Source organism: Sphingobacterium yanglingense (assembly GCF_004363245.1).
GTDB lineage: Bacteria > Bacteroidota > Bacteroidia > Sphingobacteriales > Sphingobacteriaceae > Sphingobacterium > Sphingobacterium yanglingense.
Map to the genome: position 1 here is coordinate 346029 of NZ_SNYV01000011.1, position 461373 is coordinate 807401.

440 protein-coding genes, 6 tRNA genes, 1 other RNA gene, 2 pseudogenes and 2 riboswitches (1 of these 451 cut by a window edge) are annotated in these 461373 nt (G+C 41.5%); of the genes and pseudogenes, 250 read left to right on the top strand and 199 right to left on the bottom strand.

Features of this window, described 5'->3' with window-relative positions; genetic code table 11:
• The first annotated feature begins 133 nt into the window (after positions 1-133).
• Positions 134-349 (top strand): hypothetical protein, encoded by a 216-nt coding sequence (locus CLV99_RS03570; protein ID WP_133583114.1) that lies wholly within the window; start codon positions 134-136, stop codon positions 347-349.
• A 325-nt stretch (positions 350-674) separates the two neighbouring features.
• On the opposite strand, the gene CLV99_RS03575 is transcribed toward CLV99_RS03570, so the two are convergent.
• Complete coding sequence (locus CLV99_RS03575; protein WP_133583115.1) at positions 675-899, bottom strand: hypothetical protein; 225 nt, start codon at positions 897-899, stop codon at positions 675-677.
• Between the two features lie 523 nt (positions 900-1422).
• Here CLV99_RS03575 and CLV99_RS03580 point away from each other — a divergent pair.
• From CLV99_RS03580 to CLV99_RS03590, 3 genes are read left to right on the top strand one after another with little or no spacing between them, the layout of a single operon-like run.
• Positions 1423-2319: a dihydrodipicolinate synthase family protein gene (locus tag CLV99_RS03580; protein WP_133583116.1), complete on the top strand. Its 897-nt coding sequence runs from the start codon at positions 1423-1425 to the stop codon at positions 2317-2319.
• Positions 2320-2365: 46 nt separating this feature from the next.
• Positions 2366-5542, top strand: coding sequence for a SusC/RagA family TonB-linked outer membrane protein (locus CLV99_RS03585; RefSeq protein ID WP_133583117.1), 3177 nt, complete (start codon positions 2366-2368; stop codon positions 5540-5542).
• 12 nt (positions 5543-5554) lie between these two features.
• The gene (locus CLV99_RS03590) at positions 5555-7057 is read left to right on the top strand and encodes a RagB/SusD family nutrient uptake outer membrane protein (protein WP_133583118.1); all 1503 of its coding nucleotides are present in this window, start codon (positions 5555-5557) and stop codon (positions 7055-7057) included.
• Between the two features lie 30 nt (positions 7058-7087).
• Here the strand turns inward: CLV99_RS03590 and CLV99_RS03595 are convergent, their stop codons facing one another.
• Entirely contained in the window at positions 7088-7789 is a 702-nt protein-coding gene (locus tag CLV99_RS03595) for a FadR/GntR family transcriptional regulator (protein ID WP_133583119.1), read from the bottom strand.
• A 234-nt stretch (positions 7790-8023) separates the two neighbouring features.
• Between CLV99_RS03595 and CLV99_RS03600 the strand changes: the two genes are divergently transcribed.
• Genes CLV99_RS03600 through CLV99_RS03660 form a run of 13 tightly spaced genes read left to right on the top strand, consistent with a single transcriptional unit; the run spans position 8024 to position 20861 of the window.
• Positions 8024-9154 (top strand): sialidase family protein, encoded by a 1131-nt coding sequence (locus CLV99_RS03600; RefSeq protein ID WP_133583120.1) that lies wholly within the window; start codon positions 8024-8026, stop codon positions 9152-9154.
• A gap of 3 nt (positions 9155-9157) precedes the next feature.
• Positions 9158-9943: an SGNH/GDSL hydrolase family protein gene (locus tag CLV99_RS03605; protein ID WP_133583121.1), complete on the top strand. Its 786-nt coding sequence runs from the start codon at positions 9158-9160 to the stop codon at positions 9941-9943.
• A complete protein-coding gene (locus CLV99_RS03610) occupies positions 9927-10850 on the top strand; it encodes a succinylglutamate desuccinylase/aspartoacylase family protein (protein ID WP_211348402.1) in 924 nt (307 codons plus the stop codon). Before CLV99_RS03605 ends, CLV99_RS03610 begins: the two co-directional genes overlap by 17 nt.
• 3 nt (positions 10851-10853) lie before the next feature.
• Complete coding sequence (locus tag CLV99_RS03615; protein ID WP_133583122.1) at positions 10854-11663, top strand: SDR family NAD(P)-dependent oxidoreductase; 810 nt, start codon at positions 10854-10856, stop codon at positions 11661-11663.
• Complete coding sequence (locus CLV99_RS03620) at positions 11660-12751, top strand: pyridoxal-phosphate dependent enzyme (RefSeq protein ID WP_133583123.1); 1092 nt, start codon at positions 11660-11662, stop codon at positions 12749-12751. Before CLV99_RS03615 ends, CLV99_RS03620 begins: the two co-directional genes overlap by 4 nt.
• A 14-nt stretch (positions 12752-12765) precedes the next feature.
• Positions 12766-13140, top strand: a complete 375-nt coding sequence (locus CLV99_RS03625) for a RidA family protein (protein WP_133583124.1) — start codon at positions 12766-12768, stop codon at positions 13138-13140.
• A gap of 6 nt (positions 13141-13146) precedes the next feature.
• Complete coding sequence (locus CLV99_RS03630) at positions 13147-14613, top strand: M81 family metallopeptidase (protein ID WP_133583125.1); 1467 nt, start codon at positions 13147-13149, stop codon at positions 14611-14613.
• 3 nt (positions 14614-14616) lie between these two features.
• The gene (locus CLV99_RS03635; RefSeq protein ID WP_133583126.1) at positions 14617-15444 is read left to right on the top strand and encodes an SMP-30/gluconolactonase/LRE family protein; all 828 of its coding nucleotides are present in this window, start codon (positions 14617-14619) and stop codon (positions 15442-15444) included.
• Complete coding sequence (locus CLV99_RS03640) at positions 15437-16372, top strand: aldo/keto reductase (protein WP_133583127.1); 936 nt, start codon at positions 15437-15439, stop codon at positions 16370-16372. The genes CLV99_RS03635 and CLV99_RS03640 overlap by 8 nt, the downstream gene beginning before the upstream one ends.
• Complete coding sequence (locus CLV99_RS03645) at positions 16357-17160, top strand: SDR family oxidoreductase (protein ID WP_162850014.1); 804 nt, start codon at positions 16357-16359, stop codon at positions 17158-17160. Before CLV99_RS03640 ends, CLV99_RS03645 begins: the two co-directional genes overlap by 16 nt.
• A gap of 46 nt (positions 17161-17206) precedes the next feature.
• Positions 17207-18262: a hypothetical protein gene (locus tag CLV99_RS03650; RefSeq protein ID WP_133583128.1), complete on the top strand. Its 1056-nt coding sequence runs from the start codon at positions 17207-17209 to the stop codon at positions 18260-18262.
• A gap of 17 nt (positions 18263-18279) precedes the next feature.
• Complete coding sequence (locus CLV99_RS03655; RefSeq protein ID WP_246032687.1) at positions 18280-19578, top strand: aspartate aminotransferase family protein; 1299 nt, start codon at positions 18280-18282, stop codon at positions 19576-19578.
• Between the two features lie 38 nt (positions 19579-19616).
• Positions 19617-20861, top strand: a complete 1245-nt coding sequence (locus CLV99_RS03660; RefSeq protein ID WP_133583130.1) for an MFS transporter — start codon at positions 19617-19619, stop codon at positions 20859-20861.
• 176 nt (positions 20862-21037) lie between these two features.
• Here the strand turns inward: CLV99_RS03660 and CLV99_RS03665 are convergent, their stop codons facing one another.
• From CLV99_RS03665 to CLV99_RS03680, 4 genes are all read right to left on the bottom strand, one after another.
• Positions 21038-21793 (bottom strand): SDR family oxidoreductase, encoded by a 756-nt coding sequence (locus tag CLV99_RS03665; RefSeq protein ID WP_133583131.1) that lies wholly within the window; start codon positions 21791-21793, stop codon positions 21038-21040.
• 86 nt (positions 21794-21879) lie between these two features.
• Positions 21880-22257 carry a helix-turn-helix domain-containing protein gene (locus CLV99_RS03670; RefSeq protein ID WP_133583132.1) on the bottom strand — a complete coding sequence of 126 codons (378 nt, stop codon included), beginning with the start codon at positions 22255-22257 and terminating at the stop codon, positions 21880-21882.
• A 118-nt stretch (positions 22258-22375) separates the two neighbouring features.
• Complete coding sequence (locus CLV99_RS03675; protein WP_162850015.1) at positions 22376-24253, bottom strand: sensor histidine kinase; 1878 nt, start codon at positions 24251-24253, stop codon at positions 22376-22378.
• A gap of 478 nt (positions 24254-24731) precedes the next feature.
• Complete coding sequence (locus CLV99_RS03680; protein ID WP_133583134.1) at positions 24732-25514, bottom strand: hypothetical protein; 783 nt, start codon at positions 25512-25514, stop codon at positions 24732-24734.
• A gap of 82 nt (positions 25515-25596) precedes the next feature.
• Here CLV99_RS03680 and CLV99_RS03685 point away from each other — a divergent pair, with 82 nt between their 5' ends.
• A complete protein-coding gene (locus CLV99_RS03685; RefSeq protein WP_133583135.1) occupies positions 25597-26280 on the top strand; it encodes a hypothetical protein in 684 nt (227 codons plus the stop codon).
• Positions 26281-26293: 13 nt separating this feature from the next.
• On the opposite strand, the gene CLV99_RS03690 is transcribed toward CLV99_RS03685, so the two are convergent.
• The 17 genes from CLV99_RS03690 to CLV99_RS03770 form a co-directional block, all read right to left on the bottom strand.
• On the bottom strand, positions 26294-26797 hold the full coding sequence (locus CLV99_RS03690; protein WP_133583136.1) for an SRPBCC family protein: 504 nt from the start codon (positions 26795-26797) through the stop codon (positions 26294-26296).
• A 219-nt stretch (positions 26798-27016) separates the two neighbouring features.
• Positions 27017-27640, bottom strand: a complete 624-nt coding sequence (locus CLV99_RS03695; protein ID WP_133583137.1) for a hypothetical protein — start codon at positions 27638-27640, stop codon at positions 27017-27019.
• 18 nt (positions 27641-27658) lie between these two features.
• Positions 27659-28810 carry a hypothetical protein gene (locus tag CLV99_RS03700; protein WP_133583138.1) on the bottom strand — a complete coding sequence of 384 codons (1152 nt, stop codon included), beginning with the start codon at positions 28808-28810 and terminating at the stop codon, positions 27659-27661.
• 313 nt (positions 28811-29123) lie between these two features.
• A complete protein-coding gene (locus CLV99_RS03705) occupies positions 29124-30389 on the bottom strand; it encodes a ComEC/Rec2 family competence protein (RefSeq protein WP_133583139.1) in 1266 nt (421 codons plus the stop codon).
• A gap of 7 nt (positions 30390-30396) precedes the next feature.
• Positions 30397-31857: a SusD/RagB family nutrient-binding outer membrane lipoprotein gene (locus CLV99_RS03710; RefSeq protein ID WP_133583140.1), complete on the bottom strand. Its 1461-nt coding sequence runs from the start codon at positions 31855-31857 to the stop codon at positions 30397-30399.
• A gap of 11 nt (positions 31858-31868) precedes the next feature.
• Positions 31869-35237, bottom strand: coding sequence for a SusC/RagA family TonB-linked outer membrane protein (locus CLV99_RS03715; RefSeq protein WP_133583141.1), 3369 nt, complete (start codon positions 35235-35237; stop codon positions 31869-31871).
• Positions 35238-35452: 215 nt separating this feature from the next.
• The gene (locus tag CLV99_RS03720; protein WP_133583142.1) at positions 35453-36409 is read right to left on the bottom strand and encodes a FecR family protein; all 957 of its coding nucleotides are present in this window, start codon (positions 36407-36409) and stop codon (positions 35453-35455) included.
• A gap of 68 nt (positions 36410-36477) precedes the next feature.
• Positions 36478-37062, bottom strand: a complete 585-nt coding sequence (locus CLV99_RS03725; protein ID WP_162850016.1) for an RNA polymerase sigma factor — start codon at positions 37060-37062, stop codon at positions 36478-36480.
• 7 nt (positions 37063-37069) lie between these two features.
• Positions 37070-38056, bottom strand: a complete 987-nt coding sequence (locus CLV99_RS03730; RefSeq protein WP_133583144.1) for a metallophosphoesterase family protein — start codon at positions 38054-38056, stop codon at positions 37070-37072.
• Between the two features lie 303 nt (positions 38057-38359).
• Positions 38360-38857, bottom strand: a complete 498-nt coding sequence (locus tag CLV99_RS03735) for a GNAT family N-acetyltransferase (RefSeq protein ID WP_133583145.1) — start codon at positions 38855-38857, stop codon at positions 38360-38362.
• A 31-nt stretch (positions 38858-38888) separates the two neighbouring features.
• Positions 38889-40040, bottom strand: a complete 1152-nt coding sequence (locus CLV99_RS03740) for an RNA polymerase sigma factor (protein ID WP_133583146.1) — start codon at positions 40038-40040, stop codon at positions 38889-38891.
• Between the two features lie 50 nt (positions 40041-40090).
• Positions 40091-40429 carry a YciI family protein gene (locus CLV99_RS03745; RefSeq protein ID WP_133583147.1) on the bottom strand — a complete coding sequence of 113 codons (339 nt, stop codon included), beginning with the start codon at positions 40427-40429 and terminating at the stop codon, positions 40091-40093.
• Positions 40430-40513: 84 nt separating this feature from the next.
• On the bottom strand, positions 40514-41317 hold the full coding sequence (locus CLV99_RS03750) for a helix-turn-helix domain-containing protein (protein ID WP_133583148.1): 804 nt from the start codon (positions 41315-41317) through the stop codon (positions 40514-40516).
• A 17-nt stretch (positions 41318-41334) separates the two neighbouring features.
• Complete coding sequence (locus CLV99_RS03755; RefSeq protein ID WP_133583149.1) at positions 41335-41736, bottom strand: GlcG/HbpS family heme-binding protein; 402 nt, start codon at positions 41734-41736, stop codon at positions 41335-41337.
• A gap of 59 nt (positions 41737-41795) precedes the next feature.
• The gene (locus CLV99_RS03760) at positions 41796-42587 is read right to left on the bottom strand and encodes an SDR family oxidoreductase (protein WP_133583150.1); all 792 of its coding nucleotides are present in this window, start codon (positions 42585-42587) and stop codon (positions 41796-41798) included.
• A gap of 413 nt (positions 42588-43000) precedes the next feature.
• Positions 43001-43090, bottom strand: a tRNA-Ser gene (locus CLV99_RS03765).
• Positions 43091-43199: 109 nt separating this feature from the next.
• Positions 43200-45338, bottom strand: a complete 2139-nt coding sequence (locus tag CLV99_RS03770) for an HD family phosphohydrolase (protein ID WP_133583151.1) — start codon at positions 45336-45338, stop codon at positions 43200-43202.
• A 165-nt stretch (positions 45339-45503) separates the two neighbouring features.
• On the opposite strand from CLV99_RS03770, the gene rpe reads away from it, so the two are divergent.
• The 6 genes from rpe (at position 45504) to CLV99_RS03800 (ending at position 54528) form a co-directional block, all read left to right on the top strand.
• Positions 45504-46184, top strand: coding sequence for a ribulose-phosphate 3-epimerase (rpe, locus tag CLV99_RS03775; protein ID WP_133583152.1), 681 nt, complete (start codon positions 45504-45506; stop codon positions 46182-46184).
• Positions 46185-46563: 379 nt separating this feature from the next.
• Positions 46564-49326 carry a bifunctional aconitate hydratase 2/2-methylisocitrate dehydratase gene (locus CLV99_RS03780; RefSeq protein ID WP_133583153.1) on the top strand — a complete coding sequence of 921 codons (2763 nt, stop codon included), beginning with the start codon at positions 46564-46566 and terminating at the stop codon, positions 49324-49326.
• A gap of 49 nt (positions 49327-49375) precedes the next feature.
• Positions 49376-51643 carry an aconitate hydratase gene (locus CLV99_RS03785; RefSeq protein ID WP_133583154.1) on the top strand — a complete coding sequence of 756 codons (2268 nt, stop codon included), beginning with the start codon at positions 49376-49378 and terminating at the stop codon, positions 51641-51643.
• Positions 51644-51722: 79 nt separating this feature from the next.
• The gene (locus CLV99_RS03790) at positions 51723-52601 is read left to right on the top strand and encodes a hypothetical protein (protein WP_133583155.1); all 879 of its coding nucleotides are present in this window, start codon (positions 51723-51725) and stop codon (positions 52599-52601) included.
• A gap of 163 nt (positions 52602-52764) precedes the next feature.
• A complete protein-coding gene (locus tag CLV99_RS03795; protein WP_133583156.1) occupies positions 52765-53238 on the top strand; it encodes a DinB family protein in 474 nt (157 codons plus the stop codon).
• A gap of 117 nt (positions 53239-53355) precedes the next feature.
• Positions 53356-54528, top strand: coding sequence for an MFS transporter (locus tag CLV99_RS03800; protein ID WP_246032688.1), 1173 nt, complete (start codon positions 53356-53358; stop codon positions 54526-54528).
• Between the two features lie 5 nt (positions 54529-54533).
• Here CLV99_RS03800 and CLV99_RS03805 read toward each other — a convergent pair whose 3' ends face one another.
• From CLV99_RS03805 to CLV99_RS03815, 3 genes are all read right to left on the bottom strand, one after another.
• On the bottom strand, positions 54534-55271 hold the full coding sequence (locus CLV99_RS03805; RefSeq protein WP_133583157.1) for a class I SAM-dependent methyltransferase: 738 nt from the start codon (positions 55269-55271) through the stop codon (positions 54534-54536).
• Positions 55272-55461: 190 nt separating this feature from the next.
• On the bottom strand, positions 55462-56043 hold the full coding sequence (locus tag CLV99_RS03810) for a GNAT family N-acetyltransferase (protein WP_133583158.1): 582 nt from the start codon (positions 56041-56043) through the stop codon (positions 55462-55464).
• 67 nt (positions 56044-56110) lie between these two features.
• Entirely contained in the window at positions 56111-57088 is a 978-nt protein-coding gene (locus CLV99_RS03815; protein ID WP_133583159.1) for a helix-turn-helix transcriptional regulator, read from the bottom strand.
• A gap of 124 nt (positions 57089-57212) precedes the next feature.
• Between CLV99_RS03815 and CLV99_RS03820 the strand changes: the two genes are divergently transcribed.
• Entirely contained in the window at positions 57213-57551 is a 339-nt protein-coding gene (locus tag CLV99_RS03820; protein WP_133583160.1) for a Rieske (2Fe-2S) protein, read from the top strand.
• 12 nt (positions 57552-57563) lie between these two features.
• Here CLV99_RS03820 and ygiD read toward each other — a convergent pair whose 3' ends face one another.
• Positions 57564-58448, bottom strand: a complete 885-nt coding sequence (ygiD, locus tag CLV99_RS03825; RefSeq protein ID WP_133583161.1) for a 4,5-DOPA-extradiol-dioxygenase — start codon at positions 58446-58448, stop codon at positions 57564-57566.
• Between the two features lie 103 nt (positions 58449-58551).
• The gene (locus CLV99_RS03830; RefSeq protein ID WP_133583162.1) at positions 58552-59385 is read right to left on the bottom strand and encodes a helix-turn-helix transcriptional regulator; all 834 of its coding nucleotides are present in this window, start codon (positions 59383-59385) and stop codon (positions 58552-58554) included.
• A 114-nt stretch (positions 59386-59499) separates the two neighbouring features.
• Between CLV99_RS03830 and CLV99_RS03835 the strand changes: the two genes are divergently transcribed.
• From CLV99_RS03835 to CLV99_RS03865, 7 genes are all read left to right on the top strand, one after another.
• Positions 59500-61410 (top strand): amidophosphoribosyltransferase, encoded by a 1911-nt coding sequence (locus tag CLV99_RS03835; protein ID WP_133583163.1) that lies wholly within the window; start codon positions 59500-59502, stop codon positions 61408-61410.
• A gap of 248 nt (positions 61411-61658) precedes the next feature.
• Complete coding sequence (locus tag CLV99_RS03840) at positions 61659-62225, top strand: RNA polymerase sigma-70 factor (protein WP_133583164.1); 567 nt, start codon at positions 61659-61661, stop codon at positions 62223-62225.
• 45 nt (positions 62226-62270) lie between these two features.
• On the top strand, positions 62271-63356 hold the full coding sequence (locus CLV99_RS03845; RefSeq protein WP_133583165.1) for a FecR family protein: 1086 nt from the start codon (positions 62271-62273) through the stop codon (positions 63354-63356).
• A 50-nt stretch (positions 63357-63406) separates the two neighbouring features.
• Positions 63407-66922, top strand: coding sequence for a SusC/RagA family TonB-linked outer membrane protein (locus CLV99_RS03850; RefSeq protein WP_133583166.1), 3516 nt, complete (start codon positions 63407-63409; stop codon positions 66920-66922).
• Positions 66923-66940: 18 nt separating this feature from the next.
• Positions 66941-68320 carry a RagB/SusD family nutrient uptake outer membrane protein gene (locus CLV99_RS03855; RefSeq protein ID WP_211348404.1) on the top strand — a complete coding sequence of 460 codons (1380 nt, stop codon included), beginning with the start codon at positions 66941-66943 and terminating at the stop codon, positions 68318-68320.
• Positions 68321-69241, top strand: coding sequence for an ABC transporter ATP-binding protein (locus tag CLV99_RS03860; protein WP_133583168.1), 921 nt, complete (start codon positions 68321-68323; stop codon positions 69239-69241).
• A 22-nt stretch (positions 69242-69263) separates the two neighbouring features.
• Entirely contained in the window at positions 69264-71573 is a 2310-nt protein-coding gene (locus CLV99_RS03865) for a Gldg family protein (protein ID WP_162850018.1), read from the top strand.
• 316 nt (positions 71574-71889) lie between these two features.
• On the opposite strand, the gene CLV99_RS03870 is transcribed toward CLV99_RS03865, so the two are convergent.
• A complete protein-coding gene (locus CLV99_RS03870; protein WP_246032689.1) occupies positions 71890-72264 on the bottom strand; it encodes a YchJ family protein in 375 nt (124 codons plus the stop codon).
• A 19-nt stretch (positions 72265-72283) separates the two neighbouring features.
• Positions 72284-73153 carry a cupin-like domain-containing protein gene (locus tag CLV99_RS03875; RefSeq protein WP_133583171.1) on the bottom strand — a complete coding sequence of 290 codons (870 nt, stop codon included), beginning with the start codon at positions 73151-73153 and terminating at the stop codon, positions 72284-72286.
• A 116-nt stretch (positions 73154-73269) separates the two neighbouring features.
• Between CLV99_RS03875 and CLV99_RS03880 the strand changes: the two genes are divergently transcribed.
• Positions 73270-73779, top strand: coding sequence for a lipocalin-like domain-containing protein (locus CLV99_RS03880; RefSeq protein WP_133583172.1), 510 nt, complete (start codon positions 73270-73272; stop codon positions 73777-73779).
• A gap of 37 nt (positions 73780-73816) precedes the next feature.
• Here CLV99_RS03880 and CLV99_RS03885 read toward each other — a convergent pair whose 3' ends face one another.
• From CLV99_RS03885 to CLV99_RS03900, 4 genes are all read right to left on the bottom strand, one after another.
• Complete coding sequence (locus tag CLV99_RS03885) at positions 73817-74155, bottom strand: DUF2853 family protein (protein ID WP_133583173.1); 339 nt, start codon at positions 74153-74155, stop codon at positions 73817-73819.
• A 111-nt stretch (positions 74156-74266) separates the two neighbouring features.
• Positions 74267-75445: a Na+/H+ antiporter NhaA gene (gene nhaA, locus CLV99_RS03890; RefSeq protein ID WP_133583174.1), complete on the bottom strand. Its 1179-nt coding sequence runs from the start codon at positions 75443-75445 to the stop codon at positions 74267-74269.
• 34 nt (positions 75446-75479) lie between these two features.
• Positions 75480-76817: an ABC transporter permease gene (locus CLV99_RS03895; RefSeq protein ID WP_133583175.1), complete on the bottom strand. Its 1338-nt coding sequence runs from the start codon at positions 76815-76817 to the stop codon at positions 75480-75482.
• Positions 76810-77736 (bottom strand): ABC transporter ATP-binding protein, encoded by a 927-nt coding sequence (locus CLV99_RS03900; protein WP_133583176.1) that lies wholly within the window; start codon positions 77734-77736, stop codon positions 76810-76812. Before CLV99_RS03900 ends, CLV99_RS03895 begins: the two co-directional genes overlap by 8 nt.
• 98 nt (positions 77737-77834) lie before the next feature.
• Here CLV99_RS03900 and yihA point away from each other — a divergent pair, with 98 nt between their 5' ends.
• The 6 genes from yihA (at position 77835) to CLV99_RS03930 (ending at position 84539) form a co-directional block, all read left to right on the top strand.
• On the top strand, positions 77835-78449 hold the full coding sequence (yihA, locus tag CLV99_RS03905) for a ribosome biogenesis GTP-binding protein YihA/YsxC (RefSeq protein ID WP_133583177.1): 615 nt from the start codon (positions 77835-77837) through the stop codon (positions 78447-78449).
• Positions 78450-78451: 2 nt separating this feature from the next.
• Positions 78452-79315 carry a UbiA-like polyprenyltransferase gene (locus tag CLV99_RS03910; protein WP_133583178.1) on the top strand — a complete coding sequence of 288 codons (864 nt, stop codon included), beginning with the start codon at positions 78452-78454 and terminating at the stop codon, positions 79313-79315.
• 81 nt (positions 79316-79396) lie between these two features.
• Positions 79397-81778 (top strand): type I DNA topoisomerase, encoded by a 2382-nt coding sequence (topA, locus tag CLV99_RS03915; RefSeq protein WP_133583179.1) that lies wholly within the window; start codon positions 79397-79399, stop codon positions 81776-81778.
• A gap of 6 nt (positions 81779-81784) precedes the next feature.
• Positions 81785-82198, top strand: a complete 414-nt coding sequence (locus tag CLV99_RS03920) for a hypothetical protein (RefSeq protein ID WP_133583180.1) — start codon at positions 81785-81787, stop codon at positions 82196-82198.
• An 8-nt stretch (positions 82199-82206) separates the two neighbouring features.
• Positions 82207-82893 carry a (d)CMP kinase gene (gene cmk, locus CLV99_RS03925; protein ID WP_133583181.1) on the top strand — a complete coding sequence of 229 codons (687 nt, stop codon included), beginning with the start codon at positions 82207-82209 and terminating at the stop codon, positions 82891-82893.
• Positions 82894-82976: 83 nt separating this feature from the next.
• A complete protein-coding gene (locus CLV99_RS03930) occupies positions 82977-84539 on the top strand; it encodes a calcineurin-like phosphoesterase C-terminal domain-containing protein (protein ID WP_133583182.1) in 1563 nt (520 codons plus the stop codon).
• A 10-nt stretch (positions 84540-84549) separates the two neighbouring features.
• Here CLV99_RS03930 and CLV99_RS03935 read toward each other — a convergent pair whose 3' ends face one another.
• The 7 genes from CLV99_RS03935 to CLV99_RS03965 form a co-directional block, all read right to left on the bottom strand.
• Positions 84550-85980, bottom strand: a complete 1431-nt coding sequence (locus tag CLV99_RS03935; RefSeq protein WP_133583183.1) for an amino acid permease — start codon at positions 85978-85980, stop codon at positions 84550-84552.
• 8 nt (positions 85981-85988) lie between these two features.
• Positions 85989-87308, bottom strand: a complete 1320-nt coding sequence (locus tag CLV99_RS03940) for a type IX secretion system plug protein (RefSeq protein ID WP_133583184.1) — start codon at positions 87306-87308, stop codon at positions 85989-85991.
• Positions 87309-87345: 37 nt separating this feature from the next.
• On the bottom strand, positions 87346-87753 hold the full coding sequence (locus CLV99_RS03945) for a hypothetical protein (RefSeq protein WP_211348406.1): 408 nt from the start codon (positions 87751-87753) through the stop codon (positions 87346-87348).
• Between the two features lie 176 nt (positions 87754-87929).
• Positions 87930-88820: a 4-hydroxy-tetrahydrodipicolinate synthase gene (gene dapA, locus CLV99_RS03950; RefSeq protein ID WP_133583185.1), complete on the bottom strand. Its 891-nt coding sequence runs from the start codon at positions 88818-88820 to the stop codon at positions 87930-87932.
• A 33-nt stretch (positions 88821-88853) separates the two neighbouring features.
• Positions 88854-90875, bottom strand: coding sequence for an NAD-dependent DNA ligase LigA (ligA, locus tag CLV99_RS03955; RefSeq protein WP_133583186.1), 2022 nt, complete (start codon positions 90873-90875; stop codon positions 88854-88856).
• Positions 90876-90975: 100 nt separating this feature from the next.
• Positions 90976-92016, bottom strand: a complete 1041-nt coding sequence (locus CLV99_RS03960; protein ID WP_133583187.1) for a glycosyltransferase family 2 protein — start codon at positions 92014-92016, stop codon at positions 90976-90978.
• On the bottom strand, positions 92013-92885 hold the full coding sequence (locus CLV99_RS03965; protein ID WP_133583188.1) for a lysophospholipid acyltransferase family protein: 873 nt from the start codon (positions 92883-92885) through the stop codon (positions 92013-92015). The genes CLV99_RS03960 and CLV99_RS03965 overlap by 4 nt, the downstream gene beginning before the upstream one ends.
• Before the next feature lie 267 nt (positions 92886-93152).
• On the opposite strand from CLV99_RS03965, the gene CLV99_RS03970 reads away from it, so the two are divergent.
• Both CLV99_RS03970 and CLV99_RS03975 read left to right on the top strand, forming a co-directional pair.
• Positions 93153-93761 carry a WbqC family protein gene (locus tag CLV99_RS03970; RefSeq protein ID WP_133583189.1) on the top strand — a complete coding sequence of 203 codons (609 nt, stop codon included), beginning with the start codon at positions 93153-93155 and terminating at the stop codon, positions 93759-93761.
• 104 nt (positions 93762-93865) lie between these two features.
• A complete protein-coding gene (locus CLV99_RS03975; RefSeq protein ID WP_133583190.1) occupies positions 93866-94516 on the top strand; it encodes a hypothetical protein in 651 nt (216 codons plus the stop codon).
• 550 nt (positions 94517-95066) lie between these two features.
• Here the strand turns inward: CLV99_RS03975 and CLV99_RS03980 are convergent.
• From CLV99_RS03980 to CLV99_RS04015, 8 genes are all read right to left on the bottom strand, one after another.
• Positions 95067-95780 carry a HesA/MoeB/ThiF family protein gene (locus CLV99_RS03980; RefSeq protein ID WP_133583191.1) on the bottom strand — a complete coding sequence of 238 codons (714 nt, stop codon included), beginning with the start codon at positions 95778-95780 and terminating at the stop codon, positions 95067-95069.
• A gap of 20 nt (positions 95781-95800) precedes the next feature.
• A complete protein-coding gene (gene thiH, locus CLV99_RS03985) occupies positions 95801-96913 on the bottom strand; it encodes a 2-iminoacetate synthase ThiH (RefSeq protein ID WP_133583192.1) in 1113 nt (370 codons plus the stop codon).
• Between the two features lie 2 nt (positions 96914-96915).
• Positions 96916-97692 carry a thiazole synthase gene (locus tag CLV99_RS03990; protein WP_133583193.1) on the bottom strand — a complete coding sequence of 259 codons (777 nt, stop codon included), beginning with the start codon at positions 97690-97692 and terminating at the stop codon, positions 96916-96918.
• A gap of 17 nt (positions 97693-97709) precedes the next feature.
• Complete coding sequence (locus tag CLV99_RS03995; RefSeq protein ID WP_133583194.1) at positions 97710-98294, bottom strand: thiamine phosphate synthase; 585 nt, start codon at positions 98292-98294, stop codon at positions 97710-97712.
• Between the two features lie 6 nt (positions 98295-98300).
• Positions 98301-98885 carry a beta/alpha barrel domain-containing protein gene (locus CLV99_RS04000; protein WP_133583195.1) on the bottom strand — a complete coding sequence of 195 codons (585 nt, stop codon included), beginning with the start codon at positions 98883-98885 and terminating at the stop codon, positions 98301-98303.
• Positions 98886-100709, bottom strand: coding sequence for a phosphomethylpyrimidine synthase ThiC (gene thiC, locus CLV99_RS04005; protein ID WP_133583196.1), 1824 nt, complete (start codon positions 100707-100709; stop codon positions 98886-98888).
• Positions 100710-100720: 11 nt separating this feature from the next.
• A complete protein-coding gene (gene thiS / locus CLV99_RS04010; protein WP_133583197.1) occupies positions 100721-100933 on the bottom strand; it encodes a sulfur carrier protein ThiS in 213 nt (70 codons plus the stop codon).
• A gap of 74 nt (positions 100934-101007) precedes the next feature.
• Positions 101008-101102: riboswitch (TPP riboswitch) on the bottom strand.
• 210 nt (positions 101103-101312) lie between these two features.
• The gene (locus CLV99_RS04015) at positions 101313-101942 is read right to left on the bottom strand and encodes a sugar O-acetyltransferase (protein WP_133583198.1); all 630 of its coding nucleotides are present in this window, start codon (positions 101940-101942) and stop codon (positions 101313-101315) included.
• Between the two features lie 101 nt (positions 101943-102043).
• Between CLV99_RS04015 and CLV99_RS04020 the strand changes: the two genes are divergently transcribed.
• From CLV99_RS04020 to CLV99_RS04035, 4 genes are read left to right on the top strand one after another with little or no spacing between them, the layout of a single operon-like run.
• The gene (locus CLV99_RS04020; RefSeq protein ID WP_394347248.1) at positions 102044-103054 is read left to right on the top strand and encodes an NAD(P)H-dependent glycerol-3-phosphate dehydrogenase; all 1011 of its coding nucleotides are present in this window, start codon (positions 102044-102046) and stop codon (positions 103052-103054) included.
• 1 nt (position 103055) lies between these two features.
• Positions 103056-103952: an oxygen-dependent coproporphyrinogen oxidase gene (gene hemF / locus CLV99_RS04025; RefSeq protein WP_133583199.1), complete on the top strand. Its 897-nt coding sequence runs from the start codon at positions 103056-103058 to the stop codon at positions 103950-103952.
• Positions 103953-103973: 21 nt separating this feature from the next.
• Complete coding sequence (locus CLV99_RS04030; RefSeq protein ID WP_133583200.1) at positions 103974-105224, top strand: M16 family metallopeptidase; 1251 nt, start codon at positions 103974-103976, stop codon at positions 105222-105224.
• Positions 105217-106494 carry a M16 family metallopeptidase gene (locus tag CLV99_RS04035; protein ID WP_133583201.1) on the top strand — a complete coding sequence of 426 codons (1278 nt, stop codon included), beginning with the start codon at positions 105217-105219 and terminating at the stop codon, positions 106492-106494. Before CLV99_RS04030 ends, CLV99_RS04035 begins: the two co-directional genes overlap by 8 nt.
• Before the next feature lie 30 nt (positions 106495-106524).
• On the opposite strand, the gene CLV99_RS04040 is transcribed toward CLV99_RS04035, so the two are convergent.
• Complete coding sequence (locus CLV99_RS04040; RefSeq protein WP_133583202.1) at positions 106525-107625, bottom strand: EamA family transporter; 1101 nt, start codon at positions 107623-107625, stop codon at positions 106525-106527.
• Position 107626: 1 nt separating this feature from the next.
• Positions 107627-108106 carry an Lrp/AsnC family transcriptional regulator gene (locus CLV99_RS04045; RefSeq protein ID WP_133583203.1) on the bottom strand — a complete coding sequence of 160 codons (480 nt, stop codon included), beginning with the start codon at positions 108104-108106 and terminating at the stop codon, positions 107627-107629.
• A 234-nt stretch (positions 108107-108340) separates the two neighbouring features.
• Here CLV99_RS04045 and CLV99_RS04050 point away from each other — a divergent pair, with 234 nt between their 5' ends.
• Both CLV99_RS04050 and CLV99_RS04055 read left to right on the top strand, forming a co-directional pair.
• The gene (locus tag CLV99_RS04050) at positions 108341-111256 is read left to right on the top strand and encodes an FAD-binding and (Fe-S)-binding domain-containing protein (RefSeq protein ID WP_133583204.1); all 2916 of its coding nucleotides are present in this window, start codon (positions 108341-108343) and stop codon (positions 111254-111256) included.
• Positions 111257-111358: 102 nt separating this feature from the next.
• On the top strand, positions 111359-112003 hold the full coding sequence (locus CLV99_RS04055) for a hypothetical protein (RefSeq protein WP_133583205.1): 645 nt from the start codon (positions 111359-111361) through the stop codon (positions 112001-112003).
• A gap of 67 nt (positions 112004-112070) precedes the next feature.
• Here CLV99_RS04055 and CLV99_RS04060 read toward each other — a convergent pair whose 3' ends face one another.
• Both CLV99_RS04060 and CLV99_RS04065 read right to left on the bottom strand, forming a co-directional pair.
• Positions 112071-113798 (bottom strand): tetratricopeptide repeat protein, encoded by a 1728-nt coding sequence (locus CLV99_RS04060; protein WP_133583206.1) that lies wholly within the window; start codon positions 113796-113798, stop codon positions 112071-112073.
• Between the two features lie 36 nt (positions 113799-113834).
• Positions 113835-115319 (bottom strand): aminotransferase-like domain-containing protein, encoded by a 1485-nt coding sequence (locus tag CLV99_RS04065; RefSeq protein ID WP_133583207.1) that lies wholly within the window; start codon positions 115317-115319, stop codon positions 113835-113837.
• 158 nt (positions 115320-115477) lie between these two features.
• On the opposite strand from CLV99_RS04065, the gene CLV99_RS04070 reads away from it, so the two are divergent.
• Positions 115478-117346, top strand: coding sequence for a TonB-dependent receptor plug domain-containing protein (locus CLV99_RS04070; protein ID WP_133583208.1), 1869 nt, complete (start codon positions 115478-115480; stop codon positions 117344-117346).
• A gap of 65 nt (positions 117347-117411) precedes the next feature.
• Here CLV99_RS04070 and CLV99_RS04075 read toward each other — a convergent pair whose 3' ends face one another.
• The 4 genes from CLV99_RS04075 to CLV99_RS04090 all read right to left on the bottom strand — a co-directional run bounded on the left by CLV99_RS04075 (position 117412) and on the right by CLV99_RS04090 (position 120656).
• Positions 117412-117972 (bottom strand): DUF4256 domain-containing protein, encoded by a 561-nt coding sequence (locus CLV99_RS04075; RefSeq protein ID WP_133583209.1) that lies wholly within the window; start codon positions 117970-117972, stop codon positions 117412-117414.
• Between the two features lie 27 nt (positions 117973-117999).
• Positions 118000-118572 carry a Crp/Fnr family transcriptional regulator gene (locus CLV99_RS04080; RefSeq protein WP_133583210.1) on the bottom strand — a complete coding sequence of 191 codons (573 nt, stop codon included), beginning with the start codon at positions 118570-118572 and terminating at the stop codon, positions 118000-118002.
• A gap of 79 nt (positions 118573-118651) precedes the next feature.
• Complete coding sequence (locus CLV99_RS04085; RefSeq protein WP_211348408.1) at positions 118652-119932, bottom strand: adenylosuccinate synthase; 1281 nt, start codon at positions 119930-119932, stop codon at positions 118652-118654.
• Positions 119933-120008: 76 nt separating this feature from the next.
• Complete coding sequence (locus tag CLV99_RS04090) at positions 120009-120656, bottom strand: NAD(P)H-binding protein (protein ID WP_133583211.1); 648 nt, start codon at positions 120654-120656, stop codon at positions 120009-120011.
• 108 nt (positions 120657-120764) lie between these two features.
• Between CLV99_RS04090 and CLV99_RS04095 the strand changes: the two genes are divergently transcribed.
• The 3 genes from CLV99_RS04095 to CLV99_RS04100 all read left to right on the top strand — a co-directional run bounded on the left by CLV99_RS04095 (position 120765) and on the right by CLV99_RS04100 (position 123581).
• Positions 120765-121994 carry an acyloxyacyl hydrolase gene (locus CLV99_RS04095; RefSeq protein ID WP_162850019.1) on the top strand — a complete coding sequence of 410 codons (1230 nt, stop codon included), beginning with the start codon at positions 120765-120767 and terminating at the stop codon, positions 121992-121994.
• 304 nt (positions 121995-122298) lie between these two features.
• Positions 122299-122475 carry a hypothetical protein gene (locus CLV99_RS23130; RefSeq protein ID WP_162850020.1) on the top strand — a complete coding sequence of 59 codons (177 nt, stop codon included), beginning with the start codon at positions 122299-122301 and terminating at the stop codon, positions 122473-122475.
• Between the two features lie 59 nt (positions 122476-122534).
• Positions 122535-123581, top strand: a complete 1047-nt coding sequence (locus tag CLV99_RS04100; RefSeq protein WP_133583213.1) for an NAD-dependent epimerase/dehydratase family protein — start codon at positions 122535-122537, stop codon at positions 123579-123581.
• A 252-nt stretch (positions 123582-123833) separates the two neighbouring features.
• On the opposite strand, the gene CLV99_RS04105 is transcribed toward CLV99_RS04100, so the two are convergent.
• The 4 genes from CLV99_RS04105 to CLV99_RS04120 form a co-directional block, all read right to left on the bottom strand.
• Positions 123834-125060, bottom strand: a complete 1227-nt coding sequence (locus CLV99_RS04105) for an MFS transporter (protein WP_211348410.1) — start codon at positions 125058-125060, stop codon at positions 123834-123836.
• Positions 125061-125128: 68 nt separating this feature from the next.
• The gene (locus tag CLV99_RS04110) at positions 125129-125692 is read right to left on the bottom strand and encodes a Crp/Fnr family transcriptional regulator (RefSeq protein ID WP_133583214.1); all 564 of its coding nucleotides are present in this window, start codon (positions 125690-125692) and stop codon (positions 125129-125131) included.
• A 21-nt stretch (positions 125693-125713) separates the two neighbouring features.
• Positions 125714-126127, bottom strand: coding sequence for an NUDIX hydrolase (locus CLV99_RS04115; protein WP_133583215.1), 414 nt, complete (start codon positions 126125-126127; stop codon positions 125714-125716).
• A gap of 162 nt (positions 126128-126289) precedes the next feature.
• Positions 126290-126730, bottom strand: coding sequence for a DsrE family protein (locus CLV99_RS04120; RefSeq protein WP_133583216.1), 441 nt, complete (start codon positions 126728-126730; stop codon positions 126290-126292).
• 136 nt (positions 126731-126866) lie between these two features.
• On the opposite strand from CLV99_RS04120, the gene CLV99_RS04125 reads away from it, so the two are divergent.
• Positions 126867-127199: a DMT family transporter gene (locus tag CLV99_RS04125; protein ID WP_133583217.1), complete on the top strand. Its 333-nt coding sequence runs from the start codon at positions 126867-126869 to the stop codon at positions 127197-127199.
• 43 nt (positions 127200-127242) lie between these two features.
• On the opposite strand, the gene CLV99_RS04130 is transcribed toward CLV99_RS04125, so the two are convergent.
• The 8 genes from CLV99_RS04130 to CLV99_RS04165 form a co-directional block, all read right to left on the bottom strand.
• Entirely contained in the window at positions 127243-128622 is a 1380-nt protein-coding gene (locus CLV99_RS04130; RefSeq protein ID WP_133583218.1) for a RagB/SusD family nutrient uptake outer membrane protein, read from the bottom strand.
• Between the two features lie 19 nt (positions 128623-128641).
• Entirely contained in the window at positions 128642-132004 is a 3363-nt protein-coding gene (locus tag CLV99_RS04135) for a SusC/RagA family TonB-linked outer membrane protein (protein ID WP_162850021.1), read from the bottom strand.
• A gap of 190 nt (positions 132005-132194) precedes the next feature.
• Positions 132195-133361 carry a FecR family protein gene (locus tag CLV99_RS04140; protein WP_133583220.1) on the bottom strand — a complete coding sequence of 389 codons (1167 nt, stop codon included), beginning with the start codon at positions 133359-133361 and terminating at the stop codon, positions 132195-132197.
• A 122-nt stretch (positions 133362-133483) separates the two neighbouring features.
• Positions 133484-134056 carry an RNA polymerase sigma factor gene (locus CLV99_RS04145; RefSeq protein ID WP_133583221.1) on the bottom strand — a complete coding sequence of 191 codons (573 nt, stop codon included), beginning with the start codon at positions 134054-134056 and terminating at the stop codon, positions 133484-133486.
• A 92-nt stretch (positions 134057-134148) separates the two neighbouring features.
• Positions 134149-134712 carry a hypothetical protein gene (locus CLV99_RS04150; RefSeq protein ID WP_133583222.1) on the bottom strand — a complete coding sequence of 188 codons (564 nt, stop codon included), beginning with the start codon at positions 134710-134712 and terminating at the stop codon, positions 134149-134151.
• Between the two features lie 193 nt (positions 134713-134905).
• Positions 134906-135259 (bottom strand): hypothetical protein, encoded by a 354-nt coding sequence (locus CLV99_RS04155; RefSeq protein ID WP_133583223.1) that lies wholly within the window; start codon positions 135257-135259, stop codon positions 134906-134908.
• Positions 135260-135825: 566 nt separating this feature from the next.
• Positions 135826-136656 (bottom strand): hypothetical protein, encoded by an 831-nt coding sequence (locus CLV99_RS04160; RefSeq protein WP_133583224.1) that lies wholly within the window; start codon positions 136654-136656, stop codon positions 135826-135828.
• Positions 136657-136676: 20 nt separating this feature from the next.
• A complete protein-coding gene (locus CLV99_RS04165) occupies positions 136677-137015 on the bottom strand; it encodes a hypothetical protein (RefSeq protein ID WP_133583225.1) in 339 nt (112 codons plus the stop codon).
• Positions 137016-137149: 134 nt separating this feature from the next.
• Between CLV99_RS04165 and CLV99_RS04170 the strand changes: the two genes are divergently transcribed.
• From CLV99_RS04170 to CLV99_RS04195, 6 genes are all read left to right on the top strand, one after another.
• Entirely contained in the window at positions 137150-137485 is a 336-nt protein-coding gene (locus CLV99_RS04170; RefSeq protein ID WP_133583226.1) for an immunity protein Imm33 domain-containing protein, read from the top strand.
• Positions 137472-138041 (top strand): hypothetical protein, encoded by a 570-nt coding sequence (locus tag CLV99_RS04175; RefSeq protein ID WP_133583227.1) that lies wholly within the window; start codon positions 137472-137474, stop codon positions 138039-138041. The genes CLV99_RS04170 and CLV99_RS04175 overlap by 14 nt, the downstream gene beginning before the upstream one ends.
• Positions 138042-138121: 80 nt before the next feature.
• Positions 138122-138388 carry a hypothetical protein gene (locus CLV99_RS04180; protein ID WP_133583228.1) on the top strand — a complete coding sequence of 89 codons (267 nt, stop codon included), beginning with the start codon at positions 138122-138124 and terminating at the stop codon, positions 138386-138388.
• Between the two features lie 109 nt (positions 138389-138497).
• A complete protein-coding gene (locus CLV99_RS04185) occupies positions 138498-138758 on the top strand; it encodes a hypothetical protein (RefSeq protein ID WP_133583229.1) in 261 nt (86 codons plus the stop codon).
• 50 nt (positions 138759-138808) lie between these two features.
• Complete coding sequence (locus CLV99_RS04190) at positions 138809-139399, top strand: CHAP domain-containing protein (RefSeq protein ID WP_133583230.1); 591 nt, start codon at positions 138809-138811, stop codon at positions 139397-139399.
• A gap of 481 nt (positions 139400-139880) precedes the next feature.
• The gene (locus CLV99_RS04195) at positions 139881-142472 is read left to right on the top strand and encodes a TonB-dependent receptor (protein ID WP_133583231.1); all 2592 of its coding nucleotides are present in this window, start codon (positions 139881-139883) and stop codon (positions 142470-142472) included.
• Positions 142473-142564: 92 nt separating this feature from the next.
• On the opposite strand, the gene CLV99_RS04200 is transcribed toward CLV99_RS04195, so the two are convergent.
• Both CLV99_RS04200 and CLV99_RS04205 read right to left on the bottom strand, forming a co-directional pair.
• A complete protein-coding gene (locus tag CLV99_RS04200) occupies positions 142565-142924 on the bottom strand; it encodes a VOC family protein (protein WP_133583232.1) in 360 nt (119 codons plus the stop codon).
• Between the two features lie 11 nt (positions 142925-142935).
• The gene (locus tag CLV99_RS04205; RefSeq protein ID WP_133583233.1) at positions 142936-143397 is read right to left on the bottom strand and encodes a hypothetical protein; all 462 of its coding nucleotides are present in this window, start codon (positions 143395-143397) and stop codon (positions 142936-142938) included.
• Positions 143398-143567: 170 nt separating this feature from the next.
• Between CLV99_RS04205 and CLV99_RS04210 the strand changes: the two genes are divergently transcribed.
• Complete coding sequence (locus CLV99_RS04210; RefSeq protein ID WP_133583234.1) at positions 143568-144332, top strand: hypothetical protein; 765 nt, start codon at positions 143568-143570, stop codon at positions 144330-144332.
• A gap of 58 nt (positions 144333-144390) precedes the next feature.
• Here the strand turns inward: CLV99_RS04210 and CLV99_RS04215 are convergent, their stop codons facing one another.
• From CLV99_RS04215 to CLV99_RS04245, 7 genes are all read right to left on the bottom strand, one after another.
• On the bottom strand, positions 144391-145116 hold the full coding sequence (locus CLV99_RS04215; RefSeq protein ID WP_133583235.1) for an NADase-type glycan-binding domain-containing protein: 726 nt from the start codon (positions 145114-145116) through the stop codon (positions 144391-144393).
• Between the two features lie 269 nt (positions 145117-145385).
• A complete protein-coding gene (locus tag CLV99_RS04220; RefSeq protein ID WP_133583236.1) occupies positions 145386-145910 on the bottom strand; it encodes an OsmC family protein in 525 nt (174 codons plus the stop codon).
• A 231-nt stretch (positions 145911-146141) separates the two neighbouring features.
• Positions 146142-146246, bottom strand: a riboswitch (SAM riboswitch).
• A gap of 349 nt (positions 146247-146595) precedes the next feature.
• Positions 146596-147357: a DUF4272 domain-containing protein gene (locus CLV99_RS04225; RefSeq protein ID WP_133583237.1), complete on the bottom strand. Its 762-nt coding sequence runs from the start codon at positions 147355-147357 to the stop codon at positions 146596-146598.
• A 33-nt stretch (positions 147358-147390) separates the two neighbouring features.
• Positions 147391-147951, bottom strand: a complete 561-nt coding sequence (locus CLV99_RS04230) for a hypothetical protein (protein ID WP_133583238.1) — start codon at positions 147949-147951, stop codon at positions 147391-147393.
• Positions 147926-148549, bottom strand: a complete 624-nt coding sequence (locus tag CLV99_RS04235; RefSeq protein WP_133583239.1) for a hypothetical protein — start codon at positions 148547-148549, stop codon at positions 147926-147928. Before CLV99_RS04235 ends, CLV99_RS04230 begins: the two co-directional genes overlap by 26 nt.
• A gap of 123 nt (positions 148550-148672) precedes the next feature.
• Positions 148673-149449 (bottom strand): DUF4844 domain-containing protein, encoded by a 777-nt coding sequence (locus CLV99_RS04240; RefSeq protein WP_162850022.1) that lies wholly within the window; start codon positions 149447-149449, stop codon positions 148673-148675.
• Positions 149450-149523: 74 nt separating this feature from the next.
• Positions 149524-149889: a hypothetical protein gene (locus tag CLV99_RS04245; protein ID WP_133583241.1), complete on the bottom strand. Its 366-nt coding sequence runs from the start codon at positions 149887-149889 to the stop codon at positions 149524-149526.
• A gap of 197 nt (positions 149890-150086) precedes the next feature.
• Here CLV99_RS04245 and CLV99_RS04250 point away from each other — a divergent pair, with 197 nt between their 5' ends.
• Positions 150087-150560 (top strand): hypothetical protein, encoded by a 474-nt coding sequence (locus CLV99_RS04250; protein WP_133583242.1) that lies wholly within the window; start codon positions 150087-150089, stop codon positions 150558-150560.
• 75 nt (positions 150561-150635) lie between these two features.
• Entirely contained in the window at positions 150636-151829 is a 1194-nt protein-coding gene (locus CLV99_RS04255) for a winged helix-turn-helix domain-containing protein (protein WP_133583243.1), read from the top strand.
• Between the two features lie 206 nt (positions 151830-152035).
• Here the strand turns inward: CLV99_RS04255 and CLV99_RS04260 are convergent, their stop codons facing one another.
• Positions 152036-156679 (bottom strand): DUF3320 domain-containing protein, encoded by a 4644-nt coding sequence (locus CLV99_RS04260; protein ID WP_133583244.1) that lies wholly within the window; start codon positions 156677-156679, stop codon positions 152036-152038.
• Positions 156680-156998: 319 nt separating this feature from the next.
• On the opposite strand from CLV99_RS04260, the gene CLV99_RS04265 reads away from it, so the two are divergent.
• From CLV99_RS04265 to CLV99_RS04280, 4 genes are all read left to right on the top strand, one after another.
• Positions 156999-160109 (top strand): AAA domain-containing protein, encoded by a 3111-nt coding sequence (locus CLV99_RS04265; protein ID WP_133583245.1) that lies wholly within the window; start codon positions 156999-157001, stop codon positions 160107-160109.
• Between the two features lie 472 nt (positions 160110-160581).
• The gene (locus tag CLV99_RS04270; protein ID WP_133583246.1) at positions 160582-162264 is read left to right on the top strand and encodes a hypothetical protein; all 1683 of its coding nucleotides are present in this window, start codon (positions 160582-160584) and stop codon (positions 162262-162264) included.
• Positions 162257-162781: a hypothetical protein gene (locus tag CLV99_RS04275; protein ID WP_133583247.1), complete on the top strand. Its 525-nt coding sequence runs from the start codon at positions 162257-162259 to the stop codon at positions 162779-162781. The genes CLV99_RS04270 and CLV99_RS04275 overlap by 8 nt, the downstream gene beginning before the upstream one ends.
• Before the next feature lie 95 nt (positions 162782-162876).
• Entirely contained in the window at positions 162877-163746 is an 870-nt protein-coding gene (locus tag CLV99_RS04280; RefSeq protein ID WP_133583248.1) for a nucleotidyltransferase domain-containing protein, read from the top strand.
• On the opposite strand, the gene CLV99_RS04285 is transcribed toward CLV99_RS04280, so the two are convergent.
• A complete protein-coding gene (locus CLV99_RS04285) occupies positions 163747-163992 on the bottom strand; it encodes a helix-turn-helix domain-containing protein (RefSeq protein ID WP_133583249.1) in 246 nt (81 codons plus the stop codon). It lies immediately after the preceding gene.
• 559 nt (positions 163993-164551) lie between these two features.
• On the opposite strand from CLV99_RS04285, the gene CLV99_RS04290 reads away from it, so the two are divergent.
• The 3 genes from CLV99_RS04290 to CLV99_RS04300 are packed head-to-tail and all read left to right on the top strand — an operon-like array spanning position 164552 to position 172362.
• Positions 164552-169639 carry a SusC/RagA family TonB-linked outer membrane protein gene (locus CLV99_RS04290; protein WP_133583250.1) on the top strand — a complete coding sequence of 1696 codons (5088 nt, stop codon included), beginning with the start codon at positions 164552-164554 and terminating at the stop codon, positions 169637-169639.
• Positions 169640-169678: 39 nt separating this feature from the next.
• Positions 169679-171043 (top strand): RagB/SusD family nutrient uptake outer membrane protein, encoded by a 1365-nt coding sequence (locus tag CLV99_RS04295; RefSeq protein ID WP_133583251.1) that lies wholly within the window; start codon positions 169679-169681, stop codon positions 171041-171043.
• Positions 171040-172362, top strand: a complete 1323-nt coding sequence (locus tag CLV99_RS04300) for a redoxin domain-containing protein (protein WP_133583252.1) — start codon at positions 171040-171042, stop codon at positions 172360-172362. Before CLV99_RS04295 ends, CLV99_RS04300 begins: the two co-directional genes overlap by 4 nt.
• A 63-nt stretch (positions 172363-172425) precedes the next feature.
• Here CLV99_RS04300 and CLV99_RS04305 read toward each other — a convergent pair whose 3' ends face one another.
• Together CLV99_RS04305 and CLV99_RS04310 are read right to left on the bottom strand one after the other, a co-directional pair.
• Complete coding sequence (locus tag CLV99_RS04305; protein WP_133583253.1) at positions 172426-172719, bottom strand: hypothetical protein; 294 nt, start codon at positions 172717-172719, stop codon at positions 172426-172428.
• A 5-nt stretch (positions 172720-172724) separates the two neighbouring features.
• On the bottom strand, positions 172725-173186 hold the full coding sequence (locus tag CLV99_RS04310; RefSeq protein WP_133583254.1) for a MauE/DoxX family redox-associated membrane protein: 462 nt from the start codon (positions 173184-173186) through the stop codon (positions 172725-172727).
• A 684-nt stretch (positions 173187-173870) separates the two neighbouring features.
• Here CLV99_RS04310 and CLV99_RS04315 point away from each other — a divergent pair.
• The 11 genes from CLV99_RS04315 (at position 173871) to CLV99_RS04365 (ending at position 186286) form a co-directional block, all read left to right on the top strand.
• The gene (locus CLV99_RS04315; protein ID WP_133583255.1) at positions 173871-174407 is read left to right on the top strand and encodes an RNA polymerase sigma factor; all 537 of its coding nucleotides are present in this window, start codon (positions 173871-173873) and stop codon (positions 174405-174407) included.
• A gap of 29 nt (positions 174408-174436) precedes the next feature.
• A complete protein-coding gene (locus CLV99_RS04320; RefSeq protein ID WP_133583256.1) occupies positions 174437-175720 on the top strand; it encodes a FecR domain-containing protein in 1284 nt (427 codons plus the stop codon).
• A gap of 23 nt (positions 175721-175743) precedes the next feature.
• Complete coding sequence (locus CLV99_RS04325; protein WP_133583257.1) at positions 175744-176058, top strand: hypothetical protein; 315 nt, start codon at positions 175744-175746, stop codon at positions 176056-176058.
• A gap of 201 nt (positions 176059-176259) precedes the next feature.
• On the top strand, positions 176260-176808 hold the full coding sequence (locus tag CLV99_RS04330; RefSeq protein WP_133583258.1) for a hypothetical protein: 549 nt from the start codon (positions 176260-176262) through the stop codon (positions 176806-176808).
• Between the two features lie 158 nt (positions 176809-176966).
• Positions 176967-177734 carry a hypothetical protein gene (locus tag CLV99_RS04335; RefSeq protein WP_133583259.1) on the top strand — a complete coding sequence of 256 codons (768 nt, stop codon included), beginning with the start codon at positions 176967-176969 and terminating at the stop codon, positions 177732-177734.
• A gap of 125 nt (positions 177735-177859) precedes the next feature.
• Positions 177860-178348 carry an RNA polymerase sigma factor gene (locus CLV99_RS04340; RefSeq protein ID WP_133583260.1) on the top strand — a complete coding sequence of 163 codons (489 nt, stop codon included), beginning with the start codon at positions 177860-177862 and terminating at the stop codon, positions 178346-178348.
• Between the two features lie 66 nt (positions 178349-178414).
• The gene (locus CLV99_RS04345; RefSeq protein ID WP_133583261.1) at positions 178415-179233 is read left to right on the top strand and encodes a FecR family protein; all 819 of its coding nucleotides are present in this window, start codon (positions 178415-178417) and stop codon (positions 179231-179233) included.
• Positions 179234-179327: 94 nt separating this feature from the next.
• Positions 179328-182771, top strand: a complete 3444-nt coding sequence (locus CLV99_RS04350) for a SusC/RagA family TonB-linked outer membrane protein (protein ID WP_133583262.1) — start codon at positions 179328-179330, stop codon at positions 182769-182771.
• A 12-nt stretch (positions 182772-182783) separates the two neighbouring features.
• Positions 182784-184175, top strand: coding sequence for a RagB/SusD family nutrient uptake outer membrane protein (locus tag CLV99_RS04355; protein WP_133583263.1), 1392 nt, complete (start codon positions 182784-182786; stop codon positions 184173-184175).
• A 2-nt stretch (positions 184176-184177) separates the two neighbouring features.
• A complete protein-coding gene (locus CLV99_RS04360) occupies positions 184178-185077 on the top strand; it encodes a glycerophosphodiester phosphodiesterase family protein (protein WP_133583264.1) in 900 nt (299 codons plus the stop codon).
• Between the two features lie 3 nt (positions 185078-185080).
• Positions 185081-186286 carry a ComEC/Rec2 family competence protein gene (locus CLV99_RS04365; RefSeq protein ID WP_133583265.1) on the top strand — a complete coding sequence of 402 codons (1206 nt, stop codon included), beginning with the start codon at positions 185081-185083 and terminating at the stop codon, positions 186284-186286.
• Between the two features lie 56 nt (positions 186287-186342).
• On the opposite strand, the gene CLV99_RS04370 is transcribed toward CLV99_RS04365, so the two are convergent.
• From CLV99_RS04370 to CLV99_RS04415, 10 genes are all read right to left on the bottom strand, one after another.
• Positions 186343-186723 carry a hypothetical protein gene (locus CLV99_RS04370; RefSeq protein ID WP_133583266.1) on the bottom strand — a complete coding sequence of 127 codons (381 nt, stop codon included), beginning with the start codon at positions 186721-186723 and terminating at the stop codon, positions 186343-186345.
• Positions 186724-186738: 15 nt separating this feature from the next.
• Positions 186739-187194 (bottom strand): hypothetical protein, encoded by a 456-nt coding sequence (locus tag CLV99_RS04375; RefSeq protein WP_133583267.1) that lies wholly within the window; start codon positions 187192-187194, stop codon positions 186739-186741.
• A gap of 13 nt (positions 187195-187207) precedes the next feature.
• Positions 187208-187630 carry a hypothetical protein gene (locus CLV99_RS04380; protein ID WP_133583268.1) on the bottom strand — a complete coding sequence of 141 codons (423 nt, stop codon included), beginning with the start codon at positions 187628-187630 and terminating at the stop codon, positions 187208-187210.
• Between the two features lie 29 nt (positions 187631-187659).
• Positions 187660-188958 (bottom strand): caspase family protein, encoded by a 1299-nt coding sequence (locus CLV99_RS04385; protein WP_133583269.1) that lies wholly within the window; start codon positions 188956-188958, stop codon positions 187660-187662.
• A gap of 7 nt (positions 188959-188965) precedes the next feature.
• The gene (locus CLV99_RS04390) at positions 188966-189379 is read right to left on the bottom strand and encodes a protease inhibitor I42 family protein (RefSeq protein WP_133583270.1); all 414 of its coding nucleotides are present in this window, start codon (positions 189377-189379) and stop codon (positions 188966-188968) included.
• Positions 189363-189836: a hypothetical protein gene (locus CLV99_RS04395; protein WP_133583271.1), complete on the bottom strand. Its 474-nt coding sequence runs from the start codon at positions 189834-189836 to the stop codon at positions 189363-189365. Before CLV99_RS04395 ends, CLV99_RS04390 begins: the two co-directional genes overlap by 17 nt.
• Positions 189836-190261 (bottom strand): hypothetical protein, encoded by a 426-nt coding sequence (locus CLV99_RS04400; RefSeq protein WP_133583272.1) that lies wholly within the window; start codon positions 190259-190261, stop codon positions 189836-189838. Before CLV99_RS04400 ends, CLV99_RS04395 begins: the two co-directional genes overlap by 1 nt.
• Before the next feature lie 15 nt (positions 190262-190276).
• Positions 190277-191623, bottom strand: coding sequence for a caspase family protein (locus CLV99_RS04405; protein WP_133583273.1), 1347 nt, complete (start codon positions 191621-191623; stop codon positions 190277-190279).
• 33 nt (positions 191624-191656) lie between these two features.
• Positions 191657-192070, bottom strand: a complete 414-nt coding sequence (locus CLV99_RS04410) for a hypothetical protein (RefSeq protein ID WP_133583274.1) — start codon at positions 192068-192070, stop codon at positions 191657-191659.
• 237 nt (positions 192071-192307) lie between these two features.
• Entirely contained in the window at positions 192308-192880 is a 573-nt protein-coding gene (locus tag CLV99_RS04415; protein ID WP_133583275.1) for a TMEM175 family protein, read from the bottom strand.
• Between the two features lie 392 nt (positions 192881-193272).
• Here CLV99_RS04415 and CLV99_RS04420 point away from each other — a divergent pair, with 392 nt between their 5' ends.
• From CLV99_RS04420 to CLV99_RS04455, 8 genes are all read left to right on the top strand, one after another.
• Positions 193273-193890, top strand: coding sequence for a Crp/Fnr family transcriptional regulator (locus tag CLV99_RS04420; RefSeq protein WP_133583276.1), 618 nt, complete (start codon positions 193273-193275; stop codon positions 193888-193890).
• A 91-nt stretch (positions 193891-193981) separates the two neighbouring features.
• Positions 193982-194098, top strand: a complete 117-nt coding sequence (locus CLV99_RS23350) for an endonuclease/exonuclease/phosphatase family protein (RefSeq protein ID WP_246032690.1) — start codon at positions 193982-193984, stop codon at positions 194096-194098.
• 25 nt (positions 194099-194123) lie between these two features.
• The gene (locus CLV99_RS04430) at positions 194124-195248 is read left to right on the top strand and encodes a clostripain-related cysteine peptidase (RefSeq protein WP_133583277.1); all 1125 of its coding nucleotides are present in this window, start codon (positions 194124-194126) and stop codon (positions 195246-195248) included.
• A 161-nt stretch (positions 195249-195409) separates the two neighbouring features.
• A complete protein-coding gene (locus CLV99_RS04435) occupies positions 195410-195946 on the top strand; it encodes an RNA polymerase sigma factor (RefSeq protein ID WP_133583278.1) in 537 nt (178 codons plus the stop codon).
• Positions 195947-196026: 80 nt separating this feature from the next.
• Positions 196027-196638 carry a hypothetical protein gene (locus CLV99_RS04440; protein ID WP_133583279.1) on the top strand — a complete coding sequence of 204 codons (612 nt, stop codon included), beginning with the start codon at positions 196027-196029 and terminating at the stop codon, positions 196636-196638.
• Positions 196639-196647: 9 nt separating this feature from the next.
• Positions 196648-199077, top strand: a complete 2430-nt coding sequence (locus CLV99_RS04445) for a TonB-dependent receptor (protein WP_133583280.1) — start codon at positions 196648-196650, stop codon at positions 199075-199077.
• 19 nt (positions 199078-199096) lie between these two features.
• Positions 199097-200314 carry a hypothetical protein gene (locus CLV99_RS04450; RefSeq protein ID WP_133583281.1) on the top strand — a complete coding sequence of 406 codons (1218 nt, stop codon included), beginning with the start codon at positions 199097-199099 and terminating at the stop codon, positions 200312-200314.
• 95 nt (positions 200315-200409) lie between these two features.
• Positions 200410-201732 carry a PepSY-associated TM helix domain-containing protein gene (locus CLV99_RS04455; RefSeq protein WP_133583282.1) on the top strand — a complete coding sequence of 441 codons (1323 nt, stop codon included), beginning with the start codon at positions 200410-200412 and terminating at the stop codon, positions 201730-201732.
• A gap of 96 nt (positions 201733-201828) precedes the next feature.
• Here CLV99_RS04455 and CLV99_RS04460 read toward each other — a convergent pair whose 3' ends face one another.
• Positions 201829-202905 (bottom strand): baeRF3 domain-containing protein, encoded by a 1077-nt coding sequence (locus CLV99_RS04460; protein WP_133583283.1) that lies wholly within the window; start codon positions 202903-202905, stop codon positions 201829-201831.
• 211 nt (positions 202906-203116) lie between these two features.
• Between CLV99_RS04460 and CLV99_RS04465 the strand changes: the two genes are divergently transcribed.
• From CLV99_RS04465 to CLV99_RS04495, 7 genes are all read left to right on the top strand, one after another.
• A complete protein-coding gene (locus tag CLV99_RS04465) occupies positions 203117-203320 on the top strand; it encodes a Sec-independent protein translocase subunit TatA/TatB (RefSeq protein WP_133583284.1) in 204 nt (67 codons plus the stop codon).
• A 301-nt stretch (positions 203321-203621) separates the two neighbouring features.
• Positions 203622-205169: a S8 family serine peptidase gene (locus CLV99_RS04470; protein WP_133583285.1), complete on the top strand. Its 1548-nt coding sequence runs from the start codon at positions 203622-203624 to the stop codon at positions 205167-205169.
• Positions 205156-207420 (top strand): S9 family peptidase, encoded by a 2265-nt coding sequence (locus CLV99_RS04475; protein ID WP_133583286.1) that lies wholly within the window; start codon positions 205156-205158, stop codon positions 207418-207420. The genes CLV99_RS04470 and CLV99_RS04475 overlap by 14 nt, the downstream gene beginning before the upstream one ends.
• Entirely contained in the window at positions 207407-210781 is a 3375-nt protein-coding gene (locus CLV99_RS04480) for a SusC/RagA family TonB-linked outer membrane protein (protein WP_211348412.1), read from the top strand. Before CLV99_RS04475 ends, CLV99_RS04480 begins: the two co-directional genes overlap by 14 nt.
• A gap of 2 nt (positions 210782-210783) precedes the next feature.
• Positions 210784-212148: a RagB/SusD family nutrient uptake outer membrane protein gene (locus CLV99_RS04485; protein ID WP_133583287.1), complete on the top strand. Its 1365-nt coding sequence runs from the start codon at positions 210784-210786 to the stop codon at positions 212146-212148.
• A 4-nt stretch (positions 212149-212152) separates the two neighbouring features.
• Positions 212153-212356: a hypothetical protein gene (locus CLV99_RS04490; RefSeq protein WP_133583288.1), complete on the top strand. Its 204-nt coding sequence runs from the start codon at positions 212153-212155 to the stop codon at positions 212354-212356.
• 5 nt (positions 212357-212361) lie between these two features.
• Positions 212362-213603: a hypothetical protein gene (locus CLV99_RS04495; protein ID WP_133583289.1), complete on the top strand. Its 1242-nt coding sequence runs from the start codon at positions 212362-212364 to the stop codon at positions 213601-213603.
• A 141-nt stretch (positions 213604-213744) separates the two neighbouring features.
• Here the strand turns inward: CLV99_RS04495 and CLV99_RS23355 are convergent, their stop codons facing one another.
• The 3 genes from CLV99_RS23355 to CLV99_RS04510 form a co-directional block, all read right to left on the bottom strand.
• Positions 213745-214245 carry a 3'-5' exonuclease gene (locus CLV99_RS23355; protein ID WP_394347251.1) on the bottom strand — a complete coding sequence of 167 codons (501 nt, stop codon included), beginning with the start codon at positions 214243-214245 and terminating at the stop codon, positions 213745-213747.
• A gap of 125 nt (positions 214246-214370) precedes the next feature.
• The gene (locus CLV99_RS04505) at positions 214371-216497 is read right to left on the bottom strand and encodes a UvrD-helicase domain-containing protein (protein ID WP_133583291.1); all 2127 of its coding nucleotides are present in this window, start codon (positions 216495-216497) and stop codon (positions 214371-214373) included.
• Positions 216498-216578: 81 nt separating this feature from the next.
• The gene (locus CLV99_RS04510) at positions 216579-217649 is read right to left on the bottom strand and encodes an NADH:flavin oxidoreductase/NADH oxidase (protein WP_133583292.1); all 1071 of its coding nucleotides are present in this window, start codon (positions 217647-217649) and stop codon (positions 216579-216581) included.
• 273 nt (positions 217650-217922) lie between these two features.
• On the opposite strand from CLV99_RS04510, the gene CLV99_RS04515 reads away from it, so the two are divergent.
• The 7 genes from CLV99_RS04515 (at position 217923) to CLV99_RS04545 (ending at position 226081) form a co-directional block, all read left to right on the top strand.
• On the top strand, positions 217923-218990 hold the full coding sequence (locus CLV99_RS04515) for a substrate-binding domain-containing protein (RefSeq protein WP_133583293.1): 1068 nt from the start codon (positions 217923-217925) through the stop codon (positions 218988-218990).
• A 287-nt stretch (positions 218991-219277) separates the two neighbouring features.
• Positions 219278-220810: a PQQ-dependent sugar dehydrogenase gene (locus CLV99_RS04520; protein ID WP_133583294.1), complete on the top strand. Its 1533-nt coding sequence runs from the start codon at positions 219278-219280 to the stop codon at positions 220808-220810.
• 5 nt (positions 220811-220815) lie between these two features.
• Complete coding sequence (locus tag CLV99_RS04525; RefSeq protein ID WP_133583295.1) at positions 220816-222018, top strand: Nramp family divalent metal transporter; 1203 nt, start codon at positions 220816-220818, stop codon at positions 222016-222018.
• A gap of 1 nt (position 222019) precedes the next feature.
• Complete coding sequence (locus CLV99_RS04530) at positions 222020-223042, top strand: NAD-dependent epimerase/dehydratase family protein (RefSeq protein WP_133583296.1); 1023 nt, start codon at positions 222020-222022, stop codon at positions 223040-223042.
• The gene (locus tag CLV99_RS04535) at positions 223042-224112 is read left to right on the top strand and encodes a dihydrodipicolinate synthase family protein (protein ID WP_133583297.1); all 1071 of its coding nucleotides are present in this window, start codon (positions 223042-223044) and stop codon (positions 224110-224112) included. The genes CLV99_RS04530 and CLV99_RS04535 overlap by 1 nt, the downstream gene beginning before the upstream one ends.
• 313 nt (positions 224113-224425) lie before the next feature.
• Positions 224426-225325: a tetratricopeptide repeat protein gene (locus tag CLV99_RS04540; protein WP_133583298.1), complete on the top strand. Its 900-nt coding sequence runs from the start codon at positions 224426-224428 to the stop codon at positions 225323-225325.
• 15 nt (positions 225326-225340) lie between these two features.
• The gene (locus CLV99_RS04545; protein WP_133583299.1) at positions 225341-226081 is read left to right on the top strand and encodes a WG repeat-containing protein; all 741 of its coding nucleotides are present in this window, start codon (positions 225341-225343) and stop codon (positions 226079-226081) included.
• 54 nt (positions 226082-226135) lie between these two features.
• Here the strand turns inward: CLV99_RS04545 and CLV99_RS04550 are convergent.
• Positions 226136-226209: transfer RNA gene (locus CLV99_RS04550), tRNA-Ile, on the bottom strand.
• Between the two features lie 85 nt (positions 226210-226294).
• Between CLV99_RS04550 and CLV99_RS04555 the strand changes: the two genes are divergently transcribed.
• The 3 genes from CLV99_RS04555 (at position 226295) to CLV99_RS04565 (ending at position 227468) form a co-directional block, all read left to right on the top strand.
• Complete coding sequence (locus CLV99_RS04555) at positions 226295-226927, top strand: HAD family hydrolase (protein WP_133583300.1); 633 nt, start codon at positions 226295-226297, stop codon at positions 226925-226927.
• Between the two features lie 79 nt (positions 226928-227006).
• Entirely contained in the window at positions 227007-227198 is a 192-nt protein-coding gene (gene rpsU / locus CLV99_RS04560; protein WP_133584053.1) for a 30S ribosomal protein S21, read from the top strand.
• 182 nt (positions 227199-227380) lie between these two features.
• Positions 227381-227468 (top strand) — tRNA-Ser (locus CLV99_RS04565).
• Between the two features lie 141 nt (positions 227469-227609).
• On the opposite strand, the gene CLV99_RS04570 is transcribed toward CLV99_RS04565, so the two are convergent.
• Entirely contained in the window at positions 227610-228644 is a 1035-nt protein-coding gene (locus tag CLV99_RS04570; RefSeq protein ID WP_133583301.1) for a hypothetical protein, read from the bottom strand.
• 225 nt (positions 228645-228869) lie between these two features.
• On the opposite strand from CLV99_RS04570, the gene CLV99_RS04575 reads away from it, so the two are divergent.
• Positions 228870-229976: an NAD(P)-binding domain-containing protein gene (locus CLV99_RS04575; RefSeq protein WP_246032691.1), complete on the top strand. Its 1107-nt coding sequence runs from the start codon at positions 228870-228872 to the stop codon at positions 229974-229976.
• Here CLV99_RS04575 and CLV99_RS04580 read toward each other — a convergent pair.
• The gene (locus CLV99_RS04580) at positions 229971-230543 is read right to left on the bottom strand and encodes a Crp/Fnr family transcriptional regulator (protein WP_133583302.1); all 573 of its coding nucleotides are present in this window, start codon (positions 230541-230543) and stop codon (positions 229971-229973) included. The genes CLV99_RS04575 and CLV99_RS04580 overlap by 6 nt on opposite strands.
• Before the next feature lie 188 nt (positions 230544-230731).
• Between CLV99_RS04580 and CLV99_RS04585 the strand changes: the two genes are divergently transcribed.
• Complete coding sequence (locus tag CLV99_RS04585) at positions 230732-231421, top strand: HAD family hydrolase (protein WP_133583303.1); 690 nt, start codon at positions 230732-230734, stop codon at positions 231419-231421.
• Between the two features lie 26 nt (positions 231422-231447).
• Here the strand turns inward: CLV99_RS04585 and CLV99_RS04590 are convergent, their stop codons facing one another.
• A complete protein-coding gene (locus CLV99_RS04590; protein ID WP_133583304.1) occupies positions 231448-231978 on the bottom strand; it encodes a DUF2867 domain-containing protein in 531 nt (176 codons plus the stop codon).
• A 120-nt stretch (positions 231979-232098) separates the two neighbouring features.
• Between CLV99_RS04590 and CLV99_RS04595 the strand changes: the two genes are divergently transcribed.
• From CLV99_RS04595 to CLV99_RS04615, 5 genes are all read left to right on the top strand, one after another.
• The gene (locus CLV99_RS04595; RefSeq protein WP_246032692.1) at positions 232099-233643 is read left to right on the top strand and encodes an FAD-dependent monooxygenase; all 1545 of its coding nucleotides are present in this window, start codon (positions 232099-232101) and stop codon (positions 233641-233643) included.
• Positions 233644-233789: 146 nt separating this feature from the next.
• Entirely contained in the window at positions 233790-236291 is a 2502-nt protein-coding gene (locus CLV99_RS04600) for a cation-translocating P-type ATPase (RefSeq protein ID WP_133583305.1), read from the top strand.
• Between the two features lie 56 nt (positions 236292-236347).
• On the top strand, positions 236348-236941 hold the full coding sequence (locus CLV99_RS04605; protein ID WP_133583306.1) for a Crp/Fnr family transcriptional regulator: 594 nt from the start codon (positions 236348-236350) through the stop codon (positions 236939-236941).
• A gap of 80 nt (positions 236942-237021) precedes the next feature.
• A complete protein-coding gene (locus CLV99_RS04610) occupies positions 237022-238089 on the top strand; it encodes an SDR family oxidoreductase (RefSeq protein WP_133583307.1) in 1068 nt (355 codons plus the stop codon).
• A 172-nt stretch (positions 238090-238261) separates the two neighbouring features.
• On the top strand, positions 238262-238894 hold the full coding sequence (locus CLV99_RS04615) for a hypothetical protein (protein ID WP_133583308.1): 633 nt from the start codon (positions 238262-238264) through the stop codon (positions 238892-238894).
• Positions 238895-238908: 14 nt separating this feature from the next.
• On the opposite strand, the gene CLV99_RS04620 is transcribed toward CLV99_RS04615, so the two are convergent.
• The 4 genes and pseudogenes from CLV99_RS04620 to CLV99_RS23535 all read right to left on the bottom strand — a co-directional run.
• Positions 238909-239445 (bottom strand): dihydrofolate reductase family protein, encoded by a 537-nt coding sequence (locus CLV99_RS04620; protein ID WP_133583309.1) that lies wholly within the window; start codon positions 239443-239445, stop codon positions 238909-238911.
• Between the two features lie 387 nt (positions 239446-239832).
• Positions 239833-240189, bottom strand: coding sequence for a helix-turn-helix domain-containing protein (locus CLV99_RS04625; protein WP_211348414.1), 357 nt, complete (start codon positions 240187-240189; stop codon positions 239833-239835).
• Between the two features lie 164 nt (positions 240190-240353).
• Positions 240354-240953, bottom strand: a complete 600-nt coding sequence (locus tag CLV99_RS04630; protein ID WP_246032693.1) for a S24 family peptidase — start codon at positions 240951-240953, stop codon at positions 240354-240356.
• Positions 240954-241274: pseudogene (locus CLV99_RS23535) on the bottom strand (helix-turn-helix domain-containing protein); the annotation flags it as partial.
• On the opposite strand from CLV99_RS23535, the gene CLV99_RS04635 reads away from it, so the two are divergent.
• The 28 genes and pseudogenes from CLV99_RS04635 to CLV99_RS04755 all read left to right on the top strand — a co-directional run bounded on the left by CLV99_RS04635 (position 241208) and on the right by CLV99_RS04755 (position 257716).
• Positions 241208-241483, top strand: a complete 276-nt coding sequence (locus CLV99_RS04635) for a hypothetical protein (protein ID WP_162850025.1) — start codon at positions 241208-241210, stop codon at positions 241481-241483. The pseudogene CLV99_RS23535 and the gene CLV99_RS04635 sit on opposite strands and share 67 nt — an antisense overlap.
• Before the next feature lie 54 nt (positions 241484-241537).
• Entirely contained in the window at positions 241538-241855 is a 318-nt protein-coding gene (locus tag CLV99_RS04640) for a hypothetical protein (RefSeq protein ID WP_133583313.1), read from the top strand.
• Between the two features lie 373 nt (positions 241856-242228).
• Positions 242229-243236, top strand: a complete 1008-nt coding sequence (locus CLV99_RS04645) for a recombinase RecT (RefSeq protein ID WP_133583314.1) — start codon at positions 242229-242231, stop codon at positions 243234-243236.
• 68 nt (positions 243237-243304) lie between these two features.
• Positions 243305-243586 (top strand): hypothetical protein, encoded by a 282-nt coding sequence (locus CLV99_RS04650; RefSeq protein WP_133583315.1) that lies wholly within the window; start codon positions 243305-243307, stop codon positions 243584-243586.
• Positions 243586-244803 carry a hypothetical protein gene (locus tag CLV99_RS04655; RefSeq protein WP_133583316.1) on the top strand — a complete coding sequence of 406 codons (1218 nt, stop codon included), beginning with the start codon at positions 243586-243588 and terminating at the stop codon, positions 244801-244803. Before CLV99_RS04650 ends, CLV99_RS04655 begins: the two co-directional genes overlap by 1 nt.
• Positions 244804-244845: 42 nt before the next feature.
• A complete protein-coding gene (locus CLV99_RS04660; RefSeq protein WP_133583317.1) occupies positions 244846-245079 on the top strand; it encodes a hypothetical protein in 234 nt (77 codons plus the stop codon).
• A gap of 487 nt (positions 245080-245566) precedes the next feature.
• The gene (locus CLV99_RS04665) at positions 245567-246157 is read left to right on the top strand and encodes a hypothetical protein (RefSeq protein ID WP_133583318.1); all 591 of its coding nucleotides are present in this window, start codon (positions 245567-245569) and stop codon (positions 246155-246157) included.
• 7 nt (positions 246158-246164) lie between these two features.
• Positions 246165-246830 (top strand): hypothetical protein, encoded by a 666-nt coding sequence (locus CLV99_RS04670; protein ID WP_133583319.1) that lies wholly within the window; start codon positions 246165-246167, stop codon positions 246828-246830.
• Between the two features lie 81 nt (positions 246831-246911).
• Positions 246912-247049 carry a hypothetical protein gene (locus CLV99_RS23135; protein WP_162850026.1) on the top strand — a complete coding sequence of 46 codons (138 nt, stop codon included), beginning with the start codon at positions 246912-246914 and terminating at the stop codon, positions 247047-247049.
• Positions 247049-247657, top strand: a complete 609-nt coding sequence (locus CLV99_RS04675) for a hypothetical protein (RefSeq protein WP_133583320.1) — start codon at positions 247049-247051, stop codon at positions 247655-247657. The genes CLV99_RS23135 and CLV99_RS04675 overlap by 1 nt, the downstream gene beginning before the upstream one ends.
• Positions 247658-247916: 259 nt before the next feature.
• A pseudogene (locus CLV99_RS23140) lies at positions 247917-248020 on the top strand.
• Between the two features lie 21 nt (positions 248021-248041).
• Positions 248042-248320, top strand: coding sequence for a hypothetical protein (locus tag CLV99_RS04680; RefSeq protein WP_133583321.1), 279 nt, complete (start codon positions 248042-248044; stop codon positions 248318-248320).
• Positions 248321-248641: a KTSC domain-containing protein gene (locus CLV99_RS04685; protein ID WP_133583322.1), complete on the top strand. Its 321-nt coding sequence runs from the start codon at positions 248321-248323 to the stop codon at positions 248639-248641. It begins immediately after the preceding gene.
• Complete coding sequence (locus CLV99_RS04690) at positions 248631-248849, top strand: hypothetical protein (RefSeq protein WP_133583323.1); 219 nt, start codon at positions 248631-248633, stop codon at positions 248847-248849. Before CLV99_RS04685 ends, CLV99_RS04690 begins: the two co-directional genes overlap by 11 nt.
• Before the next feature lie 5 nt (positions 248850-248854).
• Positions 248855-249397 carry a hypothetical protein gene (locus CLV99_RS04695; RefSeq protein WP_133583324.1) on the top strand — a complete coding sequence of 181 codons (543 nt, stop codon included), beginning with the start codon at positions 248855-248857 and terminating at the stop codon, positions 249395-249397.
• Positions 249397-249717 carry a hypothetical protein gene (locus tag CLV99_RS04700; RefSeq protein ID WP_133583325.1) on the top strand — a complete coding sequence of 107 codons (321 nt, stop codon included), beginning with the start codon at positions 249397-249399 and terminating at the stop codon, positions 249715-249717. Before CLV99_RS04695 ends, CLV99_RS04700 begins: the two co-directional genes overlap by 1 nt.
• Before the next feature lie 14 nt (positions 249718-249731).
• The gene (locus CLV99_RS04705; protein WP_133583326.1) at positions 249732-250310 is read left to right on the top strand and encodes a hypothetical protein; all 579 of its coding nucleotides are present in this window, start codon (positions 249732-249734) and stop codon (positions 250308-250310) included.
• On the top strand, positions 250310-252022 hold the full coding sequence (locus CLV99_RS04710; RefSeq protein ID WP_133583327.1) for a DEAD/DEAH box helicase: 1713 nt from the start codon (positions 250310-250312) through the stop codon (positions 252020-252022). The genes CLV99_RS04705 and CLV99_RS04710 overlap by 1 nt, the downstream gene beginning before the upstream one ends.
• Before the next feature lie 24 nt (positions 252023-252046).
• Positions 252047-252637, top strand: coding sequence for a hypothetical protein (locus tag CLV99_RS04715; RefSeq protein WP_133583328.1), 591 nt, complete (start codon positions 252047-252049; stop codon positions 252635-252637).
• A gap of 37 nt (positions 252638-252674) precedes the next feature.
• The gene (locus tag CLV99_RS04720) at positions 252675-254327 is read left to right on the top strand and encodes a DNA cytosine methyltransferase (protein WP_133583329.1); all 1653 of its coding nucleotides are present in this window, start codon (positions 252675-252677) and stop codon (positions 254325-254327) included.
• Positions 254327-254470: a hypothetical protein gene (locus tag CLV99_RS23145; RefSeq protein ID WP_162850027.1), complete on the top strand. Its 144-nt coding sequence runs from the start codon at positions 254327-254329 to the stop codon at positions 254468-254470. Before CLV99_RS04720 ends, CLV99_RS23145 begins: the two co-directional genes overlap by 1 nt.
• Before the next feature lie 4 nt (positions 254471-254474).
• Entirely contained in the window at positions 254475-254897 is a 423-nt protein-coding gene (locus tag CLV99_RS04725; RefSeq protein WP_133583330.1) for a hypothetical protein, read from the top strand.
• Between the two features lie 2 nt (positions 254898-254899).
• Positions 254900-255103, top strand: coding sequence for a hypothetical protein (locus CLV99_RS04730; RefSeq protein WP_133583331.1), 204 nt, complete (start codon positions 254900-254902; stop codon positions 255101-255103).
• Positions 255100-255375: a hypothetical protein gene (locus CLV99_RS04735; protein ID WP_133583332.1), complete on the top strand. Its 276-nt coding sequence runs from the start codon at positions 255100-255102 to the stop codon at positions 255373-255375. The genes CLV99_RS04730 and CLV99_RS04735 overlap by 4 nt, the downstream gene beginning before the upstream one ends.
• A 57-nt stretch (positions 255376-255432) precedes the next feature.
• A complete protein-coding gene (locus CLV99_RS04740; RefSeq protein WP_133583333.1) occupies positions 255433-255636 on the top strand; it encodes a hypothetical protein in 204 nt (67 codons plus the stop codon).
• A 2-nt stretch (positions 255637-255638) separates the two neighbouring features.
• The gene (locus tag CLV99_RS04745; protein ID WP_133583334.1) at positions 255639-256490 is read left to right on the top strand and encodes a DUF6291 domain-containing protein; all 852 of its coding nucleotides are present in this window, start codon (positions 255639-255641) and stop codon (positions 256488-256490) included.
• Positions 256411-257139, top strand: coding sequence for a DUF6633 family protein (locus CLV99_RS04750; protein ID WP_133583335.1), 729 nt, complete (start codon positions 256411-256413; stop codon positions 257137-257139). Before CLV99_RS04745 ends, CLV99_RS04750 begins: the two co-directional genes overlap by 80 nt.
• A gap of 4 nt (positions 257140-257143) precedes the next feature.
• Entirely contained in the window at positions 257144-257716 is a 573-nt protein-coding gene (locus CLV99_RS04755; RefSeq protein WP_133583336.1) for a hypothetical protein, read from the top strand.
• A gap of 2 nt (positions 257717-257718) precedes the next feature.
• Here the strand turns inward: CLV99_RS04755 and CLV99_RS04760 are convergent, their stop codons facing one another.
• Complete coding sequence (locus tag CLV99_RS04760; RefSeq protein ID WP_133583337.1) at positions 257719-257946, bottom strand: hypothetical protein; 228 nt, start codon at positions 257944-257946, stop codon at positions 257719-257721.
• A gap of 35 nt (positions 257947-257981) precedes the next feature.
• Here CLV99_RS04760 and CLV99_RS04765 point away from each other — a divergent pair, with 35 nt between their 5' ends.
• On the top strand, positions 257982-258518 hold the full coding sequence (locus CLV99_RS04765) for a hypothetical protein (protein WP_133583338.1): 537 nt from the start codon (positions 257982-257984) through the stop codon (positions 258516-258518).
• Here the strand turns inward: CLV99_RS04765 and CLV99_RS04770 are convergent.
• On the bottom strand, positions 258510-259220 hold the full coding sequence (locus tag CLV99_RS04770) for a hypothetical protein (RefSeq protein ID WP_133583339.1): 711 nt from the start codon (positions 259218-259220) through the stop codon (positions 258510-258512). The two genes, CLV99_RS04765 and CLV99_RS04770, sit on opposite strands and share 9 nt — an antisense overlap.
• A 106-nt stretch (positions 259221-259326) precedes the next feature.
• Here CLV99_RS04770 and CLV99_RS04775 point away from each other — a divergent pair, with 106 nt between their 5' ends.
• Together CLV99_RS04775 and CLV99_RS04780 are read left to right on the top strand one after the other, a co-directional pair.
• Positions 259327-259815 (top strand): hypothetical protein, encoded by a 489-nt coding sequence (locus CLV99_RS04775; RefSeq protein WP_211348416.1) that lies wholly within the window; start codon positions 259327-259329, stop codon positions 259813-259815.
• The gene (locus CLV99_RS04780; protein ID WP_133583341.1) at positions 259769-259966 is read left to right on the top strand and encodes a hypothetical protein; all 198 of its coding nucleotides are present in this window, start codon (positions 259769-259771) and stop codon (positions 259964-259966) included. The genes CLV99_RS04775 and CLV99_RS04780 overlap by 47 nt, the downstream gene beginning before the upstream one ends.
• Here CLV99_RS04780 and CLV99_RS04785 read toward each other — a convergent pair.
• Entirely contained in the window at positions 259963-260196 is a 234-nt protein-coding gene (locus CLV99_RS04785; protein WP_133583342.1) for a hypothetical protein, read from the bottom strand. The two genes, CLV99_RS04780 and CLV99_RS04785, sit on opposite strands and share 4 nt — an antisense overlap.
• Positions 260197-260255: 59 nt before the next feature.
• Between CLV99_RS04785 and CLV99_RS04790 the strand changes: the two genes are divergently transcribed.
• The 14 genes from CLV99_RS04790 (at position 260256) to CLV99_RS04855 (ending at position 269526) form a co-directional block, all read left to right on the top strand.
• The gene (locus CLV99_RS04790; RefSeq protein ID WP_133583343.1) at positions 260256-260810 is read left to right on the top strand and encodes a ParB/RepB/Spo0J family partition protein; all 555 of its coding nucleotides are present in this window, start codon (positions 260256-260258) and stop codon (positions 260808-260810) included.
• 5 nt (positions 260811-260815) lie between these two features.
• The gene (locus CLV99_RS04795; protein ID WP_133583344.1) at positions 260816-261298 is read left to right on the top strand and encodes a phBC6A51 family helix-turn-helix protein; all 483 of its coding nucleotides are present in this window, start codon (positions 260816-260818) and stop codon (positions 261296-261298) included.
• Between the two features lies 1 nt (position 261299).
• A complete protein-coding gene (locus CLV99_RS04800; protein ID WP_211348418.1) occupies positions 261300-262919 on the top strand; it encodes a hypothetical protein in 1620 nt (539 codons plus the stop codon).
• Positions 262920-262925: 6 nt separating this feature from the next.
• Positions 262926-264281: a phage portal protein gene (locus CLV99_RS04805; protein WP_133583345.1), complete on the top strand. Its 1356-nt coding sequence runs from the start codon at positions 262926-262928 to the stop codon at positions 264279-264281.
• Positions 264282-264446: 165 nt separating this feature from the next.
• A tRNA-Ala gene (locus CLV99_RS04810) sits at positions 264447-264519 on the top strand.
• A 111-nt stretch (positions 264520-264630) separates the two neighbouring features.
• Positions 264631-264906, top strand: coding sequence for a hypothetical protein (locus CLV99_RS04815; protein WP_133583346.1), 276 nt, complete (start codon positions 264631-264633; stop codon positions 264904-264906).
• A 52-nt stretch (positions 264907-264958) separates the two neighbouring features.
• Positions 264959-265030: transfer RNA gene (locus CLV99_RS04820), tRNA-Asp, on the top strand.
• A gap of 109 nt (positions 265031-265139) precedes the next feature.
• Positions 265140-265514, top strand: coding sequence for a hypothetical protein (locus tag CLV99_RS04825; protein WP_133583347.1), 375 nt, complete (start codon positions 265140-265142; stop codon positions 265512-265514).
• Positions 265511-265939 (top strand): hypothetical protein, encoded by a 429-nt coding sequence (locus CLV99_RS04830; protein WP_133583348.1) that lies wholly within the window; start codon positions 265511-265513, stop codon positions 265937-265939. The genes CLV99_RS04825 and CLV99_RS04830 overlap by 4 nt, the downstream gene beginning before the upstream one ends.
• A 3-nt stretch (positions 265940-265942) precedes the next feature.
• Entirely contained in the window at positions 265943-266200 is a 258-nt protein-coding gene (locus CLV99_RS04835) for a hypothetical protein (protein WP_133583349.1), read from the top strand.
• 169 nt (positions 266201-266369) lie between these two features.
• Positions 266370-266642: a DUF7352 domain-containing protein gene (locus CLV99_RS04840; RefSeq protein ID WP_133583350.1), complete on the top strand. Its 273-nt coding sequence runs from the start codon at positions 266370-266372 to the stop codon at positions 266640-266642.
• A gap of 3 nt (positions 266643-266645) precedes the next feature.
• On the top strand, positions 266646-266906 hold the full coding sequence (locus tag CLV99_RS04845) for a hypothetical protein (RefSeq protein ID WP_133583351.1): 261 nt from the start codon (positions 266646-266648) through the stop codon (positions 266904-266906).
• A 70-nt stretch (positions 266907-266976) separates the two neighbouring features.
• Positions 266977-267639 carry a hypothetical protein gene (locus CLV99_RS04850; protein ID WP_133583352.1) on the top strand — a complete coding sequence of 221 codons (663 nt, stop codon included), beginning with the start codon at positions 266977-266979 and terminating at the stop codon, positions 267637-267639.
• Positions 267640-267675: 36 nt separating this feature from the next.
• Entirely contained in the window at positions 267676-269526 is a 1851-nt protein-coding gene (locus CLV99_RS04855) for a zeta toxin family protein (RefSeq protein ID WP_133583353.1), read from the top strand.
• On the opposite strand, the gene CLV99_RS04860 is transcribed toward CLV99_RS04855, so the two are convergent.
• The 3 genes from CLV99_RS04860 to CLV99_RS04870 all read right to left on the bottom strand — a co-directional run bounded on the left by CLV99_RS04860 (position 269519) and on the right by CLV99_RS04870 (position 270567).
• On the bottom strand, positions 269519-269749 hold the full coding sequence (locus CLV99_RS04860; protein WP_133583354.1) for a hypothetical protein: 231 nt from the start codon (positions 269747-269749) through the stop codon (positions 269519-269521). The genes CLV99_RS04855 and CLV99_RS04860 overlap by 8 nt on opposite strands.
• A 61-nt stretch (positions 269750-269810) precedes the next feature.
• Entirely contained in the window at positions 269811-270260 is a 450-nt protein-coding gene (locus CLV99_RS04865; protein WP_133583355.1) for a putative periplasmic lipoprotein, read from the bottom strand.
• 67 nt (positions 270261-270327) lie between these two features.
• The gene (locus CLV99_RS04870; RefSeq protein WP_133583356.1) at positions 270328-270567 is read right to left on the bottom strand and encodes a hypothetical protein; all 240 of its coding nucleotides are present in this window, start codon (positions 270565-270567) and stop codon (positions 270328-270330) included.
• A 273-nt stretch (positions 270568-270840) separates the two neighbouring features.
• Here CLV99_RS04870 and CLV99_RS04875 point away from each other — a divergent pair, with 273 nt between their 5' ends.
• The 19 genes from CLV99_RS04875 to CLV99_RS04965 all read left to right on the top strand — a co-directional run bounded on the left by CLV99_RS04875 (position 270841) and on the right by CLV99_RS04965 (position 288797).
• Positions 270841-271482, top strand: a complete 642-nt coding sequence (locus CLV99_RS04875) for a hypothetical protein (protein ID WP_133583357.1) — start codon at positions 270841-270843, stop codon at positions 271480-271482.
• 26 nt (positions 271483-271508) lie between these two features.
• Positions 271509-272096 carry a hypothetical protein gene (locus tag CLV99_RS04880; protein ID WP_133583358.1) on the top strand — a complete coding sequence of 196 codons (588 nt, stop codon included), beginning with the start codon at positions 271509-271511 and terminating at the stop codon, positions 272094-272096.
• A 3-nt stretch (positions 272097-272099) separates the two neighbouring features.
• The gene (locus tag CLV99_RS04885) at positions 272100-273215 is read left to right on the top strand and encodes a major capsid protein (protein WP_133583359.1); all 1116 of its coding nucleotides are present in this window, start codon (positions 272100-272102) and stop codon (positions 273213-273215) included.
• Positions 273215-273715 (top strand): hypothetical protein, encoded by a 501-nt coding sequence (locus tag CLV99_RS04890; RefSeq protein WP_133583360.1) that lies wholly within the window; start codon positions 273215-273217, stop codon positions 273713-273715. The genes CLV99_RS04885 and CLV99_RS04890 overlap by 1 nt, the downstream gene beginning before the upstream one ends.
• Positions 273716-273717: 2 nt before the next feature.
• The gene (locus CLV99_RS04895; protein ID WP_133583361.1) at positions 273718-274044 is read left to right on the top strand and encodes a DUF6706 family protein; all 327 of its coding nucleotides are present in this window, start codon (positions 273718-273720) and stop codon (positions 274042-274044) included.
• Positions 274041-274370: a hypothetical protein gene (locus tag CLV99_RS04900; protein WP_133583362.1), complete on the top strand. Its 330-nt coding sequence runs from the start codon at positions 274041-274043 to the stop codon at positions 274368-274370. Before CLV99_RS04895 ends, CLV99_RS04900 begins: the two co-directional genes overlap by 4 nt.
• Positions 274361-274807: a hypothetical protein gene (locus CLV99_RS04905; RefSeq protein WP_133583363.1), complete on the top strand. Its 447-nt coding sequence runs from the start codon at positions 274361-274363 to the stop codon at positions 274805-274807. The genes CLV99_RS04900 and CLV99_RS04905 overlap by 10 nt, the downstream gene beginning before the upstream one ends.
• Positions 274804-275247, top strand: coding sequence for a hypothetical protein (locus CLV99_RS04910; protein WP_133583364.1), 444 nt, complete (start codon positions 274804-274806; stop codon positions 275245-275247). The genes CLV99_RS04905 and CLV99_RS04910 overlap by 4 nt, the downstream gene beginning before the upstream one ends.
• Positions 275248-275254: 7 nt before the next feature.
• Entirely contained in the window at positions 275255-275776 is a 522-nt protein-coding gene (locus CLV99_RS04915) for a hypothetical protein (RefSeq protein WP_133583365.1), read from the top strand.
• A 57-nt stretch (positions 275777-275833) separates the two neighbouring features.
• Entirely contained in the window at positions 275834-276304 is a 471-nt protein-coding gene (locus CLV99_RS04920) for a hypothetical protein (protein WP_133583366.1), read from the top strand.
• A 229-nt stretch (positions 276305-276533) separates the two neighbouring features.
• A complete protein-coding gene (locus CLV99_RS04925) occupies positions 276534-280811 on the top strand; it encodes a tape measure protein (protein WP_133583367.1) in 4278 nt (1425 codons plus the stop codon).
• Positions 280811-281230, top strand: a complete 420-nt coding sequence (locus CLV99_RS04930) for a hypothetical protein (protein ID WP_133583368.1) — start codon at positions 280811-280813, stop codon at positions 281228-281230. Before CLV99_RS04925 ends, CLV99_RS04930 begins: the two co-directional genes overlap by 1 nt.
• A gap of 3 nt (positions 281231-281233) precedes the next feature.
• Positions 281234-286420 carry a hypothetical protein gene (locus tag CLV99_RS04935; RefSeq protein WP_133583369.1) on the top strand — a complete coding sequence of 1729 codons (5187 nt, stop codon included), beginning with the start codon at positions 281234-281236 and terminating at the stop codon, positions 286418-286420.
• Positions 286421-286431: 11 nt separating this feature from the next.
• The gene (locus tag CLV99_RS04940; RefSeq protein ID WP_133583370.1) at positions 286432-286761 is read left to right on the top strand and encodes a hypothetical protein; all 330 of its coding nucleotides are present in this window, start codon (positions 286432-286434) and stop codon (positions 286759-286761) included.
• A 2-nt stretch (positions 286762-286763) separates the two neighbouring features.
• The gene (locus tag CLV99_RS04945; protein WP_133583371.1) at positions 286764-287063 is read left to right on the top strand and encodes a hypothetical protein; all 300 of its coding nucleotides are present in this window, start codon (positions 286764-286766) and stop codon (positions 287061-287063) included.
• Between the two features lie 2 nt (positions 287064-287065).
• Complete coding sequence (locus tag CLV99_RS04950; RefSeq protein WP_133583372.1) at positions 287066-287263, top strand: hypothetical protein; 198 nt, start codon at positions 287066-287068, stop codon at positions 287261-287263.
• A gap of 41 nt (positions 287264-287304) precedes the next feature.
• Positions 287305-287847, top strand: a complete 543-nt coding sequence (locus CLV99_RS04955) for an N-acetylmuramoyl-L-alanine amidase (protein ID WP_133583373.1) — start codon at positions 287305-287307, stop codon at positions 287845-287847.
• Between the two features lie 7 nt (positions 287848-287854).
• A complete protein-coding gene (locus tag CLV99_RS04960; protein WP_133583374.1) occupies positions 287855-288295 on the top strand; it encodes a hypothetical protein in 441 nt (146 codons plus the stop codon).
• On the top strand, positions 288252-288797 hold the full coding sequence (locus CLV99_RS04965; RefSeq protein WP_133583375.1) for a hypothetical protein: 546 nt from the start codon (positions 288252-288254) through the stop codon (positions 288795-288797). Before CLV99_RS04960 ends, CLV99_RS04965 begins: the two co-directional genes overlap by 44 nt.
• Positions 288798-289183: 386 nt before the next feature.
• Here CLV99_RS04965 and CLV99_RS04970 read toward each other — a convergent pair whose 3' ends face one another.
• The 3 genes from CLV99_RS04970 to CLV99_RS04980 form a co-directional block, all read right to left on the bottom strand.
• On the bottom strand, positions 289184-289393 hold the full coding sequence (locus CLV99_RS04970) for a DUF6965 family protein (protein WP_133583376.1): 210 nt from the start codon (positions 289391-289393) through the stop codon (positions 289184-289186).
• 9 nt (positions 289394-289402) lie between these two features.
• Positions 289403-289915, bottom strand: coding sequence for a hypothetical protein (locus tag CLV99_RS04975; protein ID WP_133583377.1), 513 nt, complete (start codon positions 289913-289915; stop codon positions 289403-289405).
• Positions 289916-290142: 227 nt separating this feature from the next.
• Positions 290143-290814: an SOS response-associated peptidase gene (locus tag CLV99_RS04980; protein WP_133583378.1), complete on the bottom strand. Its 672-nt coding sequence runs from the start codon at positions 290812-290814 to the stop codon at positions 290143-290145.
• 30 nt (positions 290815-290844) lie between these two features.
• Here CLV99_RS04980 and CLV99_RS04985 point away from each other — a divergent pair, with 30 nt between their 5' ends.
• Positions 290845-291084 (top strand): hypothetical protein, encoded by a 240-nt coding sequence (locus CLV99_RS04985; RefSeq protein ID WP_133583379.1) that lies wholly within the window; start codon positions 290845-290847, stop codon positions 291082-291084.
• On the top strand, positions 291081-291536 hold the full coding sequence (locus CLV99_RS04990; protein ID WP_133583380.1) for a hypothetical protein: 456 nt from the start codon (positions 291081-291083) through the stop codon (positions 291534-291536). The genes CLV99_RS04985 and CLV99_RS04990 overlap by 4 nt, the downstream gene beginning before the upstream one ends.
• Before the next feature lie 34 nt (positions 291537-291570).
• Here the strand turns inward: CLV99_RS04990 and CLV99_RS04995 are convergent, their stop codons facing one another.
• Both CLV99_RS04995 and ssrA read right to left on the bottom strand, forming a co-directional pair.
• Positions 291571-292746: a tyrosine-type recombinase/integrase gene (locus tag CLV99_RS04995; RefSeq protein ID WP_133583381.1), complete on the bottom strand. Its 1176-nt coding sequence runs from the start codon at positions 292744-292746 to the stop codon at positions 291571-291573.
• A gap of 55 nt (positions 292747-292801) precedes the next feature.
• Positions 292802-293169, bottom strand: a transfer-messenger RNA (tmRNA) gene (gene ssrA / locus CLV99_RS05000).
• Between the two features lie 135 nt (positions 293170-293304).
• Here ssrA and CLV99_RS05005 point away from each other — a divergent pair.
• The gene (locus tag CLV99_RS05005; RefSeq protein ID WP_133583382.1) at positions 293305-294351 is read left to right on the top strand and encodes a hypothetical protein; all 1047 of its coding nucleotides are present in this window, start codon (positions 293305-293307) and stop codon (positions 294349-294351) included.
• A gap of 43 nt (positions 294352-294394) precedes the next feature.
• Here the strand turns inward: CLV99_RS05005 and CLV99_RS05010 are convergent, their stop codons facing one another.
• Positions 294395-295393 (bottom strand): beta-ketoacyl-ACP synthase III, encoded by a 999-nt coding sequence (locus CLV99_RS05010; protein ID WP_133583383.1) that lies wholly within the window; start codon positions 295391-295393, stop codon positions 294395-294397.
• 340 nt (positions 295394-295733) lie between these two features.
• On the opposite strand from CLV99_RS05010, the gene CLV99_RS05015 reads away from it, so the two are divergent.
• From CLV99_RS05015 to CLV99_RS05025, 3 genes are all read left to right on the top strand, one after another.
• Positions 295734-295810 (top strand) — tRNA-Pro (locus CLV99_RS05015).
• Between the two features lie 224 nt (positions 295811-296034).
• A complete protein-coding gene (locus tag CLV99_RS05020) occupies positions 296035-297069 on the top strand; it encodes a hypothetical protein (protein WP_133583384.1) in 1035 nt (344 codons plus the stop codon).
• A complete protein-coding gene (locus tag CLV99_RS05025) occupies positions 297066-298295 on the top strand; it encodes a hypothetical protein (protein ID WP_133583385.1) in 1230 nt (409 codons plus the stop codon). Before CLV99_RS05020 ends, CLV99_RS05025 begins: the two co-directional genes overlap by 4 nt.
• Here CLV99_RS05025 and CLV99_RS05030 read toward each other — a convergent pair.
• Positions 298288-300051 carry a DKNYY domain-containing protein gene (locus tag CLV99_RS05030; protein ID WP_133583386.1) on the bottom strand — a complete coding sequence of 588 codons (1764 nt, stop codon included), beginning with the start codon at positions 300049-300051 and terminating at the stop codon, positions 298288-298290. The genes CLV99_RS05025 and CLV99_RS05030 overlap by 8 nt on opposite strands.
• A 284-nt stretch (positions 300052-300335) precedes the next feature.
• Here CLV99_RS05030 and CLV99_RS05035 point away from each other — a divergent pair, with 284 nt between their 5' ends.
• Complete coding sequence (locus CLV99_RS05035; protein ID WP_133583387.1) at positions 300336-300917, top strand: hypothetical protein; 582 nt, start codon at positions 300336-300338, stop codon at positions 300915-300917.
• Here the strand turns inward: CLV99_RS05035 and CLV99_RS05040 are convergent.
• A complete protein-coding gene (locus tag CLV99_RS05040) occupies positions 300914-301150 on the bottom strand; it encodes a hypothetical protein (RefSeq protein ID WP_133583388.1) in 237 nt (78 codons plus the stop codon). The genes CLV99_RS05035 and CLV99_RS05040 overlap by 4 nt on opposite strands.
• A 38-nt stretch (positions 301151-301188) precedes the next feature.
• Between CLV99_RS05040 and CLV99_RS05045 the strand changes: the two genes are divergently transcribed.
• The 5 genes from CLV99_RS05045 to CLV99_RS05065 all read left to right on the top strand — a co-directional run bounded on the left by CLV99_RS05045 (position 301189) and on the right by CLV99_RS05065 (position 306046).
• Positions 301189-301893 carry a hypothetical protein gene (locus CLV99_RS05045; protein WP_133583389.1) on the top strand — a complete coding sequence of 235 codons (705 nt, stop codon included), beginning with the start codon at positions 301189-301191 and terminating at the stop codon, positions 301891-301893.
• Between the two features lie 32 nt (positions 301894-301925).
• Positions 301926-302465: a hypothetical protein gene (locus tag CLV99_RS05050; RefSeq protein ID WP_133583390.1), complete on the top strand. Its 540-nt coding sequence runs from the start codon at positions 301926-301928 to the stop codon at positions 302463-302465.
• Between the two features lie 37 nt (positions 302466-302502).
• Positions 302503-303141 carry an RDD family protein gene (locus CLV99_RS05055; protein ID WP_133583391.1) on the top strand — a complete coding sequence of 213 codons (639 nt, stop codon included), beginning with the start codon at positions 302503-302505 and terminating at the stop codon, positions 303139-303141.
• A 245-nt stretch (positions 303142-303386) separates the two neighbouring features.
• On the top strand, positions 303387-304133 hold the full coding sequence (locus CLV99_RS05060; RefSeq protein ID WP_133583392.1) for a LytR/AlgR family response regulator transcription factor: 747 nt from the start codon (positions 303387-303389) through the stop codon (positions 304131-304133).
• Entirely contained in the window at positions 304130-306046 is a 1917-nt protein-coding gene (locus CLV99_RS05065) for a sensor histidine kinase (RefSeq protein WP_133583393.1), read from the top strand. Before CLV99_RS05060 ends, CLV99_RS05065 begins: the two co-directional genes overlap by 4 nt.
• 34 nt (positions 306047-306080) lie before the next feature.
• On the opposite strand, the gene CLV99_RS05070 is transcribed toward CLV99_RS05065, so the two are convergent.
• Positions 306081-306455 carry a hypothetical protein gene (locus CLV99_RS05070; RefSeq protein ID WP_133583394.1) on the bottom strand — a complete coding sequence of 125 codons (375 nt, stop codon included), beginning with the start codon at positions 306453-306455 and terminating at the stop codon, positions 306081-306083.
• Between the two features lie 170 nt (positions 306456-306625).
• Here CLV99_RS05070 and CLV99_RS05075 point away from each other — a divergent pair, with 170 nt between their 5' ends.
• A complete protein-coding gene (locus CLV99_RS05075) occupies positions 306626-307006 on the top strand; it encodes a single-stranded DNA-binding protein (protein ID WP_162850029.1) in 381 nt (126 codons plus the stop codon).
• A gap of 80 nt (positions 307007-307086) precedes the next feature.
• Here CLV99_RS05075 and CLV99_RS05080 read toward each other — a convergent pair whose 3' ends face one another.
• On the bottom strand, positions 307087-308490 hold the full coding sequence (locus tag CLV99_RS05080) for an alkaline phosphatase (protein ID WP_246032694.1): 1404 nt from the start codon (positions 308488-308490) through the stop codon (positions 307087-307089).
• Between the two features lie 139 nt (positions 308491-308629).
• Here CLV99_RS05080 and CLV99_RS05085 point away from each other — a divergent pair, with 139 nt between their 5' ends.
• Together CLV99_RS05085 and CLV99_RS05090 are read left to right on the top strand one after the other, a co-directional pair.
• The gene (locus CLV99_RS05085; RefSeq protein WP_133583397.1) at positions 308630-309901 is read left to right on the top strand and encodes an OmpA family protein; all 1272 of its coding nucleotides are present in this window, start codon (positions 308630-308632) and stop codon (positions 309899-309901) included.
• 145 nt (positions 309902-310046) lie between these two features.
• Positions 310047-310349, top strand: a complete 303-nt coding sequence (locus tag CLV99_RS05090) for a hypothetical protein (RefSeq protein ID WP_133583398.1) — start codon at positions 310047-310049, stop codon at positions 310347-310349.
• Here the strand turns inward: CLV99_RS05090 and CLV99_RS05095 are convergent.
• A complete protein-coding gene (locus tag CLV99_RS05095; protein WP_133583399.1) occupies positions 310341-310898 on the bottom strand; it encodes a lipocalin family protein in 558 nt (185 codons plus the stop codon). The genes CLV99_RS05090 and CLV99_RS05095 overlap by 9 nt on opposite strands.
• A 68-nt stretch (positions 310899-310966) precedes the next feature.
• On the opposite strand from CLV99_RS05095, the gene CLV99_RS05100 reads away from it, so the two are divergent.
• Both CLV99_RS05100 and CLV99_RS05105 read left to right on the top strand, forming a co-directional pair.
• On the top strand, positions 310967-311428 hold the full coding sequence (locus tag CLV99_RS05100; protein WP_246032695.1) for a DUF4268 domain-containing protein: 462 nt from the start codon (positions 310967-310969) through the stop codon (positions 311426-311428).
• 5 nt (positions 311429-311433) lie between these two features.
• The gene (locus CLV99_RS05105) at positions 311434-312240 is read left to right on the top strand and encodes a S1/P1 nuclease (RefSeq protein ID WP_133583400.1); all 807 of its coding nucleotides are present in this window, start codon (positions 311434-311436) and stop codon (positions 312238-312240) included.
• 9 nt (positions 312241-312249) lie between these two features.
• Here the strand turns inward: CLV99_RS05105 and CLV99_RS05110 are convergent, their stop codons facing one another.
• Entirely contained in the window at positions 312250-314742 is a 2493-nt protein-coding gene (locus tag CLV99_RS05110) for a DUF5686 and carboxypeptidase regulatory-like domain-containing protein (RefSeq protein WP_133583401.1), read from the bottom strand.
• A 167-nt stretch (positions 314743-314909) separates the two neighbouring features.
• Between CLV99_RS05110 and guaA the strand changes: the two genes are divergently transcribed.
• Genes guaA through CLV99_RS05125 form a run of 3 tightly spaced genes read left to right on the top strand, consistent with a single transcriptional unit; the run spans position 314910 to position 318920 of the window.
• Complete coding sequence (gene guaA, locus CLV99_RS05115; protein WP_133583402.1) at positions 314910-316460, top strand: glutamine-hydrolyzing GMP synthase; 1551 nt, start codon at positions 314910-314912, stop codon at positions 316458-316460.
• 4 nt (positions 316461-316464) lie between these two features.
• The gene (locus tag CLV99_RS05120) at positions 316465-317727 is read left to right on the top strand and encodes an ABC transporter substrate-binding protein (protein ID WP_133583403.1); all 1263 of its coding nucleotides are present in this window, start codon (positions 316465-316467) and stop codon (positions 317725-317727) included.
• 11 nt (positions 317728-317738) lie between these two features.
• A complete protein-coding gene (locus tag CLV99_RS05125) occupies positions 317739-318920 on the top strand; it encodes an RsmB/NOP family class I SAM-dependent RNA methyltransferase (RefSeq protein ID WP_133583404.1) in 1182 nt (393 codons plus the stop codon).
• Positions 318921-318931: 11 nt separating this feature from the next.
• Here CLV99_RS05125 and CLV99_RS05130 read toward each other — a convergent pair whose 3' ends face one another.
• Positions 318932-319399, bottom strand: coding sequence for a universal stress protein (locus CLV99_RS05130; RefSeq protein WP_246032696.1), 468 nt, complete (start codon positions 319397-319399; stop codon positions 318932-318934).
• A gap of 81 nt (positions 319400-319480) precedes the next feature.
• Here CLV99_RS05130 and CLV99_RS05135 point away from each other — a divergent pair, with 81 nt between their 5' ends.
• From CLV99_RS05135 to CLV99_RS05150, 4 genes are read left to right on the top strand one after another with little or no spacing between them, the layout of a single operon-like run.
• The gene (locus CLV99_RS05135) at positions 319481-320227 is read left to right on the top strand and encodes a C40 family peptidase (protein WP_133583406.1); all 747 of its coding nucleotides are present in this window, start codon (positions 319481-319483) and stop codon (positions 320225-320227) included.
• Positions 320228-320245: 18 nt separating this feature from the next.
• On the top strand, positions 320246-321244 hold the full coding sequence (locus CLV99_RS05140) for a tetratricopeptide repeat protein (RefSeq protein WP_133583407.1): 999 nt from the start codon (positions 320246-320248) through the stop codon (positions 321242-321244).
• 3 nt (positions 321245-321247) lie between these two features.
• Positions 321248-321682, top strand: coding sequence for an FKBP-type peptidyl-prolyl cis-trans isomerase (locus tag CLV99_RS05145; RefSeq protein ID WP_133583408.1), 435 nt, complete (start codon positions 321248-321250; stop codon positions 321680-321682).
• Between the two features lie 3 nt (positions 321683-321685).
• On the top strand, positions 321686-322789 hold the full coding sequence (locus CLV99_RS05150) for a serine hydrolase domain-containing protein (RefSeq protein ID WP_133583409.1): 1104 nt from the start codon (positions 321686-321688) through the stop codon (positions 322787-322789).
• A 4-nt stretch (positions 322790-322793) separates the two neighbouring features.
• On the opposite strand, the gene CLV99_RS05155 is transcribed toward CLV99_RS05150, so the two are convergent.
• The 4 genes from CLV99_RS05155 to CLV99_RS05170 are packed head-to-tail and all read right to left on the bottom strand — an operon-like array spanning position 322794 to position 327298.
• Positions 322794-323627, bottom strand: coding sequence for an MBL fold metallo-hydrolase (locus CLV99_RS05155; protein ID WP_133583410.1), 834 nt, complete (start codon positions 323625-323627; stop codon positions 322794-322796).
• Between the two features lie 51 nt (positions 323628-323678).
• Positions 323679-324683, bottom strand: a complete 1005-nt coding sequence (locus tag CLV99_RS05160; protein ID WP_133583411.1) for an ATP-grasp domain-containing protein — start codon at positions 324681-324683, stop codon at positions 323679-323681.
• Positions 324684-324693: 10 nt separating this feature from the next.
• Complete coding sequence (locus tag CLV99_RS05165) at positions 324694-326526, bottom strand: flavohemoglobin expression-modulating QEGLA motif protein (RefSeq protein WP_133583412.1); 1833 nt, start codon at positions 326524-326526, stop codon at positions 324694-324696.
• Complete coding sequence (locus CLV99_RS05170; RefSeq protein ID WP_133583413.1) at positions 326516-327298, bottom strand: N-formylglutamate amidohydrolase; 783 nt, start codon at positions 327296-327298, stop codon at positions 326516-326518. The genes CLV99_RS05165 and CLV99_RS05170 overlap by 11 nt, the downstream gene beginning before the upstream one ends.
• A 123-nt stretch (positions 327299-327421) precedes the next feature.
• On the opposite strand from CLV99_RS05170, the gene CLV99_RS05175 reads away from it, so the two are divergent.
• From CLV99_RS05175 to CLV99_RS05185, 3 genes are read left to right on the top strand one after another with little or no spacing between them, the layout of a single operon-like run.
• Positions 327422-327745: a hypothetical protein gene (locus CLV99_RS05175; protein WP_133583414.1), complete on the top strand. Its 324-nt coding sequence runs from the start codon at positions 327422-327424 to the stop codon at positions 327743-327745.
• 2 nt (positions 327746-327747) lie between these two features.
• Positions 327748-328299, top strand: a complete 552-nt coding sequence (locus tag CLV99_RS05180; protein WP_133583415.1) for an RNA polymerase sigma factor — start codon at positions 327748-327750, stop codon at positions 328297-328299.
• The gene (locus tag CLV99_RS05185) at positions 328289-328645 is read left to right on the top strand and encodes a hypothetical protein (protein ID WP_133583416.1); all 357 of its coding nucleotides are present in this window, start codon (positions 328289-328291) and stop codon (positions 328643-328645) included. Before CLV99_RS05180 ends, CLV99_RS05185 begins: the two co-directional genes overlap by 11 nt.
• Here the strand turns inward: CLV99_RS05185 and CLV99_RS05190 are convergent.
• Both CLV99_RS05190 and CLV99_RS05195 read right to left on the bottom strand, forming a co-directional pair.
• A complete protein-coding gene (locus tag CLV99_RS05190) occupies positions 328629-330704 on the bottom strand; it encodes a TonB-dependent receptor (RefSeq protein WP_133583417.1) in 2076 nt (691 codons plus the stop codon). The genes CLV99_RS05185 and CLV99_RS05190 overlap by 17 nt on opposite strands.
• Before the next feature lie 27 nt (positions 330705-330731).
• Positions 330732-332027, bottom strand: coding sequence for a BamA/TamA family outer membrane protein (locus CLV99_RS05195; RefSeq protein ID WP_133583418.1), 1296 nt, complete (start codon positions 332025-332027; stop codon positions 330732-330734).
• A 171-nt stretch (positions 332028-332198) separates the two neighbouring features.
• Here CLV99_RS05195 and CLV99_RS05200 point away from each other — a divergent pair, with 171 nt between their 5' ends.
• Positions 332199-332480 carry a GNAT family N-acetyltransferase gene (locus tag CLV99_RS05200; RefSeq protein WP_133583419.1) on the top strand — a complete coding sequence of 94 codons (282 nt, stop codon included), beginning with the start codon at positions 332199-332201 and terminating at the stop codon, positions 332478-332480.
• Between the two features lie 55 nt (positions 332481-332535).
• Here CLV99_RS05200 and CLV99_RS05205 read toward each other — a convergent pair whose 3' ends face one another.
• Positions 332536-333414, bottom strand: coding sequence for a 1-aminocyclopropane-1-carboxylate deaminase/D-cysteine desulfhydrase (locus CLV99_RS05205; protein WP_133583420.1), 879 nt, complete (start codon positions 333412-333414; stop codon positions 332536-332538).
• A 91-nt stretch (positions 333415-333505) separates the two neighbouring features.
• Here CLV99_RS05205 and CLV99_RS05210 point away from each other — a divergent pair, with 91 nt between their 5' ends.
• From CLV99_RS05210 to mnmE, 3 genes are all read left to right on the top strand, one after another.
• Positions 333506-334543, top strand: coding sequence for an RluA family pseudouridine synthase (locus CLV99_RS05210; protein WP_133583421.1), 1038 nt, complete (start codon positions 333506-333508; stop codon positions 334541-334543).
• A gap of 34 nt (positions 334544-334577) precedes the next feature.
• Complete coding sequence (locus CLV99_RS05215) at positions 334578-335441, top strand: aminotransferase class IV (protein WP_133583422.1); 864 nt, start codon at positions 334578-334580, stop codon at positions 335439-335441.
• Between the two features lie 81 nt (positions 335442-335522).
• Positions 335523-336902 (top strand): tRNA uridine-5-carboxymethylaminomethyl(34) synthesis GTPase MnmE, encoded by a 1380-nt coding sequence (gene mnmE / locus CLV99_RS05220; RefSeq protein ID WP_133583423.1) that lies wholly within the window; start codon positions 335523-335525, stop codon positions 336900-336902.
• Positions 336903-337138: 236 nt separating this feature from the next.
• Here the strand turns inward: mnmE and CLV99_RS05225 are convergent, their stop codons facing one another.
• The 3 genes from CLV99_RS05225 to CLV99_RS05235 all read right to left on the bottom strand — a co-directional run bounded on the left by CLV99_RS05225 (position 337139) and on the right by CLV99_RS05235 (position 338629).
• The gene (locus tag CLV99_RS05225) at positions 337139-337525 is read right to left on the bottom strand and encodes an HU family DNA-binding protein (protein WP_133583424.1); all 387 of its coding nucleotides are present in this window, start codon (positions 337523-337525) and stop codon (positions 337139-337141) included.
• A gap of 262 nt (positions 337526-337787) precedes the next feature.
• The gene (locus tag CLV99_RS05230) at positions 337788-337988 is read right to left on the bottom strand and encodes a hypothetical protein (RefSeq protein ID WP_133583425.1); all 201 of its coding nucleotides are present in this window, start codon (positions 337986-337988) and stop codon (positions 337788-337790) included.
• A gap of 155 nt (positions 337989-338143) precedes the next feature.
• Complete coding sequence (locus CLV99_RS05235; protein ID WP_133583426.1) at positions 338144-338629, bottom strand: thermonuclease family protein; 486 nt, start codon at positions 338627-338629, stop codon at positions 338144-338146.
• 338 nt (positions 338630-338967) lie between these two features.
• On the opposite strand from CLV99_RS05235, the gene CLV99_RS05240 reads away from it, so the two are divergent.
• The 5 genes from CLV99_RS05240 to CLV99_RS05260 all read left to right on the top strand — a co-directional run bounded on the left by CLV99_RS05240 (position 338968) and on the right by CLV99_RS05260 (position 346194).
• The gene (locus tag CLV99_RS05240; RefSeq protein WP_133583427.1) at positions 338968-339525 is read left to right on the top strand and encodes an RNA polymerase sigma factor; all 558 of its coding nucleotides are present in this window, start codon (positions 338968-338970) and stop codon (positions 339523-339525) included.
• 92 nt (positions 339526-339617) lie between these two features.
• The gene (locus tag CLV99_RS05245; RefSeq protein WP_133583428.1) at positions 339618-340712 is read left to right on the top strand and encodes a FecR family protein; all 1095 of its coding nucleotides are present in this window, start codon (positions 339618-339620) and stop codon (positions 340710-340712) included.
• 126 nt (positions 340713-340838) lie between these two features.
• Positions 340839-344174, top strand: coding sequence for a SusC/RagA family TonB-linked outer membrane protein (locus CLV99_RS05250; protein WP_246032698.1), 3336 nt, complete (start codon positions 340839-340841; stop codon positions 344172-344174).
• Between the two features lie 13 nt (positions 344175-344187).
• A complete protein-coding gene (locus tag CLV99_RS05255; RefSeq protein WP_133583429.1) occupies positions 344188-345753 on the top strand; it encodes a SusD/RagB family nutrient-binding outer membrane lipoprotein in 1566 nt (521 codons plus the stop codon).
• A gap of 6 nt (positions 345754-345759) precedes the next feature.
• A complete protein-coding gene (locus CLV99_RS05260) occupies positions 345760-346194 on the top strand; it encodes a hypothetical protein (RefSeq protein WP_133583430.1) in 435 nt (144 codons plus the stop codon).
• A gap of 58 nt (positions 346195-346252) precedes the next feature.
• On the opposite strand, the gene CLV99_RS05265 is transcribed toward CLV99_RS05260, so the two are convergent.
• Together CLV99_RS05265 and CLV99_RS05270 are read right to left on the bottom strand one after the other, a co-directional pair.
• Positions 346253-346444 (bottom strand): hypothetical protein, encoded by a 192-nt coding sequence (locus CLV99_RS05265; RefSeq protein WP_133583431.1) that lies wholly within the window; start codon positions 346442-346444, stop codon positions 346253-346255.
• Positions 346441-347034 (bottom strand): methyltransferase domain-containing protein, encoded by a 594-nt coding sequence (locus tag CLV99_RS05270; RefSeq protein WP_133583432.1) that lies wholly within the window; start codon positions 347032-347034, stop codon positions 346441-346443. The genes CLV99_RS05265 and CLV99_RS05270 overlap by 4 nt, the downstream gene beginning before the upstream one ends.
• Positions 347035-347296: 262 nt before the next feature.
• On the opposite strand from CLV99_RS05270, the gene CLV99_RS05275 reads away from it, so the two are divergent.
• Positions 347297-348010: a DsbA family oxidoreductase gene (locus CLV99_RS05275; RefSeq protein WP_211348420.1), complete on the top strand. Its 714-nt coding sequence runs from the start codon at positions 347297-347299 to the stop codon at positions 348008-348010.
• Between the two features lie 52 nt (positions 348011-348062).
• On the opposite strand, the gene CLV99_RS05280 is transcribed toward CLV99_RS05275, so the two are convergent.
• Both CLV99_RS05280 and CLV99_RS05285 read right to left on the bottom strand, forming a co-directional pair.
• Positions 348063-348434 (bottom strand): diacylglycerol kinase family protein, encoded by a 372-nt coding sequence (locus tag CLV99_RS05280; RefSeq protein ID WP_133583433.1) that lies wholly within the window; start codon positions 348432-348434, stop codon positions 348063-348065.
• Between the two features lie 10 nt (positions 348435-348444).
• A complete protein-coding gene (locus CLV99_RS05285) occupies positions 348445-350223 on the bottom strand; it encodes an AMP-dependent synthetase/ligase (RefSeq protein ID WP_133583434.1) in 1779 nt (592 codons plus the stop codon).
• A 211-nt stretch (positions 350224-350434) separates the two neighbouring features.
• On the opposite strand from CLV99_RS05285, the gene CLV99_RS05290 reads away from it, so the two are divergent.
• Positions 350435-352276: a carbon starvation CstA family protein gene (locus CLV99_RS05290; RefSeq protein ID WP_133583435.1), complete on the top strand. Its 1842-nt coding sequence runs from the start codon at positions 350435-350437 to the stop codon at positions 352274-352276.
• Positions 352277-352489: 213 nt separating this feature from the next.
• Here the strand turns inward: CLV99_RS05290 and CLV99_RS05295 are convergent, their stop codons facing one another.
• The 4 genes from CLV99_RS05295 to CLV99_RS05310 all read right to left on the bottom strand — a co-directional run bounded on the left by CLV99_RS05295 (position 352490) and on the right by CLV99_RS05310 (position 355409).
• Positions 352490-352807, bottom strand: coding sequence for a GNAT family N-acetyltransferase (locus CLV99_RS05295; protein WP_133583436.1), 318 nt, complete (start codon positions 352805-352807; stop codon positions 352490-352492).
• A gap of 191 nt (positions 352808-352998) precedes the next feature.
• A complete protein-coding gene (locus CLV99_RS05300) occupies positions 352999-354231 on the bottom strand; it encodes a PQQ-dependent sugar dehydrogenase (RefSeq protein WP_133583437.1) in 1233 nt (410 codons plus the stop codon).
• A gap of 19 nt (positions 354232-354250) precedes the next feature.
• Complete coding sequence (locus CLV99_RS05305; protein ID WP_133583438.1) at positions 354251-354493, bottom strand: hypothetical protein; 243 nt, start codon at positions 354491-354493, stop codon at positions 354251-354253.
• A 61-nt stretch (positions 354494-354554) separates the two neighbouring features.
• Complete coding sequence (locus CLV99_RS05310) at positions 354555-355409, bottom strand: universal stress protein (RefSeq protein ID WP_133583439.1); 855 nt, start codon at positions 355407-355409, stop codon at positions 354555-354557.
• Between the two features lie 378 nt (positions 355410-355787).
• Here CLV99_RS05310 and CLV99_RS05315 point away from each other — a divergent pair, with 378 nt between their 5' ends.
• Positions 355788-356402 (top strand): RNA polymerase sigma factor, encoded by a 615-nt coding sequence (locus CLV99_RS05315; RefSeq protein ID WP_133583440.1) that lies wholly within the window; start codon positions 355788-355790, stop codon positions 356400-356402.
• Between the two features lie 11 nt (positions 356403-356413).
• Entirely contained in the window at positions 356414-357784 is a 1371-nt protein-coding gene (locus tag CLV99_RS05320; protein WP_133583441.1) for a hypothetical protein, read from the top strand.
• A gap of 13 nt (positions 357785-357797) precedes the next feature.
• Here the strand turns inward: CLV99_RS05320 and CLV99_RS05325 are convergent, their stop codons facing one another.
• A complete protein-coding gene (locus CLV99_RS05325) occupies positions 357798-358409 on the bottom strand; it encodes an HAD family hydrolase (RefSeq protein ID WP_133583442.1) in 612 nt (203 codons plus the stop codon).
• Between the two features lie 112 nt (positions 358410-358521).
• Entirely contained in the window at positions 358522-359718 is a 1197-nt protein-coding gene (locus tag CLV99_RS05330) for a proline dehydrogenase family protein (protein WP_133583443.1), read from the bottom strand.
• 92 nt (positions 359719-359810) lie between these two features.
• Here CLV99_RS05330 and CLV99_RS05335 point away from each other — a divergent pair, with 92 nt between their 5' ends.
• From CLV99_RS05335 to CLV99_RS05345, 3 genes are read left to right on the top strand one after another with little or no spacing between them, the layout of a single operon-like run.
• Positions 359811-360017, top strand: a complete 207-nt coding sequence (locus tag CLV99_RS05335) for an RNA-binding S4 domain-containing protein (protein WP_133583444.1) — start codon at positions 359811-359813, stop codon at positions 360015-360017.
• Positions 360018-360049: 32 nt separating this feature from the next.
• Positions 360050-361114 carry a 3-dehydroquinate synthase gene (gene aroB / locus CLV99_RS05340; RefSeq protein WP_133583445.1) on the top strand — a complete coding sequence of 355 codons (1065 nt, stop codon included), beginning with the start codon at positions 360050-360052 and terminating at the stop codon, positions 361112-361114.
• Positions 361115-361117: 3 nt separating this feature from the next.
• On the top strand, positions 361118-361534 hold the full coding sequence (locus CLV99_RS05345; protein WP_211348421.1) for an NUDIX hydrolase: 417 nt from the start codon (positions 361118-361120) through the stop codon (positions 361532-361534).
• A gap of 3 nt (positions 361535-361537) precedes the next feature.
• On the opposite strand, the gene CLV99_RS05350 is transcribed toward CLV99_RS05345, so the two are convergent.
• The gene (locus CLV99_RS05350; protein WP_133583446.1) at positions 361538-362377 is read right to left on the bottom strand and encodes an ATP cone domain-containing protein; all 840 of its coding nucleotides are present in this window, start codon (positions 362375-362377) and stop codon (positions 361538-361540) included.
• A gap of 109 nt (positions 362378-362486) precedes the next feature.
• Here CLV99_RS05350 and CLV99_RS05355 point away from each other — a divergent pair, with 109 nt between their 5' ends.
• A complete protein-coding gene (locus CLV99_RS05355) occupies positions 362487-362786 on the top strand; it encodes a YgaP family membrane protein (protein WP_133583447.1) in 300 nt (99 codons plus the stop codon).
• A 66-nt stretch (positions 362787-362852) separates the two neighbouring features.
• Entirely contained in the window at positions 362853-363566 is a 714-nt protein-coding gene (locus CLV99_RS05360; RefSeq protein WP_133583448.1) for an SIR2 family NAD-dependent protein deacylase, read from the top strand.
• A gap of 36 nt (positions 363567-363602) precedes the next feature.
• On the opposite strand, the gene CLV99_RS05365 is transcribed toward CLV99_RS05360, so the two are convergent.
• From CLV99_RS05365 to CLV99_RS05380, 4 genes are all read right to left on the bottom strand, one after another.
• The gene (locus CLV99_RS05365) at positions 363603-363848 is read right to left on the bottom strand and encodes a hypothetical protein (RefSeq protein WP_133583449.1); all 246 of its coding nucleotides are present in this window, start codon (positions 363846-363848) and stop codon (positions 363603-363605) included.
• A gap of 76 nt (positions 363849-363924) precedes the next feature.
• Entirely contained in the window at positions 363925-365256 is a 1332-nt protein-coding gene (gene gdhA / locus CLV99_RS05370) for an NADP-specific glutamate dehydrogenase (RefSeq protein ID WP_133583450.1), read from the bottom strand.
• 151 nt (positions 365257-365407) lie between these two features.
• Complete coding sequence (locus CLV99_RS05375; RefSeq protein WP_133583451.1) at positions 365408-366307, bottom strand: cation diffusion facilitator family transporter; 900 nt, start codon at positions 366305-366307, stop codon at positions 365408-365410.
• A gap of 241 nt (positions 366308-366548) precedes the next feature.
• Positions 366549-368147 (bottom strand): M60 family metallopeptidase, encoded by a 1599-nt coding sequence (locus CLV99_RS05380; RefSeq protein ID WP_133583452.1) that lies wholly within the window; start codon positions 368145-368147, stop codon positions 366549-366551.
• A 333-nt stretch (positions 368148-368480) separates the two neighbouring features.
• Between CLV99_RS05380 and hisG the strand changes: the two genes are divergently transcribed.
• Complete coding sequence (gene hisG, locus CLV99_RS05385) at positions 368481-369332, top strand: ATP phosphoribosyltransferase (RefSeq protein ID WP_133583453.1); 852 nt, start codon at positions 368481-368483, stop codon at positions 369330-369332.
• Entirely contained in the window at positions 369332-370624 is a 1293-nt protein-coding gene (gene hisD / locus CLV99_RS05390; protein WP_133583454.1) for a histidinol dehydrogenase, read from the top strand. Before hisG ends, hisD begins: the two co-directional genes overlap by 1 nt.
• Before the next feature lie 27 nt (positions 370625-370651).
• Here the strand turns inward: hisD and CLV99_RS05395 are convergent, their stop codons facing one another.
• On the bottom strand, positions 370652-371455 hold the full coding sequence (locus tag CLV99_RS05395) for a patatin-like phospholipase family protein (protein ID WP_133583455.1): 804 nt from the start codon (positions 371453-371455) through the stop codon (positions 370652-370654).
• Positions 371456-371593: 138 nt separating this feature from the next.
• On the opposite strand from CLV99_RS05395, the gene CLV99_RS05400 reads away from it, so the two are divergent.
• Both CLV99_RS05400 and CLV99_RS05405 read left to right on the top strand, forming a co-directional pair.
• On the top strand, positions 371594-372199 hold the full coding sequence (locus tag CLV99_RS05400) for a TetR/AcrR family transcriptional regulator (protein ID WP_133583456.1): 606 nt from the start codon (positions 371594-371596) through the stop codon (positions 372197-372199).
• Positions 372200-372202: 3 nt separating this feature from the next.
• A complete protein-coding gene (locus tag CLV99_RS05405; protein ID WP_133583457.1) occupies positions 372203-372835 on the top strand; it encodes a nitroreductase family protein in 633 nt (210 codons plus the stop codon).
• Between the two features lie 118 nt (positions 372836-372953).
• Here CLV99_RS05405 and CLV99_RS05410 read toward each other — a convergent pair whose 3' ends face one another.
• The 6 genes from CLV99_RS05410 to CLV99_RS05435 all read right to left on the bottom strand — a co-directional run bounded on the left by CLV99_RS05410 (position 372954) and on the right by CLV99_RS05435 (position 379326).
• Positions 372954-375167 (bottom strand): NADP-dependent isocitrate dehydrogenase, encoded by a 2214-nt coding sequence (locus CLV99_RS05410; RefSeq protein ID WP_133583458.1) that lies wholly within the window; start codon positions 375165-375167, stop codon positions 372954-372956.
• A 119-nt stretch (positions 375168-375286) separates the two neighbouring features.
• The gene (locus CLV99_RS05415) at positions 375287-376363 is read right to left on the bottom strand and encodes an agmatinase family protein (protein ID WP_133583459.1); all 1077 of its coding nucleotides are present in this window, start codon (positions 376361-376363) and stop codon (positions 375287-375289) included.
• 99 nt (positions 376364-376462) lie between these two features.
• Positions 376463-377266: a M48 family metallopeptidase gene (locus CLV99_RS05420; RefSeq protein ID WP_133583460.1), complete on the bottom strand. Its 804-nt coding sequence runs from the start codon at positions 377264-377266 to the stop codon at positions 376463-376465.
• Positions 377267-377341: 75 nt separating this feature from the next.
• The gene (gene plsY, locus CLV99_RS05425; protein WP_133583461.1) at positions 377342-377989 is read right to left on the bottom strand and encodes a glycerol-3-phosphate 1-O-acyltransferase PlsY; all 648 of its coding nucleotides are present in this window, start codon (positions 377987-377989) and stop codon (positions 377342-377344) included.
• Between the two features lie 9 nt (positions 377990-377998).
• Entirely contained in the window at positions 377999-378856 is an 858-nt protein-coding gene (gene nadC, locus CLV99_RS05430; RefSeq protein WP_133583462.1) for a carboxylating nicotinate-nucleotide diphosphorylase, read from the bottom strand.
• Positions 378857-378936: 80 nt separating this feature from the next.
• On the bottom strand, positions 378937-379326 hold the full coding sequence (locus CLV99_RS05435) for a DUF4783 domain-containing protein (RefSeq protein ID WP_133583463.1): 390 nt from the start codon (positions 379324-379326) through the stop codon (positions 378937-378939).
• Positions 379327-379452: 126 nt separating this feature from the next.
• Here CLV99_RS05435 and gpmI point away from each other — a divergent pair, with 126 nt between their 5' ends.
• Both gpmI and CLV99_RS05445 read left to right on the top strand, forming a co-directional pair.
• On the top strand, positions 379453-380991 hold the full coding sequence (gpmI, locus tag CLV99_RS05440) for a 2,3-bisphosphoglycerate-independent phosphoglycerate mutase (RefSeq protein WP_133583464.1): 1539 nt from the start codon (positions 379453-379455) through the stop codon (positions 380989-380991).
• Complete coding sequence (locus CLV99_RS05445) at positions 380975-381544, top strand: hypothetical protein (RefSeq protein WP_133583465.1); 570 nt, start codon at positions 380975-380977, stop codon at positions 381542-381544. The genes gpmI and CLV99_RS05445 overlap by 17 nt, the downstream gene beginning before the upstream one ends.
• A 46-nt stretch (positions 381545-381590) precedes the next feature.
• Here the strand turns inward: CLV99_RS05445 and CLV99_RS05450 are convergent, their stop codons facing one another.
• From CLV99_RS05450 to CLV99_RS05460, 3 genes are read right to left on the bottom strand one after another with little or no spacing between them, the layout of a single operon-like run.
• Positions 381591-382355: a TerC family protein gene (locus CLV99_RS05450; RefSeq protein WP_133583466.1), complete on the bottom strand. Its 765-nt coding sequence runs from the start codon at positions 382353-382355 to the stop codon at positions 381591-381593.
• A gap of 48 nt (positions 382356-382403) precedes the next feature.
• The gene (locus CLV99_RS05455; protein WP_133583467.1) at positions 382404-382931 is read right to left on the bottom strand and encodes an adenine phosphoribosyltransferase; all 528 of its coding nucleotides are present in this window, start codon (positions 382929-382931) and stop codon (positions 382404-382406) included.
• A 5-nt stretch (positions 382932-382936) separates the two neighbouring features.
• Positions 382937-383848: a ComEA family DNA-binding protein gene (locus tag CLV99_RS05460; protein WP_133583468.1), complete on the bottom strand. Its 912-nt coding sequence runs from the start codon at positions 383846-383848 to the stop codon at positions 382937-382939.
• 80 nt (positions 383849-383928) lie between these two features.
• Between CLV99_RS05460 and CLV99_RS05465 the strand changes: the two genes are divergently transcribed.
• Entirely contained in the window at positions 383929-384537 is a 609-nt protein-coding gene (locus tag CLV99_RS05465; RefSeq protein WP_133583469.1) for a polysaccharide deacetylase family protein, read from the top strand.
• Here the strand turns inward: CLV99_RS05465 and CLV99_RS05470 are convergent.
• From CLV99_RS05470 to CLV99_RS05515, 10 genes are all read right to left on the bottom strand, one after another.
• On the bottom strand, positions 384534-385325 hold the full coding sequence (locus CLV99_RS05470; protein ID WP_133583470.1) for a DUF4249 domain-containing protein: 792 nt from the start codon (positions 385323-385325) through the stop codon (positions 384534-384536). The genes CLV99_RS05465 and CLV99_RS05470 overlap by 4 nt on opposite strands.
• 2 nt (positions 385326-385327) lie before the next feature.
• Entirely contained in the window at positions 385328-387649 is a 2322-nt protein-coding gene (locus tag CLV99_RS05475) for a TonB-dependent receptor (protein ID WP_246032699.1), read from the bottom strand.
• Between the two features lie 26 nt (positions 387650-387675).
• Entirely contained in the window at positions 387676-388491 is an 816-nt protein-coding gene (locus CLV99_RS05480; RefSeq protein ID WP_133583471.1) for an alpha/beta hydrolase, read from the bottom strand.
• Positions 388481-389260, bottom strand: coding sequence for a hypothetical protein (locus CLV99_RS05485; RefSeq protein ID WP_133583472.1), 780 nt, complete (start codon positions 389258-389260; stop codon positions 388481-388483). The genes CLV99_RS05480 and CLV99_RS05485 overlap by 11 nt, the downstream gene beginning before the upstream one ends.
• An 89-nt stretch (positions 389261-389349) precedes the next feature.
• Complete coding sequence (locus CLV99_RS05490; protein ID WP_211348422.1) at positions 389350-391017, bottom strand: PNGase F N-terminal domain-containing protein; 1668 nt, start codon at positions 391015-391017, stop codon at positions 389350-389352.
• Between the two features lie 13 nt (positions 391018-391030).
• Entirely contained in the window at positions 391031-392074 is a 1044-nt protein-coding gene (locus CLV99_RS05495; RefSeq protein WP_133583473.1) for a ferredoxin--NADP reductase, read from the bottom strand.
• Between the two features lie 137 nt (positions 392075-392211).
• A complete protein-coding gene (gene infB, locus CLV99_RS05500; protein WP_133583474.1) occupies positions 392212-395301 on the bottom strand; it encodes a translation initiation factor IF-2 in 3090 nt (1029 codons plus the stop codon).
• 107 nt (positions 395302-395408) lie between these two features.
• On the bottom strand, positions 395409-396647 hold the full coding sequence (gene nusA, locus CLV99_RS05505; protein WP_133583475.1) for a transcription termination factor NusA: 1239 nt from the start codon (positions 396645-396647) through the stop codon (positions 395409-395411).
• 2 nt (positions 396648-396649) lie between these two features.
• The gene (gene rimP / locus CLV99_RS05510; RefSeq protein ID WP_133583476.1) at positions 396650-397114 is read right to left on the bottom strand and encodes a ribosome assembly cofactor RimP; all 465 of its coding nucleotides are present in this window, start codon (positions 397112-397114) and stop codon (positions 396650-396652) included.
• Between the two features lie 162 nt (positions 397115-397276).
• Positions 397277-398056 carry an XRE family transcriptional regulator gene (locus CLV99_RS05515; protein WP_133583477.1) on the bottom strand — a complete coding sequence of 260 codons (780 nt, stop codon included), beginning with the start codon at positions 398054-398056 and terminating at the stop codon, positions 397277-397279.
• Positions 398057-398160: 104 nt separating this feature from the next.
• Here CLV99_RS05515 and CLV99_RS05520 point away from each other — a divergent pair, with 104 nt between their 5' ends.
• Positions 398161-398502: a GIY-YIG nuclease family protein gene (locus CLV99_RS05520; RefSeq protein ID WP_133583478.1), complete on the top strand. Its 342-nt coding sequence runs from the start codon at positions 398161-398163 to the stop codon at positions 398500-398502.
• 169 nt (positions 398503-398671) lie between these two features.
• On the opposite strand, the gene CLV99_RS05525 is transcribed toward CLV99_RS05520, so the two are convergent.
• From CLV99_RS05525 to CLV99_RS23505, 3 genes are read right to left on the bottom strand one after another with little or no spacing between them, the layout of a single operon-like run.
• A complete protein-coding gene (locus tag CLV99_RS05525; protein ID WP_246032700.1) occupies positions 398672-401809 on the bottom strand; it encodes a basic secretory protein-like protein in 3138 nt (1045 codons plus the stop codon).
• A 39-nt stretch (positions 401810-401848) separates the two neighbouring features.
• Positions 401849-403876: a transglycosylase domain-containing protein gene (locus CLV99_RS05530; RefSeq protein ID WP_317126627.1), complete on the bottom strand. Its 2028-nt coding sequence runs from the start codon at positions 403874-403876 to the stop codon at positions 401849-401851.
• Positions 403873-404136: a transglycosylase domain-containing protein gene (locus CLV99_RS23505; protein WP_317126623.1), complete on the bottom strand. Its 264-nt coding sequence runs from the start codon at positions 404134-404136 to the stop codon at positions 403873-403875. The genes CLV99_RS05530 and CLV99_RS23505 overlap by 4 nt, the downstream gene beginning before the upstream one ends.
• Positions 404137-404441: 305 nt before the next feature.
• Here CLV99_RS23505 and rpoN point away from each other — a divergent pair, with 305 nt between their 5' ends.
• The 6 genes from rpoN (at position 404442) to CLV99_RS05560 (ending at position 414895) form a co-directional block, all read left to right on the top strand.
• Complete coding sequence (gene rpoN / locus CLV99_RS05535; protein WP_133583479.1) at positions 404442-405902, top strand: RNA polymerase factor sigma-54; 1461 nt, start codon at positions 404442-404444, stop codon at positions 405900-405902.
• 143 nt (positions 405903-406045) lie between these two features.
• On the top strand, positions 406046-407701 hold the full coding sequence (locus CLV99_RS05540; RefSeq protein ID WP_133583480.1) for an ABC1 kinase family protein: 1656 nt from the start codon (positions 406046-406048) through the stop codon (positions 407699-407701).
• Positions 407702-407790: 89 nt separating this feature from the next.
• Complete coding sequence (locus CLV99_RS05545) at positions 407791-408360, top strand: RNA polymerase sigma factor (RefSeq protein WP_162850030.1); 570 nt, start codon at positions 407791-407793, stop codon at positions 408358-408360.
• A 78-nt stretch (positions 408361-408438) separates the two neighbouring features.
• Positions 408439-409533 carry a FecR family protein gene (locus tag CLV99_RS05550; protein WP_133583482.1) on the top strand — a complete coding sequence of 365 codons (1095 nt, stop codon included), beginning with the start codon at positions 408439-408441 and terminating at the stop codon, positions 409531-409533.
• Positions 409534-409704: 171 nt separating this feature from the next.
• Complete coding sequence (locus tag CLV99_RS05555; protein WP_133583483.1) at positions 409705-413340, top strand: SusC/RagA family TonB-linked outer membrane protein; 3636 nt, start codon at positions 409705-409707, stop codon at positions 413338-413340.
• A 13-nt stretch (positions 413341-413353) separates the two neighbouring features.
• Positions 413354-414895 carry a RagB/SusD family nutrient uptake outer membrane protein gene (locus tag CLV99_RS05560; RefSeq protein WP_133583484.1) on the top strand — a complete coding sequence of 514 codons (1542 nt, stop codon included), beginning with the start codon at positions 413354-413356 and terminating at the stop codon, positions 414893-414895.
• Between the two features lie 37 nt (positions 414896-414932).
• Here CLV99_RS05560 and CLV99_RS05565 read toward each other — a convergent pair whose 3' ends face one another.
• Positions 414933-416462: a TlpA disulfide reductase family protein gene (locus tag CLV99_RS05565; protein WP_133583485.1), complete on the bottom strand. Its 1530-nt coding sequence runs from the start codon at positions 416460-416462 to the stop codon at positions 414933-414935.
• Between the two features lie 497 nt (positions 416463-416959).
• Between CLV99_RS05565 and CLV99_RS05570 the strand changes: the two genes are divergently transcribed.
• Positions 416960-418021 carry an endonuclease/exonuclease/phosphatase family protein gene (locus CLV99_RS05570; RefSeq protein WP_133583486.1) on the top strand — a complete coding sequence of 354 codons (1062 nt, stop codon included), beginning with the start codon at positions 416960-416962 and terminating at the stop codon, positions 418019-418021.
• A gap of 244 nt (positions 418022-418265) precedes the next feature.
• Complete coding sequence (locus tag CLV99_RS05575; protein WP_133583487.1) at positions 418266-418856, top strand: hypothetical protein; 591 nt, start codon at positions 418266-418268, stop codon at positions 418854-418856.
• 182 nt (positions 418857-419038) lie between these two features.
• On the opposite strand, the gene CLV99_RS05580 is transcribed toward CLV99_RS05575, so the two are convergent.
• The 4 genes from CLV99_RS05580 to CLV99_RS05595 all read right to left on the bottom strand — a co-directional run bounded on the left by CLV99_RS05580 (position 419039) and on the right by CLV99_RS05595 (position 421442).
• Positions 419039-419299, bottom strand: a complete 261-nt coding sequence (locus CLV99_RS05580; protein ID WP_133583488.1) for a hypothetical protein — start codon at positions 419297-419299, stop codon at positions 419039-419041.
• Between the two features lie 83 nt (positions 419300-419382).
• Positions 419383-420462 carry a resolvase gene (locus CLV99_RS05585; protein WP_133583489.1) on the bottom strand — a complete coding sequence of 360 codons (1080 nt, stop codon included), beginning with the start codon at positions 420460-420462 and terminating at the stop codon, positions 419383-419385.
• A 103-nt stretch (positions 420463-420565) separates the two neighbouring features.
• The gene (locus tag CLV99_RS05590) at positions 420566-420850 is read right to left on the bottom strand and encodes a hypothetical protein (RefSeq protein ID WP_133583490.1); all 285 of its coding nucleotides are present in this window, start codon (positions 420848-420850) and stop codon (positions 420566-420568) included.
• A gap of 397 nt (positions 420851-421247) precedes the next feature.
• Entirely contained in the window at positions 421248-421442 is a 195-nt protein-coding gene (locus CLV99_RS05595) for a cold-shock protein (RefSeq protein ID WP_133583491.1), read from the bottom strand.
• A gap of 478 nt (positions 421443-421920) precedes the next feature.
• Between CLV99_RS05595 and CLV99_RS05600 the strand changes: the two genes are divergently transcribed.
• Both CLV99_RS05600 and CLV99_RS05605 read left to right on the top strand, forming a co-directional pair.
• Entirely contained in the window at positions 421921-423231 is a 1311-nt protein-coding gene (locus tag CLV99_RS05600) for an ATP-binding protein (protein WP_133583492.1), read from the top strand.
• A gap of 232 nt (positions 423232-423463) precedes the next feature.
• Positions 423464-424660, top strand: coding sequence for an ATP-binding protein (locus CLV99_RS05605; protein ID WP_133583493.1), 1197 nt, complete (start codon positions 423464-423466; stop codon positions 424658-424660).
• An 89-nt stretch (positions 424661-424749) separates the two neighbouring features.
• On the opposite strand, the gene CLV99_RS05610 is transcribed toward CLV99_RS05605, so the two are convergent.
• The 10 genes from CLV99_RS05610 to CLV99_RS23150 all read right to left on the bottom strand — a co-directional run bounded on the left by CLV99_RS05610 (position 424750) and on the right by CLV99_RS23150 (position 432149).
• Positions 424750-425184: a hypothetical protein gene (locus tag CLV99_RS05610; RefSeq protein ID WP_133583494.1), complete on the bottom strand. Its 435-nt coding sequence runs from the start codon at positions 425182-425184 to the stop codon at positions 424750-424752.
• 242 nt (positions 425185-425426) lie between these two features.
• Positions 425427-426167, bottom strand: coding sequence for a C40 family peptidase (locus CLV99_RS23360; RefSeq protein WP_246032701.1), 741 nt, complete (start codon positions 426165-426167; stop codon positions 425427-425429).
• Between the two features lie 143 nt (positions 426168-426310).
• On the bottom strand, positions 426311-426712 hold the full coding sequence (locus CLV99_RS05620) for a hypothetical protein (protein ID WP_133583495.1): 402 nt from the start codon (positions 426710-426712) through the stop codon (positions 426311-426313).
• A gap of 111 nt (positions 426713-426823) precedes the next feature.
• Positions 426824-427420 carry a hypothetical protein gene (locus CLV99_RS05625; protein WP_133583496.1) on the bottom strand — a complete coding sequence of 199 codons (597 nt, stop codon included), beginning with the start codon at positions 427418-427420 and terminating at the stop codon, positions 426824-426826.
• A gap of 640 nt (positions 427421-428060) precedes the next feature.
• Positions 428061-428363 (bottom strand): hypothetical protein, encoded by a 303-nt coding sequence (locus tag CLV99_RS05630; protein WP_133583497.1) that lies wholly within the window; start codon positions 428361-428363, stop codon positions 428061-428063.
• A 22-nt stretch (positions 428364-428385) separates the two neighbouring features.
• Positions 428386-428964, bottom strand: coding sequence for a hypothetical protein (locus CLV99_RS05635; RefSeq protein WP_133583498.1), 579 nt, complete (start codon positions 428962-428964; stop codon positions 428386-428388).
• 2 nt (positions 428965-428966) lie between these two features.
• Entirely contained in the window at positions 428967-429719 is a 753-nt protein-coding gene (locus CLV99_RS05640) for a LytR/AlgR family response regulator transcription factor (RefSeq protein WP_133583499.1), read from the bottom strand.
• Between the two features lie 51 nt (positions 429720-429770).
• On the bottom strand, positions 429771-430808 hold the full coding sequence (locus tag CLV99_RS05645) for a sensor histidine kinase (RefSeq protein ID WP_133583500.1): 1038 nt from the start codon (positions 430806-430808) through the stop codon (positions 429771-429773).
• A 56-nt stretch (positions 430809-430864) separates the two neighbouring features.
• Positions 430865-431914, bottom strand: coding sequence for a lysophospholipid acyltransferase family protein (locus CLV99_RS05650; RefSeq protein ID WP_133583501.1), 1050 nt, complete (start codon positions 431912-431914; stop codon positions 430865-430867).
• Positions 431915-431978: 64 nt separating this feature from the next.
• Positions 431979-432149 (bottom strand): hypothetical protein, encoded by a 171-nt coding sequence (locus tag CLV99_RS23150; RefSeq protein ID WP_162850031.1) that lies wholly within the window; start codon positions 432147-432149, stop codon positions 431979-431981.
• Between the two features lie 311 nt (positions 432150-432460).
• Between CLV99_RS23150 and CLV99_RS05655 the strand changes: the two genes are divergently transcribed.
• Positions 432461-433432, top strand: coding sequence for a helix-turn-helix domain-containing protein (locus tag CLV99_RS05655; RefSeq protein WP_162850032.1), 972 nt, complete (start codon positions 432461-432463; stop codon positions 433430-433432).
• A gap of 79 nt (positions 433433-433511) precedes the next feature.
• Here CLV99_RS05655 and CLV99_RS05660 read toward each other — a convergent pair whose 3' ends face one another.
• The 10 genes from CLV99_RS05660 to CLV99_RS05705 all read right to left on the bottom strand — a co-directional run bounded on the left by CLV99_RS05660 (position 433512) and on the right by CLV99_RS05705 (position 447614).
• Positions 433512-434837, bottom strand: a complete 1326-nt coding sequence (locus CLV99_RS05660) for a D-alanyl-D-alanine carboxypeptidase (protein ID WP_133583503.1) — start codon at positions 434835-434837, stop codon at positions 433512-433514.
• Position 434838: 1 nt separating this feature from the next.
• Positions 434839-436917 carry a S9 family peptidase gene (locus tag CLV99_RS05665; protein WP_133583504.1) on the bottom strand — a complete coding sequence of 693 codons (2079 nt, stop codon included), beginning with the start codon at positions 436915-436917 and terminating at the stop codon, positions 434839-434841.
• A gap of 18 nt (positions 436918-436935) precedes the next feature.
• Positions 436936-438522, bottom strand: coding sequence for a Type 1 glutamine amidotransferase-like domain-containing protein (locus CLV99_RS05670; protein WP_133583505.1), 1587 nt, complete (start codon positions 438520-438522; stop codon positions 436936-436938).
• Positions 438523-438574: 52 nt separating this feature from the next.
• On the bottom strand, positions 438575-439048 hold the full coding sequence (locus CLV99_RS05675; RefSeq protein ID WP_133583506.1) for a hypothetical protein: 474 nt from the start codon (positions 439046-439048) through the stop codon (positions 438575-438577).
• Between the two features lie 4 nt (positions 439049-439052).
• The gene (locus tag CLV99_RS05680) at positions 439053-440462 is read right to left on the bottom strand and encodes a RagB/SusD family nutrient uptake outer membrane protein (RefSeq protein WP_133583507.1); all 1410 of its coding nucleotides are present in this window, start codon (positions 440460-440462) and stop codon (positions 439053-439055) included.
• Between the two features lie 12 nt (positions 440463-440474).
• The gene (locus tag CLV99_RS05685) at positions 440475-443858 is read right to left on the bottom strand and encodes a SusC/RagA family TonB-linked outer membrane protein (RefSeq protein ID WP_133583508.1); all 3384 of its coding nucleotides are present in this window, start codon (positions 443856-443858) and stop codon (positions 440475-440477) included.
• 57 nt (positions 443859-443915) lie between these two features.
• Positions 443916-445031 carry a FecR family protein gene (locus CLV99_RS05690; RefSeq protein ID WP_133583509.1) on the bottom strand — a complete coding sequence of 372 codons (1116 nt, stop codon included), beginning with the start codon at positions 445029-445031 and terminating at the stop codon, positions 443916-443918.
• 24 nt (positions 445032-445055) lie between these two features.
• Positions 445056-445652, bottom strand: coding sequence for an RNA polymerase sigma factor (locus CLV99_RS05695; protein ID WP_133583510.1), 597 nt, complete (start codon positions 445650-445652; stop codon positions 445056-445058).
• Between the two features lie 43 nt (positions 445653-445695).
• Positions 445696-446766 (bottom strand): alpha/beta hydrolase family protein, encoded by a 1071-nt coding sequence (locus CLV99_RS05700; RefSeq protein WP_133583511.1) that lies wholly within the window; start codon positions 446764-446766, stop codon positions 445696-445698.
• Positions 446767-446936: 170 nt separating this feature from the next.
• Positions 446937-447614 carry a hypothetical protein gene (locus CLV99_RS05705; protein ID WP_133583512.1) on the bottom strand — a complete coding sequence of 226 codons (678 nt, stop codon included), beginning with the start codon at positions 447612-447614 and terminating at the stop codon, positions 446937-446939.
• Positions 447615-447773: 159 nt separating this feature from the next.
• Between CLV99_RS05705 and CLV99_RS05710 the strand changes: the two genes are divergently transcribed.
• The 3 genes from CLV99_RS05710 (at position 447774) to CLV99_RS05720 (ending at position 449691) form a co-directional block, all read left to right on the top strand.
• A complete protein-coding gene (locus CLV99_RS05710) occupies positions 447774-448637 on the top strand; it encodes a hypothetical protein (RefSeq protein ID WP_133583513.1) in 864 nt (287 codons plus the stop codon).
• Positions 448638-448655: 18 nt separating this feature from the next.
• Positions 448656-449141, top strand: a complete 486-nt coding sequence (locus tag CLV99_RS05715) for a MauE/DoxX family redox-associated membrane protein (RefSeq protein ID WP_133583514.1) — start codon at positions 448656-448658, stop codon at positions 449139-449141.
• A gap of 229 nt (positions 449142-449370) precedes the next feature.
• Complete coding sequence (locus CLV99_RS05720; RefSeq protein WP_133583515.1) at positions 449371-449691, top strand: hypothetical protein; 321 nt, start codon at positions 449371-449373, stop codon at positions 449689-449691.
• A gap of 58 nt (positions 449692-449749) precedes the next feature.
• Here CLV99_RS05720 and CLV99_RS05725 read toward each other — a convergent pair whose 3' ends face one another.
• The 3 genes from CLV99_RS05725 to CLV99_RS05735 are packed head-to-tail and all read right to left on the bottom strand — an operon-like array spanning position 449750 to position 455881.
• Complete coding sequence (locus CLV99_RS05725) at positions 449750-451159, bottom strand: TlpA family protein disulfide reductase (protein ID WP_133583516.1); 1410 nt, start codon at positions 451157-451159, stop codon at positions 449750-449752.
• Positions 451160-451161: 2 nt separating this feature from the next.
• Positions 451162-452526 carry a RagB/SusD family nutrient uptake outer membrane protein gene (locus CLV99_RS05730; RefSeq protein ID WP_162850033.1) on the bottom strand — a complete coding sequence of 455 codons (1365 nt, stop codon included), beginning with the start codon at positions 452524-452526 and terminating at the stop codon, positions 451162-451164.
• 10 nt (positions 452527-452536) lie between these two features.
• On the bottom strand, positions 452537-455881 hold the full coding sequence (locus tag CLV99_RS05735; protein WP_133583518.1) for a SusC/RagA family TonB-linked outer membrane protein: 3345 nt from the start codon (positions 455879-455881) through the stop codon (positions 452537-452539).
• 862 nt (positions 455882-456743) lie between these two features.
• On the opposite strand from CLV99_RS05735, the gene CLV99_RS05740 reads away from it, so the two are divergent.
• From CLV99_RS05740 to CLV99_RS05775, 8 genes are all read left to right on the top strand, one after another.
• Positions 456744-457229 (top strand): hypothetical protein, encoded by a 486-nt coding sequence (locus CLV99_RS05740; protein ID WP_133583519.1) that lies wholly within the window; start codon positions 456744-456746, stop codon positions 457227-457229.
• A 49-nt stretch (positions 457230-457278) separates the two neighbouring features.
• Entirely contained in the window at positions 457279-457521 is a 243-nt protein-coding gene (locus tag CLV99_RS05745; protein ID WP_133583520.1) for a hypothetical protein, read from the top strand.
• A gap of 9 nt (positions 457522-457530) precedes the next feature.
• A complete protein-coding gene (locus tag CLV99_RS05750) occupies positions 457531-458034 on the top strand; it encodes a YfbM family protein (protein ID WP_133583521.1) in 504 nt (167 codons plus the stop codon).
• Positions 458035-458047: 13 nt separating this feature from the next.
• Entirely contained in the window at positions 458048-458623 is a 576-nt protein-coding gene (locus CLV99_RS05755; protein ID WP_133583522.1) for a hypothetical protein, read from the top strand.
• A gap of 307 nt (positions 458624-458930) precedes the next feature.
• Complete coding sequence (locus CLV99_RS05760) at positions 458931-459272, top strand: hypothetical protein (protein WP_133583523.1); 342 nt, start codon at positions 458931-458933, stop codon at positions 459270-459272.
• A gap of 31 nt (positions 459273-459303) precedes the next feature.
• The gene (locus CLV99_RS05765; protein WP_133583524.1) at positions 459304-460605 is read left to right on the top strand and encodes a Shedu immune nuclease family protein; all 1302 of its coding nucleotides are present in this window, start codon (positions 459304-459306) and stop codon (positions 460603-460605) included.
• A 116-nt stretch (positions 460606-460721) separates the two neighbouring features.
• The gene (locus CLV99_RS05770) at positions 460722-461039 is read left to right on the top strand and encodes a hypothetical protein (RefSeq protein ID WP_133583525.1); all 318 of its coding nucleotides are present in this window, start codon (positions 460722-460724) and stop codon (positions 461037-461039) included.
• Positions 461029-461373, top strand: the 5' portion of a protein-coding gene (locus tag CLV99_RS05775; RefSeq protein ID WP_162850034.1) for an SLATT domain-containing protein. 330 nt of this gene lie beyond the right edge of the window; only the first 345 of its 675 coding nucleotides appear in the window; its start codon is at positions 461029-461031; its stop codon lies off the right edge, out of view. The genes CLV99_RS05770 and CLV99_RS05775 overlap by 11 nt, the downstream gene beginning before the upstream one ends.

Below are 461373 nucleotides of genomic sequence, written 5' to 3' on the forward strand. Positions count from 1 at the left end.
TATATAGCTTCTAGATATCTCCGCTTCGGTCGATATGACGACATAGTTTGCAAACCGAGCTTGCTTTGTCGTTATACTCTCCGATACTCGGAGCAGGCCTCCGCAATGACGACTTGATAACATAATCACCCCGATGAAAAATCGAGACAGGTACGATAACTTGTTAACAACAAAGACAACGAAAACAAACGAAATACGTGCAGGTACCTTAGGTGGTACTTTATGCAGCATCTGTGCGTCTATTACCCTTGGAGATCTATTGCAGACCGTGATTATGGCGGCTCTAGGTACACTAGTGAGCTACGCGATGTCACGGCTATTGGAGCGAAGGAATAAAAGAGAACGTTAAAATAAGCGCTAGCTAAATTCAGAACGCCTGAGGGGATAAGCCTCAGGCGTGTTTCCGTTATGCTGATGGTCAAGTTTACGGTTTTTTAGTTATTGAGACAGTATGTGTATTTATTGCCATTTTATTCTTTCACTTTACGAAAAGGTTGCATTTTAAGGTATGTAGCCGAACGTAAAAAACATTTTAACGGATCTTAAAGGTACTTCTTTAACCTCGGTCAATAGAATTGGCATGTCCTCAATGAACTGAATGTCGGTACTAATTATATCTATACGGCCGTACTCTGTATTTCCGTTGCTAATTAGATAGAGACGCCTAGGTTTATCTAATTTATCCCCGGTTGGCGGGAAATAATATCTTCGTGAAACAGGCCATCTAGCGAGTCTACCTCACGGTTTATCATCCATATCCATTTCTTTTTGGATAATGTGAGCGCCTGTTCTGTCGGGGAAGACTCGGTTGACTTAGCTGTCCGAGTATTCGCTGATGCAAAATGGGCAAAAAGTAAAATGTAAGTTAAGGTACTTAGAATGTATAGTGTCTTCTTCATTTGATTAAATGGACTTCAATTGTTTGTTGTTTTCTACATTCCGAAAGAAATGTAGTGGGTTTTGAAACAAAAAAACAAATTTAGCCCAGTGGTTTTCTCACTAAGGGACTTAAAGCGAAAAAGAGCAAGGTAAAGACGAAACGATATTCTTGTCGAGGACGATTATTGATTTTCCATAAGACTATGGCGATGTCGCTGCGCTGTGTTGAGAATTTGCTTCGGAAAAGCAGTCTATCTTTTGGAGTCGGGGGATCTTCTTATAACCTCAGAGCTCGGACTTGCTCATAGTTCTATTTGTTAATAGACAAAGTGAGTCAGGAGCAGGAAATTTTGACGTATAAAGAAATAAATCCTACTTATTTGGATTTTTGCTTAAATTTTTGAATAAGTATTACATTGATTTACTGTCTTTATGGGCTTTATATGTTATAAAAATAAATTTAAAATTATTTCTTTTCTATATTATAATTCATACATTTACATATGTAGTACATATTTATTGCTACTGTATAACTTAAATTATATGCAGAATAATACTCAATTTAAAGGTTTGTGGCCTGCGCTATTTACTCCGGTAGGTCCTGGAGAAAGGCCTAATTATGATCAGCTAAATAAGTTGGTTGAGGTTTTGATCGCGCAAAATGTAGATGGACTTTACGTTCTGGGCTCGACGGGTCAGGGTGTTTTGTTTGACGAATCGGAGAGGAAGAAGGTTTTGGAAGAGGTATTATCCACCGTTGCTGGTCGTGTACCGGTAATGGTGCAAGTGGGGGCGCTGACAACTCAAAATGCTGTTAAACTAGCGGAGCATGCGGGGCAGGCAGGCGTGGATGCTATTTCGTCGGTAGGGCCAATATATTTTGGCGGCGGCCAGGATATGGCTATCTATCATTACAATGAGATAGCCAAAGCGGGAGGGGTGCCATTCTTTCCTTATCAATTAGGGAATAACTCTATACCTGGATCTGTGGCCGATTTTATAGATAAAATACGACGAGTACCGCATATAGCAGGTATGAAATTGACAACAGGGAATCTTTTAGAAATCAGTAAAATAAGATCGCTGTCTGAAGGACAGTTGCACTTATTCTCGGGCGCCGATGAACTGATGTGTCAGGCATCCTTGTCAGGCACGGTAGGGGCAATAGGTACTTTTTACAATCTGTGGGGAGCTGAATGTAAATGGGTATTAGAAAGGTTTAAAGCTGGAGATTTTGAATTGGGTTGCCGATTTATGTTGAGATTTCAAGAGATTATCGATCGCGTGCTACCTCATATCTGGACTTTTTTACAGGAAGCTATGTTGCAGAAACATCATATTGATATCGGTCAAACGGTTTCTCCTTTAGGGCGGGGGCAAAAGGAATGGAATAAAGATGAAGTTGCAGCGATACTACATTCGTTAGATACAGTTATGTAAAAGACGATTGCTTTGATTTATAATAACCAATAAATAATAATAGCTTATGATAATAGATTGTAATTTTTCAAGAATCGCAATTTCTGCATGCTTGATTTTCACATCAGCTGTCTCTTATGCTCAAACGCAGGTGAAAGGACGGGTGGTGGATTCTGGAAATACCAGTATAGCAGGCGTTACGATAACGGAGGTTGGGACAAATAATGTAGTCTCAACCGATGGAGGAGGTAATTTTTCTATTCGGGTTTCATCGCCCCAAAGTAAATTGCGTATATATTTTTTAGGTAAAGAACCGCAGGAAGTTGTGGTCGGAACAAGAACCGATATGCAGGTGACTCTTCAGAATCAAAGCCAAAATGTAGAGGAGGTTTTGGTTATTGGTTACGGTACGCAGCGTAGAGAGACATTGACCACTTCGGTAGCCAAATTGGATAGAAAAGTACTTGAAAATGTACCGTATGCAAATGTGGCGTCGGCTATGCAAGGGACATTACCGGGGGTGAGGGTGCAGACGACTTCCGGGCAGCCGGGGGCTACGCCACGCGTGATAGTGAGAGGTGGTACATCGATCAATAACCCAAATGGGGCTACGCCTCTTTACATTGTAGACGGTATTATCCGCTCTGACATCAATAATATCAATTCGAATGATATAGAATCTTTTCAGGTGTTGAAGGATGCAGCATCTACAGCAATATACGGTGCCCGAGGAGCCAATGGTGTCGTGTTGATCACCACCAAATCGGGCAAAGAGGGCGCTGTGCAGATTTCCTACGGCTATGATTTGGGATTCTCGAATTTGCAGGAGAAGTTTGGCTTGCTAGACGCAAAGGACTATATTTATTTCCAACGGATGGGGATAGCAGCTCGGGCTAGTCAGGATCCTTCTCAGCTTGCTAAATTATTGTTACCTACTACAGCAGGGACGGGAAATGATTTAACCAATAAGACAGCATTTACAACACAATACTTAACGGAAGCCAATAAGCATAAGCTAAATGAAGGATGGGAGAGTATGCCTGATCCTAATGATCCCTCAAAGACTATTATATTTAAGAATACTGATTTTCAGGATGTGCTATTTCATATTGGCGTAACCAATAACCACAATCTCACGGTTGCGGGTGGAAGTGAAAAGGCGAAGTTTAATTTGGGATTAGGCCATTTGGACAACCAAGGTATAGCGATATCTACGGATTATAAAAGGCTGTCGGTCAATTTGAACGGAGAGGTGCAGGCTACTAAAGATCTTTCCATATTTGGAAGGTTACTCTATTCAAATATGAAAAATAAACAGGTATTCGGTTCGGAAGGCAATATGTTTGGCCGTTCCTTGGCATTGGCACCTACGGCAAAGTACACCTTTGAGGATGGGACTCTTGCGCCGGGACTAAACAGTTCTATGGGTAACCCAGAATACTATGCGGGCACACAGGATGGGAAAAATAGTTTTGATAATCTATCCATTTCAGTAGGCGGTAAATGGGATATATTGCCCAACCTTAATTTTACCCCCCAGCTCTCGTTGTATCAGGTCACAGGAATGAATCGTTTATTTCAAAAAGCCTACTATAATGGTCCGACGCAATTTGTGGACTCCAGAGCAGCAAATGGTGGGTATACCAAATTAATGCAGTATCAGGCTGACGGTGTTTTTACCTACAATAAGAAATTTATAGAAAAACATGATTTGGAAGCTAAGGTGGGCTTTTCCTATTATCAGACCGAAAATAGTGCTTTGAGTGCATCCGGACGTGGAGCGGCAACGGATTTGATTCCTACATTAAATGGTTCCGCCGAACCGGTGTCCGTGTCTGGAACTGAATCTGATTTGCGTATTATGGGATACTTCTCTCGGTTGAATTATAATTACGATCAAAAATACCTATTATCTGTAAACATGCGTTACGATGGTGCTTCCAATCTCGGTAATAAAAAATGGGGTTTTTTCCCTGGGCTCTCTGTGGGATGGAATGTTCATAACGAATCCTTCTGGATGCCTATTGCGTCTGTGATGTCGGGTTTGAAATTGCGTGCGAGTTACGGCGTGAATGGGAATATAGGCATTCTAGGACCTTATGATGCACAGGGACAATATAGTGTAGGGGCTAAATATGCAGGTGCTGCGGCGATCCAAAATACCGTATTGTCTAATCCTGACTTAACATGGGAGGAATCTAAAACATTGAACTTTGGTGCTGATCTAGGTTTTTGGAATAATCGCATTAATCTATTGGTCGATGTGTATAGAAGAGAAACGGATAACTTGCTTACCAATATGTCTTTGCCACACTCTACAGGTTTCGGAAGTATATTGACGAACTTGGGAAGTTTGGAAAACAAAGGTATAGAATTGGACCTGTCTGCTAAAGTGGTACAAGGAGGTGATTTTTCCTGGGATATAGGCTTTAACGCAGCGAAGGTGAAAAATAAGATTCTAAAACTGCCTAATAATGGTGTCGAAAATAATCGTATTGGCGGTGATTATGTGTATGATCCAACACGTCAGGATTATGTATGGGTAGGCGGTTTGCAGGAAGGTGGTCGAATAGGTGATATGTATGTATACAAGCAGTTGGGGATATTTGCTACAGACGAAGAGGCGAAGAATGGACCGAAGGATACCATGGTGCCACTAAGTGATAAAACGAAGGTAGGTGGCGATGTAAACTGGCTAGATGTGGACGGTGATGGTACCATCGATTCCAGGGATAGGGTATATGTAGGTAATAGCTATCCGGTATGGACTGGAGGTATTTCAAGTTCTTTTAACTATAAAAACATAGGTCTTTCTTTCAGAATGGATTATACAACAGGCCATACGATCTACAACTATACCTTGGCAACAGCTGTCGGGCAGTTTCAGGGCGAGAATGGTCTGTCGACGGAGTTGCTGAATTCTTGGCAAAAGCAAGGCGATATAACGGAAATTCCTCGGATTTATTGGGCTGATCAGCAGGCGAAAAGCAACATATTTAGAGGTAACTCCTATTATTATGAAAAAGGAGATTATTTGAATTTGCGGGAGGTGACGCTAAGCTACGTCTTCAATACCGCTTTCTTGGAGCAGATGAAAATAAAACAACTGAGGCTTAATGTCTCCGGTAGTAACTTGCTGTACTTTACCAAATACAGGGGACTTAACCCCGAAGATGGCGGCACTGATAATGGTCGTTATCCGATTCCACGTACTTTTGTTTTTGGTGCAAATATTACATTTTAAGAAATTTTAGTCATGAAAATAACGTTAAAATATATAGGGATAGCGGTGGGGATGGTCGCTTCTTTTGTATCTTGTACAAAAGACTTGGAGTTGGATCCTATCAGCCAGATATCGGATCAATCTTTTTGGAAGACAGAAGGGGATGTGACGGGAGCCTTGAATGGTATGTATGTACGGTTGCGCTCACAGGCAGTGGGTAATTTATTCATGTGGGGCGAGGCGCGATCGGAGATGATGGATAGAAGTCTTGGAGGAACGGCTGATTATCAACTTTATTATTTAAATGAGCTAAACCGTTCGAACGTAGCGACAATATATGGTATGGGGTCTTCTACTTGGCAGGGGATGTATACCGTGATCCACGATGCGAATTTGCTGTTAAAACATGTTCCCCAGATCACTTTTGCAGTAGAGAATAACCAAAAGCAGGCCTTAGCAGAGGCGTACACCATGCGTGCATTTGCCTATTTTGTACTAACGAAAACCTGGGGGGAGCTGCCTTTGATAACTGTGCCTACGGAGGGGTATAATCCGGATGTGATCCTAAGGGAGAGGTCAAGCGCTCAGGATGTTATGAAATTGATAAAATCTGATATTGATGCTGCACAGAGTTTGTATCCTTCCAATGCCTTTAAAGCCGGACGAAATACTTGGTCCAAAGCGGCGCTAAAAGCCTTGAAAGCAGATGTATACCTGTGGTCTGCAAAGGTAATGGCAGGTGGCGAAGCTGATTTTCGGACCGCACTGGATGCGACTGTAGAGGTTGAAAAAAGTGATGTCGCTTTATTGGATAATTATGCTTCTGTATTTGATTATACAACCAAGGGAAATAAGGAAATATTAATGGCTTCTCATTTTCGGGATATTGAAGCTGTTGATAATATATATATGAACATGTATATAGAAAATACCTATATGAACAATACCACCGACCAGGCTACAAAGGACCGTATCGGTCAGGTAGGCGGATTTCCGTTTTGGACAATGAGTGCTACTGCACGTAATCAATTTACAAGCGATGATCAGCGGAAAGATGCAACCTTTATAGAAATTTATATCCCGAATAGCTCCGGTGGAACAAACTATTATGGATCTGTAGTGTCTAAATTTAATGGTACTATAGTAGGTGGTGTGCGGAGATTCTTGGATGATTATGTGATATATCGTTTTGCAGATGTACTATTGATGAAGGCAGAGGCACAGAATGGTTTGGGAGAAGACCCCTCTGAAGCTATAAATAAAGTGAGGAAGCGTGCGTATGGAGTTAATTATGTAAACCATACTTTTGTGAAAGGGACAAAAATATTCAATGATGAAGTCATATTAAAAGAGCGATTATTGGAATTGGCAGTAGAGGGAAAAAGATGGTGGGATCTGGTGCGCTTTGATAAGGCTTTCGATCTAGTGCCTTCTCTGGCGAATCGAAAGACGGATCGCTATTTATTGTTGTTTCCAATTTCTGAAACTACACTGAGTATCGAGCCTAAAGTAAAGCAAAATCCAGGGTACAAATAACAAAGAAGCCAGATGATAAGTCTGGCTTTTTTATTTTATTTGTTCAAAGTATTGCATTAAATGTTTATGCATACCTAATCGAAAATCTTCCGCCGTACCCTCACGTAGAATCTTCAAAAGAACTTTGTGCGATACGTAATTTTCATCTTCTTCTTGGCTTCGGATATGAAGATCATTCTTCATGTAGTCAAAGATGGGCATTAAAATCTTTTGAAATCGTTCAATAGTTTTATTGCCTGAAATCTGATATAGGGTAGCATGAAATTCGATGTCAAGTTTTAGTTTTTCGAGCTTATTGGTTGAGGCAGTTTCCTTCTCAATAATGACTTCCAGTTTCTTGAGATCTGCTTCGGTCTTGCGAAGGTATAGGAGGTCAGCAACACCCATTTCAATAACCAGTCGTAGCTCAAAAAATTCCTGCATGGTCTCTTGATCCAATAATTGAGGGTTGAGGACACGATTCATATTTTGAAGAACATCCGGTTGGGTGATAACCATACCCCGGTTTTTTCTAGACTCAATAATACCGAGAGTTTTAAAGCGTGTTAGTGCTTCGCGCATAGCTGTCCTGCTCACTCCCATGGCCTCAGCCAATTCAAGTTCCTTTGGAATAGCATCGCCAGGTTGAAAATTTTCATTACGGAAGTAATCATGAAGGTTCATTTCAATACGATCTACCTGAGTCATGTTTTCAATGGGTTTGATCCCCGATATTTTTGAGTCCTGTATCATGAGGCAAATATAAGTAATACTTATTTTATTGTGAAAAAATGTGTTATTAATTTGCTATACACTAACTATATGTATTTTTTTATTAAAAATATTTGGTGGTGTACTTTTAATTGTTTAGCTTAGAATAAATATGTAGTACATATGTATTTGTAGCAAAGGTGACATAATGGAATGTGCCTTCAGATTATTGTTGGAGGCGCCTTCCTATGACAGATATAAATCAAATTTAATCAAATGAAAAAGAAAACCTTATTTTATGTTGCAGCGGTAACCTTGTTTTCGACGTGTTTTATGCAGCCAACTGTGGCCCAAGACAATGTTGCGTTAAAAAACAATGTAGTGCTGAAATTGGCGCCTGGTGCTGGAAATCCAAGAAATAGCGAAGGATCCTTTGTTACGCTGAAGAACGGAAAGATCATGTTTGTGTACTCGAGATATACGTCAGGGAATGGTGGGGATCACGATCCAGCATATCTGGCTGCTCGCTACTCTTCGGACGGAGGAAAGACTTGGTCTAAAGATGATGTGACGATAGTCGAGCAGGAAGGGGATATGAATGTGATGTCCGTATCGCTACTTCGTCTGCAAAATGGACAGATCGCTTTGTTTTATTTAAAGAAAAACTCGGAGCAGGATTGTATTCCTTTGGTGCGGTTTTCTAAAGATGAAGGTAATACTTGGTCTGAGCCGGTGGTGTGTATAACTGATAAAAAGGGATATTTTGTGTTGAATAATGACCGCGTCATTCAGCTTAAAAATGGGCGATTGCTGATGGCTGTAGCACTACACCAGGTACCCGGTGGGAAGTGGAAAGATAGAGCGCAGTTGTTTAGTTATTACTCGGACGATCAGGGCAAAACCTGGAAGGCTGGTACAGAAGTCGACTCACCGAGTGATATCATTACGCAGGAACCTGGTGTGGTCGAGCTCAAAGATGGGCGCGTCATGATGTTTATCCGCGCTTCAGCAAATGCACAGCTAGTCTCATACTCAAGCGATAAAGGGCATTCATGGACGAGGGCGGTTAAGTATAATTTGAATTCGCCATTATCGCCGGCGAGTATTGAGCGTATACCGAGTACGGGTGACTTGTTTGCTATCTGGAATGATAATGATGGTTCAAAGCCGGCTATTAAGGGAAAGCGTACGCCCTTGACTATTGCTATATCTAAAGATGAAGGGAAATCCTGGCAGCATATTAAAAATATTGAGATAGATCCGGATGGATGGTATTGTTATATGGGGATTCATTTTGATAAAAAGAATGTCTTGCTAGCCTATTGTGCGGGTAGTCAGAAAGAAAAAACACATCTGGCAGTCACGGATATAGCCCTTTTGGCATTGAAGGATATTTATAAGAAATAACGGATGTACGGAAGGAAAAGTTTTCTTGTAGGGCTTGGCTCGTTACTGGGGGGCTTAGTGCTGACCAGTGGCATCGAGCCTAACTTTAGAAATGTATTGGAGGGATCTGACGAACGGCATGCTTTGCAAGCACTATTAGTACGTAAGGAGCCGGTAAAGTGGTTGTTTACGGGCGATAGTATTACCCAAGGGGCCAAACATACGCATGGCATGCGTTCGTATTCCGAGGTTTTTGCGGAGCGTGTCCGATGGGAGAAAGGACGCTCTAGGGATGCTGTTTTGAATTCGGCGGTCTCTGGTAATACCAGTAGAGATCTTTGGAATGATATGGATTGGCGCGTGAGCCAATATCGACCCCACGTCGTCTTTATTATGTTGGGAACGAATGATGCAGCCGACACTAAAGAGGTCTCAGTAGAGGAGTATATTAAAAATTTGGAAGCCTGTATCGGTAGAATACGATCCGAAAATGCGATACCTGTATTGATATCCCCACCTACGATTATTACTGAGTTGGCACAAGAGCGTAAGAATTTGCCCGACTATGTAAAGGCAATGATCAGATTGGTGGATAAGGAAAAGATCCTATTCATTGATAATTATACATATTGGTCGAAGGCGCTCCATGAGGAATATCCCGGTTTGGTGAACCAAAAATTTATGAATGATGCATTGCACCCGAATGGGTATGGTCACCAGATCATTGCACAGGTTATTTTTAGGTATTTGGGGATTTTTGATCCTAAAGACGCTACGTGCGGAGGAGCATATTATGAAGGGAAACACTGATTTGACTGTATATAACCTTGAATCGGGAGCCGCAGGACCTGTAGTACTGATACTGGCTGGAGTTCATGGTGATGAATATGAACCTATGTTGGCTGTGAAGCAGTTGAATGGTTTGCTTAAGGCACATCTGCACTGTGGCAAAGTATTGCTGGTGCCTATAGTAAATGATACTGCATACAGACATGCGAGTCGCCTAGGTGCGGATGGAAAGGATCTGGCGCGATGCTGCCCTGGTGACATCTCGGGTTCAGAGACGATGCGGGCTGCCGCTGCTGTATCAGCGCTGATACAGCAGTCGGATTATCTGATTGATCTGCACACCGGTGGACGATTGTTTGATATCTACCCCATGGCGGGGTATATGCTGCATGCAGATCCACAGATATTGGACAAGCAGCGAGAGATGGCGAAAGCATTTGGGTTGCCTGGCATATGGGGAACGGATACAAAGCCTAATGGACGTACGCTGTCGGTAGCGCGCGATGCTGCCGTCCCAGCCATATACGTCGAGTTTGGTGGGCCTGGGCCTATAAGGGATATCGTGATAACTAGCTATGTGCAGGGCTGTATGCAGGTATTAGAACATTTAGGAATGCTGAAACAATATACCGAGGCTATGTGTGATTGGGAGGGATATACTGCTTTTTTTAAAGAGGATAGTAAGCCGGAAAGTGGCTATTTGCAAGGTAAAATGTTAGCCAGCTGCGAAGGTGTTTTTAAAGTTAGCGTCAAGGTTGGGCAACGAATCGTGACAGGGCAAATGTGGGGGGAAATATGTGATCCTAAAACGGGCCTTGTAACACAGATTAAAGCAGAGTCGAATGGATTGGTATTGTTTGTAAGGAGCGAACCTTTTGTTAAAATAGGTGAATCATTGGGTGGAATACTTGAACTGGACGGGGAATAATTTATGGAAAAACGTGTGGCATTGATAACGGGCGCTGCTCATGGTATAGGATGGGCAATGGTAAACCGTTTTTATAATGAAGGCTATGCTGTAGGACTGGTCGACCTTCCTCAAACAAATATGAACAGCAAGGTCGCTGAATATGGATATACTGAGGATCATATTCTTTTGATTGAGGGAGATTTGCAAGAAGTAGATTTTTTACAGGAAATCGTAAATCGATGTATGCAAAAATGGGGTCGGATTGATGTTGTTGTAAATAACGCTGCCTGGCGTACTACAGATAGCTTGAGAACATCTTCCTTGGAGGTGTGGAATAAAACCTTGGCAATTAATGTGACTGCACCAGCATTTTTAGCTAAAATGGTTGCCGAAGCTCTCATTAAGCAAAAGAAGTCTTGTGTGTTTATTAATATGTCGAGTATCATGTCTGAGCTAGTGGCAGGATATGCATCGGCATATGTGGTCTGTAAAGGGGCTATGGAAAGTCTTACCAAGGAACTGGCCGTACTCTATGGGAGGCATGGATTTAGAGCGGTAGCTATAAGACCTGGAAATGTGAAGACCTCACTTAGTAGTGATTATACAGATGCTGGTGGAAATAACGTCAGCGCTAAACTGGTGGAGGAGATTGAAGATCGTACACCCGAAGGACGTTCGGCTAGTGCCAATGAAATAGCGGCTGTTGCTATATGGTTAGCCTCTTCGGATGCTAGTTTTATAACAGGAACTGCTATTACCGTAGACGGTGGATTGAGTAGTAATTTTAGTTCGTACGCGTCAAAGAGACGCCTAAAATCGGATGAGTTTTGAAAGGTATTTGGAGATACGCACATTGGATGCCAACTATCCATGTCGAAAATAGAATAAGCTTAGGGGAAGGAAATACACCTTTGCTAAAGTCAAAGAATATAGGTCCAATGTGGGGACTGGAACAGCTATACTTTAAGTTGGAAAATCTGAACCCTACCGGGTCTTACAAAGATCGATTTGCAGCAATGGCGGTTTCGAATGCGCTTGAACAGAAAAAGACATCTATTTTGGCGACTTCAAGTGGTAATACTGGAGCAGCCTTGGCTGCTTTTAGTACGGCAGCTAAGATGCCTTGTAAGATCATCATTGTAGACGGTGCGCCCTTTGGTAAGTTGCAGCAAATGGGAGTGTATGGTGCTGATCTGTTTATGGTGCGTGATTTTGGGATCACTGCGACCTGCACAACAGAGATCATGGAATATCTGAGTAAACTGGCATTAAAAGAAGGGATGAGCTTAGAGATCAGTGCTTTCTGCTACTCGCCAATAGGTATGCAAGGTGTTCAGACAATCGCATTTGAATTGGCCGACGAGCTGCCTGAAACCAAGTATTGCTTTGTACCTGCAGGTGGAGGTGGTCTTTTTCATGCGATGCAACGAGGATATGATACCTACGGAAAGATGAACGCAGGTTTTGAGGCGCCCACCTTGTATGTGGTACAACCTAAGGGAAATGATACCATAGCGACAGCTTTAAATGATAAAAGTACTGTTATGAAACCGCTGGCAAAAAGTAGGTCTTCAATAAGTGGGCTACAGGTGCCTTCGCTTTTGGATGCACAGGCTATCATAGATCGTAGCAGTAATCCCAATACAAGTGGGGCTCTAGTGGATGATGAAGAGGTGTATTACTGTCAGCAGATATTGGCAAGGAAGGAAGGCATATTCTGTGAGCCTGCGGGAGCAGTAGCGTTGGCAGGATTGGCACAGGCTATAAAAGACGGACGAATAAATAAAAATGAACCAATAGTATGCTTGATCACAGGCAATGGTCCGAAAGATCTGAAGTCTTTGGATAAAATCTATACAGCTGATGATTGTAACTATATTATGGATCTTCAGGAGTTGACACAAAGTATATTTAAATAGTAAAAGTTAATCGTATGAAAGAGTTTATACATGGCGATGGTGTTCCTACAAGTCACCTACCATTTTCACCGGCTGTAAAGTGTGGCGACTATATGTTTATTTCGGGACAGGCATCTGTAGACCTGGAGGGAAATATCGTGGTCGGGTCATTTGAAGAGGAATGTATCCGGTCCTTTGAAAATTTAAAAAGAATTATCGAGGCTGCCGGATATCATATGTCGGATGTGGTGCAGGTCAGGAACTATGTAGGGAGACAGGAAGATTTAACGGAGTTCAACCAAATATATAGAAGGTATTTTTCGACACCTTTTCCAACTCGGACGACTCTAATAGGATGTTTGGGTACTTTGCTGAAATTTGAGGTAGATGCCGTAGTATATATATCCTAAGCTGTAATGACAAAGAAAAGGGTAGCTATTGTCGGGCTTTATAATGAATCTAATACCTTCTGTAAGAAAGGTACAGAATGGAGTGATTTTGAAGACGGCCATCTTCTTGTGGGACGGGAGATTCTGGATGAATATGTTGATGCGTTTCACGAAATAGGAGGCTTTATAGAAGGAGTTATGGATAGTAACATGGAATTGCTTCCTGTTTTTTTCGCGGAAGCAACTCCTGGAGGTATTATTGGGAGAGAATGCTATGAAAGGCTGAAAGCTAGCCTGATAGAAGGTATTAAGTCTGTGTTGCCTCTGGATGCAGTCTATGTAGTGGCTCATGGTGCGGCGGTAAGTGAGACGGAGCGGGACATGGATGGAGACTGGCTCTCTGCTGTGCGTACATGTGTTAGAGATGATACCTGTATCGTTGGGTCGTTGGACCCACATGCTAACGTGAGCCAGAAGATGTTGGACGCTACAGATGCTTTACTAGCATACCGTACTAATCCGCATCTGGACCAAAGGGAGACTGGGCTCCGTGTGGCTATCTTGTTGCGCAAGATGTTATTTGATAATATGAAGATAAAGCAAGAGCTTATTCAATTTCCAGCATCCATGAGTATCGAACAGCAGGAAACAGATGTAGAACCCTGTCTGTCGTTGTACAGGGAGCTAAATGAAATCGTGAGCCGGAATGACGGATACGATATGAGCTTTATCTTGGGATTCCCTTATGCTGACGTGCTTGAGATGGGATCATCCATAGTTTTGCTTAGCGAGCGTGATGTAAATACAACGGGATTAAAAGATAAATTGAAAGCCTGTGTGGCGTCTTATTATGATCGTTTTGTGGGTGCTCGGGTAACTATTGAAGCGGTGCTGGATAGGCACTGGCAGAAGCCACTGCTCGTGCTGGATATGGGAGATAATGTTGGCGGCGGTGCTATGGGGAACAGTAGCTATGTGCTGGATAAAATGGAAGAACGCCATATTCAAAATGTATACTGCTGTATCTATGCGCCAGAACTAGTTTTAGAAATGGATAAACTGGCCTTGGGTACAGAGTTGGATATCAGCTTTTCAACATACAATCCGGTAAATGCTAAGGCGGCATATCGGGTGACATTGATGGATATCCAAGATGGGCGGTTTGAGGAAAAGGAACCGAGACATGGTGGACAGGTTCATTACGATATGGGGAGGGTGGCTTTAGTAAAGACCGCAAATAGCAATTGGATACTATTGACCTCCTCGCGTACGCCACCATTTAGTAGTAAACAATTAGAAGTATGTGCTGTACCCATAGAAAAACTAGAGTGGATTGTGGCCAAAGGTGTCAATGCTCCAATAGCTGCATTCAGTTCGATCTGTACTGAACATGTGAAAGTACACACACCTGGTGAATGTAGCGCAGATGCTACTCAGTTTAGCTATATCCATAGGAGGAGACCTATGTTACCTTTTGAAATAATAACAGACTGAATAATGATACTAGTCAACGATTTAAAGCTGAAAATTACTAAGGATATATGTCTGGATACGGAGTTTTATACGGAGGGGCCTGTTATCGATCGCGATGGAAATGTATATGTTACCAACCTGTTGGGGGGTAAAATACTAAAAATTGATTGTCTTCTGACAATGGATGAGTGGGGGGCGTGTGAGAGTCCAAACGGGCAGTATATATCGGCCGAAGGGAATCATTGGGTATGCAATACACTGGCCTCTAATATCCTGGTTTTTGATAGAGACGGGAAGTATAAGTATTGTGCCTATGACGGGACAAAGGGGAGTTTCAAAGTAGTTTCTCCCAATGATCTATGGGTTGAACCTGATGGTAGTTTCTATTTTACGGACTCGGTACGCGAATTGGGGCAGGTTGTATTTGTGGATCTAGCTGGTGAGGCACATTTGCTCTCTGCGGAGTTGGATTACCCAAACGGCATTGTACTGGACAAAGTTAATAATAGACTGCTGGTAGCAGAAAGCTACCAAAATAGAATACTTAGTATTGATTTAACAGAGAAAGGAGCAAAGCCTTCGGTGTGGTTGGATCTGCCTGTGAACAGTAATAGGCAGGAAATAGGTAATCTGCCGGATGGTCTGGCGCTTGACCAACAGGGGAATCTCTGGATAGCACATTATGGTATGGGAAGAATATATCGTGTGGATATTAGCACTAAAGAATGCTATGGATTTGACGTAGGGTTTCCGTTAAGCAGTAATATTTGCGCGCAGAATGGACGCTTGATATTAACAGGCGGAGTATCTGAACCTAAGGGAGGAAAAGTTAGAATGATATGGTATGCATAAAGGAGATAAAAAAATAAGTATTCCGCCCTTGACGATGGGTACGGTGGCTCTCGGGATATCCTATGGTGTTTTTGAAGATCAAAAGCGACCAGATACGAAGGCGAGTTTACGCATGCTTGAGGAAGCATACAAACAAGGGGTCACGTGCTTTGATACGGCGAGAGAGTATGGAGATGCAGAGGCTATCATCGGTGAATTTGCGGAACGATCGTCAGTAAAACCGTTAATTGTTTCCAAATTTAAGCTCTCGAATGAAGCGTTGAAAAATAAGGAGGTTGCCCTTCGAGAGGCCACAATAAGTTTGCGCAAAAGCTTAAAGGCCTTAAAGTTGGAGGCTCTTCCAGTTTTGTTATTTCATAATACATCTGATCTAGATCAAGAACAGATGATTCGATTGGTGCCGGAAATCCTTGAAAGATTTAAAAAGCAGGGGCTAATACGGCATGGGGGCTTATCCATTGATCATCCGTCTGAGCTAAAGAATGTTGTCGATATTGGCGCATTTGAGGTGTTTCAGGTTCCACTTAATGTATTCGATCAACGGTTAATACAAGATGAGGCTTGGGATCAGTTATGTAAAGCCAATAAAACGGTGATTGCCAGAAGTGTCTTTTTGAAAGGCTTGCTATTGCGGCAGCCTAATACATTGACTGGAAATCTTAAAGAAGCTAGTATTGCCTTGTCGGAACTACAGAGTTTGGCGGATAAAGCAGAAATGTCTGTCGCACAGTTTTGTTTTTCTTATATCCGCGATCTACCCGGCGTATCCAGTATCGTGTTCGGCGCTGAACAACCGATACAGATTGTAGAAAATATCGGTATGATGCACGGGCCCGCTATTTCGACCGGATTAAGAAAGGAAGCAGAGCAAAAATTTAGATCTATATCAGAAACAATTTTAACACCTAGACTATGGAAAATAATATAAATAGACTGTTTACTTTAGTTGATAAAGTCGTTTTAATAACAGGTGGTTATGGGTTGTTTGGTAAACCCATGTCACGCGCGTTGGCCGAAGCTGGGGCTAAAGTCATTATTGCATCAAGAAATGCTGCGTTGTGCGAAGAATACGCTAAAGAATTACGCAGCGCCGGTTTGGATGCCCATGGTTATGGGCTAGATCTAAGTTGTGAAAGTAGTATTAAAGAAGTAGTCGGACAGATCGTAGAAGAATTTGGTCAGATCGATATATTAGTTAATAACGCGGTGTCGCGCGATGGTTTTAAAAACCTTGCCGATATGAGTAAAGAAGAATGGGAGAATGCACAACGTATTAATTCTACAGGGACCATGCTATTGACGCAAGCGGTTCTATCGGATATGCAAAAGCGGGGAAGCGGTAATATCATTAATATCGGGTCTATTCAATCTGTCGTAGGGCCAAATTTTGAAGTATATGGACAGACGGGAATGACAAGCCCTGTCAATTATACTTACGACAAATGGGCCATCGTAGGCTTTACCAAATGGATTGCCAACTATTATGGTAAATATGGTATAAGGGCAAACTGTCTGAGCCCTGGAGGCTACGGACCAGGCGTGGCCAATAGTTTCGGTGAAACTGAATTTACTCAAAATTATAGAAGGCTGACGCCTATGGGACGTTTTGCAGAAGATAAAGATATCATGGGGCCGATCATTTTTTTGGCATCGGATGCATCTTCTTATATGACAGGACATAATCTAGTGGTAGACGGCGGTTGGTCGAGTTGGTAAATTAAGATATTGATATATGAAGACCGTTTTAAAATTAGCAATAGTAATGACATTATTAGTACAGGAAGCACAAGTTAAAAGTCAGGTTAAGATCACTTTAGATAGCGAACACTATCCTTCTATCCCAGATAAAATAGGTTTTGCTGCGATGTATGCTGCGGAGGTGAAAGGAGGGATTTTAGCGGCTGGCGGAGCAAATTTCCCAGATAAAATGCCTTGGGAGGGAGGAGTTAAGAGGTGGCATAATACCATTTATAGTCTAGAAAAGAACGGAAAGGTATGGAAGGAACTATCTCTAAAACTTCCGATAGAAATGGCCTATGGAATTTCTGCCTCATTGAAGGAAGGCTTATTGGTATGTGGGGGAAATACAACAGATAACAAACCTTTGTCTTCAACGCTAAGGATAATTCATAAGAATGGAACCTACGTATGTGAACAACTAAGGGATATGCCATTTACTTTAGCCAATATGAGTGGTGCAAAAATGGGCGATTGGATGTTTGTAGCGACCGGTTCTAAAACGCAAGATGGTACACCCAGCAATGTATTTCTAGCCTATGATATAAAAAGGGATATCTGGATAAATCTTCCTGATGTACCTGGTCCAGCGCGAATAAATGCGGTAAGTGCTGTTTTTGATGGCAGATTTTATATTTTTTCTGGGATTGCAATTGAAAAGGAAGGGGCAGTCACAAAGAGAATCATATTGAGCGATGCTTATTGTTTTGAGCCTAGGGTTAAAGAGGGTAGGTTGGCAGGAGGTGTATGGCGGCAGTTGTCTTCGAGCCCTATAGGGGTAGCTGCAGGTCCTGTTCAGGCGCCCGTAAATAGGAAAGGAGAGGTTGTTTTTTTGGGGGGGCTCGACCATAACACAGCGCAGCATGCTGATCCTAAAACGCATCCAGGATTCTTAAATGATGTGTATGTATATAAAATAGCTAAAGATAGCTGGAAGAAGGTGGGCGTATTGCCCAAAAAGGAAATGCGTTTGACTTTGCCTGTGGTTCAGATAGGAAAGAAAGCGGTGCTTATCAACGGGGAAATAGGCCCTGGGGTACGAACGAATACGAATTTGGCTGTTGATATTGAAAAACTATAAACCGAAAATAAATGATCATGAGAAAATATACGGAATCAAAAATAATGTTAGAAAGGGCATCTAAGGTGTTAGCTGGAGGTGTTTCTTCTGAGTTTAGAAAATATAACCATCCACACGCCCTTTTTTATAAAGGCGGTGTAGGAACGAAGATTATTGATGTGGATGGTAATGAGTACCTGGATTTCACATTGAGTCAGGGGCCGCTAATACTTGGACATTCGCATCCTGAGGTACTGGCTGCAGTGAATTCTTATTCGGACAGCGGTCAACTTTATGCAGGTCAACATATTCAGGAAATAGAACTCGCTGAAAAGATTTGTGAGCTTATACCTTCTGCCGAATTAATACGCTTTTGTCTGGATGGTTCTGAAGCGGTGCAAACTGCTTTTAGGGTGGCACGTGCAAAGACTGGAAAAAATAAGTTCTTACGTTTTGAAGGTCATTATCATGGATGGCTTGACAATGTAGCATGGGGCATCTCCACTCCTGGTGTAGAGCAACTAGGTGAGGAATCGAACCCAAATGTCTATCCATGGTCCAAGGGGATTTCGGCTGGTAGCAGGGACGAGTTTTTGATTCTTCCTTGGAATAATCTAGGATTATTGGAAGCGGCATTAAGTAGACATCATCAAGATATTGCTGCGATCATTACGGAACCGGTGATGTGTAATAACGGTTGTATCCCTCCCGAAGAAGGGTTTTTGGAAGGGGTACGTAGCCTTTGTGATAAATACGGTATCTGTATGATTATGGATGAGGTCATTACTGGATTTCGCTTGGGACTGGGGGGAGCCCAGAGTTTTTTTGGGATAACGCCTGATCTCTCCATTTTTGCGAAGGCTATGGGAAGTGGCTATCCAATTAGTGCAATAGTAGGCAAGAGTGAATGGATGGACTGTATTGCCTCGGGTGAGGTGATTCATGCAGGTACTATGAACTCCAGTAATCCTACGATTGCAGCGGCACTGGCAACCATTCGTGTATTGGAAAAAGAAAAACCCTATGAACGTATGTTTTATCTAGGTAAGAAATTGATGAATGGATTGCGTGCTGTAGGGGAAGAGACAAAGCAGAATCTGATGGTCAGTGGAATGGGGCCCATGTTTAATACATTTTTTGCCGTTGATGGTCTTCCTAAGGATTATAGGGGGACACTTTACGCTGACAAAGGAAAACTGTCCCGATTTGTGATAGGTTTGCAGGAAGAGGGAATCCGTATAATTGGGCGAGGTCTTTGGTATATCAGTACCGCACATACAGAAGCCGAAATTGAATATACATTAGAAAAAGCGAGAAAAGTACTAGAGAAACTCTAACCTTTGTTATCTTATTGAAGCAATAACCAATTACAATTATGACAGATACCTCAACTAAAATGAACCTAAAACCTTGGCTGATCGTCGCCTCGTTATTTATTATTGCACTATTGAATTATATCGATAGAACCATGATTACGACCATGCGGGGATCTATTGTTGGGTCTATCCCAATGACGGATGCTCAGTTTGGATTATTAACAGCTGTTTTTTTATGGGTCTATGGTTTATTCAGTCCATTTGCTGGTTTTCTAGCTGATAAGTACAGTAAAAGCAGGGTCATTATTTTTAGTCTATTTGTCTGGTCTTTGGTCACTTGGATGACATCACTTGCCACAACTTTTCCAGAGCTTTTGGTTACAAGAGCTTTGATGGGAATCAGTGAGGCTTGTTACATCCCGGCAGCGCTATCGTTAATAATGGACTACCATACGGGACGCACACGCTCGCTCGCTACCGGTGTGCATATGGCAGGGATAATGGCGGGCCAAAGCTTAGGTTTTCTGGGGGGCTGGATTGCCGAAAATCACACCTGGAACTATGCTTTTTCAATTTTTGGAATCTTTGGGATTTGTTATGCTGTAATTCTATTGTTTTTTCTTAAAGACGCTCCTAAGTCTGATCATGTGGCGGAAAAAGTCAAAGAAGATAAAGTGGAATTCAAAAAGACTATTGCAGTGTTGTTTGGAAAACGTTCTTATATATTGATCTTGCTCTTTTTTGGTCTGATAAGTGTAGTGTCTTGGTTGATTGTAGGTTGGTTACCAACTTACTTTAAAGAGAAATTTGATCTGACACAAACTCAAGCAGGTGTTTATTCAACAGGTTATGTTTTCACGGCTGCTATATTGGGCGTATTGATCGGAGGTTATATTACTGATCTATGGAGTAAAAGAAATAGTAAATCGAGGATATGGATGCCATTTATTGGTTTGTGTATTGCAGCACCAGCTATATTTTTGGCTAGTTATGCAACGATTCTTATGCTGAGTCTACTTTGCTTTATTATTTATACGTTCTGTAAATCATTTACCGATACGAATACGATGCCTATCCTTAGTATGGTTGTCGAACCTAAATATAGAGCCACGGGATATGGGTTTCTGAATTTTTGCGGTACCCTGGTAGGGGGACTCGGATTGTATTTTGGTGGCTCATTGCGTGATGCGGATATAGATCTAGGCTTGATTTTTAGGCTTGCTTCTATTTTGATCATTGTGGCAGCACTATGCTTGTTTATGGTGAAACCAGATGAAAAGTTAATGAATGAAGAAGCAAAATAATCAATAAATTCGTGTTTGCAATACGACTGGGGGCCATATACGAAAAGGATTATTATAAGAGTATTGTGTTTGTACCTGTATCGATCAAGTTGATCTATCTTATTTCTTTTAGGAATTTAATAGAAGGCAAATAGCACTAACGCTATTTGCCTTTCAAAACATAAAGCTATATTCTATTACCTTGTGGTGTAACCACCGTTGGCAAAGATCGTTTGTCCTGTAATCCACCACCCGTCAGTAACCAAAAACTCTACTAATGGCGCAATATCTTTAATATCAGTGAGGCCACCTAGATCAGAAGCCTGTTTGTGATAAGCAACAGCATCATCACTCTCCTGTCCGTAGAAGAAAGGGGTGTCCATGGGACCCGGAGCAACGGCAGTAACTGAAATGCCGCGAGAACCGAATTCCTTAGAAGCTGCTCTTGTAAAGTGTTCTACCGGAGCTTTTGCTCCAGCATAAGTGGAGTAATATCCCGTAAATGCAGCTAATAAAGAGGTTACAATGGTGTTGATTTTTCCATTTTCATTCAGTTTCTTTCCTGCTTCCTGAATAAAGAAATAGGCTACTTTGGAGTTAATATCACTCATATAGTCGTATTCTTCTTCAGTGGTGTCTGCAAAAGGCTTCTTCAATACTTTACCTACGGTATTAATAGCAATGTCTATACCTCCGAATCTTTCGATAGCTGCATCAAAAAGTTTAGTAATGTTTTTGACATTGGTTAGGTCTGCCTGAAACAAGAAGGCTTCTCCACCTGCATTGTTGATGTCTGTCAAGGTCTTTTCAGCATCAGCTCGGCTACTGTCGCTATTGTAGTGTATAACGACTTTAGCTCCTTTTGAAGCAAAATTACGGCTTAATAAGCCTCCTAAGTTCTTTGCACCCCCTGCGATTAGAACTACTTTGTTATTTAAATCATTTCTTGCCATTGTATTTGATTTTAAATGTTATACATTTTATATTACAAAAATGGCGAACCAAGAAATATAAATCGTGGTGAACTTTTCGGGACTTTTTATTTGTCGGCTGATTTTCTGAATTGCCCAGGTGTTTCTCCGACAAAATTTTTGAAAAACTTTGAAAAATTGGATGGATCGTAGGTCAATGTCTTCGCAATTTCAGAGATGGATTTGTCTGTCTCTAAAAGCATCTGTTTGGCCTTTTCTATGATTTTAAGGTCATAAAAATGGCAGGGGTGATTTCCAGTTTCTTTTTGAACGGTATCCGTCAAATGTTTATGGGAAATAAATAATTCGGCGGCAATCTGGTTAATTTCCATGAAATCACTGACATTTCCTGAAGCTACATCTGCGATATGCCTGTCCAAAAACTGAAAATACTGATTGGTGATTTCCTCGCTTCTTCTTACTATGTCTTGTTCGGTTTCTTTCATTTAAGTATAACCTGGATAATACTGCAAAGATGCTATTTTTCAGTTAAATACGTACGGTGAGATTTTCGAATTTTTCATTCAGGCAGAAGCCTTAATCTGATTGCTCTGTTTTGCGCACTTAAAGTATAGGTATGCATACGGCTATTTCCGTACCCTTGGTATCTGAATGTATTTCAGTTTTGCCACCCAGGGATTCGACCCGACGACGAATCGAATTCAGCCCCATTGTTGATTTTCCATTTTTTTGCTTTACGTCACCTAAGCCTATCCCGTCATCATTGATTGTCAGAATGAGTTTGTCTTCTTCTTCATAGATCAAAATTGCTACACTTTTAGCTTTTGCGTGCTTGATAATGTTGGTGATGGCCTCCTGGATAATCCGAAGCAAGGTGATCCTGTTATCGACACCGACATGGAGCAGGGAGTCGTCGTCGATGTGTATGGTTTTGTTATATCGGCTATCCGGAAGCGAATTATCGGTGAGTTGCTTGATTTGTTTTTCAAATGACTGTTCCAGTTGTTTATCGCCTGCATTGAACCACTCGTGACTTTTACTTCGCGCGGCCCTATAGGCGTTTTCTGTTTCTGCTTTGATCATTGTCATTTTACTTTTAAGGCTGTCATCGTCAATGTCCAACAGGAGCGTTTCCAGTTGATGCCTGATAGCAGCGATAGATGACGAAAGGCCATCGTGAAGATCTTGGCCGAGGCGTTGTTGTTCGTCTCTGACAGCCTGATATTTTGCTTCTTCCAAGGCAATAATTTGCATATTCGCGGTATCATTGAGTGCTTCTAGCTGTTCTTTTGCTTTTTTGCTTCTATACACCATGATCAGGTAGATTCCTAATATGATGGCAGTAGCTGCTGCTGAAATCAGCACTAACCAAAACGTCCGTTGCTGCTTTACTTTTTCTGATTTTTCAAGTGCTATACTGCTATGCTCAGCCTGTGTGTAGGCATACAATAAGTCGCTTAATTCTGTAGTTAGACTGGCCTGTACATCCTGTTCATGCTTTAGTGCATCAGTGAGGTGAGTATATGCTTGCGCATAGTTCCCTTTCAATGCCTGTAGTTTAGCTTTGAATTCTGCAAGGTCAGCCGCTTGGCCTTTGCCAAAATTTGGTGAGGTTTCATATCGTATTATGTAAGCCTGCAAACTGTCTACATTTCTTAGGTTCAGGTAGTTCTCCATACGGAGCCGTACGAGGTTGATATCGATAAAGTTGGTCGCCTGATCTTTGTAGGTGACTTTTAGCCCCTCCATTTGATTCAATAGGTTTTTGGTATCTATATATCTTCGTTCGAAGTTTGCCAAAGAGAGCTCGATGTCGATCATCAGCATATCAGTATACAGCATCTGAGGTCTCGTAATAGGATATTTAGCACGAATAGCAACACCGATTTCCCTTGCCAAAAAAGCGATTTGACGGACAGAAGTAGCGTCGTTCATCTCAATATATCCGGTCAGTACAGGTGAAAGGATATATAGCGCGTTTAAACCTACTGACTCGTCGACACTGTCCTTTTGCAGCAGCCCAGGTAGGGATTCTAAGTATTCTTTTTCTGTCTTAAATAAATCAACAATTTTGTCGTATAGCCTTTGTTCCTGATAGATCTTACTTTTTTGTAGCTGCTCTATCAAGGGATGCCCTTCACCATATTCTTTGTACGCTACAGTAATCTTTTCGGCGTAATACATGGAGGCGCCTTTCTTTTTAAACATACGCGCATTATTAAAGAAGAGATAGTAATAGCTGATACGTGCCCTATGATATTCGTTGTTGCTCCAGGCGATCTGCTCGTAAAGACTGAGCAGATCGACCAATTCCTTAGTTTCGATATGGGTGCCTTCTGAAAATAAGAGATGCACGACCGAATCTGCTTTTACGAAATAATCCTGTGCGGATAGCTTTCCAGAATGGTACTTTGCATTTAATACATTGAATTCGTTCTTAGGATTTTTTTTGGTCTGCGCAGGAGCTATTTGAAAACACATCAACAAAATTAAACAGAGAAGGTATATATTACTCAAAGACGAGGAAAGCGGAATTTTCATGCAGCGAAGTATGTTTGTAGGTTTTGTTTGGATTAATATATTAGCAGTAGTATGTAATAATTTCACACTGAAGCAAAGATAGTTTTATTATTTATTTTGAACGGAATTAATTTTGCTTGAGATTTACTGATTTTACGGATAAAGAGAATATGTCTGTAGAGGAGGTGTTTCAGGACAAGTTCATTAAAGCTAAAGCTAAAGTGGTCACGGTCGGCGAGTGACTGATCCAACATAAACTAACGTTGGATGAATTAATAGGTTATACGCATATACATAGGGCTTTATAAAAATAAACCTGCATATAGGCTATGGAATATGCGATTAAAAAGAAAGAACCCCGCAATATCGGATCGTAATTCTATAGATATCTCTTAGGTACGCCAACGGACGATGAACCTAGCGTAAAATGTAAATTCAATTAACAAAAATCATTAAATCTGTTGGAAGTCCAGCCACCCTTTCTATTTTTAAGCACGTCGATGATTACCTCCGGTAAACTTTCGATATCTCGATTCTCTTTCAGATGTAAACGAAAATAGAAACTACCTTCATAAAATATATCTTCATCGATGTATGCGATTAAATTTTCGTCTTCAAATAGTTCTATGCCATCATAAATTATATGATTTACAAAACTAGACTTAAGCTTTTCTTTAAATGAATCCATATTTTCAATTTGCATTCCGAAACTACTGCAATTATTTAGGTACGTAAGCATATGTTTTAGTACAAATGAAGTTACGGAAGGATATGGAGCACCATAGCGTTCAAAATCACCATTATCAGACTCGTAATCTAAGAAGTAGGAGTATACTTTTGGATTTTCTTCTTTAAAATCCGCTGTTTCGATGGCCCAATAGATGTCCTGTTCGGCTTGGAGTAATAGCGATAATGCCTGGTGTTTCTCGAGGAATGAAATGGCAAGACCATCTCTGAAAATACTGGAGAATTTATTTGTTTTTTGTCCGCTGTTAGGGTATATGTGCGCTACGCTTTGAAGTTGATTGGCAAGGGTAAAAAATCGTTCAGCAGCTGGGGGTAATGTAAAGGGGAAAGACTTTTCGAGTTCGGTCAATTGATTGCTATACGCTGTGTTAGGAATTTCAAAATCATACCAGTTTTCAATGAACTTTCTTAAAGTTGCCCATTTCTCATCTGTTGTCAAATCATCTGCGGTAAAAACAGGAAGGTATTTTTTCATTCGTAGCTTTGTTTATAAGTCAATATAGATATATTTCGTGATATTTGATTTTATATTGTATGATGACCAAATATAATAAACGATGAGAAAGTTAATTGTCTCCATTTTCACGATTTTAGTCATTACCTCCTTTCATTCTTGTTCTTTTGCTACTAAAGAGGACAAGAGCCCAGAAGTATCTACGCTTGAGGAACTGATAACCGCAAATAAAGTAGTACAGGTAGAGGAGCGGGATTCGACTGTAATGCATACCTTGGCGATGTTGGATGACTCGCTTTATTATTCGAAGAGACAGCTTTATATTTACCAGTCATCAGCGACTGGAATAGGGAAGAAGGATTCCTCCAAGTATACCGTAAAAAATGAAATTCGTCTCAAGAATGTTTATAATGGTAAAATCTATCTATCGGATACTGTCAGTTCGGCTTCAGCTATTTTGATGGATAGAAATCATAACATTATACTGAATAATGTCTTCTATGAGGCTCCTAGCTATTTGACTAAGAGACTCGTGGATAGTGCTGATATGGGAAATGGATTTGTAGCTATAGAACAGCAAGCAGTCAGTTTGGGGAAAGAACTGCCCGAATTTGATGAAAGCATAGTCTACAAGTGGACGAATGGCCGACTGCCCAGTATGCATAAGATGTTTTACTACGAACTGGAAGGACAGAAATTCAAAAGTATAGGAAGTGAATGCTATCGGATCAATAGTAACCCAAAGTATTTTTACCAAGCCCGTTTTGGGATTCTGAAAATGAAGTAGGTCAGGGATGAAATCAACTCTTCAATCGTGTTAACAATGCATCCAGTTGCTGAAAGTCTACGGCCATTCCTTCCAAAAAGCCCATTTCGATTTCCGTTTCCAAATCTTTTACTGAATGATATGTTAATAGGATTTCTACGCTTACACCTTTGTCTTTTGGGATAAAGGTGTTTTTCCATTCGTTTTGTGGGAAATCTAGATTTATTACCCCATTTTCGTCGGAGAATCCACCTTTCATAGTGAATGATTTTTTGTTTTCAATGGAGACAAAATCCGCTTTAGCCCAATGTTTGTCATCTTCAGGACTTACCATAGCGTAGAGCCAATAACCACCTACCTGAAAATCCATTACCTTCGTTTCTGCGCGATAGGGTTCCGGCCCCCACCATTGATCCAGTAGCTCTGCTTTTGTCCATGCCTCCCATACCAATTGGAGATTTGCTTCAAACTCGCGTACCATATGGATTGTTTTTTCATCTTTATTGACCGTGTAGTCAAATGACAAGTTGCTTTTCATGTCTCTATTTTTTATGGTTTTCAATAAGCCTTCCAAATAGTGGCCTTTTGTTTCTACTGTTACCTGAAATAGATATTCAGTGTGCAGTTCGCTATATTAAAGGTACGTACAGCTATCTGGTCTCACAAATTTAAGGGAATTACTTGCCTTAGGACAAGAAGGAGAGGGGCGTTAGAATCAGTAAGTTATCGGTGCTTATCGATAGCGGACAGGTTGTCATTATGGAGAAACCTTACGGTAAGTGTTAAGTCCAAAAGCCTTAATCTCATTATCACCGCTTCGTTGAAATGTTAGCATGCCTACACCGAGGTCACAGGAAAGTATGTGATTAAAGGCATTATAACTCATTTTTTTCGTGTAACGATTAGTGACATAATAATAAATTTCTCCTTCTTTTTTTATTTCATGGCCACCTTCCATATCGACACGCTCCCAATGTCCGATAAAGAAATCTGGATTACAATATTCGTCGACTTTTTTCTCTTGCTTTTCCGCCTCAGCTCTGTTGATCTTCACGTAGTTTAGAACATGTTTTTCGGTGTGCAGCGTCATGTTCTTCGGATCTTCTGATAGTGCTAATAGGATGGGGACGCTGTCAGATTCAACAACAAGTGCGGATGTTAACTTGGTGTTGGCCTTATCGAATTCAGCAGGTAGTTCAAAGCCCCGATTCTTAACGTAATATAAGGAGTCAATCTGCTTTATCTCGATCACTTCAGAATAATCATCACCCGCGATCACCCAATAGCCGACGAATTTATTATCATCAAATTTTTTGCAGGAAAAAAATAAGAATAGGGTAAGGGCCGTGAAAAATATTTTTGATATAGTCGTTCTTTTCATGTGGTCAAGATTGAAATATTATTTGTCCGTAAAATAAATAGCGGAAAACTGCTTGTTTTCATCAAACGTTAGTGTAATCTTGTAGGGACCGTGGTCTATCTCTAGGTAGTTTGAGATTTTTAAATCCTGATAGTTTAGGATTCTTTTTGAATCAAACATTTTGATTGCATCTTCCCATTTTGTGCCAGGTTTCAACGGGCCATCAAAAGAGATCTCTACCTTTTTAAAGTCGGTAATGGAATAGCCCTGAAGGATATTCTCTTTATGATTTTCAGGATTGGTCTTGTTAGGTGAGAAAAAGAAGTAAATATCATGATACTTGTCCTGATAGTAAACCTGCTTTAATGCGGCACTGGCTCCATCATATTCTTCTAGACGCTCAAAGCTGCTATATGATGGGAATCTCTTGATATCTTCCTCTGTGGACTTGCCTATAACGAGGTTGCTGATGTTCCAGTCTTTATCAATGGTAAGCTGGGGTTTGTTTTTAACATCTTCCGGTTTAGTTGCGTTTCTGACGAGAGATTGTAGGTATTTGTCTTGGTCACAACCTCCCAGATCGATCATGCCATTGAAGCTATCCCAGTAGCAGGTTTTGGAGAGGTTGGTATTGTTGATGATAATAAGCCTGTCATAATCCGAAGCAAAGAAAATGAGCTTGTTCTCGGCCTTGATATTCCAGTACTGCCCATTATCGGTATTGGGATTTTTGGTGCCTTTACCATACTTGGATTCTAGCTTATTCAAAAGCGCAGTCTTTAGCTCCGGACTTTTCATCTCAATCCGAACACCATAGACGTTCGTGTCGGCTTTATACTTTGTTAAATTATCCTGTAGTTTATTGCTCTCGCTTAAAGCTGACATATCGTAATGTGCACCTCCAAAGCGCGTGATGCTGTCGGTTTTTAAGGATTCAGCATTGATTAAAAATAAGACCCGACTTCCTTTTAGATCAATATCACCATAGCTATACTTGCCGGGGTTTATCACTTCTACTATAAGATCATAAGGATACTCTATGGTTTCTACACCAATCAATACGGTGTCGTTTGTGTTGTATACGTTATGTATGGGTTCATTTAACGCAAGGGTGGCGAGGTCTACTTTTTCAATTTTCTTACAGGAGCTTACGGCAAATAGGAGTACAAAAAGGGATAAGTAAAGGTTCATAAGTTTATTATTAGTATACGATTGTCTTTTGTTTTGACTTTATACCAATTACCATTCCATTTTTTTAAGGTGGAGATGAAGAAGGTGATGGCAAAACGTCACTGCGAGCTTGCCGAAGCAGTCTATACAGGTTGCTTTGTCGTTTCAATCTCCGGTACTCGGAGTAGGCTCCCCGCAATGACGGATAGATTACACGTCACTGTGCTGTTTCCCGAATTTACTTCGGGAAAGCAGTCTGTTTAGAAACTTTCGAAAGAATTCCTGATGGAATGTGTTCCTTCAGGAATTCTTTTTTGTAATAACTAGCTATCGATTACCTTTCTTTAGATTGATAGGGACCAAAGGTATTTTCTAACCTTAATCCATCGGCCTGCGTAGACAGGGCATGTACCAGGTAGCTACCATCGCCTTTGACCTGTAGCCAGAGGTGCTTGTCCGTAGACTTGTACGCCCGGTCTACGATATCGCCTAGGACGATTCGGTTGGCAGGTAGGATGTCTGTCGCAAACAGGTCTCTTGGTCCACTATAGAGGTGGGGCGAGAGCAAGCGTTGCAGGGTTTCGGGCCCCGGTTGATCCGCGGACCATACCACCTGGAACCATACGCGCGGCTGCAGTGTACGTATAAATTGATCGTTCAGGACATCGCGTCCGGCATGGTGGTTGGCTATCGCAACATCGACCGATCCGATAGAAGGTGCTATTTTGGATTCCATATCGTAATAGGCCGGTGCACCCACCGACGGTACACCTGGTGTATCTCCGCCATGAAAGAACTTGAAACCATTGTATTCAATCAGAATGCCGCAGCTTACGCCATTTTCCGAAGGGATATACGAGCCATCTTCAGGGTAGGAATAGTGCACTTTCCCCGTTTTACTGTCCCAGTAATAACCATTGCCGGAGATATTCTGTATGCTGAACCGTGGGTACTTGTCTGCTTGGTGTTTTAGCTTGAACTGGTTGCGCTGTCCCACCTTAAACCCTTCTACGTTCATTCCCTTGGCTTGTTGGGCCTTTAGGTATGTCTGATAGTTGACCAAGGTTTTATATTCCTTGATATTATTTTTCTGGAGGTATGTTGCCAGGTCGAAAGGTACAGTGTAATTCGGGAACCCTCTGTCTACAAGGGTGTTGAATTGGATGCGCTCGCCTACACCCGTGATACCACTGAGGAGGTAATCGCCCTGTGTGGATTTGCGCGCACCTGGATATACCATGCCGTAGTGGTCATCGTGAAAATGGGTGATGAAGGCATAGTCAACCTGCTGCTTGTCTTTGTTGGGGTTGATCTGCTCGATATAGTCTGCAATCCATTGGTCGGCAAACTTGGAGGCGTTGGGATATGCGGCCGAGTTGCGCGGCGACCAGGTCCGTTGATCGGAGAGGTCGAGCTCTCCGGGATCTGTCAGCATGGTGGTGCCATCGGGCATGATCGTAAAAATGGCATCGCCATGTCCTGTTTTGAAAATAAGGACATCGAGGTTTCCTTCCTGCCATTTGGGGATATTGGATTGTGCTGTTGCACTAAGCTGGAGACCTAACAACAACAGCGGTAGTGATTTTAGTATCTTGATCATCTCGTCGTTAGTTATAGATCCATAGTTTATGCATGATATTGTCGGTCTTCATGCCTTGACGGGCTAGGGCCTGCTGATAGTGGTCTGTATTGGTGTTCTGTTCAGACAGGGGGTACATCATGCGGTAGGGCATACTCGAGGTGGCCTGGCCCTCGCCAAAGCTTAGCTTAGGATATCCAGTACGGTGGTACTCGAACAGGGGTTCGAAATCGCCCTGATGATAGAATAGGATGTAACGCTGGGCATAGACCTGTTGTAGTGCGGTCTCTGTGTCGGTAGATAATGCGTTAAGCTGTAGGTAGCTGTTGGCTTGTTCTTGGATACCGTAATGGGCAAAAGAAGCGGTTATCGCATGGTCGTAATAGGACGCGGTACCTGAAAACCACCCTCTTAATTGGGCTTCTTGTAGCAGGAGCATAAACTCAGTATAACTGAAAGCCAGCGAAGGTTTGCCGACAGGAGAAGTGGTGTAGTTGGTCACATGGATACGGCTATAATCGCCAGTGGACGCCAGTTCAGTCGCTTTCGGCATGGATAGGCTTCCGTCTATGCCTTGATAGGCATTGAAATCCTGAGCTGTCAATCCTTGTTCTAAGGCATTCTGAGAAGGCTGCCCATAGAAAAATAGACGTGGATCCTGTAGCGTTTTCATCAGATTGGTGAGGTCTTTCCCTAAAAAGCGCTTGTTCTGTACGTTGAAATCCTGGTACATCGGGTATCGGATCAGTTCGTAGTCACTATATGCGACCTTTACTTCATCTTCGGCACTTGCAAATACCGGGTATTGGGCGGGATTACTCACGATTTTTTTAAAGCGGTCGGCTACTGCCAGGTCTGTATCCGACTGTTGGTTGGAGCAGGAAAGCAACACTTTCAGGGAAAAGGAATTGGCGAATTTTTGCCATTTCTTGAGGTCTCCCTGGTATAGGATATCACCGTTTACCCGGCTAGGGGTCTGTGCCAGGATGCTATTGGCGGTTTCCAACTCAGATAGTATACCTAATAGTACTTCTTTTTGTGTGTCATAGGCTGGTGTGTATACCGGTGCCCCGGCCTGTTCGCCTGCTAATGCCTGGGTATAGGGGATATCGCCATACATACGTGTCAAGAAGAAAAAGTTGTACGCCCGTAGGATATGGGCGATCGCTTTGTCGGCTTCTGTAGCGCTAGTCGCGGTCATTACCTTTTGCACATCGCGTAGTATATTGAACTCGTCCCAGCTACCTGTACTCCATTCATAGGTCTGGAAGGCCTGTCTGTCGGAGATGGCGGTGTTGTGGCGCATGGTCAATCCCGGCTGCCAAGGATAACGGTTTTTAAAACTTTGGAAGATGACATTCGGTAGGATTGCCTGAGGCTCTACGATTGTAGGACGGTTGGGATCCAGATTGTATTTGTCTACATCACAGGACAGAAAGGTGCTGCCCACGATGAGTCCGCCCAGTATATATTTTAGTGCTGTTTTCATGCTTGTATGGATTAGAATTTTAAGTTGACATTAAACCCGATATTGCGTGTCGACGGGAACTGTAACTGATTGCCCACGATACCGCCATTGCCTATATCAGGATCGGCAAATGGAAAGTCGCTGATCAAAAATAGATTGGAACCGATAAGGCTGAAGGATCCACCCTTGAAAAATCCACCCATCTTTTGGAGCTGTTGCGGTGTCAGGGTATACCCAAAAGCGACTTCACGCAGTTTTAGGAAGGATAGGTCGTGGATATTGGATTCGCCATTCAGTCTGTACCAATACTGCTCGACAAAATCCTTGTAGGTGGTGCCATAGGTGTTTGGCACGTAACCATCTGGGGTAGCGTTGACACCTTCGGCGATGTATTTCTCGCCACGGTTATATGCCTCACGTTCGGCTCCCACAGATTCAGGATGTGCTCCCGAATACCACATCTGCCGGTTCAGATTGGCCTGATCGATACCACCAATGCGCGCCTCCCACAGGAAGGAAAGGTGCCAGCTTTTGTCAAAAGTAAAGTCATTGCTCCAGCCTAATGTCCAGTCGGCACCAGTGTGCCCTAGGTTTTTCAGGGTATTGTCTTTGACTGGTAGACCATTGCTGCCGATGATGAGCTGCCCATCTGCTGTTTTCTGCATGCTGTTGTCAGTCAGATAAGAGTCCATACGCTCGCCGACTTTGATGCCCGATAGATTGTCTTTGCCGCCATGTACAGCATCCAGGATGGTGCGGTTGGTACCCCAGTTGAACACCGTGTTCCATTGCAGGCGTGAGGATAGGGGCAGATTCAGGCCTGCAGTAAGCTCTAGCCCCTGTCTCTTGAAGCGGTTGCCGTTGATTTTGTATTTTGCAAATCCGGAAGCTAACGACGATTCTTGGTCAAAGATCGATTCGGAATCGATGTACTGATACGCGGTCGCATCGAATGTCAATAGGTTACGGAAGAATGATCCATTTAAGCCTACTTCAATACCGTCTGTCTTCTGTGGGGTTAGCATGGTATTGCCCAGAATATTGGAATAGCTTACGGAGTTCAGTCCGTTATAAGTGATGGCCGGATTATAGAAGGTCTGGTATTGGTAAGGAGCCAGATCGGCACGTACCTGTGCCCATGAACCTCTTGCTTTAAGGAAATGGTTGCTCGGCAACTGCAATAGGTTGGAAAGGATGACCGATCCCGATACCGATGGATAGGTATAGGTATTGTTGTCTGTCGGCAGCGCCGATGACTGGTCTATACGCTCGGATAGTGTCAGGAAGTAGTTGTTGTCATAGCTTAGATCTACAGAGACAAAGGCCGAGTTACGGGCATACTGTGTTAAGTTGTTTTTGGCAAGTACCGGTCCGGCCGAATTGGCCAGGTTATAGACGTTAGGTACCTGTAGACCTTGGGTCTTGGATTCTTGCCAGTTGGATTCTCTAAAATTGATGGAGGCACCTACGAAACCATCGATTGCAAATTTGCCAAACTCCTTGTTGTATTTGACAAATAGATCGGTATTGTACTCGTACAGGTTATCGTTTTTGAGTTCGTAATTGCCTTTGATGGCATTTGCCCCGATAAAGTCAAAAGGGTACTTCATGGCCGTGGTGGCACCGATTATTTCTGCACTCTGGCGAAGGTTGATCTCCCAGTTGTCGTTGAACTTGTACTCGCCACTCACGACACCGAAGAATTTATTGCGGCGTAAAGACTGTGTCTGCTCATAGGCCATGTAATAAGGGTTATTGATCCAGGAGTAGTTAAAATACTTTTGCTCATAACCTTCGCGGCCGGGTAGCCAGTAGTCTTTAAAATCGCGCATATCTACATCCTTGCCGGCCCAGATAAGCATACCGTATAGGATATGGGTATTCCCATAGGTAGTCCGAGGATAGTTAGGCGAGTTTTGGTTGTTGTACTGGAAGGAGGAGTTGACCTTGAACTTGTCCGTGATCTGCGAGGAAGCATGAAGCGAAGCATTGTAGTTCTTCAATTGTGTACTAGGTACCTCGCCATTGGTATAGTCATAGCCCATGCCGAGACGGATATTGCTGCGGTCCGTTGCTTTGGAGATATTGATATTATTGCTCAGGGTGTAGCCGTTCTCTAGGTAATTTTCTAGGTTTTTACGACCCCGGGATACGAAAGGGGTAGGGATGCGGTTGCCTTGGGCATCCAATGGGCTGTCCCACTGTGGGGTCTCCCAGTAGCCGCTAGCGGTATTCGGATCTTTTTGGTCGAGTTTGGGACCCCATACAAAATCATTGTCAAAGGTACCGTTGCCCATACCGTCAAAGTATGCATACTTGCCCTGCTCGCCATTACCGTAGCTGTTCTGCGTTTCGGGAAATACAATCCACCCGGCGCGGAATATGGATTTCTGGCTGAATTCGACAGCTGTCTCGTTCTCGCCTTTTTTGGTGGTGATCTGTATAACACCATTCTGCCCCTTGGAACCATAGAGTGAGGATCCTGTAGCTCCTTTTAGTACGGTGATATTGGCAATGTCATCGGGGTCGATATCATAGGTGTTGGAGTTGACCGGTATCCCATCGATAACGATTAACGGTTGGGCACCACGAAGACTGATTTTTGTTTCCTGCATCAGATTGGGTGAATTGAATACCGTAAGGCCAGCGACTTTTCCACTGAGCTGAGAAGCAAAGTTGTTGATCGGTATGGTCGTTAGGTCTTTACTTTTCAGTTCCTGTACTGCATAGCCCAGTTTCTTGCTGTCTTTTTTGATCCCTAATGCGGTGACAACCACTTCTTCGAGGTTCTCGTTCTGTGCTACCATGATGACTTGTAGATTTGATCCACTGTTACGGTAGGTCGATAGCTCGCCGATTGTTACTGAAGAGTATCCCACATGTTTGAAGATCAGTTTGTCCGCTCCATTGGGAAGGTTGAACTTGAAGTATCCCTTCTCATCGGTACTGTAACTACCGCGCTGACCGGCTATAGTAATCGAAACCTGTGCCAATGGGGTATTGGTATTGTCTTTTACATAGCCTTGGATACTACTTTGTTGTACCTTTTTGGATGTACTGATGATGATATGTTGACCAGAGAGTTGAAAATCGTAGTTCGTAGCATGTGCTAGCGATTGGATGACTTCCTGTAGCGTGCCATTCTTTTGAATGCTGATGCTCTTGTTTACATCGATCTGCTCGGCATTGAAAACGAAGTTATACCCTGTCTGCTGTTCGATCTGGCGTAATGCTTCTCGTAAGGATTTGTTGCTTATTTTTAGGGAAACTTTACCTTGTGATAGCGGCGTAATCTCACTATGTATCGTTGGTACAGTGGATGCATTTAAGCAATTGGGTACGGCTTGCAGTATCCAGGTTGCCAGGATTGATCGGTATAAGAAATGCTTATTAATCTTCATTATAATAACTTATTCTTTAGTAGCAAATGAGCCTATGATGTGGTAAGGTGATTTTGAGGTTGCATACCCATGATAGTTTCATTATTTTTGAATTAATACGGTCTTAAGTATTTTATTGCTTTCGATTGAGGGTACCATTGGATTGCAGCTCCTGGTATCCAAAAGGCTTGGCACTGTGCCAAAGCCTTTTTTTTGTTGAATGTTTTACATAAGGGTTATTTTTTCTGACTGATATATACTTTGTTGTCTTCGATGCTGTAGTTTATCGCAATCGTCCTGCTCACAAGTTTTAACACTTGTTCGAGCTCCAAGTCTTCAAAGTCGGCGGTAAGGGCTCCGGTATTTCGGATGGCTGGTGCGACATAGACTTCAGTTTTGTAGACCTTGGAAAGCTGTTGGGCAAGTTGGCTTAAGGTCGATCCTTCCAGTTTTATATGTCTGATGTATTTGCTTGTAGTGGCTTTCGACTCGCTGCTGACCTCGGCGCTTCCATGGGCATTGGTCAGTTGTTGACCTGCTATGAGGGTATAGGATTTGAAACCGGATGCAGCGATGATATCGACGGCTACTTTTCCTTCTTGGACGTTTACTTTTTGCGCTTTGCTGTTCTCCCGATCTTCTACGGTAAATACAGTGCCTAATACGCGCACCCCCATATGTGCAGTCTTCACTCTAAAATCTTGATGCATCTTGCGTGTCACAGCAAAGGTAGCCTTGCCCTGAAGGAAGACCTTACGGTCGAATTTTCCCGCTACCTGTTGCCAGGATAAGGTCGAATAGGGCGCTAATGTGATCCTAGTGCTGTCCGGAAGTAAGATATGACGGCTTGAGGCCGATGAGACGAGGTGGTGCTTGTCTATTGTTGGAGTGCTACGGTAGTATAAGAAGTAACCGACAGAAAAGAACAAGATCGCGATTGCTGCCGCAGCAGTATATTTCTTACGCTTCCAGATCGGTGTGACTTTTTCTATCTGAAGCGCTGTGATACGATCGAGTATGCGTTTGCGTCGCTGTTCATGGGCTGACTGCTCTTCTGTCGTGCCGGGCAGACTTCTTGTTTGGTGCCACACGCTACGTAGTGCCGATTTTCTAGCACCGCTCAAGAATTTATAACGCAGTAAGACCGAAGTTTTTTTCGCGCTGTCTGAAGTATGTTTCTTTTTGTCTTTCATCTATTAGGATGACAAAGCTGTTGCTCTTTCATCCTACATAGTTGGGTTAAACTTGGGTTAAGAAATTATTAAAAACTGCCTATTCCCAAAATAACAAGTGCGAGGTGTCTGGCTATATGCAGGCGTAGTTGCTGGTAGCTGTTGCTGAGGTGATTTTTTACAGTATGGGATGATATGCCGAGCTTTTTTGAGATCTCCTCATTACTTAGCTGTTCGTAGAGTTTGAGTTCGAGTACCCGACGTGTTTTTTCGGGAAGGAGGGGTAGGAAATAGGCAAGTAGTTCTTCGCGTTTGCTCGGCTCTTCAAACGCTTCACTTTCGGTATAGTATTCCTGCTCTTCTGAAAAAATATGTTCTCTTTTTAGACGGGCCAGTTGTTCCTTCAGTATATTGATACTCTTGTTTCTGGATATACGGTAGAGCCAGGCTGAAAGGGAGTGTATATGGGTATAGGTATCTGCCTCTTGCCATAGCTGCACGAAGATATCCTGGGTAATCTCTTCGGCAAGGTATTTATCTTTGAGTATCCTGTTGCAAAAGGAGAATACTTTATGCTCGTATCTTTTTAGTAACTGGTCAAAAGCCTTAACGTCCTTCTGTGCGGTGAGGCACAGAAGGTGTTGGTCATTCAAGGATACGAATGTCGTAGGCATTACTGTTTTATTTTTTTGCGAAAGGATAGTCTGTACGGTACAGTATCGCACCATCGGATTCCCGAATGTAGGTATGGAAGCCTCTTTTTCCTTCTTCGATCTGAATGATACGTGCACCATTTTTATGGCGGAGGTAGGTGTTCTCACTGCCAGTGAAACAGCCGTACGCTAGGGCGATTCCATAGTAGTCGACCAGGTAATCATTGACGTGTTCGTGGCCTACAAAGGTACCCATGACATCGCCCTGTTTCAACATCGCTTCGTACATCCCGGAATTGATGATCGGGCTTCCCTCTTTTTCATAGCGTACACCGATACGCGCATGGCTTAGGTTATTGAATGCGATCTCATATTCGGGAAAGGGGATATGAAAGAATGCCAGTGCAGGAAGTGTGGTATTGGCTTCTTTTTTTATACGTGTACTCTCATTGCGGTACCATGCTACCTGATTGGCAGCAAACCAGTCGTAACCTTTGATTTCCTTGAATTGGGAATAGGCTTTGGAGTCTAAGGCATATAGGGTGAATTGCGGCTTATTGTCTTTACCAAGTATGGGGATACTCGCATTCAGTACGCCATCTACATTTGGAATACTAGCCGTTTTATTGATCAGGTAAGGTTTCTTCGCTACGTAGGTAGCTACTTCAAGTCGTGTCAGTTCGCTCTCGTCATCGTGGTTTCCTAGGGTGACCATGTAGGGGATTTTACGATCTATTACGGTTTGCAATACCTCGTCCCAACCTTGTTTGCTCGGTGCTTTTACGACGACATCGCCTGTAAAGACTACTAAATCTGGACGCTCAGCATCTAAGGTATGCTCTATCGTCTGTATCGATTTTTTTGAAGGTTCGGCATTGGCTACGTAATGTAGGTCTGTAAATTGTACAATCTTAAATTTTCCGTTGGTAAATTTCAGCTCTTGTGCCTGTGTACGGTAGCTGCTTATTGAAAATAATAAGGAAAGTAGTAGGAAGGGTAGGATGTTTTTCTTCATTTGATAAAATGGAATTAGGGTAACTGCCGGCAAAGGTGCCAATCTCTTGTTAAGACAAGTTTAATTTTTGTTTAAGGAATAATGAAGGCTTTTGGAGGTTGATTGTACTTTTTAACTTCCGATACCGCAGTTTTTTGTCGAATCGCACCCTTGTGGATTTCATGTCTTGATTCCTACGATAAGAGTAGGAGTAGCTACATGAGCGTATCCCTATGAACAATTCGATTGTCCTATTGAAGTTAAAATGATGGATTTTCAGTAAAACATTGACAAAGGGAAAAAGTAAGCGGGATAAACAGTGCTCTAATTTTTGTCCATTTTTAAAATCAATTTTTCCGTAAGAAGACCATATTCAGTTCCATTAAAGAAGCTTTTGAAACTGAATTTTTCGAGCAATTTTTTAGAAGCGATATTATCCGGATCTATCAAAGCAATGATATCGGTTGTCGGATGATGATCATTGGCTAGCTTCAAAATGCTTTGGCATATCTGGTTTCCTAAACCTTGTCCACGGTACTCTTTTTTTAGTACATAGCCAATTTCTAAGATGGTATGATCGTACTTGTATCTTATCAGCTTGCAGTCGCCGATAAGTTCTCCGTTGCCATTGTTGATTTTGTAATAGCCCAGATTCGCTTCTAGACGGTTAACTGTTAAAAGTGATGCGAACTTACTTTTAGCCTCTTCTTGACTAAGTTTTCGACCAGTACTATAGCTCATGATTTCTTCGTCAAAAGCAAGTTTTTTATAGTTTTCAAAGTCAGTTGAACTGTACTTTACCAGTGTAATGTCTTTTTTCATATTAGAGATAGTATTATAACACAATTGCCAATTAGCCTGTTCCTTGGATCTCGCGCATTCTCTTTTTGAATAGCTGCCTCTCAGGAGCCGACGGTGACAGAGAAATTGCCTTTTGATAGTTTCTTTTTGCTTGTTCCGGATCAAGATCTGTGTAAAGATAACCTAGTAGTCCAAAATAATGAGCGTTATATTCTAACTTGAGCTTTTCGGTTTCATTGATACCTTCCTTTATCCCGTAAACCTTGGCGTAGGCAAATGCCCTGTTCAGTGCAGTGATAGGAGAATATTCTATCAAAATCAGCTGGTTGTACAGTTGTAGTATAGGAGACCATTTTGATTGCTGCTCTGATGTTGTATGCCAATAGGCTATCGCCGCCTCGATATGGTATTTAGAAGTTTGGCGTCTATCTGTTGCTAGTATGATGTAATGATTTCCCTTGTCGATCATATCCTGATTCCACAAATTCCTGTCCTGATTGTCAAAAAGTATGATCTCACCAGTGTCACCTGTACGTGCATCAAGGCGAGAGCTTTGGTAGCACATTAGAGCAATCAGCGCATTTACCTGTGCTGTATTGGTAAGATTATTCTCCGTAAGTGATACTGCTAACCGAATTGCTTCGTAGCAAAGTTCCTTACGGACAAACTGATCCTGATGCTTGGAGTAGTAACCTTCGTTAAAGAGCAGATATAACGATTTCAAAACGGTAGGTAATCGCTCTGTAATCTGTAGGGAAGACAGCTCCTTTATTTCAAAATTGCTCTTTCTTAAATAGTCTTTTGCTCTAAACAGTCTTTTCTTAATAGTCTCTCTGTTCGAAAGAAGCGCCTGTGCAACTTCATTGACGCTAAAACCACATAAGACTTGCAATGCTAGACTAATCTGTCCCTCGGTAGCTATCACTGGATCGCAGACTGCAAATAGCATCGCTAGTTGACTGTCACTGATAGTCCGCTCGTCGGTTTCAGTAAATATGTTTTCTTCGCTAACAGCATTTCGTATATTATCGCTGACTTTAAGATCAAAGATTGCCTTGTGTTTTAGATAGTCTTTCGCTTTATTCTTTGCTACGGTGTACAACCAAGCTTCAGGGTTAGTTGGGATACCATTTATCGCCCAGTGTTCAGAGGCTTTCAGAAAGGTGTCACTGGCAATGTCTTCTACAATCTGAATATTGTTCACGAAATAGGTTCGGAATCAAGTTTTGTATAGCGCTGTTTTGTGCCAAAAGATTAACGTTTTAATAACTCTCTGACTTCAATACTTCCACCGATTTTAAATATTGGATTCTGTTTGGCTATTTCTACTGCTTCGTCAATTGTATCGGTCCGAATTACGATATAGCCACTTATAAACTCTTTGAGTTCTGTATATGGCCCATCGGTTACAACCTGGTCTGCCGATATATGGCGTCCCGCATCCATAGTCGGAAGTAGTGTATTCCCTTTATCTACCAGTTTTTCCTGTGCAGCGATACTCGCCAACCAATTCATGCGTTCCTGCATCTGTTCTGGTGAAGGTCTAAAGTCAGCAACATCCTTCAATCTGAAAATTAACATGAAATCTTTCATCGTCTTAAAATTTTATTGTTTACGAGATAACGATCGAGTTTTGGAAAAGGGGACAGCTGCCTTTTAAAAAAGCTGTAATTCTTACTATATTTCGCTCGTAGTCATTCCGTATTTCTGCTTAAAAGCATAGTAGAAATGCGATAAATTCTCAAATCCCAAATCAAGATAAAAGCTTGCCGGTTTTTCCTTCTTTTGTTTGATTCGATATATGGCCTCTTCCAAACGTTTGTCTTTCAGCCATTGTTTAGGCGTACTGCGAAATACTTTTGCGAAGTCCCGTTTAAAGGACGAGACACTTCTGCCGGTCAGCTTCGCGAAAGCTTCGGTCGAGACATTGAACATATAGTTGTTGTTCATGAATTGTTCGAGATCAATTTTGTGGGGTTCGGCAAAATCGAACAGTATATTTTTCAAATCAGGGTTGCTCTGGAGCAAGAGCTCAATAGCTTCCCTGATTTTTAAGTCAGCCAGTTTAGGCGTTGCTTCTTTTGTTCTATTGATGTATGGACCTAGTGAGCGGAAATATGAATTTAGGAAATCATCGGCTTCAACGAATAGTTTGTGTTTTAAAACCATGGTACTGTTGGTAATGATTTGGTTTTCAAAAGCATATCGACGTAATGTATCAGTGTCTAGTGTGATCGAGATGAACTCGTATTTACCTGTTCTGGAAGGATATTTAACCGTCCGTACCAATTGATTTCTCTTGACTAAGACAACCGAGTTTTCCTTGATAATCGTATTCTCCTCTCCATAGAATGCATGTGTTTCCCCCGAAAGCTGAAAACCTAGAAAATGCTCGGGTATAAACTGTTCGTGCCCCCTGTATTTTTCAAAAGCGCAGGAATAGACCAGTTTGTCAAATATGATCTCATTCTTTTCTTCCATATAACAAATATCTGAAATTAAGCGAGTACTTTGGCACCGGCTTCCGCTATTTCTTTATCCTGTTCAGGTGTTCCGCCCGATACTCCAATTGATCCGATGGTGTTTCCATTCCTATTCTTTATTAAAACTCCTCCCGCGATGGTCAGGAGTCCATTGTTCGCATTAATCATTCCATAACTATGCAGTTGCGCACCTTCGATAATAGCTCCCATTATATCACTGTCCACACCAAACATAATCGCTGTCCTCGCTTTCTTTATCGCAAAATCAACTAGACCGTATCCAGAATCCAGACGTACCAGATTCATGAGATGTCCACCTGTATCTACAATCGCTATAGTTACTGGGATATTGATTTCCTTCGCTTTTTCAATGGAGGAATTTATAGCTTGCTGTGTTTCATTGTATGTCATTTTCATGTTTGCCTTATTAATGTATAAAAAAACTGTCCTACCAATTCTGTATCTCTACAGTCGGATTAGCTTTTCAAGGTCCATGCTTCAGTCTGCAACTGCTTTATAAAATCTTCCGTTTCCTTTGGGTTTACGTTTCTGAAGTTTGAATTTTCATCCAATGCCACGTCAACAATAGTCAATGCCATCGAATGGGGATCCAATTGGTTTTTCAATGATTCGGCAGCTCCGTTAAATGCAGTTATTGGGGTAAAGTTGTGCTCAGGGTTATACCAACGGAAGATCGAATCGACGCCACGATCATTGAATCCTGTACCAAATATGCCGGGGTTACAGGTGGCTATTTTAATGTTAAATTGCGCTAGTTCTGTTTTTAACCCCTCAGCTATAGATTCCATAGCATGCTTTGAGGCGCAGTAGGCTGCTACATAAGGAACTGTCCAAAGACCTCCCATTGATGTAGTGAAAACAATTTTAGCAGGCTTATTACGCTCTACCCACTTTTTTATAAATCCCTGTGCCAATTGAAGACCGCCGAATACATTGACATCAAACATGGAGCGGATAAGATCGAGAGGTTGCTCTGCTATAGGGCCACCTTCCATGATTCCTGCGTTGCTGATAAGAATATCAATATCATATTTGCTAGTGATATACTCGATGTCTTTGGTATTTGTGACATCAAGCTTGTCTACTGTCATGTTGATGCCGCCTTCCTCTGCTTGACGGATAAGGTCGCTCATCTGAGGGTAGACCTGAGTGGTAGCAATAACATGATGTCCTTTTTTAGCCAGTTCAAATGCAGCTATTTTGCCAAAGCCGCTAGCTGCGCCGGTAATTAAAATTGTCTTTTTCATTTTGTGTTACTTTATTTTTTACAATACAAAGTTGAGCTAAAAACAATTTCTTTTTGTTTGTGTGTGGTTCAAGTTTTTGTTGGTGAGAAGTCCATTTAAGTATGTTGGCAATTTGATGAATCGATTCCTAAGTTATGCTTAGCATAATCTATAAATTATTGAATTCTGTCAATATTATTGGAGTATTTTTATCCATTATTGTGAGAAATATCTTGTGGATAGGTTTGATTACATATTTAGTCTATAATGATTGGTTTAGCCCCACTATGCCCAAGCACAGCCCTAAACCTTCTTCGAATCGAACCTTGTGGGTTCTCATCCCTTGGTACTTGCAATAAAAATAGTAGGAGCTGTATTTGAGGATTATGCCATAAACGAAAAAAAGTCCAACTTTCGTTGAACTTTTTTGGTCTTGGCGGAGAGAGTGGGATTCGAACCCACGGTACCGTTTCCAGTACGACAGTTTAGCAAACTGTTCCTTTCGGCCACTCAGGCATCTCTCCGGGTTTCGACACTGCAAACATAAGGCAAAAAAACGATTATACAAATTTTAAATGCGGTTTTTTTGATATTTTTCTGCCTTTAAATATTAACCTATTGAGGCTCATTTATTTATTGTAAAACATCTTTTTTCTTGCTCAAATCGTAGTCGATACGCACATGGTAGATGCTCATGAGCATGTTTTTGAAGATATGTGCCACATCACTAATGTCTTTCATCGTAATGTTGGCATTTTCGAACTGTTTTTGCATAAGCTTATGCTCAATAATCTTGTCAACAAGATTGCTTATCGAGTCTTTGGTAGGTTCTTTGAGTGCTCTAGCAGCAGCCTCTACCGAGTCTGCCATCATCAGTACGGCGGTCTCTTTAGAGAAGGGGATAGGTCCTGGATAATGGAAGATGGTCTCATCGACGAGCTTGTCAGGATTATCCCGTAGGAATTCGTTATAGAAATAATCTACCCGTGTAGTACCATGGTGGGTTTTGATAAAGTCGATAATGACCTCCGGTAGTAAATTGCGCTTCGCAATTTCTATTCCTTTAATGACGTGTGAAATAATAATCTGTGCACTCTGTTCTGAGGTGAGCTCTTTATGAGGATTGACACCATTTTTTTGATTTTCTATAAAATAGAGTGGGTTGATCATTTTTCCAATATCGTGGTATAATGCCCCAGCTCGAATCAGCAAAGGGTTACCACCGATCTTATATACGGCTGCTTCGGCGAGGTTGGCAACCTGCAAGGAGTGTTGGAAGGTTCCAGGAGCTTTCAAGGAAAGCTCACGTAATAGCTTCGAATTACTATTGGTTAGCTCCATTAAAGTTAGGTCGGATACGATACCAAAGAGTTTCTCAAAGGCATAAATAAGCGGGTAAGCCAATAAGGTAAGACCTACACTGACGATGAATGGGGTGATATCATTCCAGTAGATATTACTGACCGATCCATTGCGTGTCAGCACCAAACCTATATAACCAATGATATAGGTGGCTAGGATTAATAAGCTGGATATTAAGAACTGTTCGCGCTTGACCATCGTTCGGATGCTGTAGATTGCAACAAGGCCTGACATAAACTGTAGGAATACAAAATCGTAACTGTTAGGTACAAAAAGTGCCGCTATAAGCACCATTAGTAAGTGGATATTAAGCGCTACACGGGTGTCAAATAGAATGCGGAAGATGATAGGCACACCACAGTAAGGGATAAAATACAGGCTTGATATCCGCATGCTGATGGCCCAGGAAAGTACACCAAGCATGGCTAGAATCACGATAAAAATGATGAGCAAAAGCCTATTGTTATCATAAATCTGGCGTCTAAAGTAATAAAGAAATACCATTAGAAGTGTCATGGCTAGTCCGACAAGCAAGAACTGCCCCATGGCGACATAGTTTTTATTACCGGTGATTTTGGCTTCATCCTCAAATACCTTCCGTAAAGACTCTAGCTTTTGATAGGTGTCGTTGTTTACGATTTTGTCCCGCTCAGCGATTAGCTCACCTTTTTGTACCATACCCCGAGTACTGGAGATATTGGCTAGGGCAGTCTGTTCGACTTTCTCTGTCAGCGATTCGTTATAAATAAGATTTACAGTTATGTAGTTCTTGAGTACTTCCATCAACCATTTTTTATGACTGATATCTTTGTCACGGTCTAGTCTCAGCTTAATAAAATCATACGCGGTCTCTATGGTAAAACAATCGACTGTGTTTTTTTGTGTAGCTACATTCTCGTTGAGCAGTGTAAAGTTGTAGTTGGCATCGGTTTCATTTAGCTTTTCCGTTTCTGTACCTTTCGTTTGGTACCGGTTGTTCAGGGATAGTACGCCGCGGTTATAGATAGCAGTCAATAACTCAACACCTGTTTTTTTGTACTCTTCAATCTTCAAAGAGGGGACAGTGTCCATTTGGCTACTCTGCCATTTTTCTGCCAAATCGGTGGTAAATTGGTCAGTCTGCTCTTTGTTGATAGCCGTGTTTAAGTTGTATATGGGTTGTACTGTTCGGAGTATCTGCTGTTTATCCTTGTCGAGTTCTTCCTTTGTTTTAAGTACGGCAAAGTTGTATGGAGAAACAAGATTGTCGTGATTCCAGGGTTTGCCTTTTTGAAACTCGTACTCGAAGCGAGGTTGTTTGGGGAGAAAGAAACAGATAAGTAAAACAGTGGTCACAACCATTCCGTATCTAAAGATAAGAGAGTTGCTATGTAGTTTAGAATTTATGTAGTTTATCTTTAGTTTTGCCACCTTTTGCCTTTTTAAGTTAAATAAGTACACAAAAGTAACTATTCTTCGGCATTTTTAAGGCCGTTTGATCTACTCCTTTTGAACTGGGCGCCGTGGAAGGTGTTTTACATTGGTGAATCCAAACCATTTTATTTAGGTTTGTATATGGTTTAATGAATTGGAAATATGTCAGAAAATAAACACCTAATAGCGCCGTCTATCCTAGCAGCGGACTTTTCAAATCTTCAGAAGGATATAGCAATGGTTAACGAGAGTGAGGCAGATTGGTTTCATATCGATATTATGGACGGGGTATTTGTGCCAAATATTTCTTTTGGTTTTCCCGTTATGCAGGCTATTGCGAAATATGCGATCAAGCCGTTGGATGTACATCTTATGATTGTTGATCCAGACCGCTACCTTCAGACCTGCAAAGATAGTGGTGCATCCATTATTACGGTGCATTACGAAGCGTGTACCCATTTACACCGTACCTTGTCGGCGATAAGGGAATTGGGGTGCCAAGCTGGCGTTGCAATCAATCCACATACCTCTGTGCAATTATTGAAGGATGTGATCCAGGATATTGATGTGGTATGCATTATGTCCGTAAATCCAGGCTTCGGAGGGCAAAAATTCATTAAGAATACCTATGCTAAAATCAAGGAGCTTCGCGCGTTGGCTGCAGGTGTAAACGATAGGTTGCTCATCGAAGTAGATGGGGGAGTGACTACTGATAACGCCGGAGAGTTGATACAGGCTGGCGCCGATGTTTTGGTAGCGGGTTCATTTGTGTTTAATGCATCAGAACCAGCCACGATGGTAAAGCAATTGAAAAACGTAAGTTATCCTGCCCAAATGGCCTAAAAGAAAGAATGTAATATAGAGCAGAAGGGAGGATTCTTTTATACAGGAATTCTCCTTTTTTATATCATCTATGCTATCAGACCGGCCTTTTAAGGCTTGCTTCTTATTTTATTCTGCCAAAATTTAGTTCAAATCGATTTGCGAGTTTAGAATAATTCCAAATTATGTAATGCGTTGCTTAAATTATATTTAAAGCTTGATTTTTGCTATTTTTGTATAGATAGGGTTGGTTTGTTTTTAATAAGTCAACAATTTTGTGCGAAATAGCATATATTGTCATTGCTTAGTCTACAACCTATTGAGAATATACACAAACAGAAAAACAGACGGTCTTTTTACAATTAAAAATAACGTCCGAAAAATATATTAAAAAAGCATAATGAGCATTTATAAAGAGTATCTACAAGAAACTGAAGAAAGAAAAACCCAAGGATTACATCCAAAACCAATAGATAGCGCAGAACTACTGAGTCAGATAATTGAGCAGATTAAAGACACACAGAATGAATATAGAAAGGACTCGCTTCAATTGTTTATTTACAATACCCTACCAGGGACAACGAGTGCAGCTGGTGTAAAAGCTGAATTCCTGAAAGAAATTATATTGGGTCGTGCCGCTGTTGAAGAGATTACAGTAGATTTCGCCTTCGAGCTTTTGTCTCACATGAAAGGTGGGCCATCGATAAAGGTGTTGTTGGATTTTGCTTTAGGGGAAGATGTTTCTAATGCTCAAAAAGCAGCCGATGTACTGAAAACACAAGTTTTCTTGTATGAGGCAGACACTGCACGTTTGAAAGAAGCTTACAATAACGGTAATGCAATTGCTAAGGATATCTTAGAAAGCTACGCGAAAGCAGAGTTCTTTACAAAACTTCCAGAGGTAGCTGAGGAAATCAAAATCGTAACATTTGTTGCTGGTGAAGGGGATATCTCTACAGATTTGCTTTCTCCAGGTAACCAAGCACATTCGCGTTCTGACCGTGAGTTACACGGTAAGTGTATGATTACGCCAGAAGCACAAGAGCAAATCAGAGCGCTACAAGCACAGCACCCTGATAAGAGTGTGATGCTCGTGGCTGAGAAAGGTACAATGGGAGTAGGGTCTTCGCGTATGTCTGGTGTCAACAACGTGGCACTATGGACAGGTAAGCAAGCTAGCCCTTATGTTCCTTTTGTTAATATCGCGCCTATAGTAGGGGGAACAAATGGTATCTCTCCGATATTTTTGACTACAGTAGATGTTACTGGTGGAATCGGTATCGACCTTAAAAACTGGGTGAAGAAAGTAGATGAGAATGGTGAAGTAGTCCGCAATGAAAAGAATGAACCTGTTTTAGAGCAGGTGTATTCGGTAGAGACAGGTACTGTTTTAACCATCAATACAAAAACTAAGAAGTTATATAACGGCGATAAAGAACTTATTGATATCGCAAAAGCGTTGACTCCTCAAAAGATGGAGTTTATCAAAGCCGGAGGTTCTTACGCAATCGTTTTTGGTAAGAAGATACAGACTTTTGCTGCAAAAGTGCTAAATATCGAAGCACCAACGGTGTTCGCACCTTCTAAAGAGATTTCTATCGAAGGACAGGGGCTTACAGCGGTCGAGAAGATTTTTAATAGAAATGCAGTTGGAGTAACGCCAGGTAAAGTATTGCATGCGGGGTCTGATGTACGTGTAGAGGTTAATATTGTAGGTTCGCAGGATACTACAGGATTGATGACTGCACAGGAGTTGGAAGCAATGGCTGCAACCGTGATTTCACCTATCGTGGATGGTGCTTATCAGTCAGGCTGTCATACGGCATCGGTTTGGGATAAAAAGGCACAGGCTAATATTCCTAAATTGATGAAATTTATGAATGACTTCGGATTGATCACTGCACGTGACCCTAAGGATAGCTACCATTCAATGACGGATGTAATCCACAAAGTATTGAATGATATCACGATCGATGACTGGGCGATCATCATAGGTGGAGACTCGCATACGAGAATGTCCAAAGGCGTTGCTTTTGGTGCTGACTCGGGTACGGTAGCGCTGGCGTTAGCTACAGGTGAGGCGTCTATGCCAATTCCAGAGTCGGTAAAAGTTACCTTCAAAGGAAATATGAAAGAGCACATGGATTTCCGTGATGTGGTTCATGCTACACAATTGCAGATGTTGCAGCAGTTTGGAGGTGAAAACGTATTCCAAGGTAGAATCATCGAGGTGCATATCGGTACTTTATTAGCTGACCAAGCCTTTACATTTACAGATTGGACAGCAGAAATGAAAGCAAAAGCTTCTATCTGTATTTCTGAAAATGACACGTTGATTCAGTCCCTAGAGATTGCGAAGTCCCGTATCCAGATTATGATTGACAAAGGAATGGATAATCATAATAAGGTATTACTAGGACTAATCGATAAAGCGAACAAAAGAATCGCGGAAATTGAATCTGGTGAGAAGCCAGCTTTGACTCCGGATGCTACAGCGAAGTATTACGCGGAGGTGGTTATTGATTTGGACATCATTGAAGAGCCTATGATTGCCGATCCTGATGTGAATAATGCAGATGTTTCTAAACGTTATACACACGATACGATTCGCGACTTAACATACTACGGTGGTGATAAAAAAGTTGACCTTGGTTTTGTGGGGTCTTGTATGGTGCATAAGGACGATTTAAAAATCGTTTCTCAAATGTTGAAGAACTTAGAAAAGCAAACTGGAAAAGTAGAGTTTAAAGCTCCTTTGGTAGTAGCAGCTCCTACTTATAATATCATCGACGAGTTGAAAGAAGAAGGCGATTGGGAATACCTACAAAAATATTCTGGATTTGAGTTTAGTGATCTTTTACCTAAAAACACAGCGCGTACAGAATATGAGAATATCATGTACCTAGAGCGCCCAGGTTGTAACCTGTGTATGGGTAATCAGGAGAAAGCAGCAAAAGGAGATACGGTTATGGCAACATCAACCCGTTTATTCCAGGGACGTGTTGTCGAGGATAGAGATGGCAAGAAAGGAGAGTCCTTATTGGCATCTACTCCAGTAGTAGTGTTGTCAGCTATACTAGGACGAATCCCTAATATCGGCGAGTATAAAGCCGCTGTAGAGGGTATCAACCTAACAAAGTTTACGCCGGTCGCTACCAAGTAAAAAATAATATAGAGAGTCATTAAATCAACATAAATTAATATTAAGAGATATGGCATTTGATATAGACATGATTAAAAAAGTTTATTCACAATACGAAGAACGCGTTACGGCGGCTCGTAAAATGGTGAATAAACCGTTGACACTTTCTGAGAAAATCTTATACACGCACCTTTGGTCGGGCAATGCAACTGAAGCCTATGAGCGTGGTAAGTCTTATGTGGACTTTGCACCGGATCGTGTAGCGATGCAGGATGCGACGGCACAGATGGCCTTGTTGCAGTTTATGCAAGCGGGACGTGCCAAGGCAGCAGTACCTTCGACGGTACACTGTGACCACTTGATTCAAGCTAAGGAAGGTGCAGATAAGGATTTGGCTCGCGCTAAGAGTGAAAGCTCGGAGGTGTTTAACTTTTTAAGTTCTGTATCAAATAAATATGGCATTGGATTTTGGAAGCCGGGTGCCGGTATCATCCATCAGGTGGTTTTGGAGAACTATGCGTTCCCAGGCGGTTTGATGATTGGTACGGATTCACACACGGTAAATGCAGGTGGATTAGGGATGGTAGCGATTGGTGTCGGTGGTGCGGATGCGTGTGATGTGATGGCCGGTCTACCGTGGGAGCTTAAATTCCCTAAATTAATTGGTGTAAAATTAACAGGCAAATTGTCTGGATGGGCAGCACCGAAAGATGTTATCCTGAAAGTAGCAGGTATCCTAACCGTAAAAGGTGGAACAGGCGCTATCGTAGAGTATTTTGGCGATGGAGCGGAGTCCCTATCTTGTACAGGTAAAGGTACAATCTGTAATATGGGGGCTGAAATCGGGGCGACGACTTCTACATTCGGTTACGATGCATCGATGGAGCGCTATTTGAGAGCGACGGATCGCGCAGATGTAGCTGATGCAGCCAATGCAATCAAAGGTCACCTGACAGCAGATCCCGAAGTATATGCAAATCCAGAGGAGTATTTTGATCAGTTGATCGAAATTAACCTTTCGGAATTAGAGCCTTCATTGAATGGACCTTTCACACCGGATTTGTATACACCAGCCTCACGTATGCGTGAAGAGGCACAGAAGAATGGATGGCCTACGAAAGTAGAGTGGGGATTGATCGGTTCGTGTACAAACTCTTCTTACGAGGATTTGGCACGTGCAGCATCTATCGCTCGTCAAGCGGTTGATAAAGGTTTGGTAACGAAAGCAGAATTTGGTATTAACCCAGGTTCGGAGCAAGTACGTTATACTGCAGATCGTGATGGACTTTTAAAGACTTTTGAAGACTTGAACGCAACGATATTTACCAATGCTTGTGGACCATGTATCGGCATGTGGGATCGTGCAGGTGCGGACAAGCAAGAGAAGAACACAATTGTACACTCTTTCAACCGTAACTTCGCAAAACGTGCTGACGGTAACCCAAATACTTATGCATTCGTAACTTCACCAGAGATGGTTGCTGCGATTGCAATCTCGGGCGACTTGGGATTCAACCCTGTAACGGATACATTAACGAACAAGAATGGCGAACAGGTTAAGTTAGACCCACCAACAGGTGATGAATTGCCGACGAAAGGATTCGATGTAGAAGATCCAGGATATCAAGCACCGGCAGCAGACGGATCGTCCGTAGTGGTAGAGGTATCGCCGACTTCAGATCGTCTTCAGTTGTTAGAGCCATTCGCTCCATGGGAAGGAACAGACCTAAAGGGGTTGAAAGTGTTGATCAAAGCGAAAGGTAAATGTACGACGGATCATATCTCTATGGCTGGACCTTGGTTGAAATACCGTGGTCACTTGGATAATATTTCTAATAATCTTTTGATCGGAGCAGTAAATTACTTTAACGATAAAACGGATAACGTACAGAATCAGTTGACAGGCGAGTATGGTGCTGTTCCAGCGACACAACGTGCCTATAAAGCAGCCGGTATCGGATCTATAGTTGTAGGAGATGAAAACTATGGTGAAGGATCTTCTCGTGAGCATGCTGCTATGGAGCCTCGTCATTTGGGAGTTCGTGCCGTATTAGTAAAATCTTTTGCCCGTATCCACGAGACAAACCTGAAGAAACAAGGTATGTTAGGTTTGACTTTTGACAATAAAGACGATTATGATAAAATCCAAGAACAGGATAATATCGATATCATCGGATTGACTGAGTTTGCCCCAAACAAACCATTGACTTTAGTATTACACCATGCGGATGGTTCTGAGGAGCGTATCACGGTAAATCACACCTATAATGCACAACAAATCGAGTGGTTTAAAGCTGGTGGTGCATTAAATATTATCCGTGCCAACCAAGCAAAATAATTTTTCAAATAATAATATGGAATCCCGGTAAACGCTACCGGGATTCCCTTTTTTCCTAATAATGCTAAAAAAAACAACAATGCTCCTGTTAGGAGCAATGGCTATCGGTTTTTCAGCGATGGCACAAGAAGCTGTTGAAGTTTCTGATTCTGGAGTAGGGGTAGCAAAAAGTATTTTTAACCCTAAGTATAATAGATTTAAAAGTAATAAAGGAAAGTTCTTTGCACATTGGGGGTATAATTTCTCCAGTTACGCAAAAAGTGATATCCGCTTCCAGGGCCCTGGATATGATTTTACACTAAAGGATGTAAAAGCATCCGATAGACCTACAAAATTGGGATGGACATATATCGATCCAGGAAGAATTACCATTCCTCAATTTAACCTTCATTTTGGATATTTTATTAAGGACAATTACAGCATCTCTTTAGGCTGGGATCATATGAAATACGTTGTCGATATGCCACAGACTGTTAAGTTTGTAGGACATGCTGACAAGATGGTTTCAGAGCCTGGTGTACCTTCAGGAATATTTGGTGAGGCTAAGGATGGAGATTACTTAGCGCTTAATGAAAGTGATCTTTATTTCGAGCATACCGATGGGTACAATTTTGCAGCCGTAGGGATAGAGCGTTATGATGATATCTGGGTGTCCAAGTCGCGCAAGCAATCGGTGAATTCTGAGATCGGATTAGAAGGAGGGCTTTTGGTTCCGAGATCAGATGTACGCCTATTTGGCTTAGGAGAGAATCATTATTGGAATATAGCAGGGTATGGTTTTGCTGCAAAGGCAGGTGTACAGTATCATTTTCTAAAGTGGATGTATTTGCAAGGCAGTTTTAAGACCGGATTTACTGATCTTAATAACATTAAGACTACAGGAAGAAGAGGTGTGGATAAAGCATCGCAAACCATTTGGTTCTTTGAAAACTATTGGGTGCTTGGTTTTAGATTCTAAAACGGAGTAACATATTCGTTCACTGAATAAAAAAGGTCTTGTTCAATAGAGCAAGACCTTTTTTATTGATTTTTTAAAAAAAACTGGAGTTGCCGATAGGCTGTTGACATACCTTTGTCAAGGACCGAGGTACCTTTGGAGTATAATCAAAAGATATAAAGATATGAACACACAAGGTATCGTCTCAAAAGGAGATTTTTTAAAGAATTGGCAAGGACACCGTACGTTGACTAGACGTACAATCGAGAAGTTTCCTGAGCAGGATCTGTTTAATTTTTCAATCGGAGGAATGCGTCCTTTCTCTGATATGGTAAAGGAAATATTGTCTATCGCTGTCCCAGGGTTGGAGAGTATAGTGACTAATGTGATTGAGAAATATAATCACGATTTACCATTAGCGACAAAGGCTGAACTCCTAGAGAGATGGGATGCCGATACAGTAAAGATTAATGAATTGTTCGAGCAGATCTCAATAGATCGGTTTCAGGAAAACTTTAAGATTTTTGGAGAATATGAATTTCCTATCGTAGAGAATATCCAGTATTTTATAGATAATGAAGTACATCATAGAGCACAGGGGTACGTATATCTCAGAGCTTTAGGTATTGAACCTCCGTTTTTCTGGGAAAGATACTAATGATGTCGAAAAGATAAACAGCGGGATTCTCTCCAAGGGAGTCCCGTTTTTTATTGGACTATTCTACCGGATTTTTAAAGAGCATTTTGTAAGTTAGCGACCTAAAGGAGATAGATCGTGCAATCCATTAAATTAAGTAAGTCTACACTATGGCTGATGACCATATCATCAGGACTGGTCGTAGCCAACATATATTACAACCAACCTTTATTGTCTTTAATAGCCGCCGATTTTGACATTGGAGAAGCTGCGGCAGGAAAGATTCCCGTCCTAACACAGATGGGCTATGCATGTGGATTGCTATTTATTGTGCCGCTTGGGGACAAGGTTTGGAGAAGGAAATTAGTGCTGTTGGATCTATTGGTCGTGATAGCCTGTCTGCTGTGGATTTGTTTTGCCAAGGAGTTTTGGATGTTATGCGTTGCAAACTTTATTTTGGGAGTGGCCTCGGTCGTTCCTCAACTATTTGTGCCAATGGCTGCGGAGCTTTCTACAACAGAGCAGCGTTCCGCTAATATCGGTATGGTGATGTCGGGATTATTGTTGGGGATATTACTGTCCCGTATGCTGAGTGGGGTGGTTGGAGACCTTTGGGGTTGGAGGACAATGTATACGATCGCTGTAGGGCTGATGGTGCTGACCTGGTTGGGGATATATAAGCTTCTGCCGGATCCGACGCCCAATTTTAAAGGAACTTATAGTTCTTTGCTTCGCTCCGTGTTTGATTTGGCCAAGAAGCATGCTTTGCTACGATTAGCGTCGTTTAGAGGTGCAATGGCTTTTGCGGGGATGTCAGCGGTATTTACAACATTGATTTTTCATTTGGAGGGACCTCCTTTTAATGTGGGCGCGACAGTAGTAGGTAGTTTTGGAATTGTGGGGGCCGTAGGAGCATTGGCCGCTGCTTCGGTAGGACGATTTACACGCAAGTGGTCCAACTATAAGGTGATATTGGCGGCTTTGCTTATTCTATTAGTGAGCTGGGGTTTTACTTTTGGTGCTGGCCAGACCTATTGGGGACTAGTCATAGGTATTATCTTACTCGATTTGGGGCTTCAGGCCTCACATATCATGAATCAAACTGATTTTTTTGCTATTGATTCGAAGGCAACCAATCGACTGAATACGGTATACATGGTCTCGTATTTTATTGGTGGTTCCTTAGGGACCTTGGTGGCCTCTTGGGCATGGCAATATGGACAATGGACAGGTGTCTGTGCTGTAGGCTTTGGTTTTAATGCCATGGCGCTGCTGGCCCATCTATTATTCGCTAGAAAAGTGAGCGCCTAAGGCGCTTATTTGACACGTCCTACCTTGAAGATAATAGGGAAATTGACTCTTCTAGTCTCTACATTTCCCCAAGCTTTACGAAGATCATCCTCAATCTGCCGCACCGGGTTATTGCCGTTTTTCTTTTCGTAATGCTGTACCGCCGACCAGGTATTCAGATAGCCAATCAGGTTTTCTAGTTGCCAAAGTTTGATATTTGTAATCTCTGGAGTCTCCAGTTCACGATAGGGAAAAGGAATGTTTTGATAACGGTCCTGCACGTGTCGCCTTTCCGGATCCCAATACGAACCAACGACGTCGGTATAGAAAGCCCGTACAATGGTATCTATTTCAGGAGTGATATTGTTGAGTTCATAGCCGATAAGAGCAATCACACTATTTGACCTTCCTACACGTTTTACTTCATCGTTGAATTGATGGAAGTCAAACCAATGTACTGCTTGAGCGACCGTAATAAGGTCAAAGCTATCATCTGCAAATGTGGTATGTTCTGCTTTCTGGACGGAGTATTTTATATTGTCGGCGGGGTAGGCATGCTTCAACTGCTCGGCACTCATATCGGTAGCTTCTACGGTAATAAAGTCCTTTGCTAGTTCGCGGGCAACCTGGCCAGTGCCAGTCGCACAATCCCAAGCACATTCTTTTTGCTTTAATAAAGGATATAGGAAATCATAGATAGCTTGGGGATAGTCCGGTCTGAACTTCGCGTATTGGTCGGATATAGTAGAGAAGTTATCTTTCATGGTGCCATATCTTTTCTATAAAATTAGCAAAAATATTCTGTAAAAGTCAACGAATTTAATTCATGTTATTTTTGCAGGAACGCAATATGAACGTGCACTTTGGTTTTTACAACAACACTCTTTCTACTATTCTAGTCTATCATCTGGAATCGCTCACTAAGCTGTGGATTGTTCATCTGTCATTCCGCAATTAGATATTTTGTTTGCATATTTCTTTCCATTCTTCTTTTAGTATAGAAAATATATTGAGATCGAAATACTGATTGCCATGGCGTTCTACCTGTCTCATGATACCTTCATGAAAGAAGCCTAAGCGTATCGGAATGGCGGAACTTTTCCTGTTATGCGTTGCCGTGAGGATTTCTAGACGGTGAAAATCTAATTGTTCGAATCCAATATCTATTAGAGTGGTACAGCAAGTCGTAATGATTCCATTCCCTTGAGCCCCTTCGGAAAGCCAATAGCCTATTGAGGCATTATTGTTAGATCGATCAATCTGATGTATGCCTATGCGACCGATTAATGTGTTGTTTTTATAGACATTGTAACTTAATTCTGTACCCGCTGCGCAGTTGACCTGTGACTGGGTAAGATAGGTAATACTGTCAGACAAAGTATTCATATAGGGAACCCACGGAAGAAATTCACCAAGGTAGGTTCTGTTGTTTTCAATTGCTTGAATAAGTGCCTCAGCTTGATCTGGAGAACTGATCCGTAAGTCAATTTCTTCGGAAAGTCGGATGATGGATGGAATTGAACTATTGTATGTCATGCTTAGTTAACTCTGTTTGTTCAGTTTTGTTTTGACTATGAGTCGATTTACTAGAAAGACCTGAAGCCTATGTAACTAGAGTTTTGATGCCGTGTATGCTCTGGGTTAGAATGGTCTCTACCCGATCTTTAAGTAGAGGAGGACCGATAATCCAAGCATCGTCGGCAAACATCATAAACCAACGAGCAAAATAATCCAAAGTACCTCTGTACTCGAAAAACAGATCTACATATCGATCCGTTCGTTGCTCGTGTGTGAAGCCAAAATATTTTTTTTGCCAATCTAAATGTGTAGCGATATCAAGACCTACACGTATATGTATGGCTAGGGGAGGAATATTGTTTTTCCGGTTGGTCATTAGTTCTTCAAGGCTGATATGCTGCTGGGTAAACGTCTGCGCAAGGAGATCTATAGTGAAAATACGGTCGGCCCGAAATTGCCTGTAGTCTTCCCTTTTTAGACAATAGGCACCAATGTACCAGAAGTTGTTTTCGTGAAATAAGCCTATAGGTTCGATTACCCTGGTATCGGGCTGTCCGTCATTGGCTCCTTGATAGGATAGGGCTATCTGTCGTTTATGTGCAATACTCTCGAATACAGTCTGCAGGGCATGGGGAACTGATTGATTAAAGGTATCATAGCTGGATTTGCCCATTATAATCTGGTTCTCGATCACGCTGATAGAATCTCGCTCACTGTGCTTGAGTACAGATCGCACTTTGTACATAGCTGATTTATAGTCTGACATGAGTTTTTTGTCCATAAATTTCTCCATCAGCTTTTCTGCAGCGATAAAACTCATGGCTTCCTGTTTGGTAAATACCACAGGAGGGAGGCGGTAACCATCGACCAAAGAATATCCACTACCGGCTTCGCCAATAATGGGCACGCCAGCTTGCTCTAAACTCTTGATATCGCGATAAATGGTACGTAAGCTTACCTCAAAACGATCAGCCAGCTCTTGGGCTTTAATCACTTTTTTGGATTGTAATTGGATCAGAATCTCTACAATCCGGTCAAATCTCTTTTTTAAATCAACGGACACTTTAATCTATTTATTGAGCTTAAACTTAGAAAAAAAGCTTTATATAATCGATAGGGAACTTGAAATAAATAGGGATCTGACGTTTATTTATGGACTTTATTTCTATTTTATGTAAGTTTATATCATGGCATGGGTCGAGATACCAGAAGAATATTTGATAACTGATGAGAGAATACGACAGGTTTCGGTATCGGGACTGACATTCTGTTTGGTTTTCCATGATGAGCGGTGGATTGCCTTTTCAAGGAAATGCCCACATGCAGGAGCTCCACTGGATCAAGGATGGTGTAAAGATGGGGTTGTCGTATGTCCCTACCATCGGCAAGAGTTTGATCTGAAAACAGGGAGGGGTGCACAGGGGCAGGGCAACTTTATCACCATCTATCCACTTCAAATTGTTGCGGACAGATGGTGTATTGAGGTAAAAGACAACTTCTTTCAACGACTGTTTGCTAAGCTATAAGGAGTGGTGGCTTTATCCTATTTTTAAGGATGTCATGGTGAGGGAACCCGCTACTGCTTGATCATTAAAGATAATTAGCTCTTCATTTTTTTCCTGTAACGCTAGGCTATATAGCAACGGCATGTAGTGCTCTGGAGTGGGGATAGCCATTTGAAATTCTGCACCTTGCTTGTCATAGTCAATTAGTGCCTGATGATTGCGCTCTACGATATATTTCTTCATTTTCTCATCGGCTTGCTTCGCCCAATCAAAGGCATAGCCTGTCGTATTGATATGTGACCAGGACACCATTCGAAGATTGTGTACCATATTACCACTACCGACAATTAGGACCCCCTTGTGTCGCAGGGCTGCTAACTCTTTCGCTAGCGCATAGTGGTAAGAGGCCGGTTGGGTATAATCTATACTCATTTGTATGACCGGAACATCGGCATTTGGATAGAGGTGCTTGATTACAGACCAAGAACCGTGGTCGAGTCCCCATTTCTCATCGAGGTGTACTTCGGTCGATGTAATGATCTCTTTGGTGAGCTTAGCGAGCTCTGGAGAACCCGGAGCGGGATACTGCACATCAAAAAGTGCTTGCGGAAAGCCCCCGAAATCATGTATAGTGGCTGGATTCTCCATAGCAGTAACATAGGTGCCACGGGTCTCCCAGTGTGCCGAGATAACCAAAATGGCTCGAGGCTTTTCTATTTCTTTACCTATATTCTTGAAACCTTGGACAAATTCATTGTCTTCAATAGCATTCATCGGGCTACCATGCCCTAAAAATAATACAGGCATCTTGTCTGTAGTGTCCAATGTGTTGGCAAAGCTATGGAGAGAACCCAGTTTAACAGCCGCTCCCGTTAGCGGAAGTGCCGCAACTGCAGTCAAAAATTGCTTTCTATTCATATCTTCCATTTGTTTGATGTTTTTAGCGTATGAAAATATATAATACAAATTTAAGGCAGTTTTTGCCGATCAGGTATGAAAATAGCGTAAAAGAGTATAAGGATTATGCAATCTGTGAGCGCATATCTTGGCGAAATTCGCTTGGTGTCATCCCGGATTTCTTTTTAAATACGCTCGTAAAGTAAGCTTTGTCACTATATCCTAGTTCGAATCCGATTTCCGCAATATTCTTATCGGTGCTGAAAAGAAGGTTTTTCGCTTCTGTAAGTTTGCGTGTTTCGATGATTTCCGAAACGGTTTGCTGCAGGATCCGTTGGGTTATTCCATTGAGTGCACGGGGCGTCATAAAGAGCTTATCAGCGTAAAAGTTAACGCCCTCGGGACGTCTGAAATTTTCCTCAAGGATCGCTAGAAAGCTTTGAAAAGTGCTGTCTTGAGCGGGAGCAGAAGTTGAATCCCTGTCACCCAATGCTTTCTTACGTTCCGATTCGATAAGGACAAAAAGGGAAGATAGGAAACTCCGTATAATCGCAAGCTCGGGTACAGGCTGTTTTATTTCCTGCATTATCAGCTGACACAGCGTGTCGAGACGGTGGATGCCTGCGCGGTCTTGCAGCTGGAAATTTGCATGGTCATGATAGGTGTTATAAAGTTGAAAAGTAATCTCGGGGATGAACTCACTTTTAAAACGTATTACCCAAAAATCGCACACTCCGTTTAGAGCTTCAGGCTGCACTCGATGCACTTTGCCTTTTGTAACAAAGGTGATAAAGGGAGCCTGCCAATGCTGTTCTTGATAATCGATAAAATGAGCCAATTGCCCTTCCATACCGATAATGAGTTCTTCAAAATCATGCTTATGGGGTAGATTGGTGCTGTTCTTGATGCGATTAGCCTCCTGTATATCAACCTTGTAAATTTTGAATAATTCGTCCATAGATTAAAGATAAGCAAAGGGATTATGTCACCCGAAAGTTTTTTACTTAAAAAAATGCAGGGGTGCTTTAGTAAGAACTCTAATTTTTGTACCTTTGCATCATCAATTCAAGCTATGAGTGACGCTATAAAACACGAGTGTGGTATTGCACTTATCAGACTATTAAAACCCCTCTCATATTATCAGGAAAAATATGGAACTCCTTACTACGGGATTAACAAGTTGTATCTTCTTATGGAGAAGCAACATAACCGTGGACAGGATGGGGCTGGTATTGCAACCATTAAATTTGATGTAAAACCAGGTAACCGGTACATCAGCCGGTACAGAGCTATGGGATCTACAGCAGTAGCAGATATTTTTGAATACGTTCAGAAAAAATTTGCAGCTGTAAATAAGGCTTATCCGAAGGAATCTAAGGATACGCAATGGCTTAAAGACAATGTTAGTTTTACAGGAGAGGTATTACTAGGGCACCTGCGCTATGGTACACACGGTAAAAATAGCATCGAAAGTTGCCATCCCTTCCTGAGACAGAACAATTGGATGACCCGTAACCTAGTGGTAGCAGGGAATTTCAATATGACGAATGTGGACGAACTGCTTCAGCAGCTTTATGACTTAGGGCAACACCCTAAAGAACAAGCGGATACGGTTACTGTGCTGGAGAAGATTGGTCACTTTTTGGATGATGAGAATCAAGAGTTGTTCGACCAGTTTAAGAAAGAAGGCTATTCTAATATAGAGATATCTGCTCAGATCGGTAAGCACCTTGATGTCGCTAAGATTTTGACCCGTTCGGCTAAAACATGGGATGGTGGCTATACTATAGCTGGTATCTTGGGGCATGGTGATGCTTTTGTAATGCGTGATCCTGCGGGTATCCGCCCTGCATTCTTTTACCAAGACGACGAAGTATTGGTTGTGGCATCCGAGCGACCTGTGATTCAAACAGCTTTTAACATTCCGTTGGAAGCAGTACAAGAAATCAAACCGGGACATGCGCTGATTGCGAAGAAGGACGGTTCCATTTCGCAAGAGATGTTTAGACAGCCTGTAGAGCAAAAATCGTGTTCTTTCGAACGTATTTATTTCTCTAGAGGATCGGACGCGGATATTTACCAAGAGCGTAAGTCGCTAGGTAAGTTATTATGTGATCAAGTGTTGAAGTCTATCGACAACGACATCAAAAATACTGTGTTCTCGTTTATTCCTAATACGGCCGAGGTATCTTACTATGGTATGATGGAAGGAATGAGTAAGTATGTAAGGGATTATCAGAAAAACATCCTATTAAATAGGGATGAGAAAATCTCAGATCAGGAATTGGACGATATCTTAAGTATACATGCACGTTTTGAGAAGCTGAATGTAAAAGATGCAAAACTACGTACTTTTATTACGCAAGATGCAGATAGACAGGATATGGTACAGCACGTCTATGATACAACTTATGGTATCGTACGTGATCACGAGGATACTATCGTCGCTATCGATGACTCTATCGTAAGAGGTACGACATTGAAGCAGTCTATATTGACTATCCTCGATCGTCTGCACCCTAAAAAGATAGTAATTGTATCATCAGCACCGCAGATACGCTATCCGGATTGTTACGGTATTGACATGTCAAGAATGGGCGAGTTTGTCGCTTTCGAAGCCGCAATAAACCTGTTGAAACGCAAAGGGATGTCGCATATTATTGATGAGGTTTATCAAAAATGTGTCGCTTCTATCGTAAAACCGAAAGACGAAATCGAGAATTACGTAAAAGCAATCTACGAACCTTTTACGGACGAGGAAATATCTGCTGAAATAGCTCGAATCGTAAGACCACACGATTTGAACGCAGAACTGGTTGTTATTTTCCAAACATTGGATAATTTACATATTGCTTGTCCTAATCATAGAGGTGACTGGTATTTCTCTGGAGATTATCCTACTCCAGGAGGAAACAAAGTAGTCAACAAAGCCTTCATGAATTGGGTAGAAGGAAAGAATGTGAGAGCTTATTTTAGTAGGTAATCGCAATATGTAATAGCATATAGAGAAGGCTAATCCACTAGGGTTAGCCTTTTTTATTGCTAAATAGATAAATTACTATTGTTTTAGTTGGTATTATTGTATCAAAATAATGGATTAATGTCCATTTTAATAAGCTTTATGGTGTAAGTTGTATATTTATCCCGTTCGGGCTCCGCGATGATAGGTATTGATGTTTTGCATACAGATAGCTAGAATGCGATGTTATCAGAGAGCCGTTAATTTGTAGAATGGACGACAGCATTTTATTTAACAAGATCCAAGATGGCGACATGACGGCTTTTTATCAGGTCTACATGAGTTATTGGCCATTGCTGTATAGCCACGCAGTCCGTATGCTACGGGACGAAGAAGAAGCGAAGGATATCGTGCAGGATTTGTTTATCTATGCTTGGGAAAACAGGTCGAAAATTCATTTTGAAAAGATAAAGCCGTTTCTTTACGTTTCCCTGCGCAACCGTGTGATCAATCAGTCCTTACGGAACAAAGTCGAACAAAAGTACCTTAAAAGAACCTTTCCTGTCCATAATTTTGATGAATACCTCCATGTAGAGGAAGATATCCTGTACAAAGAGTTGGAGGCAGAGATTGAAAAGGGAATAGAAGCATTACCCCCAAAAATGCAAGCCATATTTCGGATGTCTCGTGTGGAGAATCTAAGCCATAAGGAGATTGCAGAACAGCTGAAAGTGACGACGGATAATGTGAAAAAGACAATCAACAGGGCCCTTAAAATCATACGCTCAGGTATGACGAAAATAATTTTTACTTTTTTTTTATTTTTTATGTCCACCTAGTCTGCTTTTGCTTGTACTCTATATAAACTAGTCAATATAACTTTTATGGAGGATAAGGAAATTGAAAAACTTTGGAAAAAGTACATCGACGGAACCTGTACAGAACAAGAGAAGAAGACCATCCAACAGTGGTATAATAAAGCTGTACAAGATAACACGATGCTCCAGTTTACAGATGATATCTATGCGGTAGGTGATCAGATGTGGACGGGAATTTCTCAAGAACTAGCAACTAAAAAATCAGGACCCAAAATTTGGCGTTGGGCAGGTAGCGTAGCTGCCGCCGCAATAGGGATATTGTCACTGTTGTATATCACCAATATGGAACGCCCAGAGCCTATCACTGTAGCGAATACGCAGCATATCTTGCCCAATGAAGAGGGCGCTATATTGACCTTGGCCGACGGACGGGAGTTTACGCTGGATGAACAAAATGGACTCACGCAGTATATCGATACTGGAAAGGTCCTTGCTGAAGAACGATTTACAGTAACGACACCAAAAGGTAAGAGTATTAGGCTTTTATTGCCTGATGGGTCTTCGACGGTACTAAATCCAAGTTCAGTTTTAAGTTATGCTTACAATGCAGTAGCTAATGTGCGTGAACTAACGATAAGTGGTGAGGCCTACTTTGATGTCGCTAAGCGACGGGACCAAAAGAGTGGTAATCCTATTGCTTTTTCGGTGCGCTCCAAAGGACAGTTGGTTCGAGTATTAGGTACGCGCTTTAGTGTAGCAAGTTACGATGACGAATTGGTTGCATTGACTACGCTAGAAGAAGGTAGTGTCGCGATAGAGGATAGCAAACTCGGCGGAAGCAAGGTGTTGAAGCCTGGACAACAAGCCGTGCTTTCGGCCCAAGGAATACAGGTGAAAGAAGTAGACCTCGATATTGCACTGGCATGGAAGGACAACGATTTTGCATTCAGTAACCAAAGTCTAGAGAGTCTCCTGAAGCAATTGGAACGATGGTATGACGTATCCTTTATCTGGAAGGATAAAAAATATAAAAATGAATCTTTCGATGGGATGATACCTCGGGATAGGTCACTTTATGAAGTACTGAACGCATTGGAACGTACTGGTAAAGTGAAGTTTGAAATACAGGGGAGAAACATCCTCGTAAAATAATGAACAATCAATTTTTTAATTAATCAATCTAATATTTAGTAGTTAACCTAATGGTAAGTAGAAGTAAAATTGCCGCTTTTTTACTGCTGTATGCTCCATTGACTTTTCAAATGGATGCGATGGCACAGAAAATACGGTTTACGGCGTTACAGACTAAGCCGTCAGAAATCTTTAAGGAGATCAAAAAACAGTCTGGTTACGGATTTGTGTACTCGAATGAGGATATCAAGCGTTTGAAGGTGGTCAATCTGCCAGCAGGAGAGTATGATATGCATGCTCTATTGGATCAAATGATGCATAATCAGCCTTTAAAGTATAGTATATCGGATAAGCTTATTACGATAGAGCATAAAGCAACTACAGTGGCTAAATGGAAAGCTGCCGCTAATGCGATACAAGAAGGCATCGAGGTGAAAGGCCGTATACTGGATGATAAAGGAGGTTTTGTAAAAGGTGCAACTGTTCAGGTAAAAGGAAGTTCGGGGGGCGCATTAAGTGATGAGAATGGTTATTTTACGTTGACCAATGTATCGAGCGAGAGTATTATCCGTATCACGTACTTGGGGCATCAACCTGTAGAGGCGGTGGCTCGACCACAGATGGGTACCATTACGCTGTTCCCCTCAGATCAAGCTATTGAAGAGGTAAACGTGATGAATACCGGTTATTATCAAGCACCTAGAGAGCGTGCTACAGGTTCATTTGTGCATATCGATAATAAGACGATCGAAAGAGGAACTAGCCCTGATATCTTACAGCGTCTAGAGGGAATGGTGAGTGGCATGCAATTTACAAAAGCGGGTAGTTCTAATATTGAGGATGTTCGGGTAAGAGGTTTGTCAACTTTGGAGGGAAATCAACGTCCATTGATTGTTGTGGATAATTTCCCTTACGAAGGCAATATGTACAACACAAATGATAGTTATGGCGTAGATCTTAGTTTTATCAACCCAAGCGATGTGGAGAGCATTACGGTATTGAAAGACGCAGCGGCTGCATCCATCTGGGGGGCGAGGGCAGCAAATGGCGTTATCGTAATTACCACAAAAAAAGGAAAACTAGGGCAGGCGAACCGCGTGAATTTTTCCTATAGAAGTACATTCGACGAAAAGCCGGATTTGTTGGAAAACCGTAGGAGGTTACCATCTTCGGTGATTATGGATGTGGAGAAGGTGCAATTTGGCCGCGGCAAATATAGCTCTACATTGGTACAGAATGCTATCCCTGAATATGCAGAATGGCTATTCAAGCACAAAAATGGAACTATTACAGATGCTGAGCTAGCGCAGATTGAAGAGCGCTTCAGAAATACAGAGGTGAGGGACGATGTATCAAAGTACTTGATGCAAACAGGAATAACCCAACAGTACAATCTGGATTTTTCAGGAGGAGCGTCCAGTTATGCATATTACCTCGCTGCAGGATATAATAAAGCTAGGACGAATTGGATCGGTGAGGAGAGTCAAAGGTTGAATGTGTCTACTCAACATACCTTCCAACCCGTCAAAGATCTAATGATTTCGGCGCGTATTGATTACACCCAGACGAAATCGCAAAACAATGCATTGAAGATGGACATGCTTGGGGGAGGAACTGTAGGGCTATCTCCTTATGCGCGTTTGGCGGATGAGTATGGAAATCCATTGTCTATCATTAAGGATTACAGACAGAGTTATAAGGACGATCCTATAAATACCGGTCTCTTGGATTGGAACTACTATCCTTTATTGGAAAGAGGATTGATCGATAATAGAGGACGAGGAAAAGAGATCCGTTTCAATGTGGAAGCAAACTATACCTTTCTAAAGCATTTCAAAGCTTCCGTATCGTACAACCATGGAACAGGTGACAACGATAGTGAAAGGTATTACGATAAAGAATCTTACTATGTACGTAACCTGGTGAATCGCTTTACAGATGATAAGATGAATCGTGTTATTCCTTATGGAGATATTCGGTTGTTAGGGACGCCTTTCGTGTCGAAATTTAACAATGCGCGCGGTACCCTATATTACAATCAGAATTTTAATAGTAACCATAAGATCAATGCATTGGCAGGTGTAGAGGTAAACTCGTCGACGAGGTATTCTACTGCGGGTCATTTATTCTATAATTATAACAAGGATATCGGGCAGGGAGAATCTCATTTCGACTTCAAAAAAAGCTATAATACAAGGCCCGATGGATCGACATTAATTCCTAGTATATACCCGATTAATCTTAGCCACTTCACAGATAGATTTTTGTCTTACTTCGCAAATGCGAGCTATGAGTATTCTAATCGCTATGTATTGAGCTCGTCTTTGAGATGGGATGCATCGAATTTATATGGCGTGAAGACGAATCAAAAAGGTATTCCATTGTGGTCTGTCGGTGGGGCATGGCATATACACAACGAAACAATTTTTAATGTGGATTGGATATCGCAGTTGACGGCACGATTGACCTATGGAAAAGCGGGAAATACGTTTAAAGATGTGTCGCATTTCCCTTTGTTGCAGTTCAATATCAAGCAGCCTAACTTTGAGAACCAAGCGACTGTACGTAGTGCAGGAAATCCGACGTTACGTTGGGAGACGGTATCAACTACTAATGCAGCTGTTGATTTTGCAATGCTTTCTAATAGATTGAACGGATCGTTCGAGTTTTATGTGAAGAGTGCAAAGGACCTTATTGGTAAAGACTTTATGGCACCGAGTACAGGTATAATTACTGGAGGTACGGCTCTAGCAAGTAGCTTGGTCAATTACGCAGCGATGCGTACAAGAGGAATAGATTTAACCCTAAACTCTAAAAATTTGGTCGGCGACTTTACTTGGAATAGTACTGTTTTATTCAGTATCACAAAGAATAAAATAACGAATGTCTATACGAATCCAACAGCTAGAATCTACGACTACTACAATACGCCTCCTGCACCCGTAGAAGGTGTCAGTAGGGATTTAATCTACTCTATTCCGTGGAATGGTTTGGATGGAGATACCGGAATGCCAATCATGTACATCAATGGAGAACGTAGCACGAATAATCTGGCTTTTCATAATTCGTTACGCTTAGAATCGCTGAATAAAGCTGGTGTGGCAGTAGACCCTTATTTTGGTTCGGTACGTAATGACTTCTCATACAAAAACTTTGATCTTAGCTTTTTAATTACTTGGAAATCAGGCTCAGTATTCCGTCGTAGCTCGATGTACTCCGGAGCAGAATACAACGGCATATACCATATGGACTATTTCAAAAGATGGCAAAAGCCGGGTGATGAAGAATTCACTAACGTACCAGCCTACGCAGAAGTGTATGATGCCAATGGTTCGACCAATTACAGTTTTTCGGACGCTTTAATCACGAGAGGAGATCTAGTCCGTCTAAAGGATATAACATTTGGCTATACCCTGAGGAAGAGTAGGATACCTAAACTCCCATTCCAATCCATGCGTATCACAGGGAATGTGGCGAACTTAGGTTTGTTATGGAAAGCTAATAAAGAGGGCTTAGATCCGGACTATCATGCGGATGACTTTGTCATTCCACGTAGTTATAATTTGGGTTTGCAGTTGAGTTTGTAATGTAATAGGATGAACAAAATGAATTTTTTGAAATTTACATATGTACTGCCTTTCTTGCTATTGACAGCAAGTTGTGGCAAAGATTTTTTAGACGTAAAGCGGGACAAATCCCAGGTTATTCCGGGAAGTATTGTAGACTACCAAGGGGTTTTGGATAATTTCGCTATCATCAATGAGCGTGCTACAGTTTCGTTGGGACTTGTCGGTGCTGCGGAATACCATCTACCAGATGGGGTATTGAAAACATGGCTTTCTAATATCCCGTATGAAGTAAATGGCTACCTATGGGAGAAGGAAATTTTCTCCGGTTATGAGTCTACGGATTGGAATAATGCCTACCAACGGATCTTGTATGCAAATCTGGCTTTAGAGGTAATGGATTTAAAACCTAGTGCTAGTGAACAGAATGACTGGAACAATGTCGCTGGAGGCGCTTCTTTTATACGTGGTTATACCTACTACCAATTAGCGCAGTTGTTTTGTAAACCCTACGACGCACAGACAGCAGCAGCAGATTTAGGCGTTCCTATTAAACAGGAAAGGGATGTTGAAGAAAAGGTAACCCGTAATACAGTAGAAGAGGTCTATCAGTTTATAGTTGCGGATCTAAAACGTGCTGTTGAGCTTTTACCTGAGAAAGCAAAAAGTAGATTCAGACCAAACAAGGCTACCGCAGCGACGTTTTTAGTCCGTACATTGATGCAGATGGGAAGATATGATCAAGCTTTAGCATATGCAACATTAGCGTTTGAAAAAGAGAATGCGCTCATCGATTATAATACACTCGATTTAGGTAAACTTAATCCATTTGGAGCTGATTATGGCGTGACCAATCCAGAGTTGTTATATTATGCTCATATCAATAAACCTGGCTCTTCATATACGGGATATAATGCTGACGCTAGTTTATTGGCTTTGTATGAGCCTAATGATTTGCGAAAAAAAGCATTCTTTCAACCTATAGCTACAGACGGCCGAATGGAGTTTAAAGGTTCTTTTTCTGGCGCTTACAATATATTTGTTGGAGTGTCTGCTGGTGAAGTCTATCTCAACTATGCCGAATGTCTAATCCGTAACAACAGAGCTGCGGACGCGCTACCTGTTTTGAATAAACTGCGCAAAAATAGATTTGCCACATTTAACTATAATCCAATCCAAGCGTCAGATTACAGCGATCTGATGGAATACGTATGGAAAGAGCGAAGACGGGAATTGTATTTCAGAGGACTGACTTGGGAGGATTATAGGAGACAGAATAAGGAGGGTAAATACACTGTGACGTTGAAACGCAACAACAATGACAAAGTGTATACATTGGAGCCAAACGATAAAAGGTGGACGTTGCCACTTCCGGACAACGAGATTCAAATAAGAGGGTTCATACAGAACGAAAGATAAATGTCAGAAAATATAGTAACAATAAAAGGATTGTCCCACCGATATAGCAGTCAGTGGGCAATCAAAGATATCAACTTCGAAATCAACACGAAGGGTATACTGGGACTTCTAGGGTCCAATGGTGCAGGTAAGTCGACCACCATGAATATTTTATGTGGTGTATTGAACCAGACCGAAGGATCAGTATTGATCAACGGCTTAGACACGCGCGAGAATGCACGGGAAGCAAAGAAGAAAATTGGTTTTCTCCCACAGAACCCGCCTTTACATTTGGAACTTACCGTCGACGAATATTTGACGCACTGTGCCTACTTAAGAAGAATTGCTCCTAAGGAAATCAAAGCTGCCGTAGAAGCCGCAAAGGAGCGTTGTGGTATAGCTCACTTTAGTAATAGATTGCTACGCAACCTTTCTGGAGGCTATAGGCAACGCGTAGGTATTGCGCAGGCCATTATCCATAAACCTCAGCTAGTGGTACTAGATGAGCCGACCAATGGCTTAGATCCGAATCAGATTATCGAGGTGCGTAAACTGATAAAAGAAATCGCAGAAGAACGCGCTGTGATTTTTTCCTCACATATATTAAGTGAGGTGCAGGTGCTCTGTAAGGATATTATTATGATTGAGGGCGGAAGAATCGTATTTGCGGATACGATGGATGCTTTCAATAATTACATTGAGTCGAACGAAGTCAGAGTGTGGATGAAAAATCCGCCAACACAAGAAGAGTTTCTCCAGATCGAAGGGGTAGAGTCTATCGTTCGATACGATGATCATGAGATTGTTTTCAAGGTAGACAAATCCAAAGAGGTCAATGAAGCTATTATTCATCTGAGTGTTTCCCAAAAATGGGGCTTGAAGGAGATTTCCCAAGAGAAGAGTTCACTGGACGATGTGTTCAAACAATTATCATCACACTAAAAACTGTTCAAGCTATTTAATTATGCGCGTTATACTTAGAATTGCAAGGTTAGAGCTTGCATCATTATTTTTTTCCCCTATTGCTTGGCTGGTATTTTTAGTGTTCGCAGTACAGTTCGGAATTTCGTTTGTTACCAAACTCGAGCTATACGCTTCATACAAAGCATTAGGCTATAATACGGTCAATCTGACGGACTATATCTTTACCCATGGGCAGACCCCCGGTTTGTTCTTGACTGTACAGTCCCAGTTGTATCTCTTTGTTCCCTTGTTGACCATGGGGCTTATCAGCCGGGAGCTGCACAGCGGCTCGATTAAGCTGTTACAGTCCTCACCAATCAGTACATTGGAGATCATACTAGGCAAATATCTAGGGATAATGGTCTATGGGTTATTATTGTTCTCATTGCTGTTCGTATTCATAATTTGTGGAGGTGCAGTGATTCCAAACTTCGAATGGACCTGGATGTTTACCGCTTTAGTAGGTTTATTTCTGCTTTTTGGCGCATATGCTGCCATCGGTTTGTTCTTGTCCAGCCTTACCTCATATCAGGTTGTTGCTGCGATCAGTACCTTAGTATTGCTTACTTTTCTACATTATATAGGTGGTTTATGGCAGGATGTAGATTTTGTACGCCACATAGCCTACTTCTTTTCGGTGAGCGGAAAAGCAGATAGTATGATTGGCGGATTGGTGCGTTCCAAAGACATTATCTATTTTCTAGTTGTCATATCTTTGTTTTTAGGACTCACTATTCTCAAAATGGAGATGGCGCGTTCGTCTAAAAATATTGGACAGAAGATTGCCATCTATACTGGATTTGTCGTAGCGCTAGTGTGTATCGGTTACGTCGCTTCTCTTCCTCGAATGACATTCTATAATGACGTCACTTCGCAAGGCACCCGCACACTCAGCAAGACAGGGATAGCGATTGTAAAGAAGATGGAACAGCCGTTGAAGATAACAACCTACGTCAACCTTCTGGACCCGGACTATAACATCGGAGCCAAGAAACAACGGAATGCGGATATGTCCCGCTTTGAGCAATACCAACGTTTCCTACCGGATATGGAAATGGAGTATGTGTATTATTACGATACCTGCGAAAACAAATCCTTATTTGAAAATAAAATCAACAAGGGCCTTTCGCTAGAGCAGGTCGCTAATAATGTCGTAGAGACCTACAAACTCAATATCAATGACTTTCTAACACCTGCTGAGATACGTAAGAAAATAGACCTATCTGCAGAAGGCAACCGCATGGTGCGCGTTTTGGAAAGTGGAGATAAGAAAACCTACCTACGCTTGTACAACGATTTCTTCAAACATCCGGGAGAACCTAATATTGTTGCTGCGTTGAAGCGTCTCCAAATAGGAGGGGCAAAGATTGCTTTTGTAGGCGGGTATGATATGCGTGCTATTGATAATAATACGGAGCGTGGATACCGTCAAGCAACAAATGATATTACACAACGAAATTCCTTGGTAAACAATGGATTTGATTCGTTTACTTTGGCTTTGGACAACGACGAAATTCCAGCAGATATCAGTACTTTGGTCATCGCAGATCCAAGACAACACCTGAGCGCGGTAGCCATCGGTAAGATTAAGAGTTACCTTGACAAAGGGGGGAACATGTTGGTGTTTGCGGAGCCAGAGCAGAAAGCTTATCTAGAGCCTGTATTGAGTTATCTCGGTGTAGACTTTGAAGAAGGTGCTATGGTTCAGAACAACGTCGAGATTGCAGCCAACGTTGTTTATGCCCGAGCTGCCAAGGAATCGTCTAAGATGGGAGAGATTATGGCTTCTGCAGTAAAAGATAGCGTTTTTAAAACGGTCTTTTTAAGCCCGGGAGTGTTCAAGACCGTTAGCAAAAGCGATTTTGACGTATTCCCTATACTTCAGGTAAAGGAGAAAAACGCTTGGCTTAAGCGCACAAAGCTAGATAGCGATTCACTACGTGTCAGCTACGCTACCGAAAATGGAGATAGGGCAATGGTTGCAGATGTTGCTATCGGCCTGACACGTACAGTAGGAGATAGAGAGCAAAGGATTGCTTTAGTAAGCGACGCTGACTTTATCAGTAATATAGAACTTGGTACTTTTAGAAAGACCACGGGTAATAGTAACACCCAGTTTTATTCCGGATTGTACGAATGGTTTACCAGTTCGACCTATCCGATTATGATTGAGCCTATTCTTCCTGTCGACAATGAGATAACACTTACGACCAAAGGAGCATCGGCTATGCGTGTGGTATTTGTCTACGTGTTCCCAATTCTATTATTATTACTTGGCGGGCTGGTATTGACCCTGAGAAAGAGAAAATAGAACTATTGAAATAAAAAATCCCCGAGTAAATCGGGGATTCTTTTTTAAGGTTTGACACCTTGTTTTGCTATATAAACTTATTACTGAATGTGATTCGAATGAAATATACCTAAACAATTAGTTTAAGTATTCGCAGTAATTCTAGTCTTCTAGAATTACGAAGTCATCGCCATCGTATAGCCATTCCTGCGTATCGATGGTGTGTTCTAAATTTGTGATTTCTAAATCTTTAATCATAACATTTATTTTTATTGATACAAATATAGCGACGAACTGTTAGTCTTTTATTAATCACATGTTAAGTTTATGTTAAGCATCAATCTATTAACCTTCCATCTACATAGTACCAGTTTCCCTGCAGTTCTTTAAAATTCGATTTTTCATGGTGTACACGCACTACACCATCTTCGTCTTTATAGTGCGCTCTGAATTCTACCGTCTGCACAGTCGACTTCATAATCTCTAGTGACACCCAGCTATTGGCTGTAGCCCAGCTCTCAATATCCTGTTTGCTTTGGAAGCGACGGGTAGATGGGTGGAAGCTGTTGTAGAGGAAATCGATATTGGCCACGACAAAGGCACTGTATCGGGCACGCATTAGTAATTCGGCGGTAGAGGCTTTCTGTTGGCCACTATGTATCAGTGCGCAACAGTGCACAAAATCCCGCTCGCTTCCGCATGGACAAGTCATAAGTATACTATATGTTAATTTATTTTAAATATTCTTTTAAGGCCTCCTGGCTTTTTTGATACGCTTTTTCCTGTTTGCGTTGGACCCATTTCTTCTTCCATATTTTACGCATTATTTTATCGGTATAGCGGATAATAAAGACCTCGTTAAGCATTTTTAGCAGACGTTTTGGACCACTCGGAAACGAGCGTAATGTTACAGAGAAGCCTGCTTCTAGGTAGCGGTTGAAATGCCAGTATCCACTCGGCATAAATAGGGCGTCGCCATGTTCCATGAATATTTCATAGCCTTGGGCATATTGCAGGGCTGGGAACTCCTGATAGTCGGGGTTCTCATAATCGATGTTATAAACGGTATGTACTGACAGAGGAACCTTATAGAGAAAAGCAGATTGATCGGGTGGGAATAATAGTACCCGCTTTTTTCCTTCAAACTGAAAGTGCAATAAATCTCCGAGATCTACATCGTAGTGCATCAGTACGCGAGCCTCACTTCCTCCAAAGAACAAGGTTGGTATGCGTTTGAAATACTTGAAGCCTAAATCCGGATAGCTGAAGTTTTTCAATAGTTCGGGCAGATGGTCGGTAATGATGTAGAAGAAAATCCTATAGTCCGACGGCTGTTTCTTTATCAGCGTGATATAATCTTTAAACCGCATGTGGGTCACCGGTTCATTCGTCGCTTTATTCGGATCTGCCGGTTTATTATCGTAGAGCCCGACTTCCTGTTCGCCAACCTGACTGTAGATATAATCCAGATTCCATTTGTCAAAATCTTTCCACTTGCGGGCGTAGCCCTTGATAAGAACAGGGCGCTGCGGGATAAAATACTTTTTTAAAAAATCCTCTTTAGATATATCTTGAACCGTGTCGACTTGCGATAAAATCATATACTTCTATGCTTACCTATAAAAGTAATAAATATTTGAATTTTTATGACACAAATACAACTTTACTGCTAAACTATTTTGGGGCTTTAAGCGTTGTTAAAGAAACAACCTCAGAAATGACATCGATAAAAAATGAAATAATAGGGACATGGGAACTCCTTTCTTATATAGAAGTTCCCCTAGATGGTTTGGATTCTTCTTTTCCTTTTGGAAAAACACCTAAAGGACTGTTATTATATGGTCCAGATGGGTATATGGCCGTGCAGATTTCTAGCCGGGATCACCTAAAATGTGTTTCGGACGACCGCCTAAAGGTTTCTACAGAAGAAGCTGAACAACGAATAAAGGGCTATCTGGCTTTTAGTGGCCGATACACCGTAGACAATAGAAACGCACATGTGGTTTATGATATTGAGAGTTCCTTCTTTCCTAATTGGGAGGGGAGCCGGCATGTACGTAAGTTGGACTTTGATGGCGACGTCTTGTTTCAGAAGTCATTGGACCCCATACGTTCGGGGGGAAGGATGATACATGCACACATGACCTGGAAACGTATCGGAAAGGATATAGACATGTCGGCAATAGAAGAAGATGCGATGACAAACTTTTTTGTAGCAGACCATTAAAAAGAAAGCGGCGAAGGAAATTCCTTCGCCGCTTTTGCTATTTATAAACAGATTCTTTTTTGAATTTTTTCACTAATAGCGCATATACAAGGGCTCTATATTTGTTTTTGTTGGATTTGCCCATTGCTTCTATCACCTCATTGATGGCGGCATCTAGTTTAGCGTCATCTTTTAACCCCAGCTTGTTGACCAAGAAGTTCTTTTTCAAGCGGTCCAATTCGGCTTTGTCTGAGGCTGCTACTGTCTCCGCATCAGCTTTGTAAATAGATGGGCCTAATCCCTTTGTAACCGAAGCGATAAGGTTTTCGTCAAGGTCAAGTTTTAACTTTTTTGCTTCTGCAACATACGCTGCTACTTTTTCGTCTAGTTTACTCATTGCTTTTTCAGTTTATTTAATACTAATGATTAATAGTACTTTAAATTTAATCAATAATATCTTATAAAAACAAACATGCTGTGAATATAAATCTAGATTGTAGCGCTATTACTATAGCTGTTTATTTTGCTTGCCCAATAAGGCGAGATAAAAATAGCCCAGTAGACCAGCCGCACAAGATGTCAGAAGGACAGCCAATTTTGCTTCTTCAATGTGCAGTGCATCGTCAAACGATAACATCGCTACAAAGATGGACATCGTAAATCCTATTCCGCCTAGTAGTCCTACACCAAACATATGCTTCCAGGTGGCGCCTTCAGGCAGGCTAGATACACCAAGTTTGACACAGAGCCAACAGGTTGATAATATACCTAGGGATTTTCCGACCAATAGCCCCAGGATAATACCCAGTCCCATAGAGGAGGTCAACCCTTGTATCATCTCCTGATGCAGTACGATTGCCGTATTTGCAAAGGCAAAGAGCGGGATGATGATAAAATTGACCGGTTTGGCGAGTATATGCTCTAAGCGCTCCAGTGGAGACTCTTTGTCGTCTGGCGTGGTCGGTATAGTCATCGCTGTCAATACCCCGGCAATAGTCGCGTGTATTCCGGAATGATGAATAAAATACCACATTATTATTCCCGGGATAATATAGAATACCAGTTTCTGAATACCCAATCTATTGAAGAGCAATTGAAGTAAGAATAATCCCAATGCAATCAAAAGGTAAGTGTAGTGTAAGGTCGTCGAATAGAATATCGCAATTACAAGTATAGCCAGGAGGTCATCTACAATAGCTAGTGCAGCCAAAAACACTTTGAGACTTGCCGGAACGCGATTGCCCAGCAGAGAAATAACGGCTAGAGCAAAGGCAATGTCGGTCGCCATCGGGATTCCCCAGCCGTGAGCGGTAGGTTCACCGTAGTTGAATAAAGTATAGATACCAGCTGGCACAAGCGCACCACCTATAGCGGCAAATATGGGTAAAGCAGCTTTCTTAGGGGAGGCAAGCTCACCTTCGACGAGTTCCCGTTTTATCTCTAAACCTACTAAAAGGAAAAAAACAGCCATAAGCCCGTCATCAATCCATTGTTTTAGGGAGTATTTGAGCTGTATGCTGCTATTTTCAAAGCCTATTGAAGTGTTTAGTAGACTTGCTAACCCCTCACTATAGAAAGAATTTGCGATAATCAGTGCTAATACAACACATATAAAGAGTAGGATACCCCCACCTGAACTGGATTCGAAAAAATTTTTGAATGACCGTAGATTTATTAGTTTAGACATGAAAGCTAAAATTTAATTTGAGGCACAAAGGTAATTAACTTTTATATCTAAACCACTTTAGAAGCTCTTTGTAACTTGGTTTTTTCCCATACATCAAAATCCCAACCCTATAAATGCGGGCCGCAACCCAAGTCGTAAATATAAATCCGGCAATCAGCAGCAAAGCCGATACCACAATCTGCCATAGGGGGACACCAAATGGAACCCGGACCAACATGGCTATGGGCGAGGTGAAGGGAATAAAACTTAGCCAGGTAGCAACCGTACCATGCGGGTCGTTCATCAATACGCCAAATGACAGTGCATAGGTGAGGAGCAGCGGCATCGTAATTGGCATGGTAAACTGAGAAGCCTCCGTCTCACTATCCACTGCCGATCCCACAGCAGCGAAAAGCGCACTATAGATTAAATAGCCACCAAGGAAAAAGATAAAGAAGCACACAATGATTTCGGTGAAGTTGACCGACTGAATCATTGCCCAGGCTTCTGGCGATATACCATTTAGGCTACCGCCTGATTGAGCGATTTGCTCGCTATTACTTTCCATCATCTTAGAGCCCATTACCTGTTCGCCTAGTTCCGCTTTAGACACAAAAAAGGTGGAAGCGACACCTGCCAACATAAAGGATAGCACAACCCATAACACAAATTGCGTAAGACCGACCAGACCAATTCCAATTATCTTACCCATCATCAGTTGAAACGGCTTTACGGAAGAGATTATTACTTCAATGATTCTATTACTCTTCTCTTCGATGATGCCCCGCATTACCTGCGAACCGTACAGAAATAGGGATATGTATACTAGAATAGATAGCGCCAAGGCGATACCCATCGCTATTTCCGTATTGCTATCTTTGGTTTCTCCATCGGCCGTCACTTCTTTGGCATTAATCGCTACTGTAGTGTCAATATTATGTAAGCTATCGATATTGATACCTAGTTTTTGGTACTTAAAATCTCTTATAATGTCACTCAGATTACTTTTGATTTCGTTCTGCGTACTTACATTTGGCTTATTAGCAGCCAAAAACTCCACATTGGGGTTACTTAAGAAGTCTTTCGGAATAACGAGAATACTCGTATTGCTTGCTTCTTCATCCTTAAGCGTCGAGAGCTGTTCCTGAAGCGCTTTGTTACTATGTATGTAGGTGATGTTTTTCGTTGACTTTAGCTTGGGAGCAATAGCTCCCTCTTGGTCAATGATATAAACAACAGCATGTGTTTCGTCAAAACTCTTCTTGGTTAGGAATATAATACCGACATACATTCCTATAAAGAATAAGGGAACCAAAAAAGTCGTCAGTAAAAAAGAACGCTTTCTAACTCGTGTTAGGTATTCGCGTTGTATAATGAGTGCAATCTTATGCATGGGTTACAGAGCTTTGAGATACTTTTTCAATGAATATATCGTGAATAGAAGGAATGATTTCCTTAATCTGTGTAATCTGGATCTTGTCCAGTAGGTGATGGATCGCCTGATTTAGGGTGACCGCTTCAGTAAGCTTTATTTTCAGTTGAGTTTCATCTTGATGCGAGGTATGCGCTATGATATTAAATAGAGACGCGTTGTTCAATAGATCATCCGACAGCAAAGGCCCCTGATAGTCTATGAGGTAGGTCTGGCTATTATATTGCTTTTTGATTTCTTTTACCGAACCATCAAGCACCTTTTTTGACTTATTGATTAATGCGATGTTATCACAGAGCTCTTCTACAGTCTCCATCCGATGGGTAGAATAGATAATAGTTGCTCCCTTCTCGTTCAATTCGAGGATTTCATCCTGTATTACCTGTGCATTGACAGGGTCAAAGCCAGAGAAGGGTTCGTCCAATATGATTAACTGGGGCTCATGTAATACTGTAGCTACAAACTGTACCTTTTGCTGCATTCCCTTACTTAGGTCCTCAATGCGCTTATTCCACCAGCTACCGATTTCCAGTTTTTCAAACCAATAGTTTAATCGTTTGTTTGCATCTTGCCGACTAAGGCCTTTAAGCTGTGCCAAATAAACCATTTGTTCACCGACCTTCATCTTTTTATACAACCCCCTTTCTTCCGGTAAGTAGCCTATAGCGCTGATGTGCTGGCTGGACAAGGGTTGATTATTGAAAAGTATTTCGCCCGAATCGGGTGCTGTAATCTGATTGATAATCCGTATTAACGAAGTTTTTCCAGCACCATTAGGTCCCAGTAATCCGAAAATCTTACCTTCAGGGACATACAAAGAGACGTCGTCCAATGCCCGATGGTCTGCATATTGTTTTACAATATTCCGTATTTCTAACATAGTCGTTTTGTGAATGCCTAAAATAATAAAATTATCACAGGTTTTTGAATCAAGTTAAAAGGCTTCTTTAATTTCTTAAATTAATTTTACCTTTGTTTATGCTTATCAAATCCGCTGAATTTGTTTGTAGTAATACACAGGTAGACAAATTACCAGATTCCACAATACCAGAATATGCTTTCATTGGGCGCTCCAATGTCGGTAAATCATCGTTAATCAATGCTTTGACGAATAAGAAAGGACTTGCCAAAACTTCGCAAAAACCTGGAAAAACACAGCTTATCAATCATTTTTTGATTAATGATACTTGGTATCTTGTCGATTTACCTGGATACGGATACGCGCAGACCTCCAAGAAGAACAGAGCGGATTGGGAGAAATTTATCCGTAAATATTTACTGAGCAGAGAGAATCTACAGTGTATTTTTGTGCTTATCGATAGCCGTTTGGAACCACAGAAAATAGATTTAGACTTTTGTTGTTGGTTAGGAGAGAAGGGGCTGCCGTTTATGTTGATTTTCACTAAAGCAGATAAACAATCTATCGTTAAGTCGGACCAGAATATGGCGAAATTTAAACGAGCTCTCCTTAAATGGTTTGAAGAAGTACCTACACGTTTTCTGACATCGGCAGAAGATAAGGTAGGACTTGAACCTATACTAGAGAAAATTGATTCCATTAATCTTGATTTTACGGCACCTTCCGTTTCGTAACTATGAAGAAATACATGTCTTTAGTGCTATTTGCGCATAGCATATTTGCACTGCCTTTTGCTATCATTGGTTTTTTTCTAGCAGTGTCAACCACAGATTTTCAGTTTGAATGGAAACTATTCGGTTTGATGTTATTATGTATGGTTACCGCCCGCAACGCCGCTATGGCGTTCAATCGGTATTTGGATAGAGATGTGGATGCGCTCAATCCAAGAACCGCGGTCAGGGATATCCCAGCTGGGCGGATTAGCCCTAAGGCTGCGTTTACATTTACAATTCTAAACGGTATAGTTTTTACCATTGCTACCTATTTCATCAATCCCATGTGTTTGGTGCTGTCACCTGTAGCATTGTTTGTGGTATTATTCTACTCTTATATGAAGCGGATATCGCCGCTTTGTCATTTGGTATTGGGCTTAGGCTTGGGATTGGCGCCGGTTGGTGCTTATCTCGCTGTTACAGGGCAGTTTCATATCGTACCGATATGGTATGGTCTGGCCGTGCTTACTTGGGTCAGCGGGTTTGACATCATCTACGCGTTGCAGGACGAAGAATTTGACAGAGCTCATAACCTGCAGTCGATTCCTGCGAATTATGGCGGTAATAAGGCGTTACGCCTATCCGAAGTACTGCATGTGATGTCTTTTATCTTCATTCTGTTGCCTGTCTTTTCGACACCGGTGGGGGTATTATATTATATAGGTGTATTATTTTATGGTGCACTTTTAATCTACCAACATCGTATTGTAAGTCCTACAGACCTATCTCGGGTAGACCGCGCATTTATGACTACAAACGGCATTGCCTCTGTGGTCTTTGCCTGTTTCTACCTTTTGGATGTTTTGTCCGGGCACTGGATGATATAAGAAACTTTTACAATATTATTAGTAAAAATAATTGTCATTCCATTTTGAAATACTAATATTTGCAGAAATCTTATAAAGTTAATGGCTAAAAATTTATTGATAGTAGAGTCGCCAGCAAAGGCTAAGACGATAGAAGGATATTTAGGAAGTGATTTTTTGGTTAAGTCTAGTTACGGACATATTCGTGATTTAGTAAAGACGGACGACGCTATCGATACCGATAATAAGTTTGAACAAAAATATGAAGTTCCTTCCGATAAGAAAGCGGTAGTCAGTGAGTTAAAGAAGTTGGCCAAAACTGCAGAAACGGTCTGGTTAGCGTCCGATGAGGACCGCGAGGGAGAGGCTATTTCATGGCACTTATTCGAAACCTTAGGATTAAAGGAAAACGCGACCAAGCGGATCGTATTCCATGAAATCACGAAGCCTGCTATATTAAATGCCATTGAGAATCCACGTAAAATAGATTATAACCTAGTGCATGCACAGCAAGCACGTCGTGTGTTGGATAGATTGGTGGGGTTTGAATTATCTCCGGTACTTTGGCGGAAAGTGAAGCCTTCGCTATCTGCAGGACGGGTACAATCTGTCGCTGTACGTGTTATCGTAGAGCGAGAGCGGGAGATAAATAGATTTAATGCCGAAGCTGCTTTTAAGATTGTAGCAATATTTCACACAGGTAAAGGGAAAGAGCTTTTTAAAGCCGAGTTGCCACAACGTTTTGATAGAAAGGAAGATGCTAAAGCTTTTCTAAATGATAGCATGAGTGCTGATTTTGCAATTGCTTCATTGGAAAAGAAACCTGCACGTAGAAATCCGGCAGCTCCTTTTACGACGTCTACTTTACAACAGGAGGCGAGTCGTAAATTAGGATTTTCTGTAGCGAGAACCATGCAGGTAGCACAGCGACTGTATGAAGCAGGGCGTATTACCTATATGCGTACAGATTCCGTCAACTTATCAGATACGGCAATACAGGCAGCAGAAAATGAGATCGTCAAAGCTTACGGGGAAAAATACCATAAGCTAAGAAAATATAAAACTAAGGCTGCTGGTGCACAGGAAGCGCACGAAGCCATACGACCGACTTATTTTTCGGCACATTCCATCGAAGGGGATCCTTCAGAGCGTCGTTTGTATGAGTTAATTTGGAAGCGTGCTATCGCATCGCAGATGAGCGAGGCTGAGTTCGAGAAGACTGTTGCTAAAATTAGCATCTCTACACGTAAAGAGGAACTTACAGCGACCGGGGAGATCATGCGATTTGATGGTTTCTTGAAAGTATACATGGAGTCTACCGACGAGGAAAATGATGTAGTAGCGGACGATGACGCCGATAATACATTACTACCTCCATTAGAGAAAGGGCAGGGCTTAATATTAAATGAGATGACCGCTACCGAGCGCTTCTCGCGTCCGCCAGCACGCTATACAGAGGCTTCACTGGTCAAAAAACTAGAAGAATTGGGGATCGGAAGACCGTCCACGTATGCGCCTACGATTTCTACAATTCAAAATAGAGGTTATGTAATCAAAGAAGACCGAGATGGTAAGTCACGTGATTACAACGTGTTGAAACTAACCGCTAATGAAATTACTGAAGTCAAGAAAACTGAAATGACCGGGGTGGAGCGCAATAAGTTGTTCCCGACTGATATTGGTGTTTTGGTTAATGATTTCTTGGTTGAGCATTTCAAAGGCATTGTTGATTTCAATTTTACCGCACGTGTAGAAAAAGAATTTGACGAGATAGCACAAGGGCAGAAGGAGTGGACGGATATGCTAGAAGCATTCTATCGCCCATTCCACGACGAGGTGGAAGACACCTTGGAAAATGCTGAGCGGGCGAATAACGAGCGCGAACTAGGAGTAGACCCAGAGAGTGGCAAACCGGTCAGTGTGCGTGTCGGACGATTTGGCCCATTGGTTCAGATTGGTTCTGCAGACGACGAGGAGAAACCACGTTTTGCCTCTTTGCGTAAAGGACAGATGATTGAAACAATCACTTTCGAGGATGCCATGGAATTATTCAAGCTTCCGAAGAAAGTCGGTGAATTTGAAGAAAAAGAAATGACGGTGGCGATAGGTCGATTCGGCCCTTACATCAAGCACCAATCAGCATTTTATTCGTTACCTAAAGGCGTAGATCCTTTGGATGTGACTGAAGAGCAGGCTATAGAAATTATAAAAGAGAAGCGTCAAAAAGATATCGAGAAAGTAATCCGTGTATTCGACGAAAATCCAGATGCGCAGATTGAAAACGGAAGATGGGGACCATTTATTCGTTTCGGTAAGCAAAATCTTAAGATACCTAAGGCAACAGATATCTCCGCGATTACGTATGAAGATGTCTTAAAGTGGGCAGCAGAAGACCCTAAAGCCGCAAAAGCAACAAAGAAAGTAGTAAAAAAAACTGCAGCTAAAAAACCTGCAGCTAAGAAAGCTGCGACAAAAAAGAAGTAGAAGAAGATGAAGAAAGATTTGCCGGTTAATATAGTGGAAGATATTTCTATCGCTGTGGTGCTAGAAAGTGATTCCCCCATTCAGAAATCGTGGAATGTATATTTGGTAAACGAGAAGGAAGTGCCTTTGAGAAATGTTTTTGTAACGTCCAAAGGATATGGGAAGCAGGAGGAACGAGAAGTCAAAACTACGACTTTAAGACATTTTTTGGGAGATATAGCGGCGACGAGTTCGATTAGGATTGAAGCAATCGACCAGCAAGTGTTCGGATTGACCAATGAATATTGGTTGAGCTATTATATAGAAGATACTATTTTTGATAAAAAATATATCTTCCTACCGGAGAGTATTGTTGATGAAAATTTATCTAAGGTACCTTTGGTCAATAAACCAGGTGTACTGATAGGCGGAAATAGCTAAACAGAGAAATGGCAAGAAGTAACTTTATTATAGCCATAGATGGCTTTTCTTCCTGTGGTAAGAGTACAGTAGCGAAAGCGCTGGCAAAAAGTTTAAATTTTGTTTTTGTCGATAGTGGCGCGATGTATCGGGCAGTGACCTTGTATTTCATGCGCAATAAAATAGATTGCACTGATTCTGCCGCGGTATTACAGGCCCTAGATCAGATTCATATTGACTTTGTACCGAGTACTGACCAGGTACAGATCTTTTTAAACGATGAGGACGTTTCTGAAGCCATCCGCAAGATGGAAGTATCCGACAATGTCAGCGAGGTAAGTGCCATCAAAGAAGTCAGAAAGGCGATGGTAGCCCAGCAGCAGGCTTTAGGAAAGAAACGCAATATCGTAATGGATGGACGCGATATCGGCACAACGGTGTTTCCGGATGCTGATTTGAAAATATTTATGACGGCCAATGTTGACGTACGTGCCGAGAGACGCTATGCCGAACTGGCCGCCAAAGGTGAGACCGTAAGCATGGAAGAGGTTAAGGCCAATCTAGCGCGTAGAGATCATATCGATAGTACGCGCGAAGAAAGTCCATTGAGACAGGCCGACGACGCTATTATTTTAGATAACTCCAATCTAAATCAAAGCCAACAGCTAGACTTTGTAATCGACCTGTATACACAGCGTAAGAATCAAAGTAAATAATCGCTATTCTTAACATTTACTTAATAATGTCTTAAATTGTAGTTCGTTTCTCAAAGCTATTTTTGGGAAACGAATTATTTAATATGAACATCAAGATTTTATTGGTTAGCACGCTACTTTCTACTGCCATCGTACAGGCACAGGAACTAGCGAAAGGAACGGTTTTTATTGATATTAATAAAAACGGTAAAAAGGAGAAAAATGAAAAAGGAGTAGCTGGCGTTAGCGTCAGTAATGGGAGAGAGGTTGTCCAAACGGACCACAACGGAAATTATACCCTTCCTGTTGATAACGATAATATCATTTTTGTAATCAAGCCCAGAGATTATGTATTTCCGCTCGATAAGCATAATCACCCGCTTTTTTATTACCTACACAAACCTCTAGGTTCTCCGAAGTTAAAGTATACGACAGCCGATGCGACTGGAAAGTTGCCAAAATCATTGGATTTTCCAATGTACCCCCATGCGGAACCGACCAGTTTCAAAGCATTGATTTTTGGAGATCCTCAGGCCTATACAAAAGAAGAGCTTGATTTTTTCAAGCAGGGTATCATCAATGATATCTCTGATAAGAATGCCTTCCAGTTTGGTATTAGTTTAGGTGATTTGGTCGGCGATGACCTAACGCTACACGAGCCCTACAAGGAGACCGTCGGTAGCATAGGATTACCTTGGTACAACGTAATGGGGAATCACGACATGAATTACGATGTGGTGAGCGATTCGCTTTCGGATGAGAGTTTTGAGCTTAACTTCGGTCCGAACAACTATTCTTTTAATTATGGTAATGCCCACTTCATTATTTTAGATAATATTATTTATCCGAACCCTCGTACTGGCAAAGGCTATTTGGGCGGATTTAGAAAGGACCAGCTTGATTTTGTAGAGAATGACCTGAAATTCGTACCCAAAGACAAGCTGATCGTATTGGCGTTTCACATCCCATTAGTTCATAAAAACTCCGATGTATTCCGTAATGAGGACAGACAGCGTCTATTTGACCTTTTAAAGAATTTTCCAAATACGGTATCGCTTTCTGCTCATACACACTATCAACAGCAAAACTTTTATGGAAAGGCGGAGGGTTGGTCCCAAACAAAACCACACCATGAATATAATGTTGGTACGACGTCTGGCGATTGGTACTCTGGACAGATTAACCAGCAGGGAGTGCCAGCATCAACGATGCGTGATGGTACACCTAAGGGCTATGCCATCATGAATATCAAGGACAATGCTTATGCTTTTGACTACAAAGTCGCAGGGCAGGAGAGCAACTATCAAATCAATCTCATTGGTCCTAGTACGGTTAAGGCTAAACATACCAAACGTTATACTATTTATGCCAACTTCTTTATGGGAAGGACAGATGATGTGATGGAGTATAGTCTGGATGGCAAAGAATGGAAGAAGATGAGCCGTACGGATAGTCCGGATCCGAGTTATGAATATGAGGTGCTGAAGTTTGACAATGCGACAGAACTTATTGAAGGACGCAGACCTTCCAACGCGGTCAATTCCACTCACCTTTGGGAAATGAAATTACCTAATCTGAAAGCAGGAGCACATCAGATTGAGGTTCGCATCAAAGATATGTATGGCGTAACGCATCACGCCACGAAAACGATAAATGTAGTGCAATAAAAAAGGGAGCTTAAGCTCCCTTTTTTTGTTTACGTGAATTGACTATGACATAGCTGACAAATAGCACAGTGAGCCATATCGGTATCAGTTCAACAGATATTTTCAGCCCTGTAAACCACATCATGACCAGTACACCGGATAGAAATAAAAGACAGATTACGTTGCTGGCCGGATAGAACAGACTCGGAAATAGGGTTTTCTTGCCTTCTTTAATCTTTTGTTTTTTGAAATATAAGTGGGTCCAGCTAATCATTATCCAGTTGATGATAAGCGACGAAACCACCAATGACATTAATATCTCCAGTGCCCGCTCGGGGATTAACTTATTGACCACAATACAGATAGCCACTAGCGCCGCAGATACTAATATCGCTGCCGTAGGCGCATGGTTCTTGTTTAGTTTATTGAGAAACTTTGGTGCGTTCCCTTGTTCCGCCAATCCATAAAGCATTCTCGAATTACTATACACGGAGCTATTGTATACGGATAATGCTGCCGTAAGGACAATCATATTTAGTACATTGGCTATTATGCTCGTAAAATAATAGGTTTTATTGAAGAGGGTAAACTGGTATGAGTTCAACGAGTTAAAAACCTCGACGAAAGGGCTGGTATCTGCATTAATAGTACGCCAAGGCATCAAGGAAAACAGAATAAATAAAGCACCGACATAAAAAATCAGAATACGAATCAATACCTGATTGGTTGCTCTAGGGATATTCTTTTCTGGGTTCTCGGCTTCCGCAGCAGTAATACCTACCAGTTCAAGTCCGCCAAAAGAAAACATAATCATCACCAATGCGGCCATAAGACCGTGGTAACTTCCATCTTCGGCGATGCCGAGCCAGCCCTTGGGAAAGAATCCACCATCATTATAAAGGTTCTTGACAGTTGCAGTCTCTCCACCGGTCCCGGATAGCAACAGATAAGCACCGAATATAATCATGGCCACGATAGCCACCACTTTGATGATAGAGAACCAGAATTCGGTTTCTCCATACACCTTTACAGAAGCGAGGTTGATCGCATTGACGATAATAAAGAAAAAGAGGCTGGATACCCATAACGGAATTTCCGGCCACCAAAACTGAACATATACACCTATCGCTGTCAGCTCGGCCATGCTTACAAGTACATAGAGCACCCAATAGTTCCATCCAGAAGCGTAGCCTGCAAATCCACCCCAATACTTATTAGCAAAGAAGGAAAAACTTCCCGATACCGGTTCGTCAACTACCATTTCACCTAATTGCCGCATGATAAAGAAAGCAATGACTCCTGCAATAGCGTAGCCCAAGAGGACTGAGGGACCAGCCAGAACGGCAGCCTTTCCGATACCTAGAAATAAACCCGTACCTATCGCCCCGCCTAGGGCAATCAGTTGAATATGTCTATTTGTTAATCCCCGTTTTAGTTTTTGGTCTTTATTATTATCGTTCACGATTTTGGTTAGTTTTTATTTTCTTTGTTATTGATAGAAGCGTTACCTACGCCCAAGAGTTCATCCCAATAGGTTCCCGTCCGACGGTAATATACCAGGATCTGATAGTCATTACCAGTTTGGAAGTGGCTTCCCGAGAAGGCGTCTGTAACGACTTTCCCGTCGGGCGTCACGAGTACATATTCATAATCGTAGAGACCTTGTTTGAGCTGCTGCTTTACCGTCCATTTTTGCGTTGCAGGATTATACTTAAGCTTGTTTTCTGGGGTACGCTGATAGCTGTTGTAGCCTCCTACAAGGTAAATATCTCCCGAGACATCAGTAGACGTACGCAGTGAAAATTCAACCTCAGCATAGTCTCCACTGATATCAGCATTCTCATAATCTAAATTTCGGATATAGAATTTTCCGTTTTCGTCGTAGGTCGTCGCATAGGTGTTGTCCCTGTTGTCTTCATCGGTAAACAATCTTATATGCACCAGACTATCCATTTGTATCTCCTGAATCTGGCCTGAGCCTCCTTTGAACGAACGTAAGTCTGCATAGCGGAACTCATTATTGGCAGGGAAGTCTAAGGTCTCGCTATTGTTGTACTTTATCTCGCCGGTACCGATAAACATTGGCGTACGAAGCACCATCATATTATCCGGACGTTGGTTCTGCATGACATGCAGTTGAACATCCTGATGCGGGTTAGAGATTGTTAATCCCGTCTTGATTGCGATATTTAGCTTTTGATTGGATAACCTTTTATTAGCAAAGCTCGAAGACAGTATTTGAGTTTCAACCACTACCAGAGGCTTTAGGACGTAAAACTTACGTGTTAATATCAAGCGTTGCTTGTCGGCATCTTCATATACCTTTAGGAGGAAGTTGCCCGCTACCTTAGGTTTAACATACTCATTAGGGAATACGGTTTTATAATGCGTATAGTGGCGCGTCGTACCCTGGGATTGTTTGAACTCGACAATACGGTCTTCATTATATCCTTCGGCATAATCTAGTACGGATAGGCGGCTTGGTGTCCAGTCAGCATTACAATGCTCGATACTATAGTAGTAGTCCCGTACATCACCCCGGAGATCATCAAAAGACAGGACTAAAGATTCTGCATCGCCTAAGGTGTATACAGGGAGCTGGTTCTCTTTGGTCATAGGAAAGAGCTGCACCGTCTTTATGGCATCGATATAATTGATGTTATCATAGACCAGCTCTTGCCGTGGCGATTGCTCGATGGCAATACGTTTTTTTTTCTTCTTCTGTGCCTGTACTTGAAAGGACAACTGCAGAAGAACAAGTATTATCGTAAAAGGTTTTATTCTTAACATAGAAAGGGATTCCCATTAGGGGAGATTTATACTAACATTATTTCATCTGTACGATACGATCCACAATATACTTTGTGTTGCCACGCCAAGGTACGATTCCATGATATTCTTTGTAATGTAGGTCGAAGAATTTGCCACTATTGGTTTCTAGTTCTCTGAATATAGAGTCATTTTCGACCGAAAAGACAAATTCATTACTGGTCAATCCTCCCGCACGCCCGGCTCCGAATCCTTCTTGTATCAACTTGCCTTCGTAGGTTTTAAAGAGATTTCCTTTTTTTACTGCATAATTAAGATAGCCTGATTTCACGCCTTCGCCAAATACAAAATAGTATTGGAAATAGATAAAACCGGAAAAAACCAACATAACAACTAAAAATGCCCAGCCTAAAAAGCTTTTTAGCTTTGCACCTCGTTTTTTTGGGGGAGTATTTGCTTCTGTCATATGAGTTATACCATTACTTGATAGATTAAAGATACTAGATATGTTGATATATTGAGCAAATGATTTGAAGAAAATCATTTTCGATATTGGACTATAGTTGCACGGGATTGAACTATGGTTGTATCCGATTTGCCTATAGTCAAATCCAAGTTGACTATAGGCAAAAATGTTTAGTATTAAACAGCCGATTGTTTTAATCTTTCCATTTCGGTCTTAATTTGGGCTATTGTATTTTCGCCAATCTTGACCAAAGGCAAGCGAACGGTATCGCCGCCTATGTTTTTCTGACTAAGGATATATTTCACCCCTGCCGGATTACCTTCTACAAAACATAAGTCCGTAATATCCAAAAGCTGTGTATGTATGCTTCTTGCTTCTTCATATTGCCCGTCCTTACAACGCTTTACTAGTTCAGCGACAGCCTTAGGGTAGGCGTTTCCGATAACCGATATTACGCCGACTGCGCCTAACGCCATCATCGGTAGGGTCACTGGGTCATCACCAGATATCAATACAAAACCTTTTGGTTTGTCTCTCAGTATTTCTGAAAACTGGCTGAAGCTGCCCGATGCTTCTTTGATGGCCACAATATTTGAAAAGTCTTTAGCAAGGCGTAGGGTAGTAGCCGCAGTCATATTGCTGCCTGTTCTACCAGGTACGTTATAAAGAATCAGTGGTAAACTGGATACGGCCGCTATCGCTTTGTAGTGTTGATATATTCCTTCTTGCGTGGGTTTATTATAGTAAGGCGATACCGAGAGGATAGCACAGTAGCCCTGGATATCAAAATCCTTTATCTGCTGTACAATTTCCATGGTGTTATTACCTCCAATACCCGCCACTAGAGGGATACGTCCCTTAACCTTATCTGCTGTAAATTTCCAGACCTGCTTTCGTTCTTCAGTGCTTAATGTTGCTGTCTCTCCAGTTGTACCTAGCGATACTAAGTAATTCATTCCTTCTTCAATTTGAAACTCGATAAGTTGACCTAGCGTTTCAAAATCAATTGTTCCATCTGCATTAAAAGGAGTAACTAAGGCTACTCCTGCGCCCTGAATCTCATTCATTGTTCTTAAGTCTGATTTTAATATATTATTTGTTTATTGATTAATCATGTTCAACAAGTCTTCATCCGATATGATGGGGACTTTTAGTTTTTCTGCCTTCGTGAGCTTAGACGGTCCCATTTTGTCTCCTGCCACGAGGTAGTTGAGTTTAGACGATATGCTACTCAGCATTTTACCCCCGTGGGATTCAATTAATGCCGTCAAATCTTCTCTACTATGCGTTGCGAATACACCAGATATCAAAAAGGTCTTGCCTGCAAGGCTATCACTAGCTAACAGTACTGTTTTCTCTTCGACTTCAAATTGTAAGCCAGCAGCTTGCAGTTTCTCTAACTCCTCTAGATGTTCAGGCAGCGACAGATAGTGATGCACACTTTCGGCAATCCGTATTCCAATATCCTGCACCGAAGCAATCTCTTCTATAGAAGCCAGCTTTAGTTGCTCCAGTGATTTAAAGTGCAATGCCAGTTTTTTGGCGACCGTCTCACCGACATGGCGTATACCCAATGCAAATAGGACTTTTTCGAAAGGTTTGCTCTTTGACAGTTCTATTCCTGCGACCATATTGTCGATAGACTTTTGCCCAAACCTTTCGATGGTAACCAATTCGTCCCGTTTGTCTCCAAGCGAATAGATATCCGAGATTTGACGGAGTAGGTTAAGCTTATGGAAGGTCACAATGGTTTCAGCTCCCAATCCTTGTATGTCCATCATTTTACGTCCTATGAAATGTTGGAGTTTTCCAACTATTTGGGGCTCACAACCGTCTTCGTTAAGGCAGTAGTGCACCGCTTCACCTTCTTCACGTACTAAAGCAGTTCCGCATTCCGGACAGTGATCTGGATACTTGATAGGTAGGGCGTCTGGCTTTCTTTTCTCCATATTCACCCCAACCACCTTAGGGATAATCTCGCCGCCTTTCTCGACATAGACTGTATCACCTTGATGTAGCCCCAATCTCTCGATTTCATTTGCATTGTGCAGGGATGCTCTTTTTACAGTGGTTCCTGCCAGTACGACAGGAGCGAGGTTGGCCACCGGTGTCACAGCACCGGTACGCCCAATTTGGTAAGTGACCGCTTCCAGTATAGTCTCTGCCTGTTCGGCTTTGAACTTGTAGGAAGTCGCCCAACGGGGAGATTTTGCCGTGAATCCCAGTTCTTCCTGGTAGGCATAATCGTTTACTTTTATGACTATTCCATCAATATCGTAAGTCAACTGATGGCGTGCACTATCCCAATAGTGGACAAAGTCAAGCACCTCTTGGATAGAATTACATAATTTACTATTGTCCGAAACCGGAAAACCCCATTCGTGTACAGCCGAAAGGCTCTCCCAATGGGACTGATAAGTCCTGTTTCTGTTTTCCATGTATAGAAAATAGAGGAAACAGTCCAGCGGACGTTTAGCTACTTCGGAAGAATCCTGTAATTTTAAGGTCCCAGAAGCAAAGTTACGAGGATTGGCGTAGGTTTGCTCTCCATTTTCCTCCCGTTCTTTGTTGAGCCTCAAAAAGGCAGATTTATGCATGAAAATCTCCCCTCTAATTTCAAATACTTCAGGGTATTGTAAATTTGATTTGAGCTGGTGGGGGATACTCCGGATAGTACGTACATTATTCGTAACATCGTCACCCTGTATACCATCACCCCGCGTCACAGCTTGGGTCAACTTGCCATTCTCATAGGTTAGCGAAATCGAAAGACCATCAAACTTAAGTTCGCAGACATACTGCACGCTATGTCCAATCGCCTTCTGTACACGCTCATCAAACTCTATGAGTTCCTGCTCACTATAGGTATTGCTCAGCGACAGCATAGGCCACTTGTGCTGTACCGTATTAAACTTGGAAGTGATATCGCCACCGACCTTCAGAGTTGGTGAGTTTGGGTCTCGATATTGTGGGTAAGCTGACTCTAAAGCTTCCAGCTCTTTTAGTTTCTGGTCAAAGTCATAATCTGATATTGCTGAATTTGCCAATACATAATATTGGTAATTGTAGGCATTCAACTCAGCTGTCAATTGTTCTATTTTCGTTTGGATATCCTGCGACATATGCAACGAAATTAAGAAAAATTGAAGGTCTAATATAATTTTGGAACAATATTTTAATTCGGTTTATTCCAGAAAAAATAGATTATATCTTAGCTGTTCGCTATTTGCTCTTCAAATAAAAATTATTCGTAGGTAAGTCCGAGAAATACTGCATTTTGTTCATGTAATAGTCCCAAATTATGCATTTTTTATAAAGTCCATATTTGTTGTAATACACCGTATTTTTTTTCCTTTTGGATGCATTTTTAAAGAAGTTCAGGAAAAAGTACTGGTGTGCTCTACTTACGGCCCAAGCATCTTTAGGTTTTCCTTTTACCAAGAAATGCAGTAACGCGAACAAGTCTAACCAAAGGCGCGCAAAAATCGCCCACACGGCCATACCGAAAGTAAGATTCTTTTGCAACATGACCAGGCTGTTTCTGAAGTTAAGATAGGTCTTCTGAGGGTTGCTGGTATTTAATGTACCACCACCGACGTGATAGACGGTACTTTGAGGGCAATAGCCTATCCGGTGTCCCAGTTTCTTGAGGCGCCAGCACAAGTCAATTTCTTCCATATGGGCGAAGAAATCTGCGTCAAATCCTTGCACTTGTTTCCAGGCCTCCGATTTGATAAATAAAGCCGCCCCGGTAGCCCAAAAAATCTCCTGCTCATTGTCGTATTGTCCTTTGTCCGGCTCGACTGAATGTAGTATACGACCTCTACAGAAAGGGTAGCCGTAGGTATCCATATAGCCACCTGCAGCTCCTGCATGTTCGAAACTTTCCTTTTTATGGAAAGAACGAATCTTAGGTTGTGCCGCGACAAAATCTTCCCTAAGCATCATTTCGATAACCGGTTCGATCCATGATGGACTCACTTCGACGTCCGAGTTCAGGAGTACGTAATAGGGAGCGTCTACCTGTTCGAGGATTTTATTGTACCCGCCAGCAAAGCCAAAGTTTTCTTCGTTTTGAATAATCCGAATCTGGGGGAAGTTCTCCTTTACAAAAGAAATCGAATCATCCGTCGAAGCATTATCTCCGATTATAAATTCGATATTAGGATATGTACTGTTATATACAGAAGGCAAAAACTTTTCTAAGAAATATTTGCCATTCCAGTTTAATATTACAACGGCGACCTTAGGGTACTGTGTCATGCTTTATCTTTTCTCTGTCTTTTCCATCGATTGTGGGACCACAGCCAATACGGAGGTTGCTCACGGATGATTTTCTCCGTAAACTCGTTATGTATTTTGGTTATTTCGTGGTCGCCATAATCAGACGGTGTTTCTACTAAAGTTGTAAATTTACAAAAATAATGTCCTCTTTTCGGTTTTCTTCCGATATGACAAAAAACTACAGGATTGTTTGTCATTTTAGCGATTCGCTCGGTGCCTGTATATACTAATGTTTCCTGATTTAAGAAGGTCATAAAGTAATCCGAATCCTGATATAATGGAGTCTGATCGGCGACAAACATGCTGATATGAGGCGTGTTTTTTAGACGGACGATATGTCTCAAGATTTGCTTCATAGGGACCATCGTCGCCCCAAATCGGGTGCGGACCCCATTGTAAATCTGATTAATATCATTGTTGTTTAAGGGTTTGTAAATGACGAGACGCTCATAGTCGGTCATCAGCGATAACCGGTGTATTCCCAGTTCCCAGTTTCCGTAGTGTGCAGTGACACCTATTACGGCTCTGCCTGCATCAAAGTGTCGGTATATTTCTTCCGGGTTGAGGAGTTCGATACGCTCCTTTACCTGTTCGGGTTTGATACTGAACATTTTTATAACCTCTACAATAATATCCGGAAAGTAGCGGTAGAATTCTTTTGCAATCTGCTCTATTTCTGCTTCCGATTTTTCCGGGAAGGAGTTACGGAGGTTCTTAAAAACAACTTTTTTGCGATAGCCCAGCACATGATAGATTAAGACATACAATACATCTGAGATGCCATACAACATCCAAAAAGGCATTCTGGACATCGCCTGCAAAATAAAATGTAGTATACTTTTCTTCATTTGTAAATTGTTGTCTTTTAATAACCTCATGGAATATCCAATGTGTTTTGTCCTATTTCTACAGTTCTTTCTACATGGATAGTTCACTCACCGAGGTGGTGACGTTTTCGTTACGCAAACTTATATAAAATGCTTAGCATTCGCGAATACCTAATCAAAAAAGACGTAGAATAAAGCATGTAGAAATCCGCTTACTGCGTTTTTGTGTCGGAAATATGCTTTAATAACGCTATTTTTGTTGCCGAATCCAAAGTTAGTTTTTAAAATATGTCAATTCCAGTCCTGTTATCTGCAAATTATCTTCCTCCAGTGTCGTATTTTCACGCTATTGCGCAAAATCCAGGTACTGTTCTTATCGACCAGTACGAGCATTTTCCAAAGCAGACCTATAGGAGTAGAACACATATCGCAACAGCAAATGGAATTTTGGATCTTATGATTCCGATACAACATGGCCGTAAAGAACATGTCGCCATGAAGGAAGTCAAGATTAGCTATGACCATGATTGGCAAAGGCTACACTGGTCCAGTATACAGACCGCTTACCGTAGCTCTGCTTATTTTGAATACTATGAAGATGAGTTCGCACCATTTTATGAGCGCAAGTTTGACTACCTTTTTGATTTTAATTTGGAGCAACTTCAATTGATCCTACAGTTGCTGAAGTTACCCAGAGAGCTACAACGTACGGAAGCTTATACGAAGAATTATGAAGGGTTAGACTTTAGAACTTCAATTCACCCGAAAAAGCCATCAGTATACACTAACCCTAAGGCGTATTATCAGGTATTTGAAGAGCGCACAGGGTTTCAGCCCAATGTCAGTATTATAGACTTACTCTTTAACCAAGGTCCACAGAGCAAAATGTTTTTGTAGTCCGTAGAGATTTGAGCAACTAAATCTAGACCTTTCGAAAAACTATAAAGGGATATCATTGTTATAGTGGACGTACGATGTTACGAACCTTTTAACACATAACAATGAATCGAACTTTCTTAGTATTAGTAATGGTGTTTCTGTATAGCATGGTATTTGCGCAATCAGGAGCAGACACCATCCATTATAAAAAGGTTTACTATTTTGCCGGAACAGGATTAGGAATTCCCTTGGGTAAAACGAGAGATGTGCTCTCGCCCAAGCTCTTTGTCGGTAGTATGGGATTAGATATTACCCTGAATAATCCCAAGTACTATTTATACCCCGCATTGTATTTATTAGCATTTAAGTATGACCAAAAAGCTCAGGACCCCGAATTCAATACGATAATCAAAAATGGACTTTCCAATTTCTATATGTTGAGTTTGGCAGCGGGGACGAGAAGACAGTTTGAACGGTTGAATACCTACGTCTATCTAGGCCCTACAATTGGCCTGGTACATGAACCACGGTCCAATCTCGTTGGCGATGTGGTCAATATCGAGTATTTAAAATCCATAGCATTTGGCACCAAACTGGGGGTAGGTGCTGACTACCGTTTTAGCGGCTTTTTTATTGGTACAGAGGTAGGGTATATGTACAATGTAAATCGGGTGCAGAAACAACCTTTTCACGCTTTAACGTTGATGGTTGGCCTCAAATCGGATATAACCCGGCTGAGCGATAAGGTAGTCGATATTTTGGCACCCCATTAAAACTTTCAAATGTTTAAGAATCGTATAATTTGATTAAGCTAAATGATGTGTGTTAAAAAATGTTAATGACTCCTAAAAGATATACTTTAAGGAGTAAAACGACGTTTTACAAGCGAATATAACATTCATAATTTCATAATTTAGGTTAATAATTGGTTTGGTAAATCCTGAAGTTCCCCGCTTCAGGATTTTTCTATTTAGTGACGTTTTGTCATCCGACCCGAAGGAGGGGAGTGTATTTCTTGTTTGTCAGTCCTGCCAAAGTGATACCCCGGAAATTATAAAAACAATGACAGAGGAAATTTTATTTATCGAAGCGTAATATTTTTTTGTTAAAATACTGTTAAAATTCAATTACCTCATGAGTTTGGTACCTCATTTGCATTAGTTGTAATGAATATAAAATTCATAATTTCATATTTAGGTTAATAATTGGTTTGGTAAATCCTGGAGCTCCCCGCTTCAGGATTTTTTTTTGAAACGCCCTGCTCTTAACACTCGTGCGCAACCTGTATTTCCTGTGATAGATCAGCAGTATTCGGTATCAAAGTTAGAAGTTCAGCTTAGTGATCTCCCACGTAGCGGTATGGAAGATCAGGAGCTGGTTCTTCATTGGGGTGTTCCCCGTTATTATTTTCAACGTCTCCTGCACCATCATCAGTCCCAGTATTCCGGGCACAGTGTTCAATACCCCATTTTGGTCACAACTCGGCACATCGTCCGAATGTGGCGCAGAGGGAAATAGGTCCCGAAGATTTTTAGAGCCCTCATGATTGAAAACTGCCAGCTGTATTTCAAAATTGAGTACCGAACCGTATACCAAAGTTTTGTTCTGTCGGACACAGGCATCATTGATAGCATATCGGCTGTTAAAGTTGTCCGTACCATCGAGTACAATATCATATGCCGAGACATAATCGTCCAGGTTTGTCCCCGTTACTTTAGCAATGATAGGTTCAAATTTGACTTCCGGATTAAGCGCTTCAATAGCTTCTGCTGCCGAAAGAACCTTGGGCATCGCTAGGTTCTTCTGCTTATGGATCACTTGCCGATGTAGATTGTGGATTTCCACTTGGTCAAAGTCGATGCAAGCAATCGTACCTACCCCAGCTGCGGCAAGGTAAAGCAGGATAGGGGCACCTAGTCCACCGGCACCGATTACAAGGACACGGCTTTGGCATAGCTGTACTTGTCCAGCTATGCCTATAGGAGCGAAGGATATTTGTTTTTTATAGCGTAGTATTTGTTCTTTTGTTAGCTTCATATCGGGATAATTTTCACTGCTTAATACTCAATCTGCCAATCTTTCCATACGGGTTGATACCCCTTTTTTGCAATTAGGGATGCTATTTCCGCTGGCGTACGCTCGTCGCTGATTTCAAATTGCTCCAACGATTCCGGAGCGATCACATAGCCCCCTGGGTTCGTTTTGGACCCAGCGCTCATCGCGGTGACTCCCAATGGGATGATATGGTCCCTAAATAGAGGATGCTCCCGTGTCGATAGCGATAGCTCCAAATCTGGATTCCAGATTCGATAAGCACATATCAGTTGCAGTAAATCATCGTCCCGCATCAGAAAGTTAGGCTCCACCGATCCGCTTGCCGGGCGCAGTCTCGGAAAGGAAACACTGTATTTGGTACGCCAATAATTTTTCTGTAGGTAATCGATGTGCAAAGCGGTAAAGAAGCTGTCTACACGCCAGTCCTCCAGACCGAGTAAAACCCCAAGCCCAATCTTATGCATACCTGCTCTACCGATTCGATCCGGAGTCTCTAAGCGATATTGAAAATTAGATTTCTTTCCCTTCGGGTGATAGGTTTTGTAGACCTCCTGATGATACGTCTCCTGGTACACCATGACCGCATTTACCTTGGCCTGATGCAGCGCCAGATAGTCCTCGTAATCGAGTGGCTGTACCTCTATGGAGATTTGAGCAAATAGGGACGTCAGTTGCTCTACCGCTTGTAGAAAGTAGGGTGTACCGACGGTGTGGTTTGATTCGCCTGTCACCAATAGAGCATGCTGAAAGCCCATGGCTTTAAGTGCTTTGGCTTCTATGTCTATTTCGTTAGAGCTTAATGTACGCCGAGGAAGCTTATTGTCCATACTAAAACCACAATAGGTGCATATATTCTGGCACTCATTGCTCAGGTATAATGGCGCGTAGAGCTGTATGTTCTTGCCAAATCGGCGGGTCGTAATCCGATGCGATAGCTGAGCCATCTCTTCGAGCATTGGTTTGGCGGCAGGCGACAGAAGATGTAGGAAATCATTGACGCTACGTTGACTCTTATGAAGCGATTGTTCAACCTGTTCAGGCGTGGTACTGTATATCTTCTGCGTTATTTCCTCCCAAGAGTAGGTCTTAAAAATCGAGGTAAATGTCGTTTCCATCTTTAGTAAGGTTGAGTTAGAAACTCAGTCAACGGACTGCTTGCTATGGCTTTGGCCTGGCTGCTGTTTGTTCCGATTTCATAGGCGAGACGGCCCGCTTCTATAGCCGTAGAAAACGCTTGGGCGATGGCTACTGGATTATTTGAAACAGCGATAGCAGTGTTTATTAATACAGCGTCTGCGCCGATTTCCATGGCTTTGCACGCATCGGAAGGCGTCCCGATACCCGCATCCACAATAACCGGAACACGACTTTGCTCGATGATGATAGATAAGAAATCGAGTGTCTTCAACCCTTGGTTACTGCCTATCGGTGACCCTAAGGGCATTACTGCTGCTGTGCCTACATCCTCGAGGCGCTTACATAGGACTGGATCGGCATGGATATAAGGGAGCACGACAAAACCGAGCTTAGCCAACTCTTCACAGGCCAGCAATGTTTCTATAGGGTCAGGCATCAGGTATTTAGGGTCTGGATGTATTTCGAGTTTAATCCAGTTGGTCTGCATCGCTTCCCGGGCGAGTTGCGCGGCAAGCACGGCTTCTTTTGCCGTTCTTGCTCCCGAGGTGTTTGGGAGCAACTGCATTTGATTCTGGTCGATATAAGATAGTATATCATCTTCTTCGGCCTCTTGGTCTACGCGTTTTAAGGCGACGGTCACCAGTTCACTTTTGGAGGCAACTAAGGCGTCGCTCATGATCTCAGGCGAGCCAAATTTGCCCGTTCCGATAAAAAAGCGGGATTGAAAAGTGCGGTCTGCTATTATTAATGGGGTCATAAGGTATAGTTTTAGTGTTAATCAGCGGTTGGGATTTCTAGTTCTTTTGACATTGCCACCCCGTATAAGCCTATCTTAGATAGAACATCGATATCGTCGTAGCGTACGCCGCCAATCGCAAATAGGGGTGGTACGGAGCGGTCTTTTAGTTGCTCGAAAAGCTGTTGATAGCCTTTGAAGCCAAGGGTGGGGCTGAGGTTCTTTTTGGTCTTTGTAAAACGCAAGGGACCGACACCGATATAATCGCAACGCTCGTCGACCCGTTGGAGAATATCTTGCAGGGTATTGGCTGTGCCTCCAATGATTTTCTTATCACCCAGTTTTATCCGGGCGATATCGATACTTTCGTCTTCCAGCCCGAGATGTACACCATCGGCATCGACAGTTCGTGCGATATCAATATGGTCGTTGATAATATAAATGAAGTTGTAGGTTCGTTGCAATTGCTTTATCTGTTTGGCAAGCGCCAATAACGATAACGAGTCTTCCGTTTTAAAGCGGAGTTGCACCCAGGTGATTCCTTTCTCCAATACGGCTATAATATTTTGGAGTTGCTCTTCTGCAGTGTCCCCAGAGGATATATACTGAATTTTACTGTACATGTTTTCTTATAAATTATTATACCATAGTTTATAACAAGTTTTAAATGACACCAAAGGATTAGGAGACAACCAGACGCTGCCACACAGTGCGACATCCTCAAAGTGCTGCTTTAGCGACTCGATGTTGTCCTGGTCTATACCACCTAATGCGATGAGGTTTGTTCGAAAATTGGAGCGTTTACCCGTATCCCGTATGATCTCATTGGCCTGATAATCCTGCTTCGAAATACTCGGAAACAGAGGGCTTATAAAAGCATCCTGATAGGCCTGCGGTAGGCTGTTGAATGTCGCCCAATCGTGCACTGAAGTACTTCGAGGATACCCCTCGAGTTCACGAGGGGTAAAAGATAGCGGACGCGATGAAGCAGGATAATGCAAGCGCTCTAAGCCCCAGGTAAGGCTTTGCTCCTGATAGCTGTGCACTACCAGCTTCTTTCGCTCTTGTACCGTAAAGCCCTGGATAAACATTTTGAGTTCTTCCATGGATAAAGTAGGTTTACGGATATGGACAATTACTTCAGGATAGGTAATAAATGTCCGTATCAATCTACTTTCGTTATCCGTAGCCTCTGCTAGTGTTATGATACGCATTTATAGGTATATTTCCTTACCTGATTCCATAAATTCCACCGATTTCTGTAGCATTCCGTCGGCTACGCTTTCCCGGATTTCCTGAGTGATTTTCATCGAACAGAATTTAGGCCCACACATCGAGCAGAAGTGAGCGACTTTAGCGCCATCGGCAGGCAATGTCTCATCGTGATAGTCGCGCGCTGTTTCGGGGTCTAGTGCCAGATTGAACTGATCTTCCCAGCGGAACTCGAACCGTGCCTTGCTGAGTACGTTGTCGCGGTATTGTGCGCCAGGATGTCCCTTCGCCAAATCGGCAGCATGTGCTGCTATTTTATAGGTAATAACACCGTCTTTGACGTCTTTTTTGTTCGGGAGTCCAAGGTGTTCTTTCGGAGTTACATAACACAACATCGCACAGCCGTACCAGCCAATCATGGCAGCGCCGATGGCCGAGGTAATATGGTCATAACCGGGCGCTATGTCTGTCGTCAGTGGACCTAAGGTGTAGAAAGGAGCTTCGTCACAACATTCCAATTGTTTCTCCATGTTTTCTTTTATCAGGTGCATGGGTACGTGGCCAGGTCCCTCAATCATAACCTGTACATCGTGTTTCCAGGCTATTTTTGTCAGTTCGCCCAATGTTTCCAATTCGGCAAATTGAGCCTCGTCATTGGCGTCTGCAATGGATCCTGGGCGCAAGCCATCACCCAAAGAAAAAGCAATATCGTACTGCTTCATAATTTGGCATATTTCTTCGAAGTGGGTATAGAGGAAACTCTCTTTATGATGGAAAAGACACCATTTTGCCATAATTGAACCGCCTCGGGATACAATTCCCGTCACTCGTTTCGCCGTAAGGTGTATGTAGCGAAGTAATACGCCGGCGTGAATGGTGAAATAGGACACTCCTTGTTCGGCCTGTTCAATCAGCGTATCCTTAAAAATCTCCCAGGTGAGGTCTTCGGCTACGCCGTTGACTTTTTCAAGTGCTTGATAGATCGGTACTGTTCCGATAGGCACAGGCGAATTTCTGATAATCCATTCTCTGGTTTCGTGTATGTTCTTTCCAGTTGATAGATCCATGATGGTGTCAGCCCCCCATCGACAGGCCCACACTGCTTTTTCAACTTCTTCCTCGATACTGGATGTTACGGCACTATTTCCAATGTTTGCATTGATCTTGACGAGAAAATTACGACCAATAATCATGGGTTCGCTCTCGGGGTGGTTTATATTATTGGGAATGATCGCTCTTCCTGCCGCTATTTCATCGCGTACAAACTCTGGCGTTATTCTTTTGGTTGGTGTCTTGGCACCGAAGCTATAGCCGGCATGCTGGTGTGTCATTGCGGATTGAGCGCTTTCCAATTGCTCGATGCGCTGGTTTTCCCGAATGGCGACATACTCCATTTCCGCAGTAATGATTCCCTTTCGGGCATAGTGCAGCTGCGTTACATTCTGCCCGGCTCTAGCCTGTTTTGGTTTATGCTGGTAGTCAAAGCGAAGGTGGGCCAACTTCGGGTCACTGGCACGCTGATTTCCGTAGTCGGAGCTAATTTTATCCAGTATTTCGACATCATTTCTTTCCAGTATCCAGGATTCCCGAAGACGTTCAATCCCTTTTTTGATATCTATTGCCTTGTTGGTGTCGGTATACGGTCCTGAGGTATCGTATACCGTGATAGGCGGGTTCTCTTCGATACTACCGGTGCTCAAGCGTGTGGGAGACAGGCTGATTTCGCGCATGGCAACTTGAATAGGGAAAAGTGTGCCCGGAATGTAGACTTTTCTCGCATTCGGAAAGGGCTGTGTCGTAATCGTGTTGTTTTCTTGATTTTTCATGGTTATTGGATCTAGCCGCCTTGTGTAGCGGTGATGATGAGGATTTCGTCCTGGTTTGAAATAGGCGTAGCCTGCCAGTCCTTGCGGGGCACAACCTGGTTGTTGAGGGCTACAGCAATACCATTGCTTTTTAAATCTGGAATCAAGGTCGACAGGGTATCGGCAAGTGAATGCGGTAAGTCGTCCCGAAGTTGGTGAAATTGATTGTTAACTTTTATCTGCATCGTATTAAATAGTTTACTATTAATACTTTAGGGATGCAGTCAAAGCATAGCTATTGATGGATAGCCATTAAGTGAAAGGTACACTTACTTTTCCCTACGCTAGTATGAACTAGATCAGGTTCCAAGGGTAAAATCTCAGCCTGCCTTGCAGACACCCCTAAAGTATTTGATACAAGGATAAGGGATATTGTTGTGAAATAAAAATTTTTCAGGTATTTGTTTCTTTTTGTTAAAAAGTGTTAATACCGAGTATCTTTTATACTAAGTGGGGAGGAACGGCGTTTTGGTATTAAAAGAAAGTAAAAATTTCATAATTTCATATTTAGGTTAATAATTGGTTTGGTAAAAACCTGGAGTTCCCAGCTCCAGGTTTTTTTATTTATTCCTTTATATCGGTGTCAAATTCAATCGGCCGATTGTGAAAATAGAATTTCTTGTCCTCTTCGGTGATAGCACGAAGTACTTTGCAGGGATTGCCTACAGCGATAACATTGTCCGGGATATCTTTGGTTACCACGCTACCCGAACCGATCACGGTATTGTTGCCGATGGTTACATTGGGGTTGATGACGACATGGCCTCCAATCCAGACATTGTCACCTATGGTTACAGGCAGGGCGTACTCTAGTCCAGTATTGCGCAGCTCATGATGTATAGGGTGGCCAGCGGTGTAAATGGATACCGAGGGGCCCAGCATAACGTTATTTCCTATTTTTACGGGAGCACAATCCAGAATCGTTAGGTGGTAATTCGAAAAGAAGGACTCTCCAATTTCAATATTAAACCCATAATCGCAGTAGAAAGGCTGTTCTATACAGAATAATCCTTCTGTCTTACCGAATAGTCCGCGGATAAGGCTCTTACGTTCCCTATGGTTTTTAGGGTCTATTTGATTATACCTGAAGCATAAACGCTGCGCCTCGAGCCGAAGCGTAGTTAACTCCTTCCGATTGGCATAATAGGGCTCGCCTGAAATCATTTTTTCTTGTTCTGATAGCGTACTTTGCATGGATATTGGATTGAAAGGGTGAATATACTAAAAGTCACTTTTATATAATTAATCTAGCCCTAAAAGGGCTGTTAATTTATTATTAATTATCTTTGCCTGGAATGATGGATAATTCAAAATCAAAGATTGCAATAATTGGGAGCGGAAGCTGGGCGACAGCGATGATTAAGATGTTGACCGATAGCACGCTTTCCAAAGAAGTATTTTGGTGGGTTCGTAAACCTGAGGATGTAACGTTTATTAGAGAGTATAAGCATAATCCGAGCTACTTAAGCGCTGTAGAGGTAAAGGTACAGCCCGAAAATATCAGTTCTGATGTCAAATCTGTGGTATCACCCTGTGATATTATCGTGTTAAATACTCCAGCTGCTTATTTGAAGTCTGCATTGGAGGGACTTACAGCTGCGGACTTTAAGGACAAGACGATTGTTTCCGCCATTAAGGGAATTATTCCTGATGAGAATCAGATTGTAGGAGAGTACCTACGTACACATTACGGTATTCCGCTGGAGCGTATTGTCGTAATCGGTGGCCCTTGTCACGCTGAAGAAGTGGCGCAGGAGAAGCTGTCTTACTTAACTTTTGCTAGTAGTACAGCAGAGGAAGCGAAGGCGGTGGCTGCATTGTATGCGTCGCGTTATATCAATACGATTATCTCTGATGATGTCATCGGTATCGAGTATGGCGCTGTATTAAAGAATATCTACGCCCTAGCTGGAGGAATATGCCACGGACTAGGCTATGGGGATAATTTTCAAGCGGTATTGATTTCAAATGCAATCCGCGAGATGAATTACTTTGTAGAAGCATTGGCACCACAATATAGGGATATTAAAGCTTCGGCCTACCTCGGTGATTTGTTGGTTACAGCTTACTCGCAATTTAGCCGTAACCGTACATTCGGTAACATGATTGGTAAAGGGTATACCGTTCAGTCCGCTCAGTTGGAGATGAATATGGTGGCTGAAGGGTATTACGCTTCCGCTTGTATACAGAGTGTGATTCAGCGATTCGGACTAACTATGCCGATATGCAATATGGTATTCCAGGTATTGTACAATCATCAGCCGGCGAGTGCTGAAGTAGCTAAACTGGCAAAAGACTTTACATAAGATGATATTGAAAGAAGAGATTGCTGAATCATATCAGCGTATTCAGGATGAAATCTGTCAGGCTCTCGAGGCGTTGGATGGCGGAGCTAAGTTTGAAGAAGAGCTGTGGGAGAGAGAAGGCGGTGGCGGCGGTAGAACCCGTATTATTCAGAATGGTAATATCCTCGAAAAAGGAGGTGTTAACTTTTCCGCGGTGCACGGCAAGTTACCGGAAACGATAAAAAAAGCATTTGGAGTCGATTCCGAAGACTTTTTCGCTACCGGAGTATCTATCGTGATACACCCCAATAATCCGCATGTGCCTATTATCCACATGAATATTCGCTATTTCGAATTGAATGATGAGGTTCGTTGGTTTGGAGGTGGCATCGACTTGACACCGCACTATGTACAGGAAGATGACGCACGGTATTTTCATCAGACACTCAAGGATGTATGTGACCGACACAAAGACAGCTTCTACGAAGAGTTCAAGACCTGGGCGGACAACTACTTCTTTATTAAACATAGAAATGAGACACGGGGCATCGGAGGAGTGTTTTACGATAAGCTGACTCCGGAGAAGACAGGGTTGAGTTATGACGAAATATTTGCCTTCTCTTGTGATTTAGGTCGTGCATTCGCTCCGTTGTATACCGAACTGGTAAACCGACACCGCGACAAGACCTATACAGCGGCAGAAAAAGACTGGCAATTGCTACGTCGTGGCCGTTATGTAGAGTTTAATCTGGTGTACGATTCGGGTACACGTTTTGGGTTGGAGACCAATGGACGTATCGAATCTATTCTCATGAGCTTGCCTGCTCAGGCTAATTGGTTTTATAATTTCACACCGACAGCAGATTCTGAGGAAGCCAAAACAATTTCTTTATTACGAAAAGGAGTCAATTGGGTTTAAGAATCTGTTTTAACGTCTTTTATGATAAATTTTGAAAGGTTTACTTTAAGCAATGGATTGAAAGTATTGGTACATGAAGATCATACTACACCCATGGCTGTTGTTAATATTTTATATAATGTAGGGGCCCGTGACGAATCTCCAGAACAGACAGGCTTTGCCCATCTGTTTGAGCATTTGATGTTTGGTGGTTCGGTGAATATCCCTAATTATGACTCGCCCTTACAGCAGGTCGGAGGTGAGAACAATGCTTTCACGAGCAATGATATCACAAATTACTATATCACATTGCCTGCTTCCAATCTAGAGACTGCATTCTGGCTGGAGAGTGACCGCATGTTGAGCTTAGCTTTTAGTGAGCAGAGCTTGGAAGTGCAGCGTCAGGTCGTGTGTGAAGAATTCAAACAACGCTACCTGAACCAACCTTATGGGGATGTGTGGTTGCACTTGCGCCCTATGGCGTACAAGGTGCACCCTTACCGATGGGCGACTATAGGTAAGGAACTCAAGCATATCGAAGACGCGACTATGGCAGATGTCAAAAGCTTCTTCGCTAAGTTCTATACTCCTCAGAATGCAATAATGGTTGTTGCAGGAGATGTTAAGATGGAGGATGTAAAGGCATTGGCCGCGAAGTGGTTTGATGAAATTCCTTCAGGACAGTCTTACCTTCGTAATCTGCCACAGGAACCGAAGCAAGAGGCTGCTAGACGGGAGGTGGTCGAGGCTGATGTGCCTGTAGATAGCATATACATTGCATTTCACGGTTGCGATAGGTTCTCAAAGGACTATCAGACGATGGATTTACTGTCAGATATTCTGTCTAGAGGTGCGTCTTCGCGATTGTATCGCTCCTTGGTCAAAGAAAGACAGGTCTTTTCCGAAATCAATGCTTATGTAACAGGTAGTATTGATAGCAATCTATTTGTTATTGAGGGAAAACCATTGGCTGGTATTAGCCTAGAAGAAGCGGAAGGGATTATTTGGGAAGAGTTAAACAAAATAAAGAGCAGTGCGGTGGTTGAGACTGAACTACAAAAGGTCAAGAATAAAATAGAATCGACCTTGTTATTTTCGGAACTATCCATCCTGGATAAAGCAATGAACCTAGCTTATTATGAAGCGCTGGGCAATGCCCAAGAATATAACGACGAAAACGAAAAGTATTTAAAGGTGTCTGCTGAAGACGTACAGCGTGTAGCTACAGAAATATTTAGAATGGAGAACTCATCAACATTGTGGTACCAATCAAAAGGAGGTGTAAATGCCTAATAGACTGGAACCGCCACCTTATCAAGCTATCGGCGACCTAGAGTTGGTACAGCCCGAAGTTGTAAATCACAGTAATGGACTGCGTACCTTCTTGTTTCACAGCGAGGACTTGGAGCTGATGAAATTTGAGTTTGTATTCGAGAACCACTATGAGAAGTCGGAATTACCGATTTTAAACGTTGCACTATCCTCGATGTTAAAAGAGGGTACAACCACGAGAACTAGCGCGGAGATAGCCGAAGAAATAGATTTCTATGGTGCTTATCTTATGCCCGAGTATAGCTTTGACTATACCGCCTTGTCCTTGTACACCACAAGGAAACATGTAGACAAAGTACTGCCTATTATAGCCGATATTTTGATGAATTCTACTTTCCCTGAAGAGGAATTAGAAACCTACATCCGGAATAATAAGCAGAGCCTACAGATAGCGCTACAAAAGAATGATGTTGTCGCCCGTCGCTTGTTTTACAAACATCTATTTGGCACCAACCAATACGGTGCTGTAGCGGATCTCGAAGACTACGATACCCTCAGCAGAGCGAAACTTTATTCGCTATTTGAGCAACAGATTCGTCCGAATAACTGCACCTTGCTGATTGCAGGTAGGGTAGACCAAGAGCTTCAGGATTTAGTGGATACTTTGTTTGGCCAGGATTGGGCGGAAAGCAAGACCACTGTTGGAAATGCTATAGGCCTTCCTTTGCCCGACAATGGAAAGCTGGTGATAGAACCTAAAGAGGAAGCTCTGCAGTCTGCTATTCGTATGGGGGGCATTACCGAAGGTCGTACACATCCGGATTTTCCGGCTATACAGTTTGTAAACACGTTGCTGGGAGGTTTTTTTGGCTCAAGGCTGATGCGCAACATCCGCGAAGACAAAGGCTATACCTATGGTATTGGTTCGGCTGTCGTCAGTTTGAAGCATACGGCTTTCATGACGTTAGCGTCGGAGGTGGGAGCAGATGTCACCAACGCAACCTTGGTAGAAATAGAGAAAGAATTTAAGCGCTTACGTGAGGAGCCTGCGACTGTAGAAGAGGTAGATTTGGTACGTAATTATATGCAGGGAAATCTCTTGGGTAGTCTGGAAAGTATATTTTCACATGTAGACAAGTTTAAGGCGGTTTATTTTAGTGGCCTTGACCTATCTTACTATCATTATTATCACGAGGTACTGCGTATGATGACTCCAGAGCGAGTCCAAGAGATTGCGGTACGCTATTTCGACTTTGATAAGCTGACTAAAGTAATTGTAGGGAAGTATTAAATACTTCCCTATTTTATTTAAAAATGCTTTCTAACTATTCTCTTTCTTCGCTTCTTTAGCAACTTGCTTTTTCTTCTCCTTCGCATTAAAATCGGCAACCTCTATAATTCTAGGGATACTACTCTTTGGTGCCATATTTTTAACACGTTTTAATTTCTTTCTATAGCGCAGTGCACGTATGGTTCTGTTGTTCTTGTATAGGTTCCAGTTCATCAGTAGCACCGAGAATAAGACTACAATAAGCCCCATTATCTGTAATGGTGTCACCTGATGGTCTGTAAAGAAATGTACTAATAGTAACGCTACAATTGGGTTGACGTACGCGTAGGTACTGACTTCGGTTGCCGGTCTGACCTGTAGAAGCCATATGTACGAACTAAAGGCTAGGATAGATCCGAAGGTAACCAGATAGATTATAGCGCCCCAATCTGCCAGATAGACCGCTTTATAATCAAAAGCTTTATATTCTCCATTTAACAGCGCAACGGTCGTAAAGGCAACCCCGGCGGTTACCATTTGCCAGGCTGTTTTTACGATAACGTTTAAGGGCTGTTCTTTTCTCTTTTCTGTCTTTTCCTTTTGACTGTACTTAGAGGTCAGGGAGCCTATTGTCCAGCCAATGGTACCTAGGATAAGGACCCCCATCGCAATAAGGTTTTGGGATTTTTCCCCATCATCGGTTTGCCCAAAGACTTGCTCTGCAAACAGCATGATTACTCCCGTAAACCCCAAGATCAACCCCATAATAATCGGTAGGCTCGAAAAGTTCTCTTTCCACTTCGGCTTGTCAAAGATGATAAACCAGATCGCTGTAGCCGCGGATAGGATCGATACAATACCACTGGATATGTACTGTTCGGACCAGATAATGGCAGCCATATCGATGAAAAGAAGTAGAAAACCCACAAATATAGCCTGTTTGACATCGGCTCTATTGAATATTTTGTACCCTTTTAATCCACAGTACCCCATTAGAAGCGTTCCAGCTATAATAAAGCGAATAGAACCCAACACAAAAGGGGAGAAAGACCGAAGTGCTTTTTCGATGAAAAAGAAGGTGGAGCCCCACACGATATAGACTACAAGATAAGCGAAGACTATGCGCGCTACTGAAGGATTCTTTTCTTCCATATTAATCTTTTGAAGGAATTACCAGTTTTTGTTCTTCTTTAACCGTTTGTAGAACGATGGTTGTACGGGTAGACAGGATGCCTTCTATCTTCCCAAGGGTATTGCGCATAAGGTCGACTAGGCCTGCAGCGTCGTGCGTACGTACTTTAACAAGATAACCGTCATCGCCAGCGATATCATGCACTTCCTGAACTTCGGGGATTTCGGCCAAAAGATAAGCAACGCCCTGTTCTCCGATAATGTCTGATGTCTTGATAAATATAAATGACAGTAAATTTTGGTCTAAAGCCGCCGGATTAATCTTAGCGTTATACTGTAATATAACTTCCTTCTGTTCTAACTTCTTGACTCGCTCCAAGATAGCAGAGGGTGCCATGCCGAGTTCACGCGCGATATCCGCGTTGTTGGTCCGGGCATTATTCTGCATGATGCGGAGAATTTGATAGTCAATATGGTCTAATGATACTTCTAATTTTGACATAATTCTGCAAATTTAATATTTTTTAGAATATAATTCACAATTTTTTGTTATAATATGAATAATATTCTAATTAAGTAGGTAGGGGTATTGGTTCTGCAATAGGATTCGACTTGCGTTATTTTGCGTATTTAATATATTTTGTTGCATAAAATAACATTCCTTCTCTACAAGATACATAAAAATAATGTAAGATTGATTAGATTTGTTTATCTATTAGATTTAAAGAAGAATTTCATGTTGTCAACGCTAGAGAAACTAAGCCATCATATAGACGGAGAGTTATATTACAATCCTACCGACCCTAAACACCAGACCATTCGATTAGCTTATGCTACGGATGCATCAGTGTATCAAGAACTGCCCCTTGCCGTTGTGATTCCTTATACGAAAAGTGATATCTTGAAGTTGGTACAGTTTGCCGATGAAAATCAAGTCACCCTAATTCCCCGCACGGCAGGTACTTCACTAGCTGGACAGGTCGTAGGGAGTGGTATCGTGGTTGATGTGTCAAAATACTTCAACAAAATAGTGGAGTTGAATGTAGAACAGCGATGGGTGAAGGTTGAGTCTGGCGTGATTCGAGACGATCTCAATGCGTACCTTAAGCCGCATGGCTTAATGTTTGGACCAGAAACTTCAACTGCGAGCAGAGCGATGGTAGGCGGAATGATTGGTAACAACTCATCGGGACTACATTCTATTGTGTGGGGTGATACGCGGGAGAATCTGATCAGCGCGAATGTCGTGCTCAACGATGGCAGTGAAGTGGTTTTTGAAAAACTAGAACCTACGGCTTATTTTGGCAAACTATCGGCCAAAGGGAGAGAAGGGGATATCTACCGTGCCTTGAATGATTTGTTGACAAAGACAGAAAACATCGAAGCGATAGAAGTGGGCTTTCCAAAGAAAACGATTACACGACGTAATACAGGCTATGCATTGGATTATCTCGTGGACAAAGAGGCGCCTTTCAATCTGTGTAATCTACTGGCAGGCTCTGAGGGAACCTTGGGGATTGTCACCGAAGCGGTGTTGAACCTGCGTCCTTTGCCGCCGAAGGAAATCGGATTGCTTTGTGTGCATTTTAATGATATGGTCGAATGCATGCGGGCTAATGTGATTGCGCTGAAGCACAATCCGGAAGCGTCCGAGTTGGTAGATAAATATATTTTGGACTTTACCGTAGGTCATCCTACCTACCAGTATAACCGTTTCTTTATTGAGGGTGACCCACAAGCGCTTTTGATTGTCGAATTCCGCGCGGATAGTAAAGAGGAGATTCAAGCAAAAGCAAAACTTCTAAAGGAGGAGTTGATTGCTGCTGGATTCGGATATGCTTATCCTTTGGTTACGGATGCGAAAGAAACTAATCTCGTATGGGATGTACGTAAAGCGGGATTGGGATTGATCCGCAACCTTCCAGGGGATAGCCAACCGGTCAACCTGATTGAGGATTGTGCTGTTTCGCCGGAAGATCTACCTGCTTACGTCGCTGACGTGCAGCAATTATTGAAAGAACAGGGTGTTCACGCCTCATACTATGCGCATGCAGGGGCAGGGGAGCTACATATCGAGCCTTTTATCAATCTGAAGTCTGCTGAAGGAAAGAAACAGTTCCGCGATATATTGGATAAGACAGCTGATCTGGTGTTGAAATATAATGGTTCACTCAGTGGTGAGCATGGAGATGGCCGGTTGCGCGGGGAATTTATCGCTAAGGTATTGGGTGAGGATGTCTACCAGCTGTTGCGGGAGGTCAAGGGGATTTTTGACCCCAAAGGCATATTCAATGCAAATAAAATCGTTGATGCGCCACCAATGGATAGCTCACTGCGTTATGACAAACCTGTAGATGGACAGGCTATAAAGACGTATTTCGATTTTACGAAGGACGAAAGTATCTTGCGATTGGCCGAAAAATGTTCGGGTTCGGGCGATTGTCGGAAGACGGAGATTACTGGCGGTACCATGTGTCCTTCTTTTATGGCTACCCGCAATGAGAAAGACACAACCCGTGCACGCGCAAATATGTTGCGTCAGTTTTTGACAAACTCGACTAAAAAGAACCGCTTCGACCACGAAGAAATTAAGGAGGTCATGGATCTCTGTTTGAGCTGTAAAGGCTGTAAGACCGAGTGTCCGTCGAGTGTAGATGTCGCGAAGATGAAAGCGGAGTTCTTACAGCAATATTATGATGTGCATGGTGCACCTTTTCGCTCTAAGCTGATTGCCAATTTTACCAAGAGCCAACAGCTGGGGTCAATGGTGGCACCGGTTTATAACTTTTTTGCACAGAATGCTTTGTTCTCCAAGGTAATCAAGAAGGTTGTCGGGTTTGCGCCAGACCGCTCGTTGCCAAGTGTTTCGGGCACCACACTTAAACAATGGATTAAAAAACAAGATTCACCCATCAGCCAGAAACGCGTTTACCTCTTCTGCGATGAGTTTACGGACTACAACGATACAGAAATAGGCATTACGGCCTATAAGCTGTTGACGGCATTGGGATACCAGGTTCTGGTGCCACCGCATAAAGAGAGTGGACGGACTTATCTATCCAAAGGATTTGTCAAAGAAGCAAAGGCATTGGCCAATAAGAACGTATCACTCCTGAGCCAGTTGATAAATGATGGGACGCCACTGTTGGGAATTGAACCATCAGCTATACTGACCTTTAGGGATGAGTATCTTTCTTTGGTCGACGCAGACCAACAAGAAGCAGCATCGCGTATTGCAAGAAATGCGCTGACGATGGAGGAGTTCCTGCTCCGTGAAGTGGAGAAGGGAAATATCCACCCAGAACAATTTAGTTCGGAGAAGCAAGCAATAAAATTGCACGGACATTGCTATCAAAAAGCTTTCCATCTGGTAGGTATCAGCGAGAAGCTCTTGTCCCTGCCGATCAACTATACCGTTGAGGTTATTCCGTCGGGATGCTGTGGTATGGCAGGTTCCTTTGGGTATGAAAAGGAACACTATGAGATTTCAATGAAGGTAGCCGAATTGGTACTGCTCCCTGCGGTAAGAAGTACAGGGGCAGAGACGTTGATTGCGGCTGCGGGTACGTCTTGCCGTCACCAGATTAAGGATGGAGTAGGACGAAAATCATATCATCCTGTGGAAATTTTGTATAAAGCGTTAATTAAGTAAAAACAATGTCGTACCTTAATTGTTTCACAATAAAATAGAAATCTTGGAAATTGCTAAGTGTTCGAAACAAGATAATGACATGTTAACTCAAATTATATACATATGAAATCAATCAATTCGTTATTAGGATTAGGAGTTGCCGCTGCTGTAACAATGGCTTCTTGTAATAATACCGGTCAGGGAGGTAAAACCAACACTGCTGATTCTACAAAGAATACACCGACTATCGAGCAGTTGACCAATAATACGGAAGCTGCAAAACAGCAATTGTTTTTACGTTTTACGGAAGAGATTAGTACAGACTCTTCGATGGTTTACGTCGCTAAATCACTGTTCGATAAAGATACTGTTGGATTGAAAATAGAGGTACTAAAGGATATCAAACCGGGACTTACAAACGATGGAAAGGTGGATGAAAAGGCAGGCTTTGTCAAAGGGTCGATCAAGTTTTCTTCTATAGGTGCATCATCGGACGCTTTTGTAAAAGCATTAGGAACTATGTTCAAACAGCCTACGTCCAATAAAATGGTAGACCAAGTAATATTGCCGACAGTATTCTCGTCCAATAAGACAACTGTTGATTTAACTAAACCTTCTACGTATAGCTTTAAACTGTTTTTTGAAAATGGGGCGGGCGAACCTGCTGAGGTATTCGGTGTAGTGGACACCTACCGTAAAGCGTTTGAGTTTTCGGAAAAGGATTCTACTTTCCGCAAGCAATTTGTAGCGGCTTTCGAGGGTAAATAGCGTTAGATTTAAAAGAAACAAAAACCGCTTCAATTAAAATCATTGAAGCGGTTTTTATTTCTACCACCTAGTTATCTAAGAACAGGTCAATCTTTTTACGTAGCCGTTGTTTCGCTTTCTTTACCCCATCAAGGGATATCCCTAAGAGATGGGCAATGCTCTGATTATTCAGATTAAGCTTACTTAAGGTCAACAGTCTCAAGTTATTTTCCGATATATTTGGATATCGTAGCATGAGCTCTTCGAAGAAGCCGGGATGTGTCGTCTCAAAAAGGGATTTGAACCTGTACCAACGTTCATCAGTCATCATATGAGATTCTAGCATCTGCGTCAAATTTTCTTGAATCTCACTGGCACTCTCATTTTGAGCATTGACCTGAGCTTGGGATAGTTTCCGCTCTAGATCCTGTATTATCTTCTCGTTCTCTTTAATCCGTATCAAGAAGTCTTTCATCTCTGTTTTGGACTTTACAAGTTCTTTGTCCAAAAGCTCTTTCTCCAACAATAGAGCCAGTTGTTCTTTCTCCAGTTTAATGGATTTTATCTTTATACGCTGCCGCGAACGATGTATGAGCAGTGTGATGGATAGGAGCGTCAGAATCAGGAGCAGACTAATACTCAAGTCGCGAAAGCGGTCTTGCTTTCTTTTATTTTCCGTTTCCGTTATTGCGAGGTTAAACCGTTCGGTCTCCCAGTTCCATGTCGCTTGTTGAAGGCGTTCGGTATCTTTCTGTTGCTGTGTAGAGTCGTTGTATGTTATAAATTGATTCAGATAGTAGATCGCGTCTTTTTGATTGCCCTCTGCCTGAGCGATTTTAGCCTTCAATTCATAAGCAGCGGTTTTATACATTAAAAAGAAAGGCTTGGGTTCAAAATAGAATTCCGCTTGGGCCAAGTATACCTTCGCTTGACTCCACCTCTTTTGAGCGACGGCAATCTCCGCCAATCCCAATAATGTACGCATCGCATCTTTAAACTCTCCGTATTTTAAAGATGTCTTTACATTCATTTCGGATAGGACAAGGGCTCGACTGGTATCTCCTTTTGCCAATAAAATATTTCCGATATTACCTTGTAGTATACCTACCCACACCGTATCCTTAGTTCTTTCTGCAACTTTCAATCCCTCTTTATAATAGTGTTCGGCATTATTATAGATACTATCCCTATAATAGTAAACTCCTATAGCATTCAGGATATCGATGGTTTGTCTCGTGTCTTTGGGAGCATAGTCCGCTGCCTTCTTATAATATTCGAGCGCTTTTGCGGAATTCCCGATATAGCCGTAAAAATTAGCCGAATACTGTAAATGTACCGCGCCGAGGGGCACTTTATCCAAGTTTAAATCATTTATTAGATTCGAAGCCGACAGAAAATAGGGTAGCGCAGTCGATATTTCCCGATAGGTAAAATAATAATAGCCTCGCCGTATCAGTGGTAATAAACGATACTCTTCCACACCACTTTGGTCCGCAACCTCCATGGCCAGATCGAAATAAGCGTTTGTGACCGGATTGACTTGGTCAAATAGTATAGAGGTGGCATCCGCCAATAGTAGATAATAGGTGAGTTTAAGACCTACATTTTTGTGATTAAGTAGGGGGCGTAGGTATTGTTTTAAGTAGTTTGAATCGACGATACCATCCTTTCTAGTATCTAATTTTAGGCAATATTCTATCTGTTTCTTTTCATCCTTAAGTGTGCTCAGCTGTATAGACAAATCAGCTGTTTCTGCTCTTAATTCTGAAAATAAGCTAATTATAACAATTGATATAAAGTATTTTATTATGCGCATAGATAGACTGCAATTTAACTTTTTTTTAGTCAAAACTCAAAAAGACTCTAGTACACGTTTTAGAATAGAGAAACTCTCTTCCATTTCCTGAGTATCCATATGACCGAAACCTATACGCATAGCAGAGATTTGCCGATTTTGATAGAGGATATGTCGAGGTACCAATAATCCATGTTTCAAGCAACGTTCTTTTATACTCATCAGTGATTTCGTCTGGTAGAACTCGACCCAGGTCGCTAGTCCGCCATTGGGTATATCAAATGATATATGCTCTTTTAGCATTCCATTCAATAGCTCAGACATATTGTCCCGCCGATCCCTGTAGACCTTGAGGGATTTCTTTAGGTGTCGATGTATTTCACCCTCTTCAATCATTTCACCCAATGTTTGCTCCATGATGATATCGCCCTGCCTATCGATTATACCCAGATATTTGTTCATCTCCTGTATAAGATTGTGTGGAGCGACTACAAAACCAGTACGAAAGGCGGGCGCTAGGGACTTGCCAAATGTCCCGGTGTAGATAACCATACCATTGGTATCTGCGCTGGCTAGGGGCAATACTGCTGCCTTGTCGTAGTGAAAATCATAATCGTAATCGTCCTCAACAATCACAAAGCCATATTCATTGGCAAGTTGCAATAGTTCCAACCGACGCTGTGCACTGAGCGTGACGGTAGTCGGGTAATGGTGGTGTGGAGTGATATACAACATACGTATAGGACCAGCCTTTAATTTGTCTTTTAATGCGGCTATCGAGATACCGTCTTCGTCCAAGGGGATGGTTTCTAGTGTCGCACCCGCTTGCAGGAGAGTCATGTTTACGGCAAAATTGCTTAGTTCCGCTACAATCACTTTGTCCAGGGGCTTAAGTACTACTTTAGCAATTAAGTAGATGCTCATCTCGGAACTTCTTGTTATGAGTAGGTTAAATTTCGAAATATGAAGGCCTCTCGAGAGGTTCAGGTAATTGCTTAACTGCTCTTTGAAGTATAAGCTACCGTTCTCGTGGTATTGGGACATTCTTTTCAAACTGCCCTTACGATTCATCGAGGAACTGTATTGTAGTGAAAGGTTTTTCACCTGTGTGAGCCGTATGTCGGTGTTTCCATCGGAGAAGGAGTAGGGGACGATATTCTCTTCAAAAGGGTTGTCTAATATATTGGAGGCCTGAATATCGTAGCCAGTCTTTGTCGGATACTGACTACTGGACAGGGGAGGTTTGGCAGAAGGAATAGCTTGTTTTGTTTTGCTTTGCAGCAGTACAAAGGTCCCCTTATTGGGGATAATATCAATCCAACCCTGAGCCTGTAGTTCGTCGTAGGCAGCGATGACCGTCTTTCGATGCAGGTTAAGCTGATCGCCGACGATACGTGTACCAGGGAGCTTGGCTCCTGTAGCGAGAAAACCCCGTTGGATTCCGTTTATGATTTGCTGTGCCAACTGCACAAAGAGTGGCGTTGATGTGTTTCTATCCAGGGTAACAAAGCTAGACAAGGATAGCAGAACCGGACTACTCATATTGTTGAAAGTGGACTATTTAAATGTTCCGGAAAGATATGACTTTTGCCATCAACAAAACAAATACATTTCGATGCTTTAATGAAATACTCATGTTTAGCGAAGCACAAACACCCATGAGTATTCCATGTGACAGATGAAAATCAAGTTATACACACATGAACAGACTATTTTTAATCCTGCCCATTGTGGCGCTTTCAGTATCTAGCAAGGCACAGATACGAACTTCGGATACTACTTCACTAGGCGAGGTCGTTATTTCTGAAAACCGACTGCAAATTCCTTTTAATAAGAGGAACCGTAACATACAGATTATCCAGAAAGAGGATATCGCAAAGATGCCCGTTCGATCTATTAATGAGGTTCTGAGTTACATCCCGGGAGTCGATATAAGACAGCGAGGTCCTTTTGGAACACAGGCTGATGTCAATATCGATGGGGGCTCTTTCGAACAGACCCTGATATTAATTAACGGTGTCAAAGTCTCCGATGTGCAGACCGGTCATCATTCCATGAATATTCCGATCAGTCTCGATGCTGTAGAACGTATCGAGGTACTAAAAGGTCCCGCAGCACGGGTATACGGTATTAATGCACTGACAGGTGCCATCAATATTATCACCAGACCACAGGTTGGTACAGATGTGTCTGTACGTGTTCAGGGCGGTTCCTCTTTCTCTGAAAAGGACGAGGGCGATGGAAAAGGCATATATGGCGGAGGTGATATACAAGCCGTAGCGAATATCGGTAATGCGCATACACAAAACCTAATTTCTGTTGGCGGAGCAAAGTCCAACGGACAGCGCTACAACAGTGGTACCGAGAATCTGAAAGCTTTCTATCAGGGTAAGTATGCATTGGGAGCGAGGGATGAGGTAGACCTGATGGCGGGGTATATCCACAATGCTTTTGGCGCCAATGGCTATTATGCGGCACCTGGAGATAAGCAATCGTATGAAATTGTCAAAACAGCGTTAGTTTCTGTAGGTAGCACGCACCACCTGAGCAACAATTTTTCCTTAAAGCCAAGATTGAGTTACAGAGGCAACAGAGACGATTATCGTTATTTTAGAAACGATTTATCAACGGCGAGGTCGGAGCATGAAACGAAGGTATACAGTGCAGAACTAAACAGCATAGTACACACAAGTATCGGTGATTTTGGTTTCGGATTGGAAAGTCGTTATGAAGATGTTGAGAGCACCAATCTTGGGGACCATAACCGCTATAATCATGGCGTATATGCGGAGTATAAAACAGAAGCTATTGACCGTGTACTATTGAATATCGGAAGTTACCTGAACTATAATACCCAGTATGGCTGGCAGGTGTTTCCAGGAATAGACGTAGGGTATAGCATTACCAATAACTGGAAGGCATCATTCAGTGTCGGTTCTAGTCAGCGGATTCCGACCTATACGGACCTCTATCTTGTACAAAAGGGGAATATCGGCAACGCAGCTTTGAAATCCGAGAACGCATGGCAGTATGAGTTAGCACTTCGCTATGAAAAGTCGGATATCTACCTACAGGGAGGAGCGTTCTATCGGAATATCTCCAATTTTATAGACCGTATTCGTAGCAATGCGAGCGAGCCTTACCAACCGTTTAACTTTGGAAACAATAAGATGTTTGGGGTGAATATTGGTTTTGGGCAGGTTATCCCTATAGCGGACGGACAGCGATTAAAATACGATGTGAGCTATAGCTATCTGAAACCTAAAGAAATGACCTATTCAGATAATGTGACATCCATGTTTATTGTCGAGAGCTTAAAGCATCAGACCTTGCTACGCGCTTTATATCAGATCAATAAGTTGGATTTCAGCTTAGGAAGTAGGTGGATAAAAAGGGAACTCCATAAACCCTATTTTATTACAGATTTGCGTGTAGGCTATGGCCTGAACCGGTGGAATTTCTATGTGGAAGGAACTAATCTGCTGGATGCGAGTTATAAGGAGACCGCCGCGGTTCCTATGCCTGGCAGATGGTATACGATGGGAGTGCGCTACCATTGGAAACGCTAGCTTTTTTAGATGTTGTTCTTCTTTCTACATTCTTTTTAGGAATGCAGAAAGAAGAACACGTTTTGTCAGACACGAAGCATCCCTCTAAATGCTCGGGCGGCGTAGTATGACTCTGCGCCATTGTGGTATATGAATGTACGTTTGTAGCGTTTGTCTCCAAAGATAGCTCCCCCTAGACTCCGCACCTCATCTGGAGTCCGTAGCCAGCTGGAGGTTTTGAGATCAAAGTCACCTAATAGTTGTAGCTGCTCATATTCGCTTTCAGTCAATAATTCTACACCCATTTCTGCTGCCATAGCGACAGCACTATGTTTAGGCTTGTGTTCTTTTCGGGAGTCTAAAGCTTGCTGGTCGTAGCAAATAGACCGACGGCCCTTTGGACTTTCCGCTGCACAGTCGCAGAAGAGGTATTCTGATTTCTTCTCATCGTAGCCGATTACATCAGGTTGTCCATCCGTTTCTTCCATTTGGTGCAATGAGGCCATTTTATCGGGAGCAGAGTTAACTTTTTTCCAGACCTCTTCCCAGTTCAATGTTGGATGACGATTCTTGTTTTTTTCAAAACGCTCTTTTAGAGTCGCCTCTAGTGCCGTGATTTGTTCGTTTGATAGCGGGGTGTTTTTCATCTTGGTGATTTATAGTTGGATGCTGTGTTAATTCTCTATAGTCCGTCGTATCCGGCTGAGGGAGGAGGCTGTAATACCGAGATAGGAGGCCAACATGCTGAGGGGGACCCTATTGGCCAGACCGGGATAGTGCCTTAAGAAAAGTTCGTACCGTTCACTGGCATCGAGGTTTTTCATTGTGCTTGCCATCTTTAGTTTGCTTTCTGCTACAAACGCATAAAGCTTACTAATCAATAAGGGCCAAATACTAACCTGTTTCTCTAGCGTGGCAAAATTTTCCCAATCAATGTACCAGATGCTCGCGTCGGTGACAGCTTCGATACAGTCATCGGACGGAGCCTGCTGTTGAAAATTATGAAGGTCACCAATGAAGCGACCTTCATAAATAAAATAACGGGTAAAATCGTCTCCTTTTTTATTATAGTATACCGAACGGAATACGCCATCCTCTACGAAAGCAATCCGTTTGCTTATATTGCCACATTCTACAAAGTATTCTCCTTTTGTAACCTGGGTATGTTTGAATACGTTACCAATGATATCTTTTTCCTGTTCATTGAGCGGTCCAAACTTTTCAACAAAAGCAATAAGTTCTTTCATGTTATGTATTTGATTTCAGGATGAAATTTACAAATAATCCTTTGTTAATTCTTATAAGTAGGGGATTATACACGCGACTTTATTTTAAATTGATAATAGCATCCCGCTCAGGACCGATAGAAAGGTGCGTGATAGGCGCCTCTAATTCAGCTTCCAAATAACGAAGATATTGGGCCAGTTCATAGGGTAACTCTTGTGCAGATTTGATTTTCGAAAAATCAGCATTCCATCCAGAAAAGGCTTTCCAGTGTGGTGTTAATTGACTTATATCTTGAACAGTAGGGAAGTTGTATTCAAGTTTTCCATCCAGTTCGTAATGGGTGCAAACATTAACAATATCCATTCCATTAAGTACATCCGATTTGGTGATTATCAGTTGGGTGATACCATTGAGCATGATGGCGTACTGGAGTGCAGGTAAATCCAGCCAGCCAATCCGTCTGGGGCGTTTGGTGTTGGACCCGAACTCATTTCCTTTGATACGGAGTTCGTCGCCCAGCTTGCCTATTATTTCACTAGGGAATGGTCCTTCGCCCACACGGGTGTTGTAAGCTTTCAACACACCAAATATTTCGCCAACCTGACGGGGAGAAACCCCTAGACCTACACATGCCGCTGAAGCAACCGTATTGGAAGAGGTTACATAAGGATAGGTACCGTGGTCTATATCCAGCATAGTTGCTTGAGCACCTTCAGCCAGCACGGGCTTTCCTTCTTTTAGCGATTTGTTGATAAAGGTTTCCGTATCGGTTATCGTCAGCTCTTTGAGGGCTTCTATATTCGCTAGGAAGATACCTAGAGTTTCTTGAAAGTCGGGTAGGGTCTGCCCCAGACGGGTCAAGTATTGGTATTCGCGACGTATGACCTGCTCTACATTAGAAGCGAAGTCGGAAGTGAAAATATCACCAACTCTAAACCCTTGTCTTAGCATTTTGTTGGCATAGGCATGGCCAATTCCATTTTTTGTAGTGCCTATCGTACGGAATAGGTCCGACCCCTCCATGTAGATATCGCTGTACTGGTCTGTAGGCAATACCAAATGTGCTTTCTGGGAGATGAGTAGGTGCTCTTGTATGTTGAGCTCAGGGTAGATATCCGCCAACTGGGCTATCTCTTGATTAAGCTGTGTAGGGTTGATGACGACACCGCTACCGATAACATTGGTGATGTGGGAGTAGAAAATACCCGAGGGCAGCAGTTTGAGGGTAATCTTGTGACCGTTCCAAAATATGGTATGTCCTGCGTTGGCACCTCCATTATATCGGGCGACAATCTGATAGTTGGGACATATTTTGTCAATAAACTTGCCTTTTCCTTCATCTCCCCACTGGAGACCTACGAGAATATCCATTTTAGCCATTTCTTATGTGCTTTGATTTATAGCACAAAAGTAGGACGCACTGAACTAAGCCCAATTGTCATTTGGCAAAAAGAAACTACTTGCCAGCGTATTTCCAAATTTCTTCACCGGCATAACGATGAAAGCCCTCGTTTTGATTCAGACTAGCATGAAGGAGTGCCTGAGCCAGTATTTCGGTTGGAAGGGGGCGTTGTTTGGTCAATAAACCTATTTTATTGAACCACTTTGTGATTTTTATGGCAAGTGCTTCTCCCGGTCTATCGCTATCTTTTCGAATCAAGGCCGGTGGATTAAATATACTTAGTCGAGGGAAATCCAATGCCTGTATAGCTTCTTCCAGCTGTCCTTTCATTTTGTTGTAGAAGAAAATAGAGGTAGCAGAAGCCAATGCAGCCGACACCAATACCAGTTTAGGGACGTTGTTGGCTCTCGCTGCTTTAGCAAAGTTATACTGATAGTCATAATCGATTTTCCATTGGGCTTCTTTGCTTCCAGCTACTTTTAGTGTCGTTCCCAAAGAGCAGAACAGCACATCGCCAGTGACGAGCTCTTGCCATTGCTCTACCGCATCAAAATCGATAACGTGTACATGTAGCTTTTCATGCTGCACAGACAGCGATCTGCGTACAAACACATCAACACGGCTAAAGGTATCGTCAGCTAGCAATAGATGAAGTAAATCTTTTCCTGTAGCGCCTGTTGCACCAATTAATAGAGCTTTCATATGGATATTAATTTTGTTACCGAATCAAAAATACAAAAAAGGATAGGGTTCACTTTTTTTTATTATTTTACAATCATATTCAATTATAGTATAGTCTCCAAATTATTGATGAATAACCGTATATGCTTTCTGCTGTTCTTTGTAGCTTTTTCGTTGTCAAATGCGTTTGGCCAGAATTTGCTTACCAAAATCGATAGTACAAGCCGTGAAAAAGTAGGGTATAGCCATCATATAGCGGTCGAGTTCAGACCTGCCTCGGTCTTGGCATCTTCTCCATTTTATAAGGAGCATAACGGACAGGAGCAACGTATCCGAAGTGCTTTTTCAGGACATCTTAAGTACTCCTTTGGATTACCCACTGGTAGCCTTGGCAAGGAGGTATTTCGAAATACAGAACAAGGTATCGGTATCGCATACTTTAGTTTTCGTAGAGGGCAGGAGTTTGGAAGTCCAGTTGCTACTTACTTTTTTCAGAATGCGGAGATTGCTAATCTGGGCAAAGGACTATCACTAGGCTACGAATGGAATTTCGGTCTCTCGACCGGGTGGAAACCCTATAATCCACAGACCAATCCAGAGAATCTGATTGTCGGTTCGCGTGAGAATGCTTATATCAATCTTGGTATGTTCCTAAAATGGCGGCTGATGGATAGGCTGTCGGTGACAGGAGGGGCGGATATCACTCATTTCTCCAACGGCAATACGGAGTATCCCAATGCTGGCGTAAATATGCTGGGTGGAAAGATCGGACTACAGTATGATGTTTCTAAGCTAGTAACAGTCGACGTGAAAGCGACAAATACTTTGCAGGCACATGCCTTTCCGAAGCATATCAGTTATGATCTAGTTGTTTTTGGTTCCTGGCGGAGGAAAGGAGTATATTCTTTCGGTAGTCAGGTGGCCTCACCCCATAAATATCCAGTAGTGGGAGCCTATTTTGCACCGATGTACAATGTGAGTTATCGCTTCCGGACAGGATTGTCTTTAGATGGGATATATGATGGTAGTGCAAATGTATACACGGAGGATTATATCGTAGGCACACAACAACAATTCTTCAAGCCCAATTGGAACCAGCAAGTCGCCTTGGGTATATCCGCACGTGCAGAGTATATTATGCCTATATTCACTATAGGCATCGGTTTGGGAAAGAATGTCTTATATAAGGGAGCGGATTTTAATGGCACCTACCAGAGTTTTGCGTTGAAGATAGGTACCAGTAGAAGTTCTTTCTTGCATATCGGTTATAATCTAAAAGACTTTCACGAACCCAATTACCTCATGTTGGGCTTAGGCTATCGATTTCATAACAAGACACCATCTTTTCTAGGTCATTAAATAAGCCTAGAATGTCTCCCACAATAGCGTAAGTAAGGTAGCCTTACAAATTGCACATTATTAGAAATGTACTGTTTATTCTATCTATCAAAAGATAGTTATTTTAGCATAGAGAATTGTTACCTTGTTTTGTGGGATTCATAAGTTTTAAATAACGTTTTAGAATCTCTTTTTGATGCTTGAGTTCTTTTTTTTAGGTAAAAAAGTGACGTTCGGATTAGTTTTACAATGAAACTGTAAAATAATCGCCTTATGATTTTAGGTAAATACCCGTATGACTGCTCTAATTGCTAAATCAAAGCTCATGAAAAGGAAGCGTGTTTTTATAGCTTTACTGATTTTATTTGTTGTGGCGATTCTCCTGCATCTATGCTGTCTCAAAGAAGAACTTGTGCAACAATGCCGTTGGCGGCAAATCAACCCGACGAGCGGGATTGATGACATCGAGTTCCTGAATCAAGACGAGGGATATGTTGTCTGAGAAGATCTGCGAGCCAGGTATAGCTACGGGTGAATGATGTGAAATAAAAATAAACTAGAATGAAAGCCATTATTATAGGAGCCTCAGGACAGATTGGCTATGCATTTTATCAATTGTTGAATAAGGCAGGCTGGGAGGTCGTCCTACTTTGCAGAAGCCCATTGCCCTATATGGTTGATGTACAGACGACCGAAGTGTTACGATTTGACCGCTATGAACGTGCGTCGTTTGACAAAATGATGTCCGCTGGTGCCGATTTGGTAATAGACTTGGTGGCTTTTGGCGAAGAGGAAGGATTACAGCTCCTGGAGATGCAGTCTGATTACAGTAGCCTTATCGTGTCATCTTCGTCTAGTGTGTACCAGGATGCTTATGGTAGAACATTGGACGAAGCTGGCAGTTGCGGCTTTCCTTTATTTGATAAACCTATTTTGGAAACGAATGCAACGGTAGAAGCTGGTCCAGCGACTTATTCTACCCGAAAAGTTGCCTTGGAGGAAGTATTATTGTCCGGTAGCCGAAATCCCTTAACGATTTTGAGACCTTGTGCCATTTATGGAGCCTACTCGCAGCACCCGAGGGAATGGTGGTTTGTCAAACGCATGCTCGACCAAAGACGTCAAATCCCGGTAGCCTATCGTGGAGAGAGTTTATTTCATACAACTTCGGGACGTTTGATCGCCGAAGTCGGTCTTGCGGCAGTTGGCCTGCGGCAGACGCAGGTAGTCAATGTGGGGGATGCTTCGCCATTGTCTGTTCTAGAGATTGGAGAGACGATAGCTGACTACCTCGATTATAATGGTAAATTAGTACCTATTGATAAGGGAGAAGGAAATTTTAAAGATATAGGGATGACTCCATGGTCGGTACCGCGACCGTTCGTATTAGATACAACCCGATCAGAAGGAATATTGGCTGGAGCAGGATTGAAAAATAGAGACTATTTATCTTCTATCCACCGCTATCTGTTCAATCTGGTAGGGCAGTATGGCGTAAAGAATTGGGAATCTGCCTTTCCTCAACTTGCAGCCTATCCCTTTGAACAGTTTGACTATGCCGCTGAAGATAGATATCTTGCTCATCTAGCCGGGAAAAATCTGAAGTAATATCGGCGCAATACAGCTACCTGTATTGCACCAATATCGTACTTCGCTATACGGGAGATGCAATGCTGAAAGCTATTGAGAGAGAGCTGTGTCTTAGGCACCACCATACTGGGAGCAAGTTATACTTACTGTCAACACGGAGGGGACTCGGACTCAACACGGTTTCAGTAGCCTTCTTACTACTATCTCCACTAGCTCGTAGCACCATCTCTACCGCATTCTAAGTAACAGTCATGCAGAAGGAAATCGCTTTTAATGCTCCTTTTCCAAGCGACGTACAGCGGGTATCAAGCTTAAAAATATGGCCGTCGTTGTGACGACAATCCCCCCAATAAGAAATACCTTTTCTACACCAATATCATCCGCCAGTATCCCGGCGAAAAGCAATCCGAGCATGGCGGGCAATTGGACAATGCTACCAGAAATGGAGAAGACACGCCCCAAATACTTGGGGTCGAATTGTGTTTGCACCAATACGGTGTACGGCCCAGTGAAGAAAGGGACCGCTAGCCCTTGTAGGATGGTCATTACGGCATAGGCGGTAAAGTAAGTAGGTGGTAATACACCACAGGTCGCTAATGCAATGCCTAGAGCGGAGAATCCAAAAACGATGAGTACGGTCTTTTTTATCTTGGGGTTCCATAAACTGAGGGCCAACCCTCCGATAAGTAAACCGAGGCCATACAGACCTTCAATTAAACTGACCTGATAGGGGCTACCCTTAAAATACTGGAGGGTCATCAAAGGCATGACGGCGACAATAGGCATAACAAAGAAATTGATAACTATCTCACAGCCCATCAACCACGATATTCCTTTGTTTTTCCAGATTATGCTTACTCCTGAAGCCATATCCCTTAGGATAGACTTAGCGGATTGTGCCGCCTGCGTTACTTTGGGGATACGTACAAAGACCAAAGCAGTGCAGGCAATGATAGCACCTGCTACATCCAATAGCATGACCGCACTCATCCCAAAATGGAGCAATCCTATTGCTCCGAGAATAGGCCCACATATAATGGAAATGGATTGGATGACCTCGTTTACTCCGGCGATACGTACCAAAGCGGATTTTGGTGCAAGGAGGGGAACAGCCGATTTCATCGCTGGAGTGTGAAAAGCTCCACCTATGGAGCGTAAGGTAAGGAGTATATAAATAGCCCACAGCTCGACGATATCCAGATAAAAGAATAAGGCTATTAAAGCAGAGCAGAATGCGACGAAGAGATCCGCACCAATCATGGTCCACTTGCGATTCCAGCGGTCTACAAATACGCCAGCAAAAGGCCCCAACACGATCTGAGGCAACAGTCCTGAGACAGTTGCATAAGCCAAAGCTTCCGCAGAACCGGTTTCCATTCCGATCCAAAGGACGATAGCAAATTGGGCGGTCGCACTACTCAGTATAGAGAACAGTTGTCCCGACCATATGATAGCGAATTTCTTTTTCCAGTTATGCAGTTCCTTTTTCATTTCCATCTGTTCTAATTTTTTTTGAAGCAGATGGCAAAAATAGAAGCTTAAAAACGGGGAAACGTGAACATTTGTTAACTAATGTTTTGTTTTACCAACTGTCTTCGAATACGGCTGAGCGACTGTGGCGTCATACCCAGACAGGAGGCAATGTATTTCTGAGGGACCAGCTGAAAAACCTCGGGGTCTTTTTCGAGTATAGTGAGGTAGCGCGCACGGGCGGTAGGCTGGCATAGCATGACCAGCCATTCGGTAATCTGAAAGTAGTATTGTTCTAGTACCGTACGGACCAGGTTAGAAATCTCATGGGATTCTTTGCAAAAAGTATCCAGGTCTGTTTTTGAGATGACGTAAGCAGAGCTGTCGGAAATGGACTCAATAATGTAGTCTTCGGATGCTTCGGAGTATAAGATATCCCCATAGCGCTCAAACCAAAGAGTCCTTTCTTCTCCATCAAATAGGCGGTATGCCCGCCAGATGCCTTCATTAATAATATAGTAATATTGCTTGCGCTCCTGTAGACCAATGACGATATCATGGTAGCCATAGGATTTCTTTTCCATACGAGAGAGGAGTAGGGCTATCAGCTCGGGACTGACACCATATTTCTCGCATAATATAGGAATGAGTGCTTCCATGTTCTGAAGATGCTGTTGCTATTAATGGAGATACCCATCCGCGATCAAGCGTTGGTATAAGAGGACTACGCCCGGGACTTGTATCGGTTCTTTTTGATAGGTGTCGAAATCAAAAAAGCGGATTTCATCTATCTCACTACTGGCTTGTATTTCCTCTTCCAGCTTATACAAAAAGCAATCTTGCTCCATAACGATATGGGGGTTTTCTCCATAGGCTGGAGCAGATATATGACAGTAAAACTGGAGTGAATCGGGGCTTAATCGAAGATTGGTCTCTTCTGCTATCTCACGAAGTAAGGCTTCGAGGGAATTCTCCCCTTGATCCACCTTTCCGCCCAGCAGGTACCAGGCCTTTTTATTACGGCTATAGCCCAGTAATAGTTTATTGTTATCGACTACAACAAGACCGGCCGTAGGTAGTGCTATTTTTTCCATTTCCTTTGTTTCTGGCTTCTAAGATAAGGAAAATCATCAGCTACTGAAATACGAAGCGCGTATATATGAAATAATTCAAACCGCCACGTCTATAGTGGGTAAAGAACTACAGTGGACGGTTTGAATCGGCATTCTAATGCTCCTATAGTTTGTGTGCGTGTGTTACAATGTAATAGTCTTAAACCCTAATTCCTGAAGACCAAATAGATAGGTAAACCCATTCGGCGTAGTATAGATAGAGGGGTGATACTGTGATTTTTTCACGCCAAGCTTGTTCATCGCAAATTCGCAAACTACTAATCTGATACCCGATTTTTCGGCACTTTGGATGGTGCTCTCCAATTCTTTATTTTCAGCTAGTTCTTTGACGACCTGTCCGATAAGTACGATCTCGAATTGAACGGCTTTGTCTTTTGATTTATATTCGGTGCCAGTCATTACCGAAGCCATCAAATGCATTGGGTTCTGAACCAAAATCGCGTATTTCCCGTCTGTTTTGACGGCCTTTTCTACGGATTCTACTGCTACTTGTTGGGCAGATAGCGAGCTAGTGAAGGAGATTCCGAATAGTAATAATGCAACGGCTAAAATTTGCTTTCTCATGTGTTCCAATGTTTAAGATTACGTGTTTCTTCTTTTTGAATTAACCGAAGATAAGGATATCTGTATGGTCTTTGTGTAACAAAGGATACATTGAAATTCCTACCTTTGTCGTAATCGTGTAACTGTTTGAGCGTATATGAAACATTATTTATTTTTAGCTGCGGCAATTTTATTTGAAGTGATTGGTTCGTCATTCCTGAAAAAGACCGAACAGTTTACGAAACCCATTCCCTCCATGCTCTTTGTCTGTTCACTGGGATTATCCTTTTATCTGCTTTCCTACGCATTACGTGGGGTACCTATGGGGATAGCCTATGCGATATGGTCTGCTTTTGGGATTGTGATTATCTCGGCAGTTGGTTATTTTGTTTATAAGGAGTCGCTGGATTTGCCAGCAATACTAGGTATAGTATTTATTATTGTGGGTGTGGTTATTATCAACTTATTCTCCAAATCTAGTGCACACTAGTAGGTATAAAGAAAGAGGGACAATATCGTCCCTCTTTCTTCTTTTAATACCCTTTGTTTTGGGTGAGCTTGGTGTTTTTAGTAAGTTCCGTCGTTACAAATGGTAAGTACAAACGGGTCTCATCCCTTCCTTTAGACTTCAGAAAAGGTATCGCTTTTCCAAATCGTTTCATATCCTGCCACCTTCTTCCTTCACCTACAAACTCACGGCGCCGCTCTGCTTCGATTTCTTGGATAAACTGATTGACATCACTGATATCACTAGTAGTCTTTTGACTTGTACCCCGGGCTTTACGGAGTTCGTTGTAGCGCGTCAACACCAATTGTCCCTGACGGGCAGATGCCTCGGCAGAGATAAGGTAAGCTTCTCCAATACGTACCATAGGGTATACGATAGAAGCGTTGGATGAAGCCTGTAGCGTATCTGTTGAAAATTTCAATAGGTATGTTACATTTTCACCTATAGTAGGATTCCTTCGCTTTAGGAGTAATGAAGCTCTAATATCGTCGCTTTCGTAAGACTCTACCAATGTAGGATCAACCCAAGTAAGCCCCATACTCGAACCTCGAAATGGAGGCGGAGGGGAGTACATAGTGTAAAGTCCTCCTCTTTCGTAACTGGTAATCGTTTCCGATAGCCTCCATAGCATCTCGGAGCTTTTGCCTCCAAAGCGAAATACCTCGCCAAAGTCGCTTTGCTCGAGTTTGTTTTTTCCACTCTTAATAACCGCTTCCGACAGTTCGAAAGCCTCCTTGTTTTTGCCCAGTTGCAAGTACAGTCGTGCCAATAGGAGTTGGGCAGTAGGCTTGCTGATGAAATCGGCTGTCTTGAAGTCTTCTAGAAGGGGAATTGCCTCTTCTAAGTCAGTCATAACCTGTTTATAGACTTCTTCTTCTGTGTTTTTGTCCCTACGGATCTGGTTGATATCGGTCTCTAGATCGACAGTCAGAATCACGCCTCCATAGGATTCGGCCAAACGGTAGTAATTGAAGGCACGTATGCTCAGTGCCTCTCCCAGTATACTGTTCATATTCGTAACGCCTTTGGATTTGATATAATTGATGATAAAATTGGCATTACCTATTGCAGTATAAGAAGCAGCGTATAACCTCGCATTTCCGAAACCATCTTCAATATTAGGGTTACAATCATCGTATGAACGCGGATTGTACTGTGTAGGGGTAGAACCCTGTAGAGAGATGATATCGTCGCTGTATACGTCCCATATCGGATAGGGTTGGTAATAGATTAGATTAGGTCGGTAAGCTCCTCTCAATAATAAAGGAATATCTCCGGGTTGTATCTTTTCCAAGTCAATGGAGGTATCGGGCGTAGGCTTGTCTAGCGATTTACCACAAGCAAATAGACTCGCGGACAGTAGAACATAAGCGATGTTTCGTTGTAATTTATATATCGTTTTCATCTATATTCGGATTGAAGTGTTAAAATGTAATGTCAAAACCTAATGAATAAACCCGTGGCATCGGTGCAATAGCTTGTTGCCATCCGCTACCTTGAGCAAGCTCTGGGTCATTGGAGTTAAGGGCTTTGTCTTTTATGATAAATAGATTCTGTCCTGCTACGTAGACTCTACAGTTGGAAATACCAATGCTTTTCAATCTATTGGAAGTAAGGTCATAGCCTACTGTAAGATTTTTGAGGCGTAAGTAGGAAGCATCATATAGATATAGGGTCGATACCCGTGAGTTCCAATCGTTGGTCATTCCAGCTCCATGAGGTCCTGTCACGGCTCTTGGGTATCTCGAGTCTGAGCCCGGTGCTGTCCATCTGTCTAACACCCAGTCCGGTTTGTTAACCATGATTCCTACATAATCATCAAATCCATATTGGCGAGCCTCCTGTTCGCTGAAATTGTAAACTTTACTGCCGACAGAGAATACAAATAGTCCAGATAGGGATATCTTTTTGTAGGACACATTTCCGTGAAAACCACCCGACATCTTAGGCTGCGCCGTGGATACGTATATCATATCTGCCTGGTTAATGATTCCGTCGTTGTTTACATCCTCATATATCGCATCACCTGTTTTAGGGTCTATACCCAATGCGTTGTACATCTGCAATAAACCTACTGGTCTTCCGACTTGAATAAAGCCCATTGGTCCTCCCGGTGCAAATCCATCGTAACCGATAATAGGGTCACGCAGTTGAGTTACCTTGTTGCGGTTGATATTTAAATCGGTACCTACACGCCATTTCCAATCGGATGTCTGTGCAGATGAATTACCGATAGAGACGGATAGGTCCAATCCCTTATTAAGCATCCCACCTAGGTTGGCTCCCTGTGAGGAAAAACCACCGCTGGATGTTGGTATGCGTAAATTGGTGATGAGGTCATCTGTTTTCTTAACATAATATTCGGCAGTAAGCTGAATACGATCTTTCCAGAACGTTCCTTCCAACCCGAAGTCATATTGCTTGGTACGTTCCCATTGCAAATCCGGATTCCCCAACTTTGCGTTTATCTGTAGTGCTGGTTCGTTGAGGTAGGTTTGCTTACCCGCTAAGGTGTACACATCGAAATTGCCTAACGGTCTAATATTACCCGTGATACCGTAACTTGCGCGTACTTTTAAGAAGTCTATCCACGATTGGCTCTGGATGAATAGGTCCTTACTTAAGATATATCCCGCAGATACCGCTGGAAACCAAGCATAACGGAAGTTCTTTAATTTGCTGGAACCATCACGACGTAAAGAGGCACTAAACAAGTAGCGGCCATCCCAACTTAGATTGGTCCGTAAGAAGTAGGATGAAGAATTCTCTAGGTACTCTCTGTTCACGTACGTGTAGTAATTGTTATACGTAGACGCATTACCTGGTGCCCAAAGGCTCTCACTCAACGGGAATCCTTCGAGGCTATACCCGTTGGTTGTATAATTGTTTTCCATATACTCCTGTCCCAATACAACATCTCCATTTAGTAGGCTATGGTTTACATTATAGGTCAATAGGTTATTGAAGGTGTACCGTAAACCTTTGTTTCCTTTCACAGTATAGCTTCCTGAACTGTATTGGCCTTCATAAGACAGAGGGGTATAGAAAACGATATCTTCGATATTACTCTGTGACGCGGCTAGGGTTGTGCGAAAAGATAGGTTCTTCATCAAACGGGCATTTGCCGAGAAATTGCCCACGTAATTCCAGGTTGAAGATTCTGGACGGATCCCTTGTCTGGATGCAATAGGATGCCCCTGCGCACCAAACCAATAGCCATACGTTCCGTCGTCATTGTTATTGACTTCCATAGGCATATCGGGACGCGCCTGTAGTAGACTGTATAGGTCATCCGAGATGTTCTTGGATACAGAATTGGAAATCTGCACGTTGGCCTGTAGATCCAACCAAGGAGCAAGCTGCTGGACAAGTGATATTTTACCGCTGTTACGTCCAAAACGACCGCTACCTATGGAGTTATCTTCTCCAAACTTGCCGAATGAAGCGTAGTATCCACTTTTTGCATTACCGCCACTGATGCTCGCCTGTACATTATAAGTTCCTGCGTGCTTCGGCGATAAGAGCTCCAGCCAGTTGTTGTCATTATCCAACATGCCCAAACTGTTTATTTGACCTTTTAGCTGCGTGTTTTCTACATTTAGATTAGCGATTTGCTCTGGGCTTAGGCCGCCAGCATTTAGCGTGGCCTGTATATCGCTGATACGGTTTTGTCGCGCTTCGGTAAACATCGATTGATATTGAGCACTATTCAAGGGTTTGTAACCGAAGTGAGTCTTGGTCAAGCCATAATAGCTGTTCAGTGAAATGGTCGGTTTACTATTGAGTTGTCCCTTCTTTGTGGTGATAAGGATCACCCCTTGCGCACCACGCGCGCCATAGATAGCGGACGAAGCAGCATCTTTTAAGACTTCGACAGAAGCAATATCCTGCGGATTGAGGTTGGACAAGCTAAAATTAGCCCCCGTTTCCGTAGGCGACATAGGATTGCCAATAGCGTCAATAACCAACCCATCGACCACAATGAGAGGGTTGGCCCCACTACCACCAATACTTCCCTGCGTAGTCTGCACACCACGGACCATAAACCGAGGCATCTCGCCGGGCTTTGAACTCGTACTTTGTACTTGCAGACCTGCTACACGTCCCTGCAAAGCGCTTATTGGGTTGCTGACGATGTTTTCCTCTGCTTTAAGATTGGTAACACGACCAATGGAACCCGTCAGTTCGCTGCGTTTACGCGTACCGTAACCAATGATTACAGCTTCGTCCATAAGCGTAGTGGAAGGTCTCAATACGATGCGGTTATTGCCTTGTAGGCTTACAGACTGTTCTTTACTGTCGAAACCGACCATGCTAATAAGCACGGTAATGGTGTTTTCGTCCGAAGCTATCTGAAATCGGCCTTGTTGGTCGGTACGGGTTAGCGTTTCTGTACCTTTCACACGTACGGTCGCTCCCGGCAGGGGCGTTCCTGTGGTATCGACTACGCTACCATTGATGCTTGACTGCAAGCCCTCTGTACTGGCTTTTCTAGCGCCTTTGGTTAATACAATCTCTTGGCCCTCGATTTGGAAAGCTAAACCTTGTGGTTCCAATATCTCAGTCAATGCAAGCGTTAGGGCTTTGTTCTGCATATTGATCGGAAAGGGCTGGGCATTTTCGAGTAGTGCGGCGTTGTACACCACACGATATCCTGTCTGTTGCTGTACCGCCGTAAAGAACTGTCTAAGGCTGATACGGTCTTTTTTTAGACTGAGGTGTTGCCCTATGCTGTGTGCGCTGACCTGGCATAGGAACACTGTAATAAGTAAAGTGATAGTCTTCACAATCCTAAGAAAAATTAGTGTGCGCAAATTTTTATACATTTGTGTAGTATGTTTTGATAGATAGGACGATAGCAATGTTTGGTCGACATCATCGCCTAACTACCCGTAAATAAATTATTAAATAGGTTTATCGGAACATCTCGTCGGGAGTGTTAGCAGCGCTTCCGACTTTCTGTTATATCAGTTAGTATTATTTGGTCACAATTATCCTCCTTCCTTTGCTTATAAATTTGACATCACCGGTCAGCTCAAGCCGATGAAGTACATCCGATAGGTTTTTGTATTTAGAAACACTCCCACCGAATCGGATTTGTGGGTCTATATCTCGAAATTCGACGTCGACATCGTACCAACGTTCGATTTTCTTCATAATAGTGGCCAGATTTTCTTCGTTGAAGTAAATCAGCCCATTTTTCCAGTCCAATGCAATGCTAGTATCTACAGCCACCCGATTTATGCTATTGCCCGAAATAACAGCTTCCTGTCCAGGAGATAATAGCTTGGATATATTTTGATTGACCAATTTGACACGTACACTACCGTGCACTAATGTGGTCTTTGCAGCTTTTTCGTCGTTATAATCTTTGATATTAAAGACTGTACCCAGCACTTCGACTTCCTGCGATTTGGTTTTTACGACAAATGGTATCTTTTTTCCTTGACGTAAGGCTGGCTGTACCTGAAAGAAGGCCTCTCCGTCTAGCTCGACGATCCGTTGTGTGTTATTGAATCGGTTTGGATAGCTAAGCTTACTGGATGCATTCAACATGACCTGAGTGCCATCGGAGAGCACCACTGTATAGTTGCCCCCTTTTGGTGTATGTAGGGTATTACGGGCAGCCGGAGCAGCATGTTGAGCGGACCAAACAACGGTTCCGTCATTGTAGGCAATATCTTCGCCCATGCGTATGGTGTTGTGAGACTCATTGAGATCTATGACCTGCCCATCTGCGGTAGTCACATAGGCCTTGTTGCCTCCAGGTTTCACCGTAGCTATGGGTTCATTACTAGTCGGAGTTAGAGTGAGAGAGGGACTGTCATTCTTCCAGAAGAAGGTGCCCACAGTGATACCTGATACTAACGCAAGAACTGCGGCGATGCGAGCTGCCGGCGACAGTAGCATCTTTTGTATAAAGCCCCCTTGTTCTTGAGGATTGTTTTCCTCAAACTGGATATACTCCTTTAATTTTTTCGCTATTTGTTGATTATGATAGGTTATACCTTCTTCATCTGGAAGGATAGGACGCTCCCGTAGGTCAATAAGCATAAAGGCTTCGACCAAAGCGCGTTCATGTGAGGTGGCCGTGCCATTCTGATATTTTGTAATCAGCGTAGCAGCATCATGTTTCTTTTCCATCTGATGTGTTAGTTAGTACTTCTATATATTCAAGTAGGTTGAGAAGGAGAAAGTCCCAGGAAAAAAAATAAAAAAACAAATTAGAGTTGAAATCGCCTTTTGAAACAGCAATGGGAGAGAAGTTATAACATAAACAGTAACCAGTACAGCTTACCAAGATGTTTACGTAATAGCGTATTGGCATTGTTAATTTGATTCTGAACCGTTTTTCGCGATATATTCAGTTTTTCGGCTATTTGTTCGGTCGTCAGATGGTCTCGGTAGTTCATCAAGAAAATTGTTTTCATCCGTAGGGGCAATTGCTCTATCTGCTGGTCGATGACCTGTAGAAGTTCGCGCTCCGCCACGATATTGTCGGTTTGCCATTCTGAATGGTCAAGGAATACCTGAAAATTAGAAATATAGTCTTGCCTAACCTTTTGTTTGTCTATCCAGTCAAAAAAGCGATAACGTATAGCTCGAAATAGGTAACCTTCCAATGAAGCATTTAACGATGTAGTCGTGCGTTTCTCCCAAAGGCTCATCATGATATCTTGCACCAGATCAGCGGCCAATTCTTCCTGTTGCACCAGATTACAGGCAAACAGATACAAAGGCGTCTGGTATCGTCGATATATCTCCATAAAGGCAACTTTATCTGAACTTTTCAGGAGTTCAAAGAGCTGTTGGTCTGTATAGGATTCCTCAGGTTGCATGAAATATCTACTCTGGTTTGTTAGGTACTTGGTACAAATAAACAACAAGGATATAACATTCTGGTATTTTTTTTAAAAAAAAATGATCTTCTTTATTCATATATTCTACCCATTTCCAACAAATCACCAAGGGTATCCCAATTGGTTTCGAACGGAGCATTTTCATCTTCTTCGTCGGAGTTGTCCAATATGCCACGCGCACCACATTCTAGATTGGTAAAGGGATCGAAGTTATACCAATAGTTGCCCGTCTCCGATGGGATACCAAAGTACCTCATTTCATCGTCGAGCTGCTTGCCTCTCATTTTGTGAAGCTCAGCAATCTGAAACCGTAAGACTTCCCGTGTATAATCTATTCCTTCTGTTTGGGCCTCTCTGCTCTTGTCGATGGCATTGGCTACATCTGGATTGGTAAATTTCTTGCTGAGGATATTGCGGTCTGGGGATGCTGTAATCGATAACCACTGAGCATCAAATTCGATAGGAGGGGCGCTAAATGCCTCACCCAGCAGCTGAAATAATAATGCAGGCGTAAGGGGCTCGGATTGGTGGCTTTCTACTAAGTTATAAAGGGCTAACAAATAGGTCTCAAGATCTCTATTAGTGTGTTCGTTGGATAAGGCCGTAATCCTATCGTAGAATTCTTCTTGTGTCATCGTTGTTGTAGTAAGGTGTTTTTTGTCTGTGTTCCTATCCTAAATAATAGACCGTAAAGTTAAATGATTATTGTTGGAAATGTAGAATTCCTTAGTGAAGAATGGGGACTCTTTTGGAATCAAGGGCAAAATAATACAGCTATCCACGCACCATCAGGAGAGGTGTGCCGATAGCTGTAGGTTGGAGAAAACATTAAGCCGAGATATGGCCTTTTAATTCCTCTTTCAACTTATTGTAGAAGTCGATTTTGTTTTGGATAATCTCCTCGGGAGACAAATCGTTCTTATAGCGGTGGTTTGGTGGATCAAAAGGACCATCTATAACTTCCATCGTGATGACATCACCGACTTTGACCACAGTGCGATACCAGTCCACATGTTCATCTTCGTCGGAATCTAGTCCCCCAATATTAAAATAATAGTCCTCACAACAATTTGCTCTCTTTACAAAGGTTGTGCCTCCGGTTAATACGTAGTTTTCTTTATCAAATCCAGCGTTTGATACAATCTCTCCGTTAATCTTAATTTTCAGTCCGTATCCATTCATGGTTTATGATTTTTTTGTTAAAGAGTTTTAATCAATTATTCATGTTATAAGATAGAATACTACTTGTTATTTATGTATTAAACCATTCGATTTCTGTTCTTGTCAACAATAGCTGTATAGCAAAATTGACATCTTTCCATTGTATGTTTTTGAAGAAGCGATAAAAGACAAAAAAACAAATCAAAGGCAAGGGCAGCACCAGTATAAATAGTTCTACCACCTCCAGGTTTTAAAAATAACAGGTTCTTCATAGGCTCACATTTTAATCTGTGAAACCTAAAGATAACAAAGAAATTTTATTTGTACATTTTTTTTTGTATCGATTAATTTTATTTTAAAACTAAAGACCAATTTGAACGCAGAATCGTCAACTAGTTAAGGTTGATAACGCATCATATTACGCTTAATCTTTATTCCTACGAGGCGGACAAAGATAGGGGAGACTGAATTGAAGTCTGGGTAAATATTTCTTCTTAGGATAATGTGTTTTTACATTTTCTCTCTCCTTAAAAATCCCATTTGATATCTTTGTAATAGGCCTATCGTTGACGAGATCTGGAGGCTATTTATTCGTAACCTCCATTTAACGTTACAAGAACCTTGATACTATCATTTTCTATCCATTTGACCCAGGCATCAATAGCTTTCTCGCCCTCACTCACATACATCTGATTGCTGATGTGTACCCAGTCTTTGTATACAGAATCTGCGTTAAACAGGGCTGATCCCATGTTTTGGAAGTTGATAAGGTCGCCATCCGGCTTACTGTAAGCATGGGTTGCATCTGGGACTTGAATGATAAAGGCCCGTGTGATGGCCTGTGGCCAGGTTTCGAATAGATACCAGTTGTCGATGTTTGTGTCAGGAAAATTGGGATCGAAGAATATAGCGTCTTTATCTTTTCCGATAGTATAATCGTTATCGGGATTAAGCTTGACAAAGCAGGTTTCATTCTTATGTTCATTAACAATAATGAAAACGCCGTCCTTTAGTTTTTCACTGACTCGAAATGTTAGCTGTGGCGCAAAATGTATCAGCCCCATCTGCCGGTGCTTTTCTCCATTTTCGAAGGAATCTCCGGCATCCATAATGTAAGGCTGTAAGTTTTCTTTTAGTTGTTGGGTAACAAATTTACACTGCCCACGGTTGCTTCCTCTTTGTTCAACGACGAACTGAAGGCTGTCAAAAGGCAAAGAATCAGTAGGGTTTCTGTATAGTAAAATGCTATGGTCCGTGTTGAAATGTATGAGGCCGATCCCCGCTTTTGTTGCAGCCGGAGGAAGATCCAATGATACGGTGGATTGTTGTCTATGCCCACAGGCCGATAACAGAAAGAAAAAGGCAATAATACCGATTGTTACGTTAAAGGTGCATGTTGGACTGTTGTTTGGTTTCATCAAAGAATGGATACTATGGGTTAAAACTCGGGGTCAAACAGTTCTTTTGCCTTATCAAACCGATAGGTCTTGCTTCGGTATTTAAGATACTTGCTGTACTCCCTATTAAAATACGTTTCGTTAATCGGGTTGAAGGAGATTCGGATATCTTTTCCTTTTCTGGGCAACTCAATCGTGAATCCCATATGTTTGAGATCATCTTTCGTGAGCGATTCGTCTTCAATCAGATGCTTTCGCTCGACATAACTAAGGTTATCAAGGTATTCTGCCGGAATAGAATAGAAGAAATCTACAATGCTCTGGGCATAGGTCTGACCGCACAAGGTAAACAGTAGAAAGATAATAATCGCATTTTTCATTCTTCGTTGCTCGATGTTTATCGGGATTAAAGATATATAAAGTTAGAAGCAAAGAACGAAAAAAACAGGAATATTGTAAGCGGTGGCTTCTGAGAAATATAGTACCTTTAGAAGCGGAATAAACCATGTATGGCATGACCTGGAAAGAATACGAAGAAGTTCAAAAACAAATATGTAAAGAAAATGGGGCTGACTGGCAGGCTACGCCTCCGGACTTCATTATTGGATTGGCCACTAATCTGGACAAAACTCCTATTTATGGCGTTCGTGATGTACGTAGTGATAAGACTAGTGGTTGGTATATTTGGTCCGGGGAGTATTCTGCTGCAGACGATTTTTATAAACCTGTATGTGCTGCTCATTTGGTAGATTTATTTCCCCCTATCGTCCATTACCTAGGATTGGCCGAGGGCTGGCGTTTTATTATAGATAAAGATGGCTATGAAGATATCTGGTATGAACAGGACTAGAACTGCGAGTGGGAGTAAGGCGTTGCTATTACGAAGCTTAGCGTGCCTATCTTTGGGCATATTATTTTACAGTTGTTCGTCGCTTAAGCAAAGTACGCAGGCGGAAATGGTGCAGGTAGGAGATATACATACCTTCGACGGGATTTATAAAAATGCCTCAGAAGGGAATGCCGGTATTGAGCTCCGCTCATTATGGAACCAACTCGCTCTACACGATGACCTCGATACGGTAGATTTTGAGCGTGCCACAATTAAGTTGCGTACAGTTGGGAAGAAGGAAATCAAAGCAACACGGATACAGGACGGTGTGGAAATGGAGAGCCTGTTCCTCCATGGCAAGCTTAAAGATAATTATTTTGTATCTAAGCCTAAACGCTCTGTTGTTCCGATTCCATTTATCTATGGTCAGGTAAAAAACGATCAGTTTCAGCTCTGGCTGGATAAAGCAGGGCGTCTGCATGTAGACAGACTGCAAAATCGATGGGGGTGGGTCTTTATTTTTTTAGCAGGAACAGACAATACGACGAGTTATGTCTACGCTAGGCTAAGGGATTGATGCACAGCTAGCCCCTTATGATGATGTAGAGGGGTAGTACATTATTTGGTAATAAGCTGGCTTTTTCGGTATTTTGCACCATGTCGACACAAGAAAATGCGTATCAATTATTCACGAAAGAGGTACTGTCCCTTTGGAAGAGCCAAGAGGTATCTTATGTTAAAGTAGAAGAACTGTCTGCCGTTGATGGCGTGACTTTCTATGAACTAATACCCGATTCGGAACTTTTGGACGGAGGTGGACATGATACGCTTTATCCGATAGACTCTGAAGATGTAGAAGATATGTTGTTACCCAGCAAAAGCATACGATTTGTTGTGCATCGTATCTATTTGGAAGAGGATTAAAAGCCGAAGCGCATCCTTTTCTACGAATCATAAGGTACATCCAGCGAATTGTAAATGATTGTTCAATATAAACTGAAGTTAGTATACATTTGAGCAAAATAACTAGCATATGTTCAAAAATTATACATTCAGTAAAAACCCGCTGCATTATGTTTATGCGGCTATTTGGTTGTCAGTATTCATTTATTTTGCGGTTTACTTGTTTACCGGAAAAATGTTCCAGCCTGAGAATGGTAAAATCCATATTGTAGCTGTTCTTATCGCGTGGGTCGTCGAGTACCTGGGACTGACATTGACCAGCATTATCGTCGTGCTGTGTGGTGTGTATGCCGCCTTGCGGACTATGTTAGAAAAAAAGGTAACTGCTTAAGCTACTCGCTGAAAGCTCTTGACCGATCCAGCTTGGGTAAATATACAGGGATGAGGAAGAGGAATATTCTACGTTTTTCAATACTAACCATTGCGCTACTGCTCATTGCTGTTATGACATTCAGGGAACTGAACTTTAATGGCGACCGGACAGTTGGGGAGAAATTGGATAGTCTAGATGGGGTATTTGTCTATTACAATGGAGGTGTAGGGCATTCTGAAGGACGGAATTTAGCCCCGGATGGCTACAATATCGGACTCAAGTATCAGTGTGTGGAGTTCGTGAAGCGATATTATTATGAGCAATATAAACATCGGATGCCCGATGCTTATGGCAATGCGAAGGATTTCTTTGATCCTAAGATAATAGATGGTGGTATCAACCAGAAACGAGATCTATACCAGTATACCAACCCCAGTATAGCACGACCACAAAAGGGAGATTTATTAATCTATGCTCCTGAAGCGTGGAATCCCTATGGGCATGTAGCTATCGTGGCCAGTGTAACCGATGATGCAGTGGAGATTATCCAGCAGAATCCCGGGCCTTTTGGTAGGTCAAGAGAGGTGTATTGCTTATGGGAAGAGAACGGCAATTGGAAAATAGACAACAATCGTATCTGGGGCTGGTTGCGGAAGTAGAAGCATCGGCGTAACAAGAGCTAATTGCAACCTTGTGATAAGTGATAAAAGAAGCCGTTTGGAGATTCCAGGCGGCTTCTTTCGTTTTGGGAATCCGTCCTGCCCAGGCATCGATGACTTCAAACATCGCAGGGTTTCAAATAAAATCTACCAATCTAGTAGTCTATTTGTTTTTTTGTTTATATATTTGTTGTATATCGTATTCAATTGGCGTTGGCGACGAACAGTAAAAGCTATTTAACAACTTAATTATCAACAGAAATGAAACAAGACTACAGGCAACACGAAACGGGCTATTTTACCCAGACCCGGAATGAAACAACCTTTCAAAACAAAACTCCGAAGCGAATGTGCTTCTAAACTATCCACTCCTTTAATATGAATAAGGGAAGCTATGCTTCCCTTACCTAAGTCTACTAATGAAACAAGTTTTCAATTGGCGTTGGCACTTGTATTTCTCACTACTAAACAAACTAAATGTATGAAAAAAATAGGGTTATTCCCAACTTACTTTGCTGTATTCCTCGGAATAGTATATACGGCAAAGGTGCAGGCTCAGGTCGAAACAAGGCCCATTATCAATGCTTCTCTGTCCGGTAGAATCATCGACGCATCAACTAAAGAAGCTATCGCAGGTGTGACCGTGCGATTGGATGCAGTGACGCATCAAGTAAGTACCGACCGGGATGGTTATTTTCAGTTCGTAACCGGACAAAAACTACCTATGACCATCATTGTGTCAAATATAGGCTACCAAACGCGTAAAGTCGTTGTTGAACAGTCGCCGGCCGTTATCGAACTGGTCGCCAATACGAATGAACTGGAGCATATTCTGGTTACTTCGCGGAGGCGCACAGAAAGAATACAGGAGGTTCCGCTAGCTGTATCTCTTGTACGATCTGCCCTGATAGAGGATGCAGGAGCATTCAATGTGAACCGAATTAAGGAGATTGTTCCTACGGTGCAGCTGTATTCTTCAAATGCGCGCAATACGACTTTAAATATTCGAGGGCTAGGTTCGACTTACGGATTGACAAATGACGGTATTGACCCCGGAGTCGGTTTTTACATGGACGGGGTTTATCTGGCGCGTCCTGCGGCAACATGGTTGGATTTTATCGATATCGAGCAGATTGAAGTCCTTCGAGGACCACAGGGTACGTTGTTCGGTAAAAACACGACCGCAGGGGCTTTTAATATAACGTCCCGTTTGCCTGAGTTTGTACCGATGGCAAATTTTGAACTGAGTTATGGCAATTATGGGTTTATTCAAGCCAAAACCTCACTAACCGGGCCCCTAATTAAAGATAAATTGGCCGCGCGGGTGTCTTTTTCAGGCACACAGCGAGCAGGTATTTTCTACAATGTGGCGTCGGACAGGCAAATCAACGACCAGAATAACCTGGGGTTTAGAGGACAGTTGCTGTATACGCCAAATGACGATTTAAAGATTTCCCTGGCTGCTGATAAGACCCGACAACGGCCTGATGGATACGGCTGGGGAGTAGCAGGTGTTGTAGAGAATAAACGCTCTCCCTACCGGCAGTTCAATGCGATAATCGCAGACTTAGGCTATAAGATTCCATATGAAAGCGCATTTGAACGCAAGGTAGATTTGGATACCCGTTCGAGAGCGGATAATGAGCTCGGTGGCGCTTCTTTGAATGTAGATTATAAAATAGGAGGCGGGACATTCACGTCAACCTCTGCGTGGCGTTATTGGAATTGGATACCGCTGAATGATAGGGACTATTTGGGGATTCCGGTCTATACTATTTCTTCAGGCAACTCCAAGCATAGCCAGTGGTCACAGGAGTTTCGCTACGCGGGCAACCTGAGCGACAAGGTGAGTGGAGTGGTCGGGTTGTTCGGATTGTGGCAGGACTTAAGAACTGATCCGGTGCATACGGAAGAAGCCGGAGACGCTTTATGGCGTTTTCAGCAGACGAATGCTTCTCAAGTGCAATGGGCACCTGGTCTTATTGACAGGGTCGGGATTCGTACAAAATACGGCATAAAAAGTAGCAGCCTAGCGGTGTTTTCCCAGGTCGATTGGGCGATTACTCCGAAATTGCATTTACTCCCCGGGGTACGTTACAATTATGATAAAAAGGTCGCAGATTACGACCGAAAGAAATACATAGAAAACAATATCCCTTATACAGAGTTACAATGGGCGGCGGTTAATAGCATCTACTCAAATCAGCAATTTGATGTGGACGCCGATGCCGCAAACTTCTCCGGACAGCTCTCTTTGCAGTACAAATTTAACCCTTCTTATAACAGCTATGCGACCTACTCCAGGAGCTATAAACCTATCGGCATCAATGTGGGCGGATTACCGGTTGTCGATGGTCAGGTTGCAACAAACTTGGCAGAAGTAAAACCAGAGTCAGTCAATCATTTTGAGGTTGGTATTAAAACTAGCGTATCGAGAAATTCATTCTTAAATATTACGGCGTACCGGACTAATATTAAAGACTATCAGACTCAAGTTCAAACACCAGACCCAGGCGTAAATAGGGGATACTTGGCAAATGCAGAGAAAGTCAGGGTGCAAGGTGTGGAAGTAGATGGAAGTATCAGACCTTGGGCTTTTTTGAACGTTAGAGGTGCCTTAGCCTATACAGATGGCAAATATGTTTCCTTTACAAACGCACCTGTACCTTTGGAAGAGGTCGGCGGCACGGAGGCCTTTAAGGATGTATCTGGAGGTGTGCTACCAGGAATATCGAAATGGTCTTGGTCACTGGCAGCAGAAGCAACAGTCAAAGGCAATCTGTTAAGCCTACAAGGACACTATTTCTTAGGCACAGACCTTTTCTATCGCTCCAAGTTCTCGTCGAGTCCATCTCCTTCGGCCTATTTGAATATCGGTGCCTACACCTTGTTGAATGCGCGTATTGGTTTTAAAGCAACAAATGGATTAACTGTCATGGTGTGGAGCAGGAATCTAACAAATAAGGATTACTATGAACAACTGCTGGCCGCACCAGGCAATTTCGGACAATATGCAGGTGTCCTGGGCGACCCTCAAACTTACGGGCTGACCTTAAGATACAATTTGAAATAGATTGCGTAATTGGTATATATATGTGACAAGCCACTTAATCTAAGCAAGTGGCTTGTCGTATATTTTGACAATCAATAATTCGAGTTAGTAGATTATTCCGACCACACTGCGAGTTCGTAACCGTCGGGATCGGTAAACTGGAAGCGTCTTCCTCCTGGAAAACTAAAGATATCTTTAACGATAATCCCCCCAGCACGTACTACTTTATCCTGAGTAGCTTCTAGGTCTTTTGAATAAAGGATAACTAGAATAGTACCAGGAATAGGCTGACCGGTAGCAAAACCACCGTCGACATAATCCCCCTGAAATGCGGTATACCCAGCACCGTAGTCTGTAAACTTCCATCCAAAGGATTTACTATAGAATTCTTTAGCTCGGGTAATATCTTTTGATAGAAACTCGATATACTGTATTTGTTCGTGTCTCAAGGTTTGTGGATTGATTTCACTCATGCTATGTTGTTTTAATGTGTTATATCTGAAAGTTTTATTTTAGGAAGCGCACGTTCTAGTGTCTCTAAATCTTTTTTAAATACATCTAGATCACTTTCGTACACGAGAACCTGGTTGTCCTTTTTGGTTATGACAATCTTCTTATATTTTTTCTTGAATGGAGAAAATATAGGCCTATCCTTTGCCGGCAAGTAATATTCCTGTATATCAAAGTGATAATCAGCAAAGGGATACACTGTCTTACCTATAGTAATCCGGTCAACTTGTATCCTGCACAAATTGCCTCGATAGGAGGAGATAATCAGTACGGGCAATAGGATAAATCCAAAAAGCGCAAATGCTCCGACGCCAACTACCGAACCTGTGCCACATATAACATTAATAAGGTTCTGAATAGAGGCTATCATGATAAATGGGGTCAGCAGTAAATAAAAGATGAGTATTGTCTTCGTAAAACAGATTTTCTGCTCCATATGTATTTCCCTGATATTAATAAAAGCCTTAAAATTAAGAAAAAATCGAACGATCAGATTATTCAAAAGTTTTTATTTTTGTTGATGTAGCTATTTTTTATTACTATCCGTTTTAAGAAACAAAGTGAATAAAAACAAAACCGTATTACTATAAAATTATGTCCTATCGAATGAAACCTATCCATTTCTCAAAGCTCTTTTTTATAGCGTCCAGCCTCATGTTCTCCTACGCCAATGCGCAGAGTACCAATCCAACGCTCTCCTCCAAAGCTCGATTTAAGCTCGATTTTACTATTGGGCCAAATTTTGATATCGCTCCTGCTTCCGATACTGAAAATAAAGATATTTTTGGAGGACGACCTGCTGTAAGCCCATTCTTGGGTGTGCGCGCTACACATCTATTTTCTAAGAAAATGGGTTGGTATGCGGGTATAAATATTAACTATTATAAAGAGCATAAACCAACGGGTTATAGACAGAGTTTTTTTGAGTCGTTCTTTGATGATTTTGGCAACGCGCTCTTTGGCCCCATCTCCTATGTAAAGCCTTCGGCGGAGTTAGGGGTTCTATACCGTATCGAATCTGCCAATTGGAGCATACACCCCGGGGTTGGAATCGGACATGATACCTATCTCGCGGATAAAAGTAACACTCGGTATAAAACGGGTAGCGATGGAGTGAAGCACGAGCTGACTTATGACAGGGAATCTTCTTTGTTTACAGCCCATATCGGTTTCTCTGCCAATTACTATGTCAGTCGGAGAGGATATTTAGCACTCCATGCACGTTACCATCAACCTCTACAGTCGGCTACAGCGCACGTGATTGAAAAAACGGATGGTGTGGAGACTTCGAGAGTCGACTTCAAGAGTAATGCTATTGGTAGAGGGGTATTTGCTGGGGTAGGATTTGGTCTAGTACTGGGCAAACAATAGCTGTACTGAAAAACACCTTTCTTTCGGTTCCTAAGTAATCGAAAGAAAGGTGAAAAAGTTAATGCACGTCTATTCCATCGAAATAGATTTCGGTTATCGCGGTATCATTGTACTTTTCTCCTCTGTAGACTTCGAGTATCTCAAATTTCAAAATCAGGTCGGACCCGTCACTATTGTGGCCAAAGGTGCCCACCTCAAAAGCCTGATCTGTACGACTATCCTCCAGATTTAAGATGCCGATTGTTTTTCCGTTGGCGTATAGTTTTAACTTCTTCACGCGGTTATTATTTTTCCAAGCGGCTTCAGACTTCATATAGCCATTCGAAATAATGATTGTTGTAATTCTTGGACTTCGGTTTTTAAAATAATATTCCAGGTACTCTCCAATTCCTGCATCGGATTTTCCTTCTACCCATGCCGTTTTATAGCTAAGGTCATTAGCACTTTGTGCTTGATAGGAGATCCCCTTGTCAGAATGTAGTGATGAAGATGCTTTTACGAGATAGTTTCCGCCACCACAATACCAGCTGCATCCGCCATCTATAACGTCCCATACACTTTCTACGACCTCCCCATATTTGTCCAATAGGATATCCAGCTCAGCTTGTTCTTTGGGCGTCAGATTACTTTTGAGTAAAAGCTCATTCTGCCGTTCGATTTCTTGCTCTGTTTTGGCGCTCAAATCTATCTTTCTAACCTCCTTAGGAAAGTAATTCTTAACAACGCTCTGTCCATGTGCAAACTGTAAGCTAAATAAGCTGATAAGAATAAGGATTGACCTCATGATGCAATGCATAATTGTTTTCGTAATTTAACCGGACTGTCTTTAATCGGACTTCTACTCCTAAGATTTGCCTTTATACTAACATTTGCAAATAAAATGCCATAGTTTCCTATTTGTTCTTATTTTTAGGACAATTAGGAAAGGTCTGAAAGTGCCGAATATATCGGTTGATAATCTATAGGTGTCCTATTTAAAGCACGAAATACCAGCGTAAATAGTAGGAGAGAGTCAGCCCGAATATTCGGACTGACTCTCTTTTTCTAAAGAAATTATCCTGCTAACTCGGGCACCCGCTGAATGGTCAATTTGCCTTCCACAGGTATAGGTTTGGAAACGATATCCAAAACCGGACAAATCGCATCAACTTGTTGCGCCAGTCGTTCCAGCTTTTCGACAGGTTCATTGGACGCAATGATAGTTTCGAAGACTATCTTCTCGTATCCGGGACGAATATTACTGTCTAAGCCTAAAAAGCCCTGCAAATCCAAGTCTCCTTTTGTCTTGACCGTCACACTGTCCAATTGTATTCCTTTTAGCGAAGCTAGTGCTCTGTATACAATAGCCTGACAAGCTCCTAACGAGGCCAACACATATTCTACCGGGTTAGGGGCCTCGTCCTTACCTCCCAATATTTCCGGCTCATCGAACTTAAATTCAAATTGTCTTACCGTGCTTTTTACGCACACACCGTCTTCCAGTACGGAAGTTGCTTCAAAGCTCACCTGCGCTTTAGCTGGGTCGTTCTTTAGTTCTTGGATTAAATTTCCTAATGATTGTTTTACGAATTCTGACATAAAAATAATATATAATTAAATGGATAATGAGTTTTAGCACATTGGGATCTTTGTTGGTTGTCAAGAATAGCAACCTTAAGCCCACTAAAAAGTAGGGCCTGTTTATCTCCAAAAAATTAGATGCTAGTATAGACGTATGCACATTCGACAACAACAATAACTATTGCTAAGAGTTGACGTGCAATCTAATTCCGCGTAGAATGGGATGTGTTTAATTTTCATGATGTCTTTTATTTATATCTTCCCCTTTATTGGGGACAGGAATTAGCACCGTTCAATCTCTTGATGGTTGCCAGCGGGTCATAGAGCCTGTCTCTCGCCACTTCTTTATAAATCAAGACTCTTTTTAGGGAGGTCTTTGTATTACTAGAATACAAGTATAGACATTTTTTTACAAATGTCGATCTTTAATTCGTTTTTATTATAACAAAAAAAACAATCATCCTGGATGCCGTGCCGGATTGGAAATATTATGAGGTAGGAGATTTAAACAATATGAATATGAGACGGATGCCAGGGATAACGTCGTGGCTATCCCTGTGTCAGAGAGACAGATTCAATATACGCTGAAAACCTATGATTTTATAATCAGTATGCTACAGGAGATTCTTCAATTACGTGTTCCCTTCAAATCTCCTTGTAATCCCCAATGATGATATCGATAAAAAATCTTCCTCGGTTCTATTTAAGTACTTAAGTCCGTCTCATCCCAGGGAGTGCCGTCAGAGAGCATCCATGTCAATGAATGCCTACGTTCGTGGATGACACCACCGTTTGCAATCGGGTGAAAACCATCTGGTACAGTGTCGCTGCCCAATTGGGCACTACGAACGGCATTGTGCAGACAATAGAATAGATCCTCCTTCTTGCTAACATCTTCTGCTGCTATGGCCGTTGGGTGTTGGGACAGCCACTCTTTTACACTTCCTTCAAGAGGACAGGTGTAGTTGGCAATTATATCCTGCATCCGCTCGGCAGTCATCATTTCCCCGTGTATGTCCGGTTCTTCATACCCAAAGTACCAAGCTAAAGGCCAGGCATTCTCAAATTTCCAGCCAATTGTATTTCTGGCCTCCTCATCGTCTCTGGACAAGCTTAGAATTGCTTTCTCTTCATCTGACATTAAGTCTTGTAACCGGTTTGTCTCGACAAAGTTCAAGATTTCTTCACTAGGTAGATGCTCTTCTGGAACCATTAACCAAAGAACTAATGCCTTTATTGCATTCAACCTGCTTGCAATTTCAATAGCGGGACGTAGCTTTTTGTCAAACTGTGTAGGTAGCCAGTTGGCAGGCCGAAAGCCAGCTTGACGACAGATAGACAAGGTTTCCCGCCTTGAATCGGTCATCCAGGATATCTCGTCATCAGAGGCTATATGCTGTTCTTTATTTGCTGTTTGCTCTTCTTTATTCTCTTTCGAACCAAGTATTTTTTTGAATAAGCTCATGATCTTCTTTAATATTTTATTATTGTTATTCTTCTAAATCAACTCAAAGCTCAAATTCATATTCTTGGCATAGGCAAGTGTATATACGTCTGTACCAAAAGTTTTATAAGCGATACGAGCTTGGGTATAATCTAAACGGGATGTACGTAGACAGGATTTTATCCCACTTATTCCCTTATCCAATTGTATCACATCACAAAAGATATTAAGCTTACCTGCACCAAGGTCAAATCCGTTAACTGCTCCTAGACCGTGCCAGCCTAAGTGATTGTCAAGATAGTCCTGTACTTTGTCTTTGAGCCACAAATCACGTTTGTTGCCAAACTTACTCTTGAGTTGGTATTGGACGACCACGGTGGAATAGTTCTCTTCCTTAGGTAATACAAATCCCAAATCCTCAGCTTCCTGTTTTACAATGACATAAAGCTGCTGCAACTCATTTTCCTCAAGAATTTGATGAATGGTACGCTGCCCTTGATAGCCAACTTTACCTTTGTGTACGGTGGCTTTTCTTTCGGTTTCATCATACCATATTTCAAGATACTGTGTCGCAATACCTTCGTCAAATTTATAGTACTTTAGGTGTTCTGTCATTGCCTAATAGAGTTGTCTCTTTGTTATTCACTATTTCTTTTCCGCGGAGGATAATGTTATTACGCTCTTTTATGTTTTCTTCGGTCTTTGTAAGCAGTTTTATTACACCTATTTGAATATCATCTAGGTTGTCAACGATCACGGATAAAAGCGTGTTTTCATCTATAAAATAGCTCTGGGGTTCAGATTTTATAATATCGCCATCAAGCATAAATACGACAGGCGCTTCTTTAAATTCGGTATACTTCCCTTTTAGATCAGCTAGCGAACTAAGCCTTGGATGGTAATCATTTTTGGCTGTGAGATAGACTTGGCCAGTATAGTTTTTTGTTCCAATCAGGGTATCTTGTTCTAGAACACGGATATCCTTTATAAGATTTGGAGCGAGGGAATATTGAGGGCCAATAAACTTTCCATTAAGAAAAAAAGCTATTTGATTTGTTGGTGTGATATTATTCAGCTTTATGACGCGAAATGCCGTGTCTCTCCGCTGATGCACCTTAACAGTAGTGGATGAACCGTGCTTTTGACTTTCTGTAGTTTGTGCAAATGACGGTGCCACGACGAATGTGACTAAAAAGATAATAAGTGTTTTCATATATACGCTCTTTATTTAAATAATTACCACATTCTTACCCATTGCTTTTTCACGTTTGCACAACTAATATACGTTTTTTAATGAAAGTTTTACCTCTCGAAATAACGTAAAGTATACAAATGCTTATGGTATTATGGAGCCGTAGAGCCATTTATTGAGCTGCTTTTTCATATCGATTCCATGCTTTTCGGACAGTATGAAGTAGCAATCTACTATAGCTTCTCTATCTTCTGTGTCGAGCTCGGCATTTTCCATTTTTCGAAGACTGGCCAACAGTTGTAGCTTTACTTTTGCGGTGTCAGTGTTAGTCTCACAAAATCTGATATCCTTTGTAATCGTTTCTGTGTAGAATTTGTATTCTAAGGAGGTTATCATTTCTTCCGACAACAAGACCTTAAATCTTCCGAGCATGTCTGCCTTTAGTTTCAAGTAGGTTGGGAGAGGTAGCGACCTACCCGATGGTTGTTGTTCTTCTTCTTCGGCAGTCTTTTCTACTGTCCCATTTGTCTTCTGATACAGCTCGAACCAATCGTTCATCTCTTGATTTATTGCAGACTGTATAGCATAATCCTCGGGGGCAATAGGGCCAGGGTGATTACGCATACTAATCTGTTTCGCAATAGCATTGTACGTTGTAGATAGCTGTAAAAAGATAGCTTGGTTTATCTGGAGCTGGCCAAGCTTTTCTGTTGTCTTGGAAAATAGGTCTTTAAGCTCCGTCAGACCAATATCCTGATGCGCTAGGTAATAGTCAAAATCCGCGTTAAGACACTCCCTTAACTGGGCAGACTCACCCTTTGTTAAGATCTGCTGTTCCTCGAGTTCTTGCAGTTTATCATTTAGCTGACCTCGATTCAACTGTATAAGTTCTTCAGTCTGATTTTTTGTCTGTTTCTTCATCTGCGTGCAGGAATGTAAAGGAAATGCAAGAATCGCTAAGCAAATAATTAACAACTTCTTTAGATACGGTATCTTTAATCCCATATTTCCCAGCCTCCATTCTGAAAATCATACTTTGCATATTCTCCGGTATCGGTAAATTCGGAAGCAACCATGCCTACCTCAAAGATTGCGTCTTCGTTCCATGCCACCGAGAAATAAAGGGCCTGTCTTGTCAATAGCGCCTCACCAAAATCCTCATCCTCATGATTGAAATGTAGTCCTGTATCGGTTTCTTCTGCTAGTACGTAGTCATAACTCAAGAGCCGCTGTCTGAGGTTAAGGTATTGCTGTTCTGTAAATGGCAACAGATTATTTGTGTCATCAAAGAAGTCTTCATCAGTAGAAATCTCTTCCTTTACTTTTGTCTCTATTCTAAATAAGGCGATATCGTAACTCATATACCCAAACTTACCCCAATTATTATCAGAGCGCAAGAGTTATCTTAGATTCGAAGAGCAGCTTTTACAATTCGTGTCTTTGTTTAAATCAGTCCTTACCGGTTTCAGACTCCAGTTAATGTACAGCGTCCTGCAATAGGTTATCTATTTGTTTTTGTTATATTAGTATCAGTTTTTAACCTTTAGTAGTATTTGATATGAAGTATATCTCTATAGTTGTCGCTTTTATGTGTATGGTATCAATCGACATTTATGCACAACAATCCACAGTCTTAAATAGAGATGTCATAGAAGCACAAATGCAACTCTACGAGCACAAAATAGATGCAAAGATTAGAGAGTTGGATCTGAAAGAAGATAATCTCGAATTGAGCAAACAAAACGTGGCGGATATCATCAGTTTTCACAAAGAGGGAATAGAGGAGTTCCATCGCACATTAAACTATCTATTGGTCCTGATGGGGATCATTGTATCTGTAGTTATAGCAGCAGCCGGATACTATATAGAGCGTTTGAATAAGAGAAAATCCTTGGAACTGAAGAAAGACATCGACGCATTACGGCAGTCTATGGAGGAGAGTCTTGAAAAGATAAAGAAAGAATCAGACAGGGAGCTGGATCTCATTCGTGCGGAAGCCAAGCGTCAGCTTGAACATTTCAAAGCGGGCTAACCATCCTCTTGCCATAAGGTTGTCGCAAAGACATCTTACCTTTGTAGGAAAACAAAAGTAAAACAAAGCACTCAGATGTTGACCATAGAGGATTTACAGTCGATCACACTAGAAAGACAAGGATTACGTTATGATGCGTCATTTGGAAGCGGAAAAGATGCTGTATATCAAAGCTTAGAACAGCTAGGTTACCTGCAGATCGATACGCTATCGGTTGTCGAAAGAGCCCATCATCATACACTGTGGACGCGAATCCCTGATTATGAGACGAGTTATCTCGACGAACTTCTAGAAGAACGTCAGATCTTTGAGTACTGGTTTCATGCAGCGTCCTATCTTCCGATGCAGGACTTTCGTTTTGCTCTACCGCAGATGTTGGAGGTAAGAGATAATGATTCTCATTACTATAATGCCGATTCTAAAGTAATGCGATATATCATAGATACGATTCGTGCAGAGGGACCCAAAAGAGCGCGTGATTTTGAAACCCAGGCTAAAAAATCTGGAAGCTGGTGGAATTGGAAACCAGCAAAGATCGCTTTGGAACGACTTTTCTTACAAGGCGATTTGATGATTTCGCGGCGCGAAGGTATGCAAAAGACCTACGATTTACCCGAACGGGTTTTACCTGAGGCTATAGATCTAACAATACCTACTCCTAGGGAGTTCGCAAGCTATTTGGTAAAAACCTATTTAAATGCCTATGGATGGACTACGCTCAAACAGATTTTACATCTTAAGACAGGGGAGACAATAAGGAATGATGTTAGGGATGTGCTATCTGACCTGCTAGAAGAGGGGATAATCGAATCAATACATATTAAAGGCTATCCACCTGTATTTGTAAGATATGATTTATTGGGGGCAACAGCGGGAATTAGTACTCCTGAAATCAGACTGTTATCACCATTTGATAATGCTATAATACATCGTGATAGGGTTAAGCAATTTTTCGATTTTGATTATCGTATCGAATGCTACACTCCAAAAGAGAAGCGACTGTACGGTTATTTTTGTTTACCCATCTTATTTGGTAATACCTTTATTGGTCGTGTGGATTGTAAGGCACACCGAAAGCAAAAACAATTCGAAATTATACATCTGCATCTAGAAAATCAGTTGATTGAGTTTGAATCGTGGGCAAAACCTTTTGCTGAGCGCATCAAGCAATTCGTCCTTTTTAATGGGTGTACGTCGTTGAAAGTATCGCAGGTCAGCCCTTCAAATAAGACAACCAAACTAAGGAAATTGCTAGAGGGCCTGTTTTAATGGTAGAATGATTATTGAATTAGGTTCTGCTCTTTCAATTTATCAAGTATAAGCATGTCTACAGCTGATGTCCTGTCCCGGTCTTTATACGTTATCCATTCAAATGATTCTACTTCGCGGGAAGATGACAATGTTCCACTGAAATCAGCAAAGTAGCAAAGCATTTGTACCCGGATTCCTGGAGCGTGACCATCATATAGCTACAACTACAGCGGTTTTAAAAAGTCGCCATCTTTTGTTATTTTCTTATCTTCTACGGCATTATGAACAGACTCTAATATCGATGTTCGCATATCTTCCGTTACTCTCGAATAACCGAATATTTTCGCTATTAAAGGGACAGCACTCTCGGGTTGTATTGCTATAGAATTCTCTACGACTTTAGCAATTGCAAGATTCATTTCTTCGGGGGCAATGTAATTTAGTTTTCGTGAGCTAGCGGGTAAGGAGCTTCTATCGCGAATAGTGACTGTGTCATCTTCGGGGTGCCAAACGAAATCATTTTTTCTGATTATTAATCCACTATTGACCGCATAGGAGGTTGCTTTTGCAATTTTTGCACGACTATTGCTACCAATTTTTAATATTCCGTTTGCATCGGCTATTCTCCTTACCAATTCTTCAAAATGTATGGGGTTTTCGATTTTTACAACTTCAGCTATCCAATTTCCAATTTGTCCAGTAGAACAGTTGGCAAGTTCCTGAAAGGAAACATCCGGAGGTAAGGTAGCTACTGTATATTTTTCATAAGACTCCACATGCTCAACCGTTTCTTCACGAATCAAACTTTTTAAATCTTCCATTAATTCTTCTTCAACAGCATCATTGTGCTCAGCTTGCATCTTTGCCTTTTCAATTGCTTCTATAAGCAATCCTAATTCTCCTTTCGGATTTCTAAACCAATCTGTGCTCCAGACATGGAATAGGTTCCAACCCATGCTTTCAAGAACAGAACTGCGTAACCTGTCACGATCTCTAGCAGACTTCGCATTGTGGTATGTCTTGCCATCACAATTTATTCCGAGCAAATACCTCCCAGGATGGTCATTATCTACCACGGCTAAGTCTATATAGAATCCTGCCGAACCTACTTTTTCCCGTACGGTGTAACCTTTTTCTCGGAGTACTTCCGCCACGATTTCTTCAAATGGAGACGGCGTGTATTCCATTTCTTCTTTGTCCCTCTCAAATTTTCCATACTGCGCATAATACAGGAAGCTTTTTAACGCCCATATCCCAAATTTTGCATTTGGCCCAGGATTTATATCCCCAGCAGTTATATTCGTAAAAACCTCACAACGGCTTTTTGCCCTCGTAATCAAGACATTCAGTCTTCGCTCTCCACCTTCATTATTTAATGGACCGAAACTCATCGGTACATTTCCGTCTTCAGTACGGCCATAACCAATGCTGATAAATATGACATCTCTTTCATCTCCCTGAACATTTTCGAGATTTTTGACAAAAAATGGTTCATTAGGATGACTTCTAAAGAAACTCTCGACATCCGGGTTTTTCCTACGGCGTATTTCAAGTGCATTTTGTATGGCCTGCATCTGCGCGGTACCGAAAGCGACAACGCCAAGACTTAATTTTGGGGAGTGTATTGCGTGATGCATTACGGCATCTGCAACACTATCAGCTTCCTTAGGATTAGTACGGGTTTTGCCCTTATCATAAAAAGAATCCGGTAAATGATTAAAGGCTAGTCCCATTCTGTTTTTTGATCCCGGGCTTGGGAAAATAATCAGCTTGTTCTCGTAAAACTCCTGATTTGACAAACTGATCAATGACTCATGCCTACTGCGATAATGCCAACGGAGCATACGCTGGGGAGCGCTTTGGGCATCACACATACCGAGAATACTTTGCATATCTGCAGTTACGTTTTCTTCATCTTCTGTTTCGGTGTTCAACTTATCGAAAAAACTAGTAGGTGGCATCTGTTTCGTGTCCCCGACAACGACTAATTGTTTCCCACGTAGTATTGCCCCAAGAGCATCTACAGGACGAACCTGACTAGCCTCGTCAAAGATTACTAAATCAAAATCGATACTATCTGGAGGAAGAAAATTTGCAATTGACATCGGGCTCATCATAATCACCGGTTTGATTGCCTGAATGGCAAGACCTGCTTCCTGCATTAGCCTTCTTATGGGCATATGTCTTGCTTTACGGTTGAATTCACTCTTAAGTACATTTATCTGCCCTCCGCCATCCTGTCTCGGTACAGCTTCCCAATGTTTGAGCGCGACCTTAGCAATGTTATAATATTGGTTTAGGATATCCAGTCTTTTAAACTTCTCAATCATATCTTCGTGATTAGAACGTTCAAACTTTCGTAGCTCGGGACTATTTAGCATGGCCTGCTCAATTAGTGACTCGTACCATGATTTTTGTATAGCTGTTTTTAAATGTGTTGATGCGTCCGGCCAGTTTGCGACAATGGTAATCAAATATGCAGCTCCTTCCTTTTCTATATTTTCCTTAAGGACGTTCCATGATACCGCTTTGTGAATGTCTGGTAGATCCGCCACCCAGTGTTCTACAATATTCTTCTGTTCTTGTAAGCTATTTTCCCGAATTCCGCTATCCTTTAAATCAAAGTGCAAGAGTAAGTTTTTCATAGCTTCACCTTGCGTATGCAGCACGGATTTTAAATCATTTGCATATTGAGTTGCAAGCTGTGGCTTCTCATTTCTTTCCAAATATTTAAGAATCGAAGCTAGTATTTCTCCTTTTTGGATAGAAGCATGTACAGCCTGTAAGTATTCGCATCCGTTTTGAACAGCATTCCAATCGGTACGTTTCTTTTGCCAATAGTTTCCAAACAATCTTGCCGCTAGTGGTTCGAGCGAAGATAGAGTACTAGCTAGACGCTTGCCTTCCATCATGGCATTTACATATTCTATCTTCACTTCAAGCTGGTCAGGTACGGTTGTGTTTAACAAACCCGTTAATCGTTTTACCGCTTTCCTATAATCGCCGATAAGGAATTTATACCACTTTTTACCATGTGCGATAAGATTTTGACGAATTTCCAATACGTCATGTTCCCAGGCCTCAGGAATAAATAGCGAATCAAACTTAAGATGTAGATCTCTGATACGGATTCCTGTATCAATAATTTCGGCAATATCCGCCTTATTGTCCAGCCATGCCGCATCTGTTATCGCCATCGACTGTACACCTGGATTATTTGCAGCCGTTGCTACGGTCACTATCAGTTCAGCGATTGTTTGTTTATCGGTAGGGGTATCCACATTAAAAACTTCCGAAACGGCAGCAATAAGATTGATAAGTTCCTTGGTTTCTTTAAGCGCTTCGTTGAGTAATTCCTTCGCGGTTTCTTCATCTTTAGGTAAAAACACAGTCAGTCCCGTCCCATAAAAAAGTAACTTTTCAGGTTCACCAATTTTTGACAACCGCGCCTGAATCTGCTCAGCGAGAATTTCTATCCGCTTAAAGTATGAATAATCCCATGATCCAATGTTATCAACAGGAATCCTAGGAAATTTATAATTGTCGCTTTCTTTGTTTATCTTTAAAAGATAGCCCATCACTTCCTGTGCAGAATGTCCACTTTGAGCGATGACCTTATTTACATCATTACAGTACGCGTTTAATTCGTCTATTACGGGCTTAAGGAACTGTATCTCTTCTTCCAATCGGGTTGTGGAGGGTTTGCCTAGCTCCAAAATACGCTTTAACTCGGTATGAAGTTCACGTTTATTTGCTTTATGGCTATGTAATTCGAGACAGGCTTCGCCGAGGTTAATACTATCTAATCGTCGTTTTACAACTTCGAGAGCGGCCATTTTTTCAGCAACGAAAAGTACCTTTTTCCCATTACCGATAGCATCTGCAATAAGGTTTGTAATAGTTTGGGACTTTCCCGTGCCTGGCGGCCCCTGAATCACCATATTTCGTCCTTCATTTACAGCTAGCATCGCGAGTAGCTGTGAACTATCTGCGTCGACCACCTGAAGCAGCTGGTCTGCATTTGTTTCCTGATCGAGATGATGTTCCTCACCGATTGAAGGTTGTTGCTCATTAAAACCATCACCGAAAAGCGATTGCAAGATAGGGTGGTCAATGGGCTTTTTGTCGTCTGGCCACTTCGAACTGTCCAAGTCATGATAAATCATAAATTTGCCGAAAGAGAAAAAGCCAAGCTCTATAGCGTTTGCTTCGACTTGCCAATTATCGGTATGGCTAATTCTATCCTGTATGTCAGCAAAATAAGATTGAAGATTAAACTCTTCCTCGTCGCAGAGGTTGGGAATGGTGATATTAAAATCAACCATCATTTTTTCCTGAAGCGAGAGATTAGCACCAATTTCGGCTCCAGTATATCTTAAACGAAAACGTTCATTAGCACTGGAACGTTCTAAAGAAACCGGGATTAATAGGATTGGGGCTTTGCGAGCAGTTTCGGTGTTTCCTTTCTCATACCAATTTAGCATGCCCAGTGCCAAATAGAGCATATTGACACCTTGTTCTTCTATACTAGTCTTGGCAAAATAATAGGTGTTTAGAATTTTGGTCTGAAGCTTCTGCTCCGTATCATTAGTTTGCAAACGGGTATCGTTGTACGCATCTTGCAGTTCACTTTCCGATATTTCAGGCAACAAAAATAACCCCTCGTCATCTTCTTTGCCCGGTCGCGCCAAAAAAGTCATCGCCTTGTTTTGGGATACCAAGATATCATATACAACTATAGATTGCTCCTGAACTATTGACAAACCTCGCGCTTTTGGCGCTTTGTAATTCAATAATGTATTTCGCATACCGAGATCAAGAAGTTCCTTTCTAGATGCCTCTATTTTTGGAAGTATATTTTCTGACATGATTAAAACTGTTTGATACTAAAATAGTTAAAACAATTTATAATTGACTGATTTACTGGTATTGGATGTCAGACAGCCCTGGTGTATTTTCGAGTTGCTGCACTGTTGATCGTCCAGTCCATGTTTATTATAATATTACCTAATTGGTGGTAATACTTTCTTCTAAGGTATTCAATGTTTTGTTGTATTGCAAGGAGGAATTGTTATTTTTGATAGGTACATATTCCAACTACATTAACTTGCTACTAGAAGCTAGGTGCTGGAGAAAGTATTCGTTAGATTTGTTTATAACCATAAGTAAAGATACTTAAAGCGTATTATGAGAGAAAAAGAGCATTTGCAATCAATCATAAAATATTGGAGATCGATAGAGGTATTTAACCTACCAGATTTTACAATGGGACAATCGGAGAACGATCGCTACTCAAAAGTAGATTTCACTAAGAAGGAACCTTGGTTAAGAGGTGAAGTCTCACCAAAAGCAGATCATGAGTTTCTTTACACCTTGGTTTTGGGTACGGTCAGTAAAAAGAAAGTCTTTAAAACTATCGATAGCTTTTTCTCAGTGGAAGCGAGATTGAAAGACGAAGACTACGATTTTATCAATGGTCAGACATTGCTGTGCAGTATCACCCTTTCTCAGCAGGGAACAGTCAAAGAGTTCGGCTACCTTTTGCCATCGTACATATTCGGCGTTCAATTACTCAAACAAAGTAAATCGTTAGACCAGGTCAATAAGTTGATCAAAGATCAAAATGATGATTTCCTTCATAGAAATAAAATCCTAAAAGAACACGATTTTTTGGAAGATGAAAGCGAGTTTGTTTCTGGATCATTCACTCATTCACGCTTACAGGAGGAGATTGATCAAATAAAAAAAATGACCTCTTTCTGGTTTGACGAAGAGATTGCAGTATATCTTAATGTAAGAGAAGTGAAAAAGGACAGAAATGTTGATCCACCTTTTCTGAATAGCTTTTATCTCGACGATCTAAATAAAGTATTAGAATTGAAAGAGGAGCAGGTAAGTTCCATTGTGTCAACGTTATTGTCTAGTCAGGTAGATAAATCGAAGCGGATTGATATATTAAATAATCGCGGAGCATTTCTAGAGGTAATAAATCCCAAATACTTAAGTATTGGGAGATGGCCCAATTCGTTGAATTATAATCTGTACCATGCTCAACAAGGAGCCGTACAGAATATACTTCATAATCTACAGGAAGGAGGTGTTTTTAGTGTAAATGGCCCGCCAGGGACAGGGAAGACAACGTTGTTAAAAGAAGTTATTGCTAACGTCATTGTTCGACGTGCAGATTTGATATTGGAAGTTGGCGTTTCAAAAATATTTAATGAAAAAGCGAAGAAAGTCGTATCCAAATCGTCCTCATTTGTCAATTATTATCATGAGTTAAATAGCCGTTTCCTTGGTGAATTTGGAATCGTTGTGACAAGCAATAACAACACAGCCGTCGAAAATATATCCAAGGAGCTGCCCAAACGAGAAGAGAAATCTTATGTGGACACTCTTGGCTTTGGATATTTTTCTGAGATTGCAGAACGGTTAGTGACAGGGCAGACTAATTGGGGCACACTTGCCGCTGTGTTGGGCAACGCTAAGAACCGATATCAGTTTATTGATAACTTTTGGAATGATGATAAAAAAGGTAAACTCCAGATTGGATTTTCTTCATTTTTGCGAGACGTAGTCCGTCAAAAAAATAAAGAAGACAACTCGTATTATCTGGCGCTGTTTAAAAAAGAAGAAGCAAATTATAGAGCGCTGAGGAGGGAATTTGACAGTTTCAAGAATCTAGCTGAATTGTATTTTGTTATGCTGCACCAATTTGGTGAAAATCAATCGCTGTTGCATGAGCTAACTAAGACGGAGCGCGAAATTGACGAGGAGCTTTCCAGTAGGGAATTGTTGTTTAACTTAAAAAGTGCGGCACTCGATGACCTCTTTGATGACAGAACCCGCGTACAGGAAACTCTCAGTCACTTAAAGACCATCCAACCATCACTATTCTTTATACATAAGCTTTTTAGAACTAGCCTTTATAAGGAATGGAACAAATCCTATCAGCTGCCATTGCAAGAGCTGTTAGAAATAAACCAAACTATTAGCACTGATCAAGCTGAGGTGAGGCAAATAAAGAAAGAAATTACAAAATTAACAGAACAGCAACAAGTTATTAGAAAACAGAAATCAAAACCCCAACAGTATTTCTTGGACCTTGAACAGAAGAAAGAGACTATTTCAGAGAAGTACGGGATTGAAATCAATAATTTACCTGATGAGTGGTTTATCGATGAGTCAATGGAAGATTTGCATCTCAGTATGCCTTTCTATTCAGCTAAGGTGGCGAAAATTCAATCTGATATTTTCCTGAGCGCCCTTCGTATCCATGAGTTGACTATAAAAATCAATGAAGGTATTATTTCAAAGAATATTCGTACTTATATGGCATGTTTAGCTACAGGACCGGATAAGGATACTTCCATGATGCAACACCTTTGGGATAGCTTTTTTATTTGCGTGCCAGTTGTCTCCACAACACTGGCTTCTATTTCAAAACAATTTCCTTTCGACTTAAAATTGGGATGGACATTGATTGATGAAGCGGGGCAGGCCGTACCACAATCCGCTGTTGGAGTCTTGCAGCGTTCAAAGCGCGCTGTAGTGATTGGAGACCCACTACAGATAGAGCCAGTCGTTACTATACCACCTAGTTTAGTCGAAAAGCTGAGAGAAGAGTACAAGGTAGATTTGCTTTGGTCCCCCTATGTAAGCTCATTACAGCAATTAGCAGACCGCACAAGTAAACAAGGGACAGCGATTATAGATTACAAAGACACGTCTGTATGGACCGGATTCCCTTTGCGCGTTCATCGTCGTTGTATCGACCCCATGTTTTCTATATCCAATAGTATTGCTTATAATAATCAGATGGTATTGTTTCCAGGGCTCAAGACGGATGGTTCAGAGTCAGCAAATGCCATTCAAACCCAATGGATAGATGTTAAAAGTGACCAATCAGCATTGAATAAACACGTTATCCTAGAGGAGATAGCCGCTATCGAAAGCTTCTTAAATACCAATGCGCAAGCAATCGGCAGGGATGATGTGTATATCATCAGTCCCTTTAAGAACGTGGCCGATCATTGCAGCCGGCATTTTAACAGCACTCTATATCCTCATGTCAAATGCGGGACAGTGCACACGTTCCAAGGTAAAGAAGCTAAAACTGTTGTTTTTGTTTTGGGTACGGATCAAAATGGAGGCGGAGCCCGAAAGTGGGCTTCTCAGAAGCCGAATTTAGTGAATGTTGCAGTGACCAGAGCAAAGAAAAGCTTGATTATAGTTGGAGATAGAGACTTGTGGCGACAACAGCTTTATTTTAGTACATTGTCTAGTGAGGTAAACTAGAAGTATATTGGTTAGTTTCTAGGTGTCCATTTGATTTTACAGATATGCTATCCCGATTCCTAAGATCACGCGGTCATATCATACTGATCTACTTGCAGGCTTTTTTCTACTGCGGATTATTAATCGGTTGGTTGAGGCTGCCTGATGGCGACTATGAAATGTCTAACTATCTTCTCCTGTTGCTTGGTGCACCCGTACTGGGCTTATTTTTGCTGTATGCTATTAATTGCTACTTGTTATCGCGGCCTACAATACTTCAAGAGGAAAAAGAACTAAAGGCACTCCTTACAAAGATGCTTTAGCGCGGGATAGTGTAATTTTTCATTAAGCATTTGCATTGTATTTGGTTAAATTATTATAGATTAATATCCAATAGGTTAATAATGGGGTGTGAGCCTATTTACGGGTTCCCGTATTTTTTAATAATAAAACAGAATATCTTGAGGTATCAATTATTATTAAAATAGAACTTATGAGATTATTTAATGCATTCATTATTTTTATCTTTTTTGCTGTTCTTTGTCTTTTTGCGTGTAAAAGGGATCTTTTAGGTCCTGTGGACAAACGGATAGAGTTTACCCAAAAAGAGATAGAAATCAAATGGGCGGAGGCCCGATCAGGTAGATGGTATACCTACTCACATTTTAAAACTTTGGAACAGGGAAAAAAGGAACGAATAGATTCGTTAGCTTATCAAACTGCACTTTTTAGCTTTTCCGAGAATGCTAGAGAATATTACAGAGGAGTTTTTAATGAATGTTTTAGAGATTCTATCGATCAGGATGTTGACGTATACCTTGATAGTATTTATCCTGTCGTTTATCAGGAAATGGACAAGAGGATGGCTGATCCTATGTATATGGAACAGCTGTTCACTGAATATACAAATATCAAGCTTCCATCATCTTACAAACGGCCCAATAGAAAAAAACTAATGGCATATGAAATTGATGAAACATGGGTCACTAGATGTGGGCTTCCTCCGGGATACTCTAGAGTTAGAGAACTCTTCGATAACACTCTTTTGATGACTGATCCACTGTGGAAACCCTGGACTTTTAGGTGCGCTGCAGAAGCAAGAACAGCATTGGATAGTTGGTACGATTATTTTCATAGAAATAATAACGGATATGACTGCGAGTCTAATACGACTTACATGTTCGCGCTTGAGGATAATTTTTATCTTTGTCTTTTTAACAATCGCGGTAGAGATAACCCAACAGGCGAATTTCCTGATCCTATCCCTCCAGGTGGTACCCCGGGAGGTGGAGGGCCTGGATCTCCGTCTCCTAGTAAGCCTTCACAACAACAAATTAAAAATCAAATAGCAAATAAACCCTTTGCTTTGTTTGGTGATTTAGATTGTGATATAGTAAGAAGGTGGGTGGAAACAGCGAGACATCAAGTAGCACAAGCACAAATTGACAAACTGAATAGTGTCGTAAATAATATAGTTGATGTTTCAATTCTCGGTACACCTGTCTATAGTATTCAAGATATAGCACATGTTCAGAGCATTAATAATGCATATAGTACTGTTGTAAATATGGATTATTTTCCGATAAGAATTAGTCAGCTGCCTGTAGTGGATGGGCAAAGGTTAACGGCTTCTCAATTTAAAGAGTACTTACGAAAAAATATTAATAGCTTTGTTAACACAGCTTATTCAAAATTTGAACCTTACAGGTGGCATGGGATTAATGATGAATCTCTTTGGAACTCTGCAAATCCACTGAATACTATGATTGGTATAGATATAGCAGGACCAGATAATGGGACAGTGATCGTAAGTAAACATAACAATGTAGGGTGGACTTTTACAACAGTCTATGATCCGAAGTACGGAATTCATCCAGTTTCTGGTAATAGAGACTTTGGATATTTTCAAAATTCGGACGGGTCCTATACGTTTTATACTAGAGGAGTAGATCGATTAACTACAGGTGTTGATGCCAGTATGCAAAACGTTGCATTCTTTGCAGCAGATGAGTTATGGAAATCCTTTCAGCAAAAAGTTAAGAGTTTTGTAGAGAGCAAACAAGGAAGCGCTGCTATTGGTACCCCTGAGATCCAGCGGCCTGATTGGGTAAAAGTCAAAGAAGTTATAGACGGGAAAAAACCATTAAGCACATTAAGTACAGATTGCAATGACTAAATTCACAACTAGGAGTATCATAGGGAATCTATTGGTCACCTATGTTTTGTTTCCCATTTTTTATATAAAAGACTATTGGGGTAATCTTATTAATCGTAATTATCAAGGCGAAGCTTTTCAATATGATTCTATATGGCCTTTTTTAGATCGGATTTTCATTGGTTTTTTTCTTTTTTCAACTGTACTCCTACTGTTGTCTTTACTTCCTTATCATTTTATCAAATACTATCTACTATATAGAATTAAAAAGGGTTATTACCTCAAATCGTTGTTGGTTTATGTTTTAATAAATCTTTTTTTGGTTTGCATAACGGGGTACGCTTATCTTTTGGCAACAAATTTTGGCGGAGCTGGAAATGGTATTCCGTTCATAGTTACATTAATAGCCTTTTCTGTGATGGTTCATGGTTTTTTGTATTTAGTAGTAGATCGTTATGAAGTCAAAGAGACTATTCGAAAATACTTCAGTAGCAAAATAGAGTTAGAGGAAGAGTTAAATAAGGAATCTTCCAAATAACAAAAGGATAGGTACACAAGATCTCGAGCGGTGCACAGGTTTCATACACCACTTGAGGTCTTGTGTAATTTTATTAAATTCCCTATCTTTAACCTATGAATACCCAATTACCTGTTACACTTCCGGAGCATAAGTTGAAAGAGATTGAGGCCATCAAAGCGGTTATCACCGAGTTTGTGGATCCCGACATGATCATCTTGTATGGTAGTTATGCTAGGGGAGAGTTCAAGGATCAGGTGTATATCAAAGACGGTATTCGGTATTTCTACATTAGCGATTATGACATCATTGTAGTCACGAACAAGACGAATGTAAAGGAGTACGAACTCGCTAATGAGTTGGAAAAGCGAATCTCTGCACGACCTGATATCAATTTCTTTATGTACGATATCAAGTATCTGAATCAGGAATTGGTGACAGGTAACTTCTTTTTTGTTCCAGTGTACTTCGAAGGTGTGATGTTATATGACAATGGTCAGAGTAAATTAGCTACTCCTCAGCCGCTTTCTATTGAGCAGATTCGGATAAATATTGAAAGCTATTACAAGTTTTGGACAACTAATACGAGACGGTTCTATAAGCATTACAAGGTCGACTTTGAAGATCTAATGTTGGGAGAATCTCGTTCTGGTTTAACACTTTGGTTCTTATTTCAAACTATTGAGTCTATTTATAGTACGTTACAGTTAGTGTTTATGGGAATAAAACCGAAGCTTCATAACCTGTATAAGTATAGGCGTTCTGTAAGTGCTATTTCCGAGGAGTTGAATTCCATTTTTCCAGATGTCAAAGATAGCAATGAAAGAAGACTTTTCGACTTGCTGAATAGAGCTTACATCAGTGGTAAATATAAAATGGATTTTGAAGTCTCTATAGAAGACTTGAAAGAGATAAGCTCTAGGTTGGAAAGTATGATTGAGATAACAGACCGTCTTTGTGTTGAAAGAATTGAGAGTTTGGTTTAGCTAGTCTTCAAAATTTACTAGTTCGGATAAGCTGATGTCTAATGCTAGGGCTAAAGCTTTTAAAGTCAATAAAGAAGGAGATGATTCTCCTTTTTCTATTTTGTGGATGTGACTGTGATCAACACCAGAGATTTGATCAAGTCTACGCAAGCTGATTTTTTTACCTTTTCTAACTTTATTCCCTTCTCTAATAGCTTTAAGGTGTTTGCCAAAATTTTCAGAAAACTTTACTTTATCCAGCTCCATACTCAAAAGACAATAAAAAAGAAAAATAAATTGTAGTGGTATTTGAGTACATGAGTTTTATTTACTATATTTGAATCAACAATTATAAATACCGCGTAATTCCTCGTTCTGGAGCCTGAAGAACAACAGAAATAGAGGAAAGTATGAATAGCAATAATTTTAAAGTTTTTAGTAAATATCTCTTTGATTCTGGAGACGGTTCTTCAGTGCTCAGGAATGAGAGATCAGTTGCCCTTATTTCAAAGGGTGGCTCTATGTCTATCCGACCCTTTTTGGGTTGGGTAGACTTATTGGTACTTAAGAAAGTCCCTCCGGAATAGTATATTTCATTAACCATTTTATTCATTCAAAATCATCGCTTTTATACCGATATAAACCAATTATTTTCGATAGCACACGACTCAGGTATAGCGATAGAATTCAAATTATTTAATTTACTGATAAATAGTGTTTAACGGTCTTGTGTCTGAAACAAGACTTCTATTCTATTTGTCGCTAATATAGCTTAAAACCTCGAAGAGTTCTTCAAGGCTTTTGGCAAACTTAAATTACTTGAAAAATGAAACATTTTTTTAGGGGTGGGGAAGGAATGTCCTGTGGACAGAGTGATCGTGTTAACGAGTTATCAAGTTATCAAGACCCAATAGATAAAAATAAAAATAGACTGCTTCACTTTGTTCGCAGTGACGAAGGGGAAATGGAACGCAATGACGAGCGGGAGTGTAGTGACGAAGGTGGTGAAAGCCTTCGTACTATGTTCGGACTGGCTTCGCCTTTGCTTCGGCCGTACACCACAGATTTACCATGTTTTGACCATAGATTTACCACGTTTGCATCAGGCATGCTTGGTCAAACTGTGGTAAAAAGGTGGTTCACGCATGGTCAAACTCCGAAGCTGGTACGGAGCAGGTACGGATCTGGTCAGGAGCAAGGCGGTTATGAAGCTCTCCGCTTGGCACCTACTGTGTACCAACTTAGTTCTGCCCAGGTTCTACCTTGGTTCTGCTTTTGTTCGAATGTGCTTCGTTCAGCACCTGACCGTTCCGTGATGCGGCTCCGATCATCATCGGAGAACTATCGGAGCGCCATCGGAGGATCATCAGGGAAAGGTAGAACTAGGTCAGGTCTTGGTAGGTGCCAAGTAGGAACTTTGTTTGGATATTTACCGCCTTTTGCTCGTTATTTCATTGCCTCCGAGGCAACGGATAGGCAAACAACAGGCAAAGAACAGGCAACGGATAGGCAGAGAACAGGCAAAGAAAAGGCAAACAAATACCAAGCGAAGCCCAAATCAAGCCCAGAGAAAGAGCAGGGAACAAGCAAGGAACAGGTAGAGATTAAGCAAGGAATAAGTAAGGCGAGTGTATGGTCTTTTAATACACTCTTCATACACTGTTACTACTTAGCGCATACTTGGGGTATACTTAGGGAATACACTGAGGACGCTTCGACTGTTGTTACAGGATGGTTCGGCCGTAACTCGAGGCAGCGTCGTACCTGGGTGCAGGCATGCTCGGGATTCGTTCGACGGTTGTTCGGGGCCTATTCGGTAGTACGTCGAAGCGCAGTCGAAGGCGAGTCGAACACCACCCGAAGGAGTCTCGAAGCAGTCCCGAACCAGTCTCGAAGCAGTGTCGAAGGTAAGTCGAAGAGCTCTCGAAGCCTAGTGGAAGAGGAGTCGAAGGATTGCCGAAAAGGCTCAAGACTTCCTTTGAACTTCCTAAGAACCGTCTATGAACCAGAAACATGCATAAAGGGAACAGGAAACAAGCATAAACGGTACATCACTGATACATGTCTGACACATGTTCAACACAACAACGGTACATGTTCGACACATCAACCACACATGAATGACACAACAAAGTGCAGTAGTGAGGGATATGGAGATGGTTTGTCGGATAGACTGCTTCTCTCGCTTGGGCGATATCGCAGTGACGAGATGGTGTTGGGTACTAAAAAGCTAACCGAAAGGTACTGTAAAGGTACGGGAAAGGTACTGAATAGTGGGGGTAAAGGTACTGGAGAGGTACTAGAGAGCTACCAAAGAGGTACTAAGGAGGTACAAGCTGCTAGTAGGTCCGTGGTAGATTTGGAGAGGGATGGAGATTGCTTCGGCGTAGTTCCTACTTCTAATAATAACGAATCTGTGGCAAATGACCTTCGTATGAATCGATTGATTCTTAGGTCTTTTCGCTCGCTCTGTGAAGACTTTAGGGCTAAAATGGAGTCTATGGTTGTAAAAGAAAATAGAGGCCGGCAAATCGCTTTAAAACAAGCCAACCCTTTTGCAAGGTTTTTAGATATCTCCATTTCGCTCTGCTGCAGTCGATATGACGAGAGGGGGAACCAAGGTGACTATATTAAAAGGCTTAAAGCCTATAGCTTACGGCTTATAGCTGCAATGATTTTCATGTTGTTTAGTGGTCTCGGGCTGTCGGGGGCTGTTGTACAGTCTCCGCAGCATCGGGGCGTTATTCAGTCGAAACAGGAATCTGTATTGCGTGGTGTGGTACTATCCGAGGTGGATGGTTCGCCCGTGGCAAATGCGACCATTTCGGTAGGGGGTAAGACGGTGCATTCGGCTAAGGATGGTACATTCAGCATCGCTGTAGATAATCGTACAGGTGTGCTGAAGGCTAGCTGTATAGGTTTTGATGATCGCGCGATTGATTATGATCTCTCTACCATGCTGATAAGGGTGGCGCTAACGCCTTCTGCGCATGCCATCGAACAGGTGGATGTGGTGTCTACGGGTTATCAGAAGCTGCCAAAAGAGCGGGCTACGGGGAGTTTTGTGCAGATCGATAATAAGCTGCTGAACCGCAAGGTGTCGACCAATGTGCTGGAGCGGCTGGCAGATGTGACGCCCGGGCTGATCTTCAATAATGGCAAGGGCGGTGCTGCACGGATGCGGGTGCGTGGCGAGACGACATTGCAGTCGAATGCTTCGGTGCTGATCGTGGTGGACAATTTCCCCTACGAGGGAGATATCGCCAATATCAACCCGAATGATGTAGAGACGATAACGGTGCTTAAGGATGCGGCCGCGGCCTCGATATGGGGTGCCCGTGCGGGCAATGGGGTGATCGTGATTACGACCAAGCGCTATAATGGGGCTACGGCACCGCGACTGAGCTTTAATGCGAATACGACACTTGGGCAGAAGCCTGATCTGCATTATCAGCCACTGATGTCTATTCCGGAGTTTATCGAGACGGAGAAGATGCTGTTCGGCCGTGGATTTTACAATACGTATGAGAATTCCCTGAACAAGGTTCCCCTCAACCCAGTAGTGGAGTTGCTGATCGAGAAGCGCAATAATCCTTCCCGTGCCGATGAGATAGACCGCGAGATCGAGAAGATGAAGGGCTATGATGTGCGCAGCGATTATGAAAAGTACCTGTACCGCAGTCCGCTGTTGCAGCAGTATGCCTTACGGGCAGAAGGGGGCAATGGCAATAACCGCTATTTCGCTTCCTTTGGCTACGACCTTAACCAGTCGGAGGTGATCGGCAATAGCAGCGGCCGCTTTACGGGGACGGCCGGTAATATCATGGGGTTCTTCAAGGATAAACTGACGGTTTCGGCCCAGGCTTCATTTTCCTTAAATAATATTGTTAATAATGGTTTGAAGGAGGTGACCTATAGCAGTCATAGAGGTATTCCTAGTACAAAGATATACCCTTATGCACGTCTGGCGGATGAGCAGGGCAATCCATTAGCTATGCTCAAAAACTACAGTTCGCGTTACCTGACATCGGTAGCCAATGACGGACTGCTGGACTGGTCATATGTGCCACTGGCAGATCGGGACGAGTTGGACAATACGACCGTAGCGAAGGATCTGCGGCTGGATGCAGGGCTGAGCTATAAGCTGCTGAAGGGGGTGAATCTGCAGGCGCTGTACCAGTACGGTACAAGCAATAGCCTGAACCGTGATCACAACAGCGTGGATACGTACTACACGCGCAATGAGATCAACCGATTTTCGATTCGGAACACGGCTACGGGGGCGATGCAGTATCCAATGCCGATGGGCGGTATATTGGATGAGAACCGCACTGAGGTGTATTCGCACAACCTACGCCTGCAGGGGGATTTTAATTTCGTACTGGCGGATGTGCACAGCCTGAATGGTTTGGCGGGATATGAGATCCGGGATCAACGGGTGTCGGGGATGAAGTCGCGCCTCTACGGTTATGATGAGGAGATCGGGCTGAGCAAGTCGGTGGATTATACGAAGTACTATACAGCTTATTTCAATCCGTACAGCAACTATAACATGATCCCATATATGAATTCGGAGACGGGTGCCATAGATCGCTTTCGCTCCGTATTTGCCAATGCTTCGTACAGCTATGATGGCCGTTATGTAGCTACAGGAAGCCTTCGCTTTGATGAGAGTAACCTGTTTGGTGTCAATGCGAACCAGAAACGGGTGCCGCTGTATTCGGTGGGGTTGGGGTGGCACCTGAGCAAAGAGGATTTCTTCAAGGTGGAGGGAGTGGATCGCCTGTATCTGCGTGCGACCTACGGCAAGAGTGGCAATGTGGACCGCTCGCTCACGGCCTATACTACGGCATTCTACAGTCCGAATGATTACCTCACTCGGTTGCCCTATGCGAGTATCTGGACGCCGCGCAATCCGGATCTGCGCTGGGAGAAGGTGGCTACCTACAATCTGGGGCTGGACTTTTCGGTGCTGAAGGGACGGATAACGGGTTCGGCCGATTATTACAATAAGGACGGCCGCGATGTGATCAGCCCGATGGCCATGCCTGCTACGGTGGGGATCAAGACGGTGACGGGCAATTTTGGCCGTACCAATGCGCGTGGATTTGAACTGGTGCTGAATACGGTTCCCATAGATGGGGCCGTGCGTTGGAGCAATCAGTTGCTCTTCAACACGGTGAGCGACAAGGTGGTGGAGTATAAAGGCGAGCCGCACACTGGGGTTAGGGTAATGGGTAGTTCGGATGGATTGACTCGCTATCCTATAGAAGGGAAACCCTTATGGGCCTTGTATAGCTTACCATGGGGCGGTCTAGATGCCACTAATGGTGATCCTATCGGTTATCTGAATGGAGAGCTATCAAAGGACTATGCGAAGATTATAGGAGCGGTTACTATGGATAATATACAGTACAATGGCCCCGTGCGGCCTACACGCTATGGCTCCTTTCGTAATGCAATAGCTTGGAAAGGGGTGGAGCTTTCTTTTATGCTGACCTATAGAGGTGGGTATTATTATCGTGATCCGGTGCTTTATTATGATGATCTGCTTCAGGGCTTCCCGATAAATGGTGCTTTCGACCGCAGATGGAAGCAGCCAGGCGACGAGAAAATAACATCAGTGCCTTCTATGCCTGATAATGTAGTCACGCGCAGAGATGTCTTTTATGCCTACTCGGATGTGCGGATATTTAGAGCCGATCATATCCGTCTACAGGATATTCGCCTATCGTATGATCTGCCGGTGCGCCATTGGGGTATAAAAGGAATAGAACATGCCTCCGTGTATGCCTATGCCAATAATCTTGGCCTGATCTGGAAAAAATCGAACACAGAGTACGATCCGGATTTTGCGAATGTAGACTATCTGCCGATACGAAGTTTTAGTATTGGTATCAATTTTACGCTGTAATAGGCGGACAACACACCACAACACAACACACAGATTATTATGGAAAGATATATACATGGCCTTTTATTGGGGCTGTTTGTGGTTTCTTTTGGCCTGTCTTCCTGTTCCAAGGAATTCTTGGAGGCCAAACCACAAAAAATACAGGTTATTGTCAGGACGCAGGAGGATGTCTCGGCTCTATTGGACAATACAGAAGTGATGAACCGTATCGACTATTTTAGAATATTATCGGATGGGGACCTCTTCTTTACGGTAGCAAAATTGACTGCAAGTTCAGAAATACACCGCAATCTCTACCTCTGGAAAGTGGATTATGATCCAAGTAAACTCAATACAACAACTTGGGATTTGCCCTACCAACAGATACTCTATGCAAATATCGCCTTAGAGACGTTGGACGAAATAAAACCGGACGCTACGAAGCAAACATTATATAACGAAATAATGGGGAGGGCTCTGTTTTTCAGGGCTTGGGCACATTACCAGCTGTTGCAGGATTTTGCGGAGGCCTATGATCCGCAGCGTCCTGAGCAATTGGGCGTGCCCATTATTCTGGAAAGTACCTTTCCAAAGCAGGTAAAAAGGGCTTCATTGAAAGAGGGGTATCAGGCGATTGTAGCCGATCTTGAAGCGGCCGAATCGCTGTTGCCGATTATTTCAATGGTAAAAACAAGGCCTTCTAGACAAGCTGTCTATGCTTTGCTATCTCGAGTATATCTTAATATGTATGATTACCCACTGTCTTTGTCGTATAGCGAGAAGGCATTGGAGATAAACAAGCAGCTGCTAGACTATAACGGGCTTAACCCGCTGGCAGCAATACCGTTTGATCAATACAATTATAGCACCCATCCCGAGATTGTCTTTTTCGCATCGTCGAACTATCCTTTTGTAGCTACACAAGGAGTAGAGGTAGAGCCGGAGCTGTTTACGAGCTATACGGTGAATGACCTGCGCAAACGTGCTTTTTTTAATACGGCAAAGCAATTTGTAGGTACTTATTCTGGGCGGGCAGACTATCAGTTTACGGGATTGGCGGTAGATGATCTGTACCTCACAAAAGCAGAATGTCTTGTCCGTATGGGGCGGTTAGAGGAGGCGCGGAAGCTTATGCAGACGCTATTGGAGTATCGTTTTGTGGACAATGTGGTCACGGTCACTATCCCTCAGGACAGGGATGATTTGCTCCGTTGGATACTGCTCGAGCGCCGTAAGGAGCTTTTTGGACGCGGCACGCGATGGATGGATCTCAAGCGCCTCAATAGGGAGCCTGGGCTACAGGAAGATTTAAAAAGAAGGTATCAAGGACTGGATTTTGAGTTGCCTGCTAATAGTAGTCGATATGTTTTCTTTATACCAGAGAGTGATGTTGAGATGTCAAACCTAGACCAGAATATAAGATGAAAAATTATAGAATAATGATGGCAACGGTTTTTATCGTGCTGCTATCTATACCCTGCGCATGGGGGCAGAAACAATTGCGCAATGTATTTGTGGGGGATACTGTACCGAATGTAAAGATCGAGAATATAAAGGATGCTGATTTTTCAAGTATGAATCTAGCTGATTTTACCAAGGACAAGTTATTGATTTTGGATTTTTGGGCGACCTGGTGTGCGCCCTGTGTGTATTACCTGCCCAAAATGGACAGTATACAGCGCGAATTCGGAAACCGTGTACAAGTGGTTACCGTGACAAGGCAGTCTGAAAAGACTGTACGGGACTTCTTTAAGTTACAGGAGCAGCGAGAGGCACATGTGTCACCTTTGCCGAAAATATTTGACGATAAGGCTTTGCAGGAGTTATTTCCGCACAATACGGTTCCGCATTATGTATGGATTAAAGATGGAAAGGTGGTTGTAATTTCGGAAGAGGTGACTAGAAAAGGGGTAGAGGCGGTTTTAAAAGGAGAAACAGTCGGGACAGTAACAAAAACTGATTTCTCTAAAATAGAATACGACCGCTACAGGACACCACTTATGGACTTAATACACGGTCCGATATTACAGCAAAATAAACGAAAGCCATTTAGTTATTCGCTGATGACACGTTTTATCTCAGAATTGGGATATAGTGGAGGGTACAGTAGTATTCAGGATTCTTTAGGTTATAGTCGTATTACGGCAACAAATTTAAACTTGTTGAGCTTATTGAAGGTAGCTTATGGTGAAATGCGGACGTTTATCAGTGATGCTGCTATTGATATCAATACTACCGATAGTTTAGTTCGCAAATTCAATGTGTCGGGTATGGCAGCGATTCCGATTGTTGAGAAACTATCATTTTGTTATGAAATATTGACTAAAGATAGTTTAATTTTTCAAAAGATGCGAGATGACCTGAAGTATGCTGTACCAGAGATCACTGCCAAATTGGTTGATGCCGTAGATACTTGTATCGTCATGGAGAAAATTAATGACAAAATCTATGATTTTGTTTCTAATAATCCAGTGAATGAGAGTGAGTACAATAACAATGGTAGCTGCATTAATAATAAGAATATCACGATGAAATCTCTTCGAACCACACTGGAAGGGTTTATTTTTCGATATAGTAAATATCCTGTTGTGGATGAAACAGGCTTTACGAAGCGGTTTAATCTTGAAATATGTGATTACAAGCCTACTATAGAAGGAATGAACAAGGTCTTAGAACCTTACGGCTTGCGATTGACGAAGAAACTAGCCGGACATAAGCGATTGGTTATAGATAAGAGTCCCTAAAAATGCAAAACTCCCTCCTGATTTTCAAGAGGGAGCTTTCCATTTTTAGTAATTATATACGGATTATAGCCCTGGATAATTACCTTTTTGTACAACCTGAAAGTCTCCGTTAGGGAGTTCTATTGCTTTACAATCGCGATCAGGATTGAGAGTACATGCTAAACTTCCCTGTCCTCCTGGGACAATAGGTTCCCATCGAGGTGCTTTTTCAGGATCTGCTTCCGCGTTATAATGCGTAGCAGTTTGAAGTTTTGAAGCTTCGGCATAGCCGACAGCTGTTGCAGAAAGTACCGCAGCTACTGCGATTCCTTTCCAGAATTTGTTGAATTTAGTTTTCATGATTTCTGATGTTTTCATGACGTTTATAAATAAGTTGTTTGTTGCTTACTCTCTTTACGGTTTTCAGCTTCCCCGTTTGATATTATATAGTTAATGTATAGTGCGATTCCAGTAATGCAGAGCATAATGGTATTGAATAATAGGTGCCCCTGATAGTCTACCCCCGCAAATATGCCGGCACAGGAGCAGGTCTTCTTTGTGAATACCTCCGTGAGGTAGACGACGATATAAACCGAAAAGGAGGAGAGGAGTACTACCGATGCCCACAACCCCCAGCGTACACGGTACAGTAACAATCCTGCCGTACCCAGCGCCCCGAACGGCACCAGGTAGGCAAGGATGTTGGCAATCCAACCCGGAAACAATTGCTTGTGCATTGTATCCATGTTGTACGCCATGTTACACAGCTTCACCACGCCTGTGTAACTCCATAACGCAAGCAGCATGACGACGATGATCCCTAATATGTATGTGCGTATTTTCATTTTTTTATTGAGTTATGTAGTTATGTAGTTATGTAGTTATGTAGTTATGTAGTTATCCTGTTATCGAGCCTGTCCCGACTTTAGTCGGGGTTATCAAGACAGCTTCTTTTACGTCACTGCGAGAGGTAGGATTTTTTACAAAACACAGCGGAGTTTTAATGACAGTAAAAGTAACGTCACCTCGACCTTGCGGAGAGGTCTACAAACTGTATAGGGTTAATTATATAGCTTCTAGATATCTCCGCTTCGGTCGATATGACGACATAGTTTGTAAACCGAGCTTGCGAGCTCATCTTAGCTAATCTGTCATTGGTAATGAAATGAAGCAGTCTGTTTTGTATGTTATTCCCGACGATGTCGGGACTCCGTTTCACTATGCCTGTTATCGAGTTAACTCCATCACTTGTTAACTCTACTACCTTCTTAACTTTTACCCCATTCCTATCTCACGTCGAATATTTATTTCAACTAATTAAAAATCAGATATTTATATTTGTTTATTTAACTTATATGTTTTACCTTAGTTTTACCGATTATAAATTCATTGTCCTTTATATATAACTACTTTAAGAAGTCGAAACGTAATGTCTGAAAATCATTATATTTTTCAACTTGTTGATTTTCAATTGAATAATTTTTATTGAAACGAGTAGAAAACAACATTATCAAACTAAAAATGGGATTATGGATAAAGACATATTTAAACTATTGCTAGATGATCCACCTGAAGGGATGAAGCAAATTGAAGTGCTTTTCGGAAAGAAGATAATAAAGCGTGTTAGTCAATTCATAAAGAATAATGAACTCTTAAAAGATGTAATACAGAATGTGTACGTCGATATTTTTCTGTACCGTGAAAAGATAGTAACGAATAATAATCCACTGGGCTATATACTAAAGATGGCTAGAAACCATGCTATTAAAGCGTTGAAAAAAGAGCACATTACACTAAAAGCTCCGTTAAAGGAACTGAAATATCATACAGCCGATAATGAAGTGGATAAAAGCCTAATGCGCAGCGAGAAATTGGAACAGGTGCTCCTTAAAGCAGAAGAACTGACGGAGAAGGAACGAAACCTAATGCACTGTGTTGTAAAGGAAGGACTCAATAATAAAGAGATTGAAGAAAAATTAGGCTTGACGGCTCAAGATGTCAGAAACGTTAAATATATAGCTTTTAAGAAGCTGCGTCGTCATTTTGATGCGTTATCAAAGGATTGAATTTAGGAGAAAACTAGAAAAGGATCATCATGGAACAAAATACGCGATATATCAAGGAGTTGATTAAAAAGGACTTGTTAGATAAGTTAACAGCAGATGAGCGCGTCATATTGGACGCTATACGTAGACAATATGACCCAGAGGAGTACGATGATCTAGAAGTCGAAGTGCTCAGTTCAATGGAGGAGCCATTACCGCTTGGCCCACTGGATGATTGGCATCCCGACATGGATAAAATAATTAAACGGGGCAGGGCTATTGAACGAAGGACTAGAAATACACGCTGGACAAAATATACGGCTGCGGCTGTTGCGCTGCTAGTGCTGACCGCTACTGCACTGAATTGGCTAGAATGGACAGCATTAGATCTTGATTTTGAATGGAGAAATAGAAACTTATTACAGCAGGCAAGTAAAAAGGATATTCCCTTTGGGGAGTCTTCCTGTTTGTTGTACGCCGGTGATTCCACCTGGATTGAAATAAATCGTGAATCCAAAGGTAAAATAACACAGGTCGGAAATCTGCTGATCGCCAGAGCCGACGATGGGGTGCTGCACATCAGTCAGGCGGCGGCCGAGGCGCAGCAAACTCCAAAACTAGATCATATATACCTCTATACGAAGCCGAGGCAGCAATGTGTTGTCCAGCTGCATAATGGTGCCCGTTTGCGTATAAATGCCCAGACATACCTAGAGTACCCTATAATGCAATCGGCAGATACGGCATTTATAAGGCTTACCGGTGAAGCTTATGTCGAAGCTTATAACAAAAACAATAAAGAAATGCTCCATATCGCCATCAACAAAGGTAAAATATGGACCCAGAAGGCATCCTTTTATATACGGTCTAATACTGATGAATCTAAGATAATGTTGCGCGACGGTATAGCGACCCTATACGCGGAGAATAAAATTAAAGGCCTTCGTCTTACACAATGTGGGGATTTTGGTGCAATAACGAAGCTTTTATCGCCCAAAGAAGGTACTGCGGTAGATACCTTAATACTGGCTCACAATCAAGATATAGAACAGGCTAAACAATGGACACATAAAATCCGAAAGTACAACGATATGCCATTGACAGCCTTTATGCATGAAATGAGTCGCTGGGAAGGCTTTACGATCAAAAACTGGGATTGTATACCTAAGGATAAGCCGATTACGATTGCTATCCCTCATACCGGTGGTATGGATCTGATATGGGCTGCAATCCGGGAGAGGGGAGTGCCACTGTACCAAAAGAATACGTTGATCAGCTTTTGTGAAGAAGATATACGTAAGGATACTAAACTGGCAATAGCACCCGACAATTAAAACTGAAGAAAGGAGTGTGATGTATGAAAGGATATAAACATTTTTTAGATAGCGTCTTCTATAATACCGATATCAATGAGCTGGTGGAACGACATAAATGCAGGGCTACCGGAAAGGTAAGGTTTAACAGTAGACCCGAAGCTACCTTTTTTGTGCATTGGCTCAAATGGAGAATTCGCAAGTGGTTGGAAAAACCTACTCGGCAAAAGCACCGTAACAAAGGTTTTGGAGCGAGAGGTTCAACTCCTAGGTATGTATATTACTGCGAATTTTGTGATGGATACCATATCACCAAAGAGCACCCCTACAGTTACCACAAGAGAACGGAGAAATATTAAAGGAAGTATTTTGGATGAAATGTGCTTGTGGATTTAAATGCTGGCAATAAGGTATATCGCTCCAATTGTAACAAATAAATTTAATTATGTTAAATATGAATTGTATTCCATTCCTAACCCTGGTCGAGAAGGGGGTGGTCTCATTAATAAATTATATATAGTTTTGCGGAGAGCCTATTGCTCCTTAACAAAGACTATAGTATGGATATTGTAAAACACATCACGACTCATACAGAGCGCCTACGTGCAGACTTGGCACAAGCTTCGTCAGAACAGCTCCAAGGTATAAGGACTATGACGCTTCGATTCTTCTTTTTATTGCCTGATTTCGAAGGGATAGTACGACAGTACATAAACATAGAGATAAACCGCGAACAGCTGCTCGCTGATATCGATAGCGACACCTTGGAATACTATCAGCAGGCCATCGAAGTTAGTAATGCCCAAGTGGATGTGTATGCCGACGATTACGAAGAGCTGGAGCAGCTGGAGCTTTTTGTCCTCAATGCCTTCGAATATGCTACAACTGGAAGCAACCCAATGGATGCTGCTGTCAATCTCCTGCTTGAAATTATTGACACCCTGGATTATTATGAGAACTTTTCGGAGAATCCCGAATATTGGAACAAACTTCTTGAAGAGGAAATCGCTTTTCAGAATGAACTATTGGAACAGGTAAAAGCAAATGAAAGAATACCTATGGATAGCTATGATCAGCGCTATAGGAAAGTTCCCTTTACCTCCTGTTGATACGTTATAAGTAGCTGATAGTCTACATCTAACAAGTTTGATCTGATATAGCTTTAAAATATGGACTGCGAAAGCTATTTTGGCACAGCTTTGGTTGCATATGACCGACCATGCAATGTGGAAGCGTTGCATTAGCCCTTAACACATACCATAATACTATGTCAAAATTATTAACCTATTGCATCGCACTAGCTTTTCTATCCTGTCGAGGAGCGTCAGAGAAAACAGTAACGGCTACTGTACCTACTGATACAATAGCGCAAACGGCTACAGCAGAACAAAAAGATACGATAAAGCCTGAACCGCAGGGCATCAGGGTAAGTATAGAGAAAATCAGTGCTGATCAATTCGCCGCTGCCAATACGCATGCGAAAGCAAACAAGCCTATCCTAAAGATAACAGATCCGGAGTTGGTCCAGAAAAAACTGGCTGGAATTCTTGAATTTAAAGATAATGACGATTATTTGGGAATCAAGCGAATAAATTTCAGAAATGGAGCGAGCAGCGGTGACAAAGAAGAGTTTGAAGAATATAGCTTCATGGCCTATTTTCCGACAGAAGATATTCTGCTGTGTGAGGGGGGGCATACGACCGATGTAAGCTTCGACTTAGTGACGGGAGAGGAAACTTATGAAGTCGGTAATCCCGATTTGGTGACGACTTCACCGAACGGGCGATACCGCCTCAATAAAGTCTATGAAGGTCAGGAGTGCTTTTATCATTTCATCCAGAAAAAAGAAAAACAGAAGTTCCGAAAAGTGATCGAACTGGGGGAATTGTTTGAAAAGGAAACCAAGAAGTGGCTCTGTGTCACCGAACGTGAATTCTGGACAGATGATTTTACGCTTTACTTCGGATTGGTAACCCAATACAAAGAGGATGGAAATGAACACGAATTTTACAAGGTGACGATATTTGATGACTAGCCCATATTAACAAATTATTAAATCGTCCATCCCGGATATTTATCTTCATCAGTACTTTCTAAATTTGCTACGAAATCTACTTGCCCTTAGTGCATTCGGATTACGACTTAACTATTTGAAGTACTATGAAGAGTTATTTCCATACGATCTATGAACGATACCACCGCAGGGTGTATGTCTTCGTAAGCAAGTATGTGGATGCCACAGATGATGTGGAGGATATTGTTCAGGAAGTTTTTGTACACCTCTGGAAGCATGTAAAGACCTTACATAGACATGAAAACCCGGAATCAATCATCTTTAAAACCTCTAAACAGGAGGTGACCAATTATTACCGCAGAAAGAAAATAGATCTAACTTTTCTGGAAGAAGGTTACGACATCGAAGATACTACTTCTTTTCCGAGCGAGCAGGAAGACAAACATAAGCGACTGTCCAATATAGAGTCCCTGATCAATATATTGCCCGAGCGTCGAAAGACGATCTTTCTACAGAGTGTAGTGGATGAACTCAGTTACAGTGAGATTGCCCTCAAGCATAAAATATCCAAATCTGCTGTAGCCAAACAGATTGCCAAAGCCCTGGATTTCCTAAAAACCAATAGCCCATATTAACTTACTGTTAAGTTTGCCGATAGGGGGTGTACGAACCGACCAACCCAGCGTATACTAAGATATACAATGGAAAAGAAGCATAGCGCACAACGGATCTGGGAATCCACAGAAGAGGAAGAAAATCTCCTGTCAGGAGAAGTATCCGATAGGATGTGGACGGGAATAGACCGTAGATACAGAAAATATAAGCGACAGCGCGCATTAAAAATAAGCAGTGTGCTGATACTTATTTCCATTATGGGATTATTGCTGATGAAATGGAATCTGCATCCTACAGCTACGGAATCGACCTTGGTCTATCAAACGGGCTTGGAGCGCGACACGGTACAGTTAGCAGATGGCACTCAGGTCTATCTTGAAGCAAACAGTAAACTGACCGTTTCGGCTGATTTTGGACAGGAGATGCGCAAAGTAACATTCGATGGTCTTGCCTATTTTGATGTGGCCAAAGACAAGGGAAAACCTTTTGTAATCGATGCCATTGACTTTTCAGTGCAGGTATTGGGCACCCAATTTCACCTTTCCAGTAGACCGTTCGAACAGAAGGTAACACTGATTGAAGGAAAGGTTAAAGTAGAAAAAGGGGAGCAACCGCAGTACTTGCTCGCCGGAGAAGTCTGGGAGTACTCGTCAAATGAGGGGGAGCAACGCTACCACATGGCTTCATCCAAGCAGAACTTTAGTTTTCAGGAAGAAGAATTCGGAGCCGTAATCGCTCATCTGGAAAAACACTATCACACAACCATCAAATACCCACAGACATTCAAATCGAGAAAAGTCAGCGGGGCCTTCAACGGTGACCTGAAAGAGATTCTAAAAATCATCGGATTTCCGTTTGACCTCACTGTACACCGTATCAACGAACATGAAATAATAATGCAATAAAAAAACACCGGTAAGTACCAGTTACCGGTGTCGTTAAAAACACGATTAATTCACAAAAATAATTAATGAATCAATTCTTAAGTAGTTCAAATTTATGAAAAAAAATGGTTTTATAGCTTTCGCTATGACGATTTCGGCTCTGGGATCTGTGCATGCTGATGCAGTCAATTCCCGTAAAGAGACAATCGCGGCTAACTATGCCACACAGGCCGTCGCCGTGCGCGTAGCACTAAACGAAGTGGGCAGCCGCTTTGGCTATCAGATTTTCTTTGCCGACGCTGACCTACAGGGGCTACAGGTCGAGAAGAACAGGCTACAGTTCAAGAGTTTCGCGGAGAGTCTTTCATTTTTTCGCAAATACTTTCCGCTGGACTTTATGGTTCAGGGAAACGTAGTTACGGTAAGAAAAGTGCACCAAGCGGCACAACAGCAATCTATGCTCAAGGGAAAAGTGTTGGACAGCGAACGCAAACCGATTGCAGGAGTATCGATTGAATTTCTGAACAGCAGCTATAAGACGCGTTCCGGGGCGGACGGCAGCTTTGCTATCGCAGTACCAACATCAGGCGATCGCTTACTGCTCGCGTCACACCTTGCATACGAAGGTGCGCGCATTGTAATTGGCAGTGAAACCTATAAGGAAATTATACTTACTGCCGTCAACCAGTCGCTGGATGAAGTAGTGGTGATTGGCTATGGGCAGCAGGCACGGAGTAAAGTGGTCGGTGCAGTCAGTAAGATCTCATCAGATGAGCTGGAAAAGGTATCTTCGGTCAGTTTTGAGCAACAGCTGGCCGGAAAGGTGGCGGGTGTAGTGGTCAATCAGTCCAATGGGCAACCGGGAGCAGGAGGCGATATTGTAATCCGTGGTCGAGGAACACTAACCGCAGGAGCAAATCCACTCATCGTTGTAGATGGTTTTCCGCTTACGGAAGGAAGCACATTAAACGCTATCAATCCGCATGATATTGCTGACATCAATATTCTGAAAGATGCCGCATCGGCAGCGATATATGGATCTAGAGCGGCCAACGGAGTTATCCTAGTGACGACCAAACAAGGGACAATAGGGCAGGAACGTGTAACGGTAGACTTTGATGCATATTACGGTGTGCAACAGCAGACTTCAGGTGTCAAGTATGTGGATGGCTATCAGTTTGCACAATTCCTTAAGGAAGCTAGAGATTGGGGCTATGTATCCAAAGATCCAGCGAATAGAAGTGCTTCGGATCCGAACTCAATACGGGTTACCAAGAAGATAAAGGGTAAGAACATAGATGGTAGGGAACTAAGCCTGGATTATTTGAACCCCTATCTCAATGGAGAATCTGGACTAACAAATACAGACTGGATGGATGTTGCTTTTCGGAATGCACCGATTGCGAACTACAACCTGTCGTTCAAAGGTGGTGGCGAGAAGAGTAAGTTCTACACGTCGCTAGGTTACTTTGATCAGAAAGGGGTAGTTATCGGAACGGATCTACAACGTTATTCGGCATCGGTCAATTTGAATACCAAGCTGAGCGACAAGATAGATTTCGGTATACATATGAAGCCAAGCTATACGCACCAAAATTCGCAGGATCAGGCTAGCCGTAGCAATGGCGCACTGGGGCTATTGCCTTTGTCTTTCCCGTTTTATAGCCCTTATAAAGTGGATGGCAGTCTGAATATCAGTGAACAGCTGATCATGGAACAGCGCTTATTGGAGGGGGTAGCGATCAATGGTACACCAGTAGAAAACCTATTGGCGACATCTACGTTAGTGCAGAGCCCTAAGCGTCGCTTCAAGACTTTTGGAAATATCTATGCCAACTACCGCATTCTGGATGGACTTACGTATAGATTTACATTAGGAGGGGACTATGACACCTATCAAAGTGACCATTACTACCCCATGAGCCTAGGGGCGTACCGTATACCGGCACCACGTCCTGATGCGGATGGTAATCAGGTGCGAGAGAATATGTTCAATTATCTAGTGGAGAATACGCTGAACTACAGTTTCAAAACCGGACAGCATAGCTTTGATATCTTGGCGGGACATACGTTTCAAAAGGAGCGTGCGGATTATAACAAGGTGATCGGTACGGGCTATGCCGACGATAATATCAGCAACATCGGTGGGGCAAGCTCGTTTCGGGCGGAGCCACATGTCAACGCCTGGACGTTGGAATCTTATCTTTCGCGCTTGCAGTATGATTATGCTGGTCGCTACTTATTATCCGCGGCCATCCGCCGTGACGGTTCTTCGCGCTTTGGCGAGAACAATAGATGGGGGAATTTTCCATCGCTATCGCTGGGATGGGTGATCTCGCAGGAGGATTTCTTTCCAAAAGGAGGGTTGATCTCGTTTGCCAAGATAGCCGGAAGCTGGGGCAAGACGGGGAATAACCAGATCGGAAACTACGGTTCGCATGCCTTGGTGACCTTTGACAACTACGTGAATGGGGCCAATCTGGCGCCGGGCTATACGACGACGACGGCTCCAAATGCAAACCTAGGCTGGGAGATAGCGAACTCACGCAATATCGGCCTCGATATGGGCTTTTTTAAGAATAAGCTGAATGCCGCATTGGCCTATTACAAAACGAATACCCGCGACCTATTGCTGAATGTGCCTGTGCCGCAGCAGACGGGGTACAATACGGTGCTCGCAAATATCGGAGAGATGGAAAATCAGGGTTTTGAAGCACAGCTGTCGGGCAAGGGATTCTATTTGGGCGCGGTACGTATGGGCTTCAATGCAAACCTGACAACGTATAAGAATAAGGTACTGGCGCTAGGTCCGGGTCAGCAACGTATCGCAACAGGGACTGATCAGAATTTTGTAACGGCTGTAGGTGGATCTATTGCGGAGATCTATGGCTATACGTTGGATGGTGTTTTCAAAACACAGGAAGAGATTGACAATACGCCTCATCTGGATGGTACCTTATTGGGCGACTATCGGGTGCGGGATATGAATGGGGATGGCGTAATCGATGAAAGGGATAAGACGTCGAAAGGGACTTATGCACCGAAACTGACGTATGGTTTTGGAGCGGAGTTCTTCTACAAGGGGTTTGACCTGGCCTTTGACTTTAACGGCCTCTCTGGACGTACACTGATGGACGGGGATATGGCTTCGCTGACGGAATCTGGCGAGGGATTTGCCTTGCCGACAACCTATTACTTTGAGAACAGGTACCACCCGGAGAATAATCCGAACGGATTCTTGGGACAACCTAATTTCGGCAACTTCTCGAATAGCCGTAAACTGGTACGTAGCTCGGCGGTAGTAGAGCGGAACAATGGCGACTACCTGCGACTGCGTAATGTTCGCATCGGCTATACATTCACAGCAGAAGCGCTGCGCCGACTGAAACTGACACAGATGAATGTGTACCTGTCGGGCAATAATATATTTACGAAGACGGATTTCAGAGGCTGGAACCCTGACGGGACGAGTAGCAATATCTTGACATCGGGCTACAATACGGGAGGAAACTACCCGGTTGCACGTACATTCACACTAGGTATTAAGGTCACTTATTAATCGAATCAACACATGAAGATAACTTTTTATATAGGTGTATGCGCGTTGCTATGCACGACGGCATGTACCAAAGAATTACAGCTTTATCCAGAAACGGAAAAGGTAGCGGGCAATTTCTACCGCAATGAGGCAGAGATCGAAGAGGCGGTGAATGCGGCTTACGCCGCGCTCCAAAAACAAGGGGTGTACGATCTCGGCATGCTCGCGGTGGGCGAGATACCGGGCGAAGATGCCTATGATGAGACGCCTGCCAACGATGGTGGCGTCTACGGGATGTTGGATCTCTACAATGTGATCCCACAAAGTGGGCTGATCCAAGACATCTGGCAGGATAGCTATATCGGTATACAACGCGCGAATATCGTCCTGAACCGGATACAGCCTATTGCTTTTGCAAAGGAGGAAAACAAGAACAGCCGTATCGGCGAGATGAAGTTTGTGCGTGCACTGTTGTACTTCAATCTCGTACGTACCTATGGGGATGTGCCTTTGGTGATTGAGGAGGTAACGAATCCGCAGGATTATTTTGGAAAGGGACGTGTAGACAAAGATAAGGTGTACGCACAGGTAAAAACGGACCTGACGGAGGCGATAGCGCTGTTGCCTTACCGCAATGAGTCAAACAAGGGACGTGTCTTCAAATCCTCCGCAGAGGCACTGCTGGGCAAGGTAGAGCTGACGCTGGGCAACCGGACAGCAGCCAAAGCGCTGTTTGAAGAAGTGCTTAAACCAAGCGCGGGTTTACAGTTGCTGGACAACCCGGAAGAGGTGTTCTCCCTGTCCAATGAGCTCAACAAGGAAATTCTCTTTGCAGTGCAATTCGCTTCGGGAGTTAATTCGAACAGTGAGGGTACAGATGCCTACCGGATGTTCAATCCGACGGGGCGTGTGGAAGGTAAGATAACGGGAACAAAAGGGCACGGTGTGCTGAAGGGGGAGTTTTACAATCTGTATGCGGCCAATGATAAGCGGAAGGATGTCTATGTGAAGCGTCTTCCTTCAGGACTGGCCTATAACAACAAAATAGCTGTTCCATCTACGGTAGTGGGAGACTCGGGAAGTGATTTTGTGGTATTGCGTCTTGCTGATATTATCCTGCTGCTGGCGGAAATCGAAAATGAGGAAGGGGATGCGGATAAGGCAATCGCTTATCTGAACAGGATACGGGAACGGGCCGGCATAGGAGTCTATACAGGAGCAAAGGATAAGTCGGCGGTATTTCAGGAAATCGACCTGCAACGACGCAAGGAACTGGTGTTTGAGGGGCACCGTTGGTTCGATATCTTACGTACGGGGCGCAGTAAGGAGGTGCTGGGCATTACCGATGCAAACAAGCTCCTGATGCCGGTTCCGGCAAGTCAAATCGCAGCGGATGGAAGTATTAAACAAAACCCAGGCTATTAATCATGATAAAACATTTTATAAAATCACTATTAGTTGCAGCTGTCCTGATTGGACAGCTCAACCTAACCTCGGCACAGCAGCACAAAGATGCGGTGCATATCGAACAGCTCAGAACGGCACCGAAGGACAAAATATGGGTAATCGCCCACCGTGGTGACTGGCGCCATGCTCCGGAAAATTCCATACAGGCGATTAAAAACTGTATCGCTATGGGGGTGGATATGGTGGAAATTGATGTGCAGCTCACCAAGGATGGACATGCAGTACTGATGCATGACAAGAAGATAGACCGTACGACAACGGGGAAGGGGGAGGTCAAGGATTGGACGCTGGATAGCCTCCAACAGTTGCGCCTGCGGGATGGCCTGGGGGTTCCGACTCCGCACCGGATCCCTACGCTGGAAGAAGCGCTTACAGTCTGTAAGGATAAGATATTGATCAATATCGATAAGGGCTTTGATTTTCTCGCGGTCTGTCTGGAAGTGGCACAAAAGACGCATACGTTGGATCAGGTAATCCTTAAATCGGGAAAACCTTATGCGGAGGTGAGAGCGCAGTTAGGAGAAGCTTTTGAAAAGGTTCATTTCATGCCGATCGTTAACCTCGGAAAACCGGATGCAATGGAGATTCTGGAATCACATCTGGCCAACTACAAGCCCATTGCGATCGAGTTTACCGTGCCTGATGAAAAGGCCCCGGCAGTAGCACAGTTCGTCAATTACCGCGCACAGGGCATCAATGTATGGGTCAACTCGCTGTGGCCTCCACACAATGATGGACATGATGACGAACGGGCGGCATTGGATCCTTCGGTATACGACTGGTATCCGGCACACCAGGTCAATATGATACAGACGGACAGACCGCAGTTGCTAATAGACTACCTAAAAGGCAGAAAATAGCGGATGTTACGGTCTTTCTTGATAAAATCGGTTCTACTGGCAGTAGTCTACCTTCTGCCGGTGGAATTCGTCTTAGCGCAGCAGAGCCTGCCGCCTTGGGAAGAGGGCTTTCTAGATATACATCATATCAACACGGGAGAAGGCAATAGTACATTTGTACAGATGCCTGATGGCACCACCTTATTGGTGGATATAGGTACGGTGGACAAGGTTGCGTTTGAACAGCGTCATTTTCCGCTCAAAGCGACTTCTAGGGTGCCGGACAGTAGCCTTTCGGTGGGGGCACGTGTGGCCTGGTACCTGCAGAAAATGAGCAACCGGGTTGGGGATAGCCGGCAGTTGGATTATCTACTGATTACGCATTTTCATAGTGACCATTTCGGTGCAGTACCCGAACTCTTGGCAGAACTGACGCCAAAGAAAATTATTGATAGGGATTACCCGTCCTATGGTTTTCCGTTTGATCTCCGCACGAAGTTGAAAAAGGATACGGTGTTTCAACGCTATATGGCTATCGTCGACAGTGGAGCTTGGAATATGGAAAAAGCACAGGTCGGTAGCAGCACCCAGCTGGGGCCTGTATACCATCCGGGACGGTATCCAACATTTCGCATACAGAACATCAAAAATGCGGCTAGCCTGTGGAGTCCTGAAGGGGGCGAGGTCAGGGAACTATTTACCGCGGCGGAAATGGCAACGGGGGGATATAATGAGAACCCGCTGAGCATGGCCTTTAAAGTAAGCTATGGTGACTTTGACTATTATTTTGGGGCTGACAATACAGGGTTGCAGGATAGCTCGGTACCGAAGTGGTTTGATGTGGAGACAGCTCTGGCGGCGAGTGTAGGTAAAGTGGATGCGATGGTGCTCAACCACCATGGCAATAGGGATGCGAACAATGCGAATTTCATTGGCAGGTTGGATCCGCAGGTGGCTATACAGCAGGTATACAGTTCGGATCAACCGGGGCAAGAGGTTTTTTATCGTCTACAGAATCTCGGTAGAGGTCGTGCACGGCATCTCTACGCCACCAATATGCACTCGGAAACACGTACTACATATGGACCTTGGTTTGACAGAGCTTATCGATCTATGCAGGGACATGTGGTTCTGAGGGTGTATCCGAACGGAAAGACTTTTAAAGTGTATGTGCTGAATGAAAGCAATCTCTCTGTCAAAGACGAGCAGCTCTTGCACAGTGAAAATTAGGGGGATTTAAATAGGGAAAGGTCAGCAGAGCTGACCTTTCCCTATTATAAACAGAATTAAAAAATAGAAACGATTTTCTTTCCATCTTCGTCGGACCAGATGGTGACTTGATCGGTCTGAAGGCTAAAGCCTTTGGCTCCGATACGTTCCCAGTCGGATAGCTTGGCATTTACAATGGCAGCACCTCTCTTCTTAGTAAGTATCTTATCCGCGTTTTTCTTAAAAGCTTCCTTGTCTTTTATCTTTAACTTCTTGCCTCCGGCTTCGATGTTATTGAAATCGTAGGAGATCAGATTAGCTATCTTGTCGACATCCCAGGATTTAAGGACAGAAACAAAGGCCTGTATGGTCTGCTTGTCCTGTTTGGTCAAGTCGCTTTGTGCCTGCACAAAGGTGGTCAGACCACAAAATAATAGAATTGCAATGATTTTTTTCATTTCTCTGTTGTTAATTTATTTTTTCTTCTTAAAGATAAAAACCGACTGGTAGGTGTTCTTGTCTGCATCGACAGAAGTGCGGGTCAAATACAGTTTCTTTTTGGCTGTATCGACATTAAACTCGAATTCGGTAGGCTCTAGTTCAATGCCGTACTCGGCATCATCTTTCATCAACTTTGCTAGGTGAGCTGGCTCCATGGTAAAATACACTTTGTTCCCCTCGATTACATACTTGTGCGGATGTGCTACATCGGTATATGCAGTCGTGATATAACATAGCTTGTCTGAAGTGAAGTTGTAAATACGTTCGCCTTCAAAGGAGTGCTCTTCCGTGGTTTTCTTACCGTCGATTATACTTACGTCGCGTAGTGCGCTAGTTTCCCATTTACCCAGTAGGGCTGCAGCAGATGTCTGTGCCTGACTAGTGATCACAAAAAGTAAGCAGATGGCTGTAGCTAATAGATGTTTCATTTTCTTCTTTTTTTTACTTTATTAATTTATTAACTGTTTTTTTTAGTGTTGGATCGATCTTAAGCTCGTATAACTGGCTACTGCCAGCAGTGAATTCCTCCATACGGGGACAGTATTCGACATCAAACAGAAGAACTAAAGTGTCCTTGGAAGTGAGCGCATACACAGGCTCAAAGGGACATTTTTTGATAACGCCCTCGGCTTCTCTGGCCTTGCTAAGATCTGTACGAAGGGTTTTCACATCTTCATCCTGTAAAGGCATTGATTTTAGAATTTTGTAGCCTTTGATAATCGTCTTATCGACGATATCTGTCTTGGATTCGTCTCGCTCTCCAAGATAGTGGAGGCTGTAAGAAGCGGTAGAGACCGAACGCTTTACGCCATTACACGAATAGCATAGACAGGCAGCTAACACTAATAGGATTAGTGATTTCATAGTATTTGTTATTTGATGGTTCATCCTTGTTATATATATTTAACAGTTCCTTGGTAGAAGCCACGTTGTCCTTTGGTTCCTGCTCCACTGTCTAGATGTTTGGTTTTTTCAAGGGCTTCCTTGTACGTCTTTTCCAAGATACCCGTCCACGAAGCCGGAATATTGCTATTGTCGTATAGTGCACCTTCTAGATTCTGACGGAAGGAGCCTGTAAACGCTCCTTGATGGTTGAGAGCCCATGAAAATTCTCCATAGCTGGATGATGTTGAGATGAGTGCTCCCTGGGCCTTTGTGAACAATAGATTAACCTTCTTAGGATCGATCTGTGAGGGTACCGCCCTTGTCGCAGGATATTGAGATTCAACATTCTCCCGTGAACGGGGTACGGAATTACAAAGATCACCTGTCACAATCGTAAGGCGTGGATTGAAAGAACGGATAAAGGTGTAGAGATCATGTAGCCCATAGCCTTGGTCTTTTAATGCCATACGTGGAAATTCACTCTCTCGCTTAGTGGTATTGGACCCGTGCCCGTTATAGTGGAAAAATACAGCATCGTCGGGACCAATGTCCAAGCGATTAATAGTACTGATGATTGCAGCCCGGGTAAAGTTCTGTCCGGTAAGGGAAGTTACATTGACGGCAGCAGCGCTATTCTGTCCTATAGTAGTACGGAATAACGTGCTGAGCTGAGCTACTTCGGTCTCAATCCCTTTACCCAGTTTTTTGTCATTGGTGTCTCCCACAAGAATGACATGCACTTTGCTTTTGCCCTTAAAAGGAGCTACAGCATTACTACCTGTACCCATGATACGCTTGTACTCTGGATCGGAGGATAGAAAATAGTTGGTCAATTTGAAACCTGATGCTTGTAGTTCGTTTACATCTTTATAACGGGTCAGTTTGACCTTGAGTGCAGCATTACGGGCGTTTTGATTACCTATTTTGGAAGGTGCAATGACGTAATAGGAAGCCCCTTTATTGGTCTGTGCGTTATAATCTGTGAGATAGAGGTAATCCGCTATGTAAATCGTATTGAGGTTATTGTCCTTGGAGTATACGACTTTGGCATCACCACCTTTGTAAACGAGGTCCTTTGGAGCAAAAGACGGATTCTTAAGCATTACAGCTTTATATTCGGCTAGTTTGGTCACTCCAGATTGTGCGTAGTTGACACGTACCAAGATATCATCCGCATTACGATAGACCATCAAGGCATTGTATTTAATCCCAGCTTCTTCCCAACTGTAGTGGCTAAAGCTCTGTCCAAAGCTCAAGACTATAGTCGTCAAGAATAGGACGAAGGTCGATAGGATTTTCTTTATCATAATAAAGCTATTTGATTTTAAAATTTACAATTTTGCCAGAATCTGGCTTTGGCTCCCAAGACCTACCGTGCGTAAAGGTCGCTTTACAGGATCCCGTTTTGACAGCACGCAATTGGAATACACGTTCGCCACCAGCACCTACTATCACGCTGTCGGTAATAGGGGTGATATAATCGTCTTTGATCACCTCCATATTGTCGTTGTCAAGGACCAGCTGCCAACGGTATCCCGTAGTAATATTTTCCTTGACCTTAACGGTATAGATCTCGCCCTGCTCAAGTTGGACTCGAGTACTGGAGGTTACAGTGCCTAAATCGAGATCCCGTGCAGCCTTTGGCGAAGCACATCCCACAGTGAGCACCAGTAATATGGCGATGCCAAGTGATACTCTTCCTTTACTTTGTTTATTTGTTGTTTTCATACTGTTTTTTAACGAGTTTGTAGCCTGATTTAAAGTTATAATCCATCTGACCAGTATAGCTGTATTGTATGTGCAGGGTATCGTCCAGAAGTCGTATAGTGTATATCTGCTCCATATCAAGATCTAAGCTATCTATTCCATCTTTATTGAATAAGATCGGCCACATGGATAACGTATCATGATTGATCAGGTACTTATAGTGATCCTTTGCAATCGTATCTGTAAGTATATCTGTATAACTATGGTAGCATGTACTGTCTCCTAGGAAAGTATAAGTCTGTTCGCCTGTCCCGAGTACTCGTCTATCTTCCATAGTTTTCCCATTTTCCTGACTGAGGATATGATAAGAGTATATGTCCCATTCTCCGAGTAGCTCGTGCTCCGTAACTGTCGTACAGGACAATAGCATGGCAGGACACAGAATAAACAGGAACAACCTCATTTTCTTCCGTGTCATTACTTTATTATCTTATCGACAAGACTCTGCACGCCATTATGATCTTTGAGATCTATAGGCTTTACGGCCTTCCCACCAGAAGGATACATCACGCGTGGGCAATCTATAGCATTAAATAGCGCATAAGGTTTATTGTCAATTAAGATAGCATACATTGGATCGAATGGACATCTTCGGATCTCACTACTGCTCACCTGAGCTTCTTTAAGGCGACTAATAAGCTGCTTGGCCTGTTTAGGACGCAAGGATATTTTTTTTGACACAGGGTAATCCAATATCTGCATTTTATTATCTAATTGCTCCATATCCTGAGGCAGTAGAAAGCACAGCTCGTACACTTCCTTGTTTCCTCTTTTTTGCTGAGCAAAGGCACTGAAGCCGATTGTTATCAATAGGGTTACTAGAATAAGTTTTGTAGTATTCATATATAGTGAGGAATATTAGTTATAGGCCACTGAACCCCGGTAAAAACCATTCTGTCCCTTCGTCCCAGTTTTGTTTACGATATCTCTTGTCTTGTTATAGGCTTCTTTATAACTTTGCTTTAATACAGCATCCCAAGTAGCAGACATATTGCTATGACTATTGATTGCGGATGTCAAAGCATCAACGAACGAGTTGGTGAAAGCACCATTATTGCCCAATGAATACGAATATTCGTCATAGCTAGAGGAGGTAGATACAATCTTTCCTTTGGCTTTTATCAGGAGCTGAGCAACACGTGCTGGGTCATGTTGAGCGGGAGCAGACCGCATTAGCGGCTGATCTGGTAGCGCTGTACGCGTACGTGGCACACTGTTGCAGAGATCGCCGATAACGATTGCAAGACGTGGGTTGCGATTGGATACGAGATTGCCCATGTTTTCCAGCTTATACGAGCTTTTAATCATCGCCGCAGTTGGAAAGTCACTATTGCTACCCTTTGGATTACTACCGTGGCCCGAGTAATATAATATAATCGCGTCATTAGATCCTACAGTCAATGATTTTACGGTATTCTCTACATTGGTGGATATGAGCTGGTCGCCCGATATTTCCTTAATGTTAAACTTGATGTTTTTATTGACACTCATCGTATTCTGGAACAGTGACCTCATCTTGATAAGATCACTTTTGACGGACTCGCCAATGCTAGCATCTTTGGTATCACCGACTAGTACAAGATGAACCGTAACAGGGGTTGCTGCCTGTGAAGCTGCAGGTTTATTACCACTGTTGTTATTGGTTGAAGTATTATTATTGGTCGCTGGGCTACTTGGCTTGGCGAACTGTTTGTAATAGGCTTCTTCTTTCAAGAAGTAAGCAGCCGCATTTACGTTTTGCTGGACGTCACTCAGTTTGTTATAGACTTGTACTTTAACATCGGGACGACTGGATAGATAGCCTTTCTGTGCAATCTTTGTAGCTTGTGCTACGTACGAACGACCAGACACTTTGTTGGTCACAGGATCATAGTTTTCCTGAAACAAACGGAATGCAGGAAAGCTCCCACTCATCTTGTTGTCCTTGGAATAGATAACTTCACCGATGCCAATTTCTAAAACCCTGGCTTTTGAGGAATATCCCGGATGTACGCGAAGCTTACCGGCAGCCTCGGCCAACTTAAGTACGCCGCTTTGGGTTGAGTTAATCCGTACAATCACATTCTCACTATCAATGAGATAAGCGAAAGCAGAATAGTCGATATTAAGGTCTTTCCAGCTGAACTTCATGTACTGCTGCGCCAAACTAGTCTTGGCACTGAGCAACGTAATCAGCGTGATAATAGCAATTTTTAATTTTTGCATTAGATTATGATTTGGTTATATAATAGAGAAAAGCTACCTGCGGACTAAGGTTTTTCGTTCCGTTCCGTATTCAGTTTCTTCAATCAGAAATATCGTCTTTTTAGATTCACTGAAGACGACGTCGAGCTTCCATATGATATCATATGTTTCTTTGTCAGTCACCATAATAACTTTACCGTCGACCATATAGGATAGATCACGGATGTCAGCGTCAAATTCCCCGAGTTCGCTGTACTCAAGTATTCCTTTTTTCTTAAAATCGTATATGGTTTTATATCCTGACTCTCTAGCAGTCTCGGTGGGCCTTTTTGGATCAGGCTTGCCTTTACTATTGAAAAACTCTCTTTTGGTGACTTCCCATTTACCGATTATATCGGATTTGATACTTTGCGCCTGTGCAGACATGACCACCATAACTAAAATGATGCTCGCGACTAAGTGTTTCATATTGTATATAAATTTTAATGTTTTTTCGAGATGATACCAGTTGAGACCAATACTTTACTGGGCCGCGCTACACAAACATGGGACGACTAGGCAAAAGTAGCGCGTAGGGGAGAAAGAGGCGAATACCCAGTGGGTGAAAAAGGGGTAGTTTTATAGCCTACCCTAGGGTAGTACGAAGGGCAACACTATAGTTTATCAGCTTTTTGCAAAAAAAAGCACAGGTAGAGGCTCTAGTACTTAACTTAAGCTTTTCTCTATCCGTCTATCGGGGACAATCCATAGACAGGCAACAAAAGCATATAGGAATATGCTGACATAAGGGAAGCTAAAAGCTAAAACAATAGCTATTGCATATAATAACGTGGATGCGATTTCTTTCTTTCGATTCTTAAAAGATTTTTGAAGGGCCTCGTTCTGATTATCCAACCGGAGGGCATATTTCTCAATCAATGCAAAAGAAATGCTGCTAAGAAATAATATCATTCCGTAGACAACGACCGGCCAAGCCGAGTGGTCATGTTCGCCCAGCCAATTGGTAGAAATCGGCAACAAGGAAAGGAAGAATAGCAATAAGAGGTTGAGCCAAAGTAATGTCCCATTTACTTTCTGAATGACTTGAAAGAGGTGATGGTGGTTATTCCAATAGATACCAACATAAATGAAACTCAATAGGTAATTAAGCAATTTAGGGATCAAAGGGACTAGACTCTGTAAATCATCCCCCTTTGGGACTTCTAGCCCTAACACCATAATGGTAATGATAATGGCTAGGACACCATCGCTGAAAGCTTCTAATCGACTCGTTGTCATAGTATAAAATCTATAGTGATTCTGTTCCTCTGTTTTAAAGAAATTACAAATGGGAGCTGCAGCTTAATATAAAGAGGGTGTCGCTTAATTAAATACGGATTCGATCCACAAAAATAGATAAAAAACTTTATCCTCCTCTACAGCATGCGTTTTTTTGAAATATTATATTACTTTGATGGCTGAACAATCAAACTTTTAAGTGCTAAAGTTGTAATATTGTAAGTTGAAACACCAAACTATAACCCGTATATGAACAACGTATATTCTAGCCCCACTATATGGAGCCTTTTGCTACAAAATGAATCCCCTTTTCTCCGCAAGTTGCACAGCCGAAATGTAGGAGTATCTCACGCAAAATTAAAAGAAGAAAAACTATTATTAAATATTGCCTGATGATCAAAAAACCTGCCCTTATCCCAGTCAAATCCTGTTATGAAATTTTGCACTTCTTCAACAAGATACATACTGTATCCCCGGCTGCAGCGGATTTCTTACTGGCTAATACGAAATATATAACAGTACGAAAAGGAAAATATTTGCGTAGTCCAATCGATCAGGAGGATGTTGTCTACTTTATTGTTAAAGGGCTGATACGAGGCTTCATTAAAGACGAGGGAAAAGAGATTACCACCTGGATAAACGAAGAAAATAATATTGTGGGGAGCATACGAAACATGGGGCTGGATGAAGAAACAGACGAATATCTTCAGGCTTTGGAAGACTGTGTTGTGATTGAAATCAGTCGCAGATCGTTAGACCACCTATACGATAAATTCTACGAAGCGAATATCATTGGTCGCAAGATCCTGGAGATATACTATAGGGATGCGGAAGAAAGAGCATACCTGTGTCGCTTACCTACTGCCGAAAAGCGTTACAGAAGATTTGCGAGTACACGTTCTGTCTTAGTAGGTAGGGTATCTCTCAAATATCTGGCCTCTTACCTCGGTATGAAAGAAGAGACGCTATGCCGTGTGCGTGCCAAATATCAACGTCCAGAAAAACGTTAGTTTGAAATAGGTCATCAGTTTTACTCCGGTTATCCTAATCTGAAAATCGAGACGGACGTGTTAGTATTTTTAGCTGTTTGCATATATATATATGCAGAAAGGGATATATAAAGGATATCCGTTACGCACATTCTCTGGAAATGTCTTTTTGAATGGTTATTCTGACCACTTTCCTGCTTTGATATATCTCGTAAAAGACTTAAATTAGCTTTAATACATATGAGTTATTATTCATGCGGACTTTTCAGAACTTCTATTTTTTAATTGCTTTGCTCTTCTGGAGCTGTGCTAAGGATGAAAGCCGTCCCAATTCCTCACGTACGGTGATGGTATATATGGCGGCAAACAATAACCTAGCATCGGATGCCTATACGAATCTGAACCAGATGGAGGAGAGCTTTAAAGGTATTGATGGAAAATTGGTCGTCTATGCACGTATTTTTGGACAGACTCCCAAACTCTATGAGGTCGTGCAAGACAATGGGCCGGAGATCCGTAGCAAAGTGTTGAAGACCTATAATGAACATAACTCATCGGATCCAGCAGTAATGAAAATGGTCTTTGAGGATATGAAATCCCTCGCGCAAGCTGACTCTTACGGTGCCATCCTTTGGTCCCATGCAACGAACTGGGCTCCAGCTGATGCCTACGGAAAACCCAAGACACGTTCCTTTGGTGACGACAATTTCAAAAGTATGGATGTGCAGGTATTGAAGACTGCACTCCCAACGGAATTAGACTTTTTGATTTTTGACGCCTGTTCTATGGCTTCGGTAGAGGTACTCTACGAGTTGCGTAATGTGACCCCTTATATTCTAGCTTCCCCGACTGAGGTGTTGAGTGTAGGGATGCCGTACCATCAAATCAGTCCACACCTATTTAACAAAGATGTAAAACGAGGTCTTAGTGCTGTGGCTAAAGCCTATGTCGCTTATTACGAAACTAAAACGGGGCTGGAAAAATCGGCTTCATTCTCATTGGTAGCTACTGGGCCGTTGGCGAAAGTCGCGCAAGAAACCCGAAACTTGCTATCCAAGAATAGCTCATTTATCCCCAGGATAGATAGAAGAAAGATACAGCGTCTGGATATGGATCCTGCTTCGATTACTCCCGCTTTTGATTTTGTCGATATGTTGGAACAAAACTTTCCAGGCACTGAGTTAAGTGCATTGAAGAAGGCTGTGACTGAGGCTGTAGTATTTAAAGCCAATACATCACACTTTTTAGGCACACCGATCGTCGCATTTTCAGGATTATCCTGTTATATTCCCGTCAAGCTAGAATATCAACTTCGTCCATTCTATGAAACATTGGAATGGTCCCGCGATGCCGAGTTCTATCGTATGTTCTGGGAATAATACCACTACACACTTTCCTCGCCACCATTGCTGAGGAAAGTGTAACGACAAACCAACTAACAAGTTAAGTAGCACAAGACATTGTATTAAGTTCATCTGTCAATGCTTTTTAGATAAATAGTTTGTATTTAGTCTAAATAGTATTTACTTTTGACGGCATTATGTCAACGGCTAACTTAGATAATGGAGTATCGGAAATCAACCGCGATACGTTTCGTATGATCTACGATACGTATTGGAGTAAAGTCTACAGCTATGCAAAACGTATTTTAGAAGATGAACAGGGAGCAGAAGATGTCGTGCAACAGGTATTTGTAAGTCTATGGGAACGCCGGACGGAAATCCAAATCCAACACATAGAAGGGTACCTGATTCGGTCGGTAAAGTATGTATGTCTAAATCAATTGAAGAAAAGACAGCGCTATACCGATAGCGAGCAACTGACGGTAGATAGTAAGAAATCAGACCTAAGAACGGACGACAATATTCTGTATCAGGAATTGGAACGAACGATAGAGCGACTACTTGGCCCCTTCACCCAAAAATGCCAGGAGATGTTTCGCATGCGTTTTCAGGATGGCTTAGATAATCAGTCCATCGCTACACACTTTGATCTTTCTGAAAAAACAATTCGAAATAAGCTCTCAATAACCATCGGAGCAATCCGCGAAAAACTCAAAACAGCGGGGTATAAGTAATACAACAGCAAAAAAATATTTTAAAAATAAATCGGGACAATAGCAACCTTTCGCACACTATCTACTAAATGGCGAAAGATATGGATCAAGATTTATTAAAGCGATACCTAGAGAATACCTGTTCTGAAGAAGAACGGATACAAGTGGAGCACTGGCTGGAACCTACGGAAATAGACAGTTCAGAAATATCTGCTACAGAACCTCAAAGCATTGATCTAAAAGAACGCATCTGGTTCAACATCGAGGAAGAAATCAGTTGTCGTGAGTCTGCGAGAAGAAAGATTGTACAATGGACACGTTATGCAGTAGCAGCCTCTGTATTATTATTCATGACCCTATCCCGGGCAAACTGCCTATTTTTCACAACAGACTTGCAGTCCAATACCGTGCATATCGAACGAATTGAAATGTCTCAGGACGTAGATTTAGGTAATCAGCGTAGTTGTTTTTATAAGGTCTCGAATTTAAGTGACACCCCTATTCAATTGACGACCAAAAGCAATCGTGTATATACATTGAACAAACAGGAGACCTACCTCGCAGTACATTTAGAAGACCCTGGAGTCCTTGGAGACCCAATACTCGTCTTGTCCCCTGAGCAGGTAATGATGATGCCAGATGCGCCATTGGCCAATAAAATCGCGACCTATTTAAACTCAGAACTCCCTAAACCTACAACAAACTATTTATAGTATTCTTCCATGAAATCCAAAATTATTTTTGTTCTACTTTTTGTATTGGGATTAATCAGCCTCAGTGCCACCGCTCAAGAGAAACAAAGCCGAACTGTCTCCGGATATATTAAAGACAACTTTGGGCAAGCTGTAGCCAATGCCACTATTACGTTAGAAGACAGCAACAACGCTACACAGACAGATTACGATGGCTATTACAAACTGGAAAACTATCCGACCGATAAGCCTTCTTTCATCACCGTGAGAGCGATAGGCTATGTCAAGGAAAGAAAGCCTGTAGCCGCAGGTACAAAACATGTCATCTTAGATGTGCAATTGAAAGAAGACAGACAAGCGATTCAAGAGGTTTCAGTCATAGGCCAGAGTGAGAATGAGCGCCATATTCACGAAATTAGAAGATCTGGTTTTGATGTGAGTATCATCGACCTGAATCGCCATGCCAATGAAGCAGCAAATGTAACGCAGGTATTAAAAAGAGCAACCGGCGTGACCATACGGGAAGATGGTGGCCTGGGGTCCAACTTTGTATTCCGGATCAATGGGCTAGCGGCCAAGATATTCATCGATGGAATACCCATGGACAACTTCGGTTCTTCAATGAGCCTAAATAATATCCCGGTCAACATAGTCGATCGGGTGGAGGTATACAAAGGGGTAGTGCCTGCATTTTTGGGATCTGATGCCTTGGGAGGCGCTGTAAACATTATCACCAAACGAAGGGCGAGGCCATTTCTAGACTTCAGTTATACTTTTGGTTCATTCAATACGCACCAATCGGCTTTGGTAGGGACTTTTACAGATCCCAAAAGCAAGATTTCGGCCCGTCTTAATGCGTTCTATAATTACTCAGACAATGACTATATGATGTATTCCCAAGAGAAATATAATATCCAGCTCGAAAATACAATTAATGGAAAGCCCGATTCTATAGCAAAAGCAAGGCGATTTAATGACCGTTATAAATCGGCGATGGGACAACTGGAAGTAGGGGTAAGGGACAAATCCTGGGCGGACCAGTTTTACGTAGGACTGACTTATTCGCAAAACAACAAAGCAAACCAATTAGGTGCATCTATCAACTCCGTAAATGGCGGACAATGGGTCGAAAGTAACTATCTGATGCCTACAATAAGCTATAAGAAAAGTGACTTCTTAGTCAACAGATTATATGCGGATATCTATACCAGTTATAGTTTTGACACGCGACATGTGCAAGATACGGCTTCCTATAACTATGATTGGTCGGGCAAATGGACTTCTCGCTTTGGTGATTCTAAGCCAAACGAAAAGAGCCATATCAAGTATAAATTAGATAATTACCTGGCTCGCGTGAATCTAAACTATGATTTTGATGCAGAGCGTAAACAAAGTATTAATCTAAACTATAATTACAACAGTAATCGCCAGAAAGAGTTCGATATGATCAAAGGATACGATCACTCTGGATTACCATCCAATCTAGGGCGTCATATACTAGGGCTCTCCTGGCAAAACCAATGGTTTGACAAGCGTCTCTCTAATGTGTTGGCATTAAAGTACTATGGTCTAGCAGCAACAAAAGATATCGATGAACGCAAACCCACGGGACAAGGAGCAGTATCGGGAGATATCACACACTATAAAAAGAACTGGAATTTCTATAGCATAAGTGTAGCATCACGCTATCGTATTACAACTGATGGCGGGTGGAAACTATCGTACGAAAGAGCCTATAACCTCCCTAGTATGGAACAGCTCTTTGGAGATGGCCAGAATTATATGGGAAACTGGGACTTAAAGCCAGAGCGCAGCGATAATGTAAACACGGGTTTCTACTATAATACATTCTTGAATGAAAACAATTTCTTAAATATTGATGTGACAGGATTCTATAGGCTGGCCGCCGATTATATCAATACGCGAGTGGTGGGAAAAGATGGAAGTGATTACTTTCAATACTATAATATTCCTGGTGTAAAACTATATGGTTTTGCGGCAGAAGTGAAATATGGCTATAAAGACCTGCTCGCAGTGACTGTCAATGGTTCATACGACAAGGCCCTTGATAATAAAAAGTATACCGATGATACCAACCAACAGGTGAGCTTGAGCTATGGCTATCAAGTTCCGAACAGACCGTGGACCTATGGGAGTATGGATGTGAGCTTAATGCAAAATGATTGGTTTCAAAAAGGAAGCCGCGTACAGCTCTCTTATCTGGGGCAATATACCCATTGGTTCTACCTTAGCGAAGCTCATCTTGGATCACTGGCTTCTAAAGACCATATTCCATCCCAAACTATACACTCTGCTGTATTGAGCTACTCTTGGAGCCGAAACAAATATAATATCTCTTTTGAAGGACGTAATCTAACGGATGAAAGAGCGTATGATAATTTCAGATTGCAAAAGCCGGGTAGAGCATTCTATCTCAAACTAAGGCTCTCATTAATGTAACATTAAATTATAAGTATATATGAATATCAAACATTTATTAGCAACCTGCCTCGCGGCTACCGCTTTTTTTACGGCTTGTAAGGACTCTCCAAATACAACCGACCCAGACCCGATAGACCAAATGGGAAGCCTGTATAGCGTATGGGCAACTACTGAAAAAGGAAGTTATATATTAACTACAAGTAGCTTGATGAAAGACACTTTGCTTTCTCCAAAAGACAATAAAGGTATAGATATTACATCACATATGCCAGCAGCTTTTTATGCTATATATGCATACAATCATCATGGTAAGTTCTATTTATCAAATGACGGTAAGCGTTTTAGTCAGTTTGAAGTAATCAATGGTTCGCAATGGAAAGAAACAAACTCATTGTCTTTTGCAAACCCATTCTTTATGGGAAAAGTATTGGATAATATCAGTACTGCAGAAGAATTGGTACTGACTAAGACAGCAGGGACAACAAACAAGGAAAAAAATGTACTCGAGCAGCCTATATACTACATGAATACGAGGGATATGTCTATAAACAAGACGTTGAATGTAGAGATACCTATGATTAAGTACACGCCAAAACAAGCAAATGGCGAGAATGATGACCCTTACATTGTACCTACGAGTATGACGGTAAGAGGGGACAAGCTATTCGTGGGACATAAATACAGAAGTCATATCACGAAACTCGATATTATCGACACCGCCTATGTCTATGTATGTGACTATCCAAGTCTTGCCAATGGTAAAATCATAAAAGACCCTAGGGGTGGCTTTACAGCTGGTCATTGGGAAATCAACAAAACCACTTTTCTAGATGACAACAATGACTTGTATGTGATGACAAGACGCACCAACTCTTCAAGCTACGGCTTATTACGTATCAAAAACGGAGAGACTTCATTTGACCCGAATTATTTCTTTGACTTAAAAGATTATAATGTATTTAAGAACTCCTCTTCTTTAATACAGAAGCTAGGTGCAGGAAAAGCATACATCAGCCCCTACGTGTTGGATCCTGCCAACAAAAAGGTTATCGCCGATTTACGAATATTGATTGGAGGTGGCGAATCACGTACTACCATGAACTTTATGGAGAACGGCAAATTATATGATGTGTTCAAAACGGATGAATCTAAGTGGTATGTGTTTGAATATAATCCAGAAACCAACACCGTAAAACGTGGTGCGCAGATCGATCCAGGTGTGAACACAGTGTATCACGTTAATAAACTTAGGTAAAAAAACATTTTACTTTCTAATGCTTTAAGCTGCGTGCATTTATGGCGCGCGGCTTATCTTCAATAATTCCATAAAAATCAACCTATTATTATAACATGTCTGTACCAGCGAAAAAAAAGAAAGTATTGAGTTTCCGTTCGATAAATAACTTTCTACATCTATGGTTAGGCTTGATTTCGGGTGCAATCGTAGTCGTGGTATGCTTTACCGCCTGTCTATGGGTATTTCATGAAGAAATTACCGCATTAGTAATTCCCAAGAAGGAAAAGCAGTATGTGATGGCACGTCATGAATCATTATTATCTCCGTCACAGATTGTATCAATTGCAGACTCTTTATATCCTCGGGATTTCGTACGGGGGATTACCTATACCCGGGATGCTCCGGTATCTTTTACCATCAGAACCAATAGCGGTGACACGAGTCAGAAAGCCATTTCTCAAGTGCACTTGCTACACCCTTACACAGGGGCTTATCTCGGCCTCAAAACCGAGGACAATTCTGTAGAGGGGCTACGAAGGGAACGACTAGAGAAGTTTTTTGGCTGGGCATTGAAAGGACACCGTTTCTTGTGGTTATCGCGTGATATCGGTCGTCCTATTGTCAACTACGCGACACTGATATTCAGTATCACCCTATTTACTGGGTTGGTATGGTGGTATCCGAAAAAATGGACAAAGTCAACCCGGGATAAAAGTTTCAAGGTGAAGTGGAAAGCTGGGTGGAAGCGGCTAAACCTGGATCTACATAACGTATTTGGCTTCTACTCATTACTGCTTGTTTTGTTACTGGCCATTACCGGTATGTATTATGGTATAACCTGGTTCAACAAAGCACTGTATTGGTCGACTAACTGGGGTCAGACCCTGCCCGAACGTGTATCTGTACAGTCTGACAGCAGTAAAATGTATGCTTTAAGTGATTTCGGAAATGCATTTGATAAACAGATAGATGGGATACTGAAGCAATATAAAAACCCTTTCTATCTAAACATAACCTATCCGGATACTGCTAAAGCTGATGCAACAATCCAGGTCTATATCCGTAATGACATGGATAGACAATATAATAATCGCTATTACTCTTTTGACCGTTATACTGCTGAGTTTTTACCCAATAGCATTTCTCTTTTTAACAAGGATTTTTACGAACTAAGTGGAGGGGAAAAGTTCAGGCGTCCCAACTATGATATACATGTCGGTTCGATATGGGGGCTACCGACTAAGATTCTGGCCTTCTTTGTGACGATAATAGCAGGCTCGCTACCCATTACTGGATTCGTAATCTGGTATAATCGGAAATGGGGGAAGAAGAAAAAAAGCGTTAGGAGAGGAGGAACCTACCGGAATAGGGCGAATATCTCTGTTACAGAGACAAAGGCAGTCGCGCCTCGATTACGAAATGTACCTAGAAGTTAGTCCGGTACACACCTATGGTTTGATCTAGCACATAGGTAAGTTATTAAAAAGGTCGAATCATCAGGATTCGACCTTTCTATATTGTATCTACTCAATCTAGTACCTCGTGAGTAAAGCGATGTCACCGAGATCCTTCAATTGATTTTGTTGCGTAAATACTACACGTCCATTCTTGGACCGCACATTCCAGGCAATAGCGCTGACGATATCATAGTCAAGCGGTGAGCCATCTTGTTTGTCAATCAACTCGATATCCCGTTCGCCCACCTTCTTAGCAGCTTGCTGAAAGTCCTGATGAACAATTAGAAGCTCGCCATTGCCATCCAAAGCTGCCCGATATATCTCCTGTAAGTCAGTAAGCACACGACCCTGAGATACTCCCGCCATTAGGTGCTCTATAGCATGAGCACGTTCCTGATGTTGTATTTCAGCAACCTTGGACCATGCCTGCTTGGCCAACTCATGTGCTGATAGATCATTATAATCTATAGGGCTATGACCTAAGTAGATTTGCTTTTTGTCCGCGACCTGTTGTAATGTGGTATAGTTTTCTTCGAGGCTAATTACTAAAAAAGGAGTCCCAGTTTCATTGTACAGCTTTACGGCTCCTTTATCTACATGATTGAAATATTCTCGAACATGATTGTCTACTGTGCGCGCATCGCTCCTGCGCACTGCTTCGGGAATAAATAGGGGATTGTCGAAGGGAAATTCATCGTTCTTCACCTCGTTGACAACTTTGTCTTCCACAACGTCAAAAACCTGAGCGCCATGCTCCGATAGCACTAATACATAGTATTCAAAATTCCTATTGGCCATTTTCAATAGTGGAGCTATAGCGAATCGCTCGCCTACGGTCACACTATTCTTTTCCACAGACCAAGGTGAACGCACAATGGATAAAGTCTCCTTACTGATAAAAACATGTAAACTATCTAAGTTATAACGTACATCGATAAGGCTGGCTAATTCATCTAGTTTATCCAAAACCGGCTGTGCCTCCCGTTTTTCAAAATGCTGTAATACGGACTCCTTTGCTTCGCTAACGAGATTCTTTAATACAATGGTATCCTGAGCACTATCAGGATGAGTCCGATGGGTATTAAAAGATAGGGTTACGGAAATTTTAGACTGTTGCTCAGCTAGCTCGTTGAGCTGTTGTTGTAATGCCATAGGTAAAAAATTAATGGTAAATAGTATATATATAAGGAACAGTGTAGATTCAAAATTGTTTTGTGCTGCCGCGGTATACGAGGTAAGGTGATGGAATTTCGGAATTGGATTTCTAATCCAATTCTTAGATAGCATTAGATTTTTTTAATACGAACCGAAGTTAGAACTAGGCAACCTATATTTAACCTAAAATAATTAAAATAAGAAAGATATGGGATTTTTATGCGGTGTATTTAATTTGGGTGGAAGCGAGGTCATGCTGATACTAGTAGTTGCCTTATTTTTGTTTGGTGGAAAGAAATTACCAGAATTGGCACGGGGCCTCGGACAGGGTATCAGAGAGTTCAAAAGTGCGCAGGATGGCGTCAAAGAGGAAATAAAAAAACAAGTGGATACGCAAGAAAAGGCAGACTAACTCAACGACTACAAATTAATTTCACTAGCTTATATAAGCATCTTTTTAGGTGTAATAAACAAACATAGTTGACTTTTACTTCTATTTGTTGTTTATCGATATACGATTAAAAAGCAATCATTTACATATTTTACATCTATTAAGTGTAACATTCTAACCATCAAAAAGCACTATTAGTTTGACAAACAACCTAATACGTTATAGTGCTTATTTTTTTGAACCAAAACACGCACGTTTATGCATGTTTTGGTTTTTTAATTGCTTAGCTTAGCTCCAATTTTTAACCCAATCGCACCATATAATGAATGCAATTCGCAATTTGACCTGCGTACTTGTGTCTGTTTTTTCCTTACAGATAGGCTGGTCACAAACAACAACTCCTTCCAAAACTTGGCATCATGATAACAAAAATGCCAATCAGGCATGGGGAGTATCTACTGCCGATGCTTACAGTTGGCTTAAACATGAGAATATCAAGCTGAAACCTATCGTTGTCGCAGTAATCGATGGCGACTTAGACATAAACCACGAAGACCTAAAAGCGAGGTTGTGGCAAAACCCTAAAGCCAACACGAAACATTATCCCAATGCAAATCATGGATGGAACTATCTAGGGACAAAAGACGGTGCTTTGATTACCAAGGTTGGCACAGAGTCTTTTAGGGAATACAAACGACTTCGTCCTAAATATGAAGGCAAAAAGCGGGATAACTTCACTAAAGCTGAAGATATTAAAGAATTTGAGTACTTCCTGTCTGTAAAAGCAGATTCAAAAGTTCAAGGATATCTTAATTTCTTTCCTTATATCAAATTAACCTATGAGGCGTACCAGCTTACCGATTCTCTGTTAGCATTGTCATCTACAAACCACAATTCTATTCCATTGAAAGAAGTTGCAAACTTAAAAAATGCGGATACGCTAAAACAGCAATATATAGATGCCGCTGTACGATCCAGTTATAAATTTGCTGATACAACCTCTTGGGGACTTATTTATGACTATCAAAAGAATGAATACTTCACTGCTATAAAACGCATTGAAAGCTTAAACAACACTTCAAATCCTAGAGACAGTATAGGTGATAATCAAAGGAATATCAAAGATAAGTACTATGGAAACAACCAACTGGTTGATTCAAACAGTTATCATGGCACATTTGTAGCTGGACTTATCGCCGCAGCTCGCAATAATGGTATAGGAGTAGATGGAATTGCTGATAATGCCCTTCTTATGGGGATTCGCGCAGTACCTGATGGTGACGAGTTTGATAAAGATGTTGCCCTGGCAATCCGTTTTGCTGTGGATCATGGAGCGAATATTATCAACATGAGTTTTGGAAAGTACTTTTCACCGGATTCAAAATGGGTAACTGATGCGCTTCACTATGCCTTAAAGAAAAACGTACTCGTTGTACAGGCCGCTGGAAATGATGCAAAAGACCTTAATGTGGTGGCAAAATATCCTCAAGGCCCAGCCATCACGAACAAAAAACAGGACTCTTATCTTATCGTTGGTGCGTCCACTCCAACAGGAAGCCGTGCTAAGTTCTCTAATTTCGGCAGTGAGAAGGTACACGTGTTTGCACCTGGCGATAAAGTTACTTCAACGATGACAGGTAATGAATATAACACTGCAAGTGGCACCTCTTTTTCAGCGCCTATTGTCTCAGGAATAGGAGCAGTCGTATGGGGAGCGTATCCCAAACTAAAAGCATACGAAGTTGCTGAAATCATAAAACTATCAGCACAACACAACAGCACGCAGGAACTGGCAGAACAAGCTATTGTACCAGGTGTAGCTAATCTATTGGACGCACTTAAAATTGCAAAAGAGTATGTGGAAAAATAGCATTCTTTTCACAAGCTTGGCTATCTTGAGCCAAGCTTGGGCTCAAGAGCCACCTTCACCATTCCGATATGAATCTGCCGGCTCTCTCGTACTGAACTCGAGCTTAAATCTAGATTGGTATGAAAACACTTTTTACTACCGTTGGGAAACCCCCAATGGTACTTCTTTTTATAGAGGAAATGTAGCGCAAAAGAGTCCGGAATTACTGTTTAGTGAAGGGGATGTAAAATCGGCACTGGAGAAAAGTGGTGTTACTGACCTAAAAAACTGGAAATTGTATCGGGCAGAACCCTTCAATAGAAAGAATACGGTCAAGTTTAGTTATAAAGGAACGGATTACCTCTATGACTGGAAGAAGAAAGCGCTAAACAAGTTTGAAACTCCTAAAAAGAATGCCCCATCTTTATCAAACTCACGTAAAACTGCAGCTCCTTATTGGCAAAAATTCAACGCGGACAACTCGATGTACATTTTTGCCAAAGGCAATCAATTATATCTACAGCGGAGTGAAGGAACGGCGGCTGTCCGTCTAACAGATGATGGAGTAGCGGATTTCTCCTTTAATACTTCATCTTTAGGGGCTCAAGACACAAGTAAGCAAGGAAACACGAATGCTATCTGGGCAGGTGATTACATCGTTTCTTGGCGTGAAGATAAACGAATGGTGAATGAAATGAGTGTTATAAACAGCCTTCAACAACCTGCTCCAGTAACCAAGACATATAAATTCCCCATGCCTGGAGATGCCGAAACCTCCAAGTTCGCGATAGAAATCTGGAATTCAAAAACACTAAAGAAGACCACGGTAGATATTGTAACGGAGAAAGACCAACGAGTGATATTGCCCGGACAGTTGGTAAATGGAAGAACTTACCTTTTTGCGCCGCGTCTTGGAGCTGACAGCGAAGGAGTTTATTTTTTGCGTAGAAATAGACGTAACGATATCATCGAATTGTGTCGTTTGAATTTTTCTTCTGCAAAAGTAGAAGTGCTGATTAAGGACAAAACGACACCTCATTTGAATGAGCAACTATTTAGCGTCCATATATTGGATAAAACAAAGGATATCCTTTTCTGGTCTGAACGGACGGGATATGGTAAATATTATCGATACGACCTTTCTGGAAAGTTGTTGAATAGGGTAGGTCCTGCCGGCGATTATGTTGCGGGGGGAATACACTACCTAGATACGGCATCGAATGCATTATTTATAGATGTATATGGTTTTGAGAAAAACAACAACCCTTATCTAAAGCAATATCTCAGAGCGAATTTGAATAGCGAAACCGGGAAGTTGCTTACGAAAACACCTGGTGTGCAACATAGCATTACGCTATCGGACAACAAACGTTACTTTTTAAATCAGTATTCTTCTATAGGTAAAGCGGGCGGATATGAGCTCAGAGATACGTCAGGGAGATTGGTTATGAATATAGGTGAAGCGGATATGAGCAAACTGCTTGGTACAGGATGGAAAGCGCCAGAGCAGGTTAAGGTATTGGCAGCTGATGCTGAGACAGAGTTGTACGGCTTGATATATACACCTCGAAACTTCGATCCGACTAAGAAATATCCAGTAATAGCATCAGTCTACCCAGGTCCACAAGACGATTTTGTGCCGCATAGTTTTATTGTTGATGACAACTATCATCAAAGCTTTGCTGATTTGGGGTATGTCATCGTGCAATTACCTTCACGTGGTTCTTCTCCATACAGAGGATTAAAATTCCATAGCTATAGCTACGGAAATATGCGTGACTATGCATTAGCAGATAATAAAATCACTTTGGAGTCTTTGGCTAAAGACAGGCCTTATATGGATCTTGATAAAGTCGGGATATTCGGACATTCCGGAGGAGGATTTATGTCTGCTACCGCTATCTTAACCTACCCCAAATTCTATAAAGTAGCTGTAGCTGCATCTGGAAACTATGACCCTAATATATACACACAATGGTGGGGCGAGACCTATCATGGACTGAGTCCTGACGGTAAGAAGGCGTATATACCGACAGCTGTAGAGCTGGCTGCAAACCTAGAAGGAAAACTACTTTTAATAACTGGTGATGTAGATATTAACGTACATCCTGCCAACACTTTTAGACTAGCTGACGCATTAATAAAAGCTAATAAATATTTTGATATGATGGTGCTCCCGGGGAAAGATCACGGTTTAGGAGATGCTTACTATCAAAATTTGATTCATAATTACTTTAAAAACCATTTAACTACAAAGAATGAAGGAGAGTAGCCAAAAAAGGGGCTATCCTAGTAAACTTATGGCTCTGCTGCTGTGGGGATCGGTCGCTCAGATCGGAACTGGAATTACTTATGCTCAAGAAAACAGTGCGGTTGTACAGAAACAACAGATCACTGTGAAAGGAAAAGTCGTAGATGAATACGACAATGCAATACCTGGAGCAACCATTACGGTGCTTGGTAGCAATCAGCAATTAGTTGCTGATACGGAAGGAAACTTTAACGTAACAGTAGCGAAAGGAACTAAGCTACGTGTATCATTTGTCACCATGGTACCTGTAGAAGTTACTGTCGCTTCTGAGAAAACGCTTAAAGTTAGATTACAATCTTACGATATCAATATCGGGGAGGTCGTCGTAACAGGATATGGGCAAACTACAACTAGACGGACTACAGGCTCCGTGGCTGTTGTAGATGGCGACAAACTGAAAGATCAACCCTTATTCAATGTCGACAAATTATTACAGGGTAAGGTAGCCGGGGTTAGCATAAAATCGGTTTCGGGACGACCTGGAGAAAGTGCACAGGTACGTATACGTGGCGCCAACACCATTACAGGAAATGCGGAACCGCTATGGGTGGTAGACGGCGTACCTTTGCAAAAGGATATCCCAACCATTTCCTCATCACAGATTAAAAACGGTGATTTTAACACTATTTTCTCCGGGGGGCTTGCTGGCATCAATGCCAACGACATCGAGAGTGTTACGGTATTGAAAGATGCTTCGGCGGCAGCAATCTACGGTTCGCGTGCAGCGGGAGGGGTTATCGTTGTGACAACCAAACGCGGTAAAGCGGGACGGATGCAGACGAGCTACTCGAACTACTTCTCGGCGAATGCCCGTCCACAACGCATGATGGATCTGATGAATTCGGAAGAGAAAATTGCTTGGGAAGAAGAGCTATGGAGACGTTTCTCGAAAACTGAATTTGAAAAGAACGGACAGTATCCAGTAATCGGTTTGGTAGGTGCGGTTCGAGCAGGTAAAGGAGAATACAAAGGGTTATCTAGATCTCAGCAAGACGAGATATTGGAAGAAGCAGCCTCGCACACAACCAACTGGTTTGACGAGCTTTTTCAGAACTCGTTATCACAAAGCCATTACTTAAGTATGTCTGGCGGTAATGAACGAAACAGGTATTACATATCCACAGGTTATGGCACAAATAATGGTTTGGTAAAGAAGACTTCACACGATCGCTATAATCTATCGGCAAAGATTGATATCACACCAAATGATCGCTTGTCTATTGGCCTAAATACAGATCTTGCTGCTCAGACCTCCAAAGAGCCTTCGGTAGGGCAAGATCTATTCAAATACGCTTATTTTGCAAATCCTTACGAGCGAGCTTACAATACAGATGGGTCATACCGCGGAGACAGAACTTTCTATAGTCTAAAAGAAAATAATGGCGGTGGGTTTGAGCTTAAAACACCTCCTAATGGCTATAATATCTTAAGGGAAATTGACGAAACGTACGGAAAAACAGATAACTACTCTGGAACTATTACGGCTAATGTAGGGTATAAAATCATAGACTTATTGCGTTTTTCTGGAATTGCTTCATATTCGTATACGAACAACCAATCAGATAATATCAACGGTCGTTACACGGGAGCAGCATTCAGTGATCGTCTTTATTTTGATTCCTATCCGTCGAAGCGTCAATACGGCTCTATAACACAGACTTCATCCAATAACTCGAGTTATATGCTAAGAGGACAATTTGAAGTTGGCAATTTCTTAAAAGGCAAACACTATATATCTGCTTTAGCAGGTACAGAAATCCGTTCACAACGTGCCAAATCTATTTTCGCAAAGCGCTATGGCTACGATGAGGTAACTGGTAATTCATCAATGCCTGTACCACCTGCACCAATAGGGAACGACAAGGTGGATTATAATGGCTACATCTCCTATGCAGCAATGGTAGACGGCCTATCTGGACAAAACCGCCAGGAAGATGCATTTGCTTCGTTTTATGTTTCGGCAGATTATAGCTATGATCGTAAATATACGTTAAGTGTAACAGGACGTACCGATGGGTCAAACAACTTTGGCTCCGACCAACAATTCAACCCGACTTGGTCCGCAGGTTTAGCCTGGAATATCGATCAGGAAGATTTCTTTGAGTCTCTTTCTTCTGTATTCAGTAGACTAAGTCTAAAAGCAGCAACAGGTTATACAGGAAACATCAACCGTACGGTATACCCACAGTTGATCATGGACTACCTGCCAACTTTCCGTAAATCAGAAGATGATTACTATAGAATGGGGCGGATAGGTAATGCTCCTAACCGTAACCTTCGCTGGGAAAAAACACAAGATTATAAGATCGCTTTAGATTTCGGACTTTTCAAAAACCGTATTACAGGTTTGGTCGAATACTATCAAAGAAATAGCAGAGATTTGGTTACGGATCTAAGAGTGGCATCTACAACAGGTTTTAGATCACAGAAATTCAACACCTCTTCTGTAGAGAATTCGGGATTGGAGCTAACTCTTGGCGGCACGATAATAAAGAAAGAAGATCTTACCTGGACTATATCTACGAACGTAGCATACAACCAAAACAGGCTAACAAAGTATAGTACTGCATCAGGTACAATTAGTGGAACTTCTAGTGAACAGATTGGATATCCATTGAATAGTATTTTGTCGGGCAAGATCCTAGGAATAGATCCAGGAACAGGTATCTATCGTTATGCATTGCGCCCTGATGCTATGGTTATGTCATTTAATGATTTACGTGACCCTAATAATTACGTCTTCTACTTAGGTACGAGCACAGCTCCGGTGACTGGTGGTTTTAGTACGAGTGTGCAGTATAAAGACTGGTCTCTTGGCTTAGGGGGTAACTTTAGCTTCGGCAACAAAATCGTAGACGAAATTAATACACCAACGAATTACAGTAGTATAGAAAATAAAGGATCAGGTACGCGAGAAAGCATCCCAACGAGTTATAATGACTTGTATGTACATCAATTGAATGTCACTCGCGATAGAGCTAACGTATGGACAGAGGATAATCCGATAACAGATGGATACCCGCGCCTTATCGATTATTATGGACCTGCACTAGGTTTAGACCAGACTAATCCTACAGGTAGTAGCATCACAAAAGCATCTATGCTGAAGAACGTGTCTTATGTCCGTTTCGGGTCGGTGCATGTTGGTTATAATTTCAAAGAGGCTTTATTGAAAAAAATAAAGCTTAGCAGCGCGGGATTAAATTTCTCGGCCAGTAACTTATTTACGATTACAAACTATGACGGAATAGATCCAGAGACACCTGGAGCTGTGTATCCATTGACTCGCTCATTCTCGTTTGGTTTAAATATTGGGTTTTAATCATGAAAAAGATTTTTATTATAGCTTTTATAACATTGGGGCTAGGCAGTTGTACCAAGTACCTTGATGTAAAAACATACGGCAAAGCTGTTCCTGAAACATCAGAAGAGTTTTCTGCATTGTTGCATACGCATCTTAACGAAATTGATTACGGTGGAAACCATGCCTTACTGGAAAACGTGGGTGCATTGTTGGATATTGAGGTCATTACAGATAACTTTTCTTTACCGTTGACCTTGTCAGGTGGTCGTAACTTACCGAAGTATATCGGATCTTCATTAAACGGGAAGCAAAGACGATATGAAAACTTGTACGAGGTAATCCGTGACGCTAATATTATTATCAACAATATGAAATCTGTCACTGGGCAAAAAGATAGAAATGTCTTGGGTACAGCACATTCGTTAAGAGCAGTGGCTTATTACTATCTATTGAGAGAATATTGCGAACCGTATACAACAGATGACAAACAGGGGCTACCTATTGTTAGAGACTTTGATATGGAGGAACGTCCTGCACGATCTAGCTATGGACAGACTGTAGCTTTCATCGCAGATGAGTTTGAGAAAGCACTAACTTATGGTGTCAAGGACGAGATTTATCGTTATACAGCCGATGTCACCAAAGCATATCAAGCTCGATTTTATTTTTGGATAAGAGATTGGGAAAAGGCCTCAGTTTTGGCCAAAGATATTGTAGACAAATATCCATTAGTAAAGGGAAAAGAGTACATTGATATGATACAGAGTAAGCACACGAAGTTGAAAAACGTACTATTGAAATCCTACCTCTATGCGGGGGCAAATGATCAAGAGAACATCAAAGAACAAGAGGCTAGCACACAAAGACCTTTAAGTAAGTCGTTTGCGGATCTTTTTGTGGAAAAGGAAAAAGATGTTCGATATGAATTATCATTCGATAAAAAAAGGATTAACAACAAGGTATTTAATGGTAAAGTGCGCTCAGCCGAATTTCAATTGATATTGGCTGAATCCTATGCACATTTAGGAAAGGAAGATCTTGCGTTACAAGCAATCAATAAGCTACGAGCGCACCGAATCGAGGATAATGTAGACTTGACAACAGCTACTTTACCAGCAGTAGACGCAAAGTCTTTGATAACTGTAGATGCAGAAGGAAAGCCCGTTTCAAAATTGATAAACTTGATCCTTAACGAAAGACGAAAAGAACTGTATGCCGAGGGAGACCGCTTTTTTGAATTGAAGCGTAACGGACGACCTGAGTTTTGGTCGGCAGATAATGGTCTTAAATATACAACATATAAATACATGTATACCTTTCCTTTGCCGAGAGTTGACATGGAAGTTGTATCAGGTTTAGTACAAAATGAAGGCTACAAATTGTAATACGATGAAACTTATATATACATTAATCAGTACGATACTTATCCTTTTAGCGATCACGTCTTGTAAAAAGCTAGACGAAGTGTCGCCAAGAGTAGAGACAGGAATTATCCGAGACTATAATTTACCCAAACCTACTGTCTTAACGGAAGATGAGCGTAGCCTAGTAGAAAAGGAACGTTTAGAGTATGGAGCACTTACAACAGAATAAATAGCATGAGAAATAATATTAGAATTATTTTTATGATTTTATTGTCCTTTATCGCAATATCTTGTATCAAAAAGGATGATTATAAGCTGATGACCGTAATTGGTCTTACTCAAGAGTCATATGGCATAGATCGAAATAATGAAACAACGCTTACTGTTTTAGCCAACAGCCCCGTAAATGGAGACGTTCGTTTTGTAATAGCTGGAGATCTAAAAGAAGGAATCGATTATGAATTAGTAAATAAAACATTCTCTTTTACGAATACGACAGCAGCATATGTGAAAATTAAGTTTTTGAAAGAAGTTCCTCAGGAGGCTACCTTAGATATTTTGTTACTCCCTGTGGATTTTGGCACCTTGGCATTATCTAAAGCTAAGATTGGTCTGAACCTAGGAGAAGCTGTTATCTATACATTCGACCAAAACAAATATGAAGTGAGTGAAACAGGAGAGATAGCAGTTACACTAAGCACTGTGATCGGTACATTTTCGAATGAAATGCCTATGACACTGGAGGTAGAAGTCGATACAAAGAGGTCTACTGCTAAAGAAGGACTACATTTTAGCTTCTCAGAAGGAAGTAAAATTACTGTTCCTCAAAGAAGAAGCAAGGGAACGATGAAGATTAAACTGTTAAAAGAAGAAGCAGGGAAGAATAAGATTGTCTTACGATTGAAGAATCTGCCTAAGGGATTTTATCCAGGTAACTATGATGAGACCGAGGTCAGTCTCGTTTCGACGACATTTGAGCGATTAACTGGGTCTTGGAAATATGTAGCTTTCACTACTTATGACTATTTAGATCTAAATACATCATGGGCTGATGATCCGTCCAAACTACCAGTAAATAATTCAGCGGCTGACGTACTTACATTTGATCACAATGAGTTGTCTGTATCTCTTTCTGGTAATATGAAAAATTATTTTAGGGATACCGAATTGGTGAAAAAAGCAGATGTAATTCAGATGTTGATAGAAGCTCCTGGATTCCCTCCTCCTAGGGTAAATGTGATGATGACAGAGGGCAAGGCGAATGTAACATTCTCTGCTACTAAAGAGGTGGTACGTAACGCTCAGATAGGATTTCGTATTACTACAATAAATGGGAAAGAATACCTTGAGGTAACGATAGGTGATTTCGAACCAGTAGACTTTTTACAGAATACCTACGAAATGGTAAAAGATTGGGGATCAAATCCTATTATGGCAGACTACCCAATTCGTTATCGTTTTGAACGTATAAAGTAAAATACGATTTTGTTCTAAAAATAGCTTAAAAAAGCGGAGTCTCTATTGGGGCTCCGCTTTTTTAATGTCCGTTACAAAATCAGGCTTATACCATCTTTGGCTCCCGAGCCGCCTTATATATCCCCGTAATGCCTAAGACTATTAACTCAACTCTTTCTGGCTATTTGCACGCTCTTGCTTGAAGGTCGTATAATCACAACCATATTTGTAATTAGCACAACCAAACATTTTGGAAACTCCAGTTCTACCAGATATATCCTTTATGAAACGTAGTTCGCCGTCACAATGCGGACAATGAGCTTGGGAAAGGGGAGTTCCCACATAATCGGTATACAATTCCCGAAGGAAATTAGATTGTCTATTCTTATCTGCTAAAAAATAAATTCGTTCCTTAGCCCGTGTCATTGCAACATAGAACGCTCGACGTTCTTCACCATTAGCATACTCATCTTCCCCGGTGAGCAGTAGTTTCAGAATGCTATCGTCGCTCAATCCAGCAGGAAAACCATACTTCCCTGTCTCACAATTCACCAAAATTACCACGTCAAACTCTAAACCCTTAGAATTATGCACCGTATAGAAATCGATACGCTCCTTCAATTGCAGTTGATTGTTACGAACGGTATTGCCATGACTATCCACCTGGATATCTCGCAAAATCGTATGGACTAATAAACAAGACTTCTTTGTTTCAACCAAGATGCTAGCTGTAGATTCAAACTGCCTTATATCATGCTGATAGCGACCTAGTATACCTATTTTTTTATTTAGTATTCCATCACCATACTCCTGAAATAGCTTCTGTAATATCTGAAGCAGTGTTTCATTAATAGCGACACCGTTTTTCTTACTATAATCAAAAAAGACCTTTGTTTTCTGTTCCTTTCCACTACGCAATGCTTTCTGAATCTGACTAGGATTCTTAAGAATGAAACCCGACGAGATACTAAGCAAAGGATTAGAAAACCGATATGTTGTTTCAATCTTCTTAATAAGTGTATATCCAAAATAATCCTCAAATCTCTTAAACAAAGTAAGGTCACTGCCGGAGAAGCGATAGATAGATAGATAGATTGCCAATCATCTCCAACCGCAAACAGCCTACAATAAGACTGCCGTTTCAATTCCTGCAGTAAGCTATAGCGGTTTATCGAAATATCCTGAAACTCGTCTACAATAATATATTTATAACAATGCAGATAAGTGCCTTTAGTTACCTCCAGCGTAGCCTGATTAATCAAGTCATTAAAGTCTAATTTCTTAGAATCTTTCAATCCTTTTTCATAACCATTGTATATTTGCTTAACGATATTTAGCAGGTCTACATTCCTATCTATTAATTCAGAATCCGCCTTAAAAGTAACCTTATTTCTCTTTACTATCTCTTTAAAGCTTGTACTGTTCGATTTAAAGAGATTAATAAATGTATTCCCCAACTTAAGTACGGCATCTATTTCCCTTCCATAAGCTTCTTCCAACAGTCGATAGACTTCGTTATTTGATTTTCTAACCAAGTGAACCCCATATTCTTGAAGATGCGCGATTAGATTTTCCTCCACTGTTTTGTCGCTAAACTCAAAACTATAAGATTGTATCGATTTGGTCCGGTTAGCAAGGTGTAGATTCTGTTTCCACTCTACCAGCTGTTGATAATCGCATCCTATAGTTTGACTTTCAAAAAATCTCGGGTTGCCATCAGGCCTGGATAATGAATGATGGTCAAGGAAAATGATATGCTCTTTCGGATTAGGACAGGACTTAATACTATCCTCGTCATATCCATTGATGTATATACTAAAGGTCGGCCTATAATTATTTTTGTACTTACTGCAGGTTCCAGTATGTTTTATATTCTCGAGATACGGATAGCTTGCTTGATAAGAGTAGGAGAGGCCATGAAGGAATAAAAAGTTGGCGATATAGCAATGCTCCCCATCCTTGGTGACACGGATAGTTCCTTTGGACTGTTTATTTACAAAGTACCTACGCTTACTCAACATATCCTTAATCGACTCAAAATCGCTATCCTTCAAAAATTGTATATAATCTGCATAGGATTCAAAATCGTTCTCATTTTTAATGGGGCGCAAGCCGTTCAGTACAAAATCGTTGAATGACGCTAAATAGTTTTGGTTCTGAATCAGCTGTTGATGAACCTCTACAATAAGTGAATCGGCTTCATTCGGAGCGATTACTTGAGGTTCTTTACCCTTACTTTTCAAAATATGGTACCCTAAGGCGTGGAATGTTCTACAATCTATTCCTAATTGTCCGCTTTTCTCTTTCAAATCATCTACGTTCTTTTTTGCAAAAGACAGCACAAGGATTTCATCTGGCTTGGCCAGTTTTTTGTGTAGAAGATATTTAACCTTACCCAACACTGTAGTTGTCTTTCCACAACCTGCACCAGCAATAACAAGCGTATTATCATCATTAGATACAATTGCGTCCACCTGTTGCGTATCCAAAGGATGGTCAAACAGAGTACCAAAATAACCCGCTAATCTGATCTTCTCACTCTCGATATACGCGTTGTTATGTGTTTCCCTTAAGCTATTTGCGTTGCTCTTATAATACACAATCGCATGATATGCCTCGTGTAGACTTGAATCCATCTCATGATCTTTTGGGATAGTATAAGTTGGAAGCTGTTGGCTTATAAAGCTCAGCTTATTATCCAACGTCGTCCATGAACAATATTCTGCTTCAAACGGAAGTACCGTATTAAATATATGATTGATTTGTGTTTTATAGGTATTCAGATACTCGGCATAGCCCATTCTATCTGCCTCATTCTCCTCGTATTTCTGTTTGTTTTTTAAATAATTATACCTTATGACTAAAGCGCCAAGGCTAATAATAATCGCTATCAGAATACCAGAGAATGTGACCATGAAGACTTATGTGTGGAGCGAATATACAATATTCACTCAATTTTAAGCTCCTTTGTATTCAGGTGTGGAAAACTATAACAACTACAACGTCTCTTTACCCCTTGCATATTGAGATACCCAGGGAATGTCGACCTTTAGCTCATGGGCGAACTGAAGAACAAGGTGAGGATTTTGTAGAAAACCTCTGCCTATAAGTATAATATCCGCCTGATTCTGTTCGATAATTTGCTCCGCTTGCTTTGCATTCTTTATTAGACCTACTGTCCCTGTAAGTAGCCCAGTATCTTCTTTAATCCGTTGCGCAAAGGGAACCTGATAGTTCTCTTTAACCGTAATTTCCTGATGTCTCACTGCTCCACCCGAAGAAACGTCAACAACTTCAACTCCCATTGTTTTCATAATTTTAACAAGCTCTACAGACTCTTCTAGGTTCCATCCACCTTCTGCCCAGTCCGTAGCAGAAATCCGCACCCATAGTGAGCGATTTTCCATGGCAGGCCATATAGCAGTGATAATATCAAGGAGAAAACGTATCCTATTCTCAAACGAACCTCCATACTCGTCTGTACGTTGATTAGTAAGCGGAGACAGAAATTGATGGATAAGATACCCATGAGCGGCGTGCAATTCTATCACATCATAACCAATCTCTATTGCGCGTACAGTTGCTAAACGGAATGCATCTATTATTTTCTTGATTTCGACGATATCCAGCGCAATGGGTGGATTTTCTTGCGGATAGTAGGGTATAGGAGAAGGTGCTACCGTCTGCCACCCGTTTGGTTCATCCGGAGCTATCTGAGCACGGCTAATCCATGGTTTGTCGGTTGAAGCCTTACGTCCTGCATGTGCCAACTGTATACCGATGAGGCCTCCCTGACCGTGCACAAAGTCTACTATATCCTTTAGCGGAGCCATATGCTCATCTTTCCATAAGCCTAAATCACCATAAGAAATACGTCCTTCAGCAACTACTGATGTCGCTTCCTGGATTATCAATCCTGCTTTTGCAATTGCAAATTGTCCCAAGTGCACGAGGTGCCAATGGGTAGCGAAACCGTCTAATGCTGAATATTGACACATAGGAGAGACCACCAATCTGTTGGAGAGGGTTTGATGTCTTAATGCTAGAGGGGAGAATAGTAAACTCATATTTATAAAAATAAGCTATTTTGATTAGACTAGGGAAGTCTCACCTCAAAAAAAAACTATGAGCTTAAAATAGTGTACATTCTTCAAAATAAAAGAATAATTTGGCTCTACAATAGACCATCTTGTTATTCTAATACATCTTTTTTATACCAATTACTATCCAAAAGTGGGTATATTGATGAACTCTAAATAATTAAAGCATCATTTATGATGTTATATATAAGTTATTAATTTTGAGTCTTATCTTTGATAGGATATTACCACTTCATTAATATGGAAGAAAAAGCAGAAAACAAGAAAGTTGGGATTAAGGAAATCGCCAAACTAGCGAATGTATCCATCGCTACTGTAGATAGGGTCCTTAACAACAGGAAGGATGTTTCGGACAAAACAAGGGCCAAGGTTCAAGCAATTATAAAGGAGCACAACTATCAGCCCAATCTTTACGCGCGAGCACTTTCTGTAAAGAACAATCTGAGCTTTGCTGTTTTGATTCCCAAGACATCCTCACAGACCGGTTATTGGGATCTATGCCTCAAAGGAATAAAACAAGGCATTGAAGAGTTTAGTACTTTTGGAATAAGTATAGATATTTTCTTGTACGACCAGGAGGATGTACGGACATTTTTAAAAATGTCCGAAGATGTTTTGTCTCGAAACTTTAACGCTGTCGTCATTGCGCCTATCTTTATTACAGAAACAACCCGCTTTGTCGAAGAATGCAAAAAACGTAGGATAGAAAGTATATTTGTCAATTCCGATATTAAGGGTTGTTCTTCACTTGGCTACATCGGTCCCGACCTCTATAGCACAGGACGACTTGCCGCCAATCTTACTTCTTACTTAGTACCCGCAAATTCGAAAGTACTTATTCTAAATATTGCGCGTGGCTTGCAAAACTATGCCTACCTGAATACCAAAATTGAAGGATATACCGATTATCTTAATAAATTAGATAGAAGCTTCGAAATATTGAACATAGATATCCCGTCCAATAATTATGAAGAAATCGCGATAGATCTGTTGAGACATGTAAACAATATCGAACCAGACTTAATCTTTGTCACCAATTCTCGTGTTTCTGTTGTAGGCCGCTTTTTTGACGAATATAGAAATATAAAAAAACCACATATTATTGGTTTTGATTTCCTAACTGAAAATGTGGATTTTCTAGCTAATGGGATGGTCGATTTTTTAATTTGCCAAAGACCAGACAAACAGGGATATCTAGCGCTCAACTACCTTTACAGACATTTTCTATTAAAAGACGTAAAAGAGAACTTCAAACCTATGCCTATTGATATACTCACGGTAGAGAACTATTTATTCTACGAAAATTAAAAATAAATTGGAGGATGTCCTTTCTTTTCATATATTTAAGCTCTATATCCAATATGTAAATCATTACTTCTTTAAGTATGGCACAGAATCTATATTTATGTACGGTTAATTTAATCAGTAATCATTATTTGGGGCGTTTTTCCATTTTTTTTACCAACATCTCGTTAACGTTACCGAAATGATTGATCAAAGCACCGTCCCAAGGAACAGTTATTACGTCTAAAGCAGATTCTAACCTATTTTTATAAGAGATAAAGAAAGAGTATAACCCAGTAAAACCTAGAACAATGCAAGCACTAACCAGACCGATAAAACTAATTTTTCTGATTGCGTATGTAATTTCCCTGAATTCCTGTAACCCAGGCAACGGTGGAAAAATAATAGATTATGTCAAGGTTTCAGATCAAACATATTTGTCTGTAACCGAAATCGTCGATGGCCTTGATGTTCCTTGGGACATGCAATATAACCCTACGACCAATTCGATATTTTTCACCCAGATAAAAGGAAAACTTGCCGAATTAGACTTAGAGACAAACAAAGTTAAAGAACTATATCAAGTACCAAATGTATATCATCACCGAACTTCGGGCTTGCTAGGTCTAGCGATTCATCCGGACTTCAGCACCAAACCCTATCTTTATATATGCCATACCACTAAGGAACAAGACTCCTTATTCAGCGAGCTAAGACGTTTGGAGCTAAAAGACGGAAAAGTTGTAGCCAACCACTTACTTCTCAAAATACCAGGAGGGTCGGGGCATAATGGATCTAGATTAGCTTTTGATAACCATAGGATATTATATTGGGCTACCGGTGATATACATTCCATGACCCATGCTCAAGATTCCACTACACTCAATGGAAAAATCCTGCGTATGAACGACGATGGCACTATTCCGAAAGACAATCCAATAGAGAACTCTTATGTATATGCATGGGGCTTTCGGAATATGCAAGGCATGACCTTTACATCTAACGGAAATCTTCTGACATCCGAGCATGGTGATGCCATTGAGGACGAAATCAATTGGATACGACCATTACACAACTACGGCTGGATACAGATTGAAGGCTACCATGATACGCCTGAAGAGATTGAAATAGCTCGAAAAAGTCCTCGTACCGAACCTATAAAAGCTTGGACACCTGTCGTCGCACCTGCAGCTTTAAAATACTATAGTTTTACTCAAGTGCCAGAATGGAATAATAGCCTTTTATTAGGCACATTGAAAGACCAGTCTTTTAGGATACTAAAACTCAACAACAAACAGAATCAAATACTTGAAGAAGATGTCTTTTTAAAAGACAAATATGGCAGAATTAGAGCTATTACCGTAGACAAAAAAGGGAATATATATATTTCTACAAGCAATAGAGACTGGAAACCCCAAGTGAAATTCCCACTAGAGACCGATGACCGAATCCTAAAGCTCTCCAGAGTCGACTATAAACCTACATCATTCATCAGCAAAGAACCAAAGCAGGATAACGAGAAGATGGATGCAAAGACCCTTTATCAATCCTACTGCGCATCATGCCATAAAGCCGATGCCAAAGGCACAGCCGGTAGTTTTCCCTCATTGATCCAGTCGAACATAGTGGCCAACGACAAAAACTTCATTCACACGATACTGAACGGGTTGACCACGACCACAGCAAATGGACAGCTTGTATACGATTTACCGATGCCTTCCTTCTCCTTTTTAACGGATGCTCAAATAGCCGATGTAGCTAACTATATCCGGACAAAAACCACAATCAAAAATCCACCTATAGATGTAAAATTTGTAGAGACCATACGTAATCAGAAACTATAAACCATATGAAAAGAATACTCAACATATTAGGGCCTGGCATCATCACTGCCGCTCTTGTTTTTGGCCCGAGCAAAATGACAATAACATCAAAAATGGGAGCTGACTATGCCTACTCCCTGATATGGATTGTTTTTGTGGCCCTATTTTTTATGGGCGTCTATACAGCAATGTGTTCTCGCATCGGAGCCTCTCAAGAAAAAAGCCTATTGACCTTAATCAAAACCTATTTCAATAAGCCGATTGGTATTGCGATAGGTATTGGCGTGTTTTTGGTCGCTACATCTTTCCAAGCTGGAAATAGTATTGGTGTAGGTATTGCTATAGGCGAGGCCACAGGCACAGCTCCTTATATATGGGTTATTGTATTTACCATCTTAGGAATATGCCTTTTGTTTTTCCCTTCATTCTACAAAGTAATGGAGAAACTGATGATAGCACTAGTATTGCTTATGCTTGCTTGTTTTGTTGCTACATTATTCCTGGCGGAGATAGACATCAAAGAGTTTGGCAAGGGTCTTATTCCATCTATCCCAGACGGATCGTTGGGGCTAGTTATTGCTTTTACAGCATCTTGCTTCTCTTTGGTGGGCGCATTCTATCAGAGTTACTTAATACAGGAGCGCAAAAAAATGAGTACTGAAGGTATCAGTATAAAAAAAGCGGAACGAGGAGGCTTCGTTGGGGTAGGGATCCTAGGATTTATGAGTCTTGCGGTCATGGTTTGTGCGGCTGCGGTTTTATTTCCCAAAGGCATACATGTCGGTAGTGCAGCAGAAATGGGCAAAGCTTTAGAGCCTTTGTTTGGCAAACATGCGAGTTCTCTCTTCTTCGTCGGTTTATTTGGTGCCGCTTTCTCCTCCTTAGTAGGTAATGCAACAGTTGGAGGAGCCCTCTTAGGGGACGCACTAGGTTTTGGCAGTAGCTTGAGTAGTACAAAAGTAAAGTTCCTGATTTCAATAGTCATGATACTCGGCTGTATTGTGGCTGTTAGTTTCGGGAAATTGCCTTTGGAACTCATCGTTATCGCACAGAGTATCACTATCTTCCTTGTCCCGTTCATAGGTGTTTCTATTTATGCAATTGCTAATAGCAAAAAAGTAATGGGAGATAAGGCGAATAATCTATTCTATAAAATAGTAGGAGCCCTTGGTCTGCTGGTAATATTGATTTTAATGGTTAGTAATGTTTACGATATGTTTTTAAAGTAATATGGAAAATAAAATTTTAAGAGAATTAGAAGAAAAATACACCAAGCCATCTGCTGATTTCTTGGCGGACTTGAAGAATATCGACGGCGACTTTGTTTTTCTAGGAATAGGAGGAAAGATGGGGCCGAGTATGGCCAAGCTACTTATCGATGGTTTAAAAGCATTAGGTTTGAAGCGCAAGGTATACGGTGTATCCCGCTTCTCGGACAAAGAGGGTAAAAACTATTTGGAAAGCTTAGGCATAGAGACTATCGCGTGCGACTTACTCGATGATGATGCTTTACAACAATTACCCGATGTAAAGAACGTTATATACCTAGCTGGGTTCAAATTCGGCGCTGTTGGTAAAGAAGACTTTACTTGGGCAATGAATACCTACCTTCCAGGAAGAGTAGCGGACAAGTTTAAAAACTCTAGAATAGTCGCACTTTCATCCGGTAACGTATTGCCTTTCGTTCCCGTTACATCGGCAGGGGTAGACGAAGAAGTTGATCCGGAACCTATCGGTGAATACGCACAAAGTACCTTAGGTAGAGAGCGTATTTTCACCTATTTCAGTAAAAAGAACAATACACCAACACTTCTTTATCGCCTCAACTATGCTGTCGATTTTAGATACGGGGTGGTCAGAGAAATTGCAAAGCAAGTCTATAATGAGCAAGCTATTGACCTTACGAGTAATAATGTCAACGTGATCTGGCAACACGATGCCAACGAGATCGCTATACGCAGTCTTTTACACACAGCTTCTCCAGCAAAAGTGCTCAATGTAACCGGGCCAGAGATATTATCCATCAAGTGGGTTGCCGAAAAAATAGGGCAGGGTTTAGGTAAAAAAGCAATATTTATCAATGAGCCGGAAAACACCGCATTATTGAATAATGCCGCAGAATGCCATCGCTTATTTGGCTTTCCTAAGGTCGGTATATTAGAAATTATAGATATCACTGTACAGTGGATACGCAATAATGGTGATGAGTTTGGTAAGGATACACATTTTCAAGAGAGGAAGGGTAAATTTTAATGAAAAGACTCGATAAAGACAAAAAAGAATTACTATTCGCAGGTACAGTTTTACCTGCCAACCCGCTATGCTTAAATGAGCAACGGCAATTAGATGAAGAAGGACAGCGATTACTGACCAAGTACTACATCGCCAGCGGAGCAGACGGCATCGCTATTGGCGTGCATTCCACCCAATTTGAGATACGTCTACCAGAACACAATCTACTCGAAGATGTCTTTAGAATCACCAGTGAAGTGGTAGACTCCTGCAAAATCGACAGGCCCTTCATTAAGATAGCCGGGATAGTTGGTCCTACAGAACAAGCGATTTCCGAAGCCGAATTAGCCGTTAAATACGGATACGACATGGGGCTATTAAGTATGGGTGGACTGCAGGATTTGACAGAGGAAGAGATATTAAAGCGCACTGAAGCCGTTGCGCAGATTATACCTGTATTCGGTTTCTACCTACAACCATCTGTTGGTGGTCGGATATTCACCTATGACTTTTGGACAAAATTTGTAGCTATCGATAATGTTATCGCCATCAAGTGCGCTTCGTTTAATCGTTATCAGACTCTAGATGTCGTTCGTGCAATTGCCAACTCCCCCCGAAGAGACGATATCGCATTGTACACCGGTAACGACGATAATATTGTTGCAGATTTACTATCGCTATACAAATTCAATGTTGATGGCCAAGAACGGACTGTACAATTCAGAGGTGGTCTCTTAGGACATTGGGCCGTTTGGACCAGTAAGGCTGTAGAATTACTTAAATTGGTTAAAGATTTCAAAGCCAATCCGAGCCATGAAAAATGGGTACATTTACAGGTTCTGAACAATCAAACTACCGATGCCAACGCCGCACTATTTGACGTAGCAAATGATTTCCACGGCTGCATTCCAGGTATACATGAAGTCCTGCGCAGACAGGGCCTTATGAAAGGCATTTGGTGTTTGAATCCAGACGAAGTTCTTTCAGAAGGACAATATGAAGAACTGACGCGGATTCAGAACGATTATCCCAACTTAAATGATGATGCATTCGTCAATGAGTTTTTAAAGCAACAGTCATCGAAGGCATAAAATGGTAAGCAGTTTGCTATCGATGTAATGTTAGCCTGTCGGTACCATCCCCCAACGGTCATTTCGAAAGGGGATAGGTATCGACTTTTTTCTCTTTATCAACCCTTCAATAGCAGTTTCAATATCAGAAGCCATTATCCGCTACAAATTCTCTCTCTTACACCTGCGAATCGTAAATTATGGTAACTAATCGTAAGTGAAATAACTTTTTTTCAATAGAAAGTTTGTTACTTCGGGTATAATTTAGAAACATAACTTGTAGTCAAACGTACTTCACTTATATGCTTATTTCTAATTTTCAACTTCGATAGACATGAAACTAACAACATGTATTAAATCCGCTCTGTTGTCTCTCATCATATTACAGCAACAAAGCAACGCCCAGACAACAAACGACAAGCGTATCAACGCTTCTCCACGAATGGAAGAAAAAGTACTGCATGAGCCTTATTTCAACTACTATTTAGACTTCCAGAATTATGCTACCAACAAGACGAGTAGGTACCCCGAACTTTATAAAAAATATACCCTGGTAGATTCAATGCCCATATACTATCCTGTCACCAAAAAAGCAGAAGAGTACCCATCACCATGCTATCAGATTATGAACGATGGAACCGTCAAAACTGGGATGTCCTATCATTATACTTTTTTGTTGCAGCTATTCTATAAGCGGTTGAGCTGTCTTAAAGATGGTAGCAAATTAGACCCAGACTTTATGAAGTACCAAGCTTTTGACTCGTTTGATTCGGAGACCGTCCGCGAGTCTATAGAGCTGCTCGAACTGTATGACAAGAAAAGAATAAAAGAAGGTGAGTTGGACGGATTATTTGAAAGAGCTAAAATTCTCTTTAAGCAAGAAGAGTATAAGCACTCCAATGCAATTTTTTCCTTTCTAGCTACGGTGGATGAACATTATCGTGAAGCAGCTTTTAATAATGTCGGTTTATCATTTTACCATCAGAAATCATATCGCAAGGCACTCGACTATTTCGAGCGCGCCATTACACTTTACCCTGAGGGCTACTTAGGTTATCTTAACGCAGGTGCCGCACGCACTTACCTTCCAGTTGATTTGGGTGACTATAACCCCAGCATTTATTACTTCAAGAAAGCTTACGAACTCGCTCCAAACAACCCCAATGTTATCATGAACTATAAAAACGCGGTGAAACAGCAACTCGGACAAAGAGGAATTGACATACAAGACTAAAGATCACTATTAAATATGAAACCTAGAGAGTACATAAGGCAGACCATTTACGCAATCGTAATAACATCGACAATTTCATGCAACAATACACCCAAAACGATCGAATCAGACCTAAGAAGAGATACACCAACTATTAAATACCTGTCCGGTTATTACAATCCTACCGATGACACTTGGGAAAAGGCCGACACCGCCTATGAGCAGATTATTCGCTTCGAAGGAGATAGCTTAGCATTCTTCTCTAAACAAGGCGATAGTGGACTACCCAATACAATCGGTGTAATTGATAGGAGTGGACGGGTATGCGTGCAACCTATCTATTTTAGCAGCACTTTGAAGCCCATGTACGGATTCTGGGAAGTACAGGATAGTCTACAAAAGGTGGGACTGGTGGATTTAAAAGGTGACGAAATTGTAGCTCCACAATACGATGACATATTTCTTATCTCCGAATACATGGAAATAGATCCTAATCTCATTAAAGTTAAAAAAGAGGGGAAAGAAGGATTTATAAATCGCGAAGGAACCATATTAATTCCGCTTACCTATGAGTCATTAGTACTCGCGGGCAAAAACCGGATTATGTTCATGCAAGCACCACAGCAATGGGGTATTATGGATTACCAGTCCAACGTTATTGTCACCCCCATCTTCACCCATTCTGCAACCTTTGAAAATGGCACAGCACGCCTACAGCAAGCTAATGGAGAGACCTATCTGGTAGAAGAGGATGGTCATATGAAAAAAGCTTTTTAAAAAGCTTTGAGAGAGGAGAAACAAAAAATCCCCATATTGCTATGAGGATTTCTGTGCGCCCACCTGGGCTCGAACCAGGGACCAAAAGATTATGAGTCTTCTACTCTAACCGACTGAGCTATAGGCGCGGTTATTTTGTTTACCAAAAGTACAACTTTATTCCCTTTTGGTGATGCAATTATCGATATTTGTAACGAGAAAACAAAATTTTAAATGCAAAAAATTGAAAATATTATTTTGGATTACGGCAATGTAATCTTCATGATTGACTTTGTGAAATCGCAAGATGCTTTTACTCAATTAGGTATCCCCAGTGCTAACGAAATATTCGCTCATCATGGTCAGATAGCATTATTTGATGATTTTGACAAAGGAATTGCGACTCCCGATGATTTTAGAGAGGGCATCCGAAAATTGACCGGTAATTTCGAGTTGACCGATTTAGAAATTGATACCGCTTGGAATGCATTATTGATTGGAGTACCTACAGGAAAACATGAACTACTATTGGAACTAAAGGCCAAATTCAGAACCTTCCTCTTGAGCAATAATAACGCCATACATTATGCTTATTGTATGCAGCATATACAAGAGACTTATGGGATCAAAGATAACACTGTCTTTTTTGAGCAGACCTACTATTCGCACTTGATGGGTATGCGCAAACCCGACCAAGAAATATTTCAGTTTATACTAGAGGAAAATGGACTTATTCCAGAGCATACACTATTTGTTGATGATAGCCCTCATCATTTAGCAACCGCTTCTTCTTTAGGTATACATACGGCATTATGTACAAAGGACAATCCATTAGAAAAAATCATGAAAGACTGGAAATTAGTTTGATTTTTTTTAGTTTTTTAAATATTATCTATTACCTTTGCATCCACAAGAATTTTATACAAGGAAAGGAGGTATCAGAACTATGATTATCGTAAATGTAAAAGAAGGAGAATCTTTAGATAGAGCATTGAAGCGTTTCAAGAAGAAATTTGAGAAAACTGGAGTATTACGCGAGCTACGTTCTCGTCAAGCTTACGAGAAGAAATCTGTATCTCGTCGTATCCAAGTGAAAAAAGCTATCTACAAACAAGGATTACAGCAAGAACAAGCGTAACTATTGTTTACAGCATAAAGGAGACCAACTTATTAAGTTGGTCTTTTTTGTTATATACATATATCATTTGTCAACAAACAGAACTATTTATTTCTTATTGAGCACATTACGAAAAAACAGTCAAAATAAGTCATTTTTCTTTTCTTAAACTGACTTAAAATTGTATCTTCGTGCTCGCTTAGGGAGAGATGTCTGAGCGGTTGAAAGAGCAGACCTGGAAAGTCTGTATACGGGATGACCGTATCGTGGGTTCGAATCCCACTCTCTCCGCAAAAGAAACTTCATCGAAAGATGAAGTTTCTTTGTTTTATAGGGGATGAGAACACAATGGGGTTCGATTCATACAAAAAAAACCTTCACCAAAAGATGAAGGTTTCGTGTTATAAGGAAATACTCCTTGCCGCTGCTTGGTTAAAAATCAAGCAAATTCTCTTCTAAATTTGAAGACTGATGTTCTAACAGCTCCTTATAAAACAAATCTGCCTGCTTTCTGGATAGCATTTGGTGTTTTATATAGTGTTCTTTACGATACATTGCTGCTCTCAAAAAGTAAGCCTGGAACTCTGTCAGATCGTAGCGACCGTAAAGATTAAAGTATATACACATATCACCCAGAAACTCCACCACATAGTCAGAAGTCTTTTCATCCAACTTTTGCGACCAACCTATCACCTCACAGTAGTTAAGATGCGGTAGGGTGTTCGAAAACTCGATCCGTTCTTCCGTAGTACCACCCACCAACAGTTCCAAATCCCTCGTATTGATCGTAATCGTCTCTTCAAAGTCTATGCTATCTTTAACCAATTGTCCTACCAATTCATATTGTCTATCCTCATCTATAAAAAAATCTGCCGTGATCACCACCCAACCCGGCTCTAGCTGCACTGAGGGAACTCCAGACATTTTCAACACGGTTTTACAAGCCTCATTATAATCTACACCATCTTCACGATTAAAAGCGAAAACCCGCATTTGCGTATTATTCTCTTCCTCATGGTAGTACATTTTACAATCTCTATATTCTCCCACTTCCCACAAGATATCAGACAGCTGATAATAGTCATCCGGTTTTTCCAGCGAGGTATCTTTTTCTTTATACCCATTAAAAGCAAGGTAACCCCCATTCATCATTCGACCATCTACCTCATACGTTACGCCCTCGTGTTCATAATCCATACTTAGGAACGAAAGATAATCCTTTCCGAAGCCTTCTTTATACTGCGAGCTCATCACCGGCGAACTTCCATCCGTACTGTAAAGGACAATAGAGGTGTCTCCATTTGTATAGATATGATAGGCCAGGCGCTCCTTATACCTGTACTTCACGACAAAGGAACTATCAGCTTCCAAGATTCCTGTTCTGTCTAATCCCACATACGAGCTCGCATAACCAACTGTGCCAATCAGTAATCCAAATAGTGCAAACACTAAATTTCTAGTTTTCATTCTTTAAATCATTTATGATGTCAAAAGTAAAAACCAGCCCTTATTTTACGAAGCCGTATTTACAATTCGCAAACAAACTTTATAATCCGCTTAGCCACCATCGGAATCTTACTTTTTTACTGGCAAATGTACATTCTGTTTCGTATTTTGACAGGTATATTAAACACGCTCTTTCTCGCGTACATCCGACGATAACAACGAAGCAACACTTATAATAAAACAAACATGGAGAACAAAAAATTAATGGAATCAAATCTTTCCGTTTTTTATAAAGTTGACATCGTTGTGATAGGAGCGGGTCAAGCGGGGCTATCTGCTGCCTATTACTTAAAAAAAGCAGGACTAACATCCGGAAAAGGTTTCGTGGTCCTAGATGACGAATTTGGAGCGGGTGGAGCCTGGCAGCACCGTTGGGACACCCTGACCCTACAGAATGTAAATGGGATAAACGACCTTCCAGGCATGAGCTTCTCCGATGCTGTAAACACAGCAGAAAAAGCATTGCAGGCCAATGTTGCGCTACCCCAATATTACGAAAAATACGAAAAGACCTTTGAGTTGCCTATAATCCGTCCTGTTAAAGTAATAGAAGTCACCGAACGGAACGGGCGTTTTTTGATACGGACCAATGGTGCTCAATTTAGCGCTCGCGGTATAATCAATGCCACTGGGACTTGGAAAACACCTTATTGCCCCAAATATCCGGGCTGGGAGAGGTTTAAGGGCAAACAACTCCATACTGGTGATTATAAAAGTGCGGAAGAATTTGCTGGCAAACAAGTCATCGTCGTTGGAGGAGGAATTTCAGCAGTTCAGCTATTAGGAGAGATATCAAAAGTAGCCAAGACCACTTGGGTCACACGCCGTCCTCCCGATTTCAGAAACTACGAGTTCAACCCCGAATTGGGGCGCGAAGCCGTCGCTATGGTAGATCAAAGAGTACGCGAGGGCTTACCACCCAATTCCGTAGTCTCGGTCACTGGTCTACCGATTACGCCAGCTATCGAGTGGATGTTAGAAAAGGGCATACTCGAACGCAAGCCGATGTTTAAAGAATATACCGAGACCGGTGTTCGCTGGGAAGATGGCACTACAGTCGATGCCGATATTGTATTTTGGAATACAGGTTTTAGACACTCCCTAGACCACCTTACGCCACTACATTTGGTCAACGAACAGGGCGGAGTTCCCATGTCCGGACAACTCGCCACCCAGGTAGCGAGCGACCCCCGCATACATCTTACTGGCTATGGGCCATCCGCTTCCACCATCGGCGCCAATAGAGCAGGTAGAGCTGCCGCACGCGAGCTTATTGCAACCCTCAGTCTATAGACTCAGCTTTTCTGATTTCAGCACCCGGTTTAGACTCCTTATTGACACCCCGAGATAAGATGCAATATCCTCTTTCGGAATCCTTATCTCCTGTCTAGCCTCAAGCTCCAGCAACTTTTTGAGACTATGCTCTATCGTATACAGCTGTTGATAAGAAGCCCTACTGGCTGTATTTACAATGCGTTCGGCAAATACTTCCAGCAATAGATTACTCAACCCTATATCTTGCTGGAGAAGCCGAGAAAAATAATCGGGTGTGATCGCATAAACTGTCACATCCGTCATTGCTTCCACAGTACATAGACAAGAGATATCTCTGATCAACTCTATCTCACCAATTACCTCGCCTTTCCCTAGAAATTCGAGGATATATGATTTCCCGTTCTCTTCCGTAAAAAAGCATTTGGTGATTCCCTCCATAACAAAAAACAGCTTCGTTGCTTTTTCAGACTGTGTAAGCAACCGTTCACCTTTTACGTAGTGTTTAACAATGATATCTTCCTTACGTAGCTGTTCCTTATAGCGCTCCTCAATGTAGCTCAAGAAAGAATGGTTTGTTCTTAACATAATTTCATCGGGACAAATGTCCTTTTTTTAGTTCTTGCCTTTAGCGAATTTCGTATTATCAAAAATACAAACAAAATTACAATGACATAGCTATAACGCATAGCGTCATAATACAGATACATCTTTAACAGTACAGCTCGGTAGTATGCCACACAGGTTATCAAGCCCAGCAACACAAAGAGTTACATATGAAAAACAGCATTAAAACAATCGCGTTCGATGCAGACGACACCTTATGGGTAAACGAGCCCTACTTTCAAGAGGCTGAAAAAGAATTTTGCAACCTCTTAGAAGACTATGTGCCTCACGAACTGGCCTCCAAAGAACTTCTCCAAACTGAAATAAAGAACCTAAATCTATACGGCTATGGGGTAAAAGGATTTGTACTATGTATGATTGAGGCTGCAAATCAAATAACCGCAAATAAGGCGCCCCTTCACCTCAGCAATCGGATTATAGCAATAGGGCAGGAGCTCTTGCAGAAACCCGTTATCCTCCTCGACGAAGTAGAACACACTTTAGCTCAATTGAAGGGCAAATACCAACTTATTGTAGCCACCAAAGGGGATTTACTCGACCAAAAACGTAAGCTGATAAAATCAGGTTTGGAAAACTATTTCCATCATATCGAAATAATGAGCGACAAGCAGACTCAGGACTATACAAATCTACTACAGCGCATCAGTTGTGCCCCTCAAAACTTCTTAATGCTGGGCAACTCCCTTAAATCCGATATCTTACCCGTTCTTGAACTGGGTGGATTTGCTGGACACATTCCTTACCACGTCACCTGGACACATGAACTACATGACGAACGGCTCCAGCATATCCAATTTATAGAATTAGACAAGATAGGCTCCATCTTAAATCACTTATAGTTCCATCGTCAGCTCTTCTGCTTACTTTAAGATGGATTTACCTTCTTTACTACTCCCTTCAGCATAGAAGGCACCACCAGACTATGAAATGGTTTTACGGGCGCAAAATAAAGGCGCCCAAATCCATTATTAAACTTAACCATGGTAGAAATAGTCAACTCTTTTCTTCCTTCCCCAAAAGTCGAGTTTTCAATAAGTAGAGACACCCTAAAATCCAAATGCTTATCATCCTCACCTAATATAATCTCCGCCCCGTTACGTTCAAAAATCTGAAATAGCCCCATCCGTTCTCCTGGCTCACATTTCATCTCCTCTACCACACTTGCTTTATCCAAGTTCCCTTCCGGCACCTTCAAACCAAAGACCTTCATTGTCCTGTTCCGAAACGCAAACAGCCTTTCAATCCATTTAGGGCCAATAGTAAAAAAAAGCTTGCAGATTTTTGTGATGTTAATTTCATTCTTAGGATCATCTATTGTAGCTCTATAGGCGTCAATAAATTCAAACGTATTATCATCTTGTAGCAATGAGCTTTCTGGTAGACTTGTTTTTTGCATAGTTCAATACTATTCGGAAATAACGCTTCCCTTTTTATATGCACAAGTTACAAAATGATTTCGCTTTTCACCCTCAAAGCTTAGTTCTTTAGGCATATTCTCTTAAATTTGTGAACCTTCATGATCTTGGTTGACGAGCATCGTTCGCCAATCGGACAAACAGGGGAGATGCCTCCCTTAGATGGACACATGGAGCTACTATTAAAAGAAGATTTGAAAGAGAGTACAGCACAAATACAACGCAACTGGATAGCTTGCGAAGATTGTCACGGACGTGGTAAGAAGAGACGTAAGTTAGCTAAGAAAACCCGTCTTCATTACCAAAGACAGCTTGAACTCTTTGAACAATCCAGTAGCCAAAGCACACCACCTGTGCGTCCCCGAGGACATCTGTATACCTGCCCGAGCTGCGAAGGAGCTGGAATAGTTTCTACCGATAATCCTCCAATAGCCGATAACACCACCTATCCCCACGTTGCTATCATTGGTGGAGGTATTGGTGGCTCAGCGTTAGCAGTAGCCTGTCTACACCGCAAGATCCCTTTTACCCTATACGAACGCGACCCCAACTTTGGTGCCCGGTCTCAAGGCTACGGGCTCACTTTACAACAAGCCAGCAAAGCAATACGGGGCTTAGGTGTTCTCTTGGACGATGAAGGTGTCATATCGATAAGACATCTTGTCCATACCACGAGTGGCAGAGTCGTTGGTCAATGGGGAGGAGGTATCCCTGTGCAACGGGCTGCAGGAAGCCCAATCAAACGCTCCAACATCCATATTGCCAGACAATCTTTACGTTCGTCCATCTTGGCACAGCTCGAACAAAATGACAGCGTACAATGGGGCCATCAGCTACTTGATTTTAAGCAAAGCGATACATCAGGTATCGAGATGTCGTTCTTAGTAGATGGCAAAGTGAAAAATGCCAAGGCCGATTTATTGGTCGGAGCCGATGGCATCCGTAGTACTGTTCGTAAGCAAGTTATCGGCGAGGATAGCGACCCTTTACGCTATCTAGACTGCATGGTTATACTAGGCATCTGTCCCCTCGATAAGATTGCCTCAGTAGGAAGCGACCTGCTGGATTCGGCAACCGTATTTCAAACCGCAAATGGTAATGACAGACTGTACGTCATGCCTTACACTGCAAACTCGGTAATGTGGCAGCTCAGCTTTCCAATCCCTGAGGAAGATGCCCAAGCGCTGAGTGCCAAAGGTAGTCAAGCCCTAAAAAAAGAAGCCTGCCTTCGCACCCTTTGGCATGATCCCATCCCGCAACTGATGATAGCCACCCCGGAAGATAAAATATCCGGCTACCCCGTTTACGACCGTCAGCTTTTACAAGGCGAGCAATTTGACAATGCAGGAGACGTAACACTACTGGGCGATGCCGCCCATCCGATGAGTCCATTCAAGGGACAAGGAGCCAATCAGGCCATACTAGACGCACTATCCCTAGCACGCACAATAGCCAAAGAGTGCCCTTTTACACCTTGGAGAACCCTAGGCTTAAGAACCACTGTCTTAAAGGAATTTGAAGAAGAGATGCTCTCCCGCAGCGCTTCCAAAGTAAAAGGCTCTGCAGACGCCGCTCAATTTCTACATTCCGACGTCGTCCTACAGGAAGGAAATGAGCCCCGAGGACGATGCCGAAACAAATCCTAACAAGATAATTCTCAGGGTTAACCCTATTCGCTTTATTTATTCATCGAACACAGCACAAATACATCTTATTTTGTGTAGATTTAGTTCTATAATTAGCTTAGTCGCTAAGCACATCTATCACCAATAGCGCAATAGATTAACAAATTATGGCTTATAACATACCGGAACACCTCAAAGGGCTAAACCAAGATGAACTGACGCGTTCTAGAAAACGCTTTGGCTACAATCAGATGGACGCGACACACAAGAGCAGTTGGCTCGAAATGCTAGTAGACATCCTAAAAGAGCCTATGCTCATACTACTATTTGCCATATCCATAATCTATATCCTGGTAGGCGATTACGGAGAGGCCTCTTTTATGCTAGTGGCAATAGTACTTGTTTCAGCCATATCATTCTATCAGGACAACCGAAGTAAAAAAGCCTTAGAAGAACTCGAAAAGCTCAATGAGCCATTAAGTACAGTCATTCGCAATGGGCAGGTCCTGAAAATACCTACACATGAAGTTGCTATAGGGGACCTATGCCTCACCGAAGAAGGTAAAATCATCAATGCAGATGGCAAAATTGTACACAGCAATGACTTTTCAGTCAATGAATCCTCACTTACAGGAGAGAGTCTATCTGTGTTTAAAAACGCAGAAAGCGAAGACAATCAAGTTTACAGCGGTACCATAACCGTATCCGGCTTAGCAGTATTTGAAGTTGAAAAAATTGGCAAAGATACCCGAATCGGTAAGATAGGAGAGTCCATCTCCACTATCAAAGCAGAAGCCTCACCATTACAGTTACAGATAACGAGCTTTGTTAGGACGATGGCTATTGCAGGTATAATTGTGTTTCTTCTCGTTTGCTCCTTCAATTATTATCAAAGTAGAGACTTACTCGCAAGCTTGCTCAATGGGTTGACACTTGCTATGTCTATACTACCGGAAGAGATTCCTGTTGCCTTTACCACATTCATGGCACTAGGTTCCTGGAAACTAATGCAACAGGGAATAATTATAAAACGTAGTTCTATTGTAGAAACATTAGGTAGTACAACCGTAATCTGTTCCGACAAAACCGGTACCATCACCGAAAACACCATGCAGCTGAAACATCTTTACGACTATCAGAATGACAAGACTTACGACAGTAATACCTTTAATACCCCAACATTACATAATCTTCTTAGTTATGCTATGTGGAGCAGCGAGCCCATTCCATTCGACCCCATGGAAAAAACCTTGCACCAAGTATACCAACAGACGCAGACAAAAGACCTCAGAAAAGCCTACACTCTCTTTCATGAATATCCGCTGGAAGGCAAGCCGCCAATGATGACGCACCTTTTCGAAAACGAAGCCAAAGAACGGATAATAGCGGCCAAAGGTGCTCCTGAAGCCATTCTTCAGGTTTCTAATCTTAACGAGCTTGAAAAGAAGAAAGTTAGAGCCATAATAGCCGAACTTGGAAAACAAGGCTACCGTATATTGGGAGTCGCCAAATCGTCCTTTCAGGGAAATGATTTCCCTAAAAAACAACAAGACTTCAACTTCGATTTTTTGGGCTTAGTCGTTTTCTATGACCCTCCAAAAGCTGGAATAAATGCTGTCTTCCAGCAGATATATGATGCAGGCATCAAAGTAAAGGTCATCACAGGAGACAATGTTGATACCACACGTAGTATTGCCACGCAGGCAGGCATACGTCATACCGACAAGTCTATTGAAGGCAAGGATATTATACGTTATTCAGATTCTGATATTGAGCAGGTTGCCGAAGACCACGTCTTATTTACTCGTATGTTTCCTGAGGCTAAACTGGCGGTCGTCAACGCCTTAAAGCGAAAAGGAGAGGTCGTCGCCATGTTGGGCGATGGTGTCAACGACGGCCCTGCATTAAAAGCAGCCCATATCGGAGTAGCTATGGGCAACAAAGGAACCGAGATTGCCAAAGCAGCGGCATCTCTGGTACTGACCAATGACGACCTATCCAAACTGATTACCGGTATAGCCGCCGGTCGCCGGATATATAGCAACATCAAAAAAGCTATTCAATATATTATCTCCATCCATATCCCAATTATCCTGACCGTTTCGCTCCCTTTATTCCTAGGATGGGTATTCCCGCAGATATTCACACCTGTTCACGTTATTTTTTTAGAATTAGTAATGGGACCAACCTGTTCTATTGTCTATGAAAATGAACCTATGGAAAAGAATACCATGAAGGCAGCTCCGCGTCGCATGAGCGACACCTTCTTAAACTGGAAAGAACTCGCCATCAGCGTTGTGCAAGGAATTATTATTACCATTGGGGTATTGTTTGCCTATCAGATTACAGTACAGACAGGAAGCTCAGAAGAGAAAACCAGAGCAATGGTTTTCACCACCTTGATTTTTGCTAATATCTTACTCAGCTTAGTAAACAGATCCTTCTACTACAGCATTTTCGAAACATTAAAAAACAAAAATCGGTTACTTACCGGTGTAATTATAGTCACCCTAATTATACTTTTCGCCATCTTATTCTTCAAGCCCTTCTCTACATTCTTTGCGGTCAGCAGCTTAGACATATCAGAACTAGGGATTGCATTAGGCATAGCTTCCGTATCAGTTTTATGGTTTGAAATCTACAAGCTTATTAAAAGAAAAAGAACATAAGAGTTCTAGCTCTTGCACCTTTATTTTAAATTTGATGTTTCAAACGCATTACTATTATGGACTCGGCTCTTGAAGTATTATTCGCTCATATCGGACAAAAGATTGACCTCCAAGAAAAGGATAGGGCCGTATTGAGCGATTTTTTCAAATTGAGAAGATTAAAACGGCGACAGTACTTACTTCAAGAAGGCGACTTCTGCAGATACCTGTCCTTTATTACCGATGGACTTTTAAAATCATTCTCCATTGACGATAAAGGCGGCGAACACATCATCCTACTCGCTTGGGAGGGCTGGTGGATTTCGGATTTCGAAAGCTTTGTAAAGCACACCGAAGCAAAGCTCTATATTGAAGCTGTCGAGCCCACGACAGTCCTTATGCTTTCCAAAGACAACTACGAGATGCTACTCGAACAGTTCCCTATCATGGAACGTTACTTTAGGATATTGTATCAAAACAGCTTAACCAGAAAGGACAGCCGTCTAATCAGCTCCAACACCCATAATGCCGAAGAGAAGTTCAAATTATTCATGGAAACTTACCCTACATTACACCAACGAGTCCCCCAGAATCTGATTGCTTCGTACCTTGGTCTATCTGCCGAAACCGTTAGCAGGCTAAAAAAGAAACGCTTCCAACAGCAGTCTTGATATAAGTCAATCCCATTTCTTGTTTTGAATCAAGGTTAATCTATCACCTGCCACCTAATTTTGTATAAACAATTTTAGATATGGACAGAGTAGCATTAGTCATTGGTTCCACCGGAATTACCGGTAGCAACCTCACGAAAGAATTATTGAAACAAGGTTGGCAGACTTACGGTCTAGCCCGCAATCCACTGCGCAATGAGACCGGTGTACTACCTGTTAAAGCCGACTTACTAGATATTGTGAACCTAGAATCAGCATTACAGGAAGTCAATCCAACACATATTTTCTTTACCACCTGGATGCGTATGGAGTCCGAAGAACAGAATATTATCGTCAATTCGTCTATGGTTCAAAATCTACTAACTGTAGTTTCAAAAAAAAGAACCGTACGCCACGTCGCTTTAGTTACCGGGCTAAAGCACTATCTAGGCCCTTTTGAATCCTACGCTACAAAAGGCAGTCTGCCCGAAACTCCTATCCGCGAAGACCAACCGCGGTTGAGCTATCCCAACTTTTACTATGCACAAGAAGACGAGGTATACAAAGCCGCAACACGGGATGGTCTTACCTGGAGCATACACCGTCCGCACACCGTAATCGGACATGCTATAGGCAATCTTATGAATATGGGAATAACTTTAGCCATTTACGCATCGCTCTGTAAGCATGCACAGATCCCCTTTGTTTTCCCAGGCTCAGAAGCCCAATGGAATGGATTGTCGGATGTTACCGATGCCCGTATTTTGGCAGAACAAATAGTTTGGGCTGCGGACACGCCTGCAGCAGCCAACGAGGCCTTTAATATTGCCAATGGAGACCTATTCAGATGGAGTTGGTTATGGAAAGAGATTGCTGCTTGGTTCGATATCCCATATATCGGCTATGATTCCGAAATAAAGCCATTAGAAGAAGCGATGAAAGACAAAGCTCCCTTATGGCGAGAGTTAGCCGAGCGGCATCAATTGGTCGAACCCGATATCACGGAGCTCACTTCAGCATGGCATACTGACCTAGATCTAGGGCGTCCAATCGAAGTAATGACCGATATGTCCAATAGCCGAAGACTTGGCTTTACAGCCTACTACAATACACGCGATTCCTTCTATCAACTGTTCGAAAAGCTTAGGTCGGACAAAATAATTCCATAGGTACCCATTGGATTTAAGCTCGGTAGATAACAGCAAGCGCATGAATTTAAAGTTATACGCTTGCTGTTTATCTTTGAATATTAGTACTGGTCAGCTTTTATCTTATTGCCCTATGCAAAGATAAAAAGAGCAATGGCTTCCTATATTTGTAGCTATAACAACAATATGTGCTATGCGTGAGATTACTTTCTTGGGGACGACATTACTCTTTCTGCTCCTTTTTTATTGGGCAACAGGGCAGGGGCGCAAATCATTGCTCATAAATGGCACATGGGCTATAGTAATCAGTATCCTAAGCCTCGGAGATATCTTTAGTGCAAATCCTAAACTATTCTTAGCGGCGCTAATAGGCACTATCCTAGTTAACATTACCGTATATCGAGAGGAGAGAGGCACTCATTTCCGAGTGGCTCCTTTACTGATCATACAGTCGCTTCGCATTATTGTCGAACTTTACCTGTACAACCTATATCTAAATAAACTACTTCCCAAAGTGATGACCTTCAGAGGAAGCAATTTTGATATCTTCATCGGTGTATCTGCACTTTTATTTCTACTCCTATATACATTTCGTAACGTGATACTGCAGACGCCAGTTTTTATAATTTGGAATTACGTTGGGATATTGTCATTAGTTTCAGTCGTCGTTACCGGCGTACTTTCATCCCCAGTTCCTATACAGCAATTCGGGTTTGAACAGCCCAATACCGCCGTATTGGTATTTCCCTATGCCTTATTGCCGACTATAATCGTCCCCATAGCCATACATAGCCATCTGCTGCTACTTCCGGCTTCAAGGCCGTAAACTGGATCGGAAAGCTATTGTCTTTTTCTTTTATAATACAGTTGTACTAGACCTGTATCAAATGTTTTCGCGTGGACCAGCTCCAGCAATTGTTCCGGTCTACCATCCTTAAATAACCGGGTACCATTGCCCAATAATATAGGGATAACTGAGATGGTCAATTCATCTACTAAATCCTCTTTTAATAAGGCATCAATCACTTCTGCTCCACCGTCGCAATAGATACCTTTTCCTGGTTTGGATCGCAGGTTTTCCAATAAATCGACCATGCTTCCGTCGTAATAAGTTGTGCGGCCAGAACTCGCTTTCGGATTTCTCGTGACTACATACACATCCCTATCCCCATTGTCATAGTAGGAGGGGCCAAGTGCTTTGATTACATAATCATGCGTTTTTCTACCGATAATCAACGTGTCAATATCTGCGATAAAGTCAGCATAGCCATAATCTTCACCTGTCTTTTCGACCAGGCTTAAAAAGCTCAAATCATCATTGGGTTTGGCGATGTAACCATCGATACTAGAAGCGATATAAATTGATAATTTTCTCATGATTTGATGACATAGGATTTTCTACAAAGGTACTAAACTCTAGAAAATGTAAAGGAGTTTGTCGGAATTAAAACAATAAAAGCCCAACTTTCGTTGAGCTTTTAATTGTGGAGCTGGAGAGATTGTTTGCGTCCCAACATCCCCGCACATAACCCTCAAAGAGAAATAGTTCGAACTCTCTATCCGAGTTCTCATCTCTCCTAAAGCAACAAAACCGCTTTCAGACGAACTGAACGCGGTTTTGCTTGTGGAGCTGGAGAGATTCGAACTCTTCAACCGAAGCGCTATATTTTCTTAACTTTCTGATAATGATTTCTTTGTCTAAAACTGGATTAAGCTTTTTTGCTAAATTTTGACTCATATTGTCCGGTATTTGTCAGGTTATTCTTAGTCTTTTGCGTAGAAATCTCGAACTAACTTCTTGATAATCTGATCTTGTTTTTCAACTTTTTGTTTTAATAAATCAACTTCATTTTTTAAGGCTGTGGTTACTGTGAGGAGGTTTTCGTCTTTTCCACTTTCTACTCTTTTTCCTTTGCCTTCATAAAACCATTCGTAAGACATATCGAACTTTTTGCGCAGAATACTAACTTCGGTTAGTGTGATCCGCCGCGATCCGTTTTCTACCTTATTAATCCAGCTCTTAGTTTTTCCTAGCGCTTCGCCCAGCTCTTCCTGGGTCAAGTTTTCAGCAAGTCGAAAAGCTTTAAACCTTTTGGCTTCGTCAGTTATTAAATTTTCCATTATCATCAAGTTTTACTATTATTTTATTTCCGACCTCTTTCACAAGATCTTTCTCCAGGTCCTTTTGAGTGATCTCTCTCTTGACCTTATGGGACTGTATCGATATACCATCCCTTTTCAAATTTTTGAGTTTATCTGACATCTATGATCTTGCGAGGTCTTAATTATTTCTTTCTCTTTTGATGAACCTCTACGATGCTGAATATTTGATAAACGTCATCTAAGCTTATTTCCCTGTCAGGGTATAGATCCTTGTTCTCATTTAAAGAGTGAATCGTCAATATTCCTTCCTCAACATTGTGCTTAAGGATTCTTTTGATCAAGATCCCTTCACGGTGTACAATGACATAATCCCTGAAAGCGTGTGTATGTAGATGGGAAAGCCAGTGCGGTCGGATGATCTCACGTCCAGTTACTATATTCCCATGATATATATTGTCTTCTATTAAATCTTGATTAGTGGTCGTCATGCTGTCCCCAACAGCAACGAAAGATTGGTAATTTCCTTTATGGTATTTATTCACAAAAATAGGGTGGGTTGGTAGTTCTTCTATATATTCGGGATCCTTGTAGCCCGATAAGTAGCCGGCATAAGCATATTCGTCAACGAGAGGTGTAAGCATAAGCATGGTCCCGTTGCCGATATCTATAAATTTATTATGGGAGATGTCTTCATCTACTTGAAAAATTTCACTGATAGATTGAGCGTTCACATCATTTTGTAGTTTGAAAATAGGCAGCTCACCATTTTCTAGCCATTCCATTCTAACTTTGTAATAATTACTAAGTGATATTAAGAATTTCGAAGTGATATTATTGTTGCCCTTTTCTATCTCAGAAATAGCAGACTGAGTGTATTTTATTGGCTGGCCGAACATTCGTTGATTGAGTTTAAGATGCTCCTTACGAAGCTCTATCAATCTTTCGCGAATATTATTTTGCTGAATATCAGTCATTTGTATGATTAAATGATAATTTTGAATAAAATATATCATTGAATGTTTTGAATTATCACTCAATGATATTAATTTTGTTATCAGAAATGATAGCAGAATTGAAAACAAAAATAGCAAAATATATGCCATTAAATGATATGAGACTACGTGAAAGTGTTATCGGAGTGATAAAAAGTGATAATAATATTAAAACTAAACTAGCATTATCATTGAATAAAAGCTATCCTACGATACAACGTTACATCAATAATAATGATGTAATGTTAACTACTGCAAGCGCAATGGAAGTTCTTAGAAGTGAGTTGCAGCTAACAAATGAAGAGTTGTTAAATAATTAAATAAAAAAGCCCAACGTTCGGACCGTTGAGCTCAAAAATTAAATTTTTCATATTATGAATACAAATGTAACAAAACCTATCAGTTTGCAAAAACTGACCTACAGTGACATTGTCCAAAATCTTGGTCATGTTAGTTTTGGAAACTACTACTTACCGGAGAATGACGATTCCTGCACGACAGTAAATAACGAATATTCTTTCGAAAGATGGAAGAGTAGAATAGCTTGTAGATATCCAAATGCTGTAGTCGAACTAAATCCCGAAGGTAGTTGGTCAAAACGGGTTATTCTGATCGATAAATCTTTTGACTATGATAAGAATCTGTTAACGGGAATCAAATCGCAGATTGCTTATGAGGATAGCATACACTAAGTGGGATCAGGAGCCAGTAAGAGCTACAACCCCATCAAAAAGAGAGTTTATCGAAGCTTTCAAAACCGAGTTTATTATCAAACACAATTTAAAATTTAAGAAATCCAAAAGATGTGGTTAATCCTTTTTTTGATAGTGATGTTCAGCGCGAAAGCTTATGTCACATACCTGATATTCAAAATTCTGTTTAAGCCTAAGAAAGTTCCGTTTTCGGATCGAAGGGCACAATCAGAAAGAAGAAAGCAATTTCGTACTTATTCGGAATACAAAAAATGTAAGGAGTCGGAAAGAGTTGAAAAGCTAAATGAAGAAATCAAAAATATCCTTACAGATCGAGAAACAAAAATATATCACACTTTATAATTAAATCAATATGTCAAATCAAACTCAAAACTTAGTAAAGGTGCTACAAAGCGCAAAGCCTGCTGAAATTGTAGAGATTGATGCAGTAAAAGAAAAGTTTATCGCGATGCACAACGCTATACACGGTAGCGATAAAGGTGAAATGATTTACCACAAGGAGGCATTTAATTTTAAAAAACAATTGGCTGAGACTCCCGGCTTGAAAGAGTGTTCACAACTTTCCTTATACGGCGTATTTCTTGATATAAATGTCAACGGCCTATCGCTAGAACAAGGTTCAAAGCCTGATTGCTACATTATTGCCAAGAGTCATAAAACGGGGAAAAAGGATGCTCAAAATAAGGACATCTATGAGAAACGTGCGTCATTGCAGGTGTCTCCATACGGAGAATTAAAGCTTCGTATGCGTGCTGGTCAAGTTAAGTATGCTGATAACCCTGTGATTGTTTACGATTGTGACACTTTCGAAATCGGCTTGAATGAACGTGGTAAGCAGGTTGTATTAGCTTATAAAAAAATGTCTAATCGTCCTGAAGGTGCAAAGATAGTAGCTTCTTTCGTTCGTATCGAGCGCCCTGACGGTTCATATGAAATGCCTTATCTCGATCAAGACGATATTCAACGGTTAAAGGGATATTCTGAGCGTCAAAACTCAAAATGGGACGATGTGCAAAAAAAGAAGGTGCCAGGAAAGGCCAACGCTCTTTATACGTCAAACGGTGGTCAGATCGACACTGGGTTCTTAGCAGCGAAAACAATCAAGCACGCTTTTTCAACTTATCCTAAAGTGCCGACAGGGAAGTTCTCTTCATTGCAAGAAGAATTCAATCATACTGAAATCGATTATGGTATTGATCCCGAAGCTTACACTGCAGGTTTAACCGAGGATGTAGAACATGTCGAAGTGAAGGACGAACCATCATTTGACGATTTCGACAAAGCTGTCGAAGATGCTCAAGTAATGGAAGAAGTTGAAACCACCCAGGTAGAAAATGACTGTGACGAACCTGAATTTTAGCAGTCAGGTAGACTAAACAGAAACTTTGTACACAAATATTTATCAAATCATATTAAAAAATTAAAACTATGAATAGTTTATTAGTAACACCAGTGAACAATGAAAATTCAATACCTAAGGCGTTAGGTATATCCAATGAAAGACAGGAAGAATTGCAAGGTATTATAAGCAATGAGTTTAAGCAAAAAAAACCTGTTACGGCGATTATGTCAAGTTTATCGAACATTGTTTTAAACGCTAACGAACTTGCTTTTGTTAATTTTAAAATTGGGACAGTTATAGCGGAGCTAAAAAACGCTGCATCAAACCCAATGGCATTACTTGCTGCAGTGATGGGAGGGCGTGGATAATGGAAGCAACTTTAAATAAAGAATTGATCAAATTCGAAGAAGTTAATTCGACTTTGATGACCGCTGAAAGCGTGTTAATGGCAAATAGATCTTTGTTTGAAAAAGCAGAGGCTAAAGCGAAATCCTTGCTCGATACAGTAGAAGCCGAAGGTATGTCGGATGGTATCGACGAAGAGATCAATAAATGGCAATTAAACGCAAAGAAGGCATTAGAGATCAATAATGAGAGACGCGCACCGATTACTCAGATCCTTACAAAGATTGCTAGTGAGTTCACCAGTCTTGAAAACCCGTTGAATTCTCAAAAGCCTGATAGTTACTACAGCAAATTGCAACTTCATCGTAACGGATGGGCCAAGCAAAAGGCCGATATTCAGAAGGCTAAAGAAGCTGAAATTCTAAAGCAACAGAACATTGCTAAAGAACTAAATGAGCTTAAAGCAGAGGCAGAAAAGCAGATAAGAGCCAACTATAATAAGAAATTGTTTGCTTTCAAGTCACACGTATCAAGCCTCGTCAACAATGCAACTTTGGAAACTTTTCAAGAAGTCACAACGAAGATCAAAGATGTTAAGATTGATTATCCTCGCGAGGCTTTCAATAAGCTTGAATGCTCTTTGTTTCCTATATATGCTGACACAACAACAGTTGACGGAATTATAGACGATGCGCACAAGAGCTTATACAATGAGTTATCAGCAAATTTCCGTGAGAATATGGAAGTCGACAAGCAGAATGCTTTAGATCAGCTTCCTAGTCGAAAAAAGGAACTTGAATTATTGGCAAAAGCAAATGCAGAAGAGGCGGAGAAAATCAGATTGCAAGCGGAAAAGCGTCAAAAAGCTCAAGAAGTTCTTTTAAAAAAAGAACAAGAAGAAAAAGCCAAAGCGGACGAAGCGAAACTTCAAGCCGATCAGCAATTAAACAATGCTCAAACACTCTTCGATACTGCAAGTCAGCTTGCAGAAGTTAAAGAATCAGCTGGAAAAACTAAAACTTCTTATGTTATTGAGGTTGTTGATGCTGCTGGATGGGGCGCGGTGTTCATGTTCTTCTTTGAAAAGGTAGGGATGACATTAGATGTCGAGACATTTGGCAAAAAGACTATGAACCAAATGAAAAAGGAGTTGGAGAAAATTGCGAACACCACTTCTGAAAAGCTTGATCATCCGAAAGTGAGATACATTGAAGATGTAAAAGCAGTAGTAACAAAATAAGGGGGTGAAATTCCCCCTAATCAAAACCTAACAATAAAATCCATGATAGATGTTGAAGGCGCGGAGCGTATGCTTCTAAAGACAACCATTCTAGTCATCAAGACTAGATTACAAGTAAGAAATTACTTTGTGACCATCGAAAAGGATCTTCCAGGAGGTCACCAAATCAGATTAAGTACAGGTAGTGTAATTAATCTATCAACCAAGGGCAAAATAGTCCTTCAGGGTAAACCTGACAACGAGTTAAAAGAAATGTTGGGCTTTTTAAGGGATTAGAAATGAGTAGATACAGACATCGATCAACAGCAATTAATGGGGTTATTCTATTCTTGCAAAGAAATTATAGACACGCTGACATTGTTCAGGAAATGCTTAAAAGCGGACGTTTGATAGGCGTCAATGAATTTATGAGAAGCTACCGATTAAGCAGAGGGAATAATCCTTCTAATAACTGCGATAAGAACGCTATTTACATTCAAAATGATTTCAAATCATTTATTCAATACTGCAAAAAAGAGCTAGTAAACAGATCAATTAGGGCTTAGCATATGACGATTTACTACAAAGTCATTATCAAATGGCAGAAATATCCAATGAATGATTGTATAGACAAAAAGTACTGTCTTTTCTCTTATTCAAAAAGGAAGTTTAAAGCTATTGAGGGGCTTGAAATGGATTCAAATACCTCAATTCAGGAAAAGATTGATTACCTGAAATTAAAGTTAAAAGTTAGAAAAATTCAAATAGAAAAAATTAAATAGTTATGGGGTGTGATATTCATATTTATGTAGAATATAAAACGCGAATAAAAGATTCGTGGAATATTGGTGATTACTTTATCAAGACAGAGAATTTTGACAGCAAAAATGGATTTGAAAGGATTGAAATTCATGGAAATCGGGACTATTCTTTATTTACAACTTTGGCAGGTGTAAGAGATTATTCGGGGCGAGTTGTACCGGTTGCGGAACCTAAGGGATTACCTTCAGATCTTTCAGCTTTTGTGAAATCTGAAGCTATTAGTTATGATAGTGACGGTCACACTCACTCTTGGTTAACACTGAAAGAATTGAAGCAGTATCAATCGACCGAACCGACAATTAGTTATTCAGGACTTCTAAGCAAGGATCAACAAAGGTCTTTAGACAAATACGGTATTTTGCCTAATAGTTGGTGTCAGGGTACGAATCAAGAAGGTTATGAAAGAAGGGAATGGTCAGAAAATAATGAATCTTTAATCCCTTTAATTGAAAAATTGGAACAGAGAGCTAAAGAGCTGTTTTCTTCATCATGCGAAAGATATGATTCCTCATGCGAGTCGAATATTCGAATTGTATTTTGGTTTGATAACTAGATTTAAAATGGACCCATACTATTCACGCAGAGAAGTCAGCCATTCGACCTTGTCGGAGTTCGAGCAACTGCTTTATCCAAGGCCGCAATTCGGCGATAAGGAGAGAGCTTTTGCCTTCGGAACTTTGCTTGACTTTATGATCACCGAGATTCACAAGGTGGATTTCTATAATCTGACAGTTGAAGGCCAGTATGCTCATTTTCCGTTCACCCAAGCTGATTTTGATCTCGCTAAGGAAATGAAGAAAGCGTACATGAAGGATCCTTTTTGCAAAATGATTAGTGATGCGGCCGACTTTCAAAGTATATCAATCTCCCATGATTTCCCGATCGTACATAATGAATTTGAATTTCAACTTTCAACTGGTGTGCGTTGTAAATGGGATCTTCTTGTTCGGTCTTGGAATATGGGTGGAGATATTAAAAGTACCATGGCCAAGACTCAAAAAGAGTTTGAGCAAGCATGTGATCACTTTAATTATTTCAGATCCCGTGCGTGGTACATGGATATCGAGGGTACAAGTAAAGATATGCTTATCGGTATAAGTAAGGTTAATCAAAAGGTCTTTAAGATCCCGATCAATCGAGGAGATAAGCTTTACAATTATGGGAAATCACAGTACCAGGATATCGCTTTTAAATACTGGCTTTACGTAGATGGATTTTCAGCATGATATCAATTAAGATTTTATTATTTATTGCGGTCTTTTTTACGATCGCTTATTTCGAAAACAAACAATTTCAAAAAAATAAAAATGGAAGCAATAATAGCAAAACTAAAGGCGATGCCGAATAGAGATATTAGTCATGTCGCACTAGCGCTAAAAATGCCTACTATGGATGTGTCAAGAGCACAACACGAATACTTAAAACAGTTTAGAGTTAGCAAGTGATGAGAGAAACAATTACAACTAATGCGACTGTAAATACAGCGCGCAAGGTTACTAAGGTAAAGCTTACCAAGGGCAAAACGCTAGATGTAACCTTCGAGGAAATAGTGACAATCATTGAAATTGTTGAAGGTGAAGAAGTATCTAAAACCATTTCAGGAGATTACACCAGGATCGGTAAGAACATTGTTCACGAAGACATGGAGAATGCTTTGCTTCTACTTCGATCACACCTTTCCATCTTATGTGACCAAGCAGAAGCTCAAGGGAAAGGATATTATGATCTTGAAGAAGATGAAGAGGCCTTGAGTAAGTATAAAGTCAGTAGCTATTCTATTGGTGGTCATGATATTCACGAAGGTGTTACCCTTAGGGGTGTAAGATTCGGAAAAAGCGGAGCGCCATTGAATCTTAACAGCCCTTTTACGAAATGGGAGGGTGGCGACAATGAAGAAGTATACGAAAACTCTTTTGAGCTCCGAGGGCTAATCAATCATTGTAGCGAAGAGGCTCTATTGTATGTTGAAGGCAAAATGGCTCCAACGGCTCAACTGGATATGTTTGAACAGGCTGAATCGGACGAACATGATACAGAGGACGGACCATTTTAAAAGTCATGGCTACTTATTTTATTCGTAGAATATCAAAGGATAGCCGAAGCGGTTTTTACACTGTTGAACGATCATATTTTCTTGATCTGTACGGCAAAAAGCTTTTTACACTATTAACACTTGAGGAAGCTATCGACAAAGCTTTTTCACTGCAGAACTGCAGAAACATAAAGATTATTAATTAACAGATTTTTTAACGGTCTGTACTCGTTCTTACAAGCTGATTATCAGGTAAACAAAAAAGCTAAAGTTAAAAGGATGGGGTGTGGCAGGTTGGTAGATGCTATGCAGCCCATAAAATGGGCGTAAACGAGGTATGTAAGGATAGATGGTCCCGCGCTGGTTCGAATCCAGTCACCCCAACAAAAATTTAAATTTTATATTATGGCAAACAAAATCCAAAAAGACATTTATGATGGTCTTTTAGCACATCCAAATTATGAGTTCAAGCATTTGGATCGAGTAACTTATGATTATCAAGATTCAGGTGATACTAAAACCCAGTTTTGCGAACTTGTATTCATTCCTGATGTATCAGCATTCATGTTGGTGAACTTTACAGATGAAACTTTTCAAAAGGTTAAAGAGGGTAAAGACTCTTCAAATTTCCTCTATGAAGTGGGAATAGATCTTTTAGAATTACATGTAGATAATCCATACTAAATGAAAACCTTAACATTTTACGATATCGCCTACGAGGTAGACGAGCGTTACAACGACTATGCAGTTTTTAAACTGCCTTCAAGCAATGTTGACTTTTGCGGACATCTTCCTGATGAAGATAAGGACACCCAAAACTTCTTTGTCCAGTTTAAGAATGGAGGCACTTACTTGTACCGTGATATCCCTAATGAGACTGTTATTGAAGCCTCAAAAGCCGAAAGTATTGGCAAGTTCATTCGAGCGGAAATATCAGGCAAATACCCTTCGGTAAAATTAGAACATAAAATTTTGACCGAGGTAAGTGTACAAAATGGAAACTAAGTCTACTTATTTAAATGAAGTCGAGAAGCTAAAGAAGCTTCTTGGCTTTGGTACTTTCCGGCCGATGAAGGAAAGAGTAGAGGTTCGCGTAAAAAACCTTGATATGGGCTTAGATAAAGCTAGAGAGACCATAAAAACACATGGACTTAATTTGGAGATAGGGGCAGTTACCCCTGTTTTACGATCATTTGAATTAATAGAGAAATAAAAACTATGGGAACAAGAAACATGACTTTAGTTATTGATGAGTCAGGTACAAAAAAAATAGCCCAATATGGACAATGGGACGGATACCCCTCAGGCGTAGGAGTTGGTATATTAGAATTTCTAGGTAATGGTGAACTATTGGAGAAATTAAAAAGCAACATGTCCAAATTAAGATTTTTGGACTACGAAGGCGTTGATAAAGAGTTTATTGATGATTACAATTCTAAATGTCCAAATTGGAGTAATGAACCCGACAAAAGGAGTCAGGACCAAAAGGATTGGTGGTCAAATTTTTGTCATCGAGATTTGGCAGAAAAAGTATTGACCAATATTGCGAATTACAAAGGGGATGAAATTTTATTAATAAATAGTGAAAATAGGGCAATAGGGTCTGAATCCTGCATTGAGTATTCTTACATAATTGACTTTCAAAATAGAAAGTTTACAATTAAGCATCAATTAGATGATGTTAATGCTTTAGGCGAATACTTTCTAGATCATTTACCCAGTGAGGAAGATTTTATTAAAGCGCTAGAAGAGGAAGAGTAGTGATAGAGAATAAAGTTTACGCGGCAATAATACTTAGGCTCGAAGAACTTGAGCATAAAGGAGCCTACAACGGCAACGCTCATCACCTAGCTCAAGACTTAGCAAAAATGGTATCTATCGAACTTTTAAGTAAGCAACAGAGGTTTATTTATGACAACCTTGACGATGGTCGTTTCTGCGCTGTAGATGCAAAGTATTTGGATTACGCTACTGGATTAGGAACTAAAAACATATCTAGTCAGATACAGCAGATCCAAAAGAAAACAAACCTCATCGGGATCATTAAAAATGGTAAGAATTTTAAATACTATAAGTTATAGAAAGGATGTTAACTATGGACAAAAAAGTAACAATTAAAGACCTAGAAGTAAAAAAAGGCAAGGTAGATGTTGAGTTTATCGAGGTGGATGGTAAGCAAATAATACTTACACATATCCCTTATGGAAACATCGATCACTATGTAACACACACAAATTGCAGATCCTGTAAGGTTGAGTTTAAAAAGAATTTCAACTATTCACATACTTGTGAATCTTGTTTGGATAAATCAAATCGTGAAAAATATCTTAAAAAGCCTGTTGTGACCGCTCCATATGACGGAATTATTTACGATGAATATACTGATAAATACTTCACGTGCATTGAAGAAGTAATTGAACACTACGAAGAAGATGAAATCTCATTAGATAATGCTATGCTGCTAACAACAGTCTCTTCGTCCTATGCTTCAATAGATATTGAGCAGATATCTCAAGATGTTGTGCATGAGGATTGGGATCCATCCGATGAACTGCTCGAAAAGATCGAGGAGTTTAATAAGTTTTTGGAAACTGAAAGCACGGGAACAGTTTTTCCGACTGACGAAAGGATTGATATTTCTCAATATTTAAGTGATTTAAAAGGAGATAAATAATGTCATTAGGTAGCGCAATTACAGTAGGCAACTACTTTAAAATCGAATTCCAGTACAAGCCAAAAATTGTCGAAGCTGTCAAAGCTCTTCCTGAAAGAAAGTTTGATTTCAACGACAAGACTTGGAGCGTACCCACAAGATACCGCGATGAAGTTGAAAGGTTCTGTAAAGTTCACAATCTACAATTCGGCCAAAAGGTTGTCAATGAAGTGGCACAAAACTTCACAATACCACCATTGCCGGAGCTTACGATCGAGATTCCTTTGAAACGTGATCCTAGACCTTATCAAAGAACGGGTATTGCATACGCTATAGAAAAGCAAAGGCTATTCTTTGGGGATGATATGGGATTAGGTAAGACTTTTCAGGCTATAGCAGCTATTGAAGCTCTTCATCAACAAGGAAAGGCCGCTTACCCGTGTCTTATTGTTTGCCCGTCCGCTGTGAAGGAAAACTGGGTTAAAGAGGTTCTTGAAACGGTAAACCGTAAAGCTGTCGTTATGGTTGACGGTATGAAAAACACCTATCAAGAGTTTTATCGCACTGGTTTAGCCCAGTTCTTTATTGTCAATTACGAAAGTCTGAAAAAGTACTTCGTAGAAGCGATTGACGATCCTGGATTCGATGAAAAGACTGGGAAAAAGAAAAAAGCAACTTTAAAGCACTATCATTTTAGAAAGAAAGCAATTGATTTCTATAAGTCGATAATTTTCGATGAAAGTCATAAATTAAAGGCTGTATCGACTCAAGCTTCTAAGATATCGAAGGGCATAGCAGTTGGTAAAGAAACGATCTTCTTATTGACGGGTACACCGTTGATTAATAAACCTAACGATCTAATTGCTCAACTAGGTATCATGAACCGTCTAGTTGAAATGGGAGGTTACAAACACTTCATTGATCATTTCTGTAGTGGCCCGAAAGGTGCATCAAATTTGAAAGAGCTGAATTTCCAGCTAAACAAGAATTGTTTCTTTCGCCGGAACAAGACTGATCCCGAGGTCAAAAAGTATCTTCCTGATAAATCGCGTCAAGTAATCCTTTGTGATCTTAGCAAAGAAGCCCGTAAGGAATACAGTCATGCAATGGCCAATCTTGAAAGCTACATGAAGCAATATAAGGACGCAAGCGATGAAAAGATTCAGCAGTCAATGAAAGGCGAAGTTATGGTCCGTATAGGTATCTTGAAAAACATATCCGCACGCGGAAAGCTGAAAGACGCATTTTCATTCATCCAGGAACTTGTCGAGCAAGGGCAAAAGGTCGTAGTTTTCTGTAACCTTACCGAAATTGTTCATGCCGTCCAAAAGGAATTTGTGCGATCGGTCCGTCTTACTGGTGCTGAAAATGCCGTTCAAAAGCAAGCTTCTGTAGACGCTTTTCGTACGGAACCTAATATCGATGTCATTGTGCTTAATCTTAAGGCCGGTGGAGTTGGAGTGAACGGTCTGCAGGACGTATCAACAAACGTCTGCTTTATTGAATTCGGATGGCATGCTGCAATCATGGATCAAGCAGAAGATAGGCTTTACCGCATGGGCCAGCATAACAACGTCATGTGTACTTATTTCTTAGGTCGTGATACGATTGATGAATGGAACTATGATCTCATTCAGAAAAAACGCGAAATCGCAAACACAGTAACCGGAACTGAGGATATGACAGAGGTTAGTATCGTTGATAGTTTCGCTAATCTTTTCAACAACAAGTAGACAATTTAACCACTTTGTATATTTATGAAAAAATACACTCAAGCTGAAATAGAAAAAATCCATAGCCTTCAAACGGTTATGATTGGAGCATTGCGCACTGTAATAGCCACAAGCGGAGCGTTACACTATGCTGCCTTTGAAGGCTTAAAGCCAATCCTTGGTGACCTAAAGGGGATAGATAAAACTATTCCCACACCTCAAATTATGGACCTGAAAAGGGATATCGAGAAGCTTATCGAAAATGCTGAAAAGTTGCACCAGAAGATCAAAGCAAGATTTGTCGATCCCAAATCACAGGATCATTTTGAAGATATCTCATATGGCATATTCCTTTGTAACCACGCTCTTTCAGTGAAGCCCGAAAGTGAAATCTATCAGCATGCTTTTGCGCTATCAGGAAATACCAAAAACTATCAATTATTGACAGAGCAAGTATCATTCTTTGATAGGGTTCTTGAAAAAGCACGATCGAGCAATAGCGATGCCATTAAGCTTATCCAGGAGCGTAGGGATATCCTAGAAACCATTAATGCTGAACCTATGAAGGTTGGTCAAGATGGTAACGTTCAGATATATGATATCGCCCCGGAACGAGAAGAAGTATTAACAGATTAAGTGATAATTCTAAATATCATTAAAATCAAAGATAATTATGGTATTGTATAAAAGTAAAATCAGAGGAAAGATCAGGCCAATGATCCCACCAAAGTCATTTCTGAAACCTGATGAAGTTAAATTTTTGCTTCAAGATTTCTTTTGTGGGTTTGGAGGTGTGGGTTACGGTGCTAGATCTGCAAAAAACACAATTGTGGTTGGAGCTGTAAACCACGATTCAGAAGCGTTAGATTCTCATGCCCTTAATTTACCGGACACTGTGCATTTCAATGAGGATATTACAGTATTGTATGGAGAAGTTAAACATGGAATTCTATTCAAATCACCACAGATGCAACGACTTATTCGTTTATTCGATTTGTATAGAGCTTTCTATCCAAACGCTAAAGTAGTAGTACATTTTAGTCACGAATGTACAAACTACAGTTTAGCAAAAGGGGGGCAGCCGCGTGATCCTGATAGCAGGTCCTTACCTGAACATTCTGATAGATATATCCATGCTTTGGATCCCGATATTATAACTATCGAAAATGTAAAGGAGTTCATGTCATGGGGACCAATGAAGATAAAGTGTGTAAAAGAACACAAAGAAGATCTTACGAAAGGTATTTACGCTAATACTGAACTGAAATGGATATTCAACAAAAAGAAAAATCGGGACGAACTGGCCTATGTCCCAATTTCAACACGTAAAGGTGAAGATTATCTACGATGGGTAGAGAATATAAAAAGCTTGGGTTATAAATACGATTACAGGTTATTAAACGCTGCAGACTTTGGAGCGTATACTTCTCGAAATCGTCTATTCATAAATTTCAGCAAACCTAATATCCCAGTATCTTGGCCTAAAGCTACCCATTCAAAAAACGGATGCTCTCAGCCTGATTTATTTGGTGAGGGACTAAAAAAATGGAATGCAGTAAAAGACCTTATAGATTTTAGTGATGAAGGAGACAGTATATTCACCAAGGAAAAGAGGCTTTCAGATAATACGTTAGATACAATTATAGCAGGTATAAAGAAATTTGTCCCAACACAAGAAAATAACTTCATGTACAAGTATTATGGTAATGGCCATAACTTAAATTCAATTGATGACCCAGCTGGCACGATTCCAACAAAAGATCGTTTCGGAAAGATATGCTGCATACTAAGAAACTACAGAACAGGTTTTACCACCTCAATTGATACGGCAATTGGCACATTGCCTACGGTACCAAAAGCAAATCTATTATCCTTTATAAGGAATCCATCACACTTTGGGCATACAACCAGTATTAATACATCATGCCCTACACTTATAGCGAGACAGGATAAAGCTCCATTGTCGGTAGTAAATGCTATAGAAGGAAAAATTAATCCTGCAATTGTCGAGTTCCTAAATGAAAAAGATTGGGCTTACATAAACCAAGAGTCAGGATCTAAAAAGACTAAAGCACTCGAACTTATAGAGTGCATGTTTGAATATGGAATATCTGATATCATGATGAGGATGCTTCGGGTTGACGAGCTTTTAGTCATTCAAGGTTTTCCTGAAGATTACATCATGGTAGGTCCTGAAACTAGGCAAAAGAAATTCATTGGAAATTCGGTGGTACCATTGGCATATAAAGTCATTTTGGAGGCATTGGAAGAAGTAATATTCACAACCGATAATGATGATCATAATAATATTAAGTTAGCAGCATAATGAACTCAGAAATATACACTGACATCGAAATGTTGGAAGGCTTTATAAAGTCAGAATATGTTGACAATAAAATCAACGAAGATACAGCAAAGGAGCTGTTGCGAATCACAATAGAAATTAAAGAAAAAATTATAACGGACTAAATTTATGTTTGACAAACTATTTAAAAAAGAGGTGCAAGAGCCTCAAAAACACGAATCAGGGTTCAAAAAACCTGAAGATTATTACGGTCGGTTCACGCTTGATGAAATTGACAATTGTGTCGATGATATCCAGCTTAAGAAGTGGTCCCATGAAATCCAGTTGGATTTTGATAATAATAAAATACGGTTTCTGCAATGTCAAGAAATCAATTACAAGAAACGAATGAATTTTTGTAAGTTTTTCATTTATAGAATTCACGAAAGACTTGAGGAAATCAAAAGGATTAAGGCACTTTCGCATAATGCCTCAACACGTATTAGAAAGTCAAGCCCGGATCGCTGGCAATTAATGGTGAATGCTATCATTGAGCGTTATCCAGGAGTAGACTTACAGCATATTATAAACATTATTGATAAGAAATATTAGCTATGAAATCACCAAAAGATAAAGCTAAAGAAATGGTCATTCAGTTTCATGGTCATACAACAACCGCTCGAAAGGCAGTTGATTGCTCTATTATCGCGGTAGAGAATGTCAGAGATGTGGTGGGTCATTCTGCTGATGTTCAAGCAATGGAATATTGGAAGGAAGTAAGGGTAGAGCTAGGTAAAATCGGGAGGGATTTGAAATGACAGAATTAGAATTATACAAATGGGTTCAGGAAAAAAGTCCTGAATGGCGCTGGCAGTACAACGATGAAGCAAAGCAGGACGATGTATTAATTTTACCTTATTCGTTTCATTTTGAAAGCTTTTCCAAGTTAGTTGAAAAGGGTTGCGATGAAGAAGGCATAGAGTGCCGAATAAAGGGCGACTATTTCGCTGTTTGGATGCTGGACATTTGCGAGTATTTCGATATTAACATAGAAAACATATTCTCGAAAGGAGGGTATAATGATTTCTAACAAACAAAAAGTTGACAAATCAACCACTTTGTCTACAAAATTATAACTTTGATTTTTATGGAGCAGTACGAATACTTTTGTGCGATATCCAAACACCTTTACAGTGAACTTGAAAACGTGGCCCTCGTGTCGTATGCGTATTCATTGAATGGGATAGATAACAGTGAGCTGGAGCAAAGGAAAGCCGAATTGCTCCATAAGATCGAAGAGCATCTTAATGGCCTTGAAATGGCAATTTTTGAAAAAGAAAATAAATTATAGTTATGGCAGTAGATAAAAAGTCATTTATCCTGTATTCAGATCTTATAACTGTTGTTGAGAAGCTTATCGTTAAGGATAGGGTAAATGGGACCAATAATGCTGGAGAGCTTTTTTACCACCTGTTGAAGTACGTAAATGATCAAGATCCTAGTACCGATAACTTTATTGTGGAAATGGCTTTTGAGCCGATCAAACAGCAGTTAAAGAGGGATTTAAAGAAGTATGAGACTATTAGGGAAAAGAGAGCAGAGGCAGGGAAAAAGTCAGCAGAATTAAGAGCCCAACAAGCTCAACAAATGTCAACAAGTGTTGATTTTGTTGAACCAAATCCAACAAGTGTTAACACATGTCAACAAAGCTCAACAAATCCAACTGATAATGTAAATGATAATGTTAGTGTAAATGGTAATGATACTGTTAATGTAAATGATATAAATAGTTTATTGGGCGCTGTCGCACCAAAAACTGATAAAACAGGATCAAAAAAGAAATTTGGTAAGCCGGAGTTTAAAAGTGTGTTGCTTCAGATGGGAGTACTCGAGCAACATGCAGATGACTGGATGAAGGTTCGAGTTGCGAAAAGAGCGACTTTCACAGAATCAGCAATCAATCTCCTGATCAACGAATGTGAAAAGAACAATTTTTCTGTCGCTGATGCCGTACGGATATGTGCAGAGCATTCGTGGCAAGGGTTTAAATATTCATGGGTTCAAAATGTAAACAATAATGGAAAAACGGCAATTACAGCAAATCAAAGTAGACAACAGAGAATTGATGAAGTCTCAGAGTTCAGAGTCGATAATCAACAATCTATTGCCGAACGATTACAGAAGCATATCTCAGGCAGTCAATAGCGGTGTACCATCACTTGGAAGTATCAGACGTTCAGATGCCGAATTAGCAAAAGAGGTGATAATCGAGTTTATTTCTGATTTTGTTCAATTTCTAAATGTTGGCAAGACGATGAATGCATCACAGATAAAACAAACTTCTGTGTTGGTTCTTCAATATTTCCCCCACTTGAATTTAGCTGACTTCAAAGTGTTTTTTGAAAAAATGAAAGTTGGACATTTTGGGAAATTCTATGACAGCATTGACGGGCAATTGATTTTATCAAAACTTGAAGAATACAACCAGGAAAGAATGAACACTGTTGAATCGGCTAATCTCGAAGCCCACAAAAGATTTAAGAAATACGGGTATGATCCCCTTGCAAAAAAAACAAAAGCCGAAGAAGACGAAGAAAAGCAACGCAGTGATCTGCCTCGTATGATTGAGGTGATGAAAAGTGCTTTGGGAGAAAAGAAGCAAATTCAAGAAGCACCAAAGCAAACAATATCAACAGCAAAGGATATCACACAGCGCTGGCTACGTCAATTCGATAATCTTTTCAATGGAAAGTTCGGTAAAGTAGTAGCAGGAATGAGATTCTTGGTTTTTGGAGAAAAGCGGTACAACCTAGAAACATTCATGGAACGAAAATTTAACAACTTAGAAAACTAAAATTATGACATTAGGATTTATGCAGACATGGCCGAAAGAAATGGGCCAAGCAGATAGCAAAACATACTTCATCGAAAAAATACAATTGGGATTACTTCAAAGTGATCTGATAAAGGGGATAGACTATGTTGATAGCCTAGAGGACTATAGATCAAAATTTGGGGGTAACTGGCACAGTAAGGCTCATCTGTCACCAAAGTTGCATACCATACGTCAAGATTCAAGTAATCGCTGGAAAGCAGGAAACGACATTCATTTCGCTGTAAATGGTCGAACAAAAAATCGGTTTCAATTCGCGCCAGTTGTGAAGTGTGTAAGTGTTCAGGATATTGAGATATTGAGCGCAATGCACTTAGGTTCTAATGATCCAAGAGTGTCGTATGCCGATGAAGTAGAATTTTGTGGCGAGAAATGGGCTTACGCTTTAACGGTGATAGTGGATGGAAAGCAACTTGACAGAAATGCTGTCGAAGTACTTGCCGCAAATGATGGCTTTGAATCTGTTTGGGATTTCTTTAAGTACTTCGACAAGAATTTCAAGGGTAAATTAGTTCACTGGACTAACTTGCGATATTAGGGCTAAGGGTTTACATGAATAGACCCCTCGTATTGTGAGATTCCGTCTATGGGTTGACCAACTTTGACAACTGTCCTAATTTCAGGTTCTAAAAATTGTTGACCTTCACCGTCTACTGGTATCACAAGTACTTGTTCAAAATCTTCCAACTCACCATCAGGGTGGTTGAAATGGAAAAGAGGGCTTACTGTTGTAGCAGTCCTTTCGTGTGTTATTCTTATCGATTTCATAATCTCAAATTACAAAATAAAAATAAATTCTAAAAATGGCTAAATCAAACTGGGGAACAGCTTTTGCTAAAAATTTAAAACAAAATGGTTGGGTTGAGGTAAACGGGGTGATTAAGCGCAAAAATAACCTCACAGAAGAAGAAAAAGTACAAATATGTATAAGTACTGCGAAAAAGAAACACAATCGATCTACGGGCTTAAAAACAGCTTGGATTGATGATTATAGAAATTTGAGAAATAAGGAGCATCAAAAGGATTTGTTTATTCAGTTTATCAAACAAGAATTGGGTCTAGAAGTATGGCCGGAGTTCTATTTTACCCTAGATAGGCAATTTAGGATAGATTATGCGATACCACTAGCTTTGGATGGGAGCGTCATGAAGATTGCCATTGAGCAGGAAGGGGGTATTTGGATGAAAGGTAATTCAGGACACAGCTCGGGGACAGGAATTAAACGAGATATGGAAAAAGGTAACTTGCTTCAATCGCTAGGCTGGAAGTTGATTCGCCGCCAGCCTAGTGAAATGCTTAGTATGGAAACATTAGGGCTAATTCAGAAGATTTTATTCTAGCTTTTGTTTTAATAAGATTGCGAATTCTACGTATCTATGGTCATTTGATTTAGATATTTTATCTAAGCACTTTTTAATTTCATTCTTATTTTTTGATTTGAATACACTCATTTTAAGATTGTTGTCGTTTTGTATTGAATCTAGTTTTCTCATGAAAACAGTAAGTTTATTAGTTTCTTCAAGATTGAATTCGACTATCTTTGTAACAGCTCTTATGCAAAAGATAAATGATGTTTCAATATTTCCAACAGAAAGATGGTGAAGAACCATGCTCCGATCAATAGCTATAAGTGATTTGTTGACTGTGCCTTTTAGTTCTTTTGAAATTTCAGCTAACCTGCCTACTGCTACTGCATGTTCATCTTCCAACGTTTTAATTATTCCTGGCAAAGTTGTGTTTTCTAATTCATTTATTTTTGTATTAATGGGTTTAAACATTCCGAAGAAATTTATCGCAGTTATGGCGGCTATCAACAGAGTGATCAGCGCTACAAATATTGCCGTATATGTTGCAAGGTGTGTTGAATAGTATGTTGTAGATATTTCATTTTGGACTAAAATACGGTCTAGAGACTTTAATGAATCAATTATAACCTTGTTGGATGCTTTTAAAGAGTTGATATCTGCTTGGAGAGATATTACACTATTGGATAAAGAATCTATAATAAGATCCTTCTGAGAAACGACTTTATCTAATTTCATGTTCGGTTAATTTTGAACAAAAATATGCAAAGTACGGATGGCTGAAGAAAATAAGTGAAAGTAGACAATTTGGAAACATTGTCTACTTTTGTTTATCTTTGATAAAATGAATTATCCTGCGCAAATAGTGGTGAATGTTTTGCACAGGGAGTTTCCCGACTTGGCAATTAAGGTGCTCGAGAGAATTCGGGAGCAACTTCCGGCATTAACCTTCGATGATATAGATATTGTCGAGGGGATTGTTGATGCTTTTTGCCAAGATATGAACGTTACCAAGTCGCAGCTGTACAATGCGGAAATGATCAAAAGTAACGCTCATAAAAGGCGAATTCTAATTGCGTTGATCATGAAGCTTTATCAACCCGAACTGCTTGTCAGTATGATTACAGGTCATATGAATTCTTGCATAAGCAGGAAGCTTATAGCAATATTACATGTTTCAAGGGGGACAGTGTCGTTTGATGTCAAGAGAGCGGTCAAGTTTTATCAGTTGTACAGCGAGTTTAGAGAATCAGTAGATAATATGCACACTAAAATCATTCAACAATATGGCAACAAAGAAAACAGTATCGAAGCCAGCACCCAGGCAGTATGAAAGTATTGCTGGAAAAGAAGGCAGGATCAAAACGGATATTTTGATCACCAATCCTAAAACAGTTATTACTATCGTTGGAGAATTGAAAGACGAGTTAAACTTAGAGTTGAGATTTTTGGTTGATTCCTTTCTAAAGGAAAAAGGGCTTTAGCCTCTAACGTAGTCTTTATTGAAGATTACTTGAAAAGTAAAAGTCCGTCCGTTTTTTGAGGTCCTTTGAAAATGGCCCACACCTTCACGAAAGGAATTATACAGCATAGTGTAAGATATATCAGGAGCAATGGCAGAAAAGTCATTATGTATATCCTTAAGATTTGTGTCAGCAAACAAAGCTTTCCCATCTTCGATGATTACATATATCTGCGCTATTCTTTTATTCATTTGTACAAAGGTAGTAAAAACATAAATAATTGCACTATTATTTGTTCTCTGATTAAGTTATGATAGAGAGGAAAAATATTAAAACAATAGATCTTTGGCCCAATACAGGGCAAATAAATGGTTTGCCCTCAAATCCAAGGTTTATCAAAGATGATAAGTTTGAAAAACTCAAGCAATCAATCCTTGATGATCCGGAGTTTATGGAGATAAGAGAAATTGTGGTATTTCCATACGGGGATAACTATGTGATCATTGGCGGTAACATGAGATATCGTGCATGCGTTGAATTGGAAATAAAAGAAGTTCCCTGCAAGATTCTACCGGCAGACACTCCAGTTGAAAAGCTACGAGCCTTCTTGATGAAAGACAATATTGCTTTTGGTTCTACTGATTGGAATATGATAGCCAACGAATGGGACGAACAAGAGCTTATCGATTGGGGGATGGATATTCCTGTTTCATTTGTTGAGGAAGAAGAAACGGAAGAAGAACAACCGTTACCAACATCAACCTGTAGAATAACTATAGAGCTTTCAAATGATGATAATAAGGAACTTATCAAAGCTCATATAAATGAAATATTAAGGGAGTTCCCCGAAGCAAGTATAAAATAAGCACCATGGCAAAATACGGCAAGAAGTTAGTTGAGAGGATAGCTGATCTAGTAAAATCGGATACATACACTATTGCTGAAATATGCAAAATGGTTGGGATTGACGAGGCTACTTACTATCGCTGGAAGAAAGATAAAAACGAGTTTTGCGATGCTATTAAAAAAGCAGAAGATGCTAGGATGGAATTTTTTGTTGTAGAAGCCAAGAAAAGCCTACTAAAAAAAATACAAGGGTATACGGTCCAAGAGAAAAGCACAACGTATACACGGGATAAGGAAGGCAAGCCACAAGTTAAAGAGCAAAAGAATATTGACAAGCACTACCAACCTGACACAGCCGCAATCATATTCACATTAACAAACGGTGATTCCGAAAACTGGAAGAACCGTCAAAATACCGATTTGACAAACAAAGGCGATAAGTTTGAAACAGGTTCACCTTTCATGGCGGCAATTATGAACGCTTCAAAGAAGAAAAAGGAGAAGTAAGATGGACGCGGAACTTCAGAAGCAAATTGAAGAAAGATTCATTTTCTATCGGGAGGATCCCGAAGGGTGGTGTTACTTTGCTGAAGAAGTTCTAGGCTCTATTCTTGATGACGAACAAAAGAAGATCCTCAATAGTGTCAAGGTTAACAAAATGACATCTGTTGCAAGCGGTACAGCTCGGGGAAAAGATTATATTTCTGCTGTTGCGTGTATGTGTTTTATGTATTTAACACCTGTTTGGAACGAAAAGAGTGAGCTTGTTGAGAATACCAAAATTGCGATGACAGCGCCTACGGGTAGACAGGTCTACAATATTATGGTACCCGAAATTAGAAGGCTCTACCGTAAAGCAGGAGAACGGGGATTCCCTTTACCTGGGCGATTGACTGGGAATGATATCCGTACAGATTGGGAAGAATGGTTTATGACGGGCTTCAAAGCTGATGACCATAATCACGAAGCTTGGACAGGATTCCACGCCGCAAATACGATGTTTGTCGTTACAGAGGCTTCGGGTATTCCTGAAGGAACTTTTTCAGCTATTGAAGGTAACTTGCAGGGTAATTCAAGGATATTGATCGTGTTCAACCCAAATACCAATACGGGATATGCTGCAAAGAGCCAAAAGTCTCCACGTTGGGCAAAATTCAGATTAAACAGCTTAAATGCTCCGAATGTAGTTTTAAAGAAAGATATTATACCTGGGCAAGTTGACTATGCATGGGTAAAAGATAAAGTCGAAACATGGTGTCAGCGGATCCCTTCAGAAGACTTTAAGGAAAGTGAGGATGATTTCAAGTGGGAAGGCGGTGTTTACCGACCTAACGATCTTTTTCGAATGAAGGTATTGGGCAAGTTCCCTAAAGTGTCAACCGATACGCTTATTCCACTTTTTTGGATAGAGCTTGCAAATGAACGCTGGAAGGAATTTCATAAAACACCATCAGCAGAAAGGATGTACAGTTCTGAATCTAGGATCGGTGTTGATGTTGCCGGTATGGGGCGTGATGATTCGGTAATATGTGATCGTAGGGACAATATCGTTAAGGAGTTCAAGAACTTCAACAGTGCAGGTGTGGCCGATCATATGAAAGTTGCAGGGATGACAGTGAACATGATGAAAAATGTTCTTTATCCAATTGCCTTTATTGATACTATCGGAGAGGGAGCAGGAGTTTACAGCCGTTTATCAGAATTAAAGTATGCTGGTAAGGAATCCTTGACAAAGTACGGGTATGAGCGAGCTATCAGCGCAAAGAACAGTACCGCAGCAAAAGACGATAAGGGGAAGCCTTTAGAGGATTTTACAGGCGAATATACATTTGCAAACATGCGTGCCTATATGCATTGGGCTGTCAGGGATTGGCTCAACCCCGACAACAATCAAAATGCTATGCTGCCGCCTGACGATGTATTTGCTCAAGAAGCAACGGAAATAAAGTATTCCTTCCGATCGAATGGCGATATCATTATTGAACCGAAAGAGGATATTATCGAAAGGCTAGGACATTCACCGGATAAGTTTGATTCATTAGCCTTGACATTTTACCCTGCAAGAATAAAGAAAAATCACGTTGAGAATACTCAACCAAAAACGAAATCAAGTTTGGGATTTTATTAAAACACAATGGAAGAAAAAGATTTTGACGAGTTGCTTCTTGCTGGAGAAGTTGACAAGATTAAAGGCGCAATGACCAATAATGGCACAAGAATTACTAATGCTCTGTCATTCTACAACGCCGATGAACATGTAATAGCAAAGGAGCCGAAAACAAAAATGGTTGGTAGTGATCCTGTAAATAACTGGCCTCTGACATTGCCAATACAGAAGAAGATTGTTCAAAGTACAGTAGCCTTCTTGGTCGGTAAGCCAGTGCGGTTGGTTCAGGAATCGGAGAATACAGATGATGCTTTTCAGGCTGTTGTTGATGTATGGAAAGAAATGAGGATGAACAGCAAGCTATTGGACCTTATAACTAAGTTCTACAGTGAAACAGAAGCTGTGATTATGTTCAGACCTTATAGAGATTCAGATGCCGATCCGAATGACACCACGCTTAAAAACACCGTACGTTGCAAAGTAATGTCAAAAAGTTCAGGTGATGATTTATATCACTATTTCGATGAATTTGGCACACTTAAGGCATGGGGTCGGGGATATCGGGTAAAATCAGGTGGAGGAAAAGAGATCGAGTATTTCGATATTGAAACCTCAAGTCATTGGATCACCTACAAGAAGATAGAAGGAAAGTGGGAGCAAAAGACAACTCCAAATCTTGCAGGAAAAATCTGCATGGTCCTATTTACGCAAGATACTTGGGATTCCTATGATGTTGATCCTTTGATTGAACGAAGGGAGATTCTTACTAGTGGCAAAGCAAAAAACAATGATGCCATGGGAAACCCGATCCTGAAAGTAATTGGAACGATCAAGGATTTGCCTAGCATTTCAAAAGCCGTGAAAGTTGTCGAGTTGGAAGCAGGTAGCGAAGCAGACTATCTTTACCCACAAATGTCGGCGGACCTTATCAAAGAAGAACGTGAAGATCTTAAGGAACTGATCAACTACTTTACCGATACACCTGATTTCAGTATGGATAGCATGAAGGCAATCGGTACCACATCCGGAAAGGCTATAGAGTTGATGTTTTTCCCTGCAATATTGAAGTCGATAAGAAATCAAATTGTAGTGATAGAATTGTTTGATCGGATGATGGAAGTGATCAAAAACCTGATCTCGAAACTCAATCCAAATAAGACAAACATAGTTTCTCAAATGAAGGACCTGCAAGTAAAGTTTGAGTTTACTAGTCCATTACCTGAAAACGAAGCTGATTTTATAGAAATGCTGAATGCTTCAACAGGTGGAAAACCTACACTTAGTCAAGAGGAAGCTGCTATGAAGCATCCACTCACTAAAGATGGTAAAGCCAACTGGGAAGCGATACAAAAGGAAAGTATTTCCGCTTCATTTGATGAATAAGTGGACAAAATGGCTACTTTGTATATTTATTTTCAAAATGGCTTGCTTTATAAATAATAGTGCCTATATTTGTTTAAGTCTTTAGAATTCTTCATAATTCTTTGGTATTTATGTTTATAATTGGTTTAGGTTATTCATGCGTGGTCGTGAGATAGCGCATGAAATGGGGTCTTAGCTCATTTGGTAGAGCGATTGCTTTGCAAGCAATAGGTAATCAGTTCGATTCTGATAGGCTCCACAACACAACGGGTGTATAGTGACTTTTCGGTATAGCTATACGTCAGGGTTAAACCGATGACAGCTCGGAAAGACGGCAAATTGTTCATTGTTTTACTTAACCATTTCTAAAATGAAAAGAATTATTGCAATTGCACTAATCGGGACATTTTCTTTATTGATGGTTGGTACCGTGTATTTCTCTTGTGATTCAAAAGAGTCCATTACGCTGGTAAAAAAGGTTAGTGATAATTGTGATCTTCACTTTATCCATGACGGGTTTACACCTTCCGTTGAACCTCATTACGGCAAAATGGTCACTGTCTTATCAGAAGACGAAACCTTATCAGGATATACACTTGATATCGCACCGAGTGCCAACGATCCGCCAACGATCAGAATGTTGTAGGTGTAGAATAAGAAAAACAAAAAGCCTATTGTCAAGGGTAGGCTTTTTACACAGTACATTGGCTCAGTGGTAGAGCGCCGCACTGTCACTGCGGAGGTCACGGGTTCGAATCCCGTATGTACTGCACTTCATAATTTAGGTTAATAATTGGTTTGATGCCGTGGGGATTCTCCCCGTTTCTCCACGGTTTATTATTTACCTAGATACTTGAAACAAAGTATTAAATCAATTATATGAATGCAAATGAACTACGTATCGGCAACATTCTCCAAGACAGAGAAGGTCGAGTTTGTAAAGCTGAACAGCTATCTTCTATTATCGAAGACTGTAAAATAATGGCCGTAAAAGGTCCGGTCACATCATTGCCTGTATCTCCCATCATTCTAAGCGAAGAGATTCTTTTGAAGTGTGGGTTTAGAGGATCTGACGATTCCATATTTTCACATTCAAGAACGGGTTCAATATATTTTAAGAAGCCATTTAGAGAATCCAAGTTCTATATGGTTAAGAGCATAGGTCAAGACAAAATCACAACAGTGCAGTATCTACACCAACTTCAAAACTTGCATTTCGCACTTACTGGCGAAGAATTGGAGGTGAAGATATGATTCAAGTAGCTAAACGAAATAACAAACGGTGTTTTGCTCCATGTGATAAAACGATGATCCAATCAGGGCAATGCACATGTCATAACCAGCATGATAGAATTATCTCGATTGGCACTTCTTTAGGTGCGAGGGGATGTTCTTTGCTCATCTATGAAACAATTGCTTTGGAGTTAATCCATTCGGGAATTGATATAGAAATACTTCATGGATCATTATCAAGATCACAACCTGGTACAGAAACCATGGTAAACCAATTTGCGGAAACCTGCAAGAAACTTGGGGAAGTAACAAACGCGCTTACTTTGACTATCAAAAACTATTATTCGGAAATGCCTTATGAATGTTTGCCCCAAAAAGATCACCGTAAACAAAAATACATCCGTCAACAACATAAACTTGCCCAAAGGCACTATAGGAGGAAATAAATAATGAAAAAATTAATTTTATTAGTCGCAATATTAGCGATTTTGGCAGGGTGTAAAGAGCCAGCTATCCAAACAAAAGTCACAGATATAAATGGCATTAAGCTTGAATTGCTATTTGAGCATGATGGTTGTAAAATGTATCGGTTTACTGACTATCATACAATCTACTGGAGCGATTGTCGTGGCCGTACTGAATACACACATACATCTAAAAGAGGAAATACTTCTACTACAAACAGACAGCAAACAGTAAGCGAATAACCATGCGAAATAAGTACAGGATCCTGGCGCTTCTTTATGTTCCAATTTTCTTAATTGGGGCATTGATATTGGGACTTGCAATGATAATTAAGGCGATTGGAGCATACATTATGTTATCGCCGGAGCTTGCGCAATCTGAAATTAATCATCTAAAGAAAAGTTTGAACTTATGAAAGTAGTTTGGAAATACGAATTGAATAAAAGAGGTATTGTGTTTGCGAAAATGCCTTTAGGTGCAGAAATATTGAGCATCCAGGCACAAAACAATGTTCCTTGCATTTGGGCTTTAGTGGATCCTGAAGCGGAATTGACTGATAGAGCTTTCGAAACACTTGCCACTGGTGAAAAGGTGGAAGATGACAATAGAAGAAAGTATATAGGAACCTATCAGATGTATGGTGGCGAATTTGTTTTTCACTGTTTTGAATTATTAAAAAAGTAACTTATGAGACCTATTCACTTTCCCGAATCAAACATTACGTTTGAAAAACCGACAACAACGGATGATAGTGAATGTCTTCCTATTTCTGCTTATGTCGGGCAGGATATTAAAGGTAATCCTCACATCAATACTGTTTGGCAGCCTAGTAAAGAAGATATAGAAGCCATCAACGCAGGACGGCCGATAGTAGTTTGTGTTTTGGGTACAGCATTACCGCCAATGAGCATGTTCACATATGATGAAGAGGGGAATAGTAATGAATAGAAAAAATATTAAATTACACTTAGCTTAAGATAAAAGAATTCATAATTTTGTGCAAATTATTGCGAAAATTATGGATAAGATTAAAGGGGTAGCTAAACAAGCGGGAATTATACTTTTAGGAGGTATTTTTGTAAGTGCATTTTGGGATTTCTTAGCAAAAGATACATTGGTTCGAATAGGGAGGTGGATAGTTGAATTTTCATCAAATTTCTCAAACACACTCACAGATTTTACTTACAAAAGTCCTAGTTCATCACACGTTATCTTTAATATTCTACCTTCATTATTGATGATAATGGGAATTATAGGTTTCGTTGTCATCAGGTCAATAGAAATGCTTCAAAGACTTAGGGAACAAAAGTTGAAAATTTCAAATGATAACAATAAAGATGAGGAGGAGGGTATTGAGGAGGAGGATATTGAAGACAAGCCTGCAAAAAAAAATAGAAGCAAAGTTGTAATTGGCTTAATTAGAGTTAATATTTTTCTTTACTTATTTGTTATTCCTTTTTATGTTGCAATGCTATCCATGCTGATTTTTCAAAACAGTGTAAAATTAGTAACGGAAAGAAATATGGGGATTTTGAAACCATATGTAACAAATAATAGATATGATTTTTTGTATTCAGAATACCTACAAATCAAAACTAAAAGTGACTTTGTAAAATTACAAACCCAACTGGATAGCATAGCAGATGCCCATAAAATAAAAATAAGCGACCCTAGCAAATAATAAATTGTCAGGGTTCGATTGCAAAAATTATTAAGCATGAAAAACACTGACAAAATCAATAAGAAATACGAGCAACAGCATCTAGATAACATCAGGAGGAATCAAAAACGTGTCAAGCGAGCATACAACAAAGCGATAGACAAAATCTATGCAGGTTTAAGCCTGCCTAAGCCTTCTGTTGCATTCGATATTACTAAGTACCCTAGAATCAATAATATTGTCAATGAAGTACTAGCTGAGTGGAATGAAGAGTTCTTGACAATTATGGTTAATGGAGTTCATGAAGCTTGGAACCTATCAGAAACTAAGCTTGACGAGATCCTTGGTCAATACACTGCAGGTCGAGCAATGTTGCCGAAGATCAAAGAAGCATTGAATTCTAAGAATCAAGAAGCATTGAACGCTTTCCTTGATAGAACCAGTGGTCCCCAGGGCTTGGATTTATCTCAAAGGGTGTGGAATTATCAAAACCAATTTAGAAGTGAGATTGAAAAGAACATGGCTATAGGTATAGAGCAGGGAGTGCCAGCGGCAAAATTGGCATCACAGCAAAAGCAATATCTTGTTGAGCCTGATAGATTGTTCAGGCGTGTAAGAGATATGGAGGGTAATCTTGTTCTTTCTAAAGCTGCAAAGCTGTATAATCCAGGACAAGGGGTGTACCGGTCCAGTTATAAGAACGCATTACGTTTTACACGTACAGAAACTAATCTAGCCTATAGATCCTCTGACAACGATAGGTATTCTCGATCTCAAGTTATTCTTGGTTATGAAGTCAAGCTTTCTGCTAGGCATCCTATGTTTGATATATGCGATCATTTAAAAGGGGAGTACCCGAAGACCTTTAAATTTGTTGGTTGGCACCCACAATGTATTTGTTATACTGTACCAAAGCTTCCGACTGCATCAGAATACAAGAAGTTTGAAGATGCGGTTCTGAATGGAGAAAACTACACCTTTAAAGATCAGGTATCACAACCTCCAAAAGGGTTTGGTGAATATGTAAAAGCTAATTCTGATAGGATCAACAACAGAAAATCACTGCCTTATTGGATCAGAGACAATAAAAATTCCTTTGATCTTGCCGTTAAGTCTGCAAAAAATACTCTAGTGCTTACCAAACAAGAGACTAAGGTGTTTTTGAAAGATAAGCTAGACACCGAAAAAGTATTTATGGTTGACGGAAAGTATTTGCCAGAAAGAAAGATCCTCCATGATCGTATAGTCAATGATTATTTTGATCAGTTTTCTAAAACAGAGGGGAGCAAGGTGTTTATGCTTGGAGGTGCTCCAGCAAATGGTAAATCTACTGTCGTTGACGGAGGCTTTTTACCCCATCCAAAAGGTGCGTTCATTGTCGATCCCGATAGAATCAAGTCAATGATTCCTGAATATAGAATGTTACTTGGACAAAAGGATAAAAGTCTAGTCAAGAGTGCTGCAAACTTCGTCCATGAAGAAAGCTCATATCTTGGTAAGCAGATTCGAAAAAAGGCATTAGAACAAAGTTATGCTGCGGTACTGGATGGCGTTAACGATGGTAAAATTGAAAAGCTTATGAACAATGTTGCTGCTATTCGTAAAGAGAGTGGCGGTAAGCCGATCCGTGCAGATTATGTCAGCCTTGACACTGGGTTGAGTTTGAAGCTTGCAGAGGCTAGGGCCAAAGCTACTGGACGTAATGTTCCTTTGGACCATGTGCGTGATCAGAATAGGGAAATATCTATTTTACTGCCTAAAGCGATCGAGGAAAAGGTATTTGATGAATTGTATCTATGGGACACCAACCTAGAAGGTAAAGCGAGACTGGTGCTTACTCAAATTAATGGGAAACTAAAGATCCATGATCAGAAATTGTACAACGATTTCTTGAAGAAGGCTAATTAAAAGGAAACTCTATTGACAGCCCTTTAGCTTTCATTTCGTTGATTTCCTTAAGCAGTGATCGCTCGTGATCATTTTGAGGTGTACGCTGGCCCCGTTCCAATAACACCCCGATAATGTCGGGATCAAGATTTGGATCATTGTTTTCGTACACCTCAATCTTACGACCTCGGAAGTATGATACACTAACGAGTTTGCCGCGATATTTTGGATCTATGTTGCTCATATTGTTAAAATTAATTAAAAGAAACAGAATAGCGGTCATTTAGGTGCTATCTTTTACCTTTCTAATCTTTATACTTATCAACCCAAACTTGATAATCCCCATCTCTCTTTATACTAAAAACCATAACATTATTAAACGAGCCTTTCTCGTTTAAAGTTGATACCTTTTTGAAAGTATACACACTAGATAAGCTACTGTAAATACCATCTGAAACTTGCATTAATACAACATACTCACCTTTAGGAATGTATTCTTTATACTGATAGCCATTAACAGATTTGTATTTTGCGTTAGATATTAAACCTTGAACAATTTCTTTATTATGACTGACCGGAAATTCATTTGCTGGGATAAAAGCGATGTTAGCGTCAATGTAATTATGTTTCAATATCGATGACATTTGATTATCCTCTATTGTAGAGGTTGCATTGATAAGTATACTTGACTCTTCATCTTTCTTACATCCGACCAAAGTAGCTACTGCCACAAACAACATTAAAAATTTATTCATAATTCCATGATTTGATAATGTAGCAAATATAAGGAATTTCGATGCCTGTGTTTACGGAAATCCGTAGCTAATTTAAATATATTGCTTTTATCAAGTTTATCCTATTGCTGTATGCTCGTTGTATATCCAATAGATTCAATAGGATATTTGTGACAAGTTCATCTTCCTTCGGAGACAAATCTCGCATGGCATATAGACGAAGATATTCTTCAATCTGTGCATCGATACGTCTTTTGCGTTCTGTCAAATTTTGGCTTTCAAAGTTATCACCTAAGTGATCATAAATAATGTAATCTGTAGTTTTCATAATATTTCATTTTAAAAGTAGACATTCTGACTCCTTTGTCAACTATATAATTATTTTGTTGATAAAGCTTATTAAGTCAGAAGCGATGAAACAAATATATGTGCTATTATTTATAATTCAAAGTAAAATATAAATAAAAGTGCTATAATTTGCATTAGTACTGTTTATCATTTACATAATCGTATTGTAAGCGATGCCAACGGCTGTTTATGATATATTCACCTTTTAGCCTGCTTAATTTTATAGCACTTAAGAATTCTAAAAAACATAATTATGTGGGAAAAAATTTTAGCACAACTGGTTGCCAAACATCCAGGGGTGTCAAAAGCTGTTTTGGGACTTATTGCTAAGAAGTTAGCGGAGAAAGTAACAGAAGAAAACCAAATCGAGGGAGCTATAAATGATTTTGAAGCTAACTCAACCTTATCAATCAAGGATTATGCAGATTTCGTTCAACAACAGGGGGATGCTAGGGTAGGTGAAGCAAAGAAGAAGTGGGATATAGAGAATATGAAAGCCGATCCAAATAACCCTGATCCTGAAAAGAAAGATGAAAATCCAACAGAAATGCCTGACTGGGCAAAAGCTCTGCAAAATTCTGTAACAACACTGGGACAGCAATTTGCGCAAAAGAAGAATGAATCAACTTTAGCAGCTTTGATTGCAAAAGCGAAGGAAAAAGGTATTCCCGAAGCATACGCAAGAAAAACTATAGTAGGGGAGGAATTCGACTTAGACTCAACTCTTTCAACTTTAGAAGCTGAATGGACTGAAATCAAACAAGCAAATCTTAACGCTACGGTTGCCGGCGAAAAGGTGGTATCAGGGGTGAAAACAACTGGAAAAGAGGTTTCAAATGCGATTGCAAATTTTGCTAAATCCAACGTTGAGGCCGCGGGGGCAGCTAATAACTAAACAAAGTTTTAATTAAAAAAATTACTATGGGAGTAGGATATAAAAGAACCGATAGTACTGGTGACATTCCAGTATGGCAAGGGGACGGAAAGGATATTCAGCTTGCACAAGGTGGTTTTTTATTTGAGAAAGGTGGGTTAGCAGACGGTACAATTATCAAAGCAGGAACCCCGATGATTTTCAATGAAACCACACGCAAGGCGAAGTTTCTCGCAACTGGTAAAGTTGTTGAAAATGCTTTGGCTGATGCAGTTGCTTATAAAGTGGCTAAAGGGCACACTTTAAAAGTCGGGGATAACTTCGCTGAAAAGCCAGCAAGCGCCGCTTATCCAATTACTGAAATTAACACTAGCAACATTGATTATGATGTTGTAACTGTTGAAACTACAATTGGAGCAGTAGCAGCTAATTCGCTCGTGTTTGGGTCTAGTACAACTGGTGCCGCAAATTCAAGTTTTGGTGGTGTGAATGGAAGGCTTTACCGTGATCAAAAGATCGGCGATGGTGAAAGTTGCAGTGTTGTTATCCGAGGTACAGTATATGCACGCAGAGTGCCATACTCTAAAGAGCTAGAAACGGCTTTACCTCATATTATTTGTTCTCAATCATTTTAATCAATGGCAATAGTAGCATCATTATTTGGAGATTTGGCCAGTAGCCAAAATCTTCAAGCTTTAATCGATCCACAACTTCAGTTGCTTTATGGCCAAACTAAGTGGCGTAAATACTTAGAATGGGGTATTCCGCAAACTGAATTAACTTTTGCGACTGCGATCGGTCGCCAACGTATACAAGCCGCCGCTTCAATTACAGATCCTGATGCTCCGGCTCCTTTGCGTTCAAACAACAAGCTTGAAAAATTGGAGGGTGGAATCCCTACAATGAAAGAAAAGTTCGCTTTGGATCAGCAGGATTATCGAAAGCTAAAGTCTTTAGAAGCTCTTCCAATTTCTGATCAAGCAAAAGTTCAAGCGCTAATCAAAGTACTTTGGAATGCAGTAGAGGATGCAGCAACTTCAACAGACAAGCGAATAGATATCATGTTTTTTCAGGCAATATCCAATTTTAGCATTGATGTTGGCGTTTTAAATAACCCTGACGGTGTTGATTTCGGAGACCTCGATTTGCTTGCAAAACCGCACCAAAAACGTACCGTTCGTGCGGTATGGTATAACCCCGATGGGTCTCCAAATCCATTGGCAGATCCTTTCCGAGATATCGAAGAAACAGTTTCATTTGCTTCAAAGAGTTTCGGACGCACGTTCGCTGAAATTTGGATTGAACAAGAAAACTGGTTTAACTTCAAAAATCATCCAGCGGTAAGGGATAAAATAGCAGGTTATCAGAATCCAGGATCAAACGCTAAATTCGTTGTTACAGAAGATACTATTAATGAGTATCTACGAGCTAACAAATTACCAGCAATGGTGATTATCAACGAGCGTATCGGAGTTGAAAAAGACGGTATCATCCAAACTACCAATCCATTCAACGTTAACAATCTTGTGTTTGTTCCTGCTGGAAAGTTAGGAACTGTACATAACGCTGTTTCTATTGAATCATGGGAACCAGTTCAAGGTGTAAATTACGCTAACTACGATCGCACGTTAGTGTCGAAATGGCGCGATAACGAGCCTTGGAGGGAGTATACAAAAGCAGAATTACACGCTTTCCCTGCATTGGAGCAAATTGACGCAATCTATTTACTACAAACTGATGTACCGACTGTATAATGGCTGCAGGTGAAGTAAAAACGAAAAAGGAAGATACTACTGCACAAGGTGCAGGCAGTACTTCCGTTGATGAGATCATCCAAACAAGCAAAACTGACGCGCCAACAATAGACGAATCTATTAAATCTGATGTTGATACATCAAATGAAGCGCCTCAATGGGCTTTAGATTTAATCGAATCTAACAACGCGGTGATTGAATCAAATAATGCTGTGGTTTTAGCTGTTGAGAGTTTCAACGAGAATGCTTCAAGAGTGGTTAGGGAGGTCTTAGAGGAAGCTAGATTAGTTGGCTCAACAAAGCCAGTAAACACAGCAAAGCCGAAAGCCGAAATTACAATCAACAAGAAAGCTACCTATGTAGTCGCAAAAGGTAAAAAGTTTCAATCTTCTGTAAGCGGAAATATCGTTGAAGAAGGAACTGAACTGAATGGGTTGGAGACTGAGCGTTTACGGAGCTTGATAGCTCAAGGTATCGCTGTAGAGAAGTCGGAGGATTAATCATGACTAAAAAAGAAGCCTTTATAAATGTCGTTCAAGTCGGTACAGTCGATGATAGCACGGCCGAAATGTATCTGCTTTCAAAAGGCATTGTTCCTGATGACAGTTTTACAGGGGATTTAGACGAGTTGGAACTAGCGGCAATACCGTGTATTCAAAGTTTGATAACTGTTAGCTCTCAAAGCGAAGGATCGGCTTCATGGAGTATGGACCGGGAAGGGATTAAACAAAGGCTTCTTTTTTTAGCTCGTAAGCATGGCTTAGACGATGTTGTAAATGCAATTGATGCTAAGCCGATCGTTAAAGCGTACAACAATTGGGGGTTATGATCAGAAAGAGAGCGCATAAACTAAGGTATATCGAGGTTACTCCTGGTCAATCTTTTCAAGATGAAAATGGCGATTGGAAAACTGGTCCATTTACTGAAAAGGAAGTTGTTTTGAATTGTCGGGCTGATGTGAATAGCGGAGGTCGAACGATAAAGAACAACGATGGACAGGACTTTGTTTATAGCTTCTCAATTTATCTGAACAAAATACCCGAAAGCCTCGAGCGAGGAACGTTCATTGAGATCATACTTGATAATAAAGTTATTGGAAGCGGTCATGCCATAATGCCATGGAGTTACCAAACAACAAACAAGATATGGGTCTAAAGCCGCGCTTTACACGAAGTGTCATAAGTCAGGCTGTAGAAAAGCATAAGGCTCAATTCCGAGAAGCTGTAATAAACAGATTCGAGCTAGTGGGATGGGAGTTTGTGAAAGCAGCTCGTGAAAAAACAGCTAATGAAGGAGGCTTTAACGATGTGACCGGTAACCTTAGAAGTTCTATAGGTTTTGCTATAGTTGACCATGGTCGAATTGTTCAAGAAAACTTTGACGGAGCCCAAGCAATCGGTAAGCAAGAGGCGGAAAGTTTTATAAGTGAACTATTGGGAGATTTTGAAGATGGTTACGCGCTTATTGTTGTTGCAGGGATGGGATATGCTGCCGCTGTCGAAAGTAAAGGAAAAGACGTTATAACAGGATCCAGTTTAGAGGCCGAAGCGACTTTAAAAACTGCAATTAGAATGTTAAAAAGGAGTTTATGATAACGAGTATCGAAGCCGGAAATATGTTGTTTTCCTTTTTGGGAAAATCGATTCTTATGACTGACATAAATAAGCCAAGCGGTGAGTTATGCAAGTTTGAAAGGGCAGAAGGATCCACCAAAGAGGACATTGTTATTAACACACTTGGATTAAACCGTGAACCGGTTCAGAAAGGTGTTTTAATCGTTAATATTTATGTGAGCAACCTTGATCCTGCAAAAATTCCAAATATCGGCACTGGAAGAAATAGACCTGATACGGCGAGATTACTTTATTTATCTAAGCTTTTCCAATCTGTATTTAACGATAACGATGAGACAGTTTCAGAGGTTTGGATAAATCAAGATACGTGCTTTGAAATTACGAGTGATGATCAGTTTTCTGATGTAAACAATCAGCATTACATAAGTTTTAGAATTAATTTTTTTACCATAAAATAGAAAGAAAATGGCTAGACCAAAAAACGTGTTAGGCTTAAAGGCAGTTAAAATGGGTGCCGTTGGAGCCGATGGAGGAATGGGTACAGTCTTAACAGAGATTTTGGGGGCTACTGTAAAGGGGACCGCATCGTTAGTGTTAAATGAAGGCAGTTATACTGAAATAGAAATCGAGGAAGAGGATGTTGCTTATGACGAGTTGACCACACAGGCGCCAAAATGGGCGTTTACTTTGGAATCTTACAATATGTCTGGAAAAGCATTGTCTGAAATGGGCGCTGGTGATCTTGAACCTGGTACCGCGGGTGCACCTGATTCGATCGGAATGGACGTTCCTATTGATCAGGAAATGTCTATAGAATGTGAGACTAAAAATGGAGCGAAATTGCAAATCGCGAGAATGTTAGTTCGGATCCGTCCACAATTCGACTTGATGAAAGAGCAATTCGGTAAGGTAATCGTGACAGGTACACCATTGAAACCAACGAAAGCAGGATTGAAAACCGTTGTTAAAACTGATGCTCCGGCATAACAAAGTAGACAAATCGGCTCTTTTGTCTATCATTTGAGCCGATTTATTTATTCCCTTATGAAAGAAACAACTCAAGATACTATAAACGCCTTTTTAGACGAGGGGGATATCATGAATATTCCAATTCTACCTAAAAATAAATGGCACGGCTTTCTACAAAAGATCGGGGTTTGCAAAAAGCATCTAACCTATACTTTAAGGAGAATAAGAGTCGGTAACCGGGAGCGTATAGCACAAAAGGGATTGAATATCCCTGATGAAATAAATGACGGTACACCATTGCTGACAAAGATTTTCGAACTATCTACGAGCAATAACGCCGACTTGATTTATTGTGCAGCTGTGGCGCTTCAAAATGACAGAAATGAACCTACAGAAGAATTGTTAGACACCTTGAAATGGGTTGATGACGATTTACTTTACAGTATTTTGGAGAGAGGACTTTCCGAAATAGACATTCAAAATTTTTTAAAATCTATTGTCTTGATGAAGGGAACAAACAGTTTGATGAAAACGGAAACCCAATAGAAAAAGACAAGCCTAAAAGATATCCAGGAGATAATAGCCTGAATGCACAAATAAACAATTATAGAAAGTATTTCCGTGATAGCTCTGACTATATAAAATGGGAATTATCCTATTACAATTTCTTATGTGATTTGGTAACTATCCCAAGCGTAGATACAAATGACAAAGAAGAGAATGAGGTTGAAGGAAAAGATGAAGAAGAAGAGTTTTTGAGTAAGATCCTATAGGAATGGCAGAAGTAAATAGATTAGAGTGGGATGCCTATATCCGAGATTCCGAGTTGATGGCATCGGTTAATCGAATAGAGCGCAGAGTTAACGGCATGGTTGATAATGTCACTAGAAGTGGCAAAGGCATGGAAGAGGTATTTTCCAAAATGGCCAAGGCTGCCACGGCATTTTTCACAGTTAATCAAGCGCAAAATTTTGTACAGCAACTAGTCAAAGTACGATCCGAATTCCAGCAGCTTGATATAGCTTTTACTACTATGCTTGGTAGTAAAGAAAAGGCAGACAAGTTGACAAAAGATCTGATAGATTATGCTATGTTGACTCCTTTCGGGATGAAGGAATCTGCAAACGCAGCGAAACAACTGCTGGCTTACGGTTCCACTGCTGAAGATATAAAGCAAGAGCTTATAATGTTGGGGGATGTCGCCGCTGGTACATCCCAGCCAATAGGAGAACTTGTCTATCTGTACGGAACCTTGCGAACCCAGGGACGCGCCTACATGATGGACATTCGTCAATTCGCTGGCCGTGGTATTCCAATCTATAAAGAACTTGCAGAAGTTTTAAAAGTTGATGTCAGTCAAGTTAATGCTTTTGTCGAAGCTGGTAAGGTTGGGTTTGCGGAAGTGCAAAAGGCTTTTCAAAACATGACCGCTCAAGGTTCTATGTTTGGTGGTTTGATGGAAGCTCAATCAAAAACAATTCAAGGAGAGCTTGAGCGCTTAGGCGATGCTTACGATATGATGTTAAATAAAATGGGAACCCAAACAGAGGGAACCATTTCCAACGTAATTAAAGGAGCATCAGTCATTATAGAGAATTATGAAACGGTCCTAAATATTATGGGCGCGTTGGTAATTACATACGGTGCATATAGGGCCGCTTTAATTGCTACAGCTGCATTACAGCAGGTGAGTGCCGCAAGAGCGGTTGGAATGACAAGTGCTGAACTATTGCACCTAGGAGCCATAAGCGCTAAGACTGCAGCTATGAAAGTCTTAAATGCTGTCATGGCCGCCAATCCAGCAATTTTTATGACTGCAAGTATTTTAGGGCTAACGGCTGCTGTGTATGCATTAACTCAAGTTACTGACGCGACAAGTGCGGCACAAGAGCGTTTGGCTGTTGTACAGGAGGTAGGAGCAAAAAAAGCTGATGAAGAAAAGAGAAGTGTTGAACAATTGGTCGCAGTAATAAAAGATCATACTGCTTCTGTTGAACAACGCAAATCTGCTTACGACAAGTTGCAAGCTCAAACCAAGGGAATTCTTTCTTCCTTTAGTCAAGAAGAGATAGCTATCGGAAAGGCATCAGATGCTCTAGCAACTTACGTTCAAAACATTGGCCGTGCCGCTTCTGCACGAAAGGCGTTTGACGAATTTAATGCATTAGCCGAACAACTTGAAGTCATAAATCGCAAAGGTATTGACGGTGTAGGTATTTGGGAAAGGACTGGGCGTGCGATGCAAAATGCCTTTGGAGTTAATGGATCCGATGCAGCCAAATCATTTTGGGGATTTGGGGATAAGAAAGGAGACAACTTTATTGTTGATCAACAGAAAGATGTCCTAAAGAAGCAGATGGATGAACTTCAAAAAGAATTCGGCAAGGAATTTAAAGGTTTCATTTCCGGAGTTGAGGACACAGTAAAAGATACTACGCCTTCCAGTCTATTTGTTGAAGGGTTAAAAGATCCGATCAAGAATTTCAACAGCCTTATTAGGTCGGTATCAAATAAAGGTGAGCTTGATACCCTGAAAAAGGCGATTACAGAAAAAATGGAAGCATTGGCTCCTGGTGATAGTCAGATAGCCGGGTTAAAATCTAAGCTTAACCAAATTGCAAAGCTTGAGGAAGCTTATTCTATTACAAAGCCCAAATCAGATGAGTCTATAGCTAATTCTCAATTTCAAGATGCAGAACGCTATTTAGCTGCTTATGAAAAGATTACTAATGCAAGGCAACAAATGCTTAACTCACTACTTCATCAAGATCAACAGGAAATTGCTTCAACGAAACAAAAGTACGATTCCCTTCGTGACGAGATTCGCAAGTTTAATGCTGATCCAAAAAATAAAACTAAAATCGATGTAAAACAGATTGACGAGATAGAGAGACGAGATTTAAACGAGGTTATTAACAAGCAAGCGAACACACGTAAGTTAACGCAGTACCAAGAAGATTATACTAACTACTTGAAGTACGAGCAACTTAAAAAAGAAGCAGGCGACCAGTTTGCTAATGAGCAGTATGGCAAGTATGTAAATGTAGTTGAGAAGATGAAGGGCGAATACGCTGGTCTAGCTGCAAGGCAACAAATAACAGGTTTGTCCGGCGCTGATGAGAAGTATTTCAAAGAGCTAGAGACGTTGTTAAAGGCTCACGGTGAAAAGGAGAAGGAAGAACGGAATTCACGTTTTGTAGAAGCATTAAAATTGTCTGAAACATTTTCTTTTAAAGAACAGGCAATTCGAAAAAAACACGCCGATGCTTTCAAAGAACTAGAAAAGCAAAAGACTTCTATTACAGAAAAAGAGTTTAAAGAACGTACAGAAGTTCTTAAAAAGGCCCAGCAAGACGAACTAAAATCATTGGTTGAATCAAATCCTGAGTACGAGAAGGCGATGAAAGATATTGATGAGTCTTCTAAATGGTTGCTTGCCGAGGCTTTTAAAAGAGGTAAAGATATTGTCGATAAAATTATTGACGGGATGAGTATTACTCCTCAACAAAAATCAGAGCTAAAGAAAGTATATGGTGAGATTTTCGATAAAGGCGCAAAAGATGCCGAAGGTGGGGATTTACAAAGATATGAAGCTGCAGTAAGTTCTTTTGAGCAATTAGTTAATTCAGCTACACAGTTTGATGGAACAATGAGCAATAGTTTAAAGACTATTGGTTCAATGATTAGGCAAGTTGGAGATTTAACCAAAACTCTTAGTGATGTAGGGTCGGGGATGTCAAAAAGTGGTACCGTATTAGCTGTTGCTGGGGCTATCGTATCGATGATAGGAGGTATCACCGAAGCCATATCTAATGCCAGGTTTGCAAAACGTGAGCAATATCAAAATCAGATTGATTACAGCAATGATTATCAATTAAAGCAAGTTGAAGCAATTACCAAAGCTCTAGAGCGTCAGCTTGCTCTGATCCAGGAGATATATGGGACTGATCGCGTTAATGAGTATTCACGGGTTGTAAAAGAGTCAACAGATGCATTTAATAATGCTATTAAGTCATTTGATGGTGTTTCTGCTCCGACTTCCACGAGTGGAGTAAAAGACAAGAATCTACAACACATCATGTCAGGTAATGCTGGTTTGGTAAAGTTTAAGCTTACAGGTGATAGTTTTTATGATGACTTCATAAAAAAGCTTAATGAGGGGGCAGATTTTGAAAAAGCATTCGGCAAGAAAGGGAGCAAGCAATACGATATGGCAGCAGCTGTTCTCAAGAGAATGATAAATGATGGAATGCTGAAACCTATTGAGCTTGGTTTTTCAACAATTGAAGATATTACCGTCGCTAAGATTGAGGACCTACAACGCTTGATTGATGAAGGTAAATTGGATGATATATCGAAGAGACAAGCTGAGGCAATCATCAATAGTTACAATATCCTAAAAGATGCTATGAATCAGTTGCGAGAAGAGTTAACTGGTGTAGCGTTTACCTCTTTGACTAATGGCATTGTTTCCATGTTTGAGCAAGGGAAAACCAGCGTTAAACACTTTACAGAATTCTTTGAAAAGCAGATGCAACAAGCTGTATTGAAAGGGTTTTCCCGTAAGATGATTGAAACCCAAATGCAGTCGTGGTATGAAGAATTTTATAAGGCAAGCGAGAGCAATGGCGGATTAGATGCAGGTGAAATAGAAAACCTTCGTAAAGCCTATTTCGGTATTATGGAAAAAGCTAATGCTGAGTTTGAAGAGCTTAAAAAGCTTGGAATAGGATTGGGTGGAGAGGGGTCTTCCTCCCAAAGTGAACTTTCCAAAGGGATTCAAAGTATGTCAGAAAAACAAGCCGATCGCGTGGAAGCTGAATTGGGAGGTTTGCGGCTCGCTCAATTAGCATTGGTGGAATTAGAGAGGACCAATCACGCAGATAATGTACGAATCATGAACTACCATTTAAATGAACTGTCTGCAATCAGTAACAATACATACCGGACGGCTAATAACACAGATCGCCTGGCTAACATCGAAACGGCCATCGTACAACTAAACAGCAAGATTACAAACACAGATGCTATCAGGAGGGGCGCAGGTTTATAATGAGTAATTACAGAATCAACGGGCAAGATCCTGAGACGCTTTATAATTTACAAATACTAAAAGGTATTTACGAGCAACTAGATCAGAAAGCCGAATTGAAAGACAATGGTCTATCGATAGATTGGGCAGAAGAAAACGGCACAGAGCGTTATCATGGGTTGCAACGTTTCAAAAGCAAAACATACAATATCCAATGTCTGATAAAGTGCAATACATCTGCAGAGTATGATGCATCTATTGAGGCATTCGATGATTTCATTGATACAGCAGGAGAATTCAACTTAGACATTGTCTCAAAAAACAAACGATTAAAGGTGTCCTTTTTGAATATGACCAATTTCAAAAAATACGGCAACAGCGCAACTTTCACGCTGGTATTGGCAGATGATTATCCAACTGAAAAATTTACAATTAGCTAGGGTATGATACACGAGATAAAGAGAGGAAACACAGTTATTTGGAGCGGTAAAGCTATCGGGCGTCAGTACAGACGTATTATGCAGGAAGACCGTGTAGAGGTGACCATAAATACGGCAAGTGCGATAAAATTCAAGAAAGGTGATATGTTGGTTGCTTACGGGCAAACCTACAAGCTGAACCGTCCCGAAAACATCAGTAAAAAGAATACGCAGATAGGTTATTCTTACGAGATCGAGTTCGAAGCATTGTATTATGACTTCGGCAAATGGATTCTTTACACCCTAGATAAGAACAACTCTTTGAAGGAGCCTGCTGTTTATCTGATGGGTGATGCTAAAGCAATCCTGGGCTTGGTTATTCAGAATGCAAACCGCGCTTCCAGTGGGTGGACTTTGGGTGTTATCGATGATACTGAGGTTTTCCAGTGGACGTACAATGGAGGGAAGCTATTGACAGTTATACAGGACATCGCCGATCAGACGAATCTTGAATTTTGGTTCGACAACGGTGGTAAGCGTCTGAATTTAACGAGACGTCAGCCTGTAACAGGTATTCAGCTTGCATACGGCAAAGGGAAGGGTTTATATGAGCTTTACCGCTCTAGACGGGACAATCCGGTCGTTACGCACTTGACAATCTTAGGAGGCTCGCAAAACATTCCTAACAACTACGGTTTCCGTGAGATTCAGCCTACAGGGGGTAACCCGATGGTTAATCCGAATTATGTAGCCGGTATGGATCGCGTGGAAAATACGGTAGTATACGAAAACATCTATCCGAGATTGATTGCTAAGGTGACGGCCACGAGCGCGCCAAATGTGATCCGTTCAACCGATATCGATTTCAATTTGAATGATCACCTACTTGATGACGGAACCAGTGCGCAGATCGCCTTTACTTCAGGGTTATTAAATGGTTTTAAGTTCACTATTCAAAAAACAGGATATGTACATGCGACTAGACAGGTAACTTTCAACATTATTCAGGATGATAAGGCTTATCCGGGGGGAGTTCCTGATACCTTATTGAAACCTGCAGTTGGGGATAGCTTTGTTTTCTTGAACATCGATATGCCTGCTACCTATGTGACGAATGCAGAGGGAAGGGTAAAGGACACAGGTGATCAGTACTTTGCGGAAGAAGGTGTTGAACAGTTCGACTGGTCTGCAAAGATCACTCCTAAGTTTGCATTAGAAAATAATACAGAGCTAGTTCTTGGCGGATTGGTTCATCTTAAAGCTGACGATATCGGCTTTGATGGTAATATCCGAATCGATAGCTATTCGCGCGATCTACAGGAATCGTACCGGTATGATTTTACGTTAAGCAACATTATATCGATCAATAGCCTTGTAAGGCAACGGAACCAAAGCGACCGATTGGCCAACACTGTAACCAAAGGTATTTCGTCTGATGGGCTATCGACAAAAGCAACCTATGCGGAGCGTGCAGGATATGCCGGTACCGCAGGGCATGCAGCTACAGCAACCAATGCTGCTACGGCAAACTTTGCAAGTGAAGCAGCTCATGCAGCATTGGCCGATCATGCTACAAATGCTGACCATGCATTGAAAGCTGATCTAGCTACACGAGCAATCAAAGCGGATCTAGCTGATAACTCTATCCTATGGAATGGACTGGCGCAACCCAATTATCTTACACAACCTGTCCGTCCTGTTGATAGTCCAAAGTTCGAAGGGGTGTCTTCTCCTTCTTTTCAGAGTGGTTGGACTGGTAGTGGATATAGAGTCTCTAAAGATGCTAATGGTAAATACATATTAGAGGTTGACGGCCTTTTTGTGCGCGGTGAAGCTAATTTCTACAGCCTTGTCGTTAATGAGCTTAGAGCTACTAACGGAGCATTGATCGTGTCGGACGGTATTGAGATTACTGGAGCAACAAAGACAGGCAATAACTACGTGTGTACATTCGATACTGATGGAGGCACTATCGGCAATCCTTTTAGGGTTGATGACGTGGTGAAATGTCAGGTGTGGAATGGTAAAGCTGCAAAGCTTTTTGTTGGACGCGTGTTATCGACTACATCATCCAGTTTCACTATATCGATACTGCAAGGTTCGTCCATTCCTACTGAGGGAGATCACATCGTAAGGATAGACAACTTTACAGACAATAACCGCAAGGGCATCGTTTACATTACGGCTAGTGATTCCGGTGCACCTTATGTTGATACTGTCTACGGCATGTGGACATCTCCATCGACTAGTATACGCACGAGAATGGGGAATCTGTCTGGTATTGTTCACCCTACTTTAGGGACATTGACGGGGTTTGGACTATATGCTCAAGGGGCATATATAGATGGTGTGTTAGTCGCCAAAGCTGGTAGTAACGTCTACAATAAGGGAGAAACGCAAGCCGAAATAAGCAATGCTGAAGGAAGGATCAATCTTTCAGTGACCAATAAGATTGATGGTATTAAAGTAGGTGGAAGGAATTTGTTAAGTGGTTCCAAATCAAGTGGTCTAATCACAACGAATAGTACAAAAGAATTTACTTTATCTACTTGGGCAGGAGTAGTATGGTCTGCTGATAACTCAGGGGCTTTACTTGTTGATGGGGAAACATACACTATTGGGTATGATGCGGAACTAATAGCTAGAACATCTGTACCAACACCATTTGGTTATCAAGTTGGTTTTGCTCTATATAACGGCACTAATAGTATATCTCTATTATCGGCTACACTCAAAACGTTAGGTCAAAAAGAACGTAAAGTAATTTCTTTTGTTGCGCCAGTTAATAGTAAGAACTATGCTCTATTAGCTTATACTAATAGATACACAACAAACGGGAATACACCTGTAGGTTTTGATACAGTAAAATTCACTAACCTTCAATTAGAAAAAGGTAATAAAGATACGGATTGGGGGCCTGCATATGAAGATATTGACGCAAGCATAGATACTGTTAAAAGTTCTGTTTCTGATCTTTCTATTGTAGTTGACGGACATACCGAGCAAATATCTTTACGTGCCACTAAAACAGAGGTTACACAGTATGTTAATGCTAACTATAACCCAGTGCGCCACATTAGGGATTATCTAAATGGTAGTAATGTAAATGCTGGTAATCATTGGGTTGAAATAGAAGCTATTGATACAAATAATGTAAATGTTGCATTGGGTAAACCTGTATCAAGTGGTGCAGGTGGTGCTAATTTAAATCTTATCACTAATGGTAATAAAAGTAATAGTCAAGAATATGCTTATACAGGTAATGGTGAAAACTATGTTCAAATAGATTTAGGTGCAATATATTATAATATCAAAGAAATTAGAGTATGGCATTACTACGCTGATGGTAGGAAATACAAAGGGAATGTTACTCAAGTAAGTACCACGGGTGCAGGTGGTAGTTGGACAGTATTATTCAACAGCAATAATGAAGGTGAATATGTTGAAACATCAGCAGGTAAAACCCACTACAATTTAAAAAGTAGGGATTCTATTAATAATTTATCTGTTACTACAGAAGCTAAGATTACTTTAATAAATGATTCAATATCATTAAAAGCAGATAGAAGTGTAACAGACGGACTCAATACGCGTCTAAATTCAGCGGAAGCTAAGATTACTCCTGATGCTATTAATGCAACTGTTAGAGGTCAGGTTAATTCAAAGTCAACAGGTGAGATCTTAAGGCGTGACCCTACATTTCTTCAAGGTAACAATGGTATGTCTGTTTATAATAACCTAGGTAATGGTGTAGTTACTTTTGTAAGGGAGAATGTTCCAGGAGGGGTACAGCCAACGGGCTCGCCTTGGCGATTGAAAGTCACATCAACGGGTTCAGCAAATCCAAATTGGGGAGGTATAGCCTTTCAATATACAGGAAAAGTAAGTGTAGTATATAATTATAAGCTAATAGCAAGCATACCTGTTGGTAGAAGGATTAATCACGCCGCTAATGCAATGGGTACAGGTTCATCTGAAGTATGGTTAACATCACAAGAAGGTACAGGTAAATTTGAAGAATACGTTGTTCAGGTTACCTATGGTACAGGTGCAGTAAGTAGTTCAGGTTTTTTTCATATATCAGGCGGAGCAACGCCAACACCTGCAAATCCGTTGGTTTGGTACGTAGCATTTGCTACAGTATACAACGTATCAAGTGTTGACGACACCCCCACGGTTACCGAAGTTGAATCTTCTTTCTCTATGACAGCTAATAAAATGAAGCTGTTTAGTGCAGAAATAGAAATGTCGGGTATTGTCACCTTCCAAGGTACAAATGCACAGAATTCTGCTAATGCTGCTCAGGGTACTGCTAATACAGCTAATACAAAAGCAGGACAGGCAGATACAAAAGCTACCAATGCTCAAACAGCTGCTAATACAGCTGACGGTAAAGCCGTAGCAGCTCAGAACACGGCTAACGCGGCTAACGGAACTGCAAACGCAGCAAACAATCAGGTTAATGCATGGAAGTATCCGAATAAGACCACTATTAATGGAGGTGCAATCGAGACTAAAAGTATCAAAGCCTTACAGATCGATGTAGAAAACCTGTTTGCTGAACAGATAACAGCAACAAATCTAACCGTAACAGGGACTAGTAAGGTAGGAGCGTTTAGAATAGTAGATCAAACTTTAATCGCCGATATGACCAATGCAGATACCAGGATTGCAGGAATAAGATCTATGTCGTATAACCAGGAAGAAGTATTTAGTATTGGTCGCGCCTTCAGTCCATCGTCGGGATCGGATGAAATGTGCTATCTAAGAGATTGGAAGGGCGGTTCACTTAAAGGAACTGGTTTAAGGATTGATATAAAAAACAAACTTGAAGATAATATAGCTATAGATATCGTTAACGGAACAGTAAGAGGGATTCGTTACGATTCGGAATACATAAGTATTAATAGCTCAGGCAGCAGATATGCCGACCAAAATAAATCTATACACATAGTGAATATTTACGGAGGTACAGGAAATTTCGGATGGAGTTTACCGACTGAACCAAAAGATGGTGAAGTACATTATTTCTTATTTAGAAAGTCAGGTAATTCTTCTAGTTGGCGGGTTTATGTTAACGGGGGAACTCCGCCAAAATTAGTTGATAGTTCCGGTAGTTTCGCTAGTGGTATAGATCTTAAAGTAGGTTTTTTAACAAAATTCATATATGTATCATCCATAGGTGGGTGGATTACCGACATGCTACCTTAAAACGATTAGACATGAACAAAACAGATAAAAAGAGAGTATTCGGGTTCAAGGAACTTGGAATGAAAGATTTGGAGGGTGGATTTACTCCATTCGTAATTGATCAAAAGACAGCAGATAACGGGATTGAGCAAGTTTCTTTGTCTGTAAAAATATTTGCTAACACGATCTACAGAACAGGGAGCAAATCAATCGATATGGACAACTTTTTACGCGACTTACACGCAAATGGAGAGGCTGAATTGACTGATGCTATAGCCGTAGAGCTAATCGAAGCGTCCTCGCAATTATGGAGTTATCCAGTTATCAGAGAAATTAATTTACTAATCGAAAAATCAAAATAATCATGGCAGTAGAAACATTAACAAGAACAGTCGAAAGCAATAGCGAACAGAGAGTAAGCAAAGCGGTTTTCAAAGGTTTCAACCTAACCTTTACAGAAGAAAGACAATTAGGAAAGTTGATAAAGGTAGAGATTAACGGTTATAAGCAAACCGCAGAAGGAATGGAAACAGTGTCGCTACATTATGACACCCGGAACGGCGGTCAGCCATCTATTTCTTTTTCTCCTTTATCGGCTGTAGATTCTGAACTAGCAAATGCTATCAGTGCAGAGCTTGAAGTTATTAAGGCAGTAACGGAGTAATCATGGGAAAAGTAGAAAGAAAAGAAGTAAAAGTATTCCATGAGTGGGACTTGTGTGAGGACTGCGGAGGGAGGCTAGAAAGCAAGACGGATATCAGTATGCTTTCCAATCCGCAACGGTACTATAACAAGTGCCAGGATTGCGGAAAAGAGACGGTCAGTCTGTCTCCATCACCTAGTGTAGTTCACGAAGAAGTATAAGTAACAAGCCCCTTCGGGGGCATTTAAAAAGGAAGGGAAGTATGGCGAATTATATATCTTATTCAAGTGCAGGACATCATTTAAAGGACAGCGGCGCCATTGGAGTAAATGGAAGGCAAGAAAATCATGAGACTATATCATTCCGTGATATGGTCAATGCGGAGTTGATAAAGTTGGGCAGGACGGTAGTTCGAGACAAAGACACCGAAACATTAGGACAATACCTAGGACGGATAAATCCTACTGATAAAGATGTTGTAGTTGAACCTCACTTTAATGCTTTTAATGGTAAAGCATCGGGGGTCGAAGTGTTGATTGCTGACAATGCAAACGAGCGCTCTAAAGCAATGGCAAAGGAGCTGTGCGATGGCTACGCTCGCATTATGGGAATCCCCAACAGAGGGGTTAAAACAGAAAGTCAATCGGCTAGGGGTAAATTGGGATTGATGCGTAAAAAAGGAGCGGTTTGCCTTCCTGAATTGTGTTTCATTGACAATCCAAGTGATATGGCAGCTTATGATAGAAACAAGGTTAATCTAGCTTGCTTTACAGCTCAAGTAATGAACAAGTACGATTTAAACTAATTGGCTTATGAAAGAATTTTTACAAGACTACGTTTTACCCAACATGTCAGCTATTTGGGGGGCATTGTTTGGGGCAATTGCAGCTATTTGGGGTTATATAAGAATAAAGCCAAAAGAAAAGTTAGATAACGAAGGTGGGAATCTTGAAAATGCTAAAAAGTCTCTTGAAATATCGGAAAGGATAGCTGATAGACTGGAAAAGCAATTGGAATCTTCAGACAGTATTATCGAGCAATTAAAAGAAAAATTATTGTTAGCCCTCGAGGAAGAAAATACTTGTAAGAAAGCTTTGAAGGCAATCCGAGAAGAACTAGCGCAATTCAAAATTCTGTTTGAGCAACAAAAGCATGAGCTTGAGGGCTTAAAGGACGAATGTAGGTTGTTACGATTAACTATCGAAGAAAATGAAAAGAATAATACTATCACTGATAATCTGCACGCTAATTAATTCGTGCGGATTATTCAAACGTACCGAAAAGAAGGTAGATCGCGTAAAAGTTGCTGCAGTAGTCGAGAAGTCTAGCGAGAGTAAAACGGGCGGTATAGAGTCTACTAACACTCAAACTCAATCTAAGTCTACAGAGCAGTCAAAAGAACGCCAGGAGCATGATATAAATAGCGACACGAAGCTAGAAGCTGACGAGATCAATATCGATAGCCAGGGGAACATATCGGCCAAAGGAGGGGCAAAACTGACGAACAAGACCAACACTAAGGGGAAAAACGAAAAGGACATTACCAAGCAGGATAGCACCGGAACTACTATACAGGCCGACAAAATCAGCTTCGAGGAATCAAATGATTGGTATAAAGAGCAATTTAAGTCTGATGACACTAAAAAGGAAACTGTATCATCACCCAGCGGTAAAGGGATCATCTTCGGAGCTGTATCGGTGTTGATTATTGTTTTCGGGGTATTGTGGTGGTTTGGGGTGAAAAGGAAAAAATAGTTAATAATTCCCCTTTGTTTTGGCTCCATAGGCGGTTTTTTGTTAAACACTTTTTTGATATGTAACTTTGCTACATGGAAATAGAACAAGTACTATCATATAATTTCTTCGTAGACGAAAGTAAATTAGTAGGAAATATTAACGTAATTCTTACCAACGGGCAAAATTTAGCAATTCATGCTAGAATGGACAAAAACCTTGATTATATATACACAAATTGTCATCCTGGAGACTATTCTAAAATTTGGGATTTTTGGTGTAATAATAATTCTAGTCGAATACCTGTCAAAAAAACAAGCCTCTGAAATCGAGAGAAATCAGAGGCTAAACCAATTATTCACACGGGTCGGATGACCTTAAATATGAAGTAGTTAAATATACCTATTTTATTCTATATTCCTAGTCGCTTCATAGAACTGCATTAACCTATAGTGAGCCGGGCATTTGGTGATATCCTTTTTCTTCCATAATTCACACTCTAGGAATTGAATTTCCAAAAACTTAGCAACGTCAACAACCTTTTGATGTGCGCCCACCTGTACAACTTCGGGGTACTCCTTACCCAAAAGCTCATTTTTCAAATCTTCAACCGTCATGGGGCAAATCTACCTTTTACTTTGTGAAAAACGACCTACTGATGGACGATAATCGAGAGGCCAATCTATTAAACCTCTTTCAATCATTGAAATAAATTCTTTCATTAGAGAATCGGTCAGCCATTCTGCAGGGTTATGTATGTTATAACGAAATTCACCCTCATTTGCGCCATATGGGACGTGAAATGAAATGTTTCCCAAATAAAACTTATTGCCATTCACAAACCACTGTCCCGATCCATTGGCAAAACTAACATCTACCACGATTCTTTCACCCTTAAAGTAGAACATTTTGGTTGGCTTAGTAAATCGGAGAATAAGAGCATCTATAATTGCTTCGCGGATGTCTTCAGCCAGCTCACCGTAAACATGTTCCCAGGTTCCCATGGTATCACGGAAAACGTAGATAGTGAACCCGTTTTTATGGGTTAGGGTATAATCCGTACAGCCTCGATATTTATCTTTTATCTCAAGCTTTGCAAACATTACTTTATTTCTACACCGGATCTCTAAAGGTTTCATGTCGCAAGTTTACTAAAAATATTAGCATATTTGCAATATGGGAAATGTTAAATTTAAAGTTTGGGATAATCCGCCTGACGGAGAAATAGCTAAATATGTTCGCAGTTCTGCATTACAGGCGTCCTGGACTTTGTCGGATATAGATGCAGGAAAACACATCTTACAAAACGCTTTCGGCGATTGGCCTGACGTGATGCAAAAGGAATTGTTACAATTGCGCGAAAAGTTTAAATCTCGTCTGTGATAGTCGGTACGTTGGTATCTACACCACCAGCAGCCATTACACGGAATGTGCGGTGCGCCTTCATTTCTCCACTGTACGGTTGCATTAAGGACTCGATTTCGTCACGGCCGTCCGCAAGCAACCAATTGTGGCGTTTATCTTCAGGGATGATCAAAGGCATGCGCTTACCCACATTATGGATGTCGGCCATAAAGTCATTTGCTTCGGTCGTGATAATAGAGAAGGTGTTATAATCTTGCCATTTATTCCATACAATACCGAGGGTGAAAATAGGTTGATCCTGCACCTGGACAAAGTAAGATTCGTTGTTTTTCTTTCCGTCCGTTGCATGTGGTTCAAAAAATCCTTTAACGTAGAGTAAGCCCCGTGTTTTGGTTATAGCGTTCTTGTATGAAGCTTTTTCGAAAATATCTTCACTCGTTGCATTGAGAGTATTTGCATACTTGTTTGCTTCTTCTTCGGACTTGACCCAAAACGGGATTAATTTCCACCTAGCCAAAACAATAGAGTCAATTTCGTTGTTCAGTGTAACAGGAAGGTAGGGACGGACAAAGCCCGATACATGGTAATAAGGGACGATTTCCTTTGATACATGCATTTCTGTAAAGAACTTCTGTAGTTCTGCATGGTTGGGAGTTGAAGCATGATAGCACATAATTTATTGACGTTTTAAAGCTATAAACAAATGCAATTCGAAAATGTTAGTAAGGCACTGTTAAAAGAACTATTGAGCAAAGGGTACAACATACTCACTTCAAACAATATGCTTTCGTCTGACATCGTTTATTGGTACCCTGAGAAGGTGGAAGATGTGCAGCAATATATCGAAACCAACGCGAATGAAGAACCTACTTTGCTGGTTATTCAGGACGCATTAGAAAACATAAGAGAACAGGATTTAGTAGGATTAGTATTTGTATCATGACACTAGAAGAAAGATTACAGTATTTTGAAAAGCATTTCGAGTTCTATAAAGACCCCGATTACTTTCGGTACAATTATGATCCCGAGCAGAGCGCCTGCCGGAACGAAGCCCTACGGACTGGAAACAGGGAGTTGTATTTGAAATTTATCAAGTACAAATATCCTGGGAAAGAAATCGAAGCAATGGCCGACTTTGATCAGGTTGAACTAAGAAGCATGGGGCGCGAAGAAGGGTTAAGGTTCTTTAAAGCGAACAAGATTAATGTGCTGAACGGTGATCTAGAATATTCCGATCCCGATACCATATTCAAAATGCTTACAGTGAAGGAAGCCGATTTGTTTTTCTATACCGAGGAATCTGAAATAGATTTGATAAACTCCTACAATACGCCTGAAGAAGTATTTAAAGTGCTGGATGTGATAACGGTGGATATGGCTTCGTTGCGTAAATAAAAATACCCCTCCCGAAGAAGGGGTACGCCAAATATTATATACTTCTGCTTTTCAACTTCACTTCATCACCAAGAATAACCCCCATATCTTTGAGATAGTCCATAAGTTCCGCAAGAGTTTTATGCCTAGTAAGCTTAATAATATTGTGGAGCTTTTCGCCATCTTCGACCAGGTGAATACATCTAGTGTGTTTAAAAGAATACAGAGTTTCACCTCTACTGATACCGCATGCTTCTTTAACAGGGATAAACATCTTACGGAAGTAGCCTTCATAAACTGGATTTGGCCCAGGCATTCCGTCCTTCGTGAATAAATAATAATGTTTATTGTAACGATCTAAATCTAATTCTGATAAGATACTTAGAAATTCATCATCTATCGGAATGTATTGCGTTGTGTTTTTTTTACTGTTTTCGCTTGGAACTTGTATTAATCTTCGATGCAGATCAATATCACCAATCTTGAGCAATCTAAGTTCAGCATCAGGGCGCATACAACTATAATAAATGAATCTACTGAATTGATATAAGTAGGGGGTATGCTCCTTCATACGCTCCAAAACCAAGCTAAACAGCCTATTATTAAAAGGTAAATTCCCCTTTTTCTGAACTGGAAGTCGCTTAATACCACTGCACACATTCTCTTTTAAATAATCTGATTTATTTTCCTTGAAGAATTGTAGAAAAGTATGTATAGCCTGCAAATACAGGTTATAAGTTTTGTTAGATAACTCTCTGTTGATTTTCGCATAATTTACAAAATCAAATATATTTTCCTTAGTTATCTGATCTATTCGTTTATGATCGATATTCTGATCAATCAAATAATTTTTAAAGACTAACAGTCGATCTTCGTAAGGTCCATAAGAGTTTTTCTTCAAGTATGATTTTGCAAACAACAGATATTCATCAATACATTTACAGATATTATATTTTTCGCTGTAACTATGATCCGAATAAAGATATTTCTCATACGGGTTAAAACCAGCTTCTAGTAATTCAGTGATTCCAGTTTTAACTAATTTTAATTGGGCAGTTCTTTCTTTCTTTGTATGAAGACAATTGATCGTATTAAAGACTTTAAATCTTTCATACATTTTACCATTAGGTTTTCGAAGTTCTTCGGGGATCAAATAATGATAAGAGACAAACCATTCTTTTGTAATATCTCCACCAGCATCGTAAGAATTAATCAGCTTGTAAGTAGGCATATGTGTCCGTTTTTTGTCAGTACGCTTACTAACAAGCTGATTATCAGGTTCAATTTTGTGGAGCTGGAGAGATTCGAACTCTCGTCCAAACATAGTATGATTTACGCTTTCTACATGCTTAGCTTCTCTTTAATTGTCGGGAGAGGGAAGGTGAGTCGCTTACCTATACCTTTCTCCGTATTTACTGTTTCTCACCGATGCTTAGTAAAATCACACCGGCCAGTTCTATAGTTCGATGCCCCAAATGTTAGACCGAAGAACATGACCTAACGGGACAAATAGCTATGTTAAGTCTAACTTAAGCAGCTAAGGCGTAGTTTTCTTCGCCAGTTAAAAGTGTGAAAGTTCAGATTAAAGTGCTAGACTAACAATGCACTGCATGCTTACATAACCATCGCTATCCTGTCAATTCCGGTCAGCCCCATAGTTATGTCCTGCAAATTTACACATATTATCCGAATCTACGGCAGGATATCCAGCAATAATTACCTATTACAAACAATTTTCATTATATTGTGTTGTAATATTCGTTAGTTAGTCATTAAAAGCAATAGAAATATGCCACTAAACAGTCAAAAGGACGCTGCTACTACGGAGAGCAAGCAAGAAACTTCGAAAGAACCAGTTAAGACAGGAACAACGGTGCCACCTACTACGCCGACTAAAGCAGCAGCAAAAGCTGCCACTACCAAGGGTCCTGCAAAAAAAGTTCCAACAGCTACTAAAAGCACATCAGATGTGGCGGCACCTGACGCTTCAACGAAAGCTCCAGCAGCTAAACCTGCAGTTGCAGCAAGTAAAACGCCAGCAGCCAAGAGTACAACAAGTGCGGCTAAACCTGCACCCGCGAAAACGACAACGACTAAACCTACCGTTACTGCAGCTAAAGCACCAGTAGCCAAGAGTACAACAAGTGCAGCTAAACCTGCACCTGCGAAAACGACAACGACTAAACCTACCGTTACTGCAGCTAAAGCACCAGTAGCCAAGAGTACAACAAGTGCGGCTAAACATACACCTGCGACAACAACAACTAAGCCTGCCGTTGCTGCCGCAAAAGCGCCAGTAGCCAAGAGTACAACAAGTGCGGCTAAACCTACACCTGCGACAACAACTAAGCCTGCCGTTGCTACCGCAAAAGCGCCAACAGCCAAAAGTATAACTAGCACAGCTAAATCTGCTCCTGTAGTAAAAGCGGATACCAATGCTGCAAAACCGGCAAAAGCAACTTCAACTGCTAAGAAGAAGACAGCAACAGTAGCGAGTAATAGCGCTTCAATTGAGGCGGTACCAGCAGCTGTAAAGAAGAAAGAAGATAAAATGAAGAAAAAAGATATGAAAAAGAAGGATGCTAAAGTAGAGGTCGAGAAAAAAAACAAGAAAAAAGTAGCTGAAAAATCAAAAGACAGCAAGTCTTCTGCAAAGGCTACAAAAAAAGATAAAAAGTCAGAGGCAAAAAGCAAAGCCAAAAAGTCCTCAAAAAAAGACGGCAACAAGAAAGACAAAAAGAAACAAGAAGCCTTGACCAAGCTAAAAGCAGTCATTAAAGACTTCTACAAAAAAGTCATGACTGACCAAAAGAAAAAGCCAAAGAAGAAAAAGTAATGATATAAAAAAAGAGCGGAAAAACCGCTCTTTTTTTATATCATTATATCATCCACTTAAAGAGACTCGCCCCCCAAGAGAACCCTGCACCAAATGCAGTCAACATTACCAAATCACCCGTTTTAATCTGTTTTAGGTTCTGCCATATACACAGCGGAATAGTAGCAGCAATAGTATTACCTAGGTATTCAATATTACTTAAAGCGCGGCCTTCCGGAATATCCAACGCACGACCTACAGCATCAATGATACGCTGATTAGCTTGGTGTGGCACCAACCAATTGATATCATTTATTGTCAACCCATTACGGTCCATCACTTGAAAACAAGCATCACTCATAGACTGTACTGCATGTTTGAATACTGTCTTGCCATCCTGCTTCAAAAAGCGCTTATCAGCCATCGCGTCCTCTGCATCCATAGGGTAGAGCGAACCTCCACCTTCTATATTCAAGAATGAGCGTCCTGAGCCGTTACTTCGTAAATATGCATCCATAATACCGCCTTCTGTAGATGGCTCCAACCACACCACACCAGCTCCATCACCAAAAAGAATATTGGTAGAGCGGTCATGTATATCTACATAAGTGCTGATATTATCCGCACCCACAACCAATACATTTTTATAACGTCGCGTTTCGATTAGCGAAGCTCCCAAATCTAGGGCATACAAGAAACCCGAACATGCCGCATTCATATCAAAAGCCCATACATTATCTAGACCCAACTTATCCGCTATAATATTAGCAGTAGCGGGCATTGGCATATCTGGTGTCGACGTCGCCACCAACAATGCATCTATATCATGAAGATTCTTGTTGTACTTAGCTGCCAAATCCTCAATCGCCCTCACCGCCATATCCGATGTTGCTAAATCCTCTTCTAGAATTCTTCTCTCTTTGATTCCAGTACGCTTCACAATCCACTCGTCCGAAGTATCGCAGATTTTCTCTAAATCAGAATTAGAACGGGTATTCGCTGGTATATAACCACCAATACCAGTTATCGCTGCATAAAGTCTATTCGGTACACCTACACTCATAAAAATCAGTAATCACATTAAATGCTTTTCAGCAGTCAAAACAAATTATTTTGTTATATCACTTAATGGGTTTATACATTCAATGCTCATTAAGAGGCGTAAAAATAGACTTTTATTCCACAGTAGAAGAAAATAACCGATGATTTTGACAATTAGTTTACCGAAAAACAATCTATTTAGAATCGTTCTACGGATTTAATTTACTATTATATCGAGCGGTTTATAGCTGTCCAAATTTTATTCTAAATAACACCCTTTATCACGAATTTTAAACCGACCACGCTATTCCATAATAGTACTTGTAAAACAACCACAAATCTTTTATTTTTGGTTTCCTTTTCGGGATGTAGCGTAGCCCGGTATCGCGCCAGCATGGGGTGCTGGAGGTCGTCGGTTCAAATCCGGCCATCCCGACCAACAATAGGAAGCTTTCTGTTCAAGACAGAAGGCTTTTTTGTTTTGTAGACCGACAAAAGTTTATCCTTACGGGTGACTCAAAATAAAAAATCAATACCTCTAGAGAGAAGTTCATTCCGTTGTCCCCACATAAGAATGGATTAGTTTTACACACATTTATAATACATGAATACGAATTGTAAATGTCCAAAGCATGTTTATTATTTCTTATTTATCTTGGTCCGATGAAATGTTTGCTACTATTCATTAGTCTTTTTATAAGCGTCAGCATCGCTACCGCCAATATGGGCGTCCCCTATCATGAAGGCTCTACACATTCTGCCATCTACGGGAGAGACTGCTGCGTTGTCTCAAGGGAAAAAATAAACATTGATATCCACAACCGTACAGATTATGAAAATCGCCTCTATGCTGCATTTCATATCCGCTATAATATAGAAAGCGACAAGGAGCAGACCCTGCCGTTACTTTTTATTGGCAAGAGTCTTTCCCAAACAAAACATATAATCATCAACCAGCGGGCCATCACTTCTGTATCCATTGATAGTCTATCCCTATCCCGCTATCCCTTTTTGAGTAAGGATAGCATTAATGGATTCTACTACGCCCAATATACGGCCGATGAAAAAGTTCCCGTAGAACTAGACGAACTAATTTACTTCAACGCGCCGCTTCAAAAAGGCAGCAATACCATAGTCGTAGAATACGAAGCCGACTTTGTGTACAACAACTACGGCTTTACTGATGACTTTCAGGTTACCTATTCCCTCTATCCCTCAAGATTCTGGAAGTCATTTGGTCCAATCGAACTAAACCTTAATCTCAACAACTTTGCTGAGGTTACAGAGTCAAACCTTGGCAAAGCCAATATACATGAAAACACTTATTTGTGGGAGATCAACGACCTAGAGCAGGACATCAAGATCATCATCAACTACAAATCCTCTTGGTTGGCCAAAGCCTTATTAGTCATATCGCCTGCGGGCATTGCATTATTTGCTGCTTTAGTTTTGTTCTATCTCCACTACCGATGGATGAACCAGACTAAAAGACGCACTTTGATAAAATGGTTAGGCATTTTCCTTGTTCCTATATTCACTATCATCATCTTTCTCCTAGCATACCCATTCATAGACTATGTAATGGGCCAACAGTCCAAACATGGCTATGTTTTTCTCGTTGTATTATATTATCCAGCGGCCGTATTATGCTATGGCATATTAATAGGACTCGCAAACTTCATATTTCGAAAAAAATGAAAATCTCTTTCTTAATTCTTTTCTGTATCATAGTTTTCACTTCAAGCATCGGTAGAGCTACAGCGCAATCTGCCACTACAGATCAAACAGCGGCTATAGCCAAAAGTGCAAAATCATTCTACGATTGGTACTTCCAAAACGACTTCCCTTATTATGAGGTGATTCGTGCCAAAAATGGTAAATGTAAATTAGATACAGCTTCTTTCTTCAGCAAACTAAGAGCATTAGGCACCATCTCAGAACTATTTATAGTTCGAGAAGGAAAACGTGTAAAAGACTGTGCCGACTTTATGGCTTCTGTAGACTACACAGAACATGAGGCGGCCGATGCATACGAATACGACATCCATTGTTCTGATTTCTACTATATGTACTGGATTAAAAGTCAAGAAACACCAAATAGCTTTGCTATCAAGAATGTAAAACAACATGGGCCGCAAGAAGGCACTGCCGACGTCTACGTAAACTATGGTGGTGCAGATGAATACCTCGTCACTATCAGTTTAGAGAAGGAACAGGGCAACTGGAAGATAATAGATATCAATACTATAGAAAAGGACGAGGCGTCGCTCATAAAAGCAAGACCCTTAATAGAAGACTTTATCCCTCACGGATGGAAGACTATCGTACACGAGAGCGGAGACCTCAATAAGGATGGCATAGACGACCATGTGATTGTTATTGAAGACACCAAAAGCGAAAATTTCAGGATAAACGATCGCCTGGGACAAGACACACTCAATCTCAATCCCCGTTTGATTATGGTATTTTTAAAAGAAAAAGATCATGGCTACACACTGGCTGCACAAAATGCTATCGGATTTATCCCCTCTGAGAATGACGAAGAATCCACCTGTCTGGCCGACCCCTTAATGACAGAAGGAGGGATAACCATTCAAAAAGGAATCCTTATCATTAGCTTCCAGTATTGGCTCAGTTGTGGTTCTTGGTATGTCAACAATGCGGATTACAAATTCCGCTACCAAGACGGAGAAATGAAACTTATTGGGTTTGACCATTCCGAATTTCACCGCGCCTCTGGTGAGCAGAGCAGTACCAGCATCAATCTTTCCACAAAACAAATGGAGCATACCACTGGGTACAACATGTTTGATGACAGTGCCTCCAAACCCAAGAAAAGCAAGAGTAAGTGGAAAGGAGAGAAGGGGTATACCCTAGACCAGTGTAGTCCTAACACTTATTTCGAACTACTCGATATCAAATAAACACACTGCTTTTCACCTTATAGCTCGTCAACTTATGTTGCAAGTCCGCGATATAGAGCTCCAATTCGTCCTTTGTGTCTGCCTTTAGACGCATTTGACTAGCAAACATATATTTTCGCGAATGCTCTCCGCTTCTTAGAATCACCTGAAATCGTCCAGTATAACCGGGCTGTCGTGCTGCGCGTTCTATGTAAAAAGTAACCTCATCAATATCAAATAGTTCATATCGTTTAGGCCACAGACTATTTATTTTCAACTGTTTGTTCGTTATTGTAAACGGCTGCGGATCAACTCCTGCCTTACGTAAAAGCCAAAGAACAGCTCGCACTCCTAATGTTAGACTTAGAATAATCCAGATAAACCAGTAACTGTTTTCCCTATGTACAGTCTTTGCCTGAAGTACCTCTTTACCTTTCACAGGAGTCATTTTTTTATCTCGAATCAGCCCACGTATATCATCAGTTCGGATGTCTTTTTCGAGTAACTTATTAACTGTAGTTTGGTCAGTAATACGGTATATCGTTTTGCGGATACCTTGGTTGTTACCGAGTTGATCAAAATAGAAATAATGGTTACCATTTTTCCATACAGCACCAAATTTATAGTTTACCGGCCCCACCTTTTGCCATGCCGTTGGGTCAACGGGTTCATCCAATTGAAAAATATGGGTGGATTGAGATTTAAGCCCTGGATCACGTCGTCCGCCCCAGTGTTCGCTCGTTTCTAAATAAAAGATCCTTTTGTTGTCCGAAAAAATCAACGGTTCGATCTCCGTAAAGTTCGATTCGTTGAAAGGATTTTCGTCTATACGCATCACCTTCTTTTGAATTGCATCATAATAAAATATACCAGACTTACTTAAAAAGAAGCTGTGAAAAATATGGCCTCCATGCAGGGATAGCTCTTTATATGGAGCATAGCTCTTATCAAAAGGTATTTTATTTACATAAACCATACCTTCTTTAGGATCTACAAGGTAGTTTTCTTGATTTTGAGCATCGAAAGCAAGTGCATGCAATTCGTTGTTGGCCTGTAGCGGGAGAAGGTCGTTCTTATAATATACATGTTTGTCGTCTGCAAGATAAACGAAGCTATAACGAATATCACCGTCATTGTATAACATCGGCAACTGCTGTAAGGATAACGGATCTGCTTTCGGTAAAAGCTCTCCTTGATAGTAAACCAATTTGCCATTTGTTGCAGCACGTGCACGTAATAATGGGCTGTATACCGTATTACCCTCTTGGAGATATTGGAGTGGATAGATATCCTTTTGTGGCTTATCGACTAATCCTGCACCATATAGTATTTTTTCTAGCACGAAAGCAATACCTGATAGATCATGATTGGGCACACTCATGGGGGCGCAGTAGCAGGTCATTTTGCCATCAGTAAAATATCCTTCCCCCAATGCTCTAGATGTAACTGGATCAAATCCCTTCACGATTCTGTTACCACAGTAGGCATTATTCTTATCTACTGCAAATTGGCGATTGGAGATATGTTCGTCTACCTCCCGAAAGCTAGCGACATCCGCTTCCTCAATCAGATAGTAACCACTACTGGGCACCACGGCATAAATCCGATTATTATAATTTGTAAAGACGCCATTGATCTCCTTACCATCCCGATATAGATTACTTAAATTGGGGTCACCTCCAAATTCACCTAGCAAGAGCAAAATCGCTACAGTTAATAAAACTATCAAAAATAGAATACCTGTTACCTTTATCACCTTGACACCATGCTCTTTCATTTACTTTTATCTTTTTGTTTTTAAGCTCGTATTTAATTCTTAAAGACCAATCCCCTTATGTCTCATACTAATACAATTGTCCCATAACTACCCAAGAATAGTATTCTCCCCCAACTAGATTTCCCTACTAATTAGCGTAAAAGTAGAGTAAAAAGCCACAGTCTCCTAGCTATTTTATGATTCGCTCCCCTCAGTTTACAATTTGTTACGGATTGTAAACTGAGGGGAGCAAATTGTAAACAGATAAATTGACTCGAGCCTTGTTTTAGCATCTTTGCCCCAATATGTTAAGAAAAAAAAGCCTTACCCTAACAGCTGAAGAAGAGGCAGGTGCAGAGTTTACGCCAACACAGATTCTATTTAGAGCCCTCAATCAGCGCAACTATAGACTAGCAATTGTATTGATTATTCTTGCGATTATAGTTCCTGCAGCTATTTTCATGGCTATTGTAATACATTATAACATTACCGATTTGAGTAGGGGGCAGGTCATATCCTTTCTGGCAGTAGGTGGTATCATCTCATTTTTTATCGTAGCTTTTATCTTCTCTAAATTCTTGGCAGAGAATTTCACCATGACCTTCCATAACAGTTGCATTGCAGTTCAGTCTAGCAACACAATCAGTAATTTTGATTTTGTCCATCTCGAAAGCTTTCAAATATGGAATAATTCCGACTATTCCAAGCTTATTATCCGTCATGACAATCAGGTCATAAAATACCACGTTGGATTTGCTAATCTCATCAAGACAACCCCTATTTTAGCAGCAGAAGACACACTAGACATTGTCTTTAGCCCACAGCTCGGCTTTACCAAGCACATTGCAAACCAAAAAGGCATTAATATAATTACCTATACCACCTAGAAGTTTTTTTCTAACAATCGACGCTTCCACTCAACCCCATTAGACCGTTTTTTCAACGGGCTGTAATCACTAACCATAGTCTTGTTGCTTCCAGGAGGGAGGAGCACCATTAGCCTTGCCAAACTTAGTGTGGGCATCAGCATAAGCCCCCTTCGATCGCCAGACGGAAACCACCAGTCAGGCGGATCGTAAACTGGAAAAAGCGGATTGTAAAACCATCGTTGTATTCCCATTCTTATTACATTACTTTGAAACACAAATCAAACTATCAATGGGAAAATCCACAATCTCTAAAAAGAAAAAAACAATGTTTATCCTTCTGGCGGCAGCGAGTATACTGCTCATATTTGTATTTGTTGCAAACGCAATTTACGTCAAGCAAAATGAGACTCTCTTATACAAAATCCAGCAGCACCTTACATATAATAGCGAGGACTGGGCAAACTATGAGAATAACCAAAAGATCTTAGCCAGTAATCCCCCGAGTGAATCGGCTATTACTGAAGTTTTGGCAGCACCGGACAAATATGATTTATACCCGGTGAACCTAGAAACAGTGCCTGAAAAATTCAAAAAAGAAGAAATTGAAAAGATAAGGAAGGCTAATTTCGCTGCATTAAGGGCTGCGAAAAACGGACCTGACAATGAAGATGCCCAGACTGCATTAGTTCGTTTTGTAGGTGAACAGCTGACCGAGGCTATCATTCATCAAAAGCTAAATATCAAAGTTGGCACATGCTACGAAAACCCAGAAAAGGAGAATAACTTCCAGTGTGTCAGCTGTATGATTCTACTGTACAATAGAGATAAAAACAAATGGGTAGAAGCCCCTAACGGTGACAATTTTATGCGCAATGCCTATGATTTCGCTCAAGGTTCCGAGGGGGGCATCTGGGAGGCCCGCGACCTCAGCATGCGCATCCCATTTGACAATGCGTTATTCAAAAAATACAGTCCAATAGGCATCTATAAATAACCATTAAAACTAATTATTCTAGTAAACAAGATATGTTTAGATTTTTTAAAGAATTATTCAATACACCCAAAAGCAACCTGGAGGAAGAGCTAATAACAACAACGACCAATCCAGACACCGTGCTTAGTGATCTTGTCTGGGCTTTCCAACGTAAGCCTTACGATTCGCAAACAGAGTTTGATGAAGAGATCTCACGCTATCAAAAAGACATACTTCGAGCTCGGGCCTACTGGAAGGGGGACGAGACTGTCATCCATGCCCCAGAGATAGAAATCTGTTACGAAGCTTGGATTACAAGTATAGACGATTTAAAATCCAATGAAGAGTTACTGGATGACAAAGAGGAGGTTTTTGATGAAGACAACGAAGAAGACGGTTTTTTCCAGGTAGAGATTTCCGCTAAACTACAGGCAGCTAATGGCAGCAGCTTCTCCGCTTTGGATATCATGTACCAAATGGAACATCAAGTAAGCAACAAGGAGTTGGGCGACCATATCTTCTTCGAAGGATTCCGTCGCGCACAGGACTATAACGGGCCTCTTCCATTGTACCATATGGTATGTGGGAGTTAGTCGCCCAGTATCTTTTAAACTACTAAACTTTAATACCATGTTATTTATTTTCGGCACAAAAACGATAGGAAAAACAATCAAAACAGGCTCTTTTTATTGCCCCCAATGCGACGACAATCGCCCTTATCAATTACAGAATCATAGACGTTATTTCTCCCTTTTCTTTATCCCTGTACTTCCACTTGAAAAGCAGGCTGATACACTATCTTGCGATTTCTGCAGAACTGCTTACGTTCCGCAGTCTATTTTATCGCCTTCTGAGTATATACCCACGTATTTAAATGGCGATATAGAAAACCAGCGATTAGCGTCTTTTGGCAAACGCATAGGCAGTTATTTGATAGACCTTATCCTATTGGTACTGCTCAACTTCCCATTGGCCATCCTTGCTGGCAAAATGAGTGCCTATCTACCCAGCAATTACATTCTAGTATTTACACCGGTATGGCTACTCTACTTCTTCTTGATGGAATGGTTGCTCCAAGGAACCCTTGGCAAGAAAATCGTTGGAATTAAAATTGAAAGCGAGAACAAAAAACGATCGATCTCCGTATTCCAATATTTTATACGCAGCGTTATCAAGATGATACCCATCATCAATATCATCTTATTCTTTAACGACAAGCGCAAAGGTTGCCACGATTTTGCTGCCCATACTGTCGTCGTAGAATCATAATTAATAATAAGAACTATAAAATGGACGATAATTTCCTGAAAACAACTGGATGAATCCGAATAATGACGTATTATTTCCGTTATAAACGTAACAAAGAAGCTGTCCTATATTTACAATTCGCTGTTTATAAATTACAATCCGCATTATTTCACTAAAAAAACGTCTTTTTTCAAAAATCGGCATGATTATTAGTTAGTAGAACAATATATATAATTGTAAATTCGCCCCCTGAAAATAACCAGCTAATGATAAAAACAGCTATAATTGAAGATGAGCCTGCCGTACGGGAGGAAATCATCTATTTGTTACGCGACGAGAAAGACATTGAAATAATAGGCTGGGCAGATAGTGTTTCCACTGCTACCGAGTTGATTGAGCAAACTCAGCCCGACCTATTATTAATGGATATACAGTTAGGCGATGGTACTGCCTTCGATGTTTTAAAAAAACTAAACCCTGTTCCTGAAAACATCGTATTCATAACAGCTTATAACCAATTTGCCATAAAAGCCATCAAATATGGCGCACTTGACTATCTTTTAAAACCTGTAGATCAAGAAGAATTAACTGAAACTTTAAGCCGTTACCGCAGTAAAAGGGACAAAAATCCACAATGGGCACAGCAACTCAATCTGGCTCAAGAATCATTAGCCACTGCCAATGTATTACCCGAGCATATTACGTTGAGTTCGCTCAACAATGTACGTGTTGTGGCAGTAGCTGATATACTATACTGCAAAGGAGATGGTCCTTACACCTTCTTTTTTCTTAATAACGGCAAAAAAGAACTCGTTTCCAAGCCCCTCAAATACTATGAAGATCTATTGCCCGCACCTTACTTTTTACGCAGCCATCAGTCTTATCTAGTCAATAAAAACTATGTATCAGGCATCAATCGGTCCGAGTTTATCGTTCTCAAAAACCAAGAGGAAATCCCTGTATCTTCCAGAAGAAGAAATTATATAATTAACCTATTATCGGCGAATAAATGAGATACTCGTTACGCTACCTCTTAGTTCTATATCTATTTGTACAAGCCTGTCAGAATAAGCCAAACGAAGAAGTCGCTAAAAATACGTTAGCTACACAAATCAAAGAGCTTAACGATATCAAGCCGAATCCAGGAAATATAGATTCACTGATGACTGTTTGGCATGAGCTGGACAGAAAAGCAATAGAAGGAAAAGACACCGTTCAGTCTACAGATATTAAATACAATCTAGCTCGTCTATACGCTATAAAAAAAAGTGATTCTGCACAATACTATGTGGAGCAGGCCCTAGAGCTTATAGAACCTACGAATGGCAATCTAAAACAAAAAGCCCTTATTTATAATGGAATGGGGAATATCTGGGCGGAAAAAGCAAAAGAACACCAGGCAAACTATTACTATAACAAAGCAGCGGCAATTGTATTGAGCGACAGCACTGTACCTTTATCTCTTGACGCTAGAGGTATTATGCTACTATCAGCGGCACAAAGTAATAGAATCTTATTCCAATTCGACCTGGCACGTAAGATGCACGAAGCAGCAATACCGATTACTGATAGTCTGCCTGAAGGTCACCTTTACAAACAGCGTGTTCTCGTACAGTCCATACAGATGATGGCCCTGGACAATACACCGGCAGACACTATGAAAGCTTATCTGGACAAGCTTGAAGTACTTCATCATGAGCAGCCTATGTCTTATGACATCAGCTTTTACTATGAGTGTAAAGCCAAGTATTTTGACCGTATAAAACAGTTTGACTCACTGTATTATTACCAAGAAAAGAAAAACCAACTCGATGAGGAGCGCTTCCAGTTCTCTACCATCAATAGTGTTTCAGTCAATACCATGTTTATTAGCTATGTCAATGTAGCTGCAACATTGATTACGCTCAAACAGCCAGCAAAAGCTTGGGAGGCATTTATAAAGGCCGGACGTATCATGAAAGAACACGAAGACCTTATCGACACCAACAACCAGATTCTTTATCAACGCAATCTAGCTTCTCTGTACCAACTGGAAGGTAATAATGAATTGGCGTTTACTATGATGAATGGCATCTACCAGCTTCAGCGCGAGTTTTATCAGTCCAAAAACAATCAAGCCGTAGCGGAGATGAATGCTTTGTATCAACTGCAGGCCAAAGAACGCTCTATACGTACCTTGAACGACCAAGTTGCTATCAATAAATTGCAATTACAAAAGAATAAACTCTTACTCACTATCACCGTATTGACCGTAGTACTTCTTGTCGGTGGTATATGTTTCCTGTATTACTTCTTCCAACAGCGAAAAGCGAGACAAGAGAAAGAGAAAATACTGTTACAACAACAACTACTGCGCACCCAGATGGAGCCACACTTCATCTTTAACACTCTCGCTGCTGTACAGAGCTTCGTTCGTCTGGACCGAAAAGACATTGCTATCAAATACCTCAATCGCTTTAGCCGACTGCTCCGAAGCAGCCTAGAACTTAGCCGAGAGAAAGAAGTCCCCCTTGATGAAGAAATCGAAGCCCTAGACAATTACCTCAGTCTACAGCAGATGCGCTTTGAAGATGCATTTGCTTATGAACTGAATATCCCTGACGAACAGGATCTTGGTGCAATAATGATTCCTCCGATGCTCATACAGCCCTATGTCGAAAATGCAGTCTTACATGGTGTAGACTTTAACGAGCGTACCGGACGGGTTGTAATTAACATGAAGCTACAGGATGATGTCCTTGAGGTTACTATCACAGATACAGGTAAGCTGCAGGAACATAAAGTCAATACACATCGATCACTTTCTGGAGCAATCAGTCAGGAACGTATTATGTTATTGGGCAAAAAAGCCAAAATAACAAGTGGCCCCACTGAAGGAGGGCTAGGGACTAAAATCGTTTTGCTAATTCCTGTTGTCTATGCATAATGCTCGGAGACTATAAATAAAACAGGGGACGGGCTTATTCCGTTACGTTTAGGAGATTCTTGTTTTTCACAATAAGATAGCGTTGTTTTTCCAAGGGTAAAAAACCGTACTCGTAAACGAAGTAGTAAGTCTGTCCCTTTGATGTTAGTAAGTCATGGGTATGATACTCCTTGTCAAACCCCAGAGTGAGTAGCCGGTCTTCATTCACCTGTACCATCTTCTCATTCCTGAGCAGTCCCAATAGTATTTTTCTGTTCTTATAAAGCTGCTTATTGATTTTTCGAACGATATTGTTATCATCCGTATTGCGACGGTTATTGTAGCTACTACGACAAGCATCATTACAAAAACGCTTATCAGAACGCCCTTTAATAGGGGTCAGGCACTCCAAACACTCTTTCTCTTTCATAATTTAACTTTCATTTATCCGTTTATATCCGATTATAAACGGATATAAACGATTAACATCCGACTATTCGTTATAGCTGGTTATAATTTTGGTTAACCCTTTGGCAATCAATTCAGAAATTGCTGCAGGTGAAATTACTTATATTTTTTGATAATTTAAATTTAATGAAAATGAATGCTTTAATGAATCAAGTCCAGCTTATTGGACGTTTAGGTGCTGATGCGGAAATCAAAACTACAAGTCAAGGAGCTAGAGTCTCTAATTTCAGAATCGCCACGAATGAAAGACTTAAAATGAACAATGGACAATGGAGAGAACTTACCCAGTGGCACAGCTGTGTAGTATGGGGGGAACTAACCAAAATAGTGGAAAGATTTGGTCACAAAGGAAACTTGTTTATGATATCTGGCGCTTTACAATATCATGAATATACAGATTCTCAGGGTATCAAAAGAAACGTTGCCGAGATCAAAGTGAGTCAAATATTAGTACTGGATAGCTCCAGATCAGGAATACCAAGCGAGGTAGAAGAACAGGAAGAGATTGTTTAAAAATATCCCAGCCACATTTAACAAAAAAGCCGGAACTTCTCCTGAGAGAATCCGGCTTTCGTTAAAACTAACTTTATCAATTAAAAATCGAAGCCAGCCACTTCGGCTATCTTCTTAGGAATATCCGTATTGTCCAGCTTTTGATGGAATGTTTCAGCGCCCTGCCCAATAGCATATACCGGTACATAGGCTGCAGAATGATTTTTAGAAGACCAAGCTATACTGCCCAACTTATTCAGCAATTCAATGCTGAGTGTTGCAATCTTGTCGTCACTAGCGTACAGACTTTTTTCAGTTTCATTGTGATGATCAATAAAACTCTTTTTATAGGCCTCATAAATAGGAGCTTCTGCTTTTTCCGACACCTTTAATACAGACCATAGTCCAAGGTTATCACCTAGCAGCTTCTTCACTTCATCCCAACCCGCATTTGGATTATTTTTTCTCAGCTCACCTATTTTAGCTGATAGCGCACCTTGCGATACCTTTTGATGTGCCAATACCTTCGTATTCAATGTAGAACTCCCGTTGCCTATTCCCAAACCACCTGTCTCATGGTCAGCAGTCACCACGATAAGTGTCTCCTTCGGATACTTGCGGTAGAATTCATAAGCAAGTTTTACTGATTCATTAAAATCCAATACTTCATGTATAGTTGTAGCAGCATCATTCGCATGGGCAGACCAATCGATCTTACCACCCTCCACCATCAGGAAGAATCCTTTATTATTATTCGTGTTTAACGAGGTGATAGCTGCTTGAGTGATATCTGCCAATTTAAAATCACCAGCTTCCTGGTCAATGGAGAACTTGAGCGCATCTGCGGCCGTGCCATCAATATTCATCAATATCATGCGTTGTCCTTTGTTTTTCTCCTTATCGAAGCCCGCTTTACCTTTTACGATTTTATATCCTGCCTTTTCCAATTGAGGAACCAGTGCGGGCATTTCTTTTTTGTCAAATGAAGTATTCGGTTTTAAGAATCCAGAACCTGCAAAGAAATCGAAATTAGATTTGATAATATCCTTTCCGATCTCGTAATACATATCCCTATCAGCTTGATTGGCATAAAATGAGGCAGGGGTCGCATGATCAATACTCACGCTTGTCGTGATTCCTACCTTCATACCTTTTTCTTTGGCAGCATAAGCGATACTTTTATAAGGAATAGTACCTGTGCTATCCATACCTATCACACCATTCTTCGTTTTCCTTCCCACCGCCAAAGCAGTACCACCAGCACCGGAGTCTGTTACTCCATGTGACAACGAGTTCGTGGATGCAAAACCAACGTAAGGAAATTTAGTAAACACCAAGGGTTCTGTACCATTCACACCTTTCAACTCAGCTTGATGGATTTCGGCCAAATTAACTTGGTTCAATCCCATACCATCACCAATCAGATAGAAGATATACTTAGGTTGCTGTCCAAATACATGAACGCTAAAAATAATAGATAAGAATAGTAAAGAAAATCTTTTCAACAGCATAGTAAATTTAAATAGTTTGGTCAAAGATAACATTGGAATATAAAGTTATTGTTAAACTACACAAATAAAACCACTCAAACAAAAACGTTACACCTTTGTTAAGCTATATGGTAACCAATAAATTTGTAACGTTATGGAAAACAATATCTTGCAAAACATCCAGTCATACTTCACCGAAGAAGTAATAGACAAGCTCGCCAATCACTTGGGAGAGGATAGAGAGAAAGTAGCTAAAGGGGTCAATATCGCTGTTCCCTCACTTTTATTAGGGCTTCAGAGCCAATCAAAGGAAGGACTTACCAGCATCTTCCAGTCTGCCAAACATTTGTTTGCTAGTTTTGACCTACACGATGCCCTTGGTAAATATTTTGCCAAGGACGACAAGGGTGAAAGCGCACATTTCGAAAGCGACAATATCGCTAGCGAGATATTCGGTGACAAATTTATGGGTATTACACAGTCCATAGGCAAGTACCTTGGCATGAGCTCCGAATCCGTAAACAGCCTATTTGGTGCTTCCATACCGGCGGTTATCTCTGGAATAACCAAAAAAGGAGGACATTGGGATGTTGCCGAAGTTGGTCAATTGCTTCAGACCAATCGTTCTTCATTTGCTTCCGCCATTCCTGCCGGGCTTGGATTGGGAATGTTTGGCAGTCTCTTTGCAAAAGCCGATGTGGCCAAAGAACTTGGTGGCCCCGACAGCAGCCAGCCAGCCACCGCAATTCCAGAACCAGCCATAGTGCATACCAAACAGAGGGCTGACAAAGCCAAAAAGGGAGCAGGCATATGGTGGATCCTCATCTTAGTGCTTATTGCGGCCCTATGGTTTTTATTTGGAAAAGGATGTAACGGAGATAAAACCACAAACCCAGAGAAGGCCAATACCTCTTTGGATAGCAATCAAAATACAAAGCCTGATAGCAGTGCGAAGAACCATCTGGTAGATGTCAAACTTCCGGATGGCAACAGCCTGCAGGCATTCTCTTCAGGCATAGAAGATCAACTTGTACAGTTTCTACAGTCTGATTACAAAACATGGACAGACGAACAGCTCAAAGCAAAATGGTTTGACTTTGACAACCTCAATTTCGAAACCAACACAGCTACCGTTACACCGGCCAGTCAGGTACAACTGGTCAACATCGCACGTATTCTCCGTTTATTCCCAGATGCCAAGATCAAAATAGGAGGGTACACTGACAAAACGGGCGATGAGGCCATCAATAAAAAAGTATCGCAAGAACGTGCCGACGCTGTAAAAAACTACTTAGAGAAAGAGGGCTTAGGTACGCAGGTAGTGGGGGCAGAAGGTTACGGTTCAGAATTTGCCCAAGCCGCATGGGATGCCCCAGATAAAGAACGGGCCAAGGATAGACGTGTTGCTATCAGTGTCAGAAAATAAAGTTTACGGAAAGAAATTCTCTACCTTAATAAAACAGGGGGTGTTCCAAATAGAACACCCTTTTTTCATTCCACTCCAACTATATCAAAAGTTTCCTTACTTTTGAGCGACGGCCTTTTACCGAGGCCTTATGTCGTGTTCAAGAATGGATATACTTATAAAAAAACAGTTAGAGCAGGAGTTTGAAACCTATATGTTTGGGTTTTTCAATGAATTCAAAAGCTTTTCGCTTGAGGACTTTGGAAACTTTGCTACTACGTTACTGAATTATTACATCAATAATAATAGACTGTCTCCGTCGGACAAATCCGAGGCTTCCTATTATTTGACCACCCTTTATAATAAGGGCATAGGCAACCGTATTACAGAAGAGCATTTACAAGTGATTTCCAAAACCATTGCCGATGATTCGTCCATAGATTTTATGGTCGCGCAGCGCTTATTCTAAGCCCTCTGGGGGATTCGGCCCGTGGAATGTCCATACTAGATTCTTCACCGCGTACCCCGACAGTTCCGCGTAGCCTAGGTACTTGTCCCTTACTTCGGTAGGTATTGTCTTTGTGCGGGATAGAATCCACATATAGTCCAGGTTATCGCCAAATACCAAAGCGTACTCGTAGTTACCATCGATATGCATGATATGATAGCCCGAGTAGAAAGGTCCAAAAAATGAAACACGCAAGTTTCCTGCATTCGGTTCTCCCGCCAGCTTCGCCTTACCCACGGATTGCTTAAACTTTTGCGTGCGCATATGAATACCGCTATTCACCACCCGTATACTTCCATCTTCATTTGTGCTGTATTCCGCCTTCACATCCTTTAGATTCTTCTCCCAATAAAAATCCATACGTGCTATCTCATACCACACCCCGAGGTAGCGGTCCAGTTCAAAATCCTGTATAACTGGAAGCTTGCTTTTCACAGGTTTCCATATATTGTAAACTACCGCACCAGCAGCAGCACCAACCAACAACAAAAGTGACTTCTTTTTATCCATATCAATTTAATAACAGACATACCCTATAAAAGTTTAATCTATTTTTTAGTTTTGTAAAAATAAAAGATTTGTATTCTAGAGAAGAAGTAAAAAAACTGAAAGAGGAATTCTGGACCACCTTTGGTCAGTACATGGTGGGAATCACCTCTTCTGATAGCGAAAAAATCAACTGGGTCAACTACAAGACCGGAATCAAGCAGCTCTATTTTCGAATGGATGCATCCAACAAGTCCACTATAATCATGATAGAAATGACACATCCCGACCAAGGTATCCGAGCACTGCTATACGCCCAATTTGACGAGCTGCGCCATATCCTGCACGATACATTAGGAGAGGAGTGGGACTGGTACCCTGAGTATCACGATGACTATGGAAAGCAAACCACCCGTATAGCCTGCACACTAGACAAGGTGAGTATCTTTAAAAAAGAAGACTGGCCCAAGCTTATTTCTTTTCTAAAGCCACGAATCATTGCCTTGGACGAATTCTGGTCCACCGCCAAATATGCATTTGATATTTTTAAATAACTATAATGAAAACAACAACAATACGCTTAGTCGCTTTACTACTAGTGTTATTCACCTTTGGACAACAGCAGCAAGTATTTGCCTGGGGTATGACAGGACACCGTGTCATTTCCGAAATTGCCGAGCAGCACCTCAGCAAGAAAGCCAAGAAAAACATCGAAAAGATTATCGGTAAGCAGCCCATCGCTTACTGGTCCAACTGGGCCGATTTCATCAAATCAGACCCAGACCCCGCCTTAAATAAAACAGGTTCATGGCACTTCGTCAATACACAAGGCAACCTGAGCTTCGAGGACTTCACCGCTACATTAAAAGCATCGCCAGAAGACAACCTTTACAAAGCTTACCTTCGCATCAAAAACGAAACCAAGGGCAACAAAAACCTGAGCCCCCTACAACAGCAACAGAACCTCTACTACCTCGTACATCTATTTGCTGATGCCCACCAGCCTATGCACGTCAGTAGAGCCGAAGACCTTGGTGGTAATAAAATCGAAGTTTCTTTCTTTGGCCGCAAAACCAATATCCACCGCGTTTGGGACTCAGATTTGGTAGACAACGAAAAATACAGCTATACCGAATACGCACGTGTACTCGATATCTTCAACAGCAACCACTATCGTCAGTACCAGTGTTCTTTTGAGCAGGCGCTTTACGAATCGCATGAACTCGCCAACAAGATATATAAGGACGTCGAGTACAACGCCAATCTAAGCTACAAATACATCTACGACTACAAGTACATTATGGAAGAATGCCTACTAAAAGCAGGCATCCGTCTTGCGTACGAGTTGAATGAAATTTACGGCTAGTTACCGCTCTTAACGTTGTCGATTAAGGAGCTTTATACCCACCACGACAGCATCAGGAGAACCTGTCCCGTGTATTGAGCGAACATAATCTACGCGAAATAAGCGGTACTTACCCCAACCGACATTGTCAAGCCCTACCGAGAATTCTTGGTAGGGCTTTCTTTTATCCGTGCTCAGCAGATGATATCCAACAACCGTCTGCAGTTGCAATTTATTGATCCCTGGGATCTTGTTGAGCAGATATCCCTTAAAATTGTGTTCAGCATGCAGTTCCAGATAAGCCTTATTCGTACTGTGGCTATAATAAGGCATTGCCAGAAAACTGTTGAGGTATCTGCCTGACGTACCGATATGCGTACGGTTACCGTTAAAATGCTTAAAGTCCGTAAAAGCAATACCATCCGCATTCAAGAATGTGCCTGTGGATAGCCTATAGCCCAATATCCCTTTATTGCCGAAAGTCACATCCTGTCTCAATACTAAAGTAATCTCCTGAAAACCATACCCTTTATAAGAAGCAGCAAAAGCATTACTATATCCCAGCTGTAGCACAGGATAGCGCATATCGTGATTATAATCGATACGATTAGGCTTCTTATCGATCTGCGTATTGAAATATATCGTTGCCTTTAGCTCCGCCTTCCACAGGTCGTGGTTCACAAATGCCGGCACTCCCGTGTTATCTATATCCATCGGATTATTGGGTGTGTACGGTCTATTCGAAGAGAAAAATGTATAGTCCGTCTCATTAAACACATTCCTCCGTTTAAAATAACCCAAAGAACCCACCATTTCCAGGTTAGGGTGTACATACTGCTTGTAAGTAGCCTTCAGGAAATCATCGCGGTACAGCTTCATATAGTTATCCCCCCAAACCAAGCTATACACTGTATTAAATTCCGGTGGTATCGGATTGTCCGGATTAAATTGCTTCAGTACACTTCCTCCGGTCAGCCCCAGCGTGGCATACGAAATCGTATTGAAACGCAATTGTACATTCCCTGCTGTATAAAGCTTTTTGTCCGCCAGCCCATAGTTAAACAGTACAGCTGCCTGATAATAACGTCCTATGTCGCTGTCTCCCTTTGTTGCTGATAGCCCTGCTTTAAAATTCCATCCTTGCACCGTATTGAATAAAGTCCATGATAGCGAAAGGGGAGAGCTGTATCGTATCGTCAATTTGTTAGGTGTATTTTGATAACGGTAGCCCAAGAGCACGTCCTGTAGACGGAAGCGACTGCGCAAGCGATCTATTGAATCAATATAAGCCGGCGAGCTCGTTATCAGTCTCAAGCTATCCCTACGATGGTAATCCCTCACTTCATCCGTAATCAGTGGCACCTTCCGCATCTGCTCCCAATAACCTGCATCTCTCTGGTTGGCATCCGCATTAAATTCACTGCTTATTCTGCCAAAGGTCCCTTTATCAAATTGATCTACGTACTTATAATTGGTAAAGCTATGCGTAAAATGTCCCTTAAAACGTAAGCCCATGATTCCCGCCGTAAAATCCAGCGTCTGTAGCTGTTTGGACCACAATCTATTGCTATTGTTGTACGTATATTGCTGTCGCAAATACAGCGTATCCAGTACAGGCTGATTGATACTCGTTCCCTGCAGCACAAAATCCAAACCATAAACCTCCCAACTATCTTCAACGATATATACAATGCCCTCCACCACCGGCTCCGATTTACGCTTGGCCTCCACCTGTATCTTATAAATCAACTGGTCTTCCTCTTTCCACGAAGCCAATAGTTTATACTTATAATAAGAAAAAGCCTGGTCCGCAATAGGGCTAATTATCTTCGTCATACCTAAGCTGATATAATTGTCATATAAATCAAACGCTGTACCCTCAGCACGGTTGAAACTAAAGCCTTGATTTTCGCCACTAATCTTGGATGCCACAATAGTTTCCTTCATCCTATTTGGCTTATCGACCACGAGATGAGACACCGTCTCTGATAGGTATAACATCCCGGAACCCGTACTGTCCAGCAACTGATTGTCATCTTCCAACTTAGCACCCAATATTTTTTTTGGCAGATTGATAGCAGTCAATGAACCTTTAGAATAAAAGTCTGCTTCAAACTTATCCCTTGCTTCGGCATTCTTGTTCCTATTCGCAATCGCTTTTTTAATCAGATTGTCAGCAGGGTTCATTGCCGAGCGGATCACCACCTCTTCAATAGCATAAGCCTCCTCCTGTAGCGTGACATCCAGCTTATGTGGCTGTTGTACTCCCGATAGCGAAATCTTCTTCGTCTCGAAGCCGAGACGCTGTACCACCACAATAACCGAAGAGGAGGGAAGCTCTTTAATTTCGTAAAAACCCTCCCTATTCGTCGATGTAGCGATATATGTATCTTGTATACTTACAGTTACCGCCCCCAATGCATTGCCATGGCTATCTGTCACTCGTCCACGTACCTGCCCCCAGCCCAGACTACATAATAGAGTCAATAACCAAAGAATTAAAAACTTGATAAACCAGTACATCTCGCTTATTTATAATGAATTGACAATAACAGCTAAAGGTAATAAATTCAACTTCTTTAGATGTTATTGATATGTTAAATAGAAGGCTACCTTTTGCCCAAAGCCAGTTCGTAGAAACTGTAATATTTTTTTTGTATGTTTTCATCGGTTAATCGTACCTTTGCGCTATGTCTGAAAAAATAATAATCCTTGATTTTGGTTCTCAATACACCCAATTAATCGCACGTCGGGTTCGCGAATTGAGTGTATATTGTGAGATCCATCCTTTTAATAAAGTTCCTGACTTAGATGATACCGTGAAAGGGGTTATCTTTTCAGGCAGTCCTTATTCGGTCCGCCAAGAAGACGCACCACAGATCGACTACAAAAGTATCCAAGAAAGATTTCCGCTATTAGGTGTTTGCTACGGCGCACAGTACCTGGCACAACAAGCCGGTGGCGAAGTCTTACCTTCAGAGATACGCGAGTACGGCAGAGCCAATCTACAATTTGTAGACAACGACAATGCCTTATTAAAAGGAATCCCTGCACAGTCTCAGGTATGGATGTCACATGGAGACACAATCAAAGAGGTGCCAACAGGCTTCAATATTATAGCGAGTACAGATAAGGTACGTGTAGCTGCTTATCAAATAGCAGGCACCAATACCTATGGTATACAGTTCCATCCAGAAGTAACACACAGTACAGATGGACAGATGTTAGTCAAAAACTTCGTTATCGACATCTGTGGATGTGCGCAGGATTGGACTTCAGAATCTTTCGTAGAGAGTACAGTAGCTGAGCTAAAAGCCGACTTGGGCAATGACCACGTTATTATGGCTTTATCCGGTGGTGTAGACTCTACTGTAGCTGCAGTATTATTACAGCGTGCTATCGGAGACCGTTTACACTGTTTCTTTGTAGATCACGGTTTGTTACGCAAAGGCGAATTTGAGCAAGTATTGGATTCGTACAAAAACATGGGACTTAACATCAAAGGTGTTAATGCCAAAGAATTATTCTACACCAAGCTAAAAGGCGTAACTGAGCCAGAGCAAAAGCGTAAAATCATCGGCGGAGCCTTTATCGATGTATTCGACCAAGCGTCCAAAGACATACAAAAAGAACTTCCTGAAGGAAGCGAAGCGAAATGGTTAGGTCAAGGAACGATATACCCGGACATCATCGAGTCTATCTCTGTAAAAGGACCATCGGCAACGATTAAGTCGCACCACAATGTAGGTGGATTACCAGACTACATGAAATTAAAAGTTGTAGAGCCTTTAAAGACATTGTTCAAAGACGAAGTACGTCGTGTAGGAAAAACTTTAGATGTAGACCCTAACATCCTGAATAGACACCCTTTCCCAGGCCCTGGATTAGGAATTCGAATTTTAGGTGATATAAATGAAGAAAAGGTACGGATTTTGCAAGAAGCAGATGACATCTATATACGTAACTTAAAAGAATCAGGTTGGTATGATAAGGTATGGCAGGCTGGAACGATTTTCTTACCTGTTCAATCCGTCGGTGTAATGGGAGACGAACGCACATACGAGCATGTTGTCGCATTACGCGCTGTAGGTTCACTCGATGGAATGACTGCAGATTGGATTCATTTGCCTTATGAATTACTAGCTAAGATATCGAATGAAATAATCAATCATGTTAAAGGAATCAACAGAGTTGTTTACGACATCAGTTCAAAACCACCAGCAACCATTGAGTGGGAATAAAAAATTGAAAAATTCAAGTTTATTAATAGCTCTTGCATTAGCTTTAGGTGTATCTTCGTGTACACCTAAAGTTGGTGTTTTACGTGCCCCAGATTATAAGGGTAACGTGGGCAACAACAGCTCCAAACCTGGAGAGACAGGCAAAACGCCAGACGGCTCTAGTGAAACTGGTGAATCAGCAAAAGAAAATGTGGCGAAACGTTTTATGGGACGCAACATCTCCTTGGTACTTCCTTTTCAGCTCGATCAGATTTCTGAAAATGCACTTGCCGAAAAAGACATCAAACGTTCTGCTTTAGCATTGGACTATTACCAAGGTTTCCAGCTTGGACTGGAAGAATTGGCAAAAAAAGGAGCAGACTTCAATCTGAATGTTCTCGACTCCCGCGACAATGCCAGCTACAGTGGTAGTCTAGCACTCTCTTCGACTGTTGAAGAAGCATCCATCGTGATCGGCCCGGTATATCCTCAGGAGATAAAAGCCTTTGGTAGTAACCTTAAAGACAAGGAAACACTACAGATTAACCCCTTAGCAGCATCCATGCCTACAGAGTTTAATTTGCCAAATCTCGTTTCGCTGACTCCACCGATAAAAGCCCATAGCAATGCTATTGCAGCCCGGGCAGCTCGAGAGTATAGTGCTGGTGATGTTATTATTATCTTTAACACTACAGACTCGGACGGTAAGCAGTTTTTAAACGGTATGTCTACGGCTATCAAGCAGGCCAAAAACAACGCACGTATTGTTTCCGTATCATCGCTAAGCCAGCTTAATGAAAATCTCTCATTGACAGGCACCAATATCATTGTCACGGGTACTACAGACAAGACTCTGTTGAAAAACCTATTGACCAATCTGATTAAGAAATACGGTGAAAACACCTACAACTTCAGCCTCTTTGGCCATCCGCTATGGGAGCGCTACGATTTTAGTATGTATGCTGGATTTGGGGATTTAAATCCAACCATCACTACAGAGAGTAATCTGAAAACATGGTCTACTGCTGTAAAAGCGTTTAAAGACACCTATGCAGACGCCTATGGTGTACAACCGTCTGACCAATCGTACAAAGGCTATGATTCTGCGCTTTACTTTGGCGGATTGATAAACAAGTACGGAGCAGACAAACTAAAAGAAAAATTAACAAAAGAATCCTACAATGGTTTGTTCAGTTCTTACAAATTCAGATACAACGAAGCTTGGGGATATGCAAATGAATCCGTAGCCTATCGCTCATACCGCGGTGGTTCGTTTCAGCTGCAATAAAAAATACAGTAATGGAAATTAATGAAAGACGAGTCTCACAGCAGCTGAGGAATTTTGAACGTGCCCTTACCGGATATGATAAAAAAGAACCCTTAGCGAGATACCTGACTCGCTTTTTCAAAGAAAACAAACAAATGGGGTCATCTGATAGAAAGATGACCTCTCGTTTTTGTTATAACTATTTCCGCTTGGGCAATGCCTACCCACAGGAGCCCTCTATAGCACGGCTTGTGGTTGCCGAATACCTGTGCGAACAACAGTCTGATCTAGTCAGCCTACAAAACCCGGAGCTAGCTCAGTCCTTACAGCAATCCATATCCGATAAAGTGGACATAGCAAGCAGACTGACCGGCTTTGATATCAATCTGCTTTTCCCACTCGATGCTGGACTTTCTGCAGCCATAGATAGAACACTTTTCCTACAAAGTCATTTTATACAACCCGACTTATTCATTCGGGTAAAAAGAGGGCAGGAGGAAAAAGTACAGCAAATCCTACAGCGAGAAGGAGTTGTTATAAACTCCGTTTCCGGACAGACTATAGCGCTTCCTAACGGAAGTAAGCTGCAGCATATCAAAGGATTGAACGGCCTATATGAAGTACAAGATCGCTCATCACAGTACACCCTAAACTTTATGGAATCTGGTGCAAACGAAAGTTGGTGGGATGCATGTGCTGCCTCGGGAGGCAAATCGTTGTTATTTTTGGACAAATACCCGGCCGCGAAGCTACTCGTATCAGACATCCGCCTTTCGATTCTACGCAATCTAGATGAACGCTTTATACAGGCCAATATCACACAGACCTACCGCAAGAAAGTCGTAGACCTCACTGATGCAGAAAATGTAAAAGCCGCTTTACAGGACGAGCGTTTTGATGGTATCATTGTAGATGCTCCTTGTTCAGGATCTGGCACTTGGGGTCGTACCCCCGAAATGATGCAATCATTTGATACGGATAGACTACAGTATTTTACAGATTTACAGAAGCGGATTGTAGCTCAGACTATCCCTTTTATCAAGGTAGGTAAGCCTCTTATTTACATTACCTGCTCTGTATATCAGGCTGAAAACGAAGCTGTCATTGACTATATCGTAAACAATTTCGGTATGCGTATAGAGAAGATGGAGGTTATCAAGGGATACGAGAGTAAGGCGGACAGTATGTTTGCAGCCCGCCTCCTCAAAGTGTAATCAATACCAGCTTAATCACACTTACTAGGGATTACCAGTACAGGGCATTGTGCCTTGCGGATAACCGATTCCGAAACGCTGCCCGAAATAAAATGTTCGAAGCCAGTTTTCCCATTGGTCCCTAGTATCAACAAATCTGCAGCCCACTCATGAGCCACAGTCAATATTTCCTCGCGTATATTCCCCACACGTGTGAATGTAAATATTTCTTTGACCGAGGTAAAATCTGCTGCCAATCTATCCAAGTATTCCTGTGCAGCCTCTTGCTGTATCTCCGCCACCTCTGCAACGATAATCGGTTGTTGTCCTAACAATGGATCTGCCCCATACGAAGCCGGAGAGGTAGGAGGGATTACCGTTACCAGTGCCAACGTGGCTTCTTGCCCTTCCAGTATGCTGCGCGCATACTCAATCACTTTATCTGAACAGGGACTATCGTCTAATGCCAATAGTATCCTTTGAAATTTGGAATATCCCATAATAATTTAGTTTTTTAGAAGTATCTTCGTTAGTTTAAGAACAAGAATCTATAATTATTGTTTTAAAAAATAAAAAGCGAAATGGTTTTATCAGCTTGTAATCTTTGTATAATGCCCCTGCGGGCCGAAGCATCCCACCGTAGCGAAATGGTCACTCAGGTTTTATTTGGTGAACCTTTCGAAATCCTAGAAGAAGGTATTGACTTTGACCATATACGTCTTTTGGATACCTCTTACGAGGGCTGGATTCAACGGCATCAGTCTGGGCAGATTGCGACACAGGAGAGCAGCAGACGTATCATCGGTCTTACTGGTGGCAAGGCTAGTTCTACAGCTCATACGACACAGCTTCTGCACGGTACACCTGTACCAAACGATAGTATTCAAATCGGAAACGAACTCTACACCATCGAAGGTGTAATCCGTGAAGGCAAGCTCGACGATTTTGATATAGAATTTCCAAAATTAATCCAACATTACAATAATAGCCCGTATCTATGGGGAGGTCGTTCGCCCTACGGCATAGACTGCTCCGGCTTTAGCCAGGTCGTATACCGTCATTTTGGGATAGGCCTGAAAAGAGACGCCTGGCAACAGGCAGAATCCGGCGACACCGTTGATTTTCTTCCTGAGATTAAAGCCGGAGATTTGGCTTTTTTTGACAATGAAGCTGGCCGCATCACGCATGTAGGCATAATGATTGACAACGAAACTATTATACATGCGGCAGGGCGGGTGCGTATCGACAAAATGGACACTGAAGGCATATTCAATGCCCAGCAGAACAAATACACACACAAACTACGCATTGTAAAACGCTATTTTTAAATTACCGAATTCCATATTTTGAAAGAGAAAAATCCCTACTTTTATCTTCCTAGCTCGCAATTATTTCCCTACAGCACCATTGAGAAAGCAATATACGAAGATAATGACCTTCTATCGATAGCTTCTGAAGCACGCAAATTGATCGATGCTGGAGATAGTGCGAAAGCATTAGAACTTTACAGCTCTACGATCGAGCAGTACCCCCAATATCCCTTCTTCTATGCCAGTAGAAGCCTACTAAATCAGGCACTGGGAGACGAGGAAGGCGCCTTTTACGATTATCAGGTGGCCAAAAAATTGGACTTCAACTACCACATATTCCTTGAATGGCAGGAAAATAAAGGCAGCATGCTGCTTGCTCCCGAGCTCGAAGAGCTGAACCGAGAACTACAACAAGACACCCCACATGCACAGCCTTATATCAATCGTGCCATGCTATGGACCCAACACTTTGATTACGAGCTTGCTATTGCGGATTACCAAAATGCGATAGTGCTGGACGATAATCCCGAAATACGTGTTTCCATGGCCGCTGTATACCTGCGTATGTTGCTTTATGATAGTGCTTTAGAGCAGCTACAGTTAGCGTTGAGCAGCGATGGACAGTTGCCCAATGCGTACCTATACCGGGCTAAGCTCTATGTGGCCATACATGAAAATGAAGCTGCATTACAAGACTTCGAGAGCGCGCTGCAGCTGACTCCAGACAGCACAGAGGTATTGGAGGAACGTGCAGGATACTACGAACGCATTGAGGATTGGCAGTCAGCTATTGCTGATTATACAGAAGTTATAGCGCGCAATCCTACCGATTTCTACTGTTATGTGCTACGTGCCGATGCACTCGAGCGCACCGGAGCCTGGCAGGAAGCCATAGCCGACTACGACGAAGCTATCCGTTTGAATCCACACTATTCGGATCTCTATCAGTACCGGGGTGAGCTCAAGGAAAAATTGGGGGATGAGACTGGTGCAGCTATGGATTTTGAAAAATACGAGGAACTTGAAGACGAATAACATATGGCCAAACCTAACGCATACCTCAAGCGCATCAAGGATGCAGCGGCTAAGAATCTCGCAGAAGGAGAGCTCTTCTTAAAGGAAAATAAAGAGAAAGAAGGCGTCATCAGTCTAAGCGACACCTTACAATACGAAGTCCTACAGCAGGGCCAAGGCGTCAAACCAGGCCCCAAGGCCAAAGTACTCTGCCATTATAAAGGCCAGCTGCTGAATGGAGATGTATTCGATAGTTCCTACAAACGGAAACGCCCTGAATCCCTCCATATTCCCGAGCTAATTCGTGGCTGGCAACAGGCTTTAGTACAGATGCCGGTAGGGAGCACATGGAGGCTTTATATACACCCGAGCCTGGCTTACGGCTTTGAACCTTTAACCAAAGAAAGTGGCGGTAACTGCACGTTGATATTTGACATTGAGTTGATTTCAATCCTATAGGTTATGCGATACGGTCTCTTTTTACTTAGTTTTTTTGTCGGTATGTACAGCAGTTCAGCACAGCAGCTCCAGTCGGTCATCGCAACCCATTATCCAAAAGCCGAAGAGCCAGGTGGCATCGCTTTTACAGCGATCCGGGGTAAAGCTGAGTTTTTTCCTTTCGGTCAAGCCGAGCTGGAAAAAAAGACAGCTATAGAAGCCGAGACCGCATTTCGTATGGCCTCCGTCAGCAAGCAGTTTACCGCTATGGCGACCTATCTATTGCTCAAAAAAGGAGCACTCACGTTCGACACTCGTATTCGCAAGATATTGACAGAGTTACCTGAGGCCACCGCATCCATCACCATCGACCAATTGCTACAACATACCTCCGGTATCTGGGATTATGAGGCTGTTATCCCAGAGGGATTGCAACACCAGCTGAGCGATACCGATGTACTACAACTCGTGGCCCCTATAGACTCCGTATACTTTCCGGCAGGAAGCACATTCCGCTATAGCAATACCGGGTATTGCCTGCTTGCCGTCATCGTGGAGCGTATTTCCAAAATGGATTATGCTAGCTTTGTCGCTACGCATATCTTCGAACCGGCAGGCTTAAATCAAGCACAGGTCTACACCACAGGCTGTATAATCCCCAAGCGTGCATACGGTTATCACCCCACCGCAACAGGTTTCCGATTTGCGGACCAAAGTAATACCAGCGCAACCAAAGGAGATGGGGGCGTCTATATCTCCGCACAGGAATATACACGTTGGATGAACAGCAATAATCCCCTATGGGACAACGCATTTTGGGAAACTGTAATCCGCCACAAAGTCCACCTACGAGGTGATATTTATTACAGCATGGGCTTATTTGTAAAAATGGATAAGAAGGGAAAAATTCAGGCCGTATTCCATTCGGGCGAGAGCACTGGCTTTCACAATGCAGTCCTATACCTGCCTCAGGAGTACCGCACTATCGGTCTATTCACCAATAGGGACGACCTTATTATCAACCAGGCTTATGATGAGGTATTAAAAATCTACCAAACCAAGCCATTGAATACCGAGGAATCGCTATTCCAATGGCTAAGCAAGGTATATGCAAACGAGTGGCGGTAAACGCCTAGATTTCGGAAAATTTAAAAATATCCTTTACCCGGACTCCCTTTTCCGTCTGTTGCAGCGTACAGCACTCATTGGTTGGGTCATGTTCAAAGAATAGGATATACTCTTTCTCTACAATTTCCTGCCAGTAAGACTGCCTTTCGTCCATCGTTGTCAGCGGACGCACATCATAGCTCATTACATAGGGGAGTGGGATATGTCCGACAGAAGGCAATAGGTCGGCCATATACAGAATGGTTTTCCCCTTGTATGTAATCTGTGGCAACATCATCGCTTCGGTATGCCCAAAAGCATAGCGCACATCGACATGGGTATCATAAGCTTCGCCTTCTTTCAGGAACTTCAACTGTCCACTCTCTTGGATAGGTAATATATTCTCTTTTAAGAAAGACGCTTTCTCACGCGGATTCGGATTTACCGCCCAATCCCAGTGTTTTTCATTGGACCAAAAGTGTGCATTCTTGAAAGCTGGCACTAATTTATCCCCTTCGCGGGCAATAGCACCTCCACAATGGTCAAAATGCAAGTGTGTCAAGAACACATCAGTGATATCATCCCGATGAAAACCATATTTGGCTAGCGACTTGTCCAAGGTGTCGTCGCCATGCAAATGGTAGTGTCCAAAAAACTTATCATCCTGTTTATCACCTAGTGCCGTATCCACCAATGTTAATCTTTTTCCGTCTTCAATAAGGAGAAGACGATTGCCCCAAGTACAGAGGTTGTTGGAATCCGCAGGATTCGTACGTTGCCATATCGACTTAGGTACCACGCCAAACATAGCGCCTCCGTCCAACTTAAAATATCCAGTATCTATGCTATAAAGCTTCATTTTCTTGATTCTTTGGTTAGAAACAAACCTACATAAAATGAGGGGAATTCGCTAACTATAAAACTCTTTCACCTTCATCTCCAGGTGCTGGATAATATGTCCTACAAAATCGACTCCTGCTAATTGACTCGCCAAGCCTAAAGCACCAGGACTATACACATTTATTTCCATGATCTTGTCACCTACGATATCCAAGCCCACGAGATACATGCCATCCTCCTTTATCTTACCACTGACTTGTTCTACCAGACGTAGCACATTATCATCCACCTGCGCCTTCACCGCTTTCGCTCCTTGATGGATATTACTCCGGATTTCGCCCTCTTTTTGCACGCGCTGTACAGCGGCATACTCGCCATCGATCAGGATAGGTTCGCCTTCCAATAGGAAAAAGCGAAGATCTCCCTTTGTAGCTTCGGGTAGGTACTCCTGTGCGATGACATAACCGTCCCGCGCAATCACTTCTACCGTCTGTTTGAGATTCTGAGGAGCGCCTGCCGAAATCATAAACACATTCTTACCTCCAGAGCCTTTCACTGGCTTTAATATTATCTTATCACCCTGTGTCTCCATGAAGGCCTGTATATCCGACACAAAGCGGGTGACTAGCGTTTTGGGCCGCACAGTCTTTGGGAAATTCTCCAGATAGAGTTTATTACTCGCCTGCACCAGATAGTCGGGATCATTGATAACCAAGCGCCCCATATACTTGACAAGTTGTGCAAACTGCAATCCCATAGCTGCTGCCCAAGGCCTATTATACATATCCATGACAGGGTCGAAGCGGAGCCAGAGCACATCGACGTCCGCCATATTGTACCGTTGCTTCTCCGCTCGCCGTAAGCTTGCCAACAGCTCCTCCTTACTATCGATTGCGGTACCGGCCGGAATGATACGGGCATGCGCTTCCACATGCCTGTCATCTATATAGACAAAATCCGCCAAGCCAATGTAAATAACCGTATGTCCACGTTGTAGCGCCTCATACGCCAACAGTGTCGTTGTAAAACCATTCTCTTCTTTATGGGTCTGATTAATCAAAAATGCGATGTTCATATAGATCTTACTATTGTATCATTTTAAAAATACTTCCTTCATTTCTTACCCAATCCAGTCTCGGTTGATAGGCATCACTCAGATAGCGGGGTTTGACCAGCGGTGCATACATGTAGCCCCGTTGAATCAAGTCCTGAATAATAGGGATATAATCTTCCCGAATCTTACCAACGGTCAGGAGGCTGAGGTCTTGCCCTTGCTTGATGTAGTCTATAAGTTCCATCAGTCCCTGTAGGTACAAAGCATCCTTGGTCAGCCCGCCACCACGATAAACCCGCATCGTAATATTGAAAGCTGTCTCCTCTGCAAAATGATAATCCTCTAGCAGTAAAAAGAAGGTATCGATAAAACTATGTCCCATAAGCATATTGCGCACCGCAATAACACGGGCTGCCAATATCCGCAAGCGCTGATTGGATAAGCCGCCAATTAGGTATTCGGCAAATACTGCCAGTCCTTCCTGTAACTGCTCATAACCGGGCACCCCAAGACTAAACAGTTGTAGCGGTTGTGCTTTACCATTAAAGTAGGTGACAATATGGGTACCTACTTCATGCTGCACCAACGCCCGTGCCCGTTCGGGCGAAATCTGATAATCTTCGCCAATATTGAGTACCCCACGGTTTACCATCACGCCCGAGATATCCGAGCGTACACGCACCGTTGTCTTAAAGTCTTCAGACTGCTCGCTCAGGTAGGCTATCTCCTCCCGTGCCAATTGGGCAAACTCCTTTGCATTAAGCTTTCGCTCCGGTACCACTACCTTTGCGGCCGAATTGTGCGCGATCACCGTCAGGATAGACTGTGCTACCTGCAGCAGATCGTCGCTCACATTGCCAAACACCTGTAAACTACCGTGCATAAAATCTTCCGTATTACGGTCAGCAAGCATACTCATCATCTCGTCCAACTCCCGTCGTTTGTCCCGAAATAGGTAAGCAATCGTCGGGTCATAGATATCTTCTATACGCAAATTGTACAGGTTACGCTTCACAATATCGGGGTCTATGGGCATAGGTCTATACTGGAATACCGGAGTTTTACGGAACCGGGCTTTCTTGAAGCTCTCCCAAGCCTCTGGGACATTGATAGGGGTAACCAAGAGCAAGAAATCAAAACGCATGCTCTCCGCAGTAAGTGCCTTATCGATAGCAAAGACATTGGCTGTTATCTCTTTCTTAAGGTTGAGACGAAACATCGTCGGGTTCTGATCCGTAAAAAGCCGTACATACTCAAAAAAGACACGTAACAGGATTTTGCCCAGCGACTCGCTGTAATGGCGCAATAGAATAGGGAGGTAGTCACCGTTGCTCAAGCGATAGCTAGGCCGTACCGATAGTCCCAGCGTATAGATACTCTTGTCCATGGACTCCTTTAGGGTAAACAGCCGCTCATAGGCGGGATTACAGGGTACTTCTTTTAGCTTTTTAATATCCCCTACAATATCCGAAGCCTCTGTTTTTAGATTCCTGAGCATATATTCGGCAAGGGGTAGAATCCCTTTCTGGCCGAGCTGAATCTCGACATCGGCCATCTGCTCGTTGGGTGCATTCCAGACCTCGACCAAAAGGCAGGAGCCAAACTGCTCTTGGATACAGAGAGCGATCTTGTGCAATAGCGCTGGCACCTCGGCATCATGCTCTTGGATAATAACGCTCGCCAGTTGGGATTTAGCCAGATTAGACAGCATTTTGTCTTTTCCGATTACACTTGTCCTATAAATGAATATACAGGGTACGATCTTTCTAAAGACCAGTTTGCCCACATTGGGCAGCTGTACATGAAAGGGGTTTTTCGCCTTAATGGCACCCAGAATAAAATTAAGTCGCTTATCATCCCTCATACGCAAAATACTCTTTTAGACTCTGTACTGAATTAATAAGCAACTGTTTGCAGGCAGCTATCCGCTTCACCTCTGGCTCGCCCGTCCATTCGTTCATAAAATCCTTACGAAACTCGATGGAAAACACACAGCCCTTGTCTCCAAAGCGGGTGTTTAGAAACTGCGTGAGGTAACCGCCCTTAAATCGGACATTCTCCCGTATATCAATAGGCAAGCCGTACAGCGTTTGAGAAGCAATGGCATGGATGAAGCTATCGGTTAGTACCCGCCACTTTGGGTCGTTATAATGCGTGCCTAGATTGATTTGTGGATTCGCGTCTTCATCCACTACAGCAGTAGGGGACTCCCGATTGGCATTATAACTATGTATATCCAATACCACAAAGAAACCGTATTTTTGAATAGAAGACTGTATGTGCTGTTCGATAAGCCGATAGATATATTGATGTTTTTTATACAGCTGATCGATCAAGGTCTGCGGGAAATTTGTCTTCCAGACCTCTAGCCCCCAGGCCTGTTCGGGGTGAAGGTACACGGATTGTTCAACGGGACGGTTTAGGTCCAACTGGAACCGAGACGTGCCTACTACAAATTGGTTAACAGGCAATTCAGCAATCAATGCCGTGTAGGGGTCTTCCTCGCGCAGACGTTGCTTTTCTGATAGCAATAAATAGGGAAGTAGGTCACCGTCGATCAGATGGCCATCGTGCAGTGCGAACGACCAGAAAGGACTATCTATGGTATGTATATGGTAATTTACTTGTAGAGACATAGGCGTAAGATTTAACTCTTTTAAATTAGAACAGTAGGAGCCCTAAAAAGTTTTTTTCAAATAGTTGTAACCATTTCTTTCGAAGCTACGACTAATGGGAAAAGAACATTAAAAAACAGAAACATGGGAAAAGAAATAATGCTGGCTATAATGTCTACGGGGCTATTTACAGCTATTACATTGTCCATCTACTTCATTATGAAATTCAGAGCAATCCGTACAGCCAATGCTGATGAGACACCTGTCAAAAGGGAGCCTTATGACTGGCAGAAGCCAGGGATTGTTGTTCTTGGAATCGGGGTGGGGATTGTCGTCGTAGGAATATTCAAGGAATTAGGTTATTTTCAGTCACAGGATGCTATCCCTATGGGGATCATTACTGTATGTACAGGTATCTCTATGATTATTGCCAACAAACTGGATAAAAAGCAAGAAACCAATAACTAAGAATGGACCAAGTCTACATTGATAAGGTACTAGCGGGAGACCCATATGCTTTTAAGTATTTTCTGACAACTTATAAGCATATGGCCTATTCTGTCGCACATTCTATTGTCAAACAAGAACATCTGGCCGAAGAGGTCGTTCAGGACGCCTTCATGCGTTGCTATCAATCGTTGGCAACCTTCAAAAAGCAATCTAAATTCAGTACCTGGTTTTATCGTATTGTGGTAAACTGCGCGTTCAGTACGGCACGGCGGTTGAAACCAGAGCCTGTAGAATTCAGCGCCGAAGAACATGATGTAGCATGGGATGAAAATGCCTTTGACAAGCTATTGAAGAAAGAACAGGAACAGCTCATACAGGAAGCCCTATTGATGATTCCAGCAAATGAGGCGCTGGCATTGCGTCTTTACTACCTCGAAGAGCTATCCATTCAAGAACTGTGCGACATTACAGGATGGACAGACTCCAATACGAAAGTAATCCTATTTAGAGCCCGCAAACACCTCTACGGTACACTCCGCAGATTAATGAAAGAAGAATACTATGGAACATAACGATAAACTATACGACCTGCTCAAAAACAGCAAACTCGAATTGCCTTTTGCGGATTTTGAAAGCCGTATGATGCAGCAGATTGTCGATTTTGAAAAAGCGAAAACCCAAATGCACCAAAGCAAGAAAATGGCACTCCTTTTCTTTCTGATAGGCACCATCTTTGGTATGCTCCTCAACTATGTGCTAGGCTTAGTACTGTCTTCCTATGATCTGCCCGAAGCCTCTCTGGACAAAATCTCATTCTTCTCCCAGCTGATCTATGTCGTCCTAATTGTTCTTTTCAGTGACAAACTCTGGAAGCTATTTAAGATGACACGAGAATCTGATACTAAAAAATCAACTTAACACCCCCATAAAAATTACGTGTGGCTGCCGCATTAAAGTAGCGGCCACCAAAAGCATTAATATCATTTCCTAAACTGTATCGCTGATTCAGCAGATTGTCTACACCAGCATATACCTGTACAGATACCCCATAAAGCCGAGGAGCGGTATAGCTGGCCTTGGCCTGTACTAAGTGGAATTTCTTTGCATAGACACTATTGGCATCATCCAAAGGCATGGAGGAGGTAAAGTTATGATACAGATTTAAATCAAACTGGTAAGGGAAATCGATTTTAACGTTATTGGTCCATACCCATTGTGGCACTGCCGTCATTCTATTGCCTGAATAATCCTTATCAGCCACCTTGTACTGGCCAAAATGATAGTCATTATAACTCACAGCACTGTGTATGCTCAACCCGCGTAATACCGGTGATTGTGGCAAAACTGGAATCGCTCCCCATACCGACACCTCAATCCCTTTTTGCTCCATCTCTCCTGCATTCTGATAATACTCCGCGCCGGCCTCATTCAGGCTACGCACAATACCATTTTCCATGCGGTAGGTATAAGCGGCAATATCCAAAATCAGGTTATTGTTCTTATTCCGTATTTTATAACCGACCTCATAGTTCGTTCCGGATTCAGCTTGCAGGTTGGCATTTATTGTATTGTCAGAAGAGCGCACCTCCGCAAGGGTAGGTGTAGAGTAACCTTTCGCCACGGAAGCCCGCCAGGACATTACTTCATTGAGGGTATAGGAACTCGCTATACGGGGCATCCATTGCTTATCAAAGGAAATACGGCCATCTGTAGGCGTTGCCACAGGGTATTTACGGGTGTAGTCGATATGGTTACCATTCAGTCCGAGAGCAGCTTCTAGATTCCAGTTCTTCATCAGTTCAATCTGAGCCCGATAGAATACGTTCCACTGGCTATTGGTCATGCCATCGCGCGCTTGCACAGCGCCTGCCACCCCTTTGTTATTATCGTAGTTGTCGATATCACTGCTTCCTTTTATCCCCTCGAATCCCAGTTGCATTTGCCAAGGCAGGACCGCCTCCGGATTGTCCAGCGACAGGTAAGTCCGCAGTCCCCAATTTTTCTCTATACGCTCCTCATAGTTTGTGATAAAAGGATTCTTGAAGTCTGTATAAGAACCAAATAATGAAACTTGGTGCGATAGATACTTACCGAGCTGTAGACGATGGGAGACCCCTCCAAATCCCGTTTTATTGTAAATAGCGGCCTGCTGTTCTTTGGCGCCCGGATTAGGACCACCTGCAGGGCGCGAGGCTCTCGGATCGGCTTCATACTGCGCTAGTGTAAGTCCACCGGGAGTCTCATAGCCCAGATCCGTATATAAAACAAAAGCTCGTAATTCGGCTATAGGAGAATATTTCCATTGATGTGCCGTCTGAACTGTCTTCTTGTTCAGCCCCGCATTGTCCCGATAACCATTAGAACGTAAAAACGACTGGTCAAAAGAGAACTGATAATTGGGAGTCACCTTCTGCTGTAGCGATAGCGACTGCTGGAACAGGCCATAGGCGCCAGCCGTAAGCTCGACCTCGCGTCTGTTCTCCAATGTTTCGAATCCCTTAGGGCTGATTTGTACAACTCCACCAGAGTTTGCCCCAAACAACGAGCCATCGGGTCCCTTGACCAACTGTATCGCCTGTATACCCACTGGAGCAAGTAGATTGAGATAAGTATTTCCTCCTGCATCGGTCAGCGGAAATTCGTCCACATAGACCTTGGTATTACGAATTCCAAACGGTGAGCGGATCAAACTTCCCCGCATCGCCAGGCGATATGAACCAGGCGAGCGTTCTTCCATACGTATACCCGGAACCGTATTCACTGCCGATACTAGAGACATAGGCCCCTGTCGGGAGATAACATCTGTCGATAAGGTTTGGGTAGCTGAAGTAACACCCAAAGAAGACTGTTTGGCAAAGTATACCTTGACATCTATAGGCTGTAAGGTGGTACTAGTGCTGTCTTTAGAAACTTGTGCAGAGGCAGTCACTCCCAACAATGCTAGGAGTAGGGTTAGGTTTGTGGTCAAATATCTCATCTAACGCTAAAGATAAGGCTTTTTCGCTTAGAATGCCTCATTCAATCCCAAAAACAGGCCTTTCTGTCCGAACTTACCGATTGCATAATCGATACACAGATTGGTACGGGTCATTTTATTGAAGAGCACCCGTAAGCCAGCACCGCCTGAAGGTTGCCAGTACTTGAACAGCTTGGTGCCCATCTGGTCGTCTACAGTCTGAATATTTCCAAAGACCACACCGCTCAAAAACTGATTCCGCAATATTGGGAATCGATATTCAACCTCACCGTAGGCGTAAGAACGCCCTTTGAAATACCCATTGGTATAACCTCTACCACTTTTTGCATAGGGATCTTTACCTGTACCCGGCAAATCAAGATAAGGCAGCTTGCCACTTAGATTGTACGATCCGTAATACCATAAGGCCAATACGTGATTAGGACGGCCACGCTCGGGGAACAGCTGAAAGTACTTGCGAAAATCAGTAAGGAGCTGTATCGCATTCTGTGAACTCCCCATCCAAGTCTGGTTCATCCGAAAGACCACATCCGAATAGATACCTTTATAGGCACTATTGGGATTGTCGCGGGTCATATACTGTAGATTGAACATCAATCCATTATTATTGTTGCGCACGGGGTCAAAACCGTTCCACTTACTATAAATCTCATTGGGTGAAGGAGAGACCTCCGTCAGAGTACTTACATTACGTTTTAACTCAAAATAGGCTCCCGCACCAACAAATAGTCCAGGGCTCAATTTTTTGTAAATACGCTCATTAAATCCGTAAACCGTATATTTATTGACAAAACGGTCACGGTCCGGATTGCTGATAATGGATTCCTCTTCTGTAGGATTCGGCAATTGATGCCCGATTCCCATACCGTAATCCAGTCCGACCATCTTAGCAATATGGAGACTTCCTTTTAGGTTCCATTTATTCTCCCGGGTATATACATCATGAAAAAGATAACCGAATACAATACCTCTCGTCGTATAGTTCAAAGCGGTAGCAAAGACAGACATGCTGGTGTTTTCTTTCTCACCGAAATACAATCCACCCACTGCCTTAATCCCTACCTGAAAACCAATGCTCGGATTGTAATTAAGATTGGGCAGATAGGAGATACCCGATCGCTTCTCCGGTGTACCGTCTTTCTTTCTTTTCTTAAAAGGATTGATATCCTGAAAAAGATTGACCACATCATATAGACTATCAGGAGGTAGGGGAGCACCCTTTATCCTTTTTAAAAACAGGCTATCGGTTTGCAGTTCGAAGTCCTGTGCATAAGTATTTAACGCTAACAAGGGTAAAAACAAAAGGATGTACAGGTATCTCATAGGTGGCTCTTTCCATATTAGTAAGCACGAAAATAAAGATAAGTTTTGGCTTTTAGGGCTTTCGGTGACCACAAAAAACGTTTTTCAAATTCATTTGTTCTCCTTTTCTACGTATCTTACAGGGTAAGAATTATTATAATTTGTATCAAAACATCTTAAATAAAAAATATTATGTTAATTAAAAAAGAAGAAACAGGAAGCAAAGGAGCCTTTGTTGCCTATGAGGAAAATAAGAAAATAGGGGAGATGAGTTATTCCATAGCAGGTACAGACAAGATAATTGTAGACCATACCGAAGTAGACCCTGAACAAAAAGGAAAAAGTATTGGTAAGATTCTATTACAGAAGGTAGTCGAACATGCTAGGGATAATAATCTGAAAATCATCCCGCTATGTCCTTTTGCCAAGGCCATGTTTGAGAAGAACGTCGATATAAGGGATGTACTCGCTTAAGATCTAGATTGCTATCTTGCTTCCTTAAGGTCTCCCGGCCAAGGAAGCAGGCACGCTAATCTTGAAAATGCTTCAGCTGCCCCAGTAAGCCGGTCAGTCCTCCTGTATGGATAAATAATATACGGCTGCCTTTTTCAAACATGTCCTTTTCCAATAAATCATGTAGTGCAAACAGGGCTTTGCCCGTGTAGGTCGGCTCTATCATTATACCCGTTTGCTGTACGAATCCTTGGACAAACTGTATCAACTCGGGCTTGACCTTTGCATAGCCCCCAAAATGGTAATCTAGATGGAGCCTGCACTGTTGCAGGTCAGCCCCCAACTGCTGCATCTCATCGGCGATAAATGCTCCTCCTTTCAATACTGGCACCACATGCAATAGGTTCATCCGATCCTGTTGTGCAATCCCCATAGCGACACCTGCAGCAGTAGTACCGGTACCTGCAGCCACAAAGATATGATCATACTGCTGCTCAAGCTCGCTGATGATCTCCGAACAGCCGCGCGCACCGTCCATTCCCGCCCCGCCCTCATCGATCATAAAGCTTCTGTCAGTCTCTTCAAGCTGACTAAAGAGTTTATCCTTGTCTTTGTAGGCTTCCCGTGACACAAATAGAAGTTCCATGCCAAACAGGCGGCACATATCCAGCACCGGGTTGGAAATCTCCTCGCCCCTTATAAATGCCCTGGACTGAAAACCACCTGACGCAGCAGCGCAAGCCACCGCCAATATATGATTGGACCAAGCGCCTCCAAAAGTAATTAACGTATCTCTACCTAATTCACTTGCTTTTAATAAATTATATTTCAATTTACGCCATTTATTACCAGATATGAACGGATGAATCATATCATCACGTTTCATATAGACTTGAACTGATTTTTGCTGATATAAAGGGTGCGAAAGTAGTTGTTCTGGGCTAAAGAGGAGCATAGATAAAAAGGACGTTGTTAATATTCAGTATATTGAAGTAAGAGTACGTCAAAGTTAGTACTTTTTGGTGTATTTCACTTACTTTTGTGCTATGAACGAAGACTTAGATATACAGGAACAAGACGAGCAGGAATTGTATGAACATATACGGATAGTTGCCGACAAAGGGCAGGCCTTGCTTCGTATTGACAAGTTTTTAATGAATAGAGTAGAGAACACCTCCCGCAACCGCATACAGAATGCGATTGATGCAGGTTCTGTCTTTGTCAATGATAAAGTCATCAAAGCCAGCTACAAGGTAAAACCACTCGATGTCATTACAATGGTCTTACCAGACCCTCCACGTGATACTGAGGTCTATCCCGAGGATATCCCATTGATTATTACTTATGAGGATGACGACCTTCTTATGGTCAATAAAGAGCCTGGCATGGTGGTACATCCCGGGTTCAACAACTATACCGGTACACTGGTAAATGCACTGACGTTTCACCTCAATCAGCTGCCTACACTACCGGGCAATACTGGACGGCCAGGATTGGTACACCGTATAGATAAAGATACCTCCGGACTACTCGTTATCGCCAAGAACGAATGGGCCATGACCTATCTGGCCAAGCAATTCTTTGAACATAGCATAGAGCGTCGCTACGTCGCCCTCGTATGGGGAGATATCCCCGAAGATGGTACTATCTCCGGTTATATCGGCCGCGATATGAAAGACCGTCGGATAATGAATATGTACGATGATCCTGAAAAAGGGAAATGGTCGGTCACGCACTATAAGGTAATAGAGCGCCTGGGTTTTGTCACATTGATTGAATGCCAGTTGGAAACAGGCCGTACCCACCAGATACGTACACATATGAAATCCATAGGCCATCCTATTTTCAATGATGCCAGTTATGGGGGGGACCGAATACTCAAAGGGACGGCATTTTCAAAATACAAACAGTTTGTAGACAATTGTTTTCAAATAATACCTAGACAGGCACTTCATGCTAGATCACTCGGTTTTATACACCCGAAGACAAAAAAAGAAATGAACTTTGAGGTACCATTGCCTGAGGATTTTCGTTTAGTATTAGAAAAGTGGAGAGGATACGCTGCTGAAAAAACACAGCAATAGAGTCCGCCAAACGATTACGCTTTAATGCATTTTTATGCCTACACATTACATGAACTACAACGGCGCTTTGCTGCCGGAGGACCATACTATATTTTCGGCCAATAACCGGGCATTCCGCTATGGAGACGGCATCTTTGAGACCATGCTTTATAAAGACGGAGAGATCCGTTTTCTGGATTTTCATATCGAACGCTTACAACAGAGTATGCAACGGCTTGAGCTGGAATCGTCGGGCAAGTTCGACACCTATTTCTTTAAGGGAGCAGCAGATGAGTTAATCCGCAAAAACAATATGCTCGGACAGCGCGTCCGCGTGCGCCTTTCGGTATTCAGACAAGGCGATGGGCTCTATACCCCCGACAGCAACCGACCAAGTTATATCTTTCAGGTGCAACGTCTGGAAGAGCCACAAAGAGATAAGAAAAACGGTCTTATTATCGACCTATACACGGAGAATAAAAAGCCCTTTGGCGACCTCTCAGATCTCAAATCAAACAATGCATTGATATATGTCCTTGCCGGACTGTACAAGAAGAAATTTGATTATGATGATGTACTCATTCTCAATCAGGAAGGCTTCCTCTGTGAAGCACTGACATCGAATATCTTCGTGTACTTTGAGAAAGCGCTGTATACACCTGCGCTGAATCAAGGTTGTATCGCTGGGGTGATGCGTCGCGTGGTAATGGATATAGCGGAGGCCGAGGGAATACCGGTCATCGAAGCGCAGATAAGTCCCGAAATCATGAAAAAGGCGGACGAGATATTCTGCACCAACGCCATACAAGGAATACAGTGGGTTATGGGATACAAGCAGAAGCGTTACTTTAATAAAATATCCCGGATATTGCAGGATAGACTGGCAACCTGGACTTATGACAAAGAAGGCAGTCTATAGGATAAGGAGAGCCACAAATTCGCCTTTATATTTCGACGCAATTATATTGCTTGTAAGGGCGAATTTATGTAGGTTTGTCCCATGTCTACAAACGGATTAATATCTCAAGATACTATCGTAGCATTGGCTACATCTCCTGGTGCGCAAGGTGCTATCGCCGTAATACGTGTATCGGGAAACGAAGCGATAAACATCGTCAATGGTGTATTCAAAGGCAAGGATTTGACTGCCCAGGATTCACATACCATACATTTTGGCACCATACGTGAAGGAGAAGAAATCCTCGATGAGGTTTTGGTATCACTATTTGTGGCACCAAACTCATACACGAAAGAAAACTCGGTAGAAATATCGACACACAACTCCAAATACATTATCGAACGGATTATTGGCTTGCTGATAAAGAAAGGGGCGAGAGCTGCCCGTGCCGGAGAGTTTACACTACGGGCATTTCTTAATGGAGGTCTGGATCTATCTCAAGCAGAAGCTGTAGCAGACCTCATTGCGTCCAATTCGGCCGCATCGCACCAAGTGGCTATGCAACAAATGCGTGGTGGCTTTTCGAATCAGCTGAAGCAATTGCGCGAGGATTTGGTACACTTTGCATCCTTGATCGAGCTAGAACTTGACTTTGCTGAGGAGGATGTCGAATTTGCTAATCGCGACCAGTTGAAATCCCTTATACAGCAGATATATACGGTAATCGGAAAGCTTATACAGTCCTTCGAGCAAGGTAATGTGCTTAAAAATGGCGTACCTGTGGTCATTGCGGGCAAACCTAACGTGGGTAAATCAACGCTATTGAATGCCTTATTGAATGAAGAGCGTGCTATCGTATCGGACATCGCAGGTACAACACGGGACACCATTGAAGACGAGATTAATATTCACGGGGTCACCTTCCGCTTTATCGATACCGCAGGTCTACGCGACACCGAAGACATAATCGAAGCAAAAGGGGTAGAACGTACGCGGGAGAAAATGAAACAGGCTAGGTTAATCATCTATTTGTTTGACCCAACCCAGGATAAAATAGCTGTGGTCCAAGAGCAGATCAATGAAGTTAAGGATTTGAATATCCCTTTTGTAACGATAATCAATAAGAGCGATTTGCTGGCAGAAGGTGATAGAGCAGAATATAATGTATTAAACCCATTGTACATATCCGCTAAAAAACAAATCGGTATCGACGAACTTAAAGATGAATTGTTGAATCAGGTCAACCTTTCGAATATCAATACCGACGATGTGATGGTCACCAATATCAGGCACGTAGAGGCACTACAGCTTACGCAAGCCGCGCTAGAACGAGTTTTATATGGTATTGATAACCCGGTAACATCCGACTTTTTGGCAATGGATATCCGCCAATCTTTGCATCACTTGGGCGAGATAACAGGTACAGTAACTACGGATGACCTGCTGGAAAATATTTTTTCTAAGTTTTGCATAGGAAAATAAAAGGCTGTATATCAATACATTAACAAAAAAAAATTCTTGTTAGAAAGGAAGTTAAGAGCGCTTGCACAGGTTATAATAAAAACGGCTTAGGCAACTTTACAAAGTTGTCTAAGCCGTTTTAGAAAGACGCCGAAGCCATTTTTTATTTGACCAGGGCCATTTTAGGGCTTTTTAAGCGTAAAAAAAGGGATATCTCCTGGAGTATCCCTTTTTGAATCGGTAGCTAGCCCAAATAACTAAGAGCCATTTTTCTTAAACACCAAGGTGCTCATGGCATTCTTTATCTGCCTCCCCGGATGAAAGAGCAGCTTTGGGCTAAAGATATTGGAAGAGGTCACCTCTTCGGCTAAATCACTGCCTGTACTTCTCGTACTGACACGGAAAGACCCCATGTTGCCAAGGCGAACAATATAGCCCCTAGAGATGTTGCGTGGAATCTCCCGTATCAAACTCTGTAATACAGCGTATACGTCCGATTCGGTAATAGAAGAAGCATGCGAGATATCTGCTGCAAGGTCTTCGAGACTAATTTCGCCAGTATGAACTGGTCTCGCGTAAAACTTCTTTGGTGCTGTTGGGTCGCTTGGATTCCCAATCTCATGAACATTGAATTTAATTGCCATTTCTTTTTCCTTTAAAAATTAATAAATAAAATAATTATTTCCTGTCAGCGGTTGGTACCATTTCCCGATTGACAAGTTAAAGGTATAACACATCGCAGAACAGCTCGTCGGTTTTGACGGAATTGTCGGACTTGACAGATTTGGCGCATCTGTCGCATTTGTCGTTTTATCAAAACAGACAATAGGAACTCCCTCAGAAAAGAACAAAGAAGTTGCTAATGACGAAAGATAAGGCTTTATAAAAAGGAGTAGGGGAAAGAGCTTATCGAATGAAGTTATACATATCGGACATAGGTATACCAAGGTACTCAGAAGCCTGATATACGGTAACGAGCTGTTGCTTTCCTAATCCAAACATATCTTTAATCTTGTTTATAATACGTTGGCAAGTACGCTCACTACGACCTGTAATCTTTTGGAGGTCGGAAGGATAAACTGTCAATCGCTGTAATGGAGATTTCATAATATCTTGCTAAAAATCAAACATTAGTAACCCTAATATATAATACGACTTTCTATTAAACAAATTATCTTATTGGTTTTTAGGTATTTTTAACATATAAAGAAGATAACCTCTATTCACCACTATAACTTATTGCTACAAATTAGGAGTCGTAATTATTTTTTCTTCTTATTATTTGCTTTACGGTAATCCCAGGGGGCTATTGGAGATTTCTGCGACCAGATATTAACTTTGAGCGCTCGTGCTTCCACTTCGGCCTTATGGTACTCACGACTTTTACTATACGAAGGGTAATCCCAAGCCAAACCAGCCCGGAGCAACAGAAGATTCAAATCAGTCTTGGGGTCCAACCATATGACACCGACCACACGACCATAACGGTCTTTGCTCTTGACTTCTACCTTAACGGTCTTATTGAGCGTACGAGAACTTGTGAAGCTCTTTGCGGTATGCGCATAGTCCTGTCCAATTTCCGAGCAATCTATGCCAAAGAAGCGGACCCGTATTTTCTTTCTATATTTATCGACTATCGTAAAGGTATCACCATCGGCCACACGCACCACACACCCCTCGATATACTGTTGTGCTACACTGGTAAAAACAAAAAATAGAAAGAGAACAATCAAGAACATTTTCTTCATGCGGCAAAGATAGAAGAATCAAAACCGCAACAAAGGCTGTAAAAAGGCTTAAATCATAAGTCAAAGAGACTAAGCGGAAAAACTTTTACAAAAAAAAATCCTGAAGCGGGGAACTTCAGGATTTTACCAAACCAATTATTAACCTAATTATGAAATTATACTCTATAAACGTAACGAGTTGCCAAAATAGTACACTATAGCAATCGTATTAACATTTTTTAACACTGGAGAAGCGACTTTACATTAAATTAACTTTTTTTGAATATATCTAAAAAAAAATAGACATCTTGCGCTAACGCAGTATACCAATTTCAATTCGTAAAAAAGCTAAGAATGCTATGAAAGGACCACTAGGGTATAGACTATTATGGGAAAGAATAAGGTCAGGGGATGAAGGTGCCTTTTTTGATTTGTATGCGCAACTATATAAGGATCTGGTCAACTTCGGTATACGTACCTGTGGAGATGTAGATCTTAGTACGGAGGCGCTAGATCAGGTATTCGCGAGTATATGGGAAAAGCGGGAAAGCCTAGACCGGGTGGAGAATGTACAATCCTACTTATTGACATTCCTAAAAAGAAAAATTCTAAGACTACTAGAAAAACAAAATAAGATCAACACCGCCCTGCAGCATCTAAAAGCGGAAGAGGACTGGACAGAGATGCCCTACGATGAATTCATAATCCGTGTACAGACGAATGAACTGGTAAAACTACGTTTAAAAGAAGCGCTGGAAACACTGACTTTCAGGCAGAAACAACTGATACACCTCAAGTTTTTTGAAGGGTATAGCTATGAAAAAATAGCCGAAATCACGCACATGAGCGTAAAGACAGCCTACAACACCCTATACGATGCATTGAAAACTTTACGAGAAGAATTAAAAGAATTTTAATTCACTAATAAACAGTAAGATACAAATTATTTCATTTTTCTTTTAGGCAATCGAGCGGATTATAGGCACTATATTGTAAAACCGCTTAAATAATGAGCCATAAAGACTACAAAGAAGTAGAGGACTTCCTAATTGATGATACTTTCCAACAATACTGTGCCCAGGAAAATGAGCAATGTGTGCAATACTGGGAACGCTATATACAACAACACCCCGAGCAACAAGATGTGATAGCCCGAGCACAGCGTGTATTCGCTGTATTGACAGGCCATAAGAAACCAGTTATCCAACAGATGGATAATCTACGAGATACAATCAACCAACAAAACAAACTACAACCTATCAGACGGTGGGGCAAAGTGGCCACTTATACCGCTGTGGCCGCTGCACTCACCTTATTTGGATTTATGTACCTGGGTTACTTCAAAACACCAGAGCCTCCTATTGAGGATCTCGCAATGTCTGCTACGGGTCAGGTATACCAGACTATAAAAGGGGAGAAGAAAACATTCACATTGGAAGATGGAACTACAGTGACACTCAACTCGGAAAGTAAACTGGAAATCGATACGGATTTCGGGAAAGCAACACGTCAAGTGTCTCTAACAGGGGAAGCATACCTAGATGTAAAAAAAGATGCGGACAAGCCATTTGTATTACACACCAATGAATTTGATATCCGTGTGCTAGGCACTTCATTCAATGTGAAGGCTTATCCCGATGAACTGGCTTCGGAAGCCTTATTGATCGAAGGTCTAATCGAACTAAAAAGTAAAGGCAAAAATGAGAACTCTATCGTCATCAAGCCCAACCAAAAGGTGACCATCTATAAAAACGAGTTGATTGCAAGCGCTGAGACGGAAGCGAAAAAGACGATAAAGCCTAAAGCGAATGTCAAGGAAATAGCAATACAAGATATGCCTAACGATGAAAAGAACGAAGTGGCAGATATCGCCTGGAAGGAAAACAGACTAGCTATGGTGGATCAGGATTTTAATGAACTGAAGTCTATTCTCGAGCGTTGGTACGATATCAGAATCACGCTAAAAGGTCCAGCAATAGGGAAATACAGATTTACAGCTACATTTAAAGAAGAAGATATTAACCAAGTTTTAAAAGCATTACAAAAAGTAGAACCCTTTAATTATGAGATACATGGAAAAGACGTGATAATTTATGAGAAATAACTAAAAAAAGGATGGTAAAAACCATCCCCTTATTGGATTAATTTAACCGGCAGGCGTAAGCTTCGAACCCATACGCTGCCTATTATAAACTTTAACCAACACTAAAGTATGATTAAAAATGGCTTTATGCAAGTGCATTGGAATAATCTTGTGCGCTCTAGATTCATTATCCGGATGAAACTAACCTTGATTATGATTGTATTGGCATTCGCGAACGTAACCGCAAATGTCTATTCCCAACAGAAAGTCTCCTTGGATGTCAAAAAGACAAAGTTGAGCAAGATTCTCAAATTGATTGAGGAAAATAGCGACTATTATTTTGTCTATAGTGCTACAAATGACAACCTGAATAAGGAGCTATCCCTAAAAGTAGATAACACGAAAGTGGTCGACCTATTACCTCGTCTACTGGCTAGAAATGGCTTACAGTACTCGGTTTCGGGCGAGGGGCTGGTTGTGGTATCCGAACAACAGACCTTGAGCATAAAAGGATTGGTGACCGACCAAGATGGCAACAAGCTATCTGGCGCTACCGTACGTGTAAAAGGCAGTGCAATCGGAAAAGCAACCGATTTGAACGGCAGATTCGAGATAGATATACCAACAGGAAATACCTTGGTGGTTTCCTTTACGGGATATCTATCTAAAGAAATCACGATACAAAAAGGCGGTGAGGTGACCGTAGCACTGGAACGTGATGACCAAATGTTGAGCGAAGTCGTAGTAACAGCGCTTGGCGTTAAAAAAGAACGCCGCTCGTTAGGATATTCAGTCACTCAGGTAGAGGGCGAATCGCTAACAAAAGCAAGAGAGAACAATATCGTTAATTCTCTAGTGGGTAAAGTAGCAGGCTTAGACATTTCATCAACAGCAGGTGGAGTTGGCTCGTCCAGCTCTGTAATCATTCGTGGTATCTCCAGTTTAGGACAGTCGAGCCAACCGCTCTATGTAATCAACGGTATGCCTATGGAAAATAAAGCCGTTGGAGTTGGATCAGCGGGTAGCACGAATCCAAATGGTAACAAAGGTAGCCAGTGGGACAATGCACCGGATATGGGGGATGCTATCAGTAATATCAACCCTGATGATATCGAAAGTATCTCGGTATTGAAAGGAGCAGCAGCGTCGGCACTATACGGTTCCCGAGCGAAAGCGGGCGTGATCCTGATTACGACCAAATCAGGTAAGGGCAATGGTGTGGAATTTAGCTCAAACTATGTGGTGGAGCAGGTTATGGATCCTACCAACTGGCAGTATGTCTATGGCCAAGGAGGTAATGGCAGTAAGCCAGTGACTGCACAAGGCGCAGCAGAGGTAGGTGCATCGAGCTGGGGGGCAAAATTAGATGGTTCTAACGTAGTTCAGTTTGACGGCGTAGAACGTCCATATGTAGCGCAGAAAAATAACCTCAAGAACTTTTATGAAAATGGACATACTTGGACAAATAATATTGCTTTTAACAAATCTTTTGAGGGAGGCTCTTTACGTTTCTCGGTAACTGATGTCAACAATAGTTCTATCATGCCAAACTCAGGTTTAGACAGACACTCCTTTAATCTAGGAGCGACTTTTGAACCGATAAAAAGACTATCTATTGATGCAAGAACAAACTACATTATTGAAAAGGCAAAAAACAGACCTATGCTGTCAGATGGCGCAGGCAGTGCCAACTTCAACGCGATGTTTTTACCTACAAGTTTGGATATTCGTAATCTGAAACCCTATAAAGATGAGAATGGAAGGGAGATTGCATACAATTCTGGTAACAAATGGGATACGAACCCTTGGTATGCAGCCTACGAAATCCAAAATAACACTAAGCGGAACAGACTGATAAGCTCGATCTCTGCAAGATACACGTTTGACAATGGCTTTTTTGTTCAGGGGCGTGCAGGTAATGACTATTATACGAATGAATTCGAGAGTATATTCCCAGGAGGAATTGCATACCCACCACCTTATAATATGGCTTTGCAATCAGCTAAGTTTAATGACGTAAATGCGGATATTTTAGTAGGGAAGGCTTTCTCATTGACCGACGATATGACCTTGACACCAAATGTGGGTGCCGCATATAGAAATACAAAAAACGATCTTATGATCAATCAAGGCACTGAATTCTTAGGACCAGGTAAATACTCTATCATAGGATTAAAAAACAAAGCTGTATCGCAAGTAAGTTCCGAGGAAGAAATGCAATCTGTATACGGCACATTAGAGTATGCTTACCGTGATATTCTTTACCTAACAGGGAGTTTGCGTTCGGATTGGTTCTCTACATTGGCAACACCTGGAGCTGATAAAAAACTTTATTCGGTTTACCCAGGAGTAAGTGGGTCATTTGTTTTCACGGAGTTCTTGAATTCTTCAGTATTAAATTTTGGTAAACTTCGTGCTGGATATGCACAAGTAGGGCAAGCAACGAATCCTTATCTGACTTCATTGAGCTACAAGTTCTTGAGTCAAAGTCTTAATGGAAATCCTTTAGGCACAATTTCAAATACATCTGTACCAAATTCCAGCTTATTTGCTTCAACAGCAAAAGAAGTCGAGGTCGGTACAGAACTTAGACTCCTCAACGATCGCCTCAACATCGATTTAGCTTGGTATAGCAAACGTTCTGAAAATGAGATTTTGGAAGTAGAGATCCCTAGCACAACTGGATATACTGCTGCTGTATTAAACACAGGTGCTATCCGCAACCAAGGAGTCGAAATGTTAGTAACAGGAACGCTTATTAAGAATCAAAACTTTAGCTGGATTTCGTCTATCAACGCAACATATAATGACAACAAGGTTCTATCACTTACCGATGGTCTAGATGAAATGTTGGTCGCGACTTCTCGTTCAGGCGTTGGCTTCTTAAAACATGTACCAGGAAAATCAATGTTACAAATATTTGCATATGATTACAAATACGACGACAAAGGTGAGATTGTAAAATTAACCGATGGTTCGCCTGATAGAGGTGAATTAAAAAGCTACGGTTCCTCTCAAAGTCCATGGTTTGCAGGATGGAACAACGACTTTAGTTACAAAAAATTCAATTTAGGATTTTTAATTGATGGTAAATTTGGCGGTAAGGTATTCTCAGGAACAGATTACTACGGTTATATAAAAGGATTGCACCAAGAAACATTGAAAGATCGCGAAGCTCTTGGAAACACTGCACCTAAATACTATGAGAATATGGCTAATAACACATCATCGCGTTTCGTGAATGATGCGAGCTTTATAAAAATGAGACAATTAACGTTTGGCTATAGCTTCCCTGCACAGGCGTTTAATAACAAGATCAATGGATTGACATTGAGTTTTGTTGCTCGTAACCTATTTACGTTGATGAAGAAAACAGACAATATCGATCCTGAATCCAGTTATAATGCAACGTTTGTCGGGCTTGAGCTAGGTGGGGTACCTCCTGTTCGTACATTTGGTTTCAATCTCAATGTTAAACTATAAATCTGAAGGACGTATGAAATTTAATAAACTTAATATATTAGCACTCTCTTTATTAGCAACAGCGCTATGTACAGTCAGTTGCACAAAAGACTTTGACAATATCAATACAAACAAGCTTACTTATGGGCCAACGGAATTCGATCCGAACTTTGCATTATCTACTTCACAGTTGACCTACACAGGTAGTATTGATTTTGCTTACGAAACATGGCGAGCAAATTTAATATACTCAGGCACTATGATCCAAGGGCTTTCGAGTATTGCAAGCTACTGGTCAGGAGATAAATATTTAACGAACCCAGGGTACACCTCTTCATATTGGGAAAGAGCGTATGATGAGCAAGTAAAACCTATTGTAGATGTTGTCGAGCTAACCCGTGGTAAAGAACAATATCACAATATACATCAAGTAGGCCGTATCTGGAAAGCACTTATCTTTGCGCGGATTACAGATTTGTATGGTGATGTCCCATATTCAGAGGCGGGAATGGGCTACTACAACAAAGCGCTTTCAACGAAGTACGATAAGCAAGAGAATATCTACAAGGATATGCTCAAGGAGATAGACGAAGCTGTAAATGCACTAAACCCATCATCTGATAAAGTAACTGGTGACATCATTTATGGAGGTGATATTGAGAAGTGGAAACGCTTCGGTAATAGTTTGATTTTACGCCTAGCGATGCGATTGACCAAAGTGGATGAGGCTACCGCAAAAACCTATGTCACTAAAGTGGTAGGAAATACTTTGACCAGTAATGATGAAAATGCCTTTCTAAAACATGATCTAAGTGGTGACCGTATTACCCAAAACAGAAACAGTCAAGTTCTCTCAGGTCAGGACCCATGGTTCAGTAAATGGTCCAACACTTTTATTGACGTGCTAAAGAACACCAACGATCCTCGGATAAAAGTAGCCGCAACAAAAGTTTTCTTAACAACAGCAGCAGAAATCAACCCTAATTTTGAAACGGACCCCGCAAAGCAAAAAGGAATGCCCAACGGTAAGGACAATCTAGGTAAGGAGTATGATGTGAAAACCGAGCCTAACTTTACGTCAATGCCTGAGTATTCTTCTCCGCACCCAGGTATGATCAAACTAGATGGTATTACCTTCATTTTGACCTATGCAGAATGTGAATTACTATTGGCAGAGGCTGCTCAACGCTGGGGAATAGGTGGTTCCGCAGCAGATCATTTTGCCAAGGGAGTAAAAGCAAGTATAACTTATCTTAAGCAATTTGATAGTAGATTGGCTATTTCTGATGCTGATGCAGACATTTATGTAGCTGCAAACCCACTAAATGGGGGAATAAAGCAAATCGCCCAACAGTACTGGATACACCATAATACCTCACTAAACTTCTATGAGTCTTGGTTTAACTGGAGAAGAACGGGATATCCGGAACTGACACCAGTAGTCTATCCCGGCAACGCAACAAAGGGCACTATTCCGCGTAGATTTCCTTACCCATCTGCCGAAGAAGCAGGTACTAACAGGGAGTACTTTAAAGCGGCAGCCGCAGCAGTACCGGGTGGAGATAATCTAACAGGCCGTGTATGGTGGGATAAACAATAGATGAATATGCGTTTTTATATACTAATCGCCGCAATGAGCGTTGTAGCCTGTCAAAAGACGGGCAATGACATCGAGGGAAGCTATAGACTCCTGGAAAGTACAACCATAAAAGGTAAGGACACCATCCATGTACGGGTCGATACCACAAAAACAGAAATGATTAAGGTGATAAATGCAAGTCACTTTGCATTCTTTAATCATGACAAAAACCAGGGCAAGGACAGTACGGCCGCTTTCGTAAGTGGTGGTGGTACTTATGTACTGGAAGGGAGTACCTATACCGAAAACCTAGACTTCTGTACCTATAGGCCTTGGGAAGGTAAGCAATTTACCTTTGCGATATCTCTAAAGGGAGATACCTTAATCCAAGAGGGAATGGAAGAATTGCCAGAGCTCGGTATCAAACAGCATATTACCGAAAAGTATATAAGAATAAAATAATTAATGGGTAGTAATGCAAGGTAGGTCAACCGTAAGAGTAGGCCTACCTTTTTTTATACTAGCGCTTGTAATTACAGCTGCCGCTATAAGCCGAACACCCCAGATTGAGAAAGGAAATAACGGCAAATATCAATCCCAATACGATAAATATCCATTCGTTACTGTGCCACCCCTGAGCAGCAACAACCAAGCCTAATGCAATCCTAAAAATTCGCATAAAGGTCCAATTTCTTAAAAACAGCTCTTTCATCTTTTTATTAAATTAATAAATAACTCTGTACCTGCCCGAGCATCGATACTGTTGTAACAGGCTTCAAAACGCTCGAACGTATAATATGCTTTAAATAGTGGCTCGTATCCGAGGGCATGACCGCCAAACGGTGGACCACTGTAACCAAACTCCCGGTCAAACAATACACCTACAAGATGCCCGTCTGCTACCAATAGCTCAGATGTCTTGCGGGCATAGTCGCTACGTCTGCCCACGGGGATGGCACAAAAAAAAGTTTGCTCAATAATCAGATCAAATTGCCCTTGATAGGTAAAGAAATCCGCGCAGACAAAATTAATTGCTTCAGCATGCCGCACTTTATTCTTGGCGCTCGCAATCGCTGTAGAGGAGATGTCCAATACAGTGATATTCTGAAATCCAGCAGTAGCCAACCAATCGGCTTCATACGCATTGCCACAACCTGGTATCAGGATATGTGCCTCCTTATTGGGGTACTGCTCCATATAGTGCACAATAGGGCGTGAAGGGTACCCAATGTCCCAACCAGTCTGTCTTGCCTTCCAACGATGCTCCCAGTATTCGGCATCTAGTTTTATATTCTCTTCCATTGCTTCTTAAATAATCTTATGCTGACACCACCACTTTGCCCCAACGGCACTTCTATAAATCTATTCTATCTTCCTAAGATGCCTGCGAGATAAGGTTTGTCTTTTGCCGAAAGTTAACTATTCTACCACTATCTTTCTAACATACTAAGGTAAAGTTACAGTGAATAGGCAGGTGCGAAGGTGACTTATGTTACACACATTATACTTTGCCTCAAACAATACTTATCTTTGTACTAAGGAATTTTAAAAAAATTGATTGCAGATGGAAAAAATGAAAATCGAAATATGGAGTGACATCATGTGTCCCTTCTGTTATATTGGGAAACGTAAATTAGAAAAATCGATTGAAACTCTTCCAAATAAAGATGCCATAGAAATCGAATGGAAAAGCTATCAGCTGAATCCGGATTTGCAGACCGACACCTCGCAAAATATCAACGATTATCTGTCTACGCACAAGGGAATGAGTCTAGAGCAAGCGCAGCAAATGAGCCAACAGGTAACGCAGATGGCTGCTGTAGAAGGCCTAGAATATCATATGGATAAAGCAGTTGTAGCCAACTCTTTCCGCGCGCATGTGTTTGCACATTTTGCGAAGAAGTACGGCAAACAGTTGGAAGCAGAAGAACTGCTTTTTAAAAGCTACTTTACGGAAGGTAAAAATGTAGACGATATCGCAGTATTAAAAGCGTTAGCTACACAATTGGGATTGGATGAAAACGAATTGGCCAGGGTGCTAGAGAGTGGAGAGCTGGATGATGAAGTAAAAATGGATATTCATGAGGCGCGCCAAATCGGTGTGCAAGGTGTACCTTTCTTTGTATACGACCGTAAATACGCTATCTCAGGAGCGCAACCAAACGAATTATTTGTACAAACGCTAGAAAAGGCAATGTCAGAGTGGAAGGGTAGCAGTCTGCTACAGATTGTGGCGGAGCAAGATGGACCGAGCTGTGGCCCCGAAGGATGTGAGTAATATCAAAAAAGCCAGATTCGGAATGTAATCTGGCTTTTTTTGTAAATAGTATCTAAGCTTTGAGATAAGCGATAATGTAAGGGGAAAATACAATAATTCCTACTATTGCTGCAATAATAGCATGGAGCAGGACCGCTGCAGCAGCCAGGTCCTTGACCTTTTTGATCGCGGGGCGCCTTTCCACGGATACGAAGTCTGCCAGATGCTCTATCGCTGTATTAAAAATTTCAGCAGATAGCACCATCGCGATCACAACCAGGACAGCAAGCCACTCGTAACGGCCGATATTAAAAAGAAAACCGAGTGCTATAACAATAGCTGCAGCAACAAGGTGAATCTTTAGATTGACCTCCCCCTTGAAGGCTATCTTGAAGCCGTTGAAAGCCCACTTAAAGCTATCTATTCTCTTCTTGAACCTAGACATAATAATTCATTTAGGCAGAATGATATAACTCATCAAATAGCACTTTATACTTTGACAGAATTACCTTGCGTTTCATCTTTAATGTAGGTGTAAGTTCACCGCCTTCAATAGTAAACTCCTCCGTTAGAATAATAGGCTTTTTAATTTGCTCCCAATTTCCAAAATGCTGATTAGCCAACCGGATTTCACTATTTATCTTCTTAAGAATAGCGTCCTGCTTCAGGAATTCTTCTTTCGGCAAGCTGAGTAGCTCTGAAGCATTGGTGCGTGCCCATTCCAACAGGTTAGAATAATTGGGAACGATATAGGCTGAAGCGAATTTCTGTCCATCTCCAATGACCATAGCCTGCTCGATAAATGGAGACTCGACGAGTCTTTTCTCAATAGGTTGAGGGGTTACATATTTACCCCCAGATATCTTGAACATCTCTTTTTTGCGATCTATAATCCTTATAAAACGTCCTTCTTCGAGTACAGCAATATCTCCGGTATGCAGCCAACCATCGATAATGGTCTTACTGGTTTCTTCGGGATCTTTATAATAGCCCATCATCACATTGGGTCCCTTTACCAAAATCTCTCCATCCTCGGCCAACTTGACTTCAACATATTTCACCGCTAGACCAACCGTGCCAATACGTACACCGTGAAGATAATGATTCACGGCAATAAGAGGGGAGGCTTCGGTCAATCCATATCCTTCATAAACTGGAATACCAGCGGCAAGAAACATTCGCGCAAGTTTATTATGTAAAGAGGCTGAGCCCGAGGCGATAGTAATAAGATGACCACCAAGGGCTTCATACCATTTGTTGAGCACAAGTTTTCGTGCTAGGGACAGTTTAAAATTATATACGGTACTCCGTTTCTGGGGATTCGGGTCATAACCATCGGCAACTCCTACCGCCCAATCGAACACCTTGCGCTTCACACCAGACAACTCGTGTCCTGTTTTCATTATCTTCTCATATACCTTCTCTAATATACGGGGAACAGCGGTCATAATATGTGGCTTCACCTCGCCGATATTCTGCCCGATTTTGTCCAATGATTCGGCAATATGAATTGTAATACCAATATACATATAGGTATATACGACCATACGTTCGTATGCATGACAAGGAGGGAGGAAGGTGAGACCACGATCGAATGCCTGGCAAGGAGTGATATCCCGTGCGGACATGACATTAAAGACAATGTTATTATGGGACAACATAACTCCTTTAGGTTTGCCAGTAGTGCCTGAAGTATATATCAAGGTTGCCAAATCAGTAGGAAGTATCTTGTCCCGATAGTTATCTAACATAGCAGGATCCTGACCGGCAGCCAACTCTTTCAATTCGTTCCAGCTACGGACATCTTCTGCCTCCTGAATACAGAAAATGTATTTGAGCGTGTAAATAGCTTCTTTAATATTATTGATTCGCTTGTATAACGATTTATTCCCAACAACACAGAGCTTAATTTCTGCATCATTAAAGATGTACTGGTAATCGGCATCTGTTATATTGGGATACATGGCTACAACGACGCCTCCGACTTGCTGTATAGCGAAATCCATGATATGCCACTCGACACTACTGTCGGCAATCAAACCGACTTTCTCGCCGCGCTCTATACCAAGGGATAGCAGACCAAGTGATATGCGGTCTACCTCATTCAAAAAATCTGCTGTCAAGAGGTATTTCCATTCTCCACCCTGTTTGTATCCAAACATCGGTAAATTGGGGTATAGTTTAATCTGACGTCTAGCCAAATCAAATAATCTTAAATTCTGTGTATCAATCATATTCTAGCAGGACTGTATTAACTATATACAATCTTAATATGTAATGGTTTCTATTATGTTACGTTTTATAAATACGGGTGCAAAAATAGTAAATAAACTGTCTTTTAAAACAAAAGAGTGTAGCGTCTGTTTTTAAAAAAAATTAAAAACATATATCTAAATAATGATTTTATTTATATTTTTACTGTTATAACAATCAAGCTATAAATCTATGGAGTATCTAAATGGAGTAAACGCGTTAACTCTAATTTTCACCTCACTACTTATTTTCGCAATTGCCTACCGCTTCTACGGTATTTTCATGGCCAATAAAGTGCTTCGTTTGAACAATAAAAACGAGACACCTGCCCACGAATTTGCGGATGGACAAGACTATGTCTCGACCAATAGAAATGTTTTATTCGGTCACCATTTTGCAGCTATTGCCGCAGCAGGGCCACTCGTGGGGCCAGTACTTGCTGCACAATTTGGTTATCTACCCGGAACACTTTGGATTCTGATAGGTTGTGTATTGGCCGGAGGAGTGCACGATATGATTGTTCTATTCGCCTCGATACGTCACAAAGGGGAGAGCTTAGCTTCTATAGCCTATAAGGAAATCGGTAAAATTACGGGTACTATAACCGGAATAGCTGTTCTACTAATTCTAATCCTGACCCTAGCTGGACTTTCACTGGCCTGCATAAGCGCAATGCATGAAGCATCCTGGTCTTTATTTACGGTGATTATCACTATGCCGATAGCCATACTAATGGGGCTTATTATGCGATACCGCAAAGATTCAGTAACATTAGCTAGTGTCATAGGTGGGGTATTATTGATTATCGGTATAATTGGGGGGCACCATCTCATGGAATATGAACAGATAAGCAATTTATTCCATTGGAATATTGGGACTATCTCGATCGCTATCACGGTATACGGTTTTCTAGCTTCGGTACTCCCAATGTGGCTGCTATTGGTTCCAAGGGACTATCTGTCTACCTATCTCAAAATCGGCACAATACTAATGCTAGCAGTAGGTATTATATTTGTACAGCCTACCTTACAGATGCCAGCTTTCACAGAATTCGTATTTGGAGGTGGACCGGTAATCGGGGGACCTGTATTGCCATTTATATTTATTGTTATCGCCTGTGGCGCTATCTCAGGCTTCCACGCGGTGATAGCTACTGGGACGACTCCGAAAATGCTTGCAAATGAACGGGAGATTTTGTTTGTTGGATATGGAGCTATGCTCGTGGAGGGCTTTGTCGCACTGATGGCATTAATCGCGGCATGTACGCTGATGCCGGGAGATTACTTTGCGATTAATACTCCGGTAGCCGCTTATGATGCTTTTATAGCAAAACACCCGGAACTGGTCGCTGTAGACTTAAATCATTTTATAGAAAGAATTGGCATAGACTTGCATGGAAGGACGGGAGGAGCAGTATCTCTGGCGGTAGGTATGGCGCATATCTTTGATAATATTCCTTTTATGGATGATGTGATGGCCTACTGGTATAATTTCGCAATAATGTTTGAAGCCGTCTTTATACTGACAGCTATTGATGCTGGGACCAGAGTAGGACGTTTTTTTCTACAGGAGATGATGGGAAATGTTATTCCTAAATTCAAAGATAAAAATTGGCTTCCGGGGATATTGATAAGTAGCTTTCTATTTACTTTCTCGTGGGGCTACCTTGTTTACACGGGGAATGTAAGCAGCATTTGGCCGCTGTTTGGTATCAGTAATCAGCTATTAGCGGCCTGTGGGCTCATTGTATGCACAACTATGCTCATCCGTATGGACCGTGGAAAATATGCACTATGTACGGCCATACCAGGAATATTTATGGCCATTATTACGTTCTGGGCAGGATATGAGCAAGTGATAAATGTTTATCTTCCCAATAAACAGCTATTATTGGCTGCGCTTGCTGTCTTTGCCATGATCCTGATGTTAATCGTCTTTGTTGGTGCGTTTTCTAAGTGGTATAAACTGATCCAAAAGAAAGCGATATACACGGATTTCTACGGAGAGCAGGTAAAGGAAATCGTAGAACGGTAGAATAAAGGAAAAGCCCAATAATATCGCACGTTATTATTGGGCTAAGGAAGTATATTGTAATTATAAGTGATTAATAAAATATTTTTTACAATCTAATACTTAATAATCAAAGTGCATGCCAAAATCTCAAAGAGAAAAGAGCATGATATTGTAATACAGCAAAATACACTATTTTTGTAGAGATTAATCTACAAAAACAGGTGCCGACAACTATTACAAATCCGAATAAGCAGGAAAAGCAGGATCTACAATCCGCTTCCATTCTGGGTTCTTCTTGATATAGGCAAATACGTAGGGACAGTAAGGCATCAGCTTCCGCCCGTCCTGCTCGATGAACAGGAGGGTCTTCTCTACGACTGCTGCTGCAGCTCCAGTACCTTTAAGCTCCGGAGCTGCTTCAGTATGTATCAACGCAATACGACTCCTAGTCTCCTTAAAATCTATAAATGCCAAATGACCGTTGACATTTATCTCAAAACGATGATCTAAATCATTTTTAACCAGCGGAATATCTATTAGCTCTTCTCTCATATCTATCACTTCTCTATTTTAATTCTGATTCAAACCTACATAAATTCGCTTTTACAGGCAATATATAATTGCATCGTAATATAAAAGCGAATTTAATAGCTCTCCTCATCCCATTTAATTTCTTTTACAGAGGAAATATAACCTTGTCTCGTTTCCTAAAAACTAATATAGATTAAGAAATAAGCCATAGATTATTTCTTACCTATGCGGTACAGCTTTCCATTGTCTGTTACGGCATACAACGCTTCGTCTTTCCCCTGTACAATATCTCTAAAACGCTGACCTTCTTTATCTAACAGTCTCTCTTCGCCCACGACTTTATTATTAGCAATGACGAGACGGGCAATATGCATACTGCTAAGCCCAGTGACGAATACATTGTTTTTCCATTCTGGAATCGCTGAGCCGGTATAAAAAGTAATGCCTGAAGGAGACAAAACAGGATCCCAATAATAGACAGGTTGCTCCATTCCTTCTTTTTGCTGGATAGGAGGGATACCGATTTCTTTACCAGAGTACTCTATACCATAGGTAATAATGGGCCACCCGTAGTTTTTGCCAGGTAATACTCGGTTAAGCTCATCGCCACCACGAGGCCCAAACTCGGTCTCCCATAAATCACCAGTCTCTGGATGAAGCGCTATACCCTGCACATTACGATGTCCATAAGAATAGATTTCAGGAAGGGCTTCTGGATTGCCCTCGAATGGATTACCCGTTACAGGCTTACCATCGGTAGTAATACGTAATATCTTACCAAGACCAGTTTTTAAATCCTGAGCCAACGGTCTAGTAGCTAACTCGGAACGTTCGCCGGTGCTCACAAAAAGGTTACCATTTTTATCGAAGATAATACGTCCCCCAAAATGTAGGTTCCCATCAAATACAGGACCTGCTCGATAGATAACAACGGGATTTTCTATAGTCTTCTGGTTGTCCGCAAGGCGTCCCTTTGCTACAGCAGTTTGATTGCCCCCTGAAGAGCGTTCAGAAAACACCCAATATACCATTCTATTGGCACTAAACTGAGGATCCAATGTAAGCCCCAGTAAACCGCCTTGTCCATCAGTATCTACTTTTGGAATCCCAGTAATGGCCTCACTGACCTTCCCCTCACTGTCGACAATACGCATTGTTCCTTCTTTCTCGGTAACGAGGAAACGGCCGTCAGGTAATACGGTAATACCCCAAGGGGACTTTAAGCCATCAGCTAGAACTTTGCCTTCGAATGCGGTAGTAGTCTTAACACCTGCAATACGTGTCTGCCCCTCAAAAGCAGGTTTGTAATCGGTATTGCCTTTTTTTGTCTCTACAGGAGCTAACGTACTATCAGCAGAATCTCCTTGGGTAGTAGCAGCACCATTATTACAAGCCGTCCCCAACAAAGTGGAAGACAATAGCGCTAGGGAAAGAATATTTTTCATATTTAAATTATTTGTTTTTTTACTTTAAAACAATGGCCTCTTTGTGTGAAAGCAATTGCTTGTAGGTGAATGTATCTGAATCTGCGAGCAAACTTTTGTGATGAGGAGCCGGCACCAATACCTTTACTTCTTTTCTATCCGTAGGAACAAAGCAGAGAATACCCTCTGTTTCCGATTTCTCATTGACAAGCATCGTGTATTTTTCGACCGGTTGGTCCAACTTATTCGCCTGTTTCAAGCTATTCAATATTATACTCAACATACTTCGTTCCTATTAATTGGATATATTATAACAAAAAAAAGTAAAAATCGTTTTGTCACGCTTATCCTTTCTCTTCATGGAATACAAGAATAGGGATAGCAGAATGAAAGGCAAACTTATTTGAAAGGCTTGAATTAATCAATCTATCGAAGAAATTTCGATTGCGCTTCACAATTGCCAAGACATCGATGTGATTTTCTTCCAAGAAGCTATTGATAGTACTTTCTACACTCTCTTTTTTCTCTAAGAAAACAAAATCCAATCCCTTGCCCTGAAACTTCTTTCCCCAGTCTTCTCCATACAGTAACGCTTTAGCAGGATTGCTGGAGTCATCCATGACATGCGTACAATAAACTTCTGCGTTCACTAAACCAGCCATATGGACAACCTCTTCCAATGCAGCCAAATCTTTCTCGCGGAATAGGGTTGTAAAAGCTACTTTCTTGATAGGAGCGTACTTCGCTTGGGCCGGTATAGCTAAGACAGGCTGTTGTATATTCTGTATTACTGCGACGGTATTGGTACCAATAAACTTTTCGGTAAAGCCGGATGCTCCATATGTGCCCATAACAACCAAACGTACGTCTTCCGCTTTCACAACTTTACGCACACTGGAAACTACGGTTCCCTCTTCAAAAAGAAAGACAAGCTTTTCATAATCTAACCCATTTTTCTCTGCCAGCTCACGCAACGCAGGAGCCTGCTTTTTAAAATATTCAAACTTCGATAGCTCGACCTGCTGATAGACATCCGCCAGCATTTCGGGTTGCCCCGCATGGGTAGCCGACAGAATAGGGGTTACATAAGAATAAAGTACTAGCAATTTGGTATCGAGTTGATTCGCTAGGTGTAAGGCATACAAAAAAGCATTGTTTGCAGCCTCTGAAAAATCTGTTGGAAAAAGTATATGTTTCATGGTGACAACTATTTGAGTATATAATGATTAGCTTAAAAGCAAATGTGCAATAAGCTTAATTATCTATCTTTTTGCTGCTTAAATATAATAACGACATTAAACAGTTTTAAATTATTATCAATAACTTTAAACTACAAGACCCAAAATATGGTTTGGATTTTGACCCTTTTATTTTAATTAAAATTAAGCAAAAAGAAGCAAAGACTCAAGCTAAAAAGTAAATCAAACAATTAATCAAATAAAGCTGTAGCGTTTATATTTCTTTTCCGTTCTTATTATAGAAAATGAGAGATTTATTCGTAAAATAAAGGCTTGATGATTAGTATTACTGAGGATAAAATACATAATTTAGATAAGTGAAAAGCATATAAGCCTTACGTGAATATATTGCCAAAATACTTCAAGAAGAGAGATTCTTTGACTCTAAAGTCCGCTTTGGAGGAATGTGTATTGGCCGATAGCGAGCGCAGCAAATCTTACATCTATAAAAAATTTTATGGTTACCTGATGGCAGTAGCGCTCCGTTATGTAAAGGATGAAATGGAAGCGGAAGATGTCGTAAATGAGTCTTTTGTGAAGGTATTCCGAAAGATAGGCGATTTTTCATTCGAGGAAGATGAATTTGTAATAGAGAAGACGTTTAAGGCGTGGATGGCACGTATCACGGTAAACACCTCGATAGATAAAATAAGAGCAAAGAAAGAGACATACGCATTAGACGATGTACACGATGGCGAGCTTGTACAGCACGCAGTAAGTTCATCAACGAGACTGGAAGAAAATGACATTCTACAACTACTCTATGAACTCCCTGAAATCCAGCGATCCATCTTTAACCTGTACGAAATAGAAGGCTATTCACATGAAGAAATCGGACAATTACTAAATATTCCAGAAAGCACTTCGCGAACGTATCTGACCAGAGCGAAGGCAAGATTACGAAAATTATATACAGACCAGTTTTCTGTATTAGATAATATAAATCATTCTTAAATAGATTCAGAATGAAAAGTGAGAAAGAAATAATTGATGATATTATATCCCGTATCAAGGAGCAGCCAGATAGGGGATACAGAGAAGGGGCTTGGGAGAATTTCAAGCGCCAGAACCCTGGGACTACCGGAAGGACTAGACCTATGGCACGCTGGATTTCAGCAGCGGCTGCACTATTATTGGTGGGTATGGGGACTCTGTACTATGTCAAAAACTCGGTTATTCTACCCACCTCCGATACAAATGTGAATGCTGTAGTAGAACATAAATCTACTCCTAAAGAGGCCTCTGCTCCAGGCCAGTCACAAATTGAAACTACAACTGCCATACCGCAGAATAATACGGTAAACAATCCTTTAGATAGAACGTCTGCTATGGGCAACAACGCTATCCTAGCAGACCGTAACAACTATGCGCAAAGTCAAGGTGTAAAACCATCACTAAGCCTACCACTCATGGTTGAGACATTGACCCCAATGGACAATCAAATCGAAACCGCTTCGGGAAATACACTCAGAGAGGCTTTGGTAATGCCTAGATATGCTTCTATAGACATCAAGAAACCCCAAAGCGCACCCTCTATACCGGAGAATCTGATACTTGCCGCTAAATCTATCCCTACATCCGAATTAAACCTCAAGGAGGTAGAAACAAGAAACCAGAATAAGCAAGTACGTTTTGGAGATAAGTTTGACCTCGCTCTATTTGTATCACCACAGTCTACCGGTCAAAAGACCAATGTAGGAGGAGGACTCACTCTGGCCTACAACCTGACGAACAAGATAAGCGTGCGTACAGGCGCTTCATATAACTCCTATGAAGTAGGGATGATGAAGAACCCGATAGAACCTAGTAGCTCGGAAACTGTTGTTGTGAGCCAAAATCACAGCAATGCACCTACAATAGGAAAAATGATGAATGGCTACAGTTCTCCAGAAAACAACAGAATGATACTCCCGAATGTCAATGCAGTAACAAGCATAGTGCAATCTGTAGACATCCCATTGGAGGTAAAATATAACGTAGGGAAATCAGTATATGCGGTAGCAGGAGTTTCCTATTCGGCTATACTAGGACAGGAAAGAAATGCCCATTATGTAGACAATGTGAATGTAGAGACATTTTCACAGGGTTTTCCAGAGAATGAGAGTCAAATGAAAAGTGCTGTTAAAGCAGTAAACAGAACTGTGAAATCTGCCGAGGAAAATGTATCTACTAATGGCTTCAATGGCTTTGTTAACTTCTCAATTGGTAAGAAGGTGAAAGTGAACAATCGCTTTGGGGTATCGGTAGAGCCTTACTTCAAGATACCAGTAGGTCAATACCGTAGAGCAGATATGGACTATACCAATGGTGGAATACGCGTCATGACAAATTTCTAAACACAAATAGGAACTAAAGCAGATCAACACGAACCCAGCCCATTCCCGCAGCAATGGCACCGGTAACTCCTGGATCTCCATCTTCAAAGACAAAACAGTCTTCGGGAGGAATGTTTAGCAACTGGGCACAAAGCAAGAATGGCTCTGGCGAAGGTTTTCCATGTTCGGTATCTCCTGCGCATACGAGAACTTCGTATTTTCCGGTCACACCAATGACATCGAGGGTAATATTTAATGTGGAGCGAGTACCACCAGAGACAACACCTATCTTTTTAACTCCAACATTATCAAGCAACACCTGCCTCACAAAACTGATGGGCTGGGTATCATTAATGTATTTTTCAATGAATACAGTCGATTTCCGCTTTGAAAACTGCTGTAAATCAAACTCGACCTGATAACGTTTGGTTATCTCCTCGGCAACAGCAACAGTCGGCCAACCAGCCGTCTCGTCGATTAGGACATCGTTCAGTTGAACACCATACTCGGCAGCAGTCTCGACATAAGCAGCTTTATGTGCCCATATATTGTTTGCCAATGTACCGTCTACATCGAAAAGCAATGCCTTAGCAGTACTCGATAGTTCCATCAAGCGCTTGTATTTTTCCAGTTCTAGTTCGTTCATATTCGGAATGATCTACTATAAAAAATCTCCGTTTGAAATAACTCCCTACTACAGGGACAATTACTATCAAACGGAGATAAGATGAACAGCTACATCAATAGCCTATATTCGATTATTTTTTTAAGCTCTTTCTGCGTTTCTTTTCTTTGATAATCAAACTCAACTCACGTCCAGTCTGTCCTGCAGCAGAGCTATTCTCTTGTGCTCGACGGAAAAGGTAAGGCATTACAGATTTTACGGGGCCATAGGGCATATACTTTGCTACGTTGTAATTTGCCGCTCCAAGATTGAACGAAAGATTGTCTGACATCCCTAACAGCTGAGCAAAGAATACATGTGGATGGTTGTGGGGGATATTGCGCTTATCCATCTCACTCGCCAACAACATGCTACTTGCATCATTGTGCGTGCCAGCCATTAACCCAATTCGCTCAACGTTGTCCATACAGAACATTATAGCATTGTTGTAGTCAGTGTCGCTCGATTGTTTGGTAGGTTGTATAGGAGATGGGTATCCTTTTTCAGCAGCACGCTCACGCTCAATCTCCATATAGGCTCCACGAACAATTTTAGCGCCTAGGAAAAAGTTCTGAACTTCGGCATAAGCAAAGTCAGCTTTCAAAGAAGCTAGCTTGTCGTGTCTGTACAATTGATAGGTATTGTATACAATAGGTTTTTGCTTATTGTATTTTTCCATCATCTCCCGCGCGATATCATCTATCGTATCTTGTATCCAAGAATGCTCAGCATCGATCAACACTCTGATATCAGCATCGTAGCATGCTTTACAAATACGGTCGCAACGGTCCATAAGACGTGCAAACTCTTGTTTCTCTTCAGCTGTCAATTCTTGTTTGGCATCGACTTTTGCTAATAAATCGAAACGTCCAACTCCTGTCGGCTTGAATACACAGAAGGAGATAAGCTTATTCGTTCTGGCAAATGCTACCGTAGACAATACTTCATTGCAACATGCATCAAAACTCTCTTCGGACTCTTCGCCCTCTACAGAATAATCTAATATGGTCGTCACATTACCTTTACCCAACTCTTCAATTGCCTTAGTACATCCTTGAATAGTCTCGCCTCCACAGAACTGCTTGTAAATGGTATTGCGGATTATTCCCTGGATAGGAAGACCTATATTTAAAGAAAAGTTCGTTATTGGAGTACCTATCTTAATCAGCGCATTGGATGCGACCATTTTGAATAACCAATACGCCCGCTCTAGGTCTTTGTCGGACTTGTTGCGAAACGCTATCTCAGTGTTATCAAAGTTTAATGTCGAAGAACTTTCTGTTGCTGTCATTTTGTATTAATTTTTCGGGACAAAAGTAAGTAATTAATGATTACTTTTCTGGGAAAAAGATTATTTTACGCAAGATTAACTTACTTTTGTATATGCAAACATTCACACTAGAAGGAGAGTTTATTCCGATGATACAATTATTAAAAGCACTCAATTGGGTCGAACATGGTGGTATGGCCCAACGAGTGGTAGAAGATGGGCTCGTAATGTACAATGGTGCTGTCGATTTGAGAAAAAGGTTGAAAGTGCGAAAAGGAGATACAGTAGAGTTTGACGGACAAAAGGTCAAAATCGTATAAAATAAGTATATTTACTTCCTCATAAAAAGAACATGCAAACAATCAATAGTTTAGGGTATAATGTATATTTTGACGATTCGTTAAAGTCATTAGAGTCATTTATTGCCGAAAGGGCATACTCACAGATTCTTGTCTTCGTAGATAGGAATACCAACGACCACTGCCTACCTGTATTACAGGCGGCACTACCGAATCTAGTGGACTATGATATCATCGAAGTAGACCCTGGAGAGGAGAATAAGAACATTGATTTTTGTATCGGTGTCTGGAAAACGATGCTGGACTTTGGAGCAGATCGAAAGGCATTGATGATAAACCTAGGTGGAGGAGTGGTGACTGATATGGGTGGATTTGCTGCATCAACCTATAAAAGAGGAATCGATTTCGTACAGATTCCGACAACCTTACTATCACAAGTAGATGCCTCTGTAGGCGGCAAAACAGGGATAGACTTGGATAATGTGAAAAATATTATCGGCACCTTCACCCAACCCCAGGCTGTATTTATCAGCTCCGCGTTTTTGGATACATTGGACCAAAGGCAATTGACTTCTGGATTTGCCGAAATCATAAAGCATGGCTTGATTCAGGACAAAGATCTATATGATACCTGTAAGCAAATCGATGCCGCAAACGTGAGTACGGAGATTGTATACCGCTCGGTAGAGATAAAAAACAACGTAATCCTAAGCGATCCAACAGAACAGGGCTTGCGCAAAATATTGAACTTTGGGCACACGATCGGGCATGCTATCGAAGGGTATTCCTTGTTACACGATTCGAACCCACTATTGCATGGAGAAGCCATAGCTATAGGAATGATTTGTGAAGCTTGGTTGTCGCACAAACATACGGGACTTTCTGAAGTGGAACTACAGGATATAACTACTACATTTCTATCACGATACAATCGCCATGGATATACTCCAAATCAGTATGAGGAATTTTTGGAGTTAATGAAAAATGACAAAAAGAATGAGGATGGTAAAATCGGTTTTGCTCTTCTAGAACGCATAGGAAGCGCGGTATATAATATTTATGTATCAGAAGAAGACATCAAGGAAGCTCTAGATTACTACCTGAAAGCAAGCAACTAAGGGGTGAACAAAACGAAGACCATCAGGGTAGCTTTAGCTATTATAACTAACGACCAAAATGATATTTTGGTCGTTAGAAAAAAAGACGGTCTTTACTTTGCGTTACCTGGAGGGAAAATTGAAGCTACGGAAACAACTAACGAAGCACTGAGACGCGAACTGAAAGAGGAGCTGAACCTGTCTTTCGATGTGACTGACTTTACTTTCTTGGGAAACCATACAACCACAGCGGCAAATGAAGTGGACACAATGGTAGAAGGTCATATATTCCTACTAAACAAGAATCTAACGCTAACCCTGTCAGGATACGCAGAGATAGAAGAGGTAGTCTGGCTATCCAAGACGAATTACACAAACTACCGACTTGCGCATCTCTTTACAGAGTTTGCATTACCCAAATGGTTAGCTGAAAAACTCTAGCGTCTAATGCTCCAAGGGGCTATTCACCAAGTCTACCGCTTCTTCTAAAATCTGCTTCCTTTTTTCTTGGTTAATCTCTATCATCTGAAGAAATTTGGGATTCCGAACGACATCTTTAACCAAAATACACTGTGCTTTCAATAACCGGGCTTTGTCCTGCGCACCTAAAGAGGTCAAACACGTGATGGGATACTGCCCATTATTATCTACTCTTGCTTTTAAACTAGCCTCTCTTGGATAGTCCCAAGCTAACAGATTCATCTTATGATATTCACCAAACTTGATAGAATCTGTCGTGAGATAAGCGTTTGTGACGAGCCATCCGGCTGAAACTTTTAAGGTCTTATCAAAAAAGGTATATTTTATATCCGATATATCGACAACCCGGGACATGAAGTACATCGGTGTAGTAACGGATATCTTGGCATCCACATCATTTCTAAATTTACACTCGATTGCAAGTAGCTCTTGTCCTTTGGTAGCTACTACATCTATCTCATGAGTCACGGCATGGCCCTGTATAATCTGTCCTGTAACGGCCTTGTATCCGTCTTCCTGAAACATACGAGCCACCCATTTTTCGAAATAGAACCCTTCGGGCCCCAGATCCCGCAATGCTTTTTTGAGGCTATATCTTGCAGCGTAGGTATCCCGACAGGACTTAAGGTATTCGAAGGCGAGTTCGTACAATTCCCGTGTAGAAATACCATCATAAAGTTTGTCTTTGATACGCTCGAAGACTCCATCAACCTCGTCTGGAGAGGCTCCCGACCGGGATAAAGAGTGTCTTAAACTGTCTGGTCTAAAGGGGACTAATTCTCCGGAATGTTTCTTTACCTGCATGGTCTATTTCGCTATTTAATATTACTCCTCAAGATACATATAATCACATTTATTGAAAAACATAATCTGAAATAAGTTGTTATATAACTGTAACTAAAACATCAACAATATGCTATTGAACTACGCCTTAGAAAAAATAAAAAAGAAAGTGGACGAAGATTGTATCGATGGGAATGTAGGAACCTCTGAACGAATACTGTCAGTTGTAGCTGGTGGACTGATATTGGGAATAGGTATAAAGCAACTCATAAAACGTCCAATGACGGCATTGACAGGAGTGACCCTCGGCGGCGCTTTGGTATACCGGGGAATAACGGGACACTGTAGCATCAAAGCAGGCCTTGATAAAATGACTAAAAAAGAAGACGAAGTAACTGTAATCGAACATCGCTACTTTGTAAAACAATAGTGCTGACGGGATTGATTTTCTACCTAGAAACTGCCACTCCATGAGGTCTTTTTTTATCTTTGAAGAATGACAAAACGAAGTAAGATAGTCGTCTTAACGGGGGCCGGCATCTCAGCCGAAAGTGGACTACAGACATTCAGGGGAAATGATGGTCTATGGGAGGGACACCGCATTGAAGATGTGGCGACACCAGATGCATGGCGTCGAAGCCCAGAAATGGTACAGCGTTTTTATAATGAGCGACGGAAAAAATGTATTCTAGCAGCACCTAATCCGGCACACATCGCGCTGGTTGAGCTAGAACAATACGCCGATGTATGGATTGTCACACAGAATATAGATGACCTCCACGAACGTGCAGGCAGTAAAAATATCATACACCTACATGGTGAAATCAGAAAATCTCAGTCTTCGCTGGACCCAACAATGGTATATCCGATAACAGGGGATGTGATTGGAATGGAGGAAACCTGCGAATTTGGTTCACCGTTGAGACCGCACGTTGTATGGTTTGGAGAGGCTGTACCTAATATGGATAAAGCCATTCGTCTAGTTAAGGATGCAGATTTTCTATTGGTAATTGGTACCTCGTTACAGGTATACCCGGCAGCAAACTTAGTATACGAGACATCGCGGGAATGTGAGATAGTGGTAGTAGACCCGAATATACCTCAGCTAAATATAGGGAGCAATACAATACAACTGTGTGAAGAGAAGGCTTCAATAGCCCTACCAAATATGGTGGCCAATTTTGGCGAGCATAATACATTTAAAAAATAAAAATAGGAGAGCTTATGAAAAGTTCTCCTATTTTATTTAATAGTATCTATTATAGGTATCGTTAAATCCAGTCCGCATGCTGGTAAAAGACTGTAGCACCTGGTTGATAAACTGCTCATCTAGAATCTCGAAGACTCCATTGACTCCATTCAATACATCTGATTCTGCAATCTTATACGATTGTTCAAGATTCCCCTGCTCAAACTTGATAATGAACTTTTGATTCATCCCAAAAATAGTAATCTTACAATCTGAATGCGGCAATTCTGCTAAAACCCTCATTTAATCTTGATTTAATTAGAAGGCACAAAGTAAACAAAATCTTACCAATTGTATAATTAATGGAGTAAGAATATCATCATAATACGCCCTGAGACTTCATCGCTTCGGCAACTTTGATAAAACCACCGATATTTGCCCCTTTGAGATAGTTGATATATCCACCTTCTTCTTTTCCATAGCGCACACAGGTCTTATGAATGTTCTCCATAATAGTCTTTAACCGACCATCTACTTTACTGGCAGACCACTGCTGTCCAATAGAATTTTGGGACATTTCTAAACCAGATACAGCCACACCACCTGCATTCGCAGCTTTGCCCGGCCCAAAAAACACTTTAGCTTTTAGAAAAACTTTCACAGCCTCAGCAGTCGAAGGCATATTGGCACCTTCAGCAACACATTTGCAACCATTTTTTATCAGTTTCTTCGCATCTGCTTCATTGAGTTCATTTTCCGTTGCACAGGGTAGTGCGATATCACATTTAAACTGCCACGGCTTCTCACCGGGATGAAAAGTTGCTGTTTTGTATTTTTTGGTAAACTTATTCAAATCACGTCCTAGTGTATTGATAAACGACAACTTCTCTAAAGTAAGTCCTTCTTTGTCATACAATGTGCCCGAGCTGTTCGATATTGTAATTACCCTAGCACCCAATGAAATAGCTTTTTCTGCTGCAAAATAAGCGACATTGCCTGCTCCTGAAATTGCAACAGTTTTGCCTTCCAGGTTTTCATTGATCGAATCGTAGATACACCCTACAAAATACAAAAGGCCGTAGCCTGTAGCCTCTGGCCTGATGTAAGAACCTCCCCAATTGACACCTTTGCCAGTAAGTACACCAGTGAAATTATTCTGAATACGCTTGTATTGACCAAATAGATAGCCAATCTCTCGGCCTCCAACGCCAATATCTCCGGCAGGAACATCAGTATCCGCACCTATATGACGATACAATTCGGTCATAAAGGCCTGACAGAAACGCATTATCTCATTGTCCGACTTTCCTTTAGGATCGAAGTCAGCACCACCTTTACCTCCGCCAATAGGTAAACTCGTCAGTGAGTTCTTAAAGACCTGCTCGAATGCCAGAAACTTTAAAACACTTAAATTCACACTAGGAGCGAAGCGGAGCCCACCTTTATAAGGACCTATAGCACTATTCATCTGAACTCTATATCCACGATTGACCTGAATCTGGTTATTATCATCCAACCAAGCTACACGAAAGGAAACAACTCGCTCAGGCTCTGTCAATCTTTCTAAAATCTTTAATCCCTCAAATTCGGGGTGAAATTCGTTAATATAGGGGATGAGGTCTTCCAAAACTTCAACCACAGCCTGTAGAAACTCGGGTTCGTTTGGATTACGCTTTTCAACGTATTTAATAAAAGTGTTAAGGTTTAGCATTTTTTTTGAAAATATTATATACAGAAGTTTCCAAATTTAACAATTCTATATAATTAAATGCAAAAAAATTAAAAAAACACAATAAAAATATCAATTCAATAGTTATCTATTAAATCAAAAGTGACCATTTAAAGAGGAGAGGGGCATTCGCTTAACTATTTGCCTTTTTGGCTGCAGCAGGATCAAAAGGCTCAATATGTACGAATACATTTGAAATTGAAGGCATATTAAGCATCAAGTAATCTTTTAATGCGTGAGCAATATCATGACCTTGCCTAACACTCAGATCAGGACTCACAACAGCATGAAGGTCAACAATATATGTCATACCTATTTTTCTCACAAAACACTTATCTGTCGCTAAAACACCGTCTACACGTAAAGACATTTCTTTAACGTCATTCACCATGTCTTCAAATAAATTCTCATCCATAATCTCGCCCAAAGCTGGTCGAAAAATATGATAACAATTGTAGAGGATAAATCCGGACGCAAAAAGAGCAGCCCAATCGTCGGCATATTCATAACCTTCACCAAGCCATAATGCTACTGAGATCCCAATAAATGCAGCTACAGAAGTAATTGCGTCACTACGATGATGCCAAGCGTCGGCTTTTAAGGATGTGCTATTTAAGGCTTTGGCACGACGGCTAACAACCTGATAACTAATTTCTTTCCATATAATAATTCCCGCTAAAACAAACAATGTCCAAGCTTCAGGCGGCTCGTGTGCAGTCCGTAGATTGATCACGCTTTGATGTGCAATAACCGTTGCAGATATTACCAGAAAAATAACGACAATAAACGTAACTAATGGTTCGATACGACCATGCCCATACGGATGTGTTTCATCTGCTGGTCGTTTGGAATATTTAATCCCAAGCAACACTAAAATTGATGAGAAAATATCTGTAGTAGATTCGATGGCATCGGCTATCAAAGCAAATGAGTTTCCGAAGAAACCTGCTAACCATTTAATTATAGCTAGACCTAAACTACCTATAATACTGAAGTATACTGTCTTTTCTGCTTTATCTGCTTTGGAGGACATGTTTTCAATGTTTATACAAAGTAAACAAATAATTCGCTCGCATAAAACTCCGATGGTATTTATTACAGCCAAATGTTAAACAAGTTAAAGATAAAAAACACATGTTGTTGATATAATTTACGTTATGTTAAATAGGTATATTGAGCAGCTGTCCTACCAATCCTACAATACGCAGAAATCCGGCTAACTTGTATTAACCGGATTTCTCTATCCTATAGCCTAACGTTCCCTCAGCTAACTATTAATCGGTCAATGTAGTCAGGTCTACAACAGGTTTTCTTAGCTTCATGCTCTTAATGGTTTGCTTACAAGCATCAACCATTTCTCTCGTCATGCTGTATGTATACTTTCCGTAATCGTCCAAATCAAACTCTCCAATATAGAAAAATCCATATTTATCAAAGAAATCTGTTAAATCGACCTTTGATACTTCACAAGCTGTCTTTACAAAATTCAACTGATGAACAGCTGGGTTTTTCTCGCCCCGCATACGTTCTTGAGCCCAGTTCGTGCTTTTTACCTGATTGGAATTACTCTTTTTATTGGCTTGATTACGAAATGCTTCAAACAAATCTGGATAGAAATCTGGATTCTTTCCAGCGCCTTCGAAATACAACTGAAGTTGCCAGAACGGAACCAATCTATTAAAGACGTCTGGATCCTGTAAAAAAGATATTCTACCATCAATTATCTTCTCTTTCGCGGTCTTATAGTTTCCTTGTTTTGAAATCCGTGTGGGGTTATCAAAAGACCGTGTAACATACAAGGAGAACAAGTTATTGCTCACCTCGCCCAAGCCTCCCCAGTTAAACATAGGCCGTGTCTGGTGTACATGCCCTACTTCGTGGCTAAATCCCCAACAAGGGTCGCCTTTTATAACACGGCTCGGGTCTACGACAAGATTCATCGCATAGCCTTTTTTGTCTCCCATATAAGCTACCCCATCACCGTCCCTAAACATGTAATAATTATAATTTACGCGCGAGAGAATCTTATTTTGAGGCACTTTTCCGTACTTAATCAATCCCATTATCCGATGCTGACGATAAACAAGGGAATCGTAGTTGCTAATGAGCTCCACTCCCCGCCCGTAAGCGTATTTTTTGATGGATTCAACAGGATAGGCGATTTGTATATGTTCGCCGATACCGTCCAGTATAGGAAATACAGCATTGTCTACTAACTTATTCCAATCGGCATTATCGTTCTTCTTGATATCAAAATAACCATTCGTCTTTCCTGTGATAAAATGGACTTTGATAGGTTTTTCTTCTGCCGGTGTGTCAGAGAAATAATCGATATAAGCCAAACTACCATAGTTGTTCAAATCAATGATATTAATTCCATTCTGTAGGTCAAATGTCTGCTTCTCTATCCCCCATCCTTTGGGATCCTTGGTTGGTTCTTCTGGGTTTGGTGCTTTCCGCTCCCAGTTTGGAACTACCAGTTTTACCTTCTTACCCCCTTCGATTCCCTCTACCAAAACAACATGCTTGCCCAATGGTAGATAAACACCTGTAATATTCTCATATTTACTGTAACCATTTCCAATACTGAGCTCTTTCCCTAATGTTGTTGGTGAAAGTAAAGCTTTGTATGTATTGACCTTAAAGCTATTATCATAGGTTCCTTTAAGCATCTGCAAGGCTACATCTTTGATAACGGGATCTACTATCTTATTAGCTTCCTTAGTATTAACACCTTTTTTAAGAGTCGTAGCGACAGGATCGCCAAAAAGGGACAAACTGTTCGTAATTGTCGTTAAATCGGAAATCGTCTGTGCATTCAAACCTATCGCAAATAGGTTTAGGGCTGCTGCTGCAAATAGAGTTCTTTTCATAATTAATACGTATAGTAATGCCTAAAATAAGGGATTAAACATTCAAGAAAGCGCAACAAAAAAGTGACAATATGAATATCGAGATTAGAATCTTATTGCAAACGATTGTCTAATTTTTAGGGTAAGAAAAATAAATTTGCAAATGCTCTAACAAAATTCTACATTTGGCTAATTATTATTAATAAATGACAACAATGCTTACACATCACATTCATATGCATCATCGCCAGATTGGCGATATGTAATGTTATGTGTTTCTACGTGAAGCAACTCCCCCTCGATTTCATTTTTTTATAATTAATAATAGTTTTTACTACACCTAAACAATTCGTTTTGAAAAATCTAAAAATAGCTATCCAAAAGTCGGGTAGATTAAATGAAAAATCTGTTCAACTTCTAAAAAACTGTGGTCTCGATTTCGAGAACTATAAAAGCTCTCTAATTACTTCTGTTTCTAATTTTAATCTAGAAATCTTGTTTTTGAGAGACGATGATATCCCTGGATATGTAGAAGAAGGTATTGCCGACCTTGGTATTGTAGGCGAAAATGTTATTGACGAAACAGAATCCAATGTGTCTTATTTACAGCGACTTGGATTTGGAAAATGCACATTAAAACTTGCTATACCTAGAGACTCTAAAATCTCTGATTTAAAAGATCTTAATGGCAAATCAATCGCAACCTCCTACCCTGTTATCCTAAAGAATTTTCTTGAGGAATATAAAATAGACGCCGATATTCAGACAATTTCTGGTTCTGTAGAAATCGCTCCAGGCCTAGGGCTAAGTGATGCTATCTGCGATATTGTATCGACTGGCGGTACACTAAAAAGCAACGGCTTGAAGCCATTTGCTGATGTACGCAAATCGGAAGCTATATTGATAGCACGCGAAGGCTTGGAAGAAAACGAAATATTAATGGAGCTGTTGCAACGGATTCAATCGGTGTTAAGAGCAAAGGAGACGAAGTATGTGGTACTTAATGTAGAAAAAAACAACCTCGAAAAAGTAACGGAATTACTAAAAGGTGTCAAAAGTCCAACCGTAGTTCCTCTCGCGGAGGAAGGTTGGGTAGCTGTACACACCGTAATTTCGGAAGATGATTTTTGGGGTAAAATCAATAAACTCAAGTCTGTGGGCGCACAAGGAATCGTGGTGATGCCTATAGAAAAAATCATATTATAATGCTAAAAGTTTACAATCAGGAAGAATTATCTCCAGCTGCTATCGAACAGCTGGTACTACGAAATACAGACCCTAATAATGCTATCTCTGACACCGTATATTCCATCATCGAAGATGTAAAAAGTTCAGGAGACAAAGCGCTAAGAGCTTATGCTTCTAAATTTGACCAGGTGGATTTGGAACAAGTATATTTGGGCAAAGACGAGATCGAGGAACTCGCCAGTACAATATCTAGAGACCAGCAACGCGCACTCGAAATCGCATTTCAAAATATTCACCGTTTTCACAGTACGCAGCTGAAACGCGAGCGAGTAACGGAAACGATGCCGGGGGTAAAATGTTGGCGTGAGGCTCGCCCTATAGAACGCGTTGGCCTTTATATCCCTGGTGGCTCGGCCGTATTGCCCTCTACCCTGCTCATGCTGGGTGTTCCGGCGAGAATAGCTGGCTGTAAAGAGATTGTGGTCTGTTCTCCTCCTCAAAAATCAGGTAAAATCAATGGATTCGTGGCTTATTGTTTGATACTATTGAAAATCGACCGCATATATCTAGTGGGAGGTGCTCAGGCTATTGCCGCTATGGCATTCGGAACGGAAACTGTGCCTAAAGTCGACAAAATATTCGGGCCGGGAAATCAATTTGTTACTAAAGCGAAAAGTATCATACAAGGTCAGACGAATGTCAGTATAGATATGCCTGCTGGACCTTCGGAAGTACTAGTAATCGCAGATGATACAGCAAACCCTGCTTATATAGCAGCAGATCTATTGGCGCAGGCCGAACATGGGCCAGACAGTCAGGCTGTACTAGTCTCTACATCTTCGGAACTGATTGCACAGGTCAATCAGGAACTGAGTAAACAGGTAAGCTTACTACCGCGCCAGGAAATAGCCAGCGCCGCGTTGGCAAATTCCTACGCTATCCTAGCGACAGATTTGAGAGCGGCGATGGATTTTTCGAATACTTATGCTCCTGAGCACCTGATCATCGAATCGGACGCTTGGCAATCCATAACTTCGCTGATACTGAATGCGGGTTCTGTCTTCCTTGGACATCTTACTCCGGAAAGTGCGGGAGATTATGCTTCGGGGACAAATCACACGCTACCTACCTCAGGCTATGCAAAATCCTACTCTGGAGTTTCTGTAGATTCGTTTATTAAGAAAATTACATTTCAGCAGATAAGTCAGGAAGGGCTACAACAGATCGGTTCGGTGGTAGAAATACTGGCTGAGCTAGAAGGACTGCATGGCCATAAAAATGCAGTCAGCATACGCAAAGCAGATTTATAATACACATAAAAAGGTAAGCAAGAGCAACTAAACTTGCTTACCTTTTATCTTATCAATATGTTCAGATAGCGTGCTCCGAGTCAGTTCATACCCTTCTTTTATCAAATCTGACGAACGATCGAAATCCCATATTCCTGAAAGGTCATTAGGAATATTTATCACATAGTCGGGCTTATACAATTGGATGCTCAATAGGCTCAGCCTGCGTCGCATCGCCATATAAGATTCCTGTAATAAATCTAATGCATTGAGTTTGCTGTATGATTTGCCTACAACCGCCTTTGGTGGACCATCTAAATTGATTGCTATCTTGATATTGTCGATATTCTGTACATAATTAATAGGTACAGGATTAAGAACACCTCCGTCGACGAGAAACTTATTAGCAATCTGTACCCCCTGAAAAACAGCAGGTATAGCTATTGAAGCCCGAATTGCAGAATAGATACTCCCCTTGCGAAAGATAACTTCCTGCTCACTAACCAAATCTGTTGCAACAGCAGTAAATTTGACACCGAGTCTCTCAATAGCAACATCTTCGAAAACCTCCTGTAGCGTACGCATAACCTTTTGACCTTTTAATATCCCAAATCTAGGATCCGAAAAGTCCATCAAACGAAACACTTCCCGCTTGGTCAGCTTACTCATCCACTCGCCCAGCTCTCCTATCTTTCCTCCAGCAAAAGCAGCTCCGACAAGCGAGCCTATAGAACAGCCTACCACCTCGTCGATTTCGACTCCCTGCTCAAGGAGCCATTGTATAGCGCCTATTTGAGAAATACCCCGTGCGCCACCGCTACCTAGAACTAAAGATACCTTCTGTTGTTGCATATTATACAGTTTTGATTAAAGATAGAAAAAAAGATAGATTTATTTTTGTCAACTGAAAGTCTAAAAAACGAGCGGTATTTGCAAAAAATAAAAACGGGTGTTACTTTTGCTAACAGTGTTAACTAAATGTTCAAACACATGAGCATAACAACAAGAAGAGAACGTGAAATTCAGGAGCTACGCAGCAAGATTATCACCCAGTCGTGGAAGATAATCACAGAGGATGGATGGCAGGCGCTATCTATTCGTAAGATTGCCGATGCAATCGAATATAGCGCACCTGTAATCTATAAACACTTTGAAAGTAAAGAGGCTATCATCGAATATTTCTCAAAGGAAGGATTCAATATCCTATCGCATGAAATGAGTTTGATACCTTCGGACAAAATCGATTCTAGCGAACGATTAAGGGATATCGCCTATACGTACTGGCGATTCGCCTCCACCTATGTGCAGCATTATAGAATCATGTTCGGCTTGGGAATCCCTCCATGCGAAGCAATTAATAGTTCGGAAGAAATGCAGCGGACCTCGAACTATATGTACAGTGCTATAGAGCAAGTCCTAGCCGATTCGGCAAATGAGACTGCAGATAAGTATCTGAAACTAAAAACCTTTTGGTATACACTTCACGGCTTCATAGCAATCGCATTATTATCAGATGACAATATCCCTTCGGCACCTACGGCTACACTGATAGACGCTGTTGAAGGTTTTATATTTACACTAAAAAACAACAAATAAACAATGAGCTTATTACAAGACTTATCCTGGAGATATGCCACTAAAAAAATGAACGGCGCTCCGGTAGCACAAGAAAAAGTAGACTATATTATCGAAGCAGCTAGAATGGCCCCTACCTCGTCGGGATTACAACCATTTAAAGTTATACAGGTAAGCAATCCGGAGCTTAAAGCTAAAATTAAACCTATCGCATTCGGACAGACACAGATTGTGGACTCTTCTCATCTTTTGATTTTTGCGGCTTATGACGAGTATACAAAAGAACGTGTAGATGCCGTATTCGCACAGCAGGAAACAGAACGGGAATTACCATTAGGCACCTCGGACGACTATAAGAATACCTTATTTGGTATGTTTGCGCAACAAACAAAAGAACAACACTTTGCACATGCTGCACGACAAGCCTATATTGGCTTCGGAATGGCGATCGCAGCAGCAGCAGAGCAACGCGTGGATGCCACGCCGATGGAAGGTTTTACAAATGCGCAACTGGACGAGCTTTTGGGACTTGACAAATTGGGACTTAAATCGGTTACTATACTGGCACTAGGTTATAGAGATGAATCAAATGACTGGTTGGTCAATTTGAAAAAAGTGAGAACAAAACCAGAAGACTTCGTCATCAATTTTAATTAATTTTTTATATTTTCTATTGAACAAGCCCTATACCGAATGGTTGGGGCTTTTTTTGTGTGTAAAAAAAAGTCTCTCTATTTATGAATAGAGAGACTTGATTATATTGGATTGAGGATTACTAAATTCCTGCAATCGCCGTATTCAATGTTGCTGAAGGACGCATTGCTGTAGAAGCAAGCTCATCATTCGGGAAGTAATAGCCACCAATACGTTGCGCTTTACCTTGTGCAGCAATCAATTCTTCATTGATTTTAGCTTCATTGGCTGTCAACGTTTCGGCCACTACTGCAAATTTAGCTGCTAAATCAGCATCTTTAGTTTGTTTTGCCAATTCCTGAGCCCAGTATAATGTCAGGTAGAAATGTGAACCACGGTTGTCTATCTGACCTACTTTACGTGCCGGAGATTTGTCATTAGCCAAGAACAATGCATTTGCCTCATCCAAAGCATCTGCCAGAACCTGAGCTTTGCTATTATTCTGTGTTTGTGCCAAATGCTCCAAAGAAGCCTGTAAAGCCAAGAACTCACCTAATGAATCCCAACGCAAATAGCCTTCTTCTAAGAATTGTTCTACGTGCTTCGGTGCTGAACCGCCTGCTCCTGTTTCGAATAGGCCACCACCATTCATTAAAGGAACGATAGATAACATCTTAGCAGAAGTACCAACTTCTAAGATTGGGAATAAATCGGTAAGATAATCGCGTAAAACATTACCAGTTACAGAAATAGTGTCTTCTCCTTCACGAATACGGTCTAATGAGAATCTAGTAGCCTCTACTGGAGACATTACGAAGATATCTAAACCATTTGTATCAAAATCACCTAGGTATTTCTCTACTTTCTTAATAATTTCTCTATCGTGTGCACGCGCCTCGTCCAACCAGAATACTGCCGGAGTAGCCGATAGACGAGCACGGTTAACTGCTAACTTAACCCAGTCTTGAATAGGAGCATCTTTTGTCTGACACATACGGAAGATATCGCCAGCTTCTACAGCTTGGCTCATGTATACATCGCCATTTGCATCTACAACACGGATTGTACCTTTAGCTGTCGCTTGAAAAGTTTTATCATGAGAACCGTATTCCTCTGCTTTCTGCGCCATCAAACCTACGTTTGGCACAGATCCCATTGTTTTAGGATCTAACGCTCCATTTTCTTTACAGTCTTCAATCATAGCTTCGTAGACTCCCGCATACGAACGGTCTGGAATCATCGCAATGGTATCACGTTCTGCACCTGCTTTATCCCACATTTTACCGCCTATACGTATCATTGCAGGCATAGAAGCATCTACGATTACGTCAGAAGGAACGTGAAGATTGGTAATTCCTTTATCAGAGTTAACCATAGCCAAATCAGGGCCGTTAGCTATAGCAGCCTCGATAGCGGCTTTAACTTCGCCTTCTTTTTCATTGCCCGCAATTTTAGCGAATACCTCGCCCAAGCCGTTATTTTTATTGATACCTAAAGAAGCAAACAATTCGCCATATTTTGCAAATACTTCTTTAAAATATACTTCTACAATAGCACCAAAGATGATAGGGTCTGAAACCTTCATCATAGTTGCTTTTAAGTGTGCTGACAATAAAACTCCAGCTGCTTTAGCTTCTGCAATAGTAGCTGCAACGAAGTCTTTTAATTTAGCAACATTCATGACGGAAGAGTCAATGACTTCGCCCGCTTTCAAAGGAGCTAAACCTTTTAATTCTTTTACAGAACCGTCTGCAGCAACAAATTCTATCTTATACTGAGACTCTTTTTCTATGGTCACAGATTGCTCTGTCGCATAAAAATCGCCCTCTGTCATAGAAGCAACCTTCGTCTTACTATCTGCGGCCCAAGCGCCCATTCTATGTGGATTTGCTTTTGCATAGTTCTTTACTGCTTTCGGTGCTCTACGGTCCGAGTTTCCTTCTCTCAATACCGGATTTACAGCCGAGCCCAAAACCTTAGCATAACTTGCTTTGATTTTTTCTTCTTCATCATTAGAAGGGTTATCTGGGTAATTAGGTATTGCGTAGCCTGCAAGCTGCAATTCTGCAATAGCCGCTTTTAATTGAGGTATAGAAGCCGAAATATTTGGTAACTTAATAATATTCGCGTCAGGTGTAGTAGCTAACTGCCCCAATTCTGCTAAAGCATCTACTGTCTGTTGCTCTGGTTTCAAATACGAATTAAAATTGGCAAGAATACGTCCAGCCAATGAAATATCTCTCAACTCAACGTCAATATCAGCAGTTTTTGCAAATGCTTGTACAATCGGTAAAAAGGAATAAGTAGCCAATAGTGGCGCCTCATCTGTTTTGGTGTAAATAATCTTAGAAGACATAGTTTCTGTTGAAGTATTATTAATTTTTCGTTTTAAGAGTCTGAATATTGAAATATTTAGTAGATATTTTCAAAATTCGCCTAAAGATAACAAAATCAAAGGTAAATACGCATAAAAGCCTAAAATATGACTTTGTTTCCAACTGCCAGGCCATTGTTTTTTGCCAATACGCCACACATATGGAATAACAAGCGAGCACCTACGTTTCCGTCCCATTCGTCCTCACCTGGAGCGACTTCAACTAAGTCCATTCCAATGATTTTCTTATTTGATTCCGCAAGACGACTTAAGGCATATACCGCCTGCTCGTAAGATAGACCTCCCGGTACAGGTGTACCGGTATTCGGGCAATACCACTGATACAGGGCATCAATATCGAAGCTCACCGCTACATTGTCCGGTAATAATGCAATAGCTTCGTCGACCTGCTCTTGCCAGGTCTTGCCCTCAAATTGCCCCTTTTTCAAATCAGCATCGGTAAAGACCTTCACTTTCGATGAACCTTTGACAACTTCTACTTCCTGCTCGCAGAAATCACGGATACCAACCTGTACGAGCTTAGACACCTCCGGCAACTGTATCGCATTGTACATGATAGAAGCATGTGAGTAGGTAAATCCTTCATATGCAATCCGCAAATCCATATGTGCGTCAAAGTGAAATATACCAAAGTCGCCATAAATCGATGCTAGAGCTTGATAATAACCATAAGGAGTAGAATGATCTCCACCCAATAAGATAACTTTCTTGCCTTTATTTATCCATGAAGTAACAAGCTCTTTAAGTTCGGCATTGAGCACTGCTGAGGCTTCATTTATTTTAGCTAAGCCCGCCTTTAAAACAGGATTGTCATCCACTACCTCACCATTCTCTAAGGCCTCGATAATAGGTTGAGCCATATCTTTGTACATGGCGCTATTTGTTTTCCAATGCGCAGGTCCTTCGTCTAGATAGATGCCCAATTTCCATAACTCTGGAAATTCCTGATGCAATAGGTCTACTTGAAATGAAGCATCCAATATCGCTTCCGGACCTTCAGAGGCTCCTGCACCATAGCTCACCGTTACTTCCCAAGGCACGGAAACAATAATAATTTCACTCTCCTCTGCCGAAAAAGGCAATCCATAAATACTTGCATCTGCTAATCCTGGTTGAGAAGGATCAAAAGTTGCAATCTTATCTTCTTTTGTTGACATAAATAGCATTTTTTAATACGTGTCGCAAAGATACTATTTCTATAAAAATAAAACAGCAACCATTTAAATGGTTGCTGTTTCTATAGCTTTTGTAAAAGTTTATTTTTTATAGTATTTCATCGCTTCAGGTATTAGACTCTGAAGCTGTGTAATCCTTCTTGCATCACTAGGGTGTGTACTCGTCCACTCCGCAGGTTGATTACCAGATTTGGCACCAGCCATACGCTCCCAGAATTTGACCGCTTCATTGGGATTATATCCAGCCATAGCCATAATAATTAATCCTGCTCTATCCGCTGCTAATTCGTCATCTCTGGAGAATTTTAGCATACCAATAGGTGCTCCAATACCATAAGTCAGATTGAGTGCATCCAGCCATTTATTATCTGTAGTTGCTGAAGCTACACCGATTATCTGCCCAATCCCCTGTGCTGCGATTTTGTTAGAGACCTGTGCTACAGAGTGCTCTTCAATCGCGTGCGCAATTTCATGTCCCATTACAGTCGCTAGGCCGGCATCTGTACCTGTAAATGGCAGAATACCTGTAAATACAGCGACCTTACCGCCTGGCATACACCAAGCATTGACTTCGTCGTTCTGGATAAGATTAAACTCCCAGTTAAAGTTGTAACGATCTGCCATACCTCGCTGTTGTAAAAACCGCATAGTAGCCGCGGCGATATCATTACCCACCCGTTTTACAGCAGTAGCATTAGCTGTTCCGGTAACGACCTTCGTGCTAGAATTGGATAAAAACTCCTTATATGCCAATGCTGCCTGGTCATTTATTGTACTACTATCTACCAATTTAAGATATTTCCTACCCGTGATTGCTGAGGTAGCACAACCAGCGAATGTTGCTCCGATCAACAAAATCGCCGTGTATTTAAATAGCTTTTTCATCTGTATAAACTTATAATTAGATATTGACTCTCTGTACTAGATTTTTTAAAACAAACCGTATGCCTAAAAGTTTAATTATTCTTTCTTTTTCTTGAACAGGTAAATCTTAGATTCATGTCCCTTTAAGAGTCGTTCAATATTCTTTTGATGTGTTATCAATATTAATGCACATATCGCAATAGCATATAGCATAATCGATGGTACCGTCGTCTTAAAAATCAATGCTAAACTGATCGGAAAAGTAAATCCGGCCGAAATCGAGCTCAATGAAACATAATGTGTAATCAGCAAGCACAATATAAATACAGACACACAACATAATGCTGCTGGCCAATGTATAGCGAGTACCATCCCAAATAAGGTGGCCACACCCTTTCCTCCTCTAAATCCAGCGAACAATGGGAATAAATGGCCCAGAACAGCAATCACCCCAAGAGCCAATTGAAAATTGACAAAATGCGGTGACTTATAATCGCCTACAATGGTGGTATCCAATAGATAAGGGAGATTAGTTGCCGTCCAACCTTTAAAAATATCAACAAACATAACGATAGCGCCAGCCTTCTTCCCTAATACACGGAACGTATTGGTAGCTCCTGCATTACCACTACCGTACTCTCTAACATCTACCCCATAAAAAGCTTGACCAAACCATACAGCTGTAGGTATGGAACCAAATAAATAGGCAAGAATTACAATACTTACTAAGTAAATCGAAATCATTAAATCCTATTAAATAAGTTTAGCTTTCAAACTCAAATCGAGACTTTTTACCGAGTGTGTCAATGCACCTACGGATATAAAGTCTACCCCTGTCACAGCGTACGAACGAATTGTTTCTAAGGTAATTCCACCAGAAGCTTCAGTTATGAGTCTACCATCTACTAGCTGTACCGCTTTTCGTACATCATCAGGCACAAAATTATCGAACATCACACGATCTACTCCTGTACATTGAAGGAGCTCCTTTAATTCTTCAAAATTACGGATCTCTACTTCTATCTGAATATCGATGCCCGTGCGCTTCTTATAATCCACCGCATTATTCACAGCCGCAGAGACACTGCCAGCATAATCAACATGATTATCTTTAATCAATATCATATCGTACAGTCCGAAACGATGATTGACTCCTCCTCCTATTACCACGGCTCTTTTTTCTAAAAACCGGAGCAAAGGTGTTGTCTTTCTTGTATCCAAGACATGTGCATTGGTTCCTTCCAATTCTTTGACATACTCGGCTGTCCGAGTAGCGATCCCAGACATACGTTGCATCACATTCAATACCAGACGTTCGGCCTTTAGAATAGAATGAATTTTGCCTTTGGCAATCAATACGATATCCCCAACCTTTACCTGCTTCCCATCTTCAATAAAAACCTCGACCTGTAATGAAGAATCGACCTGACGTAATATCTCGACTCCCACCTCTACGCCGGCCAAGATCCCATCCTCCTTTACCAATAATTTTGCTTCGCCCAGTTTATCCTCCGGCAATGCCGCCAAAGAAGTATGGTCTCCATCTCTAACATCTTCCTCCAAAGCCTGTTGAACAAAATTGCTCAACTCTTTCTTATACTCTTGATCCATTTAATTAGCGTCAAATATTAAGCTAAGATGAATAAAATAAATTTATTCTAAAAAATAATTGTGTATTAACTCCTGTATTATCACTCGATACGAAGCTCTGATATCGATGCAGCTCCCTTCAACTCAATCACTTTGACCAAAACACGAAAATTTTGTTTTGTAGTTTTAATACTATAGATGAAATAGCGATTGGACGGACTATTGCCAGCAGCGGTCATGCGCTTTACCTCTGTCACCTTATACTGTCTAAAAAAATCGGCTAAAAGTAATTCCCCCTGAAATCTCGTGACCACCTGCTCCTCGCGATTGATCGAAAGTGTAATAGATGACGAAAAACTCTTTGTCAGCGCTTTCGCATTATTACCTTTCAGTGCTTGAATGACTAAGCTGTTTATGTCTGTGACCTGAAAAGCACACAACAAAATGAACACAGGAAAAGCAATAAAAACAGATCTCTTGGTCAGTATCATCTAAAGCAAATAAAGTATAATAACACGGTTTAAAAGGCTAAGTACTGAGCCAAAACTATGCCACAATTACGATGTTTAAACCTAGTTTAATCAAAAATTTCTCTTTTAAAATCATTATATTTGTGTGTGAACAATTCAAATCAAAAGAAAGTAGCCTTACTCATCCTGGATGGATTAGGGTATGGCAAAGAAGATAATTCAAATGCAGTACGTGCTGCACAGATACCTTTTCTAGACAAGTTGCTATCAACCTATCCGAACTCTAAATTAGAAGCGTCCGGTGAATCTGTAGGCTTACCTGAAGGCCAAATGGGCAATTCTGAAGTGGGCCATATGAATCTAGGTGCCGGTCGCGTGGTATACCAAGAATTAGGTCGTATCAACAAAGCTGCGCGCGAAGGTGATTTTAACAGTGACCCTACCATACAGAAGGCCTTTCAATACGCTAGTACGAATAATAAAAAGGTGCATTTTATAGGGCTATTATCCGATGGTGGCGTACATGCACATATCGAACATCTCAAAGCATTATGTGATGCCGCACAAAAGTTTGGTCTATCCAACGATAATGTATTCATTCATGCCTTTATGGATGGTCGTGATACCGATCCTAATGGCGGCGTAGGCTACCTTCAGGATCTACAATCCCATCTAGCGCATTCGTGCGGAAAAATAGCCTCTGCTATAGGGCGTTACTATGCCATGGACAGGGATAATCGTTGGGAACGCGTACAGCAGGCTTATAACTTGCTTACTCAGGGTGCGGGTACCCATACCACAGATATCATTTCTGCAGTACAGCATTCGTATGCCGAGGGAATCACCGACGAGTTTATCAAACCTATCGTCATGGTGGACGGTAATGGTTTACCTGTAGCTACTATTTCCGATGGCGATGTGGTTATCTGTTTCAACTTTAGAACGGACCGTGGACGCGAAATATCAATCGCCCTTACACAAGAGGCATTCCCAGACTATAATATGGTTCCTTTAGACTTATATTATGTTACCATGACGGCCTACGATGAGACTTTTAAAAATGTGAATGTCGTTTTTGAGAAAGATAACCTCTCTCAAACACTTGGCGAAGCGCTAGCTGCACAAGGAAAAACACAGGTCCGTATAGCGGAAACGGAAAAATACCCACACGTTACATTCTTCTTTTCCGGAGGTCGGGAGACCGAGTTTGATGGCGAGCGTCGCCTATTGATACCTTCACCAAAAGTTGCTACCTACGATCTACAACCTGAAATGAGTGCTGTCGGTATTACACAGGCAATCTCTGAGGATATCAGAAATAACCAACCTGATTTTATATGTCTCAACTTTGCCAATCCAGACATGGTTGGACATACTGGTGTATTTGATGCAGTAGTCAAGGCTGTAGAGACGGTCGACCGCTGTACACAGCAGGTAGTAGAGACAGGTCTAGCTTATGGTTACTCCTTCATTATATTGGCCGACCACGGTAACTCCGAGTTTATGGTCAATGAAGATGGATCACCAAACACTGCTCACACCACCAATCTGGTGCCTTGTATATTGATTGATAAGGACTATACGCATATAAAAGATGGAAAACTTGGGGATGTTGCTCCGACCGTTCTTAAACTATTAGGTCTAAACATTCCAACAGAAATGACTGGTGATGTTCTGGTATATTAATTATCATAAAAAACAAAGAGCTGTTGCGCTGGGGCTTCTTAGCCTCAGTGTAGGGCTAAGTTTATCCTGCGAGTCACCCTCTGCTGAAAAAAAAGGGAATCTAGTCGCTCCTGAATTCGATTTACCTTCTTTTTTTCAGAAAGAAATCGCATCGTTGAATACTGCGAAACCGAAGATAAAAAAGACAGTACAAAAGGACAGTATATCAGAAACCAAAGAGCTGATTATTGCAGATTGGAACAAAGAGTTAACTAGCTTTCTAGCTGTAGATCTTAACAAAGCTGCCTATCGGGGCACTTTTCAAAAAGATAGTACGGACCATACCGTTGTTTATACCTTTACAGACTCTTCTGTGGATCTATCTTCTTTAAAAATTGTATATGTGGACAATATCCCTACACAATTTACCATTAAAAAGTCCACACAAAATCTGTTGTACAATACTTCAGAAAACCTAGAGTATATCAAAGGCAAAAGCTACAGTATAGATAAACTACAATCTGTGTATATGTTGGGTACCCAACATTACAAAATAATGGGTATAATAGAGTAATGCACATTCAAAAAAAAGGCCGGTCTATGTAGACCGGCCTTTTTCATTATCCATTTTCCTTTTTCTTCAATGCCTTTTTCTGAGACTTGATATTTAGGTATTCCACCAGTACCGAAAATGCCATCGCAAAGTAGATATATCCTTTAGGGATATGCTGATCAAAAGCCTCAGCCGTAAGAGATACCCCGATCAATAATAAGAATGCCAAAGCCAGCATTTTCACTGATGGATAGTCATTAACAAATTTGCTAATCGATTCTGCTGACAACAGCATAATGCCTACAGCGACTATAACCGAAGCAATCATCACTCCGATCTGATCCACCATACCGACAGCCGTAATCACGGAATCTAAAGAGAATACTAAATCTAAAATAAGTATCTGTACGATGATGGAAGCAAATGAAACCACTTTCTTACCTACTGTAGCCATCTCTACCTCACCTTCCACCTTATGGTGAATTTCGGTCGTACTTTTATAAATCAAAAATAATCCACCGATAAAGAGAATCAGATCACGTCCAGACAAAACAAAGTATCGTGCATACTTTTCATTAGTCCAGTCGAACCACTCCGAGAGATTAATAAGTGGGGCGGTAAGACCCATAACCCATTTTATTGAAAACAGAAGCAGTACGCGCATCACCAATGCCAACAAAAGACCGATCTGTCTTGCTTTCTTTTGCTGTTCTACAGGCAGTTTGGCACTTTGAATAGATATAAAAACAATATTATCTATACCGAGTACAATCTCCAGTACAGTCAATGTTAAAAAAGAAATCCAGATTTGTGGGTCAGTGATCCATTCCATATATTATATTTTTTTTAACCGTAAAAATAAAAAATAGAACGAATATTCCTAATACCTGACCAAAGAAATAATATTGTCGCTAAAACGGGTTAATCGTCCCTCTCCTTTCAGAAAATCCAGGCTTATTATAAACGAAAATCCTACCACTACCCCTCCAAGCTTTTCGATTAGCTTGGCACTCGCTACAACAGTGCCTCCCGTAGCGAGTAAATCATCGTGAACCAACACCCGTGCTCCGGGATCAATAGCATCTTCATGCATTTCGATTGTCGCTTGACCATATTCTAACTTATAAGATTCAGCTATTGTTTTGTAAGGCAGTCGTCCCTGCTTTCTGATTGGAACGAACGGAATACCTAATCTCGTAGCCAGCATCAATCCAAACAAAAAACCCCGGCTCTCCACTCCTGCTATCACATCGATGTCTATCCCTTTGAGGCGCTCCACCAAATCATCAACAATTGCCATACAGAGGCCAGCGTCTTTCAGTATAGGGGTAATATCTTTGAATACAACTCCAGGAGTTGGGAAATCAGGAATATCGCGAACGACAGACCGCAGTTTTTGTTCTAACATCTTACTTAAAATTCTAAATACGGCTCAATTTTACGCAAAAAATCTTGATCCAATAGCTCGATTCCTGTTAAACTTTCCAAATTTTTATACCCTCCATGCTGCGCCCTATAATTGACTATCCATTGTGCGTGCTTCCTAGAAATATACGGATGCTTTGAAAGTTCATCGATTGTACACCTATTTATCGCAATTTTCCGTATAGCCGTAGCAGCTCCAAGATATAACTGTTGTCGTATAGACTCATAAGTCTCTGGTGGAAGCCCATATACTTCGGCAATCTGATTGACATCACAGAAACCTCCTAGCGCATTTCGATAATTGACAATCCGTTTGGCAAATACAGGTCCAATACCTCGTAATGTCACCCAATCGACACTATCTGCAGTCGTAATATCGATCAGCGGCGTACTTTTCCTTTCAATAGCTTTCTGTCCTTCTGCGGTCTTTGCTTCTTGTGCAAACATGCCTTCCCCCTTATCTATCAATTTACTTTTATCAATCTTGACATAGGGAGCCAATCGTTCGTACTGCGCCTTCGAAATAGTATACATTTTGGACAAATCCTCCTTATTCAGGAACTTTCCACCTTTTGCTTCATAATTCTTAATTGCCTGAGCTTGCTTATGAGACAGCCCCAGACGTCCCCATTGTTCGATAGACAACCCATTTGGGTCAAACATTGTAAGTGGAAGAAGCTTCTTATTAGAGTTTCTATTGATTTTTCTCTCCTCAGCGCCTTCATGAGTCTGGATATCTTCCTGTTCCAGAAAGGTCAGCTCATAGTCCAATGATTCCTCCTTGCGGACCATATCGTACAAATAAGGCACTGCAAGTTGACACAGAATAAGCACGCTGAGCATTATAAAACCACGTTGCTCAGCCAGAGAAAGTTCAAAATATTTAAAAAACTTCTTCATAAATAGCCTCTGTTTTATATTTGAGACCAATTGGTTAATAATCTTTACTTAAATTTGGTAAATTAATATGGTAATCTGAAATGTATTTTGTCAACGCTCCCTTTTTTCTACGTTGGATGTATCCTAATGTAACCTGGAACAGGTCCCGGTTGGATAAGAAGATATACTTAACATTTGACGATGGCCCCATTCCGGAGATTACCCCCTGGATTTTGGATCTCCTACAAGAGCACCAAATTAAAGCGACATTCTTCTGTGTAGGCGAAAACATTGTTAAACATCCCACTATCTATCAGCGTCTTATTCTAGAGGGACATCGCATAGGTAATCACACGTTCAATCATCTCAAAGGATGGGATACTGCAGATGACATCTATTTTCAAAACATCGAACTCTGCCAACAGCATACACAAAGCAACCTCTTCAGGCCTCCCTATGCGCGAGCAACAAAGTCACAGATCAATCTGTTAAACAAAGAATATGAGCTTATTTACTATGACGTATTATCAGGTGATTTCGATCTTAAGCTTAGTCCAGAACAATGCTATAAAAATGTTTTAAAGCATACTAAAAATGGCTCCATCATTGTCTTTCATGACAACTTAAAAGCCATTCCTAGGGTCAAATATGCGCTACCAAGAGTTATAGCCCATTTTCTAGAAAAAGGATATACCTTTGATACGCTCTAGTTACTCTCTTTTACTACTCTAAGACCATACTCCTTAGCGCTACTCACACTAAAATATCCGAGCGCTCCATTTGATATGTTCGAAGTGGGGTTTGCAGGAGCAGCACTACCTGGGTTCAGCATTTGAATATCATTCCAATAGGTGTACACTTCTTTAGCCACACATTGTCGCCGTACAACCACACTATCTCCTAACTCAATAGAATTGTCCCGATCCGTTATCTGATGAGAAACGTACAGACCATCATTAAATTTATCACTGTAGGCGCTGGCAAACTTAAACCCTTTACCATTTATGGCGATATCATATTTATAATAATTGGGTATATCTTTAGGGTCGTCAAATTTTAGAACAACGGAATAATAAGTTTTACTAAACAGCGTTTCTTCCTTTATGGCAATTGAATCCACTGGCACAAAAACGTCCATCTTGGTCGATGATTGATACACCCCTTCCTCTACGTTTACAGTTAGGTTATAAGACAATCCCGCCACCGGTTTAAAGCCTTCCTTTACATAGAGGCCCTCCCCTTTATCGACAAATTCGAACAATCTTCCCTTACTATCTGCTACGGTCACCTTCGCTCCCGTGATAGCTTCACTTGATATTGGAGCTCCAAAATCCACCGTTCGGGATACCCGGATCATCTGTTTATTACTTAAATCATTCAAATCCGCCTCGATCACGATTTTAGGATTAGCACTGTTTAAGTCCACTTCTATCAAGTCTTCACAAGAGACCAACAGAAAAGCGAAACTCATTAATATATAGAATCTGAGCAATTTCATAGTTAAAATTTAAAGTTCCAGGTTACCGAAGGAATAGCGCCAAACAATGCAATACGATATGCTTCCGTTATGTTTGCATTATTCTCATTCTCTCTAAAGTCAATAATATATGCATTCTTTCTGTTGTACACATTGTATAAACCAAAGGACCAGCTCGAATGAAAACGTTTATGAAGAGGTTTCGGCTCATAGGTAGCCGAGATATCCAACCGATGATAATCTGGCATTCGATATCCATTCCTCTCCGTATAATAGAACATCGTATTACCATTCACACTATATTTTCCACTTGGATAAGTTATGGCATTACCCGTGTAGTATACAAAGTTTGCACCTAAACTCCATTTCTTTGTCAGTTCATACATTGCTACCACAGAAACGTCGTGCGTTCTATCCTGCCGAGCATTAAACCACTGCCCATCGTTGATCTGATCAAACTGCCGCTCACTCTTACCCAATGTATAACTTACCCATCCATTGAATCTGCCCTGTTTCTTCCGGAGAAGCCACTCTAGGCCGTAAGCCCTTCCTTGGCCGAATAACAACTCCCCTTCCAGATATTTATTGGCCTGTAGATCGGCTCCGTTTCTAAAGTCGATCTGATTACCCATATACTTATAATAAGACTCTACAGACAATTCATACCCATTATCCGCAAAATTCCTGAAATAGCCGACAGCCACCTGATCTGCATATTGTGGTTTAATATTTATACTGCTCAATACAAACTGATCGGTAGGCAATGATGACGTTGTATTTGTCAACTGGTGCAGGTTCTGCACGATCCTATTATAAGAGAGCTTAATACTGTTCTTCGGATTCAGGATAAACGACATCGACAAGCGAGGCTCCAGATTTAAGTGATGCTTTATAATAGAGCTTCCATACTCCTTAGAACCAACCACATCACCATCCGCATCAAAATCATAGAATGTCCCCGGACCCTGTACCATAAAATCCGTAAACCGAAGTCCGTATATCAGCGATAGCCAATCAGAGGGCTTCCATTCGTGCGAAGCGTAAGCTGCGGCCTCGATACCATAACGTTTCTCAATATCGATAGAGTTGACCGAAGAATTGTCTCCTGCATCTAAGCTCGCAGGAGATATTTTCTGACGTAGCCCCTGTATACCGAATCGAAAGGTATTCTGATTATTACGATAGTAAGAAAAATCCTGTTTTAAGTTTATATTCTCGATTTTGGAAGCGATTCTAAATTTGCTATCGTCGCTCGATACATTCACCCTATACGTAAAATCGCTATATATTAACGTGGTATTGCTGAACAGTTTTTCATTGAATACATGGTTCCAACGGGCCGTAGCCGTCGCGTTGCCCCAATCAAAACTGAACAGATCGCCATAGCCTAGGTCATCCTTTCCAAAATAGCCAGAGAGATACAAGGTATTCTTATCATTAAATCTATAATTCGCCTTAGCGTTTAAATCGTAAAAATACAACTTGCTGTTTTTCACTTTTTCATCATTGGAAAGTTTCAGGAACAGATCTGCATAAGTACGTCGTCCAGATAGCATAAACGAACTTTTATCTTTAACGATAGGTCCTTCCAATTTGAGTCTTGATGCAATCAAGCCTAACCCTCCTTCAGCTGCAAATTTCTTATTATTTCCATCCAGCATACGTACATCCAATACGGAAGAAGCTCTACCTCCATACTGCGCAGGTATGCCCCCTTTATATAAAGCGACATCCTTTATTGCATCCGAATTGAAAGTAGAGAAAAATCCCATGAGATGCGAGGCATTGTATACAGTAGCCTCATCCAATAGGATGAGATTCTGATCACCACCACCACCACGCACGTAGAAATTGGAAGAGCCTTCTCCTCCTTTGGCTACCCCGGGTAGCATCTGTATCGTCTTTAATATATCCCGCTCCCCGAAGAGTACAGGAACATTCTTTACCTCTTCCATGGTAAAGTTTAATGCTCCCATCTGGGCATTTGTTACATTATCGTTTCTCTTTTTGCCGGATATCACCACCTCCTCCAGCATATTATCCAACGGTTCAAGCTCTATTGCCAGCCGCTTCTTGTCCGATACATTCACTTTAACAAAAAAAGGTTTATAACCAACAAATGAAGCAATTATATCAACCTCATTCTGCAGAACGTCCATCGAAAAATAACCATAGCTATTAGTCGAAGTAGACAGTTGTCCATCTTTCACCTGTACTACCGCACCGATCAAAAGCTCTCCCGAAGAAGCATCTTTTACATAACCACTAATTGTATTTTTATCCTGCCCAAAGGTGTTGAAATAGGTGAATATAATTAGGCTGCTAATTAATAAATGTATACGCATATAAATAGGTAGGAGAAATTAAAGTTCTAATTTCTAAAAAATTGATCAAAAAATGCCATTTGTAATTGTATGGATTGACTCCAATAGTCCCAGTTATGTTTTCCTGGCATGGAAACAAAGGTATGTGGTATATTAAGATAAGTCATCTTTTCGTGCAGCTTCTGATTCACGGTATAGAAAAAGTCGTCTGTTCCACAATCCACAAATAGTTTCAAGCTATTAGGTTTTATCTGGTGTAGCATCTCCATTACGACATGACTATCCCAAGCTTCTTTATTCTCTGCGTATGTGCCCAATCGATTGACAATCTCCCAATTATTTGGAAATGGTCTGAAATCCACACCTCCGGCAGTACTTCCTAATGCACCATATACATCTTGATGACGTATGCCAATATAAAATGCACCATGCCCGCCCATGCTTAATCCTGTGATAGCTCTACTCTCTCTACTTTGGCAGACATCATAGTTCGATTCCACATGAGCGACTAGCTCCTTACTCACGAATGTCTCATACTGATTGTCTTTATCTCCCTTTACATCCCAATACCAACTCCCATATCCCCCATCCGGGCACACCACCATATAATTATACCGATCTACCAGTGTCTTAATATAAGGAACCTTATTGATCCAGTTTGAATAGTTACCTGAATACCCATGTAGAAGGTACAGCGTCGGCACAGGTTTCCCTTTAGCATCCGGAGATATAACCACCGTCTTTATCTTCTTCCCCATACTCGCCGAAAAAACCTCTATCGTATCTACTTGAGCTGCTTTCAACTGAAAGCCTACAATAAAAAACATGGCTACTAGAATGTAGCGAGAAAAATTAATATTCATACGCATAAAGATAAGAATCTAATCCAAAAGGACGTTCAGAAATAGTATAAAAACGACGTTTATTTCGATCAAAACAAATTGCTTCCCCTTGAGGTTCAATTTCATAAGGCACCTGAACATAGGGACGCTTCAACGCCGAAATGATATCTTGGTTCTCATCGCGCTTCCAGATAAAAATTGAAGTCAGGTTTTTAACCGCTATGTACCGGCCATCCTGCCTTATATCCGCCGCAGTCACAAACGTCAATGGCAATTGCATCAATGGAAACAGCTCCTGCACTGTACTTCTCGCCCTATCTGAAATAGACAACCTAAATAAGGTAGATCTAAAATCGCGTTTCGAAATGATATAGACCATATTATCTAGCGGGTCAACAAATAAAGCCTCCGCATCCCGTCTTTTATCTTGGTATCTGTACCTAATCTCCAGAATATCCTTGCGAGCTACCGTATAAGATGCATTAAGTTTATCCAATACAGGTTCTTTAAATAGAAAAAGTGACAGTGTATCTCTATTCCGTAGATTATTCCCCATATCCGCCAATAGCAGATGAGGCACCCCATCAATCATTAAAGACGCGATATCTTCCGCATCCACCACATTGATTCCCTCTAGGTGTACTGTCGCTTTCAAGTCTGCCAGACTATCGATGAGATAAATGTTTGCTTTATCACCACTATCGTTGTGTACCCAAAACAAACTGTTGTTAGCATAAGAAGAGACTATTCCCGACACCTCCGTCAGTTTCGGACTCTTAAGCTTTCCCATTTTTACAGGATTCTGAGCACGAGTGACACTTACTTGAAGTATCAGTAATAGAGGAATTAACCAAATATACTTTGTCCGCATTATTGTCCTTATTCTTTATCAAATAATAATGCTCCACTTACGTTCCAAAAGCTAATACTATCTCCTTCTTTCGGCCCTTGTGGTATTTGAACACGGAGGCGATGCTTACCTGCTTTTAAATTTCCTAGATCTATAAACATAGGATACGTAATCGTACCGGGACACCAGTTGGACCGGCTTAAGTCAGACGAAGACAGTCCATTTTCAAAATTCCCCGACACCGGATTATAAAGTCTATAACTACCACAATCAACGCGCCACGGTGTAAATTGAAAAACAGATTGATCGTCCAAGTACACCGCATTTGTCTTAGGGACAAATTCATCACCATTCCCCCATCCGCCATGACCAGTCGTTATATAGCGTAATTTTGCATTCTTAACGTCTTTATCTAAGACAAACTCAAACTCCAGCCCTTTCTCCTGACCAAACAACGTAGGATATCCTTGTCCTCCCATCTCCATCACGTTTGTTGTATTAAATAATGCCAACATATCTACATCTTTCGCATAGTTTGAGCCTCCTGGATGTATCGTTAACTCCAGACTCACTTTATGCCCACCTTTATCGTAGTTTCCGATATAAGTACCAATATAAACTTCCTTACCTCCCATGACCTTCAAAAACTCGGATACATCCTGTCTGTAAGTCACACTATCCTGCCAGGTTTTATCCTTCAAAGCCAATCGTCCATTAAAATGGGAAACTCCAAAAGGTGTAAAGAAACGCATCAACTCCAATATTGGCGAATAACCTATAGTACGAACCATTCCTAAATAAGATTGTCCATCACCGTTTTCGTAAGCAGGCAATGTCTTCATCCCATTTTTCATTCCATCCAGAAAACTCTGGCTCTGATCTTCCGCTATCATAAATACAGATCCTGTTCTATCATAAGCATCGCCATTAGATTGCTCCACCAGCTCAATAAAAGCCTGGCTATTGTCTGTTATCTCCGGCACACGGATTCGCTTCATAATCACAGTGCCTTCGGCAAATCTCATTACCGAATCCGATTTTATTCCAGGTTGAAAACAGATCTGTTCATTCTTGAAAATAGGAATCTGTATAAAACGGCTCTTCCACAAAACGTCCTTATATGTCAATCCATCCAATAATGCATCGGCCTTTGGAAATTTCAACATTGTAGGCCAAGATTTTAAACGCTCTACGCTCGTCGCTACAAGACCTGAGTTTCCATTACGTCGATACTCCATTACCAGCCCTAGATCAAGCCCCATATCATTGGGAGCGGCATTGATTCCGAGATCATTAGTGTACCAAAGTTCTATCGCATTCGAATTTACCGAGGTCGTCGCTTTACGCACCTCCCGATTCAAGATATTCTTTCTTTCGTCCGTAATAGCGTAGCTATAACGTAAAAAAGCCTGATCGTCCAAAGTTGCTATTTTTTGATCTGCCGATAGCGCGGACTGCTTCATCATTTTCCGATCATCAAAAGTTATGTAAGACTCCTCATAAGGATATCTAGCATTACCATCCACGACACTCTGTTTAGAGATTATTGTCTTGCCTTTAGAAGCGTACACCACTACAGGATCCTGCTTTATCATCGCTCCATCCCTAAAATAATGATACGTTATTTTATAGATGTCTTGCCCCATGCCCATCACGACATACAGTTGACATACCACAATCCAGACTATTCTTTTCATAACTATTTTCTATTTACAGTACTTCTATTATCGTTCCATCTTCAATCGGGTGTGAGGTACAGATCAGACAGCGACCGTTTCCGACTTCACGGTCGGTCAATATTTCGTTATAGTCCATCCTGACAGCACCTTGGTGTACCTGAGATATACAAGTACTGCACATTCCAGATTTACAGGAATATGGCAATTTCAGCTTATGTTCTAATCCCACATCCAGCACACTTTTATTATAAGGAATAGTCAAAGGATACGATTCTCCATTAAATTTTAATATAATATCATACGGAGTCATGTCTACCGGTTCTTCCTCCTTCTCGTCCTCATCTTCTTCCTCTTCTGGAAAGTGAAACGTCTCCTTCTTGATAGTCTCATCCGGAAATCCCATACCCAATAATGTAAAGCGACAAAGGTCCATATAAAACAGTGGCCCACAGGTATAGAATACCGGTTCCACTCCGACCTCAACATTAGCATTGACCAAATCGATCAGGTACTCCCTATTCAATCTCGCCTTTAGGAGATTCTTTTTATTAGACCAGATGAACTCAATCTTCAGTCTATCTGGATATTTTTCCTGCCACTGTATCAGTTCATCGTAAAACAAAGTGGATTCCTTACTACTATTACTGTAGATAAGCACCACCTTACTATTTACTTCTCGGGTCAATGCCGTCTTGAGAATGGAGAACAATGGTGTCACCCCTACTCCTGCGCCAAACAAAAACACCGTCCTCTGAATATCTCTTTCCGGTTCATACACAAAGAGTCCTTGCGGATCGATGACTTCGATAACATCACCTACTGCTGTACTATGATGTAGCAAACGCGATATTTCACCATTATCCACCCGCTTTACCGTCACCTCATAAGGTTCGTCTACGTCGGGCGAACTACTGAAAGAGTATGACCTGCGTACTTCCCGCTCGCCAAATTGAAAACAAAGTGTCAAAAATTGCCCAGCCTTATAAGTCGGAAAGGAACCCGAAAGGTCTTGAAAGCGAATAGAAATATTATTATTGGGATGTTTTATAATATCCGATATCCTGAACTTATACATAACGCTAAAGATAAAGTCTTAAAAAATTTAAATCAAATAAATAGTGACGATAAGCCATTAAAACTTTCTATTAGTGCTATCCAAACAAAAAAATCCCGATCGTTGCTGATCGGGATTTTGATATTTATTAGTGTAAATTACAATTTACGTTTTACTTCAACTTGTTCGTATGCTTCAACGATATCACCTACCTGTATATCGTTATACTTGTCGATCTGAAGACCACATTCGTAGCCATGTGTTACTTCTTTCACGTCATCTTTAAAGCGTTTCAACGAAGCTAATCGACCTGTATGTACCACCACACCATCACGGATTATGCGGATATCATTATTTCTTGCGATTTTACCTGTTGTAACCATACATCCTGCGATCGTACCAACCTTAGTAATCTTGAATGTCTCACGAATTTCAACTTCCGCAACGATTTTCTCTTCAAACTTAGGCTCCAACATACCTTCCATAGCCGATTTAAGTTCCTCGATTGCATCATAGATGATAGAGTACAGACGGATATCGATTTGTTCGTTCTCTGCTAACTTACGCGCATTTTGTGTAGGTCTTACTTGGAAACCGATGATTACAGCGTCTGAAGCAGAAGCCAATAACACGTCAGACTCCGAGATAGCACCCACAGATTTGTGGATAATATTAACTTGGATTTCGTCCGTAGAAAGTTTCAATAATGAGTCAGAAAGTGCCTCGATAGATCCATCCACGTCACCCTTAACGATAATATTAAGTTCTTTAAAGTTACCGATTGCCAAACGACGGCCGATTTCATCCAATGTGATGTGTTTGGTCGCACGCATACCTTGCTCACGTTGTAATTGTAAGCGTTTGTTCGCTACCACACGAGCATCAGATTCGCTCTCCATAACATATAGTTTATCACCAGCTGTAGGAGCACCCGACATACCCAAAATCTGAACCGGTACCGAAGGACCAGCTTCTTTCACACGCTCTCCACGCTCGTTGGTCAATGCTTTCACCTTACCAGAGTGCGATCCTGCAAGAATTGCGTCTCCCACACGTAACGTTCCACCTTGTACCATCACCGTAGTCACAATACCGCGTCCTTTATCTAGCGCTGCCTCGATTACCGAACCAACTGCACGTTTCTTAGGATCCGCCTTAAGCTCTAACATTTCCGCCTCCAACAATACTTTCTCTAGTAATAACTCTACGTTCTCACCTGTTTTTGCAGAGATTTCCTGTGCCTGGAATTTACCCCCCCAGTCCTCTACAAGAATATTCATTGCAGATAACTGCTCACGGATTCTATCCGCGTTAGCTCCCGGCTTATCCACTTTAGTGAAAGCAAACACGATTGGAGCACCAGCTGCCTGAGCATGGTTAATTGCTTCTTTTGTCTGAGGCATCACAGCATCATCCGCAGCAATTACGATAATAACGATATCCGTTACCTTTGCACCACGTGCACGCATCGCTGTAAAGGCTTCGTGACCCGGAGTATCCAAGAATGTGATCTTACGACCTCCATCCAAAGTTACTGCATAGGCACCAATGTGCTGCGTGATACCACCGGCTTCACCTTTAGTTACATTTGCCTTACGGACATAATCCAATAAAGACGTTTTACCATGATCGACGTGTCCCATTACAGTAACGATCGGAGCACGAGGGATTAGGTTCTCTTCGTTGTCAGCTTCTTCAAGTTCTGTAGTCTCTTCGTCTTCAGGTTTTATAAACTCAATTTTGTAATCAAACTCATCCGCTACAATTGCTAGCGTCTCCGCATCAAGACGTTGGTTGATCGACACGAACATACCTAAGCTCATACATGTACCGATAACTTTAGTCACTGGAACATCCATTAGATTGGCCAATTCATTGGCTGTTACGAATTCCGTAACGCGCAATACATTGGACATCATTTCTTGTTCCATTGCTGCTTCTTCCGCAGATAAAGCTACATCGTCACGTTTCTGTCTTCTTAGTTTGGCACGTTGTGCGAATTTACCCGATTTACCAGCTCCACTCAAACGAGCAAGCGTTGCTTTGATCTGGTCTTGAATTTCTTTTTCTGACAATTCTCCTTTAGGAGCATCTTGTCTTGGTCCTCTATTTCTAGGGTCAAACTTTCCTCTTCCAGCTGGAGCATTACCTCCTGGACGATTGTTGTTGTTATTATTACCACGCGGTCCGCCACCATGTTGGAAGCCACCTTGTCTATTCTGTCCTTGACCAGCACCCTGTTGGAAGCCGCCTTGCCTGTGTTGACCTTGACCACCTTGCTGATTTCCTCCGTGCTGTCCTCCTTGTTCATTTGGAGAAATAGGCATACCCGGTTTGTTTGTCCGTTTACGCTTGCGCTTATTGTCTTGGTTTGCGTTAGACGACGAAGCCACGGGCTTCTCTTTAGGTTTGAAGGTCGGTAATTCAATCTTACCAATAACCTTTGGTCCTTCCAGTTTTTCAGAACGAGCACGAATCACTTCGTTTTGGTCTTCTGCAGGCTTAGATTCTATAACAGGTTTATTTTCCACCTTTATTTCTTCCTTTTTAACTTCAATTTTATGTTCTGGTTTCTCAACCACAGGCTTCACCTCTTCTACAGGTTTCACAACCTCTTCTTTCTGTGCTACTGGGGCAGGTGCAGGTGTAGGTGCCTCTTTTGGCTCTTCTTTCACTTCAGGCTTAACAGGTTCTACCGGCTTAGGCGTTTCCACTGCTTTAGGCTCTTCTTTTACAGGTTCTTTAACAGGCTCCGCTTTTACTTCAGGCTTCTCTACAGTTTCTTCTTTCTTCTTTACCTTACCTTTGTTTAAGCTATCCAAGTCGATTTTGCCCACCACCTTAAGATGTCCAGCGCCTGTATTTTCTTCCGCTTTTTCCTGTTTCTCGGTCACTTCCTTTTCTACGGGAGCAGGTGTTGCTACATTCTTGATCAGAATCTCTTCCGAATCGTCTGCATGTTCTTCTCTTTTAGAGGCTACAGAATCTTGAGGTACGGTTGCACTTCCGCCCAAAGGAGTTTCATCACGACGAATTTTACCAATAACAATTTGCTTCGCTTCATCCTTTGCAATTTTGTCACCTTGAAATTCGCGCGAAAGAACGCCATACATATCTCCAGTTAATTTTGTCGTAGGTTTTGCTTCTACGTCAAAACCTTTTTTACTTAAAAATTCCACTGCAGTACCTATACCAATATTAAGTTCCTTTGCTGCTTTGAGTAAGTTTATGCTTTTACCTTCTGTCATCTATTTATTAACCTCTAAAAATCTGTTACTACAAAAATATGTTTTTTTTACTCGCAATTAACAAATATTTACATTTAATATGTAATATCCGTATGGGCAACCGAAGCTTATTCAAACTCCGATTGCAAAATGCGCACTATCTCTTGGATAGTATCTTCTTCTAAATCTGTGCGTCTTGTCAATTCTTCCAATGACAATGACAATACGGACTTGGCGCTATCTAGACCAACGCGTTTTAACTCGTCGATAATCCAGCCATCGATTTCATCTGAGAATTCTTCGATATCCACATCCTCCTCTATCTCGTCATTTTCTCTGTACACATCGATTTCATAACCTGTCAACTTACCGGCCAACTTGATATTGTGTCCTCCACGGCCGATAGCCAATGACACCTGATCAGGCTTCAAGTAGACTGCTGCTGTCTTACCATCCTCATCAATCTTGATGGAAGAGATACGCGCAGGGCTCAGTGCACGTGTGATATACAACGAATGATTTGTTGTGAAATTGATAACGTCGATATTCTCATTACGCAATTCGCGTACGATACCATGGATACGTGAACCTTTCATACCCACACAGGCTCCTACTGGATCGATACGGTCATCGTAAGACTCTACCGCGACCTTAGCACGCTCCCCCGGTTCACGTACGATTTTCTTAATGGTGATCAAACCATCAAAAATCTCTGGAACTTCCAGTTCGAACAAACGCTGTAAGAATTCAGGTGCTGTACGAGAAATAATAATCTTAGGATTACTATTCATCATATCCACCTTATAGACTACCGCGCGGATACTATCACCTTTCTTGAAATAATCGGCTGGAATCTGCTCAGTTTTAGGCAAGATCAACTCGTTACCATCTTCATCCAATACCAGGATTTCTTTCTTCCAGATCTGATAAACCTCTCCGATTACCAACTCGCCTTCGCGGTCTTTATATTTTTTGAATACCTCATCTTTCTCTAGCTCTAATACTTTAGACACCAAAGTCTGACGGGCAGCCAAGATCGCACGGCGACCGAAGCTTTCTAGTGTAATCTGCTCGATATAATCGTCCCCAACTTCCAAATCAGGATCAAATTGGTGTGCTTCAGCTAATTCGATTTCTAAATCATCGTCTTCCGAAAATCCATCCTCCATCACCACACGTGTTCTCCACATTTCCAAATCCCCATTATCCGGATTCACAATAACGTCAACATTCTCATCCGTACCAAAACGTTTACGGATCATGCTGCGGAATACTTCTTCTAATACTGTAATTACCGTAGGACGGTCGATATTTTTGAACTCTTTAAACTCCTGAAAAGAGTCAATCAAATTAATATTGCTGCTCATTTTTAATTAAATGAAATTAACACCTTTGTTTCTGTTATTTTATCCATTGAAAATATGACTTCATTTGTTTCAGCCTTTTTTCCTTTTTCCTTTGTTTTTTCTTCAATTACCACTTCCGACTCCGTTGCACTAATCAGCTTGCCTTCACGCTTGGTACCATCCTCCAATTTAATGCGGACATTACGCCCTATGTTCTTGACATATTGTCTCGGCATCAATAGTCCTGTATCGATACCCGGTGAAGACACCTCTAGGCGATACGCCTTCTCGATCGCATTTTCCTCTTCCAGATGAAATCCCACGTGCCTACTCACCGCCACACAATCCTCAATAGAGATTCCCTCATCACCATCCAACAAGATTTCCAGAATCCCGTTTTTCAACATCTTTATACGAACTACAAAGAGATCTGCTCTATCTGCAATCTTTTCTTCTACCAGTTCTTTTACGCGTTGTTCGACCTGCATACGTTAATTTTAAAAATCAATTAAAAAAGGGGGCAAATACATGCCCCCTTCCTTTCAGATAGTACAAAAGTAGTATTTTTTTTTGAAAAACACAACCCTCTTCCATATTTTTTCGATCTCTGTCACATACAGCACTTCTGAAAACAACTTAATGCCTTTTAGTTAGGGGCTTTTAGTATCCACCACCGCACTGATTGTCTTCTGCATCTGCGCCATCATTGCTGTAAGAGACTCCATTGTCGGCTCACTACTTGGCTCCGGAAATTCGGTAGAGATATAAGCTTTTGCTTTCCAGACCTCCAAAATCTCGTCTGCCGCAACCCAATAAGGTTCATACACCTTATTATCGGACAATAATTTCAACCCTTTATCATCTTTGTACTTAAATGCAATACGTTTATATACGACACCGTCATTTTGCGACAATACGATATAGGTCTGTCCCGGTTTTATATCATGCCAATTCTCCACATACTCCGCTACCACTATAGATCCCGATGGAAGCGGCAACATAGAATCTCCTTTTATTTCAAAAGCACGGTATGTACCTTGCTTGAAAATCGGCAATGAAAATCTGGGCAACTCTTTCACAAATTCAGGATCTCCATAGCCATTCAGATACCCTGCACTCGCTTTGGTCGGTACCAATTCAATATTCTCCCTATCCTCTCCATCCACCGTAACACTCAGTACCCGTAGATTAGAGGCATTACTTTTCGGCACCGGCTTCCACTTCTCATCGATCTGGTCATTGACCAATTCATCCATCGACAGCTCATAGTGTTCTGCTATTTTTTTTAGCAGCTCATACTTTGGCTCTGCGCGATCCTCCTCATAGGCCCCTACTGAAGCGCGCTTAATCTCCATAACATCAGCAAATTGTTGCTGTGTCAGTTTGCTCTTTTTTCTTAAGAACTTGAGGTTTGATGAAATGTTTGACATAAAGTATTTTAAAATATATTTTCTGAAAACTAAATTTATTAGTATTATTGTGCCAATAAAATTAGTAAAAAATATAATCACCACCAAATAATTTAGTATATCACATGAAAAAGCACCTTATTTACATCGCAACAGACCCTAATAGAGCCTATGTAGAGGCAGGTTATACCCAGGATTTGATAGCACAATCCTCCAACCTACAGTTTCACGCTATCCGCAGCACAGGCACGTTTCCTAAGTTCAACCGCATTGTACATGTAGAAGAATTCACTTCTTTTGATAGCGCCCAAAAACGCCTCATTGAACTTAGCCACTTCACCCGTATGCAAAAAGAGCGATTGATCCGAAAACATAACCCAAACTGGCTTAACATCACATCACCCGGTACAGCCTTAAACAGCCATCCCGCACTACGTGTTGCGCACAGCCTTGGTGCGGCTTGCTAAATCAGCAGCTTTCCGTGATATACTACCCAAAAACGATTATACAAAAATGTCCCTAATCATATTAAGGACACACCACAACGACTATAAAAAAAAGGCGTTGTTTAAACCTGAGTCTAAACAACGCCCCCTTAACAACCTCAACATATATCGCATATGTTATAGGTATAGACTACCATCCTGGCGCAAAGTTTAATCCGAATGTTCCGAATTTAGATCTTGTCTTTTGGAATGGTATCGCATAAAAAGGTTCTAGCACCATCGCTCCGAATAAATTCACCCGCAACGACACCCCTGCACTAAACAAGGGCACCCTTACATTGCGGTTATACTCCATCACTGGCAACCCGGTTTTTGGATCTGTAATCTGATTGCCTTGTCCATCCAAAGCCGGCACTTTATCCGCATCTGTCTTCTCCCACTTTATCTGATCACCACCTCTCCAGGCCAGACCTGCGTCGATAAAAAAGTTAAGATCCGAGAACAGGAAGCCAGACTTGACGACCGCTAGTTTCTCTGGGCCTGTGAACGGGAGGCGCAATTCAAAATTCGCTACAGCCACACGTGATCCCATCATATCCGAAAAGTTCACTTTTCCCTGCGCATCAAAATTACCCGTCTCATACCCTCTTATCAAATAAGGATAGCCGATATACAACGGATTTAACGCATTCTCATCTTTTCCTGTACGCATATAGGAATATACACGCCCCGCTATAGTAACCGGTTTGACCCGGTGATATTTCCGTAAGTCAAGATTCCATGCTGTAAATGTATAATCTCCAAAATACTGTTCGGCTCCGATACGGTACCTATACCCTTGTAATGGTGCCGCCATGCCAAACACCGAATTATCGCCCACAAATCCGGCATTCACCTGTTGGATCACAAATGGATCCAGCCTTCTGATTCCTAAGATATTGGCCGCATCTTCATTAGACACCTTCTGTTTGTCACCATAGCCCCAGTTGTAACTCCTACGCCATTTGTCCACTCTATAAGCATACCTTGATATAGCCGCACCGACTTCTACCCGATGATGACGGTTGAATGGATAAGCCACAAATCCCTCTGCCTGCGATTGGAAGGTACGGATCAGGTAACTGTTCATTGATAGTTCATTTCCGTTACCAAAATCTTCCGTCTCATACATATTATACCCCGATATATAAGGGATATGGGATATCGCTCCTCCCCAATTGATACGGCTTCGCTGATTAATATAACCTACCTGTCCTCCAAAATCATAGATCTCTCCGTTAATATTTAAAGCTGCAAAAATCTGGTTATAGCCCAATATATCCGAAAACATCCCTTGGATCCCAGTAGAGATACCAGCTCCATAGCGGGAGCCTATAGACATACCCACACCAGAGTTGGCCAGATAATCCAGCTTAAATTTCGGTGTATAGGCGATATTATTGATCTGCTCGTCACCGATACGACCAAAAACATTAAAGTTGCGCAGGTTAGTATTAACCACATTCACCCCTCTACTCACCAAAGGCGGCAACATAGCAGCCGTAAAATCGCTCGTCGCCCCATCTACCACTACAGGTTCAAACTCCCCACTCTTTGCTTTATATACATTATACCTACCTTTTCTGAAGTAAGAGTATACAATTTCATCATTATTCGAGATACTCATCGCCGGCGAGTACTCCGTGATACCGGATATCCCCGTAAAGTAATCCGTAAGCCGCTCGACTGTACCCGAAGCAATCAGATAGCGATACATATTTCTAAAACCATCCCCATTAGACAAAAAATAGATTTCCTGTCCGTTTGAAGAAAAGTGAGGATTCAAATTGTTCGCTCCCGGAAACACATTGATATTCTTGATCTCCCCGGTAGCCACTGTCAGTACCGCTAGACTCATTGGAATATCCACCTCTTTACTATTCCCCTGTAGCGCCAATCGATCCGTACTGAACACAATGTACTTACCATCTCTAGAGTAGCTCGGCTGAAAATCCGAATACACATCATTCGTCAGCTGCGTTACCTTCTTCGTATTCAGATTATAGGTATACAGATCCGAATGCCCATTACTCAATCCCGAAAACGCTAGTGTCTCCCCATCTGGCGACCATGTTATATTCGCAAACTCTACAATTTCTCCCATAGCCTGCACCGACAGCACCTTTCCTGTCTCCACATCTACCGTCATCAGCTTACTCTTACCTTCACTGAATACGGAGAAGGCAAACTTCCTACTATCCGGAGAAAACGTTCCGGCAGATTCCAGAAAACTAAATTCATCGATATCCTTGCTCGTCAGCTTACTCCCTAGCTTTCGGATCATTGTCCCCGTATTTGCATCAGCGAGATAGAGATCTATACTAAACATATCCTTTTCCGACATGTAAGCCACATACTTGCCGTTTGGCGATATCGTTGGTGATACGTTCATATTTCCCGCATTCGAGCGGTTCAATAACTGTATCCCTATCGGCCTTGAAGCCGTATCCTTATCCAGCTTGCGGTACATATTCTCCATACTGTTTTTCCACAGCGTAGAGACCGTCTGTGCGTCATATCCAAAAACCCGACGCATAGCATAATCGTAACCATATTTTGCAGTCTCTATAAAGAGCGGCATGATCACCGTGTCGCCATAGGTAGCCCCGATATACGACCAGAACGCCTGTCCATAGCGGTAAGGGAAATAATTGTACGATTGCTCCGTCATCTGCTTGAGCGATGGTATATCATTATTCACATAAGCATCACGCATCCACATTGATGTAAAAGCATCTTTCTTTCCGATGGAAAAATACTCGGCCATCCCCTCCACCATCCATAGCGGTATATTCCCTATATTCTCCAGACGCGTAGAATCCGTCCCCTCCATCAGCACCCTGTACTGAAAGGCATGCACTAGCTCGTGCCCCAGTACATGTCGCGTCTGTTGATTGATCTGCATCACCGGCATCACCACCCGCTGTTTGAACGCTTCCGTCACACCACCAGTCCCTACCCCTATCTCTCCGGAGATAGCCGTCGTCTGTTGAAATTCAGGATGATTACTATAGACTATAATTGGGTTTTTACGCGAAAAGGTGTCCTGAAACACCTGCTGATGTAGTTCGTACCACACCTCTGATTCTTTTGCCAGCCAGCGAATCAAACTGTCATTTTTCGAGTAATAATAGAGATTAAAATGTGGCGTATCGTAGACCTTAAAATTCAGCTTCTTGTAGCGCATTTTGTTCTGTCCAAAATACTGGGCCTGGACAGACACACCAAACAGCAGCAACATACAGCATGTCAAAGCTAATTTGGCGAGGTACCGCATAATTCCATTCATAATTGCATGTAATTTATAATCGAATAAATCTATAATTAATTAAGGTAAGTTGTTACTTCTATTTTCCGGTGCATTGCTTCGCTGCGCTCCCACTTCCCCCTGTACCGGGCGCACCTCCTCAAGCTCTGGCAGCACCATACCTTCGCCTCCTTCTTCTACATTATCCACGCTATCCGTCGGTTGCTCGACACGTATCCGCGGGCTAGGACAGCGGTAATCCTTCTTGACCTCAACAGTAGATTCCGGAAACTTGCCAAATGTTACCCCCAATTCTGGGTGTTTGTACAATTCTTCCATAAACAAGGCATAGATAGGTAATGCAGTTTTAGAACCTTCACCTGTTCCTGAGTTTTTAAAATGTATACTCTGCTCATCACAGCCTACCCATACACCTGCTACCAAGTCTTTGGTCACCCCCATATACCAACCATCCACATAATCCGAAGACGTACCTGTCTTTCCTCCTATTTCGTTACCATCTTTAAACAGATCCCACTCCCATAGCGCCTGCGAGGTACCACTAGGTTCTTCCACCGTACCCCTCAGCATATAGGTCATCAACCAAGCATTTTCTGGATTGATTACCTGCTTCTGCTCGGATTTGAATGTTGCAATTGTATTACCATCCATACCTACGATCTTGGATACCAGAACTGGCTCCGTCTTCTTACCTGCATTCATAAATGTAGCGTACGCTTTTACCATTTCAAAAACAGACACATCATTCGATCCTAGGCCAACCGAAGGTACCGACTCCAGCTTACTATCGATACCACATAGATGAGCCACATCCACCACCTTATCCCAACCTACAGCCTCAGTTACCTGTGCCGTAATCGTATTCAGTGATCGCGCCATCGCCCAGCGTAGCGACATCTCCCGGTATGATACACTCCAGTCCGCATTCTTAGGTTCCCACACCTCATGTTCTCCTTTTTTATTGGTAAACTCGATCTTCACCGGTTTGTCTGTGAACTTATCACAAGGAGACATGCCCGATTCCAGCGCTGCCATATAAGCAAAAGGCTTAAAGGTAGAGCCTGCTTGCCGCTTGGCCTGATTCACATGGTCAAACTTATAATATTCGTGATTGATTCCACCGACCCATACTTTGATCTCGCCATTGTACGGATTCATTGCCATCATACCCGTATTCAACATCATCAGGTAATGCTTGAGCGAGTCCATCGTCGAATAGTTCACCTTCTCCATTCCCTGCCAGGTAAACACCTCCATCTCTTTCTTTTTGCTGCGCAACTCTGCAAAGACACTGTCCTCATTGTTATGGTATTTACGCATCAGATCCGAGTATATCGGCAACTTCCGGGCATGGTTTTCCAAAAACTCAGGAACAACCTTTCCTTCCTTATCCCGCCACGGTTCCTCACTGCCCCAAGTGTTTTTTAGACGTCGCTGCAACTCCTCCATACGATCCGATACCACCTTCTCTGCAATCTTCTGCATCCGCGAGTCGATCGTAGTATAGATCTTAAGTCCAGCTTTATAAATATCTATCTCATTATCCTGGCTCCATTTCTCCAACCAACGCTCCACAGCCGAGCGGATATACGAATCATTACCATCGATATTATCTTTATAATTCAGGTCCAATCGCAGCGAATCCTTCGAAAAGTCAGCTACCTGCGCCTGTGTGAGGTAACCCGATTTTTCCATCTGCGCCAGCACCACATTTCGACGCTGCATCGCATTCTTCGGATTTCGGATCGGATTATAGATTGTTGTACCTTTTAGCATCCCCACCAACAATGCGCTTTCATTTACATCCAAGGTACTCGGCTGTTTATTAAAATAGCGTATCGAGGCCGATTTTATGCCATAGGCATTATTACTGAACGAGACCGTATTCAGGTACATCGTAATGATTTCATCTTTACTATAGCGGTTCTCCAGCTTGTAGGCCGTCATCCACTCTTTATACTTGGTGATCAGGATACTTATTCCTGGGACCTTGCTCAGGTAGCCCTGCGCATTGGTATATCTTGTTTTGAAAAGGTTTTTCGCCAGCTGCTGTGTTATCGTACTCGCTCCACGCGGATCTCCTTTCAGCGTAGAGACAGCCCCGAGATCAGCCCCATAAAATCCACCCCGTTATGCTTGTAAAAGCGCACATCCTCCGTTGCGATCAACGCGTCCAGCACATGCTTGGAGATACTATCAAAAGGCACCGGATCTCTATCCTCTTCAAAATACCTTCCTATCAGCACCGAATCTGCCGTATACACCTCCGAAGCCACATTCAGCGTAGGCATCACAATATCATTCTTTGTAGGCGAATAACCGAATAGACCTAAGAAATTAAGTTGCACTGCACAAGTAAACAATATGATACTATAAACTATAATCAGTACATATCGTAATATTCTATTTTTAACACGTCTAAACATGCGGTAAATATGGATAAAATGTTTTAAAATACGCTATTTTTGAAAACAAAAAGAGCGGTACGAGAATAAAATTAACTAATTTTAACAAAGTCTAATAATAGGTTGAAACAGGTTAATTTAGCCTTCCCCCACAGCCCCAAAAAGACAGTCGCCTATACTCCTAAATAAATAAACGGTATTTAATGTCGGTATAAATCATTATTTTTACCCGTGTAATTAACTTAGATATGTTAAAACAGACATTACAGCAAAAACTATTACAAAAACTATCTCCTCAGCAGATCCAGTTTATCAAGCTTTTGCAGGTGCCTACGGCTTCTTTAGATACCCGTATTAAAGAAGAACTGGAGGAAAATCCAGCCCTCGAGGACGGCAGCTTGACGAATATGAGTGATCCTGTGGAAGAATATCCAGATAAAGATCCTGATGACTACGACAGTAGTGAAGAGTCCTATGATGAGGAATTCAGCGTAGAGGACTATATACAAGAAGATGATTATAAAGACTACGGGAGCAACTACGCTAACGATGACGATGATGAGCAGCGCGAGATTCCTATCGCTATACAAGACTCCTTCTTCGAAAAACTACAGAGTCAGCTCGATCTACTCGCACTGAGTGACCGACAATACCTCATCGGCAATCAACTCATAGGTAGCTTAGATGATGATGGTTACCTGAGACGTCCTATACTATCGCTTATCGACGATCTGGCTTTTTCGCAAAACGTAATGGCCGAAGAACAAGAGGTAGAAGACATGCTCCATGTCATACAGGCTTTCGAACCTGCAGGTATCGGTGCACGCGACCTGCAAGAGTGTCTATTGATACAGCTCCGAAAAAAAGATCAGAACAACCCTATTGTACAACAGGCCATCCGCGTCGTACAGAACTACCTGGACGAGTTTACCAAAAAACATTACGATAAGATCGAAAGGCAGCTGGATGTCAATTCCGACGAGCTCAAAGAAATTGTCAATGAGATATTAAAGCTCAATCCCAAACCCGGTGATTCGGCAGCCGTCGCAGGCAAGCAGCTACAGATCATCCCCGATTTTCACATCAGCAATGATGATGGGGTGCTCCATCTCACCCTCAATGGGCGCAATGCTCCCGAACTACGGGTATCGCGTTCGTATCAGGATATGTTCGAGCATTATGAAAAGGCGGAGAAAGGCGACAAGAAGATGAAAGAGGCTGTACAGTTTGTCAAGCAGAAACTCGATTCAGCCAAATGGTTTATCGATGCAATCAAACAGCGGCAGCAGACCTTGCTCAAGACCATGAATGCCATCATGGAGTTTCAGTACGATTACTTCCTTACGGGAGATGACCGTATGCTCAAGCCTATGATCCTAAAAGATATCGCCGAAGAGATCGATATGGATATATCGACCGTATCACGGGTTGCCAATTCCAAATACGTACAGACCGAGTTCGGCACCTTCTTGCTGAAGTCTTTCTTCTCCGAAGCCATACAGACCGACTCCGGTGAAGAAGTCTCCAATAAAGAAGTCAAAAAAATATTAGAAGAGTGTATCTCCAATGAGGACAAACGCAAACCTCTGGCAGATGAAAAACTGACCGAGATACTGAAAGAAAAAGGATACACCATTGCTCGACGTACCGTAGCCAAATACCGTGAGGCTCTGAACATTCCGGTAGCCCGCCTACGCAAAGAGCTTTAGTCTTTCCCTCTACCTGTCCGCGTGCATTTTCTTTCCAAAAAAGGAATGAAAATGCACTCCGCAGCGGCAGTTTTAACTCCATCTTAACCACTAATTTCCAAAAAATCACTATCTTGTAGTTGCTTAACAACAGATTATAGTGTATGGAAAACCCGATAGCGCGGCAAAAAAGCAAACTGATGCGAGCTGCCAAGTTGATCAGCATCCTTGGCAAACATGGTTTTGAAGATCTCAAATCAAAGATAACCAACAAAGACGCAGCAACAGTCTCTTCCGCTACAACTGCAGATCAGCCACCCTTATTCTACGAGCGTATCCGTAAGGTAATCGAAGAACTCGGACCGACCTACGTCAAGTTTGGACAGACACTCTCCACCCGTGAAGACCTGCTTCCCGCAGCACTCATCCTCGAACTGAAGAAGCTGCAGGACAATGTAGCGCCCGAAGATATCGATATCCGCAGCTGGCTCGAAAACGAACTGCAGCTGGAAGACCTATCGGCCGTCTTTCAAGAGATAGATGAGCAGCCCTTTGCCTCCGCTTCTATTGCACAGGTTTACAAAGCCACCTTAAGCAATGGCGACCTCGTCATCCTGAAGGTAAAGCGTACAGGCATCCGGGAAATCGTCACTTCCGACCTTCTTCTGCTGAAAGACATTATCAATCTACTGATCGACTACTATCCCTTAGTACGAGAGATCAACCTGCCCGACATATTCGAAGCCTTTGAAAAGAATATTATCGAAGAGCTCTCCTTCCAGCACGAGCTCAAAAACATACAGCAGTTTGCGCGCAATTTCAGCGAAGAGCCGCGCATTAAGTGCATGCAGGCCTATCCCGAGCTATCTACCGACAGCGTATTGTGCATCTCCAGGATTCAGGGATTCCGCATTACCGACAGTGCATCCATCCGGTCACAGCAGCTTGATCCTGAATACATCATCGACACCGGCTTAGACCTTTACCTCACGCAGGTACTCGAGCACGGATTCTTCCATGCCGACCCGCACCCAGGCAACATACTCGTCACACCATCCGGTCAGATTTCCTTTATCGACCTGGGCGCCATGGCACGCCTGCTCCCTAAGGACAAAGAGCATCTCGAGAATTTCATTCTCTATTTTATCAATAAAGACACCGACAACCTCATACGGACTATCAAGCGCATGTCCATCCGTATACATATCAAAAACGAAAAGGTTCTCGAGCGTGACATACAGGCCATGTTTGACATGATTGCCGCACAATCCCTCAAAGAACTGGATGTCAAGGCCGTTTTCTCTCGGTTCTCGAAAATCCTTAATCAGAACGATATCCTCATGCCAGACCATATCTATCTACTGGTACGCGGCATCGTGCTATTGGAAGGTATCGGCCGATCGCTATTGCCCGACCTGAATATCATCGATAAGGTCAAGCCCTATATTACCAAGATCATGGCCAAGCGGCTTTCGCCCCCCTACATCATAGAGAACATCCTACAATCGTTACAGCAGCTACAGGGCACCCTTTCGGCGGCACCCAAATCGTTGATAGATCTACTGCACAAAGTCGAACAGGGCGAATTAAAATTCCGTATAGACAGTCAGGAGCTCTCCGGATTACAGCAGCAGCAACGAAAAGACAGTAGCATCAATAGACTTCTCCATATTGCTGGTGTTTTATTTCTGGGAGGCTGTCTCCTATCTGGTGTACAGCAGAGTACCCTACTCGGCATACCTTGGATATGCTGGATTTTATTTGTCTTTAGCTTGATTTTCTTAATTCTGGCAGGAATACGCAAGATGCGCATAGGGTAAGGTAGAGCGCTTTACCTAAAATAGCATTTGTTTTTTGAGATATATCCTTTAAATTTGACACCGAAGCACTAACTTTTACCGAAACCCCATTGCGTACCTACGACAAGTATACCGACATCGAGCTTATTGAACTTTCCAGAAATGGAGATCAACAGGCCTTTGCTTTGCTATATGAGCGGTACCGTAGCATTACGTACAAACACGCCTATCTCTTCTATCAGGACTATGATAAGGCACAGGATGTAACGCAAGATGTCTTTACTAAACTATGGAACAAGAGAGAGAGTTTACATATTACAAGCAATTTCTCAGCCTATCTACATCGTATGGTCCGACATATCATCTTAAACCAATTGGCCCATCAAAAAATCGCTCAGAAATTTCATGATTACACCGAATGGCATCAAAGCGAGCAGCGCAACGACGTAGACGAGTATATCATAGAGAAAGAACTAGCAGAGATATTACACCATAAGATTGACAAGCTTCCAAAGAAAATGAAAGAAGTTTTCCTATTGAGCCGTGAAGAGCAGAAATCCCATCAAGAGATCAGCGAACAGCTCAATATCACACCAAAGACTGTTAGGCAACAGATTTATAATGCCCTTCTCATCCTAAAAAGTAACCTGAAATATATCTTCATCCTTCTTTTTCCATAATTTTTTATTTTTTTATTAGACACCCGCACGACTTAACTGTCTTATGCTTATGGTGGCGCGTTATAGCCTATATTTTACATGAATAAAAAGGAGCTCGAAATACTATTAGACCGTTATAAATCCGGTCAGGCAACAGCAGCAGAAAAACAGTTGCTGTACCGGCATTATAATGACTTCATAAAGCACCATAATCTAGACGATTTTAATGAATCCGAAGCCGAGAGCAGATTAAGCCAATGGTCACCGATCACGAAGCTCGAGCCTTCCTTAAGACGTCTATTTCCTTGGCGACAGGTCGCAGCTGTATTTGCTATTACAACCTTTGCTACATTATTTTACTTCCGTTCTATAAGACAGGAAGACGAAGCCGTTGCTGCTGCATCATCGGAGCCCATAGGAGCTCCAGTCACCAAAGCCATTGCAATATTGCCATCAGGCGATACATTGCTGCTAGACGGAGCACAAGAATCCGCTCAAAAGCTGGCCAGTATCCACGCAAAAGATTTAGCTATAAGCGATCAGCTTATCACTTTAAAGACGCCTCGTGGTGGCAAGCTACACTTCACTTTGCCAGATGGATCTAGCGTATGGCTCAATTCGGAGACGACGATGACCTACCCCGCCACATTTGGCAAAGAAAGCAGAGCGGTCACCCTCCAAGGTGAAGCCTATTTTGAAGTTGTTAAAATCGAACAGAACAATGGCAAAATGCCCTTTACTGTACGTTCAGAACAGGAAGAGGTCACTGTATTAGGAACCAAATTCAATATTAACAATTACAAAGATGAGGCAATAAGTACCACCACCCTAGCAGAAGGTGCCGTGGCAGTCCGCCAGCTTACAGAGTCGAAGAGTACATTGCTCAAGCCGAACCAACAGTATATCTCCTCCGCCTCAGGCACTCAGGTTAGAAAGATCAATGCCTCAGAAACTGTAGCCTGGAAAGAAGGTATCATTGCACTCTCCAATCAAGATATTTTGAGTATCATAAGGATGATAGAGCGTAATTACGATGTACAGTTCGGCAGTTGTGTGCTACCAAAAGAAATCAGATTTAGCGGTGAGCTACAAACCACTTTGGCACTGGATGAACTTTTAGATGTACTGGAAATTAATTTAGGACTACAGTTTAGGCGTCAAGGGAAAACAATTACAATATTGACTAACAAATAAAACAACTAACGATTTATAACACTAAATACAGGAGGAAACACATGGATAGAAAATAGAAGACGTATTTATAAAGCCTAAAAAAGCAGAGATGCGGACACATCCCTGCTCTAACATTAAGGCTAATTTTTTATTTACAACTGATTTTAAATAAATAACCTAATCATCAAATGTATGAATAATCATCCTTATACTAAAAGATGGTACAATACTTTATTGTCTTCTTTTAGGAAAAAAAAGGGATCATCACCCAAAATCACACTCGAAATGCGTCTGTTAACTTACCTTACATTGGGCGCCAGTTTGCAGTTATCCGCCAACTCGTATGCACAAAAAATAAGCATACATACGGAAAAAGCACCCCTTGAGACCGTCTTTAAGGAAATAAGAAAACAAAGCGGCTATTCTTTTATCTATAAAAGTTCTTACTTAAAGAATGCAGCCCCCGTATCTATATCCATAGACAAGAGAAACCTCAAGGAGACATTGGACAAACTACTGAAGGACCAACCTTTTGATTACGTCATCAAAGGCAAAGTTGTTTCTTTAGTGCCCCTTAATGCACCTCGCAGCACCAATACGGCATATCTTGAAGAAGAGACGATCCAACAACGCCTCATCTCAGGCTATGTCAAAGATCAACAGGGCAATCCCCTTCAAAAAGCAACCGTTCGCGTCAAAGGGAGTAATATTTCCACTTCTACTGATGAAAAAGGCTTTTTCCAACTGAATGGTGTGGACCGCAATGTGACACTATCAATCAGCTTTCTTGGCTTTGACAACCTGGAAGTATCCGCTTTGTCCAATTTACAAAGCCTCACCTTGCGAATAGCAAAACAGGAAGTAGAAGAGGTTGTCGTCAATACGGGGTTTCAGACCTTGAATAAAGAGCGAGCTACTGGTTCTTTTGGCCTCATTGACAAAGCCCAGATTGAAAAACCAAGCACCAATATCGCACAGCGTATCATCGGTACCACCGCAGGTGTACAGGCTACGCTAGATGTAGATGGCAATCCGCGCTTTGAAATCCGGGGGCAGAGCAGCCTTAACATACGCGACAGCAAAGGCGAATTGACGGCCAATGCGCATCCTCTAGTCGTTGTTGATGGTTTCGCCATACAAGGCGATTTCAATTCCATCAATCCAAATGATGTAGAAAGTATCACCATCTTAAAAGATGCGGCAGCGGCTTCTATCTGGGGCGCACGCGCGGCCAATGGTGTGGTGGTTATTGTCACCAAAAAAGCAAAACAAGGCACCCCGATGAAAGTCGACTTCCAGGCCTTCACCCGTGTTGGCAAAAAGTTTGATCTTTCTTATGTCAACCCTTTAGCTTCTTCGGCAGAAACCATTGAGTATGAAAAGCGTGCTTTCAATAAATGGAGTGCAACGGAAAACTCTGGCTCTTTGGAATCCAACTATAGCAAACAATGGTCTCAGGGATTGATCGCTCTAAGTGAACATCATCTGGGCTACATGAGTGAAGCCGAACGCGATGCTGAACTAGAGCGATTAAAGACTTTAGACAACCGTCAGCAGATTGAAGACCTTCTATTGGCGACTCCGGTTACCCAGCAGTATAACCTGACCCTCCAAGGGAGCAGTGCCAAGATGAATAATCTGGTTTCCATGTTGTACGAGCGCAATCAGAGTAATTTCAAAGAAACGTCCAATGACCGCTACATGCTCAACTACCGCACCACGGCTAGTATATTCCCTTGGTTGGATGTACATGCGTCGACCATGTTGCAGTACAACAACTTTAAGAAAAATGGAGTAACTCTCAGTGATATAAAAGGATTATCTCCTTACGATATGTTGGTCAACACAGATGGCTCTTATACCAATATCCATCAGTATTACTGGCCTATCATGGAACGCGCTGTCCCTATGGAGCGCTTCCCTTACGCCGATTGGGCCTACAATCCCGTACAGGAGATTTACCAACGCAACCGCCGTACCAAAGAGCTCAATACCCGTTTGATGGGAGGACTTACCTTCAAACCCTTAAAAGGATTAACCTTTGACACCAAACTACAGTACGAACATTTCAACACCAACAATCGTTATCTGTACAACGAAGGTTCCTTCTATTTGCGTAAGCGCGTAAATGAAGCTACCGCTTGGGATAACCAAAAGGGTACTCTTACCCACAATCTGCCCAAAGGCGCCCTAATCGAACAGCCTTATGACAGGCCTAGGGAATGGGGACGTACCAGTGTCAATTCGTACATATTCCGTAATCAGGTCAATTACAACAGAACCTTCGGGCTAGACCATGAAATCAATGCTGTAGCAGGTAGCGAGATTAGTAATATTGTAAGCGAACAGTTCTACACCCCACCTTCCTATGGCTTCAATGAGGAGACCCTTACCGTTGGCAGCTATCCGAATGGACCAGGTGGCACGTTCAATCCGATCAAGAACTGGCTAGGTAGCAACCAGACCTTCCGCTATACCAACTCTTTTACGTATCGTACCGAGCGCTTTGTCTCCATGTTTGCGAATGCGGCATATACCTATCAGAATAAGTATACCCTTTCCGGCAGTATTCGAAACGACGCTTCCAACATGATTACCGACGATCCGTCGTACCGTTACGCACCATTTTGGTCTATTGGAGGGTCATATCAGATCGGGCGTGAACAGTTTATGCAACAGTATACCTGGTTGGATCGTTTGAACCTAAGACTTACCTATGGCTATAATGGAAATGTGGATCGTTCCACTTCATTCCGCCCACTAGTGGCTCTTGATAGCAATCCAAACGTATACACTAATGAATATACAGGTAGAATCAGTAGTTATGGCAATCCGACACTCCGTTGGGAACGTACAGCAACCTGGAATGCGGGCGTAGATTATTCGCTATGGCAGGGCAAGCTTTATGGAAAGATTGACGTGTATAAGAAGCAAGGCAAAGACCTCATTGCAGAGCTATCCATTCCGGCAGTCAATGGGACCAATACCCAGAAGCTCAATAATGCAGAGATTACAAACAGCGGTATCGAACTTGAACTGGGCACTACCCTACCATTGCGTGGGTCGGACATTACCTGGCGTGGAAGTTTTAACTTTTCGTATAATCACAACAAGGTCAACAAGTTCTTTGTTGCTAACTATGTTGCCTACGACATGTATGGTTACGGAAAAGATTATAGTGCTTATGTGGAGGGTTATGATGCCAATAGCCTGTGGGTCTTTGAATACGCAGGTATACACGATAAACAACCGATGGTTCACGGTGCTAATGGTGAGCTTTATGATTTTGGAACATGGTCGCCTGGCGATGGGCGTGATTACCTGTTGCATGGCGGGACTCGTGTAGCACCATATACCTTGGGCTTTAGCAACAGTTTCCAGATTTATGACTTTAACCTTTCATTTATTTTGACTGGTAAGTTAGGACATAAGTTTCTCAAACAATCATTCAATTACCCAGATGTTGGGTACGACCGTTTGCTTCCGAACAATAAACTAAGCGAAGTTATGAACGGGGATCCGAACTCAATCGTGCCATTACCTTTGAACGATATCGAACCACGTTACTATTTCTGGGACAGATTCTATTCGTATATGGACTACTTAGTCACCAATGCGTCACACCTCCGCATGCAGGAGGTCAGTGCGAGCTATCGCCTGCCTACCCAAAAGTGGAGTCTTTTAAAACAAAGCAACGCTATGGTATATATACAGGGTAATGACCTATTTACAGTCTTGTTCAACAATACAGGTGAAGACCCAGAATACCGCTTAGGTACGATGAAGCCACGTCCACGTTTTACATTTGGTTTGAAAGTTGGATTTTAATTAATAAGGAAAGATGAAAACTACAATAAAGAACACGAGCAAATTATCCCTAGCTATACTTATTTCCGGCGCATTATCTTTCAGTAGCTGTAATAAGTTTTTGGAGGAAAAACCATCCAAATCTTCCGATTTGGTGGTCACCACAACGGATCAGTTGGACGCGTTGCTCAATAGATACAGCACATTCTATAGCGAAGGAAATCGCACAGCCATATTTAGTACGGATGATTATAATTTCAACAAGCAGATCTATGACGCCCGTCCAGCAACTTTCGCCATGGCAGCAGTAGAGTTTGCGCTATGGGATATTGATTATGTACAAGACGATACGCGTGAAAATTTCTGGAAAAATGAATACAACAAGATTTTCAATGCTAATATGGTGTTGGAAAATCTAAGCCGTGTCAGCGGAAGCCAGGCCGACAAGGACCGTCTGAAAGCTGATGCACACCTGATCCGCGCCTATAGTTACCTTGCCTTAGCAGACACCTATTGTCTTCCCTATACCGAAGCCAACAAAAATGAACTGGGTGTGCCGATCAAACTGACTACCTCATTTGAAGAACCCACTGCACGGGCACCACTACATGCGGTATATGCACAGATCGAATCCGATCTTGCCGAAGCATTGAAAGTAAATGTCCCCCTTGTACAGCAAGGGCGTGCAAGACACTGGCGTGCCAATACTGCCGCTGTAAACGGTTTTGCAGCCCGTTATTACCTGATGCGCAACGACTACAACAAAGCACTAGATTTCGCTAATAAAGCGCTGAGCGAATATAGTACCTTCGTGGACTACAATACCGATATGCGTTATGGTCGTAGCAGTACCGTCAATATCAATACGGGTACACCTGAAGCAAAAACGGTGACCCTGCAGTTCCCGTACACACACGACAATCAAAGTGACTTTACAGATATGCTACAATGGAAGGAGTTTCTCTACTTCCGTATGCTCAATCACGAAAGCTGGTGGTATATACCGAGCCAGGAGCTGATCGATCTATATGACAAGGCCAATGATCTACGTTATGAGTACCACTTTGTCGAAGGCTATTCCTACGACCGTGGCATGACCAAGCCTGCATACGACTGGCCAGGTTATGTCTTTTTCTACAAGGACCGTATACCTTCGGGACCTACCGTTGCCGAGATGACATTGATCAAAGCCGAGTGTCAGGCACGTCTAGACCAAGCATCTGCAGCTATGACCACTGTCAATACCTTGCGTGCCAAGCGTATGAAACCCGGTGCATGGGTCAATCTACAAGCTAGTAGCAAAGACGAAGCAATCAAGAAAGTATTAGAGGAGCGTCGTAGAGAGATGCCTTATACACAGCGTTGGTCCGATATCCGTAGATTCAATAACAACGATTATGCAGGCGATGACGTCTTGTTGAGCCGTAGCTTCTATCCGTACAATGCGTCCACTGTACAGATGGATCAACCAATCAAAACGTATCAATTACCCAAAGATTCCAGACGATTTGCTGTCCCTATCCCTCGGACAGAGATTATCTCGAGTCAAGGGGTAATCGTTCAGAATACCTATTAATCAGAAAAGGGACATCTTAGTGATGTCCCTTTTTATGTTAGAGTAGATTGACTTCATTAATCATCAACTCGAGTTCGTCTTCATTATCCGCGTCGGTTCTGAAGTTTTCAAAAATAAGATTACCTTGCTTGTCGATTAGAAAATTCATTGGAGCTGCTCCACGATTATCCAGATTCCCTTTATCCCTACCTTTCACATCTTCCAGTGGCATAAAGCTATACCCTGTTGATTTCAGGAATGGCAATACATAATCATTCTGCGAGGATACAATATTAATTCCGATATACGCCAGTCTGTCCTTAGAAAACTTACGCACCACATTCTCAAAATGCGGAAACTCACCTCTACACGGGCCACAGCCCGGGTACCAATAGGTAATAAAAGTTACTTTGTCCTTAAAGTCAGACAGGCTATTGCTGCTTCCAGCATAATTTTTAAGATTAAAAGGTGTAGCTACTTTTGCATTTGCCTTCAAGCTGCTTGATATCGCAGCCTGCACAGCAGCTTTATCCTTACCCAATACATTTCCATAGGTCACTAAAGATTCTTTGACAGCAGGAGATGGAGACTTCGTATAGAACTCCATTAAAGTACCAAACGCCTTATCCGTCTGTCCACTCAGATGCAATACCTCCGCTTTACTCACCGGAATGATTTTGAATGCCGAAGAGTATCGCGATACCTTGACCCCATCCAGTATAGCCAACGCCTTATCCCAGTCCTTATTATCCATTGCTTGCTTACATGCTGCAAACTTTAATGCTGTTTCAGCATTCTGTTGCCAATTTTCCTGCTTCGTCATCTCGAAAAGCTCCGTGCCCAATGCTCCTGCTTCGGCATAACGTTGTTGTTTGAGCAACAGGTCATTGTACGCAGACATACCACTTCCAGACCAATTAAACTTTGCTGGTGAGAAATCCTTTTTAAGACGTACGTATATCGCTTCCTTTTCTTGGAGATCCTGCGTCTGATGCGCTAACCAATACAGCGCCTGTGCACCACGTTCGCTGCTGTTGAACTTATCCGCAACAGCAAGACTCAATGCTTTATTTTTGGCCGGATCTACATTCTTGAACGAGCTCGCATAGTAAAACGCATAACTCGCATCCTCTGGATCTATTTCCGTAATCTTCTTTAAGTATGACCTCCCCTTTTCTTCCTCACCCCAGCGAGAGGCATCCGACCATAATGCGGCATATGCTTCTTTTAGGTTCGGATTGATGTCGATCGCTTTCAGCAAATATGTCTTGGCCTTCGGGCTATATTCACGTTCCAATGCGGTTCCTAACGCAAACGGGATGTTGGCGTTTGTAGGCTTCTCCTTCATCCACCCTTCGTACAGGTTAAACAATTCGGGATTTTCTATTCCCATCGCCTTGATCAGCTCCATATGGTATCCCACGCTATCAAAATTATTCTTAACCTTCTTCTGCAGGGCTTTCAACTCTTTAGGCGCCATCTGCTCCGTCTTGCTACCTTCCTGCGCCATTACTGTGTCAAAGGTAGCGTTGCCGACCATAGCGCCCATTAGTGCCAATCCGACAATAGTTAATTTCTGCTTGTTCATCTTTTTAATATTAGTGTTTATTTAAAAATCAGCTGATATTTATAAGACAGTGAACCCCACACTTTGTCTAAGATTTAATTTTGGTACCTGCACTCTGAAAAATTCAATACAAGATATTCGAAGCGTCTTAGGTGGACAATACAAAAAAGGACATCATAGGCATAGGACGTATCGCAATTCGATGAAATCGGGAACCGACTACCATCCTGTAGATCTTCACCCACATAAAACAAAGTCTGCAATTCTTTGGCAGACACCCAAGTCTTCCGGCCGTTGATGTCTACCTCAATAGATTTATACCTAGACGTTTTTACATTAAGCTCATGCTCACTCTTCCCACCAAAATTTCCCTATATCGCTTTTGCGTTCTATCTTTATTTCAACGAATATACATTGAAATAGATTTAGGAATAAAGATAGTCCCTATTTGTAAAAAAACAGGTATACAAAAACAAAACATTTCGCCCGAGTGTATTTATTTAAAACAAACTTTATATATGCTCGCCCTACTACTATCTTTTTTGCTTATCATCCTAGGCATTCTCCCCTTTATACAACATCAACATTGGATCTTCCGCGTACCCGAGTTCCTAAAGCTACAGATCCTTATTCTACAATTGATTGCCTTTGTCCTGCTATTCATTTTTAACACGAGAGACCTACTCTTCTGGCTGGTACAATCTGTACAACTGCTGTTGATTCTCTATCATATGTATATCTTGTCACGGTATACTAAATTCTGGCGAACACCAGCAATTCAAAAATCAGCTTCCGCTTCAGATCATATTAAAATTATCTCATGTAATGTATATCAGGATAATCTAGAGTACGCTCGTTTTATAACACTCGTTCAAAAAGAAAAGCCTGACATTGTGTTTACGATGGAAAGTGATAACCGCTGGGAACAGGCACTGCGTCTGCTAGAGAACGACTACCCCAATACCCAAAAAGTCACATTAGACAATACCTACGGAATGCACTTCTACACCCATCTCCAGGTGATAAAGATTCAGACACATTATTTTGTAGCCGATGATATCCCTAGTATTGAAGTCGAACTTGAGACTAAGGATGGGCATCGCTTTATCTTTTTTGGTATACATCCGCCACCACCGAGTCCCACCGAAGAAGAGAACTCAAAAGAGCGTGACGGTGACCTTCTGAGTGTAGCCAAGCGCGTACGTCACTATACATTACCTGTAGTAGTTGCTGGAGACTTTAACAATGTAGCCTGGGCAAAGAGCTCCATCCTTTTCAGAAAAACAAGCCAGCTTATCGATGCACGCATCGGCCGAGGAATACTCTCTACTTTCCATGCTAAGTACTGGTTCTTTCGAGTTCCACTGGATCTACTATTCCATAGTGCTCAGGTATTCATCGACCGATTGACGATTCTCCCAGATATAGGGTCAGACCATTTTCCTGTATCCTGCACCTTCCATATCGACCGGCAGTCTGATGATCAGGAAGAGCGTGTCGAAAATCTAGATAAAGACGAGATGCAGGACGTAAATGAACTGATCCAAGAAGGTAAAGAGGAAGAAAGCGATAATAGATAGTATCAGACGTCAGTAAAGCTATTACAATCTGATAAGCTAATCGCCACATAGCGACAGTAAATAGCTTATCAAGATCTACAGTGAGTGGCTATTTTCCATCAGATAATCCATCGAGCCTCCTTTACCGTTGTAATAAAACAAAATGTTCTAAATCATACCTATCTTTAATCTAAAAAATATAGCCGATAACAGGGGTTGTCTTTATCTCCAAAGATTCTTAATATTGGAGTCTATTTCAATTTATATGTATATAAAACAGTTCTCCATCTGCTTAGGCGCTTTTTTGATCAGTGCTTGCAATCAAACAAACAACAATTCCAAGCAGAATACGGTCGATACGGTAGCAATTACTACTCGCGACGAAGTGTCTAATCCGAAAGACGTACAAAAAGAAAATACGACAGACCAATCCCATGATCAGGGAGAAGAATGGCTGAAGAACATCTTCAAGACCAAAAGCTCGGACAAATATTTTCCGGACTATAATGTAGAAGAAAAGCTATGTACCAAGCGTTTTCAGGAATTTATAGCCGACTCTGGAGAACTGTACGGTCCTTCAAACCTGACTGATGAAGAGTATCCGGCGGTAGAAAAAAAATACAAAGAAAAATGGGGCAAGATCTATCCCATCGAGGAGCGTGAGATGTGGTTATTTGGAAGAGGCAATGGCGATATCGGAGAGCTACAGCAGTTAACGGTCAGTAAACTTAAAGACGGGCTTTATCGTGTATTCATTGACTATGGCCATGGGATTAAGACCGAAAATGAAGTAACACTGATGCAGGAAAACGGAAGTTACAAAATTGATTACTGCAAGACAGAATTTTTGGATTAGGTGTAGTGTGTTGCTATAGGTTTGACCACGACATTACTTTAGATTGCTTCATTCTTCCCAATGACAGGTTACCTACGGTGAGCTCGCAAGCTCGGTTTGTAAACTATATCGTATGCCGGCTGCGGTGTAGAGCCCGCTCCGAATATCGTAGCATCTAAAAGCTATACACTGGAACATCTTCATTATTCCTTTGTCCTCCATGCCGGACCGGCGTGACACTTGGTATCGGCCAAGTGTCCAACCGAACCCTGTGAGCTCATGGATTCATTTAACATCAAATCATTATATCCATAACCCTTGTCGCTCGAACCTTTAGCTTCGCTGAGCTCGTAGACTCGGTTTGACTGTACTGTAGTGCTTCCGTCTGCTATTGTCAAAAGCTTCCCAGGCGACATTAAATTAGATTGTAAGGAAGTACTAGCACTACCACGATAAAATGGCATAGATTACGCAAGGCATGAAGAATTGCAACTCGCAAAGACGGATACTTTCAGAACCTCAACAGCACCACCTCTTTAACAGCCCCCTACAATACCCCTTCTTTCAATTGAATTTTGATGAACGCCATTTTCTGCGTTTTACCCGATGCGGAGGCCGAATTAAGTGGGTACACTGCTGCATAAAACGTATTCTGATCTGCCCAGAATGCCTTTTTATCATCTGCGATCTTGAAGTTGGTAAAGTTGACATACAACAGATTCCGCTGTCCTTTCTCCTGCGCCACATACTTGCAGACCACAAAATCACTACCCACACTAGAATTGGAAGTCACCCACGAGAGACGGTCCTTAGTAGGGAGAATCTGCGGATAGCCTACTGCATAGATGTCGCACTTAGCTCCATTAGCAGGATCATAAAATGTGTAATAATCTTCATTTGCCGCGTCCGAACTCTCCTGAAACAGTTCTAGGTTTAGAAACTTCGACTGCGCGATATACGCATTGTAAAATATCCCTTCTTCATCAGAATTATTTTCATACTGGGCGATGACATGCTCCTGACCACCATCTATATATATCCACTTGTTATTATTCAACTTAACATTCGGATTCTTCACCATGACTTCATCTATTCTGCCTTTAGAAGCTTTTACATAATCCTGCTCCGAGACCTCGATTATAGATCCATATTTATCGAATGACTTATTCTTAAAATCGTCTACTGCCTTGTACGTACTACTCCTGATCTCGTCCAATTTCACTCCTTTTAGCGTCAGGTCAAACGAAGCGGTAAACTCCGATTTCAGCACATAAGCTTCAATACTATTCGAGATATTATTTTCAATGCTAAAATGTATCGCATAAAAGTCTCCGGACTCTTCAAAACCATAGTAATTATCCAGGTTGTGACGCGCCACCTTCAGGGAAGACGAATCCTTGCTCGGTGCTACAAAAAAATGCACCGAGTCCAGTTTGGTAAATAGCTGAAAAGGCACCTCCTGCACATTGTCTACGCCTTTTATTTTTTTAAAGTCGGCAAAGGTGACCGTTTTCTGGACAGCCGCTGTCTCCACCTTCTTCGTTTCCGTTTTTTTATCCTGTGAATTACATGCCGTCAAGGTGCCTAGAGCAGCAGCCAAAATGAACATTTTATTTAGAGCCTTCATGCGTATATTTACTAGTTTGCCCGAAGATATCAGTAATCCAACAATCCCACAACAAAACAACTCCATTTACCCAATAATTGGCTGAAAACAGGGATATACATTGTTAATCCGGCAGCGTATCTCTTGAGGTAGTATACACCATCCCGCGCAGCTCATCCTCCTTCATATTATCCAATGCATATTGTATCCGTACTATTACAGGATGTCCCAATGCTTCTTTATACCCCCTATCATTAAGGTTATAGCGATATTTTGCGATACTGATGATCTGCTCCGGGTACCAATAAATATCAGTATCTGTAATTCGGTTATTCGATGTCAGTACATTATAGCCCTTATTCTTTAGGAGACGTAAAATCTCGTGCGTAATCTTTTCAAACTGTATCATAAGACCTCCCAATGCTATTTTTTCTTTTTATCGAAGAAATTGAATGTCGTTTCTTTGGAACCGGAACCTTTCTCCTTTTGGTAAGATGATTGCTTTTTCTCGGTTGTACTCTTTGTTTTTTTCTGATCTCTACTCATGATATTATGAATTAGTTATTCTGTTAAAAAAAATGTAATAATACAGAGGGTTTTCGACGTTTCTAGACGACAATTCACTGTTTGGGGACCAGGCGTATAAAACGATTCGTCTGACATAAGGAACAAATCTGCTCGTGGGGGATTAAGTTTATCTGCAGTTTGTCTTCCGTAAATATACCATTAAATATCTGACAATCAAAACAAAAATGCGACAGACTTTCGCCTGCCGCATCGAAGGTAAAAAAAATGAAATGAACAAATTATCTTGCTACGCGAACATTCGTTGCGTTGATTCCTTTTTTCCCGTTTTCTACATCAAATGTTACGTTATCATTTTCACGTATATGACTTACTAAACCTGTCGAGTGTACGAAAACATCATCACCACCGTTTGATGGGGTAATAAAACCGAAACCTTTTGTCTCGTTAAAGAACTTTACTATTCCTTCTTGCATTGTATTAACTATTATTGATAAAAAATTATTTGACTATTTGCTTATCGGCATTTAAAAACCGATTTAAAATCTATTATTTCATTTCTCAAACACTTCAATCGTGGTTCGTAAGCCCTCGATTAAGCTTGAATAAATGGAAGTACATGCTATACCAAAAAATTGCTGGTATACACAATGTGTCACATGTTAGCAGAAATATATGGGGGAATTAAAAATATTGATTCAATACCACTCAGCAAATGCTGTACATATCATTGATAACCTTAAAATGGCATCTGAGAAAGCTGGACTGAAAGAAGTGAAGAGTTAACTTAACGAAGTCAGAAAGAGCGTAGGCAGGGCCTTATAATAACACAAAGGTAGGGTTAATTTTTGTAAAAACAAGCAAATCAATATATTTCCAAAAAAATATCTACCTTTATTATCGCAACCACCATTACTGTAACAGCAGTTGCGATAATTAAAGATCAACTCACGGATGAAATTTTATAATAGAGAAAGCGAACTTTTACAACTTCAAAAGATTGAAGACCGCTCTACGCATGTAGCGCAGATGACTTTCATGGTCGGCAGAAGACGTATCGGTAAGACCAGTCTCCTACTCAAAGCCCACGAAGATAGTCCACATATCTATCTCTTTGTTGCCAAAAAGAGCGAAGCATTACTCTGTTTAGAATTCACAGAAGTTGTAAAACAAAGCCTAGGAGTCTCCTTCTTTGGTGAAATAAAGACATTTAAAGATTTGTTTGGATGGTTGATGGACCTATCAAAAAAGCAACACTTTACGGTTATCATCGACGAATTCCAAGAGTTCACTTCAATCAATAGCTCGGTATTCTCCGATATGCAGAAGTTATGGGATCTTAATAAGTCTGAAAGTAGAATAAACTTGATACTATGTGGCTCTGTCTACTCTTTGATGCTAAAGATCTTTGAAGGTGCAAAAGAGCCCCTCTTTGGAAGGGCCAACAACCGTATTTTACTCAAATCTTTTGACATTGCCACTTTAAAAGAAATTCTTCAGGACTACTACCCGCAGTACACGAGCGAAGATCTTTTAGCTTTCTATATGATAACCGGTGGGGTCGCCAAATATGTTGAACTGCTCGTAGCAGCGAATGCATTTACCCAAACGGATATACTAGACGCCCTATTATCAGAAAACTCTCTCTTTTTAGATGAGGGTCGAAATGTACTTATCGAGGAGTTCGGTAAAGATTATGGCAATTACTTTTCTATCCTATCCCTCATTGTGTCGGGCAGAACCGCAAGAGCCGAAATCGAATCTATTCTAGAAATACAGGTTGGAGGTTTCCTTGATCGGTTAGAGAACGAATATGGCCTGATAAAACGTGTTCGTCCTGTATTATCCAAACCCAATAGCCGCAGCGTTAAATATAGTATCGAAGATAACTTTTTGAGTTTTTGGTTTCGGTTTATATACAAGAACCGTAGTGCTGTAGAGGCCAATAATCTGGGCTACATCAGGCAGATCGTAGACCGCGATTACGCAACCTATTCGGGCAAAATACTTGAGAAATACTTTATCGAAAAGTTTAAAGCAGAAAAGAGATATAATCTAATCGGCACCTATTGGGAAAAACAAAACCAAAATGAAATCGATATCGTAGCGCTCAATGACTTGGATAAAGTCGTTTTATTTGCAGAAGTAAAGCGCAACGCCGAAAAAATCGACCTCGACACCTTAAAACAAAAAGCACAGGCGCTCTGCACCGAACTAAAAAAATACAAACAGCATTTCACAGTCTACTCCCTAGACGACATGTAGTAAATCCTAGCAGACACCGATCGGCCGGGGCTACTTGCAAAAAAAATCGGCTCTCGATCATTCGAGGGCCGATTTTTCTCTTGTATGAATACACAAGACCAATAAGCCTAATTATGTTCAGTCCAGTAAACAAAAAACACAAATTTTGTTTACTACACTAAACATTTTTTAACTATTTTTGTTTAATATAATAAACAAATTGCATTATTAGCTAAAAGGAGAAAAGATTAGAATGGAAGATTTAATACAACAATTTCAACAACGTCTGCGGTATATCAAGACAGATTTTGTACGCCATATTATCAACGAAATAAACTGGGATGCTCGCTTAATAGGTATTAAAGGGGCTAGAGGTATCGGAAAAACTACTTTAATCTTACAGTACATAAAATTAAATCTGATGGACCAACTAGACAAAGTACTCTACGTCAGTCTTGATACAGTCTGGTTCAATACACACACGCTCTTCGAGTTGGTCAAAAATTTTGATCAAAAAGGTGGAAAAATACTTTTCTTGGATGAAGTTCACAAATACGAAGGCTGGGCACAGCTTTTAAAAAACTTCTATGATGACTATCCCGAGATGAAGATCGTATTTACAGGGTCCTCCCTACTTGAAATCCTTAATGCCCGTGCCGATCTAAGCCGAAGAGCCGTAATCTATAAAATGCAAGGTTTTTCTTTCCGTGAATTTCTCTCTTTAGAAACGAAACAAACATTGCCTATATATACCTTGGATCAAATCCTTAGGGAACATTTGACACTTTCTCACGAAATAACGACAGACATTCGCCCCTTTCAATATTTTGAAAATTACTTGACCTATGGATATTATCCCTACTACCAAGAGCAACTGGATCTGTACAATTTACGTCTCACCGAGGTAATCAACATGATTCTAGAAATCGAACTTCCTCTTTTACGAAATGTAGATATTGCCTATATCAGTAAGATAAAACAATTACTACTCATTATAGCTGAGTCTGTGCCATTTTCACCTAATATTGCTAAATTAAGTGAAAAGATGGGAATCAATCGCTCTACTTTACTTTCCTATATACACTATCTCGATGAAATCGGACTTACACGAAATATCTTTAAAGTAGGAGAAGGTATTAGTATATTGCAAAAACCTTCTAAAATGTACTTAGAAAACACCAATCTAGCATTCCTGTTGGCACGGGAAAATGCAAGCAAGGGCACGCTAAGAGAAACCTTCTTTGCGAATCAACTGATCTATAAACATCGCTTAAACTATACCGACAAAGGAGATTTTATGGTAGACGAAAAATACACATTCGAGATTGGAGGGAAAGACAAATCAGATAAGCAGATCCAAGGCCTAAACAATGCCTATGTCGTCGCTGATGATATCGAGTTTGGTTTTCAGAACAAGATTCCATTATGGCTTTTTGGATTTATGTACTAAATAAAATACAGCAATTGTCATTACTGCAACCACAATTGCGATAAATAAAATTAAACCTTAACATGCCCCGATTGATCCGGGGCATGTTATCACTTCCGCCAGCACAGCCTGTATATCAGCAATATCATAGAGATGATTACCAATAGCCAAGGCCACACAGATAGCGGATAGCTATCTTTCTTGCTGCTCGTCAGACTCTCTGTCTTGTTATTTTCCGTACCGATACTGTCGTAGCTATGATCTACTGTTGTAGTTTGGCGCTTTAACGCGCGCTGTTCGCCATAGGCTATCTGCCCCGAGCGGCTCCAAAGACCGAGATCGGGATGAAAGAAGAAGCTGCTATCTCCCTTGTAGTGCCAATAGCGGTAGCTGCTGTCGTTACTATTGAACTGCATCCAAGAAGTAATAGATTCCACACGGCTTTGCGCCTGCCTGTCTTCCTGCAGCCGCTCACTTTTTTCTTTATTTACTTTGCATCCGAAACATACCGTGAGGAGCAGGAAATATAATATTTTGTTTTTCATAGCTGAATAAATTTATAGAAAGGTTGTCCTCCATGCTGGACAGGCGTGACACTTTTGACCGCAAAAGTGTCCAAAACTCGTCGCTCGAACCTTTTGACTGTATTGTAGTGCCTCCCACTACTAATGTCAAAAGCTTCACAGGCGACATTGTTCGAATTTGTAAAGAATTTGCTCAGACTCCTTATTTATTACTAGTCACTGACCACTCAGTCTAACTACTAAATACTAATATCTAAATACTATCAATCAATCCACTCCGCATAGCTATACACCGTCCGCTGATGTCTTCTGCGGGATTCTACCCTATCGTTGCTATTGCCTTCGATAGTCCGTATGTACGATCCCTGCTTTTCTTTGATCAGCCCGACATGATGGATTCGCTTTAGCTTAGCGCTGTAGATGCTAAAGAGATCTGCTGGTTTTATCTTATCGGTGTCCTTGTAGCTTCTCGCCCTTGGGAACAATACCGGAGACCATGGGTTACGGGGCTGTGCAAAGCCTGCCTTCCCATAAACCCACGAGACAAAGGCAGCACACCATTCGTTCCCAGGGCCTAGGTCGGTGTAGTGGAGATATTGTTCGATACGAGGGCCGTCGTTGTTGCCCGTAGCTTCTTTTACTCCTAGTTCTGCTGAAGCAATGGTAATTATAAGGCTTCTTTTGTCCTCATTGGCGGACTGCCTAGGCACTTTCCCTTGATAGAAAGTGCCGCAAAGATCAAGACTGTTTATCCTATGTTCATCACGGCTTCGTAAAGCTACACCGGCGGGTCCCAAGGTCGCCTGCCCTCGTATCCCTCCCTTCGACTGGGACTCCTGACCTAATGCAAAATGTACAGAATTGCAATCTGTAGCTTTACGGCCTTTGACTTCATATGCTAAAAGGTCGTTCAACGACCTAGGGCCATAATTAAGAGAAGCATGTTCTGTAAATTTTCTTCCTTTATCGCCTACAAAATTTTTGACGATTGTACTGGGATGCACGGACTTTGTGTCAAAAGTTTTAAGCGATGAGTTTAGCTTCGCTGAGCTACACTTCGTTCCGGTTTTTGCATACTTTTTAGCGGAAAAAAAGTATGTCCTCGTCATGGAAAATGACGGATGGGTATTGGAGGGAATAGAGAGGGCTAGAAAACTACTTCTACTCCCTTTAACACTGCAAACAGCAGCAAGAAGAAAACTGAGAAATAAAGAATACATTGTTGCCATGATGTCAATTGATTAAAATGTGAAAGAAAATCCTTGCGAAAGACTTTAAAGGGTTGCCATAATAGCTCCTGCAACCAGAGGCTGCACAGTACGGCAGCGAGGCTGACCAGGAGTCCAAACAGGGCTATCGTGAGGATACCGATGTCGAGTATCCCTGCTGTCGGGTCTACCCAAACGAGTACTTTTCCTATTAAAGTAAATAATAATGTAAATATTACTAACCGACTGATTAAGTATGTTTTTAAATTCGAAAGGATAATATTTTGTCCTAACCTCCACCCTTGCTTGGAAGCCGGTAATCTGTGTGTAAGTGTTGCCATTTTTTTTAGTATTTAGTAGTTAGTATTTAGATGTTAGTATTTAGTAGTTAGATATTAGTATTTAGATATTAGGAAGGGCCCGAAGGCCCGTTCCGTTAGACTACCTATAAGTTAATCTGGGGTCGAATCCTCACCATAGTCTTTGATTTCTACGGTCTTTTTGCCGGGGGTATCGGTCAACGTAATTCGGTACTTGGAATTTTCGTAATCGGGGTTGTCCTCGGTCATGGTATACTTCCATTGTGTACTTGTGCTGTCAGCGGGTGTCACTGTGGCTATTCCACTCTCGATGACCGCATCATTGGGCCCCAGCACTTCTACTTTGACATCGACGACCTTAAGCACGTCTTTGATCAATAAGGAAATAGTCTCGCCGGTATTACCTTTGTATTCGGTATCATCCAATAGTGCTACATAGGGCTTTACGAGATAGTCTCTAAAGGCTACGTTGTAGGCCGTCTGATTGATGTTTGCTTTTGCCTGATAGGCTTCTTTAAGCTGCGGATCCTGTATCGCTGCTTTGGCATACAGTGCCGCTCTAGTGAACTTGTTCATGACCGCCCGCTGATCGCTGGTATACTCGCGATTGGCCTTTTGCCTAGCTCTTTTGGCTATGATGGTCTGATCGCCTTTTAATCGAAACACGAGGTTTCGTCCTACTCTACCTGATGTGCCCTGCATGATCAGGTTGTCTTTTGATTTTGCCATTTTTTTAAAATTTATTGACGTTTATAATTCTGTTTGTGCAAGCTTGCTACCGGGGCGCCTTCCGACCTGCTTACGAAACAAAGGTTTAAACAAAAAATGATAAAACAATGGTTGTTAGCCTGTTGTGACGATATAGGATGAAAAAGGAAGGAATAGGAAGGGAAAGGAAGTGCATCTCTTGTCTTCGGTGCCAGACGGGCACCTAGTTTCCTTCGGAGATTGCTCCGCAATTTTGACCGCAAAAGTAGCAAAACTCGCCACTGGAATCTTTTTGCTGTATGGCAGTGCATCCCATTTCAGTTGCAAAAAAATTCGAAGGTGGCAATTCTGCTGAATGTAGGGATAGATGTTAGTATTGAGTAGTTAGATATTAGTATTTAGATGGGAGATATGAGATATCATTGTCTTAAACATGTGTCGCTGTTGTGTCAAACATGTGTGGTTATTGTGTCAAACATGTGTCGTTGTTGTGTGGCGCTTGTTTGTTTTATGTTTGCTTTATGTTCTTTTTAGGGGTGTTTGCGGTTCATAGAAGGCGCATAGAAGGTTCAGAGAATGTGTGGAGGGGAGTTAGATTTTAGTATTTAGTAGTTAGTAGTTAGATTAGAGATGTGAGATATGAGATGTGAGATATGAGATGTTAGACTTGGGGTTCGGGTTTGCGTTTGTGTTTTTTGATGGCTTTGAGGATTTCGTCGGTGAGGTAGTAATCTTTGGAATCGAGCTCATAGGAGGTGAATAGCTTTTTGAGGCGATAGAATTTGGTATCGGCAACTTTGAAAATATCTTTGAGGTCTGAGTTGTCAATGATCATCTTCTGTAGGGCTTCTTTGTCGGTGGGGGTCAATACCGAAATCAGCTTTACGATAAGCTGGTTCTGTTTTTTGGTCAACTTCAATCCTTTCTTGTTCTGCTGAATCAATACTTTGATTAACTGTTCCATAAAGCTTAGTGTCTAGGTTGTCCTACGCTGTTTTGTCCTGATAATGTTTTAGCTGCACCAGCATTTCTTCGAGTAGCTTCCGTACGTTGATAATGGTATACCGGTCCAGTTGGCTGTACTTTTTACGCAGGCTTTCGTACGATAGATTGTCCTGTGCATTTGTTCTGAAGCTTGCCTGCAGAAAATAAAAATAAGGTTTTAGCTGCTGCTCGGCGAGTATACCTGTATCGCGGGCGAGGCGCAACAACAAGAGCATCTGTCGTGCTGTAAGCCCTATACTACACTTTGCTCTGCCGGTGGGCATCAGTTCGGCAAAACCACTTAACCATTGCCTATAGAATGCTATCTGGTCAAGGTAAAAGCCCTCGTAGGCCGTGTGATTAATACCTGAGTGTTCTATTGCCTGCTGCAGTTCTATGCGTGCGTCAACCTGCTCCTGCATATCCGAACAGAAGTGGTCCAGCGCGGTCACAAACTCCATAATCTGCTTATTAAAAGCTAATAATACGGCACGCCTCTCTTTTATGCCAGCTTCATTCTGAAGTTCTAAAAATTTCGACCAAATGCTTTCGAATTGGCACTGAAGTGCTGTAATTGTCATTTCTATCTGTATCTAATTGTTCTCGTATTCAGTGCATTCATTACCCTATCCTTATACGTACGTCCTACCGGCACAGCCGTGCAGGTCGAGTTGCGTAGGGTTATCATCTCGCACTTACTATCTACACTCCCTATATTCTTGAATGCCAGTATAAAACCGCGATGTACACGGATAAAGTGTTCTGTAGGTAGTAGCTTTTCAAATTCGACCAGTGGCAAATTAACCCTATGGGTGCCGTCGGTATGTGTTATCAAAGACTCATCGGAATCCGCTTCTATACATTCGATATCGATCAATTGAAGGTTCAGCGCGCCGCCTCCAAAGAGCTTAAACATAACGTATTCTTCCAAGCCGAGCGGTACTACCTCACAACCACCTGCGCCTGCTCGATTTGTAGCCATCCTCTGCCATACCCGATCTATCGCTGTATGAAAATGCTCTGGCTTGACAGGCTTGGTGAGGTAGAATGCTATACCCAACTGAAAAAGCGCTGCGCCATATTCAACGTCTGCTGAACAGCAGATTACCTCTACCCGACCGACCAATAGGCTCATCAGTTCCAATCCATGGATAAAGGGCATGTGCATATCCACAAAGACCAGCTCCACATGATACTTCTCTATGAGTGCAAGTACTTGACGGGCATCCTGTGTACCCCCTGCATAAAGTAGGTCGTGCCTTTGTTTTATCAATGATTTCAAGGTATTGATGCCCTCTATCTCATCATCTACGACCAAACATTTCAATCTTTTCATATGTGTACATATTACGCATTATCATAAGTTACTGAATTATAATCACATGCACTACCCTTGGTCTATCCTTAATCCAGTATAATACCAATCGTCGGCCATCTCCAAAGCTTCGAAGTGGTAGCGTCCCGGAAATGCAATTTCCAATCTGGAGCGTAAGTTTTTATGTCCTGTCCCCAGCGAACTCAGACCGACCTTCGCTCTATCGATTTTGTTGGTGCATTCAAACAGCAGCATATCGTCCGTAATCAACAGCCTTATCTCCATAGGGTATTGCGCATCGGTATATACTCCATATTTGAAGGCATTCTCGACCAATGTGATTAGCGACACCGGCACGATTTTGTGCGATAGCGACATACCTTGCACCGTATAGTCGATATAGGTATTTTCAAAACGGCTCCGTTCCAATGCGATGTAGCATTCCAAGGCCTCCACTTCCTTATACAGTAACACCTTCTTTTTACCTTCCTCGGAGGCAGACAAGGTATACTTCATCAAATCAGCTAGACTATCCATATCCTTTGCTACTTCTGGAAGTACCGTCTGCGTCCTGCTGCGCATACCCGAGAGCACATTGAATAGAAAATACGGACTCAACTGTACCGTACGCAAAGCAAACTCCATCTCCTTGGCCTCTATTTCTTTTTCATAACGTAGCAGCTCCTGTTCCCGCCTTAAACGATCATTGACACGCGACTTGATGTGAAAGAGCAAGCCCCCCGCCATAATCCATACCCCAATGTAATTGGCAAACATGGTCCAGTAGTACTGTTCGCGTTTGGTAGAGAATAGCTCTTCCTTGAGCTCGATCCACCCCCTCCCCATATAGTGTACACCTTCGGTAAGCACGACATAGAGTATAATGATGAGCACGATAGACTTCCAGACCATTTTTTTCAAAAAAACAACGTACAATATCGCCAGACATCCGTTGAAAACGACGAGTAGAATAAGCCAGGCCAGTAACTGGCTGAGCCAACCCGTTTCTGGGTGCACCTTACTGTTGATGAGCAACATCAGAAGCATATATAATGGCCAACAAATCAACTGAACCCTAATGCTCTCCTGTAAGAAGATTTTAGTAAGCATAGGTTAAAATTTTGTTTAGTAGCTCTAATATACAAAAACTTCTGATGCTTAATAAATTACGGCGAACCTCCGTAGCCTGTCAACCGTAGCGTGTCAATTTTTTCCTGAGCGATTGAGAACTTTACTAAATCCCGTTTGCGGTACAAGTCACAAATGCCATCACTCCTGTAGTATATACCATATTGCATCGGGTCGTCATAAGGTTCCTTTTCCAGTGTATACCACTCGCCACACCTGTACTGTGCATCCGGCCTTATCTTCTGGAGGAACGGCCAGTTCGTCCATTGCTCTGGCCAGTGCACTAAATAGCTTCCAAACCAACCGTATAGCCTATATAGCACCGATCGAGCAAAGAGTGTCCGATTAGAATGAGCTACTGGCGCTATAGTAGGCATGCTCTCTATGCTAATGGTATTCTCCCCCCGAACGGCCAGCATGGGGTAGATCGGTAATTTTAGCGCATGTGCTACGCTGATCGCTCCGCGTGGGACCTCAATCTCGCAGCCCAAAAACTCGACCTGCTCCAATAGATGTCTTTTGCCATATTTTATCCCCTCCAGCCCATCGACATATACCAATAGATGATGTCCCCGGGCGCTAAGCTCGTACATCTTACGGAGCGATGCGCGATCGGTGGCATTGATCAGGGTAAACCGGCCTTTGCGCCTAGCTCGGCCCAGCAGTTTTTCCAGCCCTGTGTTACGCTGCTCCCATTCGTTGTACACCTTGTCTCCCACCAGGAGTGCAAAGGGTTCTCTCGCTCTTAGGAGAAGGTAGTTGATCAACTGATAGGCGCCAAAGTGGTAAGTGCATATCATGCCTGTCTGCGCTCTGATTTTTTGTAGAAACCCCTTCCATCCCCTTATCTTATAGGGGTACGTCCCTGCAAACAGCTTGAGGTCCCAAGTATCCATCTTGAGCTGCCAGAGGCTATCCCTAAATATCTTTCGGTGCGCCCGGTAGTCCAATTCTGGAAAAAAGAAAGCCATATTCGCGCTCATATCGGTAAGGCGATTCACGATGGTTTGATTCCAATCTATACCTTCCTTATAGAGTCTGTCATGGAGCCGCTGTAGCTCCTTTGTGTAATCTTGTACGGTATCCATATCGTTAACTTTTTTATCGTTACGGAGACTTTCCACAATCCTGGTCAGCCCCCGTAACTGTAGATTACCAATACCAATGTATGCCCGGCAAGAAGACATCACATGGGCTCGACTTACTTTGTGCCATTACCTGCGCGGCTACAATTGCTGTGGTATACGCCACTGTCTTGACACGCTGTATTCTTTTCTTTTTCAACGGTGTGCTATGCACGGTTACTTTTCTTTTTGTTTTCATCGTTTTTGTTCATTTAATAAAACCTTAAATGGGGCCCCAAAAACACATGCATCATACCCCAAACGTATCCAACAAAAAATAAAATGAAGTAAAAAAAGGTAGACAACCCTCCTAGGGGATGAATGGTAGTCGACAGGAGACGAATGAAAATTGTCCCCTGATGTCACGGCGCAAAAGCTACCGTATCCTTCGTGGGTAAAGAAATCGCTATGATAGATAAACCTGCATGTCACCCCTGTCACTTGACAGCCTTCTTTACATGGGGGTTCTTTGTATCAAAAATCATTAAACACATACCAAACCAACAGCTTATGATACCTAGTTTTATCGCCCATTTCGGTGATCTGTACCCCGGCAGCAAAGCCGAAACCCGCCTACCCAGAGGCCTCTCGTACGCGATAGGCTATGGCGAGAGCCGCACCTGGCATGCGCAGCAGGACTGGTGCAACATCCAATGGCACAATGCCAAGCATGTATACCTGTACAGCATTGAGATCGAGACCCAGCGGCAGCTGCAAATCCCCGTCACGATCAGCTATCCCGATATACACTGGCAGTATATGCTCAAGGGAGCTTATAGCCTATGGGATACCTATCGGGGTATCCCTGTGCTGAACGAAGGGCACAAACACCTCATCCGTGGTGAGCAGGGCCATTATACCATGGAGGTAGCCAAAGGGCGCCACTGGATCGTAGGTTTCAATGTCGCTGCGCGCTGGCTCGAGCGCTATCCCGAGCACCTCGCTGTAGGGACAGACCGTGTGCCCCATGTATTAGCCCCCGATAGACTCTATCACTCTACCCCTATACCGATCATCGACCTGGACCGTGCCGAGCTGTACTACCTCTTAGGTCTTAGTCCCGGCCGGCATATCCTACAGGACAGCCAGATCTACCTTCCGATCGCTAAGCTGGTCGAACAGATGCAGACCTTGGATGATGCGACCTTATCACCGATCCAGAACAAGATACAGGCTGTAAAGTACTATATCCAACAATGTATCGCTACCCATCAACAGGTACCCGCTATCAGCGCGCTAGCCAATCATTTCTGCATCGAAAAGAATTATCTAGGACGTATGTACCGCATCACTGAAAACGAAAATCTCGTGTACTATATCTACCGGTTGAAACAGGAACGTGCCGCAGAACTGTTATTGAACAAAGTAGCCATCAGCAGCATCGTCGAGCAATTGGGTTATAGTGACAGTGCAGCCTTCCGTAAAGCTTTTAAGAAATACCATGGCGTGTATCCCAGTGCTTATATCCACACCAAACACTAGCTCAATATAATTATCATATCCACCACTATCATAACGACTTTTGAACTATGAATCAACAAATACTATATATAGGAAACTACTAGAGACACTCAATAATCCAGATTAGTATTTCCTCCATCTTCCTTCTATAGTCACTGGCATTACCGCGAAAGTTATTGATCAGAAAAGAGAAGGCCAGATTATTTCCCTTCTTTGTTTTCAGATAACCGCTCAACCCAAGGTGATCAGCCAGCGTACCTGTTTTAGCCCAAATATTAGCTTCATACCCCACATATAGTCCCTGCAGTGTCCCCTGGTTACCATGAGGCAATATTCTTTTGACCCGTTCAAAATCCTTACCCTTATAGATTACTGTCAGCAATTTTACAAATTCCTCTGGAGATATCAGGTTGCCCCGGCTCAGTCCGCTCCCATCTACCCATTTTCCCTGATCGAGGATTCCATCAAATAGATCTTCCCGTAACTTGCTAATAGTTCCGAAATCAGCAAATGCCCCATATCTTATCTTTCCGGCCATAAGCATCATCTGCTCGGCAAAGAAGTTATCGCTGCGCTTCATCAACTTAGCAAACAACGTATCCGTCGCCACAGTATACACTGGAGAAAATATCAGATTGTCCGGTTTATTGTGGACGATTGACATACGAACCTTGGAATTGGTTCGCCCTAACGTATCACTTAGAAGCATATAAGCCAAGGTATCGTTATCAAGCCTGGTAAATGGCCTTATCCAGCTATTTCGATTACTATTCTTTTGCACCTTGTAACTATTACTGGTCTCTGCACGCAATACACTACTATATGCTGCACGCAGGTCATCATCCTTAGGTGGCTCGATCAGGTTATTAAAAAAAGAGGGAATAGCTTTAAAATTATTACCTTCCTTATAAAACCGGACCATGTTATTGTATATGGGCATCACACTACGCTCCGGCGAATAGGTCTCCTGCCAGGTCCCCCAAGACCATCCTGAGCCAAACCGTCCAAAAGCGGTATTTTCTGGCAGGACAAGCTGTAAGCTTTTGTGTGAGTTTTTAAGCAGTTCAAAAACACGCTGCTCCGGGAATTCATCATTTAAAAACGTAGGATCTCCATTGGGTTCAAGATAGATATGCTTATCGTCTTCTGCGATACTCCAGCCTGGAATACTGTCACCGAATGTCTGCAGGCCAGCGTACATCGTCCATAATTTCGTATTGCTTGCCGGGATAAAAAAACGATTGGAATTTAAACTGTAAAGCGTAGTACCTTTGTCCATATCCATAATTTTCAATCCATAATTGGCCCTATTCAGCAAAGAATCCTGCCCCATAGCATATAGCCAGTCGGTACGCTTTTTGACAGCGCAGCTCTGCATGATCGACAAGCAGAGCATAACGATGACGTAAGAGACGAAATTGCGCATATTATTTCAGTTTACGGTTTAGAAAATCTACGGTAGCTTCCTTTACCTTCAGCAGGTTTTCAAATAATTGCCAATGGTGGTTTTCATCGGGGAGCACCAGCACTTCCACGTCCACGTTTTGCTTTTTGAGTCTATTGTATAAATCTATACTCTGCGAAAATGCCACATTCTGGTCGTCATCACCATGTACGATCAGCACTGGGGACCGCCAGGAGTCTACCCACTTTGAAGGCGAGGATTCCCAGTTGAGCTGTGTTGCTAACTCAAAATCTGGCGCATATTGAGCCGGATTCTGTTTGCGTTCTCTATTATGCACCCCATGTATATCTACTCCTGCTTTAAATACATCCGAATTTTTCGCTAAGCCCATGGCGGTCAGGTAGCCTCCATATGAGCCTCCAAATAAACCTACCCTGGAAGGATCAATATCCGCCTGTTGCTTCAGCCACTTACCTGCAGCCAATACATCCAAATACTCGGAAGCCCCCAGGTTGCCTGCAGACCGGGGATGCTGAAAGTCAAAACCATACCCCGTACCCATTCTATAATTGATAGATAATACGGCATACCCCTGCTGAACTAGGTACTGATTGACGGTATAATCATAAAAATAGTAATCAATATGGTGCCAGCCGAGATACATCTGCCTACGGGGGCCGCCATGGATATAGACTAAGGCGGGCAGATCTTTATTTTTTTGGTCGGGTTTAAAATACTGTGCACTAAAACGTATGCCATCTTCGGCCGTAATAAAGACTTGTTGCGGTTTTACAAAAACATCCCCCTGAGCATCAAAAAGCTCCGCTCCAATCAATTTCGACTGTCCATTTTTCAACAGGTACACTTTTGGCTGTACCGCTCTATTAAAAGAACTTGATGAAAAACCGATCGACTGCCCTTGGTTAAAGTAGAAAGGAGCAGTTTCAATCTCCTCTCCTTCAGTCAACATCTCCAGTTTCCCTGACTCTACATTTACCCTTCCTATATGCGATCTTTCAAAATCATACTTGTCCTTCCCAGCATTCGCAGCAAAGACAATCTCCTTGCCGTCAGCACTGTAGTTCAGGTTATCAACCGTAAAAGTTCCTTTGGTAAGCTGTTTTACGTCGTTTGAACCTATTTCCAGACGATATACGTGTGGCCATCCGCTTTCGTAAGACATAAAAGTAAGATACCGCTGATGTACCCAGCTCAAATTAACCTGTCCCGAGATACGCGGAAAAGTTGCTTCCTTTTTTAATGGTGCACGATAGATTTCATGCGCTATGCCATCATCAATAGATGCCAACATAAGCGACCAGCCTTCGTAGTTAAAAGACGTTAATGAATCTAAAGCACCACCAGCCGCATCCCGACGCACAAACGCAATATGACGCCCATCAGGAGACCACTGCGGAGAACTATCCGCATGAAATGAAGGCCCTATCCATTGTATCCTAGGATTCGATGTAGTATATATCCCTATAAAGCTATAATCACCGCGCCGGGATACAAACGCTAATTTTGTTCCATCCGGCGACCACTGCATATTGCCGGCTGTCCCTTTTATAGTAAACAACTGCTTAGCCGCCCTCTCTCCGTCTAGAGAAGCTGTCCATACCTGTCCGGCACGAAAGTAAGATACGGAAGTCTGATCCGGATGAAGGACCGGAAAATCTCCTATACCTATCTTGCATAAACGTTGATCCGCAACCGAAAGACTAAAAACCTCTATTTTCGTAGGGTCGACAAAAGATGCCGAGTTGGTAGCTACCGGAGCACTATTAGCGCCGTGATCTCCGCCGCGTGCAAATACGATCCATTTGCCGTCTCTGGTAATCGACAGACTGGTGATTTCCTGCGCATCATCACTATCAAAATTCGTTAGCTTCTTAACCCTATCATTGGCTCCTTCCGCGACGTATATATTCCGATGTCCCCTTTCATTTACCGTGAAGGCTAACACATTCGCGTTGGAGGCCCCTACCACTTTACCGATATAAGGCGTAGACAATAGTCTTGCTAATTCCCGATTCTGCGGAAAAGCAGCGACTATCATCATTCCAAATAGCAAGATTGATAAAAATAGTTTCGTTTTCATAATTTAGGTAAGTTATAGTTAGTTCAATACAATATCCTTGCCTACTGCTATCTTTGTTTTATGAGCTCCAGCATGATATACAAATATAGGTTTTCCTTCTAACAGACGAAGACGTCCTCCCTCTACTAATAGTTTCGAATCCTCATTCAAAATAATAGCCTTTAACCTCTTATTCTGTTTTAAAACAGCCTTCATCTGTCCCAACGACTTCTGATCCTGATCGGGTCTGACGATCATGGTATTGTTAACAAAACCAAATCCGTAGTGCCAACCGTATTTCTCAGGTTCGCCGAATAACCGGGCCGACAACATCGCTGCCCCTGCTCCGTTACCTGTAATAACCCCTCCCCGCTGTAGTAGATCTAACATTTCCTTATGCACTGCTGTATACAGATACGTATCGGCTAACTGCCAGCTCCTCGTGTCGTCTATCCAGACCGCATCAGCGTCCTTTAGTAGTGCGGTAATATCGTCCGTATTCGCCTTAGCACTGTTTATGGTATGCAAAAGCACCCCATGTTGTCCACCTAGCCGATCGAGCTGCCTGACCAGATCCAGCCCTTCTGTACGCAGCGCGTCATTCCCTGTCGATAAAACGACAATCTTGGCAGCAGGCTTATTAAGCTTTTCAAGAAAGAATCCGATATCCGAATCCGTCAGTTTATGGCTACCATAAATCATCACCTTTCCAGCAAAGGAGCCTCTGCCAGTGGTTCCATTGATCCGCTCCATTAGCTCAGCTCTTTGATCCGCTGTCCACACAGACTCCGACAATACCTGAGAACGATGTATAATCTCCCTTAAATGAACGTCGTACCGGTCTCCCGAGAACAGATATTCCTGCGGACTATCCGTTGTATATCCATTCCTCATCGGATTGTACATAGCTACTTTCCCTTCTCCTACGACCTCTAATACATCACCCTTCACGATCACTGCCGTAGCTTCATCTATACCAAAGCCCAATAAACCGACCTCCTGGTTCAATATCTTAGCAATGCTCCCCATACGATTCCGACGGATATAATGCTGGCCAATAATAGACTGCTTCATAAAACCAAAACCCATCTTCTGTTCAGGTCCTCCGCCATATAGATACGAACCTTGTATAGATGCCCCTGCAGAACTGCCTGCAATCACGCCCCCTTTGGCTAAGACCTCAAACATCAACTGATGGGTCAATGTATTAAGATAGGCCTCCGCCAAACGCTTTTGAAATCCCCCTCCTATAAAAACAGCCCGTGCACTTTTCAAAGGAGCAACAAAAGATTCACTATCAGCCACATCACGTTTCTTTGTGTGAAGTATAGTGATATTCGTTGCTCCCGCCTTGACCAGCCCTTGATAAGCACTATTGGTTTCGTCAACGACATCTCCCGCAGTAGGTATAAAAACAATCGAAGCAGCAGGATCACCCACCAGGCTCATAAAATAATCATAGTTATCTTCCGAAGCAGCACCTCCAATAATCATCAATGTCCCGGTTGGTGGACCCATAGTCTGCCAGGTCCCCGTCCAATGACTATGCACATCATCTACCTGAGCCACAGCCGGTGTAGTAAACACTACTGCACCGAGCAACCATGCTATGTATATAAACTTCATATGCCCATCGAATCAATAAACTGCATTTTTCCTTTCTGTTTCAATCTTCTATCTAGTACTGACATTCAATAGCGATCTGCTTATAGTTCTGGGCAACTTTGATCTGTTCATTGCCCAGTATTTCCAATACAAGTAAGGATTTCCCTACCCCGGACGGCACACCGTTGATCTGAATAAAGCCTTTATTACTATTTTTAGGTATTATAAAAGTATTGCCATTGGGCAACAGATAATCCTTACCACTTATTGCAGTACTTTCATCCTCGACGACACGGAATGAAAAAGACTGATCCTGATTATGCTGAACGCCAAACATATTCACCTGTAAAGTCACCGCGCTGGCAGCACCAATTTTTCGCTTGATTATACCGTATGGTTTCCCTGGCACCAGTGTTGTCGTAATCGCATCTTCCAGCTCTATACTATTCTCTTTAATCAAATAACGTTCGTTATAGTCTTCCTGACACGAGGAGATAAAGATTATACTTATTAAAAGTATACTTAGTTTTATAATTGAAGTACGCATGATATCAATAGTTAAAGTTTTGTTTCAATATAGGGTCGGCTATCGTTTCACGGATAGGAATCGGAGCCAGGATACGATAATCTGTAAAAGCAATCGTTCCACTGCCTTTGACGATATCCTTTCCTGTTCTTTTCAGATCAAACCAACGATGCCCCTCAAAAGCCAGTTCTAAACGACGCTGCAGCATGATCTCATTGATCAGACTTTCTCCAGCGAGTGTCACTGATGGAAGTCCGGCTCTATTTCTTATTTTATTGAGGTCCTGCATAGCTGCATTGCCATCAGGCGTACGCTGACGGGCCAGTGCTTCGGCACGGTTCAAGTACACTTCGGAAAGACGAAGGATCGGAACATTATCGAGCCCCAATGTTCCACTTTTGGATATAAACTTATAATTCTCTAAAAACCGCTCATTTTTACCCACTCCTGGCCTTATCAGACCACGACGTACATCATCATTGGTATAACTCGTATAAAAGGCAGGATCTACTGCCAATACCGCCTGAATTGAAAAAGCGGTAGCATCATAAGTCGCTCTACTGGTATAGGTAGAGCGCAGTGAACGGTCGCTACCTATATTTTCAGAAATATTGAATTTCAGCTCGAATATAGATTCGGGGTGTACCTCCTTACGCCAGTCTGCCAGAAAATTGGCCTGACTTGAAAACACCGCATTGGTTTCCCCTAGTGCCTTTGTTGCCATTTCAACCGTCTTTCCATAATCCCCTCTGTACAATGCTACCCGAGCATATAAGGCACTGACCGCTGCTTTGGTCGCCAGATGAACCGAGGTCGAGTTTGAGCTTGTAAGATTGGTATGTGCTAAATCCAGATCTGTATATATCTGATCATATACTTTTTCTAGAGCAGGTCTTTCTAATGCCGCGATCTTACCTACATCGTCTACACCAACCAACATCAATGGTACCCCACCGTAATTATAAGCATCCACTATTGCCGTAGGATCATAAGCATAGGCACGCATCAGATCGTGGTAGCATAGGGCTCTTAAGAAATACGCCTGTCCCAATGTATTTGCCTTCCATGAGGTTTCATAACTGCCATTATTCAGAGCATCGATAATCAGGTTTGCCTGATTAATAGCATAATAAGCCATCTGCCAGCCTGATAAGTGTGCATTACGGGTATTCGTTGCTTCGGGCCTCAAATGCGACGAGTTGTCCGTATGAACCATATTATCCGATAATGCCTCCGCTAGCGCAAGGTAATCCCTACCATACAGCGTGTAGTGCTGTAGACGCGCATATACGGAGGTCAGTGCCGCTGATATCCCCTCTGTAGAAGTAAGTGCTATTGATGAATCAATAGACTGTTTAGGATTAATCTCTAACAGTTTTTCACAGGAGGAGAACAAACCTAAACATATAATGGAAACTAGAAATTTGCGTTTCATAACTATCTTTCTTTAAAAACTTAATTGAACTCCGAAATAATACGACTTGGCTGTAGGGACCACACCGACATTAGAAGATGTATTAGATCCTACTACATAAAACTCTGGATCATAACCTGCAAACTTCGTCCAGGTATACAAATTATTCCCCTGCATAAACACGCGAGCCTGTTTCAATCCAACTTTGCTGATTATTGTTTTCGGCAACTGATACCCCAGGTTGATGTTTTTCAACCGGATGTAAGACCCGTCCTGCAGATAGCGTGTTGAAGCCAGATCTCCTCTCGCGTTGTTCGTTTCTGCTGCGCCGTCTATAGGCCGGGGGACACTTGTAATCTGCCCTTCCGATAGCCACCTGTTATCATAATACCAAGCCATACCATTAATTTGAGAATCCCCTTTTCTCGACAGGTTTCTAGCAAAATTGTCATACAGTACCCTTCCATAATCGTATTGAAAGAATATCCCTACCGAAATCCCCTTGTATTCGAACAAATTGTTAAAGCCGCCGTAAAAGTCGGGCAACTCGTTGGGCAGACCATGAGGCGCATAGGAATCCAGTTCCATGGTACCCGGATTATACGAGTAATTGCCCTCTTTATCATACCATACCGCTCTTCCCGTAGCACTATTCACCCCTGCATACTGAGGTAGCAGGAAGGTACGTAATGATTGTCCGACCATTACGGAATTGTCTCCTGGCAGCAAGGTAACATCATCATAAAGCTTGGTCACCTCATTGCGCTGAAATGAGATATTAAAATTGGAGGTCCATTTGAAATTATTTCTATTCCAGACCACCGCTCCAACTTCAAATTCCAGCCCTTGATTGATCACTTCTCCTAGATTCTGTGTGATCTGGCTATATCCTCCAGCCCATACCACCGGTTTGTCTAACAGTAAATCTTTGCTAAGCCTATGATACGCTTCGATAGAACCATAGATTCTACTATTGAAAAAAGCATAATCCAAGCCCAGGTTTGTCGTTACATTTTTCTCCCATCTCAGCTCACTATTCCCCAAAGTATTGGATTGAATACCAGCGGAACCATTGTAGGTAATACCGCCACCATAAAGCGAACGCGAGGCAAAATTACCGATCTGATCATTTCCCGTCTGTCCGTAACCCAACCTTAGCTTCAATTGATTCACAGCCTGATTCTTTATAAAGTCCTCCTGCGCCATATCCCATCCTAAAGAAATGGCCGGGAAAAAGCCAAATTTGGAATTCGTTCCGAATCGCGATGACCCGTCATAACGGATTATACCGGATGCAAAATATTTATCGGCGTAGTTATAATTACTCTGAAAGAAACTCCCCATTCGCTTTACACCTGTCCACTGTGATGTAGCAGATACAATGACTGCAGCTGAAGCCAATTCCGTAAATAAATGATTCGGGAACCCTTCCCCCCTTACGTTACCGCCCTGATTAGAAAAACTACGATATTCTGTCCCCAACAAGTTATTAAGCGAATGTCCATCGGCTAATTTCGGTGCGTACTGCAACGTATGTGTAGTCGTAAATGTAATAGGCTCGTCGGTATACTCTATCAGAATTCCTCCTCTGGCATTTCCATCTATACTTCTTGGATCATAGTATTGTCTGGCGGAGATATCACGGTAATCAATACCTGCCATTCCTTTGTAGGTAAGATTGTCTAAAATCCTGTAATTGATCTGTATATTGCCAAACAAACTGTTATTATTCTCGCGGGATTCGTTCAACGCTGTAGAATGCAACGTATTGCGGGTAAATGTCCCTGGAAAACCTGCCAAAGAAAAATTATAACTTCCATCCTCGTTATAGATCGGAAGAAACGGAAGAATCATAGGGTTTGCATAACTCGGCGAAGAAAACTGTGTTGTCGTGCCCGTCGCTCCTAATGGACCATGCTGGTTAATAGCCGAAAGATTAACATTGGTCTGTACACTTACTTTTTTGGATAGCTGGTTGTTGTAGTTCATATTAACCGTTCCTCTCGAAAAGTCCGATCCTATAATACTACCTTCCGTATCTTCCCAGCTTCCGGACAAACGATAGTTGCTCGTGCTCGTACCTCCAGATACCGCTAAATCAAATTTGTTAGTTCCACCTCCGGTATAAGCCGCTTTCTGCCAATCGTAAGTTTCTAAGGCCGCAATATCATTTGCGTTCATATTGACATCCAATCTTGATTGTGTTAAGACTGTTTTCCAGATCTGTTCATCCGTCTGATTGGGGTTCTTATTCTTCAGTGCTTCATAACGTGCATTCAAATACTGCTGCGAGTTCATCAATGGCAACAGATTAATAGGCATTACATTTCCCCCACGGTATCCTACATCTATCGTTGCTCGACCTTCCTTTCCTTTCTTTGTTGTAATCAACACCACCCCGTTACCCGCCTGTGCACCATACACAGACGCGGCGGCGGCGTCTTTCAGCACCTCGATAGTTAGGATATCCTCCGGGTTAATATTAGCCAACGGGTTAGTAGATACCGTATTACTCACATTATTATTGTTTACAATGAGACCATCCACTATATACAAAGGCTCCGTACCTGCTGAAATAGATCCGGGTCCCCTTACCTCCACCTTTATGGCTGCTCCGGGCACACCTACCCTTGACTGCACATTGACGCCCGACATCCGTCCCTGCATCGCACCATCTACACTCACGGCCAAAGACCCCGCGACATCCGATGCTTTTAATGATGATATTGCACCGGTAAGCTCTCTTTTCTTTTGAACTGTATACCCCGTTACAACCACCTCATCCAGACTACTATAGTCAAGTTCTAATGCCACATCAAGATCATTAAAATCAGACAATGTAATAGTTTTTGCGATGTACCCTGTAAAAGAGATCTCCACTCTATCCCCTAGCTTGACATTATTCAGGACGAATTCGCCATTATTATTGGATTGCTGGCTTTTGTTATTCACCTTTAATGTCGCTCCTGAAAGCGGAGCCTGAGTCGTCCTATCGCTGATTTTTCCTCTGATAATCCCTGTCTGTAAAACACCTGTGCTATTTTTTACCGGCGGACTGTTCAATACCGTAGTTTTAATAATAATAGTATTGTCTGTTATGGAGTATGTCAGCCCATTACTGCTGATCAATTGATCTAAGACCTCCTTAAGCGGAGCGTTAACAAAATTAACATCTACTTTTTTTAACATACGCACCTCTTCAAACTTGTAGAACAAATTATAAGAAGTCTGTTTTTCAAGCTCTTTCAGGACAGCCTCAATAGTGACATTTTTCTTTTTAAATGTAAATCCTATAATAGAAGCATATAATGGAGATAGAGACAGGCTTATAAGCGCAACAGCAATCAAGCGCTTATACATCTTGTTCTTCCATTGTGAAGACAGAAGAATCTGCCTTAAGTTAAACTTTGGAATCATAAAAAGTAAATTAGGTTTATAATTATGTCATTAAATACCAACCAAAATGTTGGTCCATTATTTCCGCACGATAATAGTGCGGTCTACTAAGCGAATGTTCAATCCCCCCTCTTTTAGTATGTATATCATTTTATCCAGGTCTTCTGAACGCTTTATCTTACCGACAAACCGGTCATTTTCAAGTTGTGCATCTATATCTACAGAAACATTATACCACCGGCTTATTTCCCTCATTAAGGTTTTTAGATCTACTTTATCAAACTTGAAATACCCTTCTTTCCACGCCAGTACTTGGTCTATATCTCCCGTTTGCAACGTGCTGTGCTCACCGTAGTTAATAAGCTCATCTCCTGGCTCCAGGAAAAAGAACTGATCAGCAGTCTTTAACTTAATCTTGCCCGTAACCAGTGTCGTCCGGACAAATGGCTCATCCTTATAGGCATTGACATTGAAAGAAGTACCAAGCACCTTTATCTCTTGCGACTTTGTGCGGACGATAAAAGGCTTGCGTTCATTTTTGGCCACCTCAAAGAAAACCTCTCCTTCGATATCCACCACTCTTTCACCTTTGTCAAATACTAAGGGGAAATTAATCGACGAACGGGAGTTGAGCCATACTTTGGTACCATCCGACAGAATGATCTGATAAGTTCCACCATTTGGCGTTTTTATACAGTTTGTCTTTTCCTCCGATTTATCCGCATACGCTTTATCCAAGGATAAGCTACTGAAGTCATATTTCAACACACCTGCTGCGGAATTGGCTATATTAACTTCATTATCCTGTATAAGTTCCGTATTACTATCTCCTCCCAACACAACCTCACGCCCGTCCGAAAGCGTCAGAACAGCGTGGTTGCCCCCAGCTTTAATCGAACTTTTCGGCATGACATAGATTTCCTCCATGTTTTCTCTGGAAAACCACAATGGGCCAGACAATCCGATGAACAGGAGCAGCACAGCCACCGCCGCAAACCAGGTCTTCCTCGATAGGACCACCTGCCTTTTCAGCTTGGGCTCTTCCGGAAAATTACTGATCATATCTTCTTCGAGATAGAAATCCAACTCTCCCTTAGACAAAAGATCAAAGAATATGGTCAATTCTCTTTTTGTCAGTGTTTTATTGAGATATCCATCTACTAACTTTCTGTAATATGTGTCTTCTATCTTCATTTATAAATAAGACGATAATGCCAATTAGAAGGGTAAAAACATTTTAAAAAAATGTATAATATGTGACGAATTGAATCGATCGATTTTAAATTTCTGTTTGATTTCTTTAGATAGCTTACGCATAGTGGCCACCATATGATGCTTTACCGTGCTTTTTGATATCGACAGTTCCGCTGCCACTTCGTCGTAGCTCTTATCAAACTCTCTGCACAGCACAAATATCTGCTGTGATCTGGCCGGCAGATTTGCCATATACGCATCTAAAAAATGGAAATATTCCTGATTGGTTACAAATAGCTCTACCTCGTCGCTACAGAACCTAAACTCCTTGAGAATCTCATCGGGCATAAATTCAAGACGAGATACCTTTTTTAAATAATCCAGGGTATGATTTTTTGCTATACGATAGATATAAGCATTGAAATTATCTACTTTGTCCAAATAGTCCCGCTTCTCCCATACTTTGACAAAAACATCCTGTGTGAGATCCTCTGCCACAGACTCCGCATGGACGTAACGTAAGATAAACTGATGTATAGGCTTAAAATAGCAGTCATAAATCTTCATATAAGACTGATGATCTCCTTTTTTCAGCTTTTCAACCAAGGATTTTATATTCATAATACAGGTATGCTTCCAAATATAAATAAACGTTGTTGATTTCCTACGGCAGATAACTAGCAGTCATCAATTCCGAAAGCGAGGCAAAAGGCTTATTGGGCTTTAAGTACTTCTGTAGGTATTTATAGACCTTTAAACGCACTTCTTTTGCTTTATAACTATCTATACGATCGAAATGATGCCCGCCCGGTACCGAATCATATATCTCATACTCAAATTTCTTATTGTTGGCCTTCAGCGCAGCTATCAGATGCTCGACCTCTTCTATAAGTACATCGTCATCATTTGTATTGGCATGTATCAGTAAAGGAGTCTGGAGCTTATGGGCCTGGAATGCCGGGGATCTACGACGGTATTCCTTCACATCCTGGGCGACTTCTTTGCCAATATGATAGTCGGCCGAGAACAATCTTCTATAACTATTGTCCTGATACCCTAAGCGCATAATCAGATCACTGACCGGTACCCCGGCATAGGCGACTGTATAACTTTCCGGGTAATTGAATATATTGTGCAGTGCATGAAATCCGCCATGACTCCATCCTACTACGCCGACCCTATTCTTATCGATAAAGCTGTAGTTTTCGACCATATAATCCCTACAGGATTTGGTATCGTCTATCTCTAGACCACCATAATCTATATGTTGCTGAAACTTCTTTCCATACCCTGTACTCCCTCTATACTCCGGAGCTGCTACAATATACCCCTGCGCCAGGAACTCTTTTACAATATGATCATTATTCAGTCCAAAATTGCCATGTACGCCACCATGGACCAAGACGATCAATGGATAGCTCTTAGCAGGATTAAATTCTTTTGGAATAAATACATAAGACCAGAAGATCAGGGGATTTCCGGCACCTTTTGCTGTCTTGCTTTTAGAAACTGCTGCCGGGCCTGTAATGCGCACCTTATCGACATAGGCCACCCCACTTAACTTGTCATACCAACCGTTATCTTCAATTCGTTTTGACAACTGATCAAACGAATAAGACAAACTTGATAGTCGTTCATTTAACAACTTTATCTCTGCAGACAACGCTGCTTCTTGCCCAAAAACCATGGAAAGAGAAAAGATCGAAATGAATAGCGCTACAATTTTTTTTCTCATTATTGTATTCATCATAAAATGGTTAATAATTAGTACTTTCCTTTATGACGAACTCAAGTTCTTTTAGGGCAATAAAAATTTAAAGTTTTTTTATTTAACAAAAAGGTAGTTGTGCAAAGTCGATTTTAACGGCACGCACCCTTTGCCTATGCCTGTGTCCATACCAAATACTAGGCATCCATACCGGTACGTTTGGACCGGTCCTTGTACAGAAAGAGCATCATAAAGTGCATAAACGCCAGCGGGTCCAACTTAATCCGGACAATGGCCTTATCGGGTGTAGACTCATAGTCGGCAATAATCCTCTCGAACAGACCAAAGGGTATCCTAACCCCTAGCGTATGGTGCCACCAGTACCATACCCGCTTGCGATGACCTATCTTAAGGTAGTTCTCATAACCGTCACTCTGATAGGGATTTTCGGCCAGTGTCTTAATAAATGCGATAGGTAGTTTAAACTGTGCTGTCGTATGGAAGGCACGACAGCGACGGCAGTAATACACCCTGCGCTCGAGCCGCTTCGCATTATCCGTAAAGATCATATTGGTCGCTACGATCATCTTTGCCCTATTGAGGGCGAGCGGGCGCTTGCCACAGGGCAGCTTCTCCAGCTGCTCCCATTCCAAATTGGCTGGCACCACTACGCGCTTACTGAAAACCTCCCGATTGGCGTAGAGCTTATGTCCTATCACATCGTAATAGCGGACCACCACGGTATGCTCCCGTACCGCCAATACAAATGCGAGCTTCCGATTAGCGGAAAGCAATACCCACACCCATGTATTGACCTGATAACTCATCTCATAAGGCTTGATTTGTTGCCTTAAATTACCAAACAAAAACCACATAAGCCAATAAACAACTATAAATCAGCACAAAAGTCGGATTATAACACACAAGTAGTCGGATTAGGACACGTGTCTGCGTTGCTATTCGCTCTAACTTTGGATTATACAAACAATCGGATGTTGATAGCCTAGGAGAAGCCTAGCTTGATAACATGCGTAGTGGAACACAGGCTCGACATCGTCGGGAATAATTTGATAACAATGGAACATAAAACAACATATCTAGATAACAACATACTGTACCGGGCTATGCGGTTGCTCTACAGCGACACCGATAGTCTAGTCGACAGGCTAGCGCCAGAGGGCTGGGCCAACAGCCCCTACCACTTCCCTTTTGAGGTGGTCGATGGCGAGCGCGAAGCGCTATACCAAAGCTATGATACCGTAGCTGCGGCCTATAAAGGGAAGTTCGGTCCACTATCGCAGCAGTACATCAGCAAAAACCGGTACGAGATCGATTTTACCACGCAGGCCAGTAACAGTTTCAGTGCAGAGACCGAGCTGATCTACCTGATCGAGTATGCGATATTACAACTCAGCACCAATGGGCTGTTCTTTAAAGCCGGTGCTCCCTACAGCTATTATCTCATCGACGACCTCGACCTAGAAGAGCAGAGCTACCTACTCGGTATAGAACTGGATCTGGATATCATCATGACCCCAGAAGCCTTTCGGCCCACAGCAGCGCGAGCAGATATACTACTCTATATCGACCTAAGCGTGCTTTACGCCTTTATTATCGGGGCATTCTGCACGCAGGGTATAGACTGGCGCTACCGCAACGATGAGCTCTCCGGATTATGGATCAATCATAAGATCGCCACTCGAATGCAAAAAACGAGTGACAAGCCGAAAAAACGAAATCTTCTGGAGATACTGAACCAGCTGCTGACCGAAATAGAAAACGGCCTGCCTCCCGACGAAGTGATCGGCTACTGCCTGACCTATGATAGGCTTCCGCTGGGCTATCCGCCTACGATTGAAGATATCAAAGCGCTTAATCAGTATGATTTTGACCTATAACATTAAAACAACAAGACAATGAAAACTAAAGCATATATCACAAACAGTATTACACTAGCGCTACTATTGCTCTGGATCCCCGTCGGTATGGACAAATTCATAAACTTTGACGCGTTCCAGAGCAGTATGCTCCAGCAGCCTTTTGGCGATACGTTTGCTTTGGTGCTGATCTATACCTTACCCATCTTAGAGATCACGACAGCGGTACTACTGGTATTCGACCGATCCCGCAGGCTGGGGATGCTGCTCTCCTCCGTATTGATGATTGCATTTACAGGCTATGTGGGCTTAGCGCTGCTCGGTACCTGGGGCAAATTGCCCTGTGCCTGTGGACTCATTATCTCAGGTATGGGTTGGATGCAGCACCTCTGGTTCAATCTATTTTTTATGATCATCAGTATTACAGGCTATATTCTATCTACAAAATGGAACAAAGAACAGCTCAAACAGGATTGTAAGACGGATGCCGAGGATGAACTTCTTAACACGACAACCCCGACTTAAGTCGGAACAGGCTTGATAACAGGATAACTTGATAACAGGTAATACAACGAATCCCGGTGACTAGGTCACTGTGTGCAGGGCGTGTCGGCCAAAAGACCTTTACGACTATCTAATAGATACGGCTTGGGACATCGAACCAAAAGGCAGGTCGGTCTGGATAACATTCTCCCTTTTGATCTTTCTGAGGGTAATAAAAAGAAAGAAACTATAAAAACTAAATTTTAGTGTTATGCTTAAAAACATCAAAAATTATGCAATGGCTTTGGGAGCCTTAGCGATTGCATTTGGAAGTTTGACATTTATGTCATTCAAAGCCGCTGAAACGGCAAAAATCGAACAAGAATACCCATACCGCTTTTATGGTATACTAGGTGAAGATGGTGAAAGTTTTCACTGGCAATCAGCCAATCCGGTAGGATTGACTTGTGATCCTGCACCGACTGGTGCGTGTAGTATTCTTTCCAATTCTCCTACAACACCGGCACCGAATGCTATGCCAGCACCAGGTACCTATATTGTAGAAAATGGGGCTGGAAAACTCTATCAATAAGGATTAGATCTTATTGAGGAAGAAGGGGCTATCCTAGTGATAGTCCCTCTTTCTTTATCTATTTAAAAAGTAATTCATTTATTAGTTCGACTAAATCTTGCCTATCATCTAACCTCGGATCTCTCGGTATTCTCGTGATAGTCCCCTCTTTGTCAAACACTAGAAGTGTGGGATAGGCTGTAACAAAAAGATCCTTTATCAATGGATGTGTACCACCATCTCCTCCCGTGTATAGATGCAGACCTTCCTCTGTTGTATATAGCCCAGAGGCTACACTTTTAGTCCATTTGTCGCCATCTTTGTCAATACTTACACTAACGAACTTAACAGATTCCCCTTGAAACCTTTGCTCTAGCTTATAAAGGTGTGGCACCATTTCAGGGCAAGCAGGACAGCCCGTATACCAAAAATCCATGACCACTACATTTCCCTTTAATTTTGAAAGATTATATTTTTCCCCTTGAACATTTGCTAGACTGTAATTCTGTAACGACGTTTTTTTACTATAGGCCTTGCCAAGTGCTTGTAAAACCTCGGTAAATAATGGATTATGAATATGATGTCTCCCCTTTTCTATACTTAAGATCGCATCGTTAAGTCTTTTGTTTTTATAAATTAGGTAAAATAGTATTCTCTCTTTTAAAAGACCTTCAGGCAACTCTAAAAAATGATTAAATGTTTGACTGTAATCAAAAGGCAATCCCTTTTTAAAAAATGAATTAAACATATACTCTTGAACTAATGATGCGGTAAATCTTGATGAAAAGGCAGCATTTTCACTTTTAAGAAGCTTTTTCTTTATTTGTACGATGAGCCTTGGAATACGATACTTTTTTAAAGCACCTATAAATGGAGACATTTCGCCTCCTCGAATATACTTTGTTACATAAGTTGTTTTATTATAATTCTCTCCAATCAAATCAGCTAACATCATCGAATAGAGTATATCAGATAGACTATCCTTAGCTGAGTTTAGCTGTTCTATTTTTAATAAGGTTGTACCGTCTTGAATCTCGTATTCATTTTTAATAATCTTAGGATCATTCAATTTTAATTTATTCATATCCAACTGACTCATTACACGAAAGCGATCTGCAAGACTATTCTTAAAAGAGCCGTATCCAGAATACTTTAATTCATTTCCGATTATTTCAACAACTAGCCTATCATTAGTTTCAATTAAATTCCCAGCGACTACTCTACTTCCAAACTTTAAATAAAAATATACTGGTTGATCGTATGTCTCCACCCTGAATTCTGTCCCCTGCTCCTTCCATGCAGCTTTATATAGTCTACTTGAATTAGGGAATGACCATGTTCCCATTGGCACCATGACCTCTAGATAAATAGAATCTACAGGCTCTTCTGTGATAACTCCTTTCACAACGATTGTGGCGGCTTGTTGTGCTGAAGTATCAATCCAATTATGTAACAAGAAGAGGATTGTGATATATTTTAGATATTTCATTTCTATCGTAAGTTTTGAGGTATATTGTTTAATTCTATTTCTATCGTTGGAATTGGAAATACATATCGGTTACTATTTGGTTCCAAAATATATTCGATGCCGTCTATATTTCGCTTTATTATGATATTCTTCTTATCATATTTATTATACCGCTTGATATCTGTGTATCGGATGCCCCGAAATACGAGTTCTTTTCTCCGCTCTTCCAAAATCTTGCTCACCACCTCTTCTTTATCGCTTGAAAGAAAATCGACATAGGTATTGGTCTGGTATCGCTTTCGCAACAATTGATTCAAGTAGCTGCAAGCCTCATCTGTATCACCCCTCCTAGCTAGACATTCCGCTGCAATCAGGTATATCTCGTCCATTGCCAGTCCAGAAAACTTCTGCCCTCGTATGTCGTATGTACCACGAAATCGTAGCGAATTCGTCTCTATATTAAAGTATTTAGATCTTCTAAGGTCATTAACCTCGTACATGCCATATAACTGGTCGCTTATTATTGCGTTACGACGCGATGTAAAAGTCGTACCGACTAAGGAGGTGACAAATAAACACTCCTCCAAAGGCTTTGTGCTTATGACTGATATCGTCGGAGTCAATGTGTTAAAGTCCGTCAGCGCCGGACCAATTTTTAAAGCAGCAACAGCGTGGTCGTGTGCTGGCTCAAATCGATGTATCGCCAGATTGATCCTTGCCAACAGTGCATGGACGGCAGCTTTAGAAGGTCGTGTCACTACCGATGATTGAACAGGTAATAACGTTAGCGCTTCATCAAGATCTGCAAAAACCTGATCATACGATTCCTTTAAGTTAGCTCGTCCATCCTTTCTTTCTAAATCCGGAGAAAGCCTCAATATTATACCTGCATCCCTACCAGCAGTCTCCACATCGTAAGGAATACAAAATGTCTGAATCAGATTATAAAAAGCGAGGGCTCTAAAAAAGAGAGCCGTTCCTTTTATCTCATTAAACAGCGCTATATCATCTGACTTGATGGCGGTGATACCCTCTAGCACAGCATTCGCGACGTAAATTCTAGCATATGTATCAGACCATCCACTTATGTCTCTTATTTCATTTTCATAGACATCTTCCTTCCAGATATAAGCATTTCGCTCCGTGGTGAAAAGGGCACGTTTCCAAATGTCCGTTGTTATATAAAAATCGTCGTCTGCGGTGAGTGTCCCCATTGCAGATTCATTGTTGTTAAAAAGTTCTTCTTGCTTTAATAGAGCGTAATACTCCATCAGTGTAGCGGGCACTGCTAAAGACTGACTGGTCTTTGCTGCTAAGAATTCATCCTGCTTCGAACATGAAGCCAGCATAATGATCACCGAGACCATTACGTATATAATACTATTCATTTTCATGATCTTAAAGATTTATACGTGTACCGAAGGAAATGGTAAATGGATCGCGATATACACCGTAAGATTGATATACATCAGGGTCTAGTCCTGCTTTGTTAGCCTTCCAGATCAGTCCGATCTGATTAGCAAGAGCATACAACTCTACTCGAGTAGTTCGTGCTTTATTCAATCGGGGTGAGAAGGAATACGATAGCCTGACATCCTGTAAACGGATATGGTCAGCCCTATCTACCAGAGCGGTAGAGAACCGATAAAACAAGCTTCTATTACTATCATAAGGTGGTAGGGTCATTGCAGGAACATCTGTCACTAACTCGTCTCCAGGTTTCTGCCAGCGCTTGTCATAATCGCTATGTACGGCCCAACTGGAGAATAACGAGGGGTAGCTTATCGATTCGCGACGGAAGTAATACCCTAATTTATAGATTATATTAAACGATAGTCCGAGATTCTTCCATTGTAGGTTATTCCTCCATGAGCCAAAGGACGTTGGTCGTGCAGTCCCTACGAGGTGCATATTATCGATAGTCGTCTGTGCAATTATAGCTTTCACATCAGAACTCACCTCCCCGTCCAGATAGCCCTGTGGATTGCCAGATCCATCTAGCCCTGCCCACTCATATGCAAATATGGAGTATATGGGATAGCCCGTCAGTGGCGTTATATAAATATTACCACTTCCTGTATTCATGTAGTTATTGACCGACTGCTTCACCTTATAATCCACGACACGATCACGGTTTACACTCCATATCAGATCCGTACTCCAGCGCCATGTCTCCCTATCAACCAACGAGCCGGATAATGTTATATCCCAACCTTGTCCTTTTATATCTGCTGTATTGCCCCGGTATATGGTCAATCCCGAAGATGGTGCCAGTGGGCTATCCCCGATCAGATCAGTCCCACGCTTGTCATAGAATTCGACCTTACCGCTCAGTCGACTAGCTAAGAGAGCAAACTCCAAGCCCAGATTTACCGTTCGCATACGCTCCCAACGGAGGTTTCTATTCCCTGGATTAGCTATTGTTGCATAACTCTCGCCTGTATAGATATTGGCAAAGCCATCCATATTACGGGTGGTGAGTACACCTGTGACCGTCTTATCAATATTCCCATTGTATCCATAAGAGGCTCGTAGCCTCAAATTGGATATCCAAGAATGCTCCTGCATAAACTCTTCCCGATCCATATTCCAAAGCAGCCCCAAAGAATACAAGGGCACTGCCTTATTATTGGTACTCACGCCAAAGAGATTAGACTTATCCACTCTGGCGCTCAGTGATGCCACGTATCTATCTGAATAAGAAACAGCCCCATTAAAATAATAAGAGATATACCTGTCCGTGGATTTCCCCAACCCCAGTAGAAAAGGAATCTTACTATATTGCCCTCCGGGATTGGTAAGAAAGAAAGCTGTAGGATCAACAAATTGTTGCGTAGCTGTCGCCTCTTTGTATCCGTATCGGGTACTTGAAGTACTTTCGCTTACAGCATCACTCACCTCCACTCCTGTCAGAGCGTCAAGCCTTAGACCTTTACCAAAATAACCGTTATAGGCCATCTGCGCTCTCGCTCTATTGGTTACCAACTCTGTACCGTACAGTTGCAGTACCCCTCCCCAAGGCACCTTATATGATGGATTACCTGTTCCTATGCCCGATGCAAAGCTATAGACCAAGTCACGTGCATAAAACGTATCCTCCTGATAATGATTGCGCCTATTATTTAACTGGTGCTCCCTAAGATATTTCACATCGACCGTAAATCCGCTATTTGTCTTGTATTCTATCCCTACATTATAGCGGTGATTGCGGATACGCCCTGTATTATCTAGCATATTGAGCTCTTCCAGTGGTACATAGTCGAGATCAAAAGGAAGCTTGCCCGACAGATCCTTCACGAAGCCAGATGCATAGCGGTACGCTATGGGAAGAGCTGCACCATTCTCCCCAACCAGTTGAGCATAGGGATAGAGCGTATTTGTCTTTCCATTACCTTGATTAAAATCGGGAATGGAACTATTATTAGTCTGATTGTTTATTGCAGACCGCCATCCTAAAGACAACGACAATCCGTGTAAAGGATAAAAGGTATTTTCCGTTCCTACTGTAAATCGATTATCCCTATTACCTACTTGTGGGCTTTGTCCCTTATCGTACCCAACAGACACAATATGGTCCGCATAGCTGCCACCCGTTCTAAAATCAACAGCATACTGCTGCTGTACTGATGACTGATAAAAATAACGCGACAAATCTTTTCGTACGTCCCGCTTTGCCCAGTCTGCCAATGAAGATTCCTTTTCGCTAGCACTAGCGGATGAAGCCAATAACTGAACAACTGGAGACATGTAGTTATATCCCGTAGCGATGTCTGCACTATAAAATCCTACATCAAACAACCTTTGTTCTAAGTCAATAAAAGCACGTGCATCCATAAAATAAGGGCTATTGTATAGGTCTGGCTTATTACTACGACTTATACTGGTATTAAAACCGATTGTGGGTGCCTGATTCCGCTTGCCTCTTTTAGATGTGATAACAATTACACCATTACCAGAACGTACGCCCCATATAGATGCTGCTGCAGCATCTTTTAATACCGTGATAGATTCAATATCATTCGGATTGATGCCGTTCAGATCTCCATCGTACGGAAAACCATCCAATACCACCAAAGGCTGCGATTGTCCGAACAGCGTGCTTGTACCTCGGATCGAGAAGTCCTTGTTACCTTGCGAAGATGAAAAAGTCTGGTTGTTGAAATTGAGCCCAGGTACTACTCCTTCCAAGCGTCCTAAAAAGTCTTTTCCGACAGTGCGTTCGATCAGATTCCTATTTATATGCTCAAAGCTCCCCGTAGCTCTTTCCTTTGGTATCTTCTGGTATCCTGTAGATACCACTTCCACTTCTTCGATCTGTTTTTCACCAGTCTGTAGGGCGATATTTAATGTTGTAGACGTATTCTCATAGGCAACCCGTTGCTCTTTATATCCGATATGTTTTAAAGTTAATACCCCTGCAGACTTGTCTACACTTATCGTAAACCTCCCCTCCTTATCCGTGCGCGTATGCTTCTTATCTACAGAGACCGAAGCCCCTTCGATAGGCTTTCCATCTTGAATAGATGAAACCACACCTGTAAGCACCGTTTGATTTAGGCCAGTGGCCTCCTGCCCGAAAGCAGGAGAAACCAAAACGCCACTAAACAACACACAGAAAATCATTAATATACGCGACACGTCTTTGCGAGCGCAGCGAAGCAATCTATCTTTATTTTGTTTTATCAGGCAGACATAGCCCTGCCCATAGGACAGTTCTCTCCCAATCCTAAAAAAATGTTTCATTTTTTGGTTCAATTATGCAACAGTTTTCACCATTGCAGATTCAAAAATCAGTTTGATTTTTGAATGCCACTGGAGCTGTTAATAATTGGTTTTGCGCTAGCGATGTGGCATTTCAAAAGAATTATACAAGAACCGACCTCCATCTTGTACCGAAAATACAATATGAAATACAAACAAATTTGTAGCAATAGAAAGTTATCTCTATATTTAAAGTGTTAAGTTAAATAGTTGATATCAGTCTATAGTATAATCGTTGTACTGTAGGCCGGTACCAGAAATGGGCTTTGACGTTTTGACAATCGTCATTGCGAGGATGTCTTGCACGTAGTGAAAAACGACGTGGCAATCTCTCCTACCCTTTTCTGTATGCTGAATATCAACCTTAATCCGGCGGAGAAATAACGTTCTTTAATAATAGTGGATGGGGAAACCGATGACTACAATCCTGGATTGTGTCTTGATGGTTCTTTTTGATGGTTTTTAATCGTCTCATAATCATAATGTTTATAAAAACGATGACACCCGGTAAGCTTGAAAGAAGCTGAATTGGTTAAAAAAACCAATAGAGCGAGGCTCAAAGCTTCTGAACAGGTACCGTCAAGAACCCCAAGACAAAAGTCTTGTTTCCCCAGAAGACTAACATGAGCGTCGCTCTACTGAAATAATATCGGTAAAGATAAAAAAAATCAGTAGAAAGCGAGCTCACGATCTACTCATGGGGAAATTGACGGTTTCGTTCATGAGTGACTATCGTTTTGAAGAAGTTCTACCTCTTCAAGCAATGTCGCTTTACATTAAAACATACACAAATATACAATTAATATCAGAGAAAAAGAATCTAATATACTTTTTATCGTAAAATATGAGCACAAAAACGAAAACAGCGTTAGGCAAATACCTTGATAGGCTAAAATCAAACAAGTCAAAAATAGCGTCTGACCTAGGTTTTACTACTGATAGATTAAATGCTCTTGTTAATGAGGAAGAAGCAATACTGTATGCTGATGAATTTTTCCCAATTCTATATCTAGCAAACTATTACGCCGGTATAGCAATTGATAAATTCGATTCTACTGTGTCCGAAATATTCCCCAATCGAAACAAAAATAGCATTATATCAAAATATAGCCACATGTCTCCAAGTGCCAGACTATTCTTGATTCACACTCAACAAAAGAAAGAACTAGAAGAATCTATAGGTATGAAAAAAAGTAAACTAACTAAGTTCGCAAATGGTGAACAAGATCGAGCCACAGCCTTAGAGGTAATTAACTTTTGTGATGGAATGGATTTCAAGCTGCTAGAAACATATGAAAAGTATTTTGGTAAGATTGCTATACTAGTTTAATCTATATGGAATACTATTAGAGAAAATAACTTTTTAACAAACCAAAATTATGACTTTATCATTTATAGGCACTCAAGAATTATTAATCCTACTCCCTCTAGTTTACGGTCTCTTCATTGTAGGGATATTTTACGGATTATACAAAGTGCTATCTACGTTATTAAACCGCTATTTGGCAGCAAAGCGCGAACAAACAGCAGCCCTACTCCTACAGAGCGATGCGCTGAAAGAAATCGCTTCAGCAGTCCGAGAATCGAACGATAAGAACGACACACCGCCAGAAATAATCTAACTATATTCAATGGGAATGATTCAATACTACCTTCGGGTAGATCAAAAAGTTTTAGAAAGCTTTTTGAAAGACAGCAAAGTTTTAATAGATGTAGCATATAGCAAGAATGAATCTGATGATTACGCTCTATTAGATCTTGACAAAGCTTGGGAAGGTATTTTTTACCTGGTAACAGGTTCAAGTTTGGCTGATGCTTTCACCAACGAATTGCCTCAGCTACCGCTTCTCTTCGGTCCTTCACAGATTGATCCAGAGCTAGACATGGGTTATGGGCCTGCAACATTCACTAGCCCCGAACAGACAAAAGAGATGTATAATATTATAAAAGACCTCTCTAAAGATGAGCTAACTGCCAGATTCGATTCGGATAAAATGTTTGAACAAGATTTGTATCCGGATATCTGGGATGACGAAAACGCTTTAGATTACCTGTTGGACTTCTTCGAAGATCTTAGAGGTTTTTATAAAGATGCCGTAGAAAAAAATCAGGCCATGGTAATGTTCTTGTCTTAAGATTGATTGTTTTATGATATATAATTTACGTTTACGAGGTCGTATGAAGAATATTTCTACAACTGTAAGCCTGTTAGGTATTTTAACATTTTGGGCACCTTCTTTAAGTCAAGCGCAGGAGATCTCATGTGATGAGTTGAAGAAGATCCAAATCACCGACTCAAATCGGGAGACTATTCTAAAGAAGTACAAAGATGCCATTTACAGATGTGCAGGAATAACAAGTAAAGATAGCCTTTTGCTATCAATATCGGAGTTGCCCACTATTGCGAAACATGGAGCTATATCGAATGTCCCTTCGAAAACCATCGGTGATCTTATCAATGAACTACATCTAATAAAAGCTGAGCCCCAATATGATGATGTAAGAGATCTGGCAAATTTTGTTTATGAAAATATTGATAAGAAAATAGATATAAAAGATAAGCAAAAAGTGATTCAACCTTTAACAATGCTAGCAGTGAACGGAGATGATGAAAAACTGGATGCCAATCAATTGATCGACTATCTCTTCTCCCCGGCCTGCAAAGGGCTTACATATCAGCAGGGATACATAAAGTTTTTGGAACTGCAGAAAAAGAAGAAGTAACTGATTGTTCACAGAGGCCTAAATGAGTCTTAGGCGCAAAGGTATGTTAAGAAATAACTAAGTAACGAAATACGGTAAACCGTAAGTAATAGCTGTGTGAACTAAATATATTTGAGGTCGGACTATATAAGAACGTAAAAAACTCACAGAATAGAAATTAATAAAACTCCGCACCAGACATACTACAAGCTCTCTGTTTTATACAATGATGACATTGGCCCCCAGTCCAATACAATCAGAGAAGACATTAGGGCAGGTTTTAAACTAAGATCTGATATTGAGATTAAATAATAAAAGTAATAAGCAAATGATAACACACACTATTTACGGCCCTTTACCCAACCTAAATTTGACCTATGATGAGTTGAAAGTTTTAGTAGCAGAATTATTAAGCAACTGCTCAACTTTCGACTTTATCCCATTTATCAATGCTCTTTCCGAACACGTCAAGGTAAATAAAACTGGTATTGAGATAGATAAAGACACAGTTTACACTGGTGGCTTATCTCAAACTGATACTTCAAGAGTAAGAGAGATCATATGGGACTTTATTGTTGATAGATATATCACTCTTGGAGGAAATGGTCATGATACTTGGCCTACACTAACTATTACAGAAAGGGGTAAAGCATATTTTGGATTTAGATAAGTCTAAAAGACTAAATTAAAATTGGTTAATAATGGCGAAAACAATCACACAAAACAAACCAGAAGAGTATCTTAAAAATAGGAACAAAACAAAAGAGATATACTTCTTTAAAGATATCGACAATGGCATAGATCAGATATCACGGGAAGTATTTTTGAATCGTGATAAAGAAATTCATTATCCGACTCCATATAAAGGAAAGTCTAAATATATTAACATAGATAAATTCACTTACATAGGATTTGAAAAAAAGCTTCCCGTAGGAATAAATAAGGTTTCAACATTTGGGTATGGCTTTACAAAAACTTTACGCCCTCTAGGTGAATTTTTAGATCAACTTAAGATTAATGAAGTCGTTATTGAAAAAAATGGTAAAGTAGAAATTGATATAAAAAAACATGTGATTTATTTGTCTGACTCTAAACTAAATGAATTAAACAAAGCGTTCACTAGTTTAAATAGCAAACAGAAATCCGAACGGGAGCGTACATCTCAACAATATATGCATGATTATTTTCCTAATGATATTGAAGAGCCTTTAAAAAATTATACATCAGGAGCATTGGCGTCCACATTATTGGATTGGGGGAATTCGATGTCGGAATTTAGTGAAACTGATAAGCAGTCAATAAAAAATCTTTTTGAAAAACTAACTCTCCTGCCTAATTTTTTTTCTGAAACTTCACTTGCTAAAACAAAAGAGATAATAGATAATAAGTTTATAAACGCGGCACTGAAAGATTTTGACAAAATTTTCACAGGAACCTCTGACACATTAGGTCTAGAAAAAAAATGGCAAAAGTTTCTAAAAGATCATAGCTGGATATTTTCCACATTATTTGCTTACCCAGTAATTTTATACCAAGACGAAGCTTACGTAGGAGGAAATACTGTATCGAATAGAGGTGGCAAATACAATGATTTTCTGATAAAGGGTGGCTTGAGTAACAATGTTTCATTCGTCGAAATCAAAACTCATCTAACTAATCTTTTGCAATCATCCCCATATCGAGGAGACAATGTATTTGCTGCAAGCAAAGAATTATCAGGTTGTATAGGTCAGGTACTCAATCAGCGGGACCAATTCCAAAAAAGCTACTTTACGTTAATGCAAGGAAAAAATGACATTCAGACTTTTAACCCGAAAGCCCTAGTGCTTATTGGTAATTATTCTGCATTAAAAGAAGAGCAAAAAGGAGCTTTTGAACTATTTCGAAGTAATAGTAAAGATGTAGATATTTTAACCTTTGACGAACTACGTATCAAAATTGAAAGTCTACAAAAAATTATTACAGGCAACGCGAATAAGCCTACTGTGAAGAAGAAAAACTAGATAATATAAATGAATGTTAATCTCAAAAGCACTTTCATGCAGCAATGTATCTAATGTCGAGTATTAATTGTTTTGTAACAAATAAGTTCCAGAAAAGTAAACCAAATAAACAAGGTATGAAAGAAGCAATAATAAGAATCCGAACGCTCTGTGATGGAAAGCAGATAGGTATAAATATAACTTTTCTAAAAATGGAGCACGGAGAAGATTACCATGAGTTCCCATTTGGAGAATATAATATTGAGTATTTTGAAGACGACCAAATCCACCTAGAAGATGCTGAATATCCAGAATCAATGTTTGAGCAAGTAATCCCTATGGCATCAGTTGTCGCTCCCGCTGATCCAATTCCTATATCCACATATAGAGGTTTGAAAATTAAAAAGGAATTTCGAAAATATAGAAATCAAGAAGAAGAAAAAGGTGGAAAATAACAACACACTGGAAAAATCAATATTTACAGGCGAAAAAGCATACCTAGAAAAAAGCTTTTTAGAAGAACTATCTCTTAAAGTGTGGACTACCAAAGGTGCGCGTTTTCAAGCCGATCAACGACTACGAGCCAAGGCAAGGATGTCCAGTATCAGCATGTCCGTTTTCTCGGCTTATTTAATAATTGCAGGTTTGATATCGGTATATGTCGGTAGTCATGCGAGTATAAATTTTCAGATAATCAATTACTTTGTAACAGCGCTATCTATTATTCTGTTAGTACTCTCACAATATGAGAATGCACAGGACTATAAGCTACGTGCAGAAAAACTACAC

Bases quoted from the DNA above. Each gene is read 5' to 3' on its own strand.
- rpoN (WP_133583479.1), top strand. From the start codon at position 404,442: ATGTTAAAACAGACATTACAGCAAAAACTATTACAAAAACTATCTCCT.
- CLV99_RS04485 (WP_133583287.1), top strand. From the start codon at position 210,784: ATGAAAAAGATTTTTATTATAGCTTTTATAACATTGGGGCTAGGCAGT.
- ligA (WP_133583186.1), bottom strand. From the start codon at position 90,875: ATGTCGCAGGATATCCAAACGAAAATAGAACAATTGACAGCTGAGTTG.
- CLV99_RS03900 (WP_133583176.1), bottom strand. From the start codon at position 77,736: ATGTTAGAAATACGGAATATTGTAAAACAATATGCAGACCATCGGGCA.
- CLV99_RS04935 (WP_133583369.1), top strand. From the start codon at position 281,234: ATGATACACGAGATAAAGAGAGGAAACACAGTTATTTGGAGCGGTAAA.
- CLV99_RS04900 (WP_133583362.1), top strand. From the start codon at position 274,041: ATGATCAGAAAGAGAGCGCATAAACTAAGGTATATCGAGGTTACTCCT.
- CLV99_RS03975 (WP_133583190.1), top strand. From the start codon at position 93,866: ATGAATCGAACTTTCTTAGTATTAGTAATGGTGTTTCTGTATAGCATG.
- CLV99_RS03615 (WP_133583122.1), top strand. From the start codon at position 10,854: ATGGAAAAACGTGTGGCATTGATAACGGGCGCTGCTCATGGTATAGGA.
- CLV99_RS03805 (WP_133583157.1), bottom strand. From the start codon at position 55,271: ATGAAAGATAACTTCTCTACTATATCCGACCAATACGCGAAGTTCAGA.
- CLV99_RS05690 (WP_133583509.1), bottom strand. From the start codon at position 445,031: ATGAAGATAGAAGACACATATTACAGAAAGTTAGTAGATGGATATCTC.
- CLV99_RS05670 (WP_133583505.1), bottom strand. From the start codon at position 438,522: ATGAAGTTTATATACATAGCATGGTTGCTCGGTGCAGTAGTGTTTACT.
- CLV99_RS05180 (WP_133583415.1), top strand. From the start codon at position 327,748: ATGGACCAAGTCTACATTGATAAGGTACTAGCGGGAGACCCATATGCT.
- CLV99_RS03590 (WP_133583118.1), top strand. From the start codon at position 5,555: ATGAAAATAACGTTAAAATATATAGGGATAGCGGTGGGGATGGTCGCT.
- CLV99_RS04260 (WP_133583244.1), bottom strand. From the start codon at position 156,679: ATGTCAGAAAATATACTTCCAAAAATAGAGGCATCTAGAAAGGAACTT.
- CLV99_RS03840 (WP_133583164.1), top strand. From the start codon at position 61,659: ATGGACGACAGCATTTTATTTAACAAGATCCAAGATGGCGACATGACG.
- CLV99_RS05165 (WP_133583412.1), bottom strand. From the start codon at position 326,526: ATGAGGGATGATAAGCGACTTAATTTTATTCTGGGTGCCATTAAGGCG.
- CLV99_RS04105 (WP_211348410.1), bottom strand. From the start codon at position 125,060: ATGGAAATGAAAAAGGAACTGCATAACTGGAAAAAGAAATTCGCTATC.
- CLV99_RS03940 (WP_133583184.1), bottom strand. From the start codon at position 87,308: ATGTTAAGAATAAAACCTTTTACGATAATACTTGTTCTTCTGCAGTTG.
- CLV99_RS04590 (WP_133583304.1), bottom strand. From the start codon at position 231,978: ATGCAAAAAACAAGTCTACCAGAAAGCTCATTGCTACAAGATGATAAT.
- CLV99_RS03700 (WP_133583138.1), bottom strand. From the start codon at position 28,810: ATGAACCTTTACTTATCCCTTTTTGTACTCCTATTTGCCGTAAGCTCC.
- CLV99_RS03745 (WP_133583147.1), bottom strand. From the start codon at position 40,429: ATGAAAGATTTCATGTTAATTTTCAGATTGAAGGATGTTGCTGACTTT.
- CLV99_RS03705 (WP_133583139.1), bottom strand. From the start codon at position 30,389: ATGATCAAGATACTAAAATCACTACCGCTGTTGTTGTTAGGTCTCCAG.
- CLV99_RS23350 (WP_246032690.1), top strand. From the start codon at position 193,982: ATGCAGAAAGGGATATATAAAGGATATCCGTTACGCACATTCTCTGGA.
- CLV99_RS04340 (WP_133583260.1), top strand. From the start codon at position 177,860: ATGAAGAGTTATTTCCATACGATCTATGAACGATACCACCGCAGGGTG.
- CLV99_RS04680 (WP_133583321.1), top strand. From the start codon at position 248,042: ATGGCAAACAAAATCCAAAAAGACATTTATGATGGTCTTTTAGCACAT.
- CLV99_RS03720 (WP_133583142.1), bottom strand. From the start codon at position 36,409: ATGAAAGACAAAAAGAAACATACTTCAGACAGCGCGAAAAAAACTTCG.
- rpsU (WP_133584053.1), top strand. From the start codon at position 227,007: ATGATTATCGTAAATGTAAAAGAAGGAGAATCTTTAGATAGAGCATTG.
- CLV99_RS04240 (WP_162850022.1), bottom strand. From the start codon at position 149,449: ATGAAGAAACAGACAAAAAATCAGACTGAAGAACTTATACAGTTGAAT.
- CLV99_RS04685 (WP_133583322.1), top strand. From the start codon at position 248,321: ATGAAAACCTTAACATTTTACGATATCGCCTACGAGGTAGACGAGCGT.
- CLV99_RS04635 (WP_162850025.1), top strand. From the start codon at position 241,208: ATGATATTAATTTTGTTATCAGAAATGATAGCAGAATTGAAAACAAAA.
- CLV99_RS05085 (WP_133583397.1), top strand. From the start codon at position 308,630: ATGGAAAACAATATCTTGCAAAACATCCAGTCATACTTCACCGAAGAA.
- CLV99_RS05045 (WP_133583389.1), top strand. From the start codon at position 301,189: ATGGGAAAATCCACAATCTCTAAAAAGAAAAAAACAATGTTTATCCTT.
- CLV99_RS05520 (WP_133583478.1), top strand. From the start codon at position 398,161: ATGAAAAAGCACCTTATTTACATCGCAACAGACCCTAATAGAGCCTAT.
- CLV99_RS05450 (WP_133583466.1), bottom strand. From the start codon at position 382,355: ATGGAATGGATCACTGACCCACAAATCTGGATTTCTTTTTTAACATTG.
- CLV99_RS04835 (WP_133583349.1), top strand. From the start codon at position 265,943: ATGAAAAAATTAATTTTATTAGTCGCAATATTAGCGATTTTGGCAGGG.
- CLV99_RS05485 (WP_133583472.1), bottom strand. From the start codon at position 389,260: ATGGGAAAGCTTAAGAGTCCGAAACTGACGGAGGTGTCGGGAATAGTC.
- CLV99_RS03810 (WP_133583158.1), bottom strand. From the start codon at position 56,043: ATGACATACAATAGTTCAATTCCATCCATCATCCGACTTTCCGAAGAA.
- CLV99_RS03725 (WP_162850016.1), bottom strand. From the start codon at position 37,062: ATGCCTACGACATTCGTATCCTTGAATGACCAACACCTTCTGTGCCTC.
- CLV99_RS04035 (WP_133583201.1), top strand. From the start codon at position 105,217: ATGCCTAATAGACTGGAACCGCCACCTTATCAAGCTATCGGCGACCTA.
- CLV99_RS05580 (WP_133583488.1), bottom strand. From the start codon at position 419,299: ATGCCATTTTATCGTGGTAGTGCTAGTACTTCCTTACAATCTAATTTA.
- CLV99_RS04130 (WP_133583218.1), bottom strand. From the start codon at position 128,622: ATGAAAACGATATATAAATTACAACGAAACATCGCTTATGTTCTACTG.
- CLV99_RS05245 (WP_133583428.1), top strand. From the start codon at position 339,618: ATGAGCCATAAAGACTACAAAGAAGTAGAGGACTTCCTAATTGATGAT.
- CLV99_RS03880 (WP_133583172.1), top strand. From the start codon at position 73,270: ATGACATCGATAAAAAATGAAATAATAGGGACATGGGAACTCCTTTCT.
- CLV99_RS05730 (WP_162850033.1), bottom strand. From the start codon at position 452,526: ATGAATAGTATTATATACGTAATGGTCTCGGTGATCATTATGCTGGCT.
- CLV99_RS05185 (WP_133583416.1), top strand. From the start codon at position 328,289: ATGGAACATAACGATAAACTATACGACCTGCTCAAAAACAGCAAACTC.
- CLV99_RS05595 (WP_133583491.1), bottom strand. From the start codon at position 421,442: ATGCAAGAAGGAATAGTAAAGTTCTTTAACGAGACAAAAGGTTTCGGT.
- CLV99_RS04205 (WP_133583233.1), bottom strand. From the start codon at position 143,397: ATGGAGCAGAAAATCTGTTTTACGAAGACAATACTCATCTTTTATTTA.
- CLV99_RS04640 (WP_133583313.1), top strand. From the start codon at position 241,538: ATGAATACAAATGTAACAAAACCTATCAGTTTGCAAAAACTGACCTAC.
- CLV99_RS03580 (WP_133583116.1), top strand. From the start codon at position 1,423: ATGCAGAATAATACTCAATTTAAAGGTTTGTGGCCTGCGCTATTTACT.
- CLV99_RS05125 (WP_133583404.1), top strand. From the start codon at position 317,739: ATGGAAATTAATGAAAGACGAGTCTCACAGCAGCTGAGGAATTTTGAA.
- CLV99_RS04665 (WP_133583318.1), top strand. From the start codon at position 245,567: ATGGGGTGTGATATTCATATTTATGTAGAATATAAAACGCGAATAAAA.
- CLV99_RS05330 (WP_133583443.1), bottom strand. From the start codon at position 359,718: ATGACAGCAACAGAAAGTTCTTCGACATTAAACTTTGATAACACTGAG.
- CLV99_RS04970 (WP_133583376.1), bottom strand. From the start codon at position 289,393: ATGACGGTTGAAGATTTGAAAAATGAGCTTTTGGGTAAGGAGTACCCC.
- CLV99_RS05325 (WP_133583442.1), bottom strand. From the start codon at position 358,409: ATGAACGAACTAGAACTGGAAAAATACAAGCGCTTGATGGAACTATCG.
- CLV99_RS05765 (WP_133583524.1), top strand. From the start codon at position 459,304: ATGGCGAAAACAATCACACAAAACAAACCAGAAGAGTATCTTAAAAAT.
- CLV99_RS04625 (WP_211348414.1), bottom strand. From the start codon at position 240,189: ATGGAAAATTTAATAACTGACGAAGCCAAAAGGTTTAAAGCTTTTCGA.
- CLV99_RS04645 (WP_133583314.1), top strand. From the start codon at position 242,229: ATGTCAAATCAAACTCAAAACTTAGTAAAGGTGCTACAAAGCGCAAAG.
- nusA (WP_133583475.1), bottom strand. From the start codon at position 396,647: ATGAGCAGCAATATTAATTTGATTGACTCTTTTCAGGAGTTTAAAGAG.
- CLV99_RS04840 (WP_133583350.1), top strand. From the start codon at position 266,370: ATGAAAGTAGTTTGGAAATACGAATTGAATAAAAGAGGTATTGTGTTT.
- CLV99_RS05750 (WP_133583521.1), top strand. From the start codon at position 457,531: ATGGGAATGATTCAATACTACCTTCGGGTAGATCAAAAAGTTTTAGAA.
- CLV99_RS04330 (WP_133583258.1), top strand. From the start codon at position 176,260: ATGGATATTGTAAAACACATCACGACTCATACAGAGCGCCTACGTGCA.
- CLV99_RS04585 (WP_133583303.1), top strand. From the start codon at position 230,732: ATGAAAAACAGCATTAAAACAATCGCGTTCGATGCAGACGACACCTTA.
- CLV99_RS03995 (WP_133583194.1), bottom strand. From the start codon at position 98,294: ATGTACAGTAAAATTCAGTATATATCCTCTGGGGACACTGCAGAAGAG.
- CLV99_RS04715 (WP_133583328.1), top strand. From the start codon at position 252,047: ATGAAAAAATACACTCAAGCTGAAATAGAAAAAATCCATAGCCTTCAA.
- CLV99_RS03885 (WP_133583173.1), bottom strand. From the start codon at position 74,155: ATGAGTAAACTAGACGAAAAAGTAGCAGCGTATGTTGCAGAAGCAAAA.
- CLV99_RS04670 (WP_133583319.1), top strand. From the start codon at position 246,165: ATGGACCCATACTATTCACGCAGAGAAGTCAGCCATTCGACCTTGTCG.
- CLV99_RS04200 (WP_133583232.1), bottom strand. From the start codon at position 142,924: ATGAGTGAAATCAATCCACAAACCTTGAGACACGAACAAATACAGTAT.
- CLV99_RS05265 (WP_133583431.1), bottom strand. From the start codon at position 346,444: ATGAAAGAGCTGTTTTTAAGAAATTGGACCTTTATGCGAATTTTTAGG.
- CLV99_RS05660 (WP_133583503.1), bottom strand. From the start codon at position 434,837: ATGCGCAATTTCGTCTCTTACGTCATCGTTATGCTCTGCTTGTCGATC.
- CLV99_RS05150 (WP_133583409.1), top strand. From the start codon at position 321,686: ATGCGATACGGTCTCTTTTTACTTAGTTTTTTTGTCGGTATGTACAGC.
- CLV99_RS04450 (WP_133583281.1), top strand. From the start codon at position 199,097: ATGAATATCAAACATTTATTAGCAACCTGCCTCGCGGCTACCGCTTTT.
- CLV99_RS05395 (WP_133583455.1), bottom strand. From the start codon at position 371,455: ATGCAACAACAGAAGGTATCTTTAGTTCTAGGTAGCGGTGGCGCACGG.
- CLV99_RS04765 (WP_133583338.1), top strand. From the start codon at position 257,982: ATGGCTAAATCAAACTGGGGAACAGCTTTTGCTAAAAATTTAAAACAA.
- CLV99_RS04620 (WP_133583309.1), bottom strand. From the start codon at position 239,445: ATGAGAAAATTATCAATTTATATCGCTTCTAGTATCGATGGTTACATC.
- CLV99_RS04445 (WP_133583280.1), top strand. From the start codon at position 196,648: ATGAAATCCAAAATTATTTTTGTTCTACTTTTTGTATTGGGATTAATC.
- CLV99_RS03635 (WP_133583126.1), top strand. From the start codon at position 14,617: ATGATACTAGTCAACGATTTAAAGCTGAAAATTACTAAGGATATATGT.
- CLV99_RS04455 (WP_133583282.1), top strand. From the start codon at position 200,410: ATGTCTGTACCAGCGAAAAAAAAGAAAGTATTGAGTTTCCGTTCGATA.
- CLV99_RS04510 (WP_133583292.1), bottom strand. From the start codon at position 217,649: ATGAGTTTACTATTCTCCCCTCTAGCATTAAGACATCAAACCCTCTCC.
- CLV99_RS03785 (WP_133583154.1), top strand. From the start codon at position 49,376: ATGGCATTTGATATAGACATGATTAAAAAAGTTTATTCACAATACGAA.
- CLV99_RS04185 (WP_133583229.1), top strand. From the start codon at position 138,498: ATGTTCAAAAATTATACATTCAGTAAAAACCCGCTGCATTATGTTTAT.
- CLV99_RS04125 (WP_133583217.1), top strand. From the start codon at position 126,867: ATGAAACATTATTTATTTTTAGCTGCGGCAATTTTATTTGAAGTGATT.
- CLV99_RS04230 (WP_133583238.1), bottom strand. From the start codon at position 147,951: ATGACAGAACACCTAAAGTACTATAAATTTGACGAAGGTATTGCGACA.
- CLV99_RS04710 (WP_133583327.1), top strand. From the start codon at position 250,310: ATGTCATTAGGTAGCGCAATTACAGTAGGCAACTACTTTAAAATCGAA.
- CLV99_RS05585 (WP_133583489.1), bottom strand. From the start codon at position 420,462: ATGAAGGCTCTAAATAAAATGTTCATTTTGGCTGCTGCTCTAGGCACC.
- yihA (WP_133583177.1), top strand. From the start codon at position 77,835: ATGCTTATCAAATCCGCTGAATTTGTTTGTAGTAATACACAGGTAGAC.
- CLV99_RS04505 (WP_133583291.1), bottom strand. From the start codon at position 216,497: ATGGTCACATTCTCTGGTATTCTGATAGCGATTATTATTAGCCTTGGC.
- CLV99_RS04750 (WP_133583335.1), top strand. From the start codon at position 256,411: ATGAAGTCTCAGAGTTCAGAGTCGATAATCAACAATCTATTGCCGAAC.
- plsY (WP_133583461.1), bottom strand. From the start codon at position 377,989: ATGATTTCGATTTACTTAGTAAGTATTGTAATTCTTGCCTATTTATTT.
- CLV99_RS04050 (WP_133583204.1), top strand. From the start codon at position 108,341: ATGTTGTCAACGCTAGAGAAACTAAGCCATCATATAGACGGAGAGTTA.
- CLV99_RS04360 (WP_133583264.1), top strand. From the start codon at position 184,178: ATGATAAAACATTTTATAAAATCACTATTAGTTGCAGCTGTCCTGATT.
- CLV99_RS03680 (WP_133583134.1), bottom strand. From the start codon at position 25,514: ATGAAAAAATACCTTCCTGTTTTTACCGCAGATGATTTGACAACAGAT.
- CLV99_RS04850 (WP_133583352.1), top strand. From the start codon at position 266,977: ATGGATAAGATTAAAGGGGTAGCTAAACAAGCGGGAATTATACTTTTA.
- CLV99_RS03650 (WP_133583128.1), top strand. From the start codon at position 17,207: ATGACATTATTAGTACAGGAAGCACAAGTTAAAAGTCAGGTTAAGATC.
- mnmE (WP_133583423.1), top strand. From the start codon at position 335,523: ATGTCTACAAACGGATTAATATCTCAAGATACTATCGTAGCATTGGCT.
- CLV99_RS04195 (WP_133583231.1), top strand. From the start codon at position 139,881: ATGAAAAAAATAGGGTTATTCCCAACTTACTTTGCTGTATTCCTCGGA.
- CLV99_RS04965 (WP_133583375.1), top strand. From the start codon at position 288,252: ATGAAAAGAATAATACTATCACTGATAATCTGCACGCTAATTAATTCG.
- CLV99_RS04110 (WP_133583214.1), bottom strand. From the start codon at position 125,692: ATGGAAGCACTCATTCCTATATTATGCGAGAAATATGGTGTCAGTCCC.
- CLV99_RS04740 (WP_133583333.1), top strand. From the start codon at position 255,433: ATGGAGCAGTACGAATACTTTTGTGCGATATCCAAACACCTTTACAGT.
- CLV99_RS04615 (WP_133583308.1), top strand. From the start codon at position 238,262: ATGCGTGAGATTACTTTCTTGGGGACGACATTACTCTTTCTGCTCCTT.
- CLV99_RS23150 (WP_162850031.1), bottom strand. From the start codon at position 432,149: ATGAAAACAAAAAGAAAAGTAACCGTGCATAGCACACCGTTGAAAAAG.
- CLV99_RS05040 (WP_133583388.1), bottom strand. From the start codon at position 301,150: ATGGGAATACAACGATGGTTTTACAATCCGCTTTTTCCAGTTTACGAT.
- rpe (WP_133583152.1), top strand. From the start codon at position 45,504: ATGTCAGAAAATAAACACCTAATAGCGCCGTCTATCCTAGCAGCGGAC.
- CLV99_RS04805 (WP_133583345.1), top strand. From the start codon at position 262,926: ATGGAAGAAAAAGATTTTGACGAGTTGCTTCTTGCTGGAGAAGTTGAC.
- CLV99_RS05020 (WP_133583384.1), top strand. From the start codon at position 296,035: ATGAAATGTTTGCTACTATTCATTAGTCTTTTTATAAGCGTCAGCATC.
- CLV99_RS04145 (WP_133583221.1), bottom strand. From the start codon at position 134,056: ATGCAACCTGAGGAATCCTATACAGACCAACAGCTCTTTGAACTCCTG.
- CLV99_RS05405 (WP_133583457.1), top strand. From the start codon at position 372,203: ATGAGCTTATTACAAGACTTATCCTGGAGATATGCCACTAAAAAAATG.
- CLV99_RS05700 (WP_133583511.1), bottom strand. From the start codon at position 446,766: ATGAGAAAAAAAATTGTAGCGCTATTCATTTCGATCTTTTCTCTTTCC.
- CLV99_RS05630 (WP_133583497.1), bottom strand. From the start codon at position 428,363: ATGGAACAGTTAATCAAAGTATTGATTCAGCAGAACAAGAAAGGATTG.
- CLV99_RS04175 (WP_133583227.1), top strand. From the start codon at position 137,472: ATGAACAGGACTAGAACTGCGAGTGGGAGTAAGGCGTTGCTATTACGA.
- CLV99_RS05190 (WP_133583417.1), bottom strand. From the start codon at position 330,704: ATGAGATATTTGACCACAAACCTAACCCTACTCCTAGCATTGTTGGGA.
- CLV99_RS04875 (WP_133583357.1), top strand. From the start codon at position 270,841: ATGTGGGAAAAAATTTTAGCACAACTGGTTGCCAAACATCCAGGGGTG.
- CLV99_RS04045 (WP_133583203.1), bottom strand. From the start codon at position 108,106: ATGTCAAAATTAGAAGTATCATTAGACCATATTGACTATCAAATTCTC.
- CLV99_RS05110 (WP_133583401.1), bottom strand. From the start codon at position 314,742: ATGTACTGGTTTATCAAGTTTTTAATTCTTTGGTTATTGACTCTATTA.
- CLV99_RS04250 (WP_133583242.1), top strand. From the start codon at position 150,087: ATGAAGTATATCTCTATAGTTGTCGCTTTTATGTGTATGGTATCAATC.
- CLV99_RS03835 (WP_133583163.1), top strand. From the start codon at position 59,500: ATGAGTGACGCTATAAAACACGAGTGTGGTATTGCACTTATCAGACTA.
- CLV99_RS04095 (WP_162850019.1), top strand. From the start codon at position 120,765: ATGAATAACCGTATATGCTTTCTGCTGTTCTTTGTAGCTTTTTCGTTG.
- CLV99_RS04100 (WP_133583213.1), top strand. From the start codon at position 122,535: ATGAAAGCCATTATTATAGGAGCCTCAGGACAGATTGGCTATGCATTT.
- CLV99_RS03665 (WP_133583131.1), bottom strand. From the start codon at position 21,793: ATGGCAAGAAATGATTTAAATAACAAAGTAGTTCTAATCGCAGGGGGT.
- CLV99_RS04350 (WP_133583262.1), top strand. From the start codon at position 179,328: ATGAAAAAAAATGGTTTTATAGCTTTCGCTATGACGATTTCGGCTCTG.
- CLV99_RS04885 (WP_133583359.1), top strand. From the start codon at position 272,100: ATGGCAATAGTAGCATCATTATTTGGAGATTTGGCCAGTAGCCAAAAT.
- CLV99_RS03675 (WP_162850015.1), bottom strand. From the start codon at position 24,253: ATGTGTTTTCAAATAGCTCCTGCGCAGACCAAAAAAAATCCTAAGAAC.
- CLV99_RS05570 (WP_133583486.1), top strand. From the start codon at position 416,960: ATGCTCGCCCTACTACTATCTTTTTTGCTTATCATCCTAGGCATTCTC.
- CLV99_RS05205 (WP_133583420.1), bottom strand. From the start codon at position 333,414: ATGCTCCTCTTTAGCCCAGAACAACTACTTTCGCACCCTTTATATCAG.
- CLV99_RS04220 (WP_133583236.1), bottom strand. From the start codon at position 145,910: ATGTCAGAATTCGTAAAACAATCATTAGGAAATTTAATCCAAGAACTA.
- CLV99_RS05620 (WP_133583495.1), bottom strand. From the start codon at position 426,712: ATGGCAACACTTACACACAGATTACCGGCTTCCAAGCAAGGGTGGAGG.
- CLV99_RS05495 (WP_133583473.1), bottom strand. From the start codon at position 392,074: ATGTATAAGTTCAGGATATCGGATATTATAAAACATCCCAATAATAAT.
- CLV99_RS05665 (WP_133583504.1), bottom strand. From the start codon at position 436,917: ATGAAAACGAAACTATTTTTATCAATCTTGCTATTTGGAATGATGATA.
- nadC (WP_133583462.1), bottom strand. From the start codon at position 378,856: ATGGATCAAGAGTATAAGAAAGAGTTGAGCAATTTTGTTCAACAGGCT.
- CLV99_RS03685 (WP_133583135.1), top strand. From the start codon at position 25,597: ATGAGAAAGTTAATTGTCTCCATTTTCACGATTTTAGTCATTACCTCC.
- CLV99_RS04180 (WP_133583228.1), top strand. From the start codon at position 138,122: ATGTCGACACAAGAAAATGCGTATCAATTATTCACGAAAGAGGTACTG.
- CLV99_RS05650 (WP_133583501.1), bottom strand. From the start codon at position 431,914: ATGGATACCGTACAAGATTACACAAAGGAGCTACAGCGGCTCCATGAC.
- CLV99_RS03920 (WP_133583180.1), top strand. From the start codon at position 81,785: ATGAAGAAAGATTTGCCGGTTAATATAGTGGAAGATATTTCTATCGCT.
- CLV99_RS05470 (WP_133583470.1), bottom strand. From the start codon at position 385,325: ATGAAATTGCTCAGATTCTATATATTAATGAGTTTCGCTTTTCTGTTG.
- CLV99_RS05160 (WP_133583411.1), bottom strand. From the start codon at position 324,683: ATGAACATCGCATTTTTGATTAATCAGACCCATAAAGAAGAGAATGGT.
- CLV99_RS03695 (WP_133583137.1), bottom strand. From the start codon at position 27,640: ATGAAAAGAACGACTATATCAAAAATATTTTTCACGGCCCTTACCCTA.
- CLV99_RS04405 (WP_133583273.1), bottom strand. From the start codon at position 191,623: ATGCAAAAATTAAAAATTGCTATTATCACGCTGATTACGTTGCTCAGT.
- CLV99_RS05195 (WP_133583418.1), bottom strand. From the start codon at position 332,027: ATGAGATACCTGTACATCCTTTTGTTTTTACCCTTGTTAGCGTTAAAT.
- CLV99_RS05725 (WP_133583516.1), bottom strand. From the start codon at position 451,159: ATGAAATATCTAAAATATATCACAATCCTCTTCTTGTTACATAATTGG.
- CLV99_RS05010 (WP_133583383.1), bottom strand. From the start codon at position 295,393: ATGAGTGTAGGTGTACCGAATAGACTTTATGCAGCGATAACTGGTATT.
- CLV99_RS04990 (WP_133583380.1), top strand. From the start codon at position 291,081: ATGACACTAGAAGAAAGATTACAGTATTTTGAAAAGCATTTCGAGTTC.
- CLV99_RS04225 (WP_133583237.1), bottom strand. From the start codon at position 147,357: ATGAGCTTATTCAAAAAAATACTTGGTTCGAAAGAGAATAAAGAAGAG.
- thiH (WP_133583192.1), bottom strand. From the start codon at position 96,913: ATGGAAACGACATTTACCTCGATTTTTAAGACCTACTCTTGGGAGGAA.
- CLV99_RS03945 (WP_211348406.1), bottom strand. From the start codon at position 87,753: ATGACAGAAGCAAATACTCCCCCAAAAAAACGAGGTGCAAAGCTAAAA.
- CLV99_RS05230 (WP_133583425.1), bottom strand. From the start codon at position 337,988: ATGAAATCTCCATTACAGCGATTGACAGTTTATCCTTCCGACCTCCAA.
- nhaA (WP_133583174.1), bottom strand. From the start codon at position 75,445: ATGTCTAAACTAATAAATCTACGGTCATTCAAAAATTTTTTCGAATCC.
- CLV99_RS04815 (WP_133583346.1), top strand. From the start codon at position 264,631: ATGAAAAGAATTATTGCAATTGCACTAATCGGGACATTTTCTTTATTG.
- CLV99_RS05285 (WP_133583434.1), bottom strand. From the start codon at position 350,223: ATGATTGATACACAGAATTTAAGATTATTTGATTTGGCTAGACGTCAG.
- CLV99_RS04910 (WP_133583364.1), top strand. From the start codon at position 274,804: ATGATAACGAGTATCGAAGCCGGAAATATGTTGTTTTCCTTTTTGGGA.
- CLV99_RS04420 (WP_133583276.1), top strand. From the start codon at position 193,273: ATGATCAAAAAACCTGCCCTTATCCCAGTCAAATCCTGTTATGAAATT.
- CLV99_RS03870 (WP_246032689.1), bottom strand. From the start codon at position 72,264: ATGACTTGTCCATGCGGAAGCGAGCGGGATTTTGTGCACTGTTGCGCA.
- rimP (WP_133583476.1), bottom strand. From the start codon at position 397,114: ATGCAGGTCGAACAACGCGTAAAAGAACTGGTAGAAGAAAAGATTGCA.
- CLV99_RS04675 (WP_133583320.1), top strand. From the start codon at position 247,049: ATGAGAGAAACAATTACAACTAATGCGACTGTAAATACAGCGCGCAAG.
- CLV99_RS05720 (WP_133583515.1), top strand. From the start codon at position 449,371: ATGCTTAAAAACATCAAAAATTATGCAATGGCTTTGGGAGCCTTAGCG.
- CLV99_RS05625 (WP_133583496.1), bottom strand. From the start codon at position 427,420: ATGGCAAAATCAAAAGACAACCTGATCATGCAGGGCACATCAGGTAGA.
- CLV99_RS04155 (WP_133583223.1), bottom strand. From the start codon at position 135,259: ATGAATGGATACGGACTGAAAATTAAGATTAACGGAGAGATTGTATCA.
- CLV99_RS03605 (WP_133583121.1), top strand. From the start codon at position 9,158: ATGTACGGAAGGAAAAGTTTTCTTGTAGGGCTTGGCTCGTTACTGGGG.
- CLV99_RS05590 (WP_133583490.1), bottom strand. From the start codon at position 420,850: ATGATACAGTTTGAAAAGATTACGCACGAGATTTTACGTCTCCTAAAG.
- CLV99_RS04920 (WP_133583366.1), top strand. From the start codon at position 275,834: ATGAAAGAAACAACTCAAGATACTATAAACGCCTTTTTAGACGAGGGG.
- CLV99_RS05255 (WP_133583429.1), top strand. From the start codon at position 344,188: ATGAAATTTAATAAACTTAATATATTAGCACTCTCTTTATTAGCAACA.
- CLV99_RS05600 (WP_133583492.1), top strand. From the start codon at position 421,921: ATGAAATTTTATAATAGAGAAAGCGAACTTTTACAACTTCAAAAGATT.
- CLV99_RS04085 (WP_211348408.1), bottom strand. From the start codon at position 119,932: ATGGCTAAAATGGATATTCTCGTAGGTCTCCAGTGGGGAGATGAAGGA.
- CLV99_RS04865 (WP_133583355.1), bottom strand. From the start codon at position 270,260: ATGAATAAATTTTTAATGTTGTTTGTGGCAGTAGCTACTTTGGTCGGA.
- CLV99_RS04170 (WP_133583226.1), top strand. From the start codon at position 137,150: ATGACCTGGAAAGAATACGAAGAAGTTCAAAAACAAATATGTAAAGAA.
- CLV99_RS03820 (WP_133583160.1), top strand. From the start codon at position 57,213: ATGGCATGGGTCGAGATACCAGAAGAATATTTGATAACTGATGAGAGA.
- CLV99_RS05310 (WP_133583439.1), bottom strand. From the start codon at position 355,409: ATGAAACATATACTTTTTCCAACAGATTTTTCAGAGGCTGCAAACAAT.
- CLV99_RS04985 (WP_133583379.1), top strand. From the start codon at position 290,845: ATGCAATTCGAAAATGTTAGTAAGGCACTGTTAAAAGAACTATTGAGC.
- CLV99_RS05645 (WP_133583500.1), bottom strand. From the start codon at position 430,808: ATGCTTACTAAAATCTTCTTACAGGAGAGCATTAGGGTTCAGTTGATT.
- CLV99_RS03830 (WP_133583162.1), bottom strand. From the start codon at position 59,385: ATGGACGAATTATTCAAAATTTACAAGGTTGATATACAGGAGGCTAAT.
- CLV99_RS03610 (WP_211348402.1), top strand. From the start codon at position 9,927: ATGAAGGGAAACACTGATTTGACTGTATATAACCTTGAATCGGGAGCC.
- CLV99_RS03860 (WP_133583168.1), top strand. From the start codon at position 68,321: ATGTCAGAAAATATAGTAACAATAAAAGGATTGTCCCACCGATATAGC.
- CLV99_RS04150 (WP_133583222.1), bottom strand. From the start codon at position 134,712: ATGACACAAGAAGAATTCTACGATAGGATTACGGCCTTATCCAACGAA.
- CLV99_RS04940 (WP_133583370.1), top strand. From the start codon at position 286,432: ATGAACAAAACAGATAAAAAGAGAGTATTCGGGTTCAAGGAACTTGGA.
- CLV99_RS03855 (WP_211348404.1), top strand. From the start codon at position 66,941: ATGAATTTTTTGAAATTTACATATGTACTGCCTTTCTTGCTATTGACA.
- CLV99_RS04860 (WP_133583354.1), bottom strand. From the start codon at position 269,749: ATGAGCAACATAGATCCAAAATATCGCGGCAAACTCGTTAGTGTATCA.
- CLV99_RS05025 (WP_133583385.1), top strand. From the start codon at position 297,066: ATGAAAATCTCTTTCTTAATTCTTTTCTGTATCATAGTTTTCACTTCA.
- CLV99_RS03575 (WP_133583115.1), bottom strand. From the start codon at position 899: ATGAAGAAGACACTATACATTCTAAGTACCTTAACTTACATTTTACTT.
- CLV99_RS04315 (WP_133583255.1), top strand. From the start codon at position 173,871: ATGGATAAAGACATATTTAAACTATTGCTAGATGATCCACCTGAAGGG.
- CLV99_RS05365 (WP_133583449.1), bottom strand. From the start codon at position 363,848: ATGAGGGTTTTAGCAGAATTGCCGCATTCAGATTGTAAGATTACTATT.
- CLV99_RS04055 (WP_133583205.1), top strand. From the start codon at position 111,359: ATGAAATCAATCAATTCGTTATTAGGATTAGGAGTTGCCGCTGCTGTA.
- CLV99_RS04605 (WP_133583306.1), top strand. From the start codon at position 236,348: ATGGACTCGGCTCTTGAAGTATTATTCGCTCATATCGGACAAAAGATT.
- CLV99_RS04040 (WP_133583202.1), bottom strand. From the start codon at position 107,625: ATGGAAGAAAAGAATCCTTCAGTAGCGCGCATAGTCTTCGCTTATCTT.
- CLV99_RS04545 (WP_133583299.1), top strand. From the start codon at position 225,341: ATGAAACCTAGAGAGTACATAAGGCAGACCATTTACGCAATCGTAATA.
- CLV99_RS05705 (WP_133583512.1), bottom strand. From the start codon at position 447,614: ATGTGGTTTTTGTTTGGTAATTTAAGGCAACAAATCAAGCCTTATGAG.
- CLV99_RS05680 (WP_133583507.1), bottom strand. From the start codon at position 440,462: ATGAAACGCAAATTTCTAGTTTCCATTATATGTTTAGGTTTGTTCTCC.
- CLV99_RS04390 (WP_133583270.1), bottom strand. From the start codon at position 189,379: ATGAAAACAACAAATAAACAAAGTAAAGGAAGAGTATCACTTGGCATC.
- CLV99_RS05050 (WP_133583390.1), top strand. From the start codon at position 301,926: ATGTTTAGATTTTTTAAAGAATTATTCAATACACCCAAAAGCAACCTG.
- CLV99_RS04720 (WP_133583329.1), top strand. From the start codon at position 252,675: ATGGTATTGTATAAAAGTAAAATCAGAGGAAAGATCAGGCCAATGATC.
- CLV99_RS04165 (WP_133583225.1), bottom strand. From the start codon at position 137,015: ATGAAAAATGCGATTATTATCTTTCTACTGTTTACCTTGTGCGGTCAG.
- CLV99_RS03755 (WP_133583149.1), bottom strand. From the start codon at position 41,736: ATGAAAATGACATACAATGAAACACAGCAAGCTATAAATTCCTCCATT.
- CLV99_RS04535 (WP_133583297.1), top strand. From the start codon at position 223,042: ATGAAAAGACTCGATAAAGACAAAAAAGAATTACTATTCGCAGGTACA.
- CLV99_RS05410 (WP_133583458.1), bottom strand. From the start codon at position 375,167: ATGTCTTCTAAGATTATTTACACCAAAACAGATGAGGCGCCACTATTG.
- CLV99_RS04895 (WP_133583361.1), top strand. From the start codon at position 273,718: ATGACTAAAAAAGAAGCCTTTATAAATGTCGTTCAAGTCGGTACAGTC.
- CLV99_RS04515 (WP_133583293.1), top strand. From the start codon at position 217,923: ATGGAAGAAAAAGCAGAAAACAAGAAAGTTGGGATTAAGGAAATCGCC.
- CLV99_RS05215 (WP_133583422.1), top strand. From the start codon at position 334,578: ATGCCTACACATTACATGAACTACAACGGCGCTTTGCTGCCGGAGGAC.
- CLV99_RS04465 (WP_133583284.1), top strand. From the start codon at position 203,117: ATGGGATTTTTATGCGGTGTATTTAATTTGGGTGGAAGCGAGGTCATG.
- CLV99_RS04325 (WP_133583257.1), top strand. From the start codon at position 175,744: ATGAAAGGATATAAACATTTTTTAGATAGCGTCTTCTATAATACCGAT.
- infB (WP_133583474.1), bottom strand. From the start codon at position 395,301: ATGACAGAAGGTAAAAGCATAAACTTACTCAAAGCAGCAAAGGAACTT.
- CLV99_RS05435 (WP_133583463.1), bottom strand. From the start codon at position 379,326: ATGATACTGACCAAGAGATCTGTTTTTATTGCTTTTCCTGTGTTCATT.
- CLV99_RS04880 (WP_133583358.1), top strand. From the start codon at position 271,509: ATGGGAGTAGGATATAAAAGAACCGATAGTACTGGTGACATTCCAGTA.
- CLV99_RS04060 (WP_133583206.1), bottom strand. From the start codon at position 113,798: ATGCGCATAATAAAATACTTTATATCAATTGTTATAATTAGCTTATTT.
- CLV99_RS04080 (WP_133583210.1), bottom strand. From the start codon at position 118,572: ATGAAAGAACTTATTGCTTTTGTTGAAAAGTTTGGACCGCTCAATGAA.
- CLV99_RS04960 (WP_133583374.1), top strand. From the start codon at position 287,855: ATGAAAGAATTTTTACAAGACTACGTTTTACCCAACATGTCAGCTATT.
- CLV99_RS03965 (WP_133583188.1), bottom strand. From the start codon at position 92,885: ATGAAGAAAAGTATACTACATTTTATTTTGCAGGCGATGTCCAGAATG.
- CLV99_RS04460 (WP_133583283.1), bottom strand. From the start codon at position 202,905: ATGGCATTACAACAACAGCTCAACGAGCTAGCTGAGCAACAGTCTAAA.
- CLV99_RS04430 (WP_133583277.1), top strand. From the start codon at position 194,124: ATGCGGACTTTTCAGAACTTCTATTTTTTAATTGCTTTGCTCTTCTGG.
- CLV99_RS04580 (WP_133583302.1), bottom strand. From the start codon at position 230,543: ATGTTAAGAACAAACCATTCTTTCTTGAGCTACATTGAGGAGCGCTAT.
- CLV99_RS03640 (WP_133583127.1), top strand. From the start codon at position 15,437: ATGCATAAAGGAGATAAAAAAATAAGTATTCCGCCCTTGACGATGGGT.
- CLV99_RS03930 (WP_133583182.1), top strand. From the start codon at position 82,977: ATGAACATCAAGATTTTATTGGTTAGCACGCTACTTTCTACTGCCATC.
- CLV99_RS05350 (WP_133583446.1), bottom strand. From the start codon at position 362,377: ATGCAGGTAAAGAAACATTCCGGAGAATTAGTCCCCTTTAGACCAGAC.
- CLV99_RS03585 (WP_133583117.1), top strand. From the start codon at position 2,366: ATGATAATAGATTGTAATTTTTCAAGAATCGCAATTTCTGCATGCTTG.
- CLV99_RS05400 (WP_133583456.1), top strand. From the start codon at position 371,594: ATGAGCATAACAACAAGAAGAGAACGTGAAATTCAGGAGCTACGCAGC.
- CLV99_RS04215 (WP_133583235.1), bottom strand. From the start codon at position 145,116: ATGAGGTCAATCCTTATTCTTATCAGCTTATTTAGCTTACAGTTTGCA.
- CLV99_RS03690 (WP_133583136.1), bottom strand. From the start codon at position 26,797: ATGAAAAGCAACTTGTCATTTGACTACACGGTCAATAAAGATGAAAAA.
- CLV99_RS04300 (WP_133583252.1), top strand. From the start codon at position 171,040: ATGAAAAATTATAGAATAATGATGGCAACGGTTTTTATCGTGCTGCTA.
- CLV99_RS04270 (WP_133583246.1), top strand. From the start codon at position 160,582: ATGAGATTATTTAATGCATTCATTATTTTTATCTTTTTTGCTGTTCTT.
- CLV99_RS05005 (WP_133583382.1), top strand. From the start codon at position 293,305: ATGCCACTAAACAGTCAAAAGGACGCTGCTACTACGGAGAGCAAGCAA.
- CLV99_RS05360 (WP_133583448.1), top strand. From the start codon at position 362,853: ATGACAAAACGAAGTAAGATAGTCGTCTTAACGGGGGCCGGCATCTCA.
- CLV99_RS04490 (WP_133583288.1), top strand. From the start codon at position 212,153: ATGAAACTTATATATACATTAATCAGTACGATACTTATCCTTTTAGCG.
- dapA (WP_133583185.1), bottom strand. From the start codon at position 88,820: ATGAATGAGATTCAGGGCGCAGGAGTAGCCTTAGTTACTCCTTTTAAT.
- CLV99_RS04210 (WP_133583234.1), top strand. From the start codon at position 143,568: ATGAAACCTATCCATTTCTCAAAGCTCTTTTTTATAGCGTCCAGCCTC.
- CLV99_RS03875 (WP_133583171.1), bottom strand. From the start codon at position 73,153: ATGATTTTATCGCAAGTCGACACGGTTCAAGATATATCTAAAGAGGAT.
- CLV99_RS04400 (WP_133583272.1), bottom strand. From the start codon at position 190,261: ATGAATACTACAAAACTTATTCTAGTAACCCTATTGATAACAATCGGC.
- CLV99_RS04790 (WP_133583343.1), top strand. From the start codon at position 260,256: ATGATAGAGAGGAAAAATATTAAAACAATAGATCTTTGGCCCAATACA.
- CLV99_RS05065 (WP_133583393.1), top strand. From the start codon at position 304,130: ATGAGATACTCGTTACGCTACCTCTTAGTTCTATATCTATTTGTACAA.
- CLV99_RS05565 (WP_133583485.1), bottom strand. From the start codon at position 416,462: ATGAACAAGCAGAAATTAACTATTGTCGGATTGGCACTAATGGGCGCT.
- CLV99_RS03845 (WP_133583165.1), top strand. From the start codon at position 62,271: ATGGAGGATAAGGAAATTGAAAAACTTTGGAAAAAGTACATCGACGGA.
- hemF (WP_133583199.1), top strand. From the start codon at position 103,056: ATGATATTGAAAGAAGAGATTGCTGAATCATATCAGCGTATTCAGGAT.
- CLV99_RS05130 (WP_246032696.1), bottom strand. From the start codon at position 319,399: ATGGGATATTCCAAATTTCAAAGGATACTATTGGCATTAGACGATAGT.
- CLV99_RS05525 (WP_246032700.1), bottom strand. From the start codon at position 401,809: ATGAATGGAATTATGCGGTACCTCGCCAAATTAGCTTTGACATGCTGT.
- CLV99_RS05240 (WP_133583427.1), top strand. From the start codon at position 338,968: ATGAAAGGACCACTAGGGTATAGACTATTATGGGAAAGAATAAGGTCA.
- CLV99_RS04435 (WP_133583278.1), top strand. From the start codon at position 195,410: ATGTCAACGGCTAACTTAGATAATGGAGTATCGGAAATCAACCGCGAT.
- CLV99_RS04345 (WP_133583261.1), top strand. From the start codon at position 178,415: ATGGAAAAGAAGCATAGCGCACAACGGATCTGGGAATCCACAGAAGAG.
- CLV99_RS04695 (WP_133583324.1), top strand. From the start codon at position 248,855: ATGGGAACAAGAAACATGACTTTAGTTATTGATGAGTCAGGTACAAAA.
- CLV99_RS04825 (WP_133583347.1), top strand. From the start codon at position 265,140: ATGAATGCAAATGAACTACGTATCGGCAACATTCTCCAAGACAGAGAA.
- CLV99_RS04995 (WP_133583381.1), bottom strand. From the start codon at position 292,746: ATGCCTACTTACAAGCTGATTAATTCTTACGATGCTGGTGGAGATATT.
- CLV99_RS05335 (WP_133583444.1), top strand. From the start codon at position 359,811: ATGCAAACATTCACACTAGAAGGAGAGTTTATTCCGATGATACAATTA.
- CLV99_RS05740 (WP_133583519.1), top strand. From the start codon at position 456,744: ATGAGCACAAAAACGAAAACAGCGTTAGGCAAATACCTTGATAGGCTA.
- hisD (WP_133583454.1), top strand. From the start codon at position 369,332: ATGCTAAAAGTTTACAATCAGGAAGAATTATCTCCAGCTGCTATCGAA.
- CLV99_RS05200 (WP_133583419.1), top strand. From the start codon at position 332,199: ATGTTAATTAAAAAAGAAGAAACAGGAAGCAAAGGAGCCTTTGTTGCC.
- CLV99_RS04925 (WP_133583367.1), top strand. From the start codon at position 276,534: ATGGCAGAAGTAAATAGATTAGAGTGGGATGCCTATATCCGAGATTCC.
- CLV99_RS04730 (WP_133583331.1), top strand. From the start codon at position 254,900: ATGAAATCACCAAAAGATAAAGCTAAAGAAATGGTCATTCAGTTTCAT.
- CLV99_RS04265 (WP_133583245.1), top strand. From the start codon at position 156,999: ATGAGAGAAAAAGAGCATTTGCAATCAATCATAAAATATTGGAGATCG.
- CLV99_RS04690 (WP_133583323.1), top strand. From the start codon at position 248,631: ATGGAAACTAAGTCTACTTATTTAAATGAAGTCGAGAAGCTAAAGAAG.
- CLV99_RS05275 (WP_211348420.1), top strand. From the start codon at position 347,297: ATGGAAAAAATGAAAATCGAAATATGGAGTGACATCATGTGTCCCTTC.
- CLV99_RS05675 (WP_133583506.1), bottom strand. From the start codon at position 439,048: ATGCGTACTTCAATTATAAAACTAAGTATACTTTTAATAAGTATAATC.
- CLV99_RS05695 (WP_133583510.1), bottom strand. From the start codon at position 445,652: ATGAATATAAAATCCTTGGTTGAAAAGCTGAAAAAAGGAGATCATCAG.
- CLV99_RS03780 (WP_133583153.1), top strand. From the start codon at position 46,564: ATGAGCATTTATAAAGAGTATCTACAAGAAACTGAAGAAAGAAAAACC.
- CLV99_RS04235 (WP_133583239.1), bottom strand. From the start codon at position 148,549: ATGAAAACACTTATTATCTTTTTAGTCACATTCGTCGTGGCACCGTCA.
- CLV99_RS04440 (WP_133583279.1), top strand. From the start codon at position 196,027: ATGGATCAAGATTTATTAAAGCGATACCTAGAGAATACCTGTTCTGAA.
- CLV99_RS05090 (WP_133583398.1), top strand. From the start codon at position 310,047: ATGGATATACTTATAAAAAAACAGTTAGAGCAGGAGTTTGAAACCTAT.
- CLV99_RS23145 (WP_162850027.1), top strand. From the start codon at position 254,327: ATGAACTCAGAAATATACACTGACATCGAAATGTTGGAAGGCTTTATA.
- CLV99_RS05055 (WP_133583391.1), top strand. From the start codon at position 302,503: ATGTTATTTATTTTCGGCACAAAAACGATAGGAAAAACAATCAAAACA.
- CLV99_RS04575 (WP_246032691.1), top strand. From the start codon at position 228,870: ATGGAGAACAAAAAATTAATGGAATCAAATCTTTCCGTTTTTTATAAA.
- CLV99_RS04255 (WP_133583243.1), top strand. From the start codon at position 150,636: ATGTTGACCATAGAGGATTTACAGTCGATCACACTAGAAAGACAAGGA.
- CLV99_RS05060 (WP_133583392.1), top strand. From the start codon at position 303,387: ATGATAAAAACAGCTATAATTGAAGATGAGCCTGCCGTACGGGAGGAA.
- CLV99_RS04570 (WP_133583301.1), bottom strand. From the start codon at position 228,644: ATGAAAACTAGAAATTTAGTGTTTGCACTATTTGGATTACTGATTGGC.
- CLV99_RS05375 (WP_133583451.1), bottom strand. From the start codon at position 366,307: ATGTCCTCCAAAGCAGATAAAGCAGAAAAGACAGTATACTTCAGTATT.
- CLV99_RS04980 (WP_133583378.1), bottom strand. From the start codon at position 290,814: ATGTGCTATCATGCTTCAACTCCCAACCATGCAGAACTACAGAAGTTC.
- CLV99_RS04915 (WP_133583365.1), top strand. From the start codon at position 275,255: ATGGCTAGACCAAAAAACGTGTTAGGCTTAAAGGCAGTTAAAATGGGT.
- CLV99_RS05355 (WP_133583447.1), top strand. From the start codon at position 362,487: ATGCTATTGAACTACGCCTTAGAAAAAATAAAAAAGAAAGTGGACGAA.
- CLV99_RS05445 (WP_133583465.1), top strand. From the start codon at position 380,975: ATGTTCTGGTATATTAATTATCATAAAAAACAAAGAGCTGTTGCGCTG.
- thiC (WP_133583196.1), bottom strand. From the start codon at position 100,709: ATGAAAAATCAAGAAAACAACACGATTACGACACAGCCCTTTCCGAAT.
- CLV99_RS05135 (WP_133583406.1), top strand. From the start codon at position 319,481: ATGGTTTTATCAGCTTGTAATCTTTGTATAATGCCCCTGCGGGCCGAA.
- CLV99_RS05685 (WP_133583508.1), bottom strand. From the start codon at position 443,858: ATGATTCCAAAGTTTAACTTAAGGCAGATTCTTCTGTCTTCACAATGG.
- CLV99_RS05655 (WP_162850032.1), top strand. From the start codon at position 432,461: ATGATACCTAGTTTTATCGCCCATTTCGGTGATCTGTACCCCGGCAGC.
- CLV99_RS04480 (WP_211348412.1), top strand. From the start codon at position 207,407: ATGAAGGAGAGTAGCCAAAAAAGGGGCTATCCTAGTAAACTTATGGCT.
- CLV99_RS05550 (WP_133583482.1), top strand. From the start codon at position 408,439: ATGAATAAAAAGGAGCTCGAAATACTATTAGACCGTTATAAATCCGGT.
- CLV99_RS03570 (WP_133583114.1), top strand. From the start codon at position 134: ATGAAAAATCGAGACAGGTACGATAACTTGTTAACAACAAAGACAACG.
- CLV99_RS04070 (WP_133583208.1), top strand. From the start codon at position 115,478: ATGAACAGACTATTTTTAATCCTGCCCATTGTGGCGCTTTCAGTATCT.
- CLV99_RS03760 (WP_133583150.1), bottom strand. From the start codon at position 42,587: ATGAAAAAGACAATTTTAATTACCGGCGCAGCTAGCGGCTTTGGCAAA.
- CLV99_RS05250 (WP_246032698.1), top strand. From the start codon at position 340,839: ATGCAAGTGCATTGGAATAATCTTGTGCGCTCTAGATTCATTATCCGG.
- CLV99_RS05075 (WP_162850029.1), top strand. From the start codon at position 306,626: ATGAATGCTTTAATGAATCAAGTCCAGCTTATTGGACGTTTAGGTGCT.
- CLV99_RS03970 (WP_133583189.1), top strand. From the start codon at position 93,153: ATGTCAATTCCAGTCCTGTTATCTGCAAATTATCTTCCTCCAGTGTCG.
- CLV99_RS04370 (WP_133583266.1), bottom strand. From the start codon at position 186,723: ATGAAAAAAATCATTGCAATTCTATTATTTTGTGGTCTGACCACCTTT.
- CLV99_RS03850 (WP_133583166.1), top strand. From the start codon at position 63,407: ATGGTAAGTAGAAGTAAAATTGCCGCTTTTTTACTGCTGTATGCTCCA.
- CLV99_RS05380 (WP_133583452.1), bottom strand. From the start codon at position 368,147: ATGAAAAGAACTCTATTTGCAGCAGCAGCCCTAAACCTATTTGCGATA.
- CLV99_RS04735 (WP_133583332.1), top strand. From the start codon at position 255,100: ATGACAGAATTAGAATTATACAAATGGGTTCAGGAAAAAAGTCCTGAA.
- CLV99_RS03595 (WP_133583119.1), bottom strand. From the start codon at position 7,789: ATGATACAGGACTCAAAAATATCGGGGATCAAACCCATTGAAAACATG.
- CLV99_RS23130 (WP_162850020.1), top strand. From the start codon at position 122,299: ATGAAAAGGAAGCGTGTTTTTATAGCTTTACTGATTTTATTTGTTGTG.
- CLV99_RS03795 (WP_133583156.1), top strand. From the start codon at position 52,765: ATGAACACACAAGGTATCGTCTCAAAAGGAGATTTTTTAAAGAATTGG.
- CLV99_RS04160 (WP_133583224.1), bottom strand. From the start codon at position 136,656: ATGAAACCAAACAACAGTCCAACATGCACCTTTAACGTAACAATCGGT.
- CLV99_RS03670 (WP_133583132.1), bottom strand. From the start codon at position 22,257: ATGAAAGAAACCGAACAAGACATAGTAAGAAGAAGCGAGGAAATCACC.
- CLV99_RS05035 (WP_133583387.1), top strand. From the start codon at position 300,336: ATGTTAAGAAAAAAAAGCCTTACCCTAACAGCTGAAGAAGAGGCAGGT.
- CLV99_RS05460 (WP_133583468.1), bottom strand. From the start codon at position 383,848: ATGAAGAAGTTTTTTAAATATTTTGAACTTTCTCTGGCTGAGCAACGT.
- CLV99_RS04355 (WP_133583263.1), top strand. From the start codon at position 182,784: ATGAAGATAACTTTTTATATAGGTGTATGCGCGTTGCTATGCACGACG.
- CLV99_RS04655 (WP_133583316.1), top strand. From the start codon at position 243,586: ATGGAAGCAACTTTAAATAAAGAATTGATCAAATTCGAAGAAGTTAAT.
- CLV99_RS04475 (WP_133583286.1), top strand. From the start codon at position 205,156: ATGTGGAAAAATAGCATTCTTTTCACAAGCTTGGCTATCTTGAGCCAA.
- CLV99_RS05575 (WP_133583487.1), top strand. From the start codon at position 418,266: ATGTATATAAAACAGTTCTCCATCTGCTTAGGCGCTTTTTTGATCAGT.
- CLV99_RS04245 (WP_133583241.1), bottom strand. From the start codon at position 149,889: ATGAGTTACGATATCGCCTTATTTAGAATAGAGACAAAAGTAAAGGAA.
- CLV99_RS04555 (WP_133583300.1), top strand. From the start codon at position 226,295: ATGCAAAAAATTGAAAATATTATTTTGGATTACGGCAATGTAATCTTC.
- CLV99_RS03980 (WP_133583191.1), bottom strand. From the start codon at position 95,780: ATGAAGCTAACAAAAGAACAAATACTACGCTATAAAAAACAAATATCC.
- CLV99_RS04415 (WP_133583275.1), bottom strand. From the start codon at position 192,880: ATGACAACGAGTCGATTAGAAGCTTTCAGCGATGGTGTCCTAGCCATT.
- CLV99_RS03600 (WP_133583120.1), top strand. From the start codon at position 8,024: ATGAAAAAGAAAACCTTATTTTATGTTGCAGCGGTAACCTTGTTTTCG.
- CLV99_RS04380 (WP_133583268.1), bottom strand. From the start codon at position 187,630: ATGAAATCACTAATCCTATTAGTGTTAGCTGCCTGTCTATGCTATTCG.
- CLV99_RS05260 (WP_133583430.1), top strand. From the start codon at position 345,760: ATGCGTTTTTATATACTAATCGCCGCAATGAGCGTTGTAGCCTGTCAA.
- CLV99_RS23135 (WP_162850026.1), top strand. From the start codon at position 246,912: ATGGAAGCAATAATAGCAAAACTAAAGGCGATGCCGAATAGAGATATT.
- ygiD (WP_133583161.1), bottom strand. From the start codon at position 58,448: ATGAATAGAAAGCAATTTTTGACTGCAGTTGCGGCACTTCCGCTAACG.
- CLV99_RS03630 (WP_133583125.1), top strand. From the start codon at position 13,147: ATGACAAAGAAAAGGGTAGCTATTGTCGGGCTTTATAATGAATCTAAT.
- CLV99_RS05155 (WP_133583410.1), bottom strand. From the start codon at position 323,627: ATGAAGCTTTATAGCATAGATACTGGATATTTTAAGTTGGACGGAGGC.
- CLV99_RS05415 (WP_133583459.1), bottom strand. From the start codon at position 376,363: ATGTCAACAAAAGAAGATAAGATTGCAACTTTTGATCCTTCTCAACCA.
- CLV99_RS04090 (WP_133583211.1), bottom strand. From the start codon at position 120,656: ATGAAAGCTCTATTAATTGGTGCAACAGGCGCTACAGGAAAAGATTTA.
- gdhA (WP_133583450.1), bottom strand. From the start codon at position 365,256: ATGCTAAACCTTAACACTTTTATTAAATACGTTGAAAAGCGTAATCCA.
- CLV99_RS04600 (WP_133583305.1), top strand. From the start codon at position 233,790: ATGGCTTATAACATACCGGAACACCTCAAAGGGCTAAACCAAGATGAA.
- CLV99_RS04905 (WP_133583363.1), top strand. From the start codon at position 274,361: ATGGGTCTAAAGCCGCGCTTTACACGAAGTGTCATAAGTCAGGCTGTA.
- CLV99_RS04530 (WP_133583296.1), top strand. From the start codon at position 222,020: ATGGAAAATAAAATTTTAAGAGAATTAGAAGAAAAATACACCAAGCCA.
- CLV99_RS05475 (WP_246032699.1), bottom strand. From the start codon at position 387,649: ATGCGTATACATTTATTAATTAGCAGCCTAATTATATTCACCTATTTC.
- CLV99_RS04335 (WP_133583259.1), top strand. From the start codon at position 176,967: ATGTCAAAATTATTAACCTATTGCATCGCACTAGCTTTTCTATCCTGT.
- CLV99_RS04870 (WP_133583356.1), bottom strand. From the start codon at position 270,567: ATGAAAACTACAGATTACATTATTTATGATCACTTAGGTGATAACTTT.
- CLV99_RS04410 (WP_133583274.1), bottom strand. From the start codon at position 192,070: ATGAAACACTTAGTCGCGAGCATCATTTTAGTTATGGTGGTCATGTCT.
- CLV99_RS04660 (WP_133583317.1), top strand. From the start codon at position 244,846: ATGATAGATGTTGAAGGCGCGGAGCGTATGCTTCTAAAGACAACCATT.
- CLV99_RS03715 (WP_133583141.1), bottom strand. From the start codon at position 35,237: ATGAAGATTAATAAGCATTTCTTATACCGATCAATCCTGGCAACCTGG.
- CLV99_RS04610 (WP_133583307.1), top strand. From the start codon at position 237,022: ATGGACAGAGTAGCATTAGTCATTGGTTCCACCGGAATTACCGGTAGC.
- CLV99_RS05320 (WP_133583441.1), top strand. From the start codon at position 356,414: ATGAAAAGTGAGAAAGAAATAATTGATGATATTATATCCCGTATCAAG.
- CLV99_RS04280 (WP_133583248.1), top strand. From the start codon at position 162,877: ATGAATACCCAATTACCTGTTACACTTCCGGAGCATAAGTTGAAAGAG.
- CLV99_RS05225 (WP_133583424.1), bottom strand. From the start codon at position 337,525: ATGGCAATTAAATTCAATGTTCATGAGATTGGGAATCCAAGCGACCCA.
- CLV99_RS05455 (WP_133583467.1), bottom strand. From the start codon at position 382,931: ATGTTAGAACAAAAACTGCGGTCTGTCGTTCGCGATATTCCTGATTTC.
- CLV99_RS04015 (WP_133583198.1), bottom strand. From the start codon at position 101,942: ATGCAAAGTACGCTATCAGAACAAGAAAAAATGATTTCAGGCGAGCCC.
- CLV99_RS04310 (WP_133583254.1), bottom strand. From the start codon at position 173,186: ATGAAAATACGCACATACATATTAGGGATCATCGTCGTCATGCTGCTT.
- CLV99_RS03790 (WP_133583155.1), top strand. From the start codon at position 51,723: ATGCTCCTGTTAGGAGCAATGGCTATCGGTTTTTCAGCGATGGCACAA.
- CLV99_RS05175 (WP_133583414.1), top strand. From the start codon at position 327,422: ATGGGAAAAGAAATAATGCTGGCTATAATGTCTACGGGGCTATTTACA.
- CLV99_RS04785 (WP_133583342.1), bottom strand. From the start codon at position 260,196: ATGAATAAAAGAATAGCGCAGATATATGTAATCATCGAAGATGGGAAA.
- CLV99_RS04650 (WP_133583315.1), top strand. From the start codon at position 243,305: ATGAATAGTTTATTAGTAACACCAGTGAACAATGAAAATTCAATACCT.
- CLV99_RS05300 (WP_133583437.1), bottom strand. From the start codon at position 354,231: ATGAAAAATATTCTTTCCCTAGCGCTATTGTCTTCCACTTTGTTGGGG.
- CLV99_RS03960 (WP_133583187.1), bottom strand. From the start codon at position 92,016: ATGACACAGTACCCTAAGGTCGCCGTTGTAATATTAAACTGGAATGGC.
- CLV99_RS05605 (WP_133583493.1), top strand. From the start codon at position 423,464: ATGGAAGATTTAATACAACAATTTCAACAACGTCTGCGGTATATCAAG.
- CLV99_RS04375 (WP_133583267.1), bottom strand. From the start codon at position 187,194: ATGAAACATCTATTAGCTACAGCCATCTGCTTACTTTTTGTGATCACT.
- CLV99_RS04775 (WP_211348416.1), top strand. From the start codon at position 259,327: ATGAATTATCCTGCGCAAATAGTGGTGAATGTTTTGCACAGGGAGTTT.
- CLV99_RS05560 (WP_133583484.1), top strand. From the start codon at position 413,354: ATGAAAACTACAATAAAGAACACGAGCAAATTATCCCTAGCTATACTT.
- CLV99_RS05610 (WP_133583494.1), bottom strand. From the start codon at position 425,184: ATGAAAAACAAAATATTATATTTCCTGCTCCTCACGGTATGTTTCGGA.
- CLV99_RS05420 (WP_133583460.1), bottom strand. From the start codon at position 377,266: ATGAAAAAGCTATTTAAATACACGGCGATTTTGTTGATCGGAGCAACA.
- CLV99_RS04395 (WP_133583271.1), bottom strand. From the start codon at position 189,836: ATGACACGGAAGAAAATGAGGTTGTTCCTGTTTATTCTGTGTCCTGCC.
- CLV99_RS03625 (WP_133583124.1), top strand. From the start codon at position 12,766: ATGAAAGAGTTTATACATGGCGATGGTGTTCCTACAAGTCACCTACCA.
- CLV99_RS05095 (WP_133583399.1), bottom strand. From the start codon at position 310,898: ATGGATAAAAAGAAGTCACTTTTGTTGTTGGTTGGTGCTGCTGCTGGT.
- CLV99_RS04540 (WP_133583298.1), top strand. From the start codon at position 224,426: ATGAAACTAACAACATGTATTAAATCCGCTCTGTTGTCTCTCATCATA.
- CLV99_RS04285 (WP_133583249.1), bottom strand. From the start codon at position 163,992: ATGGAGCTGGATAAAGTAAAGTTTTCTGAAAATTTTGGCAAACACCTT.
- CLV99_RS05555 (WP_133583483.1), top strand. From the start codon at position 409,705: ATGAATAATCATCCTTATACTAAAAGATGGTACAATACTTTATTGTCT.
- CLV99_RS04845 (WP_133583351.1), top strand. From the start codon at position 266,646: ATGAGACCTATTCACTTTCCCGAATCAAACATTACGTTTGAAAAACCG.
- CLV99_RS03660 (WP_133583130.1), top strand. From the start codon at position 19,617: ATGACAGATACCTCAACTAAAATGAACCTAAAACCTTGGCTGATCGTC.
- CLV99_RS04140 (WP_133583220.1), bottom strand. From the start codon at position 133,361: ATGGAAAAGAAACATGATGCTGCTACGCTGATTACAAAATATCAGAAT.
- CLV99_RS04725 (WP_133583330.1), top strand. From the start codon at position 254,475: ATGTTTGACAAACTATTTAAAAAAGAGGTGCAAGAGCCTCAAAAACAC.
- CLV99_RS04115 (WP_133583215.1), bottom strand. From the start codon at position 126,127: ATGGAAAAAATAGCACTACCTACGGCCGGTCTTGTTGTAGTCGATAAC.
- topA (WP_133583179.1), top strand. From the start codon at position 79,397: ATGGCTAAAAATTTATTGATAGTAGAGTCGCCAGCAAAGGCTAAGACG.
- CLV99_RS05070 (WP_133583394.1), bottom strand. From the start codon at position 306,455: ATGAAAGAGAAAGAGTGTTTGGAGTGCCTGACCCCTATTAAAGGGCGT.
- CLV99_RS04745 (WP_133583334.1), top strand. From the start codon at position 255,639: ATGGCAGTAGATAAAAAGTCATTTATCCTGTATTCAGATCTTATAACT.
- guaA (WP_133583402.1), top strand. From the start codon at position 314,910: ATGTCTGAAAAAATAATAATCCTTGATTTTGGTTCTCAATACACCCAA.
- CLV99_RS04470 (WP_133583285.1), top strand. From the start codon at position 203,622: ATGAATGCAATTCGCAATTTGACCTGCGTACTTGTGTCTGTTTTTTCC.
- CLV99_RS03990 (WP_133583193.1), bottom strand. From the start codon at position 97,692: ATGACCCCATTAATAATAGCAGACCGCACTTTTCAATCCCGCTTTTTT.
- CLV99_RS05635 (WP_133583498.1), bottom strand. From the start codon at position 428,964: ATGACAATTACAGCACTTCAGTGCCAATTCGAAAGCATTTGGTCGAAA.
- CLV99_RS04755 (WP_133583336.1), top strand. From the start codon at position 257,144: ATGACATTAGGATTTATGCAGACATGGCCGAAAGAAATGGGCCAAGCA.
- CLV99_RS04975 (WP_133583377.1), bottom strand. From the start codon at position 289,915: ATGAAACCTTTAGAGATCCGGTGTAGAAATAAAGTAATGTTTGCAAAG.
- thiS (WP_133583197.1), bottom strand. From the start codon at position 100,933: ATGCAGATAAAAGTTAACAATCAATTTCACCAACTTCGGGACGACTTA.
- CLV99_RS04950 (WP_133583372.1), top strand. From the start codon at position 287,066: ATGGGAAAAGTAGAAAGAAAAGAAGTAAAAGTATTCCATGAGTGGGAC.
- CLV99_RS05490 (WP_211348422.1), bottom strand. From the start codon at position 391,017: ATGAAAAGAATAGTCTGGATTGTGGTATGTCAACTGTATGTCGTGATG.
- CLV99_RS05235 (WP_133583426.1), bottom strand. From the start codon at position 338,629: ATGAAGAAAATGTTCTTGATTGTTCTCTTTCTATTTTTTGTTTTTACC.
- CLV99_RS04495 (WP_133583289.1), top strand. From the start codon at position 212,362: ATGAGAAATAATATTAGAATTATTTTTATGATTTTATTGTCCTTTATC.
- CLV99_RS04630 (WP_246032693.1), bottom strand. From the start codon at position 240,953: ATGGAATGGCTAGAAAATGGTGAGCTGCCTATTTTCAAACTACAAAAT.
- CLV99_RS03865 (WP_162850018.1), top strand. From the start codon at position 69,264: ATGCGCGTTATACTTAGAATTGCAAGGTTAGAGCTTGCATCATTATTT.
- CLV99_RS05770 (WP_133583525.1), top strand. From the start codon at position 460,722: ATGAAAGAAGCAATAATAAGAATCCGAACGCTCTGTGATGGAAAGCAG.
- CLV99_RS04770 (WP_133583339.1), bottom strand. From the start codon at position 259,220: ATGAAATTAGATAAAGTCGTTTCTCAGAAGGATCTTATTATAGATTCT.
- CLV99_RS04595 (WP_246032692.1), top strand. From the start codon at position 232,099: ATGATCTTGGTTGACGAGCATCGTTCGCCAATCGGACAAACAGGGGAG.
- CLV99_RS05305 (WP_133583438.1), bottom strand. From the start codon at position 354,493: ATGTTGAGTATAATATTGAATAGCTTGAAACAGGCGAATAAGTTGGAC.
- CLV99_RS03750 (WP_133583148.1), bottom strand. From the start codon at position 41,317: ATGGAAGAAAAGAATGAGATCATATTTGACAAACTGGTCTATTCCTGC.
- CLV99_RS04030 (WP_133583200.1), top strand. From the start codon at position 103,974: ATGATAAATTTTGAAAGGTTTACTTTAAGCAATGGATTGAAAGTATTG.
- CLV99_RS05540 (WP_133583480.1), top strand. From the start codon at position 406,046: ATGGAAAACCCGATAGCGCGGCAAAAAAGCAAACTGATGCGAGCTGCC.
- CLV99_RS04065 (WP_133583207.1), bottom strand. From the start codon at position 115,319: ATGAGTAGTCCGGTTCTGCTATCCTTGTCTAGCTTTGTTACCCTGGAT.
- CLV99_RS03645 (WP_162850014.1), top strand. From the start codon at position 16,357: ATGGAAAATAATATAAATAGACTGTTTACTTTAGTTGATAAAGTCGTT.
- CLV99_RS05290 (WP_133583435.1), top strand. From the start codon at position 350,435: ATGGAGTATCTAAATGGAGTAAACGCGTTAACTCTAATTTTCACCTCA.
- CLV99_RS04320 (WP_133583256.1), top strand. From the start codon at position 174,437: ATGGAACAAAATACGCGATATATCAAGGAGTTGATTAAAAAGGACTTG.
- CLV99_RS05465 (WP_133583469.1), top strand. From the start codon at position 383,929: ATGTATTTTGTCAACGCTCCCTTTTTTCTACGTTGGATGTATCCTAAT.
- CLV99_RS04275 (WP_133583247.1), top strand. From the start codon at position 162,257: ATGACTAAATTCACAACTAGGAGTATCATAGGGAATCTATTGGTCACC.
- CLV99_RS05715 (WP_133583514.1), top strand. From the start codon at position 448,656: ATGAAAACTAAAGCATATATCACAAACAGTATTACACTAGCGCTACTA.
- CLV99_RS04020 (WP_394347248.1), top strand. From the start codon at position 102,044: ATGATGGATAATTCAAAATCAAAGATTGCAATAATTGGGAGCGGAAGC.
- CLV99_RS04365 (WP_133583265.1), top strand. From the start codon at position 185,081: ATGTTACGGTCTTTCTTGATAAAATCGGTTCTACTGGCAGTAGTCTAC.
- CLV99_RS05270 (WP_133583432.1), bottom strand. From the start codon at position 347,034: ATGGAAGAGAATATAAAACTAGATGCCGAATACTGGGAGCATCGTTGG.
- CLV99_RS04295 (WP_133583251.1), top strand. From the start codon at position 169,679: ATGGAAAGATATATACATGGCCTTTTATTGGGGCTGTTTGTGGTTTCT.
- CLV99_RS05755 (WP_133583522.1), top strand. From the start codon at position 458,048: ATGATATATAATTTACGTTTACGAGGTCGTATGAAGAATATTTCTACA.
- CLV99_RS04800 (WP_211348418.1), top strand. From the start codon at position 261,300: ATGGACGCGGAACTTCAGAAGCAAATTGAAGAAAGATTCATTTTCTAT.
- CLV99_RS05515 (WP_133583477.1), bottom strand. From the start codon at position 398,056: ATGTCAAACATTTCATCAAACCTCAAGTTCTTAAGAAAAAAGAGCAAA.
- CLV99_RS04190 (WP_133583230.1), top strand. From the start codon at position 138,809: ATGAGGAAGAGGAATATTCTACGTTTTTCAATACTAACCATTGCGCTA.
- aroB (WP_133583445.1), top strand. From the start codon at position 360,050: ATGCAAACAATCAATAGTTTAGGGTATAATGTATATTTTGACGATTCG.
- CLV99_RS04945 (WP_133583371.1), top strand. From the start codon at position 286,764: ATGGCAGTAGAAACATTAACAAGAACAGTCGAAAGCAATAGCGAACAG.
- CLV99_RS04955 (WP_133583373.1), top strand. From the start codon at position 287,305: ATGGCGAATTATATATCTTATTCAAGTGCAGGACATCATTTAAAGGAC.
- CLV99_RS04830 (WP_133583348.1), top strand. From the start codon at position 265,511: ATGATTCAAGTAGCTAAACGAAATAACAAACGGTGTTTTGCTCCATGT.
- CLV99_RS04305 (WP_133583253.1), bottom strand. From the start codon at position 172,719: ATGAAAACATCAGAAATCATGAAAACTAAATTCAACAAATTCTGGAAA.
- CLV99_RS03730 (WP_133583144.1), bottom strand. From the start codon at position 38,056: ATGAAGAAAAACATCCTACCCTTCCTACTACTTTCCTTATTATTTTCA.
- CLV99_RS04705 (WP_133583326.1), top strand. From the start codon at position 249,732: ATGGACAAAAAAGTAACAATTAAAGACCTAGAAGTAAAAAAAGGCAAG.
- CLV99_RS05280 (WP_133583433.1), bottom strand. From the start codon at position 348,434: ATGTCTAGGTTCAAGAAGAGAATAGATAGCTTTAAGTGGGCTTTCAAC.
- CLV99_RS05735 (WP_133583518.1), bottom strand. From the start codon at position 455,881: ATGAAACATTTTTTTAGGATTGGGAGAGAACTGTCCTATGGGCAGGGC.
- CLV99_RS05480 (WP_133583471.1), bottom strand. From the start codon at position 388,491: ATGAATATTAATTTTTCTCGCTACATTCTAGTAGCCATGTTTTTTATT.
- CLV99_RS04000 (WP_133583195.1), bottom strand. From the start codon at position 98,885: ATGCGTATCATAACACTAGCAGAGGCTACGGATAACGAAAGTAGATTG.
- CLV99_RS04075 (WP_133583209.1), bottom strand. From the start codon at position 117,972: ATGAAAAACACCCCGCTATCAAACGAACAAATCACGGCACTAGAGGCG.
- CLV99_RS04525 (WP_133583295.1), top strand. From the start codon at position 220,816: ATGAAAAGAATACTCAACATATTAGGGCCTGGCATCATCACTGCCGCT.
- CLV99_RS03655 (WP_246032687.1), top strand. From the start codon at position 18,280: ATGAGAAAATATACGGAATCAAAAATAATGTTAGAAAGGGCATCTAAG.
- CLV99_RS05295 (WP_133583436.1), bottom strand. From the start codon at position 352,807: ATGAGAGAAGAGCTAATAGATATTCCGCTGGTTAAAAATGATTTAGAT.
- CLV99_RS05105 (WP_133583400.1), top strand. From the start codon at position 311,434: ATGAAAACAACAACAATACGCTTAGTCGCTTTACTACTAGTGTTATTC.
- CLV99_RS05145 (WP_133583408.1), top strand. From the start codon at position 321,248: ATGGCCAAACCTAACGCATACCTCAAGCGCATCAAGGATGCAGCGGCT.
- CLV99_RS04855 (WP_133583353.1), top strand. From the start codon at position 267,676: ATGAAAAACACTGACAAAATCAATAAGAAATACGAGCAACAGCATCTA.
- CLV99_RS05760 (WP_133583523.1), top strand. From the start codon at position 458,931: ATGATAACACACACTATTTACGGCCCTTTACCCAACCTAAATTTGACC.
- CLV99_RS05030 (WP_133583386.1), bottom strand. From the start codon at position 300,051: ATGAAAGAGCATGGTGTCAAGGTGATAAAGGTAACAGGTATTCTATTT.
- CLV99_RS04780 (WP_133583341.1), top strand. From the start codon at position 259,769: ATGGCAACAAAGAAAACAGTATCGAAGCCAGCACCCAGGCAGTATGAA.
- CLV99_RS05745 (WP_133583520.1), top strand. From the start codon at position 457,279: ATGACTTTATCATTTATAGGCACTCAAGAATTATTAATCCTACTCCCT.
- CLV99_RS03910 (WP_133583178.1), top strand. From the start codon at position 78,452: ATGAAGAAATACATGTCTTTAGTGCTATTTGCGCATAGCATATTTGCA.
- CLV99_RS04795 (WP_133583344.1), top strand. From the start codon at position 260,816: ATGGCAAAATACGGCAAGAAGTTAGTTGAGAGGATAGCTGATCTAGTA.
- CLV99_RS05640 (WP_133583499.1), bottom strand. From the start codon at position 429,719: ATGAAAAGATTGAAATGTTTGGTCGTAGATGATGAGATAGAGGGCATC.
- CLV99_RS03710 (WP_133583140.1), bottom strand. From the start codon at position 31,857: ATGAAAACAGCACTAAAATATATACTGGGCGGACTCATCGTGGGCAGC.
- CLV99_RS04520 (WP_133583294.1), top strand. From the start codon at position 219,278: ATGCAAGCACTAACCAGACCGATAAAACTAATTTTTCTGATTGCGTAT.
- CLV99_RS03735 (WP_133583145.1), bottom strand. From the start codon at position 38,857: ATGAAAAAAGACATTACACTGGTAAAGTACAGTTCAACTGACTTTGAA.
- CLV99_RS04120 (WP_133583216.1), bottom strand. From the start codon at position 126,730: ATGAGAAAGCAAATTTTAGCCGTTGCATTATTACTATTCGGAATCTCC.
- CLV99_RS04890 (WP_133583360.1), top strand. From the start codon at position 273,215: ATGGCTGCAGGTGAAGTAAAAACGAAAAAGGAAGATACTACTGCACAA.
- CLV99_RS03895 (WP_133583175.1), bottom strand. From the start codon at position 76,817: ATGCATAAGATTGCACTCATTATACAACGCGAATACCTAACACGAGTT.
- CLV99_RS05170 (WP_133583413.1), bottom strand. From the start codon at position 327,298: ATGTCTCTACAAGTAAATTACCATATACATACCATAGATAGTCCTTTC.
- CLV99_RS04290 (WP_133583250.1), top strand. From the start codon at position 164,552: ATGAAACATTTTTTTAGGGGTGGGGAAGGAATGTCCTGTGGACAGAGT.
- CLV99_RS05210 (WP_133583421.1), top strand. From the start codon at position 333,506: ATGAACGAAGACTTAGATATACAGGAACAAGACGAGCAGGAATTGTAT.
- CLV99_RS04760 (WP_133583337.1), bottom strand. From the start codon at position 257,946: ATGAAATCGATAAGAATAACACACGAAAGGACTGCTACAACAGTAAGC.
- CLV99_RS04930 (WP_133583368.1), top strand. From the start codon at position 280,811: ATGAGTAATTACAGAATCAACGGGCAAGATCCTGAGACGCTTTATAAT.
- CLV99_RS04385 (WP_133583269.1), bottom strand. From the start codon at position 188,958: ATGATAAAGAAAATCCTATCGACCTTCGTCCTATTCTTGACGACTATA.
- cmk (WP_133583181.1), top strand. From the start codon at position 82,207: ATGGCAAGAAGTAACTTTATTATAGCCATAGATGGCTTTTCTTCCTGT.